We start from the raw sequence: 413,769 nt of genomic DNA on the forward strand, positions 1-413,769 counted from the left end.
GGGGTTCAGTCGTGGGCGCCTCCGTGGGCGGGGTGGGGGTGGTGTCCGGCCCGCCGCGGCAGGACCCGCAGTTCGCCCCCCACCCGCGGCCGCCACGACGGTTTTCTCGCGTCGGCGGTTTATCGGCGGCTCTTGTATGAGAATGCGATGCGCCGTTCCCGGGTGGGGTGTTCGGGTGGGGTGCGGGAATCTTCTGCACACGGGGTTTCCGTACCGTGCGGGGCTCGTTAGTCAGGGCGCAGTGAAAAACTCCCGCCGGTGACGCGAGTTGCCGAAGAAAGGAACACGATGAAGTCCCTGAAGGCCGCCGCTGTCGTCGCCGGGTCCATGGTCATCGCTGGTGCCGCCGCGCCCGCCTTTGCCGCCGGGGCCTCCGACCTCACGCCCACCAGCCTCAACGGCGCGCTGGAGACCGTCACCAGCCAGCGCTCGCTCAGCCTGAAGGACGTGCAGCCCCTGCAGCACCAGTCGGACACGCTCGACACCGAGAAAAAGGGCTCTGTCCTCAACTCCCTGAACGGCGCGACGAAGACGCTCAACTCGGCCGGCGGCCCCGCCCAGCTGCTCGGCGGACTTCCGCTCCAGAGCTGATCCATTCACTCGGCGCGCGTCCTTTCCGGAAGTCCTGCGGGCGTATCCCTGGACTGCGGCACATCGCCAAGGAAAAGGACGGACGATGAACACCGCCAAGAAAGTCGCTCTCCTGCTCGACGCCGCCGCGATGGCCACGGATACGGCGGCCGGCGGCGCCGTCGCCGACGCCGGGACGGAGAGCGCTGTAGTCGAGTCCCCGGTGTGGCCTCCGGCAACGTCATGCAGGACCCCGTGAATGTTCCGGTGAACCTCTGCGGCACCACGGCCGACGTCGTCGGCCCGCTGAACCCGGCGTTCGGGAACACCTGCGCCAACCAGTGACACCCCGCGCGCACGGCGGACGTCGCGCGTCCGAGGGCGGAGGCCGTCGGAATGGGGGAGGGCCGGCTCCGTGCCCCGCGGATCCGGCCCTTTCGAATGGAGCGGCTCCCGGTGTGTTCGAGGCGCGTCCCTCTTTCGTGTGGTCGCCCACCCGCTTGTCGCCCGGTCGAGTGAGAAAGCGTCAGGTCCGTTCGGGTGCGTCGATAAGGTTCCGCGGTGACCTCAACCTCAAGCGAAACGCGTCCTTTCCGGGCCGCCGATCTCGGCACGCTCGCCGTCATGGCTTTCAGTGGTGAAGCCCCTGACGGAGACATGCCTTATCTCCTCGCCTATTCCCTGGGCGACGGAGAGGGCGGCCCCGGCGCCTCCACGGTCGCCATCGAGGAACTGCTGCGCAACAACGGTCTGCCCATCGGCGACACGCTCCTCGACGGATCCCGGCAGCCGAGCCTGCCGCTCACCCTTCTCGTCGAGGCCGGCCAGGCCGTCGTCACCATGCCGTACCTCAACGCCCAGTGCGTCGTACCACCGGAGTGGCTCGCAGCGGTCGGTGAACGCGGCTACGCCTATTTCCTGTTCGCCACCCGGGCCTGGCCCGAGGCGGAGCCGGGCAGGCCCGTCGCCCCCGAGAGCCTGAGCGCGTTCGCGGGTGACGAGGAAACCCTGCTCAGCGCGGCGCACGTGCTATTGCCCGCGCGCAGCCTGCGCGGCTGATGCCCCGGACCGCGGGGGGCAGCCGTGCGCTCGCCCTGTTGCTGGTGATCACCGGTGCGGCCGGTCTGCTCGCCGCGTGGGTCATCACGATCGACAAGTTCAAGCTGCTGGAGAACCCGAACTTCGTGCCGGGGTGCAGCCTGAACCCGGTCGTCTCCTGCGGCAACATCATGAAGAGCGCGCAGGCCTCGGCCTTCGGGTTCCCCAACCCGATGCTGGGCCTGGTGGCGTACGGCATCGTGATCTGCGTCGGGGTCAGCCTGCTGGCGCGGGCCGCCTTCCCGCGCTGGTACTGGCTGACCTTCAACGCCGGCACCCTCTTCGGCGTCGGATTCTGCACCTGGCTGCAGTTCCAGTCGCTGTACCGCATCAACTCGCTGTGCCTGTGGTGCTCGCTGGCCTGGGTCGCCACGATCATCATGTTCTGGTACGTGACCTCATTCAACGTACGAAATGATTTCCTGCCCGCACCTCAATGGCTGAGGGGATTCCTGGGTGAATTCACCTGGGTCTTTCCCCTGCTGCACGTCGGCGTCATCGGCATGCTGATCCTGACCCGGTGGTGGGATTTCTGGACGAGCTGATCATTGAGGCCGCCGGGGGAATCCCGAGAGGAACGCGTCCGCGGGGTCCGTGGGGTCGTTACCCGGTACGGACCCGGATTCCCCGAATCCTGAAAGGGACCGTACCTGGGATGAAGCCGACCGCTCGAGGAACTCTCGCCGTCGTCGTGACCGGTGTCGGGGCAGTGATCGGCGCCGCCGCCGCGACCCCGGTCGTGGCCGCCCGGACGGTTCCTGTCCCCGCACCCCTGGACGGTGCGGAACGGGGCCTCAACCTGCCCGCGCCCGAGATCGCCGGGCAACCGCCGGTGCCCATGCCGGGCAGTCCCGAAGGGCCGCGGTACGTGGGGGGCCGGCTGCTCCCGGCCGGGGCCGTGCCACAACTGCCCGTCAGCGCCGGGCCGCCGGGGGCGGACGTACGGACGACCCTGCCGCACGTCCCCGGGAAGGGTTTCGGTCACCTCGGGCTCGACGCGTCCGCGGCCGACCTGGCGACCCCGCCCCCCGGACTCTCCCTGGACGCCCCGCTCACCGCGCCGAACCCCGAACACCTCGGCATGCCCGACCCGAAGCTCCTTCAGGACGCCGTCCTCACACCGCCGCCGAAGACGGCGCCGAAGACGGCGCCGGAGGCCGGCCTGGGCACGGGCATGGGCATGGGCATGGGCATGGGAACGGGAACGGGAACGGGAACGTAACCGCACCACGAGCCGTGGGCCGTGTGGATCACCGCCGCTTCATCCGACCGAATCCGCCGAGGAGAGAACCATGTCCGTCAGCAGCAGAGTGTCGAGCAGAGTGCCGGTGACCCGGAGGGGCGTGATGCACGGTCTGCTGGCGTCGGCGGCCGCCGCGGTGCTGGCCCCCGTCGTCACCGCGTCGTGGCCCCCGCACCTGCCCAGCCCCGACGACCTCTCGTTCGACGAGGTGTACCACGGCCGCCACATCCTGGGCGCCAGGACCGGAGCGGGCGGCCGTGCCGAGGCCGGCGGCGGTGAGTGGCAGGTCACCGTGGACGGCCGGCCGCTGCACCTGATGCGCCGCGCGGACGGCAGTTATCTGAGCATGGTGGACCACTACCAGTCGTATCCGACCGCGCTGGCGGCCGCGCGTGCGGCGGTCGACGAGCTGGGCCCCTCGGAGCAGCTTCGCGGCGTGGAGGCGGAGGGGAGCGGCCACCATGGCGTACACGCGTAGGAACGTCAGCGAACTGACGGGCGCGGAGCGTCGCCGGTTCGTCGCCGCGATGCTGGAGATCAAACGCCGGGGCGAGTACGACGATTTCGTGCGGATGCACATCGAGTACTACGTGGCGGACGGCGACCGGGGCCTGCGCTCGGCCCACATGGCGCCCTCCTTCCTGCCCTGGCACCGGCGGTTCCTGCTGGAGCTGGAGCGGGCGCTTCGCCGCGTGGACTCCGCGGTGAGCGTGCCCTACTGGGACTGGACGCGGGAGCGGAAGCCGTCCTCCGTGCCCTGGACCGCGGACCTGCTCGGAGGCAACGGGCGGCGCTCCGACCGCCAGGTCATGACCGGGCCCTTCGCCTACGCCCACGGGAAGTGGACGATCAAGGAGGGGGTGACCGACGGCGCCTACCTCACCCGCGACTTAGGGCGCCGGCAGAACCCGTTCGAGCTGCCCACGAAGCGTGAACTGGACTCGGCCCTCGCCGACCCCGTCTACGACACCGCCCCCTGGAACTCCACGTCCGCCAAGGGCTTCCGCAACAAGCTCGAAGGGTGGGGACGCGGGTCCGGCAGCGTGGCCTGGCGCAACCACAACCGGGTCCACCGCTGGGTCGGCGGCGTCATGCTCGGCGGCGCCTCGGTCAACGATCCCGTCTTCTGGCTGCACCACGCCTTCGTGGACCTCCAGTGGTCCCGCTGGCGGCAACGCCATCGCGGTGCCCGCTACCTGCCCGCCCGGCCGCCGGGCCCCGGCAACGACCAGCACGGACGGATCGTCGCCCGGCATGAGCGGATGCCTCCCTGGGACGTCACGCCGGACGAACTGGAGGACCACAGCCGGATCTACCGGTACGCGTAGCCCCCGCCGCTGTCCGCTCGCGTGGGAAGCGGCGTCGTCCCGGTCATGGCGAGGCCCCCGGCAGCACATGCTGCGGGGGCCTTCCTCGTCCGTACGACGGTCAGTTGCCGTAGCCGGAGTCGGAGCTGCTCGGGCCGGGGGTGCCCGTGATGGGGGAGCCGCCGAGGTTGGCGCAGGTGTTGCCGAAGGCCGGGTTCAGCAGACCGACGACGTTGATGGTGTTGCCGCAGAGGTTGACCGGCACGTTGACCGGGACCTGGATGACGTTGCCCGAAAGGACGCCGGGGGAGCCGATGGCCGCACCCTGGGCCCCCGCGTCCGCCATGGCAAGACCTGCCCCGCCGAGGACCACGGCGCCCGTGCCCAGAACGACACCGGTTGCCTTCGCGATGCGAGACATCACGTTTCTCCTTTGGATCGGTGAGCGCGGCTGCTCGAGCGCGACCGCACTCCCCCTTCAACGCGCCCGCCCACGGCCGGTCACGGCGTACGCCGGGGGATCTCCCGTCCCGCACCGGCCGCTCGCCGCCGAGACGTGCCCGGGCGGGCGTCGCGGGCAGGTGTCGCGGGCGGAAAATCACTACGGCCCGCACCGCGCCCTCAATTAGCCTGCCGGGCATGCCTACCGACTTGTCGACCTCTTCATCGACCAACCCGCCGGTCGATCCGCCGACCAACCCGCCGCTCGATCCGCCGATCGAGACGCCGGTCGACCCGTTGGCCGGGCTGTTCGCCGAGGAGACCCGGGTCCGCGCCTTCGCCGCTGTGGCCCTCGGCGCGGACACGCCCACGAAGGTCATGGAGCGGGCGGGACTCTCCCCGAGGGACGCGACCACGGCACTGCGCCGGCTCCTGAGCCAGGACGTCATCACCGACGACGGGGGACTGGCCGTCGCCTACGGCCACTTCAGGCAGTTCGCACGCGGCACACGGACGCCTGCGGAGACCCACGGCTCCGAGGACGAGCGGACCGAGGCCGTCCTGCGGACCTTCGTACGCGGCGGGCGCCTGGTCCGGCTGCCCGCCCAGTGGCAGCGCAAGCTGGTCGTACTCCGGCACATCGCCGAGCAGACCTTCGAACCGGGCGTCGAGTACCCCGAGCGGACCGTCAACGAGAAGCTGCGCGCCTGGTGCGAGGACGCGCCGGTCGACCATGTGACCCTGCGGCGTCACCTCGTGGACCTGCGCCATCTGACCCGGCAGAACGGCTTCTACTGGCGGCCGGCACAGGTCTGAACCGACGATTCAGGGGCTGGGGCTGGGGCTGGGGCTGGGGCTGGGGCTAGGGCAGTGGCAGTGGCAGGGTCTGGTCCAGGTCCGATCCTGTTTGGTCCGGTCCAGGTCCTGTTTGGTCCGGTCCGGTCCGATGCGGCCGCGGCTGCGGCCTCAGCCGAGGAGGCGCACGGGCCTGCCCGCGAGGAAGGCCCGGATGTCCTCGACCGCCCCGCCGTAGTACGTCTCGTAGTTGGCTCGCGACACATAGCCCAGATGGGGAGTGGCGAGAAGACGCGGCGCCGTGCGCATGGGGTGGTCGGCGGGAAGGGGCTCGACTTCGAACACGTCCACACCGGCCCCCGCGATCCGCCCCTCGCGCAGGGCCATGAGCAGCGCGTCCTGGTCGACGATCGCCGCGCGCGAGGTGTTGACGAGATAGGCGGTCGGTTTGAGGAGGGCCAGTTCGGCGGCGCCCACCAGGCCGCGGGTGCTCTCCCCCAGTGCGAGGTGCACGGAGACGAAGTCGCTGCCCGCGAGCAACTCCTCCTTCGAGTCCACCCGTTCCACCCCGACCTCCGTGGCGCGCTCCTCCGTGAGGTTCCGGCTCCACGCGCCGACCCGCATCCCGAACGCGAGGCCCACCCGCGCCACCCTGCCGCCGATCTTCCCGAGCCCGAGCAGACCCAGCCGGCGTCCGTGCAGATCGGCGCCCACGGTGCTCTGCCAGGAGCCGCCCGCCCGCAACGCGCCGTTCTCCTCGACGAGCCCCCGCGCGAGACCCAGCAGCAGCGCCCACGTCAGCTCGACCGGGGGCGTCGAGGAACTCGGAGTGCCGCACACGGTCACCCCGTGCGCCTCGGCGGCCGCGTAGTCGATCACCGTGTTGCGCATCCCGGAGGCGATCAGCAGCTTCAAGCGGGGCAGCCGGGCCAGCAACGAGGCGGGGAAGGGCACCCGCTCGCGCAGGGTCACGACGATGTCGAAGTCCGCGAGCGCGGCGGCCAGCGCGTCCTCGTCGGCGAGGTGTTCGCGGAACCCGGCCACCTCGACGTCGTCCGCGACCGGCGACCAGTCGACGATCTCGGTCGCCACTCCCTGGTAGTCGTCGAGCACAGCGCAGCGAAGTCGCATGTCAGGTCCCTCCCAGGCTCGACCGGAGCCTAGCCGAGAGGCGTTCGGAGGCCACCGCGGAGCCCCCGCGGGAGGTGACTGAAGGGGAAGCCACGACGGCCGTTCGCTCCCCGTGGCAGTATCTGGGCTTCATGAGTGCGTCCCCAGAGGTACGGAGCCTGCGCGCGGCGGTGTTCGCCGTGCTGTGCGTGCTGCTGGCCGCGGGCGGTCACGGGCTCGCTTCGGGGGAGGCACCGCCGCTGTGGGCGGACGGCGCCGGATTCCTCGCCGTGTTCGCGGCCGGTTGTCTGCTGAGCGGGCGCGAACGCTCACTCCTCGGGATCGGCGGCGCGATGCTGGCCACCCAGGCCGGACTGCACTTCGCCTTCGAGGCGGCCCGGCCGCGGATGACGATGGACATGCAAGGCATGTCCATGGGGCACCCGCATGCGCACGCCATGACCCTGCACGCCATGACTCCGCACGCCACGGCGGCCCATGTGGCGGCCGCAGTGCTGGCGACCTGGTGGCTGCGGTGCGGTGAAGCGGCGTTCTGGTGCCTGCTGCGCCATGCCGTCGCCCTGGTGCCAGGGCTCGCCGCCTGGTTGCGGGTGCGGACGGGACCGCCGGCCGGCCCGGTCCGGCCGGACGTCGTCTGCCCGAACGCCGCCGCGCCCGGGCCGCTTCGGCAGGTACTGCTGCGGCACGCGGTCTCACGCCGGGGACCACCGCCACGGCTGTCGTACGCGCCCTGACCGCAATCCCACCAGTACGGAGTTCCGCCGATGTCCCCGATGTCCCCGATGCGCACCACCCTGCGCCGCGCCGGCCTCGTCACCGCCCTCACCGCGGCCGGGATCCTGACCGCCGCCGGTGCCGCCTCCGCGCATGTGACCGTCCACCCCGAGAGCTACGCCAAGGGAGCCACGGACGGTGTCCTGACCTTCCGCGTGCCCAACGAGGAGGACACCGCCAGCACCACGAAGGTGCAGGTCTTCCTCCCGACGGACCACCCGGTCCTCGGAGTGCTCGTCACCCCCCAGGGTGGCTGGACGGCGAAGGTGACGACCACGAAGCTCAAGACCCCCGTCAAGACCGACGACGGCACCATCACCGAGGCCGTCTCGGAGATCACCTGGACCGGCGGCCGGATCCGGCACGGCCAGTACCAGGACTTCGACGTCGCTTTCGGGCAACTTCCCGACGACGCGGGTCAGTTGGCGTTCAAGACGTTGCAGACGTACTCGGACGGCAACGTCGCCCGCTGGATCGAGGAGACGCAGAAGGGCGGGGAGGAGCCGGAGAACCCGGCACCGGTACTCGCCCTCACCGCCAAGGCGGCGGGGGACAGCGGTTCCGACGCGGACTCCGGTGCGGGCTCGACCGCGGATTCGGGGTCGAGTTCGGACTCGGGTTCGGGCTCTGACACGTCGTCGGCGTCGAGCTCGGCTCCGGCCTCCGCGACCGGGAGTTCGGCGTCGAGCAGTGACTCCACGGCGCGAGGCCTGGGCATCGCCGGGCTGGTCGTGGGCGTCCTCGGCCTGGGCGCGGCGGCGTTCGCCCTCGTACGCGGCCGCAACACCGGTTCGTAACTCGGCGAGCGGACAGTCCTCGCCCCGTCGGCCGCCGAGGATCACACAGTGGCGCGCCCAGGATCGCAGGGGTCCGCTCGGGGTACAGAGGCCCGCTCAGGGGCACGAGACCGTCCGGTACCACCGGCATCACCGGGGGCGGCCCGTGCCGGAGGGACGGTCCTGGACTGCTGAGGTCCGTCCAGGTCCGTCCCCCCGGCACGGGCCGCCCCCGCATGAGTGGAGCCTGGCCCGGGGATGAGCGGGGCGTACGAAATTTCCGTACCTCTCCGTGACGACCGGCACCCGGATGCGAGGATGAGGCCGCCATGACAGCTGGGTGGTGTTCGCGCACGGTACGGGCAGCGGTGTTCGCCGCCGTCTGTGTGCTGCTCGCCGCCCTGGGACACATGATGATGTCCGGCGGCGAGGTGCCTCCGCTGGTCCTCGGTGCCTCGGTCGTGGTGATCGGCGTCACGGGGTGGGGCCTGGCCGGCCGGGAGCGGGGTCTGCCCCTGATCGTCACCACGGTGATGGTCACTCAGGCGGCACTCCACTCGGCGTTCTCGCTCGCCCAGGCGTCGGCATTCGCCGCCCACACGACGAGCACCCCGGGAATGGGCTCCATGTCCATGGGCTTCAGGTCCACTGGCGCCATGTCCATGGGTGCGATGCCCATGGGGCCCGCTCACATGGACTCCATGAACATGGGGGTCATGGGGGTCATGGACCACATGGGTGACGGGGAGGGCGGCGCCTCCTCGCTCGGCATGTTCGCCGCCCACCTGGTGGCCGCCCTGCTCTGCGGCCTCTGGCTCGCGCACGGAGAGCGCGCCGCCTTCCGTATCCTGCGGGCCCTCGCGGCCCGGCTGGCCGCCCCACTGCGGTTGCTCCTCGCGCTGCCCGCCCCGGTGGGCCGTCCGGGCCCGCGCCTGTGCCGTCATCGCCCGGCGCGCGCTCCGCGTCTGCTCCTTCTCGTCCACGCGATCACTTCTCGGGGCCCGCCCGCCGGGACCGCTGTCGTCTGACGACAGCCGGTATCCCGGGGCGACCATCGTGCGTCCCGGGCCCGGCCGCGCTTTCGTGCGCGGCCGTCTCCCTCACCGGACCCCCGGCCCATCTGCGTGTCAGGGGGCCGGATCCCGGATGACCCGAGAAGGACACCAGGTGACGACTCCTGCCCTGCCCACCTCACGTGACGCCTCGTTGACGGCCTGGGCGATGGCCGCCCGCGGCGGCGACCCCGAAGCGGTGGACCATTTCGTCCGCGCCCTCCACCGAGACGTACGCCGCTACGTCGCCTATCTCGGCGCGGACCCACAGACCGCGGACGACCTGGCCCAGGACACCTTCCTGCGCGCCCTCGGCAGCCTGCACCGTTTCGAGGGCCGCTCCTCGGCCCGCGCCTGGCTGCTGGCCATCGCGCGCCGTGCCGTGATCGACAGCTTCCGGAGCGCGGCCACGCGGCCCCGGCCCGCCGACCTCGACGACTGGCGACTCGCCGTCGAACGCGCCCAGCCGCGTGGCCTGCCGGGCTTCGACGAAGGCGTCGCGCTCGACGACCTGCTCGCCGGACTGTCCGAGGAGCGCCGGGAGGCCTTCGTGCTGACACAACTCCTCGGGCTGCCCTACGCGGAGGCGGCCCTGGTGAGCGACTGCCCGGTCGGCACGGTCCGCTCACGCGTGGCTCGTGCCCGTACCTCGCTCATCGCCTCGCTGTCGGACGCCGAGCGCTGCGGGCTGGTCGACGCGGCGGCCTGACGGGGGCGGTCTGCCGTGAGAGGTGGCTGGGCCCTGACGGGTGCGGTCTTCGGAGAGGTGGAGGGGTCCCGACAGAGCCGCCTGCCGTGTGCGAGCGACGGCATGGAGGCCGGAGAGGGACGTGGCCCCGGACGCCTGGAGGGCGGGCCGGGGCCGCGGGGGTCACGAGGGCACGGTGCTCGCGGTCACTCGCTGTTGAGTTGCCAAGGTGCAGTGCCGCTCAGTGCCTGTCCGCCGCCTGTTCAGTCCCGCGTCGGCGTGTTCTCCCGGCGGAGGAGCAACATGATCCCGCCACCCACGACGACCAGGGTGATGGCGGTGCCCGCGATGATCGGGGTCGCGGTGGAGCCGCCTGTCTCGGCGAGGTCGGTACCCCCGGTGGAGGTGGCGTCCAACGCGGCCGGACTGGGCTCACCGACCGTCTGGGTCGTGACGTCGCTCGCGCTGCCCTGCGTCTTGCAGTCGAACATGCCGGTGAACCGCTTCTCGAAGCCGTTCGCGCCCGTGACCGCGAAGGCGTATGCCTGGTCCTCCCGCAGTGGGACCGTCACCGTCAGGGACTCGCCGGCCGCGACAGTGTGCTCGCCATCCATCAGCTCGAAGGTGAACGGCGCGTCGCCCGCGTTGGCCGCCGTGACGTCCACACCGCCCTCGGCGCAGTTCTTCTCGGCGGAGAGCGCGGGTATCGCGCCCTCCGCGGCCCAGGTGGCCGTCGCCGTCGCGGAGACCGTCGACTCGCTGGAGCCGGCCAGGATCTGCGTCTGGCTGCGGGTCTGCGAGGCGAAGGCCCGGCCGACCGGCACGGTTGTCGACGCCTGCACGGACAGGGCCGCCGAGCCGTCCGCGCCGTCCGCGCCGTCCTTCGACACATCGAAGTAGAGCCGGCTGCCGTTGGCCGCGGAGGTGATCGGCCTGCCGTCCTTGTCGACGACCTTCACGCCGCTCGCGAAGGCGTCCGCGGGCGGTGTCACCGTCACGCTGTCCGCGTCGGTGTGCACCGTGATCGGGCCCACCTTCTCGCCGGCGTGACCGGCGATCGCGGGAGGATCGAGGGTCAGTGAGGCCTTGGGCTCCGGCACGCTCCGCGCGCTCTTCTGCAGATAGTCCGCGAGCTTCTCCGCCCGCGGGTTCACCGCGTCCACGTCGGCACCGTCCGAGTACCGCCAGATGGCCACCTGTGTGCCGGCCGCGGCGTCCTGCTCGGTGAGGCCGCTCGCGCCGGCCTTCCCGGCCAGTGCCGCCAGGTCGTTCACCTGCGGGTAGGAGTGCTGCAGGATCCAGCGGATGCGGCCCGCGTCCTTGTTGCCGTTCAACGACGTGCCGCTCCAGGACGTCTCCTGGTACTTGGCGTCCCGCTGGGTCGGGTTGTGGAGGTCGATGCAGTAGGTCTGCAGCATGCCGCCGTTGTCGACGGACATCTCGAACAGACCCGCCGACACCTGCTGGTCCTGGCCGTTGTCGTGGATCACCGCGGACCCGTACGTCTTCAGACCGGTGATGGTCGCGGTCGCGCCGCCCTGACTCTGCGGGACCTCGTCCGCGACGGCCGTACCCGCGGTGACCATCGCTCCGGCGGCGACGAGTCCTGACACCACCGTCGCGGCGAGGAGGCGGCCGGCCCCTCGCCTGCGCGCCGCCGCCGTGGACGCCGCGGAGAGCGGAGAGAACGCACAGAACGCGGAGAGCGCGGAGAGCGCAGAAAACACAGAATTCCCCTTCGAGCAGGACCCGTTGACATGGGGGATGGTCCCGCCAGCAGAATCAGAAGCCCCGTGAGCTATGCCCGGCATCCTAAGGACGCGGCGCACCACGCTCCCCGGGCATTCCATCCGATAACCGATCCGAATCGGAATCGTTATCGGTCAGCAAGGCTGTGAGCTGCGCCTATCGACAAATCCATGACGGTGCCGGAGAGGCACTCCATGACGAAGTCTCATGTATATGTCGATAAGCCGCAGTTCGGCCGGACCGTCCGGTGACCGGGATGCGCACGGCGGCGGCACCGTCGCCGCGTCCGCTGTCCGGACGCGCACGCGACCGTCCCGATCCGGTCTCAGGTCACCCCCGCCGGTACCGCCTGCCGAGGGGAAGCGGCCTCGGACGGACTGCCGGGCCCCGTCTCCCAGTTGGGCTCGGGCCGAGGGGCGGGCGATGTGTCACCTTCCTTGTGCGGGCGCCGGAAGGCCGACGTGCCGCGGGAGAGGTCGTGGCCGATCGCCACCGCGTCGATGTCCGCCGACGTCCAGCTCTGCCCCTCGCGCACCTCGGTGCGTACCTTCAGCCTGCCCTGCACGATGACGGGATCACCCACCGACAAGGACGCCCCCACGTTGGTGGCGAGCGCTCGATTGGCCCACACGGTGAAGAAGTTGGTGTGGCCGTCCGTCCACGTGTTCTTCTCGCGGTCCCAGTACCGCGCGGTCACCGCGAGGCGGAACCTCGCCGAAGCTCCGTTCGCCAGATCTCGGTACACCGGCTGTGTCGCCACGTTGCCCACCGCGCAGACCATCGTCTCGTTCATGCCCGGACCTCTCTCCCGTACGGCTGTGTCTGTCCCGGCGATCGCATGCGCTGCGATCGCCGCGAATCCAGACTGCCTTCGCCGGGCCGAGCCCGCTGGACGCTGTGCACCGCCCGAGGATTGTGGACAACCGCGTCACCCGTGGGAGTGCGGCGTGTTCGGTCGCGGTGGCGTCCCCAGTCCACCGGCGGTCTCTGTTCACCGACCGGCCCGGACAAGCGACCTGCTCCGGCCGGCCGGCCACGGGCGAGCAGCCGGCTCCGGCTAACCGACCGTCGCCCCCGTGACCCGTCCGAACTGCTCCCGTACCTCCCGGTACCGCAGCAACTCCGCGGCCACCGGATCCAGGACCCGCGCCCGCCCGCACCCGGCGGCGGCCTCGCGCAATCGTCGTTCCGCGTCGAGTCCGTACCGTCGGGCCGGCCCGCGTGCCGCCAGTCTGCTGCTCCATTCGACGAACGGACCGCCGATGATGCCCGCCACCATCAGCAGCACCGGGACCCAGAGGTTCGGCGCCATGAACCCGATGATCTGACCCAGCAGCCACAGCCCGCCCACGATCTGAAGGATCGTCATCGACGCCTGGGCGAGAACGGCGACCGGCCACCAGCCCGGCCGCGGCGGCCGTCCCGCCGGAGTCGTGGCACGTGTCGCCATCTCGTCCAGAGCTTCCGGCAGCCCCTGCGCACCGCGTACGGCCGCCTCACGCACCGCCATGGCCCAGGGCGCGGGGAGACCATGGGCCGCCCGGTCCGCCACCGTACGGACGGCCTGCTCGACGCGCTGGCGGGCCGTGGCCTCCTCGTCGGTGGGCACCCGCAGTGCGTGCCGTCCGGTCGGCGGGTCGCGCCGGTCCTGGCACCAGTGCCACAGCCGCAGCCAGGGGGTGCCGCAGGCGCGGTTGGCGTTGCGGCGCCACGCGCGCTCGGCCGCCTGGCCGGCCGCGGTGGCACCCACCGAGTCCGCCAGCCGGTCCGAGAACTCGTCGCGCGCCTCCTCGCTGAGCCCCGTGTGCCGGCCGGTCGCGTACACCGGCCGCAGCCGAGTGGCGGCCGCGTCGAGATCGGCCGCAATGCGCCGTGCGGCGGCGCCGCGCTCGGCCACGAACTGCCCGAGTGCCTCCCGCAGTTCTCCGATGCCGTCCCCGGTGAGCGCGGACAGCGCGAGCACGGTCGCGCCCGGTTCGCCGTACTCGCCCAGCGCGATCCCGTCCTCGTCGAGCAGCCTGCGCAGGTCGTCGAGGACCTGGTCGGCGGCCTCGCCGGGCAGCCGGTCCACTTGGTTGAGGACCACGAAGGAGACCTCCGCGTGTCCCGCCATGGGCCGTAGATAGCGTTCATGAAGCATGGCGTCCGCGTACTTCTCGGGATCCACGACCCAGATGACCGCGTCGACGAGTGCCAGGATGCGGTCCACGTGTTCGCGGTGCTGGACGGCGGCGGAGTCGTGGTCAGGCAGGTCGACCAGGACGAGACCGTGCAACTGGGCCTCCGCCTCCGGGCTCTGCAGAGGGCGCCTGCGCAGCCGCCCCGGGATGCCGAGCCGGTCGATGAGCGTCGCCGCGCCGTCGCTCCAACTGCACGCGATGGGTGCCGCGGTGGTCGGCCTGCGGACACCGGTCTCGGAGATGGTCACCCCGGCCAGCGCGTTGAAGAGCTGCGACTTGCCGCTGCCGGTGGCTCCGGCGATGGCGACGACGGTGTGCTGCCCGGAGAGCTTGCGCCGCGCGGCCGCCTCGTCGAGAACCCTGCCCGCCTCGGCGAGCGTCCTGCCGTCGAGACGGGCGCGTGACAGCCCGACCAGCTCCCGGAGCGCGTCGAGGCGCGAGCGCAGGGGGCCGTCGTACGCGAGAGGGGGCGGGGGGGCCTGTGCGGCGGTCCTGTTCTCCGGTGCCGGGGTTTCCTGGCCGCTGGGAGCGTCGGACGCGCGGCGGGCGATCAGCCCGTCGTCCCAGACGGACTCGGGTTCGCTACGGACGGGGGTGCCGTCGCCCTTCACGCGCGCGTGCGCGGCTTCGTCCTGCACGCGCGTGTGTGCCGGGTCGGGCTCCGGGTGTGTGTGGTCGGCGTGGTGAGGGGTGTCCAGGGCACGGTTCTCGGCGGCCTCGGCGGCCTCACGGGTCTCACGGGTTTCATGAGCCTCGCCGGTCTTGTACGGCTCATGGGTTCCGTGGCCCCCGTGGTCCTTGTGGCCGTGCCGGGACGACCCAGGCGCGGGATCCCTGGCCGCGATCACCTCGCCGGTGCCCGCTGCCCCCTGGGTGGAGGTGTCCTGGGCAGCGGCGTCTCGCTCGGACACGCCGTGGTCCGACATGCCGTGGTCCGACACGCCGTCTTCGGAGGGCCTGTCTCCGGTGCGGTCGATGTGGTCGGCGCGATCAGTCTGTTCGGCATGATCTGAGCGATCTGAGCGATCTGAGCGATCTGTGTGATCCGAGTGGTCCGTGTGGTCTGTGACGGCGGTCATCGCGGTCACCTCTCCTTCTGCATTACGGACAGCGCGGCGATGAGTTCGGACTGGGGCTCCGGATGGACGTCGAGGGCGTCGAGCGGGGCCAGGCGCCGTTCGCGCTCGGTGTGCAGCGTCTGGTCGAGGTACTCCGTGAGGAGGTTTCCGCCCCGTTCGCACAGTCGCAGGGCACCCTGTGCGCCGATCCGGTCGGCGAGCTGCTCACCCGCGGTCTGCGCCCGCTGCCCGCCCAGGAGCGTGGTGGCGACCAGCGCGGCGACGGTCTCGGCGTCCGGGGCCGCGCTCTTGTCGAGGTGACCGACCTCTTCCTCGGCGTACTCCTCCAGGACCCGCCGCCACCGTCGTACGGCGACCCCGATCCGATGCTCGGGGCTTTCCAGGGCCGGATCACGGTCCGTCAGCTCGGGCACCCGCGCGGCCGGTTCGTGTCGCCACGCCTCGTCCACCCGTTCGTCGGCGGCCGTGACGGTGCACAGCATCAGGGCGGCAAGACTCTCGACGAGCGAGTCGAGCAGTTCGCCGGCGGTGCAGTCCAGCGGATAGGCGCGCCACCGCTTGAGCGCGTCCCCGGCGAGCACGGCACCGGCCTGCAAACGCCCCTGCACGCGCGCGTGCTCCCTGTCGTACGCACCGTCGACGGCCGCGGTGAGCCGCAGCGCGGCGGCGTACTGTGCCGCGGCCGCGCTCGCCAGTTCCGGCATCCGGACCTTCAGGGAGTCGAGGACCCCATGCGCGGTACGGGCCATCGCCTGGCGTCTGGCGCCGGGATCCTGCGTCTGGTGCACGAGCCACGTACGCAACGGCGCGACGGCGGAGGCGGGCAGCAGGCCGCCGCCCCACGCCGACTCGGGCAGCTCGGGCACCGTGAATCGGGGCACCTCGCCGAGCCCGGCCTTGGTCAGCAGCGCGCCGTACTGCCGCGAGACCTCGGACACCACCTGGTGGGGCACCCGGTCGAGGACGGTGACCAGGGTCGCCCTGTGCTCCTTGGCGGTGCGCAACAGGTGCCAGGGCACGGCATCGGCGTATCGCGCGGCTGTGGTCACCATGACCCAGATGTCGGCCGCGCTGATCAGTTCCGCGGCGAGTACGCGGTTGTCGGCGACCAGGGAGTCGACGTCGGGGGCGTCGAGCAGGGCGAGACCGCGGGGGAGGGTGTCGACGGTCTCGACCCGCAGCACCCGTTCGCCTCGCTCGACGGGTGTGGCCAGGTCGTCGCCGGGCTCCTGGTGGGGCAACCACACACGTGTGAGGTCGGGCAGCACCCGCATTCCGCTGAACCAGTGATGGTCCTCCGGATGGCACACCAGTACCGGCGTACGGGTCGTCGGCCGGAGCACCCCGGCCTCGCTGACCCGGCGTCCCACGAGGGAGTTGACCAGGGTGGATTTACCCGCGCCGGTGGATCCACCGATCACGGCCAGAAGTGGCGCTTCGGGGTCTCTCAACCGGGGCACCAGATAGTCGTTGAGCTGTGCGAGCAGTTCGTCGCGGTTGGCACGCGCGCGTGGAGCCCCCGCCAGGGGCAGCGGGAAGCGTGCGGCGGCGACACGGTCGCGCAGGGCGGAGAGTGCGTCGAGCAGCTGGGGCCGTACGTCCAAGGTCACCACATGCGAAGAATGCCCAATTTTGGAGGCTTTCTGAAGCATATGGCCACGCCTGCGCGCCGACAGGACACATCGGGGTGGAAGGGGCGACTGGGGTACAGGCATAACGAGTGCACAACACCCGGGGCGCCGGGCGCCAAAAGCGGTGCATGATTCGTACCTGCCTGCGATTATCAGGACCGCTTCACTGAACCTCCACATCGAGCCACGGAGGCGAAGCGCCAGGGACAAGGACCCGGGAGCCCTATCCTTGTCCCCGACAAGGTCACGGATCGGCCCACACCCGGGCACTGCACACCGGCCACCACACCCGGCCCCCGTAGCTCAGTGGATAGAGCAGGCGCCTTCTAAGCGCTTGGCCGCAGGTTCGAGTCCTGCCGGGGGCGCAAGTCTCCGCCCTCCCCTTTGGGAGGGCTTTTTGCAGGTCAGGGCAAGTTTCCCTCGGACCGACGAAGCCCCGAACACCTCCCCGATGATCAAGGGGAAGGTCCGGGGCCGTCCGGCTGTCACCGGGTTTTCGCGGGTGGCTGTGTCGGATACGTGTCGAATTTTTGGGCGGCCGGCCTCAGCCCGCGTCGGGCGGCTCGGGGAGATCTCCCGCGGCTTCGAGGCGCGCCGTTTCAGGTCGGGAAGCTGCCCGTCGACGCATCGGGCGTAGGTCGCCAGGAACGTCGTCACGCCGGGACGCTGTTGCCGGCTCAGTCCGTCACCTGGGCGGGCGGGATCCCGTCGTTGAGTCACTTGGTCAGGCGCGTGTGCCGGTTGTCGTAGACCCGCTGTCCCGTGGGCGTCTCGAAGGCGTGTGGGGGCAGGACGGCCATACGCGCGCTGCGCCATGTCATGACGGACAGCGCCTCATCCCAGCGGGACAAAACCTTCTCTCCTTCATCAAGCCCCGGCTGCGCTCCGCTCCGCCGGGCGCGCTCCCGGCTCCGCTCCGCGCAACGCTCCTGCCTTCGGCCCGCTCTGCGCGGGCTGCGCCGACGCGCGCCCACATGTGGATAGGGCCAGTGGCCATGAGTCGAGCACCGCGGAGCGCGGCTCAGAGTCAAGACGATGCCTCCGGCGGGGGATCGGCCGGCACCGGTTTCCCGGCCGCAGGCGCATCGTGGCGTGCGTGGTGGGCTCCCATCCCGTCCACCGTCGGCCCAGGCGGAGCCGAGCAGACGCGGCCCATGGCGTCCAGGTCGTTCGTACAGTGGGGCGCTCCACCTGGACGCGATGAACCACGCGCGCTCCACGGTGTGTGGGTCGACGGCGGACGGGAGGGGAGCTGGGGTGGGTGGTGGGAAGGGTGGCAGGGAACAGGCTTGGCCGCGATCACTCGGTCCCGAGCCGTTCCGCTGGTCGAGCTGTGACTGGACACGATCATCGGATTGAATACTGTTCGGAACTGCCGTCACGCTGGGGGGAACATGACATGCCCGTCACCAAGCTTCTGAGACCCGCCCTCGTCGCCACTCTCCTGGCCTCAGTCACTGGCTGTGGAGCGTCATCCGTGTCGGACGTCTCGGCGAGTACCACGACTAGCTCGGGGGCCGCCGAGACGCGTCGTTCGGCAGACCCCAAGCCCGTCGCCGCCACCATGCCCGATGTCATCGGCGGCAACGCCGGGCGCGCGTACGAGCAGATGAGCTCCGAACTCGACATGACCTTCAAAGACGCGAGCGGACAGGACCGTTCGGTGGACGACCCAGCCGCGTGGAAGATCTGCAACTCCCAGCCGGGCCCGAACCAGCAGATCACCGAATTCCCGGTGATCTTCGAAGTGGTGGAAGTTTCGGAGAGCTGCGAGGGCGCGACGCCGAAGTGATGTGTTCCTGACGGCTCCGACATCACGCCATGGTCTTCCAAGTCATGCCCAACGGCGAAGCTCCCCTTGTTAAGACCGAGTGCGGCGACTGACACCAGTAGTTGACTGGGCTTGATCCGCTTTGACGGACATCCGAGGTCAGGGGTTCAGCCCCGGGAGGATGTCCATCATGGAGAGCATGGGGAAGAAGAAGCCTCGCCCTCGTCGCTCGTTCACGCCGGAGTTCAAGGCGGAGATCGTAGGGCTGTGCCGACGCGGTGACCGCTCGGTCGGCCAGATCGCCAAGGACTTCGATCTGACCGAGACCGCGGTGCGTGACTGGGTGAAACAGGCCGAGGTCGATGCCGGCGAGCGGGATGGCCTGACCAGCGGCGAACGCGAGGAACTGGCGGCTCTGCGGCGGGAGAACGCCGTCTGCGTGAGGACGTCGACCTCCTCAAGCGTGCGACGGCTTTTTTCGCGAAGGAGACCCGGTGACGGTGCACCCGTTCATCGAGGCGGAGAAGCGTGCAGGTCACAGCGTCCCACGAGCGTGTGAGCTTCTGAAGGTCTCCCGGACCGCCTTCTACGCCCGCCGCACCGGCACGCCCGGCCCGCGGGCGGTCCGTGACGCCGAGCTGACGGAACAGATCGCCGACGTCCATACGAGATCGCGGGGAACCTATGGCGTCCCGCGTATCCATGCCGTGCTCAAGCGGGCAGGCGCCGGATGCGGCCGCCGACGTGTCGCACGGCTGATGCGGGCTGCCCGCCTGCAAGGCCGACATCGCAGACGACGGCACCTGACGACGATCCCCGATCCACGAGCTGCCCTGCGGCCCGACCTCGTGGTCCGGGACTTCCAGCCCGACCCCAACGGGCTGAATACCCGCTGGTGCGGCGACATCACCTATATCGCCACGGATGAGGGCTGGCTCTACCTGGCCACCGTCATCGACATCGCCTCACGATGCGTGGTCGGCTGGGCAACGGCCGACCACCTGCGAACCGATCTGGTCGCCGATGCCCTCACAGCCGCCTTCCGCAAGCGCCGTTCCACCCGGCCGGTGATCTTTCACTCGGACCGCGGCTGTCAATACACCAGCCGCCAATTCGCCCTGCTGGCAGACCAGTTGGGGGTGCGTCTGTCGGTCGGGCGCACCGGACAGTGCTGGGACAACGCATTCGCCGAGTCGTTTTTCGCCACCATCAAGAGGGAACTGCTCGGTGCCGTCTCCTGGGCCAGCCGGGCCACCGCCCGCACCGCGATCTGCGACTTCATCGAGGGCTGGTACAACTTGCACCGTCTGCACAGCAGCCTCGGCTATCGCAGCCCCGCCGAATACGAGACCGCACTCGCAGCCTGACCACCACACCGATGGTGTCCGTCAAAGCGGAACAAGCTCAAGAGCTGGATGGCTGGCGGCCGGTGCTGAAGGGATGCGAAAGTACGGCGATCAGCGGCAGCGCGTCCCGTGCCGCGAGGGCGGCCGGAAGGGGCGGGATGAACAGCGATGCGGGGTCCCGGCGGCGCGTGAGGGGCTGGGGCGTCTTCGCTGCGGCGGCCGTCGCGGCAGGAGTACTGCTGGTCAGGTGGCTCGTGCCCGATCCGTGGCTGACCATCCAGGATTTCGCCCAAGGGCCTGATGCAGGGGCACCGTCGTGTTCCTGGCCCGTCCACCTCGAAAAAGCCAACCCGGATCAGGCCGGACTCATCCGCTGCTATCTGCGTGCGATCGCCCACCACAGTACGAGCGAGCTCCGTACAGCGGTCCGAGCCCGGGACGATGACGGCCCGACCGGGTTCTCCGCGGCCGACTTCGCCCATACACAGGACGTGACCAGCGGAACTGCGAAAGTAACCGTCGTGGACAATGACGTCGACAGCGCCGACGCCACCGTAGCGATCCGCTACGCGGACGGCGTACGGCAGGAGCTGGACATCCACCTGGCGAACCCGTCGTCGACGGACTCTTGGCGGTTCTGGGACGTCGGCACGTACCCGAGCGATCCGAACGAGCAGCCTGGTGTGAGCGTTTCAGCGCCGTAGTAGTCGTGCCGGGTACTCGGTTGCGGTCAGTCGTAAAGCAGCGAAGTACAGCAACCGCCGTGACCGCATATGACCGGTGCCCTCCGCAGCGAACCGCTCGACCAGCCCGGCAGATCTCAGCGACCGAGCAGCCAATAGTTCGCATCGAGAAGGTCACCAGCGCAGGTCCCGGTGCCACTCTCGTGCCAGAACGAGCGGGCACTCAGAGGGAATCAGGGTGCACAGGGGGACGCGCGGCCCAATCTGCCCAAGGCAGTGAACCCGCAGATCAGGCCTGTGACCACCTCATTCTCTCCTAAAGCGGTGTTACACCTCCGGGGCGTCTGCTTAGTAGTTAGTGTCAGACCTTTGGCCTCGATCTTTCGTGATGGTCTGCCGACTCCGTCGGCAGACCATCACGAAAGATCGAGGCCAGGGGCTGTTCTGGATGCGTCGGAGTATCCATTGGGCTTCCCGCACGAGCATCGGATCGCCTTCCGTCCTGCCACCGGTGACGTACTCGTTGAAATCCACTTGCCGCCTGAGGCGATCGTTCCTGCCGCGCGGGGTTACCGGTATGTGAAGAACCGAGACGAGACAACCGTGCTGCCTCGTCCAGAGAAGGAGCGCAAGGAGATCTACGCCTCCGTCCTGGCACAAGTGGTAGTGAGGACAGTCCACGAGGTCCTGATGAGCGATCCAGACCGGATCGTCAATGGCGTGATCCTGATCGGCCATGTGAGAACCATCGACCGGGCCACCGGCCAGGAGGTCTCACCCTGTCTAGTGACGCTCAGCGCCAGCAGGGAGCAGTTCGGGAAGCTTCGTCTCAGTCAGGTTGATCCAGCGCAGTGCCTCGGAGGGCTCAACGCGCTGGTGTCTCCCAACCCCTACGATCTCGAACCGATGCGTCCCATCGTCGAGTTCGACCTGTCGAAGTACCGGCTTATGGACAGCATGGATGTAGTCGCAGGCCTGGACAGCAGGCCCGTGCTGGTGAAGCTGACGCCCACTGAGTTCGAGCACCTGATTCGCCAACTGTTTGAGGCCATCGGCATGGAGGCCTGGAATGCCCAGGCGTCCAAAGACGAGGGCGTTGACGCGGTAGCCGTCAGCAAAGACCCCGTCTTCAACGGAGAGTGCATCATTCAGGCGAAGCGCTACAGCAAGCTCGTGGGAGTTGAGTCCGTCCAGGCGCTCGCTGGAGTGGTCGAGCACAAGCGTGCTGCCAAGGGGGTCCTGATCACCACATCGTGGTTCGGCAGGGCCAGCCACGACTTTGCCCGCCAACACGGTCGGCTCCAGCTCATCGAAGGGCCGGAACTCAAGTACCTGATCAAGGAACACCTCGGCAAGGGTGTGATCCCGGGCCCAGTCCCCCCGAAGAGACGTCCCTCGCGCTGAGGTCGGCGGCCCGCCCACTCACACCGAGGAGCTGGGCCGTCCCTGGGCCGTCCGAGGTTGCTCAACAGCAGCCAAGGACGACCAACGACGACCACCAGGCGCCGGAGCCCACCGCTCCTGAGCAGCGAAAGCGCAGGTCACCGATATCTGGAGAACGTCATGCTTCGTGATCGGGATCGAGCACCACCATAAACCTGTTGCCTTCCGGATCCGTCATCAGGGCGTGCATGCAATCGTGAGATTCTACAAGAGAGGCTCCCTTGGTGATCAGCGTCTGAACCTGTTCGGCGATCGTTCCGACAAGGACGGTGACGACCGGTAGCACAGCCGGAGATTCCGCTTCGCCAACGCTGTACCCGCCCCAACCCGGGATGCCGCCCCAGAACCTGATCATTTTCTCTGGGTCTACTGCTTCAAAATGAACGTGCATGCTGCTGTCTCACTTTCATCTGTGCGACCGAAGCCGAAAACGGCCTACCGAATCAATCCGGCAGGCCGTTACGGGCGAACGGACTTCAGCAGTCGATCACGGTGTTGTGCGTGTCTGCGATTCCGGGTTCGCTGAATCGTCCGTGGTACTCGACCTGCAAGGTCACCTGAGTGTTGTACGTCTCCCTTTCTCCATCATGCACGCACGTGAGCCCTGGAGTGGTGTAGCGCCCACTGCACCTCGCCCACCCGCTGTCCTTGTGCTTCACCGCGCGCCAGTACCCGTCGCGCGCGTACTCCTGAAGATCGACCTGGACCCGGCACTGGTCGGGTGCAGGAGTTGAGCAACCCGTGTAATGGCCCTGGGCATACAGCGGGCCTCCATGGGTGACCTGGAACGGTTTCTCACCTTGGAACGTGCACCACACGGGAAAGGCAGCAGTCCTCGCGACGGCCCTTCCCGTGCTGCCGCTCGGAGCAGCCGACGCCGCGGCAACCGGCACCAGCAGGGCCCCCGCCGCTAAAAGCGGGACGATAAAACGCGCCTTCACTTTTCCCCCTGAGAAGAATCGAATGCATGTCGCACCATCGACCACCCTCATAGGTTCACAGACGCCACACAAGACCCGCGGCTCGAACTTCCCGCTGTTTGTCCGGTTCCCAGTCGTGGAATTGACCGTTCCCTTCCATCCGCTGGCAGCGGGTCGGTAGAAAACGACGAAGCCCCCGCCGGCCCAGAGGCTGACAGGGGCTGCCTGTGCGGTTTAGTGATCACAGATGCACGTGCGGATCACCTCGTTCAGCTCCTACGCCTGCTCGGGCGTCGACTTATTCCGGCCGTTGGTGAGCGTCTCGACCGTCCGCTCCACGGCGTCCGGACGGTTCAGTACCGCGCACCGCCTGCGCCCCCGCTCGACCAATGATCAGCGGGGCGAAGCAGCCACCGAATTGGCAACAGCGTGAGGAAAGCAGCCGGGGCCCAGTTGCCGCCCGACGATATATGCCCGCCTGCGCGCCGGTGGCGGAGAACGGCGGACCTCGAAGTCAACCGCTGACAACAGCGGCTTGCGACGCGCACGCCGGGAGACGTCATGGGCTGACGCGGCGGCCGCGCATCGGGTCCGGGTGCTCTCGAAGCCGGTGTGGGCCGATGTGGACACCGTCCGCGCCGTGAGTCGTCTCGCACATCGGGTGGACGTACTACAGCGGCCAGAGGCGGCCCGTGGAGACGGTGGACATCGTGGTGCCCGCTGCTTACCGCGAGATCGAGATCGTTTACGAGATCCCGGTCAACCGATGGTCGGGGTGTGCAGGACGGCAGTTGAACCGGCGCCGACCAGTCAGCCGCGCCCTCAACTCTCCTCGTCCTCGACCATGCCGATGTCGTAGGGGAACGACTTCAGGAAGTCACGCGCCTCAGGGTCTTGTTCTGCTGCGGCCATATCCGCGATCACCTGCAAGAGCCGCGTGCGTTGGTCCGAGGGCAGTTGGAGCAGCACCCAGCCAATGGTCTCCATCATCTTCACCGCGGAGTCGGGATTCACTTCCTCGTCGTCGCAACTGTCCAGCCACCACACGACGTCGACGAGAAGTCGGGTCAGCGTCGGCACGAGCGGATCTTTGTCAGTCATGCGGGCAACGTAGCCAAGCCCTACGACAGCGCCTCGCGGGTCCGTGAGTGCCTGACGACGCCGCTGTGACACAGCCGTCGTTCCACTACGGTGCGCCGCACGACCAGCGACGCCCCGGCCCGCCTTGATCGCGGCCGGCCGTCGCGATGTCGGTCAGGGCGCGGTGGGGACGAGCGTGATCTCGCCTGGGTGGGTGAGAACCGTCTCCGTGATGATCTTCTTGGGCATACGGTTCCCCTCCGGGGCGAGGCGCCGACGGACGCCGGCCGTCGCGATCCGGCGTCCTGTCCATACTCCGAGCCCGTACCCGGACCGGCGCCGCACGTACTCGGTCGCGACGCCTCGGCCCGGACGCCCCGCCCGGCCGAGTCCACGTCACCCGGTCAGGTCACGGACGTCATGGACGAGACCTGCCCGGGTGAGCCCCGGTTCTGCCGGACCGTCGCTCCAGTCGCGTCGTCACCGCAGCGGATGCGAGGTTCTGCCCGACACCTGGTCGATCTCGTCGTGCGCCTTGGTCAGCAGCTTCATCGCCAGTTCGTTGAGCGCCCGCGCTCCCGCGACCTCCTCGCCGACCCTCGGCTGATTCGAGTCGCTGGGGTGGCGGCTGGCGTACCCGTGCGCGCGCACCTCGTTGCCGTCGGCGAGCCGTAGGAGGGCGGCGGCGCGCGTGCGGTGCTCGTCCTCCTCGAACTCCATCTCGACGTGCCAGCCGACGGCGGTCCGTGCCTGCGGTCGAGTCGGCTTCATGTCTGTCATCTGCGTCATCGTGCTCACCTCCGGGGCCGACCCCAGCCCCTGCTACCCCATCCCTCCTTCCAGAGTGTGCTTCTTCGCCCGGCTCCGCACGGGGTGGGCGGGATACGGACACTCGGTCTTCGCCCGCGTACGGAGAGTTCCGCGCCGCGGCCATCGGAAGCCCGGCAGCCAGAAGCCCACCGTCTCCGGCCATCGCAAGCCCCACTGTCTCCGGAGACCGGAAGTCCACCGCGGGAAACGGAAGTCCACCGCGGGACGCGAGGCGGTCAGTGGAGCGCGACCTTGGCGGCCACGATGATCAACCCGAGGACGAGGTTGACGGCGGCGACGGACGCCACCGCGCCGCGTGAGGCGCCGGCCCGGATGACCATGGCCGTGGCCCAGCCGACCTGCTGGGTCACGGCGACTCCCAGCGCGAGCCATCCCGCCCCCTCGACCCCGAGCCCCAGGAGTGGACTGATCGCCACGGCGACGGCGGGCAGGAACGCCGCCTGGACGATCGGCCACTCGCGAGCGCACACCTGGCGGATCTCCCGCCAGGTCACCGACTGATGCCGCAATCGGTTGCCGACGAACCGGACGTAGGCGTGCGCGCCCCAGAACACCACACCGGTGCAGAGCAGGAGGGCCACGAGCTCGACGCGCGGATGCGGGCCGAGCGCACCGGCCCCGGCCACCACCGAAGCGGCCAGGAGCGACCCGTAGATCGCGCCCGTGTAGTCGGTCCGGGTCGTGTCGGGCGGGGGACCGGAGTCCGGTCCCGAGTCCGGCCTCAGGTCCCGCCCCAGGTCCCGTCCCAGGTCCGATCCAGGGTCCCGTCCGGGGTCCGGACCGTGTGCGGAGGTGCGGTGTGCCACCTTTCCAGGATCACGTGCCACCGGACCAGGATCGCAAGAGAGGCCGGCCGCTGCCATTCCGCGCCGCCGCTCGCTCGGGCCCGGGACCCGAGCGAGCGGCGGCGAACGTGAAGTGGGTTTCAACCTTTGGGGCGCGGCAGCGCTCTGAAGAGGGGTGACGGGACAGGGCTTCTCGAGGGGGTCCGGAAAGGAGAGCAGATGCCGGACAACGGCCGAGGCTCCGAGGCGTCGCGGGGTTCCCAGACGCCCGAGAGCTTCGAGGCTGGACGAGTGGGACCGGCCCGAATGATCACCCTGGCCCGTCCCTGGCCCGTCCCTGGGCCGGCGAGGTCGCTCGACAGTGACCGGCGGCGACGACCCGTGACAGGTCAGCTACCAGGGCAGCCGGTGAACGAGCAGGTCACAGCCCCCTGACCGAACGAGTTTCCTTCGAGGGGTGGCCGTCAGGCAAGATGGGGTGTATCTGCCCACTGCCGATTTCAAGCGTCCGGACGGTTTCTCTTGGCTGAGTTCATTTACACCATGCGCAAGACGCGCAAGGCGCACGGCGACAAGGTGATCCTCGACGACGTCACCTTGAGCTTCCTCCCGGGTGCGAAGATCGGTGTGGTCGGTCCGAACGGTGCCGGTAAGTCCACTGTTCTCAAGATCATGGCGGGCCTCGAGCAGCCCTCCAACGGTGACGCGTTCCTGTCGCCCGGCTTCAGCGTCGGCATCCTCATGCAGGAGCCGGAGCTGGACGAGTCGAAGACGGTGCTGGAGAACGTCCAGGACGGTGCCGCCGAGCTGATGGGCAAGCTCAGCCGCTTCAACGAGGTCGCCGAGCTGATGGCGACCGACTATTCGGACGCGCTCATGGAGGAGATGGGGAAGCTCCAGGACGACCTGGACCACTCCAACGCCTGGGACCTCGACGCGCAGCTCGAGCAGGCCATGGACGCGCTGGGCTGCCCGCCCGGCGACTGGGCGGTCACCAACCTCTCCGGTGGCGAGAAGCGCCGCGTGGCGCTCTGCAAGCTGCTGATCGAGGCCCCGGACCTGCTCCTCCTCGACGAGCCCACCAACCATCTCGACGCCGAGTCGGTGAACTGGCTGGAGCAGCACCTCACGAAGTACGCGGGCGCCGTCGTCGCCGTCACTCACGACCGGTACTTCCTGAACAACGTCGCCGAGTGGATCCTCGAACTGGACCGCGGCCGCGCGATCCCCTACGAGGGCAACTACTCCACGTACCTCGAGAAGAAGGCCAGCCGCCTCAAGGTCGAGGGCCGCAAGGACGAGAAGCGCGCCAAGCGGCTCAAGGAAGAGCTGGAGTGGGTCCGGTCCAACGCCAAGGGCCGCCAGACCAAGTCCAAGGCCCGCCTCGCCCGTTACGAGGAGATGGCGGCCGAGGCCGACAAGATGCGGAAGCTGGACTTCGAGGAGATCCAGATCCCGCCGGGCCCGCGCCTCGGCTCCATCGTCGTCGAGGTCCAGAACCTCTCCAAGGCGTTCGGCGACAAGGTCCTCATCGACGACCTCAGCTTCACGCTGCCGCGCAACGGCATCGTCGGTGTCATCGGCCCGAACGGCGCCGGCAAGACCACGCTGTTCAAGATGATCCAGGGCCTGGAGACGCCGGACTCCGGCGCGATCAAGGTCGGCGACACGGTCAAGATCAGTTACGTCGACCAGAGCCGCGCCAACATCGACCCCAAGAAGACGCTGTGGGCCGTCGTCTCCGATGAGCTCGACTACATCAACGTCGGTCAGGTCGAGATGCCGTCGCGGGCCTACGTGTCCGCCTTCGGCTTCAAGGGCCCGGACCAGCAGAAGCCCGCGGGTGTCCTCTCCGGCGGTGAGCGCAACCGGCTGAACCTGGCGCTGACCCTCAAGGAGGGCGGCAACCTGCTGCTCCTCGACGAGCCCACCAACGACCTCGACGTGGAGACCCTGTCCTCGCTCGAGAACGCGCTGCTGGAGTTCCCCGGTGCGGCCGTGGTCATCTCCCACGACCGCTGGTTCCTGGACCGGGTCGCGACGCACATCCTCGCGTACGAGGGCGAGTCGAGGTGGTACTGGTTCGAGGGCAACTTCGAGTCGTACGAGAAGAACAAGGTCGAGCGGCTCGGCGCCGACGCGGCCCGCCCGCACCGCGCCACCTACAAGAAGCTGACCCGGGGCTGATCTTGCGGCACATCTACCGCTGCCCGCTGCGCTGGGCGGACATGGACGCGTACGGCCACGTGAACAACGTGGTCTTCCTCCGGTACCTGGAGGAAGCCCGTATCGACTTCCTGTTCCGCCCGGAGAAGGACTTCCAGCAGGGATCCGTGGTGGCGCGCCATGAGATCGACTACAAGCGGCAGCTGGTCCACCGGCACACGCCGGTGGACGTCGAGCTGTGGGTGACGCAGATACGAGCGGCGTCGTTCACGATCGCCTACGAGGTCAAGGACCCGGACCGGATCTATGTCACGGCCTCGACGGTGATCGTGCCGTTCGACTTCGCGCAGCAGCGTCCGCGCCGGATCACGGCGCAGGAGCGCGAGTTCCTGGAGGAGTACCGGGACGACGTGGACGAGGCCGTCGCTGCATGACGGCCCTGTACCTCGCCGACGACGGGGAGGCGGCGGATCTCGCCGCCTTCCTCGCCCGGCTGATCCACTACGACCGCGCGGCCGCCGTGCGCCTCCAGGCGTCCGGCACCGCGCTCGCGGTCTTCGGGCGCCCGCCGGCGTTCGAGGTCCTCGCGATCCGTACGGTGCGGCTCGCCAAGCCGTACGAGAACGGGCTCGACGTCACGCTCGACGTGACCGTCTCCGCCGGTGAACTCCTGGAGTCCGTCGAGGAGTCGGCGGCCACGGTCGCCGTTCCCGCGGCCGTCACCGGTCCGCCGTGGGCGGGCGTACTGCCGCCCCGTGGCGGCTGGCGGCAGGAGCCGGGGCTGCCCGCGACGGACGCCGTGCGTGCGTCGGTCGGTGCCGCGGTGGTCGAATTCCGCTCCCGCACCGAGGAGTTGGCGCCCGAGCGGCGTACCCGGGCCGAACTCGACGGCATCGGGCGGGAGATCTGGTCCCGCCCGATCGGTGCCAGCGGCCTACCGGTACGGGCCGCGCACGCGGCGCAGTCGCTGGGATTCCTCCGCGCGGCCGGCCGGAGCGCCCCCGCGGAGACTCCGTTGGGCCTGTACTCGTCGGGAGCGTGGCTCCGGCTCCGCACGCCCTACGGGTCGATCGCCGTCCGCCGGGCGGGACTCGGAGCGCTGGACGTCAGCGTCCGCTGAGCCGGCCGCCCGTACGACCGGGTCCTTGGTCGCCCCCTGGGGTGAGACCGGCGCCGCCCGCCCGTGTCAGCCGGCCGTGTTCACCATCGAAGCCGCCGCGTACGTCAGGTAGTTCCACAGCGTGTGCTCGTGCTCCTCGGAGAGGCCGAGCTCGTCGACGGCCACGCGCATGTGCTTGAGCCAGGCGTCGTGCGCCGCCTGGTCGACGGCGAACGGGGCGTGACGCATCCGCAGCCGGGGGTGGCCGCGGTTCTCGCTGTAGGTCGTCGGGCCGCCCCAGTACTGGATCAGGAACAGCCTGAAGCGTTCCTCGGCCGGGCCGAGGTCCTCCTCGGGATACATGGCCTTCAGCAGCGGGTCCCCGGCGACTCCCTCGTAGAAACGGTGGACGAGGCGTCGGAAGGTCTCCTCGCCGCCGACCTGCTCGTAGAAGGTCTGCTCCTGAAGTGTGCCGCGCCGAATCTCATTCACGCCTCCCATGGTCTCAGACCCGGTGACCGAGGACTCAAGGCTTAGGACCACTCCATGGGCCGACCTACCGGAGCGGTCCGCAGCCGGCGCCGGACAGGTCCGCGGACCCCCGATCGGCCCGGCCGGCACTCGCCTCCCGGCCCTCCCGGCAGCACAGTGGAGGTATGGGCGCGCACGCAGTCGACAAGGATCTGGACGACCTCGCCACCTCGGCGCGGGCCGCGCTGGTGCGCGTGATCGAGGCCAGCGGGGCCTGGGACGCCGACCCGGTCTGGCGGGAGGCCTTCCAGGCGGTCCCGCGCCATCTCTTCGTGCCCTATTACTACGTCGGCGCCGCCGACGGCTTCGAGCGGGTGTGGTGCGAGGACCCCGACCCCGGACAGCGGGAGCGCTGGCTGCGCGGCGCCTACGCGGACACCGCGCTGGCGACCAGGGTCCGGGACGCCGAGCTGATCTCCTCCAGCAGCCAGCCGTCGCTGATGGCGATGATGCTGACCGCGCTGGAGATACGGGACGGGGACGCCGTACTGGAGATCGGCGCCGGGACCGGCTACAACGCGGCGCTGCTCGCCCACCGGCTCGGTGACGGCCTGGTGACCACGGTCGACCTCGACCCGGAGATCACCGAGTCCGCACGGCAGCACCTGGACGCCGTCGGCAGGCATCCCTCCGTCGTCACCGGCGACGGCACCCGCGGGGTTCCCGAGCGAGCGCCGTTCGACCGGATCATCGCGACCTGCACGCTGACCTCGATCCCGCGCCCCTGGCTGGCGCAGTGCCGTCCGGGTGCGCTCGTTCTCACACCGCTGGCCACCGGCCTGATCGTGTTGCGGGTCCGGGACGCCGGGTACGCCGAGGGGCGCTTCCTGCACACGCCCGCCTATTTCGTCCCGCTGCGCGGCGACACCCGGCCCGACGACCCGGAGCCGCAGCACCTGGGCGGGCTGCCGCGCCTGGCCCGCGGCGACGAGCTGTTCCGGTTCCTGCTGTCGCTCACGGCGGGCCGTCTCGATCCCTACGAGGCGTTCACGCTGTGGGAGCGCGAGCGGAGGCCGGTGCGCGAGCGGTACGGGATCACGGTCAGCGGCGCGGACGCGTGGGCGTGGCTCGACGACCCCGAGGGCCCGCACGCCTGGCCGCTGCCGTAGCACCGCGTAGACCGCCGCCACAGGCAGGGGAGAGGCCCGGCAGGCGCCCGCCTCGCAGAGGCGTCGGCAGGTGCGGAGCGGAGGCCCCGCCAGGCGCACCCGGGCGACCCCGTACGGGCACCGGGAACCACGACGCGGTACGCGTACGGGGCAAACCCCCGCACGCGTAGCCGGACGCGCCGCTCAGCCGAGCCTGATGGTGATCGTCGTCCAGGCGCCGACGTGTACCCGGTCGCCGTCCTGGAGGGGAACCGGGACGAAGGGCTGGATGGGCTCCTCGCCGCCGTTGACCGTGGTGCCGTTCGTCGAGTTCTGGTCGACGACCGCCCAGCTGCCGTCCGGCTGCTGGACCAGGACGGCGTGCTGGTGCGAGACCCCCGGGTCCTCCGGGGGCACCGCGAGGTCGACGTCGGGGGTGTCGCCGGTGGAGTGCCTGCGGCGGCCGATCGTCAGCTGGTTGCCGGTGAGCGGGCGCTGCTGCTCCGGGGAGTACGCGGGCAGGTTCAGGCCCGCGGCCTCGGGGCCGGAGCGCTGCATCATCGCCATGAAGTACTCGCGGTCGGGGCCGATCGTCACGGTCCACGACAACGGCTGCCGCTGCTGCTGGTAGCCGACACCGGGGGGCGCCTGGGTCGCGCCCGGCTGCGGGTAGCCGTAGCCGCCGCCCTGACCGGGGCCGGGACCGCCGTGGCGGCCGCCGGGACCGCCCTGGCCACCGGCCGGCGGCGAGATCACCCAGTCGTCGTCACCGCCGCCGAAGGACGGGCCCCCGGCCCCGGGGCCGCCGGGCCCCTGCTGTCCGTGCTGCGGGAACGCGGGCGCGGCCGGCTGCTGCGTGAAGGCCTGCGGGGCGCCGGGACCGCCGGACGTGGGTCCGGGCGGCGGGCCCTGACGCGAGGGGTCGGCACCGAAGCCGCCGTGACCGCCGGGAGGGCCGCCCTGGCGCGACGGATCGCCGCGGAAACCGGAGGGGTCCCCCCCGTATGGCGGAATCGGTTCCGCAGGTCGGTTCATCTGCGAGGGCCGCGAGCTCTGGTAGTCGAACGCGTCGTGACCCGGGCCACCGCCGGGACCGCCGGGCTGTCCCTGACCGCCGGGCTGTCCCGGACCGGGCTGCTGGAACCGCAGCGCCGGATTGGGCAGCCCGGGGGCGGGCGCCTGCGGACGCGGAGCCGCCGGGGTGTACGAGGTCGCCGTGTTCGTGAGGAAGTTCCACCGGCACTCCTCGCAGAACGGCGCACCGCCCTCACGGGGCGTGCGGCACTGCGGGCAGAGCTCCGGCTCGGCACCGGGCATGGCGGAGAGGTGCGGCCGTCCGCCGGGACCGGGCGGCGAACCCGGCGTCGGATAGCCGTATCCGGCCGGCGGTGGTGGGGGCGGAGGCACGGCACCGGCCATGCGGTGACCGCAGACCTCGCACCAGTCGTCGGAACCCGACTGATGTCCGTTCGGGCAGGTCGGCATGTCGGCGCTTCCCCCTCTCCTCTTCCGGCCGTTATGGCCGGATTTCTCCGGCTCCCCACGGGAGCCGGGCTCGCTACTTCTTTACACGAACAGTCTTTGTGGACCGTGTCTCGAGCGTCATTTCGTCGGCCTCTTCGACCTTTGCCTTCAATCTGACAGTACCTGCCGCGGCGTCGACCACGTCCACCACCTTCGCAAGCAGTTTCGCAGTATCGGCGTTGCCGGACACATTCGCGAGCTGAACGGCGCGGCCCAGCTTGGCCGTTGCGCCGTCGACATCTCCCGATTTGCGAAGATCGAGCCCTTGTTGGATGACTTGCGCCAGTTCCGCCTGACCTGTGTAGTGCGCGACCTGTGAGTTGATCCTCGTCGAGGCCACCATGTCGTCGGTCCACACCGCCCGTACGAGACCCTGCGCGCCGAGGTTCTGCACGCTCCCGTCACCCTGCGGGATCACCAGTGAGACCCGGGCGGCCAGCATCTCCTGGCCGACCCCGGCCAGGGGGACCTCGACGCACACGTGGTAGTCGCGGGACTCGTCGCCCCAGGAACCCGTGGGGTAGTCGCCGGCGCGGGGGCCCGCCTCGGTACGACGGCCGGTCAGTTCCGCGACGGTGGGGGCGACTTGCTTGACGAACTTGATCGCCGTACCGACGGGCGTCCACAGCCGCAGCGCGACGTCCGCGACCTCCTTGCCCATCGCCGTCTCCATCATGTGCGTGAAGTCGGCGGACAGGGCGGCGGGGTCGGCGACTATGTCGGCGGTGCCGAGCAGCGCGGAGGCGATCCCCGTGACCTCCTTGACCTCCCAGTCGGTGCCCACTCCACGCGCGTCACAGGTGAACCGTCCGGCGCAGGAGTCCAGCGCGGCCTTCAGATCCTCCGGCGCCTCGTGCTCGTTGCGGCCGTCGGTGAGCAGGATGCCGTGCCGGATCGACACCTCCGCCGAGGACAGCAGCCGGTCGGCGAGGCGCAGCCAGGTGCCGATCGCCGTACCACCGCCCGCGGTCAGCCTGCGCAGCGACTGCTTGGCCTGCTCGCGGGTGGCCGCGTCGGCCACCGCGAGCCGCCCGGAGCCCGGGTAGACCTCCTTGGCGACGTGCGTGCCGCCGATGACCGCGAAGTGCACGCCGTCGCGCAGGGTGTCGATTGCGGCGGCCGTCGCGTCCCGCGCGTTGCGCATCTTGGTCGGCGGGTAGTCCATCGAGCCCGAGCAGTCGACCATGATCGCCACGGCCGCGTCCGGGCTCTGCCCCGCGGTGTACAGGTGGGGCGCGCCGACCGCGCTCCCCACGGTGCCGCCGCCGGTGGCGCTCACCGTGACGATCGCGTTGACCTCACGGCCGTTCTCGGGCAGGTACTCGTTCTGGTACACGTCGACCGAGAACTGTGGCACGTTCGACTTCGAGAAATTGGCCATGCCTTCTTCGTCCCCCTCAAGGCCTCCGGTGGTTGACGGAGGTGATGACTGTCCGCGGACCGGTCCCCTCCGGTCCGAGGCCGACCCCGCCCGAGTCGTTGACGCCGTCGGTGTCGTCGGCGCCGTTGGTGTCGCTCGCGCGTCTTCGCGGCCTCAGGCCGATCCTGCCCCCTGCGACGGCGCGGGGAACGGTACGACGGCCACTGTTACGTTGTCGTGGCCCCCGCCGTCCAGGGCGTGGCCGACCATCACCTGGGCGCTGTGCAACGGCCGTTCGGCGGCGTCGAGCGGGACGACCTCGGCCATCTCCTCCGCCGCCTCGGCGTAGTTCCACAGTCCGTCGGTGCACACCACGACCACCCCCGGCCGGTCCGGCTTGAAGGACGCGGTGTGCGGTTCCAGTTCGTACGCGTCCGCGCCGAGCCAGCCCGTGATGGCGTGGGCGCGCTCGTCGGCGTACGCCTGTGTCTCGTTCATCAGGCCGGCGGCGACCATCTGCGCGGCCCAGGAGTCGTCCTCGGTGAGCCGGGCCGGGGGCGAACTCCGGTCGACGGGGACCCAGTAGGCGCGGCTGTCACCGACCCAGCCGACGATCAGCAGGGTGGGGGTGACGACGGCGCCGACCAGGGTGCAGGCGGGCGCGTTCTGGTGCGGGGCGTGCTCGTCCTGGGCGGGAGGCGCCTCGGCCAGGGAGTTGACGGCCTCCGCGGCGGCGACGATCGCCTCGTGCATGGCCTGCTGCGGGTGGGTGCCCAGGGGCAGCGCCGCGAGGAGCGCCTCGACGGCCACGCGGGAGGCGGCGAGCGAGGCCTCGTCGGGGCGGGTCGCCGAGGAGACGCCGTCGCAGACGATCGCGACGACGGCGGGGGAGCCGTCGGGCAGCGCGGTCGAGGAGATCGCGAAGGCGTCCTCGTTGCGGTGATGACGCAGACCGCGGTCGCTGACCGCGGCGACCGCGGTCAACTCCTCCTCCATGTGGTCGCGTTCGCGTGGCTGGGCGTGGCCGCAGTTCTCGCAGTAGCCGTCGCTGTCGACGTGGCCCGAACGGCAGGCGACGCACAGTTTGGTGCCCGCGGGGGGCGTGCCGGGGTCCGCGGTCCGCGGATCGGCCAGGGGTCCGGCGGGTGCTTCGGCCGGGGCGCCGGCCGGGGGAGCCAGCGGGTACTCGTCGGGCTCCGGGGGCCGGTCGAAGCGCACACCGGCAGGCTGAGTACCCGGCGACTGGGCACCGGCCGGTTGCGCGCCGGCCGGCGGGATGCCCGGCGCCGGGGGCCGCGGGCCCGCGGATCCGGGCCGGCCGTGCCCGTGCCCGTGTTCGTGCGGGAGCTCCGAGCCGCCCGAGTCGGTTCCCTGGATGTCGGCGGCCCGGTGCACGGGCGTGCCGGAGCTCGTCGGCTCGGGCGCGACGGGCCAGTCCACGGAGGCGGCGGCCGAAGGCGGACGCGGCGGCGTGCCGTTCATGGTGATCGTGGGGTGGTCCTCGGGCGGTGCGGGCACCGCGGACAGGTCGAACCCGCACGCACCGCAGAAGCGGTCGCCCGCCTCCAGGGGCTCCTCACAACTGGGGCACCGCGAAAGGGCCGTCGGCTGGGGCATCTGGGACATCAATCACACCCACGTCCGGGGGCGGTAACGGTTGGCACGTTCCACCAGGTCGATCCTCTCCTCGCCGCCCCGCGCGAGCCGGGCAAGCGTGCGGTACGAGCGCTCCAGACCGAAGCGGAGACCGCGCTCGTCCAGCTCACTGCCGAGCAGCACCCGTCCGCCGCCGGAGTGCGGGGCGGAACCCTGGCTACCGGAGAGTACCCAGTCCAGGGCGCAGCCGAGGACTTCCGTCGACAACTGCTCGCGTCGCACGGCGTCCAGGCCGTATCCGTCCAGCGCCTCGACCTGGCCCGCGGCGGCGGTCAGATCGTCCAGGAACGGCGCCGCCGCGGCCTCCGCGGCGAGCCGCTGCCGCAGCCGCGCCCGTACGGCCGCGACCCGCGCCGCCGTGTAGTGGATCGACGACTCCGGTACGGACTCCAGCGTGCGTACGGAGCCACGGCGGTCGCCCGCCGCGAGCTGGACGCGGGCCAGGCCGAACGCCGAGCTGACATGACTGGGGTCCGTCGTCCACACCAGGCGGTAGTACTCGGCGGCGTTGTCCAGCTGCCCCAGCACCTCCGCGCACAGGCCGAGGGCCAGCTTCGGCGCGGGCTCGCCCGGGAAGGCGTCGTAGATCGCGTCGAAGGACAGCGCCGCGATCTCGTGCTCCCCGGTCGCCAGCGCCGCGACGCCCCGGTACCAGACCACCCGCCAGTCGTCCGGATGGTCCGCCTCCAGGGCTTCCAGAGCCCCGGCCGCACCGGTCGGCTCGCCCATCTCCAGCCGGGCCCGCAGTTCACGCAGACGCAGTTCCAGGGAATCCGTGGGTGCCGACTGCAGCGCGGTGATCAGCTCGGTGGGCGCCGACGCCATCAGACCCGCGAGGAAGCCCGCGTTGGGGTCGCCCGGGTCGACGAGGGGGACCGGCAGCGCGAGGGCCGTGGCGGCGGTGTTCAGCGGCTTCACGAGGGACACCGGGGCGGGTGCGGGAGCCGTCGGGTACGCGGGTGTGCCGGTGGCGCCCGGCGCGCCGTCGACGCCGGCCCGCGGTGCCGGCACGCCCTTTCTCCGTCTCACCGGCACCAGCCGCGCGCCCAGCCGCGACACGTCCCCGTCCAGCTTCCCGAACAGCTCCGTGTCCGTGAGCTTGAGCTCCGGACCGAACAGCGTGGAGAGCGCCGGGCGGGCACGCCCCGTCTGGAGGGACACGACCTCCCTGAGCACCCCCGTCAGCTGCTCCGCCATCTCCTGCGCCGAGGCGAACCGGCGGGCCGGGTCGGGATCGGTGGCGCGGACCAGCAGCCGGTAGAACGACTCGTACTGGCGGAAGACCTCGATGGTGTCCGGGTCCGGCAGAGAGTCCACGAAGACGTTCGTGTAGCCCTGGAAGTCGAAGGTGAGGACGGCGAGCGTGCGCGCGACGGTGTACAGGTCGGAGGCGACCGACGGGCCGACCTCGGCCACCTCCGGCGCCTGGTAGCCCACCGTGCCGTAGATGGCCGACTCCTCGTCGTCCATCCTGCGCACCGCGCCCATGTCGATCAGCTTGAGCTGGTCCTCGGTCTGGATCGCGTTGTCGACCTTGAAGTCGCAGTACAGCAGGTTGCGGCTGTGCAGGTGCCCGAGCGCCTCCAGGGCCTCGATCCCGTACGCGCAGGCCTGCTCCACCGGCAGCGGATCACGCTTGCCGTCCGGCGTCCGGCGTCCGTTGGCGATCTCCTTGAGGGACTTGCCGCCGACGTACTCCATCACGATGTACCCGTCCAGCGACCCGGTCCGCTGGTCCAGGTGCTCGACGAAGTTGTAGATCCGCACGATGTTGGCGTGCTCGATCTCCGCGAGGAAGCGCCGCTCGGAGATCGCCGCCTCCATCGCGTCCTGGTCGCCCGTGTCCAGCAGGCCCTTGAGGACCACCCACCGGTCGGAGACCGCGCGGTCGACGGCGAGGTAGACCCAGCCGAGGCCGCCGTGCGCGAGACAGCCCGCCACCTCGTACTGGCCGTGCACGATGTCGGCCGCCTGCAGCTTCGGCATGAACGAGTACGGGTGACCGCACTTGGTGCAGAACCCCTCGGTGCGGCCGGTCCGCTCGCCCCGCGAACGCCCCACCGGCGCGCCGCAGTCGGAGCGCGAGCAGAACCGCTTGCGCTCGGGCACCTCCGGGTTCTCCAGGACCATCGCGCGCGGGTCCGGCCGCGGAACGTCCGGGACCTGCACCAGACCGGCGCCGAGCCGGCCGCGTCCGCTGGTACCGGTCGACGAACCGGAGCTGCGCACCGACACCGAACGGCCGGTCGACGTGCCCGGCACCGAGCGCGACAGGCGGCCGGAGACCGAGCGCCGGGACTGCGAGGAGCGCGACGACGTACGGGAGCTGGCGGGCGAACCGGAGCGGGAGCTGCGGCTGCCGGACCCGCGCGAGCCCCGCCCGCCGGCCGTGATCCCGGTCGGGGGCGAGCCCACCATGCCGGACGCCGGGACGACCGGTGCGAGACCGCACGTGTCGCAGTACAGCTCGCCGTCGCCCATGTCCTCGTACGACCCCGGGCAACCGGGTCGCTGGCACGTGCGCCGCTCCTCGCCCTCAGGCTGTTCACTCATCCCGCATCACCTTCAACGCTCACGCCTGGGGCCCTCTCCGGTCGGCGGGCCCGCCCTGCTCCGGCACCCGCGGGCTCAACAGATCGGCCACCGCGTGCTGATAGCGCAGCACCGCGTCCTCCGCGACCCGCAGATCGCAGGGCGCGCTCCACAGCATGCGCCGCGCCGCGTCGTAGCGCTCGATGAGGAACGGATCCTCCGCGAGGCCGTGCCGTGCCACCTTCGCCTTGTACGCGTCGAGGCGGCCGCGCAGTTCCGCGCGGATCGCCAGCGGCGCGGTGACCGCCGTCAACGACTCGCGGGCCCGCAGCAGTTCGTCCTCGGCCTTCTCCTCCAGGGCCTCCAGGAGCGGCGAGAGACGGTGCCACTGGGCGTGTCTGCGGTACTCCGCGGCCGTCGCCAACTGCTCCTGCAGCGCCGTCGGCGGCCCGCTGACGGCGGGCACCTCGGACGCGGCGATCTTCGCCAGCACCTCGCCGCGGGCGCTGCGCGCCTCCGCGAGCGTGCGGTCGGCACGGCTGAGCAGGTCGCGCAGCCGCACCAGCCGGGCCTCCGCGTCCTGCCGGACGGTGAGCACCGCGTCGATCTCCCGGCGCACGTCCTCCAGGGCACGCGCCTCGCGGTCGTACGTCGTCGTGTCCGGCCGGCCGCCGCCGGGCGCCGAACTGCCCTGCGCGGGCACCCAGAAGGCCAGCGGGTCGGAGACGACGCGCTCGCGCAGCGTGGTCAGCGTCCGGGTGATCCGTTCCAGATCGTCGCCCGACGGGTGCTCACCGGGGCGCACGCCCACGGAGTGCGCGAGCTGGCGGGTGCGCTGGAGCTCCGCGGCCAGTAAATCGATCCGGGCGGGCAGCGCGGACCAGACGGCGTCGGCGGTCACGACCATGTCGAGCGACGACGCGTACAGGTCGTTCATCCGCTCGACGAGGGCGGCCAGCGAGAACTGCTCGCTGAGCCGGCCCACCCCGGACAGCGTCGGGGCGTTCGCCGTCGCGGTGGCCGAACCGGCGATCGTGACACTCGCGCCGCGCAGCAGTTCGGTCAGCTCGACCAGGTCCTCACGGCTCGACCAGCGCCGCCGCGAACGGATGTCGCGGGCGGAGCGCAGTGCGTCCGTGTACGCGTCGAAGTACGCCCACAGCAGCGTGATCGACGCGTCCGCGGTCGTCCAGCGCTCCTTGGTCGTGCCCGTGAGCTCGGCGCCTTCGAGGAGTCTGCGGCCCGCGTGGTCCTGCAGGGCGAGGAGCGAGGTCTCGATGGCCTCGTGCTCCGCGCCGAGCCGCGCCAGCGCACGGTCCACCTCGTCCCGGTCCATCACCGGCCCGGGGGGTCCCGTGACGCCCATCGATCACCTCTCGCTCTCGGTCGTGTCCCGCGCGCCCGTCCGGTGCGCCGGGGTAACTCTCCAGTCGTATCAGCTCGGTCGCCCCCGCGGCTTGCCTCGAGGTGTCCGCCGGTGTCACGTCGTGGGTGGCTTCGACGACGGCGAGTCCGCGCCCAGGGTCGGGGACAGCCACTTGTCGTACGAGGCCTGCCAGCCACCGCTCTTGACGTAGTCCACCAGCACCTGGTTGACCCGGCGTACCAGATCCTCCGCGCCCCGCTTCATCGCCACGCCGTAGTACTCGGTGGTGAAGGTGCTGCCCTTCAGCTCGACCGTCGGGTCCTGCGCGGCCTGGCTCGCGGCGAGCGCGCCGTCGGTCACCACGGCGTCGACCTGACCGAGCTGCAGCCGTACCAGGCAGTCGAGTTGGTTCGGCACCGTGGTGGAGATGTCGGCGGAGGAGGCGAGCCTGCCCGCCTTCTGGTCGGCGGCCAGCTTGTCGTGGGCGGTGGACCCCGACGCCGTGCAGATCCGGTGCTTCGCCAGCGACTTGTCGTAGCCCTTGACGTCCGACGCCTTCGGGGCCAGTACCTGCTGGCCGGTCACGAAGTAGGGGGCGGAGAACGCGACGTCCTTCAGCCGGTCGCAGGTGATCGTCATGGTGCGGACCACCATGTCGACCTGGCCGTTCTGGATCGCCGGGACGCGCTGGTTGGTGGGGATGGCGTGAAACCTGACCGCGGCCGGGCTGCCGAGGATCTCCTTGGCGATCTCGTGCGCGAGATCGATGTCGAAGCCCTCCAGGTCACTGCTCTTCTTCGTGCTGTTCGGATCGCGGTAGCCCCAGCGGTAGCTGTTCTGGTCGACGCCGACCGACAGATAGCCGCGCTCCTTGATGGCCGCGATCGTGTCGCCGCTCTCGTCACCGGACGGGGCGGGGCTCTTGTCCTGCGCGGTGCCGTCGGTGCACGAGTCGGCCCTCGCCTGGGTGCCCCGGCCCACGCCCTGGCCGCCGATGCCCGCGCCGTCCTCCCCGCGGGCGCCGCTCAGCGGCAGCAGCAGGGCGAAGACCGTGGTGAGGACCAGGGCGACGGCCATCGCGCCCACGCCGCCCCAGCCCTTCAGACTCGCCCTCAGGCGCCGTGCGGTCATCGCCGATCCCCCCTTCACCGGTACTCCGAAAGCCTGCGGCCGATGCCCAGCAGAGCGCCCGCGGCGGCCAGCACCGCGAGGGCCGCCGCACCGGCCGGCAGACCGGTCATCGCGCCCAGGCCGTCGGCCGCCGCCCGCTTGAACTCGCTCTCCTCGTGCGTCAGCGCCAGCGCCAGGTTGGTGTCGACACCGTCGAAGCACTCGCCCGTCGCGCCCTTGGCGCCTATGACCTTGTCCAGCGCGCCCTGGTAGTTGCCGTCGTCGTCGGCCTTGCGGGCGTCCAGGTGACGGGCCTTCCAGACCTTCATGTTGCCGGTCGCCGCGGTCACAGGCGTCTCGCCCGCCTTGTCGTCGGCGAGGTCCGTCGCCAGGGCCAGGCCCTTGGTGAGCGTCTTCATGTCCTGCTGGAAGTCGTAGTCGTACCGGTCCACGACCTCGGTGGCGGACACCTTCCTGGTCTCCGCGCCGCGGCTGACCAGCGTCAGGTTCTCGTTGCCCCGGGCGTTCAGGGACGCGATCCGGGCGTCGTGCAGCACGTTCAGCGAACGGACGCCGTGGTCGTACGAGGCGTTCAGCTCGGCCCGGGCCACGGTGTGGCCGACCACGAGCCAGAGCAGGACGACCGTCGAGGCGGTGCTGGCGGCGACCATGCCCTGGTTCAGGACCCGGTTCGTGTGCCGGTAGTGGCGGTGCTGGGCCCAGGCGAGTCCCGCCAGCACCAGCACGCCGAGACCGATGGCCGCCCACGGGTACGGTTTGGCGTCCGCGTAGTCGGCGCTCAACCGCGTGTTCTCCCGCTCGTAGAGGTCCTTGGCGGCCGGGAGCATCTCGTCCTGCATCTTCTCGTTCGCGTACCGCAGGTAGGCACCGCCCAGCGGGAAGCCCAGGCGGTTGTTGGCACGGGCCCGCTCGACGAGGCCCTTGTACTCGGGCAGCAGCTGGTTGAGCCTCGTGATGGTGTGCGCGGAGGGGGAGCCGGGGTCGGAGCTGGCCGCGGCGGTGATCAGCCCCTGGGCCGCCGTCCGGATGTCCTTCTCGTACCGGTCGCGGGAGGCCGCCGTCTCCTGGCCGCCCGCCAGGAAGCCGCTGGAGGCCGCGGTGTTGGCGTCCGCGAGGGAACGGTAGATGTCCGCCGCGCCGGCGCTCAGCGGCTGACTCCTGTGCAGCACGTCGTCCGCGGCCGCCGAACGCTCCGTCGTCTGCCAGGCGGTGACCACGCCGAACGCGACGACCAGCAGGGCGAGTACGGCGCCGATGATACGGAGCCTGCCCGGCTCCGTCGTCGCCGCCGTGCGCAGTCGGTCGACGCCCTCGGCCCAGGCCGTGCGGCGTGCGGGCATCGCGTCCGGGCCCGTCACAGGCGGTCTCCCCGGCGGTGCGGGGGAGCCGGACTGCGGCGGGACGGCCGGCGTCGTGGCCCCGGCCGTGGGCCGCGGTGGTGCCGTGCTGCCTTGCGGCGGGTGTGTCACTTGACCTCCCCCATGGTCATCCGTCGGTCACCGTCCCCCGCGCGCGCGGGAGCGCGAGGGGAGGTGCACGGCCGCAAGTATCGCCGCCGGAGCCGACATCCGCACAGGCCTTGACTGGATCTTGTTCGGATTCCGACGGGGCGCTCCGCGGGTTCCCCCTGACCATGAATACGCGTTCGGTATCCGTTCGGTTCCCTTCCCGCTGGTGGCCGTACCCGGGGGCTCCGCCCCGGACCCCGCCAAGGGGCTCCGCCCCGGACCCCGCCAAGGGGCTCTGCCCGGACCCCGCCAAGGGGCTCCGCCCCCTGGACCCCCGCATCGCCCGAAGGGCTCGTCCTCAAACGCCGGACGGGCTGAAGGTGCGAGCCCGCGCTGAAAGGCTGACGCCTGACGCCTCACGTCGAAAGCCGGACAGCAAGGTCGACGGCCGGACAGCAAGGTCGACGGCCGGACTGCAAGGTCGACGGCCGGACTGCAAGGCCGACGCCCGGACTGCAAGGCCGACGCCCGGACTGCAAGGCCGACGCCCGGACCGGAACAATCCAGCGCCGGCCCGCACATCCAGCCCGTCCGGCGTTTGAGGACGAGGCCCTTAAGGCCGAACGGGGGTCCGGGGGCGGAGCCCCCAGGTATGTGCCGAGCGCAGGCCCGCATCCCCCAGCCCGTCCGGCGTTCGAGGACGAGCCCTTGGGGCGATGCGGGGGTCCGGGGGGCGGCAGCCCCCGGGGGCGGGTGACCTCAGGAACCCTCGTAGAACCCCCGTACGCGGGCGTGGGCCTCGCTCGCGGCACCTATGTGATCCAGACCCAGCAGCGCGGCGCCGAGCACGGGGCGGGCCGTGACCACTTGGGGGACGGCCTTGGGGGCCCGCTCGGAGAGCAGTTCGCGGATGCGGCCGTCGAGTTGGGGATGGCGCGCGGCGAGAATGCTGCCGCCGAGCAGGACGGGAGCCTCCTCGTCCATGAGGTCAAGCCGCGCCAGCGCCACCGTCGCCATCGCGACGACCTCGTCGGCGAGCCGGTCGACGAGCGCACGGGCCACCGGATCCCCGTCCACGGCCGTGGCGAACAGCACCGGCGTCAGTTCGTGCCGCCGCGCCTGCCCGATGTGTTCGAGATGCAGCGCCTCGATCAGCGCGTACATGGAGCCGAGTCCGAAGTGGCCGGGCAGCGTGCGGCTCAGCGCGGTCGGACCGCCGCGTCCGTCCTCGGCTCGCGCCGCGTGCCACAGCGCCTCCTCCGCCAGCCCCCAACCGCCGCCCCAGTCACCGGAGATGCGGCCCAGCGCGGGGAAGCGGGCGGTGCGGCCGTCGGGCAGCATGCCGACGCAGTTGATACCGGCGCCGCACACCACCGCGACCCCGCGCGGCTCCGCGATCCCGGCGCGCAGGATCGCGAACGTGTCGTTGCGCACCTCCACGCCGGCGCCCCACGCCCGCGCCCGCAGCGCGTCCGCCAACTGCTCTTCCTCCACGGGAAGATCGGCGTTGGCCAGACACGCCGAGACATGGGCGACCGAGTCGACCCCGGCCTCGGCGAAGGCCCGGCCGACCGCCTCGGCGAGCGCGTCCACGGCCACGTCGACACCGACCGTCGGCGGCCGGAACCCGCCGCCGCGCGCGGCCGCGAGCATCGTGCCGTCGGCCGCGACCACCGCGACGTCGGTCTTGCTGTTCCCCGCGTCGATGGCGAGCACCGGACCCACGGGGCCGGACCCGGAGGCCGTCCCGGCTTCGGATCCCGATGAGGTCATGCCCACGCGAGGTGCTCCCGGTTGTGCGCGATCAGCTGGTCGGTCAGGGCGTCGGCGTACGCGTACTGGCCGACCAGGGGGTGGCTCAGGAGGGCCCGGAAGACCCGGTCGCGGCCACCGCGCAGGGCCGCCTCCAGCGCCAGGTCCTCGTAGGCGGTGACGTTGGCCATCAGCCCGGCGTACAGCGGGTCCACGGTCTGCACCGGCATGGGTGTCGGCCCGTGCGGACCGACCGCCGCCTGCACCTCGATCACGGCGTCGTCCGGCAGGAACGGCAGCGTGCCCTTGTTGTACGTGTTCACCACCTGGTACGGGCTGCCGCCCCCGCCGAGCAGCGCGGCCGCGAGATCGACGGCCGCCTCCGAGTAGTAGGCGCCGCCCCGCTTGGCGAGCAGCGCCGGCTTCTCGTCGAGGGCCGGGTCGGCGTACATCTTCAGCAGTTCCCGTTCCATCTCGGCGACCTCGGCGGCCCGCGACGGCTTGGTGCGCAGCTCTCGTACGACCTCGTCGTGGGCGTAGAAGTAGCGCAGGTAGTAGGACGGGACGACGCCCAGCCGGTCGATGATGTCGCGCGGCAGGCGCAGGTCGTCGGCGAGGGCGTCGCCGTGCTCGGCGAGCAGCTTCGGCAGTACGTTGTCGCCCTCGGGGCCACCCAGGCGTACGCCGGTCTCCCAGGTGAGGTGGTTGAGGCCCACATGGTCCAGATGGACGTCCGCGGGCGCGACGCCGAGCATCGTGGCGAATTTGCGCTGGAAGCCGATCGCCACGTTGCACAGCCCGACGGTCCGGTGTCCGGCCTGGAGCAGGGCGCGGGTGACGATCCCGACGGGGTTGGTGAAGTCGATGATCCAGGCGTTCGGGTTGGCGCGGCGGACGCGCTCGGCGATGTCCAGCACCACCGGCACCGTGCGCAGCGCCTTGGCCAGGCCGCCCGCGCCCGTCGTCTCCTGGCCGACGCAACCGCACTCCAGGGGCCAGGTCTCGTCCTGCTCGCGGGCCGCCTGGCCGCCGACGCGCAGTTGGAGCAGGACGGCGTCGGCGCCCTCGACGCCCGCGTCCACGTCGTCGGTGGTGACGATCCGGCCGGGGTGTCCCTGCTTGGCGAAGATGCGCCGGGCGAGCCCGCCCACCAACTCCAGCCGTTCGGGGGCCGGATCGACGAGGACCAGTTCCTCGACCGGCAGGGTGTCCCGCAACCGGGCGAAGCCGTCGATGAGTTCAGGGGTGTAGGTGGAGCCCCCGCCCACTACTGCCAGTTTCATAGTCAGCCCTTCACTCCGGTGAGCGTGACGCCCTCGACGAACGCCTTCTGCGCGAAGAAGAACACGAGGATCACGGGGGCCATGACCAGTACGGTCGCGGCCATGGTGAGATTCCAGTCGGTGTGGTGCGCGCCCTTGAACGACTCGAGGCCGTAGGACAGGGTCCAGGCGCCGGGGTTCTCGGAGGCGTAGATCTGCGGTCCGAAGTAGTCGTTCCAGGCGTAGAAGAACTGGAACAGGGCCACTGCGGCGATCCCGGGCCGCGCCATCGGCAGGACGATCTTCAGCAGGGTCCGCAGGTCTCCGCAGCCGTCGACCTTCGCCGCGTCGAGGTACTCGTTCGGGATGGTCATCAGGAACTGCCGCAGCAGGAAGATGGAGAAGGCGTCGCCGAACGCCATCGGGATGATCAGCGGCCAGAGGGTCCCGGACAGGTCCAGCTGCTTCGCCCAGAACAGGTACATCGGGATGATGACGACCTGGGGCGGCAGCATCATCATCGAGATGACCAGCATCAGCGACAGGTTCCGGCCGCGGAAGCGGAACTTGGCGAGCGCGTAGGCGACGGGGATCGACGACACGACGGTCAGGACGGTGCCCGCGCCGGCGTACAGCAGGGTGTTCTTCCACCAGGTGAGGAAGCCGGGGGTGTCGAAGACCTTCTTGTAGTTGCCCCACTCCCAGGTGTGCGGGATCAGGTCGCGGCTGAGCGCCTGGGTGTCGCTCATCAGCGAGGTGAGGAACACGAACACGAAGGGGAGGACGAAGAAGAGGGCGGCCGCGACGCCGAGCGCGTGGATCGCGATCCACTCCAGGAGCGTTTTGCGGCGGGCGGTGCGTTCGGCGGGGGAGACGGTCCTCGTCGGCGGCTCCGCCGGCCGGTCGAGCACTCGGGACACCTGAGGTGCTTGGGTCATGGTCAGTCACCTGCCTGGATGAGACCGCCCCGGCGCCGCATCAGGAACGCGGTGAACACCATGGACAGGGCGAACAGCACGAGCGCGACCACACAGGCGGAGCCGTAGTCGAAGCGCTGGAAGCCGAGGTTGTAGACGAGCTGGGGCAGGGTGAGCGTCGACTTGTCGGGGTAGCCGGGTTCGAACTGCGTGCCGGCGCCCTGGATGACGCCCGAGGCGACCTTCCCGGCGATGAGCGGTTGTGTGTAGTACTGCATGGTCTGGATCACGCCGGTGACCACGGCGAACATCACGATCGGCGAGATGTTGGGCAGCGTCACGTAGCGGAACCGCTGCCAGGCCGACGCGCCGTCCAGCTCCGCCGCCTCGTACTGCTCGGTCGGTACGTCGAGCAGCGCGGCCATGAAGATGACCATCAGGTCGCCGATGCCCCACAGGGCGAGCAGGGTGAGGGCGGGCTTGGACCAGCTGGGGTCGTTGAACCAGCCCGGTGCCGGGATGCCGACCTTCTCCAGGATCGAGTTGACCGGTCCCGTACCGGGGTTGAGGAGGAAGGCGAAGGCCATGGTGGCGGCGACGGGCGGCGCGAGGTAGGGCAGGTAGAAGAGGGTGCGGAAGACGCCCGTGGCCGTCCTGATCTTCGTGATGAGGAGTCCGACGCCGAGTCCGAAGACGACCCGCAGGCTCACCATGACCAGGACCAGCCACAGGGTGTTGCGCAGCGCGGGCCAGAACAGCGGGTAGTGCTGGAAGACGTAGGACCAGTTCTTCGTCCCGCTCCACGTCGGCGGTTTGAAGCCGTCGTAGTGCATGAACGAGAAGTAGACGGTGGAGAGCAGCGGATAGGCGAAGAAGACCGCGAAGCCGATCAGCCAGGGCGACATGAAGGCGGCTGTTCTCAGGGCCGCCCGGCGTCGCTTGGCGCGCAGGGTGTAGGTGGCGCTCATGTCCGTACTGCTTCCTACTTCGCCTGCGCGATGTCCGTGTCGATCTGCGCGGCGGTCTTCTGCAGACCGGCCTTCAGATCCTTGGCCTTGCCGCTCTCGTAGTCGTATCCGAACTGCTGGATCGTCACGAGGTAGGTGCCGCCGTTGATGGACGCGGGGGTCGTCGTCGAGTTCGGGTTCGAGGCGATGTCCAGGAAGGTCTTGAAGCGCGGGTCGTACGTCAGTTTCGGGGACTTGAGCGCCGCGAGCGTGGAGGGGACGTTGTGGATGGCGTTGGCGAAGCCGACGACGGCGTCCGTGTCCGTGGTCATGTATTTGACCAGTTCCCAGGCGGCGTTCTGCTTCTTGCTGGTGGCCGCGATGCCCGCGATGGTGCCGGTGATGTAGCCCTTGCCGTACTGGTCGGCCTGGTCGTCGGGAACGGGCAGCGGGGCGACACCGATCTCGAAGCCGGGCTTGGCCTCCTCGGCCATGCCGAGCCGCCACTCGCCGTCCAGCTGCATGGCGACCTGGCCGGTGTGGAAGGGGTGCTTGGGGCCCCACTCGTCACCGAGCTTGGACCGGTACTTCTCCAGCTTCTGGTAGCCGCCGAGTTCGTCGACGAGCTTCTTCTGGAGGGTGAACCCGGCGTCGAACGCGGGGTCCTTGGCGATGCTGGACTTGCCGCTCTTGTCGAAGTACGTGGGGGAGAACTGGCCGAAGTAGTGCTCGGTGGTCGACTCCCAGCCGTGGTAGTTCGGCATGAACCCGAGCTGGGAGTAGGAGTCGCCCTTGGAGACGGTCAACTTCTTCGCGTCCGTCTCGAATTCGGACCAGGTCTTCGGCGGAGTGGCGATCCCGGCCTTCTTGAACGCCGTCTTGTTGTAGTAGAGCCCGTACGCGTCACCGAGCAGCGGCACCGAGCAGCGGTTGCCGTCGAACTGGGTGTACTCGTTCATCGCCTTCGGGAAGGTCGTCGCCGCGTCGATGCCCGCCTTCTTGAAGAAGGGGTTGAGATCGACGAGCGCGCCCGAGGAGCAGAACTTGCCCACGTTGTTGGTGGTGAACGAGGAGATCACGTCGGGCGCCTTGTCACCGCCGGAACGCAGCGCCTGGTTGATCTTGTCGTCGGTCATGTTGGCGACGATGTTGACGTGGATGTTCGGGTGAGCCTTCTCGAACCCCGCGACCAGGGACTTCACGCCCTGGACCTCGCCCGGCGCGCTCCAGGCGTGCCAGAAGTTGATCGTCGTGTCCTTGGAGGCGTCGTCGTTCGCGCTGGAGTCCGACTGGCCGGTACAGGCGCTGGTGAGCAGGGCGAGGGACGCGGAAGCGGCGAGTGCGGTGGCGACTTTCCTGGATATTCCGGGCATGGCGGTGTCTCCCTAGGGCAGGGCCGGGGCGGTGGTGTGGGCGGGACGGGCTGGTGGGTCGAAGGGGTTCAGCGGGAGGTGTCGAACACCTCGTCGCGGGTGGCCGCCAGCGCGCTCTCCAACGCGCCGCGCAGCACGGGGTGTTCGTGTACGTCGCCGACCACGAGGCGCGGGCGGGAGGCGGCCAGCTCTTCCAGCTCGGCCTGCACCAGGGCGCGCAGCGGTTCGCCGCCGGCGGTGAGCGAGGAGCCGCTGAGGACGACGAGTTCGGGGTCCAGCACGGAGACGAGTGAGGCGAGACCGGTGGCCAGGCCGGTCGCGTACGTCTCCAGGAGCCTGCGGTGGGGGCCTTCGTCGCGGGTGGCGGCCTGCCCGACGAGGGCGGCGGCGACCTCGGTGGACGACCCGGCGGGAATCGGCTGGACGCCCAGCGCGCGGGCGAGTTTCGGGAGGGCCTGGGAACCGGCGAGTTCCTGGTAGCCACCGCTGTTGGCCTTGGTCACCTGCCGTACGAGGGGTGCGCCGGGCACGGGCAGGAAGCCGACCTCGCCGGCGCCGCCGGTCCAGCCGCGGTGCAGCCGTCCGCCGAGCACGAGGGCGGCGCCCAGGCCCCCCTCGTTCCACAGCAGGACGAAGTCCTCGTGTCCGCGTGCCGCGCCGAGCCGCTGTTCGGCGATGGCGACGAGGTTCACGTCGTTCTCGTACTCGACCGGCATGGGCAGTGCGGCCGCTAGTTCGTCGAGGAGGCTCGGGGAGTGCCAGCCGGGCAGGTGGGAGGCGTACCGGAGCCGTCCGGTGTTGGGGTCGAAGGCGCCGGGTGTGCCGATGACGAGGCGGTGGACGTCGTCGCGGGCCAGCCCCGCCTCCTTCACCGCGCCGTCGAGGGCGTCGGTGATCTGGCGTACGACGGGCTGCGCGGGGCGCCGGCCGGGCGTCGGCAGCTCGTACTCACCCACGGTCCGGCCCGTCACGTCCGCGACGGCGGCGAGGATGCGCTCGGGGGTGACGTCCAGGCCGGCCGCGTGGGCGGCGGCCGGATTCACCGCGTACAGCTGGGCGTTGGGGCCCGGCCGCCCCTCGCTGGTGCCGGTGGCGAGCACCAGCCCGGCCGCTTCCAGGCGGGCGAGGAGCTGGGAGGCGGTGGGCTTCGACAGCCCGGTCAGCTTTCCGATCCTGGTCCGCGAGAGCGGCCCGTGGGCGAGCAGCAGGTCGAGGGCGGCGCGGTCGTTCATGGCGCGCAGGACGCGCGGGGTGCCCGGCGTACCGGCGGATCCTGCCATGTTGTCGACACCTGCCTTTCGACTGCCCAGTCGCTCAGCTTCCCAGGGTGGTCTCGGGGAAGTCCACTGCAAGATCATTGTTAGGAAGGTTTCCTATTGGTGGGAGGACCGTAGGCCGCGGGTTGCGGGGGCGTCAAGAGAAACCGCCCTCGAGGCAACAGAGTCGTTACCTGCGGGGGCGGTGGCCGGGGAGGGCGCGGTGGGGTGGAGGCCGACGGCCGCTGAGGCGGCCGTCGGCGTATTCGCCGTACGCGCCCTGGCGGAGGCCTCGGTCGAACCGGCCGGGGCCGGTGGCGTTCCGGTCGGCGCCGGTGCGGGCCTTCGTGGCGGCGGGGAGGCGGCCGTTCACGTACAGCGGGAGCTGCCCGGCGTCCGCGCCGAAGACCCGACCGGATAGGTCCACCTGCCCGGCGCCGCCTTGGCTCCGCTGAGGGGGCGACAGGTGAAGGGCGACAAGTGAAGGGGCCCTCGCCCCGGACGAATTCGTCCGGGGCGAGGGCCCCTTGAAGCGAGTCCGAGGACTTGTCCCCGGTTACTTCACGTCGACGTAGTCGCCCGTGGCGGTCGTCGCGCCCGTGGTGGTCGTGCCCGCGAACAGGTAGCGGTACGTGCCGTCGGCCGAGGCCTTGACCGTGGTGGTGAGGGTGCCCGCCGTGCCGGAGGTCACCGTCTTGACGGTCTTGTAGGCCGTGGCGCCCTTGGCCCTGAACTGGAGGGTGACCGGCTGGCCCGCGTAGCCGGAGTACTTGGTCGTCTCCCAGTCGGCGCGCGTCAGGGCGCCCCTGACGGTGAGGGTCTTGCCCTTCTTCACCGGCTCGGGGGTGGCGTCGGTGGTGAGCTTGGCGGCGCGCTTGACCTGGGTGGTGCCGAGGCCGCCCCAGATGTCGTAGCCGTACTCGAAGCTGATGTGGTCGTCGGAGTCGTCGTTGTCCGTGGTGGAGCGGCCGTAGAAGCCGGCCACCTTCCAGGTACCGGCGTCCGCCGCGCCGTAGAGGTAGTCCTGGGGGGCGACGGCGATGACCTCGGCGCAGGACTGCGTGACCGTCGTGGCGGTCGTGGACTTCGTGGTGCAGTTCGGGGCGTCGTCCGGCCCCATCTCGTTCCGCATCTTGGAGAGCGATGCCCCGCGGTACAGGGTGATGCCCGCGGCGCTCGTCGTGCCGTCGATGACGAGGCCGACCGGGTGGGTCAGGGTGTACGTGACCGGAACCTTCACCGTGCTGGTGGTGCCGACAACGATCGCCTTGCCGTTGTTCACCACCACGTTGGAGAAGGTGAGATCCGGCGTGGCGGCCGACGCGGACGGCACGGCCAGGGCGGACAGGGCCAAGGCACCGGAAACGGCGGCGCCGATGGCGAACTTGCGCATGGATTTCCCCACATTCGAAGCGGTCCCCTGGGCGTGGAGCTCCAGAACAAGGGCCCGCTGTTGGGGCGACAGTAGACGCCCGCCGAATGTGGCCGAAATGCGGGGGGCATGTGAAGAGGGCTTGACGCCGAGGGCGCCCTCCAAGCGCGTCACGACTCCGCCGCCATCGACAGACGCGCAGGTGGGAGGGGGTGTGCGGCTTTGAGGTGATCTGCGCCGCCGGGAACGGTGATGCGACGCCAAAGGGGGAGGGTGGCAGGGGCGCTATCCGGTCACCTTCACAGGTCGTCGCTCGCAGGGGCGTGGCCGGACCGGGGAAGGGCTGTTCGTTCGCCGCGGTGTGCCGGATGGCCGGGGCCACCGGGCCGGTGTCCGGGACCGCTCGTGGATGAGCCCAGGTGACACGGCGTTCGGTGTGTCCCTCCGTTCCTCGTGAACCGGGTGTCCACGAGGAACGGAGCAGAGGGGGCGGCGCCCGGAGAACCCGGGCGCCGCCCCCTCTCGCGTACGCCCGGGGCCTCGCCGCGGCCGTGGCCTACTTCGGCGCGTTCGACGGTGCCGGGCCCGGGACGGGGACCGGGATGGGGGTGGTCGCCTCCGACTGCGGGGACGCCGGGTTGCCGAGGGCCGACGGGGCCGCCACCGCGGCGGACGGGTCGACGGGCTCCTCCTCCACCGCGGCGGTGGGGCCGCCCACGATGCGGATGTCCGCGGCGTCGAAGGCGCGCTTGATGCGCCAGCGCAGCTCACGCTCGACGGCGAGCGCCTTGCCGGGCATCGTCCGGGCCGAGACCCGCACCACCATGGAGTCGAGGAGCACGCTCTCCAGGCCGAGGACCTCGACCGGGCCCCAGAGGCGCTCGTTCCAGGGCTCCTCCTTGCTCATGGCCTCGGCGACCTCGTTCAGTACGGACTGGACGTGGTCCAGGTCCTCGGAGGCGCGGACCGTGACGTCGACACCTGCGGTGGCCCAGCCCTGGGAGAGGTTGCCGATGCGCTTGACCTCGCCGTTGCGGACGTACCAGATCTCGCCGTGTTCGCCGCGCAGCTTCGTGACACGCAGACCGACCTCGATGACCTCGCCGGAGGCCACCCCCGCGTCGATCGTGTCGCCCACGCCGTACTGGTCCTCGAGGATCATGAAGACGCCGGAGAGGAAGTCCGTCACCAGGTTGCGGGCGCCGAAACCGATGGCGACACCGGCGACACCGGCCGAGGCCAGCAGCGGGGCGAGATTGATCTCGAACGTGCCGAGGATCATCAGGGCGGCCGTGCCCATGATCAGGAAGGACGCGACCGAGCGCAGCACCGAGCCGATGGCCTGGGAGCGCTGGCGGCGGCGCTCGACGTTCACCAGGAGGCCGCCGAGGGCCGTCCCGTCGACCGCCTGGACGGTACGGGTCATCCGGTCGATCAGCTTGGTGATCGCCCGCCGGACCGCCACTCTCAGTACCGCAGCGATGACCAGGATCAGCAGCACGCGCAGACCTATCGCGAGCCAGGTGGACCAGTTCTGCTCGACCCAGCTCGCGGCGTTGGTCGCGCTTTCCTGGGCGTCCTGGAGCGTGGCGACCGTGGGGTCCGTCGTCGCCGAGGGAGAGGGCGACGGACTGGACCCTGCGGCCCGCAGGACGGTCGAGAACACAGCAGGTACCTCCAGGCGTAGCGGTCTGCCCGTGGCTCGGGGACGGACAAGGGCGCCACCGGGCAGAACAACCACACTAACGGGGCATCGTGTGTGGATCGTTGTGATGTTCGGGGGAGAGACGGTACTCACCTGGGGATGAACAGGATGTGGTCGAAAACACTCCCAGCCCGTTACCGGGACATGGTGGCGCTTCCACCAGGCAAGAGGAGAGACTGACTGCAGATCGTCCCGGCGCGAGCCACGCGCCGCCGGCGTACAAGGAGGCATCCGTGCCGCATGTCCTGGTCCTCAACGCGTCGTACGAGCCACTCGGCGTCGTACCGCTCCGCCGCGCGCTCATCCTCGTCCTTGAGAACAAGGCCGTCTCTCTCGAGGAATCCGGCGCCTTCATGCACAGCGCGACCGTTACTGTCCCCGCACCCAGCGTGGTCCGGCTGAAGAGGTTTGTGCGGGTCCCTTACCGGGGGCCTGTTCCGCTGACCCGTCGGGCACTGTTCGCCCGCGACGGCGGCCGGTGCATGTACTGCGGTGGCGTCGCAACCAGCGTCGACCACGTCATCCCGCGCTCCCGCGGAGGTCAGCACGCCTGGGACAACGTGGTGGCGTCCTGCCGCCGCTGCAACCACACCAAGGCCGACCGCCATCTGGTCGAGATCGGCTGGCGCCTGCGCCACAAACCGGCCCCGCCGACGGGGCTCGCCTGGCGCATCATCGGAACAGGACACAGGGACCCGCGCTGGCTGCCCTACCTGCAGCCGTACGGCGCGGAGGACGCGATGGCCCGGATCGACGGCATTTCCGCCTGACGATCCGGGCTTTTGTGCACCCCCGGCCGGGTACACCGTGGCCCGCCCGGTGCGCCTCCGGTCAGCCGCGGGGTCCTTCGGGGCGGGCGCCGCGTACCGCGTACAGCCCGGCGCCCAGTACGAACAGCGCGAGGGCGGCGGCCCACGCGCCGAGCTGGGGGCCGCTCTGCACGGGCCAGGCCAGGACCGTCGCCTCCCTCATGTGCGGCGAGGCGGCCGACAGGTACACCGCGCTGAAGTAGAGCATCGTGGGCATCCAGGCGGCTCGGGCGTCGAACAGCACCGCCCCGAGCGCGGTGACACCGACGGCTCCGAGCGTGTTGCGGACCATCCCCACCGAGCCGAACACCTGTGCGTCGCCCGGAACGGTGAGTGCGAGCACGGTGGCCGCGAGCGTGGTGAGGACCAGGAGATGGGTCAGACGCCTGGGCCACCAGGGGCGTACGGCGGTGTCGTCGAGGTCCCGCGTGTACGTGTGCAGGCTCGTCCCGATCGCCGCCGAGGCCAGCAGCGGGGCGAGAGAGAGCAGCGGGACCCTGTGGTACGGGTCGAGGAAGGCGTCCGCGCGGCTCGCGGCCCAGAGAGTGAGCAGGGCGGCGCAGGCGAGGGCCGCCAGGACGGCGGGGACGGCGCGGGAGCGAGCGTAGAGGGCGAGAGGGGCCGGCCGGGTGACTTCGCGCGGGGCGTTCACAGGGACGGGACCTCGCTCGCGCCGGGGCCGCAGTCCTGGACCGTGGCGAAGTAGCGGCTGAGGAAGGAACGGCGCTCGGCGTCGGTCATGGTGCTGAGGTGCGCGTACGCCGTGTCCTCGGCGTGGAACCTCGCCGTTTCCCCCGTGTCGTGGCGCTCGCGGGCCGATGCCACGGAGCGTTCGCGGTCGACCTTCCACGCTGAGCGCGGCGCCAGCCAGCGCAGCACGGCTCCGTCGGTGGCCTGGAGGCGTCGCGCGGACGGAGTCCTCCCGCACTCCGGACGGACCCGGACCAGGTTCAGCGCACCCTGCCAGGCGTACCCCTGCGGATCGATCACCTTGCCGCGGACCGACCACCAGCCGAGCGGCGTGAGCAGCGGCAACTCCACCTCGTCCCCGTGCGGACGGCGCGGCAGGTCCTCGAAGCGGACCGGTACGTTCTGTACGCCCTTCAGCCGGTCGGTGACACCGGACAGTACGCGGACCGCCTCCGGCAGCAGGTCCGGACGGGTGGCGTTGACGCAGACGTGCGGGGTGGTCGAGTCGTCGCACACCTGGCGGTGGGCGAGCGGGTTGTCGCGCAGCATCCCGTCACCCGTGTGGAGCAGCAGAGCGGCGGCGGCGAGGGACGCCGCGAGCGGCAGCAGCGCGGTGACCCGGCGGCGGGCGGAATGCGCCAGCACCGCGGTGGCGGCGAGCCCGGCCGCCCACAGGGCCGACACGAGCGGATACCACCAGACCGGGAGGTCGGCGTCGCCCTGGAGACGCAGGTGCGCGGGCGCGAGGTTGGCCAGACCCGACCACGAGTGGAGAGTACTGGCGCCGGCCAGGACGTATCCGCAGATCGCGAGCGCGGGAGCGGTCAGTCGCCAGGGCATCACCCGCCCGGCCACATGACCGAGCAGCGTGCACGCGGCGAGCGAGAGCGCGGCCCCGACGAAGACGGTCGGGACCGGGCCGCCCGCGGACGCGTACGGCGCGCAGGCGAGCAGCGCGCCGGCCACCGCGACCAGATAGGCCGCCGCCGACCCGCAGGCGAGGGGAAGGGCGGCCGTCAGAAGCTGGGCGAGTGGTGGACGAGGGGTCGTGGCCCGTAGCTCCGTCATCCGCAGCCGACGCTCGCGGCCGCCCTGCCAGGCCCCCGCGGCGAGCGCGAACGGAACGCCGATCGCCCCGGCCGCGCTGCTCAGCCTGCCCGTCGTGTCACCCCAACTGCCCTGCCACTGCGACGCCGTGGCGGCGAGCGCCCAGGCGAGAGCGAGCAGCAGCGCGGCGGCCGCCCAGGGGGCGAACCCGCGCCGGAACTCGATACGGAGGGGGTGCGGGGCGCCTGCCGTGGCTCCGGCGCCCACCGGCGGTGAAGCGCCCACCGTGCGGACGGGGGCGTCCGGGACCGACGTGATCGTCTCGTGCGGGCGGGGGCGATGGTCTGCCGGGCGGTCCTCGTCCGGTCGGCTGCGTACGGTCATCGGGTCGCGCCCGTCGCCGCGCGGTGGCCGCGCAGCGCCCTGGTGTAGCCGCGCTCGATCGCGTTGCCGTCGGACTCGTGGCCGTCCGCGCCGAGGGCGGCCAGCGTCCCGGGGGTGCCGCGATAGGCGACCCGGCCCGCCTCGATCAGCGTCACTCCCGTGCACGCCGCGGCCACGTCCTCCACCAGGTGGGTGGAGACGATCACGGTGGCCTCCTCGCCCAACTCCCGCAGCAGCGCCCGGAACTCGACGCGCTGCTCCGGATCCAGTCCCGCGGTGGGTTCGTCGAGGAGCAGCACGCGGGGATCGTTCACGATGGCCTGGGCGATGCCGACCCGGCGGACCATGCCCCCGGACAGTGTCCGGACCTTCGCGTCGATGCGGTCGGTGAGCCCCACCCGGGCCACGGCCCCCTCGACCGATGCCGGGGTGTCGGCGGCCGGAAGCTCCTTCAGCCAGGCCACGTACGCCACGAACTCCCGGACCGTGAACCCCGGGTAGTAGCCGAAGTCCTGTGGCAGGTAGCCGAGTGCGCGGCGGTACGCGCTGCGCTCCCGGTGACGGCGCAGATCGTTGCCGAGCATCTCCACCCGGCCCGCGGCGGGCTCGGCCACGGTCGCGAGGACCCGGATGAGGGAGGTCTTGCCGGCGCCGTTGGGACCGAGCAGTCCGTGGACGCCGGGGCCGAAGTCCAGGTCGACCGCGTCGAGTGCGGTGGTCCTGCGGTGGCGGACGGTCAGCCCGGACACGCGTATCGCGGCGGGTCCGGTGCCCGGACCCGCGTCCTTCGCGTAAGTGCCGGGCGGGACAGAGGTGTTCACATCGTCTCCAGACGGTCGTACGCGGTGCGGCGCGCGGCGAGCAGCAGGGCGCAGAGGGCGGCCCCCGCCGCCCATCCCCACTGCGCGGACGCGCCGGTGAAGTAGAGGGAGAGCTGCTGGGTGAGGCGGCCCGTCAGGTCCGAACCGGTGGACACCGGGCCCGGGCCGCCGGCCGTGAGGACCGGTGCCGTCAGCGCGAGCAGCCAGCCGCCGCCCACCACCGCGGAACCGGTACGGCAGCCCGTGTAGCCGGACAACGCCAGCGCGGCCAGGGTCAGGGCGAGCCCCGGCAGCAGCCAGGCCGCCGCCGTGGGCGCCTGCGGCAGGTGGGGGCCTGCGGCGGGGAGCAGCAGCCCCGCGGCCGTCAGCAGCGGCACGCTCACCGCCAGTACGGCGGCCGTCCGGGTCAGGAGCAGCCGCAGACCGCCGGAGGGCGACGTCGCGACGAGCTCGTACAGCGGGTCGGCGTGCCGGCCGTAGGAGAGGGCGACCCCGGCGACGGGGACCACCGGCGCGACGGCCAGCAGCAGCGGGCGCGCGCTGTCGGACCGGCCGCCGTACGCCAGCGCGAGCGCCCCGACGGCCACCAGCAGCACGGCCACGCACCAGGCACCGCGCAGAGCGGGCCCGGCGGCCCAGACGAGCCGCCCGAGCCGCCCCCCGGCGGCCCGGACGAGCCGAGGCACGGTGGACGCGGGCGCCGTGGACGGGGGAAGCGGGGGTGTCGGACGCGGTGTCCGGGCCGTCTGCCGGACGGTGTCGAGGACCGCGTCCAGGAGCGCGTCCCGGACGTGCGCCAGCACCGGCCCCGCCGCCCCCGTGCGCGCCGCCTGCGAGGCCCGCGCGGCGCAGGAACCGCAGCTCTCCAGGTGCTTCTCCAGGGACCAGGCGTCCGGCTCCGGAAGGGAGCCGTCCGTGTAACGGGCGACGAGATCGTCGGCGGCGTGCCAGCCGGTCATGCCGGGCCTCCCAGCGGTGACGGGTCCACAGAAGGGTTGAGGTGGGCGAGAGCCGCCCTGAGTTCCGCGCGCGCCCGCATCGCGCGGGTCTTGACCGTGCCCTCGGGGATCCCGAGCAGCCGGGCCGCCTCACGCGTGGTCAGCCCGTCGACGACGGTGGCGCGCAGCACCTCGCGAAGTTCGGGGGAGATGCGGTCCAGGGCCGTACCCACCTCCCCGTACTCCAGGCCCGCCAGCACACGCTCCTCCGCGGAGGGCACGGGCGGCGGCGCCGCGTACTCGCTCTGTTCGGCCCGCTCGATCCGTACGGTCCGCTCCCGCGCCCGCCGGGCGTCGACGAGCCGGCGTGCCGCGATCGTCCACAGCCAGCCGCCCGCCTCCGTGCCCCGGTGCCCGGCCGCCGACCGCCACACGGTCACGAAGGTGTCCTGCAGCACCTCCCGGACGACCTCGGGATCACCGCAGCGCCGGGTCAGCCGCGTGTGCAGCCAACCGCCGTGCCGGTCGTACAGTGCGGCCAGCGCCGCCGAGTCCCCGTCCGCGACGGCCCGCAGCAGTGCCGCGTCCGTGGCGTCCTCCCGGTGGCCCCTCACGGGGCGGAACAGTCTCACACCCCGTCTATCGAACCCACCGGAGTCACCGGTTCACGGTTGCTCCGTCGCCCGCTGTTCCGTGTCCACCCTTTACCCGGCCCCGGCGGGCCCGAGCCGGAACAGAACGTGACCAAAAGCACATTGTTCGCCCGTGTACGTCTGCCGTCCCGCGCGTTGGGTAGGGCTGCGGTGACCCGCTCGCCGCCCTACCCGACAAGGAGGCCCCCGTGGCCGCATCGGCACACCTTCTGCTCTCGGCCCTCTCCAAACGTCCGACGGAACCGGCCGCCGAACCCCGCTTCTCCTTCGAACCCCGCTTCTCCCTCTTCACCGCGGAGGGCACCGCCGCCGAGCTCCCGCTCACCAGCGAACCCCCGCTCCCCGACGCCGAGCCGCTGACCAGTGAGCCGCCGCTGGCCGACGCCGCGCACCTGACCAGCGAACCCATCTCCACCGGCGCCCCCACGGATGCCTCGGGGGTCTAGATGCCGCTGTCCCGGCTCGCCGCACTGCACGGCGTCGCCACCTCCTACAGCCCCTCGCCCGGCCGGACGGTCGCGGCCACCGACACCGCGATCGTCGCGGCCCTCGCGGCGCTCGGCGTCGACGCGAGCACCCCGGACGCCGTCCGCGCGGCCCTGGCCGCCCGGGAGGCCGAGGCACGGGACCGGCTCCTGCCGCCGACCGTGGTCTGCTGGGGCGGCCGCCCGCCCGACGCGCTCGCCGCGCTGCCCGACGGCACCCGTCTGCGCATCACCACCGAACAGGGCGAGACCCGCGCGTCGGCCGAACAACTCCCGTCCGGCGTCCACGCGTTACGCGCCACCGCACCCGACGGCCGCACCGCCGACGCCCACCTCGTCGTCGCCCCCGACCGGCTGCCCACCCCGCCCGGACGCGGCTACGGACTCCTCGTCCAGCTCTACTCCCTCCTCTCCCGCCGCTCCTGGGGCATGGGCGACCTCGGTGATCTCGCCGAACTGACCGCCTGGGCCGGGCGGGCACTGGGCGCCGGATTCGTCCAGGTCAACCCCCTGCACGCGGCCGTGCCCGGCACCCCCACGGACCCCTCCCCGTACCGCCCCTCCTCCCGCCGCTTCCCCGACCCGGTGCACCTGCGGATCGAGGACATCCCCGAGTTCGCGTACGTCGACGACCGCGACCGTGTCCGTACGCTCCTGGAGCGCGCCGGGCGGCTGCGCGCGTCCGTGCTCGACAAGGACGCGCTGATCGACCGCGACGCCGTCTGGGAACTCAAGCGCGAGGCGCTGGAGCTCATCCGCGAGGTGCCGCTCGGGCCCGGGCGCCGGGCCGCGTACGTCGACTTCCTCGCCGAGGAGGGCGAGGCGCTGGAGGACCACGTCACCTGGTGCGCGCTCGCCGAGGTCCACGGCCCGGAGTGGCAGAAGTGGCCCACGGGTCTGCGCGACCCCCGCTCACCCGAAACCGCCCGCGCCCGGGGCGAGTTGATGGACCGCGTCGACTTCCACAGCCGCCTCGCCTGGCTCACCGACGCCCAGCTCGCCGCCGCACAGCGCTCAGCGCGCGACGCAGGCATGCCCGTAGGGCTCGTGCACGACCTCGCGGTCGGGGTGCATCCGGACGGCGCCGACGCCTGGGCGCAGCAGGAGTACTACGCGGCGGGCATGTCGGTCGGCGCGCCCCCGGACGCCTTCAACGCGCGCGGCCAGGACTGGGGTCTGCCGCCCTGGCGCCCGGACCGGCTGGCCGCCTCGGGCTACGCCCCCTACCGCCGCCTGCTGCGCGCCCTCTTCCGCTACACGGGCGCGCTGCGCATCGACCACGTCATGGGCCTGTTCCGGCTCTGGTGGATCCCGCAGGGACAGCCGCCCACGGAGGGCACGTACGTCCGCTACGACGCCGAGGCGATGCTCGCCGTCCTGACGCTGGAGGCCTCGCGGGCCGGGGCGCTGGTGATCGGCGAGGACCTCGGCACGGTCGAGCCCGGGGTGCGCGAGACGCTCCAGGAGCGCGGGGTGCTGGGCACCTCGGTGCTGTGGTTCGAACGCGACTGGGACGGCGACGGGCAGCCCCTTCCCCCCGAGCGCTGGCGCGCGGACTGCCTGGCCACCGCCACCACCCACGACCTGCCGCCCACCGCGTCCCGTCTCACCGGTGACCACGTCGAACTCCGCGACCGGCTCGGACTGCTGACCGGCGCCCTGGCGGACGAGCGGGCCGCGGCCTCGGCGGAGACGGGGGAGTGGCTGGCGCTCTTCGCCCGGCTCGGACTGCTGCGCGGCTCCGGCTCCGCGGTGTCGGAGGAGGCCGAGATCCAGGCCGTGCACCGGTTCCTGCTGCGCACTCCGGCCCGCATGATCGGTGTCTGGCTCCCGGACGCGGTCGGCGACCGGCGCCCGCAGAACCTGCCCGGCACCTGGGACCAGTACCCCAACTGGCGGCTGCCCGTCGCCGACGCGGCCGGACGCCCGGTCACGCTGGAGGAACTGGCCGCCTCACCACGGCTGTACGCCCTCATCGACGTGCTGCGGGCGCGGCCGGGGGACGGCGGGGGAGGTCACCCACAGGGCTGAGACACCCCCGGGGCACCGCCGGGACACCGCTGAGGCACCAGCCGGGACCTCCGTACGGCTCCGTACAGCCCCGTACGGCACCCCCGGGCGCGCGGCGCGTTCAGGTGTTCGCTACGTTTGCACCGTGGACAAGAAGAACGCCCTGCGCGCCGGCGCCCTGGCTTCCGGTACGACGCTGATGATGCTGCTCATGTCGTCTCCCGCGCTCGCGCTGACCCGCGACGACGGTGACGACCCCGGCAAGGGCCTGAGCGTGATCGACACGGTCGGCCTCTACGTCGTCGCACCGCTCCTGCTGTTCGCGATCATCGCGGGCCTCGTGATGGTCCTGGACAAGTCTCCCAAGCAGGCGAAGCGGGGCTGATTCCGGCTCTCTTCCGCCCTTCCGTCTCTCCGCCGAGGGAGTCCGCGCCCACCCACCCGGGTGTGCGGGGGCTCCCTCGACGTGTTTCCAGGGGGCGGTGCCTTCCCCAACCTCCCGAACCTTCCGGAAGGTTCGGGAACCTTCGGGAACCTTCCGTTGCCTTCCAGGGGCTCCGGGGCCCGGCGCCCGCTCCGGGAGCGTGGCGCGCTTCCCGGGGCGGTCTCTAGGGGTGCGGCGCCGTGAGGTACCGCTGCACGGTCGGCGCCAGCCACGCCACGATCTCCTCCCGCGGCAGCGCCACGGCGGGCGGGAAGCGCAGGACGTAGCGGGCCAGGGCGAGGCCCAGCAGCTGTGAGGCGGTGAGCGCGGCCCGGACCGGTGCCTGCTCCGGGTCGGGGCACAGGTGCAGGGAGATCGGCAGCAGCTGGTCCCGGAAGATGGCCTGCATGCGCTCCGCGCCGGCCTGGTTGGTGACGCCGACCCGCAGCACCGCGGTGAACACCTCGTTCTCCTCCCAGAGGTCCAGGAAATGCTGGACGAGGGCGTGGCCCACGTCCTGCCGGTTCAGCCGCTCCGGCGCCGGCAGCCGCAGATCGACGTCGAGGACCGCGGCGAACAGCCCCTCCTTCGAGCCGTAGTACCGCATGACCATGGACGGGTCGATACGGGCGTCCTTGGCGATGGCGCGGATGGTGGCGCGCTCGTAGCCGTCGGCGGCGAAGCGCTCGCGGGCCGCGGTGAGGATCGCGGTGCGGGTGATGTCGGAGCGCCGGGGTGAGGCCTGGGGCGGTGGCGACTGTGACGGTGGCGACTGGGGTGAGGGCGACCGCGGTGAGGCCTGGGGCGAGGCCTGGGGTGTGGTGGCCGAGGGTTCCTTGACGGGCATGCCAACAACCGTAGGCCAACACCTGTTGACAGTGCAATGCGGGCGCTCTACGTTTGTCAACGAACGTTGGCCAACAGGTGTTGACTAGATGGTGGCCGGCGGTCGCTCGGCATCACTCACCCGGTGGGGATCTCCTGGCGGGCGGGAATGGTTGGTCAACGAGTGTTGGCCCATGATTGTTGGCATCAGGAGGCCGCCATGTACGGCAAGACCCGCACCGCCGCCGCTCCCCGGACCGTGATCGTCGTCGGCTCCGGCCCCACCGGCCTGCTGCTGGCCGCCGACCTCGCCACCGCCGGCGTCCCCGTGACCCTCGTCGAGAAGCGCCCGCACAAGATCAGCAACCTCTCCCGCGCCTTCGTCCTGCACGCCCGCACCCTGGAACAGCTCGACGCCCGCGGTCTCGCCGACGAACTGGAGGCCCAGGGCCGGCCTCTCGACCGCATCCGGCTCTTCGGCCGGCTCACTGTCGAGCTCGCCACCCTCCCCTCCCGCTTCAACCACCTGCTGGTGATCCCGCAGTACGAGGTGGAGCAGGCGCTGGAGCGGCGGGCGGCCGCGGCCGGTGTGCGGTTCGCGTACGAGACCGAGGTGACCGGGCTGCGCCAGGACGCGGACGGCGTGACGCTCGACGTCCGGCACCCGGACGGGGAGCGGGGGGAACTGCGCGGCGCGTACGTCGTCGGCACGGACGGGATGCACAGCGTGGTGCGCGAGGCGGTCGGACTGCCGTTCCCCGGCAAGTCGGTCATCCGGTCCGTCGTCCTGGCGGACGTCCGGCTGGCCGAGGAACCCGAGTCGGTGCTGACCGCCAACGCCGTCGGAGACGCCTTCGCCTTCATCGCGCCCTTCGGCGACGGCTACTACCGCGTGATCGGCTGGCACCGCGGCCGGAACGTCCCCGACAGCGAGCCGCTCGGACTCGACGAGGTCAAGGAGATCACCCGGCTCTCCCTGGGCCACGACTACGGCATGCACGACGCCCGCTGGATGTCCCGCTTCCACAGTGACGAGCGCCAGGCACCCGCGTACCGCGTCGGCCGGGTCCTTCTCGCCGGTGACGCCGCCCACGTCCACACCCCGGCCGGCGGTCAGGGCATGAACACCGGCCTCCAGGACGCGGCGAACCTCGGCTGGAAGCTGGCCCTGGTCGTCAACGGCCACGCGGCGCCCGCCCTGCTGGACACCTACCAGTCCGAGCGCCACCCCGTCGGCAGGTCGGTGCTGCGCAGCAGCGGCGGGATCGTCCGGCTCGCGATGGCCAAGCGTCCGTGGACGCTGGCGCTGCGCGCCGCGCTCACCACGGTCCTCAACGGTGTCGGCCCGGTCGGCCGGAAGGCGGCCGGCCAGATCACCGGCATCGGCTACGCCTACCGGGCACCGCGTGGCTCGCACGCCCTCGTCGGCACCCGTGTCCCCGATGTCGCCCTGCGCGGCGGACGTCTCTACGAGGCGCTGCGGGGCGGCAGGTTCGTCCTCGTGACGCCGGGATCGGCCCCGCGGCCGTACGAGGCAGGCGACCGCAAGGACCGCCTCGTGGTGGAGAGCTGGGCGAGCGACCGGCGGACGACGCTGCTCGTGCGGCCCGACGGATACGTGGCCTGGGCCGCCGAGACCCCCGACGAGGCGACGGTCGAGGCGGCGGTGACGGCCGCGGTGGGCGACTGAGGGGAGCGACTGAGGAGGGCGACTCAGGTGGGCGACTCAGGTGGGCGACTGAGGGGAGTCGTCCGGGCCGTGCCGATCGCCTTCGCGAGGCCGGGCCGCGGCGATAGCGTCACGTCGATCCCGCGTGACCTGTCCCTTGGAGGTTCCCGTGACCGATGCCGTGTGCCGCAGTTGCGCCGAGCCCCTGGCCGGGCGGGCCGGGCGGACGGGGCGGAGCTCGGTGTACTGCTCCGCCGCCTGCAGGCAGAAGGCGTACCGGGAGCGGCGGGCGGCGCCGGTCGACACCGCGCGCGGGCTGATCGAGGAGGTCGGGCGGCAGGTCGAGGCGCTGGTTCCGCAGCCGCCGTCCGTCTTCTACTCCGGCGTGACCGACCTGGCCTCCTCGGTCGGACGGCTGCGCCGCATCGCCCGGGTCGCCCAGGACACCGCGAACGACGATTCCGTCACGCGGGGCGACGTGACGAAAGAGCCGGGCGCACCGCTCCCCGGCGGCGAACCCGCCACGGCGGACCACGACGCGCCGCACGCCACCGCTCCGCGGCCGTCCCCGGACCAGGGCTCCGGTCCACGTCCACGCACTTCCGTCACGCGGACTCCCGCCGGGCAGACCTCCCCCGGGCAGCAGGCCGTCACGCGGCCTTCCGTCACGGGGCCTTCCGTCACGCGGGCCTCCGTGACGCAAGGCCCCGGTCCGCACGCCGCCCTGGGGGAGAGCGACTTCGCCGCGCTCGTCGAGCCGTACCGGCGCGAGCTGCGCGTGCACTGCTACCGGATGGCGGGCTCGTACGACGACGCCGAGGACCTCGTACAGGAGACGTTCCTGCGGGCCTGGCGGGCCCGGGACGGCTTCGCGGGGCGGGCGAGCGTACGGACCTGGCTGTACCGGATCGCCACGAACACCTGTCTGGACTTCCAGCGGCGTACCGCCCGGCGTCCCCAGCGGTACGAGCCGCTGCCCGGTATGAACCACGGGAGCGCCGAGCCCCCGGCCCGCGTCACCTGGCTCCAGCCGTACCCCGACGAGGACCTGCCCTCCGCCGACGACCAGCCGGACGCCCTCGCGGTCTCCCGGGAGACCGTGGAGCTCGTCTTCCTCGCCGCCATCCAGCACCTGCCGCCCCGCCAGCGTGCCGTCCTGATCCTGCGCGACGTGCTCGGACTCTCCGCGGCCGAGACCGCTCAGGCGCTGGAGATGACGGTGGCCTCGGTCAACAGCGCCCTGCAACGCGCCCGGCCCACCCTGCGCGACCGTCTGCCCCGCCGCCGTACCGAATGGACCGCGGAGGCCGGCGCCCGGGAACGGGAGGTCCTCGGGCGCTACATGGCGGCCGCCGAAAGCCTCGACCTCGCCGCGTTCACCGACCTGCTCAGCGAGGACATCCGGCTCACCATGCCGCCGAACCCGTACTGGTTCGTCGGCCGCGCCGCGCTCACCGAGTTCCTCGGGATCAGCCTGGACCCCGCGTCCCCGCTGTTCCTCGGCCACTGGCGTCACCTTCCGGCGCGGGCCAACGGGCAGCTCGCGGCGGGGGGTTACGTACGACGCCCCGGTACGACCGTGTATCGCGCCCAGGTCCTCGACGTCCTGCGGATCGAGGGCGACCGCATCGTGGAGATCACCTCCTTCGAGCCGCACCTCTTCCCCGCGTTCGGACTGCCCCTGCGGCTCCCGGCCGACCGATGAGCGACGTCGGTGAGTGACGGTCGATGGGCGGAGACCGATGAGTGCGGGCGGGCGCGTACGTCTGCATGACCGACACGTTCGACGGACCCGTACGACGCACTCGTACGGCCTCACACCTTCAGGAGAGATCACCATGCTGCTCACCGACAGGACCGCGATCATCTACGGCGCCGGAGGTTCCATCGGCGGCGCCGTCGCGCGCACCTTCGCCCAGGAGGGTGCCCGCGTGCACCTGGTGGGGCGTACGGGCGAGACGCTGGACGCGGTGGCGAAGGACATCGTGGCGGCGGGCGGGCACGCCGAGACCGCGGTGCTCGACGCGCTGGACGAGGCGGCGGTCGAGGCACACGTCGCCTCGCTGGACGCCGTCGACATCTCGTTCAACCTGGTCACGCGGGGCGACGTGCAAGGAGTTCCGCTGGTCGACCTGTCGGTCGAGGACTTCGTACGGCCTGTCGAGACCGGCATCCGCGCCACCTTCACGACCGCCCGCGCCGCCGCCCGGCGCATGGCCGAGGCGGGCTCGGGCGTGGTGCTCACGCTCAACAGCGGTTCCGCGCACGGCAGTCCGATGATGGGCGGCACGGGACCTGCCGACGCGGCGATCGACACGCTGGTGCGCAACCTGGCGACGGAGCTGGGACCGCGCGGACTGCGGGTCGTGGGCCTGTGGGCCGCCGGGGTGCCCGAGACGCTGACCCGGGAGAAGCTCGCCGCGGTCGACAGCCGTATGGACCTCGACGAGACGGCCCTTCAGGGACTGCTCGCGAACCTCGCCGGGATGCGGATGACCCGTCGCAACCCCACCCTCGCGGAGATCGCCGCCACCGCCGCGTTCCTCGCCTCCGACCGGGCGGGCGGCATCACCGGCACGTTCGTCAACGTCACGGGCGGGATGGTCCCGCACTGACTCCGCGCCCACGCCACCAGGTGCGCGCCCACACCAGGTGGACCCCGCCGAGCGCGACCACGACCGCCGCGGAGTCGAGGCGCTGCACGGCGGAGTGGCCGGGACCCAGCCGGGTCACCGCGCGGGCGAACAGGGTGACGTCCGCGGGCAGGGTGACGGTCGCGAGGAACGCGAGACACAACGTGGTGCCCACGACGAGCACGGCGCTGTACACCCGCACGGCCCGCCGTTCGTGGACGGGCAGGCCGAGGCTGGGGTCCGGGGTGGTCGCGCGCCGCAGCAGGCGCCGGGCCGCGTACTTGGAGAACGCCACCCCGTCCCCGTACAGATCGCGGCAGCGCGTCAGGTCCTGGAGCACGAAGTACAGGTCCGTACGCATGAAGACCATGAGCTGGAAGGGCAGCGGGAGCAGGGCGAGCAGCGCGACGGCGGCGAGGATCCCGCGGGCCGTGCCGTCCGTGGTGCCCGCCGCGAGGGCGGCGAGCGAGGCGACGGAGAGGTTGGTCGCGATGCCGGCCAGGTAGGCGGTCAGACGGTGGCGGCGCGGGGCGATCTCGATGCCGCTGATGTCCGTCTGCATGACCAGGAACTGGAGCCGCGTGCCCAGCCGCATCCGGCCGGGCACGCCGGTCGCGCGGGCGGCCACCAGGTGCGCGCACTCGTGGAGCAGCAGCAGTGTCCACCCGACGCCCGCGCCGAGCGCGATCACCGCGCTGCCGTGCGGGCTCCACAGGAGGGTGCGGTAGCCGAGCGGAACGGGCGGCCGGGTGAGGAGGGCGGCCGCGATCAGCAGTCCGACCAGGACGGGGACGACGGGGCTCAGCACCCAGCGCACGTGCCGGGGGCGGATCCGGGCGAACGTCGGCTTCGGCGGAGGCGGCGACGCGGTCGGCCGCCCGTCCACCTCGGCCACGAACCCGAGGTCCACCAGCGCCTCGACGAAATCGGGTACGTCGATGTCGTCGCCGGTCGTCTCCCGCAGCCGCCGTCCGACCTCGGCGGCGCCCAGCCCCTGCCCGAGCAGGTCCAGCGCCTGCTTGCCGACCTCGGGCAGCGCGACGAACCGGCCGGTCGCGAGCCGCCCGACGATCCATTCGTCCCCGTCGGGGCGCGAGTCGAGCCGGTGGAGGCGTACGTGGGGGGCGGGGCCCGGGGACGCCGTGGGCCGCCGGCCGGCGGGGACGGTGCACCCGTGACGCTCCCCGGCGGACCGGCTCACCGCTGTCCCCCGGCCCGCCGTCCGGTCCCGCCTTCGGCCCGCTCTCCGGGCTGCCTTCTGGTCTCGCCTTCGGCCTGTTCTCCGGGCCGCCGTCCGGTGTCGCTTCCGGCCCGTTCTCCGGGTGGTTCCCCGGGCCGTCCTACGGTCTGTGACCCGGTGGGTTCTCCCGTGAGTTCTCTCGTGAGTTCTCCGGTGGGCCGGTCGCCGCAGGCCGGGCAGTCGGGCCGCCGCGGGGATCTCTCCAGCACCGGATCGCCGGGCAGCATCAGGTTCATCCCGAAGCGGAAACCCGGGTCGAGCGCGGGCACGCCGGTGAGCAGGGCCAGGGCCGCGTGCGCGAGCAGCCCGCCGGAGAGACCGGCGGTGACCGCGCTCGCGGGGTTCCACGGCAGATGCGGGGAGGCGGCCTCCTCGTCCTGGCCCGGCGCCAGCCGCAGATCGCGGCGGGCGGCCTCGGCGGCCCGCAGACACTCCCAGCAGGCTCCCCGGCCGGGCACGTGCACCCCGGCCGTCACCAGGGGACCCCGGTATCCGGCGTCGACCCACGGCAGGCCCGCGGCGAGACAGACACGGTTCGCCCAGCGCCGGATGTCGTCCGGGCGGTCGGCGGCGAGTACGAGCAGGTCGTAGGGCCCGGACGCGCGCGGGGCCCCGCGTCCGTCCGGGGTCGGGGCCGAGAGCGGGCGCGGGACCTCGGGCGCCCCGGACCGCACCAGCTCCGCCAGATCCCGCGGCCCCCGCACCTCTCGCCGCTCCCCGGTCACCGTCACGTCCGAGTTCAGGGCCCGCAGCGTGCCGAGCGCGGCCTCCACCTTGGGACGGCCGAGGTCGGACTCGCGGAACAGGGGCTGGCGGTTGAGGTTCGACAGTTCGACCACGTCCGGGTCCACACAGTGCAGGTGGCCGACCCCGGAGGCGACCAGGCTCTGCGCGGCATGGCCTCCCGTGCCGCCGACACCGATCAGCAGCATCCGGGCGCCGCCCAGCCGGAGCTGGGCGTCCCACGGGTTCGCCCGGGGACCGAGGTCCATCCAGCGCAGCAGCGGCACGCCCCGGCTGTAGCGGACGCGCTCCCGCCCGGACACCGGCACGGGCGCCGCGGCGTCCTCCACGAACCCGGCGTCGAGCAGATCCGCCATCGCCTGACGGGTGTCCTCGTCCGTGAGACCGGGGAGTCCGGGATGCGCCCGCAGCACCGTGTCGACGACCTCGGCCGGCTCCCGCGTTCCGTCCATCGCCCCGACCAGGGTCCAGACCCAGCCCTCCGGGTCCGCGATCTCCGCGCCGATGCCGTATATGACGCTGCCGATGCGGACGTTGCCGTCGATCGTGCGGTAGGCCCGGTGCTCGGGTTTGATCCGGGGCCGGCGGAGCGTCTCGACCGTGACCGTCACCAGGACCCCTTCCCGTTACAGGTACATGCCTTGACACTCTGGTGCCCCGAGTCGAGCCTTGACAAGACGCGGTCGGCGATCGCGCCGCTATACGCAACATCCTTGCGAGGGGGAGGAGTTGGCGTGCCCACCAAGATCGTGATCCGTCCTTTGGACAAGAAGGAGACCACGGGTGACAGCAGCGGGGGCAACGGCGGCTGACCAGCCCGTCGTACCCGCTCGACGGCCCGGCACGGACCGGGCTCCGCTGTTGCGCACCGTCGGTTGTGAAGGAGAGGGGACCACATGGCTGCCAGGATCGTGATCCGTCCGCTGGACAAGAAGGAGACCACCGGGGCCAGCAACGCGAACGGCGCCTGACCGGATCCCGGCATGCGGGGAACCCCGTATCCCACCCTGGACGAGCTGCTGCGAGGCGCTCGTGCGACGGTGGCCGCGCGGCCCGGCGACTTGCGTCTGCGCGACATCGGGACCTCGCGTGCCGGCCGGCCGCTGTGGCTGCTGTCGGCCGGACACGGCCCGCGCCAGGTGCTCACGGTCGCCGGCGCGCACGCCAACGAGCCGGTGGGCGGGGCCACTTCGCTCCGGTTCGCCCAGTGGCTCGCTCGTGATCCGAGTGTCCTGGGCAGCAGCGACGGAGGGCTGGACTGCACCTGGCACTTCCTGCTGTGCCTCGATCCCGACGGCGCGAGTCTCGCCGAGGGCTGGATGACCGCGAACCCCTCCGGTGTCCCGGACGCCGCCGCACCGCCCCTCATCGGGAGCTACTACCGGCGCTTCTACCGCCCCGCCTTCGCCGCCCAGCCCGAGTTCCCGCCCATCGCGGGGGATCCGCGCGCGCCGATGCCGGAGTCCGAGGCACTGCTGGGGCTCATCGACGAACTGCGCCCCGTCGTGCAGTTCTCGTTGCACGGTGTCGAAGTAGGAGGAACCTTCCTGCAGCTGACCCGTGCGGTGCCCGGAGCACCGGCCGCCTACCGCCGGATCGCGGCGGACCTGGGCGTTCCCCTGGAACACCGGCCCTTCGACGGCATGGGGTGGCTCGTCGAGGGACCGGGCGTGCTCGTCCTGCCGGACGGCAGCCCGGCGGAGGAGCGGGACCCCTCGGGCTTCGTCTCGCGGTCCACCTGGCTGCACGCGATGCGCCACGGCACGGTCTCCGCCGTGGTCGAGGCGCCCTTCTGGAGCGTGGCGGGCGTCGGCGATCCACGGCCGGTGGCCGAGCCGCGCCGTGAACTCGCCGACGTCAGCGAGATCCTGCTCGGTCGGATCAAACAACTGGAGTCCGTGGTGGGTGAGTTGGATCCGCGTCCGCCCGGAACACCCGACGAGCTGGCCCACTTCACGGCGGCCCGCGAGCTCATGGACATCGGCTCCGGCGTCGTGGACACCTGGAGCGCCGCCGAACTGGCCACCACCGTCGGCAACTCGGTCTCGCTCGGTATCGCGGCCCGCCGCATCCCGCTGCGCGCGGCGGCCATGATGAGACGGGCCCTGGGCGGCGCGCCGGCGCTGGACGCGCTCGTGGACGGGTGGGCCCGCGAGCTGGAGCGCACGTTCGACGCCCGCTGGGTGTCCGTCGCCGACCAGACCGCGCTCCAGGCCCGCACCATGCTCGTACTCGCCCGCGCCCTGTGTGAGGACGCCCCACGAACGGAGAGGTGAGGACGCCCCACGAACGGAAAGGGGCGCCCGGCACAACGCCGGGCGCCCCCTCCGTGCCTACGTGCCTACGTACGACGTACCCACGTCTCTGCGTACGACGTAACGACGTACGACGTACGACCGGCTAAGAGGCCGCCGCGTCCGCCGCCTGTGCCTTCAGCGCGCGCTCGATCCCGGCGCGGGACTCCGAGATCAGGCGTCGCAGGGCCGCGTTGGGCTCGGCGGAGGCCAGCCACGCGTCCGTCTTGGCGAGGGTCTCCTCGGAGACCTGGATCGACGGGTACAGGCCGATCGCGATCTGCTGGGCGATCTCGTGCGAACGGGCGTCCCAGATGTCCTTCACCACGGCGAAGAACCGGTCCGCGTACGAAGCGAGCAGCTCACGCTGGTCGGTCTGTACGAAGCCGCCGATCACCGCCTCCTGCAGGGCGTTCGGGAGCTTGTCGGACTCGATGACGGAGACCCAGGCCTCCTCCTTCGCCTCCGCGGTGGGACGGGCGGCCCGCGCGGTGGCCGCGTGCCGCTCACCGGCCGCCGTCCGGTCGCGCTCGTACTCGGCCGTGATCTCCGCCTCGTCGTAGCGCCCGACCGCCGCGAGCCGCTGTACGAACGCCCAGCGCAGCTCGGTGTCGACGGCGAGACCCCCGATGGTCTCCCGGTCCTCCAGCAGGCCCTCCAGGAGGTCCAGCTGCTCCGGAGTCCGGGCGGTGTCCGCGAAGGAGCGTGCCCAGGCGAGCTGGTGGTCGCCGCCGGCCTCGGCCGCGCGCAGGTGCGCGAGGGTCGCCTCGGTCCAGCGGGTCAGCAGCGACTCGCGGGTGGCGGGGTCGGCGTACATCTCGATCGCCAGCTTGAGCTGCCGCTGCAGTGACTGCACGACACCGATGTCGGACTCCTTGCCGATGCCGGAGAGCACCAGGGAAAGGTAGTCGCGGGTGGCGAGCTCCCCGTCGCGGGTCATGTCCCAGGCGGAGGCCCAGCACAGGGCGCGCGGCAGCGAGGACTCGAAGTCGCCGAGGTGCTCCGTCACGAAGGCCAGCGAGTCCTCGTCGAGACGGACCTTGGCGTACGACAGGTCGTCGTCGTTGAGCAGGAAGACGGCCGGACGGCGCTTGCCGGTCAGCTCGGGCACGGCGGTCAGCTCACCGTCGACGTCGAGCTCGATCCGCTCGTCGCGCACCAGCTTGCCGCTCGCGTCGTCCAGGGTGTAGAGACCGACCGCGATGCGGTGGGGGCGGAGCGTCGGCTCGCCCTTGGCGCCCGCCGGGAGCGCCGGGGCCTCCTGGCGGATCGCGAAGGAGGTGATGACCCCGTCCGCGTCCGTCTCGACCTCCGGGCGCAGGATGTTGATGCCGGCGGTCCGCAGCCACTTCTCGGACCAGTTCTTCAGGTCGCGCCCGGAGGTCTCCTCCAGCGCGCCCAGCAGGTCGGACAGGCGCGTGTTGCCGTACGCGTGCCGCTTGAAGTACGCCTGCACGCCCCGGAAGAACTCGTCCATGCCGACGTACGCGACGAGCTGCTTCAGTACGCTCGCCCCCTTCGCGTACGTGATCCCGTCGAAGTTGACGAGCACGTCGTCCAGGTCGCGGATCTCCGCCATGATCGGGTGGGTGGAGGGCAGTTGGTCCTGCCGGTACGCCCACGTCTTCATGGAGTTGGCGAAGGTGGTCCAGGAGTGCGGCCAGCGGCTGCCCGGCGCGTAGGCCTGGCAGGCGATGGAGGTGTAGGTGGCGAACGACTCGTTCAGCCACAGGTCGTTCCACCACTCCATGGTCACGAGGTCGCCGAACCACATGTGGGCCAGCTCGTGCAGGATCGTCTCGGCGCGCACCTCGTACGCGGCGTCGGTGACCTTCGACCGGAACACGTACTGGTCCCTGATCGTCACCGCGCCCGCGTTCTCCATCGCGCCCGCGTTGAACTCCGGCACGAAGAGCTGGTCGTACTTCTCGAACGGGTACGCGTAGTCGAACTTCTCCTGGAACCACGCGAAGCCCTGCCGGGTGACCTCGAAGATCGCGTCCGCGTCGAGGAACTCGGCGAGCGAGGGACGGCAGTAGATGCCGAGCGGCACGCTCTGCCCGTCCTTCTCGTACACACTGTGCACCGAGTGGTACGGGCCGACGATCAGCGCGGTGATGTACGTGGAGATCCGCGGCGTCGGCTCGAAGGCCCAGGTGTCGTCCTTGGGCTCGGGCGACGGCGAGTTGGAAATGACGGTCCAGCCGGACGGCGCCTTCACGGTGAACCGGAAGGTGGCCTTCAGGTCGGGCTGCTCGAAGGACGCGAAGACGCGCCGGGCGTCCGGGACCTCGAACTGGGTGTACAGGTAGGCCTGCTGGTCGACGGGGTCGACGAACCGGTGCAGACCCTCGCCGGTGTTGGTGTACGCGCAGTCCGCGACGACCCGCAGGACGTTGCGTCCCTCCAGGAGGCCCGGCAGCGTGATCCGCGAGTCCTCGAAGACTTCGGCGGGGGCGAGGGCGTCCCCGTTGAGGACCACCTCGTGGACGGTCGGGGCCACCAGGTCGATGAAGGACTCCCCACCGCCCTCCGCGACATCGAAGCGCACCGTGGTCACGGACCGGTAGGTGCCGCCCTCCTGCGCGCCCGAGAGGTCGAGATCGATCTCGTACGAGTCAACGGTGAGCAGCTTCGCGCGCTGCTGCGCCTCTTCGCGGGTCAGGTTTGTGCCAGGCACGCGGTCATCTCCTCGTTATGTGACGGTTGCGCCATCCTTCCACGGGACCAGCACGGAACGCGATGTCCGTATCCCGCCGGTGACCGGGGCTTTCGGGCGCGAGCCTGGAGCGCATGACGACCTTCATCGCACGCCCCATCGAACCGGAGGTCCTGAAGGATCTCCGCACAGCTGACGACGCGGGCCGCCCGATGGTTCCCTTCACGGACGAGGAGGGCGGCGCTCCGCTCCGCTGCTGTCTGCGCCGTGGTGAGCCGGGAGAGCGGATCGCCCTCGTCTCGTACGCCCCGCTGCGCCGCTGGGCCGCCGCGGCCGGCGTCGATCCGGGCGCGTACGACGAGCAGGGCCCGGTCTTCGTCCACGCGCGGGAGTGCGGGGGGCCGGCCGCGGACGTCCGGCCGTTCGAGGGCGCCCACCGCACCGTGCGGCGCTACTCCGCGGAGGGCCGCATCCTCGGGGGCCGGCTGGTGGAGGCCCCGGAGTGGTCCGCGTTCGAGGCGGCCTTCGAGGCGGCCTTCGCCGATCCGGCGGTGGAGCTGGTCCATGTACGGGCGGTCGAGTACGGCTGTTTCCTCTACGAGGTGCGCCGGGCGTGACGGGCACCTGCCGCGGGAGGTCCGGACCTGCCGCGAGCCGGGACGGGCAGGACGCGAGCGGGGCGGCTCAGGACTCGCTCAGGGCGGCCAGGACACACGCAGGGGCGGTCACCGTGCGGTGACCGCCCCTGGGGCGTGTACGGGGAGGCGTCAGCCCTTCAGGTCGGCCGCCACCAGCTCCGCGATCTGGACCGCGTTCAGGGCGGCGCCCTTGCGGAGGTTGTCGTTGGAGATGAACAGGGCGAGCCCGTGCTCGACCGTCTCGTCGGCACGGATGCGGCCGACGTACGACGCGTCCTGGCCCGCGGCCTCGAGCGGGTTCGGGATCTCGGAGAGGGTGACACCCGGGGCGCCGGCCAGCAGCTCGGTGGCGCGCTCCACCGTGATCGGGCGCTCGAAGCGGGCGTTCACCTGCAGTGAGTGGCCGGAGAAGACCGGGACACGGACGCAGGTGCCGGAGACCTTGAGGCCGGGGATCTCCAGGATCTTGCGGGACTCGTGGCGGAGCTTCTGCTCCTCGTCCGTCTCGTGCAGACCGTCGTCGACGATCGAGCCGGCGAGCGGGAGCACGTTGAAGGCGATGGGCCGCTTGTAGACCTGCGGCTCGGGGAAGTCGACCGCCCCGCCGTCGTGGGTGAGCCGGTCGGCGTCCGCGACGACCTTCAGCGCCTGGCCGTGCAGCTCGGCCACACCCGCGAGGCCGGATCCGGACACGGCCTGGTACGTGGCGACGACGAGCGCCGCCAGCCCCGCCTCGTCGTGCAGCGGCCGCAGAACGGGCATCGCGGCCATCGTCGTGCAGTTCGGGTTGGCGATGATGCCCTTGGGGCGGTCGGCGATCGCGTGCGGGTTCACCTCGGAGACCACCAGGGGTACGTCCGGGTCCTTGCGCCAGGCGGAGGAGTTGTCGATCACGACGGCGCCCTGCGCGGCGACCTTCTCGGCCAGGGCCCTGGAGGTCGAGCCGCCGGCCGAGAAGAGGACGATGTCCAGGCCGGAGTAGTCGGCCGTCGTCGCGTCCTCCACCGTCACGCCGTCCAGCACCGTGCCGGCCGAGCGGGCCGAGGCGAACAGGCGCAGCTCCGTGACCGGGAAGTCCCGCTCGACCAGGATCCTGCGCATGACCGTGCCGACCTGACCGGTGGCTCCGACGATTCCGACCCTCACGGCGACTCCCTTTGCGTGCGTTCTACGTGGTCCAGCGCTTCCATCATGCGTCTGACCCGTGCCGTCGTGTCCAATCCTTTGCCCACGCCGTTCGCGGAGTGGGACGGACCCCGCGCGCGGCCGCCGGAAGAAAACCGTCCGGCGGACCCCGGCGACCGCAAGCCGTACGGTGCTCGCGTCCCTCCGGCCCCGGTCCGGTGTGACGTACGACTCGGTGCGACGGGGTGGGGCGCGGCCGAACGTTTCGGCCCGCACCGGCGTCGTAGGGGAAACGCGGGAGGGGAGGGCAGCTGTGCTGCGCAGAAGGACACGCGGTGCTCAGGGGGTGGACGACCCGCTGGACGCGGCGCAGGAACGCCGGGTGCGGGCGGTGCTCGCGCTCGGCGGTGTACCGCAGGCGGACCTGCCGGACGGGGTGCAGCAGGTCCGTCTGCGGTTGCTGGAGCGCGCCGCGAAGGGGGACGAGGCACCGCGGGACGTGTCCGCGTGGGCGGCGGTCGTCGCCTCGAACCTGGCGATGGACTGGCACCGGGCCAAGCACCGTCAGCAGCGGCTCGGCGAGCGGCTGGCCGGGCTCCGGCAGCTGGAGCACCCCTCGGGCGAGGACTCCAGCGTGCTCTCGCTCGCCGTGGCGCAGGGGCTGGACGACCTGCCCGACGCGCAGCGGCAGGTCCTCGTGCTGCGTTTCTACGCCGACCTCTCCGTGCGCGGGATAGCCGAGGAGCTCGGCATTCCGGAGGGCACGGTCAAGAGCAGGCTGCACTCGGCGGTCCGCGCCCTGCGCGCCCGCCTGCACGAGGACGAGGTGGTGTGACGTGGCCGGGTACGCCGAGCACGAGGACAGTGCGGCAGCGGACGCGCTGTGGGCCGCGATCACCGGTGACCCGCTGCCCGAAGGGATCGCTGACGACCCGGACGCGGTGGCGGAGCACCGGTCGGCGGTCGCGGACCTGTCGCTGCTGCGGGAGCAGCTGGCCGCCATCGGGGGCGCGCTGGCGGAACCGGGGGAGGAGACGAGGCCCGTACGGGTTCCCAGGCAGCGTCCGCGCCGCCCGGCGGGGGCGCCGAGGAAGCGGGGCCGCCGACCCCTAGCGGTCGCGCTGGGCACCCTCGCCGCGACGGTCGTCACCGCGATGGTCGTCGGCATGGGCTGGCTGATCGCGCAGGGCGGCGGCGGCGGGGGCGTGGCGTCGAAGTCGTCGGCGGACAGCGCCGCGAAGGCGTCGGACGGCGCGGGCGGGTCGGCCTCGCTCGGCGCCCCCGGCTACCTCGCCTGCTCCCGGCTGCTGGCCGAGGGCGAGATCGCCGGGATCGAGCCGGTCCGGGGCACCGGGCGGGACCGGATCACCCTCGACGTGACCCGGTTCTACAAGCCGGCGAAGGGGAAGGGCCGGGTCACCTTCCTGGTGGACCGGGAGGCGGCAGCCCCGCGGCGGGGTGAGCACGTGCTGGTCGGCATCCGGCGGGGCGCGGTGACCCCCGACCGGTGGACGACGGGGGAGAAGGCCATCGCCCGCGACCGGGAGTGGATCCTCGGGGCGCTGCCCGCCTCCCGTTCCCTTCCCTGTGCATGACAGGGCTCGGCCGCGCGTGAGAAAGGGGGCGGGCGCCCGGAACTCCGGACGCCCGCCCCCTCAGGGGCGCACGCGTTACGGCGTGACCTTCTCGATCTTCACGCTGCCGAGGCCCGCGGCGGTGCCACGGGCGTTCACCAGCTGCACCTGGCCGAAGAACTCGCGTCCCTCGGGGGCCGGGGCCAGCGCGGTGATCGTGCCGGACACCGTCGCCGTGCCGCCCGTGGCGAGCTTCACCGGCGCGGACGCGTCGACGCCGACCGTGCCGAGCGCGGAGGAGAAGAACACGTCACGGTAGTCGTACGCGGTCGAGCCCGACGGGACCGAGTAGCCCACGACCTCGATGGTGTACTTGCCGGCGGCCGGGCTGGGGATGGAGACCGCCTCCTCCGAGTCGCCGTCCGCGGACTGGGCGACCTGCTTGCCGGCGGAGTCGTACACCGTCAGGTCGAGGTCGGCGGCGGTGTCGGAGACGTTGCCGATGGCGACGTCCAGTGAGGCGGCGCCCGCGGGCACGTCGACCGTGGTGGTCTGCGTGGCGTTCTGGGCGATGGCCGGCCGGTCCGTCTTCGAGGAGCCGAGCGGGCCGCCCTTCAGCCTGCCGTCGATCGCGGCGAACTGGTTCGTCACCTTCCAGGAGGCGGTGACGGGAGTGCCCACCTTGGCCTCGGGCACGGTCACGGTCTCCGGGTCGAAGGCCGCGCCGAGCACGGTGGCCTCCAGCTTGTACGGGTTGTCGAGCAGCGGCGACGTACGGCGCGCCTCGACCTCGACCTCCCAGACACCGGGCTGCGGGTCCGCGTACGCACGCACGTCGGGCTTGCAGCCGTTGGTGTTCGGGTAGTTGCTGTAGCAGTACGGCGTGCCGGTGTCCTCGACCGGGACACCGTACGGGTGGATGGAGATGAACCGGGTCTGGCTCAGGCCCTGCAGCCCGCCGATGGCGACCTCGAGGCTCCTGGCGCCCTCGGGCACGGTCAGGAAGTACGAGCGCGTGCTGTCGCGCTGCACCGAACCCGAGTCGGAGTACGCGAACTTGAGCGGCGTCGAGACCACGACCGTGGTCAGGATCTGCCGGTCGATGCCCTCGGTCCTCGGGTCGTCGAGTTCGAGGATCGCGCTCTTGATGCCGGCCGAGGAGGCCTTCGCGGAGACCTTGACGGTGACCGGCTTGTTCAGTTCGAGCCTCACCTCGTCGGAGCCGACGATCCTGAAGGTGTCACCGGCGTTGTTCTCGAAGTGCAGCTCGTGGCGGATCGCCCGGTCCGGACCGGAGGTACGGGTGACGGTGATCTCGTACGTCTTCTTCACGCCGGTCTTGAGACCGCCCTCGCGGTCGTACAGTCCGGTGCCGAAGCCGGGGGTCTTCAGCGCGTAGTCGATCGCGGTGTCGACCGGCGCCTTCACGGTGTACTCGTGGGCGGTCGCGTCGTCCTTGACGGCCTTCCACGCGTCCACGACGTTGATGAGGCCCGCGCCCTCCTCGTACGCCTGCACACCCTTGATGTGGTCGGCGGTCGAGGTGAGGGCCGTGCGGAGGTCGGCGGGCGTCAGGGCGATGCCCTTCTGCTTGGCGGCGCTCAGCAGCAGTGCGGACGCGCCCGCGGCCTGCGGGGAGGCCATCGAGGTGCCCTGGAGCATCGAGTAGCCGGCCGGCAGGGTGTAGCCCGACTCGGCGACCGGGGAGCCCGGCAGCCAGGTCTGGGTGGTGTTGATCGCGGCGCCGGGCGCCGTCAGCGTCGGCGTGAAGCCGCCGTCCTCACGCGGACCGCGCGAGGAGAACGGCATCATCGCGTACTTCTTCTCCACGACCGAGCCGTAGTTGGCGGCCCAGGTCTCCTTGGAGATGGACGCGCCGACCGAGATGACCTTGTCGGCGAGGCCGGGGTCGCCGATGGTGTTGGCACCGGGGCCGGAGTTGCCCGCGGAGATCACCAGCTGGACGCCGTAGGTGTCGATGAGACGCGTGTAGAGCTCGGAGCGCGCGTTGTTGCCGTCGTTCAGCGCGGGCAGGCCGCCGATGGACATGTTGACGATGTCGACGCCGCGGTTGACGACGAGGTCGATCATGCCCTCGGTGAGCGCGATGTTGGTGCAGCCGGGACCGAAGACGCAGGCACGGGACGAGACGATCTTCGCGCCGGGGGCGGCGCCGTTCATCCTGCCGCCGAACAGGCCGTTCGCGGAGGTGATGCCCGCCACGTGCGTGCCGTGCTCGCTGGAGATGACGCCGATGTTGACGTAGTCGGCCTTGGAACCGGCCGCGTCGAAGACCACGTCCTTGCGGATCTCGACGACGAACGGGATGCGCTCGACGACGTCGGTCGCCGGGTTGTCCTTGCCGAAGTAGCCGACCTGGAAACCGTCCTTGTACGGCTTCATCGGCGCGTCGTCGGTGAAGTCGAGGTTGTCGTTCGCGTCGACCCGCACGGTTCCGGAGGCCGGGTCGTACAGCACGCCCCAGGCGTCGGTGGTGTCGCCGTCGCGGTTCAGGTCGCCCGCTTCGTCGCCGCCCGCGGTGGCCGACTCGTACATGTAGTTGAACTTGTAGGCGCCGGCCGGGGCCTTGAAGGTCTCGGTGCCCTGACTGGCCGTCGTGATGGGGAAGGACGGGCCGGAGACCGCGCTGGTCATCCGCCGCCAGCTGCCGTCGCCGTCGTTGACCGGGTCGGTGGACGTGACCCAGTCGACGACCTTGCGCTCGCCGGTGGTGGTCTTCTGCAGCGCCGGGTGGCCCAGGTCCACACCCGAGTCGAGGATGCCGATGGTGACGCCGCGGCCGTCCGCCTTCGGGTTCTTCTTCACGAAGTCGACGGCGCCCGTCTCGAAGGACGGGTTGTACGGGTTCTCGGCGGGGGTGTTCTTGTCCGGGGCGGAGCGGGCGACCGTGCCCCGGGCCCTGGCGGCACCCTTGGCGGTGTCCGCGCTCGGTGTCGGGTCGTCCAGCGCGATGTCCTGGCGCAGGTCGATGCCGTGCACGGACGAGAGCTTGGCGGCGGCGGCGATGGCCGCGTCCGCCTTCGCGGTCGGGACGGTGGCCCGGACATAGCCGACCTTGTCGAAGGTCCGGCCGACGAGACCGCCCTGGACCGCGTCCAGTTGCCGGGCGACCTGCTCGGTCTGGCCGGGCGCGGTGGCGACCATCATCGTGACGTTCTTGGTGCCGTCGGCCTTGGCCTCGGCGAGGAGGGCCGCGTCGTCCGAACCGAGCTTGGCGCTCGCGGACTTGGTGCCCGGGTCGGGCGTGGCGGCGGGTGCGTGGTCCGCGGCGAGGGCCATGGGTATCGGTCCGGCCGCGGAGAGCGCGGCCACCAGGCCCGCGGCCACGGCTGTGCGGACCACGCGTCTCGCGCCCGATCGAGGGGCGCGCTGGGGGTCGAGGGTCATCGGCATCCCTTGTAGGTAAAGGAACGAGCGTGGAGTGACCGGTCCCGACGTTCCTGCGGGACGCGATCACATCAGTCCGGTATGTGAACCCGGATGACCGCTCAGCTTTACCCAAAGGACAGTTATTTGGGGAGAGTTGACCGTGATGGGAGGGAAGCATGGCGTACTTCCGCCATACGCCACGCCGGTGATAGCGCGGTATGCCCGGACATGCCGGACACCTCGGACCGCCTGGGTGCCGGCTCAGCTCTCTTTCGTGCGCGCGTAGTGGCGGGACGCCTTCGCCCGGTTACCGCAGCCCGCCATCGAGCACCAGCGGCGGGTGCCGTTGCGTGAGGTGTCGAGGAAGTGCAGGACGCAGGTCTCGTGGGCGCAGTGGCGGATGCGGTCGGGCGAAGTGCCCAGCAGCTCCAGGTAGTTGCGCGCGGCGAGCCAGCCGGGCTCCCATGCCGGGTCCTCGAACTCGGCGCGCTCGCCCGGCCCCCCGGGCGTCAGGGTGACCCTGATCCGCCCGTGCGCGAGGACGGCGTCGACCCGCTCCACCCCGGACGGGGACATCCCGTCCGGCCTTCCCCGCAGGTGCCCGTCCACTGCCGCGCGCAGGGCGTCGCGCGCCTGGAGGGTGTGGCGCAGCACGGTCTCGTCGGCCGGGAGGGCGAACCCGTTCGCGGCCAGCCACACCGCCAGTCCCCCGGTGTTCGTGAGCAGGTCCTGGGGCACCCCCTCGCTGTTCCAGCGGGTGTTGAGCAGGTCGAGCGCGAGCGGTTCCCCGGTGAGGGGGCGGGGGTCGGTGGCGGCGGACACGGTGGGACTCCCTTCGGCGGCTAACCGTTCAAGAGTAGATGACTGGTTGACGTTACTCATTCTAACCCTTAACCTCGCTTATAGAGGTTAGCTCTCGATCGGGGGGCCGCCACCGTCTCGGAGGACAGTCATGACACCGCGCACCGGCCATGTCGGCCTGAACGTCACGGACCTCGACCGCTCGCTCGCCTTCTACCGGGACGTGCTCGGCTTCGCCCTCCTCGCCGAGGGCAGGGAGGAGGAGCGCGGATACGCGTTCCTGGGCTCCTCGGACGGGGACGGCCGTCCCGTCCTCACGCTCTGGCAGCAGGCCCGGGGGCCCTACGGCGAGGACCGCGCCGGCCTCCACCACCTCGCCCTCGAAGTGGACTCGATCGACCGGGTCAGGACCTACGAGACGGCGCTGCGCGACCACGGCGTCACGTTCGCCCACGAGGGCGTGGTCGCCCACCGCGAGGGCTCGGCGTCCGGCGGCATCTTCTTCCACGACCCGGACGGCACCCGGCTGGAGATCTACGCCCCGACCGGCGCCGAAGGGGCACCGGCACCGTCCGAGTCCGCTCCGACCTGCGGTTTCTTCTAGACGGAGGGCGAAATGACCTACCACTCCGGTTCGCGCGCCGTACAGGACCGGGTCGGCGTCCGTGATCTCGCCGACCACGTGGGACAGGCGGTCGGGCAGGGCATCCGCCCGGTGGCCGCCGCCTTCCTCGAACAGCAGCCGATGCTGGTGGCCGGGGCGGCCGACCCGGCCACGGGCGCGGTGTGGGCCTCACTGCTCACCGGCCCGCCCGGCTTCGTCCGGGCGACCGGCGTCCGGCAGATCTCGGTCACCGGCCACCTCGCGGAGGGCGACCCCCTCGCCGCCGCGCTGGCCGCCGAGGGCACCCTCGTCGGCACGATCGCGCTCGACCCGCGCACCCGTCGCCGGATGCGCCTGAACGGCCGGTCCCGCCCCACCGCCGGGGGCTTCGCCGTGGAGGCCGACCGGGTCTTCGCCAACTGCCCGAAGTACCTGCAGCGCAGGGAGTCCTACGAGACGGTCGCACGCCGGCCGGGCGAGGTCCGCCGCTCCGACCGGCTCTCCCCCCGGCAGCGCGCCCTCGTCGAGGCGGCCGACACCTTCTTCCTGGCCACCGTCCACGCGCACGGCGCCGACGCCAGCCACCGGGGCGGCAACCCGGGCTTCGTCCACGCCGACGGCCCGTCCGGGCTGCGCTGGCGCGACTACCCCGGCAACGCCATGTTCCTGACCCTCGGCAACCTGGAGGCGGACCCGAGGGCCGGACTCCTCTTCCTGGACTGGACGTCGGGAACGGTGCTGCGGCTCACCGGCACGGCCCGCGCCGCGTACGCCCCGGACGGGGAGCGCACGGTCCGCTTCACCGTCACCGGGGTCGTCGAGACGCCCGGGGGCAGCCCCCTGCGCTGGTCGCCGCCCGAATACTCTCCGGCCAACCCCTCCCTGCCGTAACGTCTGGGCATGCCGAAGCAGTTGAGGGTGGCGGCCTACGCCGTATGCGTGCGGGACGGGCAGATGCTGTTGGCCCGGTGGGTCGCGGGCGACGGGACCAGACGCTGGACCCTGCCGGGCGGCGGCATGGACCACGGAGAGGACCCCTACGACACCGTCGTCCGCGAGGTCGACGAGGAGACGGGGTACGCCGTCGAACCGGTCGCCCTCCTCGGCATCGACTCCCAGCTGCGCAGCCACCCGCGCCGGATGGGCGGCGCCACCGACTTCCACGGCCTCGGGATCGTCTACGAGGCCCGGATCACCGGCGGCGATCTCCGCCACGAGACGGACGGCTCCACCGACATGGCGGCCTGGCACCCCCTCGGCGAGGTGCCGTCGCTCGAACGGGTCGGACTGGTCGACATAGGCCTGGAACTCTGGCGCGAGCGGCCGGCGCTCGGACGGGCGGCCCGGCCCGCCGGCCGGGCCGTGGCCGACCGCGATCCCGGTCCACTACCCCCGAAAATGAACACGGAGTGACCGCCTCCCGGCCGTCCGGGGAGAGCTCCATGGACGCGCAGGGTAGTCCAAGATCCACGTACGGTGATCGGTGTCGGGCGTTGCCGCCGAGTTAACGTCCAGGTCACCCCAGGTGCCAACGATCCAGAGTGAGCGGGGAGTTACCGCAACGAGCCCCCCGCGACCACTGCCGACGCGTTCGCACTCGGGGAGATCGCGCCATGTCGCGCATACGCTCTGTCGCCACCGCCGCTGCCATGAACCGCCGTACCCTCCTCGCCGCAACCGGGGCGGTGACCCTGTCCGCGGGCATCGGCTACGCCCTGCGGCCCGACTCCGAGGCACACGCCGCGGACGCGAGCGGGGCGCGGGCCGCCGACGCCGGCGAGGCCCCCGTCGCCGTCTCCCACAAGGCGCCACCCGCTCCCCTCGCGCCCTACGAGCGAGGCACCACCCTGCAGAGCGTCGCCGCGCCGCGCTCCGGCACCGGGGGTTACCAGCGGCTCGGCGACGGCCCCGCCTGGAAGCGGGTGGTGCGCGGCGAGCTGGCGTCGGCCAAGGCCGGCCGGGCCGAGCGGCGCACCGCGCTCGCCTCCTTCGTGCAGTTCACCGACCTGCACCTGATCGACGTCCAGCACCCGCTGCGGCTGGAGTTCCTGCGCTCGGGCGCCGCGAACGCCTGGCGTCCGCAGGAGGCGCTGACCGTCGCGGGCGCCGTCTCGCTCGTCGAGCGGGTCAACTCGCTGCGGGGAGCCCCCGTCACCGGCTCCCCGCTGCACTTCGTGATCACCACCGGGGACAACACGGACAACAACTCCAAGACGGAGCTGGACTGGTTCCTCAAGGTCATGAGCGGTGGCCGCATCCGGCCCAACAGCGGTGACCCGCGCCACTACGAGGGCGTCCAGAACAGCGGCATCAAGACGTACTGGCAGCCCGACGGGTCCGTGCGCGACGCCGACAAGCAGCGCGGCTTCCCGCACCTCCACGGCTTCCTGGCCGCCGCCATCCGCGAACTGCGCAGCCCGGGTCTCGCCCTGCCCTGGTACTCCACCGTGGGCAACCACGACGCGCTGCCGCTGGGCTGCTACCGGCACGGCGACTCCTTCCTCGCCGAGTTCGCCGTCGGCGGCAAGAAGCTGATGAGCCTGCCCGCCTCGCAGAGCGTCGACCTGCGCGCCGCCATCAAGAACGACAAGGACCCCAAGGGCACCCAGCTCCGGGACCTGCTCAAGGCGCACGCGCGGCAGCTCAGGTCGGTCACCCCCGACCACTCGCGCGCCCCCTTCACCCCCGCCGAGTACCTCAAGGCGCACCTCGACCCTGCGCACACCGGACCGGGCCCGGTCGGCCACGGCTACTCCGAGGCGAACCTCGCCGCGAGCACCCAGTACTACGCCTTCCGGATCGCCGACGACGTCATCGGCATCAGCCTCGACACCACCGACCCGGGCGGCCACTACGAGGGCTCGGTCGGCACGGCGCAGCTGAAGTGGCTGGAGCGGACGCTGACCGAGAACAAGGACTCGTACGCGATCGTCTTCAGCCACCACACCAGCAAGTCCATGCGCAACCGCCGCAAGGACCCCGCCCACCCCACCGAGCAGCGCCACGGCGGCGAGGAGGTCGTCGCCGCGCTCTCCAAGCACCGCAACGTCCTGGCCTGGGTGAACGGCCACACCCACAAGAACGAGATCATCCCGCACTCCGCGCCGGGCAACGGGTCCTTCTGGGAGATCAACACCGCCTCGCACGTCGACTTCCCGCACCTGGCCCGCATCGTCGAGCTGGTCGACAACAAGGACGGCACGCTCTCCCTCTTCACCACCCTCATCGAGTCCGCCGCCCCGCACCGCACGGACTTCTCCGACCTGAGCCAGACGGGCCTGGCGGCGCTCTACCGCGAGCTCTCCTTCAACGCGCCGGGCCGGAGCACCGTGCTGAGCGGCACCTCGGGCGACCGCAACACGGAGCTGGTACTGAAGAAGGGCTGAATCCCACCCCACCGCCCCGAGCCGCTCAACCTTCACCCCGCGCCGCGAGTCCCTCCCGCCGACGTGCTCGTCGGCAGGAGGCAGAAATGCGGTAACGCGGTAACGCAGATACGCGGTAATGCAGATACGCGGAGAAGCGGAGAAGCGGAGAAGGGGAAGGCATGAAGCGGATGTCCGTACGTACGGAAGTGGCGGGGCTCACCGCGCTGGCGCTGGCGGCGGCCCTGGCGGGGCTCGCGTCGGCGGCTCACGCGTCGGCGGGACCCGCCGCGGACCACGCCGCGACAGTGCGGGCCATGGAGACGGCCGTGCGGTCGGGTGTCCCCGGCGTCACGGCGACGGCCGGGGACCGTCGCGGCACCTGGTCCGCCACGACGGGTGTGGGCGACCTGCGGACCGGCGCGCCCCGCGGCGAGAGCGACCGCTACCGGGTCGGCAGCATCACCAAGACCTTCGTGTCGACCGTGCTGCTGCAACTCGAGGCGGAGGGGCGGCTGTCGCTGGACGACACGGTGGACCGGTGGCTTCCGGGCCTGGTCCGCGGCCACGGGAACGACGGCCGCGAGGTGACGGTCCGCCGGCTCCTCAACCACACCAGCGGCATCTTCGACTACACCGAGGACGAGGACTTCGTACGGACCTACTTCCTCAAGGACGGCTTCCTCCGGCACCGTTACGACACCAAGTCGCCCGCCGAACTGGTGGGGATCGCGATGGCCCACCGGCCGGTCTTCGCGCCGGGCGCCTCCTGGAGCTACTCCAACACCAACTACATCCTCGCGGGCATGGTGATCGCGAAGGTCACCGGTCACTCGTACGCGACGGAGATCGAACGGCGCGTCATCGCCCCGCTGGGCCTGCGCGCGACCTCGGTCCCCGGCACCCGGACGACGCTCCCGCACCCCAGCAGCCGCGCCTACGCGAAACTGGCCGCGACGACGACCGGCCCGACGTACGACGTGACGGCGCTGAATCCCTCCCTGGCCTCCTCCGCGGGCGGGATGATCTCCGACTTCTCCGACCTGAACCGCTTCTACTCGGCGTTGCTGCGCGGCAGACTCCTCCCGCCCGAGCAGCTCAAGGAGATGAAGACCACGGTCGCGGTGGAGGGGATCCCGAACGCCCGCTACGGTCTCGGCCTGATCGACCGGACCCTCGGCTGCGGTGTCCACGTCTGGGGTCACGACGGCGGCATCCACGGCTCGACGTCCTCGGCCACCACGACGGCGGACGGCCGCCACTCCCTCGCCTTCAACTTCAACGGGGACTGGTCGGGGGACGGCGACGCGGTGATCGACGCGGAGTACTGCCCCGGGTAGCCGCCGCCCGGACCCGGGTCCGGGCCCGCACGCGCGAGCAGGGGCCACCGGCACCCGGTGGCCCCTCCGCTCCCCTCCTGCCGCCCGACCGGTCCCTCCCTACCGGGGCAGCACCACGACATACGCCGCGGGTTCACGGTCGTTCGCCGCCATCAGGGCGGTCCGGACGACCGTCGCCTGCTGCTGGATCGCGTCACGGAGCTTCTTCGGCGTGACGTGGACGACCGTGATGCCCAGACGCTCCAGGTGCTCGCGCTTGCGGGCGTACTCCGGCCAGAGGGCGTCCCCGTCCTGGCGGGGAGCCCGCGTGTCCAGCTCCAGGGCCACCGCCTGCTCGGGCCAGTAGGCGTCGAGGCCGCCCAGGTGAGGGCCGCCCGGCAGACGGAGGTCCACGTTCCAGACCGGTTCGGGCAGACCGTGCTCACGGACCATCCGGTAGAGCCGGTCCTCCGCGACGGCGCGTCCCTCGGCCAGCAGGGAGTCGACGGCGTCCACCACGTGCGGCCGGCTCAGCAGCCGGGCCTGCGTCAGCTCCCGCACGACCGCCGCCGGATCGCAGTGGCCGGCGCGTACCGCCTCGGTCAGCAGACGGCGTACCGCGTCCGCGTCCGTCAGCTCCGCCACCGCGTCGGCGAGGGCGCGCGGGACCGGGGCGACCGGGACGCCGGTGACGTAGGAGGGAGCGGGAAGGGCGGCGGTGCGGACGATGCGGGCGGGGCCCTGCGAGCGCAGCCGGCGCAGCCGGGGCACCAGGACGTCGATCCTGTCCAGGGAGAGCAGGGACGGGGCCGACGCGAAGCCGTACAGGGTGAGGGCGGCGAGGCCGGTGATCAGCGCGTCCGCGTAGGGCTGGGGGGCGTGCGGCTCCTCGGCGCCCGGCTGGACGGGGATCGCGGTCGCGGGCGCCGTCGCGGGGGTGCGGGCGGCGAACAGCAGGACCGCGTGCAGGCGTTCCTCGGAGGTGGGCGGGCCGGCGTGGAGGAGGAAGACACCCGGAAGGAACTGCTGCCAGGGTCCGCCCGGCCGGCACCGCTCGCTCGCCCCGGCGGCGGTGACGCCGCGGGCGCGCAGCTGGGCTGTGGTCAGCACCCGGCGCCGGACGTCGGAGAGGTGACGCAGGGGGCGGGGGGAGAGCGGGGTGTCGTGGTTCATGCACAGGGGCTTTCCGCGCCCGGTCCGTCCCCTAACCGCTGTTACACACCCGTCGACAAATGCGGACAAGCTCGTCCTAAAGTACGGGCGTTCGACTGCCGAAAGGCGCTGGTCCGGATGGGGATTAGTAGGGGTTACGGCTCTGCATACCTGAATTTCGTAACCACTCGTACCGGTGGTGCCCACGGCAGAGGGGCACCGGCCGGAACCGGTGCCCCTCTGGTGCCGCGGGTAGGACCGCCCGTGTCCGCCGGCCCTCGCCCGTCTCAGCCGGCGGTCGCCGCGTCGCGCCGCTGTCCGCGCAGCGCCCGTGCCAGGTCGTCGCGGGCCTCGAGGACCAGACGGCGCAGGGCCGGCGCCGCGCTCTCGTGTGCCGTCAGCCACGCGTCCGTCGCGTCCAGGGTCTCCTGGGAGTCCGCCAGGGAGGGGAACAGCCCCTTCACCACGTCCATGCCGATCTGGATGGACCGCTCGGCCCAGATCCGCTCGATGGCGGCGAAGTACTTCGCGGCGTACGGGGCGAGCAGCTCGCGCTGCGACGGCCGGGCGAAGCCCGCGATGGTCGCCTCCACGAGCGCGTTCGACAGCGCGTCCGACTCGACGACCTGGGCCCAGGCCTGGGCCTTGACCGCCGCCGACGGACGGGCGGCGAGGCAGCGGACCTGGTGGCGCTTGCCGGAGGCCGTGTCGTCGCGGGCCAGCTCGGCGGCCAGCGCGGACTCGTCGGCGATCCCGTGCGCGGCCAGCGGTTCCAGCAACGCCCAGCGCAGCTCCTGGTCGACGTCCAGACCGTCGATCTTCGCCGAGTCGTCCAGCAGGTCCTGGAGCAACTGCAGGTCGGCCCGCTCGGACGCGACCGCCGCGAAGAAACGGGCCCAGGTGAGCTGGTGCTGGCTGCCGGGCGCGGCGAGCCGGAGCTCCTTCAGGGCGCCCTGGGCGAGGAGCCGGCCGCCGGTCGCCCGCCAGTCCGGCGCCGTGTAGTGGGTGAGCGCGGAGTCGGCCCACGCGTGCAGCGTCTGGAGCACGCCGATGTCCGACTCGCGGCCCGCGAAGCGCAGCACCAGGCCGACGAAGTCACGGGCGGGCATCAGCCCGTCCCGGGTCAGGTTCCACAGCGCCGACCAGCACAGCGCGCGGGCGAGCGGGTCGGTGATGTCGCCGAGCAGCTCCCGCAGCGTGGCCAGCGAGTTCTCGTCGAAGCGGATCTTGCAGTAGGTCAGGTCGTCGTCGTTGACGAGGACCAGCTCCGGGGCGTCGGCGCCGACGAGTTCCCCGACGACCGTGCGCGGGCCGTCGACGTCCGTCTCCACGCGGGCGTAGCGCACCAGGGAACCGGTCTCCCCGTCCGGCCCGGTCTCGCGCCGGTAGAGACCCACCGCGACGCGGTGCGGGCGCAGTTCGGGATGCGACTCGGCCGCCTCCTGGAGCACGGACAGCTCGGCGACCCGTCCGTCCGCGTCCAGGATCACCTGCGGGGTCAGCGAGTTGACCCCCGCCGTCTGCAGCCACGACCGCGACCAGGTGGCCAGATCGCGTCCGCTGGTCTCCTCCAGCGCCGACAGCAGGTCGCCCAGGCGCGTGTTGCCGTACGCGTTGCGCTTGAAGTACCGGCGCGCGCCCTCCAGGAACGCGTCCTGGCCGACGTACGCGACGAGCTGCTTGAGCACCGAGGCGCCCTTGGCGTACGTGATCCCGTCGAAGTTGAGCTTGGCGTCCTGCAGGTCGCGGATGTCGGCCGTGACCGGGTGCGTGGAGGGCAGCTGGTCGGCGCGGTAGGCCCACGCCTTGCGGCGGTTGGCGAAGGTGATCCAGCCGTCCTCGAAGCGGGTCGCCCCGACCAGCGCGAACGCTCCCATGAAGTCGGCGAAGGACTCCTTGAGCCACAGGTCGTCCCACCACTCCATGGTGACGAGGTCGCCGAACCACATGTGCGCCATCTCGTGCAGGACGACGTTCGCCCGGCCCTCGTACGACGCCTGCGTGACCTTGCCGCGGAAGATGTACTCCTCACGGAAGGTGACGAGTCCCGGGTTCTCCATCGCGCCGAGGTTGTACTCGGGCACGAACGCCTGGTCGTACTTGCCGAAGGGGTACGGGTAGTCGAAGTGGTCGTGGAAGAAGTCCAGGCCCTGCTTGGTGACGAGGAAGACGTCGTCCGCGTCGAAGTGGGGGGCGAGGCCCTTGCGGCACATCGCGCCGAGCGGGATCTCCAGCGTCGTACCGTCGTCGAACGTGCGGGAGTAGCTGTCCGTCACATAGTGGTACGGGCCCGCCACGACCGCCGTGATGTACGTCGAGATCGGCTTCGTCTCGGCGAACTGCCACACCCCGTCGGTGAGTTCACCGACGCCGTTGCTCCACACGACCCAGCCCTCGGGGGCCCGCACCTCGAAGCGGAAGGGCGCTTTGAGGTCCGGCTGCTCGAAGTTGGCGAAGACGCGCCGCGAGTCCGCGGGCTCGTACTGGGTGTAGAGGTAGGTCTCGCCGTCCTCGGGGTCGACGAAGCGGTGCATGCCCTCGCCGGTGCGGGAGTAGGCGCACTGGGCGTCGACCACCAGCTCGTTCTCCGCGGCGAGGTCCTCCAGCCGGACGCGGGTGCCGTCGAAGACCTCGCCGGGGTCCAGGTCCCTGCCGTTGAGCGAGACGGCCGTGACGCTCGGTGCGATCAGGTCGGCGAAGCTCTCGGCGCCGGGCTCGGTACAGCGGAAGCGGATCGTGGTGACCGAGCGGAACGTACGCGCTCCGGCCTCGGCGGCGCCCACGGCGGATCGCAGGTCGAGGGAGACCTCGTACCCGTCCACGGACAGCAGGGCCGCCCGCTCCTGGGCCTCGTCGCGGGACAGATTCTCACCGGGCACGGCGGCACTCCCTCATGGCGTCATGGACATGTGTGAACAGGAGCGATCCTCCCATGTGCGCCTGACGGCGGGCACCCGGGAATGAGCCGGGGCCCCCATGGTGTTGGCCCGGAAAAGAGGACCCTTTGAGGAGAACCATGTCCGAGACCATCTCCGGCAAGACCCCCGTCGACTTCTGGTTCGACCCGCTGTGCCCCTGGGCCTGGATGACCTCGCGCTGGGTCCTGGAAGTGGAGAAGGTCCGGGACATCGAGGTCCGCTGGCACATCATGAGCCTCGCGGTGCTGAACGAGGACAAGCTGGACACGCTCCCCGAGGAGTACCGGGAGATGCTCGCCACCAAGGCCTGGAAGCCGATCCGGGTGGTCACCGCCGCGTGGCAGAAGCACGGCGAGGACGTCCTCGGCCCGCTCTACACCGCGCTCGGCACCCGGATCCACAACCAGGGCGAGGGCCCGACCGTCGAGGCGGTCGCGGGCGCGCTCGCCGACGTCGGCCTGCCGGCCTCCCTGATCGAGTATGCCGACCAGGAGGACTTCGAGTTCGACGCCGAGCTGCGCGCCTCCCACAAGGAGGGCATCGACAAGGTCGGCCAGGAGGTCGGCACCCCGGTGATCGCGCTCCCCGGCGACGACGGCGAGCAGATCGCCTTCTTCGGCCCGGTCGTCACCCCGACCCCGCGGGGCGACGCCGCGGCCAGGCTGTGGGACGGCGCGCTGCTCGTCGCCTCCACGCCCGGCTTCTACGAGATCAAGCGGACGCGGACGGCCGGCCCGGACTTCAGCAACCTCTGAGCCGCTGCGGCTCGGCGATCTCCGAGTACATGTCAGTCCGGTTCGGGCATCTTCCGTGGCGGGTCGAACGGCTTGACCCGCCACGCGTGCCGGATGTTGCGGCAGTCGTAGTCGGTACGACCGCAGATCCAGTAGTCGTCGACGTAGGCGTGCGGAGTCCGGGCGTGCGTCAGTTCGCGGATGATGTCCCGTTCCCGGTCGTCCCGGGGCTGTCGGTGCGGCTGGTCCGATCCGCACGTGTAGCAGGGGTACGTCATTTCCCTGGGCATCGGGCCACCATGCCCCGGAAGCCCCCGTACCGTAAGGCACCGCGCGCCGCCACGCCGTGTCGTACCCCGTCGCGCCCCCGGATCCAGCGGCGGGCGCGTTCGCGGGCCGACGCCGGCCCGGACAGGTGGTCCTCGTACCCCTCGGCGTGGCGCGCCGCACGCCCGGGGTCCGGGTCCGGGTGAGAGTCCGATCGGCCGCGACGGCGCGGGAGGTCCCGGTGGAGAGTGACGGCACGGCCTGGCTGGGCATCGACCTGGGTACCCAGGGCGTCCGCGCCCTGCTCGTCACGGGCGACGGCACCGTCCTCGGCAGCGGCGCGGCCCCGCTGGGCGGACGGCGTGCCGGGGTGCGGCACGAACAGGATCCGGCGCAGTGGTGGGACGCGGTCTGCGCCGCGTCCCGGGCCGCGCTCGCGGGCCGCCCGGCGGTGCGGATCGGCGGCCTCGCGGTGTGCTCCACCTCCGGCACGGTCCTGCTCACCGACGGTTCGGGCCGACCGGTGACACCCGGCCTGATGTACGACGACGCCCGCGCCGCGGCGCAGGCCGGGCGGGCCAGGGAGGCGGGCCTGCGGGTGCAGAACGGCTGGGGGCTGCCGAAGGCGATGTGGCTGGTGGAGGAGTACGGGCCGGCCCGCCTCGCCCACCAGGCCGACGTGATCGTCACCCGTCTCGTGGGGCGTCCGGCGCCCACCGACTCCGGTCACGCGCTGAAGACGGCCTACGACCTGGAACACGACACCTGGCCGTACGCCGCCCTCGCCGGACTCGGCCTGACCGGCGACCTGTTGCCCGAGGTCGTCCGCCCCGGCAGCACCCTCGGCACGGTCCGCGCCGGGGCCGCCGAGCTGACCGGCATCCCCGCCGGCACGCCGGTGATCGCCGGGACGACCGACGGCTGCGCCGCGCAGATCGCCTCCGGTGCCCTGGGCGAGGGCTCCTGGAACGCGGTGCTCGGAACGACGCTCGTACTCAAGAGCGTTGCCGCGCGCCCGGTGCGGGACGACACCGGAGTCGTCTACAACCATCGTGCCCCGGAGGGAAGCTGGCTGCCGGGCGGGGCCTCGGGCGTCGGCGCGGGCGCGCTGCGGGCGGCCTTCCCGGGAGCCGATCCGGCCGCCCTGGACCGGGCCGCCGCCGCCCGTGAACCCGCGTCCGTCCTCGCCTACCCGCTCGTCTCACCCGGCGAACGTTTTCCCTTCCTCGCCCCGGACGCCGTCCCCTTCGTGCTCGGCACCCCCGCCTCCGACGCCGACCTGTGGGCGGCCCTCCTCCAGGGTGTCGGCCTCGTGGAACGCCTCTGCCTGGACTACCTGCACCACCTGGGGGCCCCCGTGGAGGGTCCGCTCACCCTCACCGGCGGCGGTGCCCGCAGCCCGTACTGGAACCAGCTGCGGGCGGACATCCTCGGCCGCCCCGCCCGCGTCCCCGAACGGACCGAAACCGCCCTGGGCATGGCCGTGTTGGCCGCGTACGGCACGGGAGGCGCGGCCACCCTCGCGGACGCCGCCGCCCGCATGGTCCGCGTCCGTACGGTCCTCACTCCGCGCCCCGCCCGCACGGCGCGGTTCGCCGATCCCTACGCACGCCTGGTCGGGGTGCTCGAAGAGCGAGGCTGGCTGCCCGCTTCCGTCGGAGCGCACGCACGCGCCCGCCTCGACCTGGATACTGCGGGGTCATGAGGACGACGCACACCACCGACGACGCCACGAGCCCCGGGACTCCGGCGAGCGCGACCCTGCTGCTGGCCCGGCACGGCCAGACCGTCTGGCACACCGAGAACCGCTACGCCGGGCTGAGCGACGTGGCTCTCACGGACGAGGGCCGCGCGCAGGCGGAGGCCCTCGGTGACTGGGCCGCCGCCCATCCCGTGGACGCCGTGTGGACGTCGACCCTCTCCCGCGCCGCCGCCACCGCCGCTCCCGCCTGCCGGGCCCTCGGCCTCACCGCCCATCGTGAACCCACCCTGCGCGAATGCGACTTCGGCGTCGTGGAGGGCCGTACCCTCGCCGAGTTCGAGGCCGACAACCCGGCCCGCGCGAAGGCCTACCGGTCGGACCCGGTGTCCTACCCCTTCCCGGAGGCGGAGGACCCCCGGACCGCGGCGGCCCGCGGCACCGCGGCCCTGCGCCGCATCGCGGCGGCCCACCACGGCGAACGCGTCCTGGTCGTCGCCCACAACACCCTGCTGCGTCTGGTGCTGTGCTCGCTGCTCGGCATCCCGCTGGGCGAGTACCGCAGGGTCTTCCCCCGGCTGCGCAACGGGGCGCTCACCGAACTGCGGATGACGGACGGGGCCGCCGCGCTGCTGTCGCTCAACGTGCCGTGCGCGTGAGTTACGGCGCGTGAGCCACGGCGCGTGAGTTACGGCATGGGAGAGCCCCCGCGCGGCAGGTCCGCGCGGGGGCTCTCCGTTTCTCCGCCTGCCGCGTGAAGGGTGAGAAGACGATCACGAGCAGGACGTCCGGCCGCCGCCTCAGGAGGCCGGCAGCGGCACGTTCGTACGGGACTTCGCGGCGGCGTAGCGGCGCGCCACGTCCTGCCGGTCGACGACCTGCCACATCGCCTCGGCGAAGTCGGCCTTCCGGTTCCTGTACTTACGGCGGTTCAGGGAGTGCGCGGACGGGCATGACGAGCCCCGCCCTACTTGTTGCAAGTAACTTGCAACTACACGCTAGCAGCAAAAAGCCCTCGTGCGGGGCGCACGAGGGGCTCTCGGGAGTGGCGGGTGCGGCGGTCGTCGCGGGTGCGGCGAGTGTGGCGGGGGCTCAGCTCCGGGTGCGCGTCCGCTGCCTGGTGTATCCGGCGGCCGCCAGGAGCAGCGTCATCGCGCCCGTGGAGTACAACTGCACCCGGGTGTCCGGTTCCCGGGCCATCAGGACGAGGATCGCGGCCATGCCGGCCAGCGCGACCCAGGTCAGGACGGGGAAGAGCCACATCCGTACGACCAGTTTCCCCGGCGTCTCGCGCTCCACCGTTCGGCGCAGCCGCAGTTGGGAGACCGCGATGAAGATCCAGACGACGAGGATCACCGCGCCGATCATGTTCAGCAGCCAGGGGAAGACGTCGTCGGGCCGCCAGTAGCTCAGCAGGACACAGACGAAGCCGAAGACGCAGGAGACGAGCACGGCGACGCGCGGGACCCCGGCGGAGACCTTCCCGAGCGCCTGCGGGCCCTGGCCGCGCTCCACCAGCGAGTAGGCGATGCGCGAGGAGCCGTAGATGTTCGCGTTCATCGCCGAGAGCAGTGCCACCAGCACGACCACGTTCATCAACTGGCCGGCGCCCGGGATGCCCAGCCGGTCCAGGGCCGCGACGTACGGTCCCTGCTCGACGACCGCCTTCGAGTTCCAGGGCACCAGCGTGACGATGACCGCCATCGAGCCGATGTAGAAGAGCGCGATGCGCCACATCGCCGTACGGACGGCGCGCGCGACGCCCCGGACCGGGTCCTCCGACTCGGCCGCCGCGATGGTGACCGTCTCCAGGCCGCCGTAGGCGAAGACCGACGCGAGCAGACCGATGACCAGCCCCTCGCCGCCGTGCGGCAGGAAGTCGGCCAGGTTGGCCGTGCCCGGGGAGTCCGTGCCGGGCAGCACCCCGGCGATGGCCAGCACGCCGAGGACGAGGAACAGGCCGATCGCGCCGACCTTCAGCGCGGCGAACCAGAACTCGAACTCGCCGAAGTTCTTCACGGCGGCGAGGTTCGCGGCGCAGAAGACCACCATGAAGAGGGCGACCCAGCCCCACTCGGGTGTGCCCGGCAGCCAGCCGGTGACGATCTTCGCGGCGCCGATGCCCTCCAGGCCCACGGCCGTGCACAGCAGTACCCAGAAGGACCACCCGGCGGTGAAGCCGGCCCACGGGCCCATCGCCCGCTCGGCGTGTGCCGAGAAGGAGCCCGAGGACGGATGGGCGGCCGACATCTCGCCGAGCATCCGCATCACCAGCATGACGAGCAGGCCGGAGACGGCGTACGCGATCACGATCGACGGTCCGGCGGCGGCGATGCCCGCGCCGGAGCCGACGAACAGGCCGGCACCGATCACCCCGCCGAGGGCGATCATCGACAGGTGGCGCTGCTTGAGGCCGTGGGAGAGCGGGACGTCCCCGGCGGCCGGGGCGTCGGGCGGGGCGTCGGGCGTGGTAGGGGACATGAGAGCGGGTGGTCCCTTACAGGGGAGGGGGCAAAACGCCGACAGTCTGGGCGGCCCCTCCGCTCCGGGGCAGCCCCTGCCCACCATGCGGACGCGGGTGATACGGAGCGTGACAGTCCGTTCACCTGTCCGGCGGCGTCCGAGTCCGTGGCGAGGCAATTTGGCGGGACCCTACAGCGGCAGCTCGCTCCGACTCCGTAGCCGAAACGATCCCACCTCAGTGACCAGTGTCACGCTCCAACAGGTGTATGCCGCACTTTTGTGAGAGGTGCACCAAGTCGCCGATCCCCGCTTTGTCGATCGCTGACGGTGATCAGCTCAGGTCCCCTGGGATAGCGTCGCCGTGTCCCGCAGCCCCAGTCACCCGCCGGAGTCCTCATGAGCACCGCTGCCGTCACGTCCCGCACAGGCATCCGCCCCGGCGAGGTCCTCGCCGACCTGCTCCCGGCCTCCCGTGTCCGGGACGCCGCCCTGGTGCTCGGCGGCGCCGCGCTCACCGGGCTCGCCGCCCAGATCTCCCTCCCCGTGCCGGGCTCCCCGGTACCGGTGACGGGCCAGACCTTCGCCGCCCTCCTCGTGGGCACGGCCCTCGGCGCCGGCCGCGGTTTCCTCTCGCTCCTGCTGTACGCACTCGTCGGCATGGCCGGCATGCCCTGGTTCGCCGGCGGCGCCTCCGGCTTCGCGGCCCCCTCGCTCGGCTACGTCCTCGGTATGGTCCTCGCCTCCGCCGCCGTGGGCGCCCTCGCCCGCCGCGGCGCCGACCGCTCCGTACTGCGCACGGCCGGTGCGATGCTGCTCGGCGAGGCGATCATCTACGCGGTCGGCCTCCCGTACCTGGGCGCCTCCACCGGCATGTCCCTCGGCGCGACCGTCGCGGCGGGCCTCACGCCGTTCCTGATCGGCGACGCCCTGAAGGCGGCACTGGCGATGGGCCTGCTGCCCACGGCGTGGAAGTTCCTCGACAAGAAGTGACCTCGCGGGCCCGACGTCACGAGCCCGACATGACGTCATGGGTCCCGATTCCGTGATTCCCGCGGAAGAGGTTCGCCGGGCCGTGACGCGACCTCCGGTCCGGCGAGCCTCTTCCGCGTTTCCTTATTTCTGCCTGTCTCCGTGTCTGTGTGTCTGACGTGTCTGCGGTTCCGCGTCCGCGCGGATGACCCCTCAGGTCAGGACGGCTGACGCCGAGGATGCCGCTGGGTCCACCACAGGCCCGCCGCACCCAACGAGACGAGCGCCGCGCCCGCCGCGCCGAGCGGCAGGAGGTCGCTTCCGGCGCCGGTCCTGGGCAACTCGTCGCCGCTGGGCGACACCGGCTTGTTGGTGGTGTCGAGCAGCAGTGGGGTGGTCGGGGCGTTGGGTGACGGGTTCGACGCCCCGAACGGCACCGGGCCCTGCTGCCAGAACGTCTTCTTCCCGGAACTGTCCTGGACCGGCAGACAGATCTTTCCGGTCCTGCTCAGATCGAAGGTCGCGTCGACGGCGTACGACTTCGACTTACCGGCCGCGAGATTGCCGACGTCGCACACGAAACCGCTGTTCGACCCTTTCGGAAGATCTTTCTCCGCCATGGCGGAACACCCCTGAACACCTTTGATCCGCAAGCCGTCGAAACCGACCACCAGAAGCCGGATGCTGCCGCTTTCCTTGGTCCCCTCGTTCTTTACCGTGGCGGTGATCGACGTCTTGTGCGAGCTGTTGTCCACCGAGATCCTGCCAGGCAGTGTGGTGGTCGGTTTCACGCCTGCCGGTGCCGGATCGACGGCCTTTCCCCCTTTGCTGCTCCCCGGTCCCTGGTCGTCCGCGACGGCGGTGAAGGAAAGGATCATCACGGCCGAGAAAGATGCCGCGATCAGCGATCCCGCGATGGTCGTCGTGTGACGAGAACTCATGTTCGTCCCCCTTGGCTGCGCCTGAATTCGCAGTACTTGAAGAGGTACCACAAGATTTCTCCGCACTATGCTGGTACGGCATGAAGTGTGACCATTGTGTTTCCTGTGTGACGGACGTTTATGACGGGTGTCGAGGGGGTGCGGGAGATTGACGGGGAATGCGAGTGGCGGTGTTCCGGGTTTATTGGTGACGGGCCGATATCGACTGGCCGAGAGTATTGGGCAGGGGGGAATGGGACGGGTGTGGCGGGCCGTCGACGACATGCTCGACCGGCAGGTCGCGGTCAAGGAGATGCGCATCGACGGACTCGACCAGGAGGACACCCGAACCCGCCGCGAACGCACACTGCGCGAAGCCAGGGCCACGGCTCGGATCGACCATCCCAACGTCGTACGCATCTACGACGTCGTCGACGAGGGCGAGCGGCTGTGGATCGTGATGGAACTGGTCGCGGGCCGCTCACTCGAACAGGTGGTGGTCGAGGACGGTCCGCTCGCCCCGTCCACCGCGGCCCGTATCGGCCTCGGACTCGTCTCGGCGCTGCGCCAGGTGCACGCCGGGGGAGTGCTGCACCGGGACATCAAGCCGGGCAACGTCCTGGTCGAGCGGCGCGGTCAGCGTGTCGTCCTCACCGACTTCGGCATCGCCGCACTGCAGGACGCCGAGGCGCTCACCATGGTCGGGATGCTGGTCGGTTCCCCCGACTACATGGCGCCCGAGCGTATCTCCGGCCGTCCGCAGGGCCCGCCTTCCGACGTGTGGTCCCTCGGGGCGACGCTCTGCGCGGCCCTCGGCGGCCGTTCCCCGTTCTCCCGCTCGACCACCCTGGCCACGCTGCACGCCGTCCTCTACGAGGAGCCCGAACTCCCCTCGGTCGAAGGCGGTCTGCGGGACGTCCTGGCGGCGCTCCTGGAGAAGGACCCGTCGACCCGGCCCGGTCTGGAGGAGCTCGAGTCGGCGCTGTGGCCGCTCGCGTTCCCGGCACCGGAGGCGGCGCGGGAAGGTCCGCGGGCACCGGAAACCGCACCCTCCGTACTCCCGGTCCACCAGGAGTCCCCCACACCGGTGTTCCTGGACCCTCAGCTCATACGGGAGGCACGGCGCCGTCCGCCCCGACCGGAGCCGGAGCCGGACAAGGCGGGGGAGCGGGGGCGGGAACAGCAGCGGGATCGGGATCAGGATCAGGGACCGGACGAGGAATGCGCACCCGGGCCTGACCCGGCCCCCGGCCCTGCCGCGAACGCCGGACCGGAACCCGAACCAGCCCTCGATCCCGAACCCGATCCAGCCGTCGATCCCGAGCGCGGGTCCGGACTCGATTCCGAGATCGCTTCCGATCCCGCTTCCGATCCCGATCCCGCCCCTGAGCCCGATCCCGTACAGGACGCCATCCCCGTGCGGTACACCCCGACGCGGAAGTACCCCCCCGACCCCGGCGGGCCTCCGGCCGAGGAGCAGGCCACAGCCGCCCCCGAGACCCGGGCCCACGCGACACAGGCCTCCGCGCCAACGGCTCCCGTGACGGCGGCCGAGGAACCCGAACGAACCGAGCCCCCTGTCCCCCCTCTCACGGTCCCCTCCCCTCTCACCGCCAACGCCTCCACCGAGGCCCCCACCGAGCTGCACTCACAGGTCCGCTCGGAAATCCCCTCGGCCCCTGCCACCCACGCACCCCCCTCCACCCCCACTACCCCCTCCCCTTCCTCGCCCTCTTCCCTCGCCTCGCACACCACCCGCCACGGCCCCGCCCCCGCACTCATGCCGCCGGGTGAACTCCCCGGCCCCGTGGTGCCGTCGGCTCCGGGCGGCCGCAGGCGCCGGATAGCGCTCGTCGCCGCCGGCGGGGTGGTGGTCGCGGGAGCCGTCGTAGGGATCGTGATCGCGGCGAACGGGGGGTCCTCCCACGACACGGGCGGTACAACGGCGCCCGCGAGCGTGTCACCGTCCGCGACGAGCCCGCGAACGCCGTCCGGTGAACCGTCCTCCCCCCTCCCCACCGTCGACGGCACGTCGCGCCCGCCGAGCCTGCCCGCCGGGGCCCGTGAGGAGGCCGGGCTGTACGCGTGGGTCCCGCCGCCGGGCTGGCAGCGGGTGGCGGAGAGCGGCTCCGAGGTGCACTACACCTCGCCCGACAGCGCGCAGGAGATCGTGGCCAACGCGACCCCGGCCAAGGGCGACCTGCTGGCGCAGTGGCAGCAGGCGGAGGGGGACACCGGCAAGGGGCTTGACTACCGGCGGATCCGGCTGGAGCGGACGACGTTCCGGGGGGAGCCCGCGGTCGCCTGGGAGTACACCGTGACGGCCAAGGGCCGGCTCTGGCACGTCCGGCTGCTGGGCTTCCGGTCCGGTGGCACGTCGTACGAGATCAGCACCTGGTACCACCCGGACATCGAGGCCGCCGCGCTGCGTGTCTACGACGAGGTGAGGCAGAGCTTCACACCGCTGTGAGCCGCTGTGAGCCGCTGCGCGAGCCGCCCCGAGCCGCCGTGCGCAAAGGGGCGGGGCCCGGCGGCACTGCCGCCGGGCCCCGCCCTCGTCGGTTCCGTGGTGCTCAGCGGGCCTCGGACGAGGCCTCGACCGGCACCGGGGTCGGGGTGGCCGCGGACTCCGCGGCGGCACCGCCGCCGCGCAGCCGCTGCCTGACCACCGCGACGGCCACCACCACGGCGGCGACGAGCAGCGACAGCAGCACGGTCTCGCGTCCGTCGTGCTCGGTGTCGGTCAGCATGTAGCCGAGAACGAAGACGATCAGGGCGGCCGTGGCCCAGGTCAGGTACGGGTACAGCCACATCTTGACGACCAGCTTCTCCGGCGACTCGCGCTCGATGATCTTCCGCATCCGCAGCTGCGAGAAGCAGATGACCAGCCAGACGAAGAGGGCGACCGCGCCGGAGGAGTTGACCAGGAAGAGGAAGACCGAGTCCGGGAACTTGTAGTTGAAGAAGACGGCGACGAAGCCGAAGACGACCGAGACGACGATCGCGGCCAGCGGCACACCACGCGAGGTGGTCTTCGCGAAGACCTTGGGCGCGTCCCCGCGCTCACCGAGCGAGAACGCCATCCGGGAGGCCGTGTAGAGGCCGGAGTTGAGACAGGACAGCACGGACGTCAGCACGATGAAGTTCATGATCTGACCGGCGTGCGCGATGCCGAGGGAGTCGAGGGCCGCGACGTACGAGCCCTTGTCCTTGATGGAGGGGTCGTTCCAGGGCAGCAGGGCGACGACGACCAGGATCGAGCCGAGGTAGAAGACGCCGATCCGCCAGATGATGCTGTTGGTGGACTTGGTGACGGCCCGCTGCGGGTTCTCCGACTCACCGGCCGCGAGGGTCGCGATCTCGCTGCCCATGAAGGAGAAGACGACCAGGAGCACACCGGTGAGGATCGCGCCGGGGCCGTGCGGCAGGAAGCCGCCGTGGTCGCTCAGATTCCCCAGTCCCGCCTTCGGGGCGTCGACGCCGGGCAGCACACCGAAGATCGCGAGGCCGCCGACGATGATGAACGCGCCGATCGCCACGACCTTGATCCCGGCGAACCAGAACTCGAACTCACCGTACGAGCCGACCGAGACCAGGTTGGTCGCGGTGAGCACGATCATCACGATGAGCGCCCAGCCCCACTGCGGTACGGCGGGCATCCAGCCTTCGAGGATCGTGGCCCCGGCCGTCGCCTCGACGGCCAGGACGACCACCCAGAAGAACCAGTACAGCCAGCCGATCGAGAAACCGGCCCAGCGCCCGAGCGCGCGGTCGGCATGAGCGGAGAACGAACCGGAGGTCGGATTGGCGGCGGACATCTCGCCCAGCATCCGCATCACCAGCACCACGAGCGTGCCGACGAGGGCGTAGGAGAGCAGGATGCCCGGCCCGGCGGTGGCGATACCGGTGCTGGAGCCCACGAAGAGGCCCGCTCCGATGACACCACCTATGGCGATCATGGTCAGATGACGGTTCTTGAGTCCTGCCTTGAGGCCCGAACCGGGTTCTCCGGGGCCTCCGGGTCCGTCGGCGGCCTTCGTGGGGGTCGGCTGCGAGGTCATGAGGGGGGATTCCTTTGCGCCGGTGAGCGGATTTCCCGTACTTCCATTGGGGGTGAACTGCTCGGACTTCTCGTAGTTCCCGTACGAGCGGTGTACGGGACTCGTACGAGCGGTGTACGAGCGGTGTACGAGCCGGTCCAGTGAATCGGAGGCAAAGGAATTCGTGAACCTTTGAATCCGGATCGTTACTTGAGGTTTTCTTGAGGTTTTGTAGCCCTGCTCACATTTTTTCCTGGCGGCACCCGGCGAGGCCGATCCGAAACAGCCGTGTCACACTCGGATCATGCGCGTGTATCTCGGCTCCGATCATGCTGGTTTCGAACTCAAGAACCACCTCGTGGAGTGGCTCAAGGAGGCCGGCCACGAACCCGTCGACTGCGGGCCCCTCGTCTACGACGCCGAGGACGACTACCCGCCGTTCTGCCTTCGCGCCGCGGAGCGCACGGCGGCCGACCCCGGGGCTCTCGGCATCGTGATCGGCGGCTCCGGCAACGGTGAGCAGATCGCGGCGAACAAGGTGGCCGGCGTCCGCGCCGTGCTCGCCTGGAGCGAGGAGACGGCGGAACTGGGCCGCGAGCACAACAACGCCAACGTCGTCTCCGTGGGCGCCCGTATGCACTCCGAGGAGGAGGCGACCAAGTTCGTCGAGACCTTCCTCAACACCCCGTTCTCCGGCGTGGGCCGCCACGTCCGCCGCATCGGCATGCTCTCGGCGTACGAGGCCACGGGCGACCTCCCGCCGATCCCGTCCCACCACCCGCAGGCGTAGCCCGTCCCGCCCGAGGGCGAGTCCGCTGCTCCAGCCCGACCGGCCCAGGGGCGCGAGCCTGTCGTATCTCGGTCCGTCCGGCGTTCGCGGACGAGCCCTTCGGGCGATGCGGGGGTCCAGGGGGCCCAGCGCCTTGGCGAGGTTTGGGGGGCGCAGCCCCCAGGTACGGGATGAGCAGGGCGGCGGGGGCGAGAAAAGGCCCCCGCCCGGTTCGTCACAGGTGCACACACCCAGGAGGACCCCGTGCCCGAGGGGCACACGATCCACCGGCTGGCCGAGGACTGCGCGGCCGCCTTCACCGGCACCCCCACCCGCGTCACCAGCCCCCAGGGCAAGTTCGCGGACGCCGCCGCCCTCCTCGACGGCACCCCCCTGGAATCCGCCGACGCCCACGGCAAACACCTCTTCCTCGGCTTCCGCGCCTGCGAGTGGATCCACATCCACCTGGGCCTCTTCGGCAAGGTGAACTTCGGCGACGCCCCCGCCCCGCCCCCCACGGACACGGTCCGCCTCCGCCTCGCGAACCCCACGACGTACGTCGACCTCCGGGGCCCCACGACCTGCGCCCTGATCACGGACGACGAGAAGCGGGCGATACACGCCCGCCTCGGCCCGGACCCCCTGCGCCCCGACGCCGACCCGTCGGTCGCCTACCTCCGTGTCTCCCGCAGCCGCACGACGGTCGCCGCCCTCCTCATGGACCAGAAGATCATCGCGGGCGTGGGCAACGTCTACCGCGCCGAGGTCCTCTTCCGGCAGGGCATCGACCCGTACCGCGCGGGCAGGGACATCACCCCCGCCGAGTGGGACGCGATCTGGACCGACCTCGTGGACCTGATGCGCGAGGGCGTGCGTGACAACCGCATCGACACGGTGCGCCCGGCACACGCCCCCGAGGCCATGGGCCGCCCACCCCGGGTTGACGACCACGGCGGCGAGGTCTACGTGTACCGCAGGGCCAACCTGCCCTGCCACATCTGTGGCGGCGAGATCCGCACCGCCGGTCTCGCCGCCCGCAACCTCTTCTGGTGCCCGCACTGCCAGCACCGGTGACCCGGGGCCGGGGCCCGCGCCCCGGCCCCGACCACGGACCCGGCCCCGGCCCCGAATCGGTCTAGAACCCGTGCGGCAGCCACGGCGCGACCGCCGACGAGAAGGCCACCGAGGCCTCCGCCAGCGCCCCCTGTCGCAGCTCCCGCACCCGCCCGGCCGCCGCGAGCGACACCAGGGACACCCCGCCGAGATACGCCGCCCCCAACTCCCGCACGGACAGGGCGAGATCGGCGGGCTCCCGGGCCGGCACGCAGGAGGCCCCCTTCGCGTCACCGGTGAGCCGCCAACGCCCCTCGTTCCAGGGGCAGAACGCGTCCTCGACCTCGAACACCAGGTCCACCGGCGCCTGGTACGTCCGCGCCTCCAGCGCGGCGTCCACATCGACGAGCCGTACGTGCAGCGAGTCCTTCATCCGCACGGAGCAGCGCCGGATGTCGGACACCATGTGCTGCCACGCCTCGTCCACCGGACGCGCCCGGGTGCGCAGCGTCGTCGTCAGGTCGAGGTCGAAGAGCAGCCGCCACAGCGCGGCTTCCGCCGCCGGGTCCAGCGCCTGGAGCTCGTCGAGGATGACGGTGGCCCTGGCACCGGTGTGGTCGTGGTCCGGTTTGATCCGGTACCGGGTGTAGCCGACCACCTCTCCGTCCCGCTCGGCGACCACGCACTGCAACGGCGACGCCCCGTTCCGCTCACCCTCCGGGTCGAGCACCATCGCCCGCTCCCAGCCGGGCCGCCGCGCCAGCATGCCCGGCCGCCCCGGAACCGTCCGCGCGTACACCGACTCGCAGGCGTCGAGCACGTCGGCCGGCGCGGCGAACCGCAGACGTACGTCATCGGTGCCGGGCGGTACGGACAGCCGTACCCGGGTCGTGTCGATCTCGGCGTTGTGCTGGTGCGTCGCGATGCCGTAGCCGAACCGGCCGTAGATCGCCGGCTCCGACGCGGTCAGGACGGCGAGCGGCTCGCCCCAGGAGTGGATGTCGTCCAGCTGCCGCCGCATCATCGACGTCAGCAGCCCGCGCCGGCGGTGCGTGGCCGCGACGCTCACCATGGTGATGCCCGCGGCCGGTACGGAGGCGCCGCCGGGGACCGTGACGCGGAAGGAGAACGCCCCCGCGGTGCCCACGCACTGATCGCCCTCCCAGATTCCCAGGGAACGGTCGTACTCTGTGAGCTCGTTCCACAGCTCGCGCTCCTCGGACGACTCCGGTACGCCCCCGAACGCGCGAACCAGATTGTCGTACCACGCATCCCACTCGGGCTGCCGCAGCACCCGCAAGTCAGTCGTCATGAGCCATGCCTACCAGGGCAGTGCGGTACGAGCGAGAGAATATTCCACCGGCCGCGGGGGATGCGTGCCGTGACCTTCTCCATGAGGCCCACCGTGCAGTTCACTGTGCAGTTCACTGTGATGTTGAGCGCTCGGACGGGGGACAAGCGGTACCTCCCGTGCCAAGCACCTGGTCCGATGGATAGGGTCCCGAACTAATGGCAGCAGGACGAGGGCGGCGCGCGGAAGCCGAGACGTTCACGGCCCGGTTGAAGAAGCAGTGGCACCGGGCCCGCACCGGCCTGCGCAGATCCGCCGTGGACTACTTCCGCGGGGACGGTTCCGACTGGATCGCCCTGGCCGGCCTGCTGCTCACGATCCCGCTGATCGCGGCGACCACGCTGGTCAACTCGGTCTGGTGCTCACCGGCCGCGCTGGTCCTCCCGATCGTGGCGGGCGGCCTCCTGCTGCGCCCCGCGAGCCTGCTGGGTCTCTACGCGGCCGCCGCCACCGCGCTGATAGTGGAGTCCGTGAAACTCGGCCCGTACACGGAGGGTCCGTCCCGGGTGACCCCCGGTGTCGTCCTCGTCGTCGCGGCCTGCGGTTTCTTCGGTCTGCTGATCGCGCAGTTCCGCAGTCGCGTGGGCGTGCCCTGGCGCCGCGGCGGCACCATGCTCTTCGACCTGCGCGAGCGCATCCGGGTCCAGAGCAAGCTGCCGAAGCTGCCGCAGGGCTGGCACCGGGAGATGGCCCTGCGCCCGGCCGGCGGCCAGTCCTTCTCCGGGGACTTCGTGGTCGCGGCCCGTACGAACGGCGGCCGGACCCTGGAAGCCGTCCTCACGGACGTGTCGGGCAAGGGGATGGACGCGGGTTCGCGGGCGCTGCTCCTGTCCGGCGCCTTCGGCGGCCTGCTGGGTTCGCTCCCGCCGCACGCCTTCCTTCCCGCGGCCAACGGCTACCTCCTGCGTCAGGACTGGGACGAGGGCTTCGCCACCTCCATCCACCTCGTCCTCGACCTGGACTCCGGCGACTACGAACTCTTCTCCGCCGGCCATCCCCCCGGGCTGCAGCTCAGCGCGGGCAGTGGCCGCTGGGAGGAGAAGGCGGCCGAGGGGCCGCTGCTGGGGGTGTACGACGGTGCCCAGTTCGACTCGGTCAAGGGTTCCCTGCGGCCCGGTGACGTCCTCATGCTCTTCACGGACGGCCTGGTGGAAACCTCCGACCGTGACATCGTCGAGGGCATCGACCGTCTCACCGGCGAGGCCGACCGCTATGTCGCCGGCGGCTTCCACGGCGCCGCCTGGCACCTCATCGAGGCGGTGGCCAAGGACGTGAACGACGACAGGGCGCTCCTGCTGATCTGCCGGGAAGCCCCCGCCCCGGCCCGCTGACCCCTCTCCCGGCGGGCGTTCCGCGCCGCTGTGCGAGCGCTCGGCGTGTCGATCACCGTGCCCGGTGCGACGGCGGGCCCGGTCCCGGCCCGCGCGGCCCTGCGGCGGGAGACACTGGAGGGGTGACGCAGACTCTCCTGACCCTGGCCGAAATAGAGGCCCTCGCCCGTGCGGCGCACTCCGCCCAGACCGACAAGGCGGGGCGGCCGTACACCGAGCACCTGCAGGCCGTCGCGGACGGGGTGCGCGAGCGTGGCGGCGACGACGAACAGGTGGCGGCGGCCTGGCTGCACGACGCCGTCGAGGACGACGTGCTCTCCGAGGACTGGCTGCGCGAGGCCGCGCTGCCCGCGCGCACACGGGACATCGTGCTGGCGCTCACCAAACACGAAGGAGAGCCCCCGCAGGCGTACGCGAAGCGCATCCGTACGACTCCGGGGGCCCTCCTGGTCAAGGCCTCGGACCTGGCGCACAACGGTGACCCGGCCCGGCTCGCGGTCCTCGACGAGCACACGCGCGCACGGCTCACGAAGAAGTACGCCGCCATGCGGGCCCTGCTGGGCCTGCCCCCGAACTGAGTCCGGCCCGCGTGGGCCGGGACCGGCCTAGGCCTTGGCCGCCCCGGCCCGTTCGCGGGCCAGTTCCGTGGCGTCCCGCCTGAAGGCCCAGTCCATGCTGGGCTCCATCGAGAAGCGGAAGACCCGGCGGACGGGTGCCGTGCACAGCAGGGTGACGGCCGCGGTCGCGACGAGGGTCACGAAGATCTCACCGAGCGGCCGGTGCAGCCACGCGTGGTCGAACCAGCCCCAGTAGGTGCCGGCCTTGACCAGGAAGCCGTGCAGCAGATAGCCGTACAGCGTGCCCGCGCCGAGCGCCGTGAACCAGGTCCGGCGGCGGGGCACCCAGGAGAAGAAGCACGCGGTGAGCAGCAGCGAGCAGCCGAACAGGGTGAACACCATCACCGGGCCCACCCACCACGGGACGCCGAGTTCCTGCGCGCTGTCGCGGTGGTAGAACCAGGCGGTGTTCATCCGCGGCACCGCCCACCAGCCCACCGCCAGCGCGGCGGCGAACACGGGCACCGACAGGATCCGCACCTCACGGCGGCGCGCCAGCTGGAAGTGCTCGGGCTTCATGATCAGGCCCAGCACGAAGAACGGGAGGAACTGGAGCACGCGCTGCAGATCGAGGTCGTCGCCGATGTCCGGTGAGACGGACGCGAGCATGGCGACGACGAGCGCGACCGGGAGCGGCCAACGCACCATCTTCCACAGGGGGGTGGTCAGCCGCCAGATGAACAGCGCGCACAGGAACCAGGTGAGGTACCACGGGTCCAGCAGGCTGATCGGCAGCGACGGGTCGTCGTCGGCCCAGCGCTTGAAGAGGACGTACGACACCTCGAAGACGACATAGGGGACCGCGACGCCGGTCACCAGCCGCTTCAGACGGTCGGGGCGCATGTCGAAACTGCGCGAGAAGTAGCCGGAGATGATGATGAAGGCCGGCATGTGGAAGGAGTAGACGACCGTGTACGCCGCCTCCAGGACACGGCTCTGGCCCTTCAGGGGCTCCCAGGCGTGGCCCATGGCCACGAGCACGATCGCCAGGTACTTGGCGTTGTCGAAGAAGGCGTCGCGCTGCGCCGCGGGCTTCGCGGCCCGCGGGGCGGCCTCGGCCGTGCCCGTCGTGGTGTGCTGCGCGGACTGATTCCGTGGTGAGCGCGGGCCCGGTACTCCCCGGGCCGGCTGCTGTGCCGGGGGGAGCGGTGCCCGCTGCTGGCCGTTCGGTCGGAGCGAGTTCGTCACAGACCCTCCCACCAGGCGCGGAGGGGGACGGTCCGGAACGTTGCTGCGCTTGCGGGGGGCGAGGCGGCGTGGAACATCTGAGGCACCCTAGCGTCGTATGTGCGGCTTCGTAAAACCCTCGAGGTCATTCCTGCATATGGGCTGCGAGTACCCCGTATTTGAAGATGTGTGCCTGCTGGTTCGCAAGCGGATCCGCATACCGATCCGCTTACTGTAGGGGGTTGTTGTGCGGATGATCTGTCCACATTCTTCACGACTAAACGGTGCATAAGGTTCGCGGGCGACTCTGGTGATATGTCCGTTTCATTAGTCTTTAGTGGCCTGTTGGCGGCCGGTGTGCGGCGTCCTCGCGGTGACTGTGGCAATAATTGGAATTGCCTGCGAACGAGATGTGTGGACACGGCAACGATCCTGTTGAATTCCATGGTCGGTGTGCCCTCGAATTGCGCTGCGGGGCAGTGCTGTTCACTCGTCCCGTAAGGCTTCCGGTGAGCGGGCTCCACGGGTCCGCGACCGACGATGTGTCACCTGCGGCATACGGAAGCCGCGTTGGTGGCACGATGGTTCTGGCGGGGGTGCGAGGGGTTGCATCCCCGGGCCGGGAGAGTGAACCGACCGTAGGGTGTGATCAGTTGTGGCCATCTCGCTGTCAGTGGTACTGCTGTTGGCGATCATCCTCGTGGTGTTGATCCGGGGAGGATCGATCAAGGCGGGGCCCGCGATCGTCGCGGTGCTCTTCGGCTTCTTCCTCGCGTCGACCGGCATGGCTCCGTCCATCCAACGGTTCCTCGACTCGATAGCGCAGACCATCAACTCGATCAACTTCTGATCGATCACTTTCTGATTCCGGCGGGCGGTCCCCGACCGCCGCGTCCTCGGCCACCCCTGCTCACCGGACGCCCGGCCACCGCGCCCGGTACTCCCGCGCACGAAAGCGCCCGAAGGCGACCGGCGCCGAGAGGGAAATGCCTGAGTGGCGAGACCAGTTGCGACGCCGGAATGGGTGACTACAGTAGAAATTGACCCTATGTGAGCAAAATGCGAAGGGGCTGTCATGTCTACTGCGCCCAGAAGAGGTGCCGCCATCCTGAGCTCGGCCTTCATCGCCGCGACGGTCGCTCTGGTCCCGGCCGGCATCCAGCAGGCGTCCGCGGCCACACCGAGCGGGACTCACGTCAGTGCATCCGTCAACGTTTCCAAGTCGAACCAGGACTACGCGCGCGGCTTCAAGGACGGCTTCAAGTCCGGGGTCCGCCAGGGTCAGCGGAGCTGCGGGGACGACGAACGAGCCGCCACCGTTCTGCACACGGACAAGAACACGGACAAGAACACGGACAAGGACTACCAACGAGGGTTCAAGGACGGCTTCAAATCCGGATTCCGTCAGGGTCAGGGATCGTGCTGAGCATCCCGTGATCCCTCGAACCGAAGCGCCGGCCCGGTGAGCGAGGCAAGGGGCATGGGCGCGGGCTGCCCAGTTCCGGTGATCTGTGACTCACCTGGCCCGGGACGCACGGCCATGCGATGCGCCGGCACGACCGGCTCGCCGGGGAGCGGATCGATTCCACGGACCCGTACGGCCACGACATCGGTGGTGAGGTGGGATCGGTCCGGGAGTCCCGTCAAACGCCACCGGAAGGGCTCTGGGACGTCTTTGGCGGGCAGTTCCGCCGTTGCGAGGCTGACCCAGCGGTTGTAGCTGGTCGGGTATATGCGGACCAATGCGCCACACTCCGGGCAGATCGGTGGCTCGATCGATGACGTGTCGTCGGGGTCCGGCTCTGGTCCGGACTGGATCCCAGTAGGTCGCGATTTGGCCTCACTTGCCGATCACGTGCCCACGGGATGGGCGAAGGCTCGACGACCGAGTGGGGGGTGCTCTGTCGGCGTGCCTCTCGATGCGAACCATGGGCGGGGCCGTCGCCGAGGGGCAGCCGGCTGGTCGGCGAGGGCCCGAGCCCACCTTGCCGCGTCACGCCCGTAAGGGAGCCCGTAGCGTTCTGGCGACAGTGTCGCCTCGGACCGCCGTTTCGCCCTACTCCCACCTGACGAACACCTCGTCGCCGTCACCGGAGAGATGCGGTGTCATCGGAGCCGCCCATTCGGGCAAGCGGATTTCTCGTCCCGCCGTCAGGGCGGCGAGAAGGTCTCCGAACATGTGTGACAGGTTGTCCCACACCTTCTCCGGCCCCTCGTTGTCCCCGCCGTGCAGACCGTAGAGCACGTTCCCGAACCGATCTCCCTCACGGTGGTCGACGAGGAGGTTGCCGCCGGTGATGTCCGTGGCGATCGGAACCCACCGGACGTGGAACAAGTACCCGTAGGCTCCTTCGTAGATGTCCCGCAGCCCAGGGTCCTCCGACTCGTTCTCGTCGACCCACTCGGCGATCGCCTCCTCCTGCAAGCGCTGGCCGGCGCGCATTCCCTCAGCGCTGTGCAGGACGAACCCCTTGGGAAGGATGACACCGGGACCAGCGTGGCCCTTCGCGGCGGTCACCCCGTCGTGATGACCCAGCCACGCCACCAGATCAGGGTGCAAGGGGAACCGGCGATCGGCGACGGCGTCGATGTCGTCCTGTACGGCAGGTGGGTTCAAGGCGGCGTAGTCGGCAGGTGCGTTGGCCTCCAGCCACGAGTCGAGGCGGGCGAGGACACCACCGAAGCCATCGGTCATACGGCAACTGTAGGTATCGAACTTGCATCCGAGAATGTGCGCGGCAGAGTCCAAGGTCATTTGGCTGACCACGACCAGGCATCCCTCTTCGGTGAACGCTGTACGGCAGACCGGGATGACGGGCACACCCATGGATGGGCCGAGTGGGGTTGCCGCGGGCTCGGCGGCGTGGCGTCAGGGGGAAGTCGCATCGCCGCGGAGAAGCCGGTTGGTGAAACCTCGTCGGCGTCGGCTCCGCAGGTCGTGACTTCCCAACCCGACCGCTGCAGAGCACGGCCGGATGGAGTGGCCCATCTGGTGGTAGTCCCAAAGGCGCCGCGTGTCGGCCCAGTCCCCTGCTGAGATCACTTCGGCGCTTCCCCGTCCTCGCGAGTCGGGCACCCTGCAAGTCGTACTCCCATGCGAAGCGCGAGGCGGCGTGCACTCCGACGGTGAACTCGGCCACTGTTCCAGAGGCGGTGTACGCGGTCCGGACGGCTGATTCAGCCTCGAACGACTCAGGGCCAGGTGGTGAGTAGATCTACTCACCACCTGGCCCTGAGCCGTTCAGAGCGGGCGACGGGAATCGAACCCGCGTAGCTAGTTTGGAAGACTAGGGCTCTACCATTGAGCTACGCCCGCACACATCGCACCGCAGGTCAGTGACCCCGGCGCTGAAGGCATCGTAGCGGGTTGTGCCCCCTCGACGCACACCCTGTTCCGGCGCCCCGCGGACGCCCGTGAAATGCGGCAGCCGCACTGTCTGCGGGCATGTACCCTACGTGTCGCACCGACGGGGTGTGGCGCAGCTTGGTAGCGCGTCCGCTTTGGGAGCGGAAGGCCGTGGGTTCAAATCCCGCCACCCCGACCACCAGTGACATCGGCGACCGAAGGCCGATGGCCGGGATCGCAAGATCGCCTTTTGGGGCGTGTACCGCCTGCGGTTACTATGCAGGTTGCGCGCCCGTGTGTCTGCACTGTTACGTCTCTCAAGGGCCCGTGAATCCACTGAGGCTCCGCCCGACCGACCGGGCGGACGCACGCGGTGGAACCCCGCAGCATTACCCCCAAGAAGTCAGCCACAAGGAGACCGAACCGTGAAGAGCGCCGTGGAGAACCTGAACCCGACCCGGGTTCGGCTCACTGTCGAGGTGCCCTTCGAGGAGCTCAAGGACAGCCTCGACGCGGCGTACAAGAAGATCAACCAGCAGGTCACGGTGAAGGGCTTCCGGAAGGGCAAGATCCCGGCCCGCGTCATCGACCAGCGGTTCGGTCGCGGCGCCGTGCTCGAAGAGGCCGTCAATGACGCGCTCCCGAAGTTCTACACCGAAGCGGTCAACGAGGCTGAGCTGAACGTCCTCGGCCAGCCCGAGGTCGACATCACCGAGCTGAAGGACGGCGAGACGCTGAACTTCACCGCCGAGGTCGACATCCGTCCCGCCATCGAGATCCCGGACTACTCCGGCATCGAGGTCGAGGTCGACGCCATCGAGGTGAGCGACGAGGACATCGAGAAGGCCGTCGAGGAGCTCCGTGAGCGCTTCGCGTCCACCTCGCCGGTCGAGCGCGCCGCCGAGGAGGGCGACGTCGTCACGCTCGACCTGGAGGCCAAGGTCGACGGAGAGGTGCTGGAGGACGGCGTCGCCTCCGACGTCTCCTACACCATCGGCTCCGGCGAGCTGCTGGAAGGCATCGATGAGGCCGTCAAGGGCCTGGAGGCCGGTGGCGAGACCACCTTCACCTCCGAGCTCAAGGGCGGCTCCGCGGCCGGCAAGGAGGCCGAGGTCACCGTCAAGGTCTCCCAGGTCGCCGCACGCGAACTCCCCGAGCTGGACGACGACTTCGCGCAGCTCGCGTCCGAGTTCGACACCCTCGAGGAGCTCCGCGCGGACAGCCGCAAGCGCCTCGAGAACATGAAGGAGTACGACCAGGCCACGCAGGCCCAGGAGCGCGTCCTGGAGAAGCTGCTCGAGCTGGTCGAGGTGCCCGTCCCCGAGAAGCTGCTCGAGGACGAGATCAACACCCGCAAGCACAACCTCGAGCACCACCAGCTCGGCCAGATGGGCCTCGACCTCGCGAAGTACCTGGAGATCCAGGGCAAGACCGAGGAAGAGTTCGACGCCGAGACCAAGGACGCCGCGGTCAAGGGCATCAAGACGCAGTTCGTCCTCGACGAGCTCGTCAACAAGGAGAAGCTGAACGTCAACCAGGAGGAGCTCACCGAGCACCTCATGCGGCGCGCCGCCTCCTCCGGCATGTCCCCCGACCAGTTCGCCCAGGCGGTCGTCGAGGGCGGCCAGGTCCCGATGCTGGTCGGCGAGGTCGCCCGCGGCAAGGCACTCGCGGTCGTCGTCGAGGCCGCCACGGTCAAGGACACGAACGGCGAGATCGTCGACCTGGACGACGAGGACGAGACGGAGGGCTCCACGGAGGCCGCCGAGGTCGTCGAGTCCGAGGCCGCCGAGGACAAGCCCGAAGCCTGATCGCCTCACAGGCCTCACCAGTACGAGGCCTGATCGCCTCACCGGTACGCCGCGACGGGCCCCCGGGGACTTCCGAGTCCCCGGGGGCCCGTCCGTCTTCCGGGCCCGCCCTCTGGTTCCGGCCCCCGCCACGCGGGGGCGCGCGGGACCGGGCGAGCGCCCCGCCACCCGACGTACCCGTCGGCGCACACCCGGTGGCGGACGCTCCCACGGGCCCCACAGGGGTTGACGGCGGGGCTCTCCGCGCCTCTCCAGGGGCCCGCCGCACCCTGGTCCGAGCGGTGCGGCGCATGCGCTCACAGCGAACAGTTCCTTCTGCGGGATTCCCCGGAGGGACCAGCGCGTTAGGGTCCATGAATACGAGGGCAGGGGAGTCCCCGAAGCCGCCCGGAGCGGTGATTGCACCGGGGTCCCACGCCCCCAGCAGAAGACGTGAGACGGCCCGGCGCCGTCGTAAGACGAGCAGGTGGATACGTGACGAATCTGATGCCCACAGCTGCCGGCGAACCCTTCGGTGGTGGCCTCGGCGACCAGGTCTACAACCGACTGCTCGGCGAGCGGATCATCTTCCTCGGCCAGGCGGTCGACGATGACATCGCCAACAAGATCACGGCGCAGCTGCTGCTCCTTGCCGCCGACCCGGACAAGGACATCTACCTCTACATCAACAGCCCCGGCGGATCGATCACGGCCGGCATGGCGATCTACGACACCATGCAGTTCATCAAGAACGACGTGGTGACGATCGCCATGGGCATGGCGGCCTCGATGGGTCAGTTCCTGCTCAGCGCGGGCACCCCCGGCAAGCGCTTCGCCCTGCCGAACGCCGAGATCCTGATCCACCAGCCCTCGGCCGGCCTGGCGGGCTCCGCGTCGGACATCAAGATCCACGCCGAGCGGCTGCTGCACACCAAGAAGCGGATGGCCGAGCTGACCTCCTTCCACACCGGTCAGACGGTCGAGCAGATCACTCGTGACTCGGACCGCGACCGTTGGTTCGACCCGATCGAGGCCAAGGAGTACGGCCTCATCGACGACATCGTGCCCACCGCTGCTGGTATGCCGGGCGGTGGCGGCACCGGGGCGTCGTAAGCCCCTCAGCGCCCCCCAGGGCGGCGCGTGGCGCCTCTGCCGCTCCCGGGCGCACCCAGTGCCCCGGAGCGGCGCAGACGGCCATCCAGCGCCCCCAGCCGACCGCCTCAGGCTCTTACAGGCTCTTCAGGAGACACAGTGAACGACTTCCCCGGCAGCGGCCTCCACGCCCGCACGCAGGCCGAGTACACCGGTCCTCGCGCGGAGTCCCGCTACGTCATCCCGCGCTTCGTCGAGCGCACCTCGCAGGGCGTGCGTGAGTACGATCCGTACGCGAAGCTGTTCGAGGAGCGCGTCATCTTCCTCGGCGTGCAGATCGACGACGCCTCCGCCAACGACGTCATGGCGCAGCTGCTGTGCCTGGAGTCGATGGACCCCGACCGTGACATCTCGGTCTACATCAACAGCCCCGGTGGCTCCTTCACGGCGCTCACCGCGATCTACGACACGATGCAGTTCGTGAAGCCCGACATCCAGACGGTCTGCATGGGCCAGGCCGCCTCGGCCGCCGCGATCCTGCTGGCCGCCGGTACGCCGGGCAAGCGCATGGCGCTCCCGAACGCCCGTGTGCTGATCCACCAGCCCTACAGCGAGACCGGCCGCGGCCAGGTCTCGGACCTCGAAATCGCGGCGAACGAGATCCTCCGGATGCGCGCGCAGCTCGAGGACATGCTGGCCAAGCACTCGACCACGCCGATCGAGAAGATCCGCGAGGACATCGAGCGCGACAAGATCCTCACCGCTGAGGACGCGCTCGCGTACGGCTTGATCGACCAGATCATCTCCACCCGCAAGATGAACAGTTCCGCGATCGTCTGACGTATCGCTGTATCGTCTGCCGCTCGTCTGTCGCCCCTTGGCGCGGTTCACGACAAAGTGAACCGTGCCAAGGGGGGCCCGAACGGGGGGCTCGGCAAGGTACCGTCGTTCATAAGGCAGCACCAGGAGTCGCTGTACCCAGGCGACTCCCAGGCGAAGGGGAAGCACACCGTGGCACGCATCGGTGACGGCGGCGATCTGCTCAAGTGCTCGTTCTGTGGCAAGAGCCAGAAGCAGGTCAAGAAGCTCATCGCAGGCCCCGGTGTGTACATCTGCGACGAGTGCATCGATCTCTGCAACGAGATCATCGAGGAAGAACTCGCGGAAACGAGCGAGGTCCGCTGGGAGGAACTCCCCAAACCCCGCGAGATCTACGAGTTCCTGGAGGGGTACGTCGTCGGTCAGGAGGCCGCGAAGAAGGCCCTCTCGGTCGCGGTGTACAACCACTACAAGCGGGTCCAGGCGGGTGAGAACAGCGCCGGTCAGAACCGGGACGACGCCATCGAGTTGGCCAAGTCCAACATCCTCCTGCTGGGTCCCACGGGCTCCGGCAAGACCCTGCTGGCCCAGACACTCGCCCGGATGCTCAACGTCCCGTTCGCCATCGCCGACGCGACGGCGCTGACGGAGGCGGGCTACGTGGGCGAGGACGTCGAGAACATCCTGCTGAAGCTCATCCAGGCGGCGGACTACGACGTCAAGAAGGCCGAGACGGGCATCATCTACATCGACGAGATCGACAAGGTGGCCCGCAAGAGCGAGAACCCGTCGATCACGCGCGACGTGAGCGGTGAGGGTGTCCAGCAGGCGCTGCTGAAGATCCTGGAGGGCACGACGGCCTCGGTCCCGCCCCAGGGCGGCCGCAAGCACCCGCACCAGGAGTTCATCCAGATCGACACGACGAACGTCCTGTTCATCGTGGGCGGCGCCTTCGCGGGCCTGGAGAAGCTCATCGAGTCCCGCGCGGGCGCGAAGGGCATCGGCTTCGGCGCGACGATCCGCTCGAAGCGCGAGCTGGAGGAGAAGGACCAGTTCGAGGACGTCATGCCCGAGGATCTGGTCAAGTTCGGCATGATCCCCGAGTTCATCGGCCGCCTCCCGGTCATCACGTCGGTCCACAACCTCGACCGCGCGGCGCTCCTCCAGATCCTCGTCGAACCGCGCAACGCGCTCGTCAAGCAGTACCAGCGTCTCTTCGAACTCGACGGTGTGGAGCTGGACTTCGAGCGCGAGGCGCTCGAGGCCATCGCCGACCAGGCCATCCTCCGCCAGACCGGCGCGCGCGGCCTGCGCGCCATCATGGAGGAGGTCCTCCAGGCGGTGATGTACGAGGTCCCGTCCCGCAAGGACGTGGCCCGTGTCGTCATCACCGCCGACGTGGTCCTGTCGAACGTCAACCCGACGCTCATCCCGCGGGACGCCCGCGGGCGGGGCCCGGGGGAGCAGAAGACGGCGTAACCCGCAGATGGACACACCAGGCACATGACGAAGGGGCCCCGGTCGACCGACCGGGGCCCCTTCGTGGTCGACGCGAACGGTCAGATCTTTTCGCGGACGTCGTCACGGAGCTTGCTGGCGATCTCCGCTGCGACGTCCATCGAGCCGCTCTTGCCCGCGAGGATGCTCGCCGTGTCGTACGAGAACACGTAGGCGACCGTGCTGCGATCGCCCCAGATGCAGATCGGCATCCGGGTCGTCTTGCCGCCGGCCTCGGTCTCCACGAACTGGCACTTCATGACACCGTTCTTGAAGCCGGCCGGCGTCATCTTCTGAGGGCTGCCCACGAGTTTGCCGTCGGTGGCGGAGCCCTTCTTGGTCTCCTTCTCGGTGTTGGCGAACATGGCGTCGATGACCTTCTCCGGGTCGTCGATGCTCCCGTAGACGCCGCTGAACGTCACCAGCTTGCCGTTGACGGGGCTGCCGCTCTGGTAGCCGGCGCTGACGTCCTTGGGGTTCTTGACGCCCCAGCTCTCGGCGTCCTTGATGTCCGACGCGGACATGGTGCCGGACTTGGCGTCGCCGCTCTTCTTGTACGTGCCGTCGATCACCGTCGCCGGCGCCGTCAGCTTGTGCGCCCCGTCGTCCGCCACCGAACTGCCGCCCCCGCCGCCCCCGACGAGGAGGGCCGCGCCCACGGCGATCGCGGCCACGACCGCCACCGCGCCGATGATGAGCGCCGTCTTCTTCTTGCCGCCGCCGGGAGCCGGCGGCTGCGGAGCGCCGTAGGGCTGCTGACCGTAAGGGGGCTGCTCACCGTAAGGAGGCTGCTGGCCGTAGGGCTGCTGCTGACCGTACGCAGGCGTCTGGGGCGGGACACCCTGGGGTGCCTGCTGGGGGTAGCCGTAGCCGGGCTGCGGGGGAGTCCCCGGAGCCTGCGCCGGGTAGCCGTAGCCGGGCTGGGGCGCCTGCGGCGGCTGGCCGTACGGTCCAGGCTGCCCCGGCTGACCGCCGTACGGTCCGGGCTGCTGAGGCTGCCCGCCGTACGGGCCCGGCTGGTTGTAGCTCATTCTGGGTTCCCCTCCAGACGCTTATGTGTTCCTGACATCCTGGCGCAGCGCCAGGGACGCGACTGGGGTGGGGGGCGGACCGTTACGAAAGAAACGCGTTTCGGGACAGGGCGGAGACGCCTCTAAACTGACCCCGTGACCGAGAACGCTCAGCAGCAGCCATCAGCGCCCGATCCCGAACTGCCGACCCAGTACGCGCCGGCCGAGGTAGAGGGGAAGCTGTACGAGCGCTGGGTGGAACGGGGTTACTTCGCGGCCGACGCGAAGAGCGACAAGCCCCCGTACACCATCGTCATCCCGCCGCCGAACGTCACCGGCTCGCTGCACCTGGGCCACGCCTTCCAGCACACGCTGATGGACGCGCTGACCCGCCGCAAGCGCATGCAGGGCTACGAGGCGCTGTGGCTCCCCGGCATGGACCACGCCGGTATCGCCACCCAGAACAAGGTGGAGCAGCAGCTCGCCGAGGAAGGCAAGTCGCGGCAGGACCTGGGGCGCGAGGAGTTCGTCGAGCGTGTCTGGCAGTGGAAGGAGGAGTACGGCGGCAAGATCCTCGGCCAGATGCGGCGCCTCGGTGACGGCGTCGACTGGGACCGCGAGCGGTTCACCATGGACGAGGGGCTGTCCAAGGCCGTCCAGACCATCTTCAAGAGGCTGTTCGACGACGAGCTGATCTACCGCGCCGAGCGCATCATCAACTGGTGCCCGCGCTGTCTGACGGCGATCTCCGACATCGAGGTCGAGTACCAGGACGACGACGGCGAGCTGGTCTCGATCAAGTACGGGGAGGGTGACGAGACCCTCGTGGTCGCCACCACCCGTGCCGAGACGATGCTCGGTGACACGGCGGTCGCCGTCCACCCCGACGACGAGCGGTACAAGCACCTGGTCGGCAAGCGCATCAAGCTTCCGCTGACGGACCGTACGATCCCGGTCGTCGCGGACACCCATGTGGACCCGGAGTTCGGCACGGGAGCCGTGAAGGTCACCCCCGCCCACGACCCGAACGACTTCGCGATCGGCCAGCGCCACGGCCTCGAGTCGATCACGGTCATGGACGAGCGGGCCGTCATCATCACCCACGGCCCCTTCCAGGGCCTCGACCGCTTCGAGGCGCGCAGCGCGATCGTCGCCGCGCTCCGTTCGCAGGGCCGGATCGTCGCCGAGAAGCGCCCCTACAGCCACTCCGTGGGCCACTGCTCGCGGTGCAGGACCACCGTCGAGCCGCGCCTGTCCATGCAGTGGTGGGTCAAGGTCGCCCCGCTCGCCCAGGCGGCCGGTGACGCCGTCCGCGACGGCCGGGTCGCCATCCACCCCGCCGACATGTCGAAGCGCTACTTCGACTGGGTCGACAACATGCACGACTGGTGCATCTCACGGCAGTTGTGGTGGGGCCACCGGATTCCCGTCTGGTACGGCCCCGGCGGCGAGGTCGTCTGCGTCGGCCCCGACGAGGAGCCGCCGGGCACGGAGGCCGAGGGCTGGAAGCAGGACACGGACGTCCTGGACACCTGGTTCTCGTCCGGCCTGTGGCCGTTCTCCACGCTGGGCTGGCCCGAACAGACCCCGGACCTGCGGAAGTTCTACTCGACCGACGTCCTGGTCACCGGCTACGACATTATCTTCTTCTGGGTCGCCCGGATGATGATGTTCGGCCTGTACGCGATGGACGGCGAGGCGCCCTTCAAGACCATCGCCCTCACCGGCCTGGTCCGTGACGAGCGCGGCAAGAAGATGTCGAAGTCCTTCGGCAACGTGGTGGACCCGCTCGACTGGATGGACAAGTACGGCTCGGACGCCGTCCGCTTCACGCTCGCGCGCGGCGCCAACCCCGGTACGGACGTGCCGATCGGCGAGGACTGGGTCCAGGCGTCGCGGAACTTCGCCAACAAGATCTGGAACGCCACCCGCTTCGCGCTGATGAACGGCGCGACGGTCGAGGGCCCGCTGCCCGAGCCGGAGAAGCTGTCGGCGACCGACCGGTGGATCCTGTCGCGGCTGAACAAGACGGTGGCCGAAGTCGACGCGTTCTACGAGGACTTCCAGTTCGCGAAGCTGTCCGACGCGCTGTACCACTTCGCGTGGGACGAGGTCTTCGACTGGTACGTCGAGCTGTCCAAGACGACGTTCATGGCGGGCGGCGAGCCGGCGAAGATCTCCGGCCGGGTGCTCGGCGAGGTCCTCGACGTGACGCTCCGCCTCCTCCACCCGGTCGTCCCGTTCGTGACGGAGACGCTCTGGACGACGCTGACCGGTGGCGAGTCGGTCGTCGTCGCCGACTGGCCGAAGGACAGCGGGATGCGTGACGCCGCCGCCGAGCGGGAGATCGAGACGCTTCAGCAGGTCATCACGGAGGTCCGCCGCTTCCGCGCCGACCAGGGGCTGCAGCCCGGCCAGCGCGTTCCCGCCCGGCTGACGCTCGACGGGACGGCGCTGGCCCCGCACGAGGCGGCCATCCGGCAGCTGCTGCGCCTGCAGCCGGAGGGAGAGGCCTTCGCGGCCACGGCGACGCTGCCGGTCGCCGGTGCCACGGTGGCGCTCGACCTCTCCGGCACGATCGACGTGGCGGCCGAGCGCAAGCGGCTCGCCAAGGATCTCGCCGTCGCGGAGAAGGAGATGGCCCAGGCGAACGCCAAGCTCGGCAACGAGGCGTTCCTCGCGAAGGCTCCGGACCAGGTCGTGGAGAAGATCCGTACGCGGCTCGCCAAGGCGGACGAGGACATCGCGCGTATCCGGACGCAGCTGGAGCGACTGCCGCAGGCGTAGCACCGGCCGCCGAAGGCCCTTCGGAATCCTTGAGGTTCCGGGGGCCTTCGGCGTTCTTCGGGTGGGGGTTGTTCGCGCGGTTCCCACGCGCCCCTCCGGGGAACGGATGGGCGCGTGGGTTTTCAGCCTGTCCGGCGTTTGCGGACGAGGCCGTTCAGGCCGACGCGGGGGACCAGGGGGCGCGGCGCCCCTGGCCGGTCCCCGTGGGCGAGCGGAGCCGAGGGCGCGGGCCGGTGGGGGCGGGAACCTCCGGAGGGGCGCGGCTCCGTAGACTGGACGCGTGAGTGAGCTCCCTCCGTACGACGACAGCAACGAGTCAGACGAATCGGAACCGCGGGATCCGAACGGTCTCTTCGACGAGATCGTCGCGGCCGAGACCGACCGCGACCCCGATCTCGCGGTGATCGAGGCCGGCAGCCGCACCCTGCGCGCCCGGGGCAGCGCCGCCGAGCGGGCCGACGTGCCCGCCCGCCCGGCCGACCCCGAGATCGACAGGGCGCTGCGCGGGGTGGAGGCCGAGCTCGCCACCCGCTGGGGCGAGACCAAGCTGGAGCCCTCCGTCAGCCGCATCGCCGCGCTGATGGACGTGCTGGGCGAGCCGCAGCGCGCGTACCCCTCGATCCACATCACCGGGACGAACGGCAAGACGTCCACCGCACGCATGATCGAGGCCCTGCTCGGCGCCTTCGACCTGCGCACCGGCCGGTACACCAGCCCCCACGTCCAGTCGGTCACCGAGCGGATCAGCCTCGACGGCACCCCGATCTCCGCCGAGCGGTTCGTCGAGACGTACGAGGACATCAAGCCGTACATCGAGATGGTCGACTCCCAGCAGGAGTACCGGCTCTCCTTCTTCGAGGTGCTCACGGGCATGGCGTACGCGGCCTTCGCGGACGCTCCCGTGGACGTGGCCGTCGTCGAGGTCGGCATGGGCGGCAGCTGGGACGCCACCAACGTGATCGACGGCGCCGTCGCCGTCGTCACCCCCATCGACCTCGACCACACCGACCGCCTCGGCACGACTCCCGGCGAGATCGCCACGGAGAAGGCCGGCATCGTCAAGCAGGACGCGACCGTGATCCTGGCGCAGCAGCCGGTGGACGCGGCCCAGGTGCTGCTGAAGAAGGCCGTCGAGGTCGACGCCACCGTGGCCCGCGAGGGCCTGGAGTTCGGGGTCGTGGCCCGGCAGGTCGCCGTCGGCGGTCAGCTGGTCACCCTGCGCGGGCTCGGCGGGGAGTACGGGGAGATCTTCCTGCCCCTGCACGGCGCGTACCAGGCGCACAACGCCGCCGTGGCGCTCGCCGCCGTCGAGGCGTTCTTCGGCGTCGGTGCCGCGCACGCGCAGAGTCTCGACATCGACACCGTCCGCAAGGCCTTCGCCGCGGTGACCTCACCGGGCCGCCTGGAGATCGTGCGTCGGTCGCCCACCGTCGTCCTGGACGCCGCGCACAACCCGGCGGGCGCCCGCGCCACCGCCGAGGCCGTCAGCGAGGTCTTCGACTTCAGCCGGCTGATCGGTGTCGTCGGCGCGAGTGCCGACAAGAACGTACGGGGGCTGCTGGAAGCCTTCGAGCCGATCTTCTCCGAGGTCGTGGTCACGCGGAACTCCAGCCATCGCGCGATGGACGTGGACGAGCTGGCCCAGATCGCCGTCGAGATCTTCGGTGAGGACCGGGTGCAGGTCGAGCCGCGCCTCGACGACGCGATCGACGCCGCGATCACCCTGGCCGAGGAGGAGGGCGAGTACACCGGTGGTGGCGTCCTCGTCACCGGTTCCGTCATCACCGTCGGCGAGGCCCGACTGCTTCTGGGAAGGCGCTGACCGCCGTGCGTACGCTCTGTGCTTCGACCCTGATCGGCGAGTTCTTCGTCGTCGGCTTCGCCGGACTGGTCGCGATGAAGGATCCGGGGCTGTCCACGGCCACCGTCTGGACGGTCAGTGGGATCGTCATGGTGCTGAGTGTCCTGCTCTGTGGCATGATCACCCGGCCCGGCGGCGTGCAGCTCGGCTGGGCCCTTCAGATCGTGCTGATCGCCAGTGGGTTCTTCGTGACGTCGATGTTCTTCCTGGGTGCGATCTTCGCGGCGCTGTGGTGGGCCTCGGTGCACTACGGCCGGAAGATCGACGAGGCGAAGGCGCGGTTCGCCGCGCGGACGGAGGCGGAGGGGCACGCCGCGTAGCGGTCGCGCCACACGGCCTCCGCGCGGGTCCGAAGGCTCTGTACCACCTGACTCTGCGTGACACCCACCCCGACACGCCCTGTAGCCTCGGTCACCCGCACACTTGTGACCTGAAGGAGCACCACCGTGAGCCAGCGCACCCTCGTCCTCCTCAAGCCCGACACCGTCCGTCGTGGCCTGACCGGCGAGATCATCAGCCGCATCGAGCGCAAGGCCGGCTGGCAGATCACCGCGCTGGAGCTGCGGACGCTGGACCAGGAGACGCTGGAGCAGCACTACGGCGAGCACCAGGGCAAGCCGTTCTACGAGCCGCTGGTCGAGTTCATGGCGTCCGGCCCGGTCGTGGCGCTGGTCGTCGAGGGCGAGCGGGTCATCGAAGGGGTGCGGGCGCTGGCCGGCCCCACCGACCCCATCGCCGCCGCCCCCGGCTCCATCCGCGGGGACTACGGCGTGATCGTCCGCGAGAACCTGATCCACGCCTCCGACTCCGAGGAGTCCGCCGAGCGTGAGCTGAAGATCTTCTTCCCCGGCCGCGGCTGAGTTCCACGGTCCGGGCGAGCGCTAATTTTCCGCGAATTTTTCGCGGGACAATCTCGTCATTCGGATGTCCGATCCGGGGCGGCCGCGAAATTTCCGGCCGTCCTGTGGCATATGCGTGCCGATCGGGGGAACGCGTGCCCCCGATGGCCCGTCTCCACAAGCGAGGCGGCGCCGCACATGCTGACAATGGCGAAGACCCTCGCGCAGTGTTCGTGCAGGCGCGTCTACGATGTAAGCCTTCACGTCACAGCACCCACCTCGCCTTACCTAACAAGCCGTCAAAGCTCCACTTGGGAAGGCCAGACGAATCCTGATGGGGAACTCAATGTCGTTCATCGGCCGTGACATGGCTGTCGACCTCGGGACCGCCAACACGCTGGTGTACGTCAGGGGTCGCGGGATCGTACTCAACGAGCCGTCCGTCGTCGCGATCAACACCAACACCGGTGGCATCCTCGCGGTCGGCGCGGAGGCCAAGAAGATGATCGGGCGGACCCCCGGCAACATCGTTGCCGTACGTCCGCTGAGGGACGGTGTCATCGCCGACTTCGAGATCACCGAGCGCATGCTCCGCTACTTCATCCTGAAGATCCACAAGCGGCGCTACCTCGCCCGCCCCCGTGTCGTCGTCTGCGTGCCCTCCGGCATCACAGGTGTCGAGCGCCGTGCCGTCATCGAGGCGTCGTCCCAGGCCGGCGCCCGCCAGGTGCACATCATCGAGGAGCCCATGGCCGCGGCCATCGGCTCCGGCCTGCCGGTCCACGAGGCCACGGGCAACATGGTGGTGGACATCGGCGGCGGCACCACGGAGGTCGCGGTGATCTCGCTCGGCGGCATCGTCACCGCCCAGTCCATCCGCGTCGCGGGCGACGAGCTGGACAACGCGATCATCCAGCACATCAAGAAGGAGTACAGCCTCCTCCTCGGTGAGCGGACCGCGGAACAGATCAAGATCACGATCGGTTCGGCGTACGACCTCGACAATGACGAGCACACCGAGATCCGCGGCCGGGATCTCGTGTCCGGGCTGCCCAAGACCGTCGTCATCTCCGCGGCCGAAGTGCGCAAGGCCATCGAGGAGCCGGTCAACGCGATCATCGACGCCGTGAAGACGACACTCGACAAGTGCCCGCCGGAGCTGTCGGGCGACGTGATGGACCGCGGCATCGTACTGACCGGCGGCGGAGCCCTGCTGCGGGGTCTCGACGAGCGGCTGCGCCGCGAGACCGGCATGCCGATCCACATCGCCGAGGACCCGCTGGACAGCGTCGCGCTCGGCGCCGGCAAGTGCGTCGAGGAGTTCGAGGCGCTCCAGCAGGTGCTGGACGCCCAGCCGCGCAGATGAGGTAACTCTTCGGTTCCGCCGTACGAGATGATCTCCTCTCGTACGGCGGATCGTTGGTATAGATGCATAAGCTCACCCAAAGAGCCTCTTGGGGCCTCCTCTTGGGGAGGCCCTTCGGTCAGCCTTGTGGGCTGCCCTCTTTGGGTACGACGAATTCCGACGAGGAAGGCACGGCCGCCGCACGTGAGGGACACACGAGAGAGCCGGCTGCTCCTGGTGCTGCTGATCGCCATCGCGTTCGCTCTGATCACGGTGGACATCCGGGGCGGAGAGGACTCACCGGTCCAGGGCGCCCGGCAGGGCGCCGCGACGGTCTTCGGCCCGATCGAGAACGGGGTGTCCTCCGCGGTCGACCCCGTCGGCAACGCGATCACCGCGGTCCGTGACTCGGACGACCGGCACGACCGCGTCGCCCGGCTCGAACACGACAACGCGGCGCTGAAGGCGAAACTCGGCAGCGACGACCGCAACCGCAGCCGGCTGGGCCAGCTCAACAAGATGCTCCGCATGGCCGGCGACGGACAGTACGGCATCAAGGGCGCCGAGGTCATCGCCATAGGAGCGGCCCAGGGCTTCTCCTGGACCGTGACGATCGACGTCGGCGCGAACGACGGCATCACCCGCGACATGACGGTCCTGAACGGGGACGGACTGGTCGGGCGCATCACCACCGTCGGCCCCGACACCTCCACCGTGCTGCTCGCCAACGACCCCGATTTCACGGTCGGCACGCGCATGGAGTCGAGCGACGAACTCGGCTTCGCCTCCGGACAGGGCGACCGCCCGCTGCGGGTCGAGCTGCTCAACGGCAAGGCCAAGATCAAGAAGGGCGACCGCCTGGTCACGTTCGGCTCGCAGGCCGACAAGCCCTTCGTGCCCGGTGTCCCGGTCGGCGTGGTCTCCCGTGTCGACCCCTCCGGCGGCGGCCTGACCCGCACGGTCTACGTGACGCCGTACGCCGCGTTCACGAAGCTCGACATCGTCGGCGTCGTCGTCCAGGCCCCCCGCAAGGACCCCCGCGACGAGGTCCTGCCCCCCAAGCCCAGACCGACGCCCACGCCGACCGTGACCGTCACGGTCACCCCCTCGGCGAACGCCCCCCTCGACGGCCAGCAGCAACAGCAGTAGGAGCCGAACCCCATGCGTCTCAACCGGATGCTGCTCTCCACCACCCTGGTGGTCGTCGCCCTGGTGATCCAGGTGAGCGTCCTCGCCCGTCTCCACCTCCCCGGTGCCGTCCCGGACCTGGTCCTCCTGACCGTGCTGGCCCTCGCGATGGTCTACGGCCATGTCGGCGGCGCCCTCATCGGCTTCGGCGCGGGCCTGCTCGCCGACCTCGCCCCGCCCGCCGACCACGCCGCCGGGCGCTACGCCCTCGTGCTGTGCGTCATCGGCTATCTCGCCGGTCTGGTGAAGCCGGAGAACGGCCAGCTCAAGTCCGCGACCGGACCGATGGCCGTGGTCGTCGCCGCCGCGGTCGGATCGACCCTGCTCTACGCCGGTGTCGGCGCCCTCGTCGGCGACACCGCCGCCCGCCATGTGGGCCTCGGCAGCCTCCTGTTCACGGCCGCCCTGTACGACCTGCTGCTGGCGCCCTTCGTGGTGCCGGGGCTGATGGCGCTGGCCCGGCGCGCGGAGAACAACCCGCTCGGCGAGTCCGGCGCGTCCGCCAAGGCCGCCGACGTCTCCTCGGGGTGGCTCTCCTCCGGCACCGGCCTGCGCATCGGCAGCCAGCGCGGAATGCGGGTCAAGGCGGCCAGGGCGCGCGTCGCCCGCGCGGGGCGCATCAAGGGGGTCAAGCGACTGTGACCGCGGATGAGTTCACTCCGGGCGCCGTGGCTCGCACACACAGGTTGGCCGGGTATTCGTATGTCTCGTACACACACTGAGAGGGGGAGGCAGCAGCAGTGACCAACATCCCCGAGACCGGCAGGACCCCACGGGTCCAGATCCGACTCGTCGTCATCCAGATCCTCGTGCTCTCCCTCCTCGGCACCCTCGGCGGCCGCCTCTGGTACCTCCAGATCCGCAACGGCGACGAGTACGCCAAGGAAGCCTCCGGCAACCACGTCCAGCAGGTCGTGCAGCCCGCCGTGCGCGGCTCGATCCTCGACGCGCGCGGGGTGCCGATCGCCGACAACGAGACCCGGCTCGTGGTCTCCGCCTCGCGCACCGACCTCCTGAAGATGAAGGACGACGGCAAGGCGGTCCTGACCAAGCTCGCCGGCGTCCTCGGCGAGAAGCCCGAGGACGTCATCCAGAAGGTCCGGCTGTGCGACGCGAAGACACCGCAGCCCTGCTGGAACGGCTCGCCCTACCAGCCGATCCCCATCACGGACGAGGCCACCGCCAAGCAGGCCCTGCAGATCCGTGAACGCTCCGAGGACTTCCCCGGCATCACGGCCGAGCCCGAGCCCGTACGGCGCTACGCGGCACCCGGCAAGTCCAACGCCGCCCAGGTCCTCGGCTACCTCTCGCCGGTCACCGACGCCGAGATCACCAAGGCCAAGGACACCGAGTCGCCGTACCTGCGCTCCGACCAGGTCGGCCGCTCCGGTCTCGAGCGCCAGTACGACAAGGAACTGCGCGGCAAGGCGGGCGTCACCCGCTACGAGGTCGACAACCTGGGACGCGTCATCGGCAAGGCCAAGAGCGACGAGGCCGAGTCCGGCGCGAACCTCGTCACCAGCATCGACGCCCGCGTCCAGCGCGTCGCCGAGTACGAGCTGAACAACGCGATGAAGATCGCCCGTACCCAGTACGACAAGATCACCAGCGAGAACTACAAGGCCGACTCCGGCGCGGTCGTCGTGATGGAGGCCAAGACCGGCCGGATCGTCTCCATGGCGTCCAGCCCGACGTACGACCCGAACGCCTGGGTCGGCGGCATCTCCGCCAAGGACTACACGCAGCTCACCGGCAAGGACTCCGACTACCCGCTGCTCAACAGGGCCATACAGGGTCAGTCCGCGCCCGGTTCGACGTTCAAGGTCGTCTCCACGGCGGCCGCGGTCGAGGCCGGCTACGACTTCGACGGCAACTACCCCTGCACGAGCTCCTACTCCGTCGGCAGCCAGGTCTTCAAGAACTTCGAGGGCGAGAACTTCGGCCCCATCTCACTCGGCCGGGCCCTCGAGGTCTCCTGCGACACCGTCTTCTACGGCCTCGCCGACAACGAGTGGAAGAAGGACGGCGGCATCAACCCGAAGAAGACCCCCAAGGACTTCTTCTACAAGGCCGCCCACCAGTTCGGCCTCGGCAAGGAGACCGGCGTCGACCTGCCCAACGAGGTCACCGGCCGCGTCCCCGACCGCCAGTGGAAGCTGAACTACTGGAAGGCCAACAAGGCCGTCTGGTGCAAGACCGGCAAGAAGAGCGGCGACTACGTCCAGAGGATCGCGTACGAGAACTGCCTCGAGGGCAACAAGATGCGCGAGGGCGACTCGATCAACTACTCCATCGGCCAGGGCGACACCCTCGTCACGCCGATCCAGGAGGCCATGATCTACGGGGCGCTCGCCAACGGCGGCACCGTGCACACGCCCACCATCGGCAAGGCGATCGTCAGCGCCGACGGCAGGAGCGTCAAGGAGATCAAGCCCCAGGTCCGCGGCAGGCTGCCGATCAGCAAGGCCACGCTCAAGGGCATGGACGCGGCCCTGGAAGGTGTCGTCACCCGCGGTACGGCCGCCTGGAAGTTCGGGGGCTGGCCGCAGGACAAGATCCCGCTGCACGCCAAGACCGGTACCGCCGAGGTCTACGGCAAGCAGACGACCTCCTGGCTCGCCACCTACTCCAAGGACTACACGATCGTCATGACGATCGCCCAGGCCGGTACGGGTTCCGGCGCCTCCGGTGAGGCCGTCCGCAACATTTACAACGCCCTGTACGGCGTCTCGCCCGACGGTGCCGTCGACAAGAAGAAGGCCCTGCTCCCCACCCCGCAGAAGAGCCTTCCCAGGATCCAGCCCGACGGCTCGATCGACTCCCCGGAGATCTCCAAGGACCCGGCCAAGGATCAGCAGGCCGCCAAGAAGGACACCTCCGGCACCACCGACCAGCAGCAGGACGGGGCCACCACGCCGTCGCCGAACGCGAGCAACCGCACCACCCGCAGGCGCTCGGACCGCCCGCGGAAGCGGCGGAGGATGAGGATCCTGACATGACCGGAGCGAACAACTTCTCCGTCTCCGGGTACGGCCCCGAGCGCGGCGGTATGTCGCGGCTCCTCGCCCGCGACTCGCTGGCCCGCCGCCTCGACTGGCCGATACTGCTGTCGGCCGTCGCGCTGTCGCTGATCGGCTCGGCCCTCGTCTACTCGGCGACCCGCAACCGCACCGAGATCAACCAGGGCGACCCGTACTACTTCCTCATCCGCCACCTCATGAACACCGGCATCGGCATCGCCCTGATGATCGGCACGGTCTGGCTCGGCCACCGCACCCTGCGTACCGCGGTCCCGATCCTGTACGGCCTCTCGGTCTTCATGATCCTGCTGGTGCTCACACCGCTCGGCGCGACGATCAACGGCCAGCGCAACTGGCTCGTCGCGGGCGGTCTGTCGCTCCAGCCCGCCGAGTTCACCAAGATCACGATCATCCTGGGCATGGCGATGCTGCTGGCCACCCGGGTGGACGCGGGCGACAAGCAGTACCCCGACCACCGCACGGTGCTCCAGGCACTGGGCCTCGCGGCCGTCCCGATGATGATCGTGATGCTCATGCCCGACCTCGGCACGATCATGGTCGCGGTCATCATCGTGCTCGGCGTGCTGCTCGCCTCCGGCGCCTCCAACCGCTGGGTGTTCGGCCTGATCGGCGCCGGGGCGCTCGGGGCGATCGCCGTCTGGCAGCTCAAGATCCTCGACGAGTACCAGATCAACCGCTTCGCCGCCTTCGCCAACCCCGACCTCGACCCCGCGGGCGTCGGCTACAACACCAACCAGGCGCGGATCGCCATCGGCTCCGGCGGCCTCTTCGGCACCGGCCTGGGGCACGGCTCCCAGACGACCGGCCAGTTCGTCCCCGAACAGCAGACGGACTTCGTCTTCACGGTCGCGGGCGAGGAACTGGGCTTCGTGGGCGCCGGCCTCATCCTGTTCCTGCTGGGCGTCGTCCTGTGGCGGGCCTGCCGCATCGCCCGCGAGACCACCGAGCTGTACGGCACGATCGTCGCCGCCGGCATCATCGCCTGGTTCGCCTTCCAGGCCTTCGAGAACATCGGCATGACGCTCGGCATCATGCCGGTCGCCGGCCTCCCCCTCCCCTTCGTCTCCTACGGCGGCTCATCGATGTTCGCGGTATGGGTGGCGGTGGGCCTGCTGCAGTCGATCAGAGTCCAACGGCCCATGTCGGCGTAGACCTCCGGCGGTTGGACGGGGATGTGTCGCGCGGGGCGCCGGGACGGGCGTCCCGCGCGACACGTTCCGCGAGGTGTCCCCGGCGCGTGGCCCCCTTCGCGTCGAGGTGTCCGCGTCGAACGGATGGCCGCCGTCCCCCGGATGCCGGTCGGACCGGTTCGTTCGGGGCGGGCCGGGTTTTCCGGACGAGATCGTTCAGGTGGCCCGGGGGGACCGGGAAGGTCTGCCCCGGGAGGGTGGCACGGGGAGCGGCGGCGGGGGCGAAATCCGGTCTCCCGCGACAGCCCCGGCAGATCCGGGCACTGCCATCCCGGCCCCGCTGCCACTAGATTCAGGTCATGGCGGACACCAAGCGAGAAATCGAGCGGAAGTACGAGGGTTCCCCCACCGGAGGTGACCCCGCGCTGCCGGACCTGACCCGCGTCCCCGGAGTCTCCGGCGTCCTCGACAAGGGCGTGGCGGACCTCGACGCCACCTACTACGACACGGCCGACCAACGACTCGCCGCCGCCTCCCTCACCCTGCGCCGCCGCACCGGCGGCGACGACGCCGGCTGGCACCTCAAGCTCCCCGTCTCCGACGGCGTCCGCGACGAGATCCGCGCCCCGCTCTCCGACACCGTCCCCCACTCCCTGTCCGCCCTCGTACGCTCCCGGGTGCGCGAAGCCGAACTCGTCCCCGTCGTGCGCCTGCTGTCGGCCCGGGACGTCCGCCACCTCGTCGACGACTCCGGGGCCCTGCTCGCCGAGGTCAGTGTCGACCGCGTCCGGGCGGAGCGACTCAGCGGCGGCGCCGGCGTCGCCGAGTGGACGGAGATCGAGGTGGAGCTCGCCGACGACGGTGATCCGGCCTTCCTCGACCAGGTGGAGAAGAAGCTCCGCAAGGCGGGCCTCGAACGCTCCTCCTCAAAGTCCAAACTGGCCAAGGCCCTCAGCGACACGGACACCGCGAACGCCGCGAACGCCGCGAACGCCGCGAACGCCGCGAACGCCGCGAACGCCACGAACGCCGCGAAGAAGCGGGTCAAGGCCGCGCCCGCGGACCGCGCCCCGCGGACGGCCGGCGACCACGTCCTCGCCTACCTCCGTACCCAGCGCGACGCCATCGTCGAACTGGACCCCGCCGTCCGCCGCGACCTGTACGACTCCGTCCACAGCATGCGCGTCGCCACCCGCCGTATGCGCAGCGCCTTCCGCTCGTACGGCAGGATCCTCGACCGCGCCGTCACCGACCCGATCGGCGAGGAACTGAAGTGGCTCGCCGGCGAGCTGGGCGTCGGCCGTGACCAGGAAGTCCTCACCGAACGCCTGACGACGGCACTCGACGGGCTCCCGGGTGCCCTGGTCACCGGCCCCGTCCGCGACCGTCTGCGGACCTGGTCGCAGGCCCGCGGTGACGGTTCCCGACGCCACCTGATCGCCGTACTGGACGGCGGTCGCTACCTGGACCTGCTGGCGGCGCTCGACGGTGTGGTGACCGGCCCGCCCCTGCTGAAGGCCGCGGCGGGCGACCCCTCGAAGGAGATCGCCAAGGCCGTACGGAAGGACTTCGCGAAGGTCTCCGCACTCGTCGCCCAGGTCCTCGACCTGGCCCCCGGCGCCGACCGCGACCTCGCGATGCACGAGGCCCGCAAGAAGGCCAAGCGCACCCGGTACGCGGCCGAGGCCGCCACCCCCGCCCTCCGCGGACCCGCGGCCGGCCTGGTCAAGTCGATGAAGTCGCTGCAGAGCCTGCTCGGCGACCACCAGGACAGCGTGATGGCCCGCGAGGCCCTGCGCGACCTGGCCGACCAGGCCCACGCGGCGGGTGAGAGCGCGTTCACGTACGGGCTCCTGTACGGCCGTGAGGAGCGGCGCGCGGCGGCGGTCGAGGCGGCGTTCCCGGGGGAGTGGGAATCGATCGGGGGCGGCAGCGGGATCTGAGCGGACGGGGGGTGCTCCCGGCCGCGTTACGCTGGATGGTCACGCCTGTCAGTAGGTCCCCGCTCACGAAGGTTCGCGAGATGTCTGCCGAAGCCGCTGTGTCGGTGTTTCCACAGCTCGAAGCTCTGCTCCCGCATGTGCAGAAGCCGATCCAGTACGTCGGCGGAGAGCTCAACTCCACGGTCAAGCCCTGGGAGGCCTGTGACGTCCGCTGGGCGCTGATGTACCCCGACGCCTACGAGGTCGGGCTGCCCAACCAGGGCGTCATGATTCTTTACGAGGTTCTCAACGAACGTGAGGGCGTCCTCGCCGAGCGCACCTACAGCGTCTGGCCGGACCTGGAGGAGCTGATGCGCGAGCACCGGGTCCCCCAGTTCACGGTGGACAGCCACCGCCCGGTGAAGGCCTTCGACGTCTTCGGACTGTCCTTCTCCACGGAGCTGGGCTACACGAACATGCTGACGGCCCTGGACCTGGCCGGCATCCCCCTGGAGTCCAAGGACCGCACGCTCGACGACCCGATCGTGCTGGCCGGCGGCCACGCGGCCTTCAACCCCGAGCCCGTCGCCGACTTCATCGACGCGGCGATCATCGGCGACGGCGAGCAGGCCGTGCTCGACATGACCGAGATCATCAGGGCCTGGAAGGCCGAGGGCCGTCCGGGCGGCCGCGAGGAGGTCCTCTTCCGCCTCGCGAAGACGGGCAACGTCTACATCCCGGCGTTCTACGACGTCGAGTACCTCGCCGACGGCCGGATCGCCCGTGTCGTGCCCAACAGGTCGGGCGTTCCGTGGCGCGTGTCCAAGCACACGGTCATGGACCTCGACGAGTGGCCGTACCCCAAGCAGCCGCTGGTCCCCCTGGCCGAGACGGTCCACGAGCGGATGTCCGTGGAGATCTTCCGCGGCTGCACGCGCGGCTGCCGCTTCTGCCAGGCCGGCATGATCACCCGCCCGGTCCGCGAGCGTTCCATCACGGGCATCGGCGACATGGTCGAGAAGGGTCTGAAGGCGACGGGCTTCGAGGAGGTGGGCCTGCTCTCGCTCTCCTCCGCGGACCACACCGAGATCGGTGACCTCGCCAAGGGCCTGGCGGACCGGTACGAGGAGGACAAGGTCGGTCTCTCCCTGCCCTCCACCCGCGTCGACGCCTTCAACGTGGACCTGGCGAACGAGCTGACGCGCAACGGCCGCCGCTCGGGCCTGACGTTCGCCCCCGAGGGCGGCTCGGAACGCATGCGCAAGGTCATCAACAAGATGGTCTCGGAGGAGGACCTGATCCGGACCGTCTCCACCGCCTACGGCAACGGCTGGCGCCAGGTGAAGCTGTACTTCATGTGCGGCCTGCCGACGGAGACGGACGAGGACGTTCTCCAGATCGCCGACATGGCGATGAAGGTGATCGCCGAGGGCCGCAAGGTCTCGGGCCAGAACGACATCCGCTGCACGGTCTCGATCGGCGGCTTCGTCCCCAAGCCGCACACCCCCTTCCAGTGGGCCCCGCAGCTCTCCGCCGAGCAGACGGACGACCGCCTCGGGAAGCTCCGCGACAAGATCCGCGGCGACAAGAAGTACGGCCGCTCGATCGGCTTCCGCTACCACGACGGCAAGCCCGGCATCGTCGAGGGCCTGCTCTCCCGCGGTGACCGCCGTATCGGCTCGGTCATCCGCGCGGTCTACGAGGACGGCGGCCGCTTCGACGGCTGGCGCGAGCACTTCTCGTACGACCGGTGGATGGCCTGCGCCGAGAAGACCCTCCCCGCCTTCGGCGTGGACGTCGACTGGTACACGACCCGTGAGCGCACCTACGAGGAGGTCCTCCCCTGGGACCACCTCGACTCCGGCCTCGACAAGGAATGGCTCTGGGAGGACTGGCAGGACGCCCTCGACGAGACCGAGGTCGAGGACTGCCGCTGGACGCCGTGCTTCGATTGCGGGGTCTGTCCGCAGCTGGACACCCACATCCAGATCGGCCCGACGGGTAAGAAGTTGCTGCCTCTGACGGTCAAGAACGCGGCGCCGGCGCCCGCTTCGAGTGGTCACGCGCACTGACGTGAGCGGGGCACTCGATCGGGTGATTGAGGCGTTGGCGGGGGTGAGCGAGGACGAGGTCGCTGCGGCGTTGGCTGCGGTGGGTACTTCGGGTCATCGCCCCTCGGGGCCGGTGGCGCTCTCCCGGACGCCGTTGCCGGGCCCTGGAATCGCTGAGGGGCTCGTCTCCGAGGTGGAGTGGGTCTGAGGGGGTTCGGCACTTGTGTGCGGACCGGGACCGGTTGAGCCTCCTTCCTCGTATGGGAGGGGGCTCCGTCGTTTCTGATGCAGCCTCTTCAGGCGGCTCCCTCGCCACGGGCGGATGGCAGGGCTGTTTCGCCGTTCTCGTTGCCTGACCGCAGCCGGACTGTCAGGTAAGCGCCCTGACAGTCGGCTCGCGGTGTGAGCCGCATCGGCGTGTGGTGTTTGGGTTACAACCACCACCTTGCGGGCGAGCCGGGCGCCGGAGCGGCAGGGGCGCATGTGGATGGACCCTAGGCTGAGCAGGCTGGCAGACCGGTCGACATCTGGAGCGGTGCGTGGCGAGGCTGGGAGTGTGGCAGCGGCTGGGAAGGTTGAGGAGTCTGCTGCCGGCCCTTCTGCTTTTCACGGCAGCGGTGATCGACTTCGTCACGCCGCCCACGGTGAGCGCTGCGGCCCTCTACGCGGCTGCGGTCCTGACGGCCGCCTCTCTGCTGTCCCTGCGCGGCACCATCGTCACGGGGGTGGTCGCGTTCCTCCTCGACTTGGCGATGTTCGGGTACTTCGGCTACCACGGAAGTGCGACTGAGATCAGCGAACTGGCCATGGTTGCGACGGTGGCCGCGATCGCGGTTTTCCTCCATCGCCTCCTGCATCATCTGCAGAGTCGGCTGCGGTCCGCGCGCGATATCGCCGCCGCTGTCCAGCGGGCCGTTCTGCCGGATCCGCCGAAGGCGAGCGGTCCGCTGCGTTTCGCTGCGCGCTATGAGGCCGCTCAGGCGGACGCGCAGATCGGCGGGGACCTCTACGCGGTGATGGACACGCCGTTCGGCGTGCGCTGTGTGATCGGCGATGTGCGTGGCAAGGGACTGGAAGCAGTCAGGGCGGTCGCGGCCAGCATCGGCACTTTTCGTGAGGCGGCCCTGCAGGAGCCCAGCCTGGCCGGGCTCGTGGAACGTCTGGAGCGAGCCGTCGCTCTTGAGGTCCGGCAGTCGGGGAGCGTGACCGAGCTCGAAGGATTCATCACGGGCGTGGTGGCGGAAATTCCCCCGAGTGGAAGCGAAGTCCGCCTGGTCAACCGCGGCCACCCGGCACCCCTGCTGTTCCTGACCGACACCGTGCTGTACGTCGAGCCCAGCCAGACGGCATTGCCCTTCGGCATGGCCGCCCTCGCCACCGGTCCTGCACATGTGGATACGGTGGCCTTCCCAGAGGGTGCCACTCTGCTGCTGTATACCGACGGACTCACGGAAGCTCGCGACGAGAAGGGCGCCTTCTACGACCTTGTCGACCGGTTCGCCGCGTCTCGGTATGCCGGTGCGGATGCGCTCCTCGACGCCGTGCTGGCCGACGTGCACAGGCACACCGGTGGCCGGAGAACCGATGACATGGCGTTGCTGGCCATCACCCATGCTTCCGACAACGTGCCGCCGTCCGGTCGTTGTGGGTAGCCACCCGCCCGCAGCTGGACACCCACATCCAGATCGGCCCGACCGGCGCGAAGTTGCGGCCTCTGACCGTCAAGAACGCGGCGCCGGCGCCCGCTTCGAGTGGTCACGCGCACTGACGTGAACGGCGCTGCGCTTCTGCCGTCGGCCCGCTCCACGGTGTGTGGGTCGACGGCGGACGGGATGGCAGCAGGGACAGTTGTGGTTCCTGTCGGAGCCGGACCCGCGAGTCAATCGGAGACCTCGAATTGGGCACGGTAAGAGCGGCTGACGAGGCCTTGCCGGTGCGGCGTCGCGTGACTCACCAATCGTTTCAGAATGTGGACACGGCGTCATCTGAGGGCGCCCGGCCCGTGCCGCGCGCTCGCCGCCTCGGCTGTGAAAATGACTGTCCGATTGCCGGAACACGGTGATAGAGAGTCCATGTGACAACGACACTTACGTTCCCCGTTCTGTTGCGACTGATCGACGAACGGTCGAGCGCCTTCCGCGCCGCGGTCGCCTCCGCGCCCAGCCTCGACGTGCAGGTGCCGACCTGCCCGGAGTGGACGCTGTTCGATCTGGCGCAGCACATCGGCGAGGGGCGCCGCGACTGGGCCGCCACCGTCGCCGCAGGGCCTGCTCCGGCCAAGTCCGCTGCGGAGGGCGCCCCGGCCGCGCCCCGGGAGCGCGAGGCCCAGCCGGCCTGGTTGGCGGAGTCCACGGAGCAACTGGTGGACGCGTTGCGGGAGGCAGGCCCGGATCGCGGTTGCTGGACGTGGTGGGGTGCGTCCCAGTCGCCGCAGACCTGTGGCGCGGTCGCCCGGCACCAGCTCCAGCAGATCGCGGTGCACACCTACGACGCCCAGGTCACTGTGGGTGCCCCGGAGCCGCTGCCGGATGAGGTGGCACTCGACGGTGTCGAGGAGTTCCTGTCCACCTGCGTCGCAACGACGAGTGCCTGGCCGCACAAGCCCACTGCCTTCGACTTCCACGCCACCGAGGGCCACTCCTGGTGCCTCACGGTCGACGGCGACGGCGCACGCTGCACCCGTATCTCCGCGCCCGGCACGACGCCTGTAGCTGCCGCCGACGAGGGCACGAACGCGGCCGGCGTCTCTGTTCGCGGCACGGCCAGTGAGCTGGTTCTCTTCGTGTACGACCGTATCGCGGCGGACTCCCTGCAGATCGAGGGAGACGCAGGTCTGTTCGACCTGCTCCGCGCGTGGGACCCGGAGGAGTAGGACGGGTACTGCACGACCGGTGTGTGGCCCCGGTGGCCCCACGTGTGGCCTCAGGCCCTGGCCGGCTTCGTCCTCGAAGCAGAGCCAGGCGCCCAAGTCCGCCACCCCCTATTTTTTGTGACGGGCCACTGCTCGTCCTCCCAGGCGGCGAACTTCACCTCGTCGCGCTCGGCGGCCTTGCGGGAGGGCACCCGCACGCTCCAGCCGATGCGGTGCGGCAGCAGGTCCAGCCCGGCCAAGGTGTACTCGGCGCCGAACCGGCGGCGCACGGTCTCAGCACCGGTCAGCAATGTCACCCGAATGGCGCAACGTGGAGTGCCACCCAAATGGGTGAAGGTCAAGCTGGCTGATGCCCCAATTGAGGCAATCCGCGAAAGGGGAACTACATGCGTATTCGACGCATCCTCGCCGCCGCCATCGCCACGGCAGCCCTCGCCGGACTCGGCATCACAGGCGCCGCCACCGCCACCGCCGCCAGCCTCACCCCGGGTAAGTGCGAGCAGGGCGGCGGAACGGTCAATTTTGCGAACAACACCTGCAAGGGCGGCATGTTCGACGGGCAGATGGTCGACTAGTCCCCGCTGGGCGCCCCGCAGCCACGCGCTGCGGGGCGCTCTCGCGCGAACGTAGGCGGGAGCGCCGCAGGGACCGTGCCGACTCGTCGGGCACGCTGGATCCGAGTCGGTCCGGAAGCACAGGGCGGGTGGGAACTCCTCATCTCGGCCGCCGGCTCACGGCTCGTCATGATCAGCGAAGGGACGATCCGCCGCCTCGCTGCCGCCTCGGGCCTCGCGCGGTACCCCGTCCCGCCTGGGGCACTGTGGAACGCGCAGCGGTGCTGCGCGGGTATCCGCCTTCCGGCGGGCACCTGAGACTCCGCCGTCCCTGGCAGGCACGCCCAGCGATGTACGCATGCCGGACGCGGCGCGGTTTCGACACGCACGCGGCACAACCAGCGAGCCCCCTGGAGAGTCGTACGCGGCATGATCAGCTTGCGTGTACGGCACGCTCTCAGCGTCTCCACGCTCGTCGTGGCCATGGCGTCATCGTTGCTTTCCTGCACCGGTGGTTCGGGCACGGCTTCGAGCGATGAGGAGTCTCCCGTCCGCAAGGCGGCGGCAGCGGCCCCCGCGACCGAGGAGCCGCCCGCCCCGAGCACGGCGGAACCGGCACCGGGGGCCGAGAAGGTCCGCGATGCGTTCGCTGTGCTTCAGGCCACCTACAACGACGGGTGTACGACCCCGGGGAACTGCGAGTACTTCCTGGGGCGGGTGCTCGATAATCTCGACAGTCTCGACAAGGCGATGAGAGTGGACCCCCAGGGCCCTGGGCATTTCAAGGAACCCCTCGCCTGGATCGCGGACCTGCGGGCCGAACTGGGCGACGACAGCTCCTTCGAGAACCTCAAGAAGCACCAGGGCCTGCTCACCGGAACGCGAGACAAGATCAATACGTGGATGCAGGGTCACCCGGAGGACTACCGATGACGCCGAGGCCGCGTTTCTCGCGGCGCTCGAGGTCGGTGATCTCTGCGGGGGGACCGTCACGGACGTCACGCGGCGCTGTGGGGCGGCGGTGGTCCTGGACGGCTTCGCCGGGCGCCCGTTGGGGACGGTCGGACCGCTGGACATGTCCTGGTGTCGTCCTTCTGCCGAGGTCGCGGAGGCCGGCCGGCGGATCACGGCCGAGGTGGTCGGCGTCGATCTGGAGAAGGGCCGGGTGCGACTGTCCATGGCTGCCACCGAGAACCCCGAGCTCCGGGCGTTCCTGAAGCGGCTGAACCGTGGCGAGATCCTCTCCGGCGTGGTGGCGGCGATCGAGCGGTTCGGCGTGTTCGTGGCCCTGGACGACGGCCCCGCCCATCCCGTCTTTCCCGGTGTCGGGTTCATCTCCTTCGCCGAACTGTCCTGGCAGCGCTACGAGGTGGTCACGGACGTCGTTCAGGTCGGACAGCGCATCTCGTGCGAGTTCCTCCAGTTCGACACGTGGAACGGAGAGGCCCGTCTTTCCCTGAAGGGGATGCGGCCGGACCCCCTCCGGACCTTCACCGACAGGATCTCGGTGGGCGAGATCCTCTCCGGGCAGGTCACGAAGCTGGTCCCGTTCGGTGTCTTCGTTCAAGTCGCCGACGGGATCGAGGGGTTGGTCCATCTGCGAGAGCTCGCGTGGACGACTGTGGAAGCGCCGGAGGACATCACGCGGGTCGGCGACCGGATGCCGGTCGTCGTCACGGAGCTGGACGTTGAGCGACGCAGGGTGACCCTCTCCCGGCGACGAGCGACGCCCCGCCCCGGGTGACCTCCACCGCGAGAGGCGTCATGTCCGCGTACGGATACCGGCATCCGGCATCGGCTGCCGTACGCGCTTCGTGTCCTCGCCCGCCGTCGCCGCCGGGTGCCCCCGGACGCCGCGGGCGGCCCCTCCTCGGGACCGCGGAGTTGGCGCCGCGGCGGCACCCTGACGAACCGTCACGACTCGTCACGGACCATCACGGACCAGTGGAACGCGGTCAGGGCCGAGTGAACCGCAGGTGTCGTCGTTCGGCCAGTTCCTCCGCGCCGACCACGGTCAGAACAGGCGTGCCCGGCTGCGCGAACATGGTCACCACCAGCTGTGACTGCGCGTCCGGGAGGTTGTTGCCTCCCTGGTAGTGGATCACGTCGCCTCCGGGTTCGAACAGGGCGTCCCCGGCCTTGAGCACCCGGGGCGGTTGCCCCTCCAGCTCGAAGAGGATCTCGCCCTGGGTCACGTAGCCGAAGATCGGCCCGGGGTGACGGTGCGGCGGCGCGCCCGGGTCGCCGGGCGCCAGGGTGACGCGGATGGTCCGGGCCTCGGCGCCGTCCGGGATCCGGGCCGCCGCTTCCGGCAGGGTCGTGATCACCTCGACGCCTTGGTGCGGGTGTGCGTGTTCAGCGCTCATGTGTTCCTCCGAACAGGGACTGTCTGGAGAGAGGACAAGACGGCCTCCACGTTTGTGACAGCCCTGCTTTCGTGACAGCTCTGCGCGGTGAACCTGCCCAGGGGCGCGCGGGAGGTCCGCTCGCCGGGTCGGGGGCCCATGGCCACGCTGCGAACCGCGGTCGCCGCACTCACACCTCACTCGCCGGGACGATCTCGTCGAGCAGGCCGCGTACGCGCTTCTCGATCTCGTCGCGGATGGGGCGGACGGCGTCGACTCCCTGTCCTGCGGGGTCGGGGAGCACCCAGTCGAGGTAGCGCTTGCCCGGGAAGAACGGGCACGAGTCGCCGCAGCCCATCGTGATCACCACGTCCGACGACTGCACGGCCTCCACGGTGAGCACCTTGGGGACCTCGGCGGAGATGTCGATGCCTGCCTCCGACATCGCTTCCACGACCGCCGGGTTGACGGCACCGGCGGGCGCGGACCCGGCGGAGCGGACCTGGACGCGGTCTCCCGCGAGGTGGGTGAGGAACGCCGCGGCCATCTGGGAGCGCCCGGCGTTGTGGACGCAGACGAACAGCACGGACGGACGCTCTGCGGGGGTCTTCATCGGGGGTGTCCTTCAGGGCGGGAGCTGGTCAGGGGAGTGTGGGGGAGGCGAGTTCGGGATCGCCCTGAACGGGGACGGTGCCGGCTCGCGCGGATGCCGGGCGTCCGAACAGCGCCCTCACCAGCGCGAGGCCCAGTGCGGCGCCGATCAGCTGGGCCGCGATGAACGGGCCGACCGAGGCGGGGGCGATGCCGGCGAACGTGTCGGTGAGGGCGCGCCCGACGGTGACGGCCGGGTTGGCGAACGACGTGGAGGACGTGAACCAGTACGCCGCTCCGATGTACGACGCCACGGCCACAGGGGCGAAGTGAGCGCGAGCGGTCCGGCCGAGCCCGAAGATCAGCAGGACGAGTCCGGCGGTCGCGACCACCTCACCCAGCCACAGGTGACCTGAGGCGCGGTCGTGCGTGGACCAGCGCACCAGGGGCTTGGCGAACATGGCGTGGGCGAGGACCGCGCCGCCGATCGCTCCGGAGGTCTGGGCGGGAAGGTACGCGGCGACATCCCGGCCGCTCGGTCCGTGGCCGGAACCTCGGCCGACGCACCAGGCGGCGAGGGTGACGACGGGGTTGAAGTGCGCGCCCGAGACCGGCCCGAGGAGCGCGATCAGTACGCCCAGCCCGAAGACGGTGGCCAGCGAATTGGCCAGCAGTTGCACTCCGGCGTCCCGGGTCAGCTCGGTGGCCTGGATTCCCGAGCCGACCACCACCGCGACCAGCGCGGCCGAGCCGACGGCTTCGGCAAAGGCCCGCCGTCCCAGCGAAGCGCTCACGCGGTCGCCTCCGCCGCCTGTGCGGTCTCGAGGAACGCGGCGAGCCGGTCGAGGGCGCCGGGAAGCACCCAGTAGTAGACCCACGTACCCCGGCGTTCGCAGTCGATCAGGCCGGCCTGACGCAGCAGCTTGAGGTGGTGCGAGATGGTCGGCTGGGTCAGGTCGAAAGCGGGGGTCAGGTCACAGACGCAGACCTCACCGCCCGCCCGTGAGGCGATCATCGACAGCAGCCGCAGACGGACCGGGTCGCCGAGAGCCTTGAAGACCTTCGCCAGTTCGGCAGCGTGGACCTCGCTCAGGGGCGCGGTCACGAGGCCGGGGCGGCAGGCGGCGGATCGGTCCTCTTGACCGAGCGCCATGAGTTCTTGCTTCGACATACTTCTATGTTGACGTTTTTCTATCCAACCCGCAAGGTTGCATCGACGGATGTCGATGCAAGCCGATGGGAGGCACGTAATGTCCCGTGTTCAGCTCGCCCTGCGCGTCAGCGACCTGGAAGCGTCGATCACCTTCTACTCGAAGCTGTTCGGTACCGGGCCGGCCAAGCGGCGCGAGGGCTACGCCAACTTCGCCCTCGCCGAGCCCCCGCTCAAGCTCGTCCTGATCGAAGGCGAGGCCGGACAGGACACGCGGCTCGATCACCTCGGCGTGGAGGTCGAGTCCACCGACCAGGTCACCGCCGCGACCGGTCGCCTCAAGGACGCGGGTCTGGCCGCATTCGAGGAGAACGACATCTCCTGCTGCTACGCCGTCCAGGACAAGGTGTGGGTCCATGGCCCGGGGCGGGAGCCCTGGGAGGTCTACGTGGTCAAGGCCGACGCCGACACCCTTGGCGAGAGCGCCGGCGTCGACGCGGCGGGGGACGGCTGCTGCGCCGGCCAGGCCACGGAAGGGGCGGCGGCGGGGTGCGGCCGCGGCTGACCACCAGCCGCGAGGTGGCTGATGGCCGCCGTACGGCGGCGGAGTGCGGCCCCCCTGGCGAGCGACCGCTCGGCCGGCCTTCCGGACGGCGAGGACCTTGCGGCCGATGGTCCGGGATGAAGCGGCCATGACCGAGCCCCCTCCCGGCCGGGAGGGGGCTCGGTCATGGCCGGTCAGCAGAACGCGGGCGGGACGCTCTGCTCGTACTGGAAGACGTTGCGGGGGTCGTACTTCGCCTTGATCTTGCGCAGCCGGTCGAAGTTGCCGTCCCAGTAGGCGGTTTCCCAGTCCTGCATGCCGATGTTCGGCACGTTGACGTAGGCACCGTGCACGTAGGGCCGCAGCGCCTGGCTGAACTCGGCGATCCAGGCCTGGGCGCGCGGGGTCAGCTCGTCGCCGCTGCCCGGTTCTCCACGGGTTCCCCAGCCGGCACCCGGCTCGGAGTAGAAGAGCGCGTCCCGATGCGGGAACGCCGTGCCGCCGCGGGGGCTCTTCCTGACCGCTCCGCCGAAGGCCTGGGTGAAGAAGTTGCTGTCGTCCGTCGGCGCGTCCCGCATGAACGAGGCGATCACGCTGATCGCCTTCTTCGGGAACGGCTTGTCGGTGAACTGCGAGAAGAACTTCCAGTTCGCCGGCTCGTCCGCGGTCGGAATCTGGAATCCCGCGTATACGTCGCCCCAGTTACCGACCTGCACCGAAACTTCGGGGCGACCGATCGAAAGAATCGGGGCCAGCAGCCTCTTCGCCTCCGCGGGCGTTCCCTCCGCGAGAACGGCGAACAGCAGGATCTGCTTTCTGTGAATTTCGAGCTGGGTGCCGAGACGGTTGTCGGCGACCGGCGCCGTACGCTGCCACGTGTCGAAGACCCTCTGCAGGTCTCCGAGGCCGTCCCACGTCGCCTGCACATAAGTGACGCTCTTGAGCGGGGCCACTTTGTAGGTGAGTGACGTGACGATTCCGAAGTTGCCGTTGCCCGCCCCGCGGAGTGCCCACAGCAGGTCCGAGTTGTTCTTCAGGTCCGCCTTGACGACCTTGGCGCAGTCGCCGTCCGAGGCGACGACGACCTCTGCCCCGATGAGGCTGTCGCAGGCCATTCCGAGGTAGCGGGTGAGGAAACCGAAGCCGCCGCCGAGCGTCGCACCGGACAGGCCCACGGTGCCTTCCGTGCCGGTCGTCACCGCCAGGTTCTTCTTCGCGAGCGTGGTCACCGCCTCCAGCTGGCTGAGCCCGGCCCCGACCGTCGCCGTACGGGCGGCCGTGTCGATGTGGGCCGACTTCAGCTCGCTGACGTCGATCACGATGCCGTTGTCCACGTTCGACCAGCCCTCGAGGCTGTGGCCGCCGCTCCGTACCCGCAGCGCGACATCGTGCTGCCGGGCCCAGGTGAGGGCGTTGACCACGTCCTGGGTCCGCTGGGCGTAGACGATGACCAGCGGATAGTGGACGAACAGCTCGTCCCAGCCCAGGCTCGCCTCGGCGTAGTCGGGGTCGTGGGGACGGACGATGCGGCCGGTCAGCTTCGCCGGCCCGCACGTCGCGCTCCCGGCCTCCTGGGTGCCGGCGCTCGCGCCCGGGGCCTCCGCGGCCGCGACGCCCGGGAGTACGACCGCGCCCGCGCCGGTGACCGCCGTGGCCTTCAGCAGTCCGCGACGGGAAAAGTCCTGCATGGTCCGTATCCTCTCGACCGGACTGCGCCAGTATTCGTCCGGGGGGAATCTTCCCTGTGAATGGGCGCGTTCGATCCCTTGTGGATCTCGTGGGTATTTCCGGAGTCGCAGATTAACAAGGGCGGGGCCGAGGCGGAGATGCCCGACACGCTAATTCGTTGGACGGCGGCGATCCGTTGAATAGTTTCGCCATTCCGCGATTTGTCGCCGACGTGGATTGCGTGGATCGCCGCCCACGCATGGATACGGTCACACAAATCGGCTCTCGCGATACCCGCGAAGGAGAGGGCGCCCGCGGCGCGGAGGGCGGGTCGCGCGATTCCCCTGGCTCTGTCACCGACATTCGCCGGACGTGACCATGCCCGCCCGGAGAACGTTATTCGGGGCGGGCCATGGGTCATGACTGATCGTGCGGCACGCGGGCGTCGGTCGGCCCACGGCGCGGCACGGGCGGCAGGGGTCAGCCGCGGCGCAGCATCATGACGACGGCGACGATGACGATGACGAGGACGACGGTACCCAGTCCTATGTACATGGGGTTTCTCTTTCCTTCGGCGGAGTGGCACCCATTGGTGCCTCAGGGAGCCGAGTTCCCCGGTCCGGTCCTTTCAGCCCACCCGAATCCTTCTGTTGCCCCGCTGTGACCCGCACCCGTGCTCCTGGCGCGTTTCCCGCGCGTGACGTGTCCGTCGCCGAACGGGCGCCGCGACCGTCCCCGACCGGGTCCCGTTCGGCGGGTCCGTTCAAGTCGGCGACGGTGTCGCGGGGTTGGTGCTCGGCGAGAGCTCGCACGGCTGCCGTGGGGACGGTGGAGGGCGTCGCACGGAGTGACCGGGCGGCGGTGGCGCGCATCCATACGCCCGGGTGACGCGTCTCCTCCCGTATGGACCTGGAGAAACCGCCTGCCGAGCGGCCCGTACCCCGGGCCGAAGGGTGCCTCACCGTCGCTGTCCGGCTGCCGGTGCGGATCGTCGTGCTCGTGCTCGTCGTGCCGGTGCGTATGGCGTGGGACGCGCTGGTCGTCGTCGGACGGTTGCTGCGCGACACCGTGCTGCGGCCGGCGGGCCGGGCGCTGCTGTGGGTGGCGTGGGCGGTGTTCGTGTGGCCCTGGGTGACGCTGTGGCGGTACGCCGTGGTCCCGGTCGCCCGGACACTGGGCCGGCTCGGGTACGTGCTGCTCGTGGTCCCCGCCGCCTGGCTGTACGGCCGGGTGCTCACCCCCCTCGGGCACGCGATCGCCTGGACGGCACGGGGCACCGGCGCCGCCCTGGCCTGGCTGTGCCGGGGCGTTCTCGGCGGGCTCGGCCGGATACTGCGCGGCATCGGCGCCGGGCTCGGCCGGGTGTCCGCGTGGTTGCTGGTGCCCGTGGGCCGCGAGCTCGCCCGGCTGCTCAAAGGTGTCGGGATCGGGCTCGCGGCTGCCGTACTCGGGGTGTACGAGGCCGTGGTCTGGCTGACGCGGTATCTGATCGTCGTACCGGCGCGGTGGCTCTACGAGTGGGTCCTCGCGCCCGTCGGACGGGCCGTCGCGTGGACTGCGCGCGGACTCGGACGACTCGTACGGATGATCTTCATCGGGATCGGCACCGGCCTCTACTGGACGCTGCGTGTCCTGCTCGTCCTGCCCGCGCTCGCCGTGTGGCGCTGGGTGCTGGTGCCCGTGGGACGCGTCCTCGCCGTCGTCGGCCGGGAGATCGTGGAGGCGCTCGGACACGCCTGGCGGGTGGCCGGACACCTCTCGCTCGCCGCCGGACGCTTCCTCGCCCGGCTGTTCCGGACGGCCTTCGTGGAGCCCGCGCGCTGGGTGTACCGGACCGTCCTGACACCCCTCGGGCACGTCGTCCGGGACACGGTCCTGCGGCCCGCCGCCGAGGCCGCCCGCAGTGTGGGCCGGGTCACCCGGCAGACCCTGGAAGCCGCCCGCGAGTCCGCGCGGCAGACCCGAGCCGACGTCCGCCGGATCCTGTTCGGCACGCCCCGCGAGCCCGAACCGCTCCGGCCGGCGAACCACCACGGGGAACCGGGAGCCGCCGCTGCACGTACTCTAGGTAGCAGTACGACCGCTCTCACGAAGGACTGAACGACACTGGGCAAGCGACAGCCCGAAGGCCCGCCGCCCGCACCCGCGGTGCAGCGCATCCGACTGCGCTACACCAAGCGCGGCCGCCTCCGGTTCACCAGCCATCGTGACTTCCAGCGCGCTTTCGAGCGTGCGTTGCGCCGTGCCGAGGTGCCGATGGCCTACTCGGCGGGGTTCACGCCGCATCCGAAGGTGTCGTACGCCAATGCCGCACCCACCGGCACGGGCAGTGAGGCGGAGTATCTGGAGATCGCGCTCACGGCGGCGCGTGACCCGGAGCAGCTGCGTGAGCTCCTCGACGAGTCGATGCCCGTGGGGCTGGACATCATCGAGGCGGTCGAGGCCCGCACCTCGGGTCTCGCCGAGCGGCTCACCGCGTCCGTGTGGGAGCTGCGCCTCGACGGCGTGGCGCCCGAGGACGCGGAGCGCGCGGTCGCCGCCTTCACCGCGGCCGACGCCGTGGAGGTCCAGCGCAGGACAAAGAACGGGATGCGCACCTTCGACGCCCGCAGCGCAGTGGCGAGCCTCGAGGCGCACACCGCACAGGCTGATAGGCCGACGGACCAGCCCTGTGCGATACTGCGGCTGGTTGTTCGGCACGTGACGCCTGCCGTTCGACCCGACGACGTCCTGTCCGGTCTTCGCGCCGTGGCCGACCTGGCGCCGCCGGTCGCCGCAGCGGTGACCAGGCTGGCGCAGGGGCTGTTCGATGAAGAGACCGGCACGGTGACCGACCCGCTCGCGCCCGACCGCGAGGCAGTCACGGCCGCTCCAGCCGATCGCACAGGGGCCGCCACAGCTGCCGCCGCGAAGGCGTCGGCGTAAGGAAGGTCCCGCGTAGGGACGGATGTCGTAGCGCCGCCCTCGTATCCGGGAGCCACCTGGGTCGGGCAGCGCACCCACCAGAAGACTTTCGCCAGGCCGTACGCACACATGGCGTACGGAACCGGCGAGACAGGACACAGAGAGCTCCCGTGCGGCGCCCGCGCCCCGGACGGCGGCACCGCGCATCGCGCGAGCCGCGGACGTCACCGGCACTGCCGGACCAGGCGCGGCGCCCGGGAGCCTGACGGGAGATCCACCCGCATGCTCGAGCCGACCGAATCCACTGAGCCCTCCACGGGCTCCGACACCAACAACACCCCCAGCGACACCCTGCCGCCGCGGCGCCGCCGCCGTGCGGCGTCGCGTCCCGCCGGTCCGCCCACGGGCGCGGCCGAATCCACGGCCGTGGCCGAGACCACCGCGCCGGCCATACCGCCGGTGGCATCCGCCGAGGCCGTAGCGGCCGCCGAGGCCGAAGAGGCCGAAGAAACGGTGGAGGCAGTGGTGGCCGAGGCCGTCGCCGATCAGACCCCGGCCGACAGCACCACCGCCGAGGACACCACCGCGCAGGACACCGGCACCGAGGACACCGCTCCGCGCCGTAGCCGCCGTCGTGCCACCCGCCGGGCCTCCGCGCCCGCCGGCGCCCCCGTGCCGGCGGAGACCGCCGAGACGGCGGAGGTGGCGGATCCCGCCACTGAAGCGCGGCCCCCCGCCGTGGAGGACCGGACCGAGCAGCCCGCCGCCGACGAGGCCGCGCCCGCCCGCCCGCGCCGCCGTGCCACCCGGCGCGCCTCCGCGCCGACCGGCACACCCCAGGCCGCCACCGGCGTCGAGACCGTCGCGCCCGCCGAAGCCGCGGCAGAGGCGGTGCCCGCCGAGGCCGAGGCCCCCGCCATCGAGGACGCCGCACCCCGTCGTACCACCCGACGTCGCGCCACCAGGCACGTCTCCGCACCCGCCGGTGCGCCCGAGGGCGACACCGCCGACGAGCGTGTGGAGGCGCCCGTGTCCAGCGAGACCCAGCCCAGCGAGCCCCGCCCGTCCGGCGAGAAGCCCGCCGAGGCCGTCGAGACCACGGAGTCCGCCGAGGACGGTGGCCCGCGCCGAGGCCGCCGCCGCGCGACCCGCAAGGCCGCCGTCGGTTTCTCCGCCCCCGCGCCCAAGGAGACCGAGTCCGGACGGCGCACCGCGCGTCCGGCCGTCGCCGTCTTCCAGGCGCCCGTGTTCACCGAGCCGATGTTCCAGACGCCGGAGCGGGCCGCGGCCGCGGCTGCCGCCGAAGCGGCGGAGGAGGCCGCGGAGGCTCCCCAGGCCGCCGAGGTGACCCAGCCCGCCGAGGCCCCCGAGCCCGGCGCGGCCGCCGAGGAGACGACCGGCGGACGCCGTCGCCGTCGCCGCCGGGCCGTCGAGGACGAGCCCGTGGCCGCTCCCGTACAGGCCGCGCCCGTCGAGGACGTCGACGAGGCGGAGGAGACCGACGAGTCCGCCGAGGACGCCGTCGAGGGTGACGAGTCCGACGAGGAGGAGTCGGCCGGCTCGCGCCGTCGCCGCCGTCGTGGTGGCCGTCGCCGTCGCCGTGGCGAGTCCGCCGACGCGGACGGCGAGGCCGGGGACGACGACTACGCCGCCGAGCAGGCCGCGCAGGACACCGAGGACACCGCCGAGCAGACGGCCGAGGACGCCGAGGACGCCGAGTCCGACGAGTCCGACGAGTCCGACGAGGACACCGACGAGCGCGAGGAGCAGGGCGGCTCCAGCAGCAGCCGTCGCCGTCGCCGCCGTCGCCGTCGCGCCGGTGACTCCGGCACGGACGCCGAGTCCGCCGACAACGACCCCGAGCGCACCGTCGTCAAGGTCCGCGAGCCGCGCGGCAAGAAGGACGACCACCCGAGCGACGAGGTGCAGTCCATCAAGGGCTCCACCCGCCTGGAGGCGAAGAAGCAGCGCCGCCGTGAAGGGCGCGAGCAGGGCCGCCGGCGTGTTCCGATCATCACCGAGGCCGAGTTCCTGGCCCGCCGTGAGGCCGTCGAGCGCGTGATGGTCGTCCGCCAGAGCGGCGAGCGCACCCAGATCGGCGTCCTCGAGGACAACGTGCTCGTCGAGCACTATGTCAACAAGGAGCAGTCGACCTCGTACGTCGGCAACGTCTACCTGGGCAAGGTCCAGAACGTGCTGCCCTCGATGGAGGCCGCCTTCATCGACATCGGCAAGGGCCGCAACGCGGTCCTCTACGCCGGTGAGGTCAACTTCGAGGCGCTCGGCATGGCCAACGGGCCGCGCCGCATCGAGGCCGCCCTGAAGTCCGGCCAGTCGGTGCTCGTGCAGGTCACCAAGGACCCGATCGGTCACAAGGGCGCCCGCCTCACCAGCCAGGTCTCCCTGCCCGGCCGCTACCTGGTCTACGTGCCCGAGGGCTCGATGACCGGCATCAGCCGCAAGCTGCCCGACACCGAGCGCGCGCGTCTGAAGACCATCCTCAAGAAGATCGTCCCCGAGGACGCGGGCGTCATCGTGCGCACCGCCGCCGAGGGCGCGAGCGAGGACGAGCTGCGCCGTGACGTCGAGCGGCTGCAGGCGCAGTGGGAGGACATCCAGAAGAAGGCGAAGAGCGGCAACGCCCCGACGCTGCTCTACGGCGAGCCGGACATGACCGTCCGCGTCGTCCGCGACATCTTCAACGAGGACTTCTCCAAGGTCATCGTCAGCGGTGACGAGGCGTGGGAGACCATCCACGGCTACGTCGCGCACGTGGCGCCCGACCTGACCGACCGGCTCTCGAAGTGGACCTCCGAGGTCGACGTCTTCGCGACGTACCGCATCGACGAGCAGCTGATGAAGGCGCTGGACCGCAAGGTCTGGCTGCCCAGCGGCGGTTCGCTGGTGATCGACAAGACCGAGGCGATGGTCGTGGTCGATGTCAACACCGGCAAGTTCACCGGCCAGGGCGGCAACCTCGAAGAGACCGTGACCAGGAACAACCTGGAGGCGGCCGAGGAGATCGTGCGCCAGCTGCGGCTGCGCGACCTGGGCGGCATCGTCGTCATCGACTTCATCGACATGGTCCTGGAGTCCAACCGGGACCTGGTGCTGCGCCGCCTCCTGGAGTGCCTGGGACGCGACCGTACGAAGCACCAGGTGGCCGAGGTGACCTCGCTGGGCCTCGTCCAGATGACCCGCAAGAGGGTGGGCCAGGGTCTGCTGGAGTCCTTCTCCGAGACCTGCGTCCACTGCAACGGCCGCGGTGTGATCGTCCACATGGAGCAGCCCAGCTCCGTCGGGGGCGGCGGCAAGCGCAAGAAGCGCGGCCGTGGCGGCGCCGAGCAGGTGCACGAGCACGACCATGAGCACGAGCACGAGTTCGAGGCGGCGGAGGAGCCGGAGACGGCCGAGTCCGAAGCCGAGGTGGCCGCCGCGCCGGCGCAGCCCGTGTCGGAGTTCCGGGCCGACGAGGAGTTCTACAGCAGCGCCGCCGAGGCGGAGGCCGCGGCGTCCCGCGGCCGTTCGCGGCGCCGCGCCACCCGCCGTGCCTCGGCCCCCGCGGGTGCGCCGAAGGCCGAGGAGCGTGCTCCGCGGAGCCGTCGCGAGGAGCGGGCCGAGCGGGCTTCCCGCGAGGCCGCCGAGGCCGAGCCGGTCGCGGTCGAGGACCCGGTCGTCGAGGCCCACGAGGCCCACGCGGTCGAGGCGCCGGTGGCCGAGACCGCCGCGGTGACGGAGGCCGCACCGGCCCCCGCCGTCGAGGACGAGGCCGCTCCCAAGGGCCGTACGCGGCGCCGTGCGACGCGGAAGGTGTCGGCTCCGGCCGGTTCACCGAAGGCGGCGGAGGAGGCCGCGGTCACGGTCACGGAGCCGGTCGCCGCGCCCGCGCCGGAGACCCCGGCCGAGCAGGTCGCCGAAGCGCCCGCCGAGGTGCCCGCCGAGAGCGCGGCTCCGGCCCGCCCGCGTCGGCGCGCCGTCCGCAAGGCCACCGCGCCCACCGCGTCCGAGGAGGCGGCCGTCGTGGTCGTCCCGTCGGTGGCGCTGGAGACCCCGGCCACGGAGACCGCGCAGGACCAGGCGGCCGACGCCGGCACGGACGCCGAGGCCCCGGCCAAGAAGACGGCCGCCCGCAAGACGGTCGCCAAGAAGGCCGTGGCGAAGAAGACCGTCGCCAAGAAGGCCGTGGCGAAGAAGACCGTCGCCAAGAAGGCCACCACGGCCAAGAAGGCGACGGCGAAGAAGACGGCCGTCAAGAAGTCCACGGCGGCCGCCGAGCAGACGGCGCCGTCCGTCTCGGCGACGACGGAGGACTGAGCTCCGGATCGCATACCGAAGCGCGGGGCACCGGCCGACCGGTGCCCCGCGCTTTGTCGTTCCCTGGTGCCGTCGGCAGTTTCGTCGCAGCTGGGCCGCGGATACCGCCACTTCTGGCGAATCCTGTGATGGACAGCACGCCAACCCAAGGTTTCCTGCTCGTAACCCTGAAGAAAAGCTTTGCACTTCTGCTGGTAATCTGACCGCGGACTCGGCTGCTGGTGACATGCGGGCCGTAGACCGCGCGAGGTACCCCAGGGGGCGGGGTCTTGCGGGAAACGATCGCCGTCGCAAGTCGTCGGCGGACTTCCAGGGATGCGGACGTGCCACGCTCGACACCGTTCCTTCCCGACCCGTGCACAAAGTGGTGCGCCCGAGAGGTCGCCGATGAGGAGGGGATGTCGATGACCGACGCCCATGAGCTGATATCCGCCGCAAGACCCGTGATCGGCGAGGAAGAGATCGATGCCGCGGTGCGCGTCCTGCGCAGCGGCCGGGTCGTCCAAGGCCCCGAGGTCGCTGCCTTCGAGGCCGAGTTCTCGGACGTGGTGGACGGACGGCACTGTGTCGCCGTCAACTCCGGTACATCCGCGCTACACCTGACGCTGCTCGCGCTGGGCGTCGGCTCGGGCGACGAGGTCATCGTGCCGTCGTTCTCCTTCGCGGCCTCCGCCAACGCGGTACGCCTCGTCGGCGCCGACGTGGTCTTCGCCGACATCGAGGCGGACAGCTTCTGTCTGGACCCGGCGGCGGTCGAGGCGGCCATCACGCCGCGCACCGCCGCGATCATGCCGGTCCACCTCTACGGCCACCCCGCGGCCATGGACCGGATCATGGCGATCGCCGAGCGGCACGGACTCGCCGTGGTCGAGGACGCCTGCCAGGCGCACGCGGCCGCCCTGCACGGAACGCCGGTCGGCGCCTTCGGCAACGCGGGAACGTTCAGCTTCTATCCGACCAAGAACATGCACAGCCTCGAGGGCGGCATGGTCACCACCGCCGACGCGGAGATCGCCCGCACCCTGCGCCTGCTGCGCAACCAGGGTATGGAGCAGCGCTACGCCAACGAGATCGTCGGCGCCAACGTCCGCATGACGGACGTCTCCGCCGCCATCGGCCGGGTGCAGCTCGCCAAGCTGCACGGCTGGACCGAGCAGCGCATCGCCAACGCCGCGTACCTGACGGAGCACATCAGCGCGCCGTCCGTGGTCACGCCGAGCGTCGCCGAGGGCGCGCGCCATGTCTTCCACCAGTACACCGTGCGTGTCCGGGGCGACCGCGACGCCGCCATGGCGGCCCTGACCCAGGCAGGCATCGGCAACGCCGTGTACTACCCGACGCCGATCCACCGGCTGAAGCCGTACTGGGAGCCGGACCAGAAGGCCGGTCGCATCTGGGACCTGCCGGAGACGGAGCGCGCCGCCGCCGAGGTCGTCTCCCTCCCCATCCACCCGGGTCTTTCCGCCGGGGAACTGGAGCGCATCGTGTCCGCCGTGGACGCACTGGGGGCCCAGCTGTGAGCAGTGGCAACAACAACCTGCGGGCCGGACTCGTCGGCCTTGGTTCCATGGGGCGTCACCACGCCCGCGTCCTGTCCGGGCTGGAAGGCGTCGACTTCGTCGCCGTCGTCGACCCGATGGGCGACAAGTTCGGCGCAGCCCAGGGCGTGCCGGTCCTCGACACCGTCGAGCAGCTCATCGGCCTCGGCATCGACTACGCCGTCGTGGCCTGCCCCACGGCACTGCACGAGCCGGTCGCCATGCAGCTCGCCGAGGCCGGTGTCTGCGCGCTGATCGAGAAGCCGGTCGCCGACACCGTGGAGGGCGCACACCGTCTCGTCGAGGCGTTCGAGTCGCGCGGCCTGGTTGCCGGGGTCGGCCACATCGAGCGGTGCAACCCGGCGCTGCGCTCGCTGCGCGCCCGGCTGGAGGCCGGCGAGCTCGGTGACGTCTATCAGGTCGTCACTCGCCGCCAGGGTCCCTTCCCGCACCGTATCGCGGACGTCGGCGTGGTCAAGGACCTCGCCACCCACGACATCGACCTCACCGGCTGGGTGACCGGGCGCGAGTACGTCTCCATCGCCGCGCACACCGTCTCCAAGAGCGGCCGCGAGCATGAGGACATGGTCTCCGCCGTCGGCCGCCTCAACGACGGGACGATGGTCAACCACCTGGTCAACTGGCTGAGCCCGCTCAAGGAGCGCTTCACCTCGGTCACCGGCGAGCGCGGCTGCTTCATCGCCGACACCCTCACCGCCGACCTGACGTTCCACTCCAACTCCGCCATGGCGACGGAATGGGAGGCCCTCCAGGCCTTCCGTGGCGTCTCCGAGGGCGACATGATCCGCTACGCCATCCCGAAGCGCGAGCCGCTCCTCGTCGAACACGAGCTGTTCCGCGACGCCGTGCTCGGCAAGCCCGCCGACATCTGCACCCTGCGTCAGGGCACGCGGACGGTGGAGGTGGCGGCGGCTGTGCTCGAGTCTGCGCTGGAAAACCGCAGCGTTTCGCTTCTTTCGGAGGACCTGGCCATCCATGGCAGTTGAGAACAACACGTCGGCGGACCGGCCCGTGCGCGGGCGGATCGTGATGCTCGTCGACAACGGGGTGAACGGCGACTCGCGCGTCCAGAAGGAGGCCAGGTCGGCCGCCGAGGCGGGCTGGGACGTCGTACTGCTCGGCAAGTCCAAGGGGAAGAAGGAGCAGACCTGGCAGATCGGTGACGCCCAGGTCCGTCTCCTGCCGGTACCCGGCCCGATGTCCCGTCGGCGCCACGAGTACCGGCGTGCCGTACTGCGTTCCCCGCTGGCCTACCGGCCCGGTCCGCTGGCCGCGTACCGGCGCCAGAAGCTCAAGGCCCGGCGTGCCGACCTCAACGTCCGGCTGATCCTCGCCGAGCAGGAGGGTTCGGCCCTCGGCCGTCTGAGGCTCCTGGCGCCCCGCTTCCTTGCCCGTTTCCTGTACTCCTGGGTGAAACTGCGCCACCGCAGCACCATGGCGCTGGAGAAGCGGCGCAAGGACATGGACTCCGCGCTGGACAGGTTCACCACCGCCTTCTGGCGGAAGACCATGGGAACCCGCGCCTGGCGCAGGCTCGATCCCCATCTGTGGGACTTCGAGCTCGCGTACGGCAAGGTCATCGACGAGCTCAAGCCCGACCTCGTCCACGCCAACGACTTCCGCATGCTCGGTGTCGGAGCCCGCGCCACGCTGCGCGCCCGCGCCAAGGGCCAGAAGATCAAGCTCGTTTGGGACGCCCACGAGTTCCTGCCCGGAATCAAGCCGTGGAGCCCGCACCCGCGCTGGCACGTCGCCCAGTGCGCGCACGAACTGGAGTACTCGCGGCACGCCGACGCCGTGACGACGGTCTCGGACACTCTTGCCGGGATGCTCCAGGAGCGGCACGGCCTCAAGGCCCGCCCCACCGTCGTCCTCAATGCGCCTGACGCCGAGGTCTCGCCGGAGCAGGCGGCCGAGCCCGTTCCGGACCTGCGGGAGCTGTGCGGCATCGGGCACGACGTGCCCCTCACCGTCTACAGCGGTGCCGCCGCTCACCAGCGCGGCCTCGACACCATGGTCGAGTCGCTGCCGCAACTTCCCGACGTGCACACCGCGTTCGTCGTACTCAACACCGACTCCGAGTACATGCGGGCCCTTCGGGCGCGGGCGGAGGAGCTGGGGGTGGACGACCGGCTGCACATCGTGCCGTACGTGCCGCACTACCAGGTGGTGCGTTTCCTCGCGACCGCGGACCTCGGGGTCATCCCGATCCACCACTGGCCGAACCACGAGATCGCGCTCATCACCAAGTTCTTCGAGTACTCCCACGCCCGGCTGCCGCTGGTGGTCAGCGATGTGAAGACGATGGGTTCCATGGTCGAGCAGACCGGTCAGGGCGAGGTGTTCCGGGCCGAGGACGTGGAGGACTACGTTCGCGCGGTGAAGTCCGTTCTGGGCGATGCCGAGCGCTACCGGAGCGTCTACGACAAGCCGGGGATCCTCGACCAGTGGACCTGGGAGGCGCAGGCCGACGTGCTGGACGAGGTCTACAGCGGGCTGCTGCCCGGAAGCGGGGCCCGGCAGAAGGCCGAGCAGAGACCGGTGGAGGCGCGGACATGAGTGGCACACCCGACGTCAGTGTCGTCGTCGCGGTCTACAACACCATGCCCTATCTGACGGAGTGTCTGAACTCCCTGATCGGGCAGAGCATCGGCCGGGACAGGCTGGAGATCGTCGCGGTCGATGACGGCTCCACCGACGACAGCGGTGCCGAACTCGACCGCTTCGCGGAGCGGTACCCGGGCACCGTCAGGGTGCTTCACCAGGCCAACTCCGGTGGCCCGGCCGCCCCCAGCAACCGCGCGCTGGACATCGCCACGGGCCGCTACGTCTACTTCATCGGCTCCGACGACTACCTCGGCGAGGAAGCGCTGGAGCGCATGGTGGCCTGCGCCGACGAGCACGGCTCCGACGTCGTCGTCGGCAAGATGGTCGGCACGAACGGCCGGTACGTCCACCAGGCTCTCTACAAGGAGAACAACCCGGACGTAGGCCTCACGGACTCCGCCCTGCCGTGGACTCTCGCCAACACCAAACTGTTCCGGCGCGACATGGTCGAACAGCACAAGCTGCGCTTCCCCGAGCACCTGCCCGTGGGCAGTGACCAGCCGTTCACCATCGAGGCCTGCGTGCGTGCGCGGAAGATCTCCGTGGTGGCCGACTACACCTGCTACTACGCGGTGAAGCGGGGCGACGCCAGCAACATCACCTACCGCGCCGACCACCTGGCGCGGCTGCGGTGCGCCGTGGAGATCATGGATTTCACGGCCGGTCTCCTAGAGGCGGGCCCGGAGCGCGACGCCGTACTGCGCCGGCACTTCACCTGGGAAGTGGCCAAGCTCGTCCAGGACGACTTCCCCGTGCTCGACCGTGAGCTCCAGCGTGAGCTCTGCGCGGGCGTCGCACGGCTCGCCGACGCCTACTTGACCGACGGCATTCGTGACGCCATGGACGTCAAGCGCCGGGTGCGCATCTGCCTGGCCCGGGCCGGCGCGGTCGACGAGTTGTCCGAGGCGATCACCGCGGAGAAGGCGAACGGGGCACCGCCGTTCGTCGTCGAGGGCGAGCGCGCCTACGCCCGCTACCCGGGCTTCCGCGATCCCCGCATCGGGCTGTCCGACCGTTGCTACGAGCTCGTCGGGGAGGCCGTCCCCGGCCGTCTCGCGCAGGGCACCGAACTGCTCGCCTCCACCTGGGAGCAGGAGGGCGACGGGATCACCTACACGGCCACCCTCCGGCTGCCGGTCCTCGGCGATGTCGACGGAGCGGTCCTGCGTCTCGCCCAGGGCGCCATGCCCGCGTCCGCGGACAAGCCCAAAGCCAGAAAGCTCCCGAAGGGCCACGAACTCCCGGCTTCTGTCGGCGCGTTCACGACCGAACTCACCGACGACGGCGCTGCCACGGTGCTGCACGCGCGCATCCCGCTGGAGCGGCGCTCGGTCAAACTGGGCGCACGGGTCTACCTCGACGTCGCCGGTTCGACCTACGAGATCCCCGTGCGCGGCAAGGGCAAGCCCATGCCGCTGGCGCGCCGCTGGGGCGCCTACGAGGACCCGTACTACGCGCGGGCGATGGTGAATCCCAAGGAGCGCGTGGTGATCACCACGGGTCTCCTGCACCCGCCGAAGCCGTCACTGGTCTCCCGGGCGAGGACGGCCCTCGCCCGTCGACTGAAATCCGGATCCGCCGGCCCGAAGCCGACCGGTTCCCCCACGAGCCGTTCGAAAAGGAAGTAGCGACCGTCCATGAACATCTGTGTAGTAGCCCTCGGCAAGATCGGGCTTCCACTGGCCGTGCAGTTCGCGTCCAAGGGGCACCGGGTCATCGGCGCGGACGTCAACGAGAAGGTCGTCGAGCTGGTCAACGCCGGCATCGAGCCGTTCCCCGGTGAGCACGACCTGGACGTCAAGCTCAAGCAGGCCGTCGAGGCCGGGCTGCTGAGCGCGACGACGGACACCGCGGAAGCGGTCGCCCAGTCCGAGGCCGTGGTCGTGGTGGTCCCGCTGTTCGTCGACGTCGAGGGCACGCCGGACTTCGGATGGATGGACTCCGCGACGAAGGCCATCGCCCAGGGCCTCAAGCCGGGCACGCTCGTCTCCTACGAGACCACCCTGCCGGTCGGCACCACCCGCACCCGCTGGGCGCCGATGCTGGCCGAGGCCTCGGGCCTGACCCCGGGGGAGGACTTCCACCTGGTCTTCTCGCCGGAGCGGGTCCTCACCGGCCGCGTCTTCTCCGACCTGCGCCGCTACCCCAAGCTGGTCGGCGGCATCGACGAGGCGTCGACCGCCCGGGGCGTGGAGTTCTACGAGCGGGTGCTCGACTTCGACGAGCGCGCCGACCTGCCGCGGCCGAACGGCGTCTGGGACCTGGGCACAGCCGAGGCCTCCGAGCTCGCCAAGCTCGCCGAGACCACGTACCGCGACGTCAACATCGGCCTGGCCAACCAGTTCGCGCGCTTCGCCGACAGCAACGGCATCGACGTGAAGAAGGTCATCGAGGCCTGCAACTCGCAGCCGTACAGCCACATCCACCAGCCGGGCATCGCCGTCGGCGGCCACTGCATCCCGATCTACCCGCGGATGTACCTGTGGAACGACCCGTCCGCGACCGTGGTCCGCTCCGCCCGTGAGGCGAACGCGGCCATGCCGGAGTACGCCGTGGACCTGCTGGCGGCCGCCTACGGCGACCTGACCGGGGCGAACGTCCTCGTGCTGGGCGCGGCCTACCGCGGCGGCGTGAAGGAGACGGCCTTCTCCGGCGTCTTCCCGACCGTCGAGGCGCTCAGGGCCCGTGGCGCCGTCCCGTTCGTCTCGGACCCGATGTACACGGCCGAGGAACTGGCGGCGCACGGTCTGCCGCCGCACGCCGGTGAGAAGGTCACCGCGGCGATCCTGCAGGCCGACCACGCCGAGTACCGGACGCTGGTCCCGGCGGACCTGCCGGACGTCACGGTCCTGGTCGACGGACGCCGTACGACCGACCCGGAGGCCTGGAAGGGCGTCCGCCGGGTTGTCATCGGCGGCTGACACCCACCCGCACTGCATGGGCCCGTCCGGGCGTACGGGACGGGCCCATGCGGTGAAGCGGAAGGGGAGAGCCGTCGGAACAGGTTCCCGGTGCCGGCGCTTCGGGCCGCCTGGAAGTCTTCATATGATCCGGCCCTGGCCACTCTGCCGGGGTTGGCCGCTCACTGCTCAGGATCCTCACGTGCCCGCTGTCCTCACCGCCGTCACCGGCGTCACCGCGTCCTCCACGGCGCGGATCGCTGCCCGGGTACGCGGCAGTCGGTCCGCTCTGCCGCTGGCGATCTGTGCGCTGTACGCGGTGTTCCAGCTCGTCGCGGGACCGCAGTGGACGCTTTTCCCGGATTCCTACCGGTACGCGCGGGCGGCGGAGCAGTATCTCGGCGCTTCGCGCGAGGAGGCACATCGCACGGCACTCGTCGCCTTCTGCGCCAGCCGCGCCGACCGCGCGGCGCATGACGAGCAGCTCAAGCCGATGGTCCACGAGAGTCGGCACGCCCTCAGGGCCGGTGCCGAACGGGCCTGCCTCAATCGGTGGATCGACGCTCCCGACATCACTACCGGAGACCCGCGTTATCAGGCCATTTTCTCCGGTCGGCCGGGCTACCCCCTGCTCGCGGCGCCGTTCGTCGGCGCTTTCGGGGTGCTCAAGGGGATGCGGCTGCTGGGAGTGTTCCTGGCTGCGGGGGGCTCGCTGCTCGTGTTCGGGCTGCTCGGCTGCGCGGGGCTGAACCGGCGGGCCGCGGCAGTCGGCCAAATGGCGTTCCTTGTCACACCGCTCGGTTGGTGGAGCGCCCAGGCCCTGGGAGAGGGGCTGTTCACGGTGTGCGTTCTGTGCGTGCTCTGGGGCGGTCTGCTGTTGCTCAGGCGCCGGTCCATGGTGAAAGGAACGATCCTGGTGGCCCTCGGGTACGTGGCCGGCGGGGTCACCCGCTACTCGTCGGCCCTGGTGCTGGCGGCGGCCCTTGGCGCGGCCGCGACGTGGGCTCTGTGTCGCAACCGCCCCTCGCGGCACCGGGGTACGGTCGTCCTCGCGGCGGCTTCCGCGGTGGCAGCCGGTGGAGTCGTCGCGGCTATACGGATACTCGGCCTGGCCTCCTCACAGGCCACCCTTCAGGACACCTTCACCCATCACTTCGACGCTCCGGAGATCGCCGATCCCTGGAGCGCGCTGCTGGGTCTCGCCGTCCGGTTCGCGCGGGACTGGATCGCCCAGCAGGCCGGGCTGCCGTATTTTCTGGTCCTCATGGCCCTCGCGGCCTGGGCGCTGGCTCGTCACGGCAAGGGACTGGGCCTGCTCGCTCTCGCCATCGCGTTCACGGGAGCGTCCGCGGTTGTGGCCCATCCACTCGTCCAAGAGGCCGGCCGTCTCGGTGTCCTGATGTGGACGCCCATTGTTCTGGGCCTGCCCCTGCTCGTCGACCGTCATTGGTCCTCGGTTCCGGTGACGGAGCTTCGTGCCGGCCCACCGGGTCCCGGAACGCCGGCCGAAGACCGACCTGCTGGTCGGGGCCGCTGAGCCGGAGGTGTCGACCGCCGTACGCGGCGATCGCCTTCGCGGTGCTGTCGACCGGCTGCTGCTCGGCGGCCACCGGAACGTCCGACCGTGAGCCGGGAAAGAGGAGGGGAAGACCCGCTTCCCCTAGGAACGGGACGGCGTTCAGCCGGTTCGCCGGCGCTCAGGCGGTCCGTTCGACGAGGGTGCCGTCCTTCTCCTCGTAGAGGCCGCCGGTCTGCGGACACTCCCAGACGTCGGCCTCGCCCGGGTGCTCGACCAGCTTGACGCCGGCCCTGCCGACCCAGCCGACCTGGCGCGCGGGAACGCCGACGACGAGGGCGAAGTCCGGCACGTCCTTGGTGACGACGGCACCGGCGGCGACCATGGCCCAGCGGCCGATGCCGATCGGCGCGACGCAGACCGCGCGGGCACCGATCGAGGCGCCGTCGGCGATCTTCACGCCGACGGCCTCCCAGTCGCCGCCACGCTTCTGCTTGCCCTCGGGGTCCACGGAGCGCGGGTTGTGGTCGTTGGTGAGGACCACGGCCGGACCGATGAAGACACCGTCACCGAGTTCGGCCGGCTCGTAGACGAGCGCGTAGTTCTGCAGCTTGCAGTTGTCGCCCATGCGGACGCCCGAGCCGACGTACGCGCCACGACCGATCACACAGCCCTCGCCGAGGCGGGCGCCGTCACGGATCTGCGCGAGATCCCAGACGCTGCTTCCCGCGCCGATCTCGGCGGTCTCGTCGACCTGGGCGCTGGGCTGGACCCTGTAGTTCACTTGTGTGCCTTTCGGTGTCCGGGTTCGGTTGGGGAGCATACGGGGGCGGGGTCGGTTCGGCGTGTCGGGGCCATGGCGCAGCGTTGTCCTGCCCGATGCGTGCGAACGCTCCGTGTGCTGCATGTGAGCATCCCGTGACTCTTGTCATATGCCTGGAAACGGGATCGGTATTGCATGTGCACCTCACGCGAAGAAGGGATCTCTTGACCTTCTTCAGCCCTTCTTTATCGTGTCACCGGGCTGGTCAAGGACCTGATCGGCGGCGCGAGGGGCTTCTTCAAGGCGAGCAAGACCCTGGGCAAGGCCAGGATGGGCCTGGCCAAGGCCACGGAGAAACTGGCGGAAGCCAGGGCGAAGGCGGCGGCCCTCAAGAGAGGCAGGAGTTCCTGTAGGGACCTCCAGTTTCTTGCCCGGCATCAAGGTCTTGCTTGCCAATGGCAAGACCAAGCCGATCGAAAAGGTGAAACTCGGCGACAAGGTCAAGGTGACCGACCCGAAGCGTGGAGGTACGACGGTTCGCGAGGTCGTCGGCACGATCGTCACCGAGGACGACAAGCACTTCGTCGACCTGACGATCAAGGGGAAGTCCGGTAAGGACGAGAACCTGGTCTCCACCACGACCCACCCGTTCTGGGTGGAGTCTGAGAAGGCTTGGGTGGCGGCTGGTGACCTAGAGCCGGGTATGCGTCTTCACACTGCGGATGGCGGCGCGGTTCAAATCGTTGTTATGCGGTCCCAGGTTGTTGTCGTCCAGGAAGTACTCCTGCGCCTGATGTGCTCGCCTCGCGTTCGGCAGAGGCACTCGGACGACATCGGTGCCGGGCGAGTGAGCGGCCTCCCGCAGGCCGACGATGGAGTCCTCGCCGACTCGGGAACCCGCCTCGGTGTGAATCGTCGTGCCGTTGTGCGTCACCGCGATCGACGCATGCCCCTGCTCCCGGTCCTTTTGGCCGAGCAATGATTTGTAAAGGGCTCGCTTGAACTTCGGCTGTTCCGCAGGCTGGTTATCGGGGCATCGATTTGCTGTGGGCCAGGGGCGACGGTGGTTTCCGGTGCGTCGCTTTCGCGGAGGAGGACCGTTCTGGTGAGCGAGGCGGCGAGGCGAATGCGGGCGGAGCCCTCCTTGCTGTCCGTCGACTTCTGCCAGTTACGGTCGGGCATGTGTCGCGAGGAGGGTGAGGACCCTTGGATCGAGCAGGGGCGACTGCGGGAGTGGCGGGGGAGAGGGGCCGCGTGATCCGGCCTGGTTTGACCCCCTGACCCCCGGCCCGTAACCTAGACCGTCGGCATGTCGAATGACCTGCCGCACCCCCGTAAACCTCTTCCTCCCGGTCACCTCGGTTGCCGTAGTGGCTGGGAGAGGCTCGCCCGTGTTCGTTGCCGGGTGGCTGGACTGCGGGGTCCGTTCCGAGCGAAAGAGAGATCCGCGTGTACGCCATCGTGCGCAGCGGTGGTCGCCAGCACAAGGTTGCTGTCGGCGACATCGTTGAGGTTGACAAGATTCCCACCGCCAATGTTGGCGACACGGTCGAGCTCTCGACCCTGCTCGTTGTCGACGGCGAAGCCGTGACGAGCGACCCCTGGGTCCTCGCGGGCATCAAGGTTCAGGCCGAGATCGTGGACCACCACAAGGGCGTCAAGATCGACATCCTTCGCTACAAGAACAAGACCGGCTACCGCCGTCGTCAGGGCCACCGCCAGCAGTACACGGCGATCAAGGTCACTGAGATCCCCGCGGCTGCGAAGTAAGGGTAGGGACTGAGACATGGCACACAAGAAGGGCGCATCGTCCACTCGGAACGGTCGCGACTCCAACGCTCAGCGGCTCGGTGTGAAGCGCTTCGGCGGTCAGACCGTCAACGCCGGTGAGATCCTGGTCCGCCAGCGTGGCACCCACTTCCACCCCGGCATCAGCGTCGGCCGTGGCAAGGACGACACGCTGTTCGCGCTGGCCGCCGGTGCGGTCGAGTTCGGCACGCACCGTGGCCGCAAGGTCGTGAACATCGTTCCGGTCGCCTGATCCAGTCCCGTCGAGGCTGACCCGGTTCCACGCGCACCGGACCGCAGGCCTCGGGGCCCAGGCTCCGTAGAACAGAAGTTCTTCGCGAGGCGGACCTCACTTCCCCCACGGGAAGAGGGTCCGCCTTTCGCGTGTTACGCAAGAGACATTCCCGTACGTACTGAAGTACCCGAAGTACGTGCGCGCTGAAGTAACCGATGTAACCGAAGTGCTGGAGGCACCCCACATGACCACCTTCGTGGACCGCGTCGAGCTCCATGTCGCCGCGGGTAGCGGAGGCCACGGCTGTGCCTCCGTGCACCGGGAGAAGTTCAAGCCGCTCGGCGGCCCGGACGGCGGCAACGGCGGCCGTGGCGGTGACGTGATGCTGGTCGTCGACCAGTCCGTCACCACGCTGCTCGACTACCACCACTCGCCGCACCGCAAGGCCACCAGCGGCAAGCCCGGCGAGGGCGGCAACCGCTCCGGCAAGGACGGCCAGGACCTGATCCTGCCCGTGCCGGACGGCACGGTCGTCCTCGACAAGGCGGGCAACGTCCTCGCCGACCTCGTCGGCGAGGGCACCACGTACGCCGCCGCCGAGGGCGGTCGCGGCGGCCTCGGCAACGCGGCACTGTCCTCGGCCCGCCGCAAGGCGCCCGGCTTCGCGCTGCTCGGTGTGCCCGGGGGCCTCCAGGACATCGTCCTGGAGCTGAAGACCGTCGCCGACGTGGCCCTCGTCGGCTATCCGAGCGCCGGCAAGTCCTCGCTCATCTCGGTCCTGTCCGCCGCCAAGCCGAAGATCGCGGACTACCCGTTCACGACCCTCGTCCCGAACCTGGGCGTGGTGACCGCCGGCGAGACCGTCTACACCATCGCCGACGTGCCCGGCCTCATCCCCGGCGCCAGCCAGGGCAAGGGCCTCGGCCTGGAGTTCCTGCGCCACGTCGAGCGGTGCAGCGTGCTCGTCCACATCCTGGACACCGCCACCCTCGAATCCGAGCGCGACCCGATCTCCGACCTCGACATCATCGAGGAGGAGCTCAAGCAGTACGGCGGTCTGGACAAGCGTCCGCGCATGGTCGTCCTCAACAAGATCGACGTACCGGACGGCAAGGACCTCGCGGAGATGGTGCGCCCCGAGCTGGAGGCGCGCGGCTACCAGGTCTTCGAGGTGTCCGCGGTCGCCCACATGGGCCTCAAGGAGCTCTCCTTCGCGCTCGCCGAGACGGTCGCCAAGTCGCGTGCCGCGAAGCCCAAGGAGGAGGCGACCCGGATCGTCATCCGCCCGAAGGCGGTCGACGACGCCGGCTTCACCGTGGCGCAGGAGGAGGACGGCCTCTTCCGCGTGCGCGGCGAGAAGCCCGAGCGCTGGGTGCGTCAGACCGACTTCAGCAACGACGAGGCCGTCGGCTACCTCGCCGACCGCCTCAACCGTCTCGGTGTCGAGGCGCAGCTGATGAAGGCGGGCGCCCGCTCGGGCGACGGCGTCGCCATCGGCCCCGAGGAGAACGCGGTCGTCTTCGACTGGGAGCCGACGGTCATGGCCGGTGCGGAGATGCTCGGCCGCCGTGGCGAGGACCACCGCCTCGAGGCGCCTCGCCCCGCCACCCAGCGCCGCCGCGACAAGCAGGCGGAGCGGGACGAATCGGAGAAGGAGTACGACGACTTCGAGCCGTTCTAGGCGACCGGCCGGCCGGAATACGCACCGGGCACGGAGAGGATCTTCCTCTCCGTGCCCGTGGTCGTTCGCTGACGGGCTCGCGAGCACCCGAGGCGTTTGCGGGTTCCTCTGAGGTCCGTGCGGGGAACGGCGGAGTCGCCCGGCGCGGTGAGGCGCTCGCTGCTCGCGCACTTGTCATGTCTGTGATGCGCCCTGTTCAAGAGGTGGGCCGCTGTCCCCTGTGGGCTGGTCGGTGTCCAAGAGGCAACCGACGCAGGGGAGTTCGCCGATGTCCGGAGCCGTCTCACGCGATCGACGCCACTTTCTCACCGCCTCGGCCGCCGTGCTCGGCGCCGCCGCCTCCGCCCAGCTCTGGGTGCCCGGCACCGCACGCTCAGCCGTACCCCCGCTGCCCGACGGCGTGTTCAGCCTCGGTGTCGCCTCCGGCGACCCGCTGGCGGACGCCGTCGTCCTGTGGACCCGGCTCGCCCCCGACCCGCTGAACGGCGGCGGCATGCCCGACCGTGTGGTGGAGGTCGGCTGGGAGATCGCCGAGGACGCCCGCTTCCGCAAGCAGGTGCGCCGCGGCACCGCCCAGGCACGTCCGCAGTACGGCCACAGCGTTCACGTCGACGTCCGCGGGCTGCGCCCGGACCGCGTGTACTGGTACCGCTTCCGAGCCGGCGGCCGGCTCTCGCCGACCGGCCGCACCCGAACGGCGCCGCCTTCCTTCACCGCGGGCGGCTCGCTGCGCCTCGCGCTCGCCTCCTGCCAGAACTGGCAGCACGGCTACTTCACCCCGTACGCCGACATGCTCCGCCAGGACCCCGACGTCGTCCTGTTCGTCGGCGACTACATCTACGAGTCCGCGCCGTCGGCGACCGCGGTGCGCAGGCACGAGGGCACCGGGGAGCCGTACACCCTCGTCCAGTACCGCAACCGGTACGCCCAGTACCGCACCGACCCGCACCTCGCGGCCATGCACGCGCACGCCCCCTGGGTGGTCACCTTCGACGACCACGAGGTCGACAACGACTTCGCCGGGGAAGTCCCGCAGGACCCGGACAAGCAGACCCACGATGCGTTCGTGGCCAGGCTGACCGCCGCCTACCAGGCGTACTACGAGCACATGCCGGTCCGGGCCACCGCGATTCCGGACGGGCCGCACATCCCCATGTACCGGCGGCTCGACTTCGGACGCCTCGCCCGGCTGAACGTCCTCGACACCCGGCAGTTCCGCAGCAACCAGGTGACCAGCCAGGCGGGCGCCAAGAATCCCTCGCTCACCATGCTCGGCGCGGCGCAGAAGAAATGGCTGCTCGGCGGCCTGCGCCAATCGCCGGCCCGCTGGAACATCGTCGCCTCCCAGATCATGATGGCCGAGACCGACCTCCAGGTGGGCAAGGGCAAGCTCTGGTACTACGACGCCTGGGACGGCTACCAGGCCGAACGCAACGCCCTCATGAGGGAGTTCGCGACCGTCAGCAACCCCGTCGTCCTCAGCGGCGACCGGCACTACACGATGATCAGCGACCTCAAGAAGGACTTCGCCGACCCGCACTCCGACGTGGTCGGCGCCGAGTTCGTCGGGACCTCCATCTCCACCGGCGGCGACCAGGACCTGGCGGTCTTCCACCGGGAGTGGAAAGCGCGGATGCCGGACAACCCGCACTGGAAGTTCATCGACGCCCACCGCGGCTACCATCTCTTCGACATCCGGCGGGACGGCATCGACGCCCAGGTGCGCGTCCCGGCCACGGTGCTGAAGCCGGATGCCGCCTCCACCACCCTGGCCCGTCTGCGGGTCGAGGCGGGGGATCCGGGCGTACGGCACGTGTGATCAGGGCGCGGCCCGCGGACGGGCGGCCTCGCCCGTCCACACGGCCTGACGTGACGCGCGCCTTCGAATCCCTGCTCGGGCTGCCCCGCGGTCTCCTGGTGGAGGTCCCGGACACGGCCAATCGTTCCCTCGCGCCGGCCGAGACCGAAATGCTGCGCATACGCGACAGGGAATTGCGCGGAAATGGACTTCAGGACGGGATCTATTCGAAACCCGTGTGCAACGGCGCGGTCCCGCGGAGGAGGAAATGCCTGCCGTCAGCCATCGGAGGACGTCCGGATCAGTACTCCGCTGTGGGCCCTGGTGGCCTCCGGGGCCATTGGCGCCGAGAGGTCCGAGCGAATCCGCGCCTTGGCGTACGGATTCCGGGCGACCCGGCACCGCTGTGAGCCGTACCGCCGCCGCCGCGGCCCGGCACCGCGCGGGGCGCGCCGCGGATCGCCCCTCCGGGGCCGCCCAGGCACTCTACGGAGCGCTCGCCATGGGCGCCGCGGAGTCCCCGCGCGTTCGCGCGATCCGACCGGTTCATCAGACGTCGTAGGGGGAACTCGTCCGTGTCCTGGGTCACCTGATGCGCAAGCGCATGAAGCGAAGGTGAGAATCGCGGACGGGACGTGTGCAGTTACTCACAGCAAATCCGGACAATTCATCCGGCACTCTCGAGGTGGCCTGCATGCAAGGTGAATAACTGGTTGCGCGCACATATGCAGTAGGCGGCGCTCGCCTTGCATGGCGGTAACCGTAAGTGGGACCATCCGTGGGTTCCCTGTCGTCCCAAGGTAGGTCGCCTGTGTCTGAGCACTTTGCCAAGCCCCGTACCACCGCAGTGATCCTGGCCGGCGGCACCGGCCAGCGCGTGGGTCTGTCGATTCCGAAGCAGCTGCTGAAGATCGCCGGCAAGGCGGTCATCGAGCACACGCTGACCACCTTCGAGCAGGCCGACTCGATCGACGACATCATCGTGCTGATGGCCCCGGGCTATGTCCCGGACGTCGAGAAGATCGTCGCGAAGGCGGGGCTGAAGAAGGTCACCAAGGTGATCGAGGGCGGCTCGACGCGGAACGAGACGACCGAGCGCGCCATCGCCGCCCTCGGCGAGGGCCTGGCCGAGGGCGAGGACGCGAACGTCCTGTTCCACGACGCCGTACGCCCGCTGCTGTCGGAGCGAGTGATCGACGACTGTGTGACCGCGCTGGAGCGCTTCCAGGCCGTGGACGTCGCCATCCCGTCCGCGGACACGATCATCGTGACCCGCACCCACGGCGAGGACGGCGAGTTCATCACCGAGATCCCGGACCGCTCCCGGCTGCGCCGCGGCCAGACGCCCCAGGCGTTCAAGCTGTCCACGATCCGCCGCGCGTACGAGGTCGCGGCCGGTGACCCCAACTTCCAGGCCACCGACGACTGCTCGGTCGTGCTCAAGTACCTGCCGGACGTGCCGATCCACGTCGTCGCGGGTGACGAGTACAACATGAAGGTCACCCAGCCCGTCGACGTCTTCATCGCCGACAAGCTCTTCCAGCTCGCCTCCACCGCCGCGCCCGAGCAGGCCGACGAGGCCGCCTACCGCGAGCTGCTCACCGGCAAGACCGTGGTGGTCTTCGGCGGTTCGTACGGCATCGGCAAGGACATAGCCGAGCTCGCCGGGGGCTACGGGGCGAAGACCTACGCGCTCGGCCGCTCGACCACGGGCACGCACGTCGAGAACCCGGAGGAGGTCGACGACGCGCTGTCCACGGCCTACGCGGAGACCGGGCGCATCGACTACGTGATCAACACCGCCGGCGTGCTGCGCATCGGCAAGCTCGCCGAGACGGACAACGCGACCATCGAGGAAGCGCTGAAGGTCAACTACCTGGCCCCGGTGCAGATCGCCCGCTCCTCGTACAAGTACCTCGCCGAGACCAACGGCCAGCTGCTCCTCTACACCTCCAGCAGCTACACCCGCGGCCGTGCCGAGTACAGCCTCTACTCCTCCACCAAGGCCGCCATGGTGAACCTCACCCAGGCGCTGTCCGACGAGTGGGCCGGCGACGGCATCCGCGTCAACTGCATCAACCCCGAGCGCACCGCGACCCCCATGCGCACCAAGGCGTTCGGTCAGGAGCCCGCGGGCTCGCTGCTGTCCTCCGAGGCCGTCGCGCACACGTCACTGGACGTGCTGCTCTCCGAGCTCACCGGTCACGTCATCGACGTACGGCAGCAGGACCCGACGGCGGGCGCGGGCCGCGCCTCCGGTTTCGAGGCGGCTCTGGCCAGCGTCCTGGACCGCCAGGACGGCGTGGCATAATCAAAAAGAATAGCCTTTTGGAATTCAGGCCTTTGTGTTCGCGTGTTCACCGCGAATTCACAAGGGCCTGTGTCCTTAGGGTTCGGTCTTTCTCTTTTGGCTCATCTCGGTATCAAAACAACTTTTGGTATCAAACCGGCACTCACCCCTCAAGAGCAGGTTTCTCCGTGATTTCCACCGCTATTCGCGTTGCCCGTGTAGGCAGCGCGGCCGAGCTGGCGGCGGCGGCCCTCATGATGCTGGGCTTCCCCTGCCTGATGCTCGCCGCGCTCATGCCGAGCGTCGGCGCCTTCGCGGCCGCGGCCGCCGTGACGTATCTGGCGGACCACTATCTGCACCGGCGCGGCAGCTATCTGGTCAACCGCCTCAGCAAGGTGCGGGCCGGTGTGTCCATCAGGTTCCTGATCCGGGAGCTGCTGCTAGTCCTGCTCCTGGCGAGGCTCGACCTGTCCACCGGCGTGCTCTTCAGCGCCGCTATTGCGTGCTTCCTGGCCTTCTACGGCTTCCAGGCACCGCACGGCGCGCTGGTCACGCTGATCGCGCTGCGCCGCAAGCTGCCCATCGCCGCCCGCAACGTCGATCTGGACCCGCGTGTCCGAATCCCGGACGCGCCGTCGCGCCGCCTGCTCTCCCGGGCCGCCGAGAAGATGCTCCACCTCGACCTGGTGGCCGTCGCCGGCCTCCTCGTCTCCGCGGCGACCGACGACACCGTCTACGGCTACGCGGGCATCGCGGTGACACTGCTGCTGGCCTTCGGATACGTCATGGCCCTCGTCCCGTTCGTGCGGGGCGGAAGGATCCCGCCGGACGCCGACAAGGTTCTGGCGGCCCTCGACGACTGGCTGCGCGCGTACCGCCCGGAGACGGTGCTCTACTTCTCGGGCTCCAAGGACTCCGCGTACCAGGTCAACATGTGGCTGGAGACGATGGAGCAGCTGGACACCCGGCCGCTGATCATCCTGCGCGAGCGGGCCGTCCTGGACCGCATGGCGCCCACCACGGTCCCGGTCATCTGCGTGCCCGGAGGGGTGCACCTGATGAACATGGACCTGTCCACGGTGCGCGTCGCGCTGTACGCGGCGAACGTCGGCAAGAACATCCACCTGCTGCGCGTCCCCACCATGAAGCACGTCTTCATCGGGCACGGCGACAGCGACAAGCTGGCCAGCGTCAACCCGTTCAGCAAGGCGTACGACGAGGTGTGGACCGCCGGCCGCGCGGGCCGCGACCGTTACGCCATCGCCGACGTCGGCGTCCGTGACGACGACATCGCCGAGGTCGGCCGCCCGCAGCTCGCGCCGATCCGGACCTCGCGGGACACGCAGGACGGGCTTTCCGGCGCGGCCGCCGAAGGAAGCTGCCCGACGATCCTGTACGCCCCCACCTGGGAGGGCTGGGACGACAACCCGGGCAACACCTCGATCCTGCTGGCCGGCGAGAACATCGTCCGGCGTCTGGTGCGGGCCGATCCGCCCGTCCGTGTCCTCTACAAGCCGCACCCGTTCACCGGCACCCGCAGCTCGCGGGCCAAGGCCGCGCACGAGAGGATCGTCGCGCTGGTCGAGAAGGCGGCCGCCGAACGCGTCGCCGACCCCCGCTTCACCGGTGACGCGGCGGCCCGGAGCGCCGCCGTGACCGAGCTGGCCCGGATCGCGGCCCGTATCGAGCGGCTGACCGGTGTCACCGAGAGCGGCGACGATGCCGAGGCCACCCGTGACGGTGTGATCGATTTCGCGGCGCATGCCGAGGTCGCCCGGCTGCGCGCCGAGTGGAACGACGCCTACTGGCGCTCCTTCGGCAGCGCCGAGCACCGGGTCATCACCGGCGCCGAGCCCCGCCTGTACGACTGCTTCAACGTCTCCGACGCGATGGTCTCGGACATATCCAGCGTGGTCTCCGACTTCATCGCGAGCGGCAAGCCGTACGCGGTGACGGACTCCGCGGAGCTGGGCGTCGAGGAGTTCAAGCGGCAGAACACCGCGGTGCGCGCCGCCGTGATCCTCTCCAACTCGGCCGTCGAGCTGGACGAGCTGCTCGCCGGAATCGTCGACCCGTCGGCGGACGCGCTCGCCACCGATCGCCGGGAGCTGAAGCGGTATCTGCTGGGCCCCGACGAGCCGACGTCGATCGAGCAGTTCAACGGTGCGGTGCGTGCCCTGGCGGAGAAGTCCCGGGTGCGCAACCAGGGCCAGAAGGCCGGAGCGGCCGCCGCCGCCGTGGAGCCGACGGGCGCGGTGCCCGGTCAGCGGGCCGCCACCGCGGGCGAGACGGGCGGTGCGGCGGTCAAGGGGTGATCTGACCGTCCCCTCGCCGCCGGCCGGCCCCCGGTCGTCCGCGCGCGTGTGACAGAGCCCGGTTCCGAGATACACCCTCGGAGCCGGGCTATTTCTGTGAAGCGCGTCACACATGAGGGCTTGTCAGGCAACCGATCGGCACTTTCGTCCGTCTATCAAGTAGTCCTTGCGGTGATACGGGGGAAATATTCTGATGATGATGGGGAAACGTGACAGTGACGCAGCCTGATGTGAGCGTGATCATCGGGGCGTACGAGGCCATGCCCTACCTGGTGAAGTGCCTGCAGTCGGTGGAGGACCAGACCCTCGGTCCCGACCGGATCGAGGTCATCGCCGTCGACGACGGGTCGATGGACGGCACCGGGGAGCACCTGGAGGAGTTCGCGGCGCGCGCGGCCATGGCGGTCACCGTGATCTGGCAGGCCAACTCGGGCGGCCCCAGCGGTCCGCGCAACGTCGGCCTCGACAAGGCCCGCGGACGCTACGTCTTCTTCCTCGACGCCGACGACCACCTGGGCCCGGAGGCCCTGGAGCGCATGGTCGCCATGGCCGACGCGCAGGGCACGGACGTCGTGCTCGGCAAGGTCATCGGGGTCAACCGCACCGCCCCGAAGTCGATGTGGGGCAAGACCCTGCCCCGCACGGACGTCTTCTCCTCGCAGATCAAGTTCACGCTCAGCGCGCAGAAGCTCTTCAGGCGCGAGCTGCTCACCCGGCACGGCATGCACTTCGACGAGTCGCTGAAGACCGGCGAGGACGCCCTGTTCACCATGGAGGCCTACCTCCGTGCCGACGGTGTCTCCGTGGTCGCCGACTACGACTGCTACTACCTGGTCGGCCGCGAGGACGGCAAGCACGTGACCAAGAGCGGCGGTTACCGGCTGCGCTTCGACTCCGCCCGCGCCCTGATGGGTCTGATCGCCGAGCACGTGCCCGCGGGCAAGCGCCGCGACGGCCTGATGGTCCGGCCCTTCCTCATCACCCTGCTCCCGCAGTTCGGTCCCGTCTTCCTCAAGGACGACGAGGAGGTCAGACGCGACAAGCTCGCGCTGGCCAAGCCGCTGATCGACGCGTACTGGACCGAGGGCGTCGCCGACCGTCTCAAGGTCAGCGAGCGGCTGCGGGTGAACCTGGCCGGGCTGGGCCGGGCCGACCTCCTGGTCGACCTCCTGGAGTTCCTCAGGAAGAAGAAGGCGCCCGCGCTCCACGTGGACCCGCGCAGCCGCAAGGCCTATCTCGGGTACCCGCACTTCCGTGACAAGCAAGCGCCCATCCCGGACGGCTGGTTCGTCCCGACCAGCCGCGAGACGGTCACCATCGACAGCTTCAAGTTCGCGCCCGCCGCCCACATCCCCGGTATGCGCACCGCCCGCCGGGTGGCCCGCAGGGTGCTGGGACCCCGCCGCGCGGAGGGATGACGCGAAACGCCCGTTCCGCCGCCCTGGGGGCGTACGGAACGGGCGTCGACGGGGTGCGTACCGGGGGAGTACGGACCCCGCGGGGGTGGGGGCGGCGGTGCGGGCGGGACGACGGACCCTGGCGCCGCGGCCCTAGTGGCGGCCCGACTGCAGCGCCTTGCGCAGTGGGCGCCCTACCGCGCGGCGCGCCATGCGGTAGACGGAGCGCTGCGGGACGGCGGCCTGCGCCAGGGCCTTCGGGGCCCCTTTCCGGGCCCGGTCGAGGTCACGCTTCAGCTTGGCGTTGTCCGCGGACAGCTCGGTGATACGGGTCTGCAGCCAGCCGAACCGGGTGGTGAGCGAGGCCACGTCGGCGTCGTTCCAGGGCCGGACGCCGGCCGGGAAGGTGAGCGAGGCCATGCGCTTGTCGAAGGCGGCGCCCCCGTCGCCGTGCGTGAAGGTGTTCGGCAGGCCGTTGCGGTCCAGGAAGCCCGTGAAACGCTCGAAGCGCTCCTGGTGGCCGCCCGTCAGCGCGCCGAAGTCCGCCTCCGCGTACAGCTCGGCCGGGTCGAGATCCCGCGGCAGCGCGTTGATCCTGCGGTGCGGGATGTCGAAGTAGCGGCACAGCTCCAGGGTGCGCGAGTCGCCGCACAGCACGGTCGCGGGCGTGCCCGCGAGGAGTGCCGCGATGTTGCCGTGGATGCGGGAGCCGAACGAGAAGTCGAAGTCCCGCAGGTCGTCGATCCAGGTGACGGGGTCGATGTAGACGCGGACCTTGCCCTCGCGGTACATCGGGTGGTCCGGGTGGGTGGGCATCGCGGTGACGGAGCCGTTCGGGTCCGACAGGTCGCGCCAGTGCAGCTGGCGGGCGTCACTCAGGTTCTGTCCGACGAAGCGCAGGTACGGGTAGCGCGTGTGCGTCCCGCGGATCACCCGGTCCAGGCCCTGGGACTTCACCGCGCTGTGCGAAGCGTTGACCGCGATCCGGGACTCGGGACCGAGCGCGGGAGCACTCTTGCGGACGTCGAGGTCCTTGCCGTACATGAACATGGACGGACAGCCGATGACCTCGACGTCGCGGAAGCCCATGTCCTTCAGATAGCGCTCGGTGAACTCGCCGCGCACCCCGATGGACGCGCTGCGGTCGAGAACCGCGGCGACGAACTCCCGTACGGCCGGCTCCATCGGCTTCAGCCGGGCCGGGTCGTAGTCCAGGCCGGCCTGCGCGCCGATCCCCGGCACGACCACGGGGATCCGCAATTTGCTGATGAGCTGCGTCAGGCGCCTGAGCTGGGGCTCGAACGAGGGCCGGAAGGCGTTGGCCAGCGGTACGACGAACGCGTCGTATTCCTCGTTGATCCGGCCCGCGGCCGCGACGTTGGTGCGGATGCCGTTCGACACGACCTCCGTACCCGGGATCTCGAGGATCTTGTGCGCGGCGTCGCTGAAGATCAGGTTGCCCGAGTTGGTGGCGAAGACGTCCTGGTGGAGGGCCTGCTCCACGGGAACGGCGTCGTACGGGCTTTTCCCTGATCTCAGGAGTATGCGCTTCACTGGATGAACATTAGGTGCCACAACGTTCAACTTATCTTTGCGCCCTCTTTAAGTTCCATGAGGAACGTGTACAACCTTTTCTGCATACGCGAGCCGTGAGCGGGCGACTACGCGGAGGCGTCCGCCAGCTGGACCGGGAGGCGTCGGCCCGGCCCCTTCGCGTAGATTGCCGGGCGGGACGGCCGGACCTACGAGGGGACACACCGCAGGTGGCAGGGCACGCGGAAGGAAACGCGACAGGGCGGGCGGCAGCGGTACGGCAGGCCGTGACGCGGGCCCACCGGATGGTCGTCAAAGTGGGTTCCTCCTCGCTGACGACGGCAGCCGGCGGCCTCGACGCGGACCGTGTCGACGCCCTCGTCGACGTGCTCGCCAAGCACCGCAGCGGCGGTGAGAAGGAGATCGTCCTCGTCTCCTCCGGCGCCATCGCCGCCGGTCTGGCCCCGCTCGGCCTGCGGCGCCGCCCCAAGGACCTCGCCCGGCAGCAGGCCGCCGCCAGCGTCGGCCAGGGCCTCCTGGTCGCCCGCTACACCGCGTCCTGCGCCCGCCACGGCATCCGTGTCGGGCAGGTGCTCCTCACCTCCGACGACACCAGCCGCCGAGCCCACCACCGCAACGCCGCCCGCACCCTCGACGAGCTCCTCGCGATGGGCGCCCTGCCGGTCGTCAACGAGAACGACACGGTCGCCACGGACGAGATCCGCTTCGGCGACAACGACCGCCTCGCCGCCCTCGTCGCCCACCTCGTCCGCGCCGACCTGCTGGTCCTGCTCTCCGACGTGGACGGTGTCTACGACGGCGACCCCGCCCGGCCCGGCACCTCGCGGATAGCGGAAGTGCGCGCACCGCAGGACCTCGCGCACATCGACATCGGCAGCGCCGGCAAGGCGGGCGTCGGCACCGGCGGCATGGTCACCAAGGTCGAGGCCGCCCGGATCGCGGCGGCCGCGGGCATCCCCGTCGTGCTCACCTCCGCCGTGCACGCGGCCGAGGCCCTGGCGGGCGGGGACACCGGCACCTACTTCCACCCCACCGGCAAGCGCTCCGCCGACCGGCTGCTGTGGCTCCAGCACGCCTCGACCCCGCAGGGCGCGCTCATCCTGGACGACGGGGCCGTGCGCGCCGTCGTCGACCGGCGCACCTCGCTGCTGCCGGCCGGCATCGCGGCCGTCGAGGGCGACTTCGCCGCGGGCGACCCCGTCGAACTGCGCGACAGCGGTGGCCGCGCGGTCGCCCGGGGTCTGGTGAACTTCGACGCCAAGGAGATCCCCCAGCTCATCGGCCGCTCCACCCGCGAGCTGGCGCGCGAACTGGGCCCCGCCTACGAACGCGAGGTCGTCCACCGCGACGACCTGGTGCTCCTGTTTCCGTAGGACGTCTGTCCGCGGCACCTGTGCGCCGTAGCGCCGGTGTACGACCAGGGGGCCAATCGCCGCACCCCGGCCGAAAACTGGTGTGAACGTTTCGCGGACGCCCGTCGCGGCGCGGTGAAACTCCGTAAAACCGCCACGCGGGCGCTCCCCACCTGCTCAACTTTGTTGCAGGGAGACCCCGAGGTTGTGTGACGACCATTGCGTGAAGGAGGCCGTCGTGAGACGAGTGCGCCCTGGGGCGGCGGCGTCGCGCGGTGGTGCCTCCCCCACACTCGGCTCCGCGCGAGCGGGGGGAGCCCCATCCCGTGCGGCGGGCGAGGAACGGGCCCTGACGAGCGTCGCGGCCGGAGACACCTTCGAGGGCGAGGAGCCGGCCGACCAGCCGCGGCTGTGGCACGTCACGCTGAGCGTCTCGGGCGGCGAGGCCCCGCTGAAGGAGGTGCGGCGAGGACTGGAACAACTGGCCCATGACCACCCCTTCCTGCTGACCAGCCGGTACGCCAACGACCACGCGGAGATCCGCTACTGGGAGGAGGCCCGCGACCTGCACGACGCGGCGGCCGTCGCACTGCGCCTGTGGGGCGAGCACCGGCAGACCGCCAAGCTCCCGCCCTGGGAGATCGTCGGCCTGGAGGTCATCGACCGCGAGACCTACCACCAGCGCATCGCGGAAGGGTACGGCCCGCTTCCGGCCACTCCGGTGGGAGTTCACCCCTTTTGAGGGTGTCTCGGGGTGTGGGACAACGGCCGGCCGGACACGTCCGGCGCACTACCCTTCCGACATGACCACGCTCTCGCCGTACGACTCGATGTCTCCGGTCACCCGGGCCGCCTACCGCGCCAAGGCCGCCGCCGCCGACCTCGCACCGCTGCCGCGGGCCGAGAAGGACGACGCGCTGCTCGCCATCGCGGACGCGCTGGAGGTCCGTACGAGCGAGATCGTCGCGGCCAACGCGAAGGACATCGCGCGGGCCCGGGAGGCCGGGACCAGCGAGACCGTCATCGACCGGCTCACGCTGACGCCCGAGCGCGTCCGCGCCATCGCCTCGGACGTACGGGACGTCGTCGCGCTGCCCGACCCGGTCGGCGAGGTCGTGCGCGGCTCCACCCTCCCGAACGGCATCGATCTGCGCCAGGTCCGCGTCCCGCTCGGTGTCGTCGGCATCATCTACGAGGCCCGCCCGAACGTGACGGTCGACGCCGCCGCCCTCTGCCTGAAGTCCGGCAACGCGGTCCTGCTGCGCGGCTCCTCCTCGGCCTTCGAGTCGAACACCGCCCTCGTCCGCGTGCTGCGCGACGCCGTGGGCGGTGCCGGGCTGCCCGCCGACGCCATCCAGCTGGTGCCCGGCGAGGGCCGCGAGTCGGTGCGCGAACTGATGCGGGCCCGCGGTCTGGTCGACGTCCTCATCCCGCGCGGCGGCGCCTCGCTGATCCGTACGGTCGTCCAGGAGTCCATCGTCCCCGTCATCGAGACCGGCACCGGCAACTGCCACGTGTACGTCGACGCGAACGCCGACCTCGACATGGCGATCGACATCCTGATCAACTCCAAGGCCCAGCGGCCCAGCGTCTGCAACTCCGCCGAGACCCTCCTCGTGCACCAGGACATCGCGCCCGAGTTCCTGCCGCGCGCCCTGGACGCCCTCGCGGACGCCGGAGTCACCGTGCACGCCGACGAGCGCGTCCTCGCCTACGCCAAGGGCTCCAAGGCCACCGTCGTCGAGGCCACGCCCGAGGACTGGGAGACGGAGTACCTCTCCTACGACATCGCCGCCGCGGTCGTCGACTCCCTCGACCGGGCCGTCGAACACATCCGGCTGTGGACCTCCGGCCACACCGAGGCCATCGTCACCACCTCGCAGCAGGCGGCCCGCCGCTTCACCCAGTTGGTGGACTCCACCACGGTCGCCGTGAACGCCTCGACGCGGTTCACCGACGGCGGACAGTTCGGCTTCGGCGCGGAGATCGGCATCTCCACGCAGAAGCTGCACGCCAGGGGGCCCATGGGGCTGCCGGAGCTGACGAGCACCAAGTACATCGTCACGGGGGACGGACACATCCGGCGCTGAGACACCGGGGCGCCGGGGGCGCGGGGCGCGCGGCGCAGGTCATACGGCGCGCGACGGCGAGGCCCGCGCCAGAGGCGTCTCGACAGGCGGATGAATTTCCGTACCGTCTGCCCAAAATGACCCCCCAGGTCTACTCTGGATCCGTGCCGGAGGACGTGGGGGGCACGCCGTTCCCTGACGGCTGGGAGCCCGACGACGACCACGACCGCGGGGGTGCGGACGAAGAGTTCGCCTCCGTGGTCTTCGACGAGGACTTCGTACGGGCGGCGGTGATCCATGAGCCGACCGCCGTGGAACGCCTGCTGGCAGCCGCTCAGGCCCGCGCGGAGGCCTCCGAGGCGGAAGCGCGCCGGGCGCACGCCCGGGGCACCCGCGGCGACGACGAGCGCTACGAGGACGGTTTCGGGCCCGACGGCCACCGCGGACACGGACGTGACCCGGACCGGGACGGCCTGGACGACGCCGAGGTCCTGGAAGGCCGCTACGGCGCGCCGGGAGCGTACGGCAGGGCCTACGGGAAGCAGGCCCGCTGGCACCGTCCGGTGGCCTGGGTGCTGGCCGTGGTGATGGGCATCGGCATGGTCGCCCTGGCCTTCACGGCGGTCTACCGGGGGGCCTCCTCGGGCCGCCAGGACCAGGTCCCGTCACCGGCCTCCACAGGCCTCGAACAAGGCCGGGACAAGGTCACCGGCACCGGGCCCTCGGCTTCGGCCCAGTACTCCCACCCGGCCGTGCCGGCGGTGCCCCGAACCCCGTGACACCAGCGGCGTTGTCGACCCTTCGAACACCCTGATGATCCCGGGTGGTCTTGGTGGGATCCTGTCAGAACTTGTCGTGCACCACCGCGTTTACCGGGGGCCCCGGAGACCTACTCTGAAGGTATGGGCGGGCCTGGAGACCCTCCTGAGGGGACACCCGAGGGCGCTCCCGCAGGTGGAGAGGACGAGTACCGATCCGTCGTCTTCGACGAGTCGTTCGTCCGCGCTGCCCGCCTCCAGGAGTTCTCCGCGCGCGAGCGGATGGCCGACCACTCCCCGGCCGTACGCCGCCGTCCCGCTCTGCAGCGCGGCCTGTCCCGGCAGGCGCTGATCCTGGTCCTGCTGATAGCCGTCGCCTTCGGCACCGCGATCTACATGGGCGTACGACACCCCTACGAGAACCCCGTCGCCCAGCCGCCGGAGCCGCTGCGCATGACGGTCATACCCCTCGCGCCCCAGACCCCCGTGCCGGGGGCCGTGAACGTCGACGACCTGTACGCGCACAGTCCCGCGGCGCAGTTCGGCGTCGGTGCCGAGGGCATCGCGCTGCCCGCCTCCCGCCGCACCGCGCACTTCTCGGACAGCCAGGTCGTCGCCGCCCTGACGACCGCCAAGGACTACCTCGTGAAGTCCTCGCTCGACCCGGAGGTGCTCACGGGCGGCACCGACCGGCCGGTACGGATTCTGCTCGACCCCCAGCAGCTCGACCAGTTCGACCAGAGCTTCACCCACCCGGCCGCCGACGGACGGCACGCGCCCACCGGCTGGCTGGTGCGCTTCGACACCGCCCGCACCGAGCTGGCCGACCTCAGGATCCGGGTGCAGGGCACCCTGCAGGCCGCCGAATCCGACCCGGACACCCTGGAGGTCGTCGCGGACCACACGTTCGTCTACGCCCTCAAGCCGACAGGCGCGGACAGCCGTGCGAAGGCCTCCCTGTTCACCGTCCGGCGCGAGCTGCACTTCCGCTTCGACCGCGACGACCTGCGCATGCACCAGGCCGAGCTGGTCGTCTCCTCCCTCCAGGCCGGACCGCTCGCCTGCGCCGACGCCTCGGCGGACCGGCTGCGTCCCCTGCTCGCCGGGCAGACGGCGAAGGCGGGCGGCCCGGCCGGCACCGACCCGTACGCGACCGGCAGCGCGACGGCGCTGTGCGGGTCGCTGGCGACGAACGCGCAGCCGAGGACCTGACCCGACCCGCGCGCCGGCGCCCACCGATCTCCGGGCGGTGCCACGCGGCCGCGCCCGGAGATCAGCGACCGGCGACCGGCGCGGGGTCCGGTCAGCCGTCGCCCTTGGGTCCCGCGTCGCCCTGGGAACCGGGGTCGTCGCCGGGGCGGCCGTCGTCCGGGCCGGTGTCACCGGGGCCCTGGTCGCCGTCCCGCTGCGGAGCGTCCTTGGGGGAGCCGCCCGCGAAGCCGCCGAAGCCGCGCCGCACCCGGCCGCCGAGGTCGCCCGCCCCGCCCGCGATGTCGCTGACCAGCTTCATCAGCGGGTCCTTGGAGTTCTTCACATCCGTCGCGTAGCTCGACGCCGACTGCCGGAACGAGTCCGAGACCGAGGTGTCCTTGTCCTCGCTGCGCCGCGGATAGTGACCGTCCATGATCCGCTGGTAGTCGCGGGACTCGGCCCACTTCTTCAGCTCGGCGGCGCGCACCGTGGTGAAGGGGTGCGTACGGTTGAGGACGTTGAGGATCTTGAGCACGGAGTCGCGCAGGTCGCCCCCGGCCTCGTACTCCTCGGCCTGCGCGAGGAACGCGTCCACGTTCATCTCGTGCAGGTGGTTGCCGCCCGCGATCTTCATCAGTCCGCGCATCGAGGCCCGCGGGTCCTGCCCGACGAGCAGCCCCGCCCGGTCGGCCGACAGCTCCGACTTGCGGAACCACTCCCGCAGCGCGGTCACGATGGTCATGATCGCGAGGTTGCCCAGCGGGATCCAGGCCACCCGGAGGGCGAGGCTGGTCAGGAAGAGCAGAATCGTGCGGTAGACGGAGTGACCGGACAGCGCGTGGCCGACCTCGTGCCCGACGACGGCCCGCATCTCCTCCTCGTCCAGCAGCTCCACGAGGCCGGTCGTGACGACGATGATCGGCTCGTCCAGGCCGATGCACATCGCGTTCGGCTGCGGGTCCTGGGTGACGTACATCGGCGGGACCTTCTCCAGGTCCAGGATGTGACAGGCGTCCCGCAGCATGGCGTTGAGGTGCGCGAACTGGGCGTCCGAGACGCGCACCGAGTCGGACAGGAACAGCAGCCGCAGGCTGCGCTCGGGCAGCAGGCCGCTCAGGGCCTTGAAGACCGTGTCGAAGCCGGTGAGCTTGCGCAGGGCCACCAGGGCCGAGCGGTCCGCCGGGTGTTCGTACGCCCGCGAGGAGATCCCCTCGAAGCGCCTGCGCTGCCTGCTCGGCACCTTCTCGTGCCCGTTCCCCTGATGACTGTCGTCGGACATGTGTTCCCCCATGCGCGTCGGAGTGCCCTATGTGCCCCCAAGGCACGGCCCAGCCTAGGCGGAGATACCGTTGACGGGCAGTACAGAGAAGGAGTCGTACGCCATGGAGCACATCCCCGCAGCCGCCTGGCTCACCGAGGCCGCGAGCGCGGCAGACAAGCAGGGCCCGGGCGATCTGCTCCGCGTCGTGCTGATCGTGATGATCGTCGGGCTGGCCCTGACCGCCTGGTTCCTGCTGCGGGGGTACAAGCGCGAGGACGACTGAAAGCTCCGCGCGGGGGTGTCCGGCGCGGTGACCGTCGTACGGGGTGCCGGTGACCGTCGCGCGCGGCAACAGGCTTCCCCAACGGCGGAGTCGACGTGATCGTCGCCGGGGCACCCGCTTACGATGGGCCGACGTAGTTGTCCCGCGCTCCCCCACTCTCGACTTCGCTCGAGCGGGGGGACCTCCATCGGATAGGTCCTGCCGAGATGAGCTTCCACAGCACTGCCGCACAGTTGGTCACGCTTGCCGCCGAGGGCGAGGAGCACGGTGGTAACCATGAGAGCCTCAGCCCGTTCCTGACCGGCGGTGGCGCCCTCTTCATCCTGCTCCTGCTGCTGTGGATCACGACGCGTTTCAACCGCGACCGCTGAGCCCTTTCAGCCACCCGCGGCCGTCCCCGGGACCCCTGTCGGGCGGAGCCCGTCGACCGGGCCGGTAGGGTCTGCACGCATGGGAGAGCAGCACATGCCTACCGGTCCGGCGAGTGACTCGGAGAGCGGCTCCGTCGGTGACGCAGCGGGTGGCGCGGTGCGTGGCGGCGTGAGCCGGCTGACGACTGGGCGCCGCAACGGCCCCTCGACTCCCGGCAAGCGCCGTCTCGGCGTGATGGGCGGGACGTTCGACCCGATCCACCACGGGCACCTGGTGGCGGCCAGCGAGGTCGCCGCGCAGTTCCACCTCGACGAGGTGGTCTTCGTACCGACCGGGCAGCCGTGGCAGAAGTCCGACCGGAAGGTCTCGCCGGCCGAGGACCGCTATCTGATGACGGTCATCGCGACCGCCGAGAACCCGCAGTTCTCGGTGAGCCGGATCGACATCGACCGCGGCGGACCGACCTACACCACGGACACCCTGCGCGACCTGCGTGCTCTCAACCCCGACGCCGACCTTTTCTTCATCACCGGCGCCGACGCGCTCGGCCAGATCCTCACCTGGCGGTACGCCGAAGAACTGTTCTCCCTCGCGCACTTCATCGGAGTCACCCGGCCCGGTCACACCCTGACCGACCCCGGGCTGCCCGAGGGCGGGGTCTCGCTCGTCGAGGTTCCCGCGCTCGCCATCTCGTCGACAGACTGTCGTGCGAGGGTCGGCAGAGGAGATCCCGTCTGGTATCTGGTGCCGGACGGTGTAGTGCGCTACATCGACAAGCGTGAGCTGTACCGCGGCGAGTGAGCCGAGAGGGGCACCGGTGAACGACCGATACGACGGATACACGGGCGGCGACCAGTACGAGCTCGTCGGCTACGACGAGTTCGGGCAGCCTGTGTACCGGCAGGTGCAGCCCCAGCCGTCCCAGCAGACCTACGACCCGTACGCGCAGCCCCAGCAGTCCCAGCAGTCCCAGGGCTACGGCTACGACCCGTACGCGAACGGCGGGACGGCCTATGACACCGGCCGGCAGCCGGTGTCTTCCTACGACACCGGTCAGCAGCCGGTGTCCTCCTACGACACCGGTCAGCAGGCGTCCGTCCCCGCGTACGACCCGTACGGAGCCGGCTCGCCCGCTCCCGACGGGGCGGATACGGCGTACGACCCCTACGGGCAGCAGGCCCGGACGCCCCAGCCTCCCCACGCGGCGCACACGGCGCAGACCGAGCGCGGCGGGCAGAACGGACGCATGGGCCGGGCGGGTCGGACAGCTCAGTCGGGCCGGCCGGGTCCTCCGGTCCAGACCGGGCGGGCGGCCCAGGACGGGCCCTCCGGGTACGGCGGACAGACCCCGGGCACGGCCGGTGCCGCGAGCACCGGGCAGCAGCCGCGGGTCGCCGAGCAGACCGCGTACATCCCGCAGCAGGCGGGCTCCACGGAGGACGGTGGGCCGCGGGCCGACCGGGACTACGGCACCGAGCAGTTCGCGTTCGTCGAGGAGCAGGAAGCCGAGTCCGAGGACGTCATCGACTGGCTGAAGTTCACCGAGAACCGCACCGAACGCCGCGAGGAGGCCCGCCGCCGTGCCCGCGGCCGGATCGTCGCCCTGGTCGTGGTGTTCGCCCTCGTCGTGGTCGGCGGTGTCGGCTACCTCTGGTACGCGGGCAAGCTGCCCGGCGCCTCCTCGCACGACAAGCCCGCCGTGACGACGGCGTCGAGCGCCCAGAACCGCGACGTGCTCGTCGTCCACCTGCACGACACGAAGGGCGGCGGCACCTCCACCGCGCTGCTCGTCGACAACACCACGACCAAGCGGGGCACCACCGTCCTGTTGCCCAACTCCCTTGCCCTGACGGGCGACGACGGTTCGACGACCACGCTCGCCAAGTCTGTCGACGACGACGGTTCCTCCGGGACGCAGGACGCGATCGACACGGTGCTGGGGACCGACATCCAGGGCACCTGGCGCCTCGACACCCCCTATCTCAGCAACCTCGTCGAACTCGTCGGCAACATCGACATCACGACCAACGCCACCGTGCCCGACCCCGGTGCGAAGAAGAAGGGCGAGCCGCCCCTCGTGAGGAAGGGCGAGGACCAGACCCTCAGCGGCAAGGCGGCCGTCGCCTACGCGACCTACCGCGCCCCCGGCGAGGCCCAGAACGCCCAGCTGGAGCGGTTCGGGCAGGTCATGCAGGGCGTCCTGCGCAAGCTGTCGTCCGACAAGCAGGCCGCGACGACCACCGTGCAGACCCTCGCGCAGATCCTCGACCCGCCGCTGACCGACCAGGACCTCGGCGTCTTCCTCGCCAAGCTCGCCGACCTCGCCAAGGGCGGCGACTACAAGACGGCGCTGCTGCCCGTGCAGCAGGACGGCACCCTGACCCAGAGCGCCACCGACAGCGTGGTCAAGGACGTGCTCGGCGGCAGCGCGAAGAGTCCCGACGCCGGCGCCGCCGTCCGGGTCGGCATCAGGAACGCCACCGGCGTGAAGTCCGCCACGGAGAAGGCCCGCGTCGTCGTGGTCAACGGCGGATACACCTTCCTGGACTCCGGCACCGCGGCCGCGGCCCAGAGCGTGTCGCGGATCACGTACACCGACGACGCGAAGAAGAACGACGCCGTCGAGGTCGCGAAGACCCTGGACCTGCCGACCAGCGCGGTGACGAAGGGCAGGACGACGTCCAACGCGGATGTGTCCGTGGTCCTGGGCCAGGACTACAAGGTGAGTACCTCGACCGGGTGACGCCGCGTGATCGGCGGTGACGGCCGCGATCACGAGGTGTCCGCGGCCGTGTCCCGGGGCTCTCGGGGCGCGGCCGCGGAAACGCGTGGGGTGCCCTCGGCTGTCCGTGAGACCCTTGAGTCATTACTGACCGCCGAGGGAAAGCCGCGTAGTGACCGCCACGGACCGCTCCATCGAGCTCATCACCGCCGCCGCGCAGGCGGCCGCCGACAAGCTCGCGCACGACATCATCGCCTACGACGTCAGCGATGTGCTGTCGATCACCGACGCCTTCCTGCTGGCGTCCGCACCCAACGACCGCCAGGTCAAGTCGATCGTCGACGAGATCGAGGAGCGCCTGAGCAAGGAGCTCGGCGTCAAGCCGGTGCGCCGCGAGGGCGACCGCGAGGCCCGCTGGGTGCTGCTCGACTACGTCGACATCGTCGTGCACGTCCAGCACAGCGAGGAGCGCGTCTTCTACGCCCTGGAGCGGCTCTGGAAGGACTGCCCCGAGCTGGATCTGCCGGCCGACGCCAAGGCCACCCGCGGCAAGAGCGCCGAGCACGCCAAGCTGCGGGCCGAGGAGGACTCAGCCGAACTGGAGGAGCTGCGGTGATCGCCGGGGCCGGCAGGAAGCCGGGCCGGGGCCGCCGCGTCATCCTGTGGCGGCACGGCCAGACCTCCTGGAACGTGGAGAGCCGCTTCCAGGGCTCCACGGACGTCGAGCTCACCGAGACCGGCATCGGCCAGGCCCGGCGCGCCGCCCGGCTGCTCGCCTCGCTGGAGCCCGACGCGATCGTCGCCTCGGACCTCCGGCGCGCCGCCGCCACGGCCACCGAGCTGGCCGACCTCACCGGCCTGGACGTCACCCACGACGAGGCCCTGCGGGAGACCTACGCGGGCGTCTGGCAGGGCCTGACGCACGAGGAGATCCTCGGCCGGTACGGCGACGAGTACGCCGCCTGGAAGCGCGGCGAGCCCGTGCGCCGCGGCGGGGGCGAACTGGAGTCCGAGGTCGCCGACCGCGCCGCTCCCGTGGTGCTGCGGCACGTCGACAAACTCCCCGAGGACGGCACCCTCGTGGTCGTCAGTCACGGCGGCACGATCCGTACGACCATCGGGCGTCTGCTCGGCCTCGAGTCACAGCACTGGGAGAGCCTCGGTGGCCTCTCCAACTGCTGCTGGTCCGTCCTCGGACGGGGTGCGCGGGGCTGGCGGCTGCTGGAGCACAACGCCGGCACGCTGCCGGAGCCGGTGCTCGGGGACGACGACTGAGCGGCTCGAGCGGCCCTCCGTCCGGTCCCATGGACCCGTCGGGACCGGATTTCACTTTCCGGCAGGTCGCAGGCTAAAGTTCTTCTTGTTCGCCCCGCAGGGCGGGAAGAACGCAAGGGGCTATAGCTCAGTTGGTAGAGCGCCTGCATGGCATGCAGGAGGTCAGGAGTTCAATTCTCCTTAGCTCCACAGATCGACTCCCCGGAGTCGTGGAAGATTCGGTGAAAAAGATCCCGTCCCCCTGGGGGGCGGGATTTTTCGTGTGCCCTGGACCGCCGTGCGACCTTGGGCACACTCTTCTTGAACCGGCTTGAGTCACTTGGGGCTCCGGGGGCGTATACCTCTGCGGACGCGCTCCTCATGTGCACGTATGCGCTGGCCGCGACGGTTACGTCGGGTGCTGTGTCCGGACTGGTACGAAGGCGTCGCTGACCGTATTGCTCCGGCCGTGGCAGAATCAAACGGCCGGAAGGGGGCGCGGCCCGACGGGAGGGAGAAGCGATGCCTGCGAGCATCCTCGAGGGGGTCCACGATCTTCTCGAAGTGGCACCGAAACGTAGAAGAGCCACTCGCCTCGACTGTCCTTCCCGCGGATCCGTCCACATCGCCCAGATCCTCGGCGACAGCGGCGGGATCCCCTACGTGTGCACGGCCTGCGGCCACAGCTGGAGCTGATCGATGGGTGCACACAGGCGAAAGTGCGATTGGTGCGGCAGTGGTACGCCCATCGTCCGCGACATGGAACCGGTCAACCACGACTACCAGTACTGGTGCGAGGAGTGCGCGCGGGCGCTGATCATAAAAGGCGATCCGATCGAGACGTACCGCGAGCTGGAGGGCGAGCCGATCTACGGGCGGCTCCTCGACGAGCACTGCACGCTCAAGCGCTTCTACTCGTTCGCGACAGCCTGACCCGGAGAAGGGCCAGGAAGGTGCGGCCGGCTCCCCTGTAGAGGGCCGACAGGGCCGACAGGGCGCCGTTCCGGTGGAGTTCGAGCCGACCGTGGCCGTGCGGTACCCGCCACAGCGCGTACGAGCTGAGGGCCACGGCGGTGGCGACGGCGGATGCCTCCCGCGCGTCGCCGGGAGCAGGGTCAGCGGTGTGAACGGCGGGGCGGCGAACGGCGGGCAGGCGGCGGGCAGATGAGCCCCGGTCGTGCGCGGCGCTCGGAGGTCGCCCCCAGCGCGTACGGGCGCGTCCTCCGCCCGGTACACCGTCAGGTCGCTCATCGACACGTGCGCGGCCGGTTGCGCGCACCAGAAGACGGCTGACGACGACAGGCATGCCCCCGGGCGACGGGCGCGTGGCGACGGGCACGGGGGAGGGCGATCACGGTCACGGAGGTCGGCACCATCCGGCATGTCCGTATTGTCCGAGCGGCGCGGAATCGATTTGGTGGTGCACGGGGAGGACCGTGTAATGTTTGCTCAGCCGCCGGGGAGACCGGGCGGAACAAAACAAGGGGCTATAGCTCAGTTGGTAGAGCGCCTGCATGGCATGCAGGAGGTCAGGAGTTCAATTCTCCTTAGCTCCACAGAATCTGAAGGCGGGCCACCCGATCCGGGTGGCCCGCCTTCGTGGTGTTCAGCGGCCGCTGCCGAGCGCCCGGCGGCCACGGCGCTGCGACAGCACCGGCAGGTTGTTGCGTGCCGGCGCGGAGGATCTGGTGTCCTCCTCGAGGCGCAGGGCGAGCGCCGGGCAGCGGCGTACGGCGCGCAGCGCCTTCGCCTCCGCGTACCGGGGGACCTGTGCCTGGGCGACGGTGGGGAACCCGTCCGCGCCGAGCTCGAAGACCTCGGGCAGGATGTCCGCGCACAGGCCGTGCCCGCGGCACAGCGTCCAGTCGACGTAGATCTTCTGACGGCTGGGGCCCGCCTCCTCCAGCGCCTGGCCGCCCGGGATGCCCGTCGGGGTCTGGCCGCCCTCGAAGAGCGGCAGAACGCCCTCCACGGGCCTTCCGCAGCCGTTTCCGAGGACATGCGCGGCGAGGTCGTCGGTGAACGCCTTGATCGTGGACTCGATGAACATCGCCGAGCCGTCCGGGTGGGAGCACGCACCGCGTCGCTTCACGGCCTTGGCGACCTGCTTCACGGCTTCCAGGGCGGCCGGACCGCCGCCGTTGAGGATGTCCTCCAGACCGCGCGCCGCGGCGGGCAGGCCGAGGTAGCAGGGACCGCACTGTCCCGCGCTCTCCTCGGCCAGCCACTGCGCCACTCGGAGCGACTCGCCCAGCGGGCACGTCTCCTGGGTGATGGGCAGGATCGCGCCGGCACCGAGCGCGCCGCCCACGGCGGCCAGGTTGTCGCGCGAGACGATCGCCTCGTTGACCGCCGCCGCGTCCAGCCACTTGCCGTGGTAGCCACCGGTCAGCACGCCCTGCGGCATGGGCGGGGCGCCGGCGAGCTGGAGCACGTACCGCAGCGGTACGCCGGTCGGAACCTCGATCACCATGGGGCGCGCGACCGCGCCGGAGACGGTGAGCAGGACGGTGCCGGGCTCGTCGTACAGGCCGGTGTTGCGGTAGCGGTCGGGGCCGATGCGGGCGGCGATGGCCAGCTGCGCGAACGTCTCGGCGTTCGACAGCAGCGTGGGCGCGCCGCCCACGCCGGTCTGCGACGCGCTGATCTTGCGGCCGGGCGGGATGGCCGGGCCGCCGTCGATGGAACGGACGAGCGAGGCCGCGGCCCCGGTCACCATGCGTATCGGATTGCGCTGCACGCGCGCGCGAAGCGGCGATCCGCGCCGGTCGCTCAGGCCGCGCTCGGCCAGCGCGGCCTCCATGGACCGCTGGGTGGACTCACGCGTCACGCCGATGACCAGGGTGCGGGCGCCCATGGCCTCCGCGGCCAGCAGGGCTCCGTCCAGGATGAGGTGCGGGGCACGGTTGATGAGCACCGTGTCCTTGCGGCAGGCGGGTTCGTCCTCGCTTCCGTTGACGACCACCACGGGCCGGATGCCCTTGCTGATGGCCGACTCGGCGACCGAGCGCAGTTTCCTGGCGAAGGGGAAACCCGCGCCGCCGCGGCCCTTCAGGTTGATGGCCTCGGCGAGGCCCGCGAGCTGTTCACCGCCCATCGGCTCGAGCGGCCCGTGCACCTTGAGGTGCATGGGCAGGTCGAGCCGTTCAACCAGGTCGAAACCCGACGTGAGCTGCGGAAGTCCGACGACGCGGACCTCCGGGACGTCGGGCAGGGCCTCGTTCACTTAAAGCCTCCGGAAGGGGCGTTCCATGGTTCACCGGAGCCAGGAGCGTCGAAGGCACCCGGCAGTACGTCAGTCGTGGGACCGCTGTCGTACGTGTCGTTGGTGTTGTACGTGCCGAAGGCCGGGTTCGACTCACCGGTGTTGTACACGTCACTCGTGCCGTATCCGGGCGTGGCCGAATTGTCGTAGACGGGGATGTTGTATCCCGTGTCGGCGAGCGGGTCGTACGCGGAGCGGGGCGCCTCGCCGACCGGCGGCGGCGAGGGGATGGGCCAACTGCCCGACGGGCTGCTGCCGTCGGCGCGTGGGAACGTCTCCGTGGGCTGCGTGTTCATCGGCATCTGGAAGCGCTCGGTCGGCGCCGCCCCCGCGGGGTTCCCGCCGGGCGTTCCCGACATGGCCCGGTAGGCGGCCGCGAAACCGGGCGCCCCGCCCGCGGCGGCGGGGTCCGCCGGGGTCTGGTAGAGCGACTGCTCGGGGCCCGGGGTGCGCTGCGGCGGCACGAAGGAGTCCCCCGCGGACTGCTGTCCGGGGCGTGGCGCGAAGCCCGGCATGGTGTTCTCGGCCCTGGCGGCACGGGATGCCGCCAGCTGCTCCTCGCGTGCCATGCGGGCGCTGTAGCCGTTGCCCTGACCGAGGAGCGCGAGGACCCGGTCGGCGATCTTGCGCTTGTAGGGGGCGGGCGCCGCGCGCAGCGCGAGCGCGGCCATGACCGCGACCAGGCACAGGCTGTACAGGATCGTGAAGATCGGCTTCGCCTGTCGACCCGCGTAGAGGCCGTGGATCAGGGCGGAGCACCAGGCCGGGTAGGCCAGCATGTGCATCGCGCGCCAGCGGGACGCGACCGGGGCCGGGGACGCGAAGGCGCCGCGCAGCGCTCCGGTGATGGCCGTGAAGATCATGAGCAGTCCGGCCAGGGAGCCGAAGCCGATGAGTCCGGCCGTCCCGGAGACGCCGAGGCTGAACGGGATCAGCGCGGCGATCAGCACGGTGTGGTCGAGCGCCAGCTTGACCGAGATGTGCAGCAGCAGGAAGGCGACCGAGGAGACGGAGGTCGTGCGGTGCACCGCCTGCGCCACCAGGCGCTGCCGGGTGTTCAGGAACAGCCGGTCGGTCGCCACCAGCCCCCAGATGACGGAGCAGGAGAGAGCGACCAGGGACAGCACGCCGGCGCCGAAGTTGAGGAAGTCCCGGACTCCGTTGCCTCCTGCCAGTACGACCACGGGTATGAGAAGCAGAATGGCAGCGGTGGCCACTCCATAGGCGGAGCGACCTGGGCGGGGAAGAGTGCTGCCATTACGACGAGGGTTCATAGGGGGGTTACTCCCAACGGTTCGGGGAAGCGGTCCCGAAGCGGCACTCTAGGTCGAGTCCCTCCTGAGGGATACGAGATTCAGTTATTACGTTGTTATCAAAGGGCCGCCAGGCCCTTGTGTTGTCCCTTAGAGTCCGTTACGCGAAGTAATATTTGAATATTGTTCAGTTTTTTGGCGCGATCGTGACCGTCGCACGGCGTGTCGCGTGCCCCGGAAGCCCGTCGCGACACGCGCGGGTGCTGCGGTACCCTGACGCCATGCGTGCCGTACGCCTTCTGCTTAGTGAGCCGCGCTGATCAGTCCCGACCACTGACGACCCGTGGTCGGAATCGGCGCGGCCTCCCCTCCTGTGCGAGGGGATTTTTCATTTCTGAGCCGCTGGCAGAGACGATCGATGGAGCTTTGAGGATCATGAGCGAGACGAACCCCGCTGCCGCCTCCGAGGTGGCAGCGCCGCACCGCTACACGGCCGCGATGGCCGCGGAGATCGAAGCACGCTGGCAGGACTTCTGGGACGCCGAGGGCACGTACGAGGCGCCGAACCCCAGCGGGGACCTGGCGGGCGATCCCGAGCTGGCCGCGAAGCCCAAGAAGTTCATCATGGACATGTTCCCGTACCCGTCCGGTGCGGGCCTGCACGTGGGGCACCCGCTGGGCTACATCGCCACCGACGTGTTCGCCCGCTTCCAGCGGATGACCGGTCACAACGTCCTGCACACCCTGGGCTTCGACGCCTTCGGCCTGCCCGCCGAGCAGTACGCCGTGCAGACCGGCACGCACCCGCGCGTGTCCACCGAGGCCAACATGGAGAACATGAAGGTCCAGCTGCGCGCGCTGGGCCTGGGCCACGACAAGCGCCGGTCGTTCGCCACGATCGACCCGGAGTACTACAAGTGGACCCAGTGGATCTTCCTGCAGATCTTCAACTCCTGGTACGACGACGAGGCCGGCAAGGCCCGTCCGATCGCCGCGCTGATCGCCCAGTTCGAGAGCGGTGACCGTGCCGTCGCGGGCGCTGACGGCCACGCGCGCGCGTGGAACGAGCTGACCGCCACCGAGCGCGCCGACACCCTGAGCGAGTACCGGCTGGCGTACGCCTCCGACGCGCCCGTCAACTGGTGCCCCGGGCTGGGCACCGTACTGGCGAACGAGGAGGTCACCGCGGACGGCCGCTCCGAGCGCGGCAACTTCCCCGTCTTCAAGGCCAAGCTGCGGCAGTGGAACATGCGGATCACGGCGTACGCCGACCGCCTGCTGGACGACCTGGAGGCGCTGGACTGGCCCGAGGCCATCAAGCTGCAGCAGCGCAACTGGATCGGGCGCTCCGAAGGCGCCCGCGTCGACTTCCCGGTCGACGGCGAGGCCATCACGGTCTTCACCACGCGCCAGGACACCCTGTTCGGCGCCACCTACATGGTGCTGGCCCCCGAGCACCCGCTGGTCGACAAGTTCGTCCCGGCGGCCTGGCCGGAGGGCACCCACGAGGTGTGGACCGGCGCGCACGCCAACCCGGCCGAGGCCGTCGCCGCCTACCGTGCGCAGGCCGCGTCGAAGTCCGACGTCGAGCGTCAGGCCGAGGCCAAGGACAAGACCGGCGTCTTCACCGGCGTGTACGCCACCAACCCCGTCAGCGGCGAGCGCATCCCCGTGTTCATCGCCGACTACGTACTGATGGGCTACGGCACCGGCGCCATCATGGCCGTCCCGGCGCACGACACCCGCGACTTCGCGTTCGCGCGCGCCTTCGAGCTGCCGATGCGCTGCGTCGTCGAGCCGAGCGACGACCGGGGCACCGACCCCTCGACGTGGGACGACGCCTTCGCCTCGTACGACGCGAAGATCGTCAACTCCTCGGGCGCCGAGGTCTCCCTGGACGGCCTGGGCGTCGTCGACGCCAAGGCGCGCATCACCGAGTGGCTGGCCCGCAGGGGCATCGGCGAGGGCACCGTCAACTTCCGGCTGCGCGACTGGCTGTTCAGCCGTCAGCGCTACTGGGGCGAGCCCTTCCCGATCGTGTACGACGAGGACGGCGTCGCCCACGCGCTGCCCGAGTCGATGCTGCCCCTGGAGCTGCCGGAGGTCGAGGACTACTCACCGCGCACCTTCGACCCGGACGACGCGAACACCTCCCCGGAGACGCCGCTGTCCCGCAACGAGGACTGGGTCGACGTCACCCTGGACCTGGGCGACGGCCGCGGCCCGCGGAAGTACCGCCGCGAGACCAACACCATGCCCAACTGGGCCGGTTCCTGCTGGTACGAACTGCGCTACCTGGACCCGCACAACGACCGGAAGCTGGTCGACCCGGCCATCGAGCAGTACTGGATGGGCCCGCGCGAGGGACAGCCCACCGGCGGCGTCGACCTGTACGTGGGCGGCGCCGAACACGCCGTGCTGCACCTGCTGTACGCGCGCTTCTGGTCGAAGGTCCTGTTCGACCTGGGCCATGTCTCCTCGGCGGAGCCGTTCCACAAGCTGTTCAACCAGGGCATGATCCAGGCCTTCGTGTACCGCGACAGCCGTGGCATCGCCGTACCGGCCGCCGAGGTGGAGGAGCGCGACGGCGCCTTCTACTACCAGGGCGAGAAGGTCTCCCGGCTGCTGGGCAAGATGGGCAAGTCCCTGAAGAACGCGGTCACTCCGGACGAGATCTGCGACGAGTACGGCGCGGACACACTGCGCCTGTACGAGATGGCGATGGGTCCCCTGGACGTGTCGCGACCGTGGGACACGCGCGCGGTGGTCGGCCAGTACCGGCTGCTGCAGCGTCTGTGGCGCAACGTCGTCGACGAGACCACCGGCGCGGTCACCGTCGTCGAGGACGCCACGGGCGGCACGGGCGGCGCGGACGGCGCGGACGAGGACACGCTGCGGGTCCTGCACAAGGCGATCGACGGTGTGCGCCAGGACCTGGAGGGCCTGCGCTTCAACACGGCCATCGCCAAGGTCACCGAGCTGAACAACCACCTGACCAAGGCGGGCGGCCCGGTGTCGCGGACGGTCGCCGAGGCACTGGTGCTGCTGATCGCGCCGCTGGCCCCGCACATCGCCGAGGAGCTGTGGCGCAAGCTGGGTCACTCGGACTCGGTGGTCCACCAGGACTTCCCCGTGGCCGATCCGGCGTACGTCGTGGACGAGGCCGTGACCTGTGTCGTGCAGATCAAGGGCAAGGTCAAGGCGCGCCTGGAGGTCTCCCCGTCGATCTCCGACGCGGAGCTGGAGAAGATCGCGCTGGCCGACGAGAAGGTCGTCGCGGCGCTGGACGGAGCGGGCATCCGCAAGGTGATCGTGCGGGCGCCGAAGCTGGTGAACATCGTCACCGCCTAGGGCGGACCGGAGGGCCCGCGCGCGGGCTGCTCACAGGTGTCCCTGGCGGCCAGGTGTCCTGGCGGTTTCGCGGGAGCCCGCGAGCGGGTCCGCGCGCGGGGTGACGTGAGGTCTCCCCGTCGTGCGGCCTCTTTCGGGCCGGGACGTCGGGGTAGTCCCCTACGGGCAGGTTCGGGGTTCTTCCGGAACTCCGAACCTGCCCGTCGCGTTTACCGTTGAGGAGTGTCGTGGCAGCCGCCGCGACCGTCGGGAGGAGGGGCGTGGTGGAAGCCGTGATCGCAGTGATCGCTCTGCTCTTCCTGCTGTTCGTGGTCCTGGGCGCCTATGCCACGGTGAGGGTGATCGGCGCCGCCAAGCGCGGCGTGGACCGCACGATCTCGCAGGCCCGCCGCACGGTCGAGGACAGCACGCTGCGCGCCAGGACCTTCGCCCAGTTCGGCCCGGCCGGCGAGATCGCCCAGCTGCGGCTGAGGCTGCGTACCTCGATGCGGGCCACGCAGGACGCGCTGCAAGCGGGCGTGGGCGAGGACGAGTCCCTGAAGGAGTCCCTGGGGCTCTTCGAGCGGCTCAGCGCGCACGGGCGGGAGCTGGACGACGAGCTCAAGCGACTGGAGACGGAGCCGGACAAGGGCACCCTGGCCACCCGGCTGCCCGGACTGCGCGAGCGCACCGAGCGGATCACCGGGTCCGCGGACTCGCTGCGCTGGGCCGCGCGGGACCGGGCCCGCCGGTTCGCCGAGGACGATCTGGACTCGCTGAGCGCGCAGATAGACGTCGAGGCGGGCGCGCTGCGGCACTGGACGACCGAGCCGGACCCCACATCCTCGTGGCCCGACGCACCGGCTCCGGACGCGACCGCTTCCGACAGCAAGACCTGGCCGGGGCCCCCTCGGTCGCACCCGGCCGACGTGCCGACGCCTTCCGCCATCACTCCGCCGGGGCGCCGTCCCACCTACCCTTGGCAGAAGAAGCCCCGCCCCGAGAGCACGACTTGACGCGACCTGGACCCCAGGTGAGAGGGGCCGGGCTGCCGTCCGGGCGCCCCGACGGGTAACCTCCAGCTCATGTCCCGCCATGTCGCGATCGTCACCGATTCAACGGCCTACCTGCCGCCCCGGACGATGGAGCGCCACGGCATCACCGCGGTACCCCTGACCGTGGTCCTCGGCGACCAGGCGCTCGAAGAAGGCACCGAGATCTCGGCCCGTTCCCTGGCCCAGGCACTCCAGAAGCGGCGCCCCGTCACCACATCCCGGCCCAGCCCCGAGGTCTTCGCCGCCACCTACCGCGCGATCGCCGAGTCGGGGGCGACCGGCATCGTCTCCCTCCATCTGTCCGCCGAGATCTCCGGCACCTACGACGCGGCGGTCCTCGCCGCGCGTGAGGCTCCCGTGCCCGTGCGCGTGGTGGACACCGGGATGGTCGCGATGGCTCTCGGGTTCTGCGCACTGGCCGCGGCCCAGTCCGCGGAGGCGGGAGGCACCGTCGACGAGGCGGTCACGGCCGCGGAGAAGCGGGCCGCCGGCACCTCCACGTACTTCTACGTCGACACCCTCGACTATCTGCGCCGCGGCGGCCGGATCGGTGCGGCGCAGGCGCTGCTCGGCTCCGCGCTCGCGGTGAAGCCGCTGCTGCAACTCGACGGCGGCCGCATCGAACTCCTGGAGAAGGTACGCACCGCCTCGAAGGCGATCGCCCGGCTGGAGGAGATCGTGGCCGAACGCGCGGGCAGCGCCCAGGTCGACATCGCTGTCCACCACCTGGCCGCCCCCGAGCGGGCGTCGGCCCTCGCGGACCGATTGCGGGCACGGGTGCCGGGTCTTGCCGATCTGCATGTGAGCGAGGTCGGGGCGGTGATCGGGGCGCACACCGGGCCCGGGTTGCTGGGGGCGGTCATCTCGCCTCGGTGAGGCGGGGGAAGCGGTGAGCCGGCCGCGCTGATCGCGTCGGCCATGGCGATGGTGCCGGCCGGCCCGGCCGCGTCGGGTATGGCAGGTGTGTCGTGCCGGCAGGCAGGGTGTGCCGGCCGTGAGCCCTGTGGGTGACGGAGTTGTCCACAACTGGTGGGTAGTCCACCGGAATTGAGCAAGATCATCGCGAGATGGCGATGTGCCGGATTCTCGACGCATGGCACTTCGATCCCGCTCACGCACAGCCACACCGACCAGTGGACCGGGGCGCGGTCCCGCCTCCGACGGCCGCACCCACCCTCGCCGCACCCACTCTCGTCGTCCGCATCCGCGAAGCCGCTCCGGCGCCGATGTCCGGCGCCATGACGCCCCCGCCGAGGCGCTCCGCCTGCGCGCGCGGGCACTCTTCCCCGAATCGGGCCGGGACGAAGGGGAGTCGGGGCACGGACCACCGGGGGCGGACCGGGACGCGGCAGCTCCCAGGGCGAGAACCTCGGCGGGGCTCGGGGCCGCCCGGGGCCGGGACATGGACCGGTCGTCGCGGCGCGATGACGGTCCTCCGCCCGCCGGACCCTCGGATCAAGGGGCTCCGGCGCCGGACCCGGGCGGTCCCGCGGGTACCGGCGTTCCCACGCGTGGCGCGGCGGCCGAGTGGCGGCACCGGGCCGGGCTCGCCGTACGGGAGCGGATGCCGTTGTGGCTGCAGTCGAGGTGCGGCCTGGAGCGCCGGAGCGTGGCGGCGTTCGGTGTGCTGCTCGTCGTCGCCGCCGTCTTCGCCGTGCAGCACTTCTGGGCGGGCCGGACACAGCCGGTGCGGGCTCCCGAAGCGGTACGGGCGGTCGCTCCGTTCGGCGGAAGGCAGGGGCCGGAAGGCGGAAGCGGAGTCACGGAACCGTCGCCGGCGGAGCCGGGCGGCGCGGCCGGGGCGGCGAACACCGCGGGCCCGGCCGGAACCGTGATCGTGGTGGACGTCAGCGGCAAGGTGCGCAGTCCCGGGCTCCAGCGCCTTCCCGCCGGGTCGCGGGTCGAGGACGCGCTGCGGGCCGCGGGCGGGGTGCGGTCGGGGGCGGACACGAAGGGTCTCAACCGCGCACGCCTCCTCGTGGACGGCGAGCAGGTCGTCGTCGGTGCTCCAGCGATCGTGGCGGTGCCGGGCACGGGAGGCGTCCCTCTCGCAGGTGGTGCGGGCGGACCCGGCCCCGGGACGGCACCATCGGCTCCGGTCTCCCTCAACACGGCCACGGTGGACCAGCTCGACACCCTCCCCGGTGTCGGTCCGGTGCTCGCCCAGCACATCATCGAGTACCGCACCGAGCACGGGGGATTCCGCTCGGTCGAGGAGCTCCGCGAGGTCAAGGGAATCGGAGACGGCCGGTTCGCCGATCTGCAGAATCTCGTGCGGCCGTGAGCGGGCCCATGAGTCCCTCGAAGCGGATGGCCTCGGACCGGACCGCCCCTGGGACCTGGACCGTCCCCGAGCCACGGAACACCTCCGAGACACGGGACCCCCATGGGGATCGGGGCCCTCGTGGCGACCGGGACCTCCATGAGGACCAGGACCTCCGTGGCGGCGGGGGCCGCCGTGAGGGCGGGAACCCCCGCGAGGCCAAGGACAGCCGCGAGGCAGGGAATCGCCGGGCCGTGCACGCGGCCTCGGGCAAGCGGCTGGGCAGGGCGCATCCGCAGGAGGAGGGGCCGGCGGACCTGCGGCTCGTGCCGCCCGCTCTGGCGGCCTGGGCGACGGCGGCGCTGACGCTGGACACGCCGGTCGGCCGGACCATCGCTGTGGTGGTGGGCTGCGTGGCCGTGGCCTGCGCCCTTCTGGCGGCGGGACGCGGGCGCACGGACGGCACGGGCCGGCGGGACGGACCGCGACCGGGGGCGACGCCGCGGAGGTGGCCGAGGGTGTCCGCAGCCGCCGTGCTGCTCTGCGCCGCGGCGGCCGCCGCCTCCGCGGGACTGCACGGAGCGGATGTGCGCCGAGGGCCGGTCCCGTCCCTGGCGCGACAGTTCGCCCACGTGACCGTCGAGGCGGAGGTCACCTCCGACGCACGGCTCAGCCGGCCCCGGATCAAGGGGGACCACGCGGCTCCGACCGCCGTGCTGCTCGACGCCGAGGTCCGGCGGGTGACGCGGGCGGACGGGAGCGGGCGAGCCGTGGAGACGCGTACGCCGGTGCTGGTGATCGTCGACGCGAGGGCGCCGAGAGGCTCACCCGGACCGGCCGACCGGCGTTCGCCCTGGCTGTCGCTCCTGCCGTCCACGCGGTTGCGGTTGGCCGGGCGGCTGGCGCCCGCGTTGTCGGACGGGGACCGGGTCGCGGCAGTGCTGCGCGTGCGGGGGAGCGGGCCGCCGGAGGTGGTGGGGGAACCGTCCGGGCCACAGCGGTTCGCCGGCCGGCTGCGCGAGGGACTGCGGCAGGCGACCGGCGGACTGGAAGCGGACGCGCGGGCCCTGCTGCCGGGGCTGGTCGTGGGGGACACCACAAGGGTCACACCGGAGCTGGACGACGCGTTCAAGGCGACCGATCTCACGCATCTGCTCGCGGTCAGCGGCGGAAACCTCGTGATTCTGCTGGCCCTGTTCATCGGACCGCCCGGCCTTGCCCAGCGTGCCGAGCGACGCGGCCTCGCACCTCGGCTCGGTGTTCCGCTGCGGACCACCGCGCTGCTGGGCGCCGCGGTCACACTCGGCTTCGTGATCGTCTGCCGGCCCGATCCGAGCGTGCTGCGGGCCGCGGCCTGCGGTTCGATCACCCTGCTCGCCGTCGCGACCGGACGCCGCAGATCACTGATCCCCGCGCTGGCCACGGCCGTACTGCTGCTGGTGCTGTACGACCCCTGGCTGGCCCGTAGCTACGGCTTCCTGCTCTCCGTCCTGGCGACCGGCGCCCTGCTCACGCTCGCCCCGCGCTGGAGCGCGGCGCTCCAGCGGCACGGGGTGCCACCCCGGCCGGCCGAGGCACTCGCGGCCGCGGGAGCCGCGCAGGCGCTGTGCGCACCGGTCATCGCCGTCCTCTCGGCACAGGTGAGCCTGGTGGCGGTGCCGTGCAATCTGCTCGCGGAGTTCGCGGTCGCGCCGGCCACCGTGCTGGGATTCGCGACGCTGGCGACCGCTCCGCTCGCCCCGGCTGTCGCCAAGGCGCTGGCGTGGTGCGCGAGTTGGCCCGCCCGGTGGATCGCGGACATCGCCCGGGCCGGGGCGGCGCTGCCCGGTGGGACCCTGGACTGGCCGGGAAGCTGGACGGGGGCGCTGCTGCTCGCCCTGGTCACGGCGGTCGTCGTGCTTCTCGGCCGACAGCTCCTGAAGCACCCCTGGGCGATCGGTGTGTGCCTCGTGGTGTTCCTGCTGGTCGTGGTACGGCCGGCACCGCTCACCAGGGTGATCACGGGATGGCCGCCGCCCGGCTGGCGATTCGCGATGTGCGACGTGGGGCAGGGCGACGCGACGGTGCTGGCGGCGGGCGACGGCACCGCGGTGGTGGTGGACGCCGGGCCGGACCCGGGACTGGTCGACCACTGTCTCAGCGCACTCGGTGTCACCCGGATTCCGCTCGTCGTGCTCACGCACTTCCACGCCGATCATGTGGCGGGGCTTCCGGGCGTGTTGCGCGGTCGTTCCGTGGGGGCGATCGAGACGACCGGTTTCGAGGAGCCGCCGGACCAGGCCGAGTTCGTGCGCCGGGAGGCGGCCGCGCGGCACATCGAGGTGACGCGGGCCGTGGCAGGGGAGCGACGGCGGACGGGAAGCCTCGCATGGCAGGTGCTGTGGCCGGGGCCGAGTCCGCCGGGCCCTGTGCCGGACGGTCCGAACGACGCCAGTGTCGCCCTGCTCGTCCGGTCGGCCGGACTGCGGATGCTGCTTCTGGGGGACCTCGAACCACCGGCCCAGCGGGCGCTGTTGAGGTCGCCCGTCGCCGACGAGCTGGCGGCCGTGGACGTGCTCAAGGTCGCCCATCACGGCTCGGCCTACCAGGATCCGGAACTCATACGGAGGGCCGCTCCGCGGATCGCTCTGATCTCCTGCGGGAGGGACAACCCGTACGGGCACCCCGCTCCCGGGACGATCGCGGCGCTGCGCGCGGGGGGTGCCGTGGTGCTGCGGACGGACAGGGACGGGGCACTGGCTGTGGTCGGTGCGGGCGCAGAGCTGGGCGTGGCGAGAGACTGAGGTCATGAATTCCGCACAGGCTGATGCCTACCTCCGCCGAATCGGTGCCCAGCACCCGGCGTGGCCCACCTCCGGGGTGCTGCGTGAGCTGCACCTTCGCCATCTCAAGACGGTGCCGTTCGAGAACCTGTCGATCCATCTGGGAGAGGAGATCGTGCTGGAGGAGAAACACCTGCTGGACAAGGTGGTGGGCGCGCGCAGGGGCGGCTTCTGCTACGAACTGAACGGTCTGTTCGGGGCGTTGCTGGGAGCGCTGGGCTTCGATGTGACGCTTCTCTCGGCCCGGGTGTACGGCGAGGAGGGGCGGCTGGGGATTCCGTACGACCACCTCGCCTTGCGGGTGCGGACGGTGGACGGGGGCGACTGGCTGGCGGACGTCGGCTTCGGGACGCTCAGTCACTATCCGCTGGCTTTCGGGGAGCGGAGCGAACAGGCGGATCCGGGCGGCACGTTCAGGGTCGTCGAGGCGGGGCCGGACGCGGCGGGGGTGCGGGGAGTCGGAGGGCGACGAGAGGCCGAGGATCTGGACGTCATCCGGAACGCCGGACCGCAGTACCGCCTGGAGGTGCGGCCGCGGGTGCTCGGGGACTTCGTGGCCGGCGCCTGGTGGAACAGCACCTCGCCGATGTCGCATTTCGGCCGTTCGACGGTGTGTTCACGGGTCACGGAGGACGGGGGGCGGATCACGCTCAGCGGCCGGAGCCTGACGGTGACGGCGCCGGACGGGACGAAGGAGGTGACGGAGCCGGCCACGGACGAGGAGGTGCTGGCGGTCTACCGGGAACGCTTCGGGATCGAACTGGACCAGGTGCCTGAAGTGCGGAAGGCCTGACCGGAGCGTCGGCGGAGGGGGTGAGCGCCGGGGCGGGCGAAAGGGGTACGCGTAGGGCAGAAGGCGTTACCCGGCCGCAGTCCCGGCACATGTGCCGGATTTTGGCGATGTACTCCCGTGTCGCCTCGAAAGTCGCACTGGTGCGGTGTCGGCGGAGGGGTACACGCCGTACCGCGCGCACGCCGCACGCCGAACGCCGTCGTCGGGGAGAAGACGTCGGCCTCGCTCGGCGATGTGACGCTGCACGCTGCCCAGCCGCCCGCCCTGCCGCGGCCGGGCGACGGTCGGGGGACTTCCTGGACGTGGCGCGCTTTCCGGCGCTGGAGTTCTCCGGCGAACGCTGTGCACCGGGGCGGGAGCCGCTGGGCGGGGACCGGGGTGCTGTCGCTGCACGGCGTGAGGGGCACGGGCACGCTCGACACGGAGTACCTCGGGCTCGGCAACGGGATGGAGGACGAGGTGCGGGCCGCCTGCCGGGCAACGACCGAGTCGCACCGCGGCGACTTCACCGTCAGCTGGCAGACGATGCTCGCGCGTGGCATCGCGGTGGTCGGGCCGAGCATCAGGACCGAGCTGGACGTGCAGATCGTCCAGAAGGCTGACGGGTGTGCTGGCCGGTGCGGTGACCGGGATCGGCGTTGTGACGGACCCGGGCGTCGGCCCGGCCGGACGTAGCGGAAAATGTCCTCGTGAGTGACGTGAGACATGTGTTGGTGCTGCCCGACCGCGACGCGGCGGAAGAGGCGGCGGAGGCGGTCGGTGACCGGTTCGGCCTCGCGGAGGAACCGCAGCTCGTCAGGGACGCGCTGGCCGGTGAGGACGACGCCGAGGACGCGCAGTGGCTGGTCGTCCTGACGGATACCGAGGAGCGGCTCGACCCGAAGGAGCTGGACGAGTTCGCCGCGGAGTGGGACGGCTGGCGCGAGGAGCCGTAGAGGAGCCTGCCGGAGAGGAGCCGTAGAGGTCCGCCACACGCAAGGCTCCACCGGGCACCGGGCGGGGACGCGTGGGGCATGCGGGTGGGGGCGTCTGCTGTGCGGAGGCCGTGTGCCCGGGAGGTGCCGTACGGCCCCGCGCCGCGGGGTCCGCGCGTGCTGTACGAGGCCGCGCGCGCCGTCCGTGCACCCGCGTCGGCCGGGCCGGGCCGGGCCGCTCGGCGTTCGTTGTCAGTGGCGCGTGGGATGCTTTCGGGGATGGCCAAGAAGACCGCACAAGACGACCCTCTCGCCCCCGTCACACTCGCCGTGGGCCAGGAGGATCTCCTGCTCGACCGTGCCGTGCAGGAGGTGGTGGCCGCCGCCAGGGCCGCCGACGCCGACACGGACGTCCGGGACCTCACCCCGGACCAGTTGCAGCCCGGCACGCTCGCCGAGCTGACGAGCCCGTCGCTCTTCTCCGAGCGCAAGGTCGTGGTCGTACGCAATGCGCAGGATCTGTCGGCCGACACCATCAAGGACGTGAAGGCGTATCTGGGCGCGCCGGCCGAGGAGATCACCCTCGTGTTGCTGCACGCGGGCGCGGCCAAGGGCAAGGGACTGCTCGACGCCGCGCGCAAGGTCGGGGCCCGGGAGGTGGCGTGCCCCAAGATGACGAAGCCGGCGGACCGGCTGGCGTTCGTGCGGAGCGAGTTCAGGGCGCTGGGGAGGTCCGCGACACCGGAGGCCTGCCAGGCGCTCGTCGACTCCATCGGGAGTGATCTGAGGGAGCTGGCGGCAGCGGTGTCCCAGCTGACCGCGGATGTCGAGGGGACGATCGACGAGGCCGTCGTCGGCAGGTACTACACCGGGCGGGCCGAGGCGTCGAGCTTCACCGTGGCCGATCGGGCCGTGGAGGGGCGGGCGGCGGAGGCGTTGGAGGCGCTGCGCTGGTCTCTGTCCACCGGGGTCGCGCCGGTCCTGATCACCAGTGCGCTGGCGCAGGGCGTGCGGGCGATCGGGAAGCTGTCCTCCGCGCGCGGGGGGCGGCCGGCTGATCTCGCCCGCGAGCTGGGGATGCCGCCGTGGAAGATCGACCGGGTGCGGCAGCAGATGCGGGGGTGGACGCCGGACGGGGTCGCCGTCGCACTGCGGGCGGTCGCCGACGCGGATGCCGGAGTCAAGGGCGGTGGGGACGACCCCGCGTACGCGCTGGAGAAGGCGATCGTGGCCATCGCCCGGGCGGCCCGGTCCCGACGGGGCTGAGGGCTGTCCCGTGATCCCCGGGCACGGCAGGCATGCGGCAGACCGAAGGCCCCGCCGGCGCTCCCGGGGAAGGAGGACGAGCGGGGCCTTCGGTTCAAGCCTGTGGATCCGTGCCCGCGTGGCGAACGCAGGTCGCGCACGGATCCGGGGGTGCCGGTCAGGAGCGGGTGAGAGGGCCCGCTTGGTCCCTTCCGGCGGTCAAGTCGGGTAGGACTCAGCCCTTGAGGGCAACGACCTTCGAAGCAAGCGCCGACTTCTTGTTGGCGGCCTGGTTCTTGTGGATGACGCCCTTCGAGACGGCCTTGTCGAGCTGGCGCGACGCGGCGCGCGTGTACTCGGTGGCCTTCTCGACGTCACCCGCGGCAGCAGCCTCGCGGGCCTTGCGGACCGCGGTCTTCAGAGAGGACTTGACGGCCTTGTTGCGCAGCCGCGCCTTCTCGTTGGTCTTGATCCGCTTGATCTGGGACTTGATGTTCGCCACGAATGAGCCTCTACAGGTTCAGGCGCGCGAGACAGCTCGTCTCGCCCGCCGTTTGATTTCCTTGGGGTGTGCCTCGTGCAGAGAGGGCATGAGACACAGCCACCCAGGCTACCAGCCGCCGTGCGACCGGCCCAAACCGGTCGCGGCTCCCCACCCGTGGGACCATGGAGCCTACGTATCGATCCGACCCGAGGCGACAGGCGCCTCAAGAGACAGGACCCTGCGTGCCCGCGACCCCTAACAATGTGCCCGAGCCGAGCCGTACCGCCCCGGCTCTGATTCGCAATTTCTGCATCATCGCGCACATCGACCACGGCAAGTCCACGCTCGCCGACCGCATGCTCCAGCTGACCGGGGTGGTTGATCAGCGGCAGATGCGCGCTCAGTACCTCGACCGCATGGACATCGAGCGCGAGCGTGGGATCACGATCAAGTCCCAGGCGGTCCGGCTGCCCTGGGCGCCCTCCGAGGACCCGGGCAACACTCACATCCTCAACATGATCGACACCCCCGGGCACGTCGACTTCACGTACGAGGTGTCCCGGTCCCTCGCGGCCTGCGAGGGCACGGTCCTGCTGGTCGACGCGGCCCAGGGCATCGAGGCGCAGACTCTCGCCAACCTCTACCTGGCGATGGAGAACGACCTCAAGATCATCCCCGTACTGAACAAGATCGACCTGCCGGCCGCCCAGCCGGAGAAGTTCTCCGAGGAGCTCGCGAACCTCATCGGGTGCGACCCCGGGGACGTGCTGAGGGTCTCCGCCAAGACGGGTCTGGGCGTCGAGGCGCTGCTCGACAGGGTCGTCGCGGAGATCCCCGCCCCGGTCGGCGTCCAGGACGCCCCCGCCCGCGCGATGATCTTCGACTCGGTCTACGACTCCTACCGCGGTGTGGTGACGTACGTACGTGTCATCGACGGGCAGCTCAACAAGCGTGAGCGGATCCGGATGATGTCCACGGGCGCCACCCACGAGCTGTTGGAGATCGGCGTCTCGGCCCCCGAGATGAAGGCCGCCGACGGGCTCGGTGTCGGCGAGGTCGGGTACCTCATCACCGGAGTGAAGGACGTCCGCCAGTCCAAGGTCGGTGACACGATCACCACCCTGCACAACGGTGCGACCGAGTCGCTCGGCGGGTACAAGGAGCCCCGGCCCATGGTCTTCTCGGGCCTGTATCCGCTGGACGGCTCCGACTACCCCGAGCTGCGCGAGGCCCTGGACAAGCTCCAGCTCAACGACGCCGCGCTGGTGTACGAGCCGGAGACCTCGGCGGCACTGGGCTTCGGCTTCCGGGTCGGTTTCCTCGGGCTGCTGCACCTCGACGTGATCCGCGAGCGACTGGAGCGCGAGTTCGGGCTCGACCTGATCGCGACCGCGCCGAACGTGGTCTACCGCGTCGAGATGGAGGACCGCAGCGAGCACGTGGTCACCAACCCGAGCGAGTTCCCCGAGGGCAAGATCGACAAGGTGTACGAGCCCGTCGTGCGGGCTACCGTCCTCGCCCCCTCGGAGTTCATCGGCGCGATCATGGAGCTGTGCCAGACCCGGCGCGGCACCCTGCTCGGCATGGACTACCTCTCCGAGGACCGGGTCGAGATCCGCTACACCCTGCCGCTCGCGGAGATCGTCTTCGACTTCTTCGACCAGCTGAAGTCCAAGACCCGCGGCTATGCCTCGCTGGACTACGAGCCCACCGGCGAGCAGGCCTCCAGCCTGGTCAAGGTCGACATCCTGCTGCACGGTGACAAGGTCGACGCCTTCTCGGCGGTCACGCACAAGGACGCGGCGTACGCGTACGGTGTCCGGCTGGTCGCCAAGCTGCGCGAGCTGATCCCGCGGCAGGCCTTCGAGGTGCCGATCCAGGCGGCCATCGGCTCCCGGGTCATCGCCCGCGAGACCATCCGCGCCATCCGCAAGGACGTCCTCGCCAAGTGCTACGGCGGTGACATCTCCCGTAAGCGGAAGCTGCTGGAGAAGCAGAAGGAGGGCAAGAAGCGGATGAAGATGGTGGGCTCTGTGGAAGTTCCGCAAGAGGCCTTCATCTCCGTGCTGTCCAGCGACGACAGCGGTGGCGGGGCCAAGGGCAAGAAGTAGCCGCCCCAGGTAGGCCGATTCGCCGATTTCGAGGGCCCGTTGCGCTGACGCGCGGCGGGCCCTCGGCCGTGTGTACCGTCGCTCTCTGTAGGAAGTGACAGGACGCCGCCCCTTACGCACCGGCCGGACGCGCTCTACTCTGATCACTGCTCGTTAGTTACTCGCGAGTTAAACAACAGCCGCAATGAGCCAGCCAGCCGCACTGTCGCGGGCCCCGGAGGATGTCGTGAGCGACACACAGACCCTGATCGAGAACCGTCCGCCGTCCGTGGCGGCCCTCTTCCTGGAGCGCGTGGCGGCCACGCCGGACGCCGAGGCCTACCGCTACCCCGTCCCAGCCGCCCCGGCACGTCCGGCCTCGACCGAGCGGGCAGACGCTCCCGCGGGTCAGGGCGCGGACGAGTGGAAGTCGCTGAGCTGGGCGCAGGCCGCCGAGCGGGTCTTCGCCATCTCGGCCGGGCTGATCGAACTGGGCGTGCAGCCGGAGCAGCGCGTCGCGCTCGCCTCCTCCACGCGGGTCGAGTGGATCCTCGCCGACCTCGGCATCATGTGCGCGGGCGCGGCCACGACGACGATCTACCCCCAGACGAACGCCGAGGAGTCCGCGTTCATCCTCTCCGACTCGGACAGCCGGGTCCTGATCGCCGAGGACGCGGCCCAGCTCGCCAAGGTGCGGGAGAAGCGCGCCGAGCTGCCCGAGCTGACGCATGTGGTCGTCATCGACCCGGCCGGCGTCGAGACCGGCGAGGACGTCCTGAGCCTGGCCGAGCTGGAGGCGCGCGGCGCCGCGCATCTGGAGAAGAACCCCGAGCTGATCAAGGAGCGGGTCGGTGCGATCACCGCCGGCCAGCTCGCCACCCTCATCTACACCTCCGGCACCACGGGCCGCCCCAAGGGGGTCCGCCTCCCGCACGACAACTGGGCGTACATGGCGAAGGCCATCGCCTCGACCGGACTGCTCGGTCCCGACGACGTGCAGTACCTCTGGCTGCCGCTCGCCCATGTCTTCGGCAAGGTGCTCACCTCCGGCCAGATCGAGGTCGGGCACGTCACCGCCGTCGACGGCCGGGTAGACAAGATCATCGCGAATCTGCCGGTGGTGCAGCCGACGTACATGGCGGCCGTTCCGCGCATCTTCGAGAAGGTCTACAACGGGGTCGCGGCCAAGGCGCGGGCCGGCGGCGGTGCCAAGTACAAGATCTTCCAGTGGGCCGCTGAGGTCGCCCGCGAGTACGCGAAGGCCGGGCAGGACAACTTCCGCCGCACCGGCACCGCCTCCGTACCCTTCGCGCTCGCGGCCAAGCACAAGGTCGCTGACGCGCTCGTCTTCGCCAAGATCCGCGAGGCCTTCGGCGGCAGACTGCGCGCCTGCATCTCCGGCAGCGCGGCCCTGGCCCCCGACATCGGCTACTTCTTCGCGGGCGCCGGCATCCACATCCTGGAGGGGTACGGCCTCACGGAGTCCTCCGCCGCCTCCTTCGTGAACCCCGGCGAGGCCTACCGCACCGGCACGGTCGGCAAGCCGCTGCCCGGCACCGAGGTGCGCATCGCGGACGACGGCGAGATCCTGCTGCGCGGCCCCGGCATCATGGAGGGCTACCACCGGCTGCCGGAGAAGACCGCCGAGGTCCTGGAGGCGGACGGCTGGTTCCACACGGGTGACATCGGCGAGCTGTCCCCCGACGGCTACCTCCGCATCACCGACCGCAAGAAGGACCTCATCAAGACGTCCGGCGGCAAGTACATCGCGCCCGCCGAGGTCGAGGGCCAGTTCAAGGCGGTCTGCCCGTACGTCTCCAACATCCTCGTGCACGGCGCCGACCGGAACTTCTGCACCGCCCTCATCGCCCTCGACGAGCCGTCGATCCTGGAGTGGGCGAAGGAGAACGGGCTGGAGGGCAGGTCGTACGCCGACGTCGTGGCCGCCCCGGTCACCGTCGAACTGATCGAGGGCTATGTGAAGGAGCTCAACAGCGGGCTCCAGCGCTGGCAGACGATCAAGAAGTTCCGCCTGCTGCCGCGTGACCTCGACGTCGAGCACGGGGAGATCACGCCGAGTCTGAAGCTCAAGCGGCCGGTCGTGGAACGGGAGTACAAGGGGCTGATCGAGGAGATGTACGCCGGTACGCGCGAGTCCTGAGCCCCGGGGGCGGCCGCCGGACCGCACGGCCCGTCGCGGGGGCGCGGGTCCGGCGGGGCCGAGCGGGCGGCTCCCCGCGTCCCTCATGGTGCGTGGGTGCCGGCCGCCCGCGCCACCAGGTGCCGCAGTTCTCCCACCTGCCTGCGCAGGTCCGGCACGTTCGGGGGGTCCTGGGTCGCCAGCTGCTTCTCCAGGGCCGCCAGCCGCGTGCCGATCCGGGCGGCGTGAGCGTGTTCCTGGGCCAGTAGCCGTTCCAGCTGCTGGTTCTTGCGGTGCAGGTCCAGGAACACGGTGACCTTGGCGCGCAGCACCCAGGGGTCGAACGGCTTCGTCAGATAGTCCGCGGCGCCGGTGGCGTAGCCGCGGAAGGCGTAGCCCGCGTCGGCGTCGGTGCCGGTCAGGAAGATGATGGGGACGTCCTTGGTCTGGTCGAGCCGCTTGATGTGCGCGGCGGTCTCGAAGCCGTCCATGCCGGGCATGCGGATGTCCAGGAGGACGACGGCGAAGCGCTGCCGCAGCAGCGCCTCCATCGCCTCCTCGCCCGAACGCGCGCGCACCAAAGGCTCGTTGAGGGACCCCAGGACGGCCTCCAGTGCGACCAGGTTGTCCTCCATGTCGTCGACCAGGAGGATGCTGGCGCGCTCGTCGGTCTCTTCCTCAGCGCTCATGGTGACTGTTCCTCACTCGGTCGTCGGCGGGTCCGCGGCCTCCCCGGTCGTGCTCGGTCCCGGAACAACGGATTCGGGAACGCTGTCGTCCCGCGCTTCGAGGCCCGCGCCCTCCGGGCCGGGGAGGGCGCGGACGACGGTCAGCGACTGATCGACGTCCACCGGCCCGGGTCCGCGGTCGTCGGCGCCGCGGGCGACGGACTTCCCGCGGTCTCCGGCACCGCCGTCGCGGTGAGCGCGAGGACGCCGCGGATACCGTCGATCACGATCAGCAACTGCCCTACAGTCCCCGCACCTCGGTCCTGCCGCCGGGACGGCCCGCGGCGCCGGCCTGGTGGGCGACCCGGGTCACCTCGCCGGTGGAGAGCGTCAGTCGATCGGCCGCCCTGTTCGCCGCGTGGGCCAACCCGCGCATTCCGCAGCGGAGTTGACGCTTCCCGTCGTACGAACCGTGTCCCGTCTCCGGCGCCTCGGTGAAGTCGCCGTCGCCCGCGGCGGTCATCGCGGCGAGCGGCGGACGCGGATGGGGCGCCGGGATCCGACCGTCTTCGAATGCCCGATTCTGTCCGTCTTCGAGCACACGCGTAGCACTGTTCTCACTCATGACAGCCCACTTCGGTAACTCGGCGCTTATGGGCGGGGCCAGTCTGTCACTCTGTCCGTGTCGCCTGAGGCGTAATCGTCCGAACTGCTCAGGGAGCTGCACAGTGGGGGCCATTCCGACGCAACGGGAGTCCCGGCGGGACTCCATGGCGCATGCCCCTGACGCGCCCGCGCACCACCGTGCCGACCTGGAGACAGTGGTGCGCGCGGCATTGCCGGGAACCCCGCTCGCGCCCGGAGCCGCCCGCCGGCTGGTGCGCGAGGCGCTCGCCGACCGGGCCGCACTCGCGCTGCCGGACGCCGAGACGGTCGGCGAGCGCCTCCGCGACGACGCCGTCGTGATCGTCAGCGAACTCGTCACCAACGCGGTCGTGCACGCGGGCACGGACGTGGAGCTGGTGTGCCGGCTCGAGACGGGCGACGACGGCGGGGCGGGTGTGCTGCACGCGGTGATCGTCGAGGTCTCCGACCACCACCCCTCGCGCGCGGTGCGCGAGGACGCGGCCGAACGCCCGTACGGCACACCCGAGTACGGGCGCGGGCTGCGGCTCGTCTCCACGCTCTCCGAGGCCTGGGGCATCACCTATCGCACCGGCGTCAAGACCGTGTGGGCGCGGTTGCCCGTGGACGGGGCGGCGGAATTCGGCGCGGGGTTCGGACTGGAGGGCGGGACGAGCGGCGAGACGGCGGGCGACAGCGGGACGGCCGTGGCAGGGGAACCGGGCGTCGACCGGGGCTCGGGCGCCCGGGGTCCGGACGCCGTCGCGGGGCCGGGCGGTGCGCTGACGGGCGGCGGCGCGGAGACCGGGGTGTACGCCGGGGAGCGTGGGACCGGGGCGCTCGGCGGCGGGACGACCACCGCGGGACCGAGGCGCGATCCGTCCGGTGACCACGACTGGCTCAACCGCGGTGCCCTGTCCTTCCTCGCCGAGGCCTCCGACCTGCTCGCGGGCCAGCTCGACGAGGACCTGGTCGCCGCGCTCGCCGGACAGCTCCTGGTGCCCCGGCTCGCCGACTGGTGCGCGGTCTGGCTGGAGGACGAGGCCACCGACCGGGCGGGCGGCCTCGGGCTTGCGCTCGGGCCGCGGCTCGCCCGGGTCTGGCACGGCAGTGAGAACCGCATCGAGGAACTGCGCCGGGCGCTGGAGAAGGACCCGCCCCGGCTGCCCGACTCGGTGCGCTCCCGCGCCGTGCCCGTGCCCTGGCCGGGGGAGACGCTGGGGGCGGGCGACACGCCGGCGGGCGCGGACGTCATGGGCGGACCGGGAGAAGTGAGCGGACCGGGAGAAGTGAGCGGGGCGGAAGGAGTGAGCGGGGCGGCGCTGGCCTACCGGCTGATCGCCGGCGGGCGGCCGCTCGGGACCCTCGTCATCGGGCGGGCCGGGCTGACCTGCTTCCCCGACGAGATCACCGGACTCGTCGAGGACCTCAGCCGCCGGATCGCCCTCGCCATCGGCGCGGCCCGTCAGTACGCGCGGCAGGCCACCATCAGCCGGGTCCTCCAGCGAGGACTGCTGCCCGGGGCGGTCGCCGAGATCCCCGGGGTGCGCAGCGCCCTCGTCTACGAGCCGCTCGACAAGGGCGGGCCCAGCGGGGACTTCTACGACCTGTTCCCGGCCGGTGACGGGCGCTGGTGCTTCGTCCTCGGTGACGTGCAGGGCAAGGGGCCCGAGGCCGCCGTCGTGATCGGCCTCGCCCGGCCGTGGGTGCGGCTGCTGGCCCGGGAGGGCTACCAGGTCGCCGACGTCCTCGACCGCCTCAACCAGCTCCTGCTCGACGACGCCACGGAGGCGGCCGACGCCGCGGCCCGCGCGCTGGTGGCCGCGGGCGGACCCTCCCTCGGCCCCGACGAGGGCCCGCAGACCCGCTTCCTCTCCATGCTGTACGGCGAACTGGTGCCCTTCGACGGAGGCGTGCGCTGCACCCTCGCGTCGGCCGGACACCCGCTGCCGCTGATCCTGGGCCCCGACGGTGACGTACGGGAGGTGGCCGAGCCGCAGACGCTGCTCGGCGTCTTCGAGGACGCGACCTACGTCTCCGAGACCCTGGACCTGTATCCCGGGGACACCGTGCTGTGCGTGACCGACGGGGTGACGGAGCGTCGCAGCGGCCCGCGCCAGTTCGACGACGACGAGGGGCTCGCGCAGGCCCTCGCGGGTTGTACGGGGCTCGACGCGGAGCTGGTCGCGAAGCGGATCCGGCGACTGGTGCACGAGTTCGGCGGCAAGCCGCCGGAGGACGACCTGGCCCTGCTGGTGCTGCAGGCCGAGTAGCGAGGGCCCTGGCACCCTGAGGCCCGGATCCCCTTCACACGCCGCCGCCGGAGCGCGGGCGGCCGTGGAAAGGGGCATGCGGCCGAGTACGGGACAATGGAAGACATGCCTTCCGCACTCCCCGACGGTGAGCCCGTCCCCGACGACGGGGCGCTGCCCGCGCACGCCCTGGCCGGGGCCGCCGACCGCCCCCTCGGGTTCTATCTCCACGTGCCGTACTGCGCGACCCGCTGCGGGTACTGCGACTTCAACACCTACACGGCGACCGAGCTGCGGGGCACCGGAGGCGTGCTCGCTTCCCGGGACAACTACGCGTCCAGCCTGATCGACGAGGTCCGGCTCGCCCGCAAGGTGCTCGGCGACGACCCGCGCCCCGTCCGTACGGTCTTCGTCGGGGGCGGCACGCCGACGCTGCTGGCCGCCGACGACCTCGTACGGATGCTGGGGGCTGTCCGCGAGGAGTTCGGGCTCGCGGACGACGCCGAGATCACCACGGAGGCGAACCCGGAGTCCGTGGACCCGGAGTACCTCGCGACCCTGCGGGCCGGGGGCTTCAACCGGATCTCCTTCGGCATGCAGAGCGCCCGGCAGCACGTGCTGAAGGTGCTCGACCGCACGCACACCCCCGGACGCCCCGAGGCCTGTGTCGCCGAGGCGCGCGCGGCGGGCTTCGAGCACGTGAACCTCGACCTGATCTACGGCACGCCCGGCGAGTCCGACGACGACTGGCGGGCCTCGCTGGACGCCGCGCTCGGCGCCGGGCCCGACCATGTCTCCGCGTACGCCCTGATCGTCGAGGAGGGCACCCAGCTGGCCCGGCGCATCCGCCGGGGCGAGGTCCCGATGACGGACGACGACGTCCACGCGGACCGCTACCTCATCGCGGACGAGGTGATGGCCGCGGCGGGCTTCGACTGGTACGAGGTGTCCAACTGGGCCACCTCCGAGGCCGGCCGGTGCCTGCACAACGAGCTGTACTGGCGCGGCGCGGACTGGTGGGGGGCCGGGCCGGGGGCGCACAGCCACGTCGGCGGCGTGCGCTGGTGGAACGTGAAGCACCCCGGGGCGTACGCGGCGGCGCTGGCGGCGGGGAGGTCTCCCGGTGCGGGCCGTGAGCTGCTCTCCGGCGAGGACCGCCGCGTCGAGCGGATCCTCCTCGAACTGCGGCTGCGCGAGGGCTGCCCGCTCTCCCTGCTCCGGCCGGAGGGGCTCTCGGCCTCCCGCCGCGCACTCTCCGACGGACTCCTCGAGAACGGCCCCTACGACGAGGGCCGCGCCGTCCTCACGCTGCGTGGGCGCCTGCTCGCGGACGCGGTGGTCCGGGACCTGGTGGACTGAACACCCGGTGGCCTGCGGTCCGCGTCCATGATCCCTGGTGAGTGGCCGGCCGAGGACGCGACGGCCACGCACTCGACGGCCGCGTCGACACCCGCGGCCCCCACGCCCCCCCCCGCGACCTCGACGGCCCCGCCGAGACCTACGCCCCCGGTGCCACCGATCCCGCCGGCCCCCGTGTCACTCCGGCGCCGTGACGAAGTCGATCAGCTCCTCCACCCGGCCCAGGAGTTCCGGCTCCAGGTCCTTGTAGGAGCGCACCCGGGACAGGATGTGCTGCCAGGCCGCGCCGGTGTTCTCCGGCCAGCCCAGGGCCCGGCACACGCCCGTCTTCCAGTCCTGCCCGCGCGGGACCCGGGGCCAGCCGGGAATGCCCACGGAGGACGGCTTCACGGCCTCCCAGACGTCGATGTACGGGTGGCCGAGGACGAGGGCGTGGTCACTCGTGACCGCCGCCGCGATACGCGACTCCTTCGTGCCCGGGACCAGATGGTCGACCAGCACGCCGAGCCGGGCGTCCGGCCCCGGGGCGAACTCCTCCACGACGGCGGGGAGATCGTCGACGCCCTCCAGGTACTCGACCACGACACCCTCGATACGGAGGTCGTCGCCCCAGACGCGCTCGACCAGTTCGGCGTCGTGGCGGCCCTCCACGTAGATGCGGCCGGCCCGCGCCACCCGGGCCCGTGCGCCCGGCACGGCGACCGAACCGGATGCCGTGCGGCCGGGCCGTACCGGTCCCGCGGCCGGACGGACCAGCGTGACCACCCTGCCCTCCAGCAGGAAACCGCGCGGCTCCAGCGGGAACACCCGGTGCTTGCCGAAACGGTCCTCCAGTGTCACCGTGCCCGCCTCGCAGCCGATCACCGCCCCGCAGAACCCCGTACCGGGCTCCTCGACCACCAGGCCCGGGTCCGCGGGGACCTCGGGCACCGGCTTGGGCTTCTTCCACGGCGGGGTGAGATCCGGAGAGTACTGGCGCATTCGGATGACGATAGGAGAATCGGCGGGGCGGTGGCGGGGAGATCCCTACGACACGCCGAAACGTGTCGCCAGCGCGTCCCGCTGAGCCCGGACGAACGCCGCGTTCACCGCGGCCCCGTGACCGGGCACGTACACCGCCTCGTCGCCGCCCAGGGCGAGCAGCCGGTCCAGCGCCGCCGGCCAGCGGGAGGGGGCGGCGTCGGGACCGGCCTGGGGCTCGCCCGACTCCTCCACCAGGTCCCCGCAGAAGACGACCTCCGGGGAACCGGCCTCCCCGGTCACCAGGACCACCAGATCGTGCGCCGTGTGGCCGGGACCCACGTCCGCCAGCAGGGCCCGCACACCGCCGCCCAGGTCGAGCGTCCGCTCGCCCGACACGGAGTGCCGCGGGGGGACCAGGGCGCCCGCGGCCTCGGCGGCGTCACGCGGGTCCAGACCGTGGCGCACGGCGTCCACGCGCAGTTCCTCGCCCCCGTGCGCGAAGACCGCGCCGGGACCGGCCGCCCCGAACACCTGCGCGCCCGTGAACGCCGCCGCGCCGAAGACGTGGTCGAAGTGCGGGTGGGTGAGTGCGAGGTGCGTCACGTCCCGGTCGGGGCCGAGGAGCCGTCGCGCCTCGGCGCGCAACCACGCGCCCTCCCCGAGGCTCGCGCCCGCGTCGACCATGAGCGCCGCGGTCTCGCCCACGACCAGCCCGGCCGTGCAGTCCCAGCCCGGAAGCCGCCGCCGCCCCACGTGCGGCGCCAGCTCCTCCCACCCCGGCTCTTCCCAAGTCACCTTCATACGGTGACGCTAGCCGGAGGACGGACGCCGGTGAGACATCGCGGGACACGTCGGCATACGTGCTCAAGATCGCGGGCCCGCCCTTGCCGGGGCCATACCCACCGGCCGTACACTGGGCCGGGAAATGCTGGCACTCGCACGCGCTGAGTGCCAAGCGAGGCGACGAGGACCGACAACTGGAGGTGTGCGCGATGCTGAGTGAACGCAGGCTCGAAGTGCTGCGCGCCATCGTCCAGGACTACGTCGGCACCGAGGAGCCGGTCGGTTCCAAGGCGCTGACGGAGCGGCACCGGCTGGGGGTCTCCCCGGCCACGGTCCGCAACGACATGGCCGCCCTGGAGGACGAGGGGTACATCGCCCAGCCGCACACCAGTGCCGGGCGCATCCCCACCGACAAGGGCTACCGGCTCTTCGTCGACAAGCTCGCCGGCGTCAAGCCCATGACCGGGCCCGAGCGGCGGGCCATCCAGAACTTCCTGGGCGGCGCCGTCGACCTCGACGACGTCGTCGGGCGGACCGTGCGGCTGCTCGCGCAGCTGACGCGGCAGGTCGCCGTCGTGCAGTACCCGTCGCTGACCAGATCGACCGTGCGCCATGTGGAGCTGCTGTCCCTGGCGCCCGCCCGGCTGATGCTCGTGCTGATCACGGACACGGGCCGGGTCGAGCAGCGCATGATCGACTGTCCGGCGCCGTTCGGGGAGACCTCCGTGGCGGATCTGCGGGCCCGGCTCAACAGCCGGGTCGCGGGCCGCCGCTTCGCGGACGTCCCGCCGCTCGTCCAGGACCTGCCGGACGCCTTCGAGACGGACGACCGGGGTACCGTCGCGACGGTGCTCTCCACCCTTCTGGAGACGCTCGTCGAGGAGACCGAGGAGCGTCTGATGATCGGCGGCACCGCGAACCTGACCCGTTTCGGACATGATTTTCCCCTCACGATCAGACCGGTGCTCGAAGCACTGGAGGAACAGGTCGTGCTCCTCAAGCTGCTTGGGGAGGCGGGGGATTCGGGCATGACCGTACGGATCGGTCACGAGAACGCGTACGAGGGACTCAACTCCACGTCCGTGGTCTCCGTCGGCTACGGTTCGGGCGACGAGGCAGTAGCCAAACTCGGCGTGGTCGGACCGACCCGCATGGATTACCCGGGAACGATGGGAGCGGTACGAGCGGTGGCACGGTACGTCGGACAGATCCTGGCGGAGTCTTAAGTGGCCACGGACTACTACGCCGTGCTCGGCGTGCGCCGCGACGCGTCCCAGGACGAGATCAAGAAGGCTTTCCGGCGGCTCGCGCGCGAGCTGCATCCGGACGTCAATCCCGATCCGAAGACGCAGGAGCGGTTCAAGGAGATCAACGCCGCGTACGAGGTGTTGTCGGACCCGCAGAAGAAGCAGGTCTACGACCTCGGCGGCGACCCGTTGTCCCAGGCGGGCGGCGCGGGCGCCGGCGGCTTCGGCGCCGGTGGCTTCGGCAACTTCTCGGACATCATGGACGCCTTCTTCGGCACGGCGTCGCAGCGTGGCCCCCGGTCGCGCACGCGGCGCGGCCAGGACGCCATGATCCGGCTCGAGATCGAGCTGGACGAGGCCGCCTTCGGCACGACGAAGGACATCCAGGTCGACACGGCCGTCGTGTGCGCGACCTGCAGCGGTGAGGGCGCCGCGCCCGGGACCTCCGCCCAGACCTGCGACATGTGTCGCGGGCGAGGCGAGGTGTCCCAGGTCACACGGTCGTTCCTGGGCCAGGTCATGACGTCCCGCCCGTGCCCGCAGTGCCAGGGGTTCGGCACCGTCGTGCCGACCCCGTGCCCGGAGTGCGCGGGGGACGGACGAGTCCGGTCCCGGCGCACGCTCACGGTGAAGATCCCGGCGGGTGTCGACAACGGCACCCGGATCCAGCTCGCGGGCGAGGGCGAGGTCGGGCCCGGTGGCGGTCCCGCCGGCGACCTCTACGTGGAGATCCACGAGCTGCCGCACTCGACCTTCCAGCGCCGCGGTGACGACCTGCACTGCACGGTCACCATTCCGATGACCGCGGCGTCGCTCGGCACCAAGGTGCCGCTCGAGACCCTCGACGGTCTGGAGGAGGTCGACATCCGGCCCGGCACGCAGTCCGGGCAGTCGATCCCGATGCACGGGCGCGGCGTCACGCATCTGCGCGGCGGCGGCCGGGGCGACCTCATCGTGCACGTCGAGGTCACCACGCCGACCAAGCTCGACGTCGAGCAGGAGCGGGTGCTCCGGGAGCTGGCGCAGTTGCGCGGCGAGGAGCGTCCGACCGGGCAGTTCCAGCCGGGCCAGCAGGGCCTGTTCTCCCGGCTGAAGGACGCGTTCAACGGCCGCTGACCCGGACGGCGAACGGCAGGGGCGGCGGGGCGGAAAAGGGCCGTGGACCGTCCGCCCCGGCGGCCCACGGCGGGCGGAAGGCCGGATTTCGGACTTGTTCGGAGGACGTGACAACATGCCGTCATGTCCTCCGCACTGACCGATCTCTTCCCTCACCCGATCGTGCAGGCCCCCATGGCGGGCGGCGTCTCCGTCCCGCACCTCGCGGCCGCCGTGTCCGAGGCCGGCGGGCTCGGGTTCCTCGCCGCCGGGTACAAGACCGCCGACGGTATGTACCAGGAGATCAAGCAGGTGCGCGGGCTGACGAGCCGGCCCTTCGGGGTCAACCTCTTCATGCCGCAGGCCGAGTACGCGGACCCGGCCACCGTCGAGGTGTACGCCCACCAGCTGGCAGGTGAGGCCTCCTGGTACGAGACGGAGCTGGGCGATCCGGACAGCGGCCGCGACGACGGCTACGACGCCAAGCTCGCGGTCCTCCTCGACAACCCGGTGCCGGTGGTCTCCTTCCACTTCGGCTGCCCCACCCGTGACGTCCTGGACTCCTTCGCCCGGGCCGGCACGCTCACCATGATCACCGCGACCACGGCCGAGGAGGCCCTCGCGGTGCAGCGGGCGGGGGCCGCCGCGGTCGTCGTGCAGGGCGTGGAGGCCGGAGGTCACCAGGGCACCCACCGCGACAACCCGGAGACGGACGGCACGGGGATCGGACTGCTCTCCCTGATCGCCCAGGTCCGCGAGACCGTGCAGATCCCGGTCGTCGCCGCCGGCGGCATCATGCGCGGCAGCCAGATCGCCGCGGCGCTCGCCGCGGGCGCGAACGCGGCGCAGCTCGGTACGGCGTTCCTCGCCACCCCGGAGTCCGGCGCGCACGCCGTGCACAAGCAGTCCCTGACCAACCCCCTCTTCGTCCGCACGGAGCTGACGCGCGCGTTCTCCGGCCGCCCCGCGCGCGGTCTGGTCAACCGCTTCATGCGGGAGCACGGCCCGTACGCGCCCGCCGCGTACCCCGACGTCCACCACCTCACCTCCCCGCTGCGCAAGGCGGCGGCCAGGGCGGGCGACGCGCAGGGCATGGCCCTGTGGGCGGGGCAGGGGCACCGGATGGCCCGTGAACTGTCCGCGGGGCAGCTGGTGGAGGTGCTGTGCGCCGAGCTGGACGCGGCGAGGACAGCGTTGTCCACGGCCGACGGAGCGGGCGGTGCGGAGCGATGACGGCACCGGTATTCGTGGTCGAGCACTTCGACGCGGACAGCGGAGGGCGTTATGTCCTGGACGGCCCCGAGGGCCGGCACGCCGTCTCGGTGAAGCGGCTGCAGCCCGGCGAGGACGTCGTCCTCACCGACGGTGCCGGGCGCTGGGCGGAGTGCGTCGTCGTCGGCGCCGAGGGCAAGGACCGGCTGACCGTCCGCATCGACTCCTTCGCCGAGGAACCTCCCCAGTCCCCCCGTATCACCGTCGTCCAGGCCCTGCCCAAGGGTGACCGGGGCGAGGTGGCCGTCGAGACCATGACCGAGACCGGGGTGGACGCGATCGTTCCCTGGGCCGCCTCGCGCTGCATCACGCAGTGGAGGGGCGAGCGGGGTCTGAAGGCACTCGCCAAGTGGCGGGCGACGGCGCGCGAGGCCGGCAAGCAGTCCCGCCGGGTGCGCTTCCCCGAGGTCGCGGACGCGGCAACTACCAAGCAGGTTGCCGCACTTCTGGCCGAAGCCGACTTCGCGGCGGTGCTGCACGAGGACCGGGAGTACGGCAGCGAGCCGCTCGCCACGGCCGAACTGCCCACGTCCGGAAGGATCGTGCTGGTCGTGGGACCCGAAGGGGGCGTCTCCCCGGAGGAGTTGGACCTCTTCGCGCAGGCGGGTGCGAAGGCGTACCGGCTGGGGCGTAGCGTGCTGCGTACGTCGACCGCAGGGACCGCGGCGACCGCGCTGCTGCTGGGGCGCACCGGCCGCTGGTCCTGAACGAACACCCACGGGGGATGCGTTGGAACTCGCCCAGGTACGGCTGCTCGTCGCCGACTTCCCGGCCTGCTACCGCTTCTACGCCGAAGTCCTCGGCCTCAAGCCCCAGTCGGGGGCGGTCGAGGGACCCTACGAGAAGTTCAGCGCCGCCACCGGCTCCGCGGGCATCGCCCTCCAGGACCGCGCCATGATGGCCCGGATCCTCGGTGAGCTGGGCGATTCGGCGACGGGACACCGCTCCCTGGTCGTCCTGCGCGTCGACGACCTCGACGCCTACTGCGCCGGTGTCGTCTCGCGCGGCGGCGTCATCGCCCACGGTCCCGCGCCGATGACCGACCGCATGCGCGTGGCCCATCTCAAGGACCCGGAGGGCAACCTCGTGGAGCTCCAGGAGTGGCTGCTCCTGCGCAACTGACCGGGGCGCGCGCGGCCCCCGGTCGATCCAGGGCAAGTGATCCAAACCCCTTTCCGGGTGAGCTGTCGCTGCATAGGGTGATCGGGTGACACAGCCTGCATCGTCCGTATCATCCGGTTACCTCCGTTTCCCGCATCTGCGTGGAGATCTGGTCGCGTTCACCGCCGAGGACGACGTCTGGGTCGCTCCCCTCGACGGCGGCGGCCGTGCCTGGCGGGTCAGCGCCGACAACGTCCCGGTGAACCACCCGCGCATCTCGCCCGACGGTGAGAGCGTCGCCTGGACCTCCGTCCGGGACGGCGCGCCCGAGGTGCACGTGGCTTCGCTGGCGGGCGGAGCGGCCAGACGGCTCACGTACTGGGGAAATCCGCGGACCCAGGTGCGCGGCTGGACCCCGGACGGCCACGTGCTCGCCCTCAGCGCCCAGGGCCAGGCGAGCCTGCGGCGCAGCTGGGCGCGGGCCGTCCCACTCGACGGCGGTCCCGCCACCACCCTTCCGTACGGGCCGGTCGGCGACGTCGCGCACGGCGGGCCGGGCGTGGTGCTCCTGTCCGCCCCGATGGGACGCGAGGCCGCCTGGTGGAAGCGGTACCGCGGCGGCACCGCGGGCAAGCTGTGGATCGACCGCGAGGGCGACGGCGAGTTCGTACGCCTGCACGAGGAGCTGGACGGGAACCTCGAATACCCCCTGTGGGCGGGGGAGCGGCTCGCGTTCCTGTCCGACCACGAAGGGGTCGGGGCCCTCTACTCGTCCCTCGCCGACGGCTCGGACCTGCGCCGCCACACCCCCGGTGGGGAAGGCTTCTACGCCCGGCACGCGGCGACCGACGGCACCCGGGTCGTCTACGCGTCCGCCGGTGAACTGTGGCTGCTCGACGACCTGGACGGCGCCGAGCCGCGAAGGCTCGACATCCGGCTCGGCGGACAGCGCGTCGACCAGCAGCCGCACCCCGTCAGCGCGTCCCGCTGGTTCTCGGCCGCCGCGCCCGACCACACCGGACGCGGCAGCGCGGTCTCCGTGCGCGGCTCCGTCCACTGGATCACCCACCGCTCGGGTCCGGCCCGCGCGCTCGCCGCCCGGCCCGGCGTGCGCGCCCGGCTGCCGCGCACCTTCCGGGTGGAGGGCGAGGAGCACGTCGTGTGGGTGACCGACGCGGCGGGTGACGACGCGCTGGAGTTCGCCCCGGCGACCGGGACCGCACCCGGAGCGACCCCGCGCCGGCTCGCCGCCGGGCAGCTCGGCCGCGTCCTCGGGCTCGCGATGGCACCCGACGGCAGCCGCGCCGCCGTCGCCTCGCACGACGGACGGGTGCTGCTCGTCGAGCGGGAGACCGGGGAGGTGCGCGAGGTCGACCGCAGCGCCGACGGGGACGTCAGCGGGCTGGTCTTCTCGCCGGACTCGGCCTGGCTCGCCTGGTCGCACCCCGGCCCGCGTCCGCTGCGCCAGCTGAAACTGGCGAACACCGCGGACCTGTCGGTCACCGAGGCGACGCCGCTGCGCTTCCGTGACTACGCGCCCGCGTTCACCCTCGACGGCAAGCACCTGGCCTTCCTCTCCGCGCGCTCCTTCGACCCGGTCTACGACGAGCACGTCTTCGACCTGGCGTTCGTGGACGGATCCCGCCCGCACCTGATCACGCTGGCCGCGACCACCCCGTCCCCCTTCGGACCGCAGCGGCACGGCCGTGCCTTCGAGGCCCCCGAGAGCCGCGGGGCCGAGACGCCCGACAGCGAGGGGACCCCCGCGACCCGGATCGACCTCGAAGGGCTCGGCGACCGGATCGTCCCGTTCCCCGTCGAGGCCGCCCGCTACTCGACGCTGCGGGCCGCCAAGGACGGGCTGCTGTGGCTGCGCCACCCGGTCCGCGGGGTGCTCGGTGCCTCCCGCGCCACCCCGGACGACCCGGACCCGAAGACCGAGCTGGAGCGGTACGACCTGGCCCAGCACCGCATCGAGCATCTCGCCGCGGACGCCAACCACTTCGCCGTCACCGGCGACGGCAAGCGGGTCCTGCTGTGGACCGACGGCAAGCTCAAACTCGTCCCCAGTGACCGCCGCGCCTCGAACGACGACGACAGCGACACCAACATCACCGTCGACCTCTCGCGGATCCGTCAGACGGTCGACCCGGCCGCCGAGTGGCGCCAGATGTACGACGAGACGGGCCGCCTCATGCGGGACAACTTCTGGCGGCCCGATCTGGGCGGGGCCGACTGGGAGGGCGTACTCGACCGCTACCGCCCGCTCCTCGACCGGATCGCCACCCACGACGACCTGGTGGACCTGCTCTGGGAGGTGCAGGGCGAACTGGGCACCTCCCACGCGTATGTGACCCCGGGCGGCGGCCGGAGCGGCGGCGACCGGGCCCAGGGACTGCTCGGGGCGGACATCTCCCGCCACGAGGACGGCAGTTGGCGCATCGACCGGATCCTCCCCTCGGAGACCTCCGACCCCGACGCGCGGGCACCGCTCGCCGCGCCCGGGGTCGCGGTGCGGGCCGGGGACGCGATCGTCCAGGTCGGCGGGCAGCCGGTGGACCCGGTGGCCGGTCCCGGGCCGCTGCTGGTGGGCACGGCGGGCAAGCCGGTCGAGCTGACGGTCTCCCCGTCCGGCGGCGGTGACCCCCGGCACGCGGTGGTCGTCCCGCTCGCCGACGAGGAGGCGCTGCGCTACCACGCGTGGGTCGCGGACCGGCGGGCGTACGTCCACGAGCGCTCCGGGGGCCGGCTGGGGTATCTGCACGTACCGGACATGGTCGGCTCCGGATGGGCGCAGCTCCACCGGGACCTGCGGGTCGAGGTGGCCCGGGAGGGGCTGGTCGTGGACGTGCGGGAGAACCGCGGCGGCCACACCTCCCAGCTGGTCGTCGAGAAGCTCGCCCGGCGGATCGTGGGCTGGGACCTGCCGCGCGGGATGCGGCCCTACAGCTATCCGGAGGACGCGCCGCGCGGCCCCGTCGTCGCCGTGGCCAACGAGTTCTCCGGCTCGGACGGGGACATCGTCAACGCGGCGGTCAAGGCGCTCGGGATCGGTCCGGTGGTGGGCACGCGCACCTGGGGCGGGGTGATCGGCATCGACAGCCGTTACCGGCTCGTCGACGGCACCCTTGTCACCCAGCCCAAGTACGCGTTCTGGCTGGAGGGGTACGGGTGGGGCGTGGAGAACTACGGCGTCGACCCGGACATCGAGGTCGTCCAGACCCCGCAGGACCACGCCGCCGGCCGCGACGTCCAGCTGGACGAGGCGATCCGGATCGCGCTGGCGGCCCTGGAGGAGAACCCGGCGAAGACCCCGCCGTCCCTGCCCGAGCTGGGCTGACGGAGGGTGCCGATAGCATGCACGGCGTAATGATCGGCGCCGTGCACGGCGGGGTGGTCGGCGCCGTGCGGGACGCAGGGACCGACGCCGTCCGGGACACAGGGGCCGGCCGGCACGAGGAGGGACACGCATGGCGGGAGAACCGCAGGACGACTGTCTGTTCTGCAAGATCATCGCGGGACAGATCCCGGCGACCGTCGTCCGGGAGAGCGGGACGACCCTCGCCTTCCGCGACATAAACCCGCAGGCGCCCACCCACATCCTGGTCATCCCCAAGGTGCACCACCCGGACGCGGCGTCGCTGGCGGCCGCCGAGCCCCGGATCGCGGCGGACGTGCTGCGCGAGGCCGGTGAGATCGCGGGCGAGGAGAAGCTGGACAGCTACCGGATCGTGTTCAACACCGGCAGCGGTGCGGGACAGACCGTCTTCCACGCGCACGCGCACCTGCTCGGTGGCCGCGGCATGCAGTGGCCACCGGGGTGAGGGGCCTTGTCCGTGCGTGAACTGGTGGTCCTCGGCACCGCCAGCCAGGTCCCGACCCGGCACCGCAACCACAACGGCTATCTGCTGCGCTGGGACGGGGAGGGCCTGCTCTTCGACCCCGGCGAGGGCACCCAGCGGCAGATGCTGAGGGCCGGGGCCGCCGCGCACGACCTGCACCGGATCTGCGTCACGCACTTCCACGGCGACCACTCGCTCGGCCTCGCCGGGGTGATCCAGCGAGTCAACCTCGACCGTGTGCCGCACGAGATCACCGCGCACTACCCCCGCTCGGGTCAGCACTTCTTCGACCGGCTGCGGTACGCCACCGCGTACCGCGAGACCGTCGCGCTCACCGAGGCACCGGTCGACGCGGACGGCGTGCTCGCGGCCACGGCCTCCTACACCCTGGAGGCCCGCCGGCTCTCCCACCCCGTGGAGTCCTTCGGATACCGGCTGGTCGAGCCGGACGGACGGCGGATACTGCCCGAACGGCTCGCCGCGCACGGCATCAAGGGGCCGGACGTCGGACGGATCCAGCGCGAAGGAGTCCTGGGCGGAGTCCGTCTGGACGACGTCAGCGAGGTGCGGCGCGGACAGCGGTTCGCGTTCGTCATGGACACCCGGCTGTGCGAGGGGGTGGACGCCCTCGCCGAGGGCTGCGACCTGCTCGTCATCGAGTCGACGTTCCTGGACGAGGACCACCGGCTCGCCTCCGACCACGGGCACCTGACCGCCGGTCAGGCGGCCCGGGTGGCGCACGACGCGGGCGTACGGCATCTGGTGCTCACGCACTTCAGCCAGCGGTACTCCGATCCCGGGGAGTTCGAGCGGCAGGCGCGGGCCGCCGGGTTCGACGGGGAGCTGACCGTGGCGCACGACCTGATGCGGGTGCCCGTTCCGAAGCGCTCATAAAACGCCCGTACCATGCTTTGATGCCCCTCCCCAAAGCAGAGTTGCACCTCCACGTCGAAGGCACCCTGGAGCCCGAGCTCGCCTTCGAGCTCGCCGCGCGCAACGGCGTGACGCTGCCGTACGCGGACGCCGAGGAGCTGCGCAAGGCGTACCTCTTCGACGATCTCCAGTCGTTCCTGAACCTGTACTACGAGCTGATGGCCGTCCTGCGAACCGAGCAGGACTTCGCCGACCTGGCCGACGCCTACCTCGCGCGGGCCGCCGCGCAGGGCGTGCGGCACGCGGAGATCTTCTTCGACCCGCAGGCCCACCTGGCGCGCGGGGTCGGGATGGGGACGGTCGTCGAGGGGCTGTCCCGCGCGCTCTCCCGCAGCGAGCGGACGCACGGCGTCTCCACCCAGCTGATCATGTGCTTCCTGCGCGACGAGTCCGCCGAGTCGGCGATGGCGACGCTGGAGGCCGCGCGGCCCTACCTCGACCGGATCGTCGGCATCGGCCTCGACTCGGCGGAGGTCGGACACCCGCCGGTCAAGTTCCGCGAGGTGTACGAGGCGGCCGCCGCCCTCGGGCTGCGACGCGTCGCGCACGCGGGCGAGGAGGGGCCGCCCGCGTACATCACCGAGGCGCTGGACGTCCTCGGCGTCGAGCGCATCGACCACGGACTGCGCTGCATGGAGGACCCCGCACTGGTCGAGCGGCTGGTCCGGGAGCGGGTGCCGCTGACGCTCTGCCCGCTGTCGAACGTACGGCTGCGCGCCGTGGACGTCCTGGAGGACCACCCCCTGCCCGCCATGCTGGAGGCCGGACTCCTGTGCACCGTCAACTCCGACGACCCCGCCTACTTCGGGGGGTACGTCGGGGACACCTTCCACGCCGTGCGGGAGGCGCTCGGGCTGGACCGCGAACGCATGCGGGACCTGGCGCGCAACTCGTTCCTGGCGTCCTTCCTCGACCACGACGAGGAGCGCCGGGCGCGCTACCTCGCGGAGGTCGAGGCGTACGAGTTCGAGTAGTCCCACTCGGAGCGGGCCCACTCGGGACAGGCCCACTCGGGACAGGGCCGCCCGGCGCGGTACCGCTCGGGGCGGAGGCACTTCGCGTGGCCCCGCCGGGAGTGGCTCTCCGCCGGGACCGGGACCCCCACGCCCGTGCGGTCCCCGGGGCCGGCCGGCCCGGTCAGGGCCCCGGTGCGGCCGACGCGCCGGCGGTCTGCCGGGGGCCCGCCGTGCCGTACGCCGCCCGCCGGGCCGCGGCGGTCTCCAGCGGGATCTCCACCACCGGGTGCTCCCGCGGGGTGCCGCGCCGGGTGCGCAGGGCCACCGCCGTCATCGGGACGGTGAGCAGGAGCAGGCCGAGCGCGAGGATCACACCCATCCCCGGATAACCCGTCCACGCGGAGAGCAGACTGCCCGTGAGCGGCCCGCAGGCCGTGCCGAGCGAGGAGGCGGAGCCCACCAGGACCGCCCATCGCCCGCGCTGGTCCAGGGACGCGGCGAGCCCGATCACGTAGGACAGGACGACCGGGTACAGCGTGTTCCAGGCGATCTCGCCGGTCGCGAAGGACGTCAGGTCGTCGGCGGCCGCGCTGAGCGCGATACAGCCCGCGATCAGCGCGGTGCCCGCGCCGATGGGCAGCGCGCGGCCGAGGCGCGCGCCGAGCGCACCCGCCCCGGTCACCCCCAGCAGCCCGGCGCCGAGCGCCGTCGCGAAGACCGCTCCGACGGTGACCTCGCTCAGCCCCGCCTGGGTCAGGCCGATGCGGCCGCTGACGCCCCACAGGGAGTTCTGGGCGAGGGACCAGCAGAGCATGGCGGCGGCCAGTACGGCCCCGGCGCGGAGGTGCGGGAGCGGGGTGCCGGAACGCAGGGTCCTCGCGGCCGGTGTGCCGGTGGGCAGCCGCCGGGTCGCGGGCAGGACGAGCAGCGCGGTGACGGCGATCGCGGCGAGCGGCTGGCCGTGGCCCGGCCCCAGATGAGGGATCGTCAGGTACAGCGTGCCCGCGAGGGCGGAGACGCCGAGCAGACCGAACGTCGTCGTGCGGTGGGGGTCGCGCTCGGCGGCGATCCCGGTGGCGGCCACGGCGGTGATCGTGCCGGAGCCGAGACCGCCGACGATCGCACCGGCGACGACCACGGCGACGGTGGTGGTGAGCGCGGCCGTGCCGTAGCCGACGGCGGCGAGCAGCAGCCCGGCGCGGGCCAGTCGGCGGGGGCCGAAGCGGTCGACGCGGGAGGCGAGCAGGAAGCCCGCCGTCGCCGAACTCAGCAGCAGGACGCTGCCGACGCAACCGGCCTCGGTGGCGGAGAGGGGGAGGCCCGCGTTCAGCCGGCCGACGGTGGTCGGCAGGAGGTACGGGGCGAGGTACCCGGCCGTGAAAAGGGCGACGAGGGGCCAGGGCATGGTGGTGCGGGAGGACACGGGCGTTCCCAGGGCATGCGAAAGAAGCGGCTCGATGAGGGGGGTTGAGCGGCTGTCGACGGACAGGAACGCGCGGGCAATTTGTATCAAGCGGGTCCGGGTGGGAAACAGGCGGGGCGCCGTGATCTGGATCACGTTCTGTTTGGTGTGGTGAAGGCCGGGTAAACGCTCGGTTTTCCGTCCTGTGGCCCTGTTCGCTCCGAGGGCTCGATGCGCGACGGACGCCTCCGCGAGGTCCGCTCCGTCCCGCGGGCCAATTGGTGCACACTGGCCTGAATCCGCACCACCTCAGGGAGCGCACCGTGATCGCGTCCGACGGAGAGCGACCGTACTGCCAGGCCCACGTCGACCCGCTCGCCGGTCTGCGCACCCCCCAGGACCCGCCCTGGGACGTCTACCTCACCGGCACCGTCTTCCTCGACATCGTCTTCACGGGGCTCGACTCGGCCCCGGTGCGCGGGACGGAGTCCTGGGCGCGCGGCATGGGGTCGAGCCCCGGCGGGGTGGCGAACATGGCGACGGCGCTGGCCCGGCTCGGCCTGAAAACCTCCCTCGCCGCGGCCTTCGGGGACGACCACTACGGCGAGTACTGCTGGGACGCCCTGGAGCAGGGCGAGGGGATCGACCTCTCCCCGTCGCGCACCGTCTCCGGCTGGCACTCGCCGGTCACCGTGTCGATGGCCTACGAGGGCGAGCGGACGATGGTCAGCCACGGGCACGAGCCGCCGCCGGTGGAGACCGCCCCGGAACACGCCCCCCGCGCGCGGGCCGCCGTCGCCTCCCTGGCCCCCGGCACGCGCGCGCAGTGGATCGCCGAGTCCGCGCGCGCGGGCACCCGGATCTTCGCGGACGTCGGCTGGGACGACACCGGCCGCTGGGACCTCGCGGGCCTCGCGGACCTCGAACACTGCGAGGCGTTCCTGCCGAACGCCGAGGAGGCGATGCGCTACACCGGCGCGCGCTGCCCGCGGGCCGCGGCGCACGCGCTGGCCGAGCACGTACCGCTGGCCGTCGTCACCCTCGGTTCCGAGGGCGCCTACGCCGTGGACGGCCGCACCGGCGAGACCGCCGCGGTCCCGGCCATCGACGTCGAGGCCCTCGACCCCACCGGTGCCGGGGACGTCTTCGTCGCCGGCTTCGTGATGGGCACCCTCGCCGACTGGCCGCTCGCCGACCGCCTCGCCTTCGCCGGCCTCACCGCCGCCCTGTCCGTCCAGGAGTTCGGCGGCTCCCTCTCGGCCCCCGGCTGGTCCGAGATCGCGGCCTGGTGGCGCCGTGTCCAGTCCGTCGACGACCAGGATCCGGCGGCACTGCGCCGGTACGCCTTCCTGGAGGGCCTGCTGCCGGAGGTGACACGGCCGTGGCCGCTGCGGCGGGCGGTGCCGACGATCGGGTTCGGGCGGTCGGTGTGAACCGGGCCCGGGGGAAAGGGCGGGACCGCAGGGAGTCGTGACGAAAAGCCCTACGGCTCTGTCAGTGCGGAGACGTACGCTGGGAACCGCAAGGCTGCCCCCGTGGCAAGCGTGCCGATCAAGGAGGAAAAGCAGGCCTACAGAGCCGGCCCATGACTCAGACACCCACAGCTCACGGCCCCGCGCAGGGGCAGGCGCGCGCGCACTTCACCGTCCCGGCCAAGCACCCCATGGTGACTGTTCTGGGTTCCGGAGACGCACTGCTGCGCGTGATCGAGAAGGCCTTCCCGGCGGCCGACATCCACGTCCGGGGCAACGAGATCAGTGCGGTCGGCGACGCCGGTGAAGTCGCCCTCGTCCAGCGCCTGTTCGACGAGATGATGCTGGTGCTCCGCACGGGGCAGCCGATGACGGAGGACGCAGTGGAACGCTCGATCGCCATGCTGAGGGCGAGCGAGAACGGGGAGGGCGACGGCGAGGAGACCCCCGCCGAAGTGCTCACACAGAACATCCTGTCCTCGCGCGGCCGCACCATCCGACCCAAGACGCTCAACCAGAAGCGGTACGTCGACGCCATCGACAAGCACACCATCGTCTTCGGCATCGGCCCAGCCGGCACCGGCAAGACCTACCTCGCGATGGCGAAGGCCGTGCAGGCGCTCCAGTCCAAGCAGGTCAACCGCATCATCCTGACCCGCCCCGCGGTGGAGGCGGGCGAGCGCCTCGGCTTCCTGCCCGGCACGCTCTACGAGAAGATCGACCCCTACCTGCGCCCGCTGTACGACGCGCTGCACGACATGCTCGACCCGGACTCGATCCCCCGGCTGATGGCGGCCGGCACGATCGAGGTCGCGCCCCTGGCCTATATGCGTGGCCGTACCCTTAATGACGCTTTCATCATCCTGGACGAGGCCCAGAACACCAGCGCCGAGCAGATGAAGATGTTCCTCACCCGCCTCGGCTTCGAATCGAAGATCGTGATCACGGGTGACGTGACGCAGGTCGACCTGCCGAACGGGACGCAGTCGGGCCTGCGCCAGGTCCAGGACATCCTGGAGGGCCTCGACGACGTGCACTTCTCACGGCTCACGTCCCACGATGTCGTACGGCACAAGCTGGTCGGCCGTATCGTCGACGCGTACGAGAAGTACGACAGCGAGAACGGCACCGAGAACGGCTCCCGCAGGGGCCGCGGCAACGCCGGACACAAGGGGAAGTAGACCAGCACCAGCATGTCGATCGACGTCAACAACGAGTCCGGAACCGAGGTCGACGAGCAGGCGATCCTCGACATCGCCCGCTACGCGCTCGCACGGATGCGCATCCACCCGCTCTCCGAACTCTCGGTGATCGTCGTGGACGCCGACGCCATGGAGCAGCTCCACATCCAGTGGATGGACCTGCCGGGTCCCACGGACGTCATGTCCTTCCCCATGGACGAACTGCGCCCGCCGTCCAAGGACGACGACGAGCCGCCGCAGGGCCTGCTCGGCGACATCGTGCTGTGCCCGGAGGTCGCCGAGCGGCAGGGCAAGGACGCGCCGACGCAGCACTCCATGGACGAGGAGCTCCAGCTCCTCACCGTCCACGGAGTGCTGCACCTGCTCGGCTACGACCACGAGGAATCCGACGAGAAGGCCGAGATGTTCGGCCTCCAGGCGGCCATCGTGGACGGCTGGCGCGCGGAGAAGGGCATGACGGGCCCCTCACCGGCCCCGACCGTGTCATGAGCCCTCAACTCGTTCTCGGCGCCGTCCTGCTGGTCGTCGTCGCCTGGCTCGCCGCCTGCGCGGAGGCGGGCCTCGCGCGCGTCTCCAGCTTCCGCGCCGAGGAGGCCGTACGCAGCGGGCGGCGCGGCAGCGCCAACCTCGCGCAGGTCGCCGCCGATCCGACCCGCTATCTCAACGTGGCGCTGCTCGTCCGGGTGGCCTGCGAGATGGCGGCCGCCGCGCTCGTCACGTACGCCTGCCTGCAGGAGTTCGACAAGACCTGGCAGGCACTCGGGGTCGCCATCGGCGTCATGGTCCTCGTCTCGTACGTCGCCGTCGGCGTCTCACCGCGCACCATCGGTCGCCAGCACCCGCTGAACACGGCGACCGTCGCCTCGTACGTCCTGCTGCCGCTCGCGCGGATCATGGGCCCGATCCCGTCGCTGCTCATCCTCATCGGCAACGCGCTGACCCCCGGCAAGGGCTTCCGGCGCGGCCCCTTCGCCTCCGAGGCCGAGCTGCGCGCGCTCGTCGACCTCGCGGAGAAGGAGTCGCTGATCGAGGACGAGGAGCGCCGCATGGTGCACTCGGTCTTCGAGCTCGGCGACACCCTCGTGCGCGAGGTCATGGTGCCGCGCACCGACCTTGTCGTCATCGAGCGGTACAAGACCATCCGGCAGGCGCTCACCCTGGCCCTGCGCTCCGGCTTCTCGCGCGTTCCCGTCACCGGGGAGAGCGAGGACGACATCGTCGGCGTCGTGTACCTGAAGGACCTGGCGCGCAAGACGCACATCAGCCGCGACGCCGAGTCCGAGCTCGTGTCGACGGCCATGCGGCCCGCCACCTTCGTGCCCGACACCAAGAACGCGGGCGATCTGCTGCGCGAGATGCAGCAGGAGCGCAATCACGTCGCCGTCGTCATCGACGAGTACGGCGGCACGGCCGGCATCGTCACCATCGAGGACATCCTGGAGGAGATCGTCGGCGAGATCACCGACGAGTACGACCGTGAACTGCCGCCGGTCCAGGAGCTCGGCGACGACCGCTACCGGGTGACCGCGCGCCTCGACATCGGCGACCTCGGTGAGCTGTACGGCTTCGAGGCGTACGACGACGAGGACGTGGAGACGGTCGGCGGCCTGCTCGCCAAGGCGCTCGGCCGGGTCCCGATCGCCAGTGCCTCGTCCCTTGTCGAACTGCCCGATGGGCGGGAGCTGCGGCTGACCGCGGAGGCCGCGGCCGGACGCCGGAACAAGATCGTCACGGTGCTCGTCGAACCGGCCGCCACCGCCGAACCCCGCGAGGAGGAGAAGCCGGAATGACCCCGCGGCAACTGCGCGCGCTCTGCCTCTCCTTCAACGCGGCCGTCGAGGAGTTCCCCTTCAACCCGGAGACCTCGGTCTTCAAGGTCCTGGGCAAGCTCTTCGCGCTCTCGAGCCTGGACGCGCGCCCGCTGACGGTCAACCTCAAGTGCGCCCCGGAGGACGCGATCCGGCTGCGCGGCGAGCGCCCCGGACTGATCATCCCCGGCTACCACATGAACAAGCGCCACTGGAACACCGTGACGGCCGACGGCGGGCTCCCGGACCGTGTCGTCCGGGAGCTCGTCGAGGACTCGTACGATCTCGTCGTCGCCGGTCTGCCGAAGGCCGAGCGCCTCCGGCTCGACCGCCCCTGAGCCGCCGGCCCGACTGGCCGGTCGTGGACCGCCGCGCGGGGCCCGGACGGCACTTCGTATGCTCGGTGCATGACCGACAGCAGCGCGCTCGACCCCGAGGACCGCAAGATCGTCACCCTGGCCCGTTCCGCGCGGGCACGGAGCGGGGTGCCCGAGGGGGCGGCCGTCCGGGACGAGACGGGCCGTACCTATGTCGCCGGCACCGTGGACCTGCCCTCGCTGCGGCTGAGCGCCCTGCGGACGGCGGTGGCGATGGCGGTGGCGTCCGGGGCGAAGTCCCTGGAGGCGGCGGCGGTGGTCTCCGGGGCGGAGTCCGTTCCGGAGGAGGACCGGGCGGCCGTACGCGATCTCGGTGGGGCGGATACGCCGGTGCTGCTGGCGGGGCCGGACGGGGTGGTACGTGTGACGGTGACCGCGGGCTGACTCCGTCGGTCGCCCGACGTTCCCGCGCGGCCGCGCCCCCGCGGGAATGATCGGGGGCGCGGCTCCGGGAAGGGTCAGAAACCCAGTTTGCGGAGCTGGCGGGGGTCTCGCTGCCAGTCCTTGGCGACCTTCACATGGAGGTCGAGGAACACCGGTGTGCCCAGCAGCGCCTCGATCTGCTTGCGGGACTTGATCCCGACCTCCTTCAGGCGCTTGCCCTTGGGGCCGATGATGATGCCCTTCTGGCTGGGGCGCTCGATGTAGACGAAGGCGTGGATGTCGAGGAGCGGTCTGTCGGCGGGCCGGTCCTCGCGCGGGAGCATCTCCTCCACGACGACGGCGATGGAGTGCGGCAGTTCGTCGCGTACGCCTTCCAGGGCCGCCTCACGGATCAGCTCCGCGACCATGACCTGCTCGGGCTCGTCGGTCAGGTCGCCCTCGGGGTACAGGGCGGGCCCCTCGGGGATGAGCGGGACGATCAGGTCGGCCAGCAGGCCCACCTGCTGGTCGGCGACCGCCGACACCGGCACGATCTCCGCCCACTCGAATCCCAGCTCCTGACCGAGCTGGTCGATGGCGATGAGCTGCTCGGCGAGCGTCTTGCTGTCCACGAGGTCGGTCTTCGTGACGATCGCGATCTTCGGCGTCTTCTTGATCGACGCCAGCTCCTTCGCGATGAAACGATCCCCCGGGCCGAGCTTCTCGTTCGCGGGCAGGCAGAAGCCGATGACGTCCACTTCGGCCCACGTCGTGCGCACGACGTCGTTGAGGCGCTCGCCCAGCAGGGTGCGCGGCTTGTGCAGACCGGGGGTGTCGACCAGGATCAGCTGCGCGTCGGGGCGGTGCACGATGCCCCGTACCGTGTGCCGCGTGGTCTGCGGCTGGTTGGCGGTGATCGCCACCTTCTGGCCGACCAGAGCATTCGTGAGAGTGGACTTGCCCGCGTTGGGACGGCCCACGAAACAGGCGAAACCGGCGCGATGGGTGGCCTCGGACGGCTCGGATGACTGACTACGAACGCTCATGGCGCCCATTCTCCCTGATCCACGGGCACCTGCCGCACGCCGTGCGCCCCCAGCGCCCGCGGCGGGGTTCCGCAAGCCCCCACGCACCACGGACCGCTCCTTCCGCACGCTTCGGCGAGGGAGTCGGCCGCCGGGCGGACGAGGTGCGCGAACACACCGGCCGCCGCCCCACGGCGCACGCCGGAACCGCTTACGATCACGGGGTCCCGGGCCACCGGGCCCCGGTCCCGTCGTCCCTCCCCACCGCGCAGAAGGCCAGGACCCAGGCATGAAGCTCATCACCGCGATCGTCAAGCCGTACCGTCTCGACGAGGTCAAGACCGCTCTGCAGGAACTCGGCGTCCACGGCCTGACCGTGACGGAGGCCAGCGGGTACGGGCGCCAGCACGGGCACACCGAGGTGTACCGCGGTGCCGAGTACCAGGTCGACCTCGTCCCCAAGGTCCGTATCGAGGTGGTCGTCGAGGACGCGGACGCCGGCCCGGCCGTCGACGCGATCGTCAAGGCCGCGCGGACGGGGAAGATCGGCGACGGGAAGGTGTGGACGGTCCCGGTGGAGACGGTGGTGCGGGTACGGACGGACGAGCGCGGCCCCGACGCCCTCTGAACGGCCACGGACGGCCACGGCCCCGCGCCGCTCCGGGCGTCCACGGCCACCCCCGCCCGCCACGCGCCCTGATCACGACGACCGTGCCGCCGAGTGCCGCCGCCAGTACCAGGGCCAGCACCAGCCACGGCAGGGCGAGGAAGGACGTGCTCGCGGACTGCCGGGTGCCCTGCGCGCTCGCGGTCAGGGTCACGTCGCCCCAGTCGAGCTGAGGTGCCCCGCGCCACGGCTCGCTCAGCCGCACCCGCTGTCCGGGCAGCAGCTCGGCGGGGATCCTGGTCAGGCCCCGGGACAACAGCGTCCGCCCGAAGAGACCCTCCGCCTTCAGCCGCACCCTCGGGTCCAGCGTCACGTTGCCCGTGTTGTGGAGGGTGTAGGAGATGGTGGCGGTGCTGATGCCCGTGCCGGGAACCAGCGGCTGGTGGTGGCTGATACGGACCTTCTCGACGGCGAGGGCGGGGACCGTCGGTCCGCCGACCCGGAGATAGATCCGCGCGCCGACCGCCCGCTGCACCCCCATCGCGACCCCTCCGGAGCCCGGATCGATCCGCTCGTCGAGCGCGACCAGCGCGCCGGCGTGGTCGCCGGGTTCGGCCCGCTCGGGGACCCGGAGCGTGAACGGGACGGTGACCGAGCCGTGCGCGGGAACCGTCACCCGGGAGCGGGCCGGCCGCGCCCAGGCGCCCACCTCCCGCTGTCGCTCCTTCGCCGTGCGCACGGCGAAGCCCCCGTCGCGGGCGGTGTTGTACGCGTCGGCGGCGTAGAGCCGGAAGGCCAGCGGGGCACCGGTCTTGTTGGTGACGGTGACCTTGTCCCTGACCGTGGTGCCCGGGTCGGCGGAGAGGATGAAGTACGGCCGTGCGGAGAGCTGGGTCGCGAACGGGTAGACGGACCAGCTGCCGTTGTCGGCGGCGTACGCGCGGGACGCGGCCGGCGCGAGCAGGACGAGCGGGGCGAGCAGGAGGTACAGGAGGTACCGGGGGACGGACAGCGGGAGGGCGTACGGCTTGCGCATGGGTGCGGACCCCCACGGACGAGGTGGACGGGCGGGTGCGCGCCCGGCCACCGGGGTACGGACGGACCGGTCAGGTGAGCGTCAGCGTGAGCACGCCGGCGTACGAGCCCGGCGGGGTGAACGCGGGTACGTTCAGTGACAGGCCCGCGTCGACGGTGAACTCACCGCCGGTGAGGCCCCCGTTGGGAGTGGACGCCAGCGTCGCTCCCGAACTCCCGACCGTGCCGGACGAACCGGCCTGACAGGTGCTCGGACTGGCCGCCTTGGTGGCGCAGGCGGGGCTCCAGCTCAGCCGGCCGGCGTCGATCTTGGCGCCGGGACCGGTGAAGTCGGTGACCTTGCCGGTCAGGGACCAGCCCGCGGGTCCGCCGCGGAAGTCCTTGACGGTCACCGTGCGCAGGGCTCCGTTCGAGGCCCCGCCCTGGCCGAAGTCGACCGCCGAGAGCTGGACGGCGTCCCCGGCCTGTGACATCGACAGTGTCCCCGCTTTCACCGTGGTGGTGAGTTTCTGGGCGTTGCCGGGGACGGGCGTGTCGTCGACGACGACGTACGCCGCCGGTCCCGCGCCCTTGGCGTCGCTCCAGCTCGCGCCCTCGTACGCCACCACACCGGTCGTCGTCTTGTCGTTGACGGCCAGCGTGCCGCTGAACGCGCCTTGGGCGTCGGCGGTGGCGGTGGCGGTGTCGGCGGTCTGGGTGGCCCCGGACCGTCCGGCGAGGGTCACGGTGGCGCCCGGGGAGAAGTGGCTGCCGGTGACGGTCACGCTGTCACCGGGCTTCCCGGAGGCCGTGCCGAGGGTGATGGCACGGGTGTTGGTCTGACTCCCGTCCGTAGCGGTGACCGTGTCGGAGACCGGGGCGGGCGGGTTGGTGACCGTGCAGGGTGTGTCGAGTTCCAGGATGTAGCTGGTGTGGATGTTGTAGTCGCCGGGCGAGAGCGTGATGGCGCCCGGCGCGGTGACCGTGAAGGTGCCGGTCATGCTGAACGACGGGAAGGGGGCGTTGCCCGCGACCGGGTCGTTCTTCTTGGGGCCCGCGACGGTGATGGAGCCCGCCTGGGCCCCGCCGAGGGTGACCTTGCCGGTGGGCGTCATGATGTCGGCCGGCAGGTTGATGGCGGTGGGGTTGCTCGCGGCGGGTGTGACCACCTTGTACGTGACGGTGACGGTGTCACCGACCTTGGGCGTGGCGTTGTCCACCGAGACGACCGCGGTGGTGGTGCCGTCGATCGGGGGGATGCCCGCGATCGCCGGCGGGATGCAGTGCGTGGCGAAGTCCACGTTCTGGGATTCCGTGGACACGGCTCCGGCCGGGGCGGCCAGCGCCCCGCCCGCGGTGACCGCCAGCGCGGTCGCCCCGAGCAGCGCCGCCCAGCGGCGTCTTCGGGTTGTCGAACCCGTGGTTCCCATGGTTGTTGCCCCCTCCTGAGGGATGCGGGCGCAGCGGCTCGTCCGCGCCGACAGGGGGCCATTGACGTGCGGGCCGTGAGAGAAGTCAATGGAACGCCGGGCCATCAACTGATGGGCCATCAGGTTGTGTCAAGGTCACCGGACCGGCCGGCCGGCGGGCGGGACCGGCGTGCGGACCGGTGCCGCTGCGCGCGGGCGGCACCGGCCCTCACCTGCGCGGGAGGGGGATCAGTCGAAGACGAACGGGCCCGGTGACTGCGGCGCGTCCGCGGTGCACGAGAGGGTGATGCCGAAGACCACCATCCGCAGGGAGCCGCCGTACACGTCCAGGCTGTCCCCGGAGGCGACGGTGCCGTCGAGCGGACCCACGGAGACTCCGCCGCCGGCCGCGATGGCGGGGTTCTTCGTGCCGGTGAACGCGGTGGTGCCGCCCCCGGCCTTGGTCAGCGTCAGCGTGGAGGCGATCGAGTCCCGCGCCAGGGGGAGCGGGGAGGTGATCGAGGTGGAGCTGAGGGTCATCGTCGCGGCCGTGCCGTCCTGGGTGGCCGTGAGGGTGGCCGCCCCGCCGCCGCCGAGTGTGCAGGTGGCGCTGATGGTGGCGGTCAGCGGGCTGACGGCCGCGGCGGTCGGCGCGAGGGCCAGGCCTGTCGCGGCGAGGGCGCAGGCGGCCGCCGCCGTGATTCCCAGTTGTTTGCGTCTCATCGGGTTCCCTTCCCTGGTACGGGAATTGCCATGTGGGGATGGAGGGACGGCACCGGTGTCCCCGGTGCCGGGCACACGGACGCGTCACCGGGGCTCCGGTGCGGGTGCGGAGAGACGTGTACGCGGACCGTCCGTGAGCGGGGTGCGGGATGCCGCCCGGCGTATCTGACGGTCCGTCGGAATGTACGGTTCCATTGATGCGCGAGCGGCGTGGGATGGCAAGGGACACCCGGGGGATTCCTCGGAGGCTCGGCGAAAGTGGCCGAAGTCCATCCGTCCGCGGAGCGCGGTCGGGGGCCGGTGTCCCCCGGTCACTCCACGGGTTCCGCGATCAGCGCCGTGGCCACGCGCCGGAAGCCCAGGCGGGCGTACATACGGGCCACGTCGTCGTCCCCGGCCGACAGGAACACGGTGTCGACGCCCCGCTCGCGCGCGTCCGCCACCAGCGCGGCGGTGACACCCGAGGCCAGACCGCGGCGGCGTGCGGCGGGCAGGGTGCCGACGCCCACGATCTCGCTCACGCGGCCGACGGGGAGGTGCATCCCGGAGCAGAGCGCGACGCCCTCCCCGACCGCCGCGGCAAGGACGCCGCGGCCCGCCCGGATACGGTCCGCGATGGCGGAAACCTCGCCCGCGCGGGCGGTGATCTCGGCGGCCAGTGCCTCGGCCCCGGCCTCGCCCACCGCGGTGCCGGGCGCCGCGAAGGCGAGGTGCGGCACCGCCGACGCGCCCGCGAGGAAGGGGTCTTCGGGCCCCAGGACGCGGACCAGGGGATGCGGGCCGGGCAGCGGAGCGTCCTGGTCGCGGATCATCAGGGGGTGCGCGTGCACCCGTAGCCCACTCGCCTCGACGGCCGCCCGCAGGCCGGGTGTCACCTCCGCCACCCACTCGAAGGCCTCGGGCACTCCCAGCTCCCGCTGCCGCGCCCGCACCCGGTCCGCGTCCGCGACCGTGGCCGCCGGACCCGTCCATCCCAGCGTGGGGCGCGCGTAGTACGGCCAGCCGTCCGTCTCCCGCACGAAGAGGGTCAGTGGCCCGAAGTCCTCGGTCCGCGCGGCGGCGCGCGGTACCGAGTCGTAGTAATGCTCCAGCCGGTCCAGCGGTGTGCGCACGGTGGTCATGACGTCATCCAAGACGAACGGCCCCGGCCGGGCACCCGGATTCAGTCGACGCCCCTGATCCGCCGCACCAGCACCGCCCCCGCGAGTCCGATCACCGCCGCCACCAGGTACAGCATCCGGTAGCCGCCCAGGTAGGTCACGATGGGGGCCGCCAGCGCCGGGGCGGCCACCTGGGGCAGGGCGTTGGCGACGTTGATGACGCCGAGGTCCTTGCCGCGGTCCAGGGCCGTGGGCAGCACGTCCGTCATCAGGGCGAAGTCGACCGAGGTGAAGACGCCGAAGCCGACGCCCAGCACCGCCGCCGCGAGGATCGCGCCCGGCCAGGTCTGCCAGCCGGACAGGACCCCCGTGGCGAGCGCCATCAGGACACCCGACCAGATCACGAACGGCTTGCGGCGGCCCACCCGGTCCGACCACGCCCCGCCGACCACGACCGTGGCCAGCAGCGTGACACCGTTGACCGCCGTCAGGATCAGCACACCGTTCTCGGGGTCGCCGTAGTGCAGCCGGTCCCGCAGGTAGTACAGCAGGTAGAGCAGGACGAGGGCGTTGCTGAGGTTGATCAGGAAGCGGGTCAGCCAGGCCCAGGCCAGGTCCGGATGGTCGCGGGGGCTCAGCCGGAAGGAGGCGGCGAAGGAGCGCCACGACCAGGGCGGCCGGTGGGCGGGGGACAGCCGCAGGTCAGGGAAGCGCAGCACGTACGGCAGGACGCCCACCAGCGTGAACACCGCGCAGGCCGCGTAGCCGCCGCCCACGCCCCCGGCCACGGTCGCCAGGCCCGTCCCGCCGACCACGCCCAGGATCTGCGCCGCGCCCAGCCAGCCGCCCACCGAGCCCCGCTGGAGCCGGGGCACCCGGTCGGGGACGGCCGCGGTGACCGCGGCGAAGGCGGCGTTCAGGGTCAGCTGGACCAGGCACCAGCCCAGCGCCATCGTCCAGATCCCGCCGGCCCCCGCCAGGAGCAGCAGCGAGAGCGCGCCGCCCGCGGACCCGGCCACGATCCACGGCGTCCGGCGGCCCCGGCGGGCCGTGGTCCGGTCGGAGAGCGCGCCGAAGACGGGGTTGGCGACCAGCGACACGACCGCGCCCGCGCCGGTCACCCACGCCAGCACCGTCTCCTTGGACAGGCCGGTGCCGGGTGCGAAGTCCTCCGCCTGGGAGGCGAGGAGGATCTGCAGCGGGCCGTACCAGCCCACCCAGATCGCCCCGTTGGCGAGCGAGAGCGCCGAGATCCAGCCCCGGCCGACCCGTTCGACGGGCTCGGCGAGGGCGCTCGGGGGCGTCACGGCCGGGTCCGCCGCCGTCATCCCCGCGCCCGCAGGGCGTCCCGCAGCCAGACGTACGACGCCTTCGGAGTGCGCTTTTGTGTGTCGTAGTCGACGTGCACCAGCCCGAAGCGGCGCGCGTAGCCCTCCGCCCACTCGAAGTTGTCCAGCAGCGACCACACGAAGTAGCCGCGGACGTCCACGCCCTGCTCCGACGCCCGGTGCAGGGCCCGGACATGACCGTCGAGGAACGCGATCCGCTCCTGGTCGTCGATGCCCTCGTAACTGCAGCCGTTCTCGGTGATGACCACCGGGGGGAGCCGGTCGCCGTAGCGCTCACGGAAGCCCACCAGCAGTTCGGTCAGCGCCTCGGGGACGACCGCCCAGCCGAAGTCCGTGACCGGGTACCCCTCCAGTTCCCGGACGGAGAAGGGGAGTTCGGCGGGCAGGGTCAGTCCGCCGAACTCGATCTCCGTGCCCTGGGGAGCGCCCACCCGGGTCGGCTGGTAGTAGTTGATCCCGTACCAGTCCAGCGGCTCCGCGATCACCTTCAGGTCCGCCTCGACGCCTTCGGGGTGTCCCGGCATCAGCTCACCGATGCCCTCGGGATAGCGGCCCAGCAGCAGCGGTTCCGCGAACAGCCGGTTGAGCAGGAGGTCGTAGAAGTCCGCGGCCGCCACGTCCTCGGGGCTCCCGGACGCCGCCCAGGTCGGCCCGTGCGAGTTGGCGATCCCGATGTCGCAGGCCCCGGCCGCGCGCAGCGCCCGTACCGCCAGACCGTGCGCGAGGAGCTGGTGGTGGGCCACCGGCAGCGCGTCGAAGAGCAGCCGCCTGCCGGGGGCGTGCGCCCCGAGCGCGTGGCCCAGCAGAGTGTGTTCGGCGGGCTCGTTCAGGGTGATCCACTTCCGCACGCGGTCACCGAGCCGGGCGGCGACGACACCGGCGTACTCGGCGAAGCGCTCCGCCGTGTCCCGGTTCAGCCAGTCCAGCTCCAGCGGCAGGTCCCAGTGGAAGAGGGTCGGGACGGGGCGCACCCCGGCCGCGCACAGCGCGTCGACGAGCCGGTCGTAGAAGTCGAGGCCGCCGGGGGAGTTCACCCGGGGCCAGGAGACCGAGAAGCGGTACGCGTCCACGCCCAGGTCGGCGAGGAGCGCCACGTCCTCGGGGTAGCGGTGGTAGTGGTCGCAGGCCACCGCCGCGGTCGAGCCGTCCTTGACGCGGCCCGGCTCGGCGGTGAAGGCGTCCCACACCGAGGGGTCGCGCTCCTGGACGGCGCCCTCGATCTGGTGGGCCGAGGTGGACACGCCCCAGAGGAAGCCGGGCGGGAACTGCGGTAGGAGGTTCGTCGCCATGCGCGCGATCATCCTTACCGGCAGTAAAGGAAGTCAACGGGCGGGCGTGAAACAGGAGTTGCTGTTCATTCGGTGGCGCCCGTCCCGGCGGCCCCTCTCACGCCCCTTCTTTGAGCACCCGCGAGATCAGCTCCCTCTGCTCCTCCGTGAGGCTCGGGTCGGCCGCGTACACCGTCCTGCCGTCGACCGTGATCTCGTAGCTGAAACCGTCCGGGACCCCGGCGGGGCGGGTGCCCCGGCCGGCGGCGACCGCCCGCTCGGCCAGGGCCTGCCACTCACGGCCGTCGGCCCGCCCCGAGGTGTCCATCTCGGCCCGGCGCTCGATGCCCGCGAATCCACCCGTGCGCCTCACCTGAATACGCATGGGTCCTGTCTAGTACGGATCGGGCGCCGGGGCTACGACGTCGCGACCCCGACCTGCTCCCAGGCCTTCGTCACCCCTTGCAGTTCCTCGCCCTCCCCGTACCGGCTGCGCGCCCGTGCGACCGTCAGTTCGGCGAAGTCGGCGAAGCTCGCCTGCGACTGCAGCTCGCCGCCGGTGAGGACGTCGTACCAGATCTGCCCGGCCCGCTCCCAGGCGTGGCCGCCGAGTGCCTGGGCGACGAGGTAGAAGGCGTGGTTGGGGATGCCGGAGTTGATGTGGACGCCTCCGTTGTCGCGGCCGGTGCGCACATAGCCGTCCATCGTCGCGGGCTGCGGGTCCTTGCCGAGCACGTCGTCGTCGTAGGCGCTGCCCGGCTCCTTCATGGAACGCAGCGCCTGGCCGGTGACCCGAGGGGCGAGCAGTCCGGCGCCGATCAGCCAGTCGGCCTCGGCCGCGGTCTGGCCGAGGGTGTACTGCTTGATCAGCGAGCCGAAGACGTCGGACATGGACTCGTTGAGCGCGCCCGGCTGGCCGAAGTAGGTGAGGTTCGCCGTGTACTGGGTGACGCCGTGGGTCAGCTCGTGGCCGATGACGTCGACGGGGATGGTGAAGTCGAGGAAGATCTCGCCGTCACCGTCCCCGAAGACCATCTGCTCGCCGTTCCAGAAGGCGTTGTTGTAGTCCCGGTCGTAGTGCACGCTCGCGTCGAGGGGAAGTCCCGCGCCGTTGATCGAGTTGCGGGCGTAGGCGTTCAGGTACAGGTCGAAGGTGGCCCCCAGGCCGGCGTACGCGCGGTTGACGGTGGCGTCCTTGCCGGGGGCGTCTCCCTCGCCGCGGACCTTCCTGCCGGGCAGGTCCTGGTGGTGGCGGGCGTCGTAGACGGTGCGCCGCGGCTTGTCCGCGGCCGCGTCCTGCGGCGCTGCCACCGCGGGCGCGCCGATGACCGTGGTCAGCCGGCGGTGGGTGCGCTCGAAGGCGTCGCGCTCCAGGGTGCGGCGCGCGGGTCCGGAGAGCGCGGGGTCCTCGTGCCGGGCCAGCGTGTCGAGGACGTGGGGCGGCACGATGGTGCAGAAGACAGGCTCGAAGCCTGCCGCGTTGGCGGTCATGCCCGGCACGATTGCACTGAGTCACGCCGGTGTCACTACCGGCGACCAAGATCGTGTGAAATGCGCTGATAGGGAGTGCCTCCGTCCGCTCCCGAGTGGTATGAAGGCTCACCCTGAGTGATGTGACGAACGTCTTGTCTGTTTTCTACCTTTTTCTTCCTTATGGGCCGACGATCCCGCATACTGATACAGCCCCCCGTACGGAGCGTGGCTCGGCTAGGCTGCGGAGCATCATGCGTTTCGGGCTGCTTCTCCTTAGCTGCCGCGGCGAGGGTCTGTAGTCGAGGCCGACCCCCTCCCCGCGGAGTTCGGTGTTGCGCCGTCGGCCGTCCCTCCGGACATCTGAGGAGCCCACGCATCATGTCGAACTTCCAGCAGCCCACCGCCATGCCGGTCCACAAGTACGGCATGTACGAGCAGGTGGACATCCCGGACCGCACCTGGCCGGACCAGCGTGTCACCGTCGCCCCCCGCTGGCTGTCGACGGACCTGCGGGACGGCAACCAGGCGCTGATCGACCCGATGTCCCCGGCCCGCAAGCGCGAGATGTTCGACCTGCTGGTGCGGATGGGCTACAAGGAGATCGAGGTCGGCTTCCCGGCCTCCGGCCAGACGGACTTCGACTTCGTCCGCTCGATCGTCGAGGACGAGAGCGCCATCCCGGACGACGTCACGATCTCCGTACTGACCCAGGCCCGCGAGGACCTGATCGAGCGCACGGTGGAGTCCCTGGTGGGCGCCAGGCGCGCGACGGTCCACCTGTACAACGCGACGGCCCCCGTCTTCCGCCGGGTCGTCTTCCGCGGTTCCAAGGAAGAGATCAAGCAGATCGCCGTCGACGGCACCCGGCTGGTCATGGAGTACGCCGAGAAGCTGCTCGACGAGCGCACCGCCTTCGGCTACCAGTACAGCCCCGAGATCTTCACCGACACCGAGCTGGACTTCGCCCTGGAGGTCTGCGAGGCCGTCATGGACGTCTGGCAGCCCGGCCCCGGCCGGGAGATCATCCTGAACCTGCCGGCCACGGTGGAGCGCTCGACCCCCTCCACGCACGCGGACCGCTTCGAGTGGATGAGCCGCAACCTCTCCCGCCGCGAGCACGTCTGCCTGTCCGTCCACCCGCACAACGACCGCGGTACGGCCGTCGCCGCCGCCGAGCTGGCCCTGATGGCCGGCGCCGACCGTATCGAGGGCTGCCTGTTCGGCCAGGGCGAGCGCACCGGCAACGTCGACCTGGTCACCCTGGGCATGAACCTGTTCTCGCAGGGCGTCGACCCGCAGATCGACTTCTCGGACATCGACGAGGTCCGCCGCACCGCCGAGTACTGCAACCAGATGGAGGTCCACGCCCGGCACCCCTACGTCGGCGACCTCGTCTACACCTCCTTCTCCGGCTCCCACCAGGACGCCATCAAGAAGGGCTTCGACGCCATGGAGGCCGACGCGGCCGCGAAGGGCGTCACCGTCGACGACCTCGAGTGGGCCGTCCCGTACCTGCCGATCGACCCGAAGGACGTCGGCCGCAGCTACGAGGCCGTCATCCGCGTCAACTCGCAGTCCGGCAAGGGCGGCATCGCGTACGTCCTGAAGAACGACCACAAGCTGGACCTGCCGCGCCGGATGCAGATCGAGTTCTCGAAGATCATCCAGGCCAAGACGGACGCCGAGGGCGGCGAGGTCACCCCGAAGGACATCTGGGGCATCTTCCAGGACGAGTACCTGCCGAACCCCGAGAACGCGTGGGGCCGTATCCAGGTCAAGACCGGCCAGGCCACGACCGACCGCGACGGCATCGACTCGCTGACCGTCGAGGCCTCGGTGGACGGCACCGACACCGTCCTGACCGGTACCGGCAACGGTCCGATCTCCGCGTTCTTCGACGCCCTGCAGTCCATCGGCGTCGACGTACGCCTGCTGGACTACCAGGAGCACACGATGAGCGAGGGCGCGTCCGCGCAGGCCGCCTCCTACATCGAGTGCGCGATCGGTGACAAGGTCCTGTGGGGAATCGGGATCGACGCGAATACGACACGAGCCTCGCTGAAGGCCGTGGTCTCCGCCGTCAACCGCGCGGCCCGCTGACCACTCCGACCGGCGATTTTCCGGCTCCGTCCGCCTTTCGAGGCGGGCGGAGCCACGTCGTTTACCGGCCAATCCCCGTGAAGATCACGGAGAGGTCTCGTCCGGGGTACTGACTCCACCTCGACAATGTGGCTAACATCACGCCAGCGCGGCGATGTTGCCGCGGCGTTACGGAGGTGTGCGACGGTGCTGCCAGGGTGGGGACGAAACGGTCGTGCAGTTCAGGTTCCCCGCATCCTGGGCACCCGTACCGCGTGGACCACCATGGGGGACGGCGAGTTCTTCTGTCCGGGCTGTGGAGGCGACCGCAACTACCAACGCCTCACCGGCCGCCGCCGCTTCACCCTCCTCGGCGTACCGGTCCTGCCGCGCGGTGAGACGGGCCCCGTCGTCGAGTGCGCCGCCTGCCGCCGCCACTACGGCGCGGACGTCCTCGACCACCCCACCACCACCCGCTTCTCCGCGATGCTCCGCGACGCCGTCCACACCGTCGCGCTCGCCGTGCTCGCGGCCGGCGGCACCTGCTCCCGCACGTCCCTGGAGACCGCGGCCGTCGCGGTGCGCTCGGCCGGCTTCGACGACTGCACCGAGGACCAGCTCGCCGCGCTCGTCGAGGCCCTCGCCGCGGACACCGGCCGACTCTTCGGGGAACCCTGCGGGGCGGGCCTTGCGATAGAGCTCCACGAGGCCCTGGACCCGCTCGCTCCGCACCTCGCGTCGGCCGGCCGCGAATCGATCCTGCTCCAGGGGGCCCGGATCGCCCTGGCCGACGGGCCCTACACGCCCGCCGAACGGGACGTCCTGGCCACCGTCGGCGCGGCGCTGACGATCTGCGCGGACGAGGTGACACGGCTCCTGGTCGCGGCGCGCACACCGTCCTAGACCGCGGCACGGGAATACGGGATGGTCACTCGGGGTAACGTGATCGCTACGTGACGTAGCACGCCTCGTGGTGTGCGAGGCGAGAGCGAGGCCCCCGTGAGACGCACCCTCGTCGCCGCGCTGGCCGTGGGCCTCCTCGGCGCTCCCGCCGTCGTCGGGACCGCCTCCGCGGCCTCCCGGTCCGGGCCCCCCTGCGCGGCCTCCGTGCCGTACACCGCGGGCCGGAGCGGCTACGCCACCTACCGCATCCCGGCCGTCGTCCGGACCGGCGCGGGCACGGTGCTCGCCTTCGCCGAGGGACGGCACGACGGCGGGGGCGACACCGGGGACATCGACGTCGTCCTTCGACGGTCCTCGGACGGAGGCTGTACGTGGGGTCCGCTGCGGGTCGTCGCGGCCGGCGGCGGAGACACCCGGGGCAACCCGGCCCCCGTCGTGGACCCCCGCAGCGGCCACGTCGTCCTGCTCACCTGCTTCAACGGCGGTGGGGTGACCGAGGCGCAGATCATGCGGGGCGAGGCCGCACGGGGGCTCGGCCGCCGGGTCTTCGTCCAGACGAGCCGTGACGACGGCCGTCACTTCTCCGCTCCCCGGGAGATCACCGGCGCGGTGAAGCGGCCGGGGTGGCGGTGGTACGCCACGGGGCCCGGGCACGCCATCGCCCTGCGGCACGGTCCGCACGCCGGGCGGCTGGTGATTCCCGCCGACCACTCCTCCGCGCCGCGGCGGGGCTCCGCCGACACCGGCCGGGAGGCCCGGTACTACGGCGGCCACGCCCTCTACAGCGACGACGGCGGGCTGGACTGGCGGCTCGGGTTCGTCGACGACTCCTACGACGGACGGCTCAACGTCAACGAGAGCGGAGCGGCCGAACTTCCCGACGGACGGCTGTACTTCAGTGCGCGGGACGAGAACGGTACGGGGGGTTCGCGCGGGCATCGGCTGGACGCCTACTCGGCTGACGGCGGACAGACGCTGTCCCGGCCGTACGCCGTCCAGCGGACGCTGAACGACGTGCCGGTGGTCCAAGGGAGCGTCCTGCAACTGACCGGGCGGCACGCGCCCCTTCTCTTCTCCGGGCCGTCCGCGCCTCACGCGCGGCGGGGTATGGCGTTGTGGGGCAGTACGGACTCCGGCGTCACGTTCACCGAGGCGATGACCCTCTCCTCGCGGCCGGCCGCCTACTCGGACCTCGTGCCGCTCGGTTCCGGACGGGTCGGGATCCTCTACGAGACGGGGGAGACGGGCCCGTACGCCCGCATCGAGTTCCGCCGGCTCGTCCCGAAACCGTCGGGGTGACCGCCCCGGTCTCCTCGCCCCCCGCAGCCCCTGCCCGTCCCGCCCCCCGGGGCCCCGAGCCCGTCCGGCGTCCGAGGACAAGGCCCTGGGGGCCGGCGGGGGCGAAAGAACGCCTACAGAAGGCCCGCCGCCGCCAAGTACTTGCCCACCCGCTCCACCTCCCCCTCCGACAACGGCACCTGCGGCTCCGCCGTCGCCGGACACGAGATCACCCCCCGCAGATACAGCGCGGCCTTGAACGCCCCGAGCGCGGCCGACCCACTCCCCATCCGCCCGGGATCACCGACCCCCACCATCCCGAACAACGCGCACAACCGCTCCTGCTCGGCGCGGGCCCGCTCCCAGTCCCCCTCCCGGCAGAACCGGCCGATCCGCACGTACCCGTGCGGATCGACGTTGGCGAGACCGGGCACCGCGCCGTCCGCCCCCAGCGCGAGCGCCGAGTCGACGACGAGTTCGGAACCGGTGAGGACACTGAAACCGGTGACACCGGGACGCGCCCTCGCCCCCGTCACCACCGCGCGGAAGCCGCTCAGGTCACCGCTGGAGTCCTTGAGACCGGCCAGCACCCCGTCCGCGGCCAGTTCGAGCACCAGCTCCGTGCCCAGCTTGGTGTGGACGGACACCGGCAGGTCGTAGGCGAAGACGGGTACGGACGAGCGCGCGGCGATCAGACGGTAGTGCCGGGCGATCTCCGCCGGGTGGGTACGGGCGTAGAAGGGCGCCGTGGCCACCACCGCGTCCGCCCCCGCCGCGGTGACCGACGCGACATGGTCGAGCACCCTCGGGGTCGTCATGTCGATCACACCCGCCAGCAGGGGCAGCCGGCCGCCGAGGCGGGCCTTCACCGTCTCCACCACCAACCGGCGCTGCGCATCGGTCAGATACGCCGCCTCCGAGGACGAGCCGAGCACGAACAGGCCGTCGACCCCGGCGTCCACCAGATGGTCCACGAGCCCGATGAGGGAGGGAACGTCCACCTCGCGGTCCGGTGTCAGGGGCGTGCAGACGGGCGGTACGACACCGGTCAGCGGGGCGGGGATCGGCATGGAGGCTCCCTAGGGCTGATGCTGGTGATGCTGGGCGGGGATGTCGGCCACGGGGGGAGAGACCGCCACGGCCTGTGCCACCAGGTCGCGTGTCGACTCGCCCTCCTCCACAGGATGGTGGCACCGGAATCGGTGTCCGGGGTTCGACGCGGCCGTGAAGTCCGGCATGGCGGACGCGCACGTGTCGTCCGCCTTCCAGCAGCGGGTGCGGAAGGGGCAGCCGGTGGGCGGGCGGGTGGCCGAGGGCACCGGGCCCGCCAGGGGGATGGGGTCGATCGGTGCCAGCAGACCCGGCGTGGCCGAGAAGAGCGCCCGGGTGTACGGGTGCCGCGCCCGGTCGGTGACGTCGGCGGCCGGGGACTCCTCCACGATCCGGCCGAGGTACATCGTGACCACCCGGTCGCTCATCCTGCGGACCGTCTGGATGTCGTGCGAGACGAACACGAGCGCGAGCCCGAGCCGCTCCTTGAGGTCCAGCAGGAGGTTGAGGATCTGGGCGCGGACCGACACGTCCAGCGCGCTCGTCGGCTCGTCGGCCACCACCAGGTCCGGGTCCAGGGCGAGGGCGCGCGCGATGGCCACCCGCTGGCGCTGGCCGCCGGAGAGCTGCCCCGGCAGGGCCTCCGTCAGGGCCCGGGGCAGACCCACCAGGGACATCAACTCCCGCACCCGCAGCTCGCGTCCGGCCGGCGTTCCGCGCCGGTGCACGTCCAGCGGGTCGCGCAGGATCCGTCGTACGGACAGCCGGCGGTTCAGCGCCGTCGACGGATCCTGGAAGATCATGCCCGTGCTGCCGCCGACGGCCGCGCGCCGCTCGGCGGGTTTCATCGACCAGAGGTCGCGGCCGCCGAACGTCACCGTGCCGGACGTCGGCCGCTGGACGCCCACCAGCACCTTCGCGAGCGTCGACTTCCCGCAGCCGGACTCGCCGACGACCCCGACCGTCTCGCCGGGCGCGACGGTGAGATCGACGCCGGTCAGGGCGTACACCCGGTCGCGGGTGAACGGGCCGCCGCTGCGGGCGCGGTGGACGACGTGGGTGTCCGCGAGCCGGACGAGTGCGGTCATGAGACGGTCTCGCTCTCCGTGGTCGTCAGTACCACCGCCGGGTGATGGCAGGCCGCCGTGTGCGCCGGGGTGCCCAGCAGCACGGGTCTCGTCGTCCGGCACACCTCCGTCGCCGACGGACAGCGGTCGGCGAACCGGCAGCCCGCCGGGAAGTCGGCGGGAGAGGGCACGACTCCCCTGATCTGTGTCATGCGGGTGGCCGCCGACTCCAGGGACAGGACACTGCCCAGCAGGCCCCGCGTGTAGGGGTGGGCGGGCGACTGGACCAGGTCCGCCGTCACGCCCGTCTCCACGATCCGGCCGCCGTACATCACCACCACCCGGTCCGTGACGTCCGCGACGAGTGCCAGGTCGTGCGAGACCAGGACCAGGGCGAAGCCCAGCTCCTCGCGCAGCCGCAGGAGCAGCGTGATGATCTGCGCCTGGACGGTCACGTCGAGGGCCGTCGTCGGTTCGTCGGCGACGATCAGCCGGGGGTCCCGGGAGAGGGCCATCGCGATCAGGACGCGCTGGCGCTGGCCGCCGGAGAGCTCGTGGGGGTAACTGCGCAGGGTGCGGCCGGGGTCGAGGCCGACCAGCGACAGCAGTTCGGCGGGGGAGCGCCTGCCGCCCCTGCGCACCACCTGTTTCAGCTGGGCCCGGATCGTCATGGCCGGGTTCAGCGACGACAGCGCGTCCTGGTAGACCATCGCCATCTCGTGGCCGAGCAGCCGCCGCCGCACCCGCACCGGCGCGCCCACCAACTGCGTCCCGTCGAAGAGGACTCGGCCGCGCACCCGGGCCCCCGGCGGTTCCAGACCCATCACCGCGAGCGCCGTCAGCGACTTGCCGCAGCCCGACTCGCCGACCAGGCCCAGGACTTCACCCGGGCGAACCTCGAATCCGATCCCGTCGACGATGTCCACGCCCCGGTGCCGGGCGTCGAAGCCGATGGCGAGGTTCTCGACACGGAGCACCGGCGGGCCGGTGGGCAGCGGGCGGGCCCGGGAACGCAGCCGGGCCGCCGCCTGCGCGAGATCCGGCAGTTCGAGGACCGTTCCGCCGCCCGGTTCCGGCGTCTCCAGCCGGTCCCCGCCGGTCTCCACCTCCCGTGCGGGCGGCGCGGCCCAGGCGTCGGAGACCCCCTCGGAGAGGACGTTCAGCGACAGCACGGTGACGAGCATCAGCAGGCCGGGGAAGACCGTCGCCCACCAGCCGCCGGTGAGCACCATGTTCTTGCCGTCCGCGATGACACTGCCCCAGGAGGGGTCCGGCGGCCGGACGCCCGCGCCGATGAAGGACAGCGACGCCTCGAAGACGATCGCCTCCGCGACCTGGACGGTGCAGAACACGAGGACGGGGGCGGCGCAGTTGACGGCCACGTGTCGCAGCACGATGTGCGGTGTCCGGGCACCGATGACCCGCTCGGCCGTCACATAGTCCTCGCCGTACTGGTCGAGCACGTTCGCCCGCACGACCCTGGCCACCGGCGGGGTGAACAGGAACGCGATGGCGCAGATCAGGACCGTGATGCCGCCGCCGAAGACCGCGACCAGGACGGCGGCCAGCGCGATACCGGGGAACGCCATCACCACGTCCAGGCAGCGCATCAGCGTCTCGTCGACCGCCTTGCGGGAGGTCGCCGCGGCCGCGCCGAGGAGCGCGCCCACGACCAGGGCCAGCGCGGTGGCGCCGAGGCCGATCGCGAGGGACCAGCGGGCGCCGTACATCAGCCGGCTGAGGATGTCCCGGCCGAGACTGTCCTGGCCCATCCAGTGGCCGGCGGAGGGGTGCCCGCTGCCGTCGGCCCGCGGCTGCTGGTCGAGCGGGTCGTGCGGGGCGAGGAGGGGGGCGAACAGGGCCAGCAGGACGACGACGGCCAGGAAGCAGACGGCGATCCGGGACAGGACGGGAAGCCTGCGCAGCCGGATCCCGGGCCGGGAGAGGGCCGCCGCGAGGCTCTTGCGCGTGGTGATCATCGAGCGGCGTCCCTCAGGCGTGGATTGACCAGCAGATACAGGATGTCGATGACGAGGTTCACGACCACGAAGCCGGTGGCCGTCGTCAGGACGACCCCCTGGACGACGGCCGGGTCGCCGTTCTGCACGGCGTCGATCATCAGCTTGCCCATCCCGGGCAGTGAGAAGATCGTCTCGATGACGACCGCGCCGCCCAGCAGATAGCCGACCCGCAGCCCCAGCACGGTGAGGGGGTTGATCAGGGCGTTGCGGAGCACGTTCCGCCCGACCACGACCAGCGGCGGCAGGCCGCTCCCGACCGCCGTCCGTACGTAGTCCTTGTCCAGTTCCTCGACCACGGACGTACGGACGATCCGGGTGAGCTGCGCGGCGACCGGCAGGGAGAGCGCGAAGGCCGGCAGCGTCATCGTTCTCAGCCAGCCGCTCAGCGAGTCACCGGGGTTGACGTATCCGCCGGTCGGGAACCAGCCCAGGTCCACGGCCAGGTACTGGATCATCAGCAGCGCCAGCCAGAAGCCCGGCGCCGCGACCCCGGTCAGTGACACGACCCGGATGACCTGGTCGGGCAGCCGGTCACGGTGGAGCGCGGCGGTGACCCCGCCGAGCAGCGCCAGCACCACCGCGATGCCCAGGCCCAGGAAGGTCAGCTGGAGGGTGAGCGGCAGTGCGGTGGTGACCTGGTCGACGACCGGCGCCCGGGTCAGGGCGCTGGTGCCCAGGTCGCCGTGGAGCAGAGCGCCGACGAAGTGGACGTAGCGGACGGGGAAGGGGTCGAGCAGGCCGTTGCGTTCCCGGAAGTCGTGCAGCTGCCCCGGTGTGGGGTTGGCGCCCTGGAAGAACGCGGACGCCGGGTCGACGTCCGAGAAACGCATCACCAGGAAGACGAACAGCACGATGCCGAGCAACAGCGGGACGAGCAGGGCGATACGGCGGGTCAGGATGCGGACGACGGCCGTCATCGGCGAACTCCCTTTTGCCTCATGCCCACTTGGCCTGGAGGAGGTTGATGCCCGGGTAGGGCTGGGCCCGGATCCCCGAGAGTCTCCCGGGATCCCATGCCGTCATCAGCTCGTTGTGCACCACCGGGTAGAGCACGGCCTGTTCGGCGACGACGTCGACGTAGTCCTGGATCATCGCCTTCTTCCGGTCGGGGTCCGGCTCCCGCGTCGCCAGGTCCATGTCCTTGAAGAGCCGGCGGGCGACCGGGTCGTCGGCCCAGCGGGCGTACCGCATCCACAGGTTCTGCGGGCCGTAGTTGTAGTGCATGATCAGGTCGGCGTCGAGACCGAACTGGTTGGGGTTCGAGGCGGCGGCGACGACCTGGTAGTCCTGCTTCTGGTCCATCTTGGTGAAGACGGCCGTCGTCTCCTGAGGCGAGAGCGTGGTCTCGACGCCGATCGCGTCCCACGACGCCTTGATCGTCGGCAGACAGTCCACGATCCAGCTGACGTTCACCGCCAGGATGTCGACCTTGAGCCCCGACACCCCGGCGGCCTTCAGGAGCTTCTTCGCCTTCTCGGGGTCGTACCCGTACACGGTCTTCGCGGGCCGGTGGGCCGGGTTGCCCTCGTTGAGGAACGAACTCGACGGTCTGCCGTGCCCCCTGAGGGCCACCTCGACCATCTTGCCGGTGTCGACGGCGTAGCGCAGCGCCTGGCGCACCCGTACGTCGTCGAAGGGCTTGTGCCGGGTGTTGAACATCAGGAAGAGGTTGTTCATCCCCGCGCCGCCCTGGACGCTCATGCCGCCCTTCTTGAGCTGCTCGATGTTCGCGTACGGGATGTTGTCGGCGATCTGCGCGCCGGCGCTGGCGCCCGAGATCTTCGCGACACGCGGGGCCGCGTCCACGATCGTCAGCCAGTTCATCCGCTTGAAGGCGGGCGGACGCGGGCCGTTGTAGCCGGCGAAGGCCTCGAAGGTGGTGTTCGACTTGGGGTGGTGGGCGGTCTGCCGGTACGGCCCGGAGCCGACCGCCTTCCCCTTGATCGCGTCGTCCCAGGCGCCCGGCCGGGAGAAGACGTGCCGCGGCATGACCTTCGCCAGGGTGAGCCGGGAAAGGCCGTCGGGAAAGGGGAACTTGAGGATCAGCTCGACCGTCGAGGCGTCGACCCTGCGGACCTCCTTCAGCCAGCTCTCGAAGAACCCCTTGGCGAGGGTCTGGGTGTTCGGGTCGAGAATCCGGTCGAAGACGAAGACCACGTCGTCGGCGGTGACGGGTCTGCCGTCGTGGAAGGTGGCCCCGGGCCGCAGCGTGAACGTCCACGAGGTGCCGGTGAGGTCGGAGGGGACCTCGGTGGCCAGGGCCGCGTAGGGCTCCCGCGAGATCGGGTCGGTGTCGAGCAGACCCTCGTAGATGTGGTGGTTGGCGGCCATGGAGAAGGCGGACGCGGTCTGGGTGGGGTCCCAGCTTCCGTCGTTCCCGTAGCCGATGACCGCGGTGAGCGTGGCGTCCTTGCCGCCCTTCCCGCCGCCGGTGTCGTTGGTGGACTGCGGGCCGGACGAACAGGCGGCCAGCGACGAGGAGAGTGCGGCGGCCGCGCCGAGCGCGCCCGTGTACTTCAGGAACGACCGGCGGTGCGGCGCCGGGAGGTCGGTCACGTCGCGCACGGTTCCTCCAGTGGGGAGAGGTGGTCCGAGAGGCAGAGATACGACGTCCTACGTCATAGGGGCAGCGTGACCATAGGGAGGAGCTGTGAGAGCGGTCAAGGGCTCGCACACGAATGGCGTATCTTCCAGAGGTGCGACCAATGAAGCCTTGACATACGGGTAGTTGGTGCTGAATCCGCCCGGAGGTGGGACGTCGGATGTCCAGTGAGCGTACGATGCGGCGCATGGCCGAGGAGACCGGGAGCCGGCGCAGGCCCGAGCGCCGGGTGAGCAGCCAGATCCAGCGCGAGGTCATGCAGTTGATCCTCGACCGCAAGCTCCGGGCGGGCGCCCCGCTGCCCACCGAGACGGAGCTGATGAGCGGCCTCGGCGTCAGCCGCAACTCCGTCCGCGAGGCCCTGAAGGCCCTGCAGGCGCTCGACATAGTCGATATCCGGCACGGTTACGGCACCTATGTCGGCCAGGCTTCCCTGACCCCCTTCGCCGACGGCCTCACCTTCCGCACACTCGCCCGGCAGGACGACACGAGCGAGACCGGGGCGCTGGCCGAGATCCTCCAGGTCCGCGAGGTCCTGGAGGAGGGGCTGATACACCGGGTCGCGGCGGTGCTCACCGAGACGGAACTCGACCGGCTCGAAGCGGTCGTGGCCGAGATGGAGGAGGCGGGCCGCGCGGATCGCCCCTTCCCCGAACTCGACCGGGAATTCCACGAACTGCTGTACGCCCCGCTGGGCAACGCGCTGGTGCCGCAACTGCTCGGCGCCTTCTGGACGGTTTTCAGCCGGGTCGCCGGTGTCCGCGGCTGGACGGACGACCCGGCACCCGAGGTGACCGTCCGCCGCCACCGGGACATCGTCACGGCGCTGCGTGCCCGCGATGTCGAGGCCGCGCAGCGCGCGATGGCCGACCACTTCCGGGGGATCGAGGCGAGGGCGGCGCAGGAGTCACGCGGGGTGAGCTGACCCCGGCCGTGGGGCGAGGCGGGGCACGGGGCGGGACCCCGGGTCCCGCCGAGGCCCCGGAGCCGCCCCGGACCCCGGCTCAGATGTCGAGCCGCCACACCTGGAGTTCGTTCGTGTCCTCGTCGACCGTGCACCAGCTGCCGTCGCCCAGGGCCAGGGGAACGCCGGATACCGGGAACGGATAGCCGACCTCGCCGAGCAGGCGCATGTCACGCACGTCGACCAGCCAGTGCCGCCCCGCCCCGAACTCCTCGTCGGCCTCGACCGTGCCCGTGATGACGGTGTGCTCGTCGAGGAAACCGGCGTAGTAGTCCCAGTGCACCTCGGGTTCGTCGTTCTCCGGGGGGAGCGCGGGATGGGGCCCGACGGCCTCCTCGGCGTCCAGTTCGGAGACGACCGAGCCGTCCGCGGCCCGGTGCAGGGCGAGGAGTTCCTGATAGTGCGTGACCGTCAGGAAGCTCTCGCCGGACGGACTCACCGCGAGCAGGATCCGGTCGTCGTCACCGATCCGGTCGACGGAGAGCCGCTCGCCGTCCCAGCGGCCCCACAGCAGCGGCACCCCGTCCTGGCCCTCGCCGACACTCAGCCCCATCTGCCCCGGGTCCGGATGCGACACGTGGTCCGAACCGGCGGCCACCGTCTGCGCGTCGGCCTCCCCGAGCACCGTCCCGTCGGCCGCGTCGAGCACCAGCCACTCGTCGAGCACCTCAGGGTCCTCGCCGTCCTCGGCCAGCGGTCCGCGGACATGGGCCCACACGAGCTTGCCGTCCGCCGAGAAGACCGCCGAGCCGCTGTCGGCGTACAAGTGGTCGCGGCTGTCGGCGTATTCGTCGACGGAGGTGTGCGACTCCCGGCAGCCGCCCTCCCAGCAGCCGTGCCGTACCTCCCACAGGGTCACGCCGTGTCCGTCCACCGCCCGTATCGCGTGGACGCCGGCGAAGACGGCGACATCCAGGCCCGGCGCGACCGTGCGCGTACCGAAGCGGCGTCGCCACGGCGCCGGGAAGCGTGCCACCGCGGCCTCGCCCGCGAGCGCCTCGGCCAGGTCGTACGCGGCGAGTTGAGCGTCGTCGCTCTGCAGGACGAGTGTCCGGTCCGGCAGGCACAGCACGTCCGGAGCGCCGGCCGTGGCCGAGTCCAGCGGGCCGGCGAGCGTGGTGACGAGACGGGCGCTCGCGGACATGGTTCCTCCAGTGCGGGTGATGCGAGACGGCGTTGGGTGCACAGTACGGCCGCCGGCCGACATCGCCGCACGCGCCTGCCCGTACGGCCTCTCACGCGGCGCGGTGGTCCACCGCGACCACCGCGACGAGCACCGACACCACCGCCCGCACCGCCGAGCGGCTGTTCACCGGCGTCGCCACGGCGAAGACCTGTCCGACCCGGCTCCTGTCCGAACCGGACGCCCGCGGCCGGGTCCATTCGGTGATCATCGCCTATGAGGCGGGACCGGTGCCGGCCACCGGCCGCCGAAGGGCGCCGGAACGGGCGAGAGCGTCGCCGCCGTAGGCCGCCGGCGGATCGTCGCGGCACGGGGAACGGGGGAACGCCATGAAATACCCCGCACGGTCACTAAGCCGCCGCCCACCGTCGGATTCAGCACGCCGCACTCGAAAGGACCATCGGGTTCCAGGTTTTTTCGATTCGCGATGACGCATCCGAACGTGTTTTGCGAATGGGCCGTTCGAGCTGTTCGGCGCGGTTCAGGAAGGAAATCGCACACCGTCTGTCGTGCACCCTTGGCCACAGGTCAAACGTCCTATGACGTGCAGCACTTGTGGAGGACAGACTCCTGCCGAGTGTAGGTGCACAGTGGCACTACGGAGACGCGAAGCGTGAAACTCCGAAAGTCCGGGGAACAGGGTGAGGGCACAGCACTCGGCGCCCCGCGCCGAAGAGGCGGAGGTAACGGTGAAGGAATTGAGGGCACCGCGGGCAACACGGAAGAAGGCCGGAATTACGTTGCCGCCGCACCGGACCGACCGGGCGGCGCTGCGGTGAAGCCGTCGCCGGGGCCGCCGGTCGGCTCGTACGCCGTGGACGTGGGCAGCGGAAGGGTGGGGATGGTCATGGGACACGTGGGGCCGTATGTACAGCTGAGACCGCTGGGCGGCGGCCGGGAGTGGGACTGCGATCCGGGGGCGGTGCGCCGGGCCACCCCGGCGGAACGGCTCAGCGCGGCCACCGCGTACGCCAACGCGCGCAGCCGCGGTGAGGTCCCCTGAAGGGGGCGACGGGAGCGGGCGGAACGAAAGGGGGCCGCCCGGGCCGGGTCGCGGGAGCCGTAAGCGAGAATGGACCCCATGAGCCTGTTCCGCGACGACGGCATCGTGCTGCGCACCCAGAAGCTGGGTGAGGCGGACCGGATCATCACGTTGCTCACGCGCGGTCACGGACGGGTACGGGCCGTGGCGCGCGGCGTGCGGCGCACCAAGTCGAAGTTCGGGGCGCGCCTCGAACCCTTCTCCCACGTGGACGTGCAGTTCTTCGCACGGGGCAGCGACCTGATCGGGCGTGGCCTGCCGCTGTGCACACAGAGCGAGACGATCGCCCCGTACGGCGGCGGGATCGTGACGGACTACGCGCGGTACACGGCCGGGACGGCCATGCTGGAGACCGCCGAGCGGTTCACGGACCACGAGGGGGAGCCCGCGGTGCAGCAGTACCTGCTGCTCGTCGGGGGGCTGCGCACCCTCGCCCGCGGCGAGCACGAACCCCACCTCGTCCTCGACGCCTTCCTGCTGCGCTCTCTCGCCGTGAACGGTTACGCGCCCAGTTTCAGTGCCTGCGCCAAGTGCGGGATGCCGGGACCGAATCGGTTCTTCTCGGTCGCCGCGGGAGGTTCCGTCTGCGTCGACTGCCGGGTGCCCGGCAGCGTCGTACCCTCGGCGGGGGCCCTCGAACTCCTGGGCGCACTGCTCACGGGAGACTGGGAGACCGCGGACGCGTGCGAGCCGCGGTTCGTCCGGGAGGGCAGCGGGCTGGTTTCGGCCTATCTGCACTGGCACCTGGAGCGCGGGCTGCGCTCACTGCGGTACGTCGAGAAGTGATGCAGGGCAACGGACGCAAGACCTAGGGAGACGAGAAGCACATGGTGGTACGCGGGTTCCTGGGGCGTCAGCGCCGCGAGTACGAGACGCCGGAGCCGCACCCGTCGGGTGCCCGCGCGCCCAAGCTCCCCGGCGAGCTGGTCCCCAACCACGTCGCGATCGTCATGGACGGGAACGGCCGGTGGGCCAAGGAGCGCGGGCTGCCCCGCACCGAGGGGCACAAGATCGGCGCCGAGCGGGTGCTGGACGTGCTGCAGGGTGCGATCGAGGCCGGGGTCGGGGCCATCTCCCTGTACGCGTTCTCCACCGAGAACTGGAAGCGGTCGCCCGACGAGGTGCGCTTCCTGATGAACTTCAACCGTGACTTCATCCGCAAGACGCGTGACCAGCTCGACGCCCTCGGCATCCGGGTGCGCTGGGTGGGCCGGATGCCCAAGCTGTGGAAGTCGGTCGCCAAGGAGCTCCAGGTCGCCCAGGAGCAGACCAAGGACAACGACCGGCTCACTCTGTACTTCTGCATGAACTACGGCGGCCGCGCGGAGATCGCGGACGCGGCGCAGGCTCTGGCGGAGGATGTGCGGGCCGGCCGGCTCGACCCGGACAAGGTCACGGAGAAGACCTTCGCGAAGTACCTGTACTACCCGGACATGCCGGACGTGGACCTGTTCCTGCGTCCCAGCGGCGAGCAGCGCACGTCCAACTACCTGCTCTGGCAGAGCGCCTACGCCGAGATGGTCTTCCAGGACGTCCTGTGGCCGGACTTCGACCGCCGTGACCTGTGGCGCGCCTGTGTGGAGTTCGCCCAGCGCGACCGCCGCTTCGGTGGGGCCGTCCCGAACGAGGATCTGCTCGCGATGGAGCGGGACATGCGGGGCGACGGGTCGTAATACCCGCCCCCCGCGGCGTTGCCGGAGTCCGGCGCTACGATCACGGCTCATCACCACCGAACTGGGGAGGGGCCGTGGTCGAGGACCAGGGCATCGCGCGGCAGCGGGAGTCGCCGGAGCAGTCGCCGGAGTACGGGGTCGACGCCGTCGAGCTGGAGTACCGGCCGACCGTCGGGGACCTGTCGTCGGCGCTGAGGGCGCGCAGAGGTGTCAGCAGGGCGGGCCGGCGGCAGTACTGGGTGCTGGGCGGCGCGGCCGTCGTGGTCGCGCTGGACGCCGCGCTCGCGGTGGCCGGACAGGACGCGTCCGTGTATCCCGTGATCTGGCTTGTCGCCTTCGCGCCGTTGACGCTGCTGTCGCCCTGGCTCATGGCCCGCCAGTTCCACCGGCTCGCGGAGCGCCAGGGCACGTTCCGTGTGACCGTCACGGACGCCGGGGTGACGGTGCGCACGGACAACTCCACCACGGCGCTCAACTGGGTCGCGCAGCCCCGCTACCGGGAGGCGGCGGACATCTTCGTCATGATCAGCCCCGACAAGAACGCCGTCGGCTTCACGATGCTGCCCAAGCGCGCCGTGCGCGCTCCCGAGGACGTCGACCGGTTGCGGGCGATCCTCGACCGCAACCTGACGCGCGTCTGATCCCCTCCGGGGTTCAGGCGTTCGCGGCGGCGCACTCCGCACAGGTGCCGAAGATCTCCACGGTGTGCGCGACGTTCACATAGCCGTGCTCCGCCGCGATCGCCTCGGCCCACTTCTCGACGGCCGGGCCCTCCACCTCGACCGCCTTGCCGCAGACCCGGCAGACGAGGTGGTGGTGGTGCTCGCCGCTGGAGCAACGGCGGTAGACGGACTCGCCGTCGGAGGTGCGCAGCACGTCCACCTCGCCCGCGTCGGCGAGGTTCTGCAGCGTGCGGTACACGGTGGTGAGCCCGACGGAGTCACCCTTGTGCTTGAGCATGTCGTGGAGCTCCTGCGCACTGCGGAACTCGTCCACCTCGTCGAGCGCCGCCGCCACGGCGGCGCGCTGCCGGGTGGAGCGGCCCCGAACGGGCGATCCAGCGGTAGTCACCGTTGCCTCCTCACGTCTGCCCTTGCCCGGCCATTGTGCCAGCCCGGACTGTGCGTGGTCAGACGCCGACCTTGCGTTCCGGGGTGCGGCCGGCCGGAATCACGCACTCCGCCGGGTCCCCCGGCACCTGCCCGGCCGCCGCGGCCCGCGCCCGGCGCCGGGCGATCGGCGTCGCCAGCGCGGTGAGCGCGATGAACCCCCCGATGGTCAGCAGCACGATCGTCGCGCCGGGCGGCACGTCCTGGTAGAACGAGGTCACCGTCCCGCCGATCGTCACGCTCACCCCGATCGCCACGGCGATCGCGAAGGTGGCGGCGAAGCTGCGGCTGAGCTGCTGGGCGGCCGCGACCGGGACCACCATCAGCGCGCTCACCAGCAGCAGGCCGACGACGCGCATGGCGACGGTCACCGTGACCGCCGCCGTGACAGCGGTGAGCAGGTTCAGCGCGCGCACCGGCAGCCCCGTCACCCGCGCGAACTCCTCGTCCTGGCTGACCGCGAACAACTGGCGGCGCAGGCCGAGAGTGACCAGGACGACGAAGCCGGCGAGCAGGCAGATCGCCGTCACGTCGGACTCGCTCACCGTCGAGAGGGAGCCGAAGAGGTACGAGGTCAGGTTGGCGGTGGTCCCTCCCGCCAGGCTGGTGAGCATCACGCCGCCCGCCATACCGCCGTAGAAGAGCATCGCCAGCGCGATGTCGCCGCGCGTCCTGCCGTACCAGCGGATCAGCTCCATGAGGACGGCGCCGAGGACCGAGACGGCCGTCGCCATCCACACGGGGTTGGTCGAGAGCAGGAAGCCGAGGCCGATACCGGTCATCGCGACATGACCGATACCGTCGCCCAGCAGGGCCTGGCGGCGCTGCACGAGGTAGATGCCGATGGCGGGCGCGGTGATGCCCACCAGGACCGCGGAGAGCAGCGCCCGCTGCATGAAGTCGTAGTTCAGGAAGTCCATCAGCTCAGCAGTCCCGTCCGGATGGGTTCGGCGTCGTGAGCCGCGTGCGGGTGTACGTGGTCGTGGCCGGGCAGCGCGTGCTGGCCGACCGCCCGCGGGGGCGGGCCGTCGTGCAGGACGCAGCCGTCACGCAGGACGACGGCGCGGTCGATCAGCGGCTCCAGGGGGCCCAGTTCGTGCAGGACCAGGAGGACGGTGGTGCCCGCCGCCACCTGCTCCCTGAGCGTCTGCGCCAGCACCTCCTGGCTCGCGAGGTCGACACCCGCCATCGGCTCGTCCATGATCAGCAGTTCGGGTTCGGAAGCGAGGGCGCGGGCGATCAGGACGCGCTGGTGCTGGCCGCCCGACAGGGCGTTCACCGAGTCCTTGGCGCGGTCCGCCATGCCGACGAGCTCCAAGGCATGGCGTACGGCCTGGTGGTCGGCCTTGCGCAGCACGCCGAAGCGGGCACGGGAGAGCCGGCCGGAGGCGACGATCTCGGTCACCGTGGCGGGCACGCCGCCCGCGGCGGTCGTGCGCTGCGGGACGTACCCCACCCGCTTCCAGTCGCGGAAGCGGCGGCGCGGGGTGCCGAAGATCTCGATCTCTCCACCGCTGAGCGGGACCTGGCCGATGACGCTGCGGATGGCCGTCGACTTGCCGGAGCCGTTCGCTCCGAGCAGTGCGACGACCTCGCCGCGGCGCACGGTCAGGTCGATGCCACGCAGGACGGGGCGCGAGCCCAGTTCGGCGGTCACGCCGCGCAGGGATATGACGGACTCGCTCACGCTGTCCTCCTGGAACCGGGGATCACGGGGGTCATGGGGATCACTTGGCGCCCAGCGCCGTCCGCAGCGCCTTCAGATTCGCGTCCATGACCCGCAGGTAGTCGCTGCCCTTGGATTTGTCGGTGATGCCCTCGATCGGGTCGAGGACGTCCGTCTTCAGCTTCGCGTCGCCGGCGATGGTCCTGGCGGTCCTGTCGCTGACGAGCGTCTCGTAGAAGACCGTCGAGACGCCGTCGGCCTTCGCCATCCTCTCAAGGTCCTTCACACGGTTCGCGCTGGGCTCCGACTCCGGGTCGAGGCCGTTGATGGCCTCCTCGGTGAGGCCGTAGCGCTCGGCGAGGTAGCCGAAGGCGGCGTGCGTGGTGATGAAGACCTTGGTCCTGGTGTTCGCCAGCCCGGTCCGGTAACGGGTGTCGAGAGCGGAGAGCTTCTTCAGCAGGGCCGCGGTGTTCTTCCCGTAGTCCGCGGCGTGCTTCGGGTCGGCCTTCTCCAGGGCCTTGCCGACGCCGCTCGCGACCTCGGCGTATCTCACCGGATCGAGCCAGATGTGCGGGTCGGCGGAGCCCGCCTCCTCGCCCGTGGAGCTGTCGTGCGTGGCCGCGTGCCCGCCGACCTCGTTGCCGTGCTTCTCCAGCGTGGTCAGCGACGCGGCGTCGACCTTGGTCCTGACCGAGGACTGCGCCACGGCGTCGTCGACGGCCGGCTGCAGGTTCTTGAGGTAGACGACGGCGTCCGCCGACTCGAGCTGGACGATCTGCCGGACGCTGATCTCCAGGTCGTGCGGCTCCTGGCCGGGCCGGGTCAGACTCGTCACGTGCACGTGCGTCCCGCCGATCTGCTCGGCGAGGTACTGCAGGGGGTAGAACGACGCCACGACGTCGAGTTTCCCGCCGTTCCCGCCGTCGGCCGCGGCGGAGCCGGAGCAGGCGGAGAGGGTGCAGAGACCGAGGGTGGTGGCCGCCAGCGCCGCGGACCCGGATATGAGGCGTCGTCGTACGTTCATGACAGTCATTTTCAACAAAACTGGAAACGATTGTCAACAAGCCCTCGGTAAGTCCTCGGTGAACGGCGGGCCGAGCGGGGTGGTCACCGAACCGATTTGATACGAGGGTGGGCGGCGCCGGTAACCTGAGTCATTCGCGCCGTCCGTCGTACTGAAGAGAGCATCGTGGCCGCCGACAAGATCGACACCATCGTCAGCCTGAGCAAGCGCCGTGGCTTCGTTTTCCCGTGCAGTGAGATCTACGGGGGACAGAAGGCCGCCTGGGACTACGGCCCGCTCGGCGTCGAGCTCAAGGAGAACATCAAGCGCCAGTGGTGGCGCTACATGGTCACCTCCCGTGAGGACGTCGTCGGCCTCGACTCGTCGGTGATCCTGGCCACCGACGTCTGGGTCGCGTCGGGTCACGTCGCCACCTTCACCGACCCGCTCACCGAGTGCACCTCCTGTCACAAGCGCTACCGCGCCGACCACCTGGAGGAGGCGTACGAGGCGAAGCACGGCCGCCTCCCGGAGAACGGCCTCACCGACCTGAACTGCCCGAACTGCGGCAACAAGGGCACCTTCACCGAGCCCAAGCAGTTCTCGGGCCTGCTCTCCACCCACCTCGGCCCCACGCAGGACAGCGGCTCCGTCGCCTACCTGCGCCCCGAGACCGCGCAGGGCATCTTCACCAACTTCGCCTCCGTGCAGCAGACTTCCCGCCGCAAGCCGCCGTTCGGCATCGGGCAGATGGGCAAGTCCTTCCGCAACGAGATCACGCCCGGCAACTTCATCTTCCGCACCCGCGAGTTCGAGCAGATGGAGATGGAGTTCTTCGTCAAGCCGGGCGAGGACGAGAAGTGGCAGGAGTACTGGATGCAGGAGCGCTGGAACTGGTACACCGGCCTCGGCATGCGCGAGGAGAACATGCGCTGGTTCGAGCACCCGGCCGAGAAGCTCTCGCACTACTCCAAGCGCACCGCCGACATCGAGTACCGCTTCCAGTTCGGCGGCAACGAGTGGGGTGAGCTGGAGGGCGTCGCCAACCGCACGGACTACGACCTGAAGGCGCACTCCAAGGCGTCGGGCCAGGACCTGTCCTACTTCGACCAGGAGGCCGGCGAGCACTGGACCCCCTACGTCATCGAGCCCGCCGCCGGTGTCGGCCGCGCGATGCTGGCCTTCCTCCTCGACGCCTACGTCGAGGACGAGGCCCCCAACGCCAAGGGCAAGATGGAGAAGCGCACGGTGCTGCGCCTCGACCCGCGCCTCGCGCCGGTCAAGGCCGCCGTCCTCCCGCTGTCCCGCAACCCGGAGCTGTCGCCCAAGGCCAAGGGCCTGGCCACCGCGCTGCGCCAGCACTGGAACATCGACTTCGACGACGCCGGTGCCATCGGCCGCCGCTACCGCCGCCAGGACGAGATCGGCACGCCGTTCTGCGTCACCGTCGACTTCGACACCCTCGAGGACAACGCGGTGACGGTGCGCGAGCGCGACTCGATGAAGCAGGAGCGCGTGTCGCTGGACCAGATCGAGGGCTACCTCGCGTCCCGTCTGATCGGCTGCTGACCGGCCGCCGACCGACTGGCGACCGGCGGCCGGCCGACCGGCCGCCGTCCGGCGGATGACGAAGCCCCCGCCTCCCGTGACCACGGGAGGCGGGGGCTTCGTGGCGTCTCAACGGCCTTGCAACGCCTTCACGTTGTCCCCGAACGTCCAGTTCTTCGAGCCGTCCCAGTTGACCGACCACGTCATCAGGCCCTTGAGCGCGGTCCCGTAGTGGTGCCAGGCCTGGGAGACGAGGCTCGGTGACATGTAGCCACCGCCCGCCCCGGACTGGGCCGGCAGGCCGGGGACCTGCTTGTCGTAGGGCACCTTGACGGTGGTGCCCTGGACGACGAGCCCCTTGTTCAGGCAGTCCGTCTGCGCGACGAAGCCCTGTACGGTGCCCGCGGAGTACGAGTCGCCGGAGCAGCCGTACATGCTGCCGTTGTAGTACTGCATGTTCAGCCACCACAGGCGGCCGTTGTCCGCGTACTTCTTGACGATCGGCAGGTACGCGCCCCAGATCGAGCCGTACGTGATGCTGCCGCCGGTGACATAGGCCGTCTCCGGCGCCATGGTCAGCCCGAAGTTCGCCGGCATACGGGCCAGCACGCCGTCGATGATGCGGATCAGGTTGGCCTGGGAGGTGGAGAGTCGGCCGATGTTCCCGCTGCCGACCAGGCCGGTCTCGATGTCGATGTCGATCCCGTCGAAGTTGTACTTCTGCAGGATGGGCACGATCGTCGACACGAACCTGTCCGCGACGGCGGAGGAGCTGAGGTCGATCCCGGCGGCGGCCCCGCCGATGGACAGCAGGAGCGTCTGCCCGGCCGCCTTGGCCGCGCACATCTCCGCGGGCGTCGCGACCTTCACGCCCGCGTCCATCCCGTTCTCCCACAGCGCGGTGCCGTCGGACCGGATGACGGGGAAGGCCGCGTCGAGCACGTTGTAGCCGTGCGCGGCGATACGGGAGTCGGTGATCGGGGTCCAGCCGAAGGGCGGGTGGACGCCGTTGGACGAGCCGTCCCAGTTCTCCCAGTAGCCCTGGAGGACCTTGCCGGCGGGGCGGGACTTCACGGCGCAGGTGTCGGCCGCGGACGCGGTGGGGGCGGCGGCGACCGACAGGGGGGCGAGGACGGCGGCCGCCAGCGCGACGGCGAGCAGGCGCAACTTCCGGCGGATCATGCGGGGCCTCCTGGAGTGGGGGACGCGGAGGGGGCGTGTCGCATGCATGACAGTGCGCGCGGTCCAGACCTGTCGTCAATAGGTCTGGACCAAATGGGGATGGCGGTGGTGGTGATGGTGTCGGGCGCGACGGTCGCGGTGATGGTGGCGGTCGCGGTGGTGATGGCGATGGCGGCGATGGCGGGCGAGGGGTCGGCGCCACGGCTGACATGTGACAGCTGACAGATATTGAAATCTGTCAGCTGTCATGTCATGGTGGGTACGGGTCACCTGTACGGCACCCACCCACCCCCGAACCCAAGGAACCTTCATGCGCACCCGCCCCCTCGGAACGACCGGCCCCCAGGTCTCCGCCCTCGGCCTCGGCTGCATGGGCATGTCCGCGCTGTACGGCGACGCGGACCGGGCCGAGTCCATCGCGACCGTCCACGCCGCACTCGAAGCCGGCGTGACTCTGCTGGACACCGGCGACTTCTACGCCATGGGCCACAACGAGATGCTCATCGGCGAGGCCCTGCGCACCGCCCCCGCCTCTCTGCGCGAACAGGCCCTGACCAGCGTCAAGTTCGGCGCGCTGCGCGACCCGGACGGCGGCTGGAGCGGCTACGACGGCCGCCCCGCCGCGGTGAGGAACTTCGCCGCGTACTCCCTCCAGCGCCTCGGCGTGGACCACATCGACGTCTACCGGATCGCGCGGGCCGACCCCGGCGTGCCGATCGAGGAGACGGTCGGCGCGATCGCCGAACTGGTCGAGAAGGGCCACGTCCGGCACATCGGCCTCAGCGAGGTCGGCGCCGACACCATCCGCCGGGCCGCCGCCACCGCTCCCATCAGCGACCTGCAGATCGAGTACTCGCTCATCTCCCGGGGCGTCGAGGACGAGGTGCTGCCGACCACCCGCGAACTGGGCATCTCGGTCACCGCGTACGGCGTGCTCTCCCGCGGCCTGATCTCCGGCCACTTCACCGCGGAGCGACAGCTGGGCGCGAACGACTTCCGCTCGATGAGCCCCCGGTTCCAGGGCGAGAACCTGCGGCACAACCTGACCCTCGTCGAGGCGCTGCGCAAGGTCGCCGAGCAGAAGGGCGTCTCCGTCGCCCAGATCGCCATCGCCTGGGTGCTCTCGCGCGGCGAGGACATCGTGCCGCTGGTCGGCGCCCGCACCCGGCAGCGGCTGTCGGAGGCGCTGGGCGCCCTGGACGTCACCCTCGACGCTGCCGACCTCACCGCCATCGAGGAGGCCGTGCCGGACGGCGCCGCCGCGGGCGACCGCTACCCGCGGGCGCAGATGGGCCACCTCGGCACGGAGCGCTGACGGTACCGCCGGGTACGGTCGTCGTCATGGCACCACCGACCAGCGAGACCCTGACCGCCGAGCGCATCCTCGAAGTGACCGAGGAGGTGCTGCGCCGCCACGGCCCGGCGAAGGCCACCGTGGTGGACGTGGCCCGCGCGCTCGGTGTCAGCCACGGCAGCGTCTACCGCCACTTCCGTACCAAGGCGGCGCTGCGGGAGGCGGTCACCAAGCGCTGGCTGGACCGCACCTCGCAGACGCTGGCCCGGATCGCCGGGACGACGGAGGAGACTCCTTCCGAGGCCCTCAGGCAGTGGTTCGGCGCGCTGTTCGCCGCCAAGCGGCACAAGGCGGGCGACGACCCCGAGCTGTTCGCCACGTACACGGTGCTGCTCGCCGACACCAGCAGCGTGGTCGAGGAACACGTCCTGGAGCTCGTCGGCCAGCTCACGGACATCGTCGGCCGGGGTGTGCGCGAGGGGGACTTCGCGGCCGTGGACGGCGGCGCCGCCGCGACGGCCCGCGCGCTCTTCGACGCCACGAACCGCTTCCACGACCCCGCCTACGCCCGAGAATGGGAACAGCCGGGCATCGAGGCGGAGTTCACGGCGGTCGTCGACCTCGTCCTGCGCGGCCTGCGCCCCTGACAGACGGACCCGGCGGCCCCGACGGACCCGGCGGAGAGTGCTCAGCCCTCCGTCGGGTCCACCGTCGCCTGGTGGGCCTCGGTGAGATGCTCCTCCGCCTTCAGCCACGGCAGGAACTGCGCGCTCTTGCGCCAGCCGCAGGTACCGCACCTGATCGTGCGCTGCATCCCCGTCCGCTGGACGTGGACGACGTGCTCGCGGCCGTGCTGGTCCCAGCGGCTCACCTTGCTCGTGTTGATCTGCAGCATGACACCTCCTGGTGTTTCCGCTTCCCTTGCCCGGCAAGGCATGTGCAGCAAGGAGTGTGCAGCATGGCGAAGATCAACGGGGGCTCTTGGGGCACCTGTTGACCGGCGGGGGCGCGAAGCCGTCGGCCTACACTCCGCGGTATGACGACCGAAGCCGCCGCCGTCGCGCGGGATCTCGCACCGCACGGCACCCTGCGGGCCTCGATCAACCTGGGCAATCCGGTGCTGGCCGGGGGCACACCACGGTCGCCGGCCGGCGTCACCGTGGATCTCGCGCGCGAGATCGGTCTGCGGCTGGGACTTCCGGTGGAACTCCTCTGCTTCGAGGCGGCCCGCACGTCCTACGAGGCGATGACGGAGGGCCGGGCCGACCTCTGCTTCCTGGCCGTCGAGCCCGCCCGCGAGGCCGCGGTCGCCTTCACGGAGCCGTACGTGGTGATCGAGGGCGTGTACGCCGTGCCCCGCGACGCGGACCACGCGCACGCCGCCGACGTCGACCGTCCCGGCGTACGGATCGGGGTGAAACGCGGATCCGCCTACGACCTGTTCCTCACCCGCACACTGCGGCACGCGAGCGTCGTACGCGGGGAGGAAGGCGTCGACGTGTTCCGTGCCGGGGGGCTGGAGGCGGCGGCCGGCATCCGGCAGCCGATGACCGCGTACGTCGCGAGCCATCCCGAACTCCGGCTGATCGAGGACCGGTTCATGCAGATCCGGCAGGCGGTCGGCACGACCAGGGACCGCCGTCCGGAGACCGTCCGCTTCCTCCGCGATCTCGTCGAGGAGCTGAAGGCCGGCGGCTTCGTCGCGGACGCACTGCGGCGCTCGGGGCAGTCGCCCGCCCTGGTCGCCCCTCCGTCCGGACCGGGGTCCGCCCCCGTCACATCAGGGCCGTAGTGCGTCGTGCTGGACTGCCCGCTCCCGCACCGACGCGCCCCCGCCCCCCGCCGATCAGCCCGCGCGGCGACACCGTCAGCCGACCGTGCGCGGCAGCCGCAGGCTCAGTGCCGTCGTCAGGACCACGCCCGCCAGTTGCACCAGGAGCGTCGTCACCAGGGCGTCCCGCATGCCGTGGGCGGGGACGAGGGACAGGAACAGGGTGCCCAGGGTCGCGACGCCGACGGCGAGCGCCGACTGCTGGGTGGTCGCCATCACGCCGCTGCCGACACCGGCCCGCGCGGCCGGCACCTCGGAGAGGATGATCCGGATGAGCACCGGCAACTGGAGCGCCTGCCCCGCACCGGCGACCGCCGCGCCCGGGAGCAGCTCCCACACCCCGAGGTCCGGCCAGGACCGCCACGCGGTCAGCGTGATGAGGGTCACGCCCACCATCTGGATCAGGCCGCCCGCGGTGACGACCCGGGTGCCGTAGCGGGCGATCAGCCGCGGCCCGCAGAGGGAGGTGAAGAAGAAGACGACGGCCATCGGGGCGAGTGCCAGCCCGGCCGCGACCGGACCGAGGCCCGCGCCCCGCTGCAGCGCCACCGCGATCACGAACATGAAGCCGCTGAAGCCGATCGAGAACGGCACGATCATGATCAGACCGCGGCGCAGCGAGGTCAGCGCGAAGAGGCTGGGCGGCACCAGGGGAGTGCGGCCGGCGCGGTCCTCCCGGCGCTCGACGAGGTAGAACGCCGCGGCCACCAGGGGGAACAGGGCCAGCGACAGCCAGGTCCACAGTGGCCAGCCCGCCGCGCGGCCCTCGGTCAGCGGGGCCAGGAGCGTCAGCAGCGACAGCGCGAGCAGGACGGTGCCGGGGGTGTCGATCGGCTCCGGGTGCTGCGAGCGGGTCTCCGGGACCGCCCGTGCGGCCAGGACCAGGCCGAGGATGACGACGGGCACGTTCACGAGGAACACCGCGCGCCAGCCGGTGCCCGCGATGTCCGCGGCGACCAGGATGCCGCCGAGTATCTGCCCGGCCACCATGGAGAGCCCGGCCGTCGCGCCGTACAGGCCCATGGCCTTGGCGCGGCGGCCTCCCGCGGTCGCCGACTGGATGGTGGCGAGCACCTGCGGCAGCATCGCGGCGGACGCCGCGCCCTGCGCGACACGGGCCGCGACCAGCGTCCAGGCGCTGGGCGCGAGCCCGCACGCCAGCGAGGTCAGGCCGAAGGCCGCCATGCCCCCGAGGAAGAGCTGCCGCCGCCCGAAGAGGTCGCCGAGCCGGCCGCCCAGGACGAGCAGGACGGCGTACGAGACCCCGTACCCGGCGACGACGAGTTCGAGGACGGCCTCGCCCGCGTTCAGGTCCCGGCCGATGGTCGGGAGGGCCACGTTGACGATGAAGAAGTCGATGAGCGGGAGTGCCGCGCCGAGCAGCACGGTGAAGAGTCCGAGGCCACTGAGCAGGGGTGGCGCGGACGGTGATCGGACTGGTGTGGTCAGGGTTCCGGTTTCGGTCACGTAAAGAGCTTCGTCCCACCCTCAGGCTGGTACCAGAGTCTGCTTATCCTGGTAGAGGCAGTACCTGGCAACAGGTTCCGGTGGACGGCACTCTGGAGACATGACGACGATGGCGCGGGAGACGATCACCAGCCTGGAGCCGGCCGCCGGCGCCGCCCCGCGCGGAAGCGCGATCCGGCGGCACGAACTCGCCGCCTTCCTGCGCAACCGGCGCGAACGCATCCCGCCCGAGCAGGTCGGACTGCCCCGCGGCCACCGCAGGCGCACCCCGGGACTGCGCCGCGAGGAGGTCGCCCAGCTCTCGGCCGTCGGCGTCACCTGGTACACCTGGCTCGAACAGGCCCGCGACATCCAGGTCTCCGAACAGGTTCTCGACGCGCTGGCCCGCACCCTGCTGCTGGACTTCAGCGAGCGCGCCCACCTCTTCCAGCTGGCCGGCGCCGTCGACCCCACGCCCGCCGCGCGGTGCCCGACCCTCACCCCGGCGCTGCGCCACATGCTCACCCAGCTGGAGCCGGTCCCGGCCTGCATCCAGAACAGCCGGTACGACATCCTGGCGTACAACCGCACCTACGCCCGGCTGATGATGAGCGACCTGGACGCCGTGGCACCCGAGGACCGCAACTGCATGGTCCTCGTCTACACCCACGAGGAGTGGCGCAGGTCGATCGTGCTCCTCGACGAGACCATGCGCATGATGGCGGCCAAGCTGCGCGCCTCGATGGCCGGACACCTCGGCGAGCCCGCCTGGAAGATGCTGGTCAAACGGCTGCGGACGGAGTCGGCCGAGTTCCGGGAGATCTGGGAGCGGTACGAGGTGTTCGGCGGTTCCCGCAGCAAGACCAAGCAGTTCCTCAACCCGTACGTCGGGCTCCTCACCCTCGACCACACCGACCTGTGGCTCGCCCCCGACATGGGCGCCCGGATGGTGACGTACGCCCCCACCGACGAGGCGAGCCGTGCGGGGCTGGAGAAGCTGTACGAGATCGCGCGGGCGGCGGAGAGCGAGGCGGCCCGGGGGGCCGGGGCCACCCGGGCCTTCTGAAGCCCTCAGGCCGCCGGCGCGTCCTGGGAGCGGGCGCCCACCGGTTCGCGCGTCTCCGTCTCCGCGGGTGCCAGCTGCCTCGCCGTGCGTTCGGCGGTGCCGCGTGCCCAGCGTCCGCTGGTCAGGGCGCCGAGGACGAGGACGGCGAGACCACAGCCGGTGAGGATCCACCAGCCGGGGCGGGCGGCCGAGACGAACGTCTCCCGGTACGCGGAGGCGTGGATGCCGGAGGCGAGGACCGCGCCGATCACGGCGACGCCCAGGGTGCCGCCGATCTGGCGGCTGGTCGAGGCGACGGCCGCGGCGACACCGGCCTGGGTGCGGGGCATCCCGGACACGGCGGTGTTGGTGATGGGGGCGTTGACGAAGCCGAAGCCCAGACCGAACAGGAGGTAGCCGATGACGAGCGTGACGTTCGACGTCTCGGCCTCGAAGGCGGCGAACAGCAGCCCGCTCGCGGTGGTCGCGACCCCCGCGATCAGCAGGGACGGACGCGGCCCCCGACTGCCGACCAGCCGTCCGGACAGCGGCGCGCACACGAAGCACATCGCCGCCATGGGCAGCATCCACAGGCCCGCGTGCAGCGCGTCCAGGCCGCGGACGTTCTGCAGATAGAGCGTCGACAGGAACAGGAAGCCGCTGAGCGCGGCGAACGCGCTGACGGCGACGACCGTGGCCCCGCTGAACGGCGCCGAGCGGAAGAAGCGCAGATCGATGAGGGGTTCGGCGCGCCGGGGTTCATACCACAGGATGCCGAGCAGGGCGGCGACGGCGATCGCGCCGAAGGCGGCGGTCCTGGCGACGCCGGAACTGGGCGCCTCGATGATCGCGTACGTCAGCGAGCCCAGCAGCGCGACGACGAGGAGCTGGCCGACCGGGTCGGGACGGCGGGCCTTGGGGGCGCGGGACTCCGGGACGTACCGCCAGGTGAGCAGGAGGGCGGCGAGGCCCACCGGGAGATTGATCCAGAAGATCGAGCGCCAGCCGACCGAGTCCACCAGCAGTCCGCCGACCAGCGGGCCCGCGGCCAGCGATATGCCCACCACGGCGCCCCAGGCCCCGATCGCGCGGGCGCGCTCACGCGGGTCCGTGAAGGTGTTGGTGATGATCGACATCGCCACCGGGTTCAGCATCGAACCGCCGACCGCCTGCACCATGCGGAAGGCGACCAGCGATTCGAGGTTCGGGGCGAGGGAGCACAGCACCGAGCCGACGGTGAAGATCACCAGGCCCGCCTTGAAGATCCGGCGGCGGCCGATGCGGTCGGCCGTCGAACCCGCGAGCATCAGGAGCGACGCGAGGACCAGCGTGTACGCGTCGATCGTCCACTGGAGGCCGGCGACGCTCGCGTGCAGTTCCTTCTGCATCGAGGGCAGGGCGACGTTCAGCACCGTGTTGTCCAGGCTCACGATCAGCAGACTCATGCAGCAGATCGCGAGCACCAGGAGGCGGTGGCGTGGGGTGAGCTCGGGCATTCCACAAGCCTACGCCCACTTCGATAGTGCGTCTAACTAATTACCCTCGCCGATTTCCGTGACGGCGGTCACGGCGCGCCCCGACGTCCACCGCACGTCCCGGGGAGGCGGCAGGCCACTGTCACGGCACGCGCTCCCGTGCGCGACAATGGGGGAATGCCCACGACCGTCCTCGCCCCCGCCGCCCCGCTGGCGATCGGCCCCCACGCCGTCCAGCCGCCCGTCGTCCTGGCCCCCATGGCCGGGATCACGAACGCGCCCTTCCGCACCCTGTGCAGGGAGTTCAGCGGCGGCAAGGGTCTGTTCGTCAGCGAGATGATCACCACGCGGGCGCTGGTCGAGCGCAACGAGAAGACCATGCAGCTGATCCGCTTCGACGCGACCGAGCAGCCGCGCTCGATCCAGCTGTACGGCGTGGACCCGGCGACCGTCGGCAAGGCCGTCCGCATGATCGCGGAGGAAGACCTCGCCGACCACATCGACCTGAACTTCGGCTGCCCGGTGCCGAAGGTGACGCGCAAGGGCGGCGGCTCCGCCCTCCCCTACAAGCGCAACCTGCTGCGGGCGATCCTGCGGGAGGCCGTGAGCGGCGCCGGGGACCTGCCCGTCACGATGAAGATGCGCAAGGGCATCGACGACGACCACATCACCTTCCTGGACGCCGGCCGGATCGCCGTCGAGGAGGGTGTCACGGCCATCGCGCTGCACGGCCGCACCGCCGCGGAGCACTACGGCGGCACGGCGGACTGGGACGCCATCGCCCGCCTCAAGGAGCATGTGCCGGAGATCCCCGTCCTCGGCAACGGCGACATCTGGTCCGCCGAGGACGCGCTGCGGATGGTGCGCGAGACCGGCTGCGACGGCGTCGTGGTCGGGCGCGGCTGCCTCGGGCGGCCGTGGCTGTTCGCCGACCTGGTGGCGGCCTTCGAGGGTCGTACGGACGGCAGCCCCGACGGACACGGCGTTCGCCCGCCCCTCCGCGAGGTCGCGGCCGTCATGGTCCGGCACGCCACCCTGCTCGGCGAGTGGATGGGCGACGAGGCCCGCGGTGTCATCGACTTCCGCAAGCACGTGGCCTGGTACCTGAAGGGTTTCGCGGTCGGTTCCGACATGCGAAGGCGCCTCGCGATCACCTCGTCCCTGGCCGAACTCGCCGACGGGCTCGCCGAGTTGGACCTCGACCAGTCGTGGCCGACCGGCGCCGACGGCCCCCGTGGCCGCACCTCCGGCAACAACCGGGTCGTCCTGCCGGACGGCTGGCTCAAGGACCCGTACGACTGCGCGGGCATCAGCGAGGACGCCGAACTGGACACGTCCGGGGGCTGACCGGGCCGGCCCCCCGTCGGGCCCCCCGTCGGCCGGCCGTACTGGCGGGTCGGTGACGCCTACGCGCAACCCGGCGGCCCCGATGACCCGGATCACCCCGACGATCGTCTGACGCCTGTTCGACGAGGCCCATGAACCGTTCCGCCTCCGGCTGGAACAGTTCGTCGTGACGGCCCGGGACGCCACGAGTACCTCCTGAGTCCCGTCAGGCTCCGCCCACCGCCGTCAGCAGCGCCAGCGGCGCCGCCGCCGACCTCGACTCCCGTACGCACGCGTGCGGGTAGGGCACCGGCTCCGCGTGCGTGGCGCGGCCGTAGCCCGCGAGGACCTCGGGAAGCCGGTGGCCGGCCGCCGTGGCCGCGTCGACCAGGGCGTGGGCGACCGCGCGGGCCTCGTCGTGCAGGCCGTAGCGGGCCAGCCCCAGCGTGATCAGCGCGTTGTCGTGCGGCCAGACCGAACCGCGGTGGTACGACAGCGGGTGGTACGCGAGCTGGCCGGCGGCCAGCGTGCGGACGCCCCAGCCCGAGAAGAAGTCCGGCTCCAGCAGACGCCGGCCGACCAGTTCGCCGTACTCCTTGTCCAGGAGACCGGACCACAGCAGATGGCCCGCGTCCGAGGCGAGCGCGTCGACCTGACGGCCGTCGCCGTCCAACGCCAGCGCGGGGAAGGCCTGTTCGCCCATCCAGAAGTCTCGCTGGAAACGGTCGCGGAGATCCCCGGCGGCCTGTTCCAGAAGGGCCGCGTAGACCTCGTCGCCCCAGACCGTCCGGGACAGATGGGCGGTACGGCGCAGCGCGTCGTACGCGTATCCCTGCGCGCCGGCCGCCATCACCGGGCCACTGGGACGGCTGCCGTCCGCCGAGCAGATCGCGCCCGGGGAGTCCTTCCAGTTCTGGTTGGCGAGACCGCCGCCGTCCGCGCGGTAGACGAGATAGCCGCACGAGGTCAGGCCGCCGTGGTCCAGCATCCAGCCGATCGCCGCGCGGGCGTGCGACTCCAGCCGCCGGGCCAGGGTCACGTCACCGGTCTGCTCGGTGTACGCGCCGAGCAGCACCAGGAACAGCGGCGTGGCGTCCACCGACCCGTAGTACCGGCCGTACGGCACCTGCCCGAAGTGCGCCAGCTCGCCGTGCCGCACCTCGTGCACGATCTTGCCGGGCTGGGCCACCGCGGACGCCCCCACCTCGACCGCCTGGGTCGCGGCGAGCGCGGGCAGCGTGGCGGCGGCCAGCCGGGGACGGTAGGGAAGCGCGAACAGCGAGGTCAGCAGGGCGTCACGGCCCAGCAGGGTGAGGAACCAGGGAACCCCGGCGGCCGGCACCCGCAGCTCCTCGCCGTCCGGGCCGGTCGCCGGTACCTGGAGCACCGCCAGGTCCGACAGCCCGCGCGCGCAGGCCGCGGCCAGCTCCGGCCAGCCGGTCGGGAAGGGCACGCCCTCCGCGAACTCGTCCTCCAGCGCGAGCAGCCGCTCGTTGGCCGCGGCGGGGGAGAGAGGCACCTCCGGCTCCTTCAGCGCGCCGTGCGGACGCGCCGCGACGCGCAGCGACAGCTCCGCCGATTCGTGCGGCGGGAGGTCCAGGGTCCACACGAGGCGCCGGGCGCCCGTGCCCGTCTCCTCGACACCGTCCGGCGGCGGCTCGGAGGTGACCGTCGTGGCGGACCGCCACTCCCGGCGCCGGTAGCTGAACTCCACCCCGTCGTCCAGGACGCGGCGCCCCCGTACGGCGCCGGTCTTGGCGTACGTGCGGTGGTCGGAGCGCAGCTCGAACTGGTCCGTGAAGTCGGCGTCCACGGTGAGCGCGATACGCACGGTCGTGGGCGTCGGACGGTTGCTGGTGACGCGCAGCGACTCCACGAACGCGCCCTCGGTGACCGCCTGTTCACGGAAGAGCGTGTACGCGGGCGGTTCGTTGCGGCCGCCGCGCGGGACGAGCACACAGCGCGCCGTGTCCCCGTCCGAGACCGGCGTCAGCGCCTCGGGCACCGCGCCGTCGACGGTCAGCTGCCAGCGGCTGAGGTGCCGGGCGTCCCGTACGAACAGCCCGTCCGGGGAACTGCCGCCCCGTACCCCGCTGATGTCCCCGCCGTCACCCACGGCGGCGAACGTCCCACCGTGCACGAGCAGATGCTGCCGGTCCGTCATCCCCGGTCCCCTCCCTTGGCGCCCGTCCCGAATGAGCTGTGCCGTGCCGTGCTGTCCGGCGGCGTGCCGTGCGGGGCCGCGCCCTGTGCCGTGTCGAACGCGTCGCGCCCCGGACGGGACACGACCTGGTCCGCCCCTGGGGGCTCGTGCAGCAGGTCCAGCGTCAGCGCCGCCGTCCAGCTGAAGCCGAGTGCTCCGCAGGCCTCGCCGGTGTACGGATCCACGTACTCCGCGAACCCGGACGTGTCCGCCGTCTCCAGCAGTGCCGCGCGCAGCTCCCGCGCGCGGCCGTCCTCCCCGTGCAGCCGCAGCCCGCGCTCCAGCAGCCAGTTGGTGTTGAACCAGGCCGGGCCACGCCAGTAGCGGCGCGGGTCGAAGGCGTGCCCGGTCAGGTCGTAGCTGGGCACCAGCCGGGCGGCCCCGCCGAGCCCGAAGTGCGGGCCGCCCGCGGTGCGGACGAGGGTGGTGGCGATGTCGCGAGGCAGCGCGGGGAGGATGAGCGGCAGCAGTCCGGCGACACTGCGCTCGGGGATCAGCGAGCCACCTGGAGAGCGCCGCTCCGCACGGTGAGCACCGCTCCGCGAGCGCTGCTCTCGTGCGCGAGCATCGCTCTGCGACCGGTGCTCCGCTTCGAGAGCACCGCTCTGTAAGCGCGGCTCCGAAGCGCGATCGCCACTCGGAGAGCGCCGCTCCGTTCCGTGAGCACCGCTCAGGCCCTCGCCCTCGCGCGTACCCTCACCCTCACCCCCGCCGTACACGTCCCGGCAGAAGAACATCCCCTCGGCCGGGTCCCACAGCCGCTCCACCAGCGCCGCCGTCAGGCGCTCCGCGCGTGCGTGCCGTGCGGTCCCCGCCGCGCCCAGTTCCCGGGCGATGGCCGCGAGCGCGTGCTCGGAGGCGATCAGCAGCGCGTTGAACGCCGGGTCCTCGACGGCGAATCGGCCCGCCCCGGCCCCCGCGCCCGCCCCGGCGCCGGCGGCGTCGGCGTACCCGCTGTCCCGGTAGTCCGTCGCGAGCCGCACGTACCGCCCGTAGTCGAGATCCGTCGGGCGGTCCTCGGCGGACCCGTGGTCGAGGTCGGCGCGCCGGAAGGTGCGCGGCGGAGCCGGGGTGATCCGGCCGAGCGGGGCGTCCCAGCAGGGGCTGTTGTCCATGCCCTGCTCCCAGGGGTGGACCACGGAGGCGAGCCCGCCGCCGCCCAGGTCCCGGCGGTGCAGCAGATAGCGGTGCCACGCCGCGAGGCGGGGATACACCCGGGGAAGGAAGGACCGCGCCCGGGACAGGCCGGGGTCGGCCCGGTGGACCAGCCAGGCCGCGAGCGCGTGCACCGGTGGCTGCACGATGCCCGACGTCTGTACGGCGCGCGGGGCACCCGCGGCGCGCCCCGCGGTCGAGGAGCGCCAGAAGTCGGGGCTCGGGAAGTACGCGTCGAGCGGGACGGAGGGGTTGAACACGATGTGCGGAATCCGGCCGTCACCCCACTGGGCGCCGAGCAGGGTCTCCAGTTCCGTCTGCGCGCGCAGGGGGGACACATGGCGCAGCCCGATCGCGATGAAGGCCGAGTCCCAGGACCACTGGTGCGGATACAGGCCGCGCGAGGGGACGGTGGACGTTCCCGTCCAGTTGCCTTCGAGCACGTGGGCGGCCCTGAGGCGTAGCGACCCGGCGGACCGTACGGGATCGGACACGTCGGCGGCGGCGTGGGTGATCTCGCGCGAGCCGGGCGGAGCGGGGGAGCCCGAGGTGCGCACGGGGGTGGTGATTCCCGTGCGGCGGATGGTGAGTTGGGTTGTGCTGTCCACTCAGGTCTCCCCGAAGACGTCCGGCCGACCGGTTCGGCACTGGGTACCGTAGAGTTACGTCTATTTAACACGCAAAACCCAATATGTAATGCAGAGTTGGGGAACGCAAGGGGTGGGGCATGACCGGCACGACGGGAAGGGCGGCGGAGGCCATGAGGGCCGGGAACCAGGCAAGCGCCGGAGATCTGCTCGAACTGGTGCGCAGCGGCCGTGCCACGACGCGCGGAGCGCTCCAGCGGGCCACCGGTCTGTCCCGGGCCACGGTCGGCCAGCGCCTCGACCGGCTCTTCCGCGCGGGCTGGCTGCGCGAGGGCGCGGGCGGCCCGGTGGACTCACCGCTGGGCGGCCGCCCCTCCATCACCCTGGAGTTCGACGACGCGCACGCCGTCGTCCTCGCCGCCGACCTCGACACCCGGCACGGCCGGGCCGCCGTGGTCTCGCTGACCGGGGAGATCCAGGCCGAGCACCACGGCACGCTGCGTATCGAGGACGGCCCGGACGCGGTCCTCGGCGAACTGGGCGGCTGGTTCGCCGAACTGCTGGAGAAGGCCGGGCGGTCCGTGGGTTCGGTGTGCGGGATCGGGCTGGCGGTGCCGGGCCCGGTCGACAGCGAGACCGGCCGGGTCGTGCAGCCGCCGATCATGCCGGGCTGGGACGGCTACGACATCCGGGGGCGCCTGGGGCGCGCCTTCGCGGAACACGCGGGCGGCGGCACCGGCGTCCCCGTCCTCGTCGACAACGACGCCAACCTGATGGCGTACGGCGAACAGCGCGCCGGGTACCCGGACTGCTCGGCGTTCGCCCTGGTCAAGGTCTCCACCGGGATCGGCGCGGGCATGGTCGTCGGCGGCTCCGTCTACCGGGGTGTCGACGGGGGCGCCGGCGACATAGGCCACATCCGGGTCGGCGCCGACGCGCTGTGCCGGTGCGGGTCGTACGGGTGTCTGGCGGCCGTGGCGAGCGGTGGCGCGGTGGCGCGGCGGCTCGTGGAGTCCGGAGTGCCGGCCGCCTCCGGCTCGGACGTGCGCGACCTGCTGGCGGCCGGGCACCCGGAGGCGATGGCGCTCGCGCGGGAGGCGGGGCGGCAGGTCGGGGACGTCCTCGCGACCGTCGTGACCCTGCTGAACCCAGGGGTTCTGATGATCGCCGGAGACCTGGCCGGAACCCCGTTCCTCACGGGCGTGCGGGAGCTGCTGTACCAGCGGGCGCTGCCTCGCTCCACCGCTCATCTGGACGTGGTGACGTCGAGGCTCGGCGAGCGGGCCGGACTGGTCGGCGCCGGGGCGCTGGTCGTCGAGTACCTCTACGCGCCGGAACGGGCCGAGGAGCGGCTGGCGGCGCTGGGCGTCTGAACCTGCGGGGTGTCTGCGCGGGAGCCTGAGCCCGCGGGATGCCCGAGCCTCCCGTGGCTGGTGTCTGGTGCCGGTTCCCGGTGCCATGTGACAGCCGTGTTTCGCGTCCGCGTCGTGGTCCGCATGATGAAATTCCGGCCGTCCTTCCGGCGTGATTCTCGCCACCTTTGATCGGGGTAATGCTCAGATGAGCGGATCTTGGGCGGCTGCACTTCCCTAAGGAGTGGCACTCAGTGCCACCCCTTGATCGTTCATCGATTAAACTCAGACGTGTCGGAGAGTGCTCACATGAGCGTTTTGACCGGTGGGTGCGTGCTCGCTCGTTCGAGAAGTGAAAACATCCCGCTCCGGGCGCTTGCCAAGCCTTGACTTTCGATCGCGTGGCGGACGGGTGGTTACAGGCGCATGACGTGCAAGTGGACGTACCCAGGTGCCTTCGATCTGGGTATGTTCCTCGCCGTCAGGGCAGCCACCGCGTCGTCGAGGAGTCGAGACTCGTGTCGGAAAACAGAGATCCCCACGTAGCCGAGAGCGGCGACAGCGGCGTCGGGGACGTGAAGTTCGTCTACGACTTCACCGAGGGCAACAAAGACCTCAAGGACCTCTTGGGCGGCAAGGGTGCGAACCTCGCCGAGATGACCAACCTGGGCCTTCCCGTCCCTCCGGGCTTCACGATCACCACCGAGGCGTGCAAGACCTACCTCGACAGCGGCGACGAGCCCGCGGCACTGCGTGACGAGGTCAGCACGCACCTCAAGGCGCTCGAGGCGAGCATGGGCAAGAAGCTCGGCCAGGCCGACGACCCTCTGCTCGTGTCGGTCCGTTCCGGTGCGAAGTTCTCGATGCCCGGCATGATGGACACGGTCCTGAACATCGGGCTCTCCGACAAGTCGGTCCAGGGGCTCGCCCAGCAGGCCGGCGACGACCGCTTCGCGTGGGACTCCTACCGCCGCCTCATCCAGATGTTCGGCAAGACGGTCCTCGGCGTCGACGGAGAGCTCTTCGAGGACGCGCTGGAGGCCGCGAAGGTGGCCAAGAAGGTCACCGTCGACACGGAGCTGGAGGCCGGCGACCTCAAGAAGCTGGTCACGAAGTTCAAGAGGATCGTCAAGACCGAGGCCGGCCGGGACTTCCCACAGGACCCGCGCGAGCAGATGGACCTCGCCATCCACGCGGTCTTCGACTCCTGGAACACCGACCGCGCCAAGCTCTACCGCCGCCAGGAGCGCATCCCGCACGACCTCGGCACGGCCGTCAACATCTGTTCGATGGTCTTCGGCAACCTGGGCCCCGACTCCGGCACCGGGGTCGCCTTCACCCGTGACCCGGCCTCCGGCCATCAGGGCGTGTACGGCGACTACCTGCAGAACGCCCAGGGCGAGGACGTCGTCGCCGGCATCCGCAACACCGTCGCGCTCGCCGAGCTGGAGTCGATCGACAAGAAGTCGTACGACCAGCTGATGCAGATCATGGAGACCCTGGAGAACCACTACAAGGACCTCTGCGACATCGAGTTCACCATCGAGCGCGGTCAGTTGTGGATGCTCCAGACCCGCGTCGGCAAGCGCACCGCGGGCGCGGCCTTCCGGATCGCCACCCAGCTGGTGGACCAGGGCCTGATCGACGAGGCCGAGGCGCTCCAGCGGGTGACCGGCGCCCAGCTCGCCCAGCTGATGTTCCCGCGCTTCGACGACCAGGCGAAGGTCGACCAGATCGGCCGCGGCATCGCCGCCTCGCCGGGCGCGGCCGTCGGCAAGGCCGTCTTCGACTCGTACACCGCGATCAAGTGGTCGCGCTCCGGCGAGAAGGTCATCCTGATCCGCCGCGAGACCAACCCCGACGACCTCGACGGCATGATCGCGGCGGAGGGCATCCTCACCTCCCGCGGCGGCAAGACCTCGCACGCGGCGGTCGTCGCCCGCGGCATGGGCAAGACATGCGTGTGCGGCGCGGAGGAACTGGAGGTCGACACCAAGCGGCGCCGGATGACGGCCCCCGGCGGCGTGGTGATCGAGGAGGGCGACGTCGTCTCCATCGACGGCTCGACCGGCAAGGTCTACCTCGGCGAGGTCCCCGTCGTGCCCTCCCCGGTCGTCGAGTACTTCGAGGGCCGGATGCACGCCGGCGCGGACGACGCCGACGAACTGGTCGCCGCCGTGCACCGGATCATGGCGTACGCGGACCGGGTCCGCCGGCTGCGGGTGCGGGCCAACGCCGACAACGCGGAGGACGCCCTGCGGGCTCGGCGCTTCGGAGCGCAGGGCATCGGCCTGTGCCGCACCGAGCACATGTTCCTCGGCGACCGGCGCGAGCTGGTGGAGCGGCTGATCCTGGCCGACACGGACGCGGAGCGCGAGGACTCCCTGAAGGAGCTGCTCCCGCTCCAGAAGCGGGACTTCATCGAACTCTTCGAGGCGATGGACGGCCTTCCGGTGACGATCCGTCTCCTCGACCCGCCGCTGCACGAGTTCCTGCCCGACGTGACCGAACTGTCGGTACGGGTGGCGCTCGCGGAGTCGCGCGGCGACGCCAACGAGAACGACCTGCGCCTGCTCCAGGCGGTGCACCGGCTGCACGAGCAGAACCCGATGCTGGGTCTGCGCGGTGTGCGCCTCGGCCTGGTCATCCCCGGCCTGTTCACGATGCAGGTACGGGCGATCGCGGAGGCGGCGGCCGAGCGCAGGAACGCCAAGGGCGACCCGCGCGCCGAGGTCATGATCCCGCTGGTCGGAACGGTCCAGGAACTGGAGATCGTCCGCGAGGAGGCCGACCGGGTCATCGCGGAGGTGCAGGAGACGACGGGCATCGAGCTGAAGCTCGCCATCGGCACGATGATCGAGCTCCCGCGGGCGGCTCTCACGGCGGGGCAGATCGCCGAGGCCGCCGAGTTCTTCTCCTTCGGCACGAACGACCTCACGCAGACCGTCTGGGGCTTCTCCCGGGACGACGTGGAGGCGAGCTTCTTCACGGCGTACCTGGAGAAGGGCATCTTCGGGGTGTCGCCCTTCGAGACCATCGACAGGGACGGCGTGGGCTCTCTGGTCCGCTCCGCCGTCCAGGCCGGCCGGGCGACGCGTCCCGGCCTGAAGCTCGGCGTCTGCGGCGAACACGGTGGCGACCCCGAGTCGGTCCACTTCTTCCACGAGGTGGGCCTCGACTACGTCTCCTGCTCGCCGTTCCGGATTCCGGTGGCGCGCCTGGAGGCGGGCCGGGCGGCGTCGACGGCGAAGGGCAGCGACCACCGGTAGCCCCGGGACACCGGGAACTCTGGAACTCCGGGCTCGTCGACCACCATCCGACCCTCACCGGCGGTCGACGGTTCCGGCGTACGAAAGAAGCGGGGCGGCACCTTGTGCGAGGTGCCGCCCCGTCGTGCGTGGCCCCCGCGGCGGCCCGAGCCGTGCAAGTCACCGCGCCCCAGTGGTGGTTGAGAGCCCACCCCGATCCCCGCCCGCGCCTCCCGTGCTTCCCGTGCCTCCGGATCACCTGATGGGATGGCGATCCGGAGGCCAAAGGTTTCAGCGCGTTACTGATCCAATACCGTCTGTCATCGCTGGTGGTCGTGGGGCTGCCGGGAACGGAGAAGGTGACAGATGAAGACGGCGATGGTGAGCGCGGTGGCGGCTGGGATGTTCCTTTTGGGGGTGGGGGCCGCGACGGCGCAGTCGTGGCACGAGATCCCCTTGATGGAGCCGACCGGCGTGGCCTTCGTCCAAGGGCGCTACCAGTTCAACCCGGCGGGCCGGAATCACGGAGCCTTCGAGTGGACCGGCAAACTCCGGGACACCTCGGCCAACGACCGACACAACGTCTACATGCGGGTCCGTGTCGAGGGGCACGGCTGGGTCCGCTACTACGGGAAGCAGCGGCAGACCGTGCGCATGCACCACTTCAACTGGGACGGCGCCCAGCAGTACACGGATGACGCGGAGGTGCAGGCCTGCCGCGACCTGGGCACCGCCCGGCTGGACAACTGCTCCGTGCCGATCCACTTCAAGCCGTAGCCGATCCCCGCAGCGGGCAGGACCCGGGCGCGAGCCCGGGTCCGTCCCCTGCTGTTTGCCTGGAGACTCACATCAATACGTCAGAGATCTTGTCGGCGACGGGGATCGACCTCTTCTACGGGCGGTCGCATGCCGTCAGGGGCGCGACCATCGCCCTGAGGCGGGGAGAGGCCGTGGCGATCACGGGGCAGAGCGGATCGGGAAAGTCGTCCCTCCTGTACTGCCTGGCAGGGGTGCTGCCTGTCGCGTCGGGACAAGTCCGTTTCGAGGGAAGTGTGTTGGGCGCACTTGACGATGACAGGCTCAGCGCCCTACGCCGTGATCGGTTCGGATTCGTCTTCCAGTACGGGGAGTTGCTGCCCGAACTGACCGTGGAGGAGAACACGGCGCTTCCGCTACGGCTGGCCGGGCAGCGCAAGAGCAAGGCGCTCGCCGCGGCCGGCGAGGTGCTGGAGCGACTTGGGCTCGGCGACCTGCGGGGGCGGCGCCCCTCGCAGGTCTCGGGCGGCCAGAGCCAGCGCGTCGCTGTGGCGCGTGCCCTTGTGCACAGGCCCGCCGTGGTCTTCGCCGACGAGCCGACCGGCTCGTTGGACAGCGTCAACGCTGCCACCGTGCTTGAGGAGTTCCTTGCTCTCGCCCGCTCGCAGGGCACAGCGGTCGTCCTGGTCACCCACGATTCGAAGGTCGCGGCCCGGGCGGACCGTCACTACGCGATGTGCGACGGCTCGCTCCACGTCCGAGAACAGGAAGCGTCGTGAGGGAACTTCTTCTGGGGATCAGGCTGCTGCTCGGCAGCGGGCGCGGGAATCGCGCACGATTTGCCCTCATGGTGGCGGGCGGCTCGCTCGGTGTGTGCTGTCTGGCCATGGTGCTCACCATTCCCGGGATCCTTGAATCCCAGGACGCGCGTATCGCGGCCCGGCAGTCGGTTGTCCCGAGAGACTTCTCCGGCCGTGCGATCCGTGACGGCTTTCCGCTGACGACCGACCGCACCGACCCCTACGGCGCCGCGCCCCTGACCCGGGTCTTCATCGCGCGAGGCACGAGGGAGATCGAGCCGCCGCCCGGGCTGGTCGCGCTCCCCCGGGACGGCCAGGTGTTCGCCTCTCCCGCTCTGCACCGGCTACTCAGGGCCGAGCCGGCGTTGGCACAGAGGTTTCCGGGCAAGGAGGCAGGGCTGATCGGAGCCGAGGGGCTGGCGCGCCCCGATGAGCTCGTCGCCTACGTGGGTGTGAGCCGCAGCGTGCTGTCCGACGGATATCCCGTGAAGCAGTGGGGCACCGGCTACGCGCCGAATCCCACGGTGCAGCCTGCCACGCTCGACATCCTCCGCTTCACCATGGCAGGTGTCGTGCTACTGCCGCTCACCGTGTTCCTCTCCGTGTGCGCGCGCCTGTCCGCCGCTGAGCGCACTCGCCGCCTGGCCGCCCTCCGGCTGCTGGGGCTGAGCAGGAAGGGCACGCAGCGGGTGAACGCCGCCGAGACGGTCGCGGCGGCCTGTTTGGGCGCTGTCCTCGGCTTGGTCGAGTACGAGGCCGTGAACCGGCTCGTGTCCTGGATCGGTCTGCCCGGGCTCAGGATGTATCCGTCCGACGGGAGGCTCTCGGCCACGACGGTCGTGGTGTGCCTGGTGGGCTGCCCCGCGCTCGCGTGGTTCGTGGGCCGTGCCAGCGCGCGCAAGGCTGCCGCCAGTCCACTGGCCGTTCGGCGTGGTGCGGTGGAGAAGCCGCCGTCGAAGTGGGGATTCGTACCTCTGGCGGCAGGTGTGGGCGTGATGGCGGGCTACTGCGTCGCCGGAGCCAGGGGCTATGTGCCCACCAGCACGGCCCTGTCGTCGACGCTCGTCCTCTCGGCGATCGGTCTCGTCGGCGTGGGACTTGTACTGTCCCTTCCCGCACTGTCCGGGTTTCTGGCGCGCCGGGTGGCCCGCACCGCGGAATCGCTGCCGCTGGGACTCGCGATGCGGCGCAGCGAGACAGAGCCCGGTGGTGTTCTCCGAGTGGCCACCGGCCTTGTTCTGCTGGTTTTCGTCGCGCCCCTGGCGCAGGGCGTGCTCATCGAGCTGAACCAGGCTTCCAGGAACACCTCGTCGGTGCAGCGGTACGACATCATGCTCGAGAAGACCGGCCGGTCTCAGCAGCGGGCGCTCGAAAGCCTGCCCGCTCTGCGGACGTACTTCGCCTTGCTGACGTCGGCCTATGACGCCGACGAGTCGATGCCAGGCACCGCCGCCACCGCGGTGGTGGCCACATGCGCCCAGTTGCGCAGAATGGTGCGGTCGGTCGATGGGTGCGTCGACGGACGGCCTCTGTGGCTCCGGGATCCCGCGCAGATGGGGGAGGGTCTCGAGGCGGGGGACAGCTTCCACTTCCTGCTGGGGGACGAGCACCACACCCGCGATCTGAAGCTCACGGTGCCGGACCAGAAGGTGCGGTTCCACAACCCGGTGGGCAGCCAGATGCTCGGCGGCGAGGCGATTCTCCTCCCCCCGTCCATGCTGCCGCGAGACGTTCGCTTGGCGAAGGCGACCCTCGTGCTCGTCAGCGACTCCGACGACGCCACGGTGCGGCGCGTTCTCGACGGAATCGGTGCAGCCGCACCCACCGCGCAAGTCGTCCCGCAGGCGATTGACGTCACCGCCCTCCAGCAGGGCGCGGTCGTCAAAACCCTCCTCACCGTAGGCATGATCCTAGGCCTCGTCATCGGTGTCGCCGCCTACCTCGTGGCCGCCACCGACCGTGCCGTGGAGCGGCGGCCGCAGGTCACCGCGCTGACTCTGCTCGGTGCGCGGACGCGGACCCTGCGGGCGGCGCAGGTGGCGCAGGTGGTGCTGCCGTTGGTGGTGGGGCTGGTGCCGGCGCTGGTGGTGGGGAAGATGGCCGAGTCGAGCTACCTGGTCATCGGTGGCGGGCCGGTCCTCTGGGACGGGGCCGGGGTCCCGGTCCTGCTCGTCTGTGCGCTGGGCGTCGTGGTCGTCGCCGCCGTCGGTGCGCTGCCACTGGTCGGGCGGCGGATCGATCCCGAGCTGATCCGGCGTCACTGACGGCTCCGGAGGACGCGACCGGGTCTCACGGTCCGAGGCGGGGGAAGGCGGTGCGGCGTACGGTGAGGGACAGACACCGGTGGAGAGAGGTCCGGCATGACCGCGTGGAACGTGAACGACATCCCCGACCAGAGCGGTCGTACGGCCGTCGTCACCGGCGCCAACAGCGGGATCGGCCATGTGACGGCGCGTGAACTGGCCCGGCGTGGAGCGCGGGTCGTGCTGGCCTGCCGCAGCGAGGCGCGGGCGAGCGAGGCCGGCGACCGGATCGTCTCCGAAGTGCCGGGCGCCGACGTGGAGTTCGTACGGCTGGACCTGGGCGACCTCGACTCCGTCGCGGAGTTCGCGTCGACCTACGACCGTCTGTACGGCGAGCGGCTCGATCTGCTCGTCAACAACGCCGGGGTGATGGCCCTGCCGCAGGGACGGACCACCGACGGGTTCGAGACACAGTTCGGGGTCAACCACCTGGGGCACTTCGCGCTCACCGGGCTGCTGCTCCCCGCGCTGCTGAACAGCCCCCGGGCGCGGATCGTGACCGTGTCGAGCATGGTGCACGCGCTCTCCAACCTCGACATCGACGACCTCGGCAGCGAGCGGCCCTCCTACCGGCGCTGGACCGCCTACGCCCGCTCCAAGACCGCCAACCTGCTCTTCACCCACGAACTGGCACGCAGGCTGGCGGCCGTCGGGTCCGACGTGGTGGCGGCCGCGGCCCACCCCGGGTACGCCAGGACGAACCTGCAGACCGCCGGGCCCAGGATGGCCGGACGCAAAGGGGCCGAGCGGTTCATGGAGATCGGCAACCTGCTCTTCGGGCAGAGCCCGCGGGCGGGGGCCCTGCCCACGCTGTACGCGGCCACCGCGCCCGGCGTGCTCCCCGACTCCTTCACCGGACCCTCGTTCGCGATGTGGCGTGGCGCGCCGGCGGAGTCCTGGCGGACCGGCTGGACCCGCGACGACACGGCGGGTGAGCGGCTCTGGGACGTTTCCGAGCAGCTCACCGGAGTGTCGTACGACGCCCTGAAGGCCTGACCGGTCCACCGGTGCTCAGAGCGCGCCGCCGCCGTCGACCACCAGATCCGTGCCGACGACCGACGCCGCGTCCTCGGACGCCAGATACAGGACGGCCGCGGCCACCTCCTCCGTCCTCGACACCCGGCCCAGTGGCAGTTCGTGCCGCACCCGTTCGATCCGCTCGGCCTCCGACTCGCCGGGGCGCAGCGACATCGTGGTGGCGGCGGCGCCGGGGCTGACGACGTTGATCCGGACGCCGTCGGCGATGTGGTCGAGGGCCGCGGCGCGGGTCAGCGCGGTGACGGCCGCCTTGGACGCGGCGTAGGCGGCGACGCCCGGACGCCGGGTGTGCACGCCGATGGTGGAGGCGATGTTGACGATCGCACCGCCGGTCGGCTGGGTCCGCATCTGCCGGATCTGGGCCTGGAGAGCCAGGAACACGCCGGTCGTGTTGATGTCGAACTGCGCGTGCCAGTCCGCCTCCGCGAGGTCGGCGAGCGGGGTCCCCCCGTGGAAGACGGCCGCGTTGTTGACCGCCACGTCGAGTGAGCCGAAGCGGTCCACGGCCGCCCCGACGAGATCCCGCCAGTCGGCGGCGCGCGACACGTCGGCGGGCACGGCCAGCGCCTTGCCGCCGCGCGCCTCGATCAACGCGACCGTCTCGTCCAGCGGGGCGGCGGTGCGCCCGGCGACGACGACGTGCGCGCCCTCGGCGGCGAACGCCAGAGCGGTGGTGCGGCCGATGCCGGATCCGGCACCCGTGACGAGGGCGGTCCTGCCGGAGAAGCGGACGCTCACGAGTCCTCCATTCGTCTGCGGTGTCGTACGGGACGCGTACGCGAGAGCATGGCGTTTTTACAGACTGATCGGTTCAATATGAGGGGACGCCGAGACGCGCCGAGCGGAGGCGCGTTCAGTCGAGCAGTGTCAGCGCCTGCTCCGCGGCGTCCTGTACGCGGGCCGGATCCGTGGACGCCTTGCCCACCACCCGCAGTCCCTGCATCAGGACCAGCAGCATGCGGGCGAGGGCCAGCGGGTCGCGGCCGGCGGGCAGTTCGCCCTGGGCCTCGGCGCGGACCAGGGCCGCGTGCAGCAGGGTCTCGAGGTGGTCCCAGTTGTGCTCGACCCGGCGGGCCGCGTCCGTGTCGTGGGGGGCCAGTTCGGTGGCCGTGTTGGTGACGAAGCAGCCGCTCAGGCGCCGTTCGCCGGTCGACGCCTCGGTCGCGAAACGGCGGACCACCGCACGGACGGCCGGCAGGGCCGGACCCGGCTGGGACAACTCCCGCAGCAGGTGCGGATTGCGCGCCTGCTGATAACGGTCCAGCGCCTTCAGGTACAGGTCGTGCTTGTTGCCGAAGGTCGCGTAGATGCTGGCGCGCCCCACGCCGAGGTGCTCGACGAGATCCGCCATCGACGTCGCCTCGTAACCGCGGTGCCAGAACAGCTCCAGGGCCGACTGCAGCGCGGCGTCCGGATCGAACTCCTTGGTCCTGGCCATGCGGGGGAGCCTAGACTTTTCCAGAACGAACGGTCAAGTCAGAGGATGCGCGCGCCATGGCGGTGGGCCCCTGCCTCGTACGTCTCCACCCCGTACGTCTCCACCTCGTACGTCCTCACCTCGTACGTCGTGACCGTCACCGTTTCGTCGTCCAGGCACCGTCCCGACTCCAGGTCGAACCGCTGCTTGAGGAGCGGCGAGGCGACGAAGGGCCGGCCCTGGTGGGAGCCGGTCAGGCCGCGGGAGAGGACCGCCGCGCCGCTGAACGGGTCGCGGTTGTCGATGGCGTACGTCCGGCCGGTCCGGTCGCGGAAGACGGCGGCCTGACGGCCGTCCGGCAGCAGGGCGGCCACCCCCCGGCCGGGTGTCAGGGCGGAGAGGTCACAGAGGGTCAACCATGTCGCATTCAGGCGTAGTTGGACCTTCGGGTGAGGGGTGTCGTGGGGTCGGGTCATCGCTGGGCGCTTCCTTCCAGAGGGCGTCGGCCGATGGTCAGCAGCGGCAGGTCCGGTTTGATCTGGTCGCGCTCGGGGACGAAGCCGACCACCGGGTCGGGGGTGCCGGGGGCGTTCACGAACGACACGAACCGGGCCAGTCTCACCGGGTCGCGAAGGGTCTCCGCCCACTCGTCGCGGTAGGCGCGGACATGAGCGGCCATCAGGGAGTCCAGCTCCTCGCAGATGCCGAGCGAGTCGTGCACGACGACGTCCCGGACATGGCCGAGGCCGCCCGTGATCCGCTCAAGCCAGGCCGAGGTGCGTTCCAGCCGGTCGGCGGTACGGATGTAGAACATCAGGAACCGGTCGATCAGACGGATCAGCCCGGCATCGTCCAGGTCCTGGGCGAGCAGGTCCGCGTGGCGCGGCGTGGCGCCGCCGTTGCCGCCGACCCAGAGGTTCCAGCCGGTGGCCGTGGCGATGACGCCGAAGTCCTTGGACCGGGCCTCGGCGCACTCCCGGGCGCATCCGGAGACCGCCGACTTGAGCTTGTGGGGTGAGCGCAGTCCCCGGTAGCGCAGCTCCAGGTCGATCGCCATCCGGACCGAGTCCTGGACCCCGTAGCGGCACCAGGTGCGCCCGACGCAGGACTTCACGGTCCGCAGTGCCTTTCCGTACGCGTGCCCGGACTCGAAGCCCGCGTCCACCAGCCTGGCCCAGATCAGGGGGAGTTGCTCGACCCGCGCGCCGAACAGGTCGATGCGCTGACCGCCCGTGATCTTGGTGTAGAGGCCGAAGTCCCGGGCGACCTCACCGATCACGATGAGCTTCTCGGGGGTGATCTCGCCGCCGGGGACGCGCGGCACGATCGAGTACGAGCCGTTCCTCTGCAGGTTGGCGAGGAAGTGGTCGTTGGTGTCCTGGAGGGCCGCCTCCTCGCCGTCCAGGACATGGCCGCTCGTGCCGAGGACCGGGGCGAGCGAGGCGAGGACCGAGGCGACGGCCGGTTTGCAGATCTCGCAGCCGTCGCCGCCCCGGGCCCCGGGCCGTCCGCAGCGGTCCAGCAACGCCCGGTACGAGGAGATCCGCAGCGCGAGGACGATCTCGTACAGCTCCTCGCGGGTCTGCGGGAAGCAGCCGCACAGGCCGTGGTCGGCCTCGACGCCGTGCGCCGCCAGCTCCTCGTCCACGAGCTGACCGAGGACTCTGATGCAACTCCCGCAGCCGGTACCGGCCTTGGTGCACTCCTTCACCTCCGGCACGGTGGTGCGGGAGTGTTCGGTGACCGCGTCGCGGACCGTGCCCTTGGTGACGTTGTGGCAGGAGCAGACGACGGCCGAGTCGGGGAGCGCGGAGGGGCCGAGAGCGGCCGGGGCACCCGCGGACGCCGGGAGCACCAGCTGCCCGGGGGCGATCGGCGGCACCGATCCGGTGAGGGCGCGCAGGGTGCCGTACGCGTCGGCGTCGCCGACCAGGATGCCGCCGAGCAGTTCGCCGTCGCGGCCGATGACGAGCTTGCGGTACGTGCCCGAGCGCGCGTCGGCGTAGACGACGTCGAGGCAGTCGGCGGTGGTGCCGTGCGCGTCGCCGAAGGAGGCGACGTCCACGCCGAGCAGTTTGAGCTTGGTGGAGAGGTCGGCACCGGTGAAACCGGCGGCCGCGTCCGCGCCGGCGATCGTCGCGGCGGCCGTCTCGGCCATCGCGTAGCCGGGCGCGACCAGCCCGTACACCCGGCCGTCGGACGCGAGGGCGCACTCGCCGATCGCGAACACGCGCGGGTCGGAGGTGCGGCACCGCTCGTCGACCGAGATGCCGCCGCGCTCGCCGACGGTGAGTCCGCTGTCGCGGGCGAGCCGGTCGCGCGGACGCACGCCCGCCGAGAACACCACCAGGTCCGTGGCGAGTTCGGAGCCGTCGGAGAGTCCCATGCCGGTCACGGCGCCGTCGGCGCCGGTGACGATCTCCCGTGTGCCCGTACCGGTGTGGACGGTCAGGCCGAGGTCCCTGACGGTGCGCAGCAGCGCCGCGCCGCCGCCCTCGTCGACCTGCACGGGCATCAGGCGCGGCGCGAACTCCACGATGTGCGTGGCCAGTCCGAGGCTCTGGAGCGCGCCCGCCGCTTCCAGCCCCAGCAGGCCACCGCCGACCACCGCGCCGGTCGTGGCCCGCGCCTTCGCGTACTCCTCGATGGCGAGCAGGTCCTCGATGGTCCGGTAGACGAAGCAGCCCTCGGCCTCCCTGCCCGGCACGGGCGGCACGAAGGGGGAGGAGCCGGTGGCGAGGACCAGGGTGTCGTAGGCGACGGTCAGGCCGGAGCGGGCCGTCACCGTCCGCGCCGCCCGGTCGATCGTCCCGGCCGGGTCGCCGAGGTGCAGTTCGATGCCGTGCTCGGCGATGAAGCCGGCGTCGGTCAGCGTGAGTTCGTCCGGGGTGCGGCCCGAGAAGTACGAGGTGAGCCGGACCCGGTCGTAGGCCGGACGGGGCTCCTCACCCAGCACGACCACCCGGTGCGTCGCGGTCAGTCCGCGCTCGGCCAGCGCCTCCAGGAAACGCTGGCCGACCATGCCGTGACCGACGAGCACGATCGTGGGGGTGTCCGTGGCCATCGGGAGCCTCCGTCGTCGGGGTGCGGTGGGGCGGCCCGCGGCCGGGACCCCGGTGGGCGGCAAGCGGTGGCGCGGGCGCTGCTCCTCGGCGTCCGCGGGTACGGCGTCGGCGGGTACGGCGGACGCCACCGGGGCGCCGGCTCTTCGTGGCGCCGGGTCGGTCGAGTCGCCGGGTGCTCGGCGCCCCGGGCGGGACGGGGTCCCCGCGGATCCGGCGCCGGTCATCACCGGCCGCGCGTTCGAGGTCATGCCCGCAGCGTGCGATGCCGGTGTTACCCGGTCGCATCACCGCTGTTTCCCGGGCGGAACGCTGATCTCAGCGGGGGCGGGGACCGGTTGTGAGGGTCCCGCCCGGTGGCCGCCCGGAGACGTCACCGGCGGGTGCCGGGCGGTCGCGCGGCCCTGGATGGTGGGAGCCGAACCTCAGAAGACGCCCAATTCCATGGACGGCACATCCATCCCCTCCATAGGGTCGCGATCATGCCCGACATATCGCTGACCATGGTCGTTGTGCTGTGCCTCGCCTCCCTCGCGGCGGGATGGATCGACGCCGTGGTGGGCGGCGGCGGACTGCTCCTGCTGCCCGCGCTCCTGCTCGGACTGCCGGGCGGCACCTCGGCGGCGTACGCGCTCGGTACCAACAAGGCGGTCGCGATCGTCGGGACGAGCGGCGCGGCGGTGACGTACGCGCGCAAGGCGACCGTCGACGTGCGGCTGGCCGTCCGGATCGGTCTCGCGGCGCTCGTCGGTTCCACGGCCGGTGCCTTCGTGGCCGCCGGGATGAGCACGGACGTCCTGAAGCCCGTCGTGATGGTGGTCCTGGTCGACGTCGGGACGTTCGTCATCCTGCGTCCCGCCTTCGGCACCGCGCCCTCCGCCGAACCCGTCCCGCCGCGCCGCGTGCTCGCCGCGATCGGACTCGCGGGCCTCGGCATCGGCTTCTACGACGGGCTCGTCGGCCCCGGCACGGGCACCTTCCTCGTCCTCGCCCTCACCGCGCTGCTCCACCTCGACCTGGTGACCGCCTCCGCGACCGCGAAGATCGTCAACTGCTGCACCAACGCGGGCGCCCTCGCGACCTTCGCGTGGAAGGGCACGGTGTACTGGCAACTGGCCGCCCTGATGGCGGTCTTCAACCTCGTCGGCGGCACCGTCGGGGCGCACACCGCGCTGAAGCGGGGCAGCGGGTTCGTCCGGGTGGTCCTGCTCACCGTGGTGTTCGCGCTGGTCGCGAACCTGGCGTACCAGCAGTGGGTGGCCTGAGGCCGCCGCTCCGGCCGGACCTGTGTCGGCCACCCGGCCGGATTCGTGTCGGCCGCCTCCGGCCGGACCCGCGTCCGCCACCCGCGGGCGGGTCCGGGTCAGCCGCCGCCGGTCAGGTGGGCGAAGACGACCACGTTGCCCTGGTAGCCCGTCGTCCTCGAATAGCCGCCGCCACAGGTGATGACGCGCAGTTCGGGGCGGGGCGCGGCCCCGTACACCTTGTCGTCGGGGAAGTCGCGGGCGTCGTACACCTCGACGGCGTCGACGGTGAAGTGCGCGGTGCCGCCGTCGCGGCGCGCCACCTCGATGGCGCTGCCCTTGCGCAGGGCGCCGAGGTCGTAGAAGACGGCCGGTCCCTCGGTGTTGTCGACATGGCCGGCGACGATGGCGGTGCCGCGCTCGCCGGGCGTGGTGCCGGCCTCGTACCAGCCCGCGAGGTTCTTCCGCGCGGCGGGCGGGACGTCCAGACTGCCCTGGGGGGTGAGTCCGAGTCCCATCAGCGGGGCGTCCACGCCTATCGCGGGTATGCGGATCCGCTCGGGCGGGGAGTGGCGGAGGGCGGGGACGGACCGCCGGGCGGCGCTGCCGGAGCCGGACTGGGCGGCGGAGGGCTGGGGCGGCGGATGGGTCTCGGTGCCGCTGCGTATCAGCCAGACGCCCGAGCAGAGGGCGACCACGGTGACGGACGCTATGACGGTGTTGCCGACGCTGCCGGGGCGACCGGCTTTGGATATCCGTGGCACAGGAGCCTCCTCTCGCGGTTCTTCAACGGTTCTTCAGGGGTTCTTCAGGGTCCTTTCGGGGCCGGCGCGGGAGTTCGCTGGGGGTGGGTCCCCGTCCCCCTCCGGGCCGCGAGGGGCGTCGGGCCACGGAGGGGGAGGGGACGGCGGTACCGGCGGACGGACAGCGGAGGGTGTCCGTCAGATCCCGTCGCCTCTCGCCCGGCGATGCAGGAGCCAGGTACCGCCCGCGGCGGCGACGGCCAGGGCCGCCACTCCCGCCGCGGTCTTGGTGGGATCGGTGCCGAGTGCGCCACCGACGCCCGTGTTCACATGTCCGCGCGGCTGGAGCTGGTCGCGCGCCGAGGTCGCCGAGGTCGTCGAGGTCATGGTGACCGTCAGATCGCCGGTGACCTGTGTGCCGCGGGAGCACTTCGCGACGATCTCGTACGTCCCCGGCTGCGCGCTCGGCGGCACCCGGAACCGGCCGACCGCGTCGTTCTCGCGCGGGCCGGCGGCGAGCGGGAAGGTACCGGCGCCGACCGCGCTGGCGTCACCCGTCGCGGCGCCGTTCGTGCCGCACGCCGCCGTGCTGACGGCGATGTCGCCACCCGGGAGCGCGGTGGAGGGGGACACCTCCAGACTCGCGGTGCTCTCGCCGTACGCGGGCGCGACGGTGAGACCCGCGGCGGCGACGGCGAGCGCGGTACCTGTCAGCAGACGGGCTGTGCGTCGCATGGTTGCTGCTCCTCCGAGGGGGCGCGGCCCGCGGCACCCCCAAGTGCCGCTGCGTCGGTCGTGCCCCTGCCCTTCCGAGGTAAGTGGCATCGGTGCGCGCCCGCTTGCCGGGGGAAGGCCGGAAGTGTGGTGAACGGGTGGTGTACGAGAGGGCCGTACGGGGGGATCGGAGAGTGTTTCGGCAGGTCAGCGCTGTGTGTCGAACGCGAGGGGAGAGCGGGGGCCCGAAGGGGGGAGGGTGTGGGTGAACGAGTGAAGGGCGTCCGGGCCCGGCGACACGGGCGTCCGGCCCCGGCGACAGGACGCGGCGCCCGCGCGACCTCGACGGGACCGGACGGTATCTGGACGGTCCGGCGCGTCAGCCCACGGAGACGGCGGACCAGGCGGACGCCACCGCGCCGTACTCCGTGCTCCCCGCGCCGTACAGATCCTTCGCCGCGTTCAGGGTCGCCGTCCGCGCTCCCGCGTACGTGGTCGAGGACGTCATGTAGACCGTCAGCGCCCGGTACCAGATCGCGCCGAGCTTGTCCCGGCCGATGCCGGTGACCGTGGCGCCGTTGCAGGTCGGGCTGTCGTAGGAGACGCCGCCCACGGTCGCCGCGCCGCTGCCCTCGGCGAGCAGGTACGCGAAGTGGTTCGCCACGCCGGACGAGTAGTGGACGTCGAGGTTCCCCACCGACGAGCTCCAGCAGTCCGCCGAGCTGCCGTCCTTGGAGGGCCGGTCCATGAAGCGCAGGGCCGGCTTGCCGAAACCGGAACGCACGACCTTCTCGCCGATCAGGTAGTCACCGGGGTCGGTGGCGTTGTGCGCGTGGAACTCCACCAGCGTGCCGAAGATGTCGGAGGTCGCCTCGTTGAGGCCGCCGGACTCGCCCGAGTACGTCAGCGCCGCCGTCTTCGAGGTCACGCCGTGGGACATCTCGTGACCGGCCACGTCGAGTGCGACCAGCGGGCCGAGGGTGGTCCCGTCACCGTCCCCGTACGTCATGCAGAAGCAGTTGTCGTCCCAGAAGGCGTTGTTGTACTTGCTTCCGTAGTGCACGCGGTTGTACGAGCCCTTCCCGTCGCCCGCGATGCCGTTCCGCCCGTGCACGTCCTTGTAGTAGTCCCAGGTCGCGTCGGTGCCGTACTGGGCGTCGACCGCGGCCGAGGCGCGGTCCGGGGCCGCCCCGCTGCCCCAGTGGTCGTCGGCGTCCGTGAAGAGGGTCGCCGGGGCCCGGCTGACGCAGATCCCGAGGACGCACAGGTCCGTCTTGTTCGCCGCGTCGCCCGTGTAGGTGTTCCCCCGGGTCGGGTCCTTGAGCTGGTACGCCGATCCGGACACCGTGGTCTCCAGCGGGACCGTGCCGCTGTAGAGCGAACGGCCGTCGCCGGCCGCCGTCTCGATGCTGTCCCAGGCGTCGACCTGCCGGCCGGTGCGCGCGTCGGTCAGCACCACGCGGGCGACCGGGTTGCCCAGGGAGTCCTGGCCCACGACGTCGGTACGCCAGGCCAGTCGGGGCGCGCCGTGCAGGGCGTCGACCACCAGCTTCGGCCTGGCCGTCAGCTTCCTCAGGGTCTGGCCGACGTGTGCGGCGCGCAGCGCGGTGGCGGCCAGGGAGGCGGCCTTCGGGGCGGAGAGGGCGGGCGTGGTGGTGGGGACGGCGAGGTCGCGGGAGGTGGCCAGGTCCGCGCCGCGGTAGGAGCCGTTCGGGGTGAGATGGACCACGAAGTCACCGCCGAGCACGGGCAGTCGGCGGTACGTGCGGTCGTAGCGCACATGCCGGCCGCCGTCCGCGTCGATGACGACGTCGCGCACGCTGGTGCCCTCGGCGGAGGTCAGGCCCAGGCGCGCGGCCTCACGCACGAGGGCCGTCGCCGCGTCGGCGATCGCGGTGGCCCGGCTCGGCCGGTCCGCCGCGCCGGCGGTGGGGGTGACGGCGCCGGCGGTGGGGGTGAGGGCGGTCGCCAGCAGGGCGGTGGTGGCCGCGGCCACGCCGGCGGCGGTCAGCCGGGAACCTCGGGTGGGGCGTATCCGGTTCCGACTCATCGGTCTCCTCGGGGAGGCACGCTCAGGCGCGTGTGGGGGGCGCTGATGTCGGTTCAGGTTTAAAGGTCCATGACATGTCATGTCCATAGTGAATACGTGGTTGCGGCGGGTGTGGAGGGAATCGTTTCCGCGCCCTCACGAATGAGAGGCGATCATGGAGACGGCAGCCGGAACGCCCCCGGAACGTGCCCAGAACGACCACAGGAACGACCACAGGAACGACGGCCGTGGCACCATCCGCAGCGTTCACCGGGACACCCCCGGCGCCGAAAGAGGGGACTGGCCCTTGAGCGACCTGAACGGGGGACGGCTGCCCTTCTTCGTCTACGGCACCCTGCGCCCCGGCGAACACCACCACGACGCCTTCCTGCGCGGACGGACGCGGTCCGAACAGCCCGCGGGGATGCGGGGGATCGTGCTGTACGACGGACCCGGGTACCCGTACGCCGTCGAGGAACCCGCGGGTGTCGTGCGCGGGGAGCTGGTCATGGCGCTGCCCGAGGCGTACGGGGAACTGCTCGGCGCGCTCGACCGGCTGGAGGAGTACGTGCCGGGCGACCCCCGCAACCTGTACGAGCGAGTGGTCCGGGAGGCGACCCGCGCGGACGGCACCGGCGCGCGGGCCTGGGTGTACCTGGCCGCGCCCGCCGTCGCCGCCCGGCTGCGGACCCGCGGCCGGCTCGTCCCGGGCGGGGACTGGCGGGGGCGTCCGCGTACGCCCTGACGGGATCCGTCGCCTGCGCCCGGCGGGCGCGGTGCGCCGGGCGCGGCCGGAGTCCGCCGGTGGGCTACTGCCGGTTGAGGGAGCGGGTGACGCCCGCCGCGATCGTCGTCGCCAGGATCCAGCCGGTGGCGATCAGCAGATACGAGAGCCATTGGTAGCCGTCGCGCGGCGCGAAGGCCGTCTCCTGCCCGAAGTCGACCAGGGGCAGCAGCAGGTCGAGGGTGTAGACGAGGGGATTGAAACCGGGCGCCTCGGCCGGCTTCAGGGCCTGCGGGTGGTGCAGCGCGAAGGCGACCGCACCCGCGCACAGCAGCAACAGCAGCCAGCCGGCGGCACGCATCGGCCGGAAGCCGTACCCGACGGTCGCGTCCTGCAGATGACCCCAGAACCGGGCGGGGCGTGACAGCGTCCCTCGATGCCGCCGGAGCTTGGCCAGCTGCACCGTACGCGCGGCGGCGTCGTCGCCCGCGGTCCGGTAGGCGGCCGCCAACTGCTCGTAGGCGTGCGGAAGATAGCCGGACTCCTCGCGCTCCAGCAGCGGCAGCCGCAGCTCGGCGGGCAGGTGCGGGGCGAGGGTGCGGTAGCCGAGGCCGTCGAGGCGCACCCGGCCGGGCCACGCCTCCGGGGGGACGTGCAGCAGGTCCAGCTGGGAGCGGCGCAGATTCACCGTGCCCACGATCGGCGCGGCCTCGCGCAGCCACAGCTCCCCGATGACACAGCTGCTGGCCCGCAGGGCGGGTCCCCCGGGGTTCGACAGCCGGGCGTAGGCCAGATTCAGCTGGTGGGGAATCCTCGCGCCGCTCAGGTTGACCCGCCCGTGCGCGCGCAGCCGCATGGCCCGCAGATCGGTGCCGACCGACAGCGTCTCGGCGTGCAGCGCGGTGCCGCCCGGCGCGTGCAGTTCGGCGTCGTCGAGGTTCAGCTGCCCGCCGAGGGTGGCGCCGTTCAGCCGGACCTGGCCGTGGGCGACGAGACCGACGGCCCACACATCGGTGCCGACCTCGGCGTGGTTGAGCTGGAGGGCCGGTTCCGCGGAAGTCTCCGGCGCCCCGGGATCGCGGTCCGGGGCGTCCGGGTCCGCGGGCGTGCCGAGCCGCGCCCCGTTCAGGAAGACGGCGCCCGAGATCTTGGCGCCCTGGAGCCGCACCTGCCCGCTGACACGGCAGCAGCTGAGCCGCAGCACGCCCTCCACCCGCAGGGTGCCCGCGGTGAGTCCGGGCAGCACCGAGTCGCTCAGCACCAGGTTGCGCAGCCGCGCCCCGTACAGGTTCGGGTCCTGCTCGAAGTGGCAGAACCGCAGCCGTACGGGATGGTCGACCGTCCCGTAGGTGAGGTCCAGCCGCCCGGTGACGCGCGCCCCGCTCAGCCTCAGGCCGGCTATCTCACCGTCCCGGGCGGCTCCGCCGATCAGCAGCGCCCGCAGCACCTCGGCGCGCACGGTCCGCTCCGGTCCCCAGGAGGCCCCGTCCGCGGGGTCGTCGTCGGGGCCCTCGCGGAAGTCGACGCCCTCGCCGAGCGGGAAGGCGTCCCGAACCCGGCGTTCCGCGGGTGTCAGGTCGGCGGGGATCACCGCTCGCCCGCCGCCGTCAGCGCCCGCGCCACCCCGGGTTCCTTCCGGCCGAGGAACTGCGGATCGGGCTCGAACACCACGTCCAGCAGGGCCTTGCCCGCCGCGAGCACCTCGCGGGCACCCCCGTAGTACCAGGTGGCATTGTGCTCGTCGTCGACCCCGACGCCGTACGAACGCACCCCCGCCGCCCGGCACAGCGCGACGGCCCGCCGGATGTGGAAGCCCTGACTGATCAGCACCGCCTCGTGGACCCCGAAGATCTTCCGGGCCCGTACGCACGAGTCCCAGGTGTCGAACCCGGCGTAGTCGCTGACGATCCGGCTGTCCGGCACCCCGTGCTTCGTCAGATACGCGCGCATGGCGTCCGGTTCGTCGTAGTCCTCGCGGCTGTTGTCCCCGGTGACGAGGACCACCTCGATCCGCCCCGCCCGGTACAGCCGCGCCGCCGCGTCCAGCCGGTGCGCCAGGTACGGCGACGGCTCGCCCTCCCACAGCCCCGCCCCGAACACCACCGCGACGCCGGTCCTCGGGACGTCCGCGGTGGTCCGCAGCCGGTCGCCCGTCACCACGTACAGCCAGGTCGCGGGAAGCAGCGCCAGAACGCACAGCGCCATCACCACCTGCACCGCCCGGCGCTGCCCGGCACGGGTGCGGGGGAGCCGCGGGAACCGTCCGAGCCGTGGCGGGAGCCGGGGGAAGAACGGTCTACGGATGCTCGGGCGCGGCAGGCGCAGCATGATTCGGTGTCCCCCAGATGGCGTCGGCTCGCGGCGGCGTTCGACAGATGGGGACGCAGCGTAAGCCCGTTCGGTTCGGTGTGGTGCGGTGACCGGGGTCACCCGGCGCCCCCGACCGCGCGCTGGAGCCTCACAGACCGGCGGAACGCCACCGTGAACCCCCGGAAAACACCCGTCATGCCGGTGCAACGGCGCGGCAACCTCCTCCCGGCACGATCGGTCCATGACGGCGTCGCAACCCCTTCACGACGAGTCCCCGACCGGCACCGGGGGCCGGCCGCTCCCGGGCGCCCCCCTCGACAGTACGGCGCAACTCATGGACGCGATCACCAGCCGGCTCGGCCATCAGCTCAGCCTCGTCGCCCTCGACGGCACGCGGCGCCCGCCGCCCCCGCCGCTCGTCCTCGTCGCGCACGGCAGCCGCGACCCGCGCGCGCTCGACACCGTGAGCACCCTCGTCGAACGGGTCCGCGAGCTGCGCCCGCACCTGTCCGTGCGGCTCGGTCACCTCGAGCTCGACGAACCGCTGCTGCCCGCCACCCTCGCCTCGATCGACACGGCCCGCGACCCCCGGGCCGTCCTCGTGCCGCTGCTGCTCGGCCGCGGCCACCACGTCAAGCGGGACGTCCCCGACGCGGCGGCCGCCGTCCCGGGCCTGCGCGCCCGCGTCGCCGCCCCGCTCGGCCCGCACCCACTGCTCGTCGAGACGCTGTACGCACGGCTGGCAGAGGCCGGCTGGCGCACCCGGATGAGTGACGCGGCCCGCCGGGCGAGCGGTGTCGTGCTGGCCGCCGCCGGCTCCCGCGACCCCGAAGCGGCCGTCGACACCCGCCACACCGCCCGCTTGCTGGCCGAACGCCTCGGCGTGCCCGTCGCGGCGGCGTACGCCTCCGCCGCCGCGCCCACCGTCCCGGCCGCCGTGCGGGCCATGGCCGCCCGCGGCCGCCACCGCATCGCCGTCGCCTCCTACTTCACCGCGCCCGGCCGCTTCGCCACCGCGTGCGCCGAGGCCGCCCCCTGGATCGCCGCCGCACCCCTGGGCACCCACCCGGCGATGGCCCGCCTCGTCCTGCACCGCTACGACCAGGCCCTCGCGGCCCCCGAGCCGGCCTCCGAACGCGAGTTCGCCACCACCTGAGACCGGGGCGCGCGGCGGTCCTCCGCGTCCCGGTCGTCAGCGCCTGCGTCTACTGTCGGGTGCATGGAAGGCACCGCACCGAAGGCGTACGAGCAACACACCGGCCACGAGGAGTACGACGAGACCGCCGTCGAGCGCTGGGCGGTCGAACCCGACAAACGCCCCGGACGCACCGCCTTCCAGCGCGACCGCGCGCGTGTGCTGCACTCCTCCGCGCTGCGCCGGCTCGCCGGCAAGACCCAGGTCGTCACGCCCGGCACCCATCCCCAGGGCGACCCCGCCCGCGCGGGCGGCACCCCCCACCGGGCCTGGGACGCCAGCCCCCGCACCCGGCTGACGCACTCTCTGGAGTGCGCCCAGGTCGGCCGCGAGCTGGGCGCGGCCCTCGGCTGCGACCCCGACCTCGTCGAGGCGGCCTGCCTCTCCCACGACCTCGGCCACCCGCCCTTCGGACACAACGGCGAACAGGCGCTGAACGAGTTCGCGCGGGACTGCGGAGGCTTCGAGGGCAACGCGCAGTCGCTGCGGCTGCTCGCCCGCATCGAGCCCAAGCGGTTCGTAGGGTCCGAGGAGACCGGCGACCTGGCCAGCGTCGGCCTCAACCTCACCCGCGCCACCCTCGACGCCGCCACCAAGTACCCCTGGCCGCGCGGCGCCCACCCCACCGACCCCGCGTCACCGAAGTTCGGGGTCTACGAGGACGACCGGCCGGTCTTCGACTGGATCCGCGAGAACGCCCCCGCCACCCGTACCTGCTTCGAGGCCCAGGTCATGGACTGGGCGGACGACGTGGCCTACTCGGTGCACGACGTCGAGGACGGGCTGCACGCGGGCCACATCGACCCCGGCGCTCTGCACGCCGAGCCGGAGCGGCAGGAGATCCTCGCGGTGGCCATCGGGCGGTACGTGTCCGCGGAGACCGACCCCGCCGAGCTCGCCGAGGCCCTCGACCGGCTCCTCGACCAGGAGTGGTGGCCGCACGGCTACGACGGGTCGGCCATCGCGCAGGCCCGGCTCAAGGACGCCACCAGCCAGCTCATCGGCCGCTTCTGCCTGGCCGCCGAGGGCGCCACACGGGCCACGTACGGCCTCGGCCGACTCACCCGCTACGGTGCGGAACTGGTCGTTCCGCGCGCCGCGCGCCTGGAGTGCGCGGTCCTCAAGGCGGTCGCCGACCGCTACGTCATGCAGCGCGCCGAACAGGAACTGCTCCGCGCCGATCAGCGGGTCGTCGTCGCCGAACTCGCCGAGGCGCTCACCGCCCGCGCCCCGGACGGCCTGGACCCGCAGTTCAGCGCACTGTTCGACGAGGCACCCGACGACCGCGCACGCAAACGGGTGATCGTCGACCAGATCGCCTCGCTGACGGACGCCTCGGCGCGCTCACTGCACCTCAGGCTCACCACCCGCCCCACCACAGGCGGCGGAGTGTGACCCTGCGTGGCCTGATCGGGCCACTCCCTCTTCCCGCATCACGCTGCGTGCGGGACGCTCGCATGGGGCGACATCCTTACGAGGAGGCATCAAGTGGTCGACGCGGATCAGACATTCGTCATCGTCGGAGGAGGCCTGGCCGGCGCCAAGGCGGCCGAGACACTCCGAGCGGAGGGATTCACCGGGCGGGTGATACTGATCTGCGACGAACGCGACCACCCCTACGAGCGCCCGCCGCTCTCCAAGGGCTACCTCCTCGGCAAGGAGGAACGCGACAGCGTCTTCGTGCACGAACCCGCCTGGTACGCCCAGAACGACGTGGAGCTGCACCTCGGCCAGACCGTCGACTCGATCGACCGGACCGCGAAGACGGTCCGCTTCGGCGACGACGGCACCCTCGTCCACTACGACAAGCTGCTCCTCGCGACCGGTGCCGAGCCGCGCCGCCTCGACATCCCGGGCACCGGCCTCGCCGGAGTCCACCACCTGCGCCGCCTCGCCCACGCCGAACGGCTGAAGGGCGTGCTCGCCGCGCTCGGCCGGGACAACGGACACATCGTGATCGCGGGCGCCGGCTGGATCGGCCTGGAGGTCGCGGCCGCGGCCCGCGAGTACGGCGCCGAGGTCACCGTCGTCGAGCCGGAGGCGACCCCGCTGCACTCGGTCCTCGGCCCCGAGCTCGGCCAGCTCTTCACCGACCTGCACCGCGAGCACGGCGTCCGCTTCCACTTCGGGGCCCGCCTCACCGAGATCGTCGGCCAGGACGGCATGGTGCTCGCCGCCCGCACCGACGACGGAGAGGAGCACCCGGCCCACGACGTACTGGCGGCCATCGGGGCGGCGCCGCGCACCGGGCTCGCCGAGGCCGCGGGCCTGGAGCTCGCCCCCCGGGCGCACGGCGGCGGCATCGCCGTCGACGAGCGGCTGCGCACCTCCGACCCCGACATCCACGCCGTCGGCGACGTCGCCGCCTTCCCCCACCCCCTCTTCGGCACCCGGCTGCGCGTCGAGCACTGGGCCAACGCCCTCAACGGCGGACCGGCGGCCGCCCGCGCGATGCTGGGCCGCGAGACGACGTACGACCGGGTGCCCTATTTCTTCTCCGACCAGTACGACGTCGGACTCGAGTACTCCGGCTGGGCGCCCCCGGGCACCTACGACCAGGTGGTGGTCCGGGGAGACGCGGGCAAACGGCAGTTCATCGCCTTCTGGCTGAAGGACGGCAGGGTGCTGGCCGGGATGAACGTGAATGTGTGGGACGTCACGGAACCGATCCAGCAGCTGATCCGATCCCGGGCCCGGGTGGACGCCGAGGCACTGGCCGACCCGCACGTCCCGCTGGACAGTCTGCTCCCGTGACCCACGGCGGCACTCGGCTGTCACCGCGCCCCCGTAGAATTCACCCGTGGCTGGAAGGATCAACGACGAGGACGTGAAGGCTGTTCGGGACGCGGTCCCGATCGACGCCGTCGTCTCGGAGTACCTCCAGCTGCGCAACGCGGGCGGCGGCAACCTCAAGGGCCTCTGCCCCTTCCACGACGAGAAGTCACCGTCCTTCCAGGTCAGCCCGAGCAAGGGTCTCTTCCACTGCTTCGGCTGCCAGGAGGGCGGCGACACCCTCACGTTCGTGATGAAGGTCGACCACCTCTCCTTCTCGGAGGCGGTCGAGCGCCTCGCCGGTCAGGCGGGCATCACACTCCGTTACGAGGAGGGCGGGTACAACCCGTCCAACCAGCGCGGCGAACGCATCCGCCTGGTCGAGGCCCACAAGAGCGCCGCGCAGTTCTACATCGAGCAGCTCGACACCAGCCCCGAGGCCGACGCGGGCCGCAAGTTCCTCGCCGAGCGCGGCTTCGACCAGGCCGCCGCCGCGCACTTCGGAGTCGGCTACAGCCCGCAGGGCTGGGACCACCTCACCCGCTACCTCCGGGGCAAGGGCTTCTCCGACAAGGAGCTGCTCCTGTCCGGCCTCTCCCAGGAGGGCCGCCGCGGCCCCATCGACCGTTTCCGCGGACGCCTGATGTGGCCGATCCGCGACATCGGCGGCGAGGTCGTCGGCTTCGGCGCGCGCAAGCTGTACGAGTCGGACAACGGCCCGAAGTACCTCAACACGCCGGACACGGCGATCTACCGGAAGTCCCAGGTCCTGTACGGCATCGACCTCGCCAAGAAGGAGATCGCCAAGACCAGCCGCGCGGTCGTCGTCGAGGGCTACACCGACGTCATGGCCTGCCACCTGGCCGGCATCACGACCGCCATCGCGACCTGCGGCACGGCCTTCGGCGGTGACCACATCAAGATCCTCCGCCGGCTGCTGATGGACAACGGCTCGGCGCGGGTCATCTTCACCTTCGACGGCGACTCGGCCGGCCAGAAAGCGGCCCTGCGCGCCTTCGAGGACGACCAGAAGTTCGCCGCCGAGACCTACATCGCGGTCGCCCCGGACGGCATGGACCCCTGCGACCTGCGGCTCGCCAAGGGCGACGAGGCGGTCGCCGACCTCGTCGAACCCCGCACCCCGCTCTTCGAGTTCGCGCTGCGCCACATCGTCGCCCGCTACGACCTGGAGACCCCGGCCGGACGGGCGGCCGCGCTCGACGAGGCGGCCCCGGTCGTCGCCCGCATCAAGAACACCGGCGCCCAGCACGAGGTGGCCGTACAGCTCGCGGGCATGCTCGGCATCCTCGACACTCAGTTCGTGGTCAAGCGGGTCGCCCAGCTGGCCCGTTGGGCCCGCGACCGCGGCGGCAAGGGCCCGGCAGGCCCGGCCCCCGCCGGACAGCGGCCCCAGCAGCCGCACGCCGCCGTCCAGAGACCGCGCGGCGGCCCCGCGCTCAACCTCCGCAACCCCGTCTTCGCCACCGAGCGCGAGCTGCTCAAGCTCGCCCTCCAGCGCCCCGAGCTGGTCTCCCCGGCCTTCGACGCCTACGGGATCGACGAGTTCACCGCCCCGCCGTACGCCGCCGTACGCCAGGCGATCATGGAGGCGGGCGGCGCGGAGTACGGGGCCCAGGACCCCCAGGAGTACCTCGTCCTGGTCCGTGAGGCCGCCCCGGACAACACGGTTCGCGCCATGGTCACCGAACTGGCCGTCGAGGCCATCATGCGCAAGACCGTCGACGAGACCTACGCCGGCGACCAGCTCGTCATGGTCCGCCGCCGTGCCGTCGAGCGCCGCGTCGTGGACGTCCAGGGCGCCCTGGCCCGCGCCAGCGCCCACGGCGACCCGGCCCAGCTGACCGCCGTGCAGAACGAGTTGTGGGTCCTCCAGCAGTACGGGCAGGCGCTGCGCGAGCGGGGCGCGGAGGCGCTCTGAGACCCGGCCCGGTCCGGTCCGCCGCCGCGCCACGGGCCCGGCGCCCGGAGCCCGCACACCGCTGAAGCGGCCCCGGCGCCCACACCGTGCCCGGGGTGCCCGCCCCCACATGCGTCTTTCCGCAGGTTTCACCCGCCCGGTCCTGCGCACTCGTGCACGAGGGTAATCGCGCGGTCACGGACCGGACGCAAAAAGTCACCGCACGCCCCTCGTGGCGGCGATGTGTCGTACTCCACACTGGGTTCCGGTGCCTGAGTCCTCGGAGCGCGGCCGACCCGCACGCGGCGGGTTCCCGATACCCGCCGTTCCGCCAAACGACTACGGGATGGACAGCGGCGAGGCCGCCGACCCCATCCCCGACGTACCGCTGCCGCACGTCTCAGCAGCGACATTCCTGGAGGTCGCCCCCGTGCAGACCCAGACCCTGACACAGACCGACAATTCCACGGACACGGACGCGGAGCCCGGCGTCGTCGCGGCGCTTCCCCCGCAGAGCCGTGCCGCGCACCACCCCGAGGCGGAGCCGGAAGTCCCGCCCGAGGCGGAAGTCCCGCCCGAGCCGGACGGGCCGCCCGCGGACGCCGTCGACGTCGAGACCGAGGCGCCCGAGCCCGTGGAGCCGCTGCGCACCCGCACCGCGGACACCGGCGGCCCCTCCTCCGACCTGTTCCGTCAGTACCTGCGCGAGATCGGCCGCATCCCGCTGCTCACCGCGGTCGAGGAGGTCGAACTCGCCCGCCGGGTGGAAGCCGGTCTCTTCGCCGAGGAGAGGCTGCGGCTCGCCTGCGACCTGGACAGCCAACTCGCCCTCGACCTCGACAAACTGGTCGTCATGGGCCGCATGGCCAAGCGCCGGCTCATCGAGGCGAACCTGCGGCTCGTGGTCTCGGTCGCGAAGCGCTACGTGGGCCGCGGCCTGACCATGCTCGACCTCGTCCAGGAAGGAAACCTGGGCCTGATCCGGGCCGTCGAGAAGTTCGACTACGCCCGCGGGTACAAGTTCTCCACGTACGCGACCTGGTGGATCCGGCAGGCCATGTCCCGGGCGCTGGCCGACCAGGCCAGGACCATCCGGGTCCCCGTCCACGTCGTCGAGCTGATCAACCGGGTGGTCCGCGTGCAGCGCCGCATGCTGCAGGAACGCGGCTACGAACCCACCCCCGAAGAGGTCGGGGCCCACCTCGACCTCCCCAGCGAGCGGGTCAGCGAAGTCCTGCGCCTGGCCCAGGAGCCGGTGTCCCTGCACGCCCCCGTGGGCGAGGAGGACGACGTGGCGCTGGGCGACCTGATCGAGGACGGCGACGCGGCGTCCCCCGTCGAGTCCGCCGCGTTCCTCCTCCTGCGCGAGCACCTGGAGGCGGTCCTTTCCACACTCGGCGAGCGGGAACGCAAGGTGGTGCAGCTCCGCTACGGTCTGGCGGACGGCCGCCCCCGCACCCTGGAGGAGATAGGCCGCATCTTCGGCGTGACCCGCGAACGCATCCGCCAGATCGAGTCCAAGACCCTCAACAAACTGCGGGACCACGCCTTCGCCGACCAACTGCGCGGCTACCTGGACTGAGGCGTCCGCTCCGCCGGTTCCGGCCGAAAGAGCGAGGGAGGGGCGGTCGCCCCGGCGAACACCCCTCCCCCCACTCCTCCCGGTGCCGCGGCACTAGTCGACCTCGGCCACCGCCTGGGCGAACTGCGCCTGGTACAGCCGCGCGTACGCCCCGCCCGCCGCGAGCAGCTCCGCGTGCGCCCCCTGCTCCACGATCGACCCGTCCTCCATCACGAGAATGGTGTCCGCGTCCCGGATCGTGGAGAGCCGGTGCGCGATCACGAACGACGTCCGCCCGTGCGCCAGCTTCGCCATCGCCTTCTGGATCAGCACCTCGGTGCGGGTGTCGACGGAGCTGGTGGCCTCGTCGAGCACCAGGATCACCGGATCGGACAGGAACGCGCGCGCGATGGTGATCAGCTGCTTCTCACCCGCGCTGACCCCGCTTCCCTCGTCGTCGATCACGGTGTCGTAGCCGTCCGGCAGCGTCCGGATGAACCGGTCCGCGTGAGCGGCCCGCGCCGCCTCCTCGACCTCCCCGCGGGTCACGTCGCGCGAGGCCCCGTACGCGATGTTCTCCGCGATCGTGCCGCCGAACAGCCAGGTGTCCTGGAGCACCATGCCGATCGCGGACCGCAGTTCGTCCCGGGACATCGACGCGATGTCGACACCGTCGAGGGTGACCCGGCCGCCCGTGACGTCGTAGAAGCGCATCAGCAGGTTCACCAGCGTCGTCTTGCCCGCACCCGTCGGGCCGACGATCGCCACCGTGTGTCCGGGCTCCACCTTCAGGGACAGGTCCTCGATGAGCGGCTTCTCGGGGTCGTAGCGGAAGGACACGTTGTGCAGCGCCACCCGCCCGCGCAGCTCGTCCGGACGCGCGGCCGGCACGGGATCCGCCGCCTGCTCCTCCGCGTCGAGCAGCTCGAAGACGCGCTCCGCCGAGGCGACCCCGGACTGCACCATGTTCGCCATCGACGCGACCTGCGTCAGCGGCATCGAGAACTGCCGGGAGTACTGGATGAAGGCCTGCACATCGCCGATCGACAGCGTGCCGGACGCGACCCGCAGGCCGCCGACCACCGCCACCAGCACGTAGTTCAGGTTCGACACGAACATCATCAGCGGCTGCATCACCCCGCTGTTGAACTGCGCCTTGAACCCGGCCTCGTAGAGCTTCTCGTTCTGCTCCGCGAACTGCGCGGCCGACTGCTCCTGGCGTCCGAACACCTTCACCAGCGTGTGCCCGGTGTACATCTCCTCGACGTGCGCGTTGAGTATGCCGGTGGTGCGCCACTGCTGCACGAAGTGCGGCTGCGAGCGCTTGCCGATGCGGGTGGCGACGAAGAACGAGATCGGGACGGTGACCAGCGCGACGAGCGCCAGCAGCCACGACACCCAGAACATCATCGCGAGCACACCCACGATGGTCAGCAGCGAGTTCACCAGCTGGCCCATCGACTGCTGGAGCGTCTGCTGGAGGTTGTCGAGGTCGTTCGTGGCGCGCGAGAGCACCTCGCCGCGCTGCCGCTTGTCGAAGTACGAGAGGGGCAGGCGCGACAGCTTCGCCTGGAGGTCCTCACGCATGTGGAAGACGGTCTTGTTGACGGCCCGGTTCACCAGGCGGGTCGCCACCGCCATCAGCAGACCGGCCACCAGGAACGTACAGAGCGCGACCAGCAGTACGTCACCGACGGCGCCGAAGTCGATGCCCTTGCCCGGGGTGAAGTCCGTCCCCGAGAGCATGTCGGCCATGCCGCCGTCGCCCCGCTTGCGCATGCCCGCGAGGACTTCGGCCTTGGTGGCCCCGGCCGGCATCTGCCGCCCGATGATCCCCGCGAAGACCAGGTCGGTGGCCTTGCCGAGGATCTTCGGACCGACGACCGAGAGCCCCACGCTGAGCACGACCGCGCACAGCATGATGTACAGGGTGACGCGCTCGGGTTTGAACTGCGCCAGGAGCCGTTTCCCGGATCCCTTGAAGTCCAGCGAGCGCTGATCGGGGCCGCCCCCGGCCATCATGCGTCCCATGGGCCCGGCCATCAGGCGGCCTCCGCTTCCGTCAGCTGGGAGAGCACGATCTCCCGGTAGGTCTCGTTGTCCGCCATCAGTTCGTGGTGGCGTCCGGTGCCGACGACCCGGCCCTCGTCGAGGACCACGATGCGGTCGGCGTCACGGATGGTCGACACCCGCTGGGCGACGATCACCACGGTCGCCTCGGAGGTCTCCTCGGCGAGCGCGGCCCGCAGCGCCGCGTCCGTCGCGTAGTCGAGGGCCGAGAAGGAGTCGTCGAAGAGGTAGATCTCCGGGCGCTGCACGAGGGTGCGGGCGATCGCGAGGCGCTGGCGCTGACCGCCCGACACGTTCGTGCCGCCCTGCGCGATCGCCGACTGCAGGCCGTTGTCCAGCTGTTCCACGAAGCCCTTGGCCTGTGCCACCTCCAGCGCATGCCACAGTTCCTCGTCGGTCGCGTCCGGATTGCCGTAGCGCAGGTTGCTCGCCACGGTGCCCGCGAACAGGTACGGCTTCTGCGGGACGAGCCCGACCGTCCGTGCCAGCAACTGCGGCTCCACACGCGCCACGTCCTCGCCGTCCACCAGGACCTGGCCGTCGGTGGCGTCGAAGAGACGGGGGACCAGACCCAGCAGGGTCGACTTCCCGCTGCCCGTCGACCCGATCACGGCCGTCACCTCGCCCGGCCGTGCGACCAGGTCGATGGACCTCAGCACCGGCTCCTCGGCGCCCGGGTAGCGGAACCCGGCGCCGCGGACCTCGAGATGTCCGTGGCGACGCAGTTCCAGGACGGGCGCGGTGGGCGGCACGACGCTGGAGGAGGTGTCCAGGACCTCCTGGATGCGCTCGGCGCAGACCTCCGCGCGCGGCACCATCATGAACATGAAGGTGGCCATCATCACGGACATCACGATCTGCATCAGATAGGCGAGGAACGCGGTGAGATCGCCGATCTGCATGCCGCCACTGGCGATGCGGTGGGCACCGAACCAGACCACGGCGATCGACGAGAGGTTCACGACGGTCATGACCATCGGGAACATCAGTGCGAGCATCCGGCCGGTCGCCAGGGACATCCTGGTCAGCTCGGTGTTCGCGCCCCGGAAGCGGTCCTTCTCGTAGTCGTCCCGGACGAAGGCGCGGATGACCCGGTTGCCGGTGATCTGCTCGCGCAGCACCCGGTTCACGGTGTCCAGGCGCACCTGCATGGTCCGGAACAGCGGGCGCAGCCTGCGCACGATCAGCGTCACGCCGATGCCGAGGATGGGCACGACGGCGACCAGGATCGCGGACAGCGGCACGTCCAGGCCGAGGGCGAGCACGATGCCGCCCACACACATGATCGGGGCCGACACCAGCAGCGTGAACGTCATCAGCGCCAGCATCTGCACCTGCTGCACGTCGTTCGTGGTGCGGGTGATCAGCGACGGGGCGCCGAAATGACCGACCTCGCGCGCGGAGAACGACTGCACCCGGTCGAAGACGGCCGCGCGGATGTCCCGGCCCACGGCCGACGCCGTCCGGGCACCGTAGTAGACCGCTCCGATGTTGCAGAAGACCTGGACCAGCGAGATCCCGATCATCAGGGCACCGAAGGACAGGATGTATCCGGTGTCCCCCTTGACCACGCCGTTGTCGATGATGTGCGCGTTCAGGGTCGGCAGGTAGAGGGTGGCGCAGGTCTGCAGGAACTGCAGGAACACCAGGAGGGCGATGGGTTTCTTGTACGGACTGAGGTGGGTCCGAAGCAGTCGTATGAGCACGCGGCTTCTCTCGGAGTCGGCGACGGCGGTGCGGTCGGTGGTGCACCACCACCCCCTATCGTCGGGCACTCCACCCGTGTTACCTCAACCGATTAATCCAAGAGCGGACCAAGAGCCGACCGGAACCGGACCTTCGGACGTACGACCGCGGCCCTTAAGGGACTTCACCGCGCGTCCCGGCCTCCCCGCGTGCCCCCCTGTGTGCCCTTATGCGCGAAACGCCCCAGGATGCGTCTGCTCCCGTACGGAGACGTACTGCTGCCGTACGGCCTGGCCCACCGCCAGTTCCTCGCCGGGCTCCAGAACCTGGGCGACCGCACCCTGCCAGACGGGTGGCAGCCGGGGGTCGAGGGTGCCCTGCGACACGCCGAGTGCCCAGGCCGCCTGACGGGCCGCGCCGAGCGCCGCGTAGTCCGCGGGCTGCGGTACGACGACCTGCGCGCCGAACAGCGCGGGCGCCGCGGCCTGTACGGCCGACAGCTCCGCGGCCGCCCCGAGCAGGAAGACCCGCCGGACGTCCACGCCCCGCCCGCGCAGGACGTCGAGCGCGTCCGCGAGCCCGCACAGCATGCCCTCGAAGGCGGCCCGCGCGAGGTGCTCGGGCCGCATCGACTCGCGCCGCAGCCCGGCGAGTGTGCCCGCCGTATGGGGGAGGTTCGGGGTCCGCTCGCCCTCCAGATAGGGGAGCAGGACCAGTCCGTGCGAGCCCGGCGTGGACTTCATCGCCAGCTCGGACAGGCTCTCCAGGTCGGGCAGGCCGAGCAGTTCGGCGGCGCCCCGCAGGGTTCGTACGGCGTTCAGCGTCGTCACCACCGGCAGATGGAGCCCGGTCGCGTCCGCCAGAGAGGTGATCATGCCGGAGGGGTCGGCCAGCGCCTCGGTGTGTACGGCCATCACGGACCCGGACGCGCCGAGGGAGACGACCGCGTCCCCGAGCCCGATACCGAGCCCGAAGGCCGCCGCCATCGTCTCGCCGGTGCCCGCCGAGATCAACAGCCCCTCGGGGGTGGTGCCCGCGGCCTCGGACGGGCCGAGCACCTCGGGAAGCGTGGCCTGGTGGCCCAGCGCGAGTTCGACGAGATCCGGCCGGTAGGCGCCGGTCGCCGCCGACCAGTAGCCGGTACCGGAGGCCCCGCCGCGGTCGGTGGTCCGGCGCAGCGGGCGGCCGAGCAACTGCCACACCAGCCAGTCGTGCGCCTGGAGCAGTACGGCGGTGCGCTGGGCCGCGTCGGGTTCGGTCCGGTTCAGCCAGCGCAGTTTGGTCACCGGCTGCGCGGCCTGGGGGACGCAGCCCACGGCCTGGGCCCATGCCTCGCGCCCGCCGAGCGCGTCCACCAGGTCGGCGGCGGCGACCTGGGCCCGCTTGTCACCGCCGACCAGGGCGGGGCGCACGGTGTTGCCCTGCGCGTCCAGCGGGACGAGCCCGTTCTGCTGTGCCGACACGCCGATGGCCTGCACGCCCTCGAGCAGTCCGCCGCCGGCGGCCTCGCCCAGGGACAGCAGCCAGGCCTGCGGATCGACGTCGGAAGGGCGGCCGCCGCTCTCGGCGGTCTCCACCGGGTGCGGCGCGTACCCCTGCCTGAGCACGGCGCCCGTGTCCGTGTCGCAGACGACGATGCGAGTGAAATCGGGTGAACTGTCCAGCCCGGCGACTATGCCCATGGCGGAAATTCTGCCGTACCGCGGGAGGTGGGCGCGCCGGGCCGGGTGTCACCCCTGGTGAGCACGGGTGGCCGGGGGCTCCCGAGGCCCCGGCGCCAGGGGCCCGATGCCTCTCGCACCGGGCCTTTCGGGCGATACGGCCATCCGGATGTTCAGGTGTTCGTGGTGCCCCAGTCGTCCTCGCCGGTGCCGTTGGTGTTCCGCTCGCGCAGGGAGCGGACCCGCTGGGTCACCGAGTCGGGCACGTGGTCGCCCATTTTCTCGCTCACCACGTGGTAGGCCTTGCCCGCGACCTGGCGCCCCTGCTGGGCGGCGGTCTCGGCGGTGTTGCGCACGGCGGGGTTCTGCGCGACCTGCCGCGCGGACTTCTTCAGCTGTTCGTAGCGCTCGCGCCCGGCGCGTGTGCCCAGCACGTAACCCACGGCCAGTCCGGCGACGAATGTGAGCCGGTACCGCATGTCGGCCACCCTTCCCTTGCCTCGGCATCGGTGCGGGGGGAACCGATTGGCGGAGCACCCCCCTGCTTGCGCTAATGTATGTGTCGCAGCGAGCGCACGCCCCCTGGCGAATACCCAGGTAGGTGCGTTCGATGCAAAGAGTGCGATCCCCTGTAGCTCAATTGGCAGAGCAGCCGGCTGTTAACCGGCAGGTTACTGGTTCGAGTCCAGTCGGGGGAGCTCGATCTCCTGTAGCTCAATTGGCAGAGCAGCCGACTGTTAATCGGCAGGTTACTGGTTCGAGTCCAGTCGGGAGAGCAACGGAAGAGGACCCCTCAGGGGTCCTTTTTCATGTCCGGGGGAACCGCGTGACCGGCACCGAAGTCCTCATGGTCATGCGTTGCCGACCATCCGAAGCAGGAGATCGTATGAGCGGCTATGCTGCGGCAGACGGCGCGCACAAATGTGCGCGACGCGCCGTAAGGGGCGGTAGCTCAGCCGGTTAGAGCAGCGGACTCATAATCCGTCGGCCGTGGGTTCGAGTCCCACCCGCCCCACCCAGAGCCTGCGTAGCAGAACCGTTTCTATCTGTGGAAACGCGGTAACGGCGGTCGCAGCCCCGAGGCGGCGGTCCGCATTCATCCATCCGGACCAGGACCAGGTGGCCCCGCCGCACACGGACGGACGGCCGGTCGTCCGGAGATCTCCGTCGGCGGCCCCGCGGCCTTCGGTGACGGTGTGCGCGAGCCCGGTCGAGTGATCCGGATCGCCCGGCTCCGGGTGTGGCCGAGCGGCGCTGGGCACGTGTCCCGAGCGTGCGGCCCTGTGCCCGGCTCCATGGCCCCGCTGAATGTCCTCCGCGCGGGCGGGGCGGCCGTGGGCGTGCCGGTCGTGGACGGGGCGGCTGTGCGGGTCCACGGGCCGATACGGCCTGTCGCACCCCAACTGGCGAACTCCGCGCCCCGATTCCCGGACGTCGCGAGTTCGACGGAGTTCGAGGAAGTATGACGAGGTGTGAATCCGTGCCGTGCCGTGCCGCGGCGCGGATGGCGGGGGTCTTGGGGACCCGCGCGCTGGACTCCGGCCCGTCAGGACCTCGCCCCTGGCGCCCGCCCGGATACTCCCGCACGGTGTCGCGGTACGCGGCGGCCCCGTCGGGACCACCGCGCCCTGTACCGGTGCGGAGCGGGTCACGGGTCCGTCGCCGACGACGTTGCGACCCCGCCGGCCGACGCCTTGATCCAGTTGGTGGCCGTCCTGCGGGCGTGATCCCTGCCGCCGTCACCGGTGGCGAGGGCCGCGAGCCGGTCGGTGGAATCGAGAGGCCGGAAGCCACGGCGAAGCCGGTAGGGGCGCCGGCCACCCCGGGTGGTTCCGGGTCCACGCGGACCTGCTGATTCACCCCGGCCGCCGTTCGGGTGGTGACGGGGCGCCGTCCGTCCGGGAGCCACGGCAACGCCTGCCGCTGGTTCCGGGCGGGCGGGAAGGCCGTTTCGCATGCCGCGCACGGAGTTCTCGCCCGGCCGCCCGTCAGCCGTACGACTGGGCGACCGCCGGGTCACCTTCGGCCGGCCGCCGGAGCCGCTCGGTACGATCCGAGGCGCGGCGCTAGCGGCCCAGCGCCGCCCCGCCGTTGATGTGCAGGAGCTGTCCCGTCAGGTACGCCGCCTGGGGTGACGCGACGTACTTGACGGCCGCGGCGATCTCCGAGGGATGACCCGGCTGTCCCGTCAGGGACTGCGCGACCCTCGACGCCACGAACTCCGGGGTCGCGCGGTCGCCGAAGAACTCCGTGTCGCCGACGAAGCCGGGGGCGACCGCGTTCACGGTGATGCCCTCGTGGCCGACGCGCTGGGCGAGGTCGTAGGTGTACGTGTTGATCCAGCCCTTGGAGCCCCCGTACGACCCCGGGCCGCGCAGCGAGGCGATGGAGGAGAGCTGCACGATGCGGCCGCCGGGCCTGCGGATGTGGGGGAGCAGGGCCTCGGTGAGCAGCACGGCGGTCAGGACGTTGGCGTCGAAGTTGCGGCGGTAGCCGTCCGCGATGGAGGCGAGGGTGCCGTCGTGCGCGGCGGCCACGTTGCCGCCCGCGTTGGCCACCAGCACGTCCACCGGGGTCTCGTCCGCCGCTATGAACTCCCGTACTCCGTCCACCTGTCCGGGGTCGGAGAGGTCCGCCGCGCACCAGGTCGCCGCCGACTCCCCGAACCGGCTGTTCAGTGTGTCGGCCGCCTTGCGCAGCACCTCCTCGCGGCGGCCGAGGAGCACCAGCCGGTCCCCGTCCGCGGCGAACGCCTCCGCCGTCGCCAGGCCGATCCCGGTGCCTCCGCCGGACACCACCACACGCCGCTGGGCCATGGTCACCCCGTCCTCACGCTTGTCCTGTCCCCAACTCGCCCTGTCTCCCGCATGTCCGTGGATGTGAACAGAGGTCATATCCACGTATGCGAGAGGTGACGGTACGGAGACCGGGGGAGGGCGTCAAGTGGCCCCGGGAAAAGCACAGTTGACGGGACGGCCGACCGGAGCGGCGCTCACAGGGGCGACTGCCACACGATCGTCGTCCCCGCACGTCCGCGCCTGTCTCCGCCCTTCGTGTCTCCGCCCCTCGTGCCGCCCCCGCCCGTGTCGCCGTCGTCGAACACCGTCAGCCGCACCGCGGCCCGCCCGTCGGGAAGTCTCCTCGTCGCGTCCACGGCGACCTCGATGCGGGACACTCCCGGGCGGCGCGCGGTCGAGGCGAGGGCGCGGCGGAGGGCCACGAGCAGGTGGCCGGCGACGGGCTCCGGCACCAGTGCCTCCACCGCGCCGGTGAAACGCGTGGACGGCTGGAAACCCAGGGCCGCCGCGGCGCCCGCCGTCTCGCGCAGCACCTTGCCGCGCAGGGTGGTGGGGGCGTCGGCCGGCGGCTGCTGGAGGGCGAAGATCGCGGTGCGTACCTCCTGGACGGTGGACTGCAGTTCGTCGACGGCCCGGCCCAGGATCTCGTGCACCTCCGCGTCGGCCTCCCCGGCGCTGCGCCGCTGCGTGGACTCCAGCATCATGCCGGTGGCGAACAGCCGCTGGACGACCAGGTCGTGCAGGTCACGAGCGATCCGGTCGCGGTCCTCGTAGACCGCGAGCCGCTCCCGGCTGTGCTGGGCGTCCGCGAGGACCAGCGCCAGCGCGGCCTGTGAGGCGAACTGCGCGGCGAGCAGCCGTTCCGCCGCGCTGTACGGGCGGCCGCCGCGGTCGCGGGGCAGGGCGAGTGTGCCGATGAGACGGCCGCCCGACTGCAGCGGGAGCATCATGCTCGGCCCGAACCGGTGTCGTACGTGTGTGGTCAGTCGCGGGTCGGTCGCCGAGTCGTCGATGAACACCGGTTCGCCGGCCAGCAGTTGTTCCAGCAGGGGGCTGCCCGGCGTGATCGTGGTGCCGACGATGTCACCGGGGTCGGCGGAGCCGTCGGGGGTGGCGGCGGTCACGATCCTCATGCCGTTCTCCGCCGTGGGCTGCAGGATGAGGGCGGCCGAGGCGTCGGCGAGGATCCGGGCCCGTTCGGCGACGGTCGTCAGCGCGTCGGCGGCGTCCCCTCCGCTGAGCAGTGCGGTGGTCACGGCCGCCGCGCCCTCGATCCACCGCTCGCGCTGCCGGGCCGTCTCGTACAGCCGGGCGTTGCCGATCGCGACGCCGGCCTGGGTCGCGAGCACCCGCAGCAACTGCTCGTCCTCATCCGTGAACGGACCGCCGCGCTGTCCGGCGACGTACAGGTTCCCGAACACCGCGTCTCCGACGAGGATCGGGACGCCCAGGGAGCCGTCGGGCCGCTCGTGGGGGCACCGGTCCGGGCCGGCCGTCGGCGGCCTGTCCGTACGGATCTCCAGCGGTCCGGCGTCGCCGGGGTCGGCCATGTCCAGCGCCGCGCTCCGGGCCCCCGTCAGTTCGGCGGCGGCATCCACGATGTGCTGGAGCGTGGCCCGCAGTTCCAGGTCGGACCCGACGCACAGGACGGCTTCCACGAGGGCCGGGAGACGGGGGACGGGGTCGGTCATACGGGCCCCTCGGGGGTCGGAGGACGGGGATCGACCGGTCCCGGGCGGGCCGGCCGTCAGCCCGGCAGCGGCTCCAGCGTCAGCGGCTCGATCTTGCCCTCCAGCATGTAGCCCAGACCCTGCACCGCGCACACGTCCGGCCGCTCGGCGATGTGCACCGGCATGCCCGTCGCGTGCCGCAGCATCTGGTCGAGCCCCGGGAGCAGCGCGCTCCCGCCGACCATCATGATCCCGCGGTCGGCGAGGTCGGCCACCAGATCCGGCGGACAGGCCCGCAGCACCTTCCCGATCCCGTCGAGTACGGCCGTCAGCGGGGTCTGGATGGCATCGCGCACGGCGGCGGTGTCGACCTGCACCGAACGGGCGAGGCCGGTCGCCACGTCCCGCCCGTGGATCTCCGTGGACGTCGGGCCGTGCGGGGTGAGCCCGTTGCCGGACAGGGCGAGCTGCAGGGGCCGTACGGACTGCGACGGAAGCATCAGCTCGTGCTGGTGGCGCAGGTGCTGCACGATCGCGCGGTCGACGGCCTCGCCGCCCACCGGAATGCGTTCGGCGGTCACGATGGAGCCGAGGGACAGCACGGCGACCTGGGTGGCGGCGGCACCGCACACCATGATCATGGTGGCCTCCGGCCGCTCGACCGGCAGCCCGCAGCCCACCGCCGCGGCGATCAGCGTGTCGACCAGCTCCACCCGCCTCGCCCCGAGCCCGACGAGCGTCTCGATCGTCGCGCGCTGCGCCAGCGGGTCCGCGTCGTGCGGGGTGCAGGCGGCGGCGCGCAGCCTCGGCTTGCGGCGCAGGGTGCGGCGCACCTTGTCGCCGAGCAGCTGCCGCAGCATGCGCTGGGCCATCTCGATGTCGACGACCGTGCCGCCCGACACCGGCCGCATGACCCGGATGTAGTCGGGGGTGCGGCCCGTCATCTTCTCCGCGAACTCACCGACCGCGATCAGCGCGCCGTTCTTGGTGTTGATCGCGGCGACACTCGGCTGGTCCACGACCAGTCCCGCGCCCTTCACCCACACACGTGTCCTGGCCGCGCCCAGGTCGACGGCGAAGTGACAGCGGCGCAGCTGCTCCAGACTGGCGGTCATGGCGGGTCCTCCCGAGAGCAGACCGTCGGGCTCCGCCTCGTGGCGGTCCCTTCTCGCATCGTCCGCTCAAGAAGGCCGGGGCGCCTTCTGAAGGGGGCCGGGCGGGGTACCGCCGAACGGGTGACGGCGGGCGGTTCCCGGCGATCGTCCGGCGGGAGGATCGGCATACCGGAGGACCGGTCCGGAGAGGGCGACCGGCCGGGCCCGTTTCCCCGTGCGCGTACAGATTCCCCCCGACCCCGCAACCCGTGCCGCTTCCCGGGTCCCCACAAGTCGTGCCGATGTCCCGCTTTCCGCGGCCCGTCCCGACTCACGGCCCGTCCCGACTCACCGGCCCCCCGGCCTATCCCGACTCACCTGGCGCCTGTTCCCACCGCGCGGGTGGCGCCGGTTCCCCTCGGGAGGGGGCCGGCGCCGCCCGCGCGCTCACTCCCCCCGGTGCTCCGCGATGCCCCGCACGACCCCCAGGTCCAGCAGATCCTGCGGCCGGATGCGGAGCTGGTCCGCTGTGGCGCGCACCTCGCTCGCGGGACGCTTGAGGATCGCGGCCGCCAGCTCCGGCGCGATGACGGAGAAGTAACTGTCCGGCGTGGCCCAGGTGTTGTCCGGCGAGGCCAGTGCGAGGGCGCCGCCCGAGCCGCCCTCGCCGATCACCAGCGTGGTGACGGGAGTGCGGGCGGTGGCCACCGCGGCGAACAGGTCCGCGATCGCGGAGCCCGCGCCCTGCCGCTCGGCGTGCTCGTCGTTGGCGGCGCCCGGGGTGTCCACCAGCGTCAGCACCGGGATGCCGAGCCGGCCCGCGAGACGGATCAGCCGTGCCGCGGTGCGGTACCCGGCGGGACGGGTCGCGGTCCCGCACTGTGCCGCGTACGCGACCGTCCGCCCCTCGGGACCGGAGCCGAACCCGCACAGCAGACCGGCGTCGGTCCCGCCGCAGCGGTCGCCGCCGATTGCCGCGCGACGGCTGAAATAGTCGTCCAAGTAGGCCTCGGCGCGCGGGCGTTCGGGGGAGCGGGCCCGGTCGACGGCGTCCCGGCCGGTGGCGGGCAGACCGGGCGCGCCGAGAGCGGCCGGCACCGGTGCGGCCCCGGCGGAGGGAGCGCTGAGCAGGGCCAGCCACAGCGCCAGCGTCTCCCGCAGCTCCCCCTCCGGTACGACGGCGTCCACCGCGCCCGCCGCGACCTGGGCCTCGGCCGTGTACGCCGCCGGGTCCGCGCCGGGCGGACGGACCCGGGAACCGGCGAATCCCACCTGGGCGCCGGGCAGCGCCAGGATCACGTCGGAACCCGCGCCCAGCGTGGCCCAGCCGCCCCCCGTCGTCGGATCCCGGACCACCGCGATCTGCGGCAGCCCGGCCTCCCGGGTCAGCGCCGACTGCCGTGCCACCCGCTGGAGCTGGGTGAGCGCGAGCATGCCCTCCTGCATCCGGCTGCCGCCCGTCGCGACCAGCGAGACGACCGGCAGCCGGTGTTCGCGGGCATGGGCGTACGCGGCTTCCAGCCGGTCGCCGGTGCGTTCGCCGAGCGAGCCGCCGAGAAAGCCGAACTCGAAGGCGATCAGCGCGACCCGGGTGCCGCCGACGACCGCGCCGCCGCAGACGACGGACTCGTCCTCGCCGGTGCGGGCGGCGGCACGGGAGCGTGCCTCGTCGTACCCCTGCCAGGACAGCGGACCGTCCGGCTCGAATCGCCGTATCGGCACCCGGAGTTCGGTGAACTCGTCGGTGACGAGGGCGATGGCCGCACGGGCCGGGAAGCGGTCAGTCATGCGTGACGTCGTTCGGGTGGGCGCCCGCGCGGGAGTCCGCGAGGGCGTCCGGGAGCGCTCGCTTCAGGATCTTGCCCATGTCGTTGCGCGGCAGGGCGGACAGGAACCGCACGGTGCGCGGGCGCTTGTGCGGGGCGAGCCGGCGGGCCACGTGGTCGGCGAGTTCGCGGTCGAGGCCGGGGGCGGGGGCGTCGACCGGGACCACCCAGGCAACGATCCGTTCGCCCAGGTCGTCGTCGGGCTCCCCGGTGACGGCGGCCTCGCGCACGGCGGGGTGTTCGAGCAGCGCGTTCTCGATCTCGCCGGCGCCGATCTTGTAACCGCCGCTCTTGATCAGGTCGGTGGCCTTGCGGCCCACGATGCGCACGCAGCCGTCGGCGTTGCGCACCGCCATGTCACCGGTACGGAACCAGCCGTCCGCGGTGAACGCGGCGGCGGTGGCGTCGGGCCGGTTCAGGTACTCGGTGAACAGGTTCGGCCCGCGCACCTGGATCTCGCCCACGCTCTCGCCGTCGTAGGCGCCGGTGGGACTGCCCTCGGTGTCGTACGAGCCGGTCGGGGCGCCGTCCGCGTCGTACGAGGCGAGGATCGAACCGTCCTCCTCGACCAGCCGCAGCCCGACGCCCGGCAGCGGCACCCCGACGGTCCCGGGCCGTGCCGGACCGTCCACCCGGACGCTGGTGTTCATGAGGGTCTCGGTCATGCCGTACCGCTCGACGACCGGCCGCCCGGTCGCCGCCGTGATCCGCTCGTGGTCGTGCACCGGCAGCGCGGCGGAGCCGGAGACCAGCAGCCGCGCCCGGCCGAGCGCCTTGGCCAGCTCCGCGTCCTCGGCCAGCGCCTCGGCGAGCCGGTGGTACATGGTCGGCACCCCGAACAGCATGGTCGCCCCCGCGTTCAGCTCACGCGTCACGCCCTCCGTGCTGAACCGCCCCAGGTGCCGGACGGCCCCACCGCGCCGCAACGGCCCGAGGACGCCCAGGATCAGCCCGTGCACATGGAAGAGCGGCAGTCCGTGCACGAGCACGTCGTCGCCCGTCCACTGCCAGGCGTCGGCCAGCGCGTCCAGGGTCGAGGCGATCGCGCGGCGCGGGACGACGGCGCCCTTGGGCGGACCCGTGGTGCCGGACGTGTAGACGACGAGGGCGGGGGCGGCGGGATCGTCCGGCTCGGCCGGGGGTTCCGGCACGACACCGCCGGCGTGCCGCGTCACGACGTCGATGCGCTCCAACTCCCGTACGGGCGAGGGGAGGTCGTCCCCCTCCCCGGCGAGCACCAGTGAGGGCGTGCTGTCCGACACGATGTGCCCCAGCTCGCCCTCGCCGGACTTGGGGTTGAGGGGTACGACGGGCACCTGGGCGAGCAGCGCGGCCACCACCCCGACGGCCGTCTCCAGGGACGGCGTCGCCCATACGGCGATCCGTTCCCGGCCTTCGAGGCGCGCGGCCAGGGCGCCCGCCGAGGCGGCGAGTTCCGCGTACGTCAGGGACCGGTCGCCGAAGCGAAGGGCGGGCCGCCGTGCGGTCGAACCGCTGACCAGGGCCGGAAAGAGGGAGGACACGCGGGGTGCTCCTTGCCAGTAGGGACGTTCTGCCGGTGACAGTCAGAACCGTTCCTACACCAGGGCGCGGGAAACCTGCCGGAGCCCGCGACCGGCCGAGCGCGAGGCAGATCACACCGCACGGCACGGGGGAGGCCCCGCCCGGCCCCGCACGGCGCCCGCCTCCGGACGCCCTCCGCGACCCGAGTCGGGACCCGCACCGGGACCCGCACCGGGACCGCCCCAGGACGCGCTCGGCGGCCCGCACCGGGACCCGCGCCAGGACGCGTACGAAGGCCCGCGTGAGGGTCCGTGCCAGGACGCCCTCGGCGACCCGCGTGAGGGTCCGCGCCAGGACGCGTACAAGGACCGGCACCAAGACCCGCACCAAGACCCGCACGAGGACGCGCGTCGATGCTCACACGGGGGCGCGTGCCGGTGCGCGCACCGGGACGTCCGGACCGCGGGTCGCCGCGCCGTTCCCGAACCGGGAACGCCCGTGCGGAAAACCATGGCGTGGGACGATCCGGGCCCGTAGTCTCGCCCACGGCGCGACCATTTGACGGGTCAACAGCCACGACGCCATCACGGGTCGACTGCACGACGGAGCGAGGAGCGGGGCGGAGCGAGGAGTGACGCGGAGTGCGGCGAGCGGTGTGACGGGCAGGACGGCCGGACGGGCCGGCGGCGTCTGGAAACGCGCGGCGGCACTGTTCTCCCGAAGATCCGACTCCGAGATGCGCGCCCTCGCGGTCGAGCTCTCCCGGTCCCTGAGGAAGCGCCTCGACACGCCCGTCGACGTACGGGATCTGGCCGGTGCGCTCTGCGAGGAGATGAGCCGGCGCCGGGACGGCCGGCCCGTCCAGCTCCGCTTCGAACGCTTCCCCGACGAGATCGAGGTCACCGGTCTGTGGATGGAGTTCCACGACTTCGACCTCGTCATCGTCGAGGAGCGCGCCGAAACGGTCCAGCAACTCGTCATCCTCGGGCACGAGTTGTGGCACATGTCGGCCGGTCACGCGCACTCCCATCACCACTTCGCCGGCGCGGCCGCCGCCCGCGCCCTGTCGGACGACCCCCGCTGGCAGGAGATCGCGCTCACCGTCGCCGCCCGCAACGGCTCGCACGAGGCCGACGAGGCCGAGGCCGAGGACTTCGGCCTCCACCTCGCGAGCGTCTTCCGCTCCTGGGTGACCGGCTCCCGCCCGCAGGGCCCCGCCGATCCGGTCGGACGCGCCATCCAGGCCTCCCTGGGCTACCGCGGCTCCCAGGACTGACCGGCGATGGATCCCTCCCACTTCCTCGCCGGGATCTACATCTCCTTCTGGATACCGATCGCGGTCCTCACCGCCGCCCTCGCCATCAAGCTGCCCAGCATCGTCAAGCTCTGGCGGGACCCGCTCCTGAGAGCCGTCGGCGGTCTCCTCGTCCTCGCCTGCGCCGTCTTCGTCTGCGCGGCGCCGCCGATGATCGCCTGGACCAACCGCGTCACCGGCGTACCGAACATCTCGGCGCCCCTGCTCTACAGCCTCGTCACCGCCTTCGGCGGAGCCTGCCTGCTGATGATCACCACCTGGCGCAACGGCATCACCGACCGCGCGGCCACCCGCCGTGCCACCCGCTGGGTCGTCGCCGCCTACGCCGGCGTGATCGTCGCGCTGTGGGTGCTGTTCGCGCTCGCCGACACGCCCGTCGAGCGGATCCGGGATCTCGACACGTACTACTCCGGCACACCCTTCATGCGCGAGGAGATCGTCCTCTACCTGCTCGCGCACACCGCGGCCTGTCTGATCACGTCCAAGCTGGTCTGGAACTGGATCCGTACCGACGGACTCGACGTGTGGCTGCGCGGCGGGCTGAAGTTCCTGGGCGTCGGCTACACGATGAACCTGGTCTACGACGGCGCGAAACTCTCCGCGATCGGCGCCCGCTGGAGCGGCCACGACCTGGACCGGCTCAGCACCGACCTGGCCCCGCCGGTCGCCTCCCTCTCCGCCGTCCTGATCGCGGTCGGCTTCATCCTGCCGCACGTGGGCCAGTATCTGCAGCGGCGGGCGCGCACCCGGCTCGGCCTCTGGCGGCTGCGGCCCCTGTACCGGCTGATGCGGACGGTGGTGGGCAGCCGGGTCCCCTTCAGGCTCCGGGTCACCCCGGAACTGCGTCTGATGCGCCGTGAGACGTACATCCGGGACGCGCTGCTCCACCTCGCCCGGTTCCTCGACGAGGACCTGCGGCGCACGGCGTACGAGGCGGCGGTCGGCCTGGGGTTCGAGACCGGCCGGGCGCGGGCGCTCGCCCACGCGGTGACGCTCCAGGACGCCGTCGAGACCGGGCGGCGAACACGTCGGGACGACGCCACCGCTCCTCACCTGGACCCGGACACCGAGAACCTGCTGGCGGAGATCGAGTCCGTGTCCCGGGCCCTGCGCCACCCCGAGGACATCCGGGTGGTGCGCGCCGTCGCGGCCGTCCCGGCCGAGCGCGTCCCGGCCCGGTGAGCGTCCGGCCCCCGTGCGGGCCCGGCCCGGATCGGCCCGCACGAGCCGGGGCCGGCACGGCCGGTTGTAGCCTCCCCGGGGATCAGACGTTACGAGGATGGAGTCCGCCGTGGCCCGCACCGCCGCCCGCCCCCGCATCGCACTCGCCACCTACCGGCCGGAGGAGGGCGCGACGAGCGCGGACCGGGACCTGCCCGTGCTCGAAGGGGCGCTGGAGGACGCCGGGGCGCGGGCCGGGATCGTGTACTGGGACGATCCGGCCGTCGACTGGGCGGACTTCGACCTGGTCCTCATCCGCTCGACCTGGGACTACAGCTGGCGGGTCGCGGAGTTCGTGGCGTGGGCGGAGAGGGTCGCGAAGCTCACCCGGCTGGCGAATCCGGCGGCGGTCGTGCGGTGGAACACCGACAAGCGGTACCTCGGCGAGCTGGCCGGGGCCGGGGTGGCGACCGTGCCGACCCGGTACCTCGCACCCGGCGACCCCGCCGACCTTCCGGACGACCACGAGTACGTGGTGAAGCCCACCTCGGGCGCGGGCGCACGGCTCGCCGCCCGCTACCGGCCCGAGGAGCGGGAGACCGCGCTGCGACACCTCGCCGGTATGCACGAGCGGGGGCTGACCGCGATGGTCCAGCCCTACCTGCGCGGTGTCGACACCTCCGGCGAGCGGGCGCTGCAGTTCTTCGGCGGACGCTTCCTGCACGCCGGCCGCAAGGGTGCCGTCCTGGAGCCCGGGACGGCCTACGACGCGGACAAGGTCCCGCATCCCCGGATGGAGGTCTGGGAGCCGACCCCGGCCGAACTCGCCCTCGCCGAGCGCGCGCTGGCCGCCGTACCGCACGGACCGTCCGGCACGGACGGGGACGCACTGCTGTACGCCCGGGTCGACGTCGTCGACGGCGACGACGGGCGGCCGTGCGTCATGGAACTGGAACTGGTGGAACCCAACCTCTTCCTCTGGCTGCACCCGGAGTCGGTGCCCGTCGTCGCGGAGGCGGTCATCCGGGCCGCCCGCTGACGGCCACCCGCTGCAGCAGCCCCCAGGTGAACTCGGCCGCGCACTCCTGCCGTACCCCCGACGCGTCCGGCGCCGTGAAGGCGAGCCCCCAGCGGGTGGGGGCGGTGCCCTCCAGAGGCCGGGCGGGGGCGAAGGCGCGGGCGGCCTCGTCGACCGTGCAGGACCAGGGGGTCAGGTCGTCGAGGGTCCTCAGCACCGGGCCCGCGGTGCCGGGGGCGCGGACCAGCCATTCGTTCCAGACCACCCCGTTCGCCAGGGCGAGGACCTCGAAGCGCAGACCGGGCCAGAGGGGCACGGGCCACAGCAGGGCCTCGCAGGCGAGGTCGCCGACGCGGCGCGGGGTGACCGACTCCGGGGCGCCGAGGACCGAGCGGTAGCGGTGGGCGGCGGAGCGGGAGCGCGGGGCGTGCAGCATCGCCTGCCAGCGCCGGTTGGCCTCGCGCATGTCCGCGAGGGAGACGCCCAGTTCGTGGCGGGCGTCGTCGACGAGGTCCGGGTTGTGGTCGGCCATGCGGCGCAGCAGGACCAGTTGGAAGTCGATCGGGGTGAAGGGTCCTGCGGGTCGCTTGGCGGGCATGCGGCCCATGATCGCGCATCGGGCCGGCCCACGGGCGGCGTCGTGCGGAGGGTCCGTACGTCTCTCGGTCCCCACCGGTCGAAATCAGCCCCAGGCACCTCGCTGTCGCCCACCCATTGCCCCTCCAAGACCACCATGAGTAGCCTGTGTTCGTCATGCCGATCGTCTGTTGAAATTTCGAACATAGGGAGGGGGCCGGTTGTGGGACGCCTCGTACCTGCCGTGACCCGAGCTCTCGACATTCTCGAGCTCTTCCTCGACGGGGACGGCACGCTCTCCGCCCCCGACATCGTGCGCAGGCTGCAACTGCCGCGGACGACGGTGCACGAGCTGGTCACCACGCTCGCCGCCCGCTCGTACATCGTGCAGATACCGGGCCAGCCCGGACGCTACCGCCTCGGCGTGCGGCCGTACCAGCTCGGCAGCCGCTACGCCGAGCAGCTGGACCTCGCCGCGGAGGGCCAGCAGGTCGCCCGCACCGTCGCCGAGACCTGCGACGAGACGGTCCATGTGGCGATCCTCGAGGGCACGGACGTCATCTACATCGCGAAGGTCGACTCCACGCACGCCGTGCGCATGGTGTCGGCGGCGGGGCGCCGCCTGCCCGCCCACTGCACCTCCGTGGGCAAGATGCTGCTCGCCTCGCTGCCCGATCCGGAGCTCGCCTCCCGCATCCCGGGCGACGCGGACCTGGCCGCGATGACACCGAACAGCATCACCGAACCGGGCGCCCTGCGCGAGGCCCTGGCGGAGATCCGCCGCCGTGGCGTCGCCGTGGAGAGCCGTGAGTCGAACCCGGACGTCAGCTGTGTCGCCGCCCCGGTGCGCGACCGCACGGGACAGGTCGTCGCCGCGCTCTCCATCTCTGTACCGATGATCCGCTGGAGCGACGAGCGCCGCGCCGAGCTGGAGCAGCTCGCCGCGAAGGGCGCCGTCGAGCTCTCGGAGCGTCTCGGTCACCGGAGCGTGAGGGGATGACCTCGCTCGACGTGGCGATACGCGCCGACGCGGCCCTCGGCGAGGGCCCGACCTGGGACGCCCGCGAACAGCGGCTGATCTGGGTCGACATCCTCGGCTCCCGGGTCCACACCTACGACCCCCTCTCCGGGCGCCGTACGGTCATGGTCACCGAGCAGCACGTGGGCGCGGCCAAGCCCCGTGTGGGCGGCGGCCTGGTGGTCAACCTCCGTGACGGGGTGGGGCTGTACGGTCCCGCCGGTTCGCCAGGCCCATCAGGCACATCAGGCCCATCAGGCCCATCGGGCCCGTCCGGTTCGTCTGTTTCATCCGGGGAGTTCCGCTGGCTGCACCGCGAACTCGTCCCGGGCCGCCGGGGCAACGACGCGGCGGTCGCCCCCGACGGCGCGCTCTGGGCCGGCAGCATGCGCTACGACGAGGACCGGGGCGGCGGCGCGCTGTCCCGGATCGCCGCGGACGGCACCGTGCACACCGTCCTGGACGACGTCACCGTCAGCAACGGCATGGGATGGAGCCCCGACGGCCGGCTGATGTACTACATCGACACCCCGACCCGGCGGATCGACGTCTTCGACGTCGGTGAGAATCAACTCCCCTACAAAAGGCGAGAGTTGGTGGCCATCGGTGCTGACGAGGGTTACCCGGACGGGCTCACCGTGGACGCCGAGGGCTGCGTCTGGGTGGCGTTCTGGGACGGTGGCGCGGTCCGCCGCTACACCCCCGACGGCCGCCTCGACCGCGTGATCGCTTTCCCGGTCCGCCGCCCCACCGCCTGCGCGTTCGGCGGCGCGGACCTGACCGACCTGTACATCACCACCGCGCGTACGGGTCTGGTCGCGCCGCACCCGCTCTCCGGTTCGGTCCTCGTCGTCCCCGGCGCAGGCAAGGGGCTGGCGCAGCCCGCGTTCGCCGGCTGACGGCTCCCCCGGAAACAGGCTTCCCCCCACGTCCCCGTCCGGTCGCCGGCCGGGCGGGGACAGCAGGCTCCGCCGGCGGTCACCGGCCGGGGGAGGCCACCGGCGTCACCGGCACTCCTCCGGCCGCGCTGCCCATCAGTGTCAGCCGCACGGTGCCCGGACCCGCGGGTGTGGTCCCGTCCGCCAGCACGGCGAGGGCCAGGGTGTTGGCGCCACGTGTGTTCAGCAAACCATTCGGCAGCACGAAGGTGTGCTGGGGCCCTACGTCGTTGATGTACTGGCCCAGGTTCCAGCCGTTCAGGAAGATCTGGACACGGTAGGCGCGGGACGGGTCGTCGGTGAGGGTGAGCCCGATCGAGGCGTCCACGGCCGGGTCGACCGCGAGCCGGAACCCGGTGCGGTACCAGCAGACCCCCTGCCCCCGCCGCGCCCGCGGGAACTCCACGACCTGCCAGCCGGCGTCCGCGAACCCGGGCAGATGCCAGCCCTGCCGCTCCCCGTACAGACCGCCGTGGTTCAGCGGCCCGCGCACCGGGTCCGGGGCCGCCGCGCCCTGGATCCGCCAGGAGAGCGCGGGCGCGGCGCCGCCGAAGGTCACGGCCGTCAGCCCGCGGGCCGCCTTGTGCGTGTCCCGGGCCTTGCCGTCCTGGTCGTGCTGCATCCGCCGCACCAGGACGGACAGCACGTGCGGCCCCTTCGCCCGGCGCGCCTCCGGAGTGAGGGGGAAGGTGGCCGTGGCGGCCCAGGTCCCCTGCCGGACCGTCTTCTTGTCCGGTACCGGCATCCGGTGCGTGCCCAGCGGCCTGCCGTCCAGCCACGCCATCAGCAGCCCCTGGGTGCCCGTGACGTACGACAGGGACACCGACTTCGCGCCCGCCGCGTCCGCGAAATGGGCCCGGTACCAGACGTCCCCGTAGTGGAAGCCGTAGTCGTCGGCGAACAGCACGGGCTGCCCGGCGGGTACGGGGGTGACACTGTGGGAGGACGTCCGGTTCGCGGTCCGCCAGGCCGAGTCGTCGAACGTCGCGGCGGACTCCGGGTTCTCGGTGTGGTGGCGCCACTTGCCCAGCGCCGGGAGCGCGACGGCCGGTACGCCGGGGAGCCGCTGCCCGGCCAGCAGGCTGCCGGACGCGGTGGCGCGGGTGCGCACCGCACCCTTGTTCCAGACCACGGCGTTCACCCCGCGCGGCCCCCACACCTCCAGGTCCGCGGCCGTCACCGTGTCCCCGGTGAGATGGACGGTCGTGCCACGCAGTTCCGCGGTGCGCACCAGGGCCGGCCCGCGCACCAGGACCGGGCCGGACGGGGTGTCGTGACGCCACAGCCGCGCGGAGGCCCTGTCGTCGGCGAGGAGCAGCAGGAGCGGCGCCGTGGTGCCGCCGCCCTCCACCAACACGCGCGTCAGGCCCTTGAGTTCGGCGTCGACACGCAGCAGGCCGTGCGCGTGCTCATGGCGTGCGCTGCCCTCCAGCACGGTGACCTTCGGCGCGCTCGCGCACTCCAGCACCGTCCAGGTCGCCTCGCCCTCGCGCCCCGTGAACACCGCGATGTCCTGACGCCCGGCGGCCAGCCGCAGCATGGGCTGCGCGCTGGAGTACCGCAGGGTCCGCCGTCCCAGGGAGAGTCCGGTGGCGAGCAGTCGGGCGTCGAGACCGGGGAGGGGCACCCGGACGCTCTCCCCGGCGAGCGTGACGGCGGCCACGGCGTTGGTGGGCCGGTCGTTGCGGAGCACGTGGAAGTGCGCCTTGGTGTCCGGGTTGACGAGGTGGTACGCGGTGATCCCGGCGTCGGCGCCCGAGCCGCCGCTGCCCTCGCGGACCGTGACGTCCGGTGCCCGGTCCAGTTTGGCGAGGTCGGGAACGGAGTGCAGGAGCTGTCCGATCTGGTGCATCGGGACCAGCTTCGGGGTCGGCCTGCGGGCCTCGTCGAGGGCGGCCCCGTAGTCGTAGGACGTGTAGACGACCGGCGCGGGCAGCCAGCCCCAGGAGGTGCCGCCGAAGGTCATGTAGACGTTGTGGACCTTGATGCCGTTGGCGAGGTTGGTGAGGTAGAAGCGCCGTTCGTACGCGGCGTCCCGGGTCCGGGCCGACTCCGCGTAGCCCTTGCCGTCGAACTCCGCCCCGCCCCACGGGTCGAACCAGCCGCCGCCGAACTCGGCCAGGAATCCCGGGGTCCCGGGGCTCGCCGTAGAACCGCCCTTCGTCCCGCCGACGCCGAAGTAGCCCCAGTCCGGGGGCGTTTCGTCCGGGGACGGGTAGCCGTCGAACCCGTACAGGTACCGGCCCTTCTCCCCGCCGGTGTTGAAGGTGCCGGGCGTCCAGTGGCCGTTCCTGCCCTTGTCGTTGTGGAACAGCGGGACGTCGATACCGCCGGCGCGGACCTTGGCGTACAGGTGGGCCATGTAGTCGCGGCCCCGCGGGCTGGTGACGTTGTCCGCGTACTCGTTCTCCAGCTGGTAGAGGACGACCGTACCGCCGCCGTCGGTGTACAGGTGCCGGGCCGCGACCCGGTTCACGGCCGTCAGCCACTCGTCGACGTGCGACAGATAGGTCGGGTCGGAGGTCCGGGCGGTGCCCCGGGTGGCCGTCAGCCATCCGGGGAAGCCGCCGGCGTCGACCTCGGCGTTGATGTACGGGCCGGGCCGCAGGATCACGTACAGACCCGTCTCGGCCGCCGTGCGCAGGAACAGGCCGAGGTCGCGGACGCCCGTGAAGTCGTAGTGCCCGGGGGCGGGGGAGTGGTAGTTCCAGGAGACGTAGACGCTGATCGTGTTGTAGCCGTGGGCGCGCAGCTTCTGCAGCACGTCCCGCCAGAGGGAGGGGCTCGGCAGCCGGAACGGGTGGACCTCGCCGGACCAGAGGACCAGGCGCCTGCCGTCGATCAGCAGGGAGTACTTGTCGAACCCGATGGTGTGCCGCCGCCCGTCGGCGCGGGGCGGTCCGGGCGGGGGCCCGGTGGGCACGGTACCTGCCGCGTACGCGCCACCGTCCCCGCTGCCGCCCAGCGTGAGGCCCAGCGCGGCGGTGCCGGCGAGTGCGCTGAAGGTACGTCTGCTCAACACCATGCGGGGCCTCCCAGGGACAGCGGCGTCGCTGTGATCATTGTCCACAGCGATACGTCCTATTCCGGTCATATGAGGTTCCCGGCGCGGCAAGGTCGGCCGGGCCTCAGGCGCGGGTGACGGCGTAGGTGAGGAAGCCGGACCAGGTGACGGGGGAGAGGGCGAGGTGGGGGCCCTGGGGGTTCTTGGAGTCGCGGACGTGGATGGTGCGGGGGGAGGTGGCCACCTCTACGCAGTCGCCGGAGGCGCTGCTGCTGTAGCTGGACTTGCGCCAGGAGAGGGCGACCTCGACGCAGTCGCCGGAACCGCCGCTGCTATAGCTCGACTTGAACCACGTCAGTTCGCTGGTGCTCATAACGCTCCTCGCATCCGCTGCAACAGGCTCAGGGAGTCTTGCAGGGTGAGAGCCTGCGAACGCATCCTGGCATACCGCATCTGGAGCATGCTGACTACTTTTGGATCAACGATGAGCTGACCGCTCTCCTGCCCCTCGCAGTAGGCGAACCAGCGGTTGTCGGGCGACTCCAGCAACTGCATGGGCCCGTCGAGCCCCGCGTGTGTCTCCTGTACCTGCGGCATGACCTGAACCTCGACGTTCCGCAGCTGGGCGATCTCCAGGACGTGATCGATGAGCCCTCGTGCGACCTCCACCCCGCCCGTGCGCCGCAGGAGCACGCCTTCCTCCAGGATGAAGCCGAACGCGGTGTTCGGCCGTTCCCGCAGCAACCGTTGCCGTTCCGCCCGCGCCACCCACTGCGCCTCGATCTGCGCGTCGTCCAGTGGGGGCAGCTGGTTCGTGAACAACGTGCGCGCATACGCCTCCGTCTGCAACAGCCCTGGAATCAACCGGCACTCGTACGTATAGAGGGTGATCGCGGTCGCCTCCAACCGTGCCCACTGCCGGAACCACGCCGCCAGCCCCGGCTGCCGTGCCAGATGCCCCGCCGCCTTCCGTAACGCCCCGGTGTTCCCCAGTACGTCCTCCGCCCGCTCGACGAACGTCGGGTCCGGCATCCGGCGTCCCAACTCCACAGACGCCACCGTGTGTTTGGAGAACCGCACCCGCTCGCCGAACTCCTCCCGGCTCAGCCCCGCGTGCTCCCGCAACGCCTGTACGACCGCCCCGAACGTCCGCAGACTGTCGGACGACTCCGGCTCGCCGGCCGTCCCCACCGCACCCTCGACCGCCATGGTCACCTCCCGTGGCCATGGTCACGACCCGTGACCAGTACTGTCCACCCCGTCACCGCGTACGCTGCCCCGGCGTACGCGGCGCCGACCTGGCGAAGCGCTCTCGGGTACCGTCAGATGGGGGGCATGACCGCACCATCCACCCCTCGGCGCCCGGTTACCGTACGTGTGTTCACGCAGCGCCTCAGCGCCACTCCGCGCGGCGCCCGCCTCGCCCGCCACCTCGCCCTGGAACAGCTCCGCGCCTGGGGCATCCCGCACGGGACGGACGCCTCCGACGCCGCCGCCGCGATCGTCGCCGAACTGGCCGCCAACGCGGTGACCCACGGCCGGGTGCCCGGCCGCGACTTCGAGCTGCGGCTCTCCCTCGTCCCGGGCAGCGTCCGGGTCGAGGTCGCCGACACGCGGGACGGGCCGCGTCCGCCGGGGCCGGGCGCCGTGCCGCCCGCGGACCCGCTCGGCGAACAGGGGCGCGGGCTCGTCCTCGTCGAGGCGCTCGCCGCCCGCTGGGAGGTGCTGGACCGGGAACCGCCCGGCAAGACGGTCCGCGCCGAGATCGACCTGCCGGGATGGGCGGCCCTGGCCGGACGGGCGGACGGGAGGAGAACGGGACGGTGCCCGCCACCGCGAGGTCAGCCGACGGGCGCGCCGAACCATCTCGGCAGCACGCCGAGCAGCTCCTCCTGGTCCTCGCCGGCCCAGGCCACATGGCCGTCCGGCCGCAACAGCACGGCGGGCACGTCCAGGGTCTCGCCGGTGTCGACGACGTGGTCGACCCGGTCCGCCCAGCCCGCCACCGAGAGCCGGCCCGTCCGGTCGAGCAGCAGCCCGCGGCCGGCGTGCATCAGCCCGTACAGGCGACCCTGCCTCAGTTCCATGTCCCGCATCCGCCGACCGAGCAGGTCGTGCCCCTCGCCGAAGTCGTAGCGGACCCCGACCGCGGTGATCATCTCGGTCACGTACCGGTTCACCTCCTCGAAGTCCATCAGCTTCGAGAGCAGTTCGCGCAGCGCGATCGCCCCCGCGTCGGTCCCCAGCAGCGTGATCTGCGCGCGGGTGTTCTCCAGTACGCGGGCGCCCACCGGGTGGCGTTCGGCGTGGTAGCTGTCCAGGAGGCCTTCCGGTGCCCAGCCGTCGACCGCGGCGGCCAGCTTCCAGCCGAGGTTGAACGCGTCCTGGACGCCGAGGTTGAGCCCCTGCCCGCCGGTCGGCGGGTGGATGTGCGCCGCGTCGCCGGCCAGTATGACCCGGCCGACCCGGTAGCGCTCGGCCTGCCGGGTCGCGTCGCCGAACCGCGACAGCCGGCGCGGCGAGTGCACGCCGAAGTCGGTGCCCGCGACCGCCCGCAGCCGCTGCCTGAACTCCTCCAGGGTCGGCGCCGCCGCACGGTTCTCCGCCACCCCGTCGGCGGGCACGATGACGCGGTACGTCCCGTCGCCGTTGGCGAGGGCGCCGAACCGCAGCTCGGTCCTGCGGACCTCCGCGACGACGGCGTCGACCGTCGCCCGGTCCTCGGTCATCTCCATGTCGCCCAGCAGCGTCTCGACCTTGGCGGGCTCCCCGGGGAATTTGACCCCGAGCAGCCCGCGCACCGCACTGCGCCCACCGTCGCACCCGACGGCATACCGTGCGCGCAGCCGCGTGCCGTCCGCGAGACCGACGCTCACCCCGGCGTCGGCCCCGGCCGCGGTCCCGTCGTACTGGCTCAGCCCGACCACCTCGCGGCCGCGCCGGATCTCCGCACCGAGTTCGAGAGCGCGCTCGTGGAGCAGGCGCTCGATGACCGGCTGCGGGGTGGAGAGGCCGTACGGGTGCGCCGTGTCCACCCCGTCGGGCCACGGCTTGTGGATGCCGCCGAAGAAACCGCCGGCCTGGAACTTCTCGCTGACCGCGAGGAACCGGTCCAGCAGACCGCGCTGGTCCATGATCTCGACGCTGCGCGTGTGCAGGCCGCGCCCGCGGAACTCCGTGGTCGGCTCGGACAGCTTCTCCAGCACGACCACCCGCACACCGTGCAGGCGCAGTTCGCAGGCCAGCGTCAGTCCGGTCGGACCGCCGCCGACCACGATCACGTCAATCATCAGGACGCCCGTTCGACGAGAGGGGACGGCGGCCGGCCGCTCCGCGCACGCCCCCGTTCTCGTACGTGGACAACAGCACACGTACGTCGCCAAGCGGGCATGTGCGCGACTTCCGGCCTCGGTCGACGATTCTGCGGTACGACCGGGGCCTTGCCGCAAGCCCCCTGGCGCGCTGTACGTTGAAGAGGGCGAGGAGCGGGAGTTCTCCTTGCCCTTCGTCGTCCCCGGGGTCCGGGAGGAGCTCCCGCCGCGAGTGTCCGCCCCGGCCCTAGCCGACCTGGTTGTACATCGCGCCGGCGGCCGGCCAGCCCGTCGGCTGTGGCGCGGGCTCCGGTTCCGGCTGGGTGCGGCCCCGGACCTGAGCGGCGGTCAGCCCGCCGTTGCGCAGGCCCGGTATCCCGGTCTGGCCGAGTCCGGCGGCCGGCGCGGGAGTCATACCGGGCATACCCATTGAATTGGGCATGCTCGGCATGCCTGGCATGGGGGGCGCGGACATCGGTGCGGGCGGCATCTGGGCCACCGCCGGCATCGGCGGGGGCGGCATCTGGGCGACGGCGGGCATGGGCTGCTGCTGCGGCAGGCCGGCCGGGGGCATGGGAGCCATGGGCGGCATCATGGCGGCCGCCGGGGCGGGGGCGGGCATCATGGCGGCGGCCGGCGCGGGCATCAGGCCGGGCATACCGCCGGGCAGCTGTGCCGGAGCCTGTGCCGGGCCCGGCCAGGTCTGCGCGGGCGGCAGGCTGGGCATCGCGGCGGCCTGCGCGGCCAGCGGCATGCCGACCCCGTTCGTCTCGCTGATCAGACGGTCGACCGCCGCCGTGCCCGAGCTGTAGCTGGTCCCTGCGCTCGGCTCGGGCACGACGGCTCCCCTCCTGGACCCGTAGAGCACCTGCTCCAGGCCGGACACCAGGCGACGCACGTCCACCTGGGGGCGCACCACGAGTCTCAGGAAGCGACTGGACGAGCCGATCTTGTTGCCGCACTCGCGGACCAGGATGCGGTGCTCGGTGAGCAGCCGGTCGCGGACGACGGTGCCCTCGGCCCCCACGGGCAGCCGTACGAAGAGGAAGTTGCCCTGCGAGGGGTAGACCGTCAGACCTGGCAGCGCGGTCAGCTGACGCGCCATGTCCAGCCGGTCGCGGCGCACCAGGTGCAGGCTCTCCATGTACTCCGCGCCGTGCTCCTTGAGCATGAACACCACGGTCTCCGCGAAGGAGTTGAGGTTCCACTTGGGCAGCATGGAGCGGATCTTGCCCGCGAGCGCGGGGTTGGCCACGAGGTAGCCGAACCGGATGCCGTGCAGGCCGAAGTTCTTGCCGAGGCTGCGCAGCACGATGACGTTGGGCCGCAGCACCGCCTCCTCGACGACACTCGGCTCGTTCTCCGCGTCGGCGAACTCCAGGAACGACTCGTCGATGATCACCAGGTCCAGGTCCTGGAGCGCGTCCATGAAGTTCACGACCGTCTGCCGGCTCAGGAAGCCGCCGTCCGGGTTGTTGGGGTTGCAGATGACGGCGACCCGGGTGCCCCGGGCACGGATGAACTGGATGTACTTCGCGGGGTCCAGGGCGAAGCCCGCCGACTCCTGGAGCGGGAACATGTCGACGCGCTTGCCGGTCTCCATCGGCTGGTCGGTCCAGCGGCCGAAGGTGGGGACGGGGATGGCGAGGGACTCGCGGACCAGCAGGTGGTCGATCCAGGTGATCAGTTCCGTGGAACCGTTGCCCATGGCGACACAGCTCGGCGGGAGCCGGAGCAGCGCGCACAGCTCTGCCGTGATGGTGTCGGCGCTGCTCGGGTAGTACGTGATGATCTCGCGCAGCCGCCCGGCCAGTTCGTCGAACATGCCGGGCGTGGGGAAGTACGGGTTGCACGGGATGCAGAAGTCGATCGGGCCGACTCCGTCGCTCTCGCGGGCGAGCGCAGCCATCGAGGGGCTGTGCGCAGCGGTACCGCGGAACAGCGAGGCGACGTTGTCGGCCATGGAACCTCCGTCTCTGGGTGGCCCGTGCGGGGGAGCACGGGCCGCCCTCTCATACGGAGACGGGGGTGGCGCTGTTCAACTCGTGAGGGTCCGGTGAGGGTCCGGGCACCGGGGCAACCTCAGGGCCCTCGGTGGCGTCGCGCACCGGATCCCGGGGTGTCAGGCGCTGAAGGAGTGCACCGTCGTCGTGCGGTACGTCCGCCCCGGGCGCAGCACCGTCGAGGGGAACGAGGGCTGGTTCGGGGAGTCCGGGAAGTGCTGGGTCTCCAGGCACATGCCGTCGCCCTGGCGGTAGGTGTGTCCGGAGGTGCCCACGAGGGTGCCGTCCAGGAAGTTGCCCGAGTAGAACTGCACGCCCGGCTGGTCGGTCGCGATCTTCAGGGTGCGGCCGGAGCCCGGGTCGCGCAGGGTGGCGATGTGCTCGGGCCGGGCGGTGACGCCCTTGTCGAGCACCCAGTTGTGGTCGAAGCCCTTGGCGGTGACCAGCTGGGGGTGGCCGGCCCGGATGTCGCGGCCGATCGGCTTGGCGCGCCGGAAGTCGAAGGGGGTGCCCGCGACCTTCGCCAGCTCGCCGGTGGGGATCAGCCCGGTGTCGGTGGGGGTGAAGCGGCCTGCGGCCAGGGTGAGTTCGTGGTCGTAGACGCCGCCGCGGCCCTCACCGGCGAGGTTGTAGTACGTGTGGTTGGTGAGGTTGACGACCGTGGCCTTGTCGGTGGTGGCCTCGTAGTCGATGCGCCAGTCGCCGTGCCGGGTGAGGGTGTAGGTCACCTTCACCCGGAGCGTGCCCGGGTAGCCCATCTCGCCGTCGATGCTGGTGTAGTGCAGGTGCAGGCCGACGTCGGAGCCGGAGGTGAAGCCCTCGACGTCCCAGACCTTGGTGTTGAAGCCCTTGGCCCCGCCGTGCAGGCTGTTCACGCCGTCGTTGACGGAGAGCTGGTAGTTCTTGCCGTCGAGAGTGAAGCGCCCGCCCGCGATGCGGTTGCCGTAACGGCCGATCGTCGCCCCGAAGAACGTCGTACCGGCGACGTAGGACGCCAGGTTGTCGTATCCGAGGGAGACGTTCGCGTAGTGGCCGTGCCGGTCGGGGATCTCCAGCGACTGGACGATCCCGCCGTAGGAGATGACCTTCAGACGTGTGCCGCCGTTCGCGAGCGACCAGCGGTGGACCTTGGTGCCGTCGGCGAGCCTGCCGAAGAGCTCCTTCACCGGCTTCCCGCCCCCGGTGCCGGCGTGTGCGGTGCCGACGGTGGCCGCGGTGACGCCCGCGGCCGCCGCGGCGGCGATGATCGTTCGTCTGCTGGTGTGCATGTGCGGCTCCCTCTTTTGAGGCGGCTCGCCTCCGGGGCGCTACAGCCGGTGTCGAGCCGACGATCGTGCGCGGCCCTTCGGGCCTCCGCGCGTTCGCCGACTCGGCACCGGCGCGCCCCTTCGGCTCACCCGCCTGCCTACGAACCGACCTTGCGCTTGTTCCACACGTCGAACCCGACCGCGGCCAGCAGTACCAGTCCCTTGATGACCTGCTGCCAGTCGCTGCCGATGCCGACGAGGTTCATACCGTTGTTCAGCACGCCCAGGACGAGACCACCGATGATCGCGCCGAGGACCGTGCCCACGCCGCCGCTCATCGACGCGCCGCCGATGAACGAGGCCGCGATCGCTTCGAGTTCGAAGTTCAGACCGGCCTTGGGCGAGGCCGCGTTGAAGCGGGCGGCGAAGACCAGACCCGCCAGGGCCGCGAGCATGCCCATGTTCAGGAAGACCAGGAAGGTGACCTTCTTGTCCTTCACACCCGACAGCTTCGCCGCCGGGAGGTTGCCGCCGATCGCGTAGATGTGACGGCCGATGACCGCGTTGCGCATCAGGTAGCCGAAGCCGGCGACCAGGACACCGAGGATCAGCAGCACCACCGGAGCGCCCTTGTAACTGGCGAGCAGCATGGTGACGGTGAGCACGGCGGCGATCAGCGCGACGAGCTTGAGCAGGAAGAGGTTCCTGGGCAGCACGCCGAGGGAGAACTCCTGCTGCCGCTTGCGGTCACGGACCTCCTGGAACACCACGAAGGCGATCAGGGCGAGGCCGAGCAGCAGCGTGAGGTTGTGGTAGTTCGTATCGGGCCCGACCTCGGGCAGGAAGCTGTTGGCGACCTTCTGCAGACCCTCGGGGAACGGGCCGATCGTCTGGCCCTTGAGGAAGATCTCGGTCAGCCCGCGGAAGGTCAGCATGCCCGCCAGGGTCACGATGAACGACGGTATGCCGAGATACGCGATGAGGAAGCCCTGCGCGGCGCCCGCGGCCGCGCCGATGGCCAGGCACAGCACCAGGGCCAGCGGCCAGGAGATGTCGTGGTTGACCATCAGCACGGCGCCGATCGCGCCCACGAACGCCGTCAGCGAGCCCACCGACAGGTCGATGTGGCCCGCGATGATGACGAGCATCATGCCGATCGCGAGGATCAGGATGTAGCTGTTCTGCAGCACCAGGTTGGACACGTTGCGCGGCAGCAGCAGGTCGCCGTTGGTCCACACGGCGAACAGCACCACGATCAGACCGAGGGCGAACAGCATGCCGTACTGCCGCATGTTGCGGCGCATGCCGTCCAGCATCAGCTGGAGCAGGCTCTCTCCGGTGTCCGAGCCGCTCTTCCCGGCCGGCGCGGGGGCCGGCGTCTTGGCGGTCACATCCGTGCTCATCGGGTTACCTCTTTGTCCTTTGTCATCTGACGCATCAGCGTTTCCTGCGAGGCTTCCGCCCGCGAGAACTCACCCGTCAGCCGTCCCGCTGCCATCGTGTAGATGCGGTCGCACATGCCGAGCAGCTCCGGCAGCTCGGAGGAGATGAAGACGACCGCCTTGCCCTCGGCCGCCAGCCGGTCGATGACCGTGTAGATCTCGAACTTGGCGCCCACGTCGATCCCGCGGGTCGGCTCGTCCAGGATCAGCACCTCCGGGCCCGCGAAGATCCACTTGCTCAGGACGACCTTCTGCTGGTTGCCGCCCGACAGCTTGCCCACCGGTTCGAACACCGTGGGTGCCTTGATGTTCATCGACTTGCGGAAGCCCTCGGAGACCTGCCGCTCCTCGTGCTCGTCGACGATCCCGCGCTTGGAGACCTTGCCCAGGGCGCTGAGCGTGATGTTGCGGTTGATCGTGTCGATCAGGTTGAGGCCGTAGTGCTTGCGGTCCTCGGTGACGTACGCGATCCCGTGCCCGACCGCCTCGGACACGGTCTTCGTCCGGATCTCCTTGCCGTCCCTGTGCACCGTGCCGCCCGCGTAGCGGCCGTAGGCGCGCCCGAAGACGTTCATCGCCAGTTCGGTGCGCCCGGCGCCCATGAGCCCGGCGATACCGACGATCTCCCCGCGCCGTACGGTGATCGACACATCGTCGACCACCTTGCGCTGCTGGTCGATCGGGTGGAACACGGTCCAGTCGCGGATCTCCAGGGCGGGCGCGGTGCCCTCCTCCGGGTGGTGCGGAGTCCGCTCCGGGAACCGGTGTTCCAGGTCGCGGCCGACCATGCCGCTGATGATCCGGTCCTCGGTGGTCTCCGCGGCCTTCACGTCGAGCGTCTCGATGGTCCGGCCGTCGCGCAGGATGGTCACCGAGTCCGCGACCCGCTCGATCTCGTTCAGCTTGTGGGAGATGATGATCGAGGTCATGCCCTGGCTCTTCAACTCCAGGATGAGATCCAGGAGTTTGCCGCTGTCCTCGTCGTTCAGGGCGGCGGTCGGCTCGTCCAGGATGAGCAGCTTCACCTTCTTCGAGAGCGCCTTCGCGATCTCGACGAGCTGCTGCTTGCCCACGCCGATGTCGGCGACCCGGGTCTGCGGGTTCTCGTCGAGCCCGACCCGCCGCAGCAGCTCGGACGCGTGCCGCAGCGTCTCGGTCCAGCTGATGAGCCCGCGGGTGGCGTGCTCGTTGCCGAGGAAGATGTTCTCCGCGATGGAGAGGTAGGGCACCAGGGCCAGCTCCTGGTGGATGATCACGATGCCGTGCTGCTCACTGGCCCTGATGTCCTTGAACGTGCAGACCTCCGACTCGAAGAGGATGTCCCCCTCGTAACTCCCGTGCGGGTGAACGCCGGAGAGGACCTTCATCAAGGTCGACTTGCCGGCGCCGTTCTCCCCACAGATGGCATGGACCTCGCCCTGCTGGACGGTCAGTGTGACGTCCGACAGCGCCTTGACGCCGGGAAAGGTCTTGACGATCGAGCGCATTTCCAGGACGGGTCCCGCCATGGTCGTGCCTTCCAATCACTAGGAGGTGGCGGTTACTTGAGGTCGCTGTCCTTGTAGTAGCCGGTGGCGACCAGTTCCTTCTCGTAGTTGGTCTTGTCGACGCTCACCGGCTGCAGCAGGTACGCGGGGACGACCTTGGTGCCGTTGTCGTAGGTCTTGTCGTCGTTGATCTCGGGCTTCTTGCCCTTGAGCGCCGCGTCGACCATGTTCGAGGCCACCTTGGCCAGCTCGCGGGTGTCCTTGTAGACGGTCATCGTCTGCTCGTTCGCGATGATCGACTTCACCGAGGCGAGCTCGGCGTCCTGGCCGGACACGATCGGCAGCGGCTTGCTCTTGGAGCCGTAGTCGTCCGACTTCAGCGATGAGAGGATGCCGATGGAGATGCCGTCGTAGGGCGAGAGCACCGCGTCGACGCGGGCCGTCTTGTACGCCGAGGTGAGGATGTCGTCCATGCGCTTCTGCGCGGTGCCGCCGTCCCAGCGCAGCGTGGTGACCTGGGTCAGCTGGGTCTGGCCGGACTTGACGACGAGCTGCTTCTTGTCGATGTACGGCTGCAGGACGTTCATCGCGCCCTGGAAGAAGTACTTCGTGTTGTTGTCGTCGTTCGAGCCCGCGAACAGCTCGATGTTGAACGGGCCCTTCTTGCTGCCGTCCTTCAGGCCGAGCTTGTCGACGATGTAACCGGCCTGCAGCTCGCCGACCTTGGTGTTGTCGAACGACGCGTAGTAGTCGACGTTCTTGGTGCCGAGGATGAGGCGGTCGTAGGAGATGACCGGGATCTTGGCGTCGGCGGCCTGCTGGAGCACGTTGTTCATCGACTTGTTGTCGATGGCCGCGATGATCAGGGCCTTCACACCCTGCGTGATCATGTTCTCGATCTGCGAGACCTGCTGGTCCGGGTCGTCCTCACCGAAGGCCAGCTTGGTCTTGTACCCCTTCGACTCAAGGTCCTTGACCACGTTCTTGCCGTCCCCGATCCAGCGCTCGGAGGACTTGGTCGGCATCGAGATGCCGATGGTGGCTCCCTTGATGTCCTTGCTGTCGCTCTTGCTGCCGCCGTCACCGCTCTGGCCGCAGGCGGACAGGGACAGGGCGAGGGACGCGGCGCCGGCTATGGCGGTGAGGGCAGCTCTGCGATTACGCATGATCATCTTCCTTGATGTCGTGGACCGGACTCGGCCTCGCGATGCGGGGACGCTCCGCGGGGCGGTGCGAAGAAAAGACCGAGGAGAGGTGTGTGGGATTGTGCGCGGCCGTGTCGGCTTTTGTGAAGGGGAGTTAGTCGGAACGTTATGCGGAGGTGTCAAAACGTGTCATCCGACCGGGAGTTCGCGAGCCGAGCGGCGCCATGTCACCGTCCGCTCCGTGCCGCGCGAGCAGGTCCAGGGCGAGCCTGCCGCGCCGCACCCGCTCCTTGGCGGTGTTCAGGGTCAGGTCCCGCAGGTGGTGTCCGTACGGGTAGATCCCAGGGGCCTTGGACAGGCCGAACTTCAGATAGATCGGTGCGCCGCGCCGGATCAGCTCGGCCACCTCGTACATCCGGACATACCCGCCGAGATCGTCGGGGGCTTCGATGTACATGTCCATGGGTGCGGCCGAAACCCGACGGATCTCCGTGAGGTGATCGAGCGTCAGGTCGCTCGGCACGTTGATGGAGTCCGCGCCGAGCCTTTCGTATACCGCGTACGAGGCCGGGTTGACCGGCCCCACGAGTGCCGAGAGCTTGAGCGTCGTGTCGGCCGGGATGATCCCGGCCACGCGTGCCCGATGCAGGGTCCACAGCACGCCCTCGTCGGCGACGAGCAGGCACGTGACGCCCAGCTCCGTCGCCCTGACGGCGTCCTCGACACAGCCGGCCACCGCGTCGTGGCCCCGGGCGCGCAGTCCGCCGCCGCGGGAGTCGGAGCGCACCGAACCGCCGATGTCCCAGGTACCGCGTGGACCGGTGAACAGACACAGCTCGATGTCGCGCGAGGCGGTGGCCTCGACCATCTCGGTGATCTCGGCGTCGGTCAGCATCCAGACGCCGCTGCCCTGGCTGATGCGGTGGATCGGCACATCGAGCCGCGAGGACTCCTTGAGGACCACGGCCAGGGCCTCGGGACCCTCCACGGACGGGACCTCGGTGCGCCAGCGGCCGCCTTCCGGGAAGCTGTGCGGCGAGGCGTCGGCGGGCGAGAGGGCGGGCGCGCCCAGGCCGAGCGCGGCGAGTGCCTGCTCACCGGGTCGACGGGGAACCGTGGGAGAGGGGTCGGTCACTGGCTGTCCTTCATGTTCATGTTCGTGATTTCGGACGAAGTTCGCGGCTTTGGATGCGCGGAGGCCGAGGGGGTACGCCGGTACGGAGCCGTCAGGTGACTCCGTACCGGCGTACGGCTAAGGACGCAGAAGGATCTTGCCGACCGCGGGATCGCCGGACCCCGCCAGCTCGATGGCCTCGGCGAACCCGGCGAGCGGCAGTTCGTGCGTGACCAGCGGCAAGGGGCTGAGCAGCCCCGCGCCGAACACCCGCACCGTGTGCGCCCAGGCCGCCGGCGGTGCCCCGAACACGGTGTGCACCTCCAACTGCCGTACGACGAGATCGGTGGGGTCGAGCCCTTCGGCGCCCGGCGCCGGGATGCCCGTGAGGACCAGGCGCCCGCCGCGCCTGAGCAGGGAGGCGGCGGTGCGCGCGGCGGACGCGGACCCGGCGGTCTCGATGACGACGTCGAAGTCGGCCGGGAGTTCCTGGTCCTTCGTGCGGAAGTCGGTGGCACCGAAGGTCCGCGAGAGCTTGTCCCGGTCGGGGCGGGTGCCCACGACGAGCAGTTCCCCGGGGGAACCCGCCCGCAGGAACTGGACGGCGAACATCCCGAGCGTCCCCGTGCCCACCACCGCGACCCGCTCACCGGGGCGCGCGTCCGCCTTGAGCGCGGCCGCCGCGACACAGGCGGCCGGCTCCAGGAGGGCCGCGGCCGTCAGGTCGGCGTCGTCCGGCAGCACGTGCAGCAGCCGGGCGGGCAGAGTGAGGGTGGCGGCCATCGCACCCGGCTGGGTGAAGCCCGTCTCCTCGTACCCCGCCGTGCACAGCGTGGTCTCGCCCGCGTGGCAGCGGTCGCAGACCTGGCAGTTGCGGAAACCCTCGCCGACGACCTTGCGCCCGACGAGACCGGCGGGCACCCCGGCGCCCACCTCCGCCACCGTCCCGGACCACTCGTGGCCGGGGGTGAGGGGATAACGCACGTACCCTTCCGGCCGGTTGCCCTCGTACACCTCGCGGTCGCTGCCGCAGATGCCGACGGCGTGGACCCGGACCAGCGCCTCGCCCGCGGTCGGCCGCACCGGCTCGTGGGCGGTCAGCCGGTGCTCACCCGGCGCGTCGACGACGACCGCGGTGCTCACTGCGCCCCCTTCGGCCTGCGCTGCTCCCAGCCGTCCGCCCAGAGGTCGAAGCGGGCCTGCTGCTGCGGGAACTCGGCCGCCGCGTCGACGTCCAGCTCGACACCGAGGCCGGGTTCGTGGGACAGCTCGAAGTAGCCGTCGACCACCTGCGGGGCGCCCTTCACGACCTTCTTGATCTCCGCGTCCGCGAAGTCGTTGAAGTGTTCCAGGATCTTGAAGTTGGGGGTGCTGAAGCCGACCTGGAGGGAGGCGGCGGTGAGGACCGGGCCGCCGACGTTGTGCGGCGCGACGAGCACGTAGTGGGCCTCGGCGGTCGCTGCCAGCTTCCTGGTCTCCCAGATCCCGCCGAGATGACCGACGTCGGGCTGGATGATGTCGACGGCCTGGCTCTCGAACAGTTCACGGAACTCGATGCGGTCGTGAATCCGCTCGCCGGTGGCGATCGGGATGTCGACCTTGGCGGCCACCTTCTCCAGCGCCTTCAGGTTCTCCGGCGGCACCGGCTCCTCCAGCCACGCGGGCTTGAAGGGCGCGAGCTCGCGGGCGAGCCGGACGGCGGTCGAGGGCGAGAAACGGCCGTGCATCTCCAGCATCAGCTCGGTCTCGGGGCCGATCGCGTCGCGCACCGCCTCGATGAGGGAGACGGAGTAGAGCGTGGCCTCGTGGTCGAGCTCGAAGTGGCCGGTGCCGAACGGGTCGATCTTGAGGGCACGGTACCCGCGGGCGACGACCTCCTGAGCGGCCTTGTGGTAGGCCTCCGGGGTCCGCTCGGTCGTGTACCAGCCGTTCGCGTAGGCCTTGACCCGGTCGGTGACCTTGCCGCCGAGCAACTGCCACACGGGGACGCCGAGCGCCTTCCCCTTGATGTCCCAGCAGGCCATCTCGATGACGGCGATGCCCGACATCACGATCTCGCCGGCGCGCCCGTAGTCGCCGTACTTCATGCGCCGGACGAGGTCCTCGACAGCGAACGGGTCGGAACCGAGAATGTGATTGGCCTCCGCCTCCCGCAGATAGCCGATCAGCGCGTCGGTGTGGCCCAGCATGCGGGTCTCGCCGACTCCGGTGATGCCCTCGTCGGTGTGCACCTGGACGTAGGTCAGGTTCCGCCAGGGCGTCCCGACCACGTGTGTGCTGATTCCCGTGATGCGCACGGCAGATGCCCCCTGTGCTCTTGCGGTCTGTTCGAAATTTCGTCACACGTTCGAAATGCTGGCGTGACAGTAGGATGCGGGCCCGGGAGTGTCAATGGTTCGAACGCGAGGGGCGGCGGCGGATTTTGGCGTTATGCCTCGGGTCGTCGCACACGTGCCGCTGTGAACGAGGGCTGCGACGCGCCGGAACGAAGGGTTCCCACAAAATTTTCACAGCCGTGACTATCAACGTGACGCATGAGGAACTTAGTCTTCCGGCGTCATGGACTACTGCGACCCGTGCCGAAGGCACCTCAACGGCGCCCTTGCCTGCCCGGGGTGCGGCACCTCAGCCGAACAGCTCCGCTCATCCGCGGGCCGCACCGGGGCGCACCCGGAACCGGACGCGGGGACGAACCCGTACGACTCCGACGATCCGCACGAGAGCGAGGACGCGTACGAGGAAGACCCCGAAGGCGACGACGACGGCGACGCCGACGGGGGTGACGGCGAGGGCGGTGGTCGTCGCCGGGCCGGCGGGCGACGGCGCGGGCGCGGGCCCGCCGGTGCGAGCCGGCGCGACCGGAAGGCCGCGGCGCACCGCAGGAGGCGCCGCAGGGTGCTCTTCGCCGGAGCGGGGCTGCTGCTCGCCGCGGGCGGACTGAGCCTCGCCGAACTCGGCATCGAGGCGCCCGGAGTGACTCCGCACGCGGCCGGCGCGGACGCGTCCGCCGACGGTGGCTCGGGTGCCTCCGCGGGGCGTACGGCGCGGCCGGCCGGTGACACCGGAGGTTCCGGGGGCGAGGCGCCCACCGCCACGGGCTCGCCGAGCACCTCGGCGTCGCCCTCCGCTTCCGCGTCCGAGTCCGCCAAGGGCGACAAGTCCAAGGACGGGGACAAGAAGGACACTCAGGGGCAGTCGGCCACGGCGGGGACGGGGGGCGGGGCCCCGGTGTCGGCGCCCGCCTCTTCGGAGCCGACGCGTTCCGCCACGACGCCGCCGGCCGCGCCGACGTCGGCGCCGGGGACTCCGACGCCTTCGCCTTCGCACACGTGCAATCGCTTCCTGTGGTGGTGCACGTAGGTTCTCTCGCCCCTGCCCGACCCGTCCTGCCCCTGAGGGCTCCGCCCTCAGGGGCAGGACGGTCTTCAGGGCCTCGTCCTCAAGCGCCGGACGGGCTGAAGGATCTGCCCCCGGCCGGAGCCGTCGGCGCGCGCCCTCATCTCCAGCGCGGTCCCGCATCCGCGGCCCGTCCGGCGCTTGAGGACGAGCCCTTCGGGCGACGGGGGGCGGAGGAACGGCCGGCTACGGCGTCAGCATGCGCTGGAGCAGATCGCGCAAAGACACCCGCTCCTCACGCGACAGCCCCGCCAGCGGCTCCCGGGCGAAACGCAGTGACTCCCGCAGGGAGTGCGCCACCCGCCGCCCCTCCTCCGTCGCGGCCGCCAGCTTGACCCGCCGGTCGGAGGGATCCGGCCGCCGCTCCACCAGCCCCCGTAGCTCCAGCCGGTCCACGATCCCCGTCACGTTCGACGGCTCGCACTTCAGCTTCTGCGCCAGCCTCCGCATCGGCAGCGGCTCCAGCGACAGCAGACCGAGCAGCCGCGCCTGCGCCCCGGTGAGGGCGTGCTCGGCGGCGACGTCCTCGTAGTCCTCGTGGTACCGGGCGACGACCGAGCCGATGAGGTCGACGACTTCCAGGGTGAGAGGGTCGATCCGGTACGTCTTCTGGGTGGCCATGGCCTCCAGGATACTCCCTTACTTGACATCATGAAATATTCAGGAGCATGGTTGTTTCAGGTAGTGAAGTATTAGAGCCGTAGTGCGCAGGCAAGCGTGCATGCATGCAGGAAAGGCACACACCCTCATGACCGACACCCAGCTCCCCTCCGTCAGCCGTGAATGGCACCTGGCCGCCCGCCCGGTCGGCTGGCCGAAGCCCGAGGACTTCGCCCTGGTCGAGGCCGAGGTTCCGCAGCCCGGGGAGGGCCAGATCCTCGTACGCAACAAGTACGTCTCCGTCGATCCCTACATGCGCGGCCGGATGAGCGCCGCCAAGTCGTACGCCGCCCCCTACGAGCTGGGCAGGACCATGCAGGGCGGTGCGGTCGGCGAGGTCGTCGCCTCCCGCGCCGAGGGGATCGGGGCCGGTGACCACGTCCTGCACTTCCTCGGCTGGCGCGAGTACGCCGTCGTGGACGCCAAGCAGGCCGTCAAGGTCGACCCCGAGGCCGCGCCGCTCTCCGCGTACCTCGGTGTCCTCGGGATGACCGGTCTCACCGCCTACGCGGGCCTCCTGCGCGTCGCCTCCTTCAAGGAGGGCGACTCCGTCTTCGTGTCGGGCGCGGCCGGTGCCGTCGGCAGCCAGGTCGGGCAGATCGCCAGGCTCAAGGGCGCCTCGCGGGTCATCGGTTCGGCGGGCTCCGACGAGAAGGTGAAGCTGCTCGTCGAGGAGTACGGCTTCGACGCCGCGTTCAACTACAAGAACGGCCCGGTGGGCGAGCAGCTGCGCGAGGCCGCCCCCGACGGCGTCGACGTCTACTTCGACAACGTGGGCGGCGACCACCTGGAGGCCGCCATCGGCCGGCTGAACCGGGACGGCCGTGTCGCGGTCTGCGGCATGATCTCCGTCTACAACAACACCGAGGCCGCGCCCGGCCCGAGGAACCTCGCCCGTCTCATCCAGACCCGCGGCCGCATCCAGGGCTTCCTGGTCGGCGACCACTACGACCTGCAGCAGCAGTTCGTCCAGGAGGTCGGCGCCTGGGTCCGCTCCGGCGAGCTCAAGTACAACGAGACCGTCGTCGAGGGCATCGAGAACAACCTCGAGGCGTTCTTCGGTGTTCTGCGCGGCGACAACACCGGAAAGATGATCGTCAAGCTCTGACGGTCCGGCGGGGCTTCTCCTGGACTTCCGGCATACGGTAACTTCTTTCCGAAGTCGTCGCGATCGTGGGCGCGAGTCGCGGCGGACAGGGAGGAACGCACCGTATGTCCATCCAGCAGTCCGACGTCCTGTACACGGCCGTCGCCACCGCGCACCACGGCCGCGACGGCCGTGTCGCCACCGACGACGGCAGGCTCGACGTCGTCGTGAACCCGCCGAAGGAACTGGGCGGGAGCGGCGCCGGGACCAACCCGGAGCAGCTCTTCGCCGCCGGGTACAGCGCCTGCTTCCAGGGCGCGCTCGGCGTCGTCGCCCGCGGGCGGAACGCCGACCTCACCGGCTCGACGGTCACCGCCAGGGTCGGTCTGGGCAGGAACGGCGACGGGTTCGGCATCATCGTCGAGATCTCCGCGACCCTCCCGGCCGTGGACGCGGCGACGGCGCGGGATCTGCTCGAGCAGGCCCATCAGGTCTGCCCGTACTCGAAGGCGACGCGCGGCGACGTCACGGTGACGCTCGTCTGACGGACGCGCCGGCCGCGGCGCGGGCCGCGTCCCGGTCCCGGGACGCGGCCCGCGCGTGGTGGAGCACCCCGCGGCCGAACCGCGCACCGCCTCGGGACACCGTCAGCAACGCCTGGGCCACCTGCGGGAATTCGCCCTTCGGGTGATCGCGGAAGAGCGGCTCGGTGCCGAAGAGGACCGCGTGCGGGCCGCTGATGACGCAGGCGTGACCGCCTGCCGCCCCGGGGCCGCCGCCGGCCGTCGGCCGCCAGTGGCCCGAGACGAGCGGGTCGCCCGGCGCGTACGCCTGCTCGACGCGGACATGCGGGCCGAGACCCGTGAACCAGACGGGCGCGTAGACGAAACTGTGGTCGGGGGCACCGGACATGATGCCGCCGTTCCCCGAATTCACCACGCGCACCACACCGTTGGCGTCCTCGTCGCCCTCGACGGGCACTGCCGCGAGCAGGCCCGTCGAGCTGTTGAGCGCGGCCCCGGAGGCGCCGCGTCCGACCAGCCCGTGGGCGCCCAGGAAGGCGTCGAGGGCGGCCCGCGCGGCCGGGTTCAGACGGGCGTGATCGAGTCCCGCCGACACGAACAGGACATCCGCCGCGGACCAGTCGAAGCCCGCGTTGAGGACCGCCGTCGACACCGGGACGACGTCGAAGTCCATCTCGCGCAGCGCGAAGAGCTCGCCCGGAGTGACCGCCGCGGCGACCCGGACCCGGTGCAGCGCGGTGCCCCGGGTGTCCGTGGCCGCGTCGAAGACGACGTCGTACCTCCGGGCGAGGGCGGTGGCCGGCGACCGCGCCGAGGAGGGCACGGCCGCGCTGCCGTCCGCCCGTCGCCGTACCGCGACCCCTTGCCGGAGCAGGGAGTTGAGCGCCGCGACCGCCTCGGGGGTGTCGAGACGCAGCCGCAGGTCGCCGTGCGGGGCGACGTACCCGGCCGGTGCGGCCGCCCGCACAGGACGGGCGGCGGCGGCCGCGGTCGCCGCCGGCAGGTCGCCGGCCCGTACCCGTACGACCGACGCGCCCCACAGCCGCCCCAGGCTCCAGCCGGAGATGTCGTACATCGTCGAGACCTTGTCGCTGATGTCCCGCCCGTCCGCCAGCAGCACGTTGGCCAGACCGCGTCTGGGCTGGTGCAGGTCGACGACGTACGAGCCCCGCGCGTACGAGCGTCCCGCGAGCCGGAAACCTCTGGCCGCGCGGGTGACGCGTACGCCGTTGGCGAGCAGATGGCCGACGAGGCGGGCGGCGGCCGTGGCGGAGCGCTGCGCGGACCCGGCCGGAATCACGTACGCGCGGGGGAAGTCGGTGGTGTAGACGTCCTCAGGGCCGATGCCCGGAACGCCCGGTACCGTCCCGGCGGAGACCGGCACCTGGGCGGCTCCGCTCGCACCGCGCCGGAAGACCTCGATCTGGTCGGCGACGAGCGCGGCCCGGTGGCTTCGCGCGTAGGTGAGGGTCGCGCGCATCGCCGCGCCCGCCACCTCCACGTTGACGGCCGCGCGGCGGCGCAGTTCACCGACGGGCAGCGACTCGTACGCCGCGTTGTCGACCGTCAGCGGGAGCTCGACCGTGTGCGCGGCGACCGCGCCGTGGAAGGCCGCGTACTGCGGTGCGAAGACCGGCGGCCAGTCGTCCCAGCCCTCCCGCTGGTCGCGGAAGGGGATCTGGGCGGGTTCGACGCCGTCCTTCGCCGCCGTGTAGCCGAGGCCGTCGACGGCTGCCTCCATGCCGAGGGCGTTGGCGTAGGTGTTCTTGAGGAAGAGGTCGTACTCGTAGTTCTCGCCGTGCGGCGGGGTGGTCGGTTCGATGAGGGTGCCGTTGACGTAGCCGTGCAGGTCGAGCATCACCGCGGGCTGCTTGTCGATCTCGATCTGCCGCACCGCGCGCACCTCGGGCTGGGAGGCGGTGACGAAGTCCCGGTTCAGGTCGAAGCCGTTCGCGTTGGCGCGGGTGCCCGCGATACGGCCGTCCGGGTTGGCGGTGACGTCGAAGTAGAGGCGGCTGTGGGCCAGCAGGTCGGCGGTGGCGCGGTCCTTCGCCTTCGCCAGCCGCTCGATGAGCCGCAGGGAGGCGTCCGTGCCCTCCCACTCGTTGCCGTGGATGTTGCTGTCGAAGAAGACGGGGATCTTGTAGTCCGTCCGGACGGCGGGGTCGCCGGCTGCGGCCCCGGGCGCGTTCTCGATGAGTGCGCGCATCCGTTCCTGGGCGCGGGTCCGGTCGGGGGACTCGGGGGCGGTGACGGTGACGAGGTAGAGCCGGTGACCGCCGGCCGAACGGCCCGTGACCTCCACGCTCACCCGGTCGCCGAGCCGCTGCAGGGCGTTCAGCCGCGGTGCGATGGCGTGGTACGGGATGAGCCCCAGCTTGATCGACCTGTCCGCCGGGTTCTCCGGGTCCGGGGCGAGCAGCTGCTCGCGGGGGTAGCCCCGAAGGGAGGAGGCGGAGAGGGAGAGGCGGGAAGGGAGGGCGGTGACGGGGGCCTTCAGGGCCTGCCGGGCCGCGCTCAGGGGGGTCGAGGCGGCGCCGCGGTCCCGGGCGGCGCCCTCGCGGACCAGAGGTCTGCGGTCCGCGAGGGCGCTGTGCGGGGCCAGGAGAAGCGATCCGGTCACGGTGACACCGGCGACGGTGATCAGGACGGGTCTCGGTGGGCGCACGCGTCGTACCTCCGTGGGGGGAGCCGGGGGCCGGCCTGGCCGAACGGGTCTTCGGGGACTGGCTCTTCGGAGACGCCCGCGGGTCGGTGGGGCGAGGCGTTCCCGCTCGACCTTCCCCCACCGAGGAGGCCTCGATGTCACCAATGCCACGGATGGCGCATCCTCGGCGGGCCGCGGAGGGCATGCTGGAGGTGGGCACCGGCGCGACGGAGAGCCGCGCGGGCTCCGGACCGAGGTGCCGCGCGTGGCGAGGAGGGCCCATGTCCCCGATTCCGTCGCTCCCCAGCAGGGACGACCTGCTGCGCATGGCGCGCGCCACGACCGACGTCACCGGCCAACTCCTCGACACGGCCGGGAACATCACCAGGATCGCGCTCAACACCCTCGACCCCCGGGACGGGTCGGGTGCGGAGGCGCTGCGGGTGCTCCGGGAGACCACGGCGGAGCTGGCCGAGGCGAGTGCGTCGCCGCAGGCGCAGGAGGCCTTCTACCGCATCGTGGACACGCTGACGCGGCTGGGGACGACCGGGGCGCCGCTGGCGACGCATCCCGTGAGCGAACCGGCCCGGGTGCTGCTGGCGGCCGTGGGCGACAGTCTGCTGCCTATCCTCGACGCGGTGGAGCCCGCGGTGGAGGAGGTGGCCGCCGCGCTCGGGGAACTGCTGGAGGAGGGGTCGCCGTTGCTGCCGACGGCCGCGGGGGTGATGGCGGGGGTGCTGCTGGCGTCGACACCGGTGATCCGCGCGGCGGCCGACGTCCTGCGCGACTCCTCCCCGGAACTCCGGCGCATCGCCGACGCGTCGACCGCGGCGCTGGCTCCGCTGCTGCCGCTGCAGGTGGCGCTCGCCGAGCGGGCGGCCACGGCGGGGGCGGGGGTGGTACGGGCCGTGCTGCCGCCGCTGGCCGACCTCACGGAGGCGGCGGCCGCCACGACGAACGCCGTCCGTCCCGTCCTGATCGCCGGCGAGGAACTCCTCGTCTCCGGCCTCGAACATCTCCAGCCGGTCCTGCTGGCCTCGGCGTCCCGGGCGGGACGGGTGGCGCGGGCGGCGGCGGTCCGGGTGTCGGCGGCGGTGTCGCCCGCGGCGGACGGAAGCGCGGTGGTGGCGGTGACCCCGGCGTAGCCCCGCCGGGCGCCCACGGGTCCGGGGACGCCGGCACGGGGGGAAGGCGGCCAGGGCGCCGGTAAAGTGGCCCGCATGCGTGATCTCGGGGCAGGGTTCCACTACCTCATACAGGGCCAGCGATGGGTCGCACGGCATGGGAAGCAGTACGGATTCGGCCTGCTTCCGGGGCTGATCACCCTCGTGCTGTACGCGGCGGCACTCATCGCGCTCGCCCTCTACGGCGAGGACTTCGTCACCTGGGCCACCCCCTTCGCGGACCCCTGGACGAGCCCGTGGCAGGGTCTCTTCCGCGGACTTCTGACCGCCGTGCTCTTCGCCCTCGCCCTCCTGCTCGCCGTGGTCACCTTCACCGCGGTCACGCTCCTCGTCGGACAGCCCTTCTACGAGTCGCTCTCCGAGAAGGTCGACCGTGACGTCTCCCCGGACGGCACCGCCCCCGCATCCGGGCTGCCGCTCTGGCGCGAGCTGTGGATCTCCGGACGCGACAGCCTTCGTATCGTCGTACGGGCCCTGGTCTGGGGCATCCTCCTCTTCGCCCTCGGCTTCGTCCCGGTCGTCGGCCAGACGGTCGTCCCGGTGATCGGCTTCTTCGTCACCGGCTTCTTCCTCACCGAGGAACTGACCGCGGTGGCCCTCCAGCGCCGCCGCGTCGAACTCCGCGCCCGTCTCCCCCTGCTCCGGTCCCGCAAGATGCTGGTCTGGGGCTTCGGCACCCCCCTGGGCCTCGCCTTCCTGGTCCCCGTGGTCGCCGTCTTCCTGATGCCGGGCGCCGTCGCGGGCGCCACGCTGATGGTCCGTGACCTGCTGGGCGAGGAGACGGGCGAGCCGAACCCGGACCGGGAAGACCACGCGGACCAGGGAGACCAGGAGGAGCGGGAGCTGGGTGCCACGGCGTGAACCGGGTTCTCGCGGTAGCCGGCATCACCGTCCTGGCCGGCCTCGGCGTCAGTCCCGCGTTCGCGCCGTCCCACCGACGCCCGGCGCGCCCGCGTCGGCGGCCACCGTCAGGATCGACCGGACCTGGGCGATGATGTCCAGCCGGTTGCGCACGAACCCGGGATCGGTGACCGTCCCGGTCGCCGGGTCCGTGTTGCCGGCGCCGAACTCGAGCACGGGCGTGTGGACATGGCCGCCCGGCAGGCTGTCGTGCAGACCGAGGCGGTCGCGCAGCAACGTCGCGCGGTAGGCGATCTCGTTGGAGAGATAGTCGCCGCCGCCTCCGGCACGCGCCGCCGAGCCCGGGGTCGGGCCGTCCGGGCGCACGACCGGATCGGTGCCTCCCGCCGGGATCTCGGTCACCGACGTGTGGTCGTACACCGGGAAGCGGCCCGTGTCCGCGGCCACGATCCGCGTGTACGGGAGGGTCGTCGTCGTCCACTGCGGCTGCGAGGCCGGATCGGTGACCGGGACAGCCCCGGTCCGTGACACGTTCTCGTTGTCCGGGAAGCCGCCCCGCCAGGCCCCGTTGGTCCGCTCCACGTCGAAGCGGCCCACGCGGCCCTGGCTCACGGTCGTGAACAGGTCCACGCGCGGCAGTTGCCGCCGCAGCGTCCGCTCCACCGTGCCCTCGGCGAAGTCCTGCCAGCGGACCGGGAAGACGGCGGTCTCGACGCGCGCGGGCCCGTCCGCCGTCCGGATCGTGGTGCCGTCGAGCGCGAGGGCCGTGGCCCCCGAGGGATTGGAGATCCGGACGTCCCGGTCCAGGGTGAAGGGGTCGAACCCGGTGACCAGGATCCGCTTCACACCCTTGGCGCGCGGGAAGTGGATGTCCTGCCCGCCGCGCGAGGTCCGCTCCAACGCGGCCAGCAGGCGGGCGCGTTGCGCGTCCGTCAGCCCGAACCGGGGCGTCCACTGCCGCACTTCACGGGTCATTCCGAGCCGCGCCCAGTACAGCGGCCGGTCGTCGTCGCGGCTCAGGTCGCCGCCGGCGGGGCCGCGTCCCTGCGCCCGGTCCACGGCCCGCCGCCACAGCCGCGCACCCTCCCGCGCGACCACGTGCTCGGCCCGCGCGTAGGAGCCCGACCGCTCCAGCACCCGGACGAACTCCGGTGCCACCGCGTCGAATCCGGAGCGCCGCAGGATCTCCTGAGGCGCGGCCCGGTCGAGGCGCCGCTCCTCCACGGTGGCGGAGTCCAGGGTGGCGGAGCCCGTGGTGCCGGTGTCCGCGATACGGGGGTGCGCGGCGGCCGGCGCGGTGGGGATGGCCGCCGATCCCGCCATCAGGGTCAGTGCGAGTAAGCCGATGCGAACGCCTGTGTAAGTCAAGGGAGTTCATGCCTTCCGTCGCCGTGGGGTGCTGCCGGACGGCCGCAGTATCGCGTGCCGGAGCGGACGTACGCCATGAGGGGTGACGCGCGGCGCGGCGGTCGTACGGGGATCACGGATCTCGGGCATACACGGATCTCCGGCATACGGGGATCCGTGCCGCCGCGTGCCGCGGCACCAGTGGGAGCAGCCGCACCGACGTCCCGGCGGCGAGCCGGTGACCGGCGGGCACGGCGACGTACAGGGACTCGTCGAGGAGGTGGCGCGGGGCGTGGGCCTCCAGCGGGTCGGGCACGGGACCCGGGCCAGACATTCGCTTGCCGCATCAACCGGGCGCGCCTAGCGTCGGGGACATGGAAAAGATCGCATTCCTCGGACTCGGTCACATGGGTGCGGCGATGGCGCGCCGGCTTCTCGACGCGGGGCACCCGTTGACCGTCTGGAACCGCACCGCCGCGAAGGCGGAGCCGCTGGTCGACGCCGGGGCCACGCTCGCCGCGTCTCCGGCCGAGGCCGTGCGGGACGCCGATGTGGTGATCACGATGCTCGCCGGCCCCGCCGCGCTCGGCGCGGTCGCGGACGCCGTCGTGGCGCAACTGCGCCCGGGGACGTACTGGGTCGAGATGTCGACCGTCGGTCCGGACGTGGTGAAGGAGCTTGCCGCCCGGCTGGGGGAGGGCGTGCGGCTCGTCGACGCGCCGGTGGCGGGCAGCACGGACAAGGCGGCCGCGGGGCAGCTCGGCATTCTCGCGGGCGGCGACGTGGCAGGCGTCGAGCGGGTGCTCGCCCCTCTCGGCACGGTCACCCGTACCGGCCCGTCCGGCTCCGGCGCCGCGCTCAAGCTCGTCGTCAACACCGCCGTGCTCGGCGGGGTCGCCCTCGTCGCCGAGGCCATGGTCCTCGCGGACGCGCTCGGCCTCGACGAGGACACCGTGCGCGCCTCGCTCGCGGGCGGGCCGCTCGGCGGCGCCGTCGGCCGTGCCTTCGCGCGGGACGTGCACTTCGGTACCGCGCTCGCGGTGAAGGACGTCGCCCTCGCCACGGAGACCGCCCGGCTCCCCGCCATGGAGGCGGTGCTGGAGCACTACAGGCGGGCGGCGGCCGATCCCGCCGTCGCCGACGCGGACATCGCGGAGGCCGTCGAACGCATCCGCCGGCATTCGGCCCGAGGGCCGGAGTGATTCCTTCTTGCGGTCGTCCGGCGCCGGTGAGCCGAAGCGGGTGGGCCGACGTGGGCCGATGACGGTGGAGCGTCGGCGGTGGGCGATCCGCCCGTCGCCGGGGCTCAGGCCTCGCCCAGCAGCACCAGGAAGTCCCGGAACGCGGCCGGCATGTCCACCGACTCCGGATCCAGCAGCCACTGGTACTGGAGCCCGTCCATCACCGCCACCAGCAGCGGGGCGGCGCGCTCCGGCGTGAGCCCGCTCGGCAGCCGCTCCCCGTACTCGGCGCGCAGCACCTGCGCCATGCTCGCGCGCACGGCGACATACCGCCGGGTGAAGAACTCGCGCGCCGGATGCCCCTCCGTGACGCTCTCGCCGAGCAGCGCCGAGAAGGTCTGGACGATGCCGGGCCGCATCGCGTTGTAGTCGGCCAGCGAGGCCAGCAGGTCCAGCCGCCACTGACTGTCGGGCACGGCGTCCCACTGGTCACGTTCCTTGAGGACCGCGACCAGCAGGGTGTCCTTGGTCGGGAAGTAGTGCAGCAGCCCCTGCTGGGTGAGGCCCACGCGCTCGGCGACGGCGGCCATGCTCGCGCCCCGGTAACCGCGTTCGGCGATCACCTCCAGGGCCGCGCGCACGATCTCGGCGCGCCGCTCCTCGCCCCTGGTCCTGGTCGTCATGGCGTCACCGTACGGTATCCGCCCACCCTGAATGTCACGTCAAGGCAACGAAACCTACCGCTCTACAGGCAGCGGGTGCAGGATGAGGACGTCCGGCGGATCCCGCGGCCGTGCAGCCGTACAGCCGTACAGCCATGCGGGTTTCACGGATTCCACGGGTTTCACGGGCTTCACGGACTTCAACGAGGAGGTGCCACCGTGACGGAGGCAGCGGAGACAGCGGAGAGCCGGACCGGGACCAGGGGCCGGGGCACGAGCGCGGCGGACCGGGCGCGCGAGGCGGTCGTCGAGGCGGCCCTCGCCAGGCTCGGCCTGGACGCGAAGACGCGGCTGCTCGCGGGGCAGGACATGTGGTCGCTGCCCGGACTCCCCGAGATCGGACTGCGGTCCCTCGTCATGTCCGACGGTCCGATCGGCGTGCGGGGCGTGCGCTGGACCGCCGACGACCCGTCCATCGCCCTCCCCTCACCGACCGCGCTCGCCGCCACCTGGGACCCCGCACTGGCGACCCGCGCCGGCGTCCTCCTGGCTCAGGAGGCCCGCCGCAAGCACGTCCACGTGCTGCTCGCGCCCACGGTCAACCTGCACCGCTCGCCGCTCGGCGGCCGCCACTTCGAGGCGTACAGCGAGGACCCGTACCTGACCGGACGGATCGGCAGCGGCTATGTGCGGGGCGTGCAGTCCGGCGGTGTCGGCACCACCGTCAAGCACTTCGTGGCCAACGACGCCGAGACCGACCGCTTCACGGTGGACAACCTCGTCTCCGAACGGGCCCTGCGCGAGCTCTATCTGGCCCCCTTCGAGGCCATCGTCGAGAACGCCCACCCCTGGGGCATCATGACCGCCTACAACTCGGTCAACGGCACCACGATGTCCGAGCACCACCACCTCGTGAACGAGGTCCTGCGCGGCGAGTGGGGCTTCGACGGCTTCAACGTCTCCGACTGGACGGCGGCCCGCTCGACGGTGGGGGCGATCGAGGGCGGCCTCGACGTCGCCATGCCCGGCCCCGGGACCGTGTACGGCGACGCGCTCGCCGCCGCCGTCCGCGCGGGCAGCGCCGAGGAGGCGAAGGTCGACGAGGCCGTCCGCAACGTCCTGCGGCTCGCCGCCCGCGTCGGCATCCTGGAGGGCGCCGAACCGGTCGTCACGGAGCTGCCGGAGCCGGTGGACGGCGAGGCCCTGGCCCGCGAGATCGCCCGCCGCTCCTTCGTCCTCGTACGCAACGAGAACGCGGCGCTGCCGCTGCGGCCGGGCACGGTGGCGCTGAGCGGCGCCGCCGCCCGCGACGCCCGTGTCCTCGGCGGCGGCTCCGCCACCGTCTTCCCCGCCCACGTCGTGTCACCCCTGGACGGCCTCACCGCCGCGCTCCCCGAAGGCAGCCTGACGTACGCGGTCGGAGCCGACCCGAACCAGGAACTCGCCGTCGCCGACAAGGGGTTCGCACTCCGCGCGGAATGCCGCGACCACGACGGCGAGGTGATCGGCAGCGGCTCCGCGCCCAACGGCCAGCTCCAGTGGATGGGCAACGACCTCCCCGAAGGAGTCACCCACGACAACCTCCACACCGTGGACCTGCGGGGCACCTTCACCCCGCGCGTGAGCGGCACACACACCTTCGGCATCAAGGGCCTCGGCGCGTTCACGCTCACCGTCGACGGCACGGTCCACTTCGACGACGCCCAGGTCAGCACGGAGGACAGCCCCTTCACGGCCTTCTTCGGGGCCCCCGAGGAGCGCGCCCGGGTCGATCTCGCCGCCGGTGAGACGTACGAGGTGTCCCTGCGCCAGGTGGTGGTCCTGCCGGAGGGCGCGCCCCTGAGGATGGTCGGCTTCGCCCTCGTCCACCAGGAACCGCGGCGTGACCCCGACGAACTGATCGCCGAGGCGGTCGAGGCGGCCCGCGCCGCGGACACCGCCGTCGTCGTGGTCGCCACCACCGACCGTGTCGAGTCCGAGGGCTTCGACCGCGAGAACCTCCGGCTCCCCGGGCGCCAGGACGACCTGGTGCACGCCGTCGCCGCCGCCAACCCGAACACCGTCGTGATCGTCAACTCCGGCTCCCCGGTGGAACTCCCGTGGCGCGAGGAGGTCGCCGCCGTGCTGCTCACCTGGTTCCCGGGGCAGGAGGCCGGCGCCGCCCTCGCGGACGTGCTCACGGGCGCCCACGAGCCCGGCGGCCGGCTGCCCACGACCTGGGGTTCGCTCGCGGACGCCCCGGTCACCCAGGTGGTGCCCGTCGACGGCGAACTCCCGTACACCGAGGGTGCCTTCATCGGCTACCGCGCCTGGGAGAGGGAGGGCAGGACCCCCGCGTACCCCTTCGGGCACGGCCTCGGCTACACCGACTGGGCGTACGAGTCGGTCGAACCCTGCGACGGTGACGGCGACGGTGCGGGTGACCGCGCCGCGACGGTCACGGTCCGCGTCCGCAACTCCGGCGAGCGCCACGGCCGCGAGGTCGTCCAGCTCTATCTGACGCCGGTCGAGGCGGACAGCGAGCGCCAGGTCCGCAGGCTCGCCGCCTTCGCCGGAGTCGAGGCGGGGCCTGGCGAGAGCGTCGAGGCCGTGCTCGGCATCCCCCGCCGCGCCTTCGAGGTCTGGGACGAGGACGCCGGCACGTGGGTGTTTGTGAAGGGTTCGTACGAGGTTGCCGCAGGCCGCTCGATCACCGACCGCCGGGTCGTGACGACGATTAACGTCTGATCCGGGACAGCCCCCCCCCGAGCAGCCCCGGTCCGGAACCTGACATCCGGACCGGGGCTCGTCGGTTCCCCGACGGCCTCGGACCGCTCGGCCCACGGAGACTCCCCGCCCGGTCGTCCCGCTCCCCGCCGGCCGGGCCCGCCACGTCCTAGGAGCGCACCCCGAACCCGAACACCGTCTCCGAGCGGTACGTGTCCCCCGGCCGCAGCCGCGTGCTCGGGAACTCCGGCCGGTTCGGGGAGTCGGGGAAGTGCTGCGTCTCCAGCGCGATCCCGTCGCCGGGCGCGAACGGTTCGCCGAGGTGGTCCGCGGTGTAGAGCTGGAGGCCGGGCTCGGTGGTCGCGACCGTCAGTACCCGCCCGGAGGAGGGGTCGTGGAGCTCCGCGACCTCGACCGCGCTCGCCGTCGTCCCCTTGTCCAGCACGAAGTTGTGGTCGTACCCGGCGCCGGCCTTCCGCGCCGTCCGGAAGTCGAAACGCGTGCCGTCCACGGACTCCAGCGCCCCGGTGGGAATGAGATCCGCGTCCACCGGCGTCACCCGCGACGCGGACAGCCGGAGTTCGTGACCGCCGGCGTTCCCCGAACCGGCCAGGTTCCAGTACGAGTGGTTCGTCAGGTTCACCACGGTCGGCGCGTCCGTGACCGCCTCGTACGCGATGCACAGCGCGCCCGCCGCGTCCAGCCCGTACGTCGCCGTGACCTCCAGACGGCCCGGGAAGCCCTCCTCGCCGTGCGGGGAGACCCGGGTGAGCCGCAGCCCGTGCCCGACCGGTTCCGCGTCCCACACCCGCTTGTCGAAACCGAGCTCGCCGCCGTGCAGGGAGTTGGGGGCGTTGTTCTGCGCGAGGTGGTAGGTGAGGCCGTCGAGCGGGAAGCGGCCGCCGGCGATCCGGTTGGCGTACCGCCCGACCAGCGCCCCGAGGTACGGGTCCGGGTGCGCGAGATACCCGTCGAGGCCGGGGAAGCCCAGCACCACGTCCGCGCGTTGCCCGTCGCGGCCGGGGATCTCGACCGACTGGACGATCCCGCCGTACGTCAGGATCCGCACCCGCACCCCGGCACGCTCCAGCGTCCAGCGGTGGACCGGGGTGCCGTCGGGAAGGGTGCCGAAGAGTTCGCTGTCCATGATCGGAAGCCTAGGCCAACGACCTGTGCCCACCGGCCCGGTCCACCGGCCGAGTCCACCGTGCCGAGTCCATCTGATCGGCCGCCCGCCGCCCGCCCCGCCTAGACCAGCGGCTGCCGGGCCGTCACCACCTGGTAGGCCAGCTCCGCGAGCCGGGCCTGACCGTCCCTGCTCGGGTGGAACCAGTCCCAGTGGCTCAGCTGGTCCGTGCCGAAGCGGAAGCCGAAGACCGCGCCCCCGTCGAAACGGCAGCGCCGGTCCTTGGCGCACACGTCCCCGAGGACCTTGTTGTACTGCTCCACCCTGTCCTGCACCCTCGCCCGCCGCAGCGCCGCACGCGAGCCCAGGGAGTCCGCGTCGGCCAGCATCGAGGGACAGATGCCCAGTTTCCAGATCTGCTTGCCCAGCGGGTTGCCGCGTCCCTCGGACCACAGCCGCTTCAGATCCGGCACGCTCGACACGTACACCTGGGTCTTCGGCAGCTCCTCGCGCAGGGTGCTCATCGCGTCCTGGAACGCGGCGCGGAAGCGGGCGACCGAGGTCATCGCCGGGACCGAGGACCGGCAGGCGTCGTTGGCGCCCACCATCACGGTCACCAGCTCCGGCTTCTCGGCGACGGCCCGCTCCATCTGCTCCGGCAGGTCCGCCATCCGCGCACCGGTGACCGCGTAGTTCCAGCTGCGCTCGGCTGCCCCCTCCGGCCCGAGCAGCCGCACGGCCAGGCTGCGGACCCGGGTGTCGCTGCCGGTCGCCCAGGAGACCTCGGGGCAGTCCGACAGCACGGTGCAGGCGTCGAAGCCGCGGGTGATGGAGTCCCCGACGGCGGCCACGGAGTGGGGACTGCGGTTCCAGAGAGGGGACGGTTTCGGGGACGGCCGGCCCGCGACCGTGCTGTGCGCGGCGGAGGAGCCGTCACCCGAGGCGTCGCACCCGGCCACACCCAGCAGGGCCGCCGCCACCAGGGCGAGGACGGCGCGCGGACGGTGGCTACGGATGCGCATCCCCTGGTCCCCTCGTTCGTTGAACAGTCTTGGTCAGCACCTGACCGACACGGTTGGCCGACACCCCGCAGTACACGGTCGGTCGCACCGCGTCCCCTTGGGTGAAACCTCAATGTTTCTGGGCGCTGGGACCGACGGTACGTCACACTCCTTGCGCCGCCGCACGGTAGCCTCGCCACGTGGCCGCCCTGCCACTGCCGTTCCGCTAAGTTACAAGATGTCTCGCTCTGCCCGGAGGCCCCAGTGACGACACGTGGAGTTCTCTACGTGCACTCCGCGCCCCGCGCGTTGTGCCCACACGTCGAGTGGGCGGTCGCGGGTGTGCTCGGTACGCGCGTCAACCTCGACTGGATCCGGCAGCCCGCGGCGCCGGGCACCTGGAGATCCGAGTTCTCCTGGAAGGGCGAGGTGGGCACCGCCTCGAAACTCGCCTCGGCGCTGCGCGGCTGGCAGATGCTGCGCTTCGAGGTGACCGCCGAACCCTGCGCCACGGCCGAGGGCGAGCGCTACAGCTGCACCCCCGAACTCGGCATCTTCCACGCCGTCACCGGGATCCACGGCGACATCCTGATCCCCGAGGACCGGCTGCGCGCCGCGCTCCTGCGCTCCCAGCGCGGCGAGACCGACCTGGAGGCCGACCTCGCCAAGCTCCTGGGCAAGCCCTGGGACGACGAACTGGAACCCTTCCGCTACGCGGGCGAGGGCGCCCCGGTCCGCTGGCTCCACCAGGTGGTCTGACGGTGGTCTGACCCGACGACGGGCGTGAGGGAAAGCTTCTGGGGCAGCGGGGAACCGCGCGCCCAGCCCCCCACGATCCGGTACCCGGCGGAAAGCGAAGGTGGCCCGGACTCCGACAGGGAGTCCGGGCCACACGCCGGTTCAGTACATCTACGGCCGGCTTCAGATCGTACGGAACGCCAGCACCACGTTGTGCCCGCCGAACCCGAACGAGTCGTTCAGCGCGGCGATGCGGCCCTCGACGGGCAGCTTGCGGGCCTCCCCGCGCACGATGTCGGCGTTCGCCTCGGCCTCGGGGTCGAGGTTGTCGACGTTGATGGTCGGCGGCGCGATCCGGTTGTACAGAGCCAGCACCGACGCCACCGACTCCACACCGCCGGCGCCACCGAGGAGGTGACCGGTCATCGACTTGGTCGCGGAGACCGCCATGTGGTCGGCGTCGTCACCGAAGACCTTGCGCAGCGCCTTCAGTTCCGCCACGTCACCGGCGGGCGTCGAGGTCGCGTGCGCGTTCACGTGCACGATCTCGGCCGGGTCGAGGTCGGTGTTGTCCAGCAGGTTCTGCAGGGCGCGCGAGATGCCGCGGCCCTCCGGCTCCGGCTGCACGATGTCGTGGCCGTCGGCGGAGATGCCCTGGCCGACCGCCTCCGCGTAGACCCGGGCACCGCGCTCGGCGGCGTGCTCGGCGGACTCCAGGATCAGGACGCCGGCGCCCTCGCCCAGGACGAAGCCGTCGCGTGCGACGTCGTAGGGCCGCGAGGCGCCCTGCGGGTCGTCGTTGTTCTTGGACATCGCCATCATGTTGCCGAAGGCGGCGATGGGCAGCGGGTGGATGGCCGCCTCGGTACCGCCGGCGACGACGACGTCGGCGCGCCCGGTGCGGATCATCTCGATGGCGTAGCCGATCGCCTCGGCGCCCGAGGCGCAGGCGGAGACCGGGGTGTGCACGCCGGCGCGGGCGCCGACGAGCAGGCCCACGTTGGCCGACGGGCCGTTCGGCATGAGCATGGGGACGGTGTGCGGGGAGACGCGGCGGACGCCCTTCTCCTTCAGCACGTCGTACTGGTCGAGCAGGGTGGTCACGCCGCCGATGCCGGAGGCGATGACGGTGCCGAGGCGGTCCGGGTCGATGGCCGGGTCGTCGCCGGCCCGGTCGGTGAAGCCGGCGTCCGCCCAGGCCTCCTTGGCCGCGATCAGCGCGAACTGCGCCGAGCGGTCGAGACGGCGGGCCTGCGGGCGGGGGATGACCTCGCCCGGTTCCACGGCGATCTGCGCCGCGATACGGACCGCCTGCTCGGCGGCCCATTCCTGCTCCAGGGGGCGGACACCGGACTTGCCGGCGACCAGGCCCTCCCAGGTAGAGGCTGCGTCGCCACCCAGCGGTGTGGTTGCGCCGATACCGGTGACGACCACGGTGCGATTGGTCGAGCTCACGGGAATTCTTTCTCCAACGGATACGAGGATTCAGCGGCGCCACCGCCGGGTGGCGGGGCAACGGACTGACCGGTGGACCGGGCCGGGCCCGGTCCGCGGATCAGGCCTGGTTCTTGAGGATGTAGGCGGTCGCGTCGCCGACGGTCTTGAGGTTCTTGACGTCGTCGTCCGGGATCTTGACGTCGAAGCGCTCTTCGGCGGCGACGACGACCTCGACCATGGACAGCGAGTCGACGTCCAGGTCGTCGGTGAAGGACTTGTCCAGCTGGACGTCCTCGGTGGGGATCCCGGCGATCTCGTTCACGATCTCGGCGAGACCTTCGACGATCTCTTCCTGAGTGGCGGCCATGTCAGGCGCTCCTTCGGTATGTATCCAGATGGTGTGGCGGTACTCCGGCCGGAGTGGTCCGGACGGTGTGCCTAGGGGAGGGTAACGACCGTGGCGGCGTACACGAGACCCGCCCCGAATCCGATGACGAGCGCGATGTCGCCGCTCTTCGCCTCACCGGTCGCCAGAAGCCGCTCCATCGCGAGCGGAATCGAGGCGGCCGAGGTGTTGCCGGTGGTGCGTACGTCCCGGGCGACCGTGACGTGCGCCGGCAGTTTCAGCGTCTTCACCATCGAGTCGATGATCCGCTCGTTGGCTTGGTGGGGAATGAAGACATCCAGGTCGTCCGGGCTGATCCCGGCCGCGTCCAGTGCCTGCTGCGCGACCTTCGCCATCTCGAACACGGCCCAGCGGAACACCGCCTGGCCCTCCTGCGTGATCGCAGGGAACTTGATCTCGCCCTTGGAGTCGAGGGGGAGGGTGGAGACGTCGCCGCTGTGGAAGCGGTCCCACGGCACGGTCTGCTTGATGGTCCCGGACTTGTCGCCCTCGCTGCCCCACACCGTGGGGCCGATGTGCGGCTCCTGGGAGGGGCCCACGACGACCGCGCCCGCGCCGTCGCCGAACAGGAAGGCCGTCGCACGGTCCTCCAGGTCGGTGAGGTCGGACAGCCGCTCCACGCCGATGACCAGGACGTACTCCGCCGAACCCTCGACGACCATGCCCTTGGCCAGGGTCAGTCCGTAGCCGAAGCCCGCGCAGCCGGCCGAGATGTCGAAGGCGGCGGCCCTGTTCGTACCGAGCTTGTCGGCGATCTCGGTGGCGATGGCCGGGGTCTGGCTGAAGTGGGACACGGTGGAGACGACCACGGCGCCGATCTGGTCGGCGTCGATCCCGGCGTCGGCGATGGCCTTGCCGGACGCCTCGATCGACATCGCGGCGACGGTCTCCTCGTCGGAGGCCCAGTGCCGGGTCTCGATGCCGGAACGCGAGCGGATCCACTCGTCGGAGGAGTCGATCGTCTCGAGGATCACCTCGTTGGGCACGACCCGGACGGGACGGTAGCCGCCCACGCCCAGGATCCGTGCGTACGGGGCGCCCTTGCTGGGCTTGATCTTCGACATGCTCTCGGGCTCCTTGTCAGGCGCTGTGCTCGGCGAGGAGCTCGCGAGCCGCGTCGAGGTCGTCTGGGGTCTTCAGCGCCAGGGTCTTCACACCCGGCAGCGCGCGCTTGGCGAGGCCGGTGAGCGTGCCACCCGGGCACACCTCGATCAGCGCGGTCGCGCCGAGCTCCTGGAAGGTCTCCATGCACAGGTCCCAGCGGACCGGGTTGGCCACCTGGCCGACCAGCCGCTTCAGGACGTCGGCGCCGGACTTGACCGCCTGGCCGTCCTTGTTGGAGACGTACGTGACCCGCGGGTCCGCGGGGTCGAGGTCCTCGGCGGCCTGCGCGAGCGCCTCGACGGCGGGTGCCATGTGGTGCGTGTGGAACGCGCCGGCGACCTTCAGGGCCACCACGCGGCGTACGCCGTCGGGCTTGTCCGCCTCCAGGGCGGCCAGCTGCTCCAGCGTGCCGGCGGCCACGATCTGGCCCGCGCCGTTCACGTTGGCGGGGGTCAGGCCGAGCTTCTCCAGGTGTGCGACCGTCGTCTCGGGATCTCCGCCGAGCAGTGCCGACATACCGGTCCGCGTGACGGCGGCGGCCTCGGCCATCGCCAGGCCCCTGGTGCGTACGAGCGTGAGCGCGGCGGTGTCGTCGAGCACCCCCGCGAACGCGGCGGCGGTGATCTCACCGACGCTGTGCCCCGCGACGGCGCCGGGAGCGAGGTCCGACACGTCGCCGAGTGCCGCGGCGGAGAGGAGTCCGGCGGCGACCAGGAGCGGCTGCGCGACAGCCGTGTCCCGGATCGCGTCCGCGTCGGCCTGCGTGCCGTAGTGGGCAAGGTCGAGACCGATGGCGTCCGACCACGCGGCGAGGCGGTCGGCGGCACCGGGGAGATCGAGCCAGGGAGTCAGGAAGCCGGGCGTCTGGGCGCCCTGGCCGGGAGCGACGAGTACGAGCACTCTCACACTCTCTCTTGTGGACGGCCACGGCCGCCCGTGGGGACAGGGACGAAGAACACGAGGGGGAATTGTAGGGCTCCGACAAATGCCTACGTCTGGAGATCTCCATCGGCCAGACGCCCCAGGATGAGCGCGATCCGCAGTGTGAAGGCGGATCGTACATCCGAGGGCGACCAACCGGTGACGTCAGTCACACGTCGCAGCCGGTAGCGCACGGTGTTGGGGTGAACGAAGAGCATTCGGGCCGCGCCTTCGAGGCTGCTCGCCTGTTCCAGATAGACACTGAGGGTTTCGAGGAGCGCGGAGCCGGCTTCCTCCAGTGGTCTGTAGATCTCCTCCACCAGCTGCTCACGGGCCGAGGGATCTCCGGCGATCGCGCGCTCCGGCAGCAGATCGTCCGCGAGGACCGGGCGCGGGGCGTCCTGCCAGGCGAAACACGCCTTCAGACCGGCCGCGGCGGCCTGCGCGGAGCGGGTCGCGGCGAGCAGGTCGGGCACGATCGGCCCGGCGACGACGGCCCCGGCGGCGTACGGGCCGATCAGCGACTTGGCCACCGCGAGCGGGTTGTCGCTGCCGCCCGCGATCACCACGAGCCGGTCCCCGAGCACCCCGGTCAGCACCTGCAGCTTGGCGTGCCGGGCCGCCCGCCGGATGGCCTCGACGGTCAGCTCGCTGTCACCGTCGGGTGCCGTACCCAGCACCACGCAGACGTGTTCGGGGGAGTTCCAGCCGAGAGCGGCGGCGCGGGAGACGGCGCCCTCGTCCGCCTCGCCGGAGAGCACGGCGTTCACGACCAGGGACTCCAGCCGGGCGTCCCAGGCACCGCGGGCCTCGGCGGCCTGCGCGTAGACCTGGGCGGTGGCGAAGGCGATCTCACGGGCGTAGACGAGGAGGGCCTCGCGCAGCACGGACTCGTCGCCGGGAGCGGCCACCTCGTCGATGGCGCTCTCCATCACCTCGATCGTCGTCCGCACCATCTCGACGGTCTGGCGCAGGGTGATGGCCCTGGTCAGCTCGCGGGGGGCGGTGCCGAACACGTCGGTGGAGATGGCCTGGGGCGCGTCGGGACGCCGGAACCACTCGGTGAACGCGGCGATACCGGCCTGGGCGACGAGCCCGATCCAGGAACGGTTCTCCGGTGGCATGGCCCGGTACCACGGCAGCGTCTCGTCCATCCGCGCGATGGCCTGCGCGGCGAGACTTCCGGACGACTTCTCCAGCCGCTTCAGGGTCGCTGTGTGCGTGTGGATGTCGTGCGCTGGGCGCTCGGGGTTGCTGCGTTCGGGTTCGGGCACGGGACAAGACTGCCTTATCAGGACGGAGCTGTGCGGCGGCGGGTCTCTTATCCGGGCGGGGAGGGAGGGGAGCGGGGCTACGGTGGGAGACGTGACGGACGTACGGCGCCGGCGGATGTGGCGGATGTGATCGAGGTACGGCGCGCTGACGAGCGCTACCGAGGAGGGGACCCGGCGGCCGGGATCTCCTCGCTGCACGCCTTCTCCTTCGGCCCGCACTACGACCCGGACAACCTCCGCTTCGGCGCGGTGATCGCCTGCAACGAGGAACGGCTCGCGCCCGGTGCGGGATTCGACGAGCACCCGCACAGTCACACCGAGATCGTCACGTGGGTGGTGGAGGGGGAACTGACCCACCGGGATTCGGGCGGTCACGAGTCACTGGTGCGGGCCGGGGACGTGCAGCGGCTGAGCGCGGCGGCCGGCATACGGCACGTCGAGCGCAACGACGGGCCGGGCCCGCTGGTGTTCGTGCAGATGTGGCTGGCCCCGGCGGCGCCCGGCGGTGTCCCGTCCTACGAGGTCGTCCACGGCATCGCGGACTCCACGCCGTACGCGGTCCCGGAGGCGGAGGCGATGCTGCACGTGCGGCGGCTGGCGGTGGGGGAGCGGACGGCGGTCCCCGACGCGGCGTTCGTGTACGTCCACGCGGTGCGGGGCGAGGTGCGGGTGGACGGCGCGGAGCTGGGGCCGGGGGACGCGGCCCGGATCACGGACGCGAAGGATCTCGAGGCGGTGGCGACGACTCCGGCGGAGCTGTTGCTGTGGGAGATGACGGCCTCGCGCTGAGACCCGCGGCCCCGGTTTTCGAGTGCCTCGCCCCCGGTGTCAGGTGGCTCGCGGAGCTTCCCGTGCGGCTGGAAGGCGCCGGGCGCGAGGAACCACCCCCGGTGTCCCGAAGTCCCGTCGCCTCAGCCGCGCAGCTCCAGGAGCACCGCGTCCGTGAAAGGCGGCCACGCCTCCGCCGCCCACGGGCCGAACGCCCGGTCCGTGAGGGCGACGCACGCGGCGCCCGCCACCGGGTCGATCCACAGGAACGTACCGGACTGCCCGAAGTGTCCGAAGGTACGCGGCGAGGACGAGGCACCCGTCCAGTGCGGGGACTTGGAGTCACGGATCTCGAAACCGAGCCCCCAGTCGTTGGGGTTCTGGTGGCCGTATCCCGGCACCACCCCCTTCGTACAGGGGTACTGCACGGTCATCGCGTCCGCCACCGTCCGCGGATCGAGCAGTCGCGGCGCCTGGACCTCCGCGGCGAACCGCACGAGGTCCGCCACCGTCGACACCCCGTCCTTCGCGGGCGAGCCGTTGCACGACGTCCCCGTCATGCCCAGCGGCTCCAGCACCGCCTGCCGCAGGTATTCGGGGAAGGGGATGTCCGTCGCCTTGGCGATGTGGTCCCCGAGGACCTCGAACCCGGCGTTGGAATACAGCCGCCGCTGCCCGGGCGGGGACGTCACCCGGTGCTCGTCGAAGGCGAGCCCGGAGGTGTGCGCGAGGAGATGACGGACCGTCGCACCGGCCGGGCCCGCCGGCTCGTCGAGATCGACGGCCCCCTCCTCGTACGCGACGAGCGCGGCGTACGCGGTGAGCGGCTTGGTGACCGAGGCGAGGGGGAAGCGGTGGCCGACCGGACCGTACGACCCCGTCACCGTGCCGTCCGCACGGACGACGGCGGCCGCGGCCGTGGGGACGGGCCAGTTCTCGATCAACGCCAGGCTGCGCAGGGACATGGGTACGAGCCTAGGCGGCTCACAGCCGTAGCCGCATCGAGGGGTCCGGCTTGCGCACGAACCCGAGGGACGCGTACAGCGGCTCGGCCTCGGCGGAGGCGTTGAGGCCGACCTGGGGCACGTCCCGCTCGCGGAACCAGTCGAGCAGCGTCTCCATACAGGCCCGCGCGTACCCCCGGCGCCGCGCGTCGGGGTCGGTGGCGACGCTGAAGACGTGACCGACCGCGCCCCGCGGATTGCCGGGGCGCCCGATCCGGTACTCGATGGTCCCGGCGACGAGCGCGGCCAGCGCGCCCGGCCGGCCGGGGTGGTCGACGACGAAGGCCGCGAAGTCGCCCTCGGGACGGGCCAGCCTGCCGCGTATCGTCGGGAGCGACCCGGCGTGCCACTCGGTGGAGCCGTCGGTGGTGAAGACCGAGTCGAGCATGACCTGGCGCAGGCGGAGCACTTCCGGTGCGTCCTCGGGCAGGGCGCGGCGTACGGGAATCATGATCCGCACGGTAGCCAGCGCACCCCGCGGGCGTCCTCCGTTCCGCGGCGGCCGCCTTTTACCGGATTCCGCTTGCTTGGAGTGCACTCCAAGGTTTTAGCGTGGAGGTCATGACGGTGATGGAGACCACGGCCGAGGCCGCCGAGACCGGCACCAGGACGGATGTGTGCGGGGCGCCTCCCGAGCGGCAGCGGCGCCCGGACGGCCAGGACAGTTACACGATCAGCGAGGTCGTCGCCTTCACCGGCCTGTCCGCGCACACCCTGCGCTGGTACGAGCGGATCGGTCTCATGCCGCACATCGACCGCTCGCACACCGGGCAGCGCCGGTACAGCAACCGCGACCTGGACTGGCTGAGCCTGGTCGGCAAGCTCCGGCTCACCGGCATGCCGGTCGCCGACATGGTGCGGTACGCGGAACTGGTGCGGGCGGGCGACGACACCTACCTCCAGCGCTTCGAGCTCCTGGAAGCCACCCGCCGGGACGTGAAGGCGCGGATCGCCGAGCTCCAGGACACCCTGGCGGTCCTCGACCACAAGATCAGTTTCTATGCGGACGCCGGGCGGCCCCTGGCGTCGGAGAGGTCCTGATGACGGACGGCAAGATCGCGAAGGTACGGCTCGGCACCGACGGCCCCGAGGTCGGGGCACAGGGCCTGGGCTGCATGGGGATGAGCTTCGCGTACGGGCCCACCGACGCCGACGAGGCGCGGGCCACCCTGGAGCGGGCGCTGGAACTCGGCGTCACGCTCTTCGACACCGCGGACGCCTACGGCCAGGGCGACAACGAGAGATTCCTGTCGCCGTTCTTCAGGGCGCACCGCGACGAGGTCGTCATCGCGACGAAGTTCGGCCTTGCTATCCCGCCGGACGCCCCGACGACGCGGGTCGTCCGCAACGACGCCCCGTACATCCGCCAGGCCGTCGAGGCGAGCCTGAAGCGGCTGGACGTCGACGTGATCGATCTCTACTACATGCACCGCCGTGACGTGAACATCCCCATCGAGGAGACCGTCGGGGTCATGTCCGAGCTGGTGCGCGAGGGCAAGGTCAAGCACCTCGGGCTCAGTGAGGTCACCGGCGGGGAGCTGCGCGCCGCGCAGGCCGTGCACCCGATCACCGCCGTGCAGTCGGAGTGGTCGCTGTTCAGCCGGGACATCGAGGCGGGCGTGGTTCCGGCGGCCGAGGAGCTGGGCGTGGCGCTCGTCCCGTACTCGCCGCTCGGGCGCGGTTTCCTGACCGGATCGTTCGCCAACGCCGACACGGACCTCACCGCCACCGACTTCCGCCGGCAGCAGCCCCGCTTCACCGGCGACAACGCGGCCGTCAACGCGGCCCTGCTGGAGCCGGTGCGCGAGATAGCCGGGGCGCACGGCGCCTCGCTCGGCCAGGTCGCGCTGGCCTGGGTGCGGCGGCAGGCCGCGTCGTACGGGGTCGCGGCGGTGCCGATTCCGGGGACCCGCCGGCGCGGCCGGGTCGAGGAGAACGCGGCGGCCACGCGGATCGTTCTCCTCGACGAGGAGATGGCGCTGCTGGAACCGATCGCCTCGAAGGTGGCGGGGGAGCGGTACGCGGACATGTCGTTCTCTTCGGCGGGGCGGGAGTAGGACGCGGCGGTCGCCGGCGCGTCTCACAGCTCCGCCAGCAGCTCCGCCTTCTTCCTGGTGAACTCCTCGTCCGTGACCAGTCCCGCCTCGTGCAGCTCGCCGAGGTGGCGGATGCGGTCGGCGATGTCGGCCGGGTCGCGGCGGGGAGCGGGGACCACGGTCACCGGTGCGGGGCCCGAGGCCCGTACGGCGGCGAGCACCGAGGCCGCGAACGGGAGCGACTCGTGGACGGGCCCGTAACCGAGCCCGAAGACGACGGCGGCCGGATCCTGGTCGGCCTGGGCGGGCTGCGCGGATGCGGGCTCGCGGCGCAGCAGCCGCAGATGACCCTCGAAGACCTCGGGGGAGCGCCACTCGACGCCGCTCAGTCCGGTGACCGGGAAACTCTGGTCGCCGGCCTTCCACTTGGCGGAGGACGCGCCGGTCCAGAACCAGCGGAAGGACACCGAAGTGCCGTCGAAGGCCGCCCTCCCGTCGTACGCCTTGAACCGCAGCGGCGCCTCGGGTGCCGCGACCAGATGGCGCTCGGGGGGTCCGGTGTCCTCGGGCAGCCGGGCGCGCAGCTCGTCCGCGTAGTACTCGGCGAGGGTCTCCCGGTCGGAGGGCAGCACCAGCCGATAGGGGTCGCACCCCTCCTTCAGCTGCCCGGCGGCCGCGTCCATCAGTGGATCGGCGCCCGCTTTGGGGACGGCGTGCAGCACGACCGTGCCGCGCCTGCCCGGCGCCAGTGTGACCGCCTCGATCGCCTCCAGCGGGACCCGGCGTTCGCCGAGCGCCTGGAACAGCTTCGGGGTACGGATCCCCCGCTCGAAGCGGATGAGCACGGAGTCGGACTCGAACTCCCAGGCGGCATGAAATCCGGCCAGTACGTCACCCATGAGGGCCATCGTAAGCGGCGCGCCCGCCGGAGTCCCCTCCTCGGGCGGGCCGCACTTCTCCGGTCCTCTACGCGCGTCCCGCCGCCGAGGTGGCGGGCAGGTCCTGCCGGCAGACGTCGTCGTCGTGCGCGCACCGCACCGCTTCGTATGCGCCAACGCCGATTTCCGCGAAGTTGCGCAGGCTCTCGGTACCGGGCTCGAAATATCCGCCGTGGCCCTTCGCGTCCCGGGCGGACAGCACCCGCGCGCCGAACCCCTTCGACACCGGGTCGGCGCCGTGTCCGAGGCCGCCGAACTCGAGGTACGGGACGTCCTGGATCCAGTCGTCGGAGTCCCGCATCGCCCAGACGCGGGCGGAGGTGTGCAGTGCCGAAGCCTTGTCGGCCCGCATGCCGGGACTGCCCGCGACCGCTATGTCGGAGACCCGGGAGGGCAGCGTGTGGGCGGCGACACCGCACAGCACCGAGCCGTAGCTGTGGCAGTACAGGGCGACGGGGGCCTTGCCGGGCAGCGCGCGCAGCAGCGCGTTCAGCCGGACCGCGCCTTCCTGCGCGCGGACGCCGGTGGCCGCGTCCATGCCGAGTCCGCTGGGCGTGGTGTAGTCGGCCCAGGCGATCACGGCCGTACGGGTCCGGGGGCTCGCCGCGCGCTCCGCCCCGTAGAGGGAGGTCGCCATGCCGACCGGCGCCGAGTACTTCTTGTTGGTGCGCTGGAAGGTGAGCAGGTCGGTGTCGACGCCGGGAACCACGACGGAGATCCGCTGGGCCCTGTCGAGGTTGCCGAAGACCTCGGCGACCCGGCCCGAGCCCATGGGATCGAAGGCGAGGAAGGTGCGGCCCTTGTGCAGCATCGCCTCGTAGCGGTGCATGCGGCGGCCGGCCTCCTGCTGCCCGACGGAGGAGAGCCGGTTGTCGTGCATGCGCCCGAGCTCGATCCCGCGCTGCTGCCCGATGGCGATGCGGTTGGCCGTGTAGCGCAGCCGTACGGGCGCGCCGTTCATGTTGCCGACCGCGAGCGGGTAGCGGTGCGCCAGCCGGGCGCGCTGGTGGGGGTCGAGCGAGGCGAAGAAGCGGGACAGGCGGCCCGGTGCGGAGTCGGGGTCCGGGAGAGCCTGTCCGGCGACCCGGCCGTGCTCCCACGCGGAGCGGGACGCCTGGAGGGGGGTTGCCCCCCGATGGCTGTGGACCGCGGTCCAGCCACTGGTGGCCAGCATCACGAAAACCACGGCCAGCGCGAGCAGTGCGCGCCAGACGTTCAGTTGGGGAGATGTGTCGAAGGAAGTCACTGAGAGGACACCCTAGGAGAAGAGGGGTGCCTCCCGTTAAATGAGTGGTGGGGATCACGTTTCTGGCGGGGTAATTGGGGCAAAGCGGGTTCAGTTTCAGATAAATAGTGACGTTGTGTGCGCGGAGTTGCTCATTCCGTGCGCCATTTCTCCGCCAATGCGGGCCCCAGGTGGTCGAGATGGGTGACGGTCAGTGCGCGGATCGCCTCGACACTGTCGTCCTCGCCCGCGCCCCACATCCGGTGCGTCACCCGCATCAACCCACAGAACACGGCCACCGCGACCCGCGGTCGCGGATCCGTGTCCACGTCGAGCCCCTCGCGCTCGGCGATCACCCGGGCGATCTCGTCCTCGAGCTCGGCGGAACGGCGCAGATGGGCGGCCAGCAGTGCGGGCGTCGCCTCGATCAACCGGTGGGCGCGCATGTGCAGTTCGATCGGGACCACCGCCTCGACCGCGTCGCTGATGGTGTCCCAGCCCTCCAGTACGGCACCGCGGAGTGTCTCCAACGGGGCTTCATGGGGAGGGCGTTCGCGGACGGCGGCGAGGAAGCGCGACTCGGCGATGCCCTGGGTGAACAGGGCGACGTCCTCCTTGCCCGCGAAGTAACGGAAGAAGGTGCGCTGCGAGACGTCGACCGCCTCGGCGATCTCGTCCACGGTCGTGCGTTCGTAGCCCTGTGTGACGAACAGTTCGAGGGCGGCCCGCAGCAGCGCGTCCCGGGTGCGCTGCTTCTTGCGTTCGCGCAGGCCCGGACGCGGCGCCATCTGTGTGACGGGGGTCGTGTCCATGGGGTCCTCTTCCGTTCTCCCGTCCAGCTCAGCGTACTCGTGAGTGACGTGACAGTTGCCGACTTGTGAACTGGTTTGTCAATTGTCAGCGGCTGTCACTAGCCTCGGCGCATGACTAGTCAGACCACCATCGAGACGACGGGGCCCGGGGACAGGACGCCGGTCGCCCCGTCGGATCCGCCGGGGGCCTCCGGGCTGCGCGGCCACCCGTGGTTCACCCTGTTCACCGTCGCCGTCGGCGTCATGATGGTCGCCCTGGACGGCACCATCGTCGCCATCGCCAACCCGGCCATCCAGAAGGACCTGGGCGCGACCTTCGCCGACGTCCAGTGGATCACCAACGGGTACTTCCTCGCCCTCGCGGTCACCCTGATCACCGCGGGCAAGCTCGGCGACCGCTTCGGGCACCGCCAGACCTTCCTGATCGGCGTGGTCGGCTTCGCCGCGGCCTCCGGGGCCATCGGCCTGTCCGACAGTATCGCCCTGGTGGTCACCTTCCGTGTCTTCCAGGGCTTGTTCGGCGCGCTGCTCATGCCGGCCGCCCTCGGCCTGCTGCGGGCCACCTTCCCGGCCGAGAAGCTGAACATGGCGATCGGTATCTGGGGCATGGTCATCGGAGCCTCCACCGCGGGCGGCCCGATCCTCGGTGGCCTGCTGGTCCAGCACGTGAGCTGGCAGTCCGTCTTCTTCATCAACGTCCCGGTCGGTGTCGCCGCGCTGGTCCTCGGCGTGCTGATCCTGACCGACCACCGCGCGCGGAACGCCCCGCGCTCCTTCGACATCCCCGGCATCGCCCTGCTCTCCGGCGCCATGTTCTGCCTGGTCTGGGCGCTCATCAAGGCCCCGGCCTGGGGCTGGGGCTCCGGCCTCACCTGGGCCTTCCTCGGCGCCTCGGTGCTCGGGTTCGCGCTCTTCGCCCTCTGGGAGACGCGGGTCGCGGAACCGCTCATCCCGCTGGGCCTGTTCCGCTCCGTACCGCTGTCGGCGGGCGTGGTCCTCATGGTGCTGATGGCCATCGCCTTCCTGGGCGGCCTGTTCTTCGTCACCTTCTACCTGCAGAACGTGCACGGCATGAGCCCGGTCGACGCCGGACTGCACCTGCTCCCGCTCACCGGCATGCTGATCGTGGGCTCCCCGCTGGCCGGCGCCCTGATCACCAAGACGGGCCCGCGCATCCCGCTGGCGGGCGGCATGGCCCTCACCGCGATCTCCATGTACGGCATGTCCACGCTGGACACGGGCACCAGCGGCGCCGTCATGTCGCTCTGGTTCGCCGGCCTCGGCCTCGGGCTCGCCCCGGTCATGGTCGGCGCCACCGAGGTCATCGTGGGCAACGCGCCGATGGAGCTCTCCGGTGTCGCCGGCGGTCTCCAGCAGGCCGCGATGCAGATCGGCGGCAGCCTCGGCACGGCGGTCCTGGGCGCCGTGATGGCCTCCAAGGTCGACGGCGACCTCGCGGGCAACTGGGCCGACGCCAAGCTTCCGCCGCTCACGCCGGCCCAGCTCGACCAGGCCTCCCAGGCCGTCCAGGTCGGCGCCGCGCCGGTGGCCAAGGGCACCCCGCCCGAGCTCGCGGCGAAGATCACGACCGTCGCCCACGACACGTTCGTCTCCGGCATGAGCCTGGCCTGCCTGGTCGCGGCCGTGGTGGCCGTGGTGGCGGTCTTCGTCGCGCTGCTCACCAAGCGGGGCGAGAACGCGGACGCCGCGGGCGCGGGGGCCGGTCACCTCTGACCGGCGTTTTCCAGCCCGGTTTCACCCTTCCGGGTGATACCGCTCAAGATCCCACCCGTTCGGCACGCGCCGCAGGTCACAGTGGGTCACGCCCTCCGCACGAACACGGGGGCGAACGGATCTGCGGCGCGCTGTCGGAGGGGGGCAGCGCGCCTGCAGTTCCGAGAGTGAGGGGTCCCGCCGCCGCGCCCGTCAGCGCGCGTGCTCCCCCGCCACCCCGGACGCGGCGGGCCGGACGACCTCCCGGACGCCCGACAGCGCGGCGACCTCCGCGCGAAGCGCCCGCACCTCCTCCGTCAGCGCCTCGATCGCCGCCGTCCGCCGGCGCTCCTCCACATCGTCCTTCTCGAACCGCGAGATGAACCACGCCGCGATGTTGGCGGTGACGACACCGAGCAGGGCGATACCCGAGAGCATCAGACCGACCGCGAGGACACGGCCCATCCCCGTGGTCGGCGCGTGGTCCCCGTACCCCACCGTCGTCATCGTCGTGAACGACCACCACACCGCGTCACCCAGCGTCTTGATGTTCCCGTTCGGAGACTCCCGCTCCACCGACAGCACCGCGAGCGAACCGAACATGAGCAGCCCGATCACCGCGCCCCCGACATAGGTCGTCAGCTGGATCTGCGAGGCCATCCGGGCCCGCCGTCCGACCAGGGTCAGGGTGGCGACCAGCCGCAGCAGCCGCAGCGGCTGAAGGATCGGCAGGATCACCGCGCACAGGTCCAGCCAGTGCGTCCGGACGAACTCCTTGCGGTGCCGGACGAGCAGGAGCCGTACGAGGTAGTCGGCGGCGAACGATCCCCACACCGTCCACTCCACCGCCGTGCACGCCACCGCCACGGCGGGAGAGGCGTCACTGTCCACGATCGGCACGGCGTAGGCCAGGGCGAACGCCACCGCGAGCGCCAGCAGGGGCCGTTGCGTGCGCTGCTCCCAACGGTCCTGTGCCGATAGCTCTTCCATACCCGCATCGTAGGAAGAAAGACGGAGGGGCGGCGGAGCTCAAGGCTCCGCCGCCCCTCACACGGCCGATGTACGCGGGTCCTACGCGTCGCCGCCCGCGGCGCCGGGGTCGGCCGCCGCCACTTCGAGCAGCTGGTAGCGGTCGATCGCCTGCTTCAGCACCGACCGGTCGACCTTGCCCTCACGGGCCAGCTCGGTCAGCACCGCGACCACGATCGACTGCGCGTCGATGTGGAAGAAGCGCCGCGCCGCCCCGCGCGTGTCCGCGAAGCCGAAACCGTCCGCGCCCAGCGACTGGTACGTCCCCGGCACCCAGCGCGCGATCTGGTCGGGAACCGATCGCATCCAGTCCGACACGGCCACGAACGGTCCCTCGGAACCGCTCAGCTTCCGCGTCACGTACGGCACGCGCTGCTCCTCCTCGGGATGCAGCAGATTGTGCCGCTCCACGTCCACGGCCTCGCGCCGCAGCTCGTTCCACGAGGTCGCCGACCAGACGTCCGCCCTGACGTTCCAGTCGGCGGCGAGGATCCGCTGCGCCTCCAGCGCCCACGGAACCGCGACGCCCGACGCCAGGATCTGCGCCGGGATCGAACCCGACGTGCCCTCGCTGAAGCGGTGGACACCCTTCAGGATGCCCTCCACGTCGACGTTCGCCGGCTCCGCCGGGTGCTGGATCGGCTCGTTGTAGACGGTGAGGTAGTAGAAGACGTCCTCCGCGTCCGGACCGTACATCCGGCGCAGACCGTCCTTCACGATGTGCGCGATCTCGAAGCCGTACGCCGGGTCGTACGCGACACAGCCCGGGTTCGTCGAGGCGAGCAGCTGGGAGTGGCCGTCCGCGTGCTGCAGTCCCTCGCCGGTCAGCGTCGTACGGCCGGCGGTCGCGCCGAGCACGAAACCGCGCGCCAACTGGTCGGCCATCTGCCAGAACTGGTCACCGGTGCGCTGGAAACCGAACATCGAGTAGAAGACGTAGACGGGGATCAGCGGCTCGCCGTGCGTGGCGTACGCCGAGCCCGCCGCGATCAGCGAGGCGGTGCAGCCCGCCTCCGAGATGCCGTCGTGCAGCATTTGACCGGTCGGCGACTCCTTGTACGCGAGCAGCAGATCGCGGTCCACGGACTCGTACTGCTGACCGAGCGGATTGTAGATCTTCGCGCTCGGGAAGAAGGAGTCCATGCCGAAGGTGCGGTACTCGTCGGGCGCGATCAGCACGAAACGCCTGCCGATCTCCTTGTCCCGCATGAGGTCCTTCAGAAGTCGCACGAACGCCATGGTCGTGGCGATCGACTGCTGCCCTGAACCCTTCTTCACGCTCGCGTACGTCTTGTCCTCGGGAAGCTCCAGCGGCTTCGCGCGCACGACACGCGTCGGGACGTAGCCGCCGAGTCCCTTGCGCCGGTCGTGCATGTACTGGATCTCTTCGGAGTCGCGGCCCGGGTGGTAGTACGGCGGCGCGCCGTCCTCCAGCTCCCTGTCCGAGATCGGCAGGTGCAGCCGGTCGCGGAAGCCCTTGAGGTCGGCGACCGTCAGCTTCTTCATCTGGTGCGTGGCGTTGCGGCCCTCGAAGTTCGGCCCGAGCGTCCAGCCCTTGACCGTCTGCGCCAGGATCACCGTCGGCTGGCCCGCGTGCGCCTTGGCCGCCGAGAACGCCGCGAAGATCTTCTTGTGGTCGTGACCGCCACGGCCCAGGTGCAGGATCTGCGCGTCGGTCATGCCCTCGACCATGGCGCGCAGCCGCTGGTCGTCGCCGAAGAAGTGGTCGCGGATGTACGAACCGGTCTCGGTGGCGTACGTCTGGAACTGGCCGTCGGGCGTGGTGTTCAGCTTGTTGACCAGGATGCCGTCGCGGTCCTGCGCCAGCAGCGGGTCCCAACTGCGGTCCCACACCAGCTTGATGACGTTCCATCCGGCGCCCCGGAACTGCGACTCCAGTTCCTGGATGATCTTGCCGTTGCCGCGCACCGGGCCGTCGAGACGCTGGAGGTTGCAGTTGACCACGAAGGTCAGGTTGTCGAGACCCTCCCGAGCCGCGATGGACAACTGGCCGAGCGATTCCGGCTCGTCCATCTCGCCGTCCCCGAGGAACGCCCAGACGTGCGACGCGGAGGTGTCGGCGATGCCGCGCGCCTCCATGTAGCGGTTCATCCGCGCCTGGAAGATCGCACCGAGCGGGCCGAGGCCCATCGAGACGGTCGGGAACTCCCAGAAGTCCGGCATCAGCCGCGGGTGCGGGTACGAGGACAGCCCGTACGGCGCCTTCGACTTCTCCTGGCGGAACGCGTCGAGCCGCTGCTCGCTCAGCCGGTCGAGCAGGAACGCGCGGGCGTAGATGCCGGGGGACGCGTGACCCTGGAAGAAGATCTGGTCACCGCCGTCGCCCTCGTCCTTGCCACGGAAGAAGTGGTTGAAGCCGACGTCGTAGAGCGAGGCGGAGGAGGCGAACGTGGCGATGTGACCGCCGACGCCGATACCCGGACGCTGGGCCCTGGACACCATCACGGCCGCGTTCCAGCGGGTCGCGTTGAGGATCTTGCGCTCGATCTCCTCGTTGCCGGGGAAGAAGGGCTCGTCCTTGGTGGCGATGGTGTTGACGTAGTCCGTGCTGCGCATCTCGGGCACGGCCACGCGCTTCTCGCGGGCCCTCTCGATGAGCCGCAGCATCAGATAGCGGGCACGCTCGCGGCCGCGCTCGTCGACGGCGGCGTCGAGCGAGTCGAGCCACTCCTGTGTCTCTTCGGGGTCGAAGTCCGGGACCTGACTGGGAAGGCCGCCAATGATGATCGGATTGCGATCGGATCCGGAAGCCACGCTGTTCCTTCGCTGTCAAGGGCTGTCCGAAGGCAGCCCGAGGGGCTGAGTAAGGGCTTTCTGGGCGCTGTCTGGGGCGGATTCGCGGTGTCTCGGCACCGTTCCCCAATCGTGTACCTCGGGAACGGAATCGTCATCTCTACCGAGAGGTAACCGAGACATTCCCGCAGATCGCCGGGACGGGCCAGACCAAAACGCAACGATACGCTCACTCCGTGACGCGTTCCGCAAAGTCGTTCGGGTCTCGTACGCTCCAAGGGTTCCGAACTTCACAAATGGGGCAGAAAGGTGTGGTGTGCGTCACCTATGGCCGTGATTCGCCGACTGGAGTTGCGCCGACACTGCCGGGATCGTCACCGTTTCGGCGGTCTCGACGGCCGGGTACTTGCGCGATCCGCCCCGCCCGTGTGGACTACGGCCAATGCTGCGCGCACGCGCGTGGCTGAGACATCTACCGAAACATGATCAGGAGGCAAGCCGTGAGCGCGACCGCGGACCACGCGGAGGAGCGGACCAACCCGGCCGGCAGGCTGGGGTTCGAGCCCGGACAGGTGGTCCAGGAGATCGGCTTCGACGACGACGTTGACCACGACCTCCGTGAAGGTATCGAATCGTTGATCGGCCAGGATCTGGTCGATGAGGACTACGACGACGTCGCAGACGTCGTACTGCTGTGGTTCCGCGACGATGACGGCGACCTTACGGATGCCCTGGTGGACGCCATCGGTCTCCTTGAGGACGGCGGCATGATCTGGCTGCTGACCCCGAAGACCGGCCGGGACGGCTACGTCGAGCCCAGCGACATCAATGACGCCGCCCAGACCGCAGGCCTCTCCCAGACGAAGAGCATTTCCGTGGGGAAGGAGTGGTCGGGCACGCGTCTGGCCACGCCCAAGTCGAAGCGCTGAGCTGTCGCTCCGTCTGCCGCAGAGCATCCGTGTGTGTGAGGCCCCCGCCGGCGATCCGCCGGCGGGGGCCTCGGCCATGGACGGGGCCGGGACGGGACGCCCGGACGTCCCTGCGTAGGGTGGTCGTCACCCGAACAGCCCCCTGGAAGGGAAGCGTGTGAGTATGGCGATCGAGGCCGGCACCGAGGCACCGGACTTCGAGCTCAAGGACAACCACGGTGCCACCGTGCGGCTGTCCGGCTTCCGCGGCGAGAAGAACGTGGTGCTGCTCTTCTACCCGTTCGCTTTCACCGGTGTGTGCACCGGCGAGTTGTGCGCCCTGCGCGACGAACTGCCGAAGTTCGTCAACGACGACGTCCAGCTGCTGGCCGTCTCCAACGACTCCATCCACACCCTGCGCGTCTTCGCCGAGCAGGAGAGCCTGGACTACCCGCTGCTCTCCGATTTCTGGCCGCACGGCAACACTTCACGCGCGTACGGCGTCTTCGACGAGGACAAGGGGTGCGCCGTGCGCGGCACCTTCATCATCGACAAGGCGGGCGTCGTGCGCTGGACCGTGGTCAACGGTCTGCCGGACGCGCGTGACCTGAACGAGTACGTGAAGGCGCTCGACACCCTGTGATTCTTCGGTCGCAGGGCCTGCAGGGTGCGGGAACCCGTCACTAGGATCGACACGTTGATCCGATACCAACGCACGACGGGGCTCCCCGCCCCCGGACACCAATGGGAGGACTCGTGGGAGTCAGCCTCAGCAAGGGCGGCAACGTATCGCTGACCAAGGAGGCCCCGGGACTGACCGCGGTCATCGTCGGTCTGGGATGGGACGCCCGTACGACGACCGGCGTCGACTTCGACCTCGACGCCAGCGCCATCCTCACGAACGCGGACGGCAAGGTCAGCTCCGACCAGAACTTCGTGTTCTTCAACAACCTGAAGAGCCCGGACGGCTCGGTCGAGCACACCGGCGACAACATCACCGGTGAGGGCGAGGGCGACGACGAGCAGATCAAGGTGAATCTCGCCGCCGTCCCGGCCGACGTCCAGAAGATCGTGTTCCCGGTCTCCATCTACGACGCCGAGAACCGCCAGCAGTCCTTCGGCCAGGTCCGCAACGCGTTCATCCGCGTGGTGAACCAGGCCGGTGAGGCGGAGATCGCCCGCTACGACCTCTCCGAGGACGCCTCCACGGAGACCGCCATGGTCTTCGGCGAGCTGTACCGCAACGGCGCGGAGTGGAAGTTCCGCGCCATCGGCCAGGGATACGCCTCGGGTCTGCGCGGCATCGCGCAGGACTTCGGCGTCAACGTCTGAGCCGTACACCGGCGTCGAGCCCCGGCCGTACGGCCCGGTCCCTGTCGTGGGCCTACGGCTTGCGGCCTCCGGCTCCTCGGCCCGGCGTCGCACCTCCACGGGTGCGGTGCCGGGCCTGCCCGATATCAGCGCGCCCCGGTGTGCGACATATGAGCGCCGGGGCGCCGCGCGCATGCTGTGCCGTGCCGGGGGAAGACACCCCCCGGACCCGGACCGAACGGACGGGCCGGCCGGGAACGGCGGGGACACCGCCCACAGGACTGAGTGAACGCTTCACCGGGGAGGAATCAGATCATGGGCGTCACGCTCGCCAAGGGAGGCAATGTCTCCCTCTCCAAGGCCGCACCGAACCTCACACACGTGATGATCGGTCTCGGCTGGGACGCGCGTTCCACCACCGGAGCCCCCTTCGACCTGGACGCCAGCGCGCTGCTGTGCAACTCCGGCCGGGTGCTGGGCGACGAGTGGTTCGTCTTCTACAACCAGCTCAAGAGCCCCGACGGCTCGGTGGAGCACACCGGGGACAACCTCACGGGTGAGGGAGAGGGCGACGACGAGTCGATCCTGATCGACCTCTCCAAGGTGCCGGCCAACGTCGACAAGATCGTCTTTCCGGTCTCCATCCACGAGGCCGACAACCGCGGCCAGACCTTCGGCCAGGTCAGCAACGCGTTCATCCGTGTGGTCAACCAGGCCGACGGCCAGGAGCTCGCCCGCTACGACCTCTCCGAGGACGCCTCCACGGAGACCGCGATGATCTTCGGCGAGGTCTACCGCTACAACAGCGAGTGGAAGTTCCGCGCGGTCGGGCAGGGGTACGCGTCCGGATTGCGCGGTATCGCCCTGGACTTCGGAGTCAATGTTTCCTAGGCCCACCTGCACCAGCCGAGGGCAGGCCTCTAGACTTCGTGGTCAACAGTAGGTAAAGCCGAGTACGGCGCGGGGGAGGCCTTCCCCCAAGCCGGCGCTTGGGGGTGCCCCCACCACACGATGATTGGGTAGCCAGTGCTTCTGAAAACCTTCGGCTGGTCGTTCGCGATTACCGCGATCGGTCTGGTCGCAGCGGCCTTCTACGGGGGGTGGACCGCCTTTGGCATCGTGGCGATCCTGGCCGTCCTGGAGATCTCGCTGTCCTTCGACAACGCGGTGGTCAACGCCGGAATCCTGAAGAAGATGAGTGCCTTCTGGCAGAAGATCTTCCTCACGGTCGGTGTGCTGATCGCCGTCTTCGGTATGCGCCTGGTCTTCCCCGTCGTCATCGTCGCCATCAGCGCCAAGATCGGCCCGATCGACGCGGTCGATCTCGCGCTGAACGACAAGGACAAGTACCAGCAGCTGGTGACCGACGCCCACCCGTCGATCGCCGCCTTCGGTGGCATGTTCCTGCTGATGATCTTCCTCGACTTCATCTTCGAGGACCGGGACATCCAGTGGCTGCGCTGGATCGAGCGCCCGCTGGCCAAGCTCGGCAAGGTCGACATGCTGTCGGTCTGCATCGCCCTGATCGTCCTGCTGATCACCTCCTTCACCTTCGCCGTCCACGCCCACCAGCACGGCGGCGGCCACGCCGACAAGGCGCAGACGGTACTGATCTCCGGCATCGCCGGTCTGATCACCTACATGGTCGTCGGCGGACTCTCCGGCTACTTCGAGGACCGGCTCGAAGAGGAGGAGGAACGCACCCACGAGGAAGAGGAGGAGGCCGAGCGGACCGGCAAGAAGAAGCCCGCCGTCGTCCTGGCCGGCCAGGCCGCCTTCTTCATGTTCCTCTACCTCGAGGTCCTGGACGCGTCGTTCTCCTTCGACGGCGTCATCGGGGCCTTCGCCATCACCAACGACATCGTGCTGATGGCGCTCGGTCTCGGCATCGGCGCCATGTACGTCCGTTCGCTCACGGTCTACCTGGTCCGCCAGGGCACCCTCGACGACTACGTCTACCTGGAGCACGGCGCCCACTACGCGATCGGCGCCCTCTCCGTGATCCTGCTCGTCACGATCCAGTACCAGATCAACGAGGTCATCACCGGTCTCGTCGGTGTGGTCCTGATCGGCTGGTCCTTCTGGTCGTCGGTGCGCCGCAACAACGCGCTCGCGGCCGCCGAGGGAAAAGGCACGACCTCGGACGAGCAGACTGAGGTCTCGTCCGGAGTCTGACGGGCTTACGCCCCCCGGGGCGACGCCGCGCGGGTGTGAACCCGGGCCCGGTGAGGGAACGCTCTGAACGGGGCGGCTGTCGAGGACCGGTCCTCACGGCCGCCCCGCCGCATATCGAGGCGACATGGGGGCGGGATTCGGTAATGGGTTTCTGGGACGAGCTGTGGCGCGGACGCACGACGGACTTCGACTCCGGCAGCGCGGCCACCAACTCCATAGAACTGACCAAACGCAGCCACACGGTCTCGCTCACCAAGCAGGGCGCGGCCACGGGCAACCTGCGCATCAACCTGTCCTGGCGGATGCGGACCTCCGACATCGGCGGCGGCCAGCAGCGCGGCAGCCTGCTGCGCCACCCCCTCAAGATCTTCAAGCCGGACGTGGTCCAGGCGCACACCCAGAGCATGGTGAACGTCGACCTCGACCTTGGCGTGCTCTACGAGCTCACGGACGGCACCAAGGGCGTGGTGCAGCCGCTGGGCGGCCTCCTCGGTGAGATCAACGGTCCGCCGTTCGTGAAACTCAGTGGCGACGACCGCTTCGGTTCCGGGTCGGGCGAGACGGCGTACGTCAACCTCGACCACCGTGACGACATCAAACGGCTGCTGGTCTTCGTCTACATCTACGACCAGACGCCCGCCTTCGACCGCACCCACGCCGTCATCACCCTCTACCCGAGCAACGGCCCGCGGATCGAGATCGGTCTCGACGAGCGCCATCCGCAGGCCCGGTCCTGCGCGGTCGTGATGATCGAGAACAACAAGGGCGAGATCACCGTGCGCCGCGAGGTGAAGTTCGTCTACGGCTTCCAGGCCGAACTCGACCGGCTGTACGGCTGGGGACTGCAGTGGGGGCGGGGGTACAAGTCCAAGGTCGACCGCTGAGCACGTCTCGGCGTGGACGTCCCCGCAGGACGACTCCCCGTCCCGGCCGCGGCGCCGCCCCGGCCGGACGGCACCCCACGGTGCCGCTCAGCGGCCGACGAACTGGGGCCCCTGTGGCGGCAGCCGGAAATCCGGGTCGGGCGGCGTACCGACCGCCTGCGGGAAGCCGTACGCCGGCGGCACGGCGGGCGCCGTCTGCGGCTGCGGATAGCCGTAGCCCGGCCGGCTCACCGGCTGGGGATAGCCGTAGGCGGGCTGCGCGGGTGCCGTCTGCGGCTGCGGATAGCCGTACGCGGGCTGCTGGGGCACCGGAGCGGGCTGTTCGGCCGGCAGCGGCACCGAGGGCTCCGGCGACGTCACCGGGACGGCCCAGTCCGCCGCCTCCGGCACGGCCCCGGTCTCAGGGGCCGACTCGTCCACCGTGATCCCGAAATCGGAGGCCAGTCCCTCCAGCCCGTTCGGATAACCCTCGCCGAGCGCCCGGAACTTCCAGCCCGCTCCGCGCCGGTACAGCTCGCCGCAGATCAGCGCCGTCTCCGTACCCGTCTCCGGCTTGACGTCGAAGTACGCCAGGGGTTCACCCTCGGCACCCGAGGCGTCGTACAGCAGAATGCGCAGGGAGCGTACGTGATCGAAGGAGACCCCGTCCGCCGATGCGACCAGCAGAATCTGTCCGACGCCGGACTCGACACCGGCCAGATCTGTCTGGATCGTGTCGGTGAGGCCCTCGGTGACGCGCTTCTTGCCGAGCCGCCAGACCTTGCCCGAAGGATGACGTGGCTGGTTGTAGAAGACGAAGTCCTCGTCGGATCGCACGCGACCGTCGGGACCGAGGAGCAGCGCCGAGGCGTCGACGTCCGGGACACCCTGCCCGGGGGTCCAGCGCAGCACGGCACGAACCGCTGTGGCGTCCAGCGGGATGTTCGACCCCTTCAGCATCGCGTGCGTCATGCGGTCATCCTGCCCTCTCGGTCCTGGTCACGACAACGCGGGGGTGAGGATTCCCCGTCGGAGCGTGAGGACAACCGACATGGCCGAGTTACCTGAACTTCACGCCCGGTGGGAACCCCTGACATGCATTTGTACGTACTATTACCGGCCACATCACGTAGATCCGACTAGCCGCCATAGGGGAGTCTCATGCGTCATTTCGGGCACATCGCCCCTGTAGAGCGGCAGCGGCTCTTCTATCGCGAGCCCTGCCTCTTCACCGCCGACTCCCCGCCCCGCCTGCTGGCGGCGGCCCTGGGAGCCACCCTCTACAGCCCCGCGACCCGGCCCCAGCTCGCCGAGGACATCCTCAAGCAGGCCGCGCGCGGCGTGGTCTCCATGGTGCTGTGCCTCGAGGACTCGATCGACGACTCCGAGGTCGTGGGGGCGGAGCGGAACCTGGTCCGGCAGTTCGCCGACCTCGCCGCACGGCCCGCCGCCGAGCTCCCGCTGCTGTTCGTGCGGGTCCGCGAGCCGGAGCAGATCCCGGACCTCGTACAGCGGCTCGGCGAGTCCGTGCGGCTGCTGTCCGGATTCGTCCTGCCGAAGTTCACCGAGGAACGGGGCGTCCCGTTCCTGGAGGCACTCACCGCGGCCGAGGCCGCGAGCGGGCGCCGGCTTTTCGCCATGCCGGTCCTCGAATCGCCCTGCCTGCTGTACCTGGAGAGCCGCCGGGAGACCCTGGCGGGCATCTCCCGGGTCGTCGACAAGTACCGCGAGCGCGTCCTCGCGCTGCGCCTGGGCGTCACCGACTTCTGCTCGGCGTACGGACTGCGCAGAGCGCCCGACATGACCGCCTACGACGTCCAGATCGTCGCCTCCGTGATCGCCGACGTGGTGAACACGCTGGGCCGCGCGGACGGCACCGGCTTCACGGTGACCGGACCGGTCTGGGAGTACTTCCGGGTCCAGGAACGCATGTTCAAACCGCAACTGCGCCGCAGTCCCTTCCTGGAGGGCGAGGTCGAGGAGCTGCGCCAGGCCCTGATCGAGCACGACATGGACGGACTGCTGCGCGAGATCGCCCTCGACCGGGCCAACGGACTGCTCGGCAAGACCTGCATCCACCCCTCGCACGTCCCGGCCGTGCACGCCCTGTCCGTCGTCAGCCACGAGGAGTGGAGCGACGCGCAGGACATCCTGCGGCCCGAGCGCGGCGGCGGAGGTGTGCTGCGGTCGGCGTACACGAACAAGATGAACGAGGTGAAGCCCCACCGCGCCTGGGCCGAGCGCACTCTGGAGCGCGCCGAGGTGTTCGGCGTCGCCAACGAGGACATCGGCTTCGTGGAGCTGCTCGCCGCCGGGCTCCCGGCCTGACCGGGCCGCGCCGACACGTACGACCTCGCAGACTAAGGAATTGATGGACAACGTGGTGTGGACGGGGACCTGGGTCGCGGAGCGGCTCGGCGTCGAACTCGTCGGTGACGAGAAGCTGGGCGACCTGCTGGGACTCGCGCTGCGGCGCAACCCCCGGCGGGCGCATCTGCTGGTCTCGAACGTGCTGGGCAAGCACGTCCCGCAGTCGCCGTCCGTGGTGTACGAGTACGGGTTCGCGCTCGGCCGCCGCGTGCGGGAGCTGCTCGGCACCGAGGACGCCCGAGCGGCGGTCGTCCTCGGGTACGCGGAGACGGCCACCGGGCTCGGCCACTGCGTCGCCGACGGGGTGGGCCTCGCGCCCTACCTCCACTCGACCCGCCGCCCCGTCCCGGGCGTCACCCCGGCGGGCGGTTTCGAGGAGTCGCACTCGCACGCCACGTCCCATCTGCTGCTGCCGCAGGACCCCGGTCTGCTGGCGGGGGACGGTCCGCTGGTCCTGGTCGACGACGAGTTCTCGACCGGCAACACGGTCCTCAACACCATCCGCGACCTGCACGCCCGCCACCCGCGCGAGCGGTACGTGATAGTGGCGCTGGTCGACATGCGCTCGGCCGCCGATCTGGGGCGGCTGGAGGACTTCGCCCGGGAGATCGGCGCGCGAGTGGACCTGGTCGTCGCGGCGAGCGGCACGGTGAAGCTTCCGGCGGGCGTACTGGAGAAGGGCCAGGCCCTGGTCGCGGAGTACGAGTCCGCCGACCCGGGCGCTGCCGCGTCCGCGCCTGTCGCGCGCGAGCGCGGGACGACCGTCGGCGGGCACCCGGCCGCCACCCGTGTCGGGCTCGGCTGGCCGCGCGGCGTTCCCGACGGCGGCCGGCACGGCTTCACGCCCGGACACCGCGTCCGCCTGGACGGCGCCCTGCCCGCCATGGCCGCACGGATCGCCGAGGCGCTGCCCGCCGGCGCCCGCCGCGTGCTGGTGCTCGGCTTCGAGGAGCTGATGTACGCGCCGCTGCGTCTGGCCAGGGAACTGGAGCAGATCACGGCCGCCGAGGTGCGCTACTCCACGACCACCAGGTCCCCGGTCCTCGCCCTCGACGACCCCGGCTACGCGATACGCACCCGGCTCGCCTTCCCGGCCCACGACCACCCGGACGACGGCCCCGGGGAGCGCTACGCCTACAACGTCGCGGGCGCCGGATTCGACGCCGTCGTGGCCGTCGTGGACTCCGCCGCCGACACCCCCGAGCTGCACGCCCCCGGGGGACTGCTGGCCCGGCTCGCGGACCACACCCCGAGGGTCCTGCTCGCCGTGGTCCCGTCCCACGTCCCCGCACGGCCGTCCACCGAAAGGCCCTCCATGCTGCCCGAGCCCCTCCGCGGCCCCGCCTTCTCCTCGTACGCACCGGACGAGGTCGGCTGGCTGCTGCGGGATCTCTCGGACGTGACGCTGGAGGCGCCGACGGAGGAGCGCGAGGAGGCGATCCAGAGCGGCGGCGCCCACTACGCGGAGTCGCTGCCCGTCGAGTACCAGCCGAGCGACCAGTACCAGGAGCTGTTCCGCGCGGCCCTCGGCACCTCGGCCGCCCGCATCGCCCAGGCCGTCGGTGCCGTCACCGAACTGGTGCTCGCCGAGCGCTCCCGCTCCCCGCTCGGCCCCGGCCAGGACCCCTCCGCCCCGCTGCCGGTCCTGGTGTCGCTGGCCCGCGCGGGAACCCCCGTCGGCGTCCTGATGCGCCGCTGGGCCCAGTACCGCCACGGCGTCGACCTGCCGCACTACGCCGTCTCCATCGTCCGCGGCCGTGGCATCGACCCCAACGCGCTGCGCTGGCTGGCCGCCCACCACGACCCCGCCGACGTCGTGTTCGTCGACGGCTGGACGGGCAAGGGCGCGATCACCCGCGAACTCGCCCAGGCCGTCGAGGAGTTCGAGGCGGCCGAGGGCGTCACCGGCTTCGACCCGGAGATAGCGGTCCTCGCCGACCCGGGCTCCTGTGTACGGACGTACGGCACCCGTGAGGACTTCCTCATCCCGTCCGCCTGCCTCAACTCGACGGTGTCCGGGCTGATATCGCGGACCGTCCTGCGCTCCGACCTGGTCGGCGAACACGACTTCCACGGCGCGAAGTTCTACCGCGAACTCGCCGGCTCCGACGTCTCCGTCGAGTTCCTGGACGCCGTCGCGGCCCACTTCCCCGACGTCGCCGAGGCGGCCTGCCGCCAGGCCAAGGAGCTCCTCACCGCCGACCGCACCCCCACCTGGGAGGGCTGGGCGGCCGTCGAGCGGATCAGCGAGGAGCACGGGATCCACGACGTGAACCTCGTCAAGCCGGGCGTCGGCGAGACCACCCGGGTGCTGCTGCGCCGGGTCCCCTGGAAGATCCTGGCCCGCGCGGGAGCCGGCACCGACCTCGACCACGTACGGCTGCTCGCCGGGCAGCGCGGGGTGCCTGTCGAGGAGGTCGCCGAACTCCCCTACACCTGCGTGGGGTTGATCCACCCGAAGTACACGCGCGGCGCGACCGGTGCCGACGGCCGGGCGGTGGCGGTCTGATGTCCGCGGCGAAGGCGCTCGTCGCCAGCGATCTGGACCGTACCCTCATCTACTCCGCCGCGGCACTCGGGCTGACCATGCCGGACGCACGGGCGCCCCGGCTGCTCTGCGTCGAGGTGCACGAGAGCAGGCCGCTGTCGTACATGACCGAGACGGCCGCCGCGCTGCTCTCGGAACTCGGCGACACGGCGGACTTCGTGCCCACCACGACCCGCACCCGCAAGCAGTACCAGCGCATCAACCTGCCGGGGCCCGCCCCGAAGTACGCGATCTGCGCCAACGGCGGGCACCTGCTCGTCGACGGCGTGTCCGACGCGCAGTGGCACGCGCGGGTGACCACACGCCTCGCCGCCGAGTGCGCTCCGCTGGCCGAGGTGCGCGCGCACCTGGAGGCCACCGCCGACCCGGCCTGGGTCCGCAAGCACCGCGTCGCCGAGGACCTGTTCGTCTATCTCGTCGTCGAGCGCGAACTGCTGCCCGAGGAGTGGGTGAAGGAGCTCGCAGTCTGGGCCGAGAACCGCGGCTGGACCGTCTCGCTCCAGGGCCGCAAGATCTACGCCGTTCCCAAGCCGCTCACCAAGAGCGCGGCGATGCGTGAGGTCGCCCGGCGCACCGGCACGACCCTGACCCTCGCCGCCGGTGACTCCCTTCTCGACGCCGACCTGCTGCTGGCCGCCGACCAGGGCTGGCGTCCGGGCCACGGCGAACTGGCCGAGGCCGACTGGACCGGCCCGGCGGTCACGGCGCTCCCGGAGCGGGGCGTCGCGGCGGGCGAACGGATCCTGCGGGAGTTCATGACCGCCTGCGGGCGCCCTGGCCCGGTCTGAGGAAACGTCGGCGGGTCCCGGGGGCGATGCTCCCGGGACAGGCCGGACAAATGTGAAGAGTTCCTGAGAAAAGGCGGGTCAGCCGCAGCAGCCTCCGCCGCAGCAACCGCCGCCGCCCCCGCCTCCACCACCGCTCGCGCGCGGCGCCGGCGCCGCGCCGCCCGTCGCGACCGCGACGGTGGAGAGAAGTTTCACTGTGTCGTCATGTCCGGCGGGGCAGGCCGCGGGGGCCGCGGAATCCGCCATCGGGCGGCTCAGTTCAAAGGTGTCGCCGCAGGTCCGGCAGCGGTACTCGTAGCGAGGCATGTGCCCAGGTTAGCGGGCCGGCGGCGACGATCGCAGTGTGGCGTGACGCGGCTTTCCGGCGGGGCCGGCGGGGACCGGAACCAGACAGTCCGCGGTCGCCCGCGGCAGGCCGCCTCGAGCTCCGGAACATTTCTGTCTCGTTCCTGAGAGAAGAGATCGTATTAGTCGCTGATAATTTAAGGGGGCCGCGACGAGCCGCAAGGTCGGGGATGGGGGGCTCGCAGCCGCATGTGCGGCCGCTGCATCTGCCCGCGCGCGCAATTCCGAAGTGCGGAGGGAGACGCAGTCGTGACCGAGGCATGGCATCACATGGATGTCCCGCATCCTCTGGGCCGTCCACGCGCCGGAGCCCGCCATGGCTGAACCGGGGGAGGCCGGCCGCGCAGGCCGCCGCGAGGACGAGCCGAAGGATCCCGCGGGCCGGCGTACGGGGAACGAGTCACCGGCCGAGGAGACCACGCAGCTGCGTCTACCGCCGGGCGCGGACCGTCCCGCCGAGGAGACGACCCAGCTGCGTATACCGCCCGCCGAGGAGACCACGCAGCTGCGTCTACCGCCGCGCGCGGACCGTCCCGCCGAGGAGACCACGCAGCTGCGTCTACCGCCGCGCGCCGACGTTCCGGACGACACTCCCGCCGAGGAGTCTCCGGCGACGGAGGAAGACACACAACAAGCCGATCGAGGGGCGAATTCACGCCATCGTGGCTCTCGTCGCCGGCCCGCGCGGTCCTCCGCTCTCGCCGGGCGGCTCGCGCCTCTCGCCCGCCGTCTGAAACCGCAGTACCCCCGGCCGGGCCGGACCGGCTGGCGGCGCTGGGTGCCCTCGTGGCGGCAGTGGCTGGCGGCGTGGGGCCTGGCCGTCGGCCTGAGCACCTCGCTGCTGGCCATCGCGTACGCCGCCACGGACATTCCCAAGAACCTGAACACCTATGCCACCCAGCAGGACAACGTCTACTTCTGGTCGGACGGAACACCCATGGCCCGTACCGGGTGGGTGCAGCGGCAGGCGATGCCGTTGAAGGACATACCCGAGCAGGTGCGCTGGGCGGTGCTGGCGGCGGAGAACGAGAGCTTCTACTCCGACCCGGGCATCTCCCTCAAGGGCATCAGCCGCGCCCTGGTGCGCACGGTCGGCCAGGGGGACACCCAGGGCGGTTCGACGATCACCCAGCAGTACGTGAAGAACGTCTATCTGACCCAGAACCAGACGGTGACCCGCAAGTTCACCGAGGCCATGATCTCCCTGAAGCTCGACAACAGGATGAGCAAGGACAAGATCCTGGAGGGCTACCTCAACACCAGCTGGTTCGGCCGCGGCACCTACGGCCTCCAGCGCGCTGCCCAGGCCTACTACGGCAAGGACGTGAGCCGGCTCAACGCGAGCGAGGGCGCCTTCCTCGCCTCGCTGCTCAAGGGCGCGGGCCTCTACGACCCCACGCTGAGCCACAAGAACCACGACCGGGCCGTGGAACGCTGGTCCTGGATCCTCGACCGCATGGTCAAGATCGGCAAGCTGTCGCCCGCCGAGCGCGCCAAGTACACGAAGTTCCCCGAGCCGCTCAAGCAGGGCCGGGTCTACGACACCGGCAAGCAGAGCGACTACCTGGTCGAGCTGGCCACCCAGTACGCCAAGAAGGCCGCCCACATATCCGACAAGGAGTTCGACCTGGGCGGCTACCAGATCTACACGACCTTCGACCGCAAGCGGGAGACCGCGCTCACCGACGCCGTCGCCAAGGCCCGCGGCAAGGCGCGGAAGGACGACGCCGGCACGGCGAGGACCGCGCACTACGGAGCCGCCTCGGTGGCCGCCGACGGCCGGATACTCGCCGTCTACGGCGGCCCCGACCACCGGACGCAGGGCTACAACGAGTCCAACGCGACGACGGTCCCGGCCGGTTCGGCCTTCCTGCCGTTCGTCTACGCCGCCGGGCTGCAGCACGGTGTGCACAAGACCCGGGACAGCACGGCGACTCCGGTCTCGCCCGAGTCCCTCTACGACGCCGACGACGGCGTCCCCGTCTCCACGCCCGAGGGCCCCTACTGGGACCGCAGCGGCAAGAAGGTCGCCGCCCACAACGAGGGCAACAAGTCCTACGGGCGCATCAGCCTGCGCGAGGCGCTGGCCAAGTCGGTGAACGTGCCGTTCATGCAACTCGGCATGGACACCGGACTGGACAAGGTGCGGCAGACCGCCGAGGCGACCGGACTGCTCGCCTCCAGCCTGGGACCGCAGGTGCCCGCGCTGTCGCTGGGCAGCTCCACGCCGAGCGCGATCCGGATGGCGAACTCCTACGCCACCTTCGCCGCGGGCGGGACGCACACCGAGCCGTACTCCGTGCGACGCGTCACCCGCAACGGCTCCTCGGTCACCGTGAAGATGCCCCGGCCCCGTCGCGCGGTACGCCCCGAGGTGGCCGGCCAGGTCACCGAAGCGCTCGCGGACTCCTTCCGGGACGCGCACCCCGCCGCGGCCCAGTCCGCGCCGCAGGCGGCCGGGAAGGACGGCACCACGCTGGACGACAAGGCCGCCTGGTACGTGGGCACGAACCGTTCCGTGTCGACGGCGATCGTCCTCTACCGCCTGGACCTGACCAAGAGCCTCGAACCGCTGCCGCTCAAGGGGATCGCGGGCACCCCCGACGACGATGTCCCGTACGGCATCTGGGCCGGCGCCATGAGCCCGCTCGGGTGACCACGACGGCCGAGAAGCCGTCCCTCGCTCCGTCCACCCCCCTCCCAGAATGTGCCCCGTATGAACTCGAAGCACAGCCGGCGCCGCCGCCGCGAGCCCGCTCCCGGTTCCGCTGCCACGTCCGCCCGCCAGAGTTTCGTGGCGATGACGGCGTTCCTCGTCGTGGCCACCTCCACGGCCACCTTCCTCGCCCTGCGGGGCTCGGACAGCACCACTCCGGCCGCGTCCGCCGGACGCGGCTCCAGTGCCGCCCCGAAGGCGCCCAAGGAGCCCGTGTGGGACGGGAGGACCAAGGTGCTCGGGGACGGCTCCACGTCCTACAGCGGCCCGCAGAAGGGCGAGTTGAAGCCCGTGCCGCTCAAGCCGGGTGAGAAACCGCCCCAGTTCGTCGTCTTCTCCTGGGACGGCGCCCTCCAGGGCGACGACAAACTCTTCTCGCACTACCGGGAGTTGGCCAAGGAGTACAACGCCCACATGACGTTCTTCCTGACCGGCATCTATCTGCTGCCCAAGGACAAGAAGGCGCTCTACGAGCCGCCGATGCACTCGCCGGGCTCCTCCGCGATCAGCTATCCCACCGACGAGCACATCCGTACCACGCTGGAGCAGCTCGGCGAGGCGTGGAAGGACGGCAACGAGATAGGTACCCACTTCAACGGCCACTTCTGCGGCGACAAGGGCGGCGGCCAGTGGAGTGTGGCGGAGTGGGAGAGCGAGATCAACCAGTTCTTCTCCTTCGTGGAGAAGTGGAAGACCAACACCGGCTACACCGACCTGCCGGCCCTGCCCTTCGACCCCACGCGTGAGGTCAGCGGCGGTCGCGCGCCGTGTCTGGAGGGGCAGCAGAACCTGCTCAAGGCCATGAAGGCCACCGCCAAGAAGTACAAGTGGCGCTACGACGCCAGCTCGGCCGGCGACTTCCAGATATGGCCCGTCAAGAAGGAGGGCGTCTGGGACTTCCCGCTCCAGATGCTTCCCTACGAGAACGGCAAGTACCAGGGCCTGTCCATGGACTTCAACTTCCTCTACAACCAGTCCGAGGGCGAGACCACGGGTGACCCGGTGAAGTACCCGCAGTGGGAGCAGGAGACCGTGAAGTCGTACATGGCGGGCTTCGACCGCGTGTACTACGGCAGCCGGGCGCCGCTCTTCGTCGGCAACCACTTCGAGGACTGGAACGGTGGGATCTACATGAAGTCCATCGATCAGGTCGTCAAGAACGTCTGCACCAAGAAGGGCGTTCGCTGTGTGTCCTTCCGGGAACTGGCCGACTGGCTCGACGTGCAGAAGCCGGCGACGCTGGCGCGGCTGCGCAGCCTGGATCCCGCGCAGTCACCGGACTGGTCGTCGGTGGTGAAGTAGCTTTTGGCCGGTCAACTTACCTTTTTGATAGGTGAGTTGACCTTGTCTTCATGAAATCCCCCCGGTTTCACCGCAGTTGAACTGGACATGTAAAGATTCCCTCCCCGGCGCCCGACCGGGGGACCAAGGAGAATCTTCAGTGAGATCGCAGACGTCGAGCCGCAGCCGCTCGACCGTGCTGGTGGCGGTTGCCCTCTCCGCCGTCCTGCTGCCCCTGTCCACCGCCCACGCGGCGAACGCGCCCGTCCCCGTCGACCGGGCGACGACCGACGCCTTCGGCCGGATCGCGGACGCCGTGCTGACCGACCGCACCGACGCCCTGCTCGTCCCGGGGACGGTGGCCCCCCGCGCGGCGCCGACCGCGGCCGCGAACGCCACGGGGACGAGGAGAGTCTCCCTGTCCGCCGCGCTGACACGCACCGAGGACACCGCGGTGACCTCCCTGCACGGCACCCGGTCCCGTCTCGCGGCGCTGGGCGAGGCCTACACCGCCGCCGACACCGGCGTCACCGTCGACAGGACCCGGGTGGCGGGCGAGCGGGCCACGGCCTGGGTCACCGAGACCACGGTCCTCACGTACCGGAGGATCCACGGCGACGAACCCGCCACGACGGGCTTCAGCGCGCACCACGTCCTGACCTTCGCCGCCCAGGGGGACGGCACCTGGAAGCTGTCCGGCCTGCGCTCGACGGACCGGGGTCCCCGACAGGTCAACGAGCCCGTGACCGGCACGCCGGCAGGCGTGACCACGATGGCCGTCATCGACGCCCCCAGGGCGGCGACCACGTTTCCCGCGCCCGCCGCCGCCAAGAAGCTCACCGGCGGCCCGTACGACTACGCGGCGATGGCCACGTACGCCGAGAAGTACTGGAAGAACTACAACACCGCCTACCGGAGCTTCAATTCGGCCGGCGGCGACTGCACCAACTACGTGAGCCAGTCCCTGAAGGCGGGTGGCTGGCAGCCGGTGACGTCCTCGGACGAGGACTACGGCACCTGGTACTACGGCACCTCGGGGCAGTCCGACTCCTGGGTCGGCGTGAACGAGTGGTCATGGTTCACCCAGACCGCCCGGCGGACCATCCCGCTGGCCAACGTCTACCAGATGGACGTCGGTGACGTCATGCAGATGGACTTCGACAAGGACGGGTCGAAGGACCACACCATGATCACGTCCTACCGCAGCTCCAGCGGCGTGCCGTATCTGACCTACCACGACACGGACACCTACCGCCGGTCGGTGTCGAGCCTCATCGCGTCGTACCCGAACTCGGCGTACTACGCCTACCGCACCTGATCATCTGATGTGCCGGGGTCGTCCCCGCCCTCGGGGTTCGTGGTGCCGGGGTGGTCCCTGCCCTCGGTGCCCATGGCGCCGGGGGCCTCTCTCCCGGGGTCCATGGTGCTGCGGCTTCCGCTTCCGCTCCCGAGGCCCATGGCCGGGGGATCCTTCTTCCTGGAGGTCGTGGCTCCCGGGGTCCCCGGGGCCTGTGGGGTGCTGCGGCCTCGTTGCAGCGCCGTCGCCGTGGCCGACTCCCGCAGGGTCCGGACCCGCTCCTCGCGTTCCACCGTCTCGGGGTGGCGGGCCTTCCAGTACGGGTTGTCGTGCGGCAGGGCCGTGCCGACCCTCCCGTACATCCCGAAGAACATCAGCACGACGCCCACCACGAAGCTGAACAGCACGTTCTGGATGTGGAAGGCGAGGAAGTTGAAGGTGCTGTCCAGCAGCGCCAGGTTCAGGAAGCCGCTGAGGATGAACAGCACACCGAGGACCATGTTGATGGTCGAGGCGACGTTCCCGCCGATCACCATGCCCGCGAACAGGATGAGCCCGACGCAGATGGACAGCACACTGAGCGTGCCGTTGGTGTTCAGCCCCACGACGGTGTCCCCGTGGGTGGTGAAGAAGCCGATGTTGTCGGTCAGGCCCAGGATGCCGAAGGCGAGCAGGAACAGGCCCATCAGGCCCGCGCCGATCCGGTAGAACGTGCTCAGCCGGTGATCGACGGGCAGGTGCTCGTCGAGAACGAAGCGCTTCCCGGGTTCGGGACGAAGTACGTGCGTGGCCATATCCGCCTCCCTCTGCAGCTAGCGGAGGCCGTGCGTACCCACCAGCATCCGCCCGCGGGGCCGCGCCCGCCACCACAGGACCGCCCGCGACGGACGGAGGGACCGGCCGGGAGAGGCAGGGGCGCAGGCGGGGTGGAGGTGGAGGCAGAGACAGAAGGGGAGGGTGGAGGCGGAGGTGGAAGGGGAGGCGGAGGCGGAGACCGACACAGGGGGCGGACGGTCCGGAGCGGTCAGGCCCCGGCTCCCCGCTCCCCGCGGATCTGGGAGACGACCCGCGCCGTCGCCCCCCGTACCGCCTCCGTCTCGGTCAGGAAGTGCCAGAAGTCGGGATGGCGTCCCTCCAGCGAGGAGACGGCGTGGTCCAGGCGGGCCACGGCGTCGTCGAGGGGACGGGCGTGTCGCGGGTCCGGCGTGTTGCGGCCCGCCATGGCCAGCCGCTGGGCGTCGCGCAGGGCGAACCGGGTGCGGTCGATCTCCTGCTGCGGGTCCTTGGCGACGGCGTTCAGCCGCCGCAGCCGGTCGCCGGCCGCCGACACGGCCTCGTCGGTGCTGTTGAGCAGTGCCCGCACGGTGGACAGCAGCGAGGTCGCGTCCGGCCAGCGCTGGGCGTCCCGCGCGGCCTGCGCCTCCTTCAGCTTCAGCTCGGCCTGCCGTACGTTCTCCGCGGCATGGTCCGGTACGTGCTGCAGGTCCTGCCAGCACGCGGCCGTGAACCGGCGCCGCAGCTCGCTCAGTACCGGCTCCACCTGCCCGGCACGGGTGGTCAGCGCCTGGGCGCGGGTGCGCAGCGACACCAGCCGGTGATCGATCTCGGCGGCCCGCTCCGGCAGCCGCTCGGCCTCCGCGCGCACCGCCCCGGCCTCCCGGGAGACCCGCTCGGCCCGTTCCAGCGTCTCGGGCACGCCGTGCCGGCCGGCTCCCTGGTTGAGCTTGGTCAGCTCCGGCCCGAGGGCGGCCAGGCGGGCGGCGAGATCGTCGGCCGTGAGCCCGGAGCCACGTACGCCGTCGAGCGCGTTCGAGGCGGCGAGCAGCGCCTGGCGGGCCCGCTCGACGGCCGGCGCGAGGCGGGCCAGCTGGGTCTCGGCCTTGCCGAGCAGCGGACCGAGCCCCTGCGCGTACCGGTCCAGCTCGCCCTTCACCCGGTTCAGCTCGTCCTTGGCGGCGGTCAGCTCGGTACGGGCGTGCGCGGCGACCGAGGCCTCCAGCTCGTCCCGGTCGAGGTCGTGGGCGTCGACGGCCTCGATGTACTTCCCGCTCGCCTCGTCGATGCGCCGCCCCAGCGCCTCGAAGTCGGAGACGGCGCGGCGGGCGGCGGGGGAGTCGTCGACAGCGGTGATCGTCTCGATCGAGATCCGCAGATCCCGCTGGGCGGTGTCCAGTTCGTAGAAGGCGGCCGCGGCGGCGTCCTTCGCGGCCTGCGCCTCGGCCCGCTGGCTCTCGGAACGCCCGCCGAACCACCGACGGGTGCCGCCGCCGGCGAAAGCCGCGGGCAGGACGAGCGCGGCGAGCAGGGGCAGGGCCATGAGGGCCAGCGCGTCACCGTACCCACGGGGGTGACGGGCGCGACGGGCGCGACGCGGGCGTACCGAGGGCGCGCCCGACGACGACGGTGTGTGCGGCTCTGAAGATGTCGTCGCCGTCACATCCCTCTCCCGTGCTGTCAGCCACCCTGTTCCGGTGTCATTCTCCCACCGGTAGAGGACGAACACACGGGCCGAAAGGTTCGCAAGTTCGAACCGGGAGTTCGCATCGCGAGTTCCCGTCGCGAGTTCGATCAGTACGAGGTTGAACCGTCGGCGCACACCGTCGGCTCGCACCGTCAGTGCACCCCGTCGGCTCGCACGGTCGGCTCGATCGCGAACTACTGCGCGGTCCGCGTCCGCACGGTGATGCTCCCGTCGCCGGTGTGGGCGGAGACCCGGTGTGAACTGGCCGGGTCCCGGGGCACGGACACCCGCACCGAGCCGTCGCCGCTCCCGGTGGTCACCCGGTAGGCGTCGTGGGGCAGCTCGATGGTGACGGAACCGTCGCCGCTGCGGGACTCCACCAGGTCGGGTACGACGCCGAGTCCGAGCCGTACGGAGCCGTCCTCGGTACGGGCGCGCACCCGGCGCGAGTCCACGTCGAGCGCGCTGATCGAGCCGTCGCCGCTGCGCAGGTCCAGCGGGCCGGAGGAGTCCGTCACCCGGACGCTGCCGTCCGACGTGCGGATGTTCAGCGCCGCCGCGAAGCCGCTCGCCCGCACGCTGCCGTCGCCGTCGACGACGTTGACGGCGACGCCGGACGGCACCACGATCCGGTGCTTGGCGCTGCAGTCCGCGATCATGCCCGAGCACTTCATCCGCAGGGTGAGCCGGTCGTCCTTCATCGCCCAGGTCACCCGGGGGTCGCCGCCGACGACGACGTGCCCCTGGAACCACCGGGTGACCTCGACCGTGTCCGTACGCGCGGAGCCGGCGACCACGAGTTCGAGCGCGGAGTCGTCCGAGTCCACGGTGAGCGTGCGCCCGTGCAGGGCGAAGGACCGGTGCTCCGGATGCCGGTCGTCCCCGGCGCCGGCACCGCATGCCGCGAGCGTCGCGACGAGAGCCACGACGGCGCCGGTCGCGGCCACCGTCCGAGTGCGCGCTGTATGTGCCATGAAGAACCATCCCCCTGAGAAAGAACGCGAGTGCGCCGGGCCCCTCGGGCACGTTCCTCCGACGCACTTCGACCGTACGGATCCGGGCCCCGACGGGGGATCCGGGCGGCAGGCGGATCGGGGGTGGGGTTAACCCCCGCCCACCGGCCATTCCCGACCGGATACGGGTTTGCGGGGCATGCCCCCGGGCAATGTAGGCTGTCGACTCGTCCTGGGCGCGTAGCTCAGTGGTAGAGCGCCGCCCTTACAAGGCGGATGTCGGCGGTTCGAAACCGTCCGCGCCCACCAGTCTCAGGACACGAACAAGGCCCAGGTCAGCCGGTGTGAATCCGGATGCCTGGGCCTCTGTCGTCGCGGACCGTTCGGGGCCGCCGTGCCACTCACGTGCCAGATGGGCCGCGGGGAGGCCGCTTCACCTTCCTGATCTGACCGTCCACGTAGTCGGCGATCTCGTGATCGCGCCCGTTGACGAGGTGCTGATAGACTAGCGCGGCCCGCACCGACGAGTGCCCCATCCGCTGCATCAACTCACGGGTGGTGGCGCCGCCGGTCGCGGCGAGGGTGTTCCCGGTGTGCCGGAGATCGTGGAAGTGGACGTCACCGAGCCCGGTCGCGGTGAGCGCGCGGAGCCAGATCCGCCGGAAGTTGTTCCGCCGGAGGACACCACTGCGGGCCCCGACGAAGACGAGCCCGGTCCGGCCGGCCTCCGCGTGCTCGGCCAGGTGGTGCGCCAGCTCGGGCACGAGCGAGGCCGGGAACGCCACGGTGCGGACGCCCGCCGCGCTTTTGGGGGCCTTGACCGTGAGCCCATCCGTCCGGGTCTCGGAGTACGAGCGGCGGACGGAGACGGTACGGGCCTCCAGGTCGATGTCCCGGCGCTGGAGCGCTGCCAGCTCACCGAAGCGGAGCGCGGCGAACGCGGCCAGGAGCACCAGGGCGCGGCAGTGCGGCGGGACGGCGTCGGCGAGCCGGTACACCTCAGACACCGAGAGGAACGGCCGCTCGGTGTGGGTGACCGTCCCGGCGCCCTTGACCCGGCAAGGGTTGCGCTCGATCAGCCCGTCGTCCACGGCCGTGTTCAAGATGGCCCGGAGGACCTGGTACGCCTTGGAGACGGTGGCCGGACCGACGCCCGCGTCGAGGAGGTCGGTACGCCAACGTCGTACCTGCGGCGTGGTGATCTCCCGCAGGGGGACCGTGCGGAACGTCGGCAAGATGTGCCGGGCGAGCACGCCGGCGTTGCGCTCTCGTGTGGTGGCCGCGTAGTCACGATCCTTGAACCACGACTGCGTGAAGTCACCGAACGCGATCTTGACGTCAGGGTTTGTCCAATCGCCGTCGAGAATCTTGGCCTCTTGCTTGACGAGCCAGCGATCCGCGTCGGTCTGCGTCGCGAAGGTCGTGTCAGCCGTACGCATGAGGCCGTCCGGGCCCCGGTAGCGGGCCTGGAAGCGACCAGAGGGCAGCTTGCGCACGGACCCGAAGCGGCGACGGCGCCCCTTGGAGTTCGCCATCAGGCCACCGCCTTCAGACGCGCGGCACGGACCGTGATCGGCTGCACGGTGTGCTCCGTGATGTAGGCGTCCACGGCACTCTCCGGAATGCGGACGTGACGGCCGACCTTCACGAACGTGATGCGCCGCTCGGCAATCAGCCGGCGAGGGAAGCGCGCCGAGGTGCCGAGCACTTCGGCCACCTGGTCGACGCTGAGGTAGCGGTCGTTCATGCGGCGGCTCCTTCCAGGGCGAGCTGGTCGCGTAGGGCTTCGCGTGCGGTTTCGCGGTTGTGCTGGAGGTCGCGGGCGATGGTGGCGGCGAGAGCGGATTCGCCGGGGGTGTGGCCGTGGCCGGCGTACTGCCAGTCGGCGAGGACGAGGACGGTGTCCGGCTCGCGGTCCTCGAGGCCGAGGGCTTCGCGTTCCTGCGCTGCGCGGAAGTCGGCGCGGGCCTGGCGGAGTTCGCCGAGGGTGGTGGAGTAGCGGCGGGACTTCGAGCTGAAGTGGCCGCGGAAGCCGAGCATGTGAGCCCACGCCCAGAGCCGCCGTTCCGGGTAGAGCGGATCGAGGTGCTTGCACGCCTCGATGAGGCGGCGGGTGTGGTCGGGGACCTGGTGGCGGTCGAGTTCGGAGATTTCGCCGATGCGGCGGTCGAGGGTGCCGGTGTTCTCGGCGGCTTTGGTGGCGTACTTCGCGACGTAGGAGGCGACTGCCTGCTCGGTGATGTCGGAGCCGTCCCCGAACGCCTTCACGGGGCGCACGTCGAGCTGCGTTCCCCACCGGAAGGTGCGCGCCGGCTGAGTGTCGGCGGCCGGGGCGGAGACCGAGGTGTAGGAGTGCGCCGCGGCGGCGTGGATCGCGTCGGTGAGAAGTCCGACGTTCGCCCAGGACGGTGGCGGGGTGTCCGGGCCGTCGGGTCCGTCGAGGCGGATCACGGCGTGGAAGTGCAGGGCGCCGCGCTTTTGGAACTCGGCGGCCTTGCCGTAGGAGAGCCGGGCCGACTCCTTCAGTTCCCGCTGTGTGAGGCCGGCGCGGACGGCGATCTCGCGGCGAAGCCGGTTGGTGAAGCGCTGCCAGAGGTCGCCCGCGTGGTTGTTGAACAGGACGGCGCCCGCGTAGTCGTACGTCTCCGGATCGAGGGCCGTGCCGAGCGTGGGATCGGTGGCGGGGTGGTGGATGCCGCAGCGGCAGGTCCCGCGGTCGGGGCGGTTGTGGACGGGGCCGAAGGACGGGGCGGTGAGGGTGGCGAAGACGCGGGGGTGGTCGCGGACGGTGGAGGGGATGTCCCGGCGGTCGTCTCCGGCCAGGCCCGCGCGGATGAGGTGGTAGGTGTCGCCCGCGTAGGTGAAGGCGCAAGAGGGGCAGCGGGAGGCGCGCCGGTTGCCGCACGCGAGGCGCAGCCGTCCGCCCGGCTCATTCTCGGTCGAGTAGTGGTGCAGGGTCTCGCCGCTGGTCTTGTCCTTGCCGAGGGTCCAGCCGGTGAGGTGGATGGGGTCGGCGCAGCCGCCGGTGCGGCGGACCTGTTCGTGCCAGCGGTCGAAGTCATCGGCCGAGGCCACCCTCAGCAGGTCGCCGAGGGTGGTCGGGTCGAGGAGCGCGTCAGACACGAGCGCCCTCCCGGACGGGCGAGCGGCGAGCGATCCCGGTGCCGTGGCAGGCGGAGCAGTGTGCGGTGATGGTCCGCAGGTGTCCGTTCCGATTGCGGCCGCCGAGGGTGATGGCGGCGGAGGCGAAGCCGTCGCAGTTCGGGCAGATCCGGGACGGCGGGCGGGTGCGGTGCGTCATGCTGGGGGTTCCTTCCGGTTGTGAGATCGGGATGGGGCACGGCTCCCGGGCGGGCGAGACTTGGCGGTTGAGTCCGCCCGGGGGCCGGTCAGCGCCGCTTGGCGTCCGCGTTGATGAGCGAGCGGATGACCAGGGCGCAGATGGCGACGGATGCGCCGGTGATGGCGACCGCGAGGAGCATCGAGACCAGGACGGCGCCGACAACCAGGACCACGGCGGTCCCGCTGCCGACGAGAGCGACGACAGCGCCGGGAGTGAGCTGCACGGCCGGCCGCGCCGGGACCGGAGCCGCAGAGACAACCGGAGCGGGTGCGAAGTACTGCGGACTCTGCTGGACGACGGCGGTCGGCTCGACCAGCCGGGCGGGCGGAACCACGAGACCGGTGGGCTGGGGCATGGCCGGGACCTTGGGGCGGAGCATGGTGGGGTCTCCTGTCGTGGTGGTTACTTGACGGCGGTGTCGATGGCGGGGGCGAGAAGGCTGTCGGCGAGGAGGTAGCCGCCGAGGAGGAGGACGGCGACGAGCCACCAGGGCGGGCGGATGAGCTTGACGCCGAGCCAGCCGACGACGATCAGGGCGAACCAGAGCGGGACCTGCACGGGATGTCTCCTCAGCGGGCGGTGCAGCGGTGGGTGCGGGCGGCGAGCTGGGCGGCGGTCTGGCTGGAGTAGTCGGCGGACCAGCCGCAGCGGTCGTTGGTGCACACGGCGGCGTGTTTGGTGGTGCCGTGGCGGTCGCGGTGGGTGCCGATCTGCACGGGGCCGATCCGCATCACGGAGTGGAAGTGGTCGCGGGCAGGCATGTCAGTTGCTCTCTTTTCGGGTGGTCACCGGGGCGGGGAAACTGGCGCGGATTCCGGCGGCGGTGGCCGGGTCGGTGGTGCGCTGTGCGGCTTCCTCGGCCAGCAGGTGGGCGAGGTAGGGACGCCCGGCGGCGTTCATCTCCCGCGCACCGTCGAGGTAGTCGGCGCTCGTCAGGTCGGACGGGTCGTTCGTCATCAGGGGGTTCCTCTGTTTCTGGTCAGGTGAGCTGGGTGGCGATGGCGTCGGCGAGCTGGGGCGGGACGCCGAGGCGGGCGCGCAGGGTGTCGGTGTCGATGGGCGAACCGGTGCGGGCGTGGTGGTCGGCGGCGAGCTTTCGGGCGTGGTCGACCAGCGCGGCCGGGACCGCCGGCAGCGGTGAGGCCGGACCGGCGGGGAGCAGTGCCGGGGTGTCCTCGGCCGTGGGGAGCGGCGCGGGTTCGGGCTGCGGTTCGGGGACGGGTTCCGGCTCGACTGCCGCCGCGGGGACCGGGGCATCGGGGGCCGGCCGGACCGGCTCCGGTTCCTCCGAGGCGTGCGAGTGGGCGAGGAGGGTGCCGCCGAGGAAGGCGAGGGCGGGCCATCCGGCGATGCCGAAGCGCAGCCAGGCCGGCGGGTGGGCGAGGTCGAGGAACCCGGCGGTGGCCACGTTCGCACCGAGTGACGCGACCAGGGCGATGAGGAACCAGCACCAGGCCAGCCGGGACGGACCATCCGAGCGGAGCCGTCGCCAGGCAGCGACGAGGAGCAGGTCCACGGAGATGGGGTAGGCCCATCCCTTCCAGCCGGTCTGTCCGGCGGCGTCGGCGAGTTCGTGGAGGTGGGCGAAGGAGAGAGCTCCGGCGATGACGGCCTGGACGAGGACGGCGTCCACGCGGAACGCGGGGCGGGCCATCATGAACCGCCGGGGTATTCGGGGCCGTCGGTGGGGTCGTAGCCGGGCGGGAACATGCCCGGCGGGGGCTCGGGCAGCGATGCAGCCAAGGACGGGCCGATGGTGTCGATGAACAGGTCGTCGGCGCCGGGCGTGTCCGCGTAGAGGGCCAGGGCGCCGAGCATCAGCACGGTGCGGTGGAAGTCCTCGATGTGCTCACACATGGGAGTCGATCTCCCTTCTCTTGAGGCATGGAGGGGTAGGGACCTGGCGCGAAGCGGTCGCGCCGTCCAGGAGCGGGGAGGGGTCAGACGGTCGCGGGAGCGGCCTTGGCGAGCGGCTCTGAGGCCGGGGCCGGGGTGCCGACGACGGGCCGGAACGGCGCCAGGGCGGGCAGGTCGGGGGTGCGGCCGGCGTGCCTGTTGCAGATGTTCACGGCCTGGCGCAGCGTGGTGTGCGGGGCGCGGATACGGGCCCAGCCGCCGGAGGAGTCGCCGGTCACGGCGATGCCGGGAGTGTCCGTGGGGATCTGGATGGCGGCGAGGACGGCGTCCGGGGCGATGTCGCCGAAGGCCATGTTGGCGGAGGATTCGTCGTTGACGCGGTGGGCGGTGCGGCCGGTGAGCTGGGCGCGGAGCATGGTGATGCCCTTGCCGAGTTCGGAGCCGAAGCGCTGCCCGCAGATCTCCAGATAGATCCCGGCGGCCCGGCCGAGCTGGGCGAGGCGGACCAGGGCAGTGATGATGCGGTCCCGGCGCTTCTCCTCGTCCTTGGAGGCGAAGAGGGCGAGTTCGGCGACCTCGTCCACCAGGACCACGATCGGCGTCGGGCGCAGGCGGTCGGGCAGGTCCCAGATGTCGGCGGCGATCTCCGCATCCGGCACGTTCACGGTGATCCGCTGCTCGGCCCGGATCACCTGGTAGACGTCCGCCATGTGGGAGACGAGGGCTTCGAGGAGGTCGAGGGCGGTGTCGGGGTTGTCGGCGAGCGCGGAGAACCGGCGGGCCAGCGGGAAGAGTTCGACGCCCTGCTTGCAGTCGATGCCGACGAGTGCGACGTCCATCGGGGCGAGGCCGGCGACCAGGTTGCGCTGGTAGACGGACTTCCCCGACTCCGTGGCACCGAGCGTGAGCCCGTGCGGGACGGCCCGGTAGTCGCGGTAGTGGACCGCACCGTCCTCGCGCAGGGCGACCGGGACCCGCATCGGAGCCGGATCGGTCTTGGCAGGCATCTGGACCCGCTTGAGCACGTCGTAGCCGGTCATCCGCACCTGGACCACACCGGAGCGCAGTTCACGGGAGGTGACGCCGTACATCGCGAAGGAGTGGCGCAGCCGGTCGCAGGAGGCGGAGACGTCGAAGGCGTCCTGCCCGGGACGGAGCTTGAGGCGCAGCACCAGGCCGGTCCGGGTGGGCCGGAGGCGCAGGATGCGCGGGGCGCGGGATTCGGGGACGGGCCGGTTGGCGAGACGGGCCATGGCCAGGCGCCAGCGCGACGGCGGAACCGTGAGCCCGCACGCGTCCATCACGGACGTGTACTGGAACAAGACCCGCACTGCGGCGAAGGTGGCTCCGAAGGCCAGCCAGTACCAGGCGGGGCGCCGCCACCGCAGGATCACTGCGGCAGCGACGACCAGGACCAGGGCGACCGTTAACGCGGTCATGATCAGGCTGCCTTCGACGTCGAGCCGGCGGCGGCGAGCGAAGTGACGGCGACCGCGCGGAACGCGATCCCGTGGCGCTTCTGGCCGTTGAACTCGTTCTCCCACGCCGAGGCGACCAGGCCCGTCAGCGCGACCGGGGTACCCATGGCCAGATCCTCGGAGACGCCCGGCGCCGGAACGGTGAGCTTGAGGATCTCCACCTCATCCGGCGTGGAGAACATGACCTCCACCGTCATCAGCGTGACGCCGTCCTTGTCGAGGGCGATCTCACCGGTTCGGCGGTCCTTGACCTTCGGCTGCGGGGCCTTGGCGACCATCACGGTCGCATTCGTGGTGTCGACGGGAATCTGACGCATTGTCTGAACTCCTGCATCTGTGCGCTGTTGACCGGCAACCGCCGGTGAGATCAGGAGACCGCGAGAGGCCATGGACGTATCACGGTCCGCATGGACGTTTGGGGACGTCTGAGGTACCGTCAAAACGTCCCTACGTCCTACGGGGAGGACACCTCATGGCGAACGAGCGTCTGCGCGCGGCCATTTCGGCGAAGGGCGAGACCATCCAGTCCACTGCCGATCACGTCGGAGTGGACCCGAAGAGCGTCGAGCGTTGGATCACCACGAACCGCACGCCGCACCGGGGCCACCGATGGAAGGCCGCAACCTTCCTGGGCGTCGATGAGGTCTATCTCTGGCCGACAGTCGAGAAGCAGGCCGAGACCGCGAGCACGTCCGAGCTGGTCACGTACTACCCGCACCGCGGCGCCGTTCCGACTTCCCTTTGGTCGTCCCTGATCGACGGGGCGACGGATCAGGTCGAGATCCTCGTCTACGCCGGGCTTTTCCTCTTCGACAGTCACCCCGACCTACCCGACCAGCTTGCCGAGAAGGCAACGGCCGGCACGCAGGTCCGCGTCCTCCTGGGCGACCCGGAGTCGCAGATGATCCGCCAGCGAGGCGAAGAGGAAGGCATCGGCGACGATCTGGCCGCCCGCGCTCGGATAACTCGCCGCTATCTCGAACCGGCAGCCAAGACGCCCGGTGTGGAGATCAGGCTTCACGACACGATCCTGTACAACTCGATCTACCGCTTCGATGATGACGTGTTGGTGAACCCCCACGTTCTCGGAGCTCCCGCAGGACAGAACCCGATCCTGCACTTCCGCTACATCCCCGGTGCCCGTACTTTCCGGCACTACATGCGGAGCTTCGACTACGCGTGGGAGCGGGGACGGCCCTCCTAACCCGGACGACGCTCAGTCGTGCGACGCTGGAGCCATGGCCCGCGTCGACTACATCAACGATCCCAACGCTCCCAAGGCGAACAGCATCGTCCCCTCGGTCACCGCCGTTGCGTGCAACGCGGCGGGCGAAGTGCTGCTCATCCACAAGACCGACAATGACCTGTGGGCGCTGCCAGGCGGCGGCGTCGACGTTGGTGAAGCGGTCGCGGACGCGGCGGTGCGTGAGACGAAGGAAGAGACCGGCTTCGACGTCGAGGTGACCGGCCTGGTCGGCCTCTACACGAACCCCGGCCACGTCATGGCCTACGACGACGGCGAGGTCCGCCAACAGTTCTCGATCTGTTTCACCGCCCGGATCACCGGTGGTGAACTCCGGACCAGCAGCGAGAGCAAGGAGGTGGCGTTCGTGGACCCTGGCAAGCTCGACGAGCTGAACATCCACCCGTCCATGCGGATGCGGATCGATCATGGCCTGGGGAACCGGCCCGCCCCGTACATCGGGTAGGGGCCGGCGCACAGTGGCAACGCCCCGCAGCATGGACCGCGAGGAAGCCGTCCGTCTTGTTCGACGACTTGTGACCGACGACTTCGCCAGCGAGGACGAGGCAGCCGACGCCCTCGTCAGGCTGGAACGCGGACTCGTCTGTCCGCATGTCAGTGACTACGTCTTCTGGGATGCCGACCCGGAGCTCACCGCTGAGGAGATCGTCGATCGGGCTCTGTCCTACGAGCCGTTCGCGCTCTGAGCCGTAGTCCGTCCCAGCCGTTCCCTGGTCCGCTCGATGGCCGCCGCGAGGTAGGTCCGTGCGTTGGTGATCGCGGTGTGCACTTCGCTGCCGACGTCGTAGCGGACAAGGATCTCTTCGATACGGCGGTCGAAGTCGAAGGACTGGCCGGCGGGACCGGTCGTCATGTCCGCGTAGATCAAGGCATCGAGGATCGGCGCGTCCTCACGCTCGTAGACAGCCAGTTCAGCCGAGAGGCCACGTTGCTCGGCCTCGTACACGGCGCCGGAGTGATGAGCAACGAGCCGTACGAGCCGATCAGGAGCGCCGAGACGCATGAGGTGCCGCGCACCGTCGATCGGGTGGAAGCCGGTGTCACGAAGCTCCGGGGCGTAGCCGAGATCGTGGAGCCATGCCGCGGCCACCAGGAGATCCCGCTCTTCCTCTGGGACAGCCGCGGAGACCTCACGGGCACGAGCTGCTACGGCCTGAGTGTGCAGCCAACGGTTCCCGAGCGGAGGCAACAGAGACTCGGCCAGCTCGGCCGCTCCTTGAGGCGTGTCCAATGCAGAGGGCATGAATCGCACCGTAGCGGAGATCGCTACTCAGCCGACAGTCCGAGTCCGGAACCCCAGGAGCAGCAGCGCGGTAAGACTTTCCCTACTTCATCAAGCCCCGGCTGCGCTCCGCTCCGCCGGGCGCGCTCCCGGCTCCGCTGCGGGCGACGCTCCTGCCTTCGGCCCGCTCCGCCCGCGCTGCGCCGACGCGCGCCCACGTGTGGATAGGGCCGGTGGCATGAGTCGAGCACTCGCCATTCGCGGCCCATGGTCACAGACGATGCCTCCGGCGGGGGATCGGCCGGCACCGGGGTGGAGGGGGCGCCGTTCCCGGCCGCGGGCACATCGTGGCGTGCGTTGGGGGCTTCCATCCCGTCCACCGTCGACCCAGGCAGAGCCGAGCAGACGCGGCCCATGGCGTCCAGGTCGTTCGTCCAGTTGGGCGCTCCACCTGGACGCCATGAACCACGCCCGCTCCACGGTGTGTGGGTCGACGGCGGACGGGATGGAAGCTGGGGAGGGTGGTGGAAAGGGTGCCAGGGGCAGGCTTGTCAGCGATCATTCATCCCGAGCCGTTCCGGGCCGAGCAGCGACTGGTCATGGCCATGGGATTGAATACCGTTCCGAACTGCCGTCACGCCGGGGAGAACATGACCTTCGCCAAGCTTCTGAGACCCGCCCTCACAGCCACGCTTCTGGCCTTGGTCACCGCCTGTGGAGCGTCAACTGCGCCGGACGTCTCGGCGAGCCCCACGTCCAGCTCGGGGGCTGCCGAGAGGCATCGTTCGGCAAACCCCCAACCGGTCAGCGCCTCGATGCCCGATGTCCTCGGTGGCAACGCCGGTCGCGCGCACGAGCAGATGAGCTCCGAGATGGACATGACCTTCAAGGACGCGAGCGGACAGGACCGGCCGGTGGACGACCCGGCTGACTGGAAGATTTGCAACTCCCACCCGGGCCCGTACCAACAGATCACCGATTACCCGGTGGTCTTCGACGTGTTGAAAGTGTCGGAGAACTGCGAGGACACGACCTCAAAGTGATGTGTTCTAGACTCCGACATCTCCGCGGCAAGGCCTGAAGACCTCAGCGACCGCCCCGCCGATAGTTCGCATCAAGGGGGCCGCTAGCCCTAGGCCGTGTATCGAAAGTGGATCTTGGGTTGTGAATGATCACGGTTCATGGGTCGGGGAGATTTAACGGATGAGCAGTGGGCGGTGCTGGAGCCGCTGTTGCCGAAGGGTGCCAGGGCGGGGCGACCGCCCGTCTGGCCTCGGCGGCAGCTGATCAACGGCATACGGTTCCGGGTCCGGACCGGAGTTCCGTGGCGGGACATCCCCGTCGAGTACGGGCCGTGGAACCGGGTCTACGATCTGTTCCGCCGGTGGCAGCGGAACGGCACCTGGCAGCGGATCCTCACCCGGCTACAGTCCCTGGCCGATGCGAAGGGCGCGATCGTCTGGGACCTGAGCGTCGACTCCACGGTCTGTCGCGCCCACCAGCATGCGGCCGGGGCCCGCAAGCAGGGTGACCTGCAGAAGGAACCACCGGGCGGCATCTTCACCGAGCCCCATGATCACGGGCTGGGACGGTCACGCGGCGGATTCACCACCAAGCTGCACCTGGCCGTCGAACAAGGTCAGAAGCCCATGTCGATCGTGGTGACGGCAGGACAGCGCGGGGACTCGCCGCAGTTCGAACCCGTGCTGGAAAAGATCCGCGTGCCCCGTATCGGTCCGGGCCGGCCACGCATCCGCCCCGACCGCGTGCGGGCCGATAAGGCGTACGCCTCCCGCAGAAACCGCGCCTATCTGCGCCGCCGCGGGATCCGCTGCACCATTCCCGACAAGGCCGACCAGGCGCGCAACCGCCAGAAGCTCGGTTCCCGCGGCGGCCGTCCGCCGCATTTCGACCCGGTCGACTACCGCGAGCGCCATGCGGTCGAGTGCGGCATCAACCGCCTCAAGAGACATCGCGCTGTCGCCACGCGGTACGACAAGCTCGCAGTTCGCTATGAGGCCATTGTGCTGGTCGCGGCGATCAACGAGTGGATATGAGTAGCACCGGCGCACCCATGATCGATAGCTTCACCGGCTATGAAGCAGCGCAAGCAGAAGAAGCTTTCCCACCACCTCTTCGAAGCAGTGCTGGCAGGCGATGCCATACGTACGAAGGCTCTGCTGCGCGGTGGAGCAAGTCCGGAGAGACGGAACAGTGATGGCACTACTCCGCTGTACCTGGCTTCCGTGCAGGGCGAGGCCGAGATTGCTCGTTTGCTCATGGAAGCCGGAGCTTCTCCCAACACCGAAAGCAGCGGCCTCGGCTCGGATGGCACACCGTTGTGCGCAGCTGCCTGCTGGGGGCACATCGAAACGATCCGACAGTTGTTGGCGCATGGTGCCGATCCCAACCTTCGCGAAGACCTCGGCACAGGCAGATCCCCGCTGGACTGGGCGAACAACGGACCTCACCCCGATACCGCCGAGATCCTCCGGGCAGCAGGGGCGCAACCAACAGCGCACCCAGCTTCGTAGCCAGCGCTGCCTCGGCGCTCGCTTTCGTAACAGGCCCTAGTAGTAGGAGGCCACCACGTCGCGGTCCACCGTGACGGTGTCGCGATCCAACGAGGGCAATCCCAAGTGGTCACAGATCAGATGGGTGAGTTGCTCCTCGTAGGTCGCGCTCTGATGGTCCAGTCCGGCCGCCGTGATCATGGGGGCCATCTTGTTAGGCCAGTATTCTCCGACCTGGCCGGGATCCTCGTAGTCGATGCAGGACGATGCCCGCCCGTCCTGGTAGTGGTACGCCTTGGGCCCATGGGCCTTGGCAACGCACGGGTTGGGAACGAATACCACCAGCTCGGCGCCCTGGGGGCACAACTCGCGGTAGTCGATCTCGTCATAGTCGTCGCGGTTGAACATGTGGTGCACGATCACGCCCCAGTCGCCGGCTGCCGTAGCGTTGCCGTGGGCGAACGGCGGCCGGTTCCGCGAGGACAGACCTTCAGCCATGGACGCCAGACTGACCCCCTTGAAGTAGACCAAGACGGTTTCGTCTTCCCTGTACCGCTTCTCGTCTATCCACGCTGTGACGCCGCAGCCGATCCAAGTTGTCATGTTCAGCAACCTAACTGGTAGCACTGACAGACCCATGCCCAACCGCCTCACCTGCACCGCTGGGACGGAAGGCATCAGTCCCCGACTCGCGTACCACTCCCTGAAACCCTGGGTCACGCCTAACCGCCGTGCCCCGCATCCTTAAAGATCTCTAGGCGTGCCACTTCCGTGCCAGAACGAACGGGGACTCACGGGACTCGGCGACAACAACGGTGCGCGAGCGTGCACTTACCTCATGCACGTCTCCGCAGCTCACCCCAGCAACCACCCAACCTCGCTCCTAAAGCGGGGCTCTGGCGCCGAGGGCCGTGATCCGGCACTATCTCGGGCCGTCTGTGGGCCATCCAAGGGCGGCCGACGGCGACGGATGACGACAGTCGACGACAGCCCTTCCCCTGCTCAGCGATGGTGGTCTCGGTACCGGAGCAGACGCCCATAGGCGAAGCGCAGTTGAGGTGGAGTCGCGCCCTGGAAGGCAGAGGGTGGCCACGGCCCGGATTTGAACCGGAGCCTCCGCGTCGGGGCGAACCCGAGCGCGACGTCCTAGGCCGCTAGACGACTCATGGCTAGGTGGACCATACCGACTCAGAGACTGGCGAGCCCAGTTCTTTTCGAGGGGTGACATCTCAGGGCGCCGGCTCAGGTCGAGCCCGTCCCCGCGCCCGGATGGCCGCCTGCGTCCCTGATCGTCGAATGAGGCCAAATCGCGACCTACTGGGATCTGGTCAGATTCGCTCACACTCAAGCATATGGGGGCGATTCGAGATCGTGACCAGTTGGCATGCCATCGCTGCGGGGAGACCAGCCACACCGTGCGGGAGCGCGGACGGTTCGGCTTCATGGCGAGCTACTGCGAGAGGTGCTGGAACACCTTCGCCAACGAGATGGCCGAAGCCGATGGAGCCACCGCCGCACCCAGACCGGATCCCGACCCCGACGACGTGACGTGGATCGAGCCGCCCTTTTTGCCCTGAATGCGGCTCATTGGTACGCATCTATCCCACGAACTACGACCGGTGGGTCAGTCTCGCCATCGTGGAGTTGCCCGCCAAAGACGTCCCAGAGGCCTTCAGGTGGCGTTTGGCGAGGCTTCCGGGCCGATCCCTCATCCCCACAGATATCGTGGCTGTACGGGTCCGTGGAATCGATCCGCTACCGAGTGAACCCGTCGTGCCGGCTCACCGCATGATGTGCACCCCCGAGTGGGGTGAGCCGTAGATCACACGGCAGGGAGCAGGAAGCCTGGCCCCGTGCCCTCCGCGTGCCCGATCGAGCAGCGGCCAGCGGGGAGTGGCGGGGAACACCGGAGAGCGACCCGAGAACCCGCACGTCAGGGACTTCCCAGCTCAGCCCCGATCCGCATACGCGATCTTCCAAACTGGTGCCGGGACACTCGACGTGAAGCCGAAAGCGCCCGATCGCGCTGCGGCAATCGCTCAATATGCGGGGCTGGAGATGAGGCTAGGCCACCCGGTTACGGATGTCGCTTTCGGTTCGGACTCCACTCGTAGACACCGAAGGAGGGTTCCATCACCTCGCGGGGCCAGCGCCGACGAACCTCGCCCAAGCGGCGACGCTGATCATCTATCCAGCCCTCTTCGAGGGCCACGGGGACTGTCACTGTCGCCATGGAACCCGGTACGTCGTCAACGATGACGTCGGGACAGCCGCGCTCTCCTTCGAGTCGGATTCTGATCTCGGGTGCGCGATCTCCCATCCAACTGACGTCCCGCCCCGCCGCCAACGAGTCGAGAGCTGTTTCCCAATCGACCAGGTCGCTAGGCAAGAGCCAAACTTTCAGTTGCCCACTGACGAACCCGGTCGTTACCAGGACGTTCGCAATCAGGGTGTCATGGCCTGTCAGCACCCCCGGCATATCCCGTCCGGTCACCTGTACAGCGACGCTGTTTCCCTCGTCGTCGGCGAGGCGAATCAGGTCTACGGCTCCTTGCCCGGTCATCGTCCCTCACTCTTGGCGCCCGTCCATCTCCGCGGCTTCCAAGCGGCCCAACGCACGACAGGCTAGCTCCGGCCACGGACACTGGCAGAGCACACCCCCAGTGGTGCCACCAGTAGGATCTCAGCCAGGCGAAGTCGTAGCGCAGAGGTAGTCGCGCGCGGTCTCCAAAATCGCGAGGACGCCGGTTCGAATCCGGCCGGCTTCGCCCGCCCCGACTACGGCGTCCATGTGTACCAAAAGGCCCTGTCCCCGGTAGGGATCATGCGTGACGTGGGGATCGACTGAGTGTCTAACTGCGCTACAACGGCCCCGCACCAGGGCGCACAACCACGGACGCTCGCGGACGGTCCGCCCAGGTCACGAGCGGTTCGGCCGCGGGTCACAAGGTCGCGCGCATTGGTTCGGGACGAAACGGTCCTCGTGCCGCAGCCGTGCCGCTTCGTGTGGTCAACGACGGTCAATGACGGCTCGCCGCAGTCGAGATGCGCCGTTCACGTGCAAGCACCGCACCGACCCATCTGCCTCGCGGGAGGCGGGGATTGTCTGATGCCCCATTGTGATTCGCGGGTGTACAACCCCGTGCGGATGCTGACGGTCTGTAAGGCGCTGGAGGGATGAGCCTTCGGTGTGTTTCCGTGAGGAGATTGGGGATCAGGTGGGGAAGCAGGTCTGGAGAGCCGTCGCAACCGGTGGTGCGGCGGCGGTGTTCACGGCCGTGGCCGCGGTGCCGGCCGGGGCGGCTGAGGGTGGGGTCTCGTTCTCCCGTGTCCAGGTGAACGGCGGTAAGTCGATTGTGATCGGGGTGTCGAAGGAGGTCGCGGTGCCCGCCTCCTTCCGGATGGCGACCACTCACAAGTGGAAGTGGCCAGCGGTGTTCCTGTACCGCAGTGGTTCGGGTGATCGGTTGTGGCACGCCATCGAGACGAGCGACTGCATCAAGGTGAGCTCGGGCGTCTGCGACTTCAACGAGACGATGTACTTCGACCCGAGCGTGTGGGACATGCATAACAGCGAGGCCGGGGCTTGGAAGGTCGGGGCTGAGGTGTCCTTCGAGGGCGGCGGTGGTGACACCGACGACAAGGGTCTGACGGTCCTCGTCAAGCGCAACTCCTCCCTGACCGTCAATGCCTCGCCCGAACCGGTGTCTAAGGGCAAGACGATCACCGTGACCGGAAAGGTCACGCGGGCCAACTGGGAGACCAGGAAGTACGCCTCCTACGGAGGCCGCCTGGTGAGCCTGCAGTTCAAGCCTGCTGGCACCGCCTCCTACACCACGGTGAAGAAGGTGTACGCGAACGGCTCGGGTGATCTCAGGACGACCGTGAAGGCCTCCAAGACGGGTACGTGGCGCTGGGTGTACTACGGCAACACCACCACCGGGGCGTCGACGTCGTCCGGGGACAACGTCGTGGTGAAGTGATGTCCGCGGTGCCGGCGGGCTGCTGGGGGCCGAGCCGGCGAAAGTGGCTGCGTCGGTAGAGGCGTCGGGTCCGCCGCGATCGTGGCGGACCCGACGCCTTGCGCTGGTCGACCGCGAGCGGAGAGGTCGTGCCAGGTCCGTGCCAGATCGTGCGGGGAACTACGGGGAGCACCGGGGAACCAGCCAGCCTCGTCCCGGGCGCCGATACCGCTCAGCAGCAGGTCAGCATCGGAGCAAGCCCCAAATCACCTCAGCTTCCCAAGCTGAGAGTGCGAGTTCGATTCTCGTCACCCGCTCCACGCGAAACTCCCAGGTCGACGATCCGGGGGTTCTTTGTTGTCCAGACCAATGAGCGGGGCGCGCATCACATCCGCACCACTACGGCCGACACCACCAGCAAGCCGCGTCGCGGGTGTGTCGGCGGCTGAGCCTAGGGTGCCCTCGTGAATGTGGATGATCTGCAGTGGCAGTTGAGCAACCTCGGCGGTGTCCTGCCGCGGATCGTGGACGAGATCCTCGAACGCGGCGGACTGGAGGCCTTGGTGGAGGCGGCACGGGAGCGTGAGGACTGGTTCTGCGCTGTGGGTGCGGTGCGGGGGTTGTGTGCGGTGGGGGAGTTCGGACCGGCCTGGACGGTGGTGGAGCCGTTCGCGGCTACCGGTTGGCAGCCGGCGGTGCGGGCGGGCGCCGACGTCCTGTTGCGGTGGGGCCGCGTCGGCCAGGCGCTGGAGCTGGCGCACCCCCAAAGGGCGCAGGAGAACGCGGTCGACGCGTGGCGGGACTACGCCGAGGCGCTGGTCCGGGCCGGGCGGGTAGACGACGCGATCGGCGTACTCGGCCCGCACCTGCGCGGCGGGCGCCTGCTGGGGGCCCTGGTGGAGATGACCGAGGGCCAGGGATGCGACGAGCGGGTGTTGGAGCTGCTGGCTCCGATCGCCGAGGAGTTTCGGCACGACCCGAAGCAGTGCGACGACCTGTGGGGTGCCCTCCCTGCACAGGCCCGGGTCTTGGAGCGGTCTGGCCGGGCGGGCCAGGCAATCCGGCTGCTCGGCGCGGACATGGCCGCACGCCGGTACGGGCCGCAGAACAACGTCAAGTTCTATGCCGAGCTGCTGGCCCGACAGGGTCGGGTCGAGGAACTTCGCGACCTTGCCGACACCCAGAGGTACGCCGCCGTAAGCCCGTACGTGACGGCCCTGGAGAACCTGGGCCGAGCCGGGGAAGCGGAGGCGTACCTGCGCGGCCTCATCGCCGCCAAGGACCCGGGCTGGCACGAGAGCACACTGATGGAACTGCTCATCCGCCAGGGCCGGGTGGACGACGCGATCGAGGCGGTGGAGCACACGTTCGACGACCTCTACGACGGGAACCTTCTCCAGGCGACCCTGATCGTGCTCGCCGAAGTGGGCCTGCACGACAGAGCCGTTGGACTCACGGAAGGGCGCAGCCCCGAATTCCTGGCGGAGAACGATGAGTTCTGGCTCCGGTCTAACCGGTGGTGGCTGATGGGAGAGTCGGGACGCGCCAGGGAGGCAATCGCGGAGATCCAGGCGTTGCCGGCCGACAGGGTCGAGGACCGCGAGCTGACCATCGCCTGGCTGCTTGCCCAGGACGGCCGCGTCGAAAAGGCCATCGCCCTCCTTCGCTCATTGCCCGGCGAACGGGCCGCGACCGACCTGGCCGAACTGCTGATCCGGCAGGGCCGCCTCACCGAGGCCATTGCCGTCATCCCCGACGTGGCCGCCCAACGGGAGGAGAAACGACGCCACCAGTCCGGCAGACCTGAGCGACCGAGCAGCCGATAGTTCGCAGCGAGAAGGTCAGCAGCGCAGGTCCCCGTGCCACTCTCGTGCCGGAACGGGCGGGGACTCAGAGGGAATCAGGGGACGCAGGGGGACGCGCCGCCGAATCTGCCCAAAGCAGTGAACCCGCAGATCAGGCCTGTGACCACCTCACCTCGCTCCTAAAGCGGGTATCGCTGGTTCAAGGCCTGCCGAGGGCACCAGGCGAGACGGACCGGGCAGACGATGGTCCGCGCCATCTTGACGGCAGCATTTGGCTCCAACCACCTACCTGCCGACTGGCCGAGTCAGCGCGTGGGCTTCGCGACGTGCCCCAGCGCGACGATCCCGATTCCGACCACGAGTAGCGACGGCGAGCCGAGATTCCAGCTCACCAGCATGAGCAGGGCTCCCGCTCCCCACAGCCTCGGTTGCCGCACCAGCCGAGGGAGCCACTGCCCCGGCATACTGCCAAGAAGCAAGGCGTGCACTCCCAGGACTGCCCATGCGATGGCCGCCATGACCATCGCCAGCCCAGCGATCAAGAACAACATCCCCACCCCTTGGGCTATCGCCGTCTCGTCGGCAGTTTCTCAGACAGCCGGAACAGGCGGCGTCGCTGTGCTGGCGGCCCCCGAGGCGCGCATTCTCTCTACGTGGTTCGTCTGCCGACTTGCCGCTAGTGGGTTGGTACGGGTGCGACCGGGCGGACCGCAGTGAAGTCTTGGAGCTCGTAGCGGGTGGCGGAGAGCAACAGCAGCCACTCGTCGCAGCCCTGCCACGGAGAGAGGTCGCCGCTGCCTCCGCGTACCACCCGCGGTCCGTCCCCTGTGCGAGGGCGTGCGTCCGCGGGCGCGTCCGTGAAATGGGGGATCCACACGTCGGCACAGATTTCGTTCGCCGAACCCATTGCCGCCAGCCCGAAGGAGTTCTCGGCCGCGGCGGTGCGGTCCTCGTCGGCGAAGTCGTCGAGGACCTGGTCCTCGTCCGGCTTCTGGTCCCCGCGGGAGGTCAGGGTGGTCGTACCTGCCCGGGCGGCGTACTCCCACTCCGCCTCACTGGGCAGCCGGAAGGGCAAGGCCCCGAGTAGATCGTCCAGGTCGTCCTCGATCCGGGCCGTGCTCGAGTCCGATTCGGTGAAGCTGTCTTCGTACTCGGGCAGCCAGTGCCGTACTTGGGCCACAGTGAGCGGATGCCGCGCTATCAGGAACGGCTCGACCCGCACTTCCCGCACCGGCCGGGTCTGGTCAGCGCGGGTGAAAAACGCGTCGAGGTCGTCATCGGAGCCGTCGTCCCGCTCGATGGCACGAACCGCGTCCAGTTCCGCGTCGGACAGGCCCATCCGGAACGTCCCACCGGGAACAGCCCGGAAGACCACTCCGGAAGGAGTGTGCCGCCAGGACGGTCGGCCGGCCACGATCTCTTGAGCCCACATAGTGCCGGACGCTAGCAGCCAGGCATCTCGGATGAAGGAGAGGATCAGGGAGGGAGCGTGGACGACTGGCCAATTCCCGGTCGCCGCAGCGCTGCACCACTACCGCACCAGATCGATCGGGGAACAGCGGGGAACCACGGTGAAGACGGCGGAGCCCAGAAAGAGCGAAGGCCGTACGCTCGCCCAGCTCAGCGCTCGAACCGTCCATGAACGATCGCAGCTTCCCAAGCTGAGGTCACGTTTGCCGTGGCCGGAGGGGCCTGAAGACGGCAGCCAGCGGCCTGCAAAACAGACCTTCGATATCTTCGGTAGGTTGACGCTGTCCCTTGTCGAAGTCGCGGCGGGCCTCCCTCTCCCCGCCGAAGAGGCTGTACCTACGGTCCGGAAGATTTGCATGACAAACGTTGCTCCCTTGGGGATTTTCGGCAGGATCGCGAGCCAGTCCGCCTTTTCGGAGAATGCCAACGAGCTCCGACAGCGGGTGGGTGCTATTTCCAAAGGGGAACGGGGAAGGATCGTCGAGTACCTTCGCTCCGGTACCCCCATCATTGCCCTGATGGGATTCTCGGAGGACGTCTTGGGCAACAAGTTCTCCAGGCCCGGCGGCACCGCCATCATTAGCGACGGGCAATTCTTCTGGCGACTCGACGCAGCTGACTACGTGCGGCACTACGGGATCGAGTTGCCCGAAAAGTTCATCGCCCACGGCGATGCCCGGCAGTGGGCCCCTGCGGCCCTTTCCCGAGAAGAGGTGGCACAGATTGACCGCCACCTCGGCCACCTGAGGAAGACCGGGGCTCTTTGAGTCCTTTCCAGCGCCTGTCTCGGAGACATCCCGGCCGGGCTGAAGAGAGCCCCTCTCCACGATGGCAGTCTGTGTGACACCAGGCGCCTCGCCGAGGTCGATAGAGCGTGCACGCCGACAAAGTGCGCGGAGGTACTACGTAACTGCGTGACAACGCCAGCGAACAACGGCGGACGAGCGCGTACGGCTGCAACCCATCAGCGCAGGTGAAAAGCTCAACGGTCCAAGGTCAGACGCTCACTCGAGTTGCTTCGGGACGGAACGGTCCCCGTGCCACAGCCGTGCCACATCGTGCGGTCAACCCCGGTCAACAACGGCTAGTGCCGCGTCAGGTAATGTTTGCCCTGTTGTGATGTGACGCGCCGTCTGGGTCCTGGGCTGAGCGGCGTGTTTCGGTCACCCTGTCTGGGT

General features: G+C 71.0%; 359 protein-coding genes, 11 tRNA genes and 9 pseudogenes. 207 read left to right on the top strand and 172 right to left on the bottom strand.

Features of this window, described 5'->3' with window-relative positions; all coding sequences use genetic code 11:
- Positions 1–288: 288 nt before the first annotated feature.
- The 7 genes and pseudogenes from ABZV34_RS02570 (at position 289) to ABZV34_RS02600 (ending at position 4,239) form a co-directional block, all read left to right on the top strand.
- Complete coding sequence (locus ABZV34_RS02570; protein ID WP_356270746.1) at positions 289–591, top strand: hypothetical protein; 303 nt, start codon at positions 289–291, stop codon at positions 589–591.
- Between the two features lie 130 nt (positions 592–721).
- Positions 722–915 (top strand): annotated as a pseudogene (locus ABZV34_RS02575) (chaplin).
- A gap of 216 nt (positions 916–1,131) precedes the next feature.
- Positions 1,132–1,629, top strand: coding sequence for a DUF5949 family protein (locus ABZV34_RS02580; RefSeq protein ID WP_356270748.1), 498 nt, complete (start codon positions 1,132–1,134; stop codon positions 1,627–1,629).
- Positions 1,629–2,213, top strand: a complete 585-nt coding sequence (locus ABZV34_RS02585) for a vitamin K epoxide reductase family protein (RefSeq protein WP_356270750.1) — start codon at positions 1,629–1,631, stop codon at positions 2,211–2,213. The genes ABZV34_RS02580 and ABZV34_RS02585 overlap by 1 nt, the downstream gene beginning before the upstream one ends.
- 110 nt (positions 2,214–2,323) lie before the next feature.
- Positions 2,324–2,890 carry a hypothetical protein gene (locus tag ABZV34_RS02590; protein ID WP_356270752.1) on the top strand — a complete coding sequence of 189 codons (567 nt, stop codon included), beginning with the start codon at positions 2,324–2,326 and terminating at the stop codon, positions 2,888–2,890.
- 70 nt (positions 2,891–2,960) lie between these two features.
- Complete coding sequence (locus ABZV34_RS02595) at positions 2,961–3,389, top strand: tyrosinase family oxidase copper chaperone (RefSeq protein WP_356270753.1); 429 nt, start codon at positions 2,961–2,963, stop codon at positions 3,387–3,389.
- Positions 3,373–4,239: a tyrosinase family protein gene (locus ABZV34_RS02600; RefSeq protein WP_356270755.1), complete on the top strand. Its 867-nt coding sequence runs from the start codon at positions 3,373–3,375 to the stop codon at positions 4,237–4,239. The genes ABZV34_RS02595 and ABZV34_RS02600 overlap by 17 nt, the downstream gene beginning before the upstream one ends.
- Before the next feature lie 100 nt (positions 4,240–4,339).
- On the opposite strand, the gene ABZV34_RS02605 is transcribed toward ABZV34_RS02600, so the two are convergent.
- Positions 4,340–4,639, bottom strand: a complete 300-nt coding sequence (locus tag ABZV34_RS02605) for a chaplin (protein WP_356270757.1) — start codon at positions 4,637–4,639, stop codon at positions 4,340–4,342.
- A 218-nt stretch (positions 4,640–4,857) separates the two neighbouring features.
- On the opposite strand from ABZV34_RS02605, the gene ABZV34_RS02610 reads away from it, so the two are divergent.
- On the top strand, positions 4,858–5,475 hold the full coding sequence (locus tag ABZV34_RS02610) for a DUF2087 domain-containing protein (protein WP_356270759.1): 618 nt from the start codon (positions 4,858–4,860) through the stop codon (positions 5,473–5,475).
- Between the two features lie 150 nt (positions 5,476–5,625).
- On the opposite strand, the gene ABZV34_RS02615 is transcribed toward ABZV34_RS02610, so the two are convergent.
- Complete coding sequence (locus ABZV34_RS02615) at positions 5,626–6,585, bottom strand: D-2-hydroxyacid dehydrogenase family protein (RefSeq protein ID WP_356270760.1); 960 nt, start codon at positions 6,583–6,585, stop codon at positions 5,626–5,628.
- A gap of 131 nt (positions 6,586–6,716) precedes the next feature.
- On the opposite strand from ABZV34_RS02615, the gene ABZV34_RS02620 reads away from it, so the two are divergent.
- From ABZV34_RS02620 to ABZV34_RS02635, 4 genes are all read left to right on the top strand, one after another.
- On the top strand, positions 6,717–7,319 hold the full coding sequence (locus ABZV34_RS02620; protein ID WP_356270762.1) for a hypothetical protein: 603 nt from the start codon (positions 6,717–6,719) through the stop codon (positions 7,317–7,319).
- A gap of 39 nt (positions 7,320–7,358) precedes the next feature.
- A complete protein-coding gene (locus ABZV34_RS02625) occupies positions 7,359–8,156 on the top strand; it encodes a YcnI family protein (protein WP_356271228.1) in 798 nt (265 codons plus the stop codon).
- Positions 8,157–8,464: 308 nt separating this feature from the next.
- The gene (locus ABZV34_RS02630) at positions 8,465–9,163 is read left to right on the top strand and encodes a hypothetical protein (RefSeq protein ID WP_356270764.1); all 699 of its coding nucleotides are present in this window, start codon (positions 8,465–8,467) and stop codon (positions 9,161–9,163) included.
- A 118-nt stretch (positions 9,164–9,281) separates the two neighbouring features.
- Positions 9,282–9,896, top strand: coding sequence for a sigma-70 family RNA polymerase sigma factor (locus ABZV34_RS02635; RefSeq protein WP_356270765.1), 615 nt, complete (start codon positions 9,282–9,284; stop codon positions 9,894–9,896).
- Between the two features lie 242 nt (positions 9,897–10,138).
- On the opposite strand, the gene ABZV34_RS02640 is transcribed toward ABZV34_RS02635, so the two are convergent.
- The 4 genes from ABZV34_RS02640 to ABZV34_RS02655 form a co-directional block, all read right to left on the bottom strand.
- The gene (locus ABZV34_RS02640) at positions 10,139–11,602 is read right to left on the bottom strand and encodes a Cys-Gln thioester bond-forming surface protein (protein WP_356270767.1); all 1,464 of its coding nucleotides are present in this window, start codon (positions 11,600–11,602) and stop codon (positions 10,139–10,141) included.
- A gap of 347 nt (positions 11,603–11,949) precedes the next feature.
- Positions 11,950–12,417 (bottom strand): single-stranded DNA-binding protein, encoded by a 468-nt coding sequence (locus ABZV34_RS02645; protein WP_356270769.1) that lies wholly within the window; start codon positions 12,415–12,417, stop codon positions 11,950–11,952.
- 264 nt (positions 12,418–12,681) lie between these two features.
- Positions 12,682–14,883, bottom strand: a complete 2,202-nt coding sequence (locus ABZV34_RS02650) for a YfjP family GTPase (protein WP_356270771.1) — start codon at positions 14,881–14,883, stop codon at positions 12,682–12,684.
- A 5-nt stretch (positions 14,884–14,888) separates the two neighbouring features.
- A complete protein-coding gene (locus ABZV34_RS02655; protein ID WP_356270773.1) occupies positions 14,889–16,496 on the bottom strand; it encodes a dynamin family protein in 1,608 nt (535 codons plus the stop codon).
- Positions 16,497–16,806: 310 nt separating this feature from the next.
- On the opposite strand from ABZV34_RS02655, the gene ABZV34_RS02660 reads away from it, so the two are divergent.
- A tRNA-Arg gene (locus tag ABZV34_RS02660) sits at positions 16,807–16,879 on the top strand.
- Between the two features lie 351 nt (positions 16,880–17,230).
- On the opposite strand, the gene ABZV34_RS02665 is transcribed toward ABZV34_RS02660, so the two are convergent.
- A complete protein-coding gene (locus tag ABZV34_RS02665; protein ID WP_356270775.1) occupies positions 17,231–17,365 on the bottom strand; it encodes a hypothetical protein in 135 nt (44 codons plus the stop codon).
- A 626-nt stretch (positions 17,366–17,991) separates the two neighbouring features.
- On the opposite strand from ABZV34_RS02665, the gene ABZV34_RS02670 reads away from it, so the two are divergent.
- The 5 genes and pseudogenes from ABZV34_RS02670 (at position 17,992) to ABZV34_RS02690 (ending at position 21,718) form a co-directional block, all read left to right on the top strand.
- Positions 17,992–18,306, top strand: a complete 315-nt coding sequence (locus ABZV34_RS02670; RefSeq protein WP_356270777.1) for a hypothetical protein — start codon at positions 17,992–17,994, stop codon at positions 18,304–18,306.
- 178 nt (positions 18,307–18,484) lie between these two features.
- Positions 18,485–18,718, top strand: a pseudogene (locus ABZV34_RS02675) (transposase); the annotation flags it as partial.
- 61 nt (positions 18,719–18,779) lie between these two features.
- Complete coding sequence (locus tag ABZV34_RS02680; protein WP_356270779.1) at positions 18,780–19,652, top strand: IS3 family transposase; 873 nt, start codon at positions 18,780–18,782, stop codon at positions 19,650–19,652.
- A 137-nt stretch (positions 19,653–19,789) separates the two neighbouring features.
- The gene (locus tag ABZV34_RS02685) at positions 19,790–20,335 is read left to right on the top strand and encodes a hypothetical protein (protein WP_356270781.1); all 546 of its coding nucleotides are present in this window, start codon (positions 19,790–19,792) and stop codon (positions 20,333–20,335) included.
- Positions 20,336–20,779: 444 nt separating this feature from the next.
- The gene (locus tag ABZV34_RS02690) at positions 20,780–21,718 is read left to right on the top strand and encodes a restriction endonuclease (protein ID WP_356270783.1); all 939 of its coding nucleotides are present in this window, start codon (positions 20,780–20,782) and stop codon (positions 21,716–21,718) included.
- A 157-nt stretch (positions 21,719–21,875) separates the two neighbouring features.
- Here ABZV34_RS02690 and ABZV34_RS02695 read toward each other — a convergent pair whose 3' ends face one another.
- On the bottom strand, positions 21,876–22,148 hold the full coding sequence (locus tag ABZV34_RS02695; protein ID WP_356270785.1) for a VOC family protein: 273 nt from the start codon (positions 22,146–22,148) through the stop codon (positions 21,876–21,878).
- A 1,173-nt stretch (positions 22,149–23,321) separates the two neighbouring features.
- Between ABZV34_RS02695 and ABZV34_RS02700 the strand changes: the two are divergent.
- Positions 23,322–23,444: pseudogene (locus ABZV34_RS02700) on the top strand (GntR family transcriptional regulator); the annotation flags it as partial.
- Between the two features lie 55 nt (positions 23,445–23,499).
- On the opposite strand, the gene ABZV34_RS02705 reads toward ABZV34_RS02700, so the two are convergent.
- The 3 genes from ABZV34_RS02705 to ABZV34_RS02715 all read right to left on the bottom strand — a co-directional run bounded on the left by ABZV34_RS02705 (position 23,500) and on the right by ABZV34_RS02715 (position 25,313).
- Positions 23,500–23,778, bottom strand: a complete 279-nt coding sequence (locus ABZV34_RS02705) for a hypothetical protein (protein WP_356270787.1) — start codon at positions 23,776–23,778, stop codon at positions 23,500–23,502.
- Positions 23,779–24,237: 459 nt separating this feature from the next.
- Positions 24,238–24,537: a DUF1876 domain-containing protein gene (locus ABZV34_RS02710; RefSeq protein WP_356271229.1), complete on the bottom strand. Its 300-nt coding sequence runs from the start codon at positions 24,535–24,537 to the stop codon at positions 24,238–24,240.
- 266 nt (positions 24,538–24,803) lie between these two features.
- Positions 24,804–25,313, bottom strand: coding sequence for a hypothetical protein (locus ABZV34_RS02715; protein ID WP_356271230.1), 510 nt, complete (start codon positions 25,311–25,313; stop codon positions 24,804–24,806).
- Positions 25,314–25,895: 582 nt separating this feature from the next.
- On the opposite strand from ABZV34_RS02715, the gene ettA reads away from it, so the two are divergent.
- Genes ettA through ABZV34_RS02730 form a run of 3 tightly spaced genes read left to right on the top strand, consistent with a single transcriptional unit; the run spans position 25,896 to position 28,659 of the window.
- Positions 25,896–27,560 carry an energy-dependent translational throttle protein EttA gene (ettA, locus tag ABZV34_RS02720; RefSeq protein ID WP_356270788.1) on the top strand — a complete coding sequence of 555 codons (1,665 nt, stop codon included), beginning with the start codon at positions 25,896–25,898 and terminating at the stop codon, positions 27,558–27,560.
- Positions 27,561–27,562: 2 nt separating this feature from the next.
- Positions 27,563–27,973 (top strand): thioesterase family protein, encoded by a 411-nt coding sequence (locus ABZV34_RS02725; RefSeq protein ID WP_356270790.1) that lies wholly within the window; start codon positions 27,563–27,565, stop codon positions 27,971–27,973.
- Entirely contained in the window at positions 27,970–28,659 is a 690-nt protein-coding gene (locus tag ABZV34_RS02730; protein WP_356270792.1) for a hypothetical protein, read from the top strand. Before ABZV34_RS02725 ends, ABZV34_RS02730 begins: the two co-directional genes overlap by 4 nt.
- 66 nt (positions 28,660–28,725) lie before the next feature.
- On the opposite strand, the gene ABZV34_RS02735 is transcribed toward ABZV34_RS02730, so the two are convergent.
- Entirely contained in the window at positions 28,726–29,139 is a 414-nt protein-coding gene (locus ABZV34_RS02735) for a globin (protein ID WP_356270794.1), read from the bottom strand.
- A 155-nt stretch (positions 29,140–29,294) separates the two neighbouring features.
- On the opposite strand from ABZV34_RS02735, the gene ABZV34_RS02740 reads away from it, so the two are divergent.
- Positions 29,295–30,278 (top strand): methyltransferase domain-containing protein, encoded by a 984-nt coding sequence (locus tag ABZV34_RS02740; protein ID WP_356270796.1) that lies wholly within the window; start codon positions 29,295–29,297, stop codon positions 30,276–30,278.
- Between the two features lie 183 nt (positions 30,279–30,461).
- Here the strand turns inward: ABZV34_RS02740 and ABZV34_RS02745 are convergent, their stop codons facing one another.
- The 16 genes from ABZV34_RS02745 to ABZV34_RS02820 form a co-directional block, all read right to left on the bottom strand.
- On the bottom strand, positions 30,462–31,742 hold the full coding sequence (locus tag ABZV34_RS02745; protein ID WP_356270798.1) for an FHA domain-containing protein: 1,281 nt from the start codon (positions 31,740–31,742) through the stop codon (positions 30,462–30,464).
- 73 nt (positions 31,743–31,815) lie between these two features.
- Complete coding sequence (locus tag ABZV34_RS02750) at positions 31,816–33,162, bottom strand: VWA domain-containing protein (protein WP_356270800.1); 1,347 nt, start codon at positions 33,160–33,162, stop codon at positions 31,816–31,818.
- A gap of 153 nt (positions 33,163–33,315) precedes the next feature.
- Entirely contained in the window at positions 33,316–34,770 is a 1,455-nt protein-coding gene (locus ABZV34_RS02755) for a PP2C family serine/threonine-protein phosphatase (RefSeq protein WP_356270802.1), read from the bottom strand.
- Entirely contained in the window at positions 34,771–37,350 is a 2,580-nt protein-coding gene (locus tag ABZV34_RS02760) for a tetratricopeptide repeat protein (RefSeq protein WP_356270804.1), read from the bottom strand. It lies immediately after the preceding gene.
- Positions 37,351–37,369: 19 nt separating this feature from the next.
- Positions 37,370–38,695 carry a hypothetical protein gene (locus ABZV34_RS02765; protein ID WP_356270806.1) on the bottom strand — a complete coding sequence of 442 codons (1,326 nt, stop codon included), beginning with the start codon at positions 38,693–38,695 and terminating at the stop codon, positions 37,370–37,372.
- A 114-nt stretch (positions 38,696–38,809) separates the two neighbouring features.
- Complete coding sequence (locus tag ABZV34_RS02770) at positions 38,810–39,826, bottom strand: glutamate ABC transporter substrate-binding protein (RefSeq protein WP_356270808.1); 1,017 nt, start codon at positions 39,824–39,826, stop codon at positions 38,810–38,812.
- A 14-nt stretch (positions 39,827–39,840) separates the two neighbouring features.
- A complete protein-coding gene (locus tag ABZV34_RS02775; RefSeq protein WP_356270810.1) occupies positions 39,841–41,295 on the bottom strand; it encodes a hypothetical protein in 1,455 nt (484 codons plus the stop codon).
- Between the two features lie 738 nt (positions 41,296–42,033).
- The gene (locus tag ABZV34_RS02780; RefSeq protein ID WP_356270812.1) at positions 42,034–43,047 is read right to left on the bottom strand and encodes a BadF/BadG/BcrA/BcrD ATPase family protein; all 1,014 of its coding nucleotides are present in this window, start codon (positions 43,045–43,047) and stop codon (positions 42,034–42,036) included.
- A complete protein-coding gene (locus ABZV34_RS02785; RefSeq protein ID WP_356270814.1) occupies positions 43,044–44,309 on the bottom strand; it encodes a 6-phospho-beta-glucosidase in 1,266 nt (421 codons plus the stop codon). Before ABZV34_RS02785 ends, ABZV34_RS02780 begins: the two co-directional genes overlap by 4 nt.
- A 2-nt stretch (positions 44,310–44,311) precedes the next feature.
- Entirely contained in the window at positions 44,312–45,208 is an 897-nt protein-coding gene (locus tag ABZV34_RS02790) for a carbohydrate ABC transporter permease (protein ID WP_356271231.1), read from the bottom strand.
- Positions 45,209–45,228: 20 nt separating this feature from the next.
- Positions 45,229–46,173 carry a sugar ABC transporter permease gene (locus ABZV34_RS02795; protein WP_356270815.1) on the bottom strand — a complete coding sequence of 315 codons (945 nt, stop codon included), beginning with the start codon at positions 46,171–46,173 and terminating at the stop codon, positions 45,229–45,231.
- A 14-nt stretch (positions 46,174–46,187) separates the two neighbouring features.
- Positions 46,188–47,525 carry an ABC transporter substrate-binding protein gene (locus tag ABZV34_RS02800; protein ID WP_356270817.1) on the bottom strand — a complete coding sequence of 446 codons (1,338 nt, stop codon included), beginning with the start codon at positions 47,523–47,525 and terminating at the stop codon, positions 46,188–46,190.
- Between the two features lie 68 nt (positions 47,526–47,593).
- The gene (locus tag ABZV34_RS02805) at positions 47,594–48,805 is read right to left on the bottom strand and encodes an ROK family transcriptional regulator (protein ID WP_356270819.1); all 1,212 of its coding nucleotides are present in this window, start codon (positions 48,803–48,805) and stop codon (positions 47,594–47,596) included.
- Between the two features lie 166 nt (positions 48,806–48,971).
- Entirely contained in the window at positions 48,972–49,208 is a 237-nt protein-coding gene (locus ABZV34_RS02810; protein ID WP_356270821.1) for a hypothetical protein, read from the bottom strand.
- Positions 49,209–49,337: 129 nt separating this feature from the next.
- Positions 49,338–50,174 (bottom strand): hypothetical protein, encoded by an 837-nt coding sequence (locus ABZV34_RS02815; protein ID WP_356270823.1) that lies wholly within the window; start codon positions 50,172–50,174, stop codon positions 49,338–49,340.
- A 535-nt stretch (positions 50,175–50,709) separates the two neighbouring features.
- Complete coding sequence (locus tag ABZV34_RS02820; protein ID WP_356270825.1) at positions 50,710–51,819, bottom strand: mechanosensitive ion channel family protein; 1,110 nt, start codon at positions 51,817–51,819, stop codon at positions 50,710–50,712.
- Between the two features lie 272 nt (positions 51,820–52,091).
- Between ABZV34_RS02820 and ABZV34_RS02825 the strand changes: the two genes are divergently transcribed.
- The gene (locus ABZV34_RS02825) at positions 52,092–52,628 is read left to right on the top strand and encodes an HNH endonuclease (RefSeq protein ID WP_148014005.1); all 537 of its coding nucleotides are present in this window, start codon (positions 52,092–52,094) and stop codon (positions 52,626–52,628) included.
- Between the two features lie 61 nt (positions 52,629–52,689).
- Here the strand turns inward: ABZV34_RS02825 and ABZV34_RS02830 are convergent, their stop codons facing one another.
- From ABZV34_RS02830 to ABZV34_RS02850, 5 genes are all read right to left on the bottom strand, one after another.
- Entirely contained in the window at positions 52,690–53,319 is a 630-nt protein-coding gene (locus tag ABZV34_RS02830; protein WP_356270827.1) for a hypothetical protein, read from the bottom strand.
- Positions 53,316–54,788: a hypothetical protein gene (locus tag ABZV34_RS02835; RefSeq protein ID WP_356270829.1), complete on the bottom strand. Its 1,473-nt coding sequence runs from the start codon at positions 54,786–54,788 to the stop codon at positions 53,316–53,318. The genes ABZV34_RS02830 and ABZV34_RS02835 overlap by 4 nt, the downstream gene beginning before the upstream one ends.
- A complete protein-coding gene (locus ABZV34_RS02840; RefSeq protein ID WP_356271232.1) occupies positions 54,785–55,537 on the bottom strand; it encodes an ABC transporter ATP-binding protein in 753 nt (250 codons plus the stop codon). Before ABZV34_RS02840 ends, ABZV34_RS02835 begins: the two co-directional genes overlap by 4 nt.
- A 68-nt stretch (positions 55,538–55,605) precedes the next feature.
- Positions 55,606–56,568 (bottom strand): zf-HC2 domain-containing protein, encoded by a 963-nt coding sequence (locus ABZV34_RS02845; RefSeq protein WP_356270831.1) that lies wholly within the window; start codon positions 56,566–56,568, stop codon positions 55,606–55,608.
- Positions 56,565–57,179: an RNA polymerase sigma factor gene (locus tag ABZV34_RS02850; RefSeq protein ID WP_356270833.1), complete on the bottom strand. Its 615-nt coding sequence runs from the start codon at positions 57,177–57,179 to the stop codon at positions 56,565–56,567. Before ABZV34_RS02850 ends, ABZV34_RS02845 begins: the two co-directional genes overlap by 4 nt.
- Positions 57,180–57,388: 209 nt before the next feature.
- Between ABZV34_RS02850 and ABZV34_RS02855 the strand changes: the two genes are divergently transcribed.
- The 3 genes from ABZV34_RS02855 to ABZV34_RS02865 all read left to right on the top strand — a co-directional run bounded on the left by ABZV34_RS02855 (position 57,389) and on the right by ABZV34_RS02865 (position 60,080).
- Complete coding sequence (locus tag ABZV34_RS02855; RefSeq protein WP_356270835.1) at positions 57,389–57,646, top strand: hypothetical protein; 258 nt, start codon at positions 57,389–57,391, stop codon at positions 57,644–57,646.
- On the top strand, positions 57,647–59,716 hold the full coding sequence (gene malQ / locus ABZV34_RS02860; protein ID WP_356270836.1) for a 4-alpha-glucanotransferase: 2,070 nt from the start codon (positions 57,647–57,649) through the stop codon (positions 59,714–59,716).
- Positions 59,717–59,840: 124 nt separating this feature from the next.
- Positions 59,841–60,080 carry a hypothetical protein gene (locus ABZV34_RS02865; protein ID WP_356270838.1) on the top strand — a complete coding sequence of 80 codons (240 nt, stop codon included), beginning with the start codon at positions 59,841–59,843 and terminating at the stop codon, positions 60,078–60,080.
- Between the two features lie 223 nt (positions 60,081–60,303).
- Here ABZV34_RS02865 and ABZV34_RS02870 read toward each other — a convergent pair whose 3' ends face one another.
- Positions 60,304–60,966 carry a TetR family transcriptional regulator gene (locus tag ABZV34_RS02870; protein ID WP_356270840.1) on the bottom strand — a complete coding sequence of 221 codons (663 nt, stop codon included), beginning with the start codon at positions 60,964–60,966 and terminating at the stop codon, positions 60,304–60,306.
- A gap of 198 nt (positions 60,967–61,164) precedes the next feature.
- Here ABZV34_RS02870 and ABZV34_RS02875 point away from each other — a divergent pair, with 198 nt between their 5' ends.
- The 3 genes from ABZV34_RS02875 to ABZV34_RS02885 all read left to right on the top strand — a co-directional run bounded on the left by ABZV34_RS02875 (position 61,165) and on the right by ABZV34_RS02885 (position 65,228).
- A complete protein-coding gene (locus ABZV34_RS02875; protein ID WP_356270842.1) occupies positions 61,165–62,634 on the top strand; it encodes an FAD-dependent monooxygenase in 1,470 nt (489 codons plus the stop codon).
- Between the two features lie 148 nt (positions 62,635–62,782).
- Positions 62,783–64,318 (top strand): RNA polymerase subunit sigma-70, encoded by a 1,536-nt coding sequence (locus ABZV34_RS02880; protein WP_356270844.1) that lies wholly within the window; start codon positions 62,783–62,785, stop codon positions 64,316–64,318.
- A gap of 133 nt (positions 64,319–64,451) precedes the next feature.
- Positions 64,452–65,228, top strand: a complete 777-nt coding sequence (locus tag ABZV34_RS02885) for an SDR family oxidoreductase (RefSeq protein WP_356270846.1) — start codon at positions 64,452–64,454, stop codon at positions 65,226–65,228.
- On the opposite strand, the gene ABZV34_RS02890 is transcribed toward ABZV34_RS02885, so the two are convergent.
- Both ABZV34_RS02890 and ABZV34_RS02895 read right to left on the bottom strand, forming a co-directional pair.
- Positions 65,203–66,318 carry a hypothetical protein gene (locus ABZV34_RS02890; RefSeq protein ID WP_356271233.1) on the bottom strand — a complete coding sequence of 372 codons (1,116 nt, stop codon included), beginning with the start codon at positions 66,316–66,318 and terminating at the stop codon, positions 65,203–65,205. The genes ABZV34_RS02885 and ABZV34_RS02890 overlap by 26 nt on opposite strands.
- Positions 66,319–66,443: 125 nt before the next feature.
- Positions 66,444–67,841, bottom strand: a complete 1,398-nt coding sequence (locus tag ABZV34_RS02895) for a ThiF family adenylyltransferase (RefSeq protein WP_356270848.1) — start codon at positions 67,839–67,841, stop codon at positions 66,444–66,446.
- A gap of 372 nt (positions 67,842–68,213) precedes the next feature.
- Here ABZV34_RS02895 and ABZV34_RS02900 point away from each other — a divergent pair, with 372 nt between their 5' ends.
- The gene (locus tag ABZV34_RS02900) at positions 68,214–69,506 is read left to right on the top strand and encodes a M14 family zinc carboxypeptidase (protein WP_356270850.1); all 1,293 of its coding nucleotides are present in this window, start codon (positions 68,214–68,216) and stop codon (positions 69,504–69,506) included.
- A gap of 124 nt (positions 69,507–69,630) precedes the next feature.
- On the opposite strand, the gene pepN (ABZV34_RS02905) is transcribed toward ABZV34_RS02900, so the two are convergent.
- On the bottom strand, positions 69,631–72,204 hold the full coding sequence (gene pepN / locus ABZV34_RS02905) for an aminopeptidase N (RefSeq protein WP_356270852.1): 2,574 nt from the start codon (positions 72,202–72,204) through the stop codon (positions 69,631–69,633).
- A gap of 113 nt (positions 72,205–72,317) precedes the next feature.
- Between pepN (ABZV34_RS02905) and ABZV34_RS02910 the strand changes: the two genes are divergently transcribed.
- On the top strand, positions 72,318–72,800 hold the full coding sequence (locus ABZV34_RS02910; protein WP_356270854.1) for a DUF1203 domain-containing protein: 483 nt from the start codon (positions 72,318–72,320) through the stop codon (positions 72,798–72,800).
- A gap of 150 nt (positions 72,801–72,950) precedes the next feature.
- Here ABZV34_RS02910 and ABZV34_RS02915 read toward each other — a convergent pair whose 3' ends face one another.
- Positions 72,951–73,967 (bottom strand): aspartate-semialdehyde dehydrogenase, encoded by a 1,017-nt coding sequence (locus tag ABZV34_RS02915; protein WP_356270856.1) that lies wholly within the window; start codon positions 73,965–73,967, stop codon positions 72,951–72,953.
- Positions 73,968–74,259: 292 nt separating this feature from the next.
- Here ABZV34_RS02915 and ABZV34_RS02920 point away from each other — a divergent pair, with 292 nt between their 5' ends.
- A complete protein-coding gene (locus ABZV34_RS02920) occupies positions 74,260–74,781 on the top strand; it encodes a sigma-70 family RNA polymerase sigma factor (RefSeq protein ID WP_356270858.1) in 522 nt (173 codons plus the stop codon).
- A gap of 1 nt (position 74,782) precedes the next feature.
- Positions 74,783–75,541: a hypothetical protein gene (locus tag ABZV34_RS02925; RefSeq protein WP_356270860.1), complete on the top strand. Its 759-nt coding sequence runs from the start codon at positions 74,783–74,785 to the stop codon at positions 75,539–75,541.
- A gap of 75 nt (positions 75,542–75,616) precedes the next feature.
- On the opposite strand, the gene ABZV34_RS02930 is transcribed toward ABZV34_RS02925, so the two are convergent.
- Together ABZV34_RS02930 and ABZV34_RS02935 are read right to left on the bottom strand one after the other, a co-directional pair.
- Positions 75,617–78,928 carry a S8 family serine peptidase gene (locus ABZV34_RS02930; RefSeq protein WP_356270862.1) on the bottom strand — a complete coding sequence of 1,104 codons (3,312 nt, stop codon included), beginning with the start codon at positions 78,926–78,928 and terminating at the stop codon, positions 75,617–75,619.
- Positions 78,929–79,171: 243 nt separating this feature from the next.
- A complete protein-coding gene (locus ABZV34_RS02935; protein WP_356270864.1) occupies positions 79,172–79,732 on the bottom strand; it encodes a CGNR zinc finger domain-containing protein in 561 nt (186 codons plus the stop codon).
- 130 nt (positions 79,733–79,862) lie between these two features.
- Here ABZV34_RS02935 and ABZV34_RS02940 point away from each other — a divergent pair, with 130 nt between their 5' ends.
- The 5 genes from ABZV34_RS02940 to ABZV34_RS02960 all read left to right on the top strand — a co-directional run bounded on the left by ABZV34_RS02940 (position 79,863) and on the right by ABZV34_RS02960 (position 85,020).
- Positions 79,863–80,315, top strand: a complete 453-nt coding sequence (locus ABZV34_RS02940) for a VOC family protein (RefSeq protein ID WP_356270866.1) — start codon at positions 79,863–79,865, stop codon at positions 80,313–80,315.
- Between the two features lie 12 nt (positions 80,316–80,327).
- Positions 80,328–81,206 carry a pyridoxamine 5'-phosphate oxidase family protein gene (locus tag ABZV34_RS02945; RefSeq protein ID WP_356270868.1) on the top strand — a complete coding sequence of 293 codons (879 nt, stop codon included), beginning with the start codon at positions 80,328–80,330 and terminating at the stop codon, positions 81,204–81,206.
- A 9-nt stretch (positions 81,207–81,215) separates the two neighbouring features.
- Positions 81,216–81,728: an NUDIX hydrolase gene (locus ABZV34_RS02950; protein WP_356270870.1), complete on the top strand. Its 513-nt coding sequence runs from the start codon at positions 81,216–81,218 to the stop codon at positions 81,726–81,728.
- Between the two features lie 200 nt (positions 81,729–81,928).
- Positions 81,929–83,701, top strand: a complete 1,773-nt coding sequence (locus tag ABZV34_RS02955; RefSeq protein ID WP_356270871.1) for a TIGR03767 family metallophosphoesterase — start codon at positions 81,929–81,931, stop codon at positions 83,699–83,701.
- 170 nt (positions 83,702–83,871) lie between these two features.
- On the top strand, positions 83,872–85,020 hold the full coding sequence (locus tag ABZV34_RS02960) for a serine hydrolase domain-containing protein (RefSeq protein WP_356271234.1): 1,149 nt from the start codon (positions 83,872–83,874) through the stop codon (positions 85,018–85,020).
- A gap of 99 nt (positions 85,021–85,119) precedes the next feature.
- Here ABZV34_RS02960 and ABZV34_RS02965 read toward each other — a convergent pair whose 3' ends face one another.
- The gene (locus ABZV34_RS02965; protein ID WP_356270873.1) at positions 85,120–86,172 is read right to left on the bottom strand and encodes a hypothetical protein; all 1,053 of its coding nucleotides are present in this window, start codon (positions 86,170–86,172) and stop codon (positions 85,120–85,122) included.
- A gap of 266 nt (positions 86,173–86,438) precedes the next feature.
- The gene (pepN, locus tag ABZV34_RS02970) at positions 86,439–89,030 is read right to left on the bottom strand and encodes an aminopeptidase N (RefSeq protein ID WP_356270875.1); all 2,592 of its coding nucleotides are present in this window, start codon (positions 89,028–89,030) and stop codon (positions 86,439–86,441) included.
- A gap of 137 nt (positions 89,031–89,167) precedes the next feature.
- On the opposite strand from pepN (ABZV34_RS02970), the gene ABZV34_RS02975 reads away from it, so the two are divergent.
- Positions 89,168–89,824: a DsbA family protein gene (locus tag ABZV34_RS02975; protein ID WP_356270877.1), complete on the top strand. Its 657-nt coding sequence runs from the start codon at positions 89,168–89,170 to the stop codon at positions 89,822–89,824.
- A 32-nt stretch (positions 89,825–89,856) separates the two neighbouring features.
- Here ABZV34_RS02975 and ABZV34_RS02980 read toward each other — a convergent pair whose 3' ends face one another.
- On the bottom strand, positions 89,857–90,093 hold the full coding sequence (locus ABZV34_RS02980) for a hypothetical protein (protein ID WP_153290579.1): 237 nt from the start codon (positions 90,091–90,093) through the stop codon (positions 89,857–89,859).
- A gap of 218 nt (positions 90,094–90,311) precedes the next feature.
- Here ABZV34_RS02980 and ABZV34_RS02985 point away from each other — a divergent pair, with 218 nt between their 5' ends.
- The gene (locus ABZV34_RS02985) at positions 90,312–91,775 is read left to right on the top strand and encodes an FGGY-family carbohydrate kinase (protein WP_356270879.1); all 1,464 of its coding nucleotides are present in this window, start codon (positions 90,312–90,314) and stop codon (positions 91,773–91,775) included.
- Positions 91,772–92,428 carry a histidine phosphatase family protein gene (locus ABZV34_RS02990; RefSeq protein ID WP_356270881.1) on the top strand — a complete coding sequence of 219 codons (657 nt, stop codon included), beginning with the start codon at positions 91,772–91,774 and terminating at the stop codon, positions 92,426–92,428. Before ABZV34_RS02985 ends, ABZV34_RS02990 begins: the two co-directional genes overlap by 4 nt.
- A 141-nt stretch (positions 92,429–92,569) precedes the next feature.
- Here ABZV34_RS02990 and ABZV34_RS02995 read toward each other — a convergent pair.
- A pseudogene (locus ABZV34_RS02995) lies at positions 92,570–92,692 on the bottom strand (superoxide dismutase); the annotation flags it as partial.
- A 169-nt stretch (positions 92,693–92,861) separates the two neighbouring features.
- Positions 92,862–94,250 carry an amino acid permease gene (locus ABZV34_RS03000; RefSeq protein ID WP_356270883.1) on the bottom strand — a complete coding sequence of 463 codons (1,389 nt, stop codon included), beginning with the start codon at positions 94,248–94,250 and terminating at the stop codon, positions 92,862–92,864.
- Positions 94,251–94,628: 378 nt separating this feature from the next.
- Here ABZV34_RS03000 and ABZV34_RS03005 point away from each other — a divergent pair, with 378 nt between their 5' ends.
- Positions 94,629–95,222 carry a biotin transporter BioY gene (locus ABZV34_RS03005; protein WP_356270885.1) on the top strand — a complete coding sequence of 198 codons (594 nt, stop codon included), beginning with the start codon at positions 94,629–94,631 and terminating at the stop codon, positions 95,220–95,222.
- 197 nt (positions 95,223–95,419) lie between these two features.
- On the opposite strand, the gene ABZV34_RS03010 is transcribed toward ABZV34_RS03005, so the two are convergent.
- Complete coding sequence (locus tag ABZV34_RS03010) at positions 95,420–96,142, bottom strand: hypothetical protein (protein ID WP_356271235.1); 723 nt, start codon at positions 96,140–96,142, stop codon at positions 95,420–95,422.
- 232 nt (positions 96,143–96,374) lie between these two features.
- Here ABZV34_RS03010 and ABZV34_RS03015 point away from each other — a divergent pair, with 232 nt between their 5' ends.
- Positions 96,375–98,591, top strand: a complete 2,217-nt coding sequence (locus tag ABZV34_RS03015) for a protein kinase (protein ID WP_356270887.1) — start codon at positions 96,375–96,377, stop codon at positions 98,589–98,591.
- 103 nt (positions 98,592–98,694) lie between these two features.
- Here ABZV34_RS03015 and ABZV34_RS03020 read toward each other — a convergent pair whose 3' ends face one another.
- Positions 98,695–100,182 carry an amino acid permease gene (locus ABZV34_RS03020; RefSeq protein WP_356270889.1) on the bottom strand — a complete coding sequence of 496 codons (1,488 nt, stop codon included), beginning with the start codon at positions 100,180–100,182 and terminating at the stop codon, positions 98,695–98,697.
- 283 nt (positions 100,183–100,465) lie between these two features.
- Here ABZV34_RS03020 and ABZV34_RS03025 point away from each other — a divergent pair, with 283 nt between their 5' ends.
- Complete coding sequence (locus tag ABZV34_RS03025) at positions 100,466–100,951, top strand: ribose-5-phosphate isomerase (protein WP_356270891.1); 486 nt, start codon at positions 100,466–100,468, stop codon at positions 100,949–100,951.
- 243 nt (positions 100,952–101,194) lie between these two features.
- A complete protein-coding gene (locus ABZV34_RS03030) occupies positions 101,195–102,004 on the top strand; it encodes a DNA-formamidopyrimidine glycosylase family protein (protein ID WP_356270893.1) in 810 nt (269 codons plus the stop codon).
- Positions 102,005–102,065: 61 nt separating this feature from the next.
- Here the strand turns inward: ABZV34_RS03030 and ABZV34_RS03035 are convergent, their stop codons facing one another.
- Positions 102,066–103,295: a GNAT family N-acetyltransferase gene (locus ABZV34_RS03035; RefSeq protein ID WP_356270895.1), complete on the bottom strand. Its 1,230-nt coding sequence runs from the start codon at positions 103,293–103,295 to the stop codon at positions 102,066–102,068.
- Positions 103,296–103,492: 197 nt separating this feature from the next.
- Here ABZV34_RS03035 and ABZV34_RS03040 point away from each other — a divergent pair, with 197 nt between their 5' ends.
- Positions 103,493–104,665, top strand: a complete 1,173-nt coding sequence (locus ABZV34_RS03040) for a PP2C family protein-serine/threonine phosphatase (RefSeq protein ID WP_356270897.1) — start codon at positions 103,493–103,495, stop codon at positions 104,663–104,665.
- Positions 104,666–104,787: 122 nt separating this feature from the next.
- Entirely contained in the window at positions 104,788–105,243 is a 456-nt protein-coding gene (locus ABZV34_RS03045) for an HD domain-containing protein (protein ID WP_356270899.1), read from the top strand.
- A 27-nt stretch (positions 105,244–105,270) separates the two neighbouring features.
- Here ABZV34_RS03045 and ABZV34_RS03050 read toward each other — a convergent pair whose 3' ends face one another.
- Positions 105,271–106,470, bottom strand: coding sequence for an acyltransferase family protein (locus ABZV34_RS03050; protein WP_356270900.1), 1,200 nt, complete (start codon positions 106,468–106,470; stop codon positions 105,271–105,273).
- Positions 106,471–107,104: 634 nt separating this feature from the next.
- Here ABZV34_RS03050 and ABZV34_RS03055 point away from each other — a divergent pair.
- Together ABZV34_RS03055 and ABZV34_RS03060 are read left to right on the top strand one after the other, a co-directional pair.
- Positions 107,105–107,299 (top strand): hypothetical protein, encoded by a 195-nt coding sequence (locus tag ABZV34_RS03055; RefSeq protein ID WP_356270902.1) that lies wholly within the window; start codon positions 107,105–107,107, stop codon positions 107,297–107,299.
- 225 nt (positions 107,300–107,524) lie between these two features.
- Complete coding sequence (locus ABZV34_RS03060; protein WP_356270904.1) at positions 107,525–107,875, top strand: hypothetical protein; 351 nt, start codon at positions 107,525–107,527, stop codon at positions 107,873–107,875.
- Here ABZV34_RS03060 and ABZV34_RS03065 read toward each other — a convergent pair.
- From ABZV34_RS03065 to ABZV34_RS03085, 5 genes and pseudogenes are all read right to left on the bottom strand, one after another.
- The gene (locus ABZV34_RS03065) at positions 107,860–108,267 is read right to left on the bottom strand and encodes a DUF6083 domain-containing protein (RefSeq protein ID WP_356271236.1); all 408 of its coding nucleotides are present in this window, start codon (positions 108,265–108,267) and stop codon (positions 107,860–107,862) included. The genes ABZV34_RS03060 and ABZV34_RS03065 overlap by 16 nt on opposite strands.
- Positions 108,268–108,505: 238 nt before the next feature.
- Positions 108,506–109,144: an SMI1/KNR4 family protein gene (locus tag ABZV34_RS03070; RefSeq protein ID WP_356270905.1), complete on the bottom strand. Its 639-nt coding sequence runs from the start codon at positions 109,142–109,144 to the stop codon at positions 108,506–108,508.
- Between the two features lie 237 nt (positions 109,145–109,381).
- Positions 109,382–109,492: pseudogene (locus ABZV34_RS03075) on the bottom strand (YdcF family protein); the annotation flags it as partial.
- A 34-nt stretch (positions 109,493–109,526) separates the two neighbouring features.
- Positions 109,527–109,616, bottom strand: a pseudogene (locus tag ABZV34_RS03080) (GntR family transcriptional regulator); the annotation flags it as partial.
- A 78-nt stretch (positions 109,617–109,694) separates the two neighbouring features.
- A tRNA-Gly gene (locus tag ABZV34_RS03085) sits at positions 109,695–109,765 on the bottom strand.
- Positions 109,766–109,917: 152 nt separating this feature from the next.
- Here ABZV34_RS03085 and ABZV34_RS03090 point away from each other — a divergent pair.
- The 5 genes from ABZV34_RS03090 to clpX all read left to right on the top strand — a co-directional run bounded on the left by ABZV34_RS03090 (position 109,918) and on the right by clpX (position 114,975).
- Positions 109,918–109,994 (top strand) — tRNA-Pro (locus ABZV34_RS03090).
- A gap of 226 nt (positions 109,995–110,220) precedes the next feature.
- The gene (gene tig / locus ABZV34_RS03095; RefSeq protein ID WP_356270907.1) at positions 110,221–111,606 is read left to right on the top strand and encodes a trigger factor; all 1,386 of its coding nucleotides are present in this window, start codon (positions 110,221–110,223) and stop codon (positions 111,604–111,606) included.
- Between the two features lie 486 nt (positions 111,607–112,092).
- Entirely contained in the window at positions 112,093–112,698 is a 606-nt protein-coding gene (locus ABZV34_RS03100; RefSeq protein ID WP_054231895.1) for an ATP-dependent Clp protease proteolytic subunit, read from the top strand.
- Between the two features lie 138 nt (positions 112,699–112,836).
- Entirely contained in the window at positions 112,837–113,517 is a 681-nt protein-coding gene (locus ABZV34_RS03105) for an ATP-dependent Clp protease proteolytic subunit (RefSeq protein WP_356270909.1), read from the top strand.
- A gap of 171 nt (positions 113,518–113,688) precedes the next feature.
- Positions 113,689–114,975, top strand: a complete 1,287-nt coding sequence (gene clpX, locus ABZV34_RS03110) for an ATP-dependent Clp protease ATP-binding subunit ClpX (RefSeq protein WP_356270910.1) — start codon at positions 113,689–113,691, stop codon at positions 114,973–114,975.
- Between the two features lie 80 nt (positions 114,976–115,055).
- Here clpX and ABZV34_RS03115 read toward each other — a convergent pair whose 3' ends face one another.
- Complete coding sequence (locus ABZV34_RS03115; protein ID WP_356270912.1) at positions 115,056–116,024, bottom strand: hypothetical protein; 969 nt, start codon at positions 116,022–116,024, stop codon at positions 115,056–115,058.
- A gap of 135 nt (positions 116,025–116,159) precedes the next feature.
- On the opposite strand from ABZV34_RS03115, the gene ABZV34_RS03120 reads away from it, so the two are divergent.
- The 13 genes from ABZV34_RS03120 (at position 116,160) to ABZV34_RS03180 (ending at position 135,039) form a co-directional block, all read left to right on the top strand.
- A complete protein-coding gene (locus ABZV34_RS03120) occupies positions 116,160–118,790 on the top strand; it encodes a valine--tRNA ligase (RefSeq protein WP_356270914.1) in 2,631 nt (876 codons plus the stop codon).
- Between the two features lie 280 nt (positions 118,791–119,070).
- A complete protein-coding gene (locus ABZV34_RS03125) occupies positions 119,071–120,612 on the top strand; it encodes a folylpolyglutamate synthase/dihydrofolate synthase family protein (protein WP_356270916.1) in 1,542 nt (513 codons plus the stop codon).
- Positions 120,613–120,617: 5 nt separating this feature from the next.
- A complete protein-coding gene (locus ABZV34_RS03130) occupies positions 120,618–120,971 on the top strand; it encodes a DUF4233 domain-containing protein (protein ID WP_356270918.1) in 354 nt (117 codons plus the stop codon).
- 126 nt (positions 120,972–121,097) lie between these two features.
- Positions 121,098–121,511: a nucleoside-diphosphate kinase gene (ndk, locus tag ABZV34_RS03135; protein ID WP_356270919.1), complete on the top strand. Its 414-nt coding sequence runs from the start codon at positions 121,098–121,100 to the stop codon at positions 121,509–121,511.
- Positions 121,512–121,836: 325 nt separating this feature from the next.
- On the top strand, positions 121,837–122,856 hold the full coding sequence (locus ABZV34_RS03140) for a rod shape-determining protein (RefSeq protein ID WP_164369335.1): 1,020 nt from the start codon (positions 121,837–121,839) through the stop codon (positions 122,854–122,856).
- A gap of 183 nt (positions 122,857–123,039) precedes the next feature.
- The gene (mreC, locus tag ABZV34_RS03145) at positions 123,040–123,984 is read left to right on the top strand and encodes a rod shape-determining protein MreC (protein WP_356270921.1); all 945 of its coding nucleotides are present in this window, start codon (positions 123,040–123,042) and stop codon (positions 123,982–123,984) included.
- A 12-nt stretch (positions 123,985–123,996) separates the two neighbouring features.
- Positions 123,997–124,665 carry a rod shape-determining protein MreD gene (gene mreD, locus ABZV34_RS03150; RefSeq protein WP_356270923.1) on the top strand — a complete coding sequence of 223 codons (669 nt, stop codon included), beginning with the start codon at positions 123,997–123,999 and terminating at the stop codon, positions 124,663–124,665.
- Between the two features lie 98 nt (positions 124,666–124,763).
- Positions 124,764–127,022 carry a penicillin-binding protein 2 gene (mrdA, locus tag ABZV34_RS03155; protein ID WP_356270925.1) on the top strand — a complete coding sequence of 753 codons (2,259 nt, stop codon included), beginning with the start codon at positions 124,764–124,766 and terminating at the stop codon, positions 127,020–127,022.
- Positions 127,019–128,215, top strand: a complete 1,197-nt coding sequence (gene rodA, locus ABZV34_RS03160) for a rod shape-determining protein RodA (RefSeq protein ID WP_356270927.1) — start codon at positions 127,019–127,021, stop codon at positions 128,213–128,215. Before mrdA ends, rodA begins: the two co-directional genes overlap by 4 nt.
- Positions 128,216–128,553: 338 nt before the next feature.
- On the top strand, positions 128,554–130,137 hold the full coding sequence (locus tag ABZV34_RS03165; protein ID WP_356270929.1) for a CYTH and CHAD domain-containing protein: 1,584 nt from the start codon (positions 128,554–128,556) through the stop codon (positions 130,135–130,137).
- 80 nt (positions 130,138–130,217) lie between these two features.
- The gene (locus tag ABZV34_RS03170; RefSeq protein WP_356270931.1) at positions 130,218–132,188 is read left to right on the top strand and encodes a TIGR03960 family B12-binding radical SAM protein; all 1,971 of its coding nucleotides are present in this window, start codon (positions 130,218–130,220) and stop codon (positions 132,186–132,188) included.
- Positions 132,189–132,784: 596 nt separating this feature from the next.
- On the top strand, positions 132,785–133,819 hold the full coding sequence (locus ABZV34_RS03175) for a PP2C family protein-serine/threonine phosphatase (RefSeq protein WP_356270932.1): 1,035 nt from the start codon (positions 132,785–132,787) through the stop codon (positions 133,817–133,819).
- A gap of 422 nt (positions 133,820–134,241) precedes the next feature.
- Positions 134,242–135,039 (top strand): maleylpyruvate isomerase family mycothiol-dependent enzyme, encoded by a 798-nt coding sequence (locus ABZV34_RS03180; protein WP_356270934.1) that lies wholly within the window; start codon positions 134,242–134,244, stop codon positions 135,037–135,039.
- Positions 135,040–135,089: 50 nt separating this feature from the next.
- Here ABZV34_RS03180 and ABZV34_RS03185 read toward each other — a convergent pair whose 3' ends face one another.
- The gene (locus ABZV34_RS03185; protein WP_356270936.1) at positions 135,090–135,335 is read right to left on the bottom strand and encodes a winged helix-turn-helix domain-containing protein; all 246 of its coding nucleotides are present in this window, start codon (positions 135,333–135,335) and stop codon (positions 135,090–135,092) included.
- Between the two features lie 90 nt (positions 135,336–135,425).
- Between ABZV34_RS03185 and ABZV34_RS03190 the strand changes: the two genes are divergently transcribed.
- From ABZV34_RS03190 to ABZV34_RS03200, 3 genes are all read left to right on the top strand, one after another.
- Positions 135,426–135,614: a hypothetical protein gene (locus tag ABZV34_RS03190; RefSeq protein WP_356270938.1), complete on the top strand. Its 189-nt coding sequence runs from the start codon at positions 135,426–135,428 to the stop codon at positions 135,612–135,614.
- Positions 135,615–136,022: 408 nt separating this feature from the next.
- Entirely contained in the window at positions 136,023–136,526 is a 504-nt protein-coding gene (locus tag ABZV34_RS03195) for a hypothetical protein (protein WP_356270940.1), read from the top strand.
- A gap of 142 nt (positions 136,527–136,668) precedes the next feature.
- Positions 136,669–137,337: a S1 RNA-binding domain-containing protein gene (locus tag ABZV34_RS03200; protein ID WP_356270942.1), complete on the top strand. Its 669-nt coding sequence runs from the start codon at positions 136,669–136,671 to the stop codon at positions 137,335–137,337.
- A 211-nt stretch (positions 137,338–137,548) separates the two neighbouring features.
- Here the strand turns inward: ABZV34_RS03200 and ABZV34_RS03205 are convergent, their stop codons facing one another.
- From ABZV34_RS03205 to ABZV34_RS03220, 4 genes are all read right to left on the bottom strand, one after another.
- Positions 137,549–137,959 (bottom strand): cupin domain-containing protein, encoded by a 411-nt coding sequence (locus tag ABZV34_RS03205; protein WP_356270944.1) that lies wholly within the window; start codon positions 137,957–137,959, stop codon positions 137,549–137,551.
- Between the two features lie 169 nt (positions 137,960–138,128).
- On the bottom strand, positions 138,129–138,551 hold the full coding sequence (locus ABZV34_RS03210) for an arsenate reductase ArsC (protein ID WP_356270946.1): 423 nt from the start codon (positions 138,549–138,551) through the stop codon (positions 138,129–138,131).
- Between the two features lie 28 nt (positions 138,552–138,579).
- Entirely contained in the window at positions 138,580–139,323 is a 744-nt protein-coding gene (locus tag ABZV34_RS03215; RefSeq protein ID WP_356270948.1) for an MIP/aquaporin family protein, read from the bottom strand.
- Entirely contained in the window at positions 139,320–139,700 is a 381-nt protein-coding gene (locus ABZV34_RS03220; RefSeq protein WP_356270950.1) for a metalloregulator ArsR/SmtB family transcription factor, read from the bottom strand. Before ABZV34_RS03220 ends, ABZV34_RS03215 begins: the two co-directional genes overlap by 4 nt.
- Before the next feature lie 79 nt (positions 139,701–139,779).
- Here ABZV34_RS03220 and ABZV34_RS03225 point away from each other — a divergent pair, with 79 nt between their 5' ends.
- The gene (locus ABZV34_RS03225; protein ID WP_356270952.1) at positions 139,780–140,244 is read left to right on the top strand and encodes an ArsI/CadI family heavy metal resistance metalloenzyme; all 465 of its coding nucleotides are present in this window, start codon (positions 139,780–139,782) and stop codon (positions 140,242–140,244) included.
- 173 nt (positions 140,245–140,417) lie between these two features.
- Here ABZV34_RS03225 and ABZV34_RS03230 read toward each other — a convergent pair whose 3' ends face one another.
- Entirely contained in the window at positions 140,418–141,911 is a 1,494-nt protein-coding gene (locus tag ABZV34_RS03230; protein ID WP_356270954.1) for an FAD-binding oxidoreductase, read from the bottom strand.
- An 883-nt stretch (positions 141,912–142,794) separates the two neighbouring features.
- Between ABZV34_RS03230 and ABZV34_RS03235 the strand changes: the two genes are divergently transcribed.
- The 9 genes from ABZV34_RS03235 to ABZV34_RS03275 all read left to right on the top strand — a co-directional run bounded on the left by ABZV34_RS03235 (position 142,795) and on the right by ABZV34_RS03275 (position 157,712).
- Positions 142,795–143,991 carry a hypothetical protein gene (locus ABZV34_RS03235; protein WP_356270956.1) on the top strand — a complete coding sequence of 399 codons (1,197 nt, stop codon included), beginning with the start codon at positions 142,795–142,797 and terminating at the stop codon, positions 143,989–143,991.
- A 48-nt stretch (positions 143,992–144,039) separates the two neighbouring features.
- Entirely contained in the window at positions 144,040–144,816 is a 777-nt protein-coding gene (locus ABZV34_RS03240; RefSeq protein ID WP_356270958.1) for a TIGR03936 family radical SAM-associated protein, read from the top strand.
- Between the two features lie 261 nt (positions 144,817–145,077).
- Positions 145,078–149,109, top strand: coding sequence for an Rne/Rng family ribonuclease (locus ABZV34_RS03245; protein WP_356270960.1), 4,032 nt, complete (start codon positions 145,078–145,080; stop codon positions 149,107–149,109).
- Between the two features lie 404 nt (positions 149,110–149,513).
- Positions 149,514–150,629, top strand: coding sequence for a DegT/DnrJ/EryC1/StrS family aminotransferase (locus ABZV34_RS03250; RefSeq protein WP_356270962.1), 1,116 nt, complete (start codon positions 149,514–149,516; stop codon positions 150,627–150,629).
- The gene (locus ABZV34_RS03255) at positions 150,626–151,654 is read left to right on the top strand and encodes a Gfo/Idh/MocA family oxidoreductase (RefSeq protein ID WP_356270964.1); all 1,029 of its coding nucleotides are present in this window, start codon (positions 150,626–150,628) and stop codon (positions 151,652–151,654) included. The genes ABZV34_RS03250 and ABZV34_RS03255 overlap by 4 nt, the downstream gene beginning before the upstream one ends.
- Positions 151,644–153,227 (top strand): glycosyltransferase family 4 protein, encoded by a 1,584-nt coding sequence (locus ABZV34_RS03260; RefSeq protein ID WP_356270966.1) that lies wholly within the window; start codon positions 151,644–151,646, stop codon positions 153,225–153,227. The genes ABZV34_RS03255 and ABZV34_RS03260 overlap by 11 nt, the downstream gene beginning before the upstream one ends.
- Positions 153,224–154,903 (top strand): glycosyltransferase, encoded by a 1,680-nt coding sequence (locus ABZV34_RS03265; RefSeq protein ID WP_356270968.1) that lies wholly within the window; start codon positions 153,224–153,226, stop codon positions 154,901–154,903. Before ABZV34_RS03260 ends, ABZV34_RS03265 begins: the two co-directional genes overlap by 4 nt.
- Positions 154,904–154,912: 9 nt before the next feature.
- Positions 154,913–156,196, top strand: coding sequence for a nucleotide sugar dehydrogenase (locus ABZV34_RS03270; protein ID WP_356270970.1), 1,284 nt, complete (start codon positions 154,913–154,915; stop codon positions 156,194–156,196).
- A 181-nt stretch (positions 156,197–156,377) separates the two neighbouring features.
- The gene (locus ABZV34_RS03275; RefSeq protein WP_356270972.1) at positions 156,378–157,712 is read left to right on the top strand and encodes a hypothetical protein; all 1,335 of its coding nucleotides are present in this window, start codon (positions 156,378–156,380) and stop codon (positions 157,710–157,712) included.
- 160 nt (positions 157,713–157,872) lie between these two features.
- Here ABZV34_RS03275 and ABZV34_RS03280 read toward each other — a convergent pair whose 3' ends face one another.
- Positions 157,873–158,475 carry an acyltransferase gene (locus tag ABZV34_RS03280; RefSeq protein WP_356270974.1) on the bottom strand — a complete coding sequence of 201 codons (603 nt, stop codon included), beginning with the start codon at positions 158,473–158,475 and terminating at the stop codon, positions 157,873–157,875.
- 406 nt (positions 158,476–158,881) lie between these two features.
- Between ABZV34_RS03280 and ABZV34_RS03285 the strand changes: the two genes are divergently transcribed.
- The 8 genes from ABZV34_RS03285 to ABZV34_RS03320 all read left to right on the top strand — a co-directional run bounded on the left by ABZV34_RS03285 (position 158,882) and on the right by ABZV34_RS03320 (position 169,979).
- On the top strand, positions 158,882–159,436 hold the full coding sequence (locus tag ABZV34_RS03285) for a polymorphic toxin-type HINT domain-containing protein (RefSeq protein WP_356270976.1): 555 nt from the start codon (positions 158,882–158,884) through the stop codon (positions 159,434–159,436).
- A gap of 467 nt (positions 159,437–159,903) precedes the next feature.
- Positions 159,904–160,224 (top strand): 50S ribosomal protein L21, encoded by a 321-nt coding sequence (gene rplU / locus ABZV34_RS03290; RefSeq protein WP_356139571.1) that lies wholly within the window; start codon positions 159,904–159,906, stop codon positions 160,222–160,224.
- Between the two features lie 16 nt (positions 160,225–160,240).
- Positions 160,241–160,495, top strand: a complete 255-nt coding sequence (rpmA, locus tag ABZV34_RS03295) for a 50S ribosomal protein L27 (RefSeq protein WP_351950515.1) — start codon at positions 160,241–160,243, stop codon at positions 160,493–160,495.
- A gap of 226 nt (positions 160,496–160,721) precedes the next feature.
- On the top strand, positions 160,722–162,158 hold the full coding sequence (obgE, locus tag ABZV34_RS03300; RefSeq protein WP_356270978.1) for a GTPase ObgE: 1,437 nt from the start codon (positions 160,722–160,724) through the stop codon (positions 162,156–162,158).
- Between the two features lie 268 nt (positions 162,159–162,426).
- Positions 162,427–163,977 carry an alkaline phosphatase D family protein gene (locus ABZV34_RS03305; RefSeq protein ID WP_356270980.1) on the top strand — a complete coding sequence of 517 codons (1,551 nt, stop codon included), beginning with the start codon at positions 162,427–162,429 and terminating at the stop codon, positions 163,975–163,977.
- A 790-nt stretch (positions 163,978–164,767) separates the two neighbouring features.
- Entirely contained in the window at positions 164,768–166,267 is a 1,500-nt protein-coding gene (locus ABZV34_RS03310) for a bifunctional cytidylyltransferase/SDR family oxidoreductase (protein WP_356270982.1), read from the top strand.
- A gap of 167 nt (positions 166,268–166,434) precedes the next feature.
- Entirely contained in the window at positions 166,435–168,561 is a 2,127-nt protein-coding gene (locus tag ABZV34_RS03315) for a hypothetical protein (RefSeq protein ID WP_356270984.1), read from the top strand.
- Between the two features lie 209 nt (positions 168,562–168,770).
- Complete coding sequence (locus ABZV34_RS03320; protein WP_356270986.1) at positions 168,771–169,979, top strand: glycosyltransferase; 1,209 nt, start codon at positions 168,771–168,773, stop codon at positions 169,977–169,979.
- A 132-nt stretch (positions 169,980–170,111) separates the two neighbouring features.
- Here the strand turns inward: ABZV34_RS03320 and ABZV34_RS03325 are convergent, their stop codons facing one another.
- Positions 170,112–171,512: a polysaccharide pyruvyl transferase family protein gene (locus ABZV34_RS03325; protein ID WP_356270988.1), complete on the bottom strand. Its 1,401-nt coding sequence runs from the start codon at positions 171,510–171,512 to the stop codon at positions 170,112–170,114.
- Between the two features lie 284 nt (positions 171,513–171,796).
- On the opposite strand from ABZV34_RS03325, the gene proB reads away from it, so the two are divergent.
- The 5 genes from proB to ABZV34_RS03350 all read left to right on the top strand — a co-directional run bounded on the left by proB (position 171,797) and on the right by ABZV34_RS03350 (position 176,903).
- Positions 171,797–172,885, top strand: a complete 1,089-nt coding sequence (gene proB / locus ABZV34_RS03330; protein WP_356271237.1) for a glutamate 5-kinase — start codon at positions 171,797–171,799, stop codon at positions 172,883–172,885.
- Between the two features lie 226 nt (positions 172,886–173,111).
- On the top strand, positions 173,112–173,606 hold the full coding sequence (locus ABZV34_RS03335) for a hypothetical protein (RefSeq protein WP_356271238.1): 495 nt from the start codon (positions 173,112–173,114) through the stop codon (positions 173,604–173,606).
- Between the two features lie 61 nt (positions 173,607–173,667).
- The gene (locus tag ABZV34_RS03340; protein ID WP_356270990.1) at positions 173,668–174,954 is read left to right on the top strand and encodes a glutamate-5-semialdehyde dehydrogenase; all 1,287 of its coding nucleotides are present in this window, start codon (positions 173,668–173,670) and stop codon (positions 174,952–174,954) included.
- Positions 174,955–175,070: 116 nt separating this feature from the next.
- A complete protein-coding gene (locus ABZV34_RS03345; protein ID WP_356270992.1) occupies positions 175,071–175,712 on the top strand; it encodes a hypothetical protein in 642 nt (213 codons plus the stop codon).
- Between the two features lie 123 nt (positions 175,713–175,835).
- The gene (locus ABZV34_RS03350) at positions 175,836–176,903 is read left to right on the top strand and encodes a hypothetical protein (RefSeq protein WP_356270994.1); all 1,068 of its coding nucleotides are present in this window, start codon (positions 175,836–175,838) and stop codon (positions 176,901–176,903) included.
- A 91-nt stretch (positions 176,904–176,994) separates the two neighbouring features.
- On the opposite strand, the gene ABZV34_RS03355 is transcribed toward ABZV34_RS03350, so the two are convergent.
- Positions 176,995–178,161, bottom strand: coding sequence for a M48 family metallopeptidase (locus ABZV34_RS03355; protein WP_356270996.1), 1,167 nt, complete (start codon positions 178,159–178,161; stop codon positions 176,995–176,997).
- A gap of 70 nt (positions 178,162–178,231) precedes the next feature.
- On the opposite strand from ABZV34_RS03355, the gene ABZV34_RS03360 reads away from it, so the two are divergent.
- From ABZV34_RS03360 to ABZV34_RS03405, 10 genes and pseudogenes are all read left to right on the top strand, one after another.
- A complete protein-coding gene (locus ABZV34_RS03360; protein ID WP_356271249.1) occupies positions 178,232–178,426 on the top strand; it encodes a hypothetical protein in 195 nt (64 codons plus the stop codon).
- A gap of 206 nt (positions 178,427–178,632) precedes the next feature.
- On the top strand, positions 178,633–178,797 hold the full coding sequence (locus ABZV34_RS03365; protein WP_356270997.1) for a hypothetical protein: 165 nt from the start codon (positions 178,633–178,635) through the stop codon (positions 178,795–178,797).
- Between the two features lie 79 nt (positions 178,798–178,876).
- Positions 178,877–179,599 carry a nicotinate-nucleotide adenylyltransferase gene (gene nadD, locus ABZV34_RS03370; RefSeq protein ID WP_356270999.1) on the top strand — a complete coding sequence of 241 codons (723 nt, stop codon included), beginning with the start codon at positions 178,877–178,879 and terminating at the stop codon, positions 179,597–179,599.
- A gap of 16 nt (positions 179,600–179,615) precedes the next feature.
- Positions 179,616–181,541 (top strand): LytR C-terminal domain-containing protein, encoded by a 1,926-nt coding sequence (locus tag ABZV34_RS03375; protein ID WP_356271001.1) that lies wholly within the window; start codon positions 179,616–179,618, stop codon positions 181,539–181,541.
- A 151-nt stretch (positions 181,542–181,692) separates the two neighbouring features.
- Positions 181,693–182,136: a ribosome silencing factor gene (gene rsfS, locus ABZV34_RS03380; protein WP_356271003.1), complete on the top strand. Its 444-nt coding sequence runs from the start codon at positions 181,693–181,695 to the stop codon at positions 182,134–182,136.
- Entirely contained in the window at positions 182,133–182,795 is a 663-nt protein-coding gene (locus ABZV34_RS03385; protein ID WP_356271005.1) for a histidine phosphatase family protein, read from the top strand. Before rsfS ends, ABZV34_RS03385 begins: the two co-directional genes overlap by 4 nt.
- Before the next feature lie 116 nt (positions 182,796–182,911).
- Positions 182,912–182,984, top strand: a tRNA-Ala gene (locus ABZV34_RS03390).
- Positions 182,985–183,083: 99 nt separating this feature from the next.
- Positions 183,084–183,227, top strand: a pseudogene (locus tag ABZV34_RS03395) (MFS transporter); the annotation flags it as partial.
- Between the two features lie 246 nt (positions 183,228–183,473).
- The gene (locus ABZV34_RS03400; protein ID WP_010986886.1) at positions 183,474–183,707 is read left to right on the top strand and encodes a hypothetical protein; all 234 of its coding nucleotides are present in this window, start codon (positions 183,474–183,476) and stop codon (positions 183,705–183,707) included.
- 550 nt (positions 183,708–184,257) lie between these two features.
- Positions 184,258–184,330 (top strand) — tRNA-Ala (locus ABZV34_RS03405).
- 50 nt (positions 184,331–184,380) lie between these two features.
- On the opposite strand, the gene ABZV34_RS03410 is transcribed toward ABZV34_RS03405, so the two are convergent.
- The gene (locus ABZV34_RS03410) at positions 184,381–186,000 is read right to left on the bottom strand and encodes an NADH-ubiquinone oxidoreductase-F iron-sulfur binding region domain-containing protein (RefSeq protein WP_356271006.1); all 1,620 of its coding nucleotides are present in this window, start codon (positions 185,998–186,000) and stop codon (positions 184,381–184,383) included.
- The gene (locus ABZV34_RS03415) at positions 185,997–187,313 is read right to left on the bottom strand and encodes a cytochrome b/b6 domain-containing protein (protein ID WP_356271008.1); all 1,317 of its coding nucleotides are present in this window, start codon (positions 187,311–187,313) and stop codon (positions 185,997–185,999) included. The genes ABZV34_RS03410 and ABZV34_RS03415 overlap by 4 nt, the downstream gene beginning before the upstream one ends.
- 414 nt (positions 187,314–187,727) lie before the next feature.
- On the opposite strand from ABZV34_RS03415, the gene leuS reads away from it, so the two are divergent.
- The 9 genes and pseudogenes from leuS to holA all read left to right on the top strand — a co-directional run bounded on the left by leuS (position 187,728) and on the right by holA (position 199,735).
- On the top strand, positions 187,728–190,643 hold the full coding sequence (gene leuS, locus ABZV34_RS03420; RefSeq protein WP_356271009.1) for a leucine--tRNA ligase: 2,916 nt from the start codon (positions 187,728–187,730) through the stop codon (positions 190,641–190,643).
- A 263-nt stretch (positions 190,644–190,906) separates the two neighbouring features.
- Complete coding sequence (locus ABZV34_RS03425) at positions 190,907–191,638, top strand: hypothetical protein (RefSeq protein WP_356271011.1); 732 nt, start codon at positions 190,907–190,909, stop codon at positions 191,636–191,638.
- 69 nt (positions 191,639–191,707) lie between these two features.
- Entirely contained in the window at positions 191,708–192,553 is an 846-nt protein-coding gene (locus ABZV34_RS03430) for a DegV family protein (RefSeq protein ID WP_168528062.1), read from the top strand.
- Between the two features lie 217 nt (positions 192,554–192,770).
- Positions 192,771–193,961 carry a ComEA family DNA-binding protein gene (locus tag ABZV34_RS03435; protein WP_356271012.1) on the top strand — a complete coding sequence of 397 codons (1,191 nt, stop codon included), beginning with the start codon at positions 192,771–192,773 and terminating at the stop codon, positions 193,959–193,961.
- Positions 193,962–194,194: 233 nt separating this feature from the next.
- Positions 194,195–196,723 carry a ComEC/Rec2 family competence protein gene (locus ABZV34_RS03440; protein WP_356271014.1) on the top strand — a complete coding sequence of 843 codons (2,529 nt, stop codon included), beginning with the start codon at positions 194,195–194,197 and terminating at the stop codon, positions 196,721–196,723.
- A 4-nt stretch (positions 196,724–196,727) separates the two neighbouring features.
- On the top strand, positions 196,728–197,555 hold the full coding sequence (locus ABZV34_RS03445) for an arylamine N-acetyltransferase (protein ID WP_356271016.1): 828 nt from the start codon (positions 196,728–196,730) through the stop codon (positions 197,553–197,555).
- 142 nt (positions 197,556–197,697) lie between these two features.
- Positions 197,698–198,146, top strand: a pseudogene (locus ABZV34_RS03450) (YceI family protein); the annotation flags it as partial.
- A 98-nt stretch (positions 198,147–198,244) separates the two neighbouring features.
- Positions 198,245–198,490, top strand: a complete 246-nt coding sequence (locus tag ABZV34_RS03455) for a hypothetical protein (protein ID WP_356271018.1) — start codon at positions 198,245–198,247, stop codon at positions 198,488–198,490.
- Positions 198,491–198,748: 258 nt separating this feature from the next.
- Positions 198,749–199,735, top strand: a complete 987-nt coding sequence (holA, locus tag ABZV34_RS03460; RefSeq protein ID WP_356271019.1) for a DNA polymerase III subunit delta — start codon at positions 198,749–198,751, stop codon at positions 199,733–199,735.
- 214 nt (positions 199,736–199,949) lie between these two features.
- Here the strand turns inward: holA and rpsT are convergent, their stop codons facing one another.
- Complete coding sequence (gene rpsT, locus ABZV34_RS03465; RefSeq protein ID WP_356271021.1) at positions 199,950–200,216, bottom strand: 30S ribosomal protein S20; 267 nt, start codon at positions 200,214–200,216, stop codon at positions 199,950–199,952.
- A gap of 224 nt (positions 200,217–200,440) precedes the next feature.
- Between rpsT and lepA the strand changes: the two genes are divergently transcribed.
- On the top strand, positions 200,441–202,309 hold the full coding sequence (lepA, locus tag ABZV34_RS03470) for a translation elongation factor 4 (RefSeq protein ID WP_356271023.1): 1,869 nt from the start codon (positions 200,441–200,443) through the stop codon (positions 202,307–202,309).
- Positions 202,310–202,535: 226 nt separating this feature from the next.
- Positions 202,536–204,449, top strand: coding sequence for an AMP-dependent synthetase/ligase (locus tag ABZV34_RS03475; protein WP_356271025.1), 1,914 nt, complete (start codon positions 202,536–202,538; stop codon positions 204,447–204,449).
- Positions 204,450–204,532: 83 nt separating this feature from the next.
- Here ABZV34_RS03475 and ABZV34_RS03480 read toward each other — a convergent pair whose 3' ends face one another.
- The 3 genes from ABZV34_RS03480 to ABZV34_RS03490 form a co-directional block, all read right to left on the bottom strand.
- Entirely contained in the window at positions 204,533–205,117 is a 585-nt protein-coding gene (locus tag ABZV34_RS03480) for a response regulator (protein ID WP_356271027.1), read from the bottom strand.
- A 12-nt stretch (positions 205,118–205,129) separates the two neighbouring features.
- The gene (locus tag ABZV34_RS03485) at positions 205,130–205,279 is read right to left on the bottom strand and encodes a hypothetical protein (protein ID WP_356271029.1); all 150 of its coding nucleotides are present in this window, start codon (positions 205,277–205,279) and stop codon (positions 205,130–205,132) included.
- A 118-nt stretch (positions 205,280–205,397) separates the two neighbouring features.
- Positions 205,398–205,619 (bottom strand): hypothetical protein, encoded by a 222-nt coding sequence (locus ABZV34_RS03490; protein WP_356271030.1) that lies wholly within the window; start codon positions 205,617–205,619, stop codon positions 205,398–205,400.
- A gap of 247 nt (positions 205,620–205,866) precedes the next feature.
- Here ABZV34_RS03490 and ABZV34_RS03495 point away from each other — a divergent pair, with 247 nt between their 5' ends.
- Both ABZV34_RS03495 and hemW read left to right on the top strand, forming a co-directional pair.
- The gene (locus ABZV34_RS03495; protein WP_356271032.1) at positions 205,867–207,993 is read left to right on the top strand and encodes an ATP-binding SpoIIE family protein phosphatase; all 2,127 of its coding nucleotides are present in this window, start codon (positions 205,867–205,869) and stop codon (positions 207,991–207,993) included.
- Positions 207,994–208,098: 105 nt separating this feature from the next.
- Positions 208,099–209,331, top strand: coding sequence for a radical SAM family heme chaperone HemW (gene hemW, locus ABZV34_RS03500; protein ID WP_356271034.1), 1,233 nt, complete (start codon positions 208,099–208,101; stop codon positions 209,329–209,331).
- A gap of 177 nt (positions 209,332–209,508) precedes the next feature.
- Here hemW and ABZV34_RS03505 read toward each other — a convergent pair whose 3' ends face one another.
- Both ABZV34_RS03505 and ABZV34_RS03510 read right to left on the bottom strand, forming a co-directional pair.
- Positions 209,509–210,312 carry a DUF3097 domain-containing protein gene (locus ABZV34_RS03505; RefSeq protein WP_356271035.1) on the bottom strand — a complete coding sequence of 268 codons (804 nt, stop codon included), beginning with the start codon at positions 210,310–210,312 and terminating at the stop codon, positions 209,509–209,511.
- A 45-nt stretch (positions 210,313–210,357) separates the two neighbouring features.
- Positions 210,358–211,095 (bottom strand): MBL fold metallo-hydrolase, encoded by a 738-nt coding sequence (locus ABZV34_RS03510; RefSeq protein WP_356271037.1) that lies wholly within the window; start codon positions 211,093–211,095, stop codon positions 210,358–210,360.
- A gap of 191 nt (positions 211,096–211,286) precedes the next feature.
- Here ABZV34_RS03510 and hrcA point away from each other — a divergent pair, with 191 nt between their 5' ends.
- From hrcA to ABZV34_RS03555, 9 genes are all read left to right on the top strand, one after another.
- Positions 211,287–212,303 carry a heat-inducible transcriptional repressor HrcA gene (gene hrcA, locus ABZV34_RS03515; protein ID WP_356271039.1) on the top strand — a complete coding sequence of 339 codons (1,017 nt, stop codon included), beginning with the start codon at positions 211,287–211,289 and terminating at the stop codon, positions 212,301–212,303.
- Entirely contained in the window at positions 212,304–213,440 is a 1,137-nt protein-coding gene (dnaJ, locus tag ABZV34_RS03520) for a molecular chaperone DnaJ (protein WP_356271040.1), read from the top strand.
- A 123-nt stretch (positions 213,441–213,563) separates the two neighbouring features.
- Positions 213,564–214,652 (top strand): nitronate monooxygenase, encoded by a 1,089-nt coding sequence (locus ABZV34_RS03525; protein WP_356271042.1) that lies wholly within the window; start codon positions 213,564–213,566, stop codon positions 214,650–214,652.
- Positions 214,649–215,398, top strand: coding sequence for a 16S rRNA (uracil(1498)-N(3))-methyltransferase (locus ABZV34_RS03530; protein WP_356271044.1), 750 nt, complete (start codon positions 214,649–214,651; stop codon positions 215,396–215,398). The genes ABZV34_RS03525 and ABZV34_RS03530 overlap by 4 nt, the downstream gene beginning before the upstream one ends.
- Before the next feature lie 22 nt (positions 215,399–215,420).
- Positions 215,421–215,813, top strand: coding sequence for a VOC family protein (locus ABZV34_RS03535; protein WP_356271046.1), 393 nt, complete (start codon positions 215,421–215,423; stop codon positions 215,811–215,813).
- An 85-nt stretch (positions 215,814–215,898) separates the two neighbouring features.
- Positions 215,899–219,132 (top strand): S41 family peptidase, encoded by a 3,234-nt coding sequence (locus tag ABZV34_RS03540; protein WP_356271047.1) that lies wholly within the window; start codon positions 215,899–215,901, stop codon positions 219,130–219,132.
- Positions 219,133–219,262: 130 nt separating this feature from the next.
- Positions 219,263–219,616, top strand: coding sequence for a histidine triad nucleotide-binding protein (locus tag ABZV34_RS03545; protein ID WP_356271049.1), 354 nt, complete (start codon positions 219,263–219,265; stop codon positions 219,614–219,616).
- Positions 219,617–219,622: 6 nt separating this feature from the next.
- Positions 219,623–220,528 carry a ribonuclease Z gene (locus ABZV34_RS03550; RefSeq protein ID WP_356271051.1) on the top strand — a complete coding sequence of 302 codons (906 nt, stop codon included), beginning with the start codon at positions 219,623–219,625 and terminating at the stop codon, positions 220,526–220,528.
- Between the two features lie 20 nt (positions 220,529–220,548).
- Positions 220,549–221,541: an adenosine deaminase gene (locus ABZV34_RS03555; protein WP_356271053.1), complete on the top strand. Its 993-nt coding sequence runs from the start codon at positions 220,549–220,551 to the stop codon at positions 221,539–221,541.
- 163 nt (positions 221,542–221,704) lie between these two features.
- Here the strand turns inward: ABZV34_RS03555 and ABZV34_RS03560 are convergent, their stop codons facing one another.
- Entirely contained in the window at positions 221,705–222,946 is a 1,242-nt protein-coding gene (locus tag ABZV34_RS03560; RefSeq protein ID WP_356271055.1) for an MFS transporter, read from the bottom strand.
- Between the two features lie 302 nt (positions 222,947–223,248).
- Between ABZV34_RS03560 and ABZV34_RS03565 the strand changes: the two genes are divergently transcribed.
- The 6 genes from ABZV34_RS03565 (at position 223,249) to ABZV34_RS03590 (ending at position 228,168) form a co-directional block, all read left to right on the top strand.
- Positions 223,249–224,358, top strand: coding sequence for a PfkB family carbohydrate kinase (locus ABZV34_RS03565; RefSeq protein ID WP_356271057.1), 1,110 nt, complete (start codon positions 223,249–223,251; stop codon positions 224,356–224,358).
- A gap of 152 nt (positions 224,359–224,510) precedes the next feature.
- Complete coding sequence (locus ABZV34_RS03570) at positions 224,511–225,578, top strand: PhoH family protein (RefSeq protein ID WP_356271059.1); 1,068 nt, start codon at positions 224,511–224,513, stop codon at positions 225,576–225,578.
- 12 nt (positions 225,579–225,590) lie between these two features.
- Positions 225,591–226,088 carry an rRNA maturation RNase YbeY gene (gene ybeY / locus ABZV34_RS03575; RefSeq protein ID WP_356271061.1) on the top strand — a complete coding sequence of 166 codons (498 nt, stop codon included), beginning with the start codon at positions 225,591–225,593 and terminating at the stop codon, positions 226,086–226,088.
- Positions 226,085–227,389 carry a hemolysin family protein gene (locus ABZV34_RS03580; protein WP_356271063.1) on the top strand — a complete coding sequence of 435 codons (1,305 nt, stop codon included), beginning with the start codon at positions 226,085–226,087 and terminating at the stop codon, positions 227,387–227,389. The genes ybeY and ABZV34_RS03580 overlap by 4 nt, the downstream gene beginning before the upstream one ends.
- Positions 227,386–227,745, top strand: a complete 360-nt coding sequence (locus tag ABZV34_RS03585) for an MmcQ/YjbR family DNA-binding protein (protein WP_356271065.1) — start codon at positions 227,386–227,388, stop codon at positions 227,743–227,745. The genes ABZV34_RS03580 and ABZV34_RS03585 overlap by 4 nt, the downstream gene beginning before the upstream one ends.
- Before the next feature lie 69 nt (positions 227,746–227,814).
- Complete coding sequence (locus tag ABZV34_RS03590; protein WP_356271067.1) at positions 227,815–228,168, top strand: cytidine deaminase; 354 nt, start codon at positions 227,815–227,817, stop codon at positions 228,166–228,168.
- Positions 228,169–228,242: 74 nt separating this feature from the next.
- On the opposite strand, the gene era is transcribed toward ABZV34_RS03590, so the two are convergent.
- On the bottom strand, positions 228,243–229,202 hold the full coding sequence (gene era / locus ABZV34_RS03595) for a GTPase Era (RefSeq protein ID WP_356271069.1): 960 nt from the start codon (positions 229,200–229,202) through the stop codon (positions 228,243–228,245).
- 259 nt (positions 229,203–229,461) lie between these two features.
- On the opposite strand from era, the gene ABZV34_RS03600 reads away from it, so the two are divergent.
- Positions 229,462–229,800 carry a P-II family nitrogen regulator gene (locus tag ABZV34_RS03600; protein ID WP_148013890.1) on the top strand — a complete coding sequence of 113 codons (339 nt, stop codon included), beginning with the start codon at positions 229,462–229,464 and terminating at the stop codon, positions 229,798–229,800.
- Here ABZV34_RS03600 and ABZV34_RS03605 read toward each other — a convergent pair.
- From ABZV34_RS03605 to ABZV34_RS03640, 8 genes are all read right to left on the bottom strand, one after another.
- Positions 229,694–230,815 (bottom strand): DUF916 domain-containing protein, encoded by a 1,122-nt coding sequence (locus ABZV34_RS03605; RefSeq protein WP_356271071.1) that lies wholly within the window; start codon positions 230,813–230,815, stop codon positions 229,694–229,696. The genes ABZV34_RS03600 and ABZV34_RS03605 overlap by 107 nt on opposite strands.
- Positions 230,816–230,885: 70 nt before the next feature.
- Positions 230,886–232,223 carry a beta-xylosidase gene (locus tag ABZV34_RS03610; RefSeq protein ID WP_356271073.1) on the bottom strand — a complete coding sequence of 446 codons (1,338 nt, stop codon included), beginning with the start codon at positions 232,221–232,223 and terminating at the stop codon, positions 230,886–230,888.
- A 228-nt stretch (positions 232,224–232,451) separates the two neighbouring features.
- Entirely contained in the window at positions 232,452–232,925 is a 474-nt protein-coding gene (locus ABZV34_RS03615; RefSeq protein WP_356271074.1) for a hypothetical protein, read from the bottom strand.
- A 311-nt stretch (positions 232,926–233,236) separates the two neighbouring features.
- A complete protein-coding gene (locus tag ABZV34_RS03620; RefSeq protein WP_356271076.1) occupies positions 233,237–234,046 on the bottom strand; it encodes a GNAT family N-acetyltransferase in 810 nt (269 codons plus the stop codon).
- A 41-nt stretch (positions 234,047–234,087) separates the two neighbouring features.
- On the bottom strand, positions 234,088–235,353 hold the full coding sequence (locus tag ABZV34_RS03625; RefSeq protein ID WP_356271078.1) for an MFS transporter: 1,266 nt from the start codon (positions 235,351–235,353) through the stop codon (positions 234,088–234,090).
- Positions 235,350–236,675, bottom strand: coding sequence for a GH1 family beta-glucosidase (locus ABZV34_RS03630; RefSeq protein ID WP_356271080.1), 1,326 nt, complete (start codon positions 236,673–236,675; stop codon positions 235,350–235,352). Before ABZV34_RS03630 ends, ABZV34_RS03625 begins: the two co-directional genes overlap by 4 nt.
- 85 nt (positions 236,676–236,760) lie before the next feature.
- Positions 236,761–237,027, bottom strand: a complete 267-nt coding sequence (locus tag ABZV34_RS03635; protein ID WP_168528028.1) for a protealysin inhibitor emfourin — start codon at positions 237,025–237,027, stop codon at positions 236,761–236,763.
- 32 nt (positions 237,028–237,059) lie between these two features.
- The gene (locus tag ABZV34_RS03640) at positions 237,060–238,133 is read right to left on the bottom strand and encodes a M4 family metallopeptidase (protein WP_356271082.1); all 1,074 of its coding nucleotides are present in this window, start codon (positions 238,131–238,133) and stop codon (positions 237,060–237,062) included.
- A gap of 360 nt (positions 238,134–238,493) precedes the next feature.
- Between ABZV34_RS03640 and leuA the strand changes: the two genes are divergently transcribed.
- From leuA to ABZV34_RS03655, 3 genes are all read left to right on the top strand, one after another.
- Positions 238,494–240,215 carry a 2-isopropylmalate synthase gene (leuA, locus tag ABZV34_RS03645; RefSeq protein ID WP_356271083.1) on the top strand — a complete coding sequence of 574 codons (1,722 nt, stop codon included), beginning with the start codon at positions 238,494–238,496 and terminating at the stop codon, positions 240,213–240,215.
- Between the two features lie 186 nt (positions 240,216–240,401).
- Entirely contained in the window at positions 240,402–241,097 is a 696-nt protein-coding gene (locus ABZV34_RS03650; protein WP_356271085.1) for a TerB family tellurite resistance protein, read from the top strand.
- Between the two features lie 120 nt (positions 241,098–241,217).
- Complete coding sequence (locus ABZV34_RS03655; protein ID WP_356271239.1) at positions 241,218–242,396, top strand: sialidase family protein; 1,179 nt, start codon at positions 241,218–241,220, stop codon at positions 242,394–242,396.
- 113 nt (positions 242,397–242,509) lie between these two features.
- On the opposite strand, the gene ABZV34_RS03660 is transcribed toward ABZV34_RS03655, so the two are convergent.
- Genes ABZV34_RS03660 through ABZV34_RS03680 form a run of 5 tightly spaced genes read right to left on the bottom strand, consistent with a single transcriptional unit; the run spans position 242,510 to position 249,078 of the window.
- Entirely contained in the window at positions 242,510–243,445 is a 936-nt protein-coding gene (locus ABZV34_RS03660) for a dihydrodipicolinate synthase family protein (RefSeq protein WP_356271087.1), read from the bottom strand.
- Between the two features lie 9 nt (positions 243,446–243,454).
- A complete protein-coding gene (locus tag ABZV34_RS03665; protein WP_356271089.1) occupies positions 243,455–244,513 on the bottom strand; it encodes an ABC transporter ATP-binding protein in 1,059 nt (352 codons plus the stop codon).
- Positions 244,510–246,471, bottom strand: a complete 1,962-nt coding sequence (locus ABZV34_RS03670; protein WP_356271091.1) for a dipeptide/oligopeptide/nickel ABC transporter permease/ATP-binding protein — start codon at positions 246,469–246,471, stop codon at positions 244,510–244,512. Before ABZV34_RS03670 ends, ABZV34_RS03665 begins: the two co-directional genes overlap by 4 nt.
- Complete coding sequence (locus tag ABZV34_RS03675; RefSeq protein ID WP_356271093.1) at positions 246,468–247,430, bottom strand: ABC transporter permease; 963 nt, start codon at positions 247,428–247,430, stop codon at positions 246,468–246,470. The genes ABZV34_RS03670 and ABZV34_RS03675 overlap by 4 nt, the downstream gene beginning before the upstream one ends.
- 19 nt (positions 247,431–247,449) lie before the next feature.
- Positions 247,450–249,078 carry an ABC transporter substrate-binding protein gene (locus ABZV34_RS03680; protein WP_356271095.1) on the bottom strand — a complete coding sequence of 543 codons (1,629 nt, stop codon included), beginning with the start codon at positions 249,076–249,078 and terminating at the stop codon, positions 247,450–247,452.
- 215 nt (positions 249,079–249,293) lie between these two features.
- Here ABZV34_RS03680 and ABZV34_RS03685 point away from each other — a divergent pair, with 215 nt between their 5' ends.
- A complete protein-coding gene (locus tag ABZV34_RS03685) occupies positions 249,294–250,040 on the top strand; it encodes a FadR/GntR family transcriptional regulator (protein ID WP_356271240.1) in 747 nt (248 codons plus the stop codon).
- 79 nt (positions 250,041–250,119) lie between these two features.
- On the opposite strand, the gene ABZV34_RS03690 is transcribed toward ABZV34_RS03685, so the two are convergent.
- Both ABZV34_RS03690 and ABZV34_RS03695 read right to left on the bottom strand, forming a co-directional pair.
- Entirely contained in the window at positions 250,120–251,223 is a 1,104-nt protein-coding gene (locus ABZV34_RS03690; protein WP_356271097.1) for a hypothetical protein, read from the bottom strand.
- A 91-nt stretch (positions 251,224–251,314) separates the two neighbouring features.
- Positions 251,315–251,473, bottom strand: a complete 159-nt coding sequence (locus ABZV34_RS03695) for a hypothetical protein (RefSeq protein ID WP_356271098.1) — start codon at positions 251,471–251,473, stop codon at positions 251,315–251,317.
- 564 nt (positions 251,474–252,037) lie between these two features.
- Between ABZV34_RS03695 and ABZV34_RS03700 the strand changes: the two genes are divergently transcribed.
- The 4 genes from ABZV34_RS03700 to ABZV34_RS03715 all read left to right on the top strand — a co-directional run bounded on the left by ABZV34_RS03700 (position 252,038) and on the right by ABZV34_RS03715 (position 254,618).
- Positions 252,038–252,265 (top strand): hypothetical protein, encoded by a 228-nt coding sequence (locus ABZV34_RS03700; RefSeq protein ID WP_356271099.1) that lies wholly within the window; start codon positions 252,038–252,040, stop codon positions 252,263–252,265.
- A gap of 78 nt (positions 252,266–252,343) precedes the next feature.
- Positions 252,344–253,090 (top strand): DNA repair protein RecO, encoded by a 747-nt coding sequence (recO, locus tag ABZV34_RS03705; RefSeq protein WP_168528019.1) that lies wholly within the window; start codon positions 252,344–252,346, stop codon positions 253,088–253,090.
- A 41-nt stretch (positions 253,091–253,131) separates the two neighbouring features.
- Positions 253,132–253,977, top strand: coding sequence for an isoprenyl transferase (locus ABZV34_RS03710; RefSeq protein WP_356271100.1), 846 nt, complete (start codon positions 253,132–253,134; stop codon positions 253,975–253,977).
- 74 nt (positions 253,978–254,051) lie between these two features.
- A complete protein-coding gene (locus ABZV34_RS03715; protein ID WP_356271101.1) occupies positions 254,052–254,618 on the top strand; it encodes a YcxB family protein in 567 nt (188 codons plus the stop codon).
- A gap of 13 nt (positions 254,619–254,631) precedes the next feature.
- On the opposite strand, the gene ABZV34_RS03720 is transcribed toward ABZV34_RS03715, so the two are convergent.
- The 4 genes from ABZV34_RS03720 to ABZV34_RS03735 are packed head-to-tail and all read right to left on the bottom strand — an operon-like array spanning position 254,632 to position 257,776.
- The gene (locus ABZV34_RS03720; protein WP_356271102.1) at positions 254,632–255,048 is read right to left on the bottom strand and encodes a transcriptional repressor; all 417 of its coding nucleotides are present in this window, start codon (positions 255,046–255,048) and stop codon (positions 254,632–254,634) included.
- A gap of 58 nt (positions 255,049–255,106) precedes the next feature.
- Complete coding sequence (locus tag ABZV34_RS03725) at positions 255,107–256,006, bottom strand: metal ABC transporter permease (RefSeq protein ID WP_356271103.1); 900 nt, start codon at positions 256,004–256,006, stop codon at positions 255,107–255,109.
- On the bottom strand, positions 256,006–256,773 hold the full coding sequence (locus tag ABZV34_RS03730) for a metal ABC transporter ATP-binding protein (RefSeq protein WP_356271104.1): 768 nt from the start codon (positions 256,771–256,773) through the stop codon (positions 256,006–256,008). The genes ABZV34_RS03725 and ABZV34_RS03730 overlap by 1 nt, the downstream gene beginning before the upstream one ends.
- A gap of 40 nt (positions 256,774–256,813) precedes the next feature.
- Positions 256,814–257,776, bottom strand: coding sequence for a metal ABC transporter substrate-binding protein (locus tag ABZV34_RS03735; protein ID WP_356271105.1), 963 nt, complete (start codon positions 257,774–257,776; stop codon positions 256,814–256,816).
- Between the two features lie 165 nt (positions 257,777–257,941).
- Here ABZV34_RS03735 and ABZV34_RS03740 point away from each other — a divergent pair, with 165 nt between their 5' ends.
- Positions 257,942–259,324, top strand: a complete 1,383-nt coding sequence (locus ABZV34_RS03740; RefSeq protein ID WP_356271106.1) for a glycine--tRNA ligase — start codon at positions 257,942–257,944, stop codon at positions 259,322–259,324.
- 108 nt (positions 259,325–259,432) lie between these two features.
- On the opposite strand, the gene ABZV34_RS03745 is transcribed toward ABZV34_RS03740, so the two are convergent.
- Positions 259,433–260,485 (bottom strand): chitinase, encoded by a 1,053-nt coding sequence (locus ABZV34_RS03745; protein ID WP_356271107.1) that lies wholly within the window; start codon positions 260,483–260,485, stop codon positions 259,433–259,435.
- 99 nt (positions 260,486–260,584) lie between these two features.
- On the opposite strand from ABZV34_RS03745, the gene ABZV34_RS03750 reads away from it, so the two are divergent.
- The 3 genes from ABZV34_RS03750 to ABZV34_RS03760 all read left to right on the top strand — a co-directional run bounded on the left by ABZV34_RS03750 (position 260,585) and on the right by ABZV34_RS03760 (position 262,426).
- Positions 260,585–260,707 carry a hypothetical protein gene (locus tag ABZV34_RS03750; protein WP_356271108.1) on the top strand — a complete coding sequence of 41 codons (123 nt, stop codon included), beginning with the start codon at positions 260,585–260,587 and terminating at the stop codon, positions 260,705–260,707.
- Between the two features lie 88 nt (positions 260,708–260,795).
- Positions 260,796–261,800 (top strand): aldo/keto reductase, encoded by a 1,005-nt coding sequence (locus ABZV34_RS03755; protein WP_356271109.1) that lies wholly within the window; start codon positions 260,796–260,798, stop codon positions 261,798–261,800.
- Between the two features lie 26 nt (positions 261,801–261,826).
- A complete protein-coding gene (locus ABZV34_RS03760; RefSeq protein WP_356271110.1) occupies positions 261,827–262,426 on the top strand; it encodes a TetR family transcriptional regulator in 600 nt (199 codons plus the stop codon).
- A gap of 41 nt (positions 262,427–262,467) precedes the next feature.
- On the opposite strand, the gene ABZV34_RS03765 is transcribed toward ABZV34_RS03760, so the two are convergent.
- Positions 262,468–262,674 (bottom strand): hypothetical protein, encoded by a 207-nt coding sequence (locus tag ABZV34_RS03765; RefSeq protein ID WP_356271111.1) that lies wholly within the window; start codon positions 262,672–262,674, stop codon positions 262,468–262,470.
- A gap of 141 nt (positions 262,675–262,815) precedes the next feature.
- Here ABZV34_RS03765 and ABZV34_RS03770 point away from each other — a divergent pair, with 141 nt between their 5' ends.
- Positions 262,816–263,571 carry a transporter substrate-binding domain-containing protein gene (locus ABZV34_RS03770; RefSeq protein ID WP_356271112.1) on the top strand — a complete coding sequence of 252 codons (756 nt, stop codon included), beginning with the start codon at positions 262,816–262,818 and terminating at the stop codon, positions 263,569–263,571.
- Positions 263,572–263,646: 75 nt separating this feature from the next.
- Here the strand turns inward: ABZV34_RS03770 and ABZV34_RS03775 are convergent, their stop codons facing one another.
- Entirely contained in the window at positions 263,647–265,077 is a 1,431-nt protein-coding gene (locus ABZV34_RS03775) for an MFS transporter (RefSeq protein ID WP_356271113.1), read from the bottom strand.
- Between the two features lie 100 nt (positions 265,078–265,177).
- On the opposite strand from ABZV34_RS03775, the gene ABZV34_RS03780 reads away from it, so the two are divergent.
- Positions 265,178–266,122 carry a helix-turn-helix transcriptional regulator gene (locus tag ABZV34_RS03780; RefSeq protein ID WP_356271114.1) on the top strand — a complete coding sequence of 315 codons (945 nt, stop codon included), beginning with the start codon at positions 265,178–265,180 and terminating at the stop codon, positions 266,120–266,122.
- Between the two features lie 5 nt (positions 266,123–266,127).
- Here ABZV34_RS03780 and ABZV34_RS03785 read toward each other — a convergent pair whose 3' ends face one another.
- Positions 266,128–267,597 (bottom strand): MFS transporter, encoded by a 1,470-nt coding sequence (locus ABZV34_RS03785; RefSeq protein WP_356271115.1) that lies wholly within the window; start codon positions 267,595–267,597, stop codon positions 266,128–266,130.
- A gap of 156 nt (positions 267,598–267,753) precedes the next feature.
- Here ABZV34_RS03785 and dusB point away from each other — a divergent pair, with 156 nt between their 5' ends.
- Positions 267,754–268,923: a tRNA dihydrouridine synthase DusB gene (dusB, locus tag ABZV34_RS03790; protein ID WP_356271116.1), complete on the top strand. Its 1,170-nt coding sequence runs from the start codon at positions 267,754–267,756 to the stop codon at positions 268,921–268,923.
- Between the two features lie 205 nt (positions 268,924–269,128).
- On the opposite strand, the gene ABZV34_RS03795 is transcribed toward dusB, so the two are convergent.
- Entirely contained in the window at positions 269,129–271,066 is a 1,938-nt protein-coding gene (locus ABZV34_RS03795; protein ID WP_356271117.1) for a glycogen debranching N-terminal domain-containing protein, read from the bottom strand.
- Positions 271,063–272,703 carry a hypothetical protein gene (locus tag ABZV34_RS03800; RefSeq protein ID WP_356271241.1) on the bottom strand — a complete coding sequence of 547 codons (1,641 nt, stop codon included), beginning with the start codon at positions 272,701–272,703 and terminating at the stop codon, positions 271,063–271,065. The genes ABZV34_RS03795 and ABZV34_RS03800 overlap by 4 nt, the downstream gene beginning before the upstream one ends.
- 284 nt (positions 272,704–272,987) lie before the next feature.
- Between ABZV34_RS03800 and ABZV34_RS03805 the strand changes: the two genes are divergently transcribed.
- From ABZV34_RS03805 to ABZV34_RS03830, 6 genes are all read left to right on the top strand, one after another.
- Positions 272,988–274,220 carry an ROK family protein gene (locus ABZV34_RS03805; protein ID WP_356271118.1) on the top strand — a complete coding sequence of 411 codons (1,233 nt, stop codon included), beginning with the start codon at positions 272,988–272,990 and terminating at the stop codon, positions 274,218–274,220.
- Positions 274,221–274,717: 497 nt separating this feature from the next.
- Complete coding sequence (gene ppdK / locus ABZV34_RS03810) at positions 274,718–277,468, top strand: pyruvate, phosphate dikinase (RefSeq protein ID WP_356271119.1); 2,751 nt, start codon at positions 274,718–274,720, stop codon at positions 277,466–277,468.
- A 345-nt stretch (positions 277,469–277,813) separates the two neighbouring features.
- Positions 277,814–278,224 (top strand): hypothetical protein, encoded by a 411-nt coding sequence (locus ABZV34_RS03815; protein ID WP_356271120.1) that lies wholly within the window; start codon positions 277,814–277,816, stop codon positions 278,222–278,224.
- Between the two features lie 104 nt (positions 278,225–278,328).
- Positions 278,329–278,982, top strand: coding sequence for an ABC transporter ATP-binding protein (locus ABZV34_RS03820; RefSeq protein ID WP_356271242.1), 654 nt, complete (start codon positions 278,329–278,331; stop codon positions 278,980–278,982).
- Positions 278,979–281,267 (top strand): FtsX-like permease family protein, encoded by a 2,289-nt coding sequence (locus tag ABZV34_RS03825; protein ID WP_356271121.1) that lies wholly within the window; start codon positions 278,979–278,981, stop codon positions 281,265–281,267. Before ABZV34_RS03820 ends, ABZV34_RS03825 begins: the two co-directional genes overlap by 4 nt.
- 96 nt (positions 281,268–281,363) lie before the next feature.
- A complete protein-coding gene (locus ABZV34_RS03830) occupies positions 281,364–282,302 on the top strand; it encodes an oxidoreductase (protein ID WP_356271122.1) in 939 nt (312 codons plus the stop codon).
- 15 nt (positions 282,303–282,317) lie between these two features.
- Here ABZV34_RS03830 and ABZV34_RS03835 read toward each other — a convergent pair whose 3' ends face one another.
- From ABZV34_RS03835 to nirB, 4 genes are all read right to left on the bottom strand, one after another.
- Complete coding sequence (locus ABZV34_RS03835; RefSeq protein ID WP_356271123.1) at positions 282,318–283,082, bottom strand: glucose 1-dehydrogenase; 765 nt, start codon at positions 283,080–283,082, stop codon at positions 282,318–282,320.
- A 115-nt stretch (positions 283,083–283,197) separates the two neighbouring features.
- Positions 283,198–283,782: a helix-turn-helix domain-containing protein gene (locus tag ABZV34_RS03840; protein ID WP_356271124.1), complete on the bottom strand. Its 585-nt coding sequence runs from the start codon at positions 283,780–283,782 to the stop codon at positions 283,198–283,200.
- A gap of 38 nt (positions 283,783–283,820) precedes the next feature.
- Positions 283,821–284,237, bottom strand: a complete 417-nt coding sequence (gene nirD, locus ABZV34_RS03845) for a nitrite reductase small subunit NirD (RefSeq protein ID WP_356271125.1) — start codon at positions 284,235–284,237, stop codon at positions 283,821–283,823.
- On the bottom strand, positions 284,234–286,825 hold the full coding sequence (nirB, locus tag ABZV34_RS03850; RefSeq protein WP_356271243.1) for a nitrite reductase large subunit NirB: 2,592 nt from the start codon (positions 286,823–286,825) through the stop codon (positions 284,234–284,236). Before nirB ends, nirD begins: the two co-directional genes overlap by 4 nt.
- 480 nt (positions 286,826–287,305) lie before the next feature.
- On the opposite strand from nirB, the gene ABZV34_RS03855 reads away from it, so the two are divergent.
- Positions 287,306–288,088: a TSUP family transporter gene (locus ABZV34_RS03855; protein ID WP_356271126.1), complete on the top strand. Its 783-nt coding sequence runs from the start codon at positions 287,306–287,308 to the stop codon at positions 288,086–288,088.
- Positions 288,089–288,186: 98 nt separating this feature from the next.
- On the opposite strand, the gene ABZV34_RS03860 is transcribed toward ABZV34_RS03855, so the two are convergent.
- The 3 genes from ABZV34_RS03860 to ABZV34_RS03870 form a co-directional block, all read right to left on the bottom strand.
- Positions 288,187–288,831, bottom strand: a complete 645-nt coding sequence (locus ABZV34_RS03860) for a class F sortase (protein WP_356271127.1) — start codon at positions 288,829–288,831, stop codon at positions 288,187–288,189.
- Between the two features lie 177 nt (positions 288,832–289,008).
- Complete coding sequence (locus tag ABZV34_RS03865; protein WP_356271128.1) at positions 289,009–289,545, bottom strand: hypothetical protein; 537 nt, start codon at positions 289,543–289,545, stop codon at positions 289,009–289,011.
- Positions 289,546–289,903: 358 nt separating this feature from the next.
- Positions 289,904–291,574 (bottom strand): M4 family metallopeptidase, encoded by a 1,671-nt coding sequence (locus ABZV34_RS03870; protein ID WP_356271129.1) that lies wholly within the window; start codon positions 291,572–291,574, stop codon positions 289,904–289,906.
- 286 nt (positions 291,575–291,860) lie between these two features.
- Here ABZV34_RS03870 and ABZV34_RS03875 point away from each other — a divergent pair, with 286 nt between their 5' ends.
- Entirely contained in the window at positions 291,861–292,298 is a 438-nt protein-coding gene (locus ABZV34_RS03875) for a gamma-glutamylcyclotransferase family protein (RefSeq protein WP_356271130.1), read from the top strand.
- Between the two features lie 64 nt (positions 292,299–292,362).
- On the opposite strand, the gene ABZV34_RS03880 is transcribed toward ABZV34_RS03875, so the two are convergent.
- Entirely contained in the window at positions 292,363–293,868 is a 1,506-nt protein-coding gene (locus tag ABZV34_RS03880) for a membrane-associated oxidoreductase (protein WP_356271131.1), read from the bottom strand.
- Positions 293,865–294,605, bottom strand: a complete 741-nt coding sequence (locus ABZV34_RS03885; RefSeq protein ID WP_356271132.1) for an ElyC/SanA/YdcF family protein — start codon at positions 294,603–294,605, stop codon at positions 293,865–293,867. Before ABZV34_RS03885 ends, ABZV34_RS03880 begins: the two co-directional genes overlap by 4 nt.
- Positions 294,606–294,828: 223 nt before the next feature.
- Between ABZV34_RS03885 and ABZV34_RS03890 the strand changes: the two genes are divergently transcribed.
- The 5 genes from ABZV34_RS03890 to ABZV34_RS03910 all read left to right on the top strand — a co-directional run bounded on the left by ABZV34_RS03890 (position 294,829) and on the right by ABZV34_RS03910 (position 302,054).
- On the top strand, positions 294,829–295,743 hold the full coding sequence (locus ABZV34_RS03890) for a sirohydrochlorin chelatase (protein ID WP_356271133.1): 915 nt from the start codon (positions 294,829–294,831) through the stop codon (positions 295,741–295,743).
- Positions 295,744–295,806: 63 nt separating this feature from the next.
- Positions 295,807–297,177, top strand: a complete 1,371-nt coding sequence (locus tag ABZV34_RS03895; protein WP_356271134.1) for a deoxyguanosinetriphosphate triphosphohydrolase — start codon at positions 295,807–295,809, stop codon at positions 297,175–297,177.
- 93 nt (positions 297,178–297,270) lie between these two features.
- A complete protein-coding gene (locus tag ABZV34_RS03900) occupies positions 297,271–298,536 on the top strand; it encodes an FAD-dependent oxidoreductase (RefSeq protein ID WP_356271135.1) in 1,266 nt (421 codons plus the stop codon).
- A 46-nt stretch (positions 298,537–298,582) separates the two neighbouring features.
- Complete coding sequence (dnaG, locus tag ABZV34_RS03905; RefSeq protein WP_356271136.1) at positions 298,583–300,493, top strand: DNA primase; 1,911 nt, start codon at positions 298,583–298,585, stop codon at positions 300,491–300,493.
- A 247-nt stretch (positions 300,494–300,740) separates the two neighbouring features.
- Complete coding sequence (locus ABZV34_RS03910) at positions 300,741–302,054, top strand: RNA polymerase sigma factor (RefSeq protein ID WP_356271137.1); 1,314 nt, start codon at positions 300,741–300,743, stop codon at positions 302,052–302,054.
- A 93-nt stretch (positions 302,055–302,147) separates the two neighbouring features.
- On the opposite strand, the gene ABZV34_RS03915 is transcribed toward ABZV34_RS03910, so the two are convergent.
- The 4 genes from ABZV34_RS03915 to ABZV34_RS03930 form a co-directional block, all read right to left on the bottom strand.
- Positions 302,148–304,076, bottom strand: coding sequence for an ABC transporter ATP-binding protein (locus tag ABZV34_RS03915; RefSeq protein WP_356271138.1), 1,929 nt, complete (start codon positions 304,074–304,076; stop codon positions 302,148–302,150).
- Entirely contained in the window at positions 304,076–305,809 is a 1,734-nt protein-coding gene (locus ABZV34_RS03920) for an ABC transporter ATP-binding protein (protein WP_356271139.1), read from the bottom strand. The genes ABZV34_RS03915 and ABZV34_RS03920 overlap by 1 nt, the downstream gene beginning before the upstream one ends.
- 207 nt (positions 305,810–306,016) lie before the next feature.
- The gene (locus ABZV34_RS03925; protein WP_356271140.1) at positions 306,017–307,471 is read right to left on the bottom strand and encodes an FGGY family carbohydrate kinase; all 1,455 of its coding nucleotides are present in this window, start codon (positions 307,469–307,471) and stop codon (positions 306,017–306,019) included.
- Positions 307,472–307,623: 152 nt separating this feature from the next.
- Positions 307,624–307,929 (bottom strand): YtxH domain-containing protein, encoded by a 306-nt coding sequence (locus ABZV34_RS03930; protein ID WP_356271141.1) that lies wholly within the window; start codon positions 307,927–307,929, stop codon positions 307,624–307,626.
- 146 nt (positions 307,930–308,075) lie between these two features.
- Between ABZV34_RS03930 and ABZV34_RS03935 the strand changes: the two genes are divergently transcribed.
- The 3 genes from ABZV34_RS03935 (at position 308,076) to ABZV34_RS03945 (ending at position 308,465) form a co-directional block, all read left to right on the top strand.
- A tRNA-Asn gene (locus ABZV34_RS03935) sits at positions 308,076–308,148 on the top strand.
- A gap of 5 nt (positions 308,149–308,153) precedes the next feature.
- Positions 308,154–308,226, top strand: a tRNA-Asn gene (locus ABZV34_RS03940).
- 165 nt (positions 308,227–308,391) lie between these two features.
- Positions 308,392–308,465: transfer RNA gene (locus tag ABZV34_RS03945), tRNA-Ile, on the top strand.
- A gap of 1,051 nt (positions 308,466–309,516) precedes the next feature.
- Here ABZV34_RS03945 and ABZV34_RS03950 read toward each other — a convergent pair.
- From ABZV34_RS03950 to ABZV34_RS03970, 5 genes are all read right to left on the bottom strand, one after another.
- Positions 309,517–310,266: an SDR family oxidoreductase gene (locus tag ABZV34_RS03950; protein ID WP_356271142.1), complete on the bottom strand. Its 750-nt coding sequence runs from the start codon at positions 310,264–310,266 to the stop codon at positions 309,517–309,519.
- A gap of 176 nt (positions 310,267–310,442) precedes the next feature.
- A complete protein-coding gene (locus ABZV34_RS03955) occupies positions 310,443–311,939 on the bottom strand; it encodes a GAF domain-containing protein (RefSeq protein ID WP_356271143.1) in 1,497 nt (498 codons plus the stop codon).
- A gap of 56 nt (positions 311,940–311,995) precedes the next feature.
- Complete coding sequence (locus tag ABZV34_RS03960) at positions 311,996–313,033, bottom strand: rod shape-determining protein (RefSeq protein ID WP_356271144.1); 1,038 nt, start codon at positions 313,031–313,033, stop codon at positions 311,996–311,998.
- A 426-nt stretch (positions 313,034–313,459) separates the two neighbouring features.
- On the bottom strand, positions 313,460–314,800 hold the full coding sequence (locus ABZV34_RS03965) for a carboxyl transferase domain-containing protein (RefSeq protein ID WP_356271145.1): 1,341 nt from the start codon (positions 314,798–314,800) through the stop codon (positions 313,460–313,462).
- Positions 314,793–316,361: an acyl-CoA synthetase gene (locus ABZV34_RS03970; protein WP_356271146.1), complete on the bottom strand. Its 1,569-nt coding sequence runs from the start codon at positions 316,359–316,361 to the stop codon at positions 314,793–314,795. Before ABZV34_RS03970 ends, ABZV34_RS03965 begins: the two co-directional genes overlap by 8 nt.
- A gap of 689 nt (positions 316,362–317,050) precedes the next feature.
- Here ABZV34_RS03970 and ABZV34_RS03975 point away from each other — a divergent pair.
- The 3 genes from ABZV34_RS03975 to ABZV34_RS03985 all read left to right on the top strand — a co-directional run bounded on the left by ABZV34_RS03975 (position 317,051) and on the right by ABZV34_RS03985 (position 319,856).
- Complete coding sequence (locus ABZV34_RS03975) at positions 317,051–317,617, top strand: toxin-antitoxin system, toxin component family protein (protein ID WP_356271244.1); 567 nt, start codon at positions 317,051–317,053, stop codon at positions 317,615–317,617.
- Between the two features lie 6 nt (positions 317,618–317,623).
- Positions 317,624–318,838 carry an MAB_1171c family putative transporter gene (locus ABZV34_RS03980; RefSeq protein WP_356271147.1) on the top strand — a complete coding sequence of 405 codons (1,215 nt, stop codon included), beginning with the start codon at positions 317,624–317,626 and terminating at the stop codon, positions 318,836–318,838.
- A 97-nt stretch (positions 318,839–318,935) separates the two neighbouring features.
- Complete coding sequence (locus ABZV34_RS03985; RefSeq protein ID WP_356271148.1) at positions 318,936–319,856, top strand: hypothetical protein; 921 nt, start codon at positions 318,936–318,938, stop codon at positions 319,854–319,856.
- On the opposite strand, the gene ABZV34_RS03990 is transcribed toward ABZV34_RS03985, so the two are convergent.
- Positions 319,837–320,442, bottom strand: coding sequence for a hypothetical protein (locus tag ABZV34_RS03990; RefSeq protein ID WP_356271149.1), 606 nt, complete (start codon positions 320,440–320,442; stop codon positions 319,837–319,839). The two genes, ABZV34_RS03985 and ABZV34_RS03990, sit on opposite strands and share 20 nt — an antisense overlap.
- Before the next feature lie 192 nt (positions 320,443–320,634).
- Between ABZV34_RS03990 and ABZV34_RS03995 the strand changes: the two genes are divergently transcribed.
- Both ABZV34_RS03995 and ABZV34_RS04000 read left to right on the top strand, forming a co-directional pair.
- Complete coding sequence (locus ABZV34_RS03995; protein WP_356271150.1) at positions 320,635–321,411, top strand: IclR family transcriptional regulator; 777 nt, start codon at positions 320,635–320,637, stop codon at positions 321,409–321,411.
- On the top strand, positions 321,408–322,328 hold the full coding sequence (locus ABZV34_RS04000; protein ID WP_356271151.1) for an SMP-30/gluconolactonase/LRE family protein: 921 nt from the start codon (positions 321,408–321,410) through the stop codon (positions 322,326–322,328). The genes ABZV34_RS03995 and ABZV34_RS04000 overlap by 4 nt, the downstream gene beginning before the upstream one ends.
- A 79-nt stretch (positions 322,329–322,407) precedes the next feature.
- On the opposite strand, the gene ABZV34_RS04005 is transcribed toward ABZV34_RS04000, so the two are convergent.
- The 3 genes from ABZV34_RS04005 to ABZV34_RS04015 form a co-directional block, all read right to left on the bottom strand.
- Positions 322,408–325,392, bottom strand: a complete 2,985-nt coding sequence (locus ABZV34_RS04005; RefSeq protein WP_356271152.1) for a beta-galactosidase — start codon at positions 325,390–325,392, stop codon at positions 322,408–322,410.
- Positions 325,393–325,495: 103 nt separating this feature from the next.
- A complete protein-coding gene (locus tag ABZV34_RS04010) occupies positions 325,496–325,744 on the bottom strand; it encodes a DUF397 domain-containing protein (RefSeq protein ID WP_356271153.1) in 249 nt (82 codons plus the stop codon).
- Entirely contained in the window at positions 325,741–326,580 is an 840-nt protein-coding gene (locus ABZV34_RS04015) for a helix-turn-helix transcriptional regulator (RefSeq protein ID WP_356271154.1), read from the bottom strand. The genes ABZV34_RS04010 and ABZV34_RS04015 overlap by 4 nt, the downstream gene beginning before the upstream one ends.
- 126 nt (positions 326,581–326,706) lie before the next feature.
- Between ABZV34_RS04015 and ABZV34_RS04020 the strand changes: the two are divergent.
- Positions 326,707–327,162: pseudogene (locus ABZV34_RS04020) on the top strand (ATP-binding protein); the annotation flags it as partial.
- 50 nt (positions 327,163–327,212) lie between these two features.
- Here ABZV34_RS04020 and rox read toward each other — a convergent pair.
- From rox to ABZV34_RS04065, 9 genes are all read right to left on the bottom strand, one after another.
- Positions 327,213–328,661, bottom strand: a complete 1,449-nt coding sequence (rox, locus tag ABZV34_RS04025; protein ID WP_356271155.1) for a rifampin monooxygenase — start codon at positions 328,659–328,661, stop codon at positions 327,213–327,215.
- Positions 328,662–328,929: 268 nt separating this feature from the next.
- Positions 328,930–330,645, bottom strand: coding sequence for a histidinol-phosphate transaminase (locus tag ABZV34_RS04030; RefSeq protein ID WP_356271156.1), 1,716 nt, complete (start codon positions 330,643–330,645; stop codon positions 328,930–328,932).
- A gap of 159 nt (positions 330,646–330,804) precedes the next feature.
- On the bottom strand, positions 330,805–331,953 hold the full coding sequence (locus tag ABZV34_RS04035; RefSeq protein WP_356271157.1) for an aldose epimerase family protein: 1,149 nt from the start codon (positions 331,951–331,953) through the stop codon (positions 330,805–330,807).
- Between the two features lie 137 nt (positions 331,954–332,090).
- Entirely contained in the window at positions 332,091–333,335 is a 1,245-nt protein-coding gene (gene mmsB / locus ABZV34_RS04040) for a multiple monosaccharide ABC transporter permease (RefSeq protein WP_356271158.1), read from the bottom strand.
- A complete protein-coding gene (gene mmsA / locus ABZV34_RS04045; RefSeq protein WP_356271159.1) occupies positions 333,332–334,882 on the bottom strand; it encodes a multiple monosaccharide ABC transporter ATP-binding protein in 1,551 nt (516 codons plus the stop codon). The genes mmsB and mmsA overlap by 4 nt, the downstream gene beginning before the upstream one ends.
- A gap of 32 nt (positions 334,883–334,914) precedes the next feature.
- Positions 334,915–336,033, bottom strand: coding sequence for a multiple monosaccharide ABC transporter substrate-binding protein (chvE, locus tag ABZV34_RS04050; RefSeq protein ID WP_356271160.1), 1,119 nt, complete (start codon positions 336,031–336,033; stop codon positions 334,915–334,917).
- 139 nt (positions 336,034–336,172) lie between these two features.
- Positions 336,173–337,141: a hypothetical protein gene (locus ABZV34_RS04055; protein WP_356271161.1), complete on the bottom strand. Its 969-nt coding sequence runs from the start codon at positions 337,139–337,141 to the stop codon at positions 336,173–336,175.
- 117 nt (positions 337,142–337,258) lie between these two features.
- Positions 337,259–338,263 (bottom strand): alcohol dehydrogenase catalytic domain-containing protein, encoded by a 1,005-nt coding sequence (locus ABZV34_RS04060; RefSeq protein ID WP_356271162.1) that lies wholly within the window; start codon positions 338,261–338,263, stop codon positions 337,259–337,261.
- A complete protein-coding gene (locus ABZV34_RS04065) occupies positions 338,260–339,417 on the bottom strand; it encodes a mandelate racemase/muconate lactonizing enzyme family protein (protein WP_356271163.1) in 1,158 nt (385 codons plus the stop codon). The genes ABZV34_RS04060 and ABZV34_RS04065 overlap by 4 nt, the downstream gene beginning before the upstream one ends.
- Positions 339,418–339,679: 262 nt before the next feature.
- Between ABZV34_RS04065 and ABZV34_RS04070 the strand changes: the two genes are divergently transcribed.
- Positions 339,680–340,480, top strand: a complete 801-nt coding sequence (locus ABZV34_RS04070) for a hypothetical protein (RefSeq protein WP_356271164.1) — start codon at positions 339,680–339,682, stop codon at positions 340,478–340,480.
- 222 nt (positions 340,481–340,702) lie between these two features.
- Here ABZV34_RS04070 and ABZV34_RS04075 read toward each other — a convergent pair whose 3' ends face one another.
- The gene (locus ABZV34_RS04075; protein WP_356271165.1) at positions 340,703–341,137 is read right to left on the bottom strand and encodes a MarR family transcriptional regulator; all 435 of its coding nucleotides are present in this window, start codon (positions 341,135–341,137) and stop codon (positions 340,703–340,705) included.
- A 127-nt stretch (positions 341,138–341,264) separates the two neighbouring features.
- Here ABZV34_RS04075 and ABZV34_RS04080 point away from each other — a divergent pair, with 127 nt between their 5' ends.
- Together ABZV34_RS04080 and ABZV34_RS04085 are read left to right on the top strand one after the other, a co-directional pair.
- Entirely contained in the window at positions 341,265–342,284 is a 1,020-nt protein-coding gene (locus tag ABZV34_RS04080) for an NADP-dependent oxidoreductase (RefSeq protein WP_356271166.1), read from the top strand.
- Between the two features lie 104 nt (positions 342,285–342,388).
- A complete protein-coding gene (locus ABZV34_RS04085; protein WP_356271167.1) occupies positions 342,389–342,808 on the top strand; it encodes an organic hydroperoxide resistance protein in 420 nt (139 codons plus the stop codon).
- Here ABZV34_RS04085 and ABZV34_RS04090 read toward each other — a convergent pair.
- The gene (locus ABZV34_RS04090) at positions 342,789–345,455 is read right to left on the bottom strand and encodes a M14 family zinc carboxypeptidase (RefSeq protein WP_356271168.1); all 2,667 of its coding nucleotides are present in this window, start codon (positions 345,453–345,455) and stop codon (positions 342,789–342,791) included. The two genes, ABZV34_RS04085 and ABZV34_RS04090, sit on opposite strands and share 20 nt — an antisense overlap.
- Before the next feature lie 260 nt (positions 345,456–345,715).
- Between ABZV34_RS04090 and ABZV34_RS04095 the strand changes: the two genes are divergently transcribed.
- Together ABZV34_RS04095 and ABZV34_RS04100 are read left to right on the top strand one after the other, a co-directional pair.
- The gene (locus ABZV34_RS04095) at positions 345,716–346,579 is read left to right on the top strand and encodes a hypothetical protein (RefSeq protein ID WP_356271169.1); all 864 of its coding nucleotides are present in this window, start codon (positions 345,716–345,718) and stop codon (positions 346,577–346,579) included.
- A 75-nt stretch (positions 346,580–346,654) separates the two neighbouring features.
- Positions 346,655–347,479, top strand: a complete 825-nt coding sequence (locus ABZV34_RS04100) for an EI24 domain-containing protein (RefSeq protein ID WP_356271170.1) — start codon at positions 346,655–346,657, stop codon at positions 347,477–347,479.
- Positions 347,480–347,527: 48 nt separating this feature from the next.
- On the opposite strand, the gene ABZV34_RS04105 is transcribed toward ABZV34_RS04100, so the two are convergent.
- A complete protein-coding gene (locus ABZV34_RS04105; protein WP_356271171.1) occupies positions 347,528–348,802 on the bottom strand; it encodes a pyroglutamyl peptidase in 1,275 nt (424 codons plus the stop codon).
- Between the two features lie 157 nt (positions 348,803–348,959).
- Positions 348,960–349,142: a hypothetical protein gene (locus tag ABZV34_RS04110; RefSeq protein ID WP_356271172.1), complete on the bottom strand. Its 183-nt coding sequence runs from the start codon at positions 349,140–349,142 to the stop codon at positions 348,960–348,962.
- Between the two features lie 58 nt (positions 349,143–349,200).
- Here ABZV34_RS04110 and ABZV34_RS04115 point away from each other — a divergent pair, with 58 nt between their 5' ends.
- Complete coding sequence (locus tag ABZV34_RS04115) at positions 349,201–350,028, top strand: NAD(P)-dependent oxidoreductase (RefSeq protein WP_356271173.1); 828 nt, start codon at positions 349,201–349,203, stop codon at positions 350,026–350,028.
- Positions 350,029–350,132: 104 nt separating this feature from the next.
- Here the strand turns inward: ABZV34_RS04115 and ABZV34_RS04120 are convergent, their stop codons facing one another.
- Positions 350,133–350,708: a TetR/AcrR family transcriptional regulator gene (locus ABZV34_RS04120; protein WP_356271245.1), complete on the bottom strand. Its 576-nt coding sequence runs from the start codon at positions 350,706–350,708 to the stop codon at positions 350,133–350,135.
- A gap of 180 nt (positions 350,709–350,888) precedes the next feature.
- On the opposite strand from ABZV34_RS04120, the gene ABZV34_RS04125 reads away from it, so the two are divergent.
- Positions 350,889–353,396 carry a glycoside hydrolase family 3 C-terminal domain-containing protein gene (locus ABZV34_RS04125; protein WP_356271174.1) on the top strand — a complete coding sequence of 836 codons (2,508 nt, stop codon included), beginning with the start codon at positions 350,889–350,891 and terminating at the stop codon, positions 353,394–353,396.
- A gap of 148 nt (positions 353,397–353,544) precedes the next feature.
- Here the strand turns inward: ABZV34_RS04125 and ABZV34_RS04130 are convergent, their stop codons facing one another.
- Positions 353,545–354,522: an aldose epimerase family protein gene (locus ABZV34_RS04130; RefSeq protein ID WP_356271175.1), complete on the bottom strand. Its 978-nt coding sequence runs from the start codon at positions 354,520–354,522 to the stop codon at positions 353,545–353,547.
- A gap of 101 nt (positions 354,523–354,623) precedes the next feature.
- Positions 354,624–355,523: an SGNH/GDSL hydrolase family protein gene (locus tag ABZV34_RS04135; RefSeq protein WP_356271176.1), complete on the bottom strand. Its 900-nt coding sequence runs from the start codon at positions 355,521–355,523 to the stop codon at positions 354,624–354,626.
- Positions 355,524–355,766: 243 nt separating this feature from the next.
- On the opposite strand from ABZV34_RS04135, the gene ABZV34_RS04140 reads away from it, so the two are divergent.
- Positions 355,767–356,261 (top strand): DUF3145 domain-containing protein, encoded by a 495-nt coding sequence (locus tag ABZV34_RS04140; RefSeq protein ID WP_153290778.1) that lies wholly within the window; start codon positions 355,767–355,769, stop codon positions 356,259–356,261.
- 162 nt (positions 356,262–356,423) lie between these two features.
- Here ABZV34_RS04140 and fabF read toward each other — a convergent pair whose 3' ends face one another.
- From fabF to fasR, 5 genes are all read right to left on the bottom strand, one after another.
- Positions 356,424–357,695, bottom strand: a complete 1,272-nt coding sequence (fabF, locus tag ABZV34_RS04145) for a beta-ketoacyl-ACP synthase II (protein WP_356271177.1) — start codon at positions 357,693–357,695, stop codon at positions 356,424–356,426.
- 100 nt (positions 357,696–357,795) lie between these two features.
- Positions 357,796–358,044, bottom strand: a complete 249-nt coding sequence (locus ABZV34_RS04150) for an acyl carrier protein (RefSeq protein WP_329299470.1) — start codon at positions 358,042–358,044, stop codon at positions 357,796–357,798.
- A gap of 71 nt (positions 358,045–358,115) precedes the next feature.
- Positions 358,116–359,147 carry a ketoacyl-ACP synthase III gene (locus ABZV34_RS04155; protein WP_356271178.1) on the bottom strand — a complete coding sequence of 344 codons (1,032 nt, stop codon included), beginning with the start codon at positions 359,145–359,147 and terminating at the stop codon, positions 358,116–358,118.
- Positions 359,148–359,163: 16 nt separating this feature from the next.
- On the bottom strand, positions 359,164–360,087 hold the full coding sequence (locus ABZV34_RS04160; protein ID WP_356271246.1) for an ACP S-malonyltransferase: 924 nt from the start codon (positions 360,085–360,087) through the stop codon (positions 359,164–359,166).
- A gap of 89 nt (positions 360,088–360,176) precedes the next feature.
- The gene (gene fasR, locus ABZV34_RS04165) at positions 360,177–361,382 is read right to left on the bottom strand and encodes a fatty acid biosynthesis transcriptional regulator FasR (RefSeq protein ID WP_356271179.1); all 1,206 of its coding nucleotides are present in this window, start codon (positions 361,380–361,382) and stop codon (positions 360,177–360,179) included.
- Positions 361,383–361,508: 126 nt separating this feature from the next.
- On the opposite strand from fasR, the gene ABZV34_RS04170 reads away from it, so the two are divergent.
- Positions 361,509–362,171 carry a pirin family protein gene (locus ABZV34_RS04170; protein WP_356271247.1) on the top strand — a complete coding sequence of 221 codons (663 nt, stop codon included), beginning with the start codon at positions 361,509–361,511 and terminating at the stop codon, positions 362,169–362,171.
- 122 nt (positions 362,172–362,293) lie between these two features.
- Here the strand turns inward: ABZV34_RS04170 and ABZV34_RS04175 are convergent, their stop codons facing one another.
- Positions 362,294–363,115 carry a serine hydrolase domain-containing protein gene (locus ABZV34_RS04175; RefSeq protein WP_356271180.1) on the bottom strand — a complete coding sequence of 274 codons (822 nt, stop codon included), beginning with the start codon at positions 363,113–363,115 and terminating at the stop codon, positions 362,294–362,296.
- A 19-nt stretch (positions 363,116–363,134) separates the two neighbouring features.
- Positions 363,135–363,605, bottom strand: coding sequence for a GNAT family N-acetyltransferase (locus ABZV34_RS04180; protein WP_356271181.1), 471 nt, complete (start codon positions 363,603–363,605; stop codon positions 363,135–363,137).
- 110 nt (positions 363,606–363,715) lie between these two features.
- Here ABZV34_RS04180 and ABZV34_RS04185 point away from each other — a divergent pair, with 110 nt between their 5' ends.
- Positions 363,716–364,195, top strand: a complete 480-nt coding sequence (locus ABZV34_RS04185) for a MerR family transcriptional regulator (protein WP_356271182.1) — start codon at positions 363,716–363,718, stop codon at positions 364,193–364,195.
- Complete coding sequence (locus tag ABZV34_RS04190; protein WP_356271183.1) at positions 364,195–365,211, top strand: aldo/keto reductase; 1,017 nt, start codon at positions 364,195–364,197, stop codon at positions 365,209–365,211. The genes ABZV34_RS04185 and ABZV34_RS04190 overlap by 1 nt, the downstream gene beginning before the upstream one ends.
- 23 nt (positions 365,212–365,234) lie before the next feature.
- Here ABZV34_RS04190 and ABZV34_RS04195 read toward each other — a convergent pair whose 3' ends face one another.
- The 3 genes from ABZV34_RS04195 to ABZV34_RS04205 form a co-directional block, all read right to left on the bottom strand.
- A complete protein-coding gene (locus ABZV34_RS04195; protein ID WP_356271184.1) occupies positions 365,235–366,089 on the bottom strand; it encodes a DUF4429 domain-containing protein in 855 nt (284 codons plus the stop codon).
- A 67-nt stretch (positions 366,090–366,156) separates the two neighbouring features.
- Positions 366,157–367,374 (bottom strand): alpha/beta hydrolase, encoded by a 1,218-nt coding sequence (locus ABZV34_RS04200; RefSeq protein WP_356271185.1) that lies wholly within the window; start codon positions 367,372–367,374, stop codon positions 366,157–366,159.
- Positions 367,375–367,505: 131 nt separating this feature from the next.
- Positions 367,506–368,165 (bottom strand): TetR family transcriptional regulator, encoded by a 660-nt coding sequence (locus tag ABZV34_RS04205; protein WP_356271186.1) that lies wholly within the window; start codon positions 368,163–368,165, stop codon positions 367,506–367,508.
- 111 nt (positions 368,166–368,276) lie between these two features.
- Here ABZV34_RS04205 and ABZV34_RS04210 point away from each other — a divergent pair, with 111 nt between their 5' ends.
- Positions 368,277–369,899, top strand: a complete 1,623-nt coding sequence (locus ABZV34_RS04210; RefSeq protein ID WP_356271187.1) for an MFS transporter — start codon at positions 368,277–368,279, stop codon at positions 369,897–369,899.
- A gap of 192 nt (positions 369,900–370,091) precedes the next feature.
- Here ABZV34_RS04210 and ABZV34_RS04215 read toward each other — a convergent pair whose 3' ends face one another.
- Complete coding sequence (locus tag ABZV34_RS04215; protein ID WP_356271188.1) at positions 370,092–370,868, bottom strand: potassium channel family protein; 777 nt, start codon at positions 370,866–370,868, stop codon at positions 370,092–370,094.
- Between the two features lie 81 nt (positions 370,869–370,949).
- Positions 370,950–373,682, bottom strand: coding sequence for a pyruvate dehydrogenase (acetyl-transferring), homodimeric type (aceE, locus tag ABZV34_RS04220; RefSeq protein WP_356271189.1), 2,733 nt, complete (start codon positions 373,680–373,682; stop codon positions 370,950–370,952).
- Between the two features lie 479 nt (positions 373,683–374,161).
- Here aceE and ABZV34_RS04225 point away from each other — a divergent pair, with 479 nt between their 5' ends.
- The 6 genes from ABZV34_RS04225 (at position 374,162) to ABZV34_RS04250 (ending at position 378,939) form a co-directional block, all read left to right on the top strand.
- Positions 374,162–374,590, top strand: a complete 429-nt coding sequence (locus ABZV34_RS04225) for a DUF3052 domain-containing protein (RefSeq protein ID WP_356271190.1) — start codon at positions 374,162–374,164, stop codon at positions 374,588–374,590.
- A gap of 163 nt (positions 374,591–374,753) precedes the next feature.
- Positions 374,754–375,212 carry a peroxiredoxin gene (locus ABZV34_RS04230; protein ID WP_356271191.1) on the top strand — a complete coding sequence of 153 codons (459 nt, stop codon included), beginning with the start codon at positions 374,754–374,756 and terminating at the stop codon, positions 375,210–375,212.
- Positions 375,213–375,325: 113 nt separating this feature from the next.
- A complete protein-coding gene (locus ABZV34_RS04235) occupies positions 375,326–375,901 on the top strand; it encodes a TerD family protein (RefSeq protein ID WP_148013793.1) in 576 nt (191 codons plus the stop codon).
- A gap of 294 nt (positions 375,902–376,195) precedes the next feature.
- Positions 376,196–376,771 (top strand): TerD family protein, encoded by a 576-nt coding sequence (locus ABZV34_RS04240; protein ID WP_148013792.1) that lies wholly within the window; start codon positions 376,196–376,198, stop codon positions 376,769–376,771.
- A 135-nt stretch (positions 376,772–376,906) separates the two neighbouring features.
- Complete coding sequence (locus ABZV34_RS04245) at positions 376,907–378,055, top strand: DUF475 domain-containing protein (protein ID WP_356271192.1); 1,149 nt, start codon at positions 376,907–376,909, stop codon at positions 378,053–378,055.
- A 143-nt stretch (positions 378,056–378,198) separates the two neighbouring features.
- Positions 378,199–378,939: a Tellurium resistance gene (locus ABZV34_RS04250; protein WP_168527941.1), complete on the top strand. Its 741-nt coding sequence runs from the start codon at positions 378,199–378,201 to the stop codon at positions 378,937–378,939.
- 87 nt (positions 378,940–379,026) lie between these two features.
- Here ABZV34_RS04250 and ABZV34_RS04255 read toward each other — a convergent pair whose 3' ends face one another.
- Positions 379,027–379,890, bottom strand: coding sequence for a TerD family protein (locus ABZV34_RS04255; RefSeq protein ID WP_356271193.1), 864 nt, complete (start codon positions 379,888–379,890; stop codon positions 379,027–379,029).
- 189 nt (positions 379,891–380,079) lie between these two features.
- On the opposite strand from ABZV34_RS04255, the gene ABZV34_RS04260 reads away from it, so the two are divergent.
- From ABZV34_RS04260 to ABZV34_RS04270, 3 genes are read left to right on the top strand one after another with little or no spacing between them, the layout of a single operon-like run.
- On the top strand, positions 380,080–381,246 hold the full coding sequence (locus ABZV34_RS04260; protein WP_356271194.1) for an HpcH/HpaI aldolase/citrate lyase family protein: 1,167 nt from the start codon (positions 380,080–380,082) through the stop codon (positions 381,244–381,246).
- 43 nt (positions 381,247–381,289) lie between these two features.
- Positions 381,290–383,797, top strand: a complete 2,508-nt coding sequence (locus tag ABZV34_RS04265; RefSeq protein WP_356271195.1) for a phosphoribosyltransferase — start codon at positions 381,290–381,292, stop codon at positions 383,795–383,797.
- Positions 383,797–384,624: an HAD family hydrolase gene (locus ABZV34_RS04270; protein WP_356271196.1), complete on the top strand. Its 828-nt coding sequence runs from the start codon at positions 383,797–383,799 to the stop codon at positions 384,622–384,624. The genes ABZV34_RS04265 and ABZV34_RS04270 overlap by 1 nt, the downstream gene beginning before the upstream one ends.
- A gap of 78 nt (positions 384,625–384,702) precedes the next feature.
- Here ABZV34_RS04270 and ABZV34_RS04275 read toward each other — a convergent pair whose 3' ends face one another.
- Positions 384,703–384,930: a zinc ribbon domain-containing protein gene (locus ABZV34_RS04275; RefSeq protein ID WP_356271197.1), complete on the bottom strand. Its 228-nt coding sequence runs from the start codon at positions 384,928–384,930 to the stop codon at positions 384,703–384,705.
- A 313-nt stretch (positions 384,931–385,243) separates the two neighbouring features.
- On the opposite strand from ABZV34_RS04275, the gene ABZV34_RS04280 reads away from it, so the two are divergent.
- The 3 genes from ABZV34_RS04280 to ABZV34_RS04290 all read left to right on the top strand — a co-directional run bounded on the left by ABZV34_RS04280 (position 385,244) and on the right by ABZV34_RS04290 (position 390,284).
- Positions 385,244–387,625, top strand: coding sequence for a transglycosylase domain-containing protein (locus tag ABZV34_RS04280; RefSeq protein ID WP_356271198.1), 2,382 nt, complete (start codon positions 385,244–385,246; stop codon positions 387,623–387,625).
- A 60-nt stretch (positions 387,626–387,685) separates the two neighbouring features.
- Complete coding sequence (locus tag ABZV34_RS04285) at positions 387,686–388,987, top strand: hypothetical protein (RefSeq protein WP_356271199.1); 1,302 nt, start codon at positions 387,686–387,688, stop codon at positions 388,985–388,987.
- Positions 388,988–389,126: 139 nt separating this feature from the next.
- A complete protein-coding gene (locus ABZV34_RS04290) occupies positions 389,127–390,284 on the top strand; it encodes an amidase domain-containing protein (RefSeq protein WP_356271200.1) in 1,158 nt (385 codons plus the stop codon).
- On the opposite strand, the gene ABZV34_RS04295 is transcribed toward ABZV34_RS04290, so the two are convergent.
- The 3 genes from ABZV34_RS04295 to ABZV34_RS04305 form a co-directional block, all read right to left on the bottom strand.
- The gene (locus tag ABZV34_RS04295) at positions 390,272–391,057 is read right to left on the bottom strand and encodes a DUF4383 domain-containing protein (RefSeq protein ID WP_356271201.1); all 786 of its coding nucleotides are present in this window, start codon (positions 391,055–391,057) and stop codon (positions 390,272–390,274) included. The two genes, ABZV34_RS04290 and ABZV34_RS04295, sit on opposite strands and share 13 nt — an antisense overlap.
- Positions 391,058–391,287: 230 nt before the next feature.
- Positions 391,288–392,580 carry a hypothetical protein gene (locus ABZV34_RS04300; RefSeq protein WP_356271202.1) on the bottom strand — a complete coding sequence of 431 codons (1,293 nt, stop codon included), beginning with the start codon at positions 392,578–392,580 and terminating at the stop codon, positions 391,288–391,290.
- Between the two features lie 338 nt (positions 392,581–392,918).
- Complete coding sequence (locus ABZV34_RS04305) at positions 392,919–393,698, bottom strand: DUF4097 family beta strand repeat-containing protein (RefSeq protein ID WP_356271203.1); 780 nt, start codon at positions 393,696–393,698, stop codon at positions 392,919–392,921.
- 213 nt (positions 393,699–393,911) lie between these two features.
- On the opposite strand from ABZV34_RS04305, the gene ABZV34_RS04310 reads away from it, so the two are divergent.
- A tRNA-Val gene (locus ABZV34_RS04310) sits at positions 393,912–393,986 on the top strand.
- Positions 393,987–394,078: 92 nt separating this feature from the next.
- Here ABZV34_RS04310 and ABZV34_RS04315 read toward each other — a convergent pair.
- The 12 genes from ABZV34_RS04315 to ABZV34_RS04370 all read right to left on the bottom strand — a co-directional run bounded on the left by ABZV34_RS04315 (position 394,079) and on the right by ABZV34_RS04370 (position 400,672).
- Entirely contained in the window at positions 394,079–395,212 is a 1,134-nt protein-coding gene (locus ABZV34_RS04315; protein ID WP_356271204.1) for a tyrosine-type recombinase/integrase, read from the bottom strand.
- Positions 395,212–395,424 (bottom strand): helix-turn-helix domain-containing protein, encoded by a 213-nt coding sequence (locus ABZV34_RS04320; RefSeq protein ID WP_356271205.1) that lies wholly within the window; start codon positions 395,422–395,424, stop codon positions 395,212–395,214. The genes ABZV34_RS04315 and ABZV34_RS04320 overlap by 1 nt, the downstream gene beginning before the upstream one ends.
- Positions 395,421–396,800 (bottom strand): replication initiator protein RepSA, encoded by a 1,380-nt coding sequence (gene repSA, locus ABZV34_RS04325; protein WP_356271206.1) that lies wholly within the window; start codon positions 396,798–396,800, stop codon positions 395,421–395,423. Before repSA ends, ABZV34_RS04320 begins: the two co-directional genes overlap by 4 nt.
- Positions 396,793–396,978, bottom strand: coding sequence for a hypothetical protein (locus ABZV34_RS04330; RefSeq protein ID WP_356271207.1), 186 nt, complete (start codon positions 396,976–396,978; stop codon positions 396,793–396,795). Before ABZV34_RS04330 ends, repSA begins: the two co-directional genes overlap by 8 nt.
- 88 nt (positions 396,979–397,066) lie before the next feature.
- A complete protein-coding gene (locus ABZV34_RS04335; protein WP_356271208.1) occupies positions 397,067–397,399 on the bottom strand; it encodes a SpdD-like protein in 333 nt (110 codons plus the stop codon).
- Positions 397,400–397,422: 23 nt separating this feature from the next.
- Positions 397,423–397,578 carry a hypothetical protein gene (locus ABZV34_RS04340; protein ID WP_153290809.1) on the bottom strand — a complete coding sequence of 52 codons (156 nt, stop codon included), beginning with the start codon at positions 397,576–397,578 and terminating at the stop codon, positions 397,423–397,425.
- 11 nt (positions 397,579–397,589) lie between these two features.
- On the bottom strand, positions 397,590–397,781 hold the full coding sequence (locus ABZV34_RS04345) for a mobile element transfer protein (protein WP_356271209.1): 192 nt from the start codon (positions 397,779–397,781) through the stop codon (positions 397,590–397,592).
- A gap of 1 nt (position 397,782) precedes the next feature.
- Positions 397,783–397,977, bottom strand: a complete 195-nt coding sequence (locus ABZV34_RS04350; protein WP_356271210.1) for a hypothetical protein — start codon at positions 397,975–397,977, stop codon at positions 397,783–397,785.
- A gap of 22 nt (positions 397,978–397,999) precedes the next feature.
- A complete protein-coding gene (locus ABZV34_RS04355) occupies positions 398,000–398,674 on the bottom strand; it encodes a DUF2637 domain-containing protein (protein WP_356271248.1) in 675 nt (224 codons plus the stop codon).
- Positions 398,674–398,877, bottom strand: coding sequence for a hypothetical protein (locus tag ABZV34_RS04360; RefSeq protein WP_168528173.1), 204 nt, complete (start codon positions 398,875–398,877; stop codon positions 398,674–398,676). Before ABZV34_RS04360 ends, ABZV34_RS04355 begins: the two co-directional genes overlap by 1 nt.
- A gap of 83 nt (positions 398,878–398,960) precedes the next feature.
- Positions 398,961–400,316 carry an FtsK/SpoIIIE domain-containing protein gene (locus ABZV34_RS04365; RefSeq protein WP_356271211.1) on the bottom strand — a complete coding sequence of 452 codons (1,356 nt, stop codon included), beginning with the start codon at positions 400,314–400,316 and terminating at the stop codon, positions 398,961–398,963.
- 2 nt (positions 400,317–400,318) lie between these two features.
- Positions 400,319–400,672: a hypothetical protein gene (locus tag ABZV34_RS04370; protein WP_168528171.1), complete on the bottom strand. Its 354-nt coding sequence runs from the start codon at positions 400,670–400,672 to the stop codon at positions 400,319–400,321.
- Between the two features lie 155 nt (positions 400,673–400,827).
- On the opposite strand from ABZV34_RS04370, the gene ABZV34_RS04375 reads away from it, so the two are divergent.
- From ABZV34_RS04375 to ABZV34_RS04385, 3 genes are read left to right on the top strand one after another with little or no spacing between them, the layout of a single operon-like run.
- Positions 400,828–401,559, top strand: coding sequence for an XRE family transcriptional regulator (locus tag ABZV34_RS04375; protein WP_356271212.1), 732 nt, complete (start codon positions 400,828–400,830; stop codon positions 401,557–401,559).
- Between the two features lie 34 nt (positions 401,560–401,593).
- Positions 401,594–402,064, top strand: coding sequence for an NUDIX domain-containing protein (locus tag ABZV34_RS04380; RefSeq protein ID WP_356271213.1), 471 nt, complete (start codon positions 401,594–401,596; stop codon positions 402,062–402,064).
- 31 nt (positions 402,065–402,095) lie between these two features.
- Entirely contained in the window at positions 402,096–402,305 is a 210-nt protein-coding gene (locus ABZV34_RS04385) for an e9imm peptide (RefSeq protein ID WP_356271214.1), read from the top strand.
- On the opposite strand, the gene ABZV34_RS04390 is transcribed toward ABZV34_RS04385, so the two are convergent.
- Positions 402,284–402,862 carry an HD domain-containing protein gene (locus tag ABZV34_RS04390; RefSeq protein ID WP_356271215.1) on the bottom strand — a complete coding sequence of 193 codons (579 nt, stop codon included), beginning with the start codon at positions 402,860–402,862 and terminating at the stop codon, positions 402,284–402,286. The genes ABZV34_RS04385 and ABZV34_RS04390 overlap by 22 nt on opposite strands.
- Positions 402,863–403,389: 527 nt before the next feature.
- Here ABZV34_RS04390 and ABZV34_RS04395 point away from each other — a divergent pair.
- The 3 genes from ABZV34_RS04395 (at position 403,390) to ABZV34_RS04405 (ending at position 405,375) form a co-directional block, all read left to right on the top strand.
- Positions 403,390–403,884, top strand: a complete 495-nt coding sequence (locus tag ABZV34_RS04395) for a hypothetical protein (protein ID WP_356271216.1) — start codon at positions 403,390–403,392, stop codon at positions 403,882–403,884.
- 138 nt (positions 403,885–404,022) lie between these two features.
- Complete coding sequence (locus ABZV34_RS04400; protein ID WP_356271217.1) at positions 404,023–404,898, top strand: IS5 family transposase; 876 nt, start codon at positions 404,023–404,025, stop codon at positions 404,896–404,898.
- Between the two features lie 39 nt (positions 404,899–404,937).
- Positions 404,938–405,375, top strand: a complete 438-nt coding sequence (locus tag ABZV34_RS04405) for an ankyrin repeat domain-containing protein (protein WP_356271218.1) — start codon at positions 404,938–404,940, stop codon at positions 405,373–405,375.
- A gap of 36 nt (positions 405,376–405,411) precedes the next feature.
- On the opposite strand, the gene ABZV34_RS04410 is transcribed toward ABZV34_RS04405, so the two are convergent.
- A complete protein-coding gene (locus tag ABZV34_RS04410; protein WP_356271219.1) occupies positions 405,412–405,957 on the bottom strand; it encodes a hypothetical protein in 546 nt (181 codons plus the stop codon).
- A 484-nt stretch (positions 405,958–406,441) separates the two neighbouring features.
- Positions 406,442–406,524: transfer RNA gene (locus ABZV34_RS04415), tRNA-OTHER, on the bottom strand.
- A 182-nt stretch (positions 406,525–406,706) separates the two neighbouring features.
- On the opposite strand from ABZV34_RS04415, the gene ABZV34_RS04420 reads away from it, so the two are divergent.
- Both ABZV34_RS04420 and ABZV34_RS04425 read left to right on the top strand, forming a co-directional pair.
- The gene (locus tag ABZV34_RS04420; RefSeq protein WP_356271220.1) at positions 406,707–406,931 is read left to right on the top strand and encodes a hypothetical protein; all 225 of its coding nucleotides are present in this window, start codon (positions 406,707–406,709) and stop codon (positions 406,929–406,931) included.
- A 10-nt stretch (positions 406,932–406,941) separates the two neighbouring features.
- Entirely contained in the window at positions 406,942–407,175 is a 234-nt protein-coding gene (locus ABZV34_RS04425) for a hypothetical protein (RefSeq protein WP_356271221.1), read from the top strand.
- A gap of 256 nt (positions 407,176–407,431) precedes the next feature.
- Here the strand turns inward: ABZV34_RS04425 and ABZV34_RS04430 are convergent, their stop codons facing one another.
- Entirely contained in the window at positions 407,432–407,917 is a 486-nt protein-coding gene (locus ABZV34_RS04430; protein WP_356271222.1) for a DUF5959 family protein, read from the bottom strand.
- A gap of 130 nt (positions 407,918–408,047) precedes the next feature.
- Here ABZV34_RS04430 and ABZV34_RS04435 point away from each other — a divergent pair.
- From ABZV34_RS04435 to ABZV34_RS04445, 3 genes are all read left to right on the top strand, one after another.
- Positions 408,048–408,122, top strand: a tRNA-Trp gene (locus tag ABZV34_RS04435).
- Positions 408,123–408,572: 450 nt separating this feature from the next.
- Entirely contained in the window at positions 408,573–409,337 is a 765-nt protein-coding gene (locus tag ABZV34_RS04440; protein WP_356271223.1) for a hypothetical protein, read from the top strand.
- A gap of 443 nt (positions 409,338–409,780) precedes the next feature.
- Positions 409,781–411,142: a hypothetical protein gene (locus tag ABZV34_RS04445; protein ID WP_356271224.1), complete on the top strand. Its 1,362-nt coding sequence runs from the start codon at positions 409,781–409,783 to the stop codon at positions 411,140–411,142.
- Between the two features lie 284 nt (positions 411,143–411,426).
- Here ABZV34_RS04445 and ABZV34_RS04450 read toward each other — a convergent pair whose 3' ends face one another.
- Positions 411,427–411,672, bottom strand: a complete 246-nt coding sequence (locus ABZV34_RS04450) for a hypothetical protein (protein ID WP_356271225.1) — start codon at positions 411,670–411,672, stop codon at positions 411,427–411,429.
- Between the two features lie 125 nt (positions 411,673–411,797).
- Entirely contained in the window at positions 411,798–412,460 is a 663-nt protein-coding gene (locus ABZV34_RS04455; protein ID WP_356271226.1) for an SUMF1/EgtB/PvdO family nonheme iron enzyme, read from the bottom strand.
- A gap of 124 nt (positions 412,461–412,584) precedes the next feature.
- Between ABZV34_RS04455 and ABZV34_RS04460 the strand changes: the two genes are divergently transcribed.
- The gene (locus ABZV34_RS04460) at positions 412,585–413,358 is read left to right on the top strand and encodes a hypothetical protein (protein WP_356271227.1); all 774 of its coding nucleotides are present in this window, start codon (positions 412,585–412,587) and stop codon (positions 413,356–413,358) included.
- The last annotated feature ends 411 nt before the right edge of the window (positions 413,359–413,769 follow it).

This window comes from Streptomyces sp. NPDC005195, from assembly GCF_040608315.1.
Taxonomy (GTDB): domain Bacteria; phylum Actinomycetota; class Actinomycetes; order Streptomycetales; family Streptomycetaceae; genus Streptomyces; species Streptomyces kaempferi.

What these genes read in the sequence shown, in the direction of transcription:
- ABZV34_RS03605 (WP_356271071.1), bottom strand. Translation starts at nt 230,815, where the DNA reads ATGCGCAAGCCGTACGCCCTCCCGCTGTCCGTCCCCCGGTACCTCCTG.
- ABZV34_RS03270 (WP_356270970.1), top strand. Translation starts at nt 154,913, where the DNA reads ATGAACATCTGTGTAGTAGCCCTCGGCAAGATCGGGCTTCCACTGGCC.
- ABZV34_RS03230 (WP_356270954.1), bottom strand. Translation starts at nt 141,911, where the DNA reads ATGCAGGACTTTTCCCGTCGCGGACTGCTGAAGGCCACGGCGGTCACC.
- ABZV34_RS04455 (WP_356271226.1), bottom strand. Translation starts at nt 412,460, where the DNA reads ATGGGCCTGTCCGACGCGGAACTGGACGCGGTTCGTGCCATCGAGCGG.
- ABZV34_RS03435 (WP_356271012.1), top strand. Translation starts at nt 192,771, where the DNA reads ATGGCACTTCGATCCCGCTCACGCACAGCCACACCGACCAGTGGACCG.
- ABZV34_RS03660 (WP_356271087.1), bottom strand. Translation starts at nt 243,445, where the DNA reads ATGCCGATCCCCGCCCCGCTGACCGGTGTCGTACCGCCCGTCTGCACG.
- ABZV34_RS04260 (WP_356271194.1), top strand. Translation starts at nt 380,080, where the DNA reads ATGCGTCATTTCGGGCACATCGCCCCTGTAGAGCGGCAGCGGCTCTTC.
- ABZV34_RS02710 (WP_356271229.1), bottom strand. Translation starts at nt 24,537, where the DNA reads ATGACAGACATGAAGCCGACTCGACCGCAGGCACGGACCGCCGTCGGC.
- ABZV34_RS04080 (WP_356271166.1), top strand. Translation starts at nt 341,265, where the DNA reads ATGACCGACACCCAGCTCCCCTCCGTCAGCCGTGAATGGCACCTGGCC.
- ABZV34_RS03190 (WP_356270938.1), top strand. Translation starts at nt 135,426, where the DNA reads ATGCGTATTCGACGCATCCTCGCCGCCGCCATCGCCACGGCAGCCCTC.
- ABZV34_RS03630 (WP_356271080.1), bottom strand. Translation starts at nt 236,675, where the DNA reads ATGATCGCGCGCATGGCGACGAACCTCCTACCGCAGTTCCCGCCCGGC.
- ABZV34_RS03830 (WP_356271122.1), top strand. Translation starts at nt 281,364, where the DNA reads ATGACCGCGTGGAACGTGAACGACATCCCCGACCAGAGCGGTCGTACG.
- ABZV34_RS02770 (WP_356270808.1), bottom strand. Translation starts at nt 39,826, where the DNA reads ATGACCGCACGGCGCCTGAGGGCGAGTCTGAAGGGCTGGGGCGGCGTG.
- ABZV34_RS03770 (WP_356271112.1), top strand. Translation starts at nt 262,816, where the DNA reads ATGACGACCGAAGCCGCCGCCGTCGCGCGGGATCTCGCACCGCACGGC.
- ABZV34_RS02785 (WP_356270814.1), bottom strand. Translation starts at nt 44,309, where the DNA reads ATGAAACTGGCAGTAGTGGGCGGGGGCTCCACCTACACCCCTGAACTC.
- ABZV34_RS03165 (WP_356270929.1), top strand. Translation starts at nt 128,554, where the DNA reads ATGGCGGACACCAAGCGAGAAATCGAGCGGAAGTACGAGGGTTCCCCC.
- ABZV34_RS04185 (WP_356271182.1), top strand. Translation starts at nt 363,716, where the DNA reads ATGACGGTGATGGAGACCACGGCCGAGGCCGCCGAGACCGGCACCAGG.
- mmsA (WP_356271159.1), bottom strand. Translation starts at nt 334,882, where the DNA reads ATGGCGGGACCCGTCCTGGAAATGCGCTCGATCGTCAAGACCTTTCCC.
- ABZV34_RS02730 (WP_356270792.1), top strand. Translation starts at nt 27,970, where the DNA reads ATGACGGCCCTGTACCTCGCCGACGACGGGGAGGCGGCGGATCTCGCC.
- ABZV34_RS04100 (WP_356271170.1), top strand. Translation starts at nt 346,655, where the DNA reads ATGCGTGATCTCGGGGCAGGGTTCCACTACCTCATACAGGGCCAGCGA.
- rodA (WP_356270927.1), top strand. Translation starts at nt 127,019, where the DNA reads ATGACCGGAGCGAACAACTTCTCCGTCTCCGGGTACGGCCCCGAGCGC.
- ABZV34_RS04085 (WP_356271167.1), top strand. Translation starts at nt 342,389, where the DNA reads ATGTCCATCCAGCAGTCCGACGTCCTGTACACGGCCGTCGCCACCGCG.
- ABZV34_RS03745 (WP_356271107.1), bottom strand. Translation starts at nt 260,485, where the DNA reads ATGATCCGCCGGAAGTTGCGCCTGCTCGCCGTCGCGCTGGCGGCCGCC.
- rox (WP_356271155.1), bottom strand. Translation starts at nt 328,661, where the DNA reads ATGATTGACGTGATCGTGGTCGGCGGCGGTCCGACCGGACTGACGCTG.
- ABZV34_RS03640 (WP_356271082.1), bottom strand. Translation starts at nt 238,133, where the DNA reads ATGACCGCCAACGCGGCAGGCTTCGAGCCTGTCTTCTGCACCATCGTG.
- ABZV34_RS03505 (WP_356271035.1), bottom strand. Translation starts at nt 210,312, where the DNA reads ATGCGCCAGTACTCTCCGGATCTCACCCCGCCGTGGAAGAAGCCCAAG.
- ABZV34_RS03600 (WP_148013890.1), top strand. Translation starts at nt 229,462, where the DNA reads ATGAAGCTCATCACCGCGATCGTCAAGCCGTACCGTCTCGACGAGGTC.
- ABZV34_RS04130 (WP_356271175.1), bottom strand. Translation starts at nt 354,522, where the DNA reads ATGGACAGCGAACTCTTCGGCACCCTTCCCGACGGCACCCCGGTCCAC.
- ABZV34_RS03625 (WP_356271078.1), bottom strand. Translation starts at nt 235,353, where the DNA reads ATGACGGCGGCGGACCCGGCCGTGACGCCCCCGAGCGCCCTCGCCGAG.
- ABZV34_RS03000 (WP_356270883.1), bottom strand. Translation starts at nt 94,250, where the DNA reads ATGTCCCCTACCACGCCCGACGCCCCGCCCGACGCCCCGGCCGCCGGG.
- ABZV34_RS04355 (WP_356271248.1), bottom strand. Translation starts at nt 398,674, where the DNA reads ATGGCCCGCCCCGCGTTCCGCGTGGACGCCGTCCTCGTCCAGGCCGTC.
- ABZV34_RS04175 (WP_356271180.1), bottom strand. Translation starts at nt 363,115, where the DNA reads ATGTCCCTGCGCAGCCTGGCGTTGATCGAGAACTGGCCCGTCCCCACG.
- ABZV34_RS04205 (WP_356271186.1), bottom strand. Translation starts at nt 368,165, where the DNA reads ATGGACACGACCCCCGTCACACAGATGGCGCCGCGTCCGGGCCTGCGC.
- ABZV34_RS02910 (WP_356270854.1), top strand. Translation starts at nt 72,318, where the DNA reads ATGACGACCTTCATCGCACGCCCCATCGAACCGGAGGTCCTGAAGGAT.
- ABZV34_RS04195 (WP_356271184.1), bottom strand. Translation starts at nt 366,089, where the DNA reads ATGGGTGACGTACTGGCCGGATTTCATGCCGCCTGGGAGTTCGAGTCC.
- ABZV34_RS03915 (WP_356271138.1), bottom strand. Translation starts at nt 304,076, where the DNA reads ATGGCCGGGCCCATGGGACGCATGATGGCCGGGGGCGGCCCCGATCAG.
- ABZV34_RS03200 (WP_356270942.1), top strand. Translation starts at nt 136,669, where the DNA reads ATGTCCTGGTGTCGTCCTTCTGCCGAGGTCGCGGAGGCCGGCCGGCGG.
- ABZV34_RS03205 (WP_356270944.1), bottom strand. Translation starts at nt 137,959, where the DNA reads ATGAGCGCTGAACACGCACACCCGCACCAAGGCGTCGAGGTGATCACG.
- ABZV34_RS03415 (WP_356271008.1), bottom strand. Translation starts at nt 187,313, where the DNA reads ATGAACCCTCGTCGTAATGGCAGCACTCTTCCCCGCCCAGGTCGCTCC.
- ABZV34_RS04335 (WP_356271208.1), bottom strand. Translation starts at nt 397,399, where the DNA reads ATGCTCCGCCCCAAGGTCCCGGCCATGCCCCAGCCCACCGGTCTCGTG.
- ABZV34_RS04135 (WP_356271176.1), bottom strand. Translation starts at nt 355,523, where the DNA reads ATGCGCATCCGTAGCCACCGTCCGCGCGCCGTCCTCGCCCTGGTGGCG.
- ABZV34_RS03725 (WP_356271103.1), bottom strand. Translation starts at nt 256,006, where the DNA reads ATGGACTTCCTGAACTACGACTTCATGCAGCGGGCGCTGCTCTCCGCG.
- ABZV34_RS04405 (WP_356271218.1), top strand. Translation starts at nt 404,938, where the DNA reads ATGAAGCAGCGCAAGCAGAAGAAGCTTTCCCACCACCTCTTCGAAGCA.
- ABZV34_RS03035 (WP_356270895.1), bottom strand. Translation starts at nt 103,295, where the DNA reads ATGACGACTGACTTGCGGGTGCTGCGGCAGCCCGAGTGGGATGCGTGG.
- ABZV34_RS02590 (WP_356270752.1), top strand. Translation starts at nt 2,324, where the DNA reads ATGAAGCCGACCGCTCGAGGAACTCTCGCCGTCGTCGTGACCGGTGTC.
- ABZV34_RS04380 (WP_356271213.1), top strand. Translation starts at nt 401,594, where the DNA reads ATGGCCCGCGTCGACTACATCAACGATCCCAACGCTCCCAAGGCGAAC.
- ABZV34_RS04255 (WP_356271193.1), bottom strand. Translation starts at nt 379,890, where the DNA reads ATGACGCACGCGATGCTGAAGGGGTCGAACATCCCGCTGGACGCCACA.
- ABZV34_RS04150 (WP_329299470.1), bottom strand. Translation starts at nt 358,044, where the DNA reads ATGGCCGCCACTCAGGAAGAGATCGTCGAAGGTCTCGCCGAGATCGTG.
- recO (WP_168528019.1), top strand. Translation starts at nt 252,344, where the DNA reads ATGAGCCTGTTCCGCGACGACGGCATCGTGCTGCGCACCCAGAAGCTG.
- ABZV34_RS02940 (WP_356270866.1), top strand. Translation starts at nt 79,863, where the DNA reads ATGACACCGCGCACCGGCCATGTCGGCCTGAACGTCACGGACCTCGAC.
- ABZV34_RS03195 (WP_356270940.1), top strand. Translation starts at nt 136,023, where the DNA reads ATGATCAGCTTGCGTGTACGGCACGCTCTCAGCGTCTCCACGCTCGTC.
- ABZV34_RS02885 (WP_356270846.1), top strand. Translation starts at nt 64,452, where the DNA reads ATGCTGCTCACCGACAGGACCGCGATCATCTACGGCGCCGGAGGTTCC.
- ABZV34_RS02835 (WP_356270829.1), bottom strand. Translation starts at nt 54,788, where the DNA reads ATGACCGTACGCAGCCGACCGGACGAGGACCGCCCGGCAGACCATCGC.
- ABZV34_RS02600 (WP_356270755.1), top strand. Translation starts at nt 3,373, where the DNA reads ATGGCGTACACGCGTAGGAACGTCAGCGAACTGACGGGCGCGGAGCGT.
- ABZV34_RS04390 (WP_356271215.1), bottom strand. Translation starts at nt 402,862, where the DNA reads ATGCCCTCTGCATTGGACACGCCTCAAGGAGCGGCCGAGCTGGCCGAG.
- ABZV34_RS03210 (WP_356270946.1), bottom strand. Translation starts at nt 138,551, where the DNA reads ATGAAGACCCCCGCAGAGCGTCCGTCCGTGCTGTTCGTCTGCGTCCAC.
- ABZV34_RS02780 (WP_356270812.1), bottom strand. Translation starts at nt 43,047, where the DNA reads ATGACCTCATCGGGATCCGAAGCCGGGACGGCCTCCGGGTCCGGCCCC.
- ABZV34_RS02735 (WP_356270794.1), bottom strand. Translation starts at nt 29,139, where the DNA reads ATGGGAGGCGTGAATGAGATTCGGCGCGGCACACTTCAGGAGCAGACC.
- ABZV34_RS03585 (WP_356271065.1), top strand. Translation starts at nt 227,386, where the DNA reads ATGACCCCGCGGCAACTGCGCGCGCTCTGCCTCTCCTTCAACGCGGCC.
- ABZV34_RS02585 (WP_356270750.1), top strand. Translation starts at nt 1,629, where the DNA reads ATGCCCCGGACCGCGGGGGGCAGCCGTGCGCTCGCCCTGTTGCTGGTG.
- ABZV34_RS03895 (WP_356271134.1), top strand. Translation starts at nt 295,807, where the DNA reads ATGGAAGGCACCGCACCGAAGGCGTACGAGCAACACACCGGCCACGAG.
- mmsB (WP_356271158.1), bottom strand. Translation starts at nt 333,335, where the DNA reads ATGAGCACGGATGTGACCGCCAAGACGCCGGCCCCCGCGCCGGCCGGG.
- ABZV34_RS03925 (WP_356271140.1), bottom strand. Translation starts at nt 307,471, where the DNA reads ATGGGCATAGTCGCCGGGCTGGACAGTTCACCCGATTTCACTCGCATC.
- ABZV34_RS03260 (WP_356270966.1), top strand. Translation starts at nt 151,644, where the DNA reads ATGGCAGTTGAGAACAACACGTCGGCGGACCGGCCCGTGCGCGGGCGG.
- ABZV34_RS04280 (WP_356271198.1), top strand. Translation starts at nt 385,244, where the DNA reads ATGTCCCGCATCCTCTGGGCCGTCCACGCGCCGGAGCCCGCCATGGCT.
- ABZV34_RS03890 (WP_356271133.1), top strand. Translation starts at nt 294,829, where the DNA reads ATGACGGCGTCGCAACCCCTTCACGACGAGTCCCCGACCGGCACCGGG.
- ABZV34_RS03985 (WP_356271148.1), top strand. Translation starts at nt 318,936, where the DNA reads ATGGAGTCCGCCGTGGCCCGCACCGCCGCCCGCCCCCGCATCGCACTC.
- nirB (WP_356271243.1), bottom strand. Translation starts at nt 286,825, where the DNA reads ATGGCCACGGACACCCCCACGATCGTGCTCGTCGGTCACGGCATGGTC.
- ABZV34_RS03710 (WP_356271100.1), top strand. Translation starts at nt 253,132, where the DNA reads ATGGTGGTACGCGGGTTCCTGGGGCGTCAGCGCCGCGAGTACGAGACG.
- ABZV34_RS04320 (WP_356271205.1), bottom strand. Translation starts at nt 395,424, where the DNA reads ATGAACGACCGCTACCTCAGCGTCGACCAGGTGGCCGAAGTGCTCGGC.
- ABZV34_RS03010 (WP_356271235.1), bottom strand. Translation starts at nt 96,142, where the DNA reads ATGAGTTCTCGTCACACGACGACCATCGCGGGATCGCTGATCGCGGCA.
- ABZV34_RS03670 (WP_356271091.1), bottom strand. Translation starts at nt 246,471, where the DNA reads ATGATCACCACGCGCAAGAGCCTCGCGGCGGCCCTCTCCCGGCCCGGG.
- malQ (WP_356270836.1), top strand. Translation starts at nt 57,647, where the DNA reads ATGCCGCTGTCCCGGCTCGCCGCACTGCACGGCGTCGCCACCTCCTAC.
- ABZV34_RS03675 (WP_356271093.1), bottom strand. Translation starts at nt 247,430, where the DNA reads ATGACGGCCGTCGTCCGCATCCTGACCCGCCGTATCGCCCTGCTCGTC.
- ABZV34_RS03785 (WP_356271115.1), bottom strand. Translation starts at nt 267,597, where the DNA reads ATGCCCGAGCTCACCCCACGCCACCGCCTCCTGGTGCTCGCGATCTGC.
- ABZV34_RS03735 (WP_356271105.1), bottom strand. Translation starts at nt 257,776, where the DNA reads ATGAACGTACGACGACGCCTCATATCCGGGTCCGCGGCGCTGGCGGCC.
- ABZV34_RS03685 (WP_356271240.1), top strand. Translation starts at nt 249,294, where the DNA reads ATGCGGCGCATGGCCGAGGAGACCGGGAGCCGGCGCAGGCCCGAGCGC.
- hemW (WP_356271034.1), top strand. Translation starts at nt 208,099, where the DNA reads ATGCCTTCCGCACTCCCCGACGGTGAGCCCGTCCCCGACGACGGGGCG.
- ABZV34_RS04275 (WP_356271197.1), bottom strand. Translation starts at nt 384,930, where the DNA reads ATGCCTCGCTACGAGTACCGCTGCCGGACCTGCGGCGACACCTTTGAA.
- ABZV34_RS04400 (WP_356271217.1), top strand. Translation starts at nt 404,023, where the DNA reads ATGGGTCGGGGAGATTTAACGGATGAGCAGTGGGCGGTGCTGGAGCCG.
- ABZV34_RS03765 (WP_356271111.1), bottom strand. Translation starts at nt 262,674, where the DNA reads ATGCTGCAGATCAACACGAGCAAGGTGAGCCGCTGGGACCAGCACGGC.
- era (WP_356271069.1), bottom strand. Translation starts at nt 229,202, where the DNA reads ATGGGCGCCATGAGCGTTCGTAGTCAGTCATCCGAGCCGTCCGAGGCC.
- ABZV34_RS03950 (WP_356271142.1), bottom strand. Translation starts at nt 310,266, where the DNA reads ATGGCCCAGCGGCGTGTGGTGGTGTCCGGCGGAGGCACCGGGATCGGC.
- nirD (WP_356271125.1), bottom strand. Translation starts at nt 284,237, where the DNA reads ATGACCCGACCCCACGACACCCCTCACCCGAAGGTCCAACTACGCCTG.
- proB (WP_356271237.1), top strand. Translation starts at nt 171,797, where the DNA reads ATGGTCGTCAAAGTGGGTTCCTCCTCGCTGACGACGGCAGCCGGCGGC.
- ABZV34_RS03070 (WP_356270905.1), bottom strand. Translation starts at nt 109,144, where the DNA reads ATGACCGATGGCTTCGGTGGTGTCCTCGCCCGCCTCGACTCGTGGCTG.
- ABZV34_RS04300 (WP_356271202.1), bottom strand. Translation starts at nt 392,580, where the DNA reads ATGGCCCTGCCCCTGCTCGCCGCGCTCGTCCTGCCCGCGGCTTTCGCC.
- ABZV34_RS03620 (WP_356271076.1), bottom strand. Translation starts at nt 234,046, where the DNA reads ATGACCACCGTGCGCACACCGCTGGACCGGCTGGAGCATTACTACGAC.
- ABZV34_RS03355 (WP_356270996.1), bottom strand. Translation starts at nt 178,161, where the DNA reads ATGTCCGACGACAGTCATCAGGGGAACGGGCACGAGAAGGTGCCGAGC.
- ABZV34_RS04450 (WP_356271225.1), bottom strand. Translation starts at nt 411,672, where the DNA reads ATGTTGTTCTTGATCGCTGGGCTGGCGATGGTCATGGCGGCCATCGCA.
- ABZV34_RS03235 (WP_356270956.1), top strand. Translation starts at nt 142,795, where the DNA reads ATGGACCTGGAGAAACCGCCTGCCGAGCGGCCCGTACCCCGGGCCGAA.
- ABZV34_RS03965 (WP_356271145.1), bottom strand. Translation starts at nt 314,800, where the DNA reads ATGACTGACCGCTTCCCGGCCCGTGCGGCCATCGCCCTCGTCACCGAC.
- ABZV34_RS02570 (WP_356270746.1), top strand. Translation starts at nt 289, where the DNA reads ATGAAGTCCCTGAAGGCCGCCGCTGTCGTCGCCGGGTCCATGGTCATC.
- ABZV34_RS04460 (WP_356271227.1), top strand. Translation starts at nt 412,585, where the DNA reads ATGAAGGAGAGGATCAGGGAGGGAGCGTGGACGACTGGCCAATTCCCG.
- ABZV34_RS03870 (WP_356271129.1), bottom strand. Translation starts at nt 291,574, where the DNA reads ATGAGTCGGAACCGGATACGCCCCACCCGAGGTTCCCGGCTGACCGCC.
- ABZV34_RS03960 (WP_356271144.1), bottom strand. Translation starts at nt 313,033, where the DNA reads ATGACCGCCAGTCTGGAGCAGCTGCGCCGCTGTCACTTCGCCGTCGAC.
- ABZV34_RS03100 (WP_054231895.1), top strand. Translation starts at nt 112,093, where the DNA reads ATGCCCACAGCTGCCGGCGAACCCTTCGGTGGTGGCCTCGGCGACCAG.
- ABZV34_RS02845 (WP_356270831.1), bottom strand. Translation starts at nt 56,568, where the DNA reads ATGACCGGCTGGCACGCCGCCGACGATCTCGTCGCCCGTTACACGGAC.
- ABZV34_RS02945 (WP_356270868.1), top strand. Translation starts at nt 80,328, where the DNA reads ATGACCTACCACTCCGGTTCGCGCGCCGTACAGGACCGGGTCGGCGTC.
- ABZV34_RS02745 (WP_356270798.1), bottom strand. Translation starts at nt 31,742, where the DNA reads ATGCCGACCTGCCCGAACGGACATCAGTCGGGTTCCGACGACTGGTGC.
- ABZV34_RS04005 (WP_356271152.1), bottom strand. Translation starts at nt 325,392, where the DNA reads ATGGTGTTGAGCAGACGTACCTTCAGCGCACTCGCCGGCACCGCCGCG.
- ABZV34_RS04265 (WP_356271195.1), top strand. Translation starts at nt 381,290, where the DNA reads ATGGACAACGTGGTGTGGACGGGGACCTGGGTCGCGGAGCGGCTCGGC.
- ABZV34_RS02695 (WP_356270785.1), bottom strand. Translation starts at nt 22,148, where the DNA reads ATGCACGTTCATTTTGAAGCAGTAGACCCAGAGAAAATGATCAGGTTC.
- ABZV34_RS02630 (WP_356270764.1), top strand. Translation starts at nt 8,465, where the DNA reads ATGACAGCTGGGTGGTGTTCGCGCACGGTACGGGCAGCGGTGTTCGCC.
- chvE (WP_356271160.1), bottom strand. Translation starts at nt 336,033, where the DNA reads ATGATCATGCGTAATCGCAGAGCTGCCCTCACCGCCATAGCCGGCGCC.
- ABZV34_RS02950 (WP_356270870.1), top strand. Translation starts at nt 81,216, where the DNA reads ATGCCGAAGCAGTTGAGGGTGGCGGCCTACGCCGTATGCGTGCGGGAC.
- holA (WP_356271019.1), top strand. Translation starts at nt 198,749, where the DNA reads ATGGCCAAGAAGACCGCACAAGACGACCCTCTCGCCCCCGTCACACTC.
- ABZV34_RS04070 (WP_356271164.1), top strand. Translation starts at nt 339,680, where the DNA reads ATGGACTACTGCGACCCGTGCCGAAGGCACCTCAACGGCGCCCTTGCC.
- ABZV34_RS04155 (WP_356271178.1), bottom strand. Translation starts at nt 359,147, where the DNA reads ATGTCGAAGATCAAGCCCAGCAAGGGCGCCCCGTACGCACGGATCCTG.
- ABZV34_RS04315 (WP_356271204.1), bottom strand. Translation starts at nt 395,212, where the DNA reads ATGGCGAACTCCAAGGGGCGCCGTCGCCGCTTCGGGTCCGTGCGCAAG.
- ABZV34_RS02740 (WP_356270796.1), top strand. Translation starts at nt 29,295, where the DNA reads ATGGGCGCGCACGCAGTCGACAAGGATCTGGACGACCTCGCCACCTCG.
- ABZV34_RS02615 (WP_356270760.1), bottom strand. Translation starts at nt 6,585, where the DNA reads ATGCGACTTCGCTGCGCTGTGCTCGACGACTACCAGGGAGTGGCGACC.
- ABZV34_RS04190 (WP_356271183.1), top strand. Translation starts at nt 364,195, where the DNA reads ATGACGGACGGCAAGATCGCGAAGGTACGGCTCGGCACCGACGGCCCC.
- hrcA (WP_356271039.1), top strand. Translation starts at nt 211,287, where the DNA reads ATGCTGAGTGAACGCAGGCTCGAAGTGCTGCGCGCCATCGTCCAGGAC.
- ABZV34_RS02645 (WP_356270769.1), bottom strand. Translation starts at nt 12,417, where the DNA reads ATGAACGAGACGATGGTCTGCGCGGTGGGCAACGTGGCGACACAGCCG.
- rpmA (WP_351950515.1), top strand. Translation starts at nt 160,241, where the DNA reads ATGGCACACAAGAAGGGCGCATCGTCCACTCGGAACGGTCGCGACTCC.
- ABZV34_RS04030 (WP_356271156.1), bottom strand. Translation starts at nt 330,645, where the DNA reads ATGGCCGACAACGTCGCCTCGCTGTTCCGCGGTACCGCTGCGCACAGC.
- ABZV34_RS03865 (WP_356271128.1), bottom strand. Translation starts at nt 289,545, where the DNA reads ATGCGACGCACAGCCCGTCTGCTGACAGGTACCGCGCTCGCCGTCGCC.
- ABZV34_RS04250 (WP_168527941.1), top strand. Translation starts at nt 378,199, where the DNA reads ATGGGTTTCTGGGACGAGCTGTGGCGCGGACGCACGACGGACTTCGAC.
- ABZV34_RS02750 (WP_356270800.1), bottom strand. Translation starts at nt 33,162, where the DNA reads ATGGCCAATTTCTCGAAGTCGAACGTGCCACAGTTCTCGGTCGACGTG.
- ABZV34_RS04000 (WP_356271151.1), top strand. Translation starts at nt 321,408, where the DNA reads ATGACCTCGCTCGACGTGGCGATACGCGCCGACGCGGCCCTCGGCGAG.
- ABZV34_RS03480 (WP_356271027.1), bottom strand. Translation starts at nt 205,117, where the DNA reads ATGAGCGCTGAGGAAGAGACCGACGAGCGCGCCAGCATCCTCCTGGTC.
- ABZV34_RS02805 (WP_356270819.1), bottom strand. Translation starts at nt 48,805, where the DNA reads ATGGCAGGATCCGCCGGTACGCCGGGCACCCCGCGCGTCCTGCGCGCC.
- ABZV34_RS02975 (WP_356270877.1), top strand. Translation starts at nt 89,168, where the DNA reads ATGTCCGAGACCATCTCCGGCAAGACCCCCGTCGACTTCTGGTTCGAC.
- ABZV34_RS03665 (WP_356271089.1), bottom strand. Translation starts at nt 244,513, where the DNA reads ATGACCGCACTCGTCCGGCTCGCGGACACCCACGTCGTCCACCGCGCC.
- ABZV34_RS04015 (WP_356271154.1), bottom strand. Translation starts at nt 326,580, where the DNA reads ATGGCGGTCGAGGGTGCGGTGGGGACGGCCGGCGAGCCGGAGTCGTCC.
- ABZV34_RS04330 (WP_356271207.1), bottom strand. Translation starts at nt 396,978, where the DNA reads ATGACGCACCGCACCCGCCCGCCGTCCCGGATCTGCCCGAACTGCGAC.
- dusB (WP_356271116.1), top strand. Translation starts at nt 267,754, where the DNA reads ATGCCCACGACCGTCCTCGCCCCCGCCGCCCCGCTGGCGATCGGCCCC.
- ABZV34_RS03615 (WP_356271074.1), bottom strand. Translation starts at nt 232,925, where the DNA reads ATGAGACGCAAACAACTGGGAATCACGGCGGCGGCCGCCTGCGCCCTC.
- ABZV34_RS03400 (WP_010986886.1), top strand. Translation starts at nt 183,474, where the DNA reads ATGGGTGCACACAGGCGAAAGTGCGATTGGTGCGGCAGTGGTACGCCC.
- ABZV34_RS03265 (WP_356270968.1), top strand. Translation starts at nt 153,224, where the DNA reads ATGAGTGGCACACCCGACGTCAGTGTCGTCGTCGCGGTCTACAACACC.
- ABZV34_RS03525 (WP_356271042.1), top strand. Translation starts at nt 213,564, where the DNA reads ATGTCCTCCGCACTGACCGATCTCTTCCCTCACCCGATCGTGCAGGCC.
- ABZV34_RS04295 (WP_356271201.1), bottom strand. Translation starts at nt 391,057, where the DNA reads ATGGCCACGCACGTACTTCGTCCCGAACCCGGGAAGCGCTTCGTTCTC.
- ABZV34_RS03495 (WP_356271032.1), top strand. Translation starts at nt 205,867, where the DNA reads ATGGCGCATGCCCCTGACGCGCCCGCGCACCACCGTGCCGACCTGGAG.
- ABZV34_RS03780 (WP_356271114.1), top strand. Translation starts at nt 265,178, where the DNA reads ATGACGACGATGGCGCGGGAGACGATCACCAGCCTGGAGCCGGCCGCC.
- ABZV34_RS04210 (WP_356271187.1), top strand. Translation starts at nt 368,277, where the DNA reads ATGACTAGTCAGACCACCATCGAGACGACGGGGCCCGGGGACAGGACG.
- ABZV34_RS03365 (WP_356270997.1), top strand. Translation starts at nt 178,633, where the DNA reads ATGAGCTTCCACAGCACTGCCGCACAGTTGGTCACGCTTGCCGCCGAG.
- leuS (WP_356271009.1), top strand. Translation starts at nt 187,728, where the DNA reads ATGAGCGAGACGAACCCCGCTGCCGCCTCCGAGGTGGCAGCGCCGCAC.
- ABZV34_RS03980 (WP_356271147.1), top strand. Translation starts at nt 317,624, where the DNA reads ATGGATCCCTCCCACTTCCTCGCCGGGATCTACATCTCCTTCTGGATA.
- ABZV34_RS03445 (WP_356271016.1), top strand. Translation starts at nt 196,728, where the DNA reads ATGAATTCCGCACAGGCTGATGCCTACCTCCGCCGAATCGGTGCCCAG.
- leuA (WP_356271083.1), top strand. Translation starts at nt 238,494, where the DNA reads ATGTCGAACTTCCAGCAGCCCACCGCCATGCCGGTCCACAAGTACGGC.
- ABZV34_RS04035 (WP_356271157.1), bottom strand. Translation starts at nt 331,953, where the DNA reads ATGCACACCAGCAGACGAACGATCATCGCCGCCGCGGCGGCCGCGGGC.
- ABZV34_RS03610 (WP_356271073.1), bottom strand. Translation starts at nt 232,223, where the DNA reads ATGGGAACCACGGGTTCGACAACCCGAAGACGCCGCTGGGCGGCGCTG.
- obgE (WP_356270978.1), top strand. Translation starts at nt 160,722, where the DNA reads ATGACCACCTTCGTGGACCGCGTCGAGCTCCATGTCGCCGCGGGTAGC.
- ABZV34_RS03930 (WP_356271141.1), bottom strand. Translation starts at nt 307,929, where the DNA reads ATGCGGTACCGGCTCACATTCGTCGCCGGACTGGCCGTGGGTTACGTG.
- ABZV34_RS04095 (WP_356271169.1), top strand. Translation starts at nt 345,716, where the DNA reads ATGTCCCCGATTCCGTCGCTCCCCAGCAGGGACGACCTGCTGCGCATG.
- ABZV34_RS02875 (WP_356270842.1), top strand. Translation starts at nt 61,165, where the DNA reads ATGTACGGCAAGACCCGCACCGCCGCCGCTCCCCGGACCGTGATCGTC.
- ABZV34_RS03245 (WP_356270960.1), top strand. Translation starts at nt 145,078, where the DNA reads ATGCTCGAGCCGACCGAATCCACTGAGCCCTCCACGGGCTCCGACACC.
- ABZV34_RS03635 (WP_168528028.1), bottom strand. Translation starts at nt 237,027, where the DNA reads ATGCGTATTCAGGTGAGGCGCACGGGTGGATTCGCGGGCATCGAGCGC.
- ABZV34_RS03115 (WP_356270912.1), bottom strand. Translation starts at nt 116,024, where the DNA reads ATGAGCTACAACCAGCCGGGCCCGTACGGCGGGCAGCCTCAGCAGCCC.
- ABZV34_RS02610 (WP_356270759.1), top strand. Translation starts at nt 4,858, where the DNA reads ATGCCTACCGACTTGTCGACCTCTTCATCGACCAACCCGCCGGTCGAT.
- ABZV34_RS03695 (WP_356271098.1), bottom strand. Translation starts at nt 251,473, where the DNA reads ATGATCACCGAATGGACCCGGCCGCGGGCGTCCGGTTCGGACAGGAGC.
- ABZV34_RS03955 (WP_356271143.1), bottom strand. Translation starts at nt 311,939, where the DNA reads ATGACCGACCCCGTCCCCCGTCTCCCGGCCCTCGTGGAAGCCGTCCTG.
- ABZV34_RS04305 (WP_356271203.1), bottom strand. Translation starts at nt 393,698, where the DNA reads ATGGCACATACAGCGCGCACTCGGACGGTGGCCGCGACCGGCGCCGTC.
- ABZV34_RS03510 (WP_356271037.1), bottom strand. Translation starts at nt 211,095, where the DNA reads ATGAAGGTGACTTGGGAAGAGCCGGGGTGGGAGGAGCTGGCGCCGCAC.
- ABZV34_RS02595 (WP_356270753.1), top strand. Translation starts at nt 2,961, where the DNA reads ATGTCCGTCAGCAGCAGAGTGTCGAGCAGAGTGCCGGTGACCCGGAGG.
- ABZV34_RS03805 (WP_356271118.1), top strand. Translation starts at nt 272,988, where the DNA reads ATGACCGGCACGACGGGAAGGGCGGCGGAGGCCATGAGGGCCGGGAAC.
- nadD (WP_356270999.1), top strand. Translation starts at nt 178,877, where the DNA reads ATGGGAGAGCAGCACATGCCTACCGGTCCGGCGAGTGACTCGGAGAGC.
- ABZV34_RS03220 (WP_356270950.1), bottom strand. Translation starts at nt 139,700, where the DNA reads ATGTCGAAGCAAGAACTCATGGCGCTCGGTCAAGAGGACCGATCCGCC.
- ABZV34_RS02620 (WP_356270762.1), top strand. Translation starts at nt 6,717, where the DNA reads ATGAGTGCGTCCCCAGAGGTACGGAGCCTGCGCGCGGCGGTGTTCGCC.
- ABZV34_RS04075 (WP_356271165.1), bottom strand. Translation starts at nt 341,137, where the DNA reads ATGGCCACCCAGAAGACGTACCGGATCGACCCTCTCACCCTGGAAGTC.
- ABZV34_RS03040 (WP_356270897.1), top strand. Translation starts at nt 103,493, where the DNA reads ATGGCAGCAGGACGAGGGCGGCGCGCGGAAGCCGAGACGTTCACGGCC.
- ABZV34_RS02605 (WP_356270757.1), bottom strand. Translation starts at nt 4,639, where the DNA reads ATGTCTCGCATCGCGAAGGCAACCGGTGTCGTTCTGGGCACGGGCGCC.
- ABZV34_RS03025 (WP_356270891.1), top strand. Translation starts at nt 100,466, where the DNA reads ATGCGCGTGTATCTCGGCTCCGATCATGCTGGTTTCGAACTCAAGAAC.
- ABZV34_RS03885 (WP_356271132.1), bottom strand. Translation starts at nt 294,605, where the DNA reads ATGCTGCGCCTGCCGCGCCCGAGCATCCGTAGACCGTTCTTCCCCCGG.
- ABZV34_RS02685 (WP_356270781.1), top strand. Translation starts at nt 19,790, where the DNA reads ATGAACAGCGATGCGGGGTCCCGGCGGCGCGTGAGGGGCTGGGGCGTC.
- ABZV34_RS02930 (WP_356270862.1), bottom strand. Translation starts at nt 78,928, where the DNA reads ATGACCCTCGACCCCCAGCGCGCCCCTCGATCGGGCGCGAGACGCGTG.
- ABZV34_RS04375 (WP_356271212.1), top strand. Translation starts at nt 400,828, where the DNA reads ATGGCGAACGAGCGTCTGCGCGCGGCCATTTCGGCGAAGGGCGAGACC.
- ABZV34_RS03350 (WP_356270994.1), top strand. Translation starts at nt 175,836, where the DNA reads ATGGGCGGGCCTGGAGACCCTCCTGAGGGGACACCCGAGGGCGCTCCC.
- ABZV34_RS02955 (WP_356270871.1), top strand. Translation starts at nt 81,929, where the DNA reads ATGTCGCGCATACGCTCTGTCGCCACCGCCGCTGCCATGAACCGCCGT.
- ABZV34_RS02795 (WP_356270815.1), bottom strand. Translation starts at nt 46,173, where the DNA reads ATGAGCGCCACCTACACCCTGCGCGCCAAGCGACGCCGGGCGGCCCTG.
- ABZV34_RS04430 (WP_356271222.1), bottom strand. Translation starts at nt 407,917, where the DNA reads ATGACCGGGCAAGGAGCCGTAGACCTGATTCGCCTCGCCGACGACGAG.
- ABZV34_RS03815 (WP_356271120.1), top strand. Translation starts at nt 277,814, where the DNA reads ATGAAGACGGCGATGGTGAGCGCGGTGGCGGCTGGGATGTTCCTTTTG.
- ABZV34_RS03690 (WP_356271097.1), bottom strand. Translation starts at nt 251,223, where the DNA reads ATGTCCGCGAGCGCCCGTCTCGTCACCACGCTCGCCGGCCCGCTGGAC.
- ABZV34_RS03250 (WP_356270962.1), top strand. Translation starts at nt 149,514, where the DNA reads ATGACCGACGCCCATGAGCTGATATCCGCCGCAAGACCCGTGATCGGC.
- ABZV34_RS03555 (WP_356271053.1), top strand. Translation starts at nt 220,549, where the DNA reads ATGCCCCTCCCCAAAGCAGAGTTGCACCTCCACGTCGAAGGCACCCTG.
- ABZV34_RS02765 (WP_356270806.1), bottom strand. Translation starts at nt 38,695, where the DNA reads ATGGGCGTCACGGGACCCCCCGGGCCGGTGATGGACCGGGACGAGGTG.
- ABZV34_RS03795 (WP_356271117.1), bottom strand. Translation starts at nt 271,066, where the DNA reads ATGACGGACCGGCAGCATCTGCTCGTGCACGGTGGGACGTTCGCCGCC.
- ABZV34_RS03530 (WP_356271044.1), top strand. Translation starts at nt 214,649, where the DNA reads ATGACGGCACCGGTATTCGTGGTCGAGCACTTCGACGCGGACAGCGGA.
- ABZV34_RS03855 (WP_356271126.1), top strand. Translation starts at nt 287,306, where the DNA reads ATGCCCGACATATCGCTGACCATGGTCGTTGTGCTGTGCCTCGCCTCC.
- ABZV34_RS03060 (WP_356270904.1), top strand. Translation starts at nt 107,525, where the DNA reads ATGTCTACTGCGCCCAGAAGAGGTGCCGCCATCCTGAGCTCGGCCTTC.
- ABZV34_RS03590 (WP_356271067.1), top strand. Translation starts at nt 227,815, where the DNA reads ATGACCGACAGCAGCGCGCTCGACCCCGAGGACCGCAAGATCGTCACC.
- ABZV34_RS04420 (WP_356271220.1), top strand. Translation starts at nt 406,707, where the DNA reads ATGGGGGCGATTCGAGATCGTGACCAGTTGGCATGCCATCGCTGCGGG.
- ABZV34_RS04350 (WP_356271210.1), bottom strand. Translation starts at nt 397,977, where the DNA reads ATGACGAACGACCCGTCCGACCTGACGAGCGCCGACTACCTCGACGGT.
- ABZV34_RS03755 (WP_356271109.1), top strand. Translation starts at nt 260,796, where the DNA reads ATGCGCACCCGCCCCCTCGGAACGACCGGCCCCCAGGTCTCCGCCCTC.
- ABZV34_RS03545 (WP_356271049.1), top strand. Translation starts at nt 219,263, where the DNA reads ATGGCGGGAGAACCGCAGGACGACTGTCTGTTCTGCAAGATCATCGCG.
- ABZV34_RS02635 (WP_356270765.1), top strand. Translation starts at nt 9,282, where the DNA reads ATGACCCGAGAAGGACACCAGGTGACGACTCCTGCCCTGCCCACCTCA.
- ABZV34_RS04230 (WP_356271191.1), top strand. Translation starts at nt 374,754, where the DNA reads ATGGCGATCGAGGCCGGCACCGAGGCACCGGACTTCGAGCTCAAGGAC.
- ABZV34_RS03020 (WP_356270889.1), bottom strand. Translation starts at nt 100,182, where the DNA reads ATGACCTCGCAGCCGACCCCCACGAAGGCCGCCGACGGACCCGGAGGC.
- ABZV34_RS03345 (WP_356270992.1), top strand. Translation starts at nt 175,071, where the DNA reads ATGACCCCCCAGGTCTACTCTGGATCCGTGCCGGAGGACGTGGGGGGC.
- ABZV34_RS03990 (WP_356271149.1), bottom strand. Translation starts at nt 320,442, where the DNA reads ATGGGCCGCATGCCCGCCAAGCGACCCGCAGGACCCTTCACCCCGATC.
- ABZV34_RS02760 (WP_356270804.1), bottom strand. Translation starts at nt 37,350, where the DNA reads ATGAGTGAACAGCCTGAGGGCGAGGAGCGGCGCACGTGCCAGCGACCC.
- ABZV34_RS04370 (WP_168528171.1), bottom strand. Translation starts at nt 400,672, where the DNA reads ATGCGTCAGATTCCCGTCGACACCACGAATGCGACCGTGATGGTCGCC.
- ABZV34_RS04365 (WP_356271211.1), bottom strand. Translation starts at nt 400,316, where the DNA reads ATGACCGCGTTAACGGTCGCCCTGGTCCTGGTCGTCGCTGCCGCAGTG.
- ABZV34_RS03840 (WP_356271124.1), bottom strand. Translation starts at nt 283,782, where the DNA reads ATGGCCAGGACCAAGGAGTTCGATCCGGACGCCGCGCTGCAGTCGGCC.
- ybeY (WP_356271061.1), top strand. Translation starts at nt 225,591, where the DNA reads ATGTCGATCGACGTCAACAACGAGTCCGGAACCGAGGTCGACGAGCAG.
- ABZV34_RS03305 (WP_356270980.1), top strand. Translation starts at nt 162,427, where the DNA reads ATGTCCGGAGCCGTCTCACGCGATCGACGCCACTTTCTCACCGCCTCG.
- ABZV34_RS02705 (WP_356270787.1), bottom strand. Translation starts at nt 23,778, where the DNA reads ATGACTGACAAAGATCCGCTCGTGCCGACGCTGACCCGACTTCTCGTC.
- ABZV34_RS04115 (WP_356271173.1), top strand. Translation starts at nt 349,201, where the DNA reads ATGGAAAAGATCGCATTCCTCGGACTCGGTCACATGGGTGCGGCGATG.
- ABZV34_RS02900 (WP_356270850.1), top strand. Translation starts at nt 68,214, where the DNA reads ATGCGGGGAACCCCGTATCCCACCCTGGACGAGCTGCTGCGAGGCGCT.
- ABZV34_RS03570 (WP_356271059.1), top strand. Translation starts at nt 224,511, where the DNA reads ATGACTCAGACACCCACAGCTCACGGCCCCGCGCAGGGGCAGGCGCGC.
- ABZV34_RS02625 (WP_356271228.1), top strand. Translation starts at nt 7,359, where the DNA reads ATGTCCCCGATGCGCACCACCCTGCGCCGCGCCGGCCTCGTCACCGCC.
- ABZV34_RS04410 (WP_356271219.1), bottom strand. Translation starts at nt 405,957, where the DNA reads ATGACAACTTGGATCGGCTGCGGCGTCACAGCGTGGATAGACGAGAAG.
- ABZV34_RS02960 (WP_356271234.1), top strand. Translation starts at nt 83,872, where the DNA reads ATGTCCGTACGTACGGAAGTGGCGGGGCTCACCGCGCTGGCGCTGGCG.
- ABZV34_RS03430 (WP_168528062.1), top strand. Translation starts at nt 191,708, where the DNA reads ATGTCCCGCCATGTCGCGATCGTCACCGATTCAACGGCCTACCTGCCG.
- ABZV34_RS02650 (WP_356270771.1), bottom strand. Translation starts at nt 14,883, where the DNA reads ATGACCGCCGTCACAGACCACACGGACCACTCGGATCACACAGATCGC.
- ABZV34_RS02990 (WP_356270881.1), top strand. Translation starts at nt 91,772, where the DNA reads ATGAGGACGACGCACACCACCGACGACGCCACGAGCCCCGGGACTCCG.
- ABZV34_RS03760 (WP_356271110.1), top strand. Translation starts at nt 261,827, where the DNA reads ATGGCACCACCGACCAGCGAGACCCTGACCGCCGAGCGCATCCTCGAA.
- ABZV34_RS04105 (WP_356271171.1), bottom strand. Translation starts at nt 348,802, where the DNA reads ATGGCGGGATCGGCGGCCATCCCCACCGCGCCGGCCGCCGCGCACCCC.
- ABZV34_RS04360 (WP_168528173.1), bottom strand. Translation starts at nt 398,877, where the DNA reads ATGTGTGAGCACATCGAGGACTTCCACCGCACCGTGCTGATGCTCGGC.
- ABZV34_RS04345 (WP_356271209.1), bottom strand. Translation starts at nt 397,781, where the DNA reads ATGCCTGCCCGCGACCACTTCCACTCCGTGATGCGGATCGGCCCCGTG.
- ABZV34_RS03140 (WP_164369335.1), top strand. Translation starts at nt 121,837, where the DNA reads ATGTCGTTCATCGGCCGTGACATGGCTGTCGACCTCGGGACCGCCAAC.
- ABZV34_RS04270 (WP_356271196.1), top strand. Translation starts at nt 383,797, where the DNA reads ATGTCCGCGGCGAAGGCGCTCGTCGCCAGCGATCTGGACCGTACCCTC.
- ABZV34_RS04240 (WP_148013792.1), top strand. Translation starts at nt 376,196, where the DNA reads ATGGGCGTCACGCTCGCCAAGGGAGGCAATGTCTCCCTCTCCAAGGCC.
- ABZV34_RS04010 (WP_356271153.1), bottom strand. Translation starts at nt 325,744, where the DNA reads ATGAGCACCAGCGAACTGACGTGGTTCAAGTCGAGCTATAGCAGCGGC.
- ABZV34_RS03015 (WP_356270887.1), top strand. Translation starts at nt 96,375, where the DNA reads ATGGGACGGGTGTGGCGGGCCGTCGACGACATGCTCGACCGGCAGGTC.
- ABZV34_RS04180 (WP_356271181.1), bottom strand. Translation starts at nt 363,605, where the DNA reads ATGATTCCCGTACGCCGCGCCCTGCCCGAGGACGCACCGGAAGTGCTC.
- ABZV34_RS02815 (WP_356270823.1), bottom strand. Translation starts at nt 50,174, where the DNA reads ATGCGCAAGTTCGCCATCGGCGCCGCCGTTTCCGGTGCCTTGGCCCTG.
- mreD (WP_356270923.1), top strand. Translation starts at nt 123,997, where the DNA reads ATGCGTCTCAACCGGATGCTGCTCTCCACCACCCTGGTGGTCGTCGCC.
- ABZV34_RS02800 (WP_356270817.1), bottom strand. Translation starts at nt 47,525, where the DNA reads ATGCCCGGAATATCCAGGAAAGTCGCCACCGCACTCGCCGCTTCCGCG.
- ABZV34_RS03750 (WP_356271108.1), top strand. Translation starts at nt 260,585, where the DNA reads ATGGCGGTGGTGGTGATGGTGTCGGGCGCGACGGTCGCGGTGATGGTG.
- ABZV34_RS03580 (WP_356271063.1), top strand. Translation starts at nt 226,085, where the DNA reads ATGAGCCCTCAACTCGTTCTCGGCGCCGTCCTGCTGGTCGTCGTCGCC.
- ABZV34_RS04385 (WP_356271214.1), top strand. Translation starts at nt 402,096, where the DNA reads ATGGACCGCGAGGAAGCCGTCCGTCTTGTTCGACGACTTGTGACCGAC.
- ABZV34_RS02980 (WP_153290579.1), bottom strand. Translation starts at nt 90,093, where the DNA reads ATGCCCAGGGAAATGACGTACCCCTGCTACACGTGCGGATCGGACCAG.
- ABZV34_RS03005 (WP_356270885.1), top strand. Translation starts at nt 94,629, where the DNA reads ATGAGCACCGCTGCCGTCACGTCCCGCACAGGCATCCGCCCCGGCGAG.
- ABZV34_RS03340 (WP_356270990.1), top strand. Translation starts at nt 173,668, where the DNA reads ATGACCACGCTCTCGCCGTACGACTCGATGTCTCCGGTCACCCGGGCC.
- ABZV34_RS02965 (WP_356270873.1), bottom strand. Translation starts at nt 86,172, where the DNA reads ATGAACCACGACACCCCGCTCTCCCCCCGCCCCCTGCGTCACCTCTCC.
- ABZV34_RS04285 (WP_356271199.1), top strand. Translation starts at nt 387,686, where the DNA reads ATGAACTCGAAGCACAGCCGGCGCCGCCGCCGCGAGCCCGCTCCCGGT.
- ABZV34_RS03490 (WP_356271030.1), bottom strand. Translation starts at nt 205,619, where the DNA reads ATGACCGCCGCGGGCGACGGCGACTTCACCGAGGCGCCGGAGACGGGA.
- ABZV34_RS02870 (WP_356270840.1), bottom strand. Translation starts at nt 60,966, where the DNA reads ATGCCCGTCAAGGAACCCTCGGCCACCACACCCCAGGCCTCGCCCCAG.
- ABZV34_RS03225 (WP_356270952.1), top strand. Translation starts at nt 139,780, where the DNA reads ATGTCCCGTGTTCAGCTCGCCCTGCGCGTCAGCGACCTGGAAGCGTCG.
- ABZV34_RS03170 (WP_356270931.1), top strand. Translation starts at nt 130,218, where the DNA reads ATGTCTGCCGAAGCCGCTGTGTCGGTGTTTCCACAGCTCGAAGCTCTG.
- ABZV34_RS04215 (WP_356271188.1), bottom strand. Translation starts at nt 370,868, where the DNA reads ATGGAAGAGCTATCGGCACAGGACCGTTGGGAGCAGCGCACGCAACGG.